The sequence below is a fragment of the Brevundimonas sp. Bb-A genome (assembly GCF_009394735.1).
GTDB lineage: Bacteria > Pseudomonadota > Alphaproteobacteria > Caulobacterales > Caulobacteraceae > Brevundimonas > Brevundimonas aurantiaca.
The window spans coordinates 1468169-1916731 of record NZ_CP045456.1 but is presented as its reverse complement, the minus strand read 5'-3'; the positions used below and the strand labels follow the sequence as shown (position 1 = coordinate 1916731).

The 448563-nt window shown below is 66.9% G+C and carries 439 protein-coding genes, 5 tRNA genes, 5 pseudogenes and 1 riboswitch (1 of these 450 running past the window's edge); of the genes and pseudogenes, 175 read left to right on the top strand and 274 right to left on the bottom strand.

Going from position 1 to position 448563, the window contains the following annotated elements; genetic code table 11:
- Positions 1-812: the 3' portion of a nitronate monooxygenase family protein gene (locus tag BSP_RS09435; protein WP_152950145.1), read on the top strand. The gene continues 235 nt to the left of window position 1, outside the view; 812 of the gene's 1047 nt are visible here — the last part of the coding sequence; the start codon falls outside the window, past its left edge; the stop codon is at positions 810-812.
- On the opposite strand, the gene BSP_RS09430 is transcribed toward BSP_RS09435, so the two are convergent.
- From BSP_RS09430 to BSP_RS09420, 3 genes are read right to left on the bottom strand one after another with little or no spacing between them, the layout of a single operon-like run.
- Positions 809-1396 (bottom strand): GNAT family N-acetyltransferase, encoded by a 588-nt coding sequence (locus tag BSP_RS09430; protein WP_152950143.1) that lies wholly within the window; start codon positions 1394-1396, stop codon positions 809-811. The genes BSP_RS09435 and BSP_RS09430 overlap by 4 nt on opposite strands.
- A complete protein-coding gene (aroB, locus tag BSP_RS09425; RefSeq protein ID WP_152950141.1) occupies positions 1396-2502 on the bottom strand; it encodes a 3-dehydroquinate synthase in 1107 nt (368 codons plus the stop codon). The genes BSP_RS09430 and aroB overlap by 1 nt, the downstream gene beginning before the upstream one ends.
- A complete protein-coding gene (locus tag BSP_RS09420; protein ID WP_152950140.1) occupies positions 2499-3065 on the bottom strand; it encodes a shikimate kinase in 567 nt (188 codons plus the stop codon). Before BSP_RS09420 ends, aroB begins: the two co-directional genes overlap by 4 nt.
- Before the next feature lie 125 nt (positions 3066-3190).
- On the opposite strand from BSP_RS09420, the gene BSP_RS09415 reads away from it, so the two are divergent.
- The 4 genes from BSP_RS09415 (at position 3191) to BSP_RS09400 (ending at position 6299) form a co-directional block, all read left to right on the top strand.
- Entirely contained in the window at positions 3191-4093 is a 903-nt protein-coding gene (locus BSP_RS09415) for a site-specific tyrosine recombinase XerD (RefSeq protein WP_152950138.1), read from the top strand.
- Positions 4094-4209: 116 nt separating this feature from the next.
- Positions 4210-5157, top strand: a complete 948-nt coding sequence (locus tag BSP_RS09410; protein ID WP_152950136.1) for an acetyl-CoA carboxylase carboxyltransferase subunit alpha — start codon at positions 4210-4212, stop codon at positions 5155-5157.
- A gap of 72 nt (positions 5158-5229) precedes the next feature.
- Positions 5230-5778: a response regulator gene (locus BSP_RS09405; protein ID WP_152950134.1), complete on the top strand. Its 549-nt coding sequence runs from the start codon at positions 5230-5232 to the stop codon at positions 5776-5778.
- On the top strand, positions 5775-6299 hold the full coding sequence (locus tag BSP_RS09400) for a chemotaxis protein CheE (protein WP_152950132.1): 525 nt from the start codon (positions 5775-5777) through the stop codon (positions 6297-6299). The genes BSP_RS09405 and BSP_RS09400 overlap by 4 nt, the downstream gene beginning before the upstream one ends.
- Here BSP_RS09400 and BSP_RS09395 read toward each other — a convergent pair.
- The 3 genes from BSP_RS09395 to BSP_RS09385 all read right to left on the bottom strand — a co-directional run bounded on the left by BSP_RS09395 (position 6284) and on the right by BSP_RS09385 (position 10199).
- Positions 6284-8107 carry an ABC transporter ATP-binding protein/permease gene (locus BSP_RS09395; protein WP_227975910.1) on the bottom strand — a complete coding sequence of 608 codons (1824 nt, stop codon included), beginning with the start codon at positions 8105-8107 and terminating at the stop codon, positions 6284-6286. The genes BSP_RS09400 and BSP_RS09395 overlap by 16 nt on opposite strands.
- Before the next feature lie 125 nt (positions 8108-8232).
- A complete protein-coding gene (locus BSP_RS09390) occupies positions 8233-9249 on the bottom strand; it encodes a low specificity L-threonine aldolase (protein ID WP_054765588.1) in 1017 nt (338 codons plus the stop codon).
- Positions 9249-10199, bottom strand: coding sequence for a mechanosensitive ion channel family protein (locus BSP_RS09385; RefSeq protein ID WP_152950130.1), 951 nt, complete (start codon positions 10197-10199; stop codon positions 9249-9251). The genes BSP_RS09390 and BSP_RS09385 overlap by 1 nt, the downstream gene beginning before the upstream one ends.
- Before the next feature lie 127 nt (positions 10200-10326).
- Here BSP_RS09385 and BSP_RS09380 point away from each other — a divergent pair, with 127 nt between their 5' ends.
- The 3 genes from BSP_RS09380 to BSP_RS09370 all read left to right on the top strand — a co-directional run bounded on the left by BSP_RS09380 (position 10327) and on the right by BSP_RS09370 (position 15167).
- Positions 10327-10881, top strand: coding sequence for an FKBP-type peptidyl-prolyl cis-trans isomerase (locus tag BSP_RS09380; protein ID WP_152950128.1), 555 nt, complete (start codon positions 10327-10329; stop codon positions 10879-10881).
- A gap of 117 nt (positions 10882-10998) precedes the next feature.
- Positions 10999-12954, top strand: coding sequence for a M61 family metallopeptidase (locus tag BSP_RS09375; protein WP_152950127.1), 1956 nt, complete (start codon positions 10999-11001; stop codon positions 12952-12954).
- Positions 12955-13181: 227 nt separating this feature from the next.
- Positions 13182-15167, top strand: coding sequence for a M61 family metallopeptidase (locus BSP_RS09370; RefSeq protein WP_152950125.1), 1986 nt, complete (start codon positions 13182-13184; stop codon positions 15165-15167).
- 4 nt (positions 15168-15171) lie between these two features.
- Here BSP_RS09370 and BSP_RS09365 read toward each other — a convergent pair whose 3' ends face one another.
- On the bottom strand, positions 15172-15972 hold the full coding sequence (locus tag BSP_RS09365) for a class I SAM-dependent methyltransferase (RefSeq protein WP_227975909.1): 801 nt from the start codon (positions 15970-15972) through the stop codon (positions 15172-15174).
- 147 nt (positions 15973-16119) lie between these two features.
- Between BSP_RS09365 and hemB the strand changes: the two genes are divergently transcribed.
- Genes hemB through BSP_RS09345 form a run of 4 tightly spaced genes read left to right on the top strand, consistent with a single transcriptional unit; the run spans position 16120 to position 19442 of the window.
- Positions 16120-17118, top strand: a complete 999-nt coding sequence (gene hemB, locus BSP_RS09360; RefSeq protein WP_152950121.1) for a porphobilinogen synthase — start codon at positions 16120-16122, stop codon at positions 17116-17118.
- A complete protein-coding gene (locus BSP_RS09355; RefSeq protein WP_152950119.1) occupies positions 17118-17687 on the top strand; it encodes a GNAT family N-acetyltransferase in 570 nt (189 codons plus the stop codon). The genes hemB and BSP_RS09355 overlap by 1 nt, the downstream gene beginning before the upstream one ends.
- A 53-nt stretch (positions 17688-17740) precedes the next feature.
- Positions 17741-18082, top strand: coding sequence for a hypothetical protein (locus BSP_RS09350; RefSeq protein ID WP_152950118.1), 342 nt, complete (start codon positions 17741-17743; stop codon positions 18080-18082).
- Positions 18083-18137: 55 nt separating this feature from the next.
- Positions 18138-19442 (top strand): hypothetical protein, encoded by a 1305-nt coding sequence (locus BSP_RS09345; RefSeq protein ID WP_152950116.1) that lies wholly within the window; start codon positions 18138-18140, stop codon positions 19440-19442.
- Between the two features lie 4 nt (positions 19443-19446).
- On the opposite strand, the gene BSP_RS09340 is transcribed toward BSP_RS09345, so the two are convergent.
- The 4 genes from BSP_RS09340 to tpiA all read right to left on the bottom strand — a co-directional run bounded on the left by BSP_RS09340 (position 19447) and on the right by tpiA (position 22755).
- A complete protein-coding gene (locus tag BSP_RS09340; protein WP_152950114.1) occupies positions 19447-19629 on the bottom strand; it encodes a hypothetical protein in 183 nt (60 codons plus the stop codon).
- 75 nt (positions 19630-19704) lie between these two features.
- Positions 19705-21357, bottom strand: coding sequence for a CTP synthase (locus BSP_RS09335; RefSeq protein ID WP_152950112.1), 1653 nt, complete (start codon positions 21355-21357; stop codon positions 19705-19707).
- Positions 21358-21477: 120 nt separating this feature from the next.
- The gene (secG, locus tag BSP_RS09330) at positions 21478-21897 is read right to left on the bottom strand and encodes a preprotein translocase subunit SecG (RefSeq protein WP_370513356.1); all 420 of its coding nucleotides are present in this window, start codon (positions 21895-21897) and stop codon (positions 21478-21480) included.
- Between the two features lie 108 nt (positions 21898-22005).
- The gene (gene tpiA, locus BSP_RS09325) at positions 22006-22755 is read right to left on the bottom strand and encodes a triose-phosphate isomerase (RefSeq protein ID WP_152950111.1); all 750 of its coding nucleotides are present in this window, start codon (positions 22753-22755) and stop codon (positions 22006-22008) included.
- A gap of 138 nt (positions 22756-22893) precedes the next feature.
- On the opposite strand from tpiA, the gene BSP_RS09320 reads away from it, so the two are divergent.
- Complete coding sequence (locus tag BSP_RS09320) at positions 22894-24801, top strand: peptidylprolyl isomerase (protein ID WP_152950109.1); 1908 nt, start codon at positions 22894-22896, stop codon at positions 24799-24801.
- A complete protein-coding gene (gene trpE, locus BSP_RS09315) occupies positions 24798-26312 on the top strand; it encodes an anthranilate synthase component I (RefSeq protein WP_152950107.1) in 1515 nt (504 codons plus the stop codon). The genes BSP_RS09320 and trpE overlap by 4 nt, the downstream gene beginning before the upstream one ends.
- On the opposite strand, the gene BSP_RS09310 is transcribed toward trpE, so the two are convergent.
- Positions 26309-26515 (bottom strand): peptidoglycan-binding protein, encoded by a 207-nt coding sequence (locus tag BSP_RS09310; protein WP_152950105.1) that lies wholly within the window; start codon positions 26513-26515, stop codon positions 26309-26311. The two genes, trpE and BSP_RS09310, sit on opposite strands and share 4 nt — an antisense overlap.
- An 87-nt stretch (positions 26516-26602) precedes the next feature.
- On the opposite strand from BSP_RS09310, the gene BSP_RS09305 reads away from it, so the two are divergent.
- The 4 genes from BSP_RS09305 to lexA all read left to right on the top strand — a co-directional run bounded on the left by BSP_RS09305 (position 26603) and on the right by lexA (position 29863).
- On the top strand, positions 26603-27193 hold the full coding sequence (locus BSP_RS09305; protein WP_152950103.1) for an aminodeoxychorismate/anthranilate synthase component II: 591 nt from the start codon (positions 26603-26605) through the stop codon (positions 27191-27193).
- Positions 27194-27209: 16 nt separating this feature from the next.
- Entirely contained in the window at positions 27210-28247 is a 1038-nt protein-coding gene (gene trpD, locus BSP_RS09300; RefSeq protein ID WP_152950101.1) for an anthranilate phosphoribosyltransferase, read from the top strand.
- Positions 28244-29038 (top strand): indole-3-glycerol phosphate synthase TrpC, encoded by a 795-nt coding sequence (gene trpC / locus BSP_RS09295; protein ID WP_152950100.1) that lies wholly within the window; start codon positions 28244-28246, stop codon positions 29036-29038. The genes trpD and trpC overlap by 4 nt, the downstream gene beginning before the upstream one ends.
- A 123-nt stretch (positions 29039-29161) precedes the next feature.
- Positions 29162-29863, top strand: a complete 702-nt coding sequence (lexA, locus tag BSP_RS09290) for a transcriptional repressor LexA (protein ID WP_152950098.1) — start codon at positions 29162-29164, stop codon at positions 29861-29863.
- Here the strand turns inward: lexA and BSP_RS09285 are convergent.
- Positions 29844-32021: a ComEC/Rec2 family competence protein gene (locus BSP_RS09285; protein WP_152951106.1), complete on the bottom strand. Its 2178-nt coding sequence runs from the start codon at positions 32019-32021 to the stop codon at positions 29844-29846. The genes lexA and BSP_RS09285 overlap by 20 nt on opposite strands.
- On the opposite strand from BSP_RS09285, the gene gltX reads away from it, so the two are divergent.
- Both gltX and gltA read left to right on the top strand, forming a co-directional pair.
- Positions 32020-33435, top strand: coding sequence for a glutamate--tRNA ligase (gltX, locus tag BSP_RS09280; RefSeq protein ID WP_152950096.1), 1416 nt, complete (start codon positions 32020-32022; stop codon positions 33433-33435). The two genes, BSP_RS09285 and gltX, sit on opposite strands and share 2 nt — an antisense overlap.
- A 67-nt stretch (positions 33436-33502) precedes the next feature.
- Entirely contained in the window at positions 33503-34795 is a 1293-nt protein-coding gene (gene gltA, locus BSP_RS09275) for a citrate synthase (protein WP_054765568.1), read from the top strand.
- Between the two features lie 82 nt (positions 34796-34877).
- Here gltA and lpxB read toward each other — a convergent pair whose 3' ends face one another.
- The 18 genes from lpxB to dnaE form a co-directional block, all read right to left on the bottom strand.
- Positions 34878-36047 (bottom strand): lipid-A-disaccharide synthase, encoded by a 1170-nt coding sequence (gene lpxB / locus BSP_RS09270; RefSeq protein WP_152950095.1) that lies wholly within the window; start codon positions 36045-36047, stop codon positions 34878-34880.
- The gene (locus tag BSP_RS09265) at positions 36044-36883 is read right to left on the bottom strand and encodes an LpxI family protein (RefSeq protein WP_152950093.1); all 840 of its coding nucleotides are present in this window, start codon (positions 36881-36883) and stop codon (positions 36044-36046) included. The genes lpxB and BSP_RS09265 overlap by 4 nt, the downstream gene beginning before the upstream one ends.
- Positions 36880-37668: an acyl-ACP--UDP-N-acetylglucosamine O-acyltransferase gene (gene lpxA, locus BSP_RS09260; RefSeq protein WP_152950091.1), complete on the bottom strand. Its 789-nt coding sequence runs from the start codon at positions 37666-37668 to the stop codon at positions 36880-36882. The genes BSP_RS09265 and lpxA overlap by 4 nt, the downstream gene beginning before the upstream one ends.
- Positions 37668-38144 (bottom strand): 3-hydroxyacyl-ACP dehydratase FabZ, encoded by a 477-nt coding sequence (gene fabZ / locus BSP_RS09255; protein WP_054765564.1) that lies wholly within the window; start codon positions 38142-38144, stop codon positions 37668-37670. Before fabZ ends, lpxA begins: the two co-directional genes overlap by 1 nt.
- 2 nt (positions 38145-38146) lie before the next feature.
- Positions 38147-39160: a UDP-3-O-(3-hydroxymyristoyl)glucosamine N-acyltransferase gene (lpxD, locus tag BSP_RS09250; RefSeq protein WP_152950089.1), complete on the bottom strand. Its 1014-nt coding sequence runs from the start codon at positions 39158-39160 to the stop codon at positions 38147-38149.
- 7 nt (positions 39161-39167) lie between these two features.
- Entirely contained in the window at positions 39168-39770 is a 603-nt protein-coding gene (locus BSP_RS09245) for an OmpH family outer membrane protein (protein ID WP_054765562.1), read from the bottom strand.
- Between the two features lie 37 nt (positions 39771-39807).
- The gene (gene bamA, locus BSP_RS09240) at positions 39808-42222 is read right to left on the bottom strand and encodes an outer membrane protein assembly factor BamA (protein WP_054765561.1); all 2415 of its coding nucleotides are present in this window, start codon (positions 42220-42222) and stop codon (positions 39808-39810) included.
- A gap of 29 nt (positions 42223-42251) precedes the next feature.
- Positions 42252-43469 (bottom strand): RIP metalloprotease, encoded by a 1218-nt coding sequence (locus tag BSP_RS09235; protein ID WP_152950087.1) that lies wholly within the window; start codon positions 43467-43469, stop codon positions 42252-42254.
- 23 nt (positions 43470-43492) lie between these two features.
- A complete protein-coding gene (dxr, locus tag BSP_RS09230) occupies positions 43493-44689 on the bottom strand; it encodes a 1-deoxy-D-xylulose-5-phosphate reductoisomerase (protein WP_054765559.1) in 1197 nt (398 codons plus the stop codon).
- Entirely contained in the window at positions 44686-45507 is an 822-nt protein-coding gene (locus BSP_RS09225; RefSeq protein ID WP_054765558.1) for a CDP-archaeol synthase, read from the bottom strand. Before BSP_RS09225 ends, dxr begins: the two co-directional genes overlap by 4 nt.
- Positions 45507-46268 carry a polyprenyl diphosphate synthase gene (gene uppS, locus BSP_RS09220; protein WP_054765557.1) on the bottom strand — a complete coding sequence of 254 codons (762 nt, stop codon included), beginning with the start codon at positions 46266-46268 and terminating at the stop codon, positions 45507-45509. Before uppS ends, BSP_RS09225 begins: the two co-directional genes overlap by 1 nt.
- Before the next feature lie 34 nt (positions 46269-46302).
- The gene (frr, locus tag BSP_RS09215; RefSeq protein WP_152950085.1) at positions 46303-46860 is read right to left on the bottom strand and encodes a ribosome recycling factor; all 558 of its coding nucleotides are present in this window, start codon (positions 46858-46860) and stop codon (positions 46303-46305) included.
- Positions 46861-46899: 39 nt separating this feature from the next.
- A complete protein-coding gene (gene pyrH / locus BSP_RS09210) occupies positions 46900-47634 on the bottom strand; it encodes a UMP kinase (protein WP_054765555.1) in 735 nt (244 codons plus the stop codon).
- 125 nt (positions 47635-47759) lie between these two features.
- Entirely contained in the window at positions 47760-48701 is a 942-nt protein-coding gene (gene tsf, locus BSP_RS09205; protein ID WP_152950084.1) for a translation elongation factor Ts, read from the bottom strand.
- A gap of 102 nt (positions 48702-48803) precedes the next feature.
- The gene (gene rpsB, locus BSP_RS09200; protein WP_054765553.1) at positions 48804-49688 is read right to left on the bottom strand and encodes a 30S ribosomal protein S2; all 885 of its coding nucleotides are present in this window, start codon (positions 49686-49688) and stop codon (positions 48804-48806) included.
- Between the two features lie 224 nt (positions 49689-49912).
- The gene (locus BSP_RS09195; RefSeq protein ID WP_152950082.1) at positions 49913-50506 is read right to left on the bottom strand and encodes a DUF4142 domain-containing protein; all 594 of its coding nucleotides are present in this window, start codon (positions 50504-50506) and stop codon (positions 49913-49915) included.
- Positions 50507-50603: 97 nt separating this feature from the next.
- A complete protein-coding gene (locus BSP_RS09190; RefSeq protein ID WP_227975907.1) occupies positions 50604-51089 on the bottom strand; it encodes a DUF3224 domain-containing protein in 486 nt (161 codons plus the stop codon).
- Entirely contained in the window at positions 51089-54550 is a 3462-nt protein-coding gene (dnaE, locus tag BSP_RS09185; protein WP_152950080.1) for a DNA polymerase III subunit alpha, read from the bottom strand. Before dnaE ends, BSP_RS09190 begins: the two co-directional genes overlap by 1 nt.
- Before the next feature lie 487 nt (positions 54551-55037).
- Between dnaE and msrA the strand changes: the two genes are divergently transcribed.
- Positions 55038-55670 (top strand): peptide-methionine (S)-S-oxide reductase MsrA, encoded by a 633-nt coding sequence (gene msrA / locus BSP_RS09180; RefSeq protein WP_054765551.1) that lies wholly within the window; start codon positions 55038-55040, stop codon positions 55668-55670.
- A 395-nt stretch (positions 55671-56065) separates the two neighbouring features.
- On the opposite strand, the gene BSP_RS09175 is transcribed toward msrA, so the two are convergent.
- The 26 genes from BSP_RS09175 to BSP_RS09050 form a co-directional block, all read right to left on the bottom strand.
- A complete protein-coding gene (locus tag BSP_RS09175; protein WP_054765550.1) occupies positions 56066-56767 on the bottom strand; it encodes an ABC transporter ATP-binding protein in 702 nt (233 codons plus the stop codon).
- The gene (locus tag BSP_RS09170; protein ID WP_152950078.1) at positions 56760-58046 is read right to left on the bottom strand and encodes a lipoprotein-releasing ABC transporter permease subunit; all 1287 of its coding nucleotides are present in this window, start codon (positions 58044-58046) and stop codon (positions 56760-56762) included. Before BSP_RS09170 ends, BSP_RS09175 begins: the two co-directional genes overlap by 8 nt.
- Positions 58043-59359, bottom strand: a complete 1317-nt coding sequence (gene proS / locus BSP_RS09165; RefSeq protein WP_054765549.1) for a proline--tRNA ligase — start codon at positions 59357-59359, stop codon at positions 58043-58045. Before proS ends, BSP_RS09170 begins: the two co-directional genes overlap by 4 nt.
- A 77-nt stretch (positions 59360-59436) precedes the next feature.
- Positions 59437-59703: a DUF1467 family protein gene (locus BSP_RS09160; RefSeq protein WP_054765548.1), complete on the bottom strand. Its 267-nt coding sequence runs from the start codon at positions 59701-59703 to the stop codon at positions 59437-59439.
- A gap of 143 nt (positions 59704-59846) precedes the next feature.
- Positions 59847-60185 carry a DUF3088 family protein gene (locus tag BSP_RS09155; protein ID WP_152950076.1) on the bottom strand — a complete coding sequence of 113 codons (339 nt, stop codon included), beginning with the start codon at positions 60183-60185 and terminating at the stop codon, positions 59847-59849.
- Positions 60186-60234: 49 nt separating this feature from the next.
- Positions 60235-61908 carry a ribonuclease J gene (locus tag BSP_RS09150; protein WP_054765546.1) on the bottom strand — a complete coding sequence of 558 codons (1674 nt, stop codon included), beginning with the start codon at positions 61906-61908 and terminating at the stop codon, positions 60235-60237.
- Entirely contained in the window at positions 61909-62688 is a 780-nt protein-coding gene (locus BSP_RS09145; protein WP_152950075.1) for a type III pantothenate kinase, read from the bottom strand.
- The gene (locus BSP_RS09140; RefSeq protein WP_152950073.1) at positions 62685-63434 is read right to left on the bottom strand and encodes a biotin--[acetyl-CoA-carboxylase] ligase; all 750 of its coding nucleotides are present in this window, start codon (positions 63432-63434) and stop codon (positions 62685-62687) included. The genes BSP_RS09145 and BSP_RS09140 overlap by 4 nt, the downstream gene beginning before the upstream one ends.
- A 4-nt stretch (positions 63435-63438) precedes the next feature.
- Positions 63439-64881 (bottom strand): NADH-quinone oxidoreductase subunit NuoN, encoded by a 1443-nt coding sequence (nuoN, locus tag BSP_RS09135; RefSeq protein ID WP_152950071.1) that lies wholly within the window; start codon positions 64879-64881, stop codon positions 63439-63441.
- Positions 64882-64889: 8 nt separating this feature from the next.
- Positions 64890-66374 (bottom strand): NADH-quinone oxidoreductase subunit M, encoded by a 1485-nt coding sequence (locus tag BSP_RS09130; protein WP_054765542.1) that lies wholly within the window; start codon positions 66372-66374, stop codon positions 64890-64892.
- Positions 66375-66378: 4 nt separating this feature from the next.
- Positions 66379-68481 (bottom strand): NADH-quinone oxidoreductase subunit L, encoded by a 2103-nt coding sequence (gene nuoL / locus BSP_RS09125; RefSeq protein WP_152950070.1) that lies wholly within the window; start codon positions 68479-68481, stop codon positions 66379-66381.
- A 2-nt stretch (positions 68482-68483) separates the two neighbouring features.
- Entirely contained in the window at positions 68484-68792 is a 309-nt protein-coding gene (gene nuoK / locus BSP_RS09120; RefSeq protein WP_054765540.1) for an NADH-quinone oxidoreductase subunit NuoK, read from the bottom strand.
- Positions 68792-69418 carry an NADH-quinone oxidoreductase subunit J gene (locus BSP_RS09115; protein ID WP_152950068.1) on the bottom strand — a complete coding sequence of 209 codons (627 nt, stop codon included), beginning with the start codon at positions 69416-69418 and terminating at the stop codon, positions 68792-68794. The genes nuoK and BSP_RS09115 overlap by 1 nt, the downstream gene beginning before the upstream one ends.
- Positions 69419-69489: 71 nt before the next feature.
- The gene (gene nuoI, locus BSP_RS09110) at positions 69490-69981 is read right to left on the bottom strand and encodes an NADH-quinone oxidoreductase subunit NuoI (RefSeq protein ID WP_054765538.1); all 492 of its coding nucleotides are present in this window, start codon (positions 69979-69981) and stop codon (positions 69490-69492) included.
- Positions 69981-70214, bottom strand: coding sequence for a hypothetical protein (locus BSP_RS09105; protein ID WP_054765537.1), 234 nt, complete (start codon positions 70212-70214; stop codon positions 69981-69983). Before BSP_RS09105 ends, nuoI begins: the two co-directional genes overlap by 1 nt.
- A complete protein-coding gene (locus BSP_RS09100) occupies positions 70211-70444 on the bottom strand; it encodes a hypothetical protein (protein WP_054765536.1) in 234 nt (77 codons plus the stop codon). Before BSP_RS09100 ends, BSP_RS09105 begins: the two co-directional genes overlap by 4 nt.
- A complete protein-coding gene (gene nuoH, locus BSP_RS09095; protein WP_152950066.1) occupies positions 70445-71524 on the bottom strand; it encodes an NADH-quinone oxidoreductase subunit NuoH in 1080 nt (359 codons plus the stop codon).
- Between the two features lie 3 nt (positions 71525-71527).
- The gene (gene nuoG, locus BSP_RS09090; protein WP_152950065.1) at positions 71528-73573 is read right to left on the bottom strand and encodes an NADH-quinone oxidoreductase subunit NuoG; all 2046 of its coding nucleotides are present in this window, start codon (positions 73571-73573) and stop codon (positions 71528-71530) included.
- Positions 73573-74064, bottom strand: coding sequence for a hypothetical protein (locus BSP_RS09085; protein ID WP_152950063.1), 492 nt, complete (start codon positions 74062-74064; stop codon positions 73573-73575). Before BSP_RS09085 ends, nuoG begins: the two co-directional genes overlap by 1 nt.
- A gap of 2 nt (positions 74065-74066) precedes the next feature.
- Positions 74067-75380, bottom strand: a complete 1314-nt coding sequence (nuoF, locus tag BSP_RS09080) for an NADH-quinone oxidoreductase subunit NuoF (protein ID WP_054765532.1) — start codon at positions 75378-75380, stop codon at positions 74067-74069.
- Between the two features lie 393 nt (positions 75381-75773).
- Positions 75774-76055 carry a hypothetical protein gene (locus BSP_RS09075; RefSeq protein ID WP_054765531.1) on the bottom strand — a complete coding sequence of 94 codons (282 nt, stop codon included), beginning with the start codon at positions 76053-76055 and terminating at the stop codon, positions 75774-75776.
- A complete protein-coding gene (nuoE, locus tag BSP_RS09070) occupies positions 76055-76732 on the bottom strand; it encodes an NADH-quinone oxidoreductase subunit NuoE (RefSeq protein ID WP_054765530.1) in 678 nt (225 codons plus the stop codon). Before nuoE ends, BSP_RS09075 begins: the two co-directional genes overlap by 1 nt.
- Positions 76729-77943, bottom strand: coding sequence for an NADH-quinone oxidoreductase subunit D (locus BSP_RS09065; protein WP_054766920.1), 1215 nt, complete (start codon positions 77941-77943; stop codon positions 76729-76731). The genes nuoE and BSP_RS09065 overlap by 4 nt, the downstream gene beginning before the upstream one ends.
- 65 nt (positions 77944-78008) lie before the next feature.
- A complete protein-coding gene (locus BSP_RS09060) occupies positions 78009-78653 on the bottom strand; it encodes an NADH-quinone oxidoreductase subunit C (RefSeq protein WP_054765529.1) in 645 nt (214 codons plus the stop codon).
- Positions 78650-79261, bottom strand: a complete 612-nt coding sequence (locus BSP_RS09055) for an NADH-quinone oxidoreductase subunit B family protein (protein ID WP_152950061.1) — start codon at positions 79259-79261, stop codon at positions 78650-78652. The genes BSP_RS09060 and BSP_RS09055 overlap by 4 nt, the downstream gene beginning before the upstream one ends.
- Positions 79231-79608, bottom strand: coding sequence for an NADH-quinone oxidoreductase subunit A (locus tag BSP_RS09050; RefSeq protein ID WP_054765527.1), 378 nt, complete (start codon positions 79606-79608; stop codon positions 79231-79233). Before BSP_RS09050 ends, BSP_RS09055 begins: the two co-directional genes overlap by 31 nt.
- 204 nt (positions 79609-79812) lie before the next feature.
- On the opposite strand from BSP_RS09050, the gene BSP_RS09045 reads away from it, so the two are divergent.
- The 3 genes from BSP_RS09045 (at position 79813) to BSP_RS09035 (ending at position 81775) form a co-directional block, all read left to right on the top strand.
- Entirely contained in the window at positions 79813-81444 is a 1632-nt protein-coding gene (locus tag BSP_RS09045) for an AbgT family transporter (protein WP_054765526.1), read from the top strand.
- A 95-nt stretch (positions 81445-81539) separates the two neighbouring features.
- Positions 81540-81616, top strand: a tRNA-Asp gene (locus tag BSP_RS09040).
- Positions 81617-81698: 82 nt separating this feature from the next.
- Positions 81699-81775: transfer RNA gene (locus BSP_RS09035), tRNA-Asp, on the top strand.
- Between the two features lie 146 nt (positions 81776-81921).
- On the opposite strand, the gene BSP_RS09030 is transcribed toward BSP_RS09035, so the two are convergent.
- Positions 81922-83172 (bottom strand): glycosyltransferase, encoded by a 1251-nt coding sequence (locus BSP_RS09030; protein ID WP_082382674.1) that lies wholly within the window; start codon positions 83170-83172, stop codon positions 81922-81924.
- Between the two features lie 326 nt (positions 83173-83498).
- Between BSP_RS09030 and BSP_RS09025 the strand changes: the two genes are divergently transcribed.
- Positions 83499-86798, top strand: coding sequence for an autotransporter domain-containing protein (locus BSP_RS09025; RefSeq protein ID WP_152950059.1), 3300 nt, complete (start codon positions 83499-83501; stop codon positions 86796-86798).
- 57 nt (positions 86799-86855) lie between these two features.
- On the opposite strand, the gene BSP_RS09020 is transcribed toward BSP_RS09025, so the two are convergent.
- The 4 genes from BSP_RS09020 to clpX form a co-directional block, all read right to left on the bottom strand.
- A tRNA-Val gene (locus BSP_RS09020) sits at positions 86856-86931 on the bottom strand.
- Positions 86932-86965: 34 nt separating this feature from the next.
- Positions 86966-87241, bottom strand: a complete 276-nt coding sequence (locus tag BSP_RS09015) for an HU family DNA-binding protein (protein WP_054766918.1) — start codon at positions 87239-87241, stop codon at positions 86966-86968.
- 108 nt (positions 87242-87349) lie between these two features.
- On the bottom strand, positions 87350-89746 hold the full coding sequence (gene lon / locus BSP_RS09010; RefSeq protein WP_152950057.1) for an endopeptidase La: 2397 nt from the start codon (positions 89744-89746) through the stop codon (positions 87350-87352).
- A 699-nt stretch (positions 89747-90445) separates the two neighbouring features.
- Positions 90446-91714: an ATP-dependent Clp protease ATP-binding subunit ClpX gene (gene clpX / locus BSP_RS09005; RefSeq protein ID WP_054765523.1), complete on the bottom strand. Its 1269-nt coding sequence runs from the start codon at positions 91712-91714 to the stop codon at positions 90446-90448.
- 194 nt (positions 91715-91908) lie between these two features.
- Between clpX and BSP_RS09000 the strand changes: the two genes are divergently transcribed.
- A complete protein-coding gene (locus BSP_RS09000; RefSeq protein WP_227975906.1) occupies positions 91909-92559 on the top strand; it encodes an HAD-IB family hydrolase in 651 nt (216 codons plus the stop codon).
- 6 nt (positions 92560-92565) lie between these two features.
- Here the strand turns inward: BSP_RS09000 and BSP_RS08995 are convergent, their stop codons facing one another.
- The 3 genes from BSP_RS08995 to tig all read right to left on the bottom strand — a co-directional run bounded on the left by BSP_RS08995 (position 92566) and on the right by tig (position 95110).
- Positions 92566-92886: a hypothetical protein gene (locus BSP_RS08995; protein WP_054765521.1), complete on the bottom strand. Its 321-nt coding sequence runs from the start codon at positions 92884-92886 to the stop codon at positions 92566-92568.
- A 73-nt stretch (positions 92887-92959) separates the two neighbouring features.
- Entirely contained in the window at positions 92960-93607 is a 648-nt protein-coding gene (locus tag BSP_RS08990; RefSeq protein ID WP_054765520.1) for an ATP-dependent Clp protease proteolytic subunit, read from the bottom strand.
- A gap of 159 nt (positions 93608-93766) precedes the next feature.
- Complete coding sequence (gene tig, locus BSP_RS08985; protein ID WP_152950055.1) at positions 93767-95110, bottom strand: trigger factor; 1344 nt, start codon at positions 95108-95110, stop codon at positions 93767-93769.
- A 192-nt stretch (positions 95111-95302) separates the two neighbouring features.
- On the opposite strand from tig, the gene BSP_RS08980 reads away from it, so the two are divergent.
- A complete protein-coding gene (locus BSP_RS08980) occupies positions 95303-96004 on the top strand; it encodes an MBL fold metallo-hydrolase (protein ID WP_152950053.1) in 702 nt (233 codons plus the stop codon).
- A gap of 159 nt (positions 96005-96163) precedes the next feature.
- Here the strand turns inward: BSP_RS08980 and BSP_RS08975 are convergent, their stop codons facing one another.
- Positions 96164-96457 (bottom strand): hypothetical protein, encoded by a 294-nt coding sequence (locus BSP_RS08975; protein ID WP_152950052.1) that lies wholly within the window; start codon positions 96455-96457, stop codon positions 96164-96166.
- Positions 96458-96576: 119 nt separating this feature from the next.
- Here BSP_RS08975 and BSP_RS16215 point away from each other — a divergent pair, with 119 nt between their 5' ends.
- Both BSP_RS16215 and BSP_RS08970 read left to right on the top strand, forming a co-directional pair.
- Positions 96577-96741 (top strand): hypothetical protein, encoded by a 165-nt coding sequence (locus BSP_RS16215; protein ID WP_182713809.1) that lies wholly within the window; start codon positions 96577-96579, stop codon positions 96739-96741.
- Positions 96742-96858: 117 nt separating this feature from the next.
- Positions 96859-97080, top strand: a complete 222-nt coding sequence (locus tag BSP_RS08970) for a general stress protein (protein ID WP_152950050.1) — start codon at positions 96859-96861, stop codon at positions 97078-97080.
- Positions 97081-97300: 220 nt separating this feature from the next.
- On the opposite strand, the gene egtB is transcribed toward BSP_RS08970, so the two are convergent.
- From egtB to BSP_RS08940, 6 genes are all read right to left on the bottom strand, one after another.
- Entirely contained in the window at positions 97301-99460 is a 2160-nt protein-coding gene (egtB, locus tag BSP_RS08965) for an ergothioneine biosynthesis protein EgtB (protein WP_152950048.1), read from the bottom strand.
- A gap of 114 nt (positions 99461-99574) precedes the next feature.
- A complete protein-coding gene (locus tag BSP_RS08960) occupies positions 99575-100786 on the bottom strand; it encodes an acyl-CoA dehydrogenase family protein (RefSeq protein WP_152950046.1) in 1212 nt (403 codons plus the stop codon).
- A gap of 106 nt (positions 100787-100892) precedes the next feature.
- On the bottom strand, positions 100893-101198 hold the full coding sequence (locus BSP_RS08955; RefSeq protein ID WP_152950044.1) for an SCP2 sterol-binding domain-containing protein: 306 nt from the start codon (positions 101196-101198) through the stop codon (positions 100893-100895).
- Between the two features lie 274 nt (positions 101199-101472).
- The gene (locus BSP_RS08950) at positions 101473-101751 is read right to left on the bottom strand and encodes a SemiSWEET family sugar transporter (protein ID WP_152950043.1); all 279 of its coding nucleotides are present in this window, start codon (positions 101749-101751) and stop codon (positions 101473-101475) included.
- Positions 101752-101798: 47 nt separating this feature from the next.
- Positions 101799-103442, bottom strand: coding sequence for an amidase (locus BSP_RS08945; RefSeq protein WP_152950041.1), 1644 nt, complete (start codon positions 103440-103442; stop codon positions 101799-101801).
- 27 nt (positions 103443-103469) lie between these two features.
- Positions 103470-105716, bottom strand: coding sequence for a S9 family peptidase (locus tag BSP_RS08940; protein WP_152950039.1), 2247 nt, complete (start codon positions 105714-105716; stop codon positions 103470-103472).
- 109 nt (positions 105717-105825) lie between these two features.
- Here BSP_RS08940 and BSP_RS08935 point away from each other — a divergent pair, with 109 nt between their 5' ends.
- The gene (locus BSP_RS08935) at positions 105826-106641 is read left to right on the top strand and encodes a ferredoxin--NADP reductase (protein ID WP_152950038.1); all 816 of its coding nucleotides are present in this window, start codon (positions 105826-105828) and stop codon (positions 106639-106641) included.
- Positions 106642-106681: 40 nt separating this feature from the next.
- Positions 106682-107014: a chorismate mutase gene (locus tag BSP_RS08930; protein WP_152950036.1), complete on the top strand. Its 333-nt coding sequence runs from the start codon at positions 106682-106684 to the stop codon at positions 107012-107014.
- Here the strand turns inward: BSP_RS08930 and BSP_RS08925 are convergent.
- Positions 107011-107364, bottom strand: a complete 354-nt coding sequence (locus tag BSP_RS08925) for an Hpt domain-containing protein (RefSeq protein ID WP_152950034.1) — start codon at positions 107362-107364, stop codon at positions 107011-107013. The genes BSP_RS08930 and BSP_RS08925 overlap by 4 nt on opposite strands.
- Entirely contained in the window at positions 107364-108776 is a 1413-nt protein-coding gene (locus BSP_RS08920) for an amino acid permease (RefSeq protein WP_054766916.1), read from the bottom strand. Before BSP_RS08920 ends, BSP_RS08925 begins: the two co-directional genes overlap by 1 nt.
- A 156-nt stretch (positions 108777-108932) precedes the next feature.
- On the opposite strand from BSP_RS08920, the gene BSP_RS08915 reads away from it, so the two are divergent.
- Positions 108933-109008: transfer RNA gene (locus BSP_RS08915), tRNA-Lys, on the top strand.
- 8 nt (positions 109009-109016) lie between these two features.
- On the opposite strand, the gene BSP_RS08910 is transcribed toward BSP_RS08915, so the two are convergent.
- Genes BSP_RS08910 through BSP_RS08900 form a run of 3 tightly spaced genes read right to left on the bottom strand, consistent with a single transcriptional unit; the run spans position 109017 to position 110902 of the window.
- Entirely contained in the window at positions 109017-110072 is a 1056-nt protein-coding gene (locus tag BSP_RS08910; protein ID WP_227975905.1) for a tyrosine-type recombinase/integrase, read from the bottom strand.
- A gap of 49 nt (positions 110073-110121) precedes the next feature.
- Positions 110122-110328: a hypothetical protein gene (locus BSP_RS08905; RefSeq protein WP_152950031.1), complete on the bottom strand. Its 207-nt coding sequence runs from the start codon at positions 110326-110328 to the stop codon at positions 110122-110124.
- Between the two features lies 1 nt (position 110329).
- Positions 110330-110902 carry a hypothetical protein gene (locus tag BSP_RS08900; RefSeq protein WP_152950029.1) on the bottom strand — a complete coding sequence of 191 codons (573 nt, stop codon included), beginning with the start codon at positions 110900-110902 and terminating at the stop codon, positions 110330-110332.
- 395 nt (positions 110903-111297) lie between these two features.
- On the opposite strand from BSP_RS08900, the gene BSP_RS08895 reads away from it, so the two are divergent.
- A protein-coding gene (locus BSP_RS08895; RefSeq protein WP_152948930.1) for an IS3 family transposase occupies positions 111298-112484 on the top strand; the annotation gives its coding sequence in 2 pieces (ribosomal slippage) (positions 111298-111559 and positions 111559-112484; 1188 coding nt in all).
- Positions 112485-112792: 308 nt separating this feature from the next.
- Here the strand turns inward: BSP_RS08895 and BSP_RS08890 are convergent.
- The 6 genes and pseudogenes from BSP_RS08890 to BSP_RS08865 form a co-directional block, all read right to left on the bottom strand.
- Positions 112793-113011, bottom strand: a pseudogene (locus tag BSP_RS08890) (transposase); the annotation flags it as partial.
- 675 nt (positions 113012-113686) lie between these two features.
- Positions 113687-114814, bottom strand: coding sequence for an acyl-CoA dehydrogenase family protein (locus BSP_RS08885; protein ID WP_152950027.1), 1128 nt, complete (start codon positions 114812-114814; stop codon positions 113687-113689).
- 3 nt (positions 114815-114817) lie between these two features.
- Complete coding sequence (locus BSP_RS08880; protein WP_152950026.1) at positions 114818-115594, bottom strand: enoyl-CoA hydratase-related protein; 777 nt, start codon at positions 115592-115594, stop codon at positions 114818-114820.
- An 11-nt stretch (positions 115595-115605) separates the two neighbouring features.
- On the bottom strand, positions 115606-116583 hold the full coding sequence (locus tag BSP_RS08875; RefSeq protein ID WP_152950024.1) for a nitronate monooxygenase family protein: 978 nt from the start codon (positions 116581-116583) through the stop codon (positions 115606-115608).
- A 34-nt stretch (positions 116584-116617) separates the two neighbouring features.
- Entirely contained in the window at positions 116618-117790 is a 1173-nt protein-coding gene (locus BSP_RS08870; protein WP_152950022.1) for an acetyl-CoA C-acetyltransferase, read from the bottom strand.
- Positions 117791-117871: 81 nt separating this feature from the next.
- Entirely contained in the window at positions 117872-118633 is a 762-nt protein-coding gene (locus BSP_RS08865) for an SDR family NAD(P)-dependent oxidoreductase (protein WP_152950020.1), read from the bottom strand.
- Between the two features lie 390 nt (positions 118634-119023).
- Here BSP_RS08865 and BSP_RS08860 point away from each other — a divergent pair, with 390 nt between their 5' ends.
- Genes BSP_RS08860 through BSP_RS08845 form a run of 4 tightly spaced genes read left to right on the top strand, consistent with a single transcriptional unit; the run spans position 119024 to position 123613 of the window.
- Entirely contained in the window at positions 119024-120562 is a 1539-nt protein-coding gene (locus BSP_RS08860) for an acyl-CoA synthetase (protein ID WP_152950018.1), read from the top strand.
- Entirely contained in the window at positions 120559-121746 is a 1188-nt protein-coding gene (locus BSP_RS08855) for an acyl-CoA dehydrogenase family protein (protein ID WP_227975904.1), read from the top strand. Before BSP_RS08860 ends, BSP_RS08855 begins: the two co-directional genes overlap by 4 nt.
- Entirely contained in the window at positions 121743-122813 is a 1071-nt protein-coding gene (locus BSP_RS08850) for a phosphotransferase (protein WP_152950017.1), read from the top strand. Before BSP_RS08855 ends, BSP_RS08850 begins: the two co-directional genes overlap by 4 nt.
- The gene (locus BSP_RS08845) at positions 122810-123613 is read left to right on the top strand and encodes an enoyl-CoA hydratase/isomerase family protein (RefSeq protein ID WP_152950016.1); all 804 of its coding nucleotides are present in this window, start codon (positions 122810-122812) and stop codon (positions 123611-123613) included. The genes BSP_RS08850 and BSP_RS08845 overlap by 4 nt, the downstream gene beginning before the upstream one ends.
- Before the next feature lie 8 nt (positions 123614-123621).
- Here BSP_RS08845 and BSP_RS08840 read toward each other — a convergent pair whose 3' ends face one another.
- The 15 genes from BSP_RS08840 to BSP_RS08770 form a co-directional block, all read right to left on the bottom strand.
- Positions 123622-124821, bottom strand: a complete 1200-nt coding sequence (locus BSP_RS08840) for an NAD(P)/FAD-dependent oxidoreductase (protein WP_152950014.1) — start codon at positions 124819-124821, stop codon at positions 123622-123624.
- 4 nt (positions 124822-124825) lie between these two features.
- Positions 124826-125140, bottom strand: a complete 315-nt coding sequence (locus tag BSP_RS08835; RefSeq protein WP_152950012.1) for a 2Fe-2S iron-sulfur cluster-binding protein — start codon at positions 125138-125140, stop codon at positions 124826-124828.
- 170 nt (positions 125141-125310) lie between these two features.
- Complete coding sequence (locus tag BSP_RS08830) at positions 125311-126414, bottom strand: NAD(P)-dependent alcohol dehydrogenase (RefSeq protein ID WP_152950010.1); 1104 nt, start codon at positions 126412-126414, stop codon at positions 125311-125313.
- Between the two features lie 33 nt (positions 126415-126447).
- On the bottom strand, positions 126448-127917 hold the full coding sequence (locus tag BSP_RS08825) for an aldehyde dehydrogenase (RefSeq protein WP_152950008.1): 1470 nt from the start codon (positions 127915-127917) through the stop codon (positions 126448-126450).
- Entirely contained in the window at positions 127917-128789 is an 873-nt protein-coding gene (locus tag BSP_RS08820; protein WP_152950006.1) for a helix-turn-helix transcriptional regulator, read from the bottom strand. The genes BSP_RS08825 and BSP_RS08820 overlap by 1 nt, the downstream gene beginning before the upstream one ends.
- A gap of 10 nt (positions 128790-128799) precedes the next feature.
- Positions 128800-130047, bottom strand: a complete 1248-nt coding sequence (locus BSP_RS08815; RefSeq protein WP_227975903.1) for a cytochrome P450 — start codon at positions 130045-130047, stop codon at positions 128800-128802.
- Positions 130047-132245: a TonB-dependent receptor gene (locus BSP_RS08810; protein ID WP_227975902.1), complete on the bottom strand. Its 2199-nt coding sequence runs from the start codon at positions 132243-132245 to the stop codon at positions 130047-130049. The genes BSP_RS08815 and BSP_RS08810 overlap by 1 nt, the downstream gene beginning before the upstream one ends.
- 694 nt (positions 132246-132939) lie before the next feature.
- Complete coding sequence (locus BSP_RS08805) at positions 132940-133749, bottom strand: DUF3307 domain-containing protein (RefSeq protein WP_227975901.1); 810 nt, start codon at positions 133747-133749, stop codon at positions 132940-132942.
- 39 nt (positions 133750-133788) lie between these two features.
- Positions 133789-134721, bottom strand: coding sequence for a retroviral-like aspartic protease family protein (locus tag BSP_RS08800; protein WP_152950000.1), 933 nt, complete (start codon positions 134719-134721; stop codon positions 133789-133791).
- Between the two features lie 69 nt (positions 134722-134790).
- Positions 134791-136173, bottom strand: coding sequence for a HAMP domain-containing sensor histidine kinase (locus tag BSP_RS08795; protein WP_227975900.1), 1383 nt, complete (start codon positions 136171-136173; stop codon positions 134791-134793).
- A 120-nt stretch (positions 136174-136293) separates the two neighbouring features.
- Entirely contained in the window at positions 136294-141753 is a 5460-nt protein-coding gene (locus tag BSP_RS08790) for a hypothetical protein (RefSeq protein WP_152949997.1), read from the bottom strand.
- A 2-nt stretch (positions 141754-141755) separates the two neighbouring features.
- The gene (locus BSP_RS08785; RefSeq protein WP_152949995.1) at positions 141756-144221 is read right to left on the bottom strand and encodes a VWA domain-containing protein; all 2466 of its coding nucleotides are present in this window, start codon (positions 144219-144221) and stop codon (positions 141756-141758) included.
- A gap of 16 nt (positions 144222-144237) precedes the next feature.
- The gene (locus BSP_RS08780; protein WP_152949994.1) at positions 144238-145941 is read right to left on the bottom strand and encodes a hypothetical protein; all 1704 of its coding nucleotides are present in this window, start codon (positions 145939-145941) and stop codon (positions 144238-144240) included.
- 5 nt (positions 145942-145946) lie between these two features.
- Positions 145947-146921: a DUF58 domain-containing protein gene (locus BSP_RS08775; protein WP_152949992.1), complete on the bottom strand. Its 975-nt coding sequence runs from the start codon at positions 146919-146921 to the stop codon at positions 145947-145949.
- On the bottom strand, positions 146905-148374 hold the full coding sequence (locus tag BSP_RS08770; RefSeq protein ID WP_152949990.1) for a hypothetical protein: 1470 nt from the start codon (positions 148372-148374) through the stop codon (positions 146905-146907). Before BSP_RS08770 ends, BSP_RS08775 begins: the two co-directional genes overlap by 17 nt.
- Before the next feature lie 158 nt (positions 148375-148532).
- Between BSP_RS08770 and BSP_RS08765 the strand changes: the two genes are divergently transcribed.
- Both BSP_RS08765 and BSP_RS08760 read left to right on the top strand, forming a co-directional pair.
- Positions 148533-151313 carry a pitrilysin family protein gene (locus BSP_RS08765; protein WP_227975899.1) on the top strand — a complete coding sequence of 927 codons (2781 nt, stop codon included), beginning with the start codon at positions 148533-148535 and terminating at the stop codon, positions 151311-151313.
- A gap of 396 nt (positions 151314-151709) precedes the next feature.
- The gene (locus BSP_RS08760) at positions 151710-152690 is read left to right on the top strand and encodes a TonB-dependent receptor (protein WP_194166951.1); all 981 of its coding nucleotides are present in this window, start codon (positions 151710-151712) and stop codon (positions 152688-152690) included.
- An 82-nt stretch (positions 152691-152772) separates the two neighbouring features.
- Here BSP_RS08760 and BSP_RS08755 read toward each other — a convergent pair whose 3' ends face one another.
- The 3 genes from BSP_RS08755 to BSP_RS08745 form a co-directional block, all read right to left on the bottom strand.
- Positions 152773-153789, bottom strand: a complete 1017-nt coding sequence (locus BSP_RS08755) for a MoxR family ATPase (RefSeq protein ID WP_152949986.1) — start codon at positions 153787-153789, stop codon at positions 152773-152775.
- An 87-nt stretch (positions 153790-153876) separates the two neighbouring features.
- Positions 153877-154551 (bottom strand): response regulator transcription factor, encoded by a 675-nt coding sequence (locus tag BSP_RS08750; protein WP_152949985.1) that lies wholly within the window; start codon positions 154549-154551, stop codon positions 153877-153879.
- Between the two features lie 90 nt (positions 154552-154641).
- Positions 154642-157605 (bottom strand): TonB-dependent receptor domain-containing protein, encoded by a 2964-nt coding sequence (locus tag BSP_RS08745; RefSeq protein ID WP_227975898.1) that lies wholly within the window; start codon positions 157603-157605, stop codon positions 154642-154644.
- Between the two features lie 292 nt (positions 157606-157897).
- Between BSP_RS08745 and BSP_RS08740 the strand changes: the two are divergent.
- Positions 157898-158127, top strand: a pseudogene (locus BSP_RS08740) (IS5/IS1182 family transposase); the annotation flags it as partial.
- A 361-nt stretch (positions 158128-158488) separates the two neighbouring features.
- Here the strand turns inward: BSP_RS08740 and BSP_RS08735 are convergent.
- The 5 genes from BSP_RS08735 to BSP_RS08715 form a co-directional block, all read right to left on the bottom strand.
- Positions 158489-158746 carry a helix-turn-helix domain-containing protein gene (locus BSP_RS08735; protein WP_054765504.1) on the bottom strand — a complete coding sequence of 86 codons (258 nt, stop codon included), beginning with the start codon at positions 158744-158746 and terminating at the stop codon, positions 158489-158491.
- On the bottom strand, positions 158712-159158 hold the full coding sequence (locus BSP_RS08730) for a hypothetical protein (RefSeq protein WP_054765503.1): 447 nt from the start codon (positions 159156-159158) through the stop codon (positions 158712-158714). Before BSP_RS08730 ends, BSP_RS08735 begins: the two co-directional genes overlap by 35 nt.
- Before the next feature lie 48 nt (positions 159159-159206).
- Positions 159207-159548, bottom strand: a complete 342-nt coding sequence (locus BSP_RS08725; RefSeq protein ID WP_054765502.1) for a hypothetical protein — start codon at positions 159546-159548, stop codon at positions 159207-159209.
- Positions 159549-159611: 63 nt separating this feature from the next.
- Positions 159612-160274: a helix-turn-helix transcriptional regulator gene (locus tag BSP_RS08720; RefSeq protein ID WP_082382670.1), complete on the bottom strand. Its 663-nt coding sequence runs from the start codon at positions 160272-160274 to the stop codon at positions 159612-159614.
- 194 nt (positions 160275-160468) lie between these two features.
- Complete coding sequence (locus tag BSP_RS08715; protein WP_224762172.1) at positions 160469-160726, bottom strand: hypothetical protein; 258 nt, start codon at positions 160724-160726, stop codon at positions 160469-160471.
- A 287-nt stretch (positions 160727-161013) separates the two neighbouring features.
- Here BSP_RS08715 and BSP_RS08710 point away from each other — a divergent pair, with 287 nt between their 5' ends.
- Positions 161014-161706, top strand: coding sequence for a Crp/Fnr family transcriptional regulator (locus BSP_RS08710; RefSeq protein ID WP_152949983.1), 693 nt, complete (start codon positions 161014-161016; stop codon positions 161704-161706).
- Positions 161707-161710: 4 nt separating this feature from the next.
- Here BSP_RS08710 and BSP_RS08705 read toward each other — a convergent pair whose 3' ends face one another.
- Both BSP_RS08705 and BSP_RS08700 read right to left on the bottom strand, forming a co-directional pair.
- Entirely contained in the window at positions 161711-162886 is a 1176-nt protein-coding gene (locus BSP_RS08705) for a zinc-dependent alcohol dehydrogenase (protein WP_152949981.1), read from the bottom strand.
- A gap of 28 nt (positions 162887-162914) precedes the next feature.
- Positions 162915-163484: an SRPBCC family protein gene (locus BSP_RS08700; RefSeq protein ID WP_054765498.1), complete on the bottom strand. Its 570-nt coding sequence runs from the start codon at positions 163482-163484 to the stop codon at positions 162915-162917.
- Positions 163485-163606: 122 nt separating this feature from the next.
- On the opposite strand from BSP_RS08700, the gene BSP_RS08695 reads away from it, so the two are divergent.
- Entirely contained in the window at positions 163607-164413 is an 807-nt protein-coding gene (locus tag BSP_RS08695; RefSeq protein WP_152949979.1) for an SDR family oxidoreductase, read from the top strand.
- 3 nt (positions 164414-164416) lie between these two features.
- Here the strand turns inward: BSP_RS08695 and BSP_RS08690 are convergent, their stop codons facing one another.
- The gene (locus BSP_RS08690; protein ID WP_054765496.1) at positions 164417-165136 is read right to left on the bottom strand and encodes a Crp/Fnr family transcriptional regulator; all 720 of its coding nucleotides are present in this window, start codon (positions 165134-165136) and stop codon (positions 164417-164419) included.
- Between the two features lie 53 nt (positions 165137-165189).
- Here BSP_RS08690 and BSP_RS08685 point away from each other — a divergent pair, with 53 nt between their 5' ends.
- The 4 genes from BSP_RS08685 to BSP_RS08670 all read left to right on the top strand — a co-directional run bounded on the left by BSP_RS08685 (position 165190) and on the right by BSP_RS08670 (position 167135).
- On the top strand, positions 165190-165438 hold the full coding sequence (locus tag BSP_RS08685; protein ID WP_054765495.1) for a hypothetical protein: 249 nt from the start codon (positions 165190-165192) through the stop codon (positions 165436-165438).
- A 328-nt stretch (positions 165439-165766) separates the two neighbouring features.
- The gene (locus tag BSP_RS08680; RefSeq protein ID WP_054765494.1) at positions 165767-166009 is read left to right on the top strand and encodes a DUF378 domain-containing protein; all 243 of its coding nucleotides are present in this window, start codon (positions 165767-165769) and stop codon (positions 166007-166009) included.
- A gap of 141 nt (positions 166010-166150) precedes the next feature.
- Positions 166151-166369 carry a hypothetical protein gene (locus BSP_RS08675; RefSeq protein WP_054765493.1) on the top strand — a complete coding sequence of 73 codons (219 nt, stop codon included), beginning with the start codon at positions 166151-166153 and terminating at the stop codon, positions 166367-166369.
- 139 nt (positions 166370-166508) lie between these two features.
- Positions 166509-167135: a TetR/AcrR family transcriptional regulator gene (locus BSP_RS08670; protein WP_054765492.1), complete on the top strand. Its 627-nt coding sequence runs from the start codon at positions 166509-166511 to the stop codon at positions 167133-167135.
- Here the strand turns inward: BSP_RS08670 and BSP_RS08665 are convergent.
- Genes BSP_RS08665 through BSP_RS08655 form a run of 3 tightly spaced genes read right to left on the bottom strand, consistent with a single transcriptional unit; the run spans position 167132 to position 170079 of the window.
- Entirely contained in the window at positions 167132-167896 is a 765-nt protein-coding gene (locus tag BSP_RS08665; RefSeq protein ID WP_152949978.1) for an A24 family peptidase, read from the bottom strand. The genes BSP_RS08670 and BSP_RS08665 overlap by 4 nt on opposite strands.
- Positions 167897-167929: 33 nt before the next feature.
- Positions 167930-169813: a ferrous iron transporter B gene (locus tag BSP_RS08660; RefSeq protein ID WP_152949976.1), complete on the bottom strand. Its 1884-nt coding sequence runs from the start codon at positions 169811-169813 to the stop codon at positions 167930-167932.
- Positions 169813-170079, bottom strand: coding sequence for a FeoA domain-containing protein (locus BSP_RS08655; RefSeq protein ID WP_054766914.1), 267 nt, complete (start codon positions 170077-170079; stop codon positions 169813-169815). The genes BSP_RS08660 and BSP_RS08655 overlap by 1 nt, the downstream gene beginning before the upstream one ends.
- A gap of 165 nt (positions 170080-170244) precedes the next feature.
- Between BSP_RS08655 and BSP_RS08650 the strand changes: the two genes are divergently transcribed.
- Complete coding sequence (locus BSP_RS08650; protein ID WP_054765489.1) at positions 170245-170748, top strand: cytochrome c family protein; 504 nt, start codon at positions 170245-170247, stop codon at positions 170746-170748.
- Positions 170749-170752: 4 nt separating this feature from the next.
- On the opposite strand, the gene BSP_RS08645 is transcribed toward BSP_RS08650, so the two are convergent.
- The 4 genes from BSP_RS08645 to BSP_RS08630 form a co-directional block, all read right to left on the bottom strand.
- Complete coding sequence (locus BSP_RS08645; protein WP_227976106.1) at positions 170753-173959, bottom strand: efflux RND transporter permease subunit; 3207 nt, start codon at positions 173957-173959, stop codon at positions 170753-170755.
- On the bottom strand, positions 173959-175059 hold the full coding sequence (locus BSP_RS08640; RefSeq protein WP_054766912.1) for an efflux RND transporter periplasmic adaptor subunit: 1101 nt from the start codon (positions 175057-175059) through the stop codon (positions 173959-173961). The genes BSP_RS08645 and BSP_RS08640 overlap by 1 nt, the downstream gene beginning before the upstream one ends.
- Positions 175060-175168: 109 nt before the next feature.
- Positions 175169-175891 carry a hypothetical protein gene (locus BSP_RS08635; RefSeq protein WP_224761402.1) on the bottom strand — a complete coding sequence of 241 codons (723 nt, stop codon included), beginning with the start codon at positions 175889-175891 and terminating at the stop codon, positions 175169-175171.
- Positions 175892-175929: 38 nt separating this feature from the next.
- Positions 175930-176694 carry a class II aldolase/adducin family protein gene (locus BSP_RS08630; protein ID WP_152949974.1) on the bottom strand — a complete coding sequence of 255 codons (765 nt, stop codon included), beginning with the start codon at positions 176692-176694 and terminating at the stop codon, positions 175930-175932.
- 187 nt (positions 176695-176881) lie between these two features.
- Here BSP_RS08630 and BSP_RS08625 point away from each other — a divergent pair, with 187 nt between their 5' ends.
- From BSP_RS08625 to BSP_RS08615, 3 genes are all read left to right on the top strand, one after another.
- Positions 176882-178006 (top strand): DUF2336 domain-containing protein, encoded by a 1125-nt coding sequence (locus BSP_RS08625; RefSeq protein WP_227975897.1) that lies wholly within the window; start codon positions 176882-176884, stop codon positions 178004-178006.
- A gap of 32 nt (positions 178007-178038) precedes the next feature.
- Complete coding sequence (locus BSP_RS08620) at positions 178039-178818, top strand: NAD kinase (RefSeq protein WP_054765486.1); 780 nt, start codon at positions 178039-178041, stop codon at positions 178816-178818.
- 65 nt (positions 178819-178883) lie between these two features.
- A complete protein-coding gene (locus tag BSP_RS08615) occupies positions 178884-179360 on the top strand; it encodes an Hpt domain-containing protein (protein ID WP_152949972.1) in 477 nt (158 codons plus the stop codon).
- 31 nt (positions 179361-179391) lie between these two features.
- On the opposite strand, the gene BSP_RS08610 is transcribed toward BSP_RS08615, so the two are convergent.
- Together BSP_RS08610 and BSP_RS08605 are read right to left on the bottom strand one after the other, a co-directional pair.
- A complete protein-coding gene (locus BSP_RS08610; RefSeq protein ID WP_152949970.1) occupies positions 179392-180534 on the bottom strand; it encodes a DUF2336 domain-containing protein in 1143 nt (380 codons plus the stop codon).
- A gap of 110 nt (positions 180535-180644) precedes the next feature.
- The gene (locus tag BSP_RS08605) at positions 180645-181442 is read right to left on the bottom strand and encodes a transglycosylase SLT domain-containing protein (RefSeq protein WP_054766910.1); all 798 of its coding nucleotides are present in this window, start codon (positions 181440-181442) and stop codon (positions 180645-180647) included.
- Between the two features lie 180 nt (positions 181443-181622).
- Between BSP_RS08605 and BSP_RS08600 the strand changes: the two genes are divergently transcribed.
- Complete coding sequence (locus tag BSP_RS08600) at positions 181623-182357, top strand: TonB family protein (RefSeq protein WP_152949968.1); 735 nt, start codon at positions 181623-181625, stop codon at positions 182355-182357.
- On the opposite strand, the gene BSP_RS08595 is transcribed toward BSP_RS08600, so the two are convergent.
- Complete coding sequence (locus BSP_RS08595; protein WP_152949966.1) at positions 182354-183388, bottom strand: FAD-binding oxidoreductase; 1035 nt, start codon at positions 183386-183388, stop codon at positions 182354-182356. The genes BSP_RS08600 and BSP_RS08595 overlap by 4 nt on opposite strands.
- Positions 183389-183550: 162 nt before the next feature.
- Between BSP_RS08595 and BSP_RS08590 the strand changes: the two genes are divergently transcribed.
- Together BSP_RS08590 and BSP_RS08585 are read left to right on the top strand one after the other, a co-directional pair.
- Positions 183551-184477 (top strand): ABC transporter ATP-binding protein, encoded by a 927-nt coding sequence (locus BSP_RS08590; protein ID WP_054765481.1) that lies wholly within the window; start codon positions 183551-183553, stop codon positions 184475-184477.
- The gene (locus BSP_RS08585; RefSeq protein WP_054765480.1) at positions 184467-185324 is read left to right on the top strand and encodes a hypothetical protein; all 858 of its coding nucleotides are present in this window, start codon (positions 184467-184469) and stop codon (positions 185322-185324) included. Before BSP_RS08590 ends, BSP_RS08585 begins: the two co-directional genes overlap by 11 nt.
- Positions 185325-185356: 32 nt before the next feature.
- Here the strand turns inward: BSP_RS08585 and BSP_RS08580 are convergent, their stop codons facing one another.
- From BSP_RS08580 to metE, 30 genes and pseudogenes are all read right to left on the bottom strand, one after another.
- Positions 185357-185815, bottom strand: a complete 459-nt coding sequence (locus tag BSP_RS08580) for a GNAT family N-acetyltransferase (protein ID WP_054765479.1) — start codon at positions 185813-185815, stop codon at positions 185357-185359.
- Positions 185816-185909: 94 nt separating this feature from the next.
- On the bottom strand, positions 185910-186329 hold the full coding sequence (rplQ, locus tag BSP_RS08575) for a 50S ribosomal protein L17 (protein ID WP_054765478.1): 420 nt from the start codon (positions 186327-186329) through the stop codon (positions 185910-185912).
- Positions 186330-186436: 107 nt separating this feature from the next.
- The gene (locus tag BSP_RS08570) at positions 186437-187456 is read right to left on the bottom strand and encodes a DNA-directed RNA polymerase subunit alpha (RefSeq protein WP_054765477.1); all 1020 of its coding nucleotides are present in this window, start codon (positions 187454-187456) and stop codon (positions 186437-186439) included.
- Between the two features lie 91 nt (positions 187457-187547).
- On the bottom strand, positions 187548-187937 hold the full coding sequence (gene rpsK / locus BSP_RS08565; protein ID WP_054765476.1) for a 30S ribosomal protein S11: 390 nt from the start codon (positions 187935-187937) through the stop codon (positions 187548-187550).
- A 14-nt stretch (positions 187938-187951) separates the two neighbouring features.
- Positions 187952-188320, bottom strand: coding sequence for a 30S ribosomal protein S13 (gene rpsM, locus BSP_RS08560; protein ID WP_054766909.1), 369 nt, complete (start codon positions 188318-188320; stop codon positions 187952-187954).
- 276 nt (positions 188321-188596) lie between these two features.
- Entirely contained in the window at positions 188597-189337 is a 741-nt protein-coding gene (locus tag BSP_RS08555; RefSeq protein WP_054765475.1) for an energy transducer TonB, read from the bottom strand.
- 30 nt (positions 189338-189367) lie between these two features.
- Positions 189368-189928, bottom strand: a complete 561-nt coding sequence (locus BSP_RS08550; RefSeq protein ID WP_054766908.1) for an adenylate kinase — start codon at positions 189926-189928, stop codon at positions 189368-189370.
- A 33-nt stretch (positions 189929-189961) separates the two neighbouring features.
- Positions 189962-191341 carry a preprotein translocase subunit SecY gene (gene secY / locus BSP_RS08545; RefSeq protein ID WP_054765474.1) on the bottom strand — a complete coding sequence of 460 codons (1380 nt, stop codon included), beginning with the start codon at positions 191339-191341 and terminating at the stop codon, positions 189962-189964.
- A gap of 268 nt (positions 191342-191609) precedes the next feature.
- A pseudogene (gene rplO / locus BSP_RS08540) lies at positions 191610-192065 on the bottom strand (50S ribosomal protein L15); the annotation flags it as partial.
- 174 nt (positions 192066-192239) lie between these two features.
- The gene (gene rpmD, locus BSP_RS08535) at positions 192240-192428 is read right to left on the bottom strand and encodes a 50S ribosomal protein L30 (RefSeq protein ID WP_152949962.1); all 189 of its coding nucleotides are present in this window, start codon (positions 192426-192428) and stop codon (positions 192240-192242) included.
- Positions 192429-192431: 3 nt separating this feature from the next.
- Positions 192432-193034, bottom strand: a complete 603-nt coding sequence (gene rpsE / locus BSP_RS08530; protein ID WP_054765471.1) for a 30S ribosomal protein S5 — start codon at positions 193032-193034, stop codon at positions 192432-192434.
- Between the two features lie 12 nt (positions 193035-193046).
- A complete protein-coding gene (gene rplR, locus BSP_RS08525; protein WP_054765470.1) occupies positions 193047-193403 on the bottom strand; it encodes a 50S ribosomal protein L18 in 357 nt (118 codons plus the stop codon).
- A gap of 3 nt (positions 193404-193406) precedes the next feature.
- Positions 193407-193940 (bottom strand): 50S ribosomal protein L6, encoded by a 534-nt coding sequence (rplF, locus tag BSP_RS08520; protein ID WP_054765469.1) that lies wholly within the window; start codon positions 193938-193940, stop codon positions 193407-193409.
- Position 193941: 1 nt separating this feature from the next.
- A complete protein-coding gene (gene rpsH, locus BSP_RS08515; RefSeq protein ID WP_054765468.1) occupies positions 193942-194340 on the bottom strand; it encodes a 30S ribosomal protein S8 in 399 nt (132 codons plus the stop codon).
- Between the two features lie 15 nt (positions 194341-194355).
- Entirely contained in the window at positions 194356-194661 is a 306-nt protein-coding gene (rpsN, locus tag BSP_RS08510; RefSeq protein ID WP_054765467.1) for a 30S ribosomal protein S14, read from the bottom strand.
- A gap of 19 nt (positions 194662-194680) precedes the next feature.
- On the bottom strand, positions 194681-195241 hold the full coding sequence (rplE, locus tag BSP_RS08505) for a 50S ribosomal protein L5 (RefSeq protein ID WP_054765466.1): 561 nt from the start codon (positions 195239-195241) through the stop codon (positions 194681-194683).
- Positions 195241-195549, bottom strand: coding sequence for a 50S ribosomal protein L24 (gene rplX / locus BSP_RS08500; protein ID WP_054765465.1), 309 nt, complete (start codon positions 195547-195549; stop codon positions 195241-195243). The genes rplE and rplX overlap by 1 nt, the downstream gene beginning before the upstream one ends.
- A gap of 2 nt (positions 195550-195551) precedes the next feature.
- Positions 195552-195920: a 50S ribosomal protein L14 gene (rplN, locus tag BSP_RS08495; protein ID WP_003164378.1), complete on the bottom strand. Its 369-nt coding sequence runs from the start codon at positions 195918-195920 to the stop codon at positions 195552-195554.
- 18 nt (positions 195921-195938) lie between these two features.
- Positions 195939-196181, bottom strand: a complete 243-nt coding sequence (rpsQ, locus tag BSP_RS08490; protein WP_054765464.1) for a 30S ribosomal protein S17 — start codon at positions 196179-196181, stop codon at positions 195939-195941.
- Between the two features lie 10 nt (positions 196182-196191).
- On the bottom strand, positions 196192-196389 hold the full coding sequence (rpmC, locus tag BSP_RS08485; protein WP_054765463.1) for a 50S ribosomal protein L29: 198 nt from the start codon (positions 196387-196389) through the stop codon (positions 196192-196194).
- Entirely contained in the window at positions 196389-196829 is a 441-nt protein-coding gene (gene rplP, locus BSP_RS08480; protein WP_054765462.1) for a 50S ribosomal protein L16, read from the bottom strand. Before rplP ends, rpmC begins: the two co-directional genes overlap by 1 nt.
- Before the next feature lie 3 nt (positions 196830-196832).
- Positions 196833-197588, bottom strand: a complete 756-nt coding sequence (rpsC, locus tag BSP_RS08475) for a 30S ribosomal protein S3 (RefSeq protein ID WP_054765461.1) — start codon at positions 197586-197588, stop codon at positions 196833-196835.
- Positions 197588-197968 (bottom strand): 50S ribosomal protein L22, encoded by a 381-nt coding sequence (gene rplV, locus BSP_RS08470; protein WP_152949960.1) that lies wholly within the window; start codon positions 197966-197968, stop codon positions 197588-197590. Before rplV ends, rpsC begins: the two co-directional genes overlap by 1 nt.
- Positions 197969-197971: 3 nt before the next feature.
- Positions 197972-198250 (bottom strand): 30S ribosomal protein S19, encoded by a 279-nt coding sequence (gene rpsS, locus BSP_RS08465; protein ID WP_007442184.1) that lies wholly within the window; start codon positions 198248-198250, stop codon positions 197972-197974.
- Positions 198251-198252: 2 nt separating this feature from the next.
- On the bottom strand, positions 198253-199089 hold the full coding sequence (gene rplB / locus BSP_RS08460) for a 50S ribosomal protein L2 (RefSeq protein ID WP_054765459.1): 837 nt from the start codon (positions 199087-199089) through the stop codon (positions 198253-198255).
- Between the two features lie 4 nt (positions 199090-199093).
- Positions 199094-199396 carry a 50S ribosomal protein L23 gene (locus BSP_RS08455; protein ID WP_054765458.1) on the bottom strand — a complete coding sequence of 101 codons (303 nt, stop codon included), beginning with the start codon at positions 199394-199396 and terminating at the stop codon, positions 199094-199096.
- Entirely contained in the window at positions 199396-200034 is a 639-nt protein-coding gene (gene rplD / locus BSP_RS08450) for a 50S ribosomal protein L4 (RefSeq protein WP_152949958.1), read from the bottom strand. The genes BSP_RS08455 and rplD overlap by 1 nt, the downstream gene beginning before the upstream one ends.
- Positions 200034-200783: a 50S ribosomal protein L3 gene (gene rplC / locus BSP_RS08445; RefSeq protein WP_152949956.1), complete on the bottom strand. Its 750-nt coding sequence runs from the start codon at positions 200781-200783 to the stop codon at positions 200034-200036. Before rplC ends, rplD begins: the two co-directional genes overlap by 1 nt.
- Positions 200784-200803: 20 nt before the next feature.
- Positions 200804-201109, bottom strand: coding sequence for a 30S ribosomal protein S10 (gene rpsJ / locus BSP_RS08440; RefSeq protein WP_003164367.1), 306 nt, complete (start codon positions 201107-201109; stop codon positions 200804-200806).
- Between the two features lie 346 nt (positions 201110-201455).
- Positions 201456-203798, bottom strand: a complete 2343-nt coding sequence (gene metE, locus BSP_RS08435) for a 5-methyltetrahydropteroyltriglutamate--homocysteine S-methyltransferase (protein ID WP_152949955.1) — start codon at positions 203796-203798, stop codon at positions 201456-201458.
- Between the two features lie 109 nt (positions 203799-203907).
- Positions 203908-204111: riboswitch (cobalamin riboswitch) on the bottom strand.
- Positions 204112-204362: 251 nt separating this feature from the next.
- Here metE and BSP_RS08430 point away from each other — a divergent pair.
- Entirely contained in the window at positions 204363-205115 is a 753-nt protein-coding gene (locus BSP_RS08430) for a porin (protein ID WP_152949953.1), read from the top strand.
- Between the two features lie 128 nt (positions 205116-205243).
- Here BSP_RS08430 and BSP_RS08425 read toward each other — a convergent pair whose 3' ends face one another.
- From BSP_RS08425 to BSP_RS08415, 3 genes are all read right to left on the bottom strand, one after another.
- Positions 205244-206119, bottom strand: a complete 876-nt coding sequence (locus BSP_RS08425) for a GIN domain-containing protein (protein WP_152949952.1) — start codon at positions 206117-206119, stop codon at positions 205244-205246.
- A 99-nt stretch (positions 206120-206218) separates the two neighbouring features.
- On the bottom strand, positions 206219-207127 hold the full coding sequence (locus BSP_RS08420; RefSeq protein WP_152949950.1) for a transcriptional regulator: 909 nt from the start codon (positions 207125-207127) through the stop codon (positions 206219-206221).
- A gap of 19 nt (positions 207128-207146) precedes the next feature.
- Positions 207147-208307, bottom strand: coding sequence for a GNAT family N-acetyltransferase (locus tag BSP_RS08415; protein WP_152949949.1), 1161 nt, complete (start codon positions 208305-208307; stop codon positions 207147-207149).
- Positions 208308-208487: 180 nt separating this feature from the next.
- On the opposite strand from BSP_RS08415, the gene BSP_RS16210 reads away from it, so the two are divergent.
- Complete coding sequence (locus BSP_RS16210; RefSeq protein ID WP_191555498.1) at positions 208488-208649, top strand: hypothetical protein; 162 nt, start codon at positions 208488-208490, stop codon at positions 208647-208649.
- 38 nt (positions 208650-208687) lie between these two features.
- On the top strand, positions 208688-209758 hold the full coding sequence (locus tag BSP_RS08410) for a L,D-transpeptidase (protein ID WP_054765450.1): 1071 nt from the start codon (positions 208688-208690) through the stop codon (positions 209756-209758).
- Positions 209759-209767: 9 nt separating this feature from the next.
- Here the strand turns inward: BSP_RS08410 and BSP_RS08405 are convergent, their stop codons facing one another.
- Together BSP_RS08405 and pdxH are read right to left on the bottom strand one after the other, a co-directional pair.
- Entirely contained in the window at positions 209768-211363 is a 1596-nt protein-coding gene (locus tag BSP_RS08405; RefSeq protein WP_152949947.1) for a carboxylesterase/lipase family protein, read from the bottom strand.
- Positions 211364-211450: 87 nt separating this feature from the next.
- On the bottom strand, positions 211451-212125 hold the full coding sequence (gene pdxH / locus BSP_RS08400; protein ID WP_054765448.1) for a pyridoxamine 5'-phosphate oxidase: 675 nt from the start codon (positions 212123-212125) through the stop codon (positions 211451-211453).
- A 119-nt stretch (positions 212126-212244) separates the two neighbouring features.
- Here pdxH and BSP_RS08395 point away from each other — a divergent pair, with 119 nt between their 5' ends.
- The 4 genes from BSP_RS08395 to BSP_RS08380 all read left to right on the top strand — a co-directional run bounded on the left by BSP_RS08395 (position 212245) and on the right by BSP_RS08380 (position 215075).
- Positions 212245-212976: a DnaJ C-terminal domain-containing protein gene (locus tag BSP_RS08395; protein ID WP_152949945.1), complete on the top strand. Its 732-nt coding sequence runs from the start codon at positions 212245-212247 to the stop codon at positions 212974-212976.
- 70 nt (positions 212977-213046) lie between these two features.
- On the top strand, positions 213047-214132 hold the full coding sequence (aroC, locus tag BSP_RS08390; RefSeq protein ID WP_152949943.1) for a chorismate synthase: 1086 nt from the start codon (positions 213047-213049) through the stop codon (positions 214130-214132).
- A complete protein-coding gene (locus BSP_RS08385; RefSeq protein ID WP_152949941.1) occupies positions 214129-214545 on the top strand; it encodes a GNAT family acetyltransferase in 417 nt (138 codons plus the stop codon). The genes aroC and BSP_RS08385 overlap by 4 nt, the downstream gene beginning before the upstream one ends.
- Before the next feature lie 188 nt (positions 214546-214733).
- A complete protein-coding gene (locus tag BSP_RS08380; protein ID WP_152949939.1) occupies positions 214734-215075 on the top strand; it encodes a VOC family protein in 342 nt (113 codons plus the stop codon).
- A gap of 10 nt (positions 215076-215085) precedes the next feature.
- Here the strand turns inward: BSP_RS08380 and BSP_RS08375 are convergent, their stop codons facing one another.
- Positions 215086-215421, bottom strand: a complete 336-nt coding sequence (locus tag BSP_RS08375) for a hypothetical protein (protein ID WP_152949937.1) — start codon at positions 215419-215421, stop codon at positions 215086-215088.
- Here BSP_RS08375 and BSP_RS08370 point away from each other — a divergent pair.
- Positions 215411-215722, top strand: a complete 312-nt coding sequence (locus BSP_RS08370) for a hypothetical protein (RefSeq protein WP_152949935.1) — start codon at positions 215411-215413, stop codon at positions 215720-215722. The genes BSP_RS08375 and BSP_RS08370 overlap by 11 nt on opposite strands.
- A 215-nt stretch (positions 215723-215937) precedes the next feature.
- Here BSP_RS08370 and BSP_RS08365 read toward each other — a convergent pair whose 3' ends face one another.
- Together BSP_RS08365 and thiE are read right to left on the bottom strand one after the other, a co-directional pair.
- Positions 215938-217605 (bottom strand): HAMP domain-containing sensor histidine kinase, encoded by a 1668-nt coding sequence (locus BSP_RS08365; RefSeq protein ID WP_152949933.1) that lies wholly within the window; start codon positions 217603-217605, stop codon positions 215938-215940.
- A gap of 77 nt (positions 217606-217682) precedes the next feature.
- A complete protein-coding gene (thiE, locus tag BSP_RS08360; protein WP_152949931.1) occupies positions 217683-218336 on the bottom strand; it encodes a thiamine phosphate synthase in 654 nt (217 codons plus the stop codon).
- 127 nt (positions 218337-218463) lie between these two features.
- Here thiE and BSP_RS08355 point away from each other — a divergent pair, with 127 nt between their 5' ends.
- Both BSP_RS08355 and bfr read left to right on the top strand, forming a co-directional pair.
- Positions 218464-218649, top strand: a complete 186-nt coding sequence (locus tag BSP_RS08355; protein ID WP_152951097.1) for a bacterioferritin-associated ferredoxin — start codon at positions 218464-218466, stop codon at positions 218647-218649.
- Between the two features lie 142 nt (positions 218650-218791).
- Positions 218792-219292: a bacterioferritin gene (bfr, locus tag BSP_RS08350; protein WP_054765438.1), complete on the top strand. Its 501-nt coding sequence runs from the start codon at positions 218792-218794 to the stop codon at positions 219290-219292.
- 6 nt (positions 219293-219298) lie between these two features.
- On the opposite strand, the gene BSP_RS08345 is transcribed toward bfr, so the two are convergent.
- Positions 219299-220024, bottom strand: coding sequence for an ABC transporter permease (locus BSP_RS08345; protein WP_152949929.1), 726 nt, complete (start codon positions 220022-220024; stop codon positions 219299-219301).
- Positions 220024-220890, bottom strand: coding sequence for an ATP-binding cassette domain-containing protein (locus BSP_RS08340; protein ID WP_227975896.1), 867 nt, complete (start codon positions 220888-220890; stop codon positions 220024-220026). The genes BSP_RS08345 and BSP_RS08340 overlap by 1 nt, the downstream gene beginning before the upstream one ends.
- 164 nt (positions 220891-221054) lie before the next feature.
- On the opposite strand from BSP_RS08340, the gene BSP_RS08335 reads away from it, so the two are divergent.
- The 6 genes from BSP_RS08335 to BSP_RS08310 all read left to right on the top strand — a co-directional run bounded on the left by BSP_RS08335 (position 221055) and on the right by BSP_RS08310 (position 225350).
- Positions 221055-221540, top strand: a complete 486-nt coding sequence (locus BSP_RS08335; protein ID WP_054765435.1) for a hypothetical protein — start codon at positions 221055-221057, stop codon at positions 221538-221540.
- Positions 221541-221783 carry a helix-turn-helix transcriptional regulator gene (locus tag BSP_RS08330; RefSeq protein WP_054765434.1) on the top strand — a complete coding sequence of 81 codons (243 nt, stop codon included), beginning with the start codon at positions 221541-221543 and terminating at the stop codon, positions 221781-221783.
- Between the two features lie 54 nt (positions 221784-221837).
- Positions 221838-222395: a tryptophan-rich sensory protein gene (locus BSP_RS08325; protein ID WP_152949927.1), complete on the top strand. Its 558-nt coding sequence runs from the start codon at positions 221838-221840 to the stop codon at positions 222393-222395.
- A gap of 101 nt (positions 222396-222496) precedes the next feature.
- Complete coding sequence (gene efp / locus BSP_RS08320; protein ID WP_054765432.1) at positions 222497-223063, top strand: elongation factor P; 567 nt, start codon at positions 222497-222499, stop codon at positions 223061-223063.
- Positions 223064-223260: 197 nt separating this feature from the next.
- Positions 223261-224067 carry an inositol monophosphatase family protein gene (locus BSP_RS08315; protein WP_152949925.1) on the top strand — a complete coding sequence of 269 codons (807 nt, stop codon included), beginning with the start codon at positions 223261-223263 and terminating at the stop codon, positions 224065-224067.
- Positions 224068-224300: 233 nt separating this feature from the next.
- Positions 224301-225350 (top strand): glycerophosphodiester phosphodiesterase, encoded by a 1050-nt coding sequence (locus tag BSP_RS08310; RefSeq protein ID WP_152949923.1) that lies wholly within the window; start codon positions 224301-224303, stop codon positions 225348-225350.
- An 11-nt stretch (positions 225351-225361) separates the two neighbouring features.
- On the opposite strand, the gene BSP_RS08305 is transcribed toward BSP_RS08310, so the two are convergent.
- Complete coding sequence (locus tag BSP_RS08305; RefSeq protein ID WP_152949922.1) at positions 225362-227245, bottom strand: ABC transporter transmembrane domain-containing protein; 1884 nt, start codon at positions 227243-227245, stop codon at positions 225362-225364.
- A gap of 138 nt (positions 227246-227383) precedes the next feature.
- Between BSP_RS08305 and rpmE the strand changes: the two genes are divergently transcribed.
- Entirely contained in the window at positions 227384-227608 is a 225-nt protein-coding gene (gene rpmE / locus BSP_RS08300; RefSeq protein ID WP_054765428.1) for a 50S ribosomal protein L31, read from the top strand.
- A gap of 167 nt (positions 227609-227775) precedes the next feature.
- Positions 227776-229338, top strand: a complete 1563-nt coding sequence (locus tag BSP_RS08295) for a murein L,D-transpeptidase (protein WP_054765427.1) — start codon at positions 227776-227778, stop codon at positions 229336-229338.
- Between the two features lie 18 nt (positions 229339-229356).
- Here BSP_RS08295 and BSP_RS08290 read toward each other — a convergent pair whose 3' ends face one another.
- Positions 229357-229872, bottom strand: coding sequence for a DUF1465 family protein (locus BSP_RS08290; RefSeq protein ID WP_224761396.1), 516 nt, complete (start codon positions 229870-229872; stop codon positions 229357-229359).
- A gap of 104 nt (positions 229873-229976) precedes the next feature.
- Entirely contained in the window at positions 229977-230180 is a 204-nt protein-coding gene (locus tag BSP_RS08285; RefSeq protein ID WP_054765426.1) for a DUF1192 domain-containing protein, read from the bottom strand.
- A 90-nt stretch (positions 230181-230270) separates the two neighbouring features.
- Between BSP_RS08285 and BSP_RS08280 the strand changes: the two genes are divergently transcribed.
- Complete coding sequence (locus BSP_RS08280) at positions 230271-231242, top strand: NAD(P)H-quinone oxidoreductase (protein ID WP_054765425.1); 972 nt, start codon at positions 230271-230273, stop codon at positions 231240-231242.
- 6 nt (positions 231243-231248) lie between these two features.
- Here the strand turns inward: BSP_RS08280 and BSP_RS08275 are convergent, their stop codons facing one another.
- The gene (locus tag BSP_RS08275; RefSeq protein ID WP_054765424.1) at positions 231249-231884 is read right to left on the bottom strand and encodes a beta/gamma crystallin-related protein; all 636 of its coding nucleotides are present in this window, start codon (positions 231882-231884) and stop codon (positions 231249-231251) included.
- A gap of 221 nt (positions 231885-232105) precedes the next feature.
- On the opposite strand from BSP_RS08275, the gene BSP_RS08270 reads away from it, so the two are divergent.
- Entirely contained in the window at positions 232106-232774 is a 669-nt protein-coding gene (locus BSP_RS08270; RefSeq protein ID WP_054765423.1) for a DUF1013 domain-containing protein, read from the top strand.
- Between the two features lie 167 nt (positions 232775-232941).
- Here BSP_RS08270 and BSP_RS08265 read toward each other — a convergent pair whose 3' ends face one another.
- A complete protein-coding gene (locus tag BSP_RS08265) occupies positions 232942-233115 on the bottom strand; it encodes a YdcH family protein (protein WP_054765422.1) in 174 nt (57 codons plus the stop codon).
- Between the two features lie 115 nt (positions 233116-233230).
- Between BSP_RS08265 and BSP_RS08260 the strand changes: the two genes are divergently transcribed.
- From BSP_RS08260 to BSP_RS08225, 8 genes are all read left to right on the top strand, one after another.
- Positions 233231-233830 (top strand): UbiX family flavin prenyltransferase, encoded by a 600-nt coding sequence (locus tag BSP_RS08260; RefSeq protein WP_054765421.1) that lies wholly within the window; start codon positions 233231-233233, stop codon positions 233828-233830.
- The gene (locus BSP_RS08255; RefSeq protein ID WP_082382665.1) at positions 233827-234324 is read left to right on the top strand and encodes a TIGR02444 family protein; all 498 of its coding nucleotides are present in this window, start codon (positions 233827-233829) and stop codon (positions 234322-234324) included. The genes BSP_RS08260 and BSP_RS08255 overlap by 4 nt, the downstream gene beginning before the upstream one ends.
- A 48-nt stretch (positions 234325-234372) precedes the next feature.
- Positions 234373-234597 (top strand): YdcH family protein, encoded by a 225-nt coding sequence (locus BSP_RS08250; protein WP_054765420.1) that lies wholly within the window; start codon positions 234373-234375, stop codon positions 234595-234597.
- Positions 234598-234664: 67 nt separating this feature from the next.
- Entirely contained in the window at positions 234665-235285 is a 621-nt protein-coding gene (locus BSP_RS08245; protein WP_152949920.1) for a cyclopropane-fatty-acyl-phospholipid synthase family protein, read from the top strand.
- A gap of 157 nt (positions 235286-235442) precedes the next feature.
- The gene (locus BSP_RS16375; protein ID WP_054765418.1) at positions 235443-236075 is read left to right on the top strand and encodes a M23 family metallopeptidase; all 633 of its coding nucleotides are present in this window, start codon (positions 235443-235445) and stop codon (positions 236073-236075) included.
- 70 nt (positions 236076-236145) lie between these two features.
- Positions 236146-238032, top strand: coding sequence for a CocE/NonD family hydrolase (locus tag BSP_RS08235; RefSeq protein WP_054765417.1), 1887 nt, complete (start codon positions 236146-236148; stop codon positions 238030-238032).
- Between the two features lie 75 nt (positions 238033-238107).
- A complete protein-coding gene (locus tag BSP_RS08230; RefSeq protein WP_054765416.1) occupies positions 238108-239058 on the top strand; it encodes an ABC transporter ATP-binding protein in 951 nt (316 codons plus the stop codon).
- Positions 239055-240416 carry an ABC transporter permease gene (locus tag BSP_RS08225; RefSeq protein ID WP_054765415.1) on the top strand — a complete coding sequence of 454 codons (1362 nt, stop codon included), beginning with the start codon at positions 239055-239057 and terminating at the stop codon, positions 240414-240416. The genes BSP_RS08230 and BSP_RS08225 overlap by 4 nt, the downstream gene beginning before the upstream one ends.
- A 112-nt stretch (positions 240417-240528) precedes the next feature.
- On the opposite strand, the gene rpsU is transcribed toward BSP_RS08225, so the two are convergent.
- The gene (gene rpsU, locus BSP_RS08220) at positions 240529-240771 is read right to left on the bottom strand and encodes a 30S ribosomal protein S21 (protein ID WP_087120183.1); all 243 of its coding nucleotides are present in this window, start codon (positions 240769-240771) and stop codon (positions 240529-240531) included.
- 188 nt (positions 240772-240959) lie between these two features.
- On the opposite strand from rpsU, the gene BSP_RS08215 reads away from it, so the two are divergent.
- Together BSP_RS08215 and BSP_RS08210 are read left to right on the top strand one after the other, a co-directional pair.
- On the top strand, positions 240960-241607 hold the full coding sequence (locus tag BSP_RS08215; RefSeq protein WP_152949918.1) for a COQ9 family protein: 648 nt from the start codon (positions 240960-240962) through the stop codon (positions 241605-241607).
- A 96-nt stretch (positions 241608-241703) separates the two neighbouring features.
- Positions 241704-242033, top strand: a complete 330-nt coding sequence (locus BSP_RS08210; RefSeq protein ID WP_182713922.1) for a hypothetical protein — start codon at positions 241704-241706, stop codon at positions 242031-242033.
- A gap of 24 nt (positions 242034-242057) precedes the next feature.
- On the opposite strand, the gene BSP_RS08205 is transcribed toward BSP_RS08210, so the two are convergent.
- Together BSP_RS08205 and purE are read right to left on the bottom strand one after the other, a co-directional pair.
- Positions 242058-243140, bottom strand: coding sequence for a 5-(carboxyamino)imidazole ribonucleotide synthase (locus BSP_RS08205; protein ID WP_054765412.1), 1083 nt, complete (start codon positions 243138-243140; stop codon positions 242058-242060).
- Entirely contained in the window at positions 243141-243632 is a 492-nt protein-coding gene (gene purE, locus BSP_RS08200) for a 5-(carboxyamino)imidazole ribonucleotide mutase (RefSeq protein WP_152949906.1), read from the bottom strand.
- A gap of 178 nt (positions 243633-243810) precedes the next feature.
- Here purE and BSP_RS08195 point away from each other — a divergent pair, with 178 nt between their 5' ends.
- Complete coding sequence (locus BSP_RS08195; protein WP_054765410.1) at positions 243811-244374, top strand: GGDEF domain-containing protein; 564 nt, start codon at positions 243811-243813, stop codon at positions 244372-244374.
- Between the two features lie 22 nt (positions 244375-244396).
- On the opposite strand, the gene BSP_RS08190 is transcribed toward BSP_RS08195, so the two are convergent.
- From BSP_RS08190 to BSP_RS08180, 4 genes and pseudogenes are all read right to left on the bottom strand, one after another.
- Positions 244397-246202 (bottom strand): autotransporter domain-containing protein, encoded by a 1806-nt coding sequence (locus BSP_RS08190; RefSeq protein ID WP_152949904.1) that lies wholly within the window; start codon positions 246200-246202, stop codon positions 244397-244399.
- Between the two features lie 114 nt (positions 246203-246316).
- Positions 246317-247546: a phosphoglycerate dehydrogenase gene (gene serA, locus BSP_RS16615; RefSeq protein WP_227976103.1), complete on the bottom strand. Its 1230-nt coding sequence runs from the start codon at positions 247544-247546 to the stop codon at positions 246317-246319.
- 135 nt (positions 247547-247681) lie between these two features.
- A pseudogene (locus BSP_RS16610) lies at positions 247682-248209 on the bottom strand (HAD-IB family phosphatase); the annotation flags it as partial.
- A 121-nt stretch (positions 248210-248330) separates the two neighbouring features.
- Positions 248331-248996, bottom strand: coding sequence for a YtxH domain-containing protein (locus tag BSP_RS08180; RefSeq protein ID WP_227975895.1), 666 nt, complete (start codon positions 248994-248996; stop codon positions 248331-248333).
- A gap of 169 nt (positions 248997-249165) precedes the next feature.
- Between BSP_RS08180 and BSP_RS08175 the strand changes: the two genes are divergently transcribed.
- From BSP_RS08175 to BSP_RS08155, 5 genes are all read left to right on the top strand, one after another.
- Positions 249166-250089: an Hsp33 family molecular chaperone gene (locus tag BSP_RS08175; RefSeq protein WP_054766903.1), complete on the top strand. Its 924-nt coding sequence runs from the start codon at positions 249166-249168 to the stop codon at positions 250087-250089.
- A 74-nt stretch (positions 250090-250163) separates the two neighbouring features.
- On the top strand, positions 250164-250862 hold the full coding sequence (locus BSP_RS08170; protein WP_054765407.1) for a hypothetical protein: 699 nt from the start codon (positions 250164-250166) through the stop codon (positions 250860-250862).
- Positions 250863-250921: 59 nt separating this feature from the next.
- Positions 250922-251359, top strand: a complete 438-nt coding sequence (gene hfaA, locus BSP_RS08165) for a holdfast anchoring protein HfaA (RefSeq protein WP_054765406.1) — start codon at positions 250922-250924, stop codon at positions 251357-251359.
- A gap of 131 nt (positions 251360-251490) precedes the next feature.
- Positions 251491-252393 carry a holdfast anchoring protein HfaB gene (hfaB, locus tag BSP_RS08160; RefSeq protein WP_054765405.1) on the top strand — a complete coding sequence of 301 codons (903 nt, stop codon included), beginning with the start codon at positions 251491-251493 and terminating at the stop codon, positions 252391-252393.
- A gap of 42 nt (positions 252394-252435) precedes the next feature.
- Positions 252436-253599, top strand: a complete 1164-nt coding sequence (locus tag BSP_RS08155; protein ID WP_156314185.1) for a CsgG/HfaB family protein — start codon at positions 252436-252438, stop codon at positions 253597-253599.
- Between the two features lie 7 nt (positions 253600-253606).
- On the opposite strand, the gene phoB is transcribed toward BSP_RS08155, so the two are convergent.
- The 6 genes from phoB to BSP_RS08125 all read right to left on the bottom strand — a co-directional run bounded on the left by phoB (position 253607) and on the right by BSP_RS08125 (position 260296).
- Positions 253607-254299, bottom strand: coding sequence for a phosphate regulon transcriptional regulator PhoB (phoB, locus tag BSP_RS08150; protein WP_152949895.1), 693 nt, complete (start codon positions 254297-254299; stop codon positions 253607-253609).
- A gap of 20 nt (positions 254300-254319) precedes the next feature.
- A complete protein-coding gene (phoU, locus tag BSP_RS08145) occupies positions 254320-255045 on the bottom strand; it encodes a phosphate signaling complex protein PhoU (protein WP_054765402.1) in 726 nt (241 codons plus the stop codon).
- The gene (gene pstB / locus BSP_RS08140) at positions 255045-256007 is read right to left on the bottom strand and encodes a phosphate ABC transporter ATP-binding protein PstB (protein WP_054765401.1); all 963 of its coding nucleotides are present in this window, start codon (positions 256005-256007) and stop codon (positions 255045-255047) included. Before pstB ends, phoU begins: the two co-directional genes overlap by 1 nt.
- Positions 256008-256011: 4 nt before the next feature.
- The gene (gene pstA / locus BSP_RS08135) at positions 256012-257316 is read right to left on the bottom strand and encodes a phosphate ABC transporter permease PstA (protein ID WP_054765400.1); all 1305 of its coding nucleotides are present in this window, start codon (positions 257314-257316) and stop codon (positions 256012-256014) included.
- Positions 257309-258739: a phosphate ABC transporter permease subunit PstC gene (gene pstC, locus BSP_RS08130; protein ID WP_054765399.1), complete on the bottom strand. Its 1431-nt coding sequence runs from the start codon at positions 258737-258739 to the stop codon at positions 257309-257311. Before pstC ends, pstA begins: the two co-directional genes overlap by 8 nt.
- Positions 258740-258883: 144 nt before the next feature.
- Positions 258884-260296 (bottom strand): cell wall metabolism sensor histidine kinase WalK, encoded by a 1413-nt coding sequence (locus BSP_RS08125; protein WP_054765398.1) that lies wholly within the window; start codon positions 260294-260296, stop codon positions 258884-258886.
- A 152-nt stretch (positions 260297-260448) separates the two neighbouring features.
- On the opposite strand from BSP_RS08125, the gene BSP_RS08120 reads away from it, so the two are divergent.
- The 8 genes from BSP_RS08120 (at position 260449) to ychF (ending at position 269808) form a co-directional block, all read left to right on the top strand.
- The gene (locus tag BSP_RS08120; protein ID WP_227975894.1) at positions 260449-262734 is read left to right on the top strand and encodes an ATP-binding protein; all 2286 of its coding nucleotides are present in this window, start codon (positions 260449-260451) and stop codon (positions 262732-262734) included.
- A 152-nt stretch (positions 262735-262886) separates the two neighbouring features.
- Positions 262887-263504 (top strand): 50S ribosomal protein L25/general stress protein Ctc, encoded by a 618-nt coding sequence (locus BSP_RS08115; RefSeq protein ID WP_054765396.1) that lies wholly within the window; start codon positions 262887-262889, stop codon positions 263502-263504.
- Between the two features lie 88 nt (positions 263505-263592).
- Positions 263593-264213 (top strand): aminoacyl-tRNA hydrolase, encoded by a 621-nt coding sequence (gene pth / locus BSP_RS08110; RefSeq protein ID WP_054765395.1) that lies wholly within the window; start codon positions 263593-263595, stop codon positions 264211-264213.
- Between the two features lie 37 nt (positions 264214-264250).
- Positions 264251-264637, top strand: coding sequence for a DUF2946 family protein (locus BSP_RS08105; RefSeq protein ID WP_054765394.1), 387 nt, complete (start codon positions 264251-264253; stop codon positions 264635-264637).
- 67 nt (positions 264638-264704) lie between these two features.
- Positions 264705-266789: a TonB-dependent receptor domain-containing protein gene (locus BSP_RS08100; protein WP_152949894.1), complete on the top strand. Its 2085-nt coding sequence runs from the start codon at positions 264705-264707 to the stop codon at positions 266787-266789.
- Entirely contained in the window at positions 266789-268144 is a 1356-nt protein-coding gene (locus BSP_RS08095; protein ID WP_152949893.1) for a PepSY domain-containing protein, read from the top strand. The genes BSP_RS08100 and BSP_RS08095 overlap by 1 nt, the downstream gene beginning before the upstream one ends.
- A gap of 13 nt (positions 268145-268157) precedes the next feature.
- A complete protein-coding gene (locus tag BSP_RS08090; protein ID WP_152949892.1) occupies positions 268158-268643 on the top strand; it encodes a copper chaperone PCu(A)C in 486 nt (161 codons plus the stop codon).
- A 70-nt stretch (positions 268644-268713) separates the two neighbouring features.
- A complete protein-coding gene (ychF, locus tag BSP_RS08085) occupies positions 268714-269808 on the top strand; it encodes a redox-regulated ATPase YchF (RefSeq protein ID WP_152949891.1) in 1095 nt (364 codons plus the stop codon).
- Positions 269809-269817: 9 nt separating this feature from the next.
- Here the strand turns inward: ychF and BSP_RS08080 are convergent, their stop codons facing one another.
- Positions 269818-270348, bottom strand: coding sequence for a hypothetical protein (locus tag BSP_RS08080; protein WP_194166950.1), 531 nt, complete (start codon positions 270346-270348; stop codon positions 269818-269820).
- Positions 270349-270468: 120 nt separating this feature from the next.
- On the opposite strand from BSP_RS08080, the gene BSP_RS08075 reads away from it, so the two are divergent.
- Both BSP_RS08075 and BSP_RS08070 read left to right on the top strand, forming a co-directional pair.
- Positions 270469-272676 carry a TonB-dependent hemoglobin/transferrin/lactoferrin family receptor gene (locus tag BSP_RS08075; protein ID WP_152949889.1) on the top strand — a complete coding sequence of 736 codons (2208 nt, stop codon included), beginning with the start codon at positions 270469-270471 and terminating at the stop codon, positions 272674-272676.
- Between the two features lie 35 nt (positions 272677-272711).
- Complete coding sequence (locus BSP_RS08070) at positions 272712-273698, top strand: DUF6607 family protein (protein WP_054765387.1); 987 nt, start codon at positions 272712-272714, stop codon at positions 273696-273698.
- 27 nt (positions 273699-273725) lie between these two features.
- Here the strand turns inward: BSP_RS08070 and BSP_RS08065 are convergent, their stop codons facing one another.
- The 5 genes from BSP_RS08065 to petA all read right to left on the bottom strand — a co-directional run bounded on the left by BSP_RS08065 (position 273726) and on the right by petA (position 280004).
- Complete coding sequence (locus BSP_RS08065; RefSeq protein WP_152949888.1) at positions 273726-275384, bottom strand: M28 family peptidase; 1659 nt, start codon at positions 275382-275384, stop codon at positions 273726-273728.
- 40 nt (positions 275385-275424) lie between these two features.
- Positions 275425-277092: a M28 family metallopeptidase gene (locus BSP_RS08060; RefSeq protein WP_152949887.1), complete on the bottom strand. Its 1668-nt coding sequence runs from the start codon at positions 277090-277092 to the stop codon at positions 275425-275427.
- A gap of 151 nt (positions 277093-277243) precedes the next feature.
- Complete coding sequence (locus BSP_RS08055) at positions 277244-278089, bottom strand: cytochrome c1 (RefSeq protein WP_054766902.1); 846 nt, start codon at positions 278087-278089, stop codon at positions 277244-277246.
- Positions 278090-278121: 32 nt separating this feature from the next.
- Complete coding sequence (locus tag BSP_RS08050) at positions 278122-279450, bottom strand: cytochrome b/b6 (protein WP_054765384.1); 1329 nt, start codon at positions 279448-279450, stop codon at positions 278122-278124.
- Between the two features lie 17 nt (positions 279451-279467).
- Positions 279468-280004 carry a ubiquinol-cytochrome c reductase iron-sulfur subunit gene (petA, locus tag BSP_RS08045; RefSeq protein ID WP_054765383.1) on the bottom strand — a complete coding sequence of 179 codons (537 nt, stop codon included), beginning with the start codon at positions 280002-280004 and terminating at the stop codon, positions 279468-279470.
- Between the two features lie 193 nt (positions 280005-280197).
- On the opposite strand from petA, the gene BSP_RS08040 reads away from it, so the two are divergent.
- Positions 280198-280647 carry a tRNA (cytidine(34)-2'-O)-methyltransferase gene (locus BSP_RS08040; protein WP_054765382.1) on the top strand — a complete coding sequence of 150 codons (450 nt, stop codon included), beginning with the start codon at positions 280198-280200 and terminating at the stop codon, positions 280645-280647.
- Here BSP_RS08040 and BSP_RS08035 read toward each other — a convergent pair.
- Positions 280622-282247 (bottom strand): ABC-F family ATP-binding cassette domain-containing protein, encoded by a 1626-nt coding sequence (locus tag BSP_RS08035; RefSeq protein WP_152949885.1) that lies wholly within the window; start codon positions 282245-282247, stop codon positions 280622-280624. The two genes, BSP_RS08040 and BSP_RS08035, sit on opposite strands and share 26 nt — an antisense overlap.
- Positions 282248-282476: 229 nt before the next feature.
- Here BSP_RS08035 and BSP_RS08030 point away from each other — a divergent pair, with 229 nt between their 5' ends.
- Positions 282477-282971, top strand: a complete 495-nt coding sequence (locus BSP_RS08030; protein ID WP_152949884.1) for a group III truncated hemoglobin — start codon at positions 282477-282479, stop codon at positions 282969-282971.
- 1 nt (position 282972) lies between these two features.
- On the opposite strand, the gene BSP_RS08025 is transcribed toward BSP_RS08030, so the two are convergent.
- Together BSP_RS08025 and BSP_RS08020 are read right to left on the bottom strand one after the other, a co-directional pair.
- On the bottom strand, positions 282973-283260 hold the full coding sequence (locus BSP_RS08025) for a type II toxin-antitoxin system RelE/ParE family toxin (protein ID WP_152949883.1): 288 nt from the start codon (positions 283258-283260) through the stop codon (positions 282973-282975).
- Entirely contained in the window at positions 283257-283535 is a 279-nt protein-coding gene (locus BSP_RS08020; RefSeq protein WP_152949882.1) for a hypothetical protein, read from the bottom strand. The genes BSP_RS08025 and BSP_RS08020 overlap by 4 nt, the downstream gene beginning before the upstream one ends.
- A 132-nt stretch (positions 283536-283667) precedes the next feature.
- Here BSP_RS08020 and uvrA point away from each other — a divergent pair, with 132 nt between their 5' ends.
- Positions 283668-286616 (top strand): excinuclease ABC subunit UvrA, encoded by a 2949-nt coding sequence (gene uvrA, locus BSP_RS08015; protein WP_152949881.1) that lies wholly within the window; start codon positions 283668-283670, stop codon positions 286614-286616.
- Positions 286617-286646: 30 nt separating this feature from the next.
- On the opposite strand, the gene BSP_RS08010 is transcribed toward uvrA, so the two are convergent.
- Positions 286647-287453 (bottom strand): hypothetical protein, encoded by an 807-nt coding sequence (locus BSP_RS08010; RefSeq protein WP_152949880.1) that lies wholly within the window; start codon positions 287451-287453, stop codon positions 286647-286649.
- A 137-nt stretch (positions 287454-287590) separates the two neighbouring features.
- Here BSP_RS08010 and BSP_RS08005 point away from each other — a divergent pair, with 137 nt between their 5' ends.
- Positions 287591-288391, top strand: a complete 801-nt coding sequence (locus BSP_RS08005) for a DUF4198 domain-containing protein (RefSeq protein ID WP_152949879.1) — start codon at positions 287591-287593, stop codon at positions 288389-288391.
- 30 nt (positions 288392-288421) lie between these two features.
- Here BSP_RS08005 and BSP_RS08000 read toward each other — a convergent pair whose 3' ends face one another.
- Together BSP_RS08000 and BSP_RS07995 are read right to left on the bottom strand one after the other, a co-directional pair.
- Positions 288422-290911, bottom strand: a complete 2490-nt coding sequence (locus BSP_RS08000) for an exo 1,3/1,4-beta-D-glucan glucohydrolase (protein WP_152949878.1) — start codon at positions 290909-290911, stop codon at positions 288422-288424.
- Between the two features lie 241 nt (positions 290912-291152).
- Positions 291153-291362, bottom strand: coding sequence for a DUF3126 family protein (locus BSP_RS07995; protein WP_152949877.1), 210 nt, complete (start codon positions 291360-291362; stop codon positions 291153-291155).
- A gap of 231 nt (positions 291363-291593) precedes the next feature.
- On the opposite strand from BSP_RS07995, the gene BSP_RS07990 reads away from it, so the two are divergent.
- Positions 291594-292022, top strand: a complete 429-nt coding sequence (locus tag BSP_RS07990; RefSeq protein WP_152949876.1) for a hypothetical protein — start codon at positions 291594-291596, stop codon at positions 292020-292022.
- A gap of 41 nt (positions 292023-292063) precedes the next feature.
- Here the strand turns inward: BSP_RS07990 and cysE are convergent, their stop codons facing one another.
- Together cysE and BSP_RS07980 are read right to left on the bottom strand one after the other, a co-directional pair.
- Complete coding sequence (gene cysE, locus BSP_RS07985; protein WP_054766901.1) at positions 292064-292885, bottom strand: serine O-acetyltransferase; 822 nt, start codon at positions 292883-292885, stop codon at positions 292064-292066.
- Between the two features lie 20 nt (positions 292886-292905).
- Positions 292906-293532, bottom strand: a complete 627-nt coding sequence (locus BSP_RS07980; RefSeq protein ID WP_152949875.1) for an NUDIX hydrolase — start codon at positions 293530-293532, stop codon at positions 292906-292908.
- Between the two features lie 45 nt (positions 293533-293577).
- Between BSP_RS07980 and BSP_RS07975 the strand changes: the two genes are divergently transcribed.
- Positions 293578-294186 (top strand): nitroreductase, encoded by a 609-nt coding sequence (locus tag BSP_RS07975; RefSeq protein ID WP_054765374.1) that lies wholly within the window; start codon positions 293578-293580, stop codon positions 294184-294186.
- A gap of 69 nt (positions 294187-294255) precedes the next feature.
- Positions 294256-295020 (top strand): EAL domain-containing protein, encoded by a 765-nt coding sequence (locus BSP_RS07970; protein ID WP_152949874.1) that lies wholly within the window; start codon positions 294256-294258, stop codon positions 295018-295020.
- On the opposite strand, the gene BSP_RS07965 is transcribed toward BSP_RS07970, so the two are convergent.
- Complete coding sequence (locus BSP_RS07965) at positions 295000-295872, bottom strand: DUF817 domain-containing protein (protein ID WP_152949873.1); 873 nt, start codon at positions 295870-295872, stop codon at positions 295000-295002. The two genes, BSP_RS07970 and BSP_RS07965, sit on opposite strands and share 21 nt — an antisense overlap.
- A 91-nt stretch (positions 295873-295963) precedes the next feature.
- Positions 295964-296146, bottom strand: a complete 183-nt coding sequence (locus tag BSP_RS07960; RefSeq protein WP_152949872.1) for a hypothetical protein — start codon at positions 296144-296146, stop codon at positions 295964-295966.
- A 249-nt stretch (positions 296147-296395) separates the two neighbouring features.
- On the opposite strand from BSP_RS07960, the gene BSP_RS16360 reads away from it, so the two are divergent.
- Together BSP_RS16360 and BSP_RS07955 are read left to right on the top strand one after the other, a co-directional pair.
- Positions 296396-296605 (top strand): hypothetical protein, encoded by a 210-nt coding sequence (locus BSP_RS16360; RefSeq protein WP_227976087.1) that lies wholly within the window; start codon positions 296396-296398, stop codon positions 296603-296605.
- A gap of 29 nt (positions 296606-296634) precedes the next feature.
- Positions 296635-298380, top strand: coding sequence for a TonB-dependent siderophore receptor (locus BSP_RS07955; RefSeq protein ID WP_255478933.1), 1746 nt, complete (start codon positions 296635-296637; stop codon positions 298378-298380).
- Positions 298381-298407: 27 nt separating this feature from the next.
- On the opposite strand, the gene queF is transcribed toward BSP_RS07955, so the two are convergent.
- Complete coding sequence (gene queF, locus BSP_RS07950; RefSeq protein ID WP_152949871.1) at positions 298408-298869, bottom strand: preQ(1) synthase; 462 nt, start codon at positions 298867-298869, stop codon at positions 298408-298410.
- 8 nt (positions 298870-298877) lie between these two features.
- Positions 298878-299660: a HisA/HisF-related TIM barrel protein gene (locus tag BSP_RS07945; RefSeq protein ID WP_152949870.1), complete on the bottom strand. Its 783-nt coding sequence runs from the start codon at positions 299658-299660 to the stop codon at positions 298878-298880.
- Positions 299661-299775: 115 nt separating this feature from the next.
- On the opposite strand from BSP_RS07945, the gene BSP_RS07940 reads away from it, so the two are divergent.
- Both BSP_RS07940 and BSP_RS07935 read left to right on the top strand, forming a co-directional pair.
- On the top strand, positions 299776-300045 hold the full coding sequence (locus BSP_RS07940; RefSeq protein ID WP_152949869.1) for a type II toxin-antitoxin system Phd/YefM family antitoxin: 270 nt from the start codon (positions 299776-299778) through the stop codon (positions 300043-300045).
- Entirely contained in the window at positions 300042-300428 is a 387-nt protein-coding gene (locus tag BSP_RS07935) for a type II toxin-antitoxin system VapC family toxin (RefSeq protein WP_054765367.1), read from the top strand. Before BSP_RS07940 ends, BSP_RS07935 begins: the two co-directional genes overlap by 4 nt.
- Here BSP_RS07935 and thiS read toward each other — a convergent pair whose 3' ends face one another.
- The gene (gene thiS / locus BSP_RS07930; protein ID WP_054766899.1) at positions 300429-300626 is read right to left on the bottom strand and encodes a sulfur carrier protein ThiS; all 198 of its coding nucleotides are present in this window, start codon (positions 300624-300626) and stop codon (positions 300429-300431) included.
- Positions 300627-300996: 370 nt separating this feature from the next.
- Between thiS and aroQ the strand changes: the two genes are divergently transcribed.
- From aroQ to lepB, 5 genes are all read left to right on the top strand, one after another.
- Positions 300997-301443, top strand: a complete 447-nt coding sequence (aroQ, locus tag BSP_RS07925) for a type II 3-dehydroquinate dehydratase (RefSeq protein WP_054765366.1) — start codon at positions 300997-300999, stop codon at positions 301441-301443.
- Positions 301444-301490: 47 nt separating this feature from the next.
- Positions 301491-301982 (top strand): acetyl-CoA carboxylase biotin carboxyl carrier protein, encoded by a 492-nt coding sequence (gene accB / locus BSP_RS07920; RefSeq protein WP_054765365.1) that lies wholly within the window; start codon positions 301491-301493, stop codon positions 301980-301982.
- Positions 301983-301991: 9 nt separating this feature from the next.
- Positions 301992-303344 (top strand): acetyl-CoA carboxylase biotin carboxylase subunit, encoded by a 1353-nt coding sequence (accC, locus tag BSP_RS07915; protein WP_152949868.1) that lies wholly within the window; start codon positions 301992-301994, stop codon positions 303342-303344.
- Positions 303341-304027 (top strand): leucyl/phenylalanyl-tRNA--protein transferase, encoded by a 687-nt coding sequence (gene aat / locus BSP_RS07910; RefSeq protein ID WP_152951094.1) that lies wholly within the window; start codon positions 303341-303343, stop codon positions 304025-304027. Before accC ends, aat begins: the two co-directional genes overlap by 4 nt.
- 84 nt (positions 304028-304111) lie before the next feature.
- Complete coding sequence (gene lepB / locus BSP_RS07905) at positions 304112-304882, top strand: signal peptidase I (RefSeq protein ID WP_152949867.1); 771 nt, start codon at positions 304112-304114, stop codon at positions 304880-304882.
- A gap of 55 nt (positions 304883-304937) precedes the next feature.
- Here lepB and BSP_RS07900 read toward each other — a convergent pair whose 3' ends face one another.
- From BSP_RS07900 to BSP_RS07890, 3 genes are read right to left on the bottom strand one after another with little or no spacing between them, the layout of a single operon-like run.
- Positions 304938-305261 carry an EF-hand domain-containing protein gene (locus BSP_RS07900; RefSeq protein ID WP_054765362.1) on the bottom strand — a complete coding sequence of 108 codons (324 nt, stop codon included), beginning with the start codon at positions 305259-305261 and terminating at the stop codon, positions 304938-304940.
- 17 nt (positions 305262-305278) lie between these two features.
- The gene (locus BSP_RS07895; protein ID WP_054765361.1) at positions 305279-305941 is read right to left on the bottom strand and encodes a DUF2155 domain-containing protein; all 663 of its coding nucleotides are present in this window, start codon (positions 305939-305941) and stop codon (positions 305279-305281) included.
- Complete coding sequence (locus tag BSP_RS07890) at positions 305938-306330, bottom strand: NADH:ubiquinone oxidoreductase subunit NDUFA12 (protein ID WP_054766897.1); 393 nt, start codon at positions 306328-306330, stop codon at positions 305938-305940. Before BSP_RS07890 ends, BSP_RS07895 begins: the two co-directional genes overlap by 4 nt.
- Positions 306331-306573: 243 nt before the next feature.
- Here BSP_RS07890 and BSP_RS07885 point away from each other — a divergent pair, with 243 nt between their 5' ends.
- The 4 genes from BSP_RS07885 to BSP_RS07870 all read left to right on the top strand — a co-directional run bounded on the left by BSP_RS07885 (position 306574) and on the right by BSP_RS07870 (position 313697).
- Positions 306574-309189 carry a PAS domain-containing protein gene (locus BSP_RS07885; RefSeq protein WP_227976085.1) on the top strand — a complete coding sequence of 872 codons (2616 nt, stop codon included), beginning with the start codon at positions 306574-306576 and terminating at the stop codon, positions 309187-309189.
- Between the two features lie 112 nt (positions 309190-309301).
- Complete coding sequence (locus BSP_RS07880) at positions 309302-311584, top strand: TonB-dependent receptor (protein ID WP_152949865.1); 2283 nt, start codon at positions 309302-309304, stop codon at positions 311582-311584.
- A complete protein-coding gene (locus BSP_RS07875; RefSeq protein WP_152949864.1) occupies positions 311581-312156 on the top strand; it encodes a hypothetical protein in 576 nt (191 codons plus the stop codon). Before BSP_RS07880 ends, BSP_RS07875 begins: the two co-directional genes overlap by 4 nt.
- A gap of 2 nt (positions 312157-312158) precedes the next feature.
- Complete coding sequence (locus tag BSP_RS07870) at positions 312159-313697, top strand: PepSY domain-containing protein (protein ID WP_152949863.1); 1539 nt, start codon at positions 312159-312161, stop codon at positions 313695-313697.
- Here BSP_RS07870 and BSP_RS07865 read toward each other — a convergent pair.
- A complete protein-coding gene (locus BSP_RS07865; RefSeq protein WP_152949862.1) occupies positions 313661-315166 on the bottom strand; it encodes a tryptophan halogenase family protein in 1506 nt (501 codons plus the stop codon). The genes BSP_RS07870 and BSP_RS07865 overlap by 37 nt on opposite strands.
- A gap of 246 nt (positions 315167-315412) precedes the next feature.
- Between BSP_RS07865 and BSP_RS07860 the strand changes: the two genes are divergently transcribed.
- From BSP_RS07860 to BSP_RS07850, 3 genes are all read left to right on the top strand, one after another.
- Complete coding sequence (locus BSP_RS07860; protein WP_152949861.1) at positions 315413-315916, top strand: sigma-70 family RNA polymerase sigma factor; 504 nt, start codon at positions 315413-315415, stop codon at positions 315914-315916.
- Entirely contained in the window at positions 315913-316896 is a 984-nt protein-coding gene (locus tag BSP_RS07855; protein ID WP_152949860.1) for a FecR domain-containing protein, read from the top strand. The genes BSP_RS07860 and BSP_RS07855 overlap by 4 nt, the downstream gene beginning before the upstream one ends.
- 157 nt (positions 316897-317053) lie before the next feature.
- Entirely contained in the window at positions 317054-320071 is a 3018-nt protein-coding gene (locus BSP_RS07850; RefSeq protein ID WP_194167020.1) for a TonB-dependent receptor, read from the top strand.
- Positions 320072-320458: 387 nt separating this feature from the next.
- Here BSP_RS07850 and BSP_RS07845 read toward each other — a convergent pair whose 3' ends face one another.
- The 3 genes from BSP_RS07845 to BSP_RS07835 form a co-directional block, all read right to left on the bottom strand.
- On the bottom strand, positions 320459-321334 hold the full coding sequence (locus tag BSP_RS07845) for a glycerophosphodiester phosphodiesterase family protein (RefSeq protein WP_152949858.1): 876 nt from the start codon (positions 321332-321334) through the stop codon (positions 320459-320461).
- Entirely contained in the window at positions 321334-322623 is a 1290-nt protein-coding gene (locus tag BSP_RS07840) for a metallophosphoesterase family protein (RefSeq protein WP_152949857.1), read from the bottom strand. The genes BSP_RS07845 and BSP_RS07840 overlap by 1 nt, the downstream gene beginning before the upstream one ends.
- Before the next feature lie 64 nt (positions 322624-322687).
- Positions 322688-325618: a TonB-dependent receptor gene (locus BSP_RS07835; protein ID WP_152949856.1), complete on the bottom strand. Its 2931-nt coding sequence runs from the start codon at positions 325616-325618 to the stop codon at positions 322688-322690.
- A 422-nt stretch (positions 325619-326040) separates the two neighbouring features.
- Between BSP_RS07835 and BSP_RS07830 the strand changes: the two genes are divergently transcribed.
- Entirely contained in the window at positions 326041-327615 is a 1575-nt protein-coding gene (locus BSP_RS07830; protein WP_152949855.1) for a sodium/sugar symporter, read from the top strand.
- On the opposite strand, the gene BSP_RS16605 is transcribed toward BSP_RS07830, so the two are convergent.
- Complete coding sequence (locus BSP_RS16605) at positions 327597-327839, bottom strand: TonB-dependent receptor plug domain-containing protein (RefSeq protein WP_152949854.1); 243 nt, start codon at positions 327837-327839, stop codon at positions 327597-327599. The genes BSP_RS07830 and BSP_RS16605 overlap by 19 nt on opposite strands.
- 68 nt (positions 327840-327907) lie before the next feature.
- Here BSP_RS16605 and BSP_RS07820 point away from each other — a divergent pair, with 68 nt between their 5' ends.
- Both BSP_RS07820 and BSP_RS07815 read left to right on the top strand, forming a co-directional pair.
- Positions 327908-329206 (top strand): MFS transporter, encoded by a 1299-nt coding sequence (locus BSP_RS07820; protein WP_194167019.1) that lies wholly within the window; start codon positions 327908-327910, stop codon positions 329204-329206.
- A 627-nt stretch (positions 329207-329833) separates the two neighbouring features.
- Positions 329834-332410: a M14 metallopeptidase family protein gene (locus BSP_RS07815; RefSeq protein ID WP_227976084.1), complete on the top strand. Its 2577-nt coding sequence runs from the start codon at positions 329834-329836 to the stop codon at positions 332408-332410.
- A 54-nt stretch (positions 332411-332464) separates the two neighbouring features.
- Here the strand turns inward: BSP_RS07815 and BSP_RS07810 are convergent, their stop codons facing one another.
- The 11 genes and pseudogenes from BSP_RS07810 to guaB all read right to left on the bottom strand — a co-directional run bounded on the left by BSP_RS07810 (position 332465) and on the right by guaB (position 345598).
- Positions 332465-333430: a dienelactone hydrolase family protein gene (locus tag BSP_RS07810; protein ID WP_152949851.1), complete on the bottom strand. Its 966-nt coding sequence runs from the start codon at positions 333428-333430 to the stop codon at positions 332465-332467.
- Entirely contained in the window at positions 333427-334719 is a 1293-nt protein-coding gene (locus BSP_RS07805; RefSeq protein WP_194167018.1) for a dicarboxylate/amino acid:cation symporter, read from the bottom strand. Before BSP_RS07805 ends, BSP_RS07810 begins: the two co-directional genes overlap by 4 nt.
- Before the next feature lie 53 nt (positions 334720-334772).
- Positions 334773-338063 carry a TonB-dependent receptor gene (locus BSP_RS07800; protein WP_054765345.1) on the bottom strand — a complete coding sequence of 1097 codons (3291 nt, stop codon included), beginning with the start codon at positions 338061-338063 and terminating at the stop codon, positions 334773-334775.
- A gap of 95 nt (positions 338064-338158) precedes the next feature.
- Positions 338159-339103: a FecR domain-containing protein gene (locus BSP_RS07795; RefSeq protein ID WP_194167017.1), complete on the bottom strand. Its 945-nt coding sequence runs from the start codon at positions 339101-339103 to the stop codon at positions 338159-338161.
- Positions 339081-339626, bottom strand: coding sequence for an RNA polymerase sigma factor (locus BSP_RS07790; RefSeq protein WP_182713699.1), 546 nt, complete (start codon positions 339624-339626; stop codon positions 339081-339083). The genes BSP_RS07795 and BSP_RS07790 overlap by 23 nt, the downstream gene beginning before the upstream one ends.
- 205 nt (positions 339627-339831) lie before the next feature.
- Positions 339832-339951: pseudogene (locus BSP_RS07785) on the bottom strand (IS5/IS1182 family transposase); the annotation flags it as partial.
- Between the two features lie 217 nt (positions 339952-340168).
- Positions 340169-341731, bottom strand: a complete 1563-nt coding sequence (guaA, locus tag BSP_RS07780; protein ID WP_152949848.1) for a glutamine-hydrolyzing GMP synthase — start codon at positions 341729-341731, stop codon at positions 340169-340171.
- The gene (locus BSP_RS07775) at positions 341728-342432 is read right to left on the bottom strand and encodes a 5'-methylthioadenosine/S-adenosylhomocysteine nucleosidase (RefSeq protein ID WP_152949847.1); all 705 of its coding nucleotides are present in this window, start codon (positions 342430-342432) and stop codon (positions 341728-341730) included. The genes guaA and BSP_RS07775 overlap by 4 nt, the downstream gene beginning before the upstream one ends.
- The gene (locus BSP_RS07770; RefSeq protein ID WP_152949846.1) at positions 342432-343733 is read right to left on the bottom strand and encodes an RsmB/NOP family class I SAM-dependent RNA methyltransferase; all 1302 of its coding nucleotides are present in this window, start codon (positions 343731-343733) and stop codon (positions 342432-342434) included. Before BSP_RS07770 ends, BSP_RS07775 begins: the two co-directional genes overlap by 1 nt.
- Position 343734: 1 nt before the next feature.
- Entirely contained in the window at positions 343735-344136 is a 402-nt protein-coding gene (locus BSP_RS07765) for an MAPEG family protein (protein WP_152949845.1), read from the bottom strand.
- Positions 344137-344140: 4 nt separating this feature from the next.
- Positions 344141-345598, bottom strand: a complete 1458-nt coding sequence (gene guaB / locus BSP_RS07760) for an IMP dehydrogenase (RefSeq protein WP_152949844.1) — start codon at positions 345596-345598, stop codon at positions 344141-344143.
- A gap of 565 nt (positions 345599-346163) precedes the next feature.
- Between guaB and BSP_RS07755 the strand changes: the two genes are divergently transcribed.
- Positions 346164-346712 carry a DUF2061 domain-containing protein gene (locus tag BSP_RS07755; protein WP_054765241.1) on the top strand — a complete coding sequence of 183 codons (549 nt, stop codon included), beginning with the start codon at positions 346164-346166 and terminating at the stop codon, positions 346710-346712.
- A gap of 7 nt (positions 346713-346719) precedes the next feature.
- On the opposite strand, the gene BSP_RS07750 is transcribed toward BSP_RS07755, so the two are convergent.
- Positions 346720-347430 carry an RlmE family RNA methyltransferase gene (locus BSP_RS07750; protein ID WP_152949843.1) on the bottom strand — a complete coding sequence of 237 codons (711 nt, stop codon included), beginning with the start codon at positions 347428-347430 and terminating at the stop codon, positions 346720-346722.
- Positions 347431-347502: 72 nt separating this feature from the next.
- On the opposite strand from BSP_RS07750, the gene BSP_RS07745 reads away from it, so the two are divergent.
- On the top strand, positions 347503-347964 hold the full coding sequence (locus BSP_RS07745) for a peptidylprolyl isomerase (protein WP_152949842.1): 462 nt from the start codon (positions 347503-347505) through the stop codon (positions 347962-347964).
- A gap of 49 nt (positions 347965-348013) precedes the next feature.
- Here BSP_RS07745 and BSP_RS07740 read toward each other — a convergent pair whose 3' ends face one another.
- The 6 genes from BSP_RS07740 to BSP_RS07715 form a co-directional block, all read right to left on the bottom strand.
- Positions 348014-348499, bottom strand: a complete 486-nt coding sequence (locus BSP_RS07740; protein WP_054765238.1) for a hypothetical protein — start codon at positions 348497-348499, stop codon at positions 348014-348016.
- 15 nt (positions 348500-348514) lie between these two features.
- Positions 348515-349918 carry an MBOAT family protein gene (locus BSP_RS07735; RefSeq protein WP_152949841.1) on the bottom strand — a complete coding sequence of 468 codons (1404 nt, stop codon included), beginning with the start codon at positions 349916-349918 and terminating at the stop codon, positions 348515-348517.
- A complete protein-coding gene (locus BSP_RS07730; protein WP_152949840.1) occupies positions 349918-351189 on the bottom strand; it encodes a GDSL-type esterase/lipase family protein in 1272 nt (423 codons plus the stop codon). The genes BSP_RS07735 and BSP_RS07730 overlap by 1 nt, the downstream gene beginning before the upstream one ends.
- A gap of 2 nt (positions 351190-351191) precedes the next feature.
- Complete coding sequence (locus BSP_RS07725) at positions 351192-352106, bottom strand: DUF459 domain-containing protein (RefSeq protein WP_152949839.1); 915 nt, start codon at positions 352104-352106, stop codon at positions 351192-351194.
- A 90-nt stretch (positions 352107-352196) separates the two neighbouring features.
- A complete protein-coding gene (locus BSP_RS07720; RefSeq protein WP_152949838.1) occupies positions 352197-352610 on the bottom strand; it encodes a DUF2177 family protein in 414 nt (137 codons plus the stop codon).
- A 22-nt stretch (positions 352611-352632) separates the two neighbouring features.
- Positions 352633-353658 carry a cyclopropane-fatty-acyl-phospholipid synthase family protein gene (locus BSP_RS07715; protein WP_152949837.1) on the bottom strand — a complete coding sequence of 342 codons (1026 nt, stop codon included), beginning with the start codon at positions 353656-353658 and terminating at the stop codon, positions 352633-352635.
- A gap of 276 nt (positions 353659-353934) precedes the next feature.
- Between BSP_RS07715 and BSP_RS07710 the strand changes: the two genes are divergently transcribed.
- Genes BSP_RS07710 through chrA form a run of 3 tightly spaced genes read left to right on the top strand, consistent with a single transcriptional unit; the run spans position 353935 to position 356516 of the window.
- Positions 353935-354639 carry a CoA transferase subunit A gene (locus tag BSP_RS07710; protein WP_054765232.1) on the top strand — a complete coding sequence of 235 codons (705 nt, stop codon included), beginning with the start codon at positions 353935-353937 and terminating at the stop codon, positions 354637-354639.
- Positions 354639-355295: a 3-oxoacid CoA-transferase subunit B gene (locus BSP_RS07705; RefSeq protein ID WP_054765231.1), complete on the top strand. Its 657-nt coding sequence runs from the start codon at positions 354639-354641 to the stop codon at positions 355293-355295. The genes BSP_RS07710 and BSP_RS07705 overlap by 1 nt, the downstream gene beginning before the upstream one ends.
- A gap of 33 nt (positions 355296-355328) precedes the next feature.
- Positions 355329-356516 (top strand): chromate efflux transporter, encoded by a 1188-nt coding sequence (chrA, locus tag BSP_RS07700; protein WP_227976083.1) that lies wholly within the window; start codon positions 355329-355331, stop codon positions 356514-356516.
- Positions 356517-356525: 9 nt separating this feature from the next.
- On the opposite strand, the gene BSP_RS07695 is transcribed toward chrA, so the two are convergent.
- The 8 genes from BSP_RS07695 to flgK form a co-directional block, all read right to left on the bottom strand.
- Positions 356526-357170: an ABC-type transport auxiliary lipoprotein family protein gene (locus BSP_RS07695; protein WP_054765230.1), complete on the bottom strand. Its 645-nt coding sequence runs from the start codon at positions 357168-357170 to the stop codon at positions 356526-356528.
- Positions 357167-358105 (bottom strand): MlaD family protein, encoded by a 939-nt coding sequence (locus BSP_RS07690; protein WP_054765229.1) that lies wholly within the window; start codon positions 358103-358105, stop codon positions 357167-357169. The genes BSP_RS07695 and BSP_RS07690 overlap by 4 nt, the downstream gene beginning before the upstream one ends.
- 12 nt (positions 358106-358117) lie before the next feature.
- Positions 358118-358903 carry an ABC transporter ATP-binding protein gene (locus tag BSP_RS07685; protein WP_152949836.1) on the bottom strand — a complete coding sequence of 262 codons (786 nt, stop codon included), beginning with the start codon at positions 358901-358903 and terminating at the stop codon, positions 358118-358120.
- Positions 358900-360018, bottom strand: a complete 1119-nt coding sequence (locus BSP_RS07680) for an ABC transporter permease (protein ID WP_152949835.1) — start codon at positions 360016-360018, stop codon at positions 358900-358902. The genes BSP_RS07685 and BSP_RS07680 overlap by 4 nt, the downstream gene beginning before the upstream one ends.
- 218 nt (positions 360019-360236) lie before the next feature.
- Positions 360237-361829 (bottom strand): UdgX family uracil-DNA binding protein, encoded by a 1593-nt coding sequence (locus tag BSP_RS07675; RefSeq protein ID WP_370513380.1) that lies wholly within the window; start codon positions 361827-361829, stop codon positions 360237-360239.
- Entirely contained in the window at positions 361829-363067 is a 1239-nt protein-coding gene (locus tag BSP_RS07670) for a putative DNA modification/repair radical SAM protein (protein ID WP_152949833.1), read from the bottom strand. The genes BSP_RS07675 and BSP_RS07670 overlap by 1 nt, the downstream gene beginning before the upstream one ends.
- 66 nt (positions 363068-363133) lie before the next feature.
- On the bottom strand, positions 363134-364099 hold the full coding sequence (locus BSP_RS07665) for a flagellin (RefSeq protein ID WP_152949832.1): 966 nt from the start codon (positions 364097-364099) through the stop codon (positions 363134-363136).
- The gene (gene flgK / locus BSP_RS07660; protein WP_152949831.1) at positions 364096-366210 is read right to left on the bottom strand and encodes a flagellar hook-associated protein FlgK; all 2115 of its coding nucleotides are present in this window, start codon (positions 366208-366210) and stop codon (positions 364096-364098) included. The genes BSP_RS07665 and flgK overlap by 4 nt, the downstream gene beginning before the upstream one ends.
- Before the next feature lie 419 nt (positions 366211-366629).
- On the opposite strand from flgK, the gene BSP_RS16355 reads away from it, so the two are divergent.
- From BSP_RS16355 to BSP_RS07620, 8 genes are all read left to right on the top strand, one after another.
- Complete coding sequence (locus BSP_RS16355; protein ID WP_227976082.1) at positions 366630-368651, top strand: flagellar hook-length control protein FliK; 2022 nt, start codon at positions 366630-366632, stop codon at positions 368649-368651.
- Positions 368652-368654: 3 nt separating this feature from the next.
- Positions 368655-369377: a flagellar hook assembly protein FlgD gene (locus BSP_RS07650; protein ID WP_054765222.1), complete on the top strand. Its 723-nt coding sequence runs from the start codon at positions 368655-368657 to the stop codon at positions 369375-369377.
- A 46-nt stretch (positions 369378-369423) separates the two neighbouring features.
- Positions 369424-371199, top strand: coding sequence for a flagellar hook protein FlgE (gene flgE, locus BSP_RS07645; protein WP_194167016.1), 1776 nt, complete (start codon positions 369424-369426; stop codon positions 371197-371199).
- Between the two features lie 172 nt (positions 371200-371371).
- The gene (locus BSP_RS07640) at positions 371372-371656 is read left to right on the top strand and encodes a DUF1153 domain-containing protein (RefSeq protein ID WP_054765220.1); all 285 of its coding nucleotides are present in this window, start codon (positions 371372-371374) and stop codon (positions 371654-371656) included.
- A 92-nt stretch (positions 371657-371748) separates the two neighbouring features.
- Positions 371749-372963, top strand: a complete 1215-nt coding sequence (mnmA, locus tag BSP_RS07635) for a tRNA 2-thiouridine(34) synthase MnmA (RefSeq protein WP_152949830.1) — start codon at positions 371749-371751, stop codon at positions 372961-372963.
- 152 nt (positions 372964-373115) lie between these two features.
- Positions 373116-375434: a TonB-dependent receptor gene (locus BSP_RS07630; protein ID WP_152949829.1), complete on the top strand. Its 2319-nt coding sequence runs from the start codon at positions 373116-373118 to the stop codon at positions 375432-375434.
- 165 nt (positions 375435-375599) lie between these two features.
- Complete coding sequence (locus BSP_RS07625) at positions 375600-376295, top strand: response regulator (protein ID WP_152949828.1); 696 nt, start codon at positions 375600-375602, stop codon at positions 376293-376295.
- Positions 376286-377356 (top strand): ATP-binding protein, encoded by a 1071-nt coding sequence (locus BSP_RS07620; protein ID WP_054765215.1) that lies wholly within the window; start codon positions 376286-376288, stop codon positions 377354-377356. The genes BSP_RS07625 and BSP_RS07620 overlap by 10 nt, the downstream gene beginning before the upstream one ends.
- On the opposite strand, the gene BSP_RS07615 is transcribed toward BSP_RS07620, so the two are convergent.
- A complete protein-coding gene (locus BSP_RS07615; RefSeq protein ID WP_054765214.1) occupies positions 377353-377703 on the bottom strand; it encodes a VOC family protein in 351 nt (116 codons plus the stop codon). The two genes, BSP_RS07620 and BSP_RS07615, sit on opposite strands and share 4 nt — an antisense overlap.
- 54 nt (positions 377704-377757) lie before the next feature.
- Positions 377758-378459: a YafY family protein gene (locus tag BSP_RS07610; protein ID WP_152949827.1), complete on the bottom strand. Its 702-nt coding sequence runs from the start codon at positions 378457-378459 to the stop codon at positions 377758-377760.
- A 338-nt stretch (positions 378460-378797) separates the two neighbouring features.
- On the opposite strand from BSP_RS07610, the gene BSP_RS07605 reads away from it, so the two are divergent.
- The gene (locus BSP_RS07605) at positions 378798-380018 is read left to right on the top strand and encodes an RtcB family protein (protein ID WP_054765212.1); all 1221 of its coding nucleotides are present in this window, start codon (positions 378798-378800) and stop codon (positions 380016-380018) included.
- Between the two features lie 41 nt (positions 380019-380059).
- Here BSP_RS07605 and BSP_RS07600 read toward each other — a convergent pair whose 3' ends face one another.
- Positions 380060-380731 carry a hypothetical protein gene (locus BSP_RS07600; RefSeq protein WP_152949826.1) on the bottom strand — a complete coding sequence of 224 codons (672 nt, stop codon included), beginning with the start codon at positions 380729-380731 and terminating at the stop codon, positions 380060-380062.
- A gap of 45 nt (positions 380732-380776) precedes the next feature.
- Positions 380777-381271, bottom strand: a complete 495-nt coding sequence (locus tag BSP_RS07595; protein ID WP_152949825.1) for a helix-turn-helix domain-containing protein — start codon at positions 381269-381271, stop codon at positions 380777-380779.
- 146 nt (positions 381272-381417) lie between these two features.
- Between BSP_RS07595 and BSP_RS07590 the strand changes: the two genes are divergently transcribed.
- The 4 genes from BSP_RS07590 (at position 381418) to BSP_RS07575 (ending at position 385012) form a co-directional block, all read left to right on the top strand.
- Entirely contained in the window at positions 381418-382275 is an 858-nt protein-coding gene (locus tag BSP_RS07590) for an acyl-CoA thioesterase II (protein ID WP_152949824.1), read from the top strand.
- Positions 382276-382342: 67 nt separating this feature from the next.
- Positions 382343-382618: a hypothetical protein gene (locus BSP_RS07585; protein WP_152949823.1), complete on the top strand. Its 276-nt coding sequence runs from the start codon at positions 382343-382345 to the stop codon at positions 382616-382618.
- Between the two features lie 140 nt (positions 382619-382758).
- Entirely contained in the window at positions 382759-383922 is a 1164-nt protein-coding gene (locus BSP_RS07580) for a YjgN family protein (RefSeq protein WP_194167015.1), read from the top strand.
- 1 nt (position 383923) lies between these two features.
- Complete coding sequence (locus tag BSP_RS07575) at positions 383924-385012, top strand: M48 family metallopeptidase (RefSeq protein WP_152949821.1); 1089 nt, start codon at positions 383924-383926, stop codon at positions 385010-385012.
- On the opposite strand, the gene BSP_RS07570 is transcribed toward BSP_RS07575, so the two are convergent.
- The 3 genes from BSP_RS07570 to queC are packed head-to-tail and all read right to left on the bottom strand — an operon-like array spanning position 385007 to position 386726.
- Positions 385007-385375 carry a 6-carboxytetrahydropterin synthase gene (locus BSP_RS07570; protein WP_152949820.1) on the bottom strand — a complete coding sequence of 123 codons (369 nt, stop codon included), beginning with the start codon at positions 385373-385375 and terminating at the stop codon, positions 385007-385009. The two genes, BSP_RS07575 and BSP_RS07570, sit on opposite strands and share 6 nt — an antisense overlap.
- Positions 385375-386010 (bottom strand): 7-carboxy-7-deazaguanine synthase, encoded by a 636-nt coding sequence (gene queE / locus BSP_RS07565; RefSeq protein ID WP_152951090.1) that lies wholly within the window; start codon positions 386008-386010, stop codon positions 385375-385377. Before queE ends, BSP_RS07570 begins: the two co-directional genes overlap by 1 nt.
- Positions 386007-386726, bottom strand: a complete 720-nt coding sequence (queC, locus tag BSP_RS07560; protein ID WP_152949819.1) for a 7-cyano-7-deazaguanine synthase QueC — start codon at positions 386724-386726, stop codon at positions 386007-386009. Before queC ends, queE begins: the two co-directional genes overlap by 4 nt.
- A 233-nt stretch (positions 386727-386959) precedes the next feature.
- Between queC and BSP_RS07555 the strand changes: the two genes are divergently transcribed.
- Positions 386960-388591, top strand: coding sequence for a response regulator (locus BSP_RS07555; RefSeq protein WP_054765204.1), 1632 nt, complete (start codon positions 386960-386962; stop codon positions 388589-388591).
- A 4-nt stretch (positions 388592-388595) separates the two neighbouring features.
- On the opposite strand, the gene BSP_RS07550 is transcribed toward BSP_RS07555, so the two are convergent.
- Positions 388596-389627 carry a ligase-associated DNA damage response exonuclease gene (locus BSP_RS07550; protein ID WP_054765203.1) on the bottom strand — a complete coding sequence of 344 codons (1032 nt, stop codon included), beginning with the start codon at positions 389625-389627 and terminating at the stop codon, positions 388596-388598.
- 79 nt (positions 389628-389706) lie between these two features.
- On the opposite strand from BSP_RS07550, the gene BSP_RS07545 reads away from it, so the two are divergent.
- From BSP_RS07545 to BSP_RS07525, 5 genes are all read left to right on the top strand, one after another.
- Positions 389707-390171, top strand: a complete 465-nt coding sequence (locus tag BSP_RS07545) for a PaaI family thioesterase (protein ID WP_152949818.1) — start codon at positions 389707-389709, stop codon at positions 390169-390171.
- A complete protein-coding gene (locus BSP_RS07540) occupies positions 390168-390560 on the top strand; it encodes a PaaI family thioesterase (protein WP_152949817.1) in 393 nt (130 codons plus the stop codon). The genes BSP_RS07545 and BSP_RS07540 overlap by 4 nt, the downstream gene beginning before the upstream one ends.
- A 164-nt stretch (positions 390561-390724) precedes the next feature.
- A complete protein-coding gene (locus tag BSP_RS07535) occupies positions 390725-391069 on the top strand; it encodes a hypothetical protein (protein WP_054765200.1) in 345 nt (114 codons plus the stop codon).
- A gap of 97 nt (positions 391070-391166) precedes the next feature.
- A complete protein-coding gene (locus BSP_RS07530; protein WP_224761329.1) occupies positions 391167-391607 on the top strand; it encodes a hypothetical protein in 441 nt (146 codons plus the stop codon).
- Positions 391608-391648: 41 nt separating this feature from the next.
- Positions 391649-392284: a helix-turn-helix transcriptional regulator gene (locus BSP_RS07525; RefSeq protein WP_152949815.1), complete on the top strand. Its 636-nt coding sequence runs from the start codon at positions 391649-391651 to the stop codon at positions 392282-392284.
- Between the two features lie 126 nt (positions 392285-392410).
- On the opposite strand, the gene BSP_RS07520 is transcribed toward BSP_RS07525, so the two are convergent.
- The 4 genes from BSP_RS07520 to BSP_RS07505 form a co-directional block, all read right to left on the bottom strand.
- Positions 392411-392881 (bottom strand): SH3 domain-containing protein, encoded by a 471-nt coding sequence (locus tag BSP_RS07520; RefSeq protein ID WP_054765197.1) that lies wholly within the window; start codon positions 392879-392881, stop codon positions 392411-392413.
- An 87-nt stretch (positions 392882-392968) separates the two neighbouring features.
- Complete coding sequence (locus BSP_RS07515; protein WP_054765196.1) at positions 392969-393346, bottom strand: hypothetical protein; 378 nt, start codon at positions 393344-393346, stop codon at positions 392969-392971.
- A gap of 60 nt (positions 393347-393406) precedes the next feature.
- Positions 393407-395080 carry a lysine--tRNA ligase gene (locus tag BSP_RS07510; RefSeq protein WP_152949814.1) on the bottom strand — a complete coding sequence of 558 codons (1674 nt, stop codon included), beginning with the start codon at positions 395078-395080 and terminating at the stop codon, positions 393407-393409.
- 39 nt (positions 395081-395119) lie between these two features.
- Positions 395120-395590, bottom strand: coding sequence for a hypothetical protein (locus BSP_RS07505; protein WP_054765194.1), 471 nt, complete (start codon positions 395588-395590; stop codon positions 395120-395122).
- A 102-nt stretch (positions 395591-395692) separates the two neighbouring features.
- Here BSP_RS07505 and BSP_RS07500 point away from each other — a divergent pair, with 102 nt between their 5' ends.
- The 4 genes from BSP_RS07500 (at position 395693) to tgt (ending at position 399020) form a co-directional block, all read left to right on the top strand.
- Positions 395693-396187 carry a DUF305 domain-containing protein gene (locus BSP_RS07500; RefSeq protein WP_054765193.1) on the top strand — a complete coding sequence of 165 codons (495 nt, stop codon included), beginning with the start codon at positions 395693-395695 and terminating at the stop codon, positions 396185-396187.
- Positions 396188-396221: 34 nt separating this feature from the next.
- On the top strand, positions 396222-397307 hold the full coding sequence (gene queA, locus BSP_RS07495) for a tRNA preQ1(34) S-adenosylmethionine ribosyltransferase-isomerase QueA (protein WP_054766874.1): 1086 nt from the start codon (positions 396222-396224) through the stop codon (positions 397305-397307).
- Between the two features lie 111 nt (positions 397308-397418).
- Positions 397419-397904 (top strand): hypothetical protein, encoded by a 486-nt coding sequence (locus tag BSP_RS07490; RefSeq protein WP_152949813.1) that lies wholly within the window; start codon positions 397419-397421, stop codon positions 397902-397904.
- Positions 397905-399020: a tRNA guanosine(34) transglycosylase Tgt gene (gene tgt, locus BSP_RS07485; RefSeq protein ID WP_054765191.1), complete on the top strand. Its 1116-nt coding sequence runs from the start codon at positions 397905-397907 to the stop codon at positions 399018-399020.
- Positions 399021-399024: 4 nt separating this feature from the next.
- On the opposite strand, the gene BSP_RS07480 is transcribed toward tgt, so the two are convergent.
- From BSP_RS07480 to BSP_RS07455, 6 genes are all read right to left on the bottom strand, one after another.
- A complete protein-coding gene (locus tag BSP_RS07480; protein ID WP_054765190.1) occupies positions 399025-399570 on the bottom strand; it encodes a hypothetical protein in 546 nt (181 codons plus the stop codon).
- Positions 399571-399600: 30 nt separating this feature from the next.
- On the bottom strand, positions 399601-400473 hold the full coding sequence (locus BSP_RS07475; RefSeq protein ID WP_152949812.1) for an ROK family protein: 873 nt from the start codon (positions 400471-400473) through the stop codon (positions 399601-399603).
- A gap of 25 nt (positions 400474-400498) precedes the next feature.
- A tRNA-Lys gene (locus BSP_RS07470) sits at positions 400499-400575 on the bottom strand.
- A gap of 19 nt (positions 400576-400594) precedes the next feature.
- The gene (locus BSP_RS07465; protein ID WP_194167014.1) at positions 400595-401695 is read right to left on the bottom strand and encodes a site-specific integrase; all 1101 of its coding nucleotides are present in this window, start codon (positions 401693-401695) and stop codon (positions 400595-400597) included.
- The gene (locus BSP_RS07460; RefSeq protein WP_054765188.1) at positions 401649-401855 is read right to left on the bottom strand and encodes a hypothetical protein; all 207 of its coding nucleotides are present in this window, start codon (positions 401853-401855) and stop codon (positions 401649-401651) included. The genes BSP_RS07465 and BSP_RS07460 overlap by 47 nt, the downstream gene beginning before the upstream one ends.
- Entirely contained in the window at positions 401852-402223 is a 372-nt protein-coding gene (locus BSP_RS07455) for a hypothetical protein (protein ID WP_054765187.1), read from the bottom strand. Before BSP_RS07455 ends, BSP_RS07460 begins: the two co-directional genes overlap by 4 nt.
- Between BSP_RS07455 and BSP_RS07450 the strand changes: the two genes are divergently transcribed.
- From BSP_RS07450 to BSP_RS07435, 4 genes are read left to right on the top strand one after another with little or no spacing between them, the layout of a single operon-like run.
- Positions 402217-403500 carry a hypothetical protein gene (locus BSP_RS07450; RefSeq protein ID WP_152949811.1) on the top strand — a complete coding sequence of 428 codons (1284 nt, stop codon included), beginning with the start codon at positions 402217-402219 and terminating at the stop codon, positions 403498-403500. The genes BSP_RS07455 and BSP_RS07450 overlap by 7 nt on opposite strands.
- Entirely contained in the window at positions 403500-403742 is a 243-nt protein-coding gene (locus BSP_RS07445; protein ID WP_152949810.1) for a hypothetical protein, read from the top strand. Before BSP_RS07450 ends, BSP_RS07445 begins: the two co-directional genes overlap by 1 nt.
- Positions 403743-403772: 30 nt before the next feature.
- Complete coding sequence (locus BSP_RS07440; RefSeq protein ID WP_152949809.1) at positions 403773-404165, top strand: hypothetical protein; 393 nt, start codon at positions 403773-403775, stop codon at positions 404163-404165.
- Positions 404165-405793 (top strand): hypothetical protein, encoded by a 1629-nt coding sequence (locus BSP_RS07435; RefSeq protein WP_152949808.1) that lies wholly within the window; start codon positions 404165-404167, stop codon positions 405791-405793. Before BSP_RS07440 ends, BSP_RS07435 begins: the two co-directional genes overlap by 1 nt.
- 3 nt (positions 405794-405796) lie before the next feature.
- Here BSP_RS07435 and BSP_RS07430 read toward each other — a convergent pair whose 3' ends face one another.
- Together BSP_RS07430 and BSP_RS07425 are read right to left on the bottom strand one after the other, a co-directional pair.
- Positions 405797-406273: an FkbM family methyltransferase gene (locus BSP_RS07430; RefSeq protein ID WP_152949807.1), complete on the bottom strand. Its 477-nt coding sequence runs from the start codon at positions 406271-406273 to the stop codon at positions 405797-405799.
- 27 nt (positions 406274-406300) lie between these two features.
- Positions 406301-407487, bottom strand: a protein-coding gene (locus tag BSP_RS07425; RefSeq protein WP_152948930.1) for an IS3 family transposase whose coding sequence is annotated in 2 segments (ribosomal slippage) — positions 406301-407226 and positions 407226-407487 — 1188 coding nt in all. Because the reading frame shifts where the segments join, the coding sequence is not laid out codon by codon here.
- Positions 407488-407749: 262 nt separating this feature from the next.
- Between BSP_RS07425 and BSP_RS07420 the strand changes: the two genes are divergently transcribed.
- The 4 genes from BSP_RS07420 (at position 407750) to BSP_RS07400 (ending at position 410037) form a co-directional block, all read left to right on the top strand.
- On the top strand, positions 407750-408040 hold the full coding sequence (locus BSP_RS07420) for a hypothetical protein (protein WP_152949806.1): 291 nt from the start codon (positions 407750-407752) through the stop codon (positions 408038-408040).
- A gap of 2 nt (positions 408041-408042) precedes the next feature.
- Positions 408043-408312: a hypothetical protein gene (locus BSP_RS07415; protein ID WP_152949805.1), complete on the top strand. Its 270-nt coding sequence runs from the start codon at positions 408043-408045 to the stop codon at positions 408310-408312.
- 28 nt (positions 408313-408340) lie between these two features.
- A complete protein-coding gene (locus BSP_RS07410; RefSeq protein ID WP_227976081.1) occupies positions 408341-408922 on the top strand; it encodes a glycoside hydrolase family 19 protein in 582 nt (193 codons plus the stop codon).
- 899 nt (positions 408923-409821) lie between these two features.
- Entirely contained in the window at positions 409822-410037 is a 216-nt protein-coding gene (locus BSP_RS07400; protein ID WP_152949802.1) for a hypothetical protein, read from the top strand.
- Here BSP_RS07400 and BSP_RS07395 read toward each other — a convergent pair.
- On the bottom strand, positions 410034-410198 hold the full coding sequence (locus BSP_RS07395; RefSeq protein WP_152949801.1) for a hypothetical protein: 165 nt from the start codon (positions 410196-410198) through the stop codon (positions 410034-410036). The two genes, BSP_RS07400 and BSP_RS07395, sit on opposite strands and share 4 nt — an antisense overlap.
- Before the next feature lie 43 nt (positions 410199-410241).
- The gene (locus BSP_RS07390) at positions 410242-410607 is read right to left on the bottom strand and encodes a hypothetical protein (RefSeq protein ID WP_152949800.1); all 366 of its coding nucleotides are present in this window, start codon (positions 410605-410607) and stop codon (positions 410242-410244) included.
- 303 nt (positions 410608-410910) lie between these two features.
- Here BSP_RS07390 and BSP_RS07385 point away from each other — a divergent pair, with 303 nt between their 5' ends.
- The 8 genes from BSP_RS07385 (at position 410911) to astB (ending at position 423990) form a co-directional block, all read left to right on the top strand.
- Positions 410911-412002: a CaiB/BaiF CoA-transferase family protein gene (locus BSP_RS07385; RefSeq protein WP_152949799.1), complete on the top strand. Its 1092-nt coding sequence runs from the start codon at positions 410911-410913 to the stop codon at positions 412000-412002.
- 76 nt (positions 412003-412078) lie between these two features.
- On the top strand, positions 412079-412345 hold the full coding sequence (locus BSP_RS07380; protein WP_054765130.1) for a hypothetical protein: 267 nt from the start codon (positions 412079-412081) through the stop codon (positions 412343-412345).
- A 107-nt stretch (positions 412346-412452) separates the two neighbouring features.
- Complete coding sequence (locus BSP_RS07375) at positions 412453-414249, top strand: autotransporter assembly complex family protein (protein WP_152949798.1); 1797 nt, start codon at positions 412453-412455, stop codon at positions 414247-414249.
- Complete coding sequence (locus BSP_RS07370) at positions 414246-418472, top strand: translocation/assembly module TamB domain-containing protein (protein ID WP_152949797.1); 4227 nt, start codon at positions 414246-414248, stop codon at positions 418470-418472. Before BSP_RS07375 ends, BSP_RS07370 begins: the two co-directional genes overlap by 4 nt.
- Positions 418473-418657: 185 nt before the next feature.
- Complete coding sequence (locus tag BSP_RS07365; protein ID WP_152949796.1) at positions 418658-419908, top strand: hydrolase; 1251 nt, start codon at positions 418658-418660, stop codon at positions 419906-419908.
- Entirely contained in the window at positions 419909-420916 is a 1008-nt protein-coding gene (locus BSP_RS07360) for an arginine N-succinyltransferase (RefSeq protein ID WP_054765126.1), read from the top strand.
- Positions 420917-421067: 151 nt separating this feature from the next.
- Positions 421068-422501, top strand: coding sequence for a succinylglutamate-semialdehyde dehydrogenase (gene astD, locus BSP_RS07355; protein WP_054765125.1), 1434 nt, complete (start codon positions 421068-421070; stop codon positions 422499-422501).
- 151 nt (positions 422502-422652) lie between these two features.
- Entirely contained in the window at positions 422653-423990 is a 1338-nt protein-coding gene (gene astB, locus BSP_RS07350) for an N-succinylarginine dihydrolase (RefSeq protein ID WP_054765124.1), read from the top strand.
- Positions 423991-424150: 160 nt separating this feature from the next.
- Here the strand turns inward: astB and phhA are convergent, their stop codons facing one another.
- A complete protein-coding gene (gene phhA, locus BSP_RS07345) occupies positions 424151-425026 on the bottom strand; it encodes a phenylalanine 4-monooxygenase (RefSeq protein WP_054765123.1) in 876 nt (291 codons plus the stop codon).
- A 57-nt stretch (positions 425027-425083) separates the two neighbouring features.
- Positions 425084-425392, bottom strand: coding sequence for a heat shock protein HspQ (gene hspQ, locus BSP_RS07340; protein WP_152949795.1), 309 nt, complete (start codon positions 425390-425392; stop codon positions 425084-425086).
- 145 nt (positions 425393-425537) lie between these two features.
- Here hspQ and BSP_RS07335 point away from each other — a divergent pair, with 145 nt between their 5' ends.
- Positions 425538-426650, top strand: a complete 1113-nt coding sequence (locus BSP_RS07335; RefSeq protein WP_054765121.1) for a Ppx/GppA phosphatase family protein — start codon at positions 425538-425540, stop codon at positions 426648-426650.
- A gap of 162 nt (positions 426651-426812) precedes the next feature.
- On the opposite strand, the gene BSP_RS07330 is transcribed toward BSP_RS07335, so the two are convergent.
- From BSP_RS07330 to BSP_RS07315, 4 genes are all read right to left on the bottom strand, one after another.
- The gene (locus BSP_RS07330) at positions 426813-427685 is read right to left on the bottom strand and encodes a peptidylprolyl isomerase (RefSeq protein WP_054765120.1); all 873 of its coding nucleotides are present in this window, start codon (positions 427683-427685) and stop codon (positions 426813-426815) included.
- Between the two features lie 20 nt (positions 427686-427705).
- A complete protein-coding gene (locus tag BSP_RS07325) occupies positions 427706-428593 on the bottom strand; it encodes a peptidylprolyl isomerase (protein ID WP_304488811.1) in 888 nt (295 codons plus the stop codon).
- A complete protein-coding gene (gene coaD / locus BSP_RS07320) occupies positions 428590-429078 on the bottom strand; it encodes a pantetheine-phosphate adenylyltransferase (RefSeq protein ID WP_152949794.1) in 489 nt (162 codons plus the stop codon). The genes BSP_RS07325 and coaD overlap by 4 nt, the downstream gene beginning before the upstream one ends.
- A 91-nt stretch (positions 429079-429169) precedes the next feature.
- On the bottom strand, positions 429170-429967 hold the full coding sequence (locus BSP_RS07315) for an aminotransferase class IV (RefSeq protein ID WP_152949793.1): 798 nt from the start codon (positions 429965-429967) through the stop codon (positions 429170-429172).
- A 49-nt stretch (positions 429968-430016) separates the two neighbouring features.
- Between BSP_RS07315 and BSP_RS16205 the strand changes: the two genes are divergently transcribed.
- Both BSP_RS16205 and BSP_RS07305 read left to right on the top strand, forming a co-directional pair.
- The gene (locus BSP_RS16205) at positions 430017-430511 is read left to right on the top strand and encodes a hypothetical protein (protein WP_054765116.1); all 495 of its coding nucleotides are present in this window, start codon (positions 430017-430019) and stop codon (positions 430509-430511) included.
- Positions 430501-430929 (top strand): type II toxin-antitoxin system VapC family toxin, encoded by a 429-nt coding sequence (locus BSP_RS07305; RefSeq protein WP_152949792.1) that lies wholly within the window; start codon positions 430501-430503, stop codon positions 430927-430929. Before BSP_RS16205 ends, BSP_RS07305 begins: the two co-directional genes overlap by 11 nt.
- Here BSP_RS07305 and gyrA read toward each other — a convergent pair whose 3' ends face one another.
- Positions 430930-433704, bottom strand: a complete 2775-nt coding sequence (gene gyrA / locus BSP_RS07300) for a DNA gyrase subunit A (protein ID WP_152949791.1) — start codon at positions 433702-433704, stop codon at positions 430930-430932.
- Between the two features lie 122 nt (positions 433705-433826).
- Between gyrA and BSP_RS07295 the strand changes: the two genes are divergently transcribed.
- A complete protein-coding gene (locus tag BSP_RS07295; RefSeq protein WP_152949790.1) occupies positions 433827-434402 on the top strand; it encodes a superoxide dismutase family protein in 576 nt (191 codons plus the stop codon).
- 59 nt (positions 434403-434461) lie between these two features.
- On the opposite strand, the gene BSP_RS07290 is transcribed toward BSP_RS07295, so the two are convergent.
- Positions 434462-434992 carry a DUF1003 domain-containing protein gene (locus BSP_RS07290; protein WP_224764363.1) on the bottom strand — a complete coding sequence of 177 codons (531 nt, stop codon included), beginning with the start codon at positions 434990-434992 and terminating at the stop codon, positions 434462-434464.
- Between the two features lie 29 nt (positions 434993-435021).
- The gene (locus BSP_RS07285; RefSeq protein WP_152949789.1) at positions 435022-435945 is read right to left on the bottom strand and encodes a DMT family transporter; all 924 of its coding nucleotides are present in this window, start codon (positions 435943-435945) and stop codon (positions 435022-435024) included.
- Positions 435946-436041: 96 nt separating this feature from the next.
- Between BSP_RS07285 and BSP_RS16200 the strand changes: the two genes are divergently transcribed.
- Together BSP_RS16200 and BSP_RS07280 are read left to right on the top strand one after the other, a co-directional pair.
- On the top strand, positions 436042-436320 hold the full coding sequence (locus BSP_RS16200) for a type II toxin-antitoxin system Phd/YefM family antitoxin (protein ID WP_183218192.1): 279 nt from the start codon (positions 436042-436044) through the stop codon (positions 436318-436320).
- The gene (locus tag BSP_RS07280) at positions 436317-436697 is read left to right on the top strand and encodes a type II toxin-antitoxin system VapC family toxin (RefSeq protein ID WP_054765110.1); all 381 of its coding nucleotides are present in this window, start codon (positions 436317-436319) and stop codon (positions 436695-436697) included. Before BSP_RS16200 ends, BSP_RS07280 begins: the two co-directional genes overlap by 4 nt.
- Before the next feature lie 4 nt (positions 436698-436701).
- Here the strand turns inward: BSP_RS07280 and BSP_RS07275 are convergent, their stop codons facing one another.
- The 13 genes from BSP_RS07275 to BSP_RS07215 form a co-directional block, all read right to left on the bottom strand.
- The gene (locus BSP_RS07275; RefSeq protein WP_152949787.1) at positions 436702-437172 is read right to left on the bottom strand and encodes a DUF2269 domain-containing protein; all 471 of its coding nucleotides are present in this window, start codon (positions 437170-437172) and stop codon (positions 436702-436704) included.
- Positions 437169-438470, bottom strand: a complete 1302-nt coding sequence (locus tag BSP_RS07270; protein WP_152949786.1) for an SDR family oxidoreductase — start codon at positions 438468-438470, stop codon at positions 437169-437171. The genes BSP_RS07275 and BSP_RS07270 overlap by 4 nt, the downstream gene beginning before the upstream one ends.
- The gene (locus BSP_RS07265) at positions 438467-438883 is read right to left on the bottom strand and encodes a thiol-disulfide oxidoreductase DCC family protein (RefSeq protein ID WP_227976080.1); all 417 of its coding nucleotides are present in this window, start codon (positions 438881-438883) and stop codon (positions 438467-438469) included. The genes BSP_RS07270 and BSP_RS07265 overlap by 4 nt, the downstream gene beginning before the upstream one ends.
- A gap of 48 nt (positions 438884-438931) precedes the next feature.
- Positions 438932-439426 carry a single-stranded DNA-binding protein gene (gene ssb, locus BSP_RS07260; protein WP_054766868.1) on the bottom strand — a complete coding sequence of 165 codons (495 nt, stop codon included), beginning with the start codon at positions 439424-439426 and terminating at the stop codon, positions 438932-438934.
- 187 nt (positions 439427-439613) lie between these two features.
- On the bottom strand, positions 439614-440036 hold the full coding sequence (locus tag BSP_RS07255; protein WP_152949785.1) for a hypothetical protein: 423 nt from the start codon (positions 440034-440036) through the stop codon (positions 439614-439616).
- On the bottom strand, positions 440036-440722 hold the full coding sequence (locus BSP_RS07250) for a hypothetical protein (protein WP_152949784.1): 687 nt from the start codon (positions 440720-440722) through the stop codon (positions 440036-440038). The genes BSP_RS07255 and BSP_RS07250 overlap by 1 nt, the downstream gene beginning before the upstream one ends.
- A gap of 78 nt (positions 440723-440800) precedes the next feature.
- On the bottom strand, positions 440801-443503 hold the full coding sequence (locus BSP_RS07245; RefSeq protein WP_152949783.1) for a transcriptional regulator: 2703 nt from the start codon (positions 443501-443503) through the stop codon (positions 440801-440803).
- Positions 443504-443565: 62 nt separating this feature from the next.
- Positions 443566-444483: a flagellin gene (locus tag BSP_RS07240; RefSeq protein WP_054765103.1), complete on the bottom strand. Its 918-nt coding sequence runs from the start codon at positions 444481-444483 to the stop codon at positions 443566-443568.
- Between the two features lie 134 nt (positions 444484-444617).
- On the bottom strand, positions 444618-444941 hold the full coding sequence (locus BSP_RS07235) for a flagellar protein FlaG (RefSeq protein ID WP_227976079.1): 324 nt from the start codon (positions 444939-444941) through the stop codon (positions 444618-444620).
- Positions 444942-445027: 86 nt separating this feature from the next.
- Positions 445028-445765 carry a flagellin gene (locus BSP_RS07230; RefSeq protein ID WP_054765102.1) on the bottom strand — a complete coding sequence of 246 codons (738 nt, stop codon included), beginning with the start codon at positions 445763-445765 and terminating at the stop codon, positions 445028-445030.
- Positions 445766-445877: 112 nt separating this feature from the next.
- Entirely contained in the window at positions 445878-446696 is an 819-nt protein-coding gene (locus BSP_RS07225) for a flagellin (RefSeq protein WP_054765101.1), read from the bottom strand.
- 113 nt (positions 446697-446809) lie between these two features.
- Complete coding sequence (locus BSP_RS07220) at positions 446810-447607, bottom strand: flagellin (RefSeq protein WP_152949782.1); 798 nt, start codon at positions 447605-447607, stop codon at positions 446810-446812.
- 110 nt (positions 447608-447717) lie between these two features.
- Complete coding sequence (locus BSP_RS07215) at positions 447718-448461, bottom strand: flagellin (RefSeq protein ID WP_054765099.1); 744 nt, start codon at positions 448459-448461, stop codon at positions 447718-447720.
- Positions 448462-448563: the final 102 nt, after the last annotated feature.

Here is a 448563-nt window from a genome sequence, read left to right as displayed (position 1 = left end):
GTGCGGAAGCCGCCTGGCTTCAGGCCCTGACGCCGTCGTTCGCCGCCTTCGGCGCCGCGCCCCCCGCCACGCTGAACGCCCCCTATCGCAGCTTCGCCGACGACGACGCCATGCTGGCGCGCCTGATCGCCGACGCCCCCGCCGTGGTCAGCTTCCACTTCGGCCTGCCCGATGGAGAGCGGATCCGGGCGCTGAAACAGGCCGGCTGCCTGCTCCTGGCCACGGCGACCAATCTCGATGAAGCCCTGGCTTGCAGGGCGGCGGGCGTCGACGCCGTGGTGGCGCAAGGATGGGAGGCGGGCGGCCATCGCGGGATGTTCGATCCTGACGCCGACGACGGCCGCTTGGGGACTCTGGCCCTGACCCGCCTGCTGGCGCTTCACAGCGGCCTGCCGGTCGTCGCCGCCGGAGGGATCATGGACGGCCGGGGCGTCCGCGCCGCCCTGGACCTGGGCGCCGTCGCGGCCCAGTTGGGCACCGCCTTCGTCGCCTGTGACGAAAGCGCCGCCGACGCCGCCTATCGCGCCGCCCTGTTCAGCGACGCGGCGCGTCACACCACCCTGACCCGCGCCGTGTCGGGCCGACCCGCCCGCTGCCTGCGCAATCGTTTCACCGAATTGGGCGCGCAGACGACGGCCGCCGTCCCTGACTATCCCGTCGCCTATGACGCCGGAAAGGCCCTGAACGCCGCCGCCAAGGCCGTCGGCGAATACGGCTTCGGCGCCCAATGGGCCGGCCAGGGCGCGCCCCTGGCCCGCAGCCTTCCCGCCGCCGACCTGATTGCGGCCCTGATCGAGGAGATGGACGCCTAGCCGAACGCCGTTAGCCTTCGATCCAGCCCGTCCCGCACCTCGGGCCAGTCGTCGTCGATCACCGCGAACATGGCCGTATCCCGCGCCCGGCCGGTCCAGGTGGTCTTGTGCTTCCTCAGAACGCCCTCGGCCTTGGCGCCCAGTTTGCGGATCGCCGCCTGGCTCTGGGCATTGACCGCGTCGGTGATGATCTCGACCCGCACCGCGCCGGCGTCGAAGGCGTGGCCCAGCAGCAGCCGCTTGCAGGCCGGATTGACCGGCCCGCCCCGCGCCTCGGGCCGATAAAAGGTCGAACCGATCTCGCAGCGTCGATAGGCCGGGTGGATCTCGTAAAGGCTGGTCGTCCCGACCACCGCCCCGTCCGATAGCCGCCGCACGGCGTAGGCGATGCGCGTTCCGGCCCCCATGGCCTTGAGGGCGGCGGCCCACCAGCCGTCGAAATGCGCGCCACAGGCGGGCGCGACCATGATCTCCCAGGCGGCCGGATCGCAATCCAGCGCCGCCTTCACCGTCTCCCGCAACCCCTCGGTGAACGGCTCCAGCCGCACGAACCGATCCTCCAGGGGAACGGCGGCGATCTGCATCAGCCCGTCGCTCCTTCGGCGATCAGGAAAGCCCGCACCTTCGCCGCATCCACCCCCTTGGCGACAAAGGCCCGGCCGACGCCGTGCGCCAGGATCAGGGTCAGGGCCCCGCCCTCGGCCTTCTTGTCCCCGGCCATCAGGGCCAGCAGCCGGTCGGCTTCGAAGGCGCCCGCCTGATCCAGCCGCGTGGGCAGGCCCGCCGCCGCGGTCACCGCCTCGACCCGCGCGGCGTCCTCGGCCGAACACAGCCCCTCGCGCGCCGAATAGCGCAAGGCCATGCAGCAGCCCAGGGCCACCGCCTCGCCGTGGGCCAGGGCGTCCTCGTCGAACCCGACCTCAGTCTCTATGGCGTGGCCGAAGGTGTGTCCCAGGTTCAGCAGGGCGCGCCGCCCCGCCTCCTTCTCGTCCTCCCCGACCACGGCGCTCTTGATCTCGACCGAACGGATCACCGCCCGTTCCAGGGCCGCCGGATCGCCCGACGCTCCGGCCGCCCCCTCGCCCGCCAGCCAGTCGAAGAAGGCGGAGTCGCAGATCAGCCCGTGCTTCAGCACCTCGGCCCAGCCGGACTTCACCTGCCGCGCCGGCAGGGTCGCAAGCACGTCGATGTCGGCCAGGACCAGGCGCGGCTGATGGAAGGCGCCGACCAGGTTCTTGCCCCGCGGCGTGTCGATGGCCGTCTTGCCGCCGACGGACGAGTCGACCTGGGCCAGCAGGGTCGTCGGGATCTGCACGAAGTCGATGCCGCGCATGTAGAGCGCCGCCGCCAGCCCGGCTAAATCGCCGACCACCCCGCCGCCCAGGGCGATCACCACGTCCTTGCGGTCCAGCCCGATCTCCAGCAGCCGGTCCAGCACCCGCTCCAGCTGAGAGAAGGATTTCGACCCCTCGCCCGGCGGCACGGCGACGATCCGGCTCTGGACCCCCGCCGCCGCCAGGGATGCGGTCAGGGCGGCGCCGTGAACGGCCTCGACCGTCTCATCGGTGATGATCACCGTCCGGCCCCGGGCCAGGGGCGCGATCCGAGCGCCCGCCTGCTGCAGCAGCCCGCGCCCCACGATCACCTGATAGGCGGCGAAGGCGCCGCCGCTGACGGAAATGGTCGTCATGCTTTCGTCTCCGCACGGCGGCGTGTGCGCCAGTGTCGGCGCAGGGTCTTGTGAATGGCGTCCACCGCCTGGCCATGAGACCCCTGCCCCACGTCCACGGTGACGTCGGCCTCGCCATAGATCGGATAACGGACCTCGGCCAAGGCCGTCAGCACCTCCAGCGGGTCCTTGCCGCGCAACAGGGGGCGGGTGTCGCGCCGCGCCACCCGTTCGGCGATGACCTTCAGATCGGCCCTCAGCCAGACCGTGTCGGCTCTTTCCTTCAGCAGAGCCCGCGTCTCGGGGTTCATCATCGCCCCGCCGCCGGTGGCCAGGACCAGGGGCGGCCCCTCCAGCAGGCGGCGGATCACCCGCGCCTCCCCGGCCCTGAACTCGGCCTCGCCCAAGGCGGCGAAGATTTCGGACACGGTCATTCCCGCCGCCTCCTCGATCTCCACATCGCCGTCGGCGAAGGGCAGTTTCAACCGATGGGCCAGCCGCCGCCCCACCGACGATTTGCCCACCCCCATCAGGCCGACCAGGGCTATGGTGCGGGTCGGGCCCGGATTCGCGCGCCGCCTCATCCGGCGGCTCCGGCGGAACGGACGGCGAAGGAAACGGCGAAGGCGACGGCGCAGGCGGACATGATCGTTGGAACCTCTACACCAAGCCCGGCCTCGCGCCATCCGTTCGCAGGAACGATCGCCGCATGACGCCACAAATCGAAGCTTTTCTGGAGATGATGGCGGTGGAGCGTGACGCCTCGCCCCACACCCTGGCGGCCTATGGACGGGATCTGGCCGACGCCGAGGCCGCCCTGTCGTCGGACGGCGGCCTGATGCAGGCCCCGGCCGAGGCGGTCGAGACCTGGTTCGCCGACCTGTCGCGCCGGGGCCTGTCGGCCGCCACCGCCGCCCGACGCCGGTCGTCGGTGCGGCAGTTCTATCGTTTCGCCCTGGCCGAGGGCTGGCGGACGGATGATCCGTCGCGTCGGCTGGACGCCCCCAAACAGGGCCGGCCCCTGCCCAAGTCCCTGAGCCGGGACGAGATCGACCGACTGCTGGCCGCCGCCGCCGCCCGCGACGCGGCCGCCGGTCTGCGGCTGGTCGCCCTGGTCGAGCTGGCCTACGCCTCGGGCTTGCGCGTGTCGGAACTGCTGGGCCTGAAGGTCGAGGCCGTGCGCCGCGATCCCGCCTATCTGATCGTGCGCGGCAAGGGCGGCAAGGAGCGGTTGGCCCCGCTGAACCCCGCCGCCCGCACGGCGCTCAAGGCCTGGCTGACGGCGCGCGACGCCCGGCGCAAGCCCGAGACGCCCGACAGCCCCTGGCTCTTTCCATCCTCCGGTCGTTCCGGCCATCTGACCCCGCGCCGGTTCGCCCAGCTGCTGGACGAGGCCGCCGTCACGGCGGGCCTCGACCCGGCGCGGGTCAGCCCCCACGTCCTGCGTCACGCCTTCGCCACCCATCTGCTGGAGGGCGGCGCCGACCTGCGCGTGGTCCAGACCCTGCTCGGCCACGCCGACATCGCCACCACCCAGATCTACACCCACGTCGCCACCGACCGCCTGGCCCAGGTCGTCCAGCAGAACCACCCCTTGGCGCGGGACGAGTGACTGCGACTCACGGCTGTGAAAGCGACATTGTCACCCCGCTTGCCCCACGGCCCCGACCTCTCTAGTTTCCCCCGCCTTCCCCTGGGGCGCCTCGCCCGCCGTTTTCGGACGCCTTTATGGCCACGCACTATCTCGATTTCGAAAAGCCGATCGCCGATCTGGAAGCCAAGATCGACGAGCTGTCGGCCCTGTCCGAGACCTCCGGAGGTTTCGACCACGAAATCGCCGGCCTGCGCAAAAAGGCCGAGCAGCTGCGCAAGAAGACCTACGCCGGGCTGGACCCTTGGATGAAGACCCAGGTGGCGCGGCATCCGCAACGCCCCCACTTCATCGACTATGTCCAAGGCCTGTTCACCGACTGGACCGAACTGCACGGCGACCGACAGTTCGGCGACGACCAGGCCATTCTCGGCGGGCTGGCGCGGTTTCGGGGCCGCCCCGTCGTCATCATGGGGCATGAGAAGGGCCACGACACGGAAACCCGCCTGGCCCACAACTTCGGCATGGCCCGGCCCGAGGGCTATCGCAAGGCCGTGCGCCTGATGGACATGGCCGAACAGTTCGGCCTGCCGGTCCTCAGCTTCATCGACACGGCCGGCGCCTATCCGGGTCTGGGCGCCGAAGAGCGCGGCCAGGCCGAGGCCATCGCCCGTTCGACCGAACGCTGCCTGACCCTGGGCGTGCCCTCCATCGCCACCATCACCGGCGAAGGCGGATCGGGCGGCGCCATCGCCATCGCCGCCGCCAGCCGCGTCCTGATGCTGGAGCATTCGATCTATTCGGTTATCTCGCCCGAAGGGGCGGCCGGCATTCTGTGGCGTGACGGCGCACGGGCCCGCGACGCCGCCATGGCCATGAAGATCACCGGCCCGGACCTTATGGCGCTGAAGATCGTGGATCGTCTGATCGAGGAACCGACCGGCGGCGCCCACGCCGACCGCGACGGCGCCCTGGCCCGGGTCGGCGACGTCCTGGCCGAGGAGCTTCAGTCCTTCCAGGGTCTGTCGCCCCAGCAGATCAAGACCCGCCGCGCCGAGCGGTTCTACGCCATCGGCGCCCTCTGATCGAACGCCGTTAACCGCGCATCCACCTCCAGGTTCTAGCCTATAGGACCCGGGGGATTGGAAAGATCGGACATGCCGACACAGTCGGATACGCTCAGGGACAGCGCCGTCTTCAATCTGAGCGGCGCCGTCGTCATGGTGGTCGATGATTCGCCCTTCTCCCTGACCCTGACCACGGGCGTCCTGTCCGGCTTCGGCGTGCGCCCCGCCTATACTGTCGGCAGCGGCGTTCAAGCCCAGAGCCTCCTGGCGGAAAAGCCGATCGACCTCTTGCTGATCGACACCGACATGCCCGACATGGACGGATTCGAACTGGTGCGCTGGCTGCGCCGGTCCGGCCCCAACCCCAACGCCTTCACCCCCGTCATCATGACGGCCAGCCACATCCGACGGGGTCGAGTGGCCGAGGCGCGAGACTGCGGCGCCAACTTCGTCGTCACCAAACCCTTCAGCGCCGCCATGCTGCTGGAACGCATCCTTTGGGTCGCCCGCGACGCGCGTCCCTTCCTTGAGGTCGGGGACTATCTGGGCCCGGACCGTCGCTTCGTCCGCCCCGAACTCTATGAGGGCGAGGAGCGGCGCGCCGACAGGCTCCGCGACAATATGGTGGAGTTCGCATGACCGTCATCACCCACGTCCAACGCCGCTCGCGCCTGGCGGAGATGGTGGATCGCCCCGGCGGGGTCAGCGTCGGCGTCGCCCTGGCTCAGGCCCAGGCCAATCTGGGCGGGCTGAGGGACCAGGCCTGCGCCATCATCGCCGACAACATCGCCGTCCTCCTGGCCGCGCCTGCGCCCGGCACGATCGAGGCCCTGCGGCTGGACCTGGCCTATTCAGCGTCCAATCAGATCATCGACGCGGCCAGCCCCTTTGCGATGGATGATCTGTGCACGGCCGCCAAGGGGCTGTGCGACCTTCTGGACGCCGCTCCGCGCCAGGGTGGTTTCGACTGGCGCATCGCCACCGTCCACGCCCAGGCCATGAAGCTGCTGCTCAGCCTGCCGACCGACGCTGCGGCGCCCCGCGCCGCCATCGTCGACAACCTGGCCGAGGTTCTGAAACGCAAACTGCCCGCCACGCCCCAGACAGCTCATCAGACAGCTCATCAGGCGGCTCATCATGCGGTTCAACCGACCGCCTGAATCGTCCTGCCCGCCCGCGTCTGTTTGCGCCACAGGGCGGCGTACTCCCCGCCCTGGCGCGCCACCAGTTCGTGATGGGCGCCGCGCTCGACGATCCGCCCCGCCTTCAGCACCAGGATCTGGTCGGCGTCGGCCACGGTGGACAGCCGGTGGGCGACCACCAGGGTGGTGCGTCCGGCGCTGACCCGCCGAAGGGTCTTCTGGATCGCCGCCTCGGTGCGGCTGTCCAGGGCGCTGGTGGCCTCGTCCAGGATCAGGATGCAGGGATCGGCCAGCAGGGCGCGGGCGATGCCCACCCGCTGGCGTTCGCCGCCGGACAGCTTAAGCCCCCGTTCTCCGACCCGGGTCTGCATCCCGTCCGGTAATCCGCGGATGAAGTCGGCCAGTTCCGCCGCCTCCGCCGCAGCCCAGACCTGGGCCTCGTCCGCCTCGGGCCGGGCGAAGGCGATATTGGCCGCCAAGGTGTCGTTGAACAGGGCTACGTCCTGCGGCACCAGGGCTACCGCAGCCCGCAAGGACGCCTGGGTCACGTCGCGCACGTCGCGGCCGTCGATCAGAACCCGGCCCTCCTGCGAGTCGATCAGCCGCAGGGCCAGTTTGACGATGGTCGACTTGCCCGCCCCCGAGGGCCCGACCAGGGCGGTGGTGGTTCCGGGCGCCGCCACGAAGCTGACGTCCTCCAGCCCATTGGCGCGGGCGTCGTGGCGGAAGCCGACATGCTGGAACGCGACTTCGGCGCCGCGCGCTTCGGTCGGGCGCGGCAGAGGCTGGGCGTGGAGCACATCGGCCACCTGGGGCGTCTGGCGCGTCACCTTCAGCATCTCCTCCATGTCGATGAAGGACTGGCGGATCTCGCGATAGGCGAAGCCCAGTATGTTCAGCGGGGCGTACAGGGACACCATGATCAGCACCGCCGCCGTCACATCGCCCGGCCCCATTCGTCCGGCCGCCGCCTCAAACCCGGCCATCACCGCCATCACCCCCAGACCCAGGTTCATGATCAGGGCCTGAATCCCGTTCAGCAGGGCCAGGGAGGTGTTGGCCTTGAGGGCCGCGGTCGCATAGTCGCCCAGGGCCCGGTCATAGGTCATGGCCGCCCGCGCCTCGGCGCCGAACGACTTGACCGTCTCATAGTTGAGCAGGGCGTCGACCGAGACCCCGGCGGCCTCCGAATCGGCGGCGTTCATCACCCGTCGATGCTCCAGCCGCCAGTTCGACAGGGCGAAGGTGGCCGAAGCGTAGACGACCACCACCGCGATCGCCACAGCGGCGAACCGCCAGTCGTACTTGCCGCCCAGCACCGCCGCCGCCAGCACCAGCTCCACCCCGGTGGGAACCAGGTTGAAGGCCAGGATACGTAGCAGGAAGTCCACGGCCCGCGAGCCGCGATCCAGGGTCCGCGACAGGGCGCCGGAGCGTTTGGTCTGGTGGAAATCCAGCGACAGGCTCAGGGCGTGGGCGAAGCCTTCGGCGGCTGTCCGCCTCTGGGCCGCCGCCCGGACCGGGGCGAAGACGACGTCTGAGGCCTGGGGCGCCGCCGCTGACAGAAACCGCACCAGGGCCCAGCCGACCGCAAAGGCGGCGAAGCCCCAGCCCATGGCGACGGCCGTTCCCTGTCCGGCCGCCAGCCGATTGACCGCCGCGCCCAGGACCAGGGGCGCCAGCACGCACAAACCCTTGCCCGCCAGGGTCAGGGTGATCGCCGCCCCCAGCCGCACGCGCAGCTGCGGCGCGCCCGATCGCCCGACCAGCCGCACCAGATCCGCCAGCGCCTTCAGCGTCGGCGGGCCTTCCGTTCTGTCCTGCATGCTCCCCGCCTGCTGCGCCTTGACCATCGGGTCGCGCCGGCCGCCGGAGCGCTCTCCGCGCATCGCCATGGTCCGCATATGGACAGTCAAGACGGCCGGGAAAAGGCCGCCTGGCGACGGACGGCTCAGTTCAGGCCGGCGATGGCGGCGATCAGCTCGTCCACCGCCTCTTCCTGGGTCGCCCAGGAACAGACGAACCGGACTGATCCGTCGTCGAACTGATAACAGGCCCAGCCCAGGGCCTTCAGCCTCTGGTGCGCCTCGGCCGGCATACGGACGAAAACCGTATTGGATTCGACCGGATGGGCCAGGACGAAGGGCGAGCGCGTCGCAATCCCGGCCGCCAGACGCTGGGCCATCAGATTGGCGTGGGCGCCGCCCGCCTCCCAGTCGCCGCTTTCCAGCAGCCCCAGCATGGGTCCGGCCAGCGTCCGGGCCTTGGACGCCGTCTGTCCGGCCTGTTTCAGCCGATTGTCCAGCCGCCGCGCCAGGCTCTTGTCGAACAGGACCAGGGCCTCGACGCAAGACGCGCCCGCCTTGGCGCCGCCGAACACCAATATGTCCACGCCCAGGCGCGCAATGTCCTTCAGGTCGAACCCGGCCGCAGCCGCGTTGGCCAGCCGCGCCCCGTCCATATGCACCCCATAGCCGCACGCCTTCACCGGCTCGATCAGATGGCGCAGCTCTTCTTCCGTATAGACGGCGCCGTATTCCGTGGCCTGGGTCAGGGACAGGGCGGCCGGCGGCTGGCGATGGCCGACCTCCGGCTCGGTCAGCTGCGCCTTCAGCGCCAGGGGATCGATCCGCCCGGAAAAGCCCGGCAGGCCGATCAGCCCCACCCCCTGGCCGAAGAAGCCCGGCGCCCCCGTTTCATCGGTGCAGACATGGGCGGCGTTGTGCGCCAGCACCGCCTCGAACGGATAGGTCAGCATCGACAGGGCGATGGCGTTGGCCGCCGTGCCGCTGAAGACGAAACGGACGTCGGCGTCGGCGTCCAGCCTCTGTCGAATCTGGTCGGCAGCCCGCGCCGTGATCGCATCGGCGCCGTAGGAGGGAACAAAGCCCGCGTTGGCCTGGATCAGGCCCTCCAGGGCGCTGGGCGCCATTCCGGCGGTGTTGTCGGATCCGAAATCGTAACGCATCAGCGGGTCTTCGTACTCGTCTCTTCGGCCTGGTTCGGGTCGACCGTCCGCACACGGACCACCGGCATGACGTCCTCGTCGCCATAGGGCACGGCGACCTGGTGCGGGAAGGGAATCTCGATCTCGGCGGCGTCCAGCGCCTCCTTGCCGCCCTGCATCAGATCGGCCTGAGTCTGCCACCAGTCCTCGACCTTGACCCAGGCGTGCAGGGTGATCTGGACCGCGCTGTCCAACAGGCCGGTCACCCCGGTCCAGGGATGGGGGTCGTGCAGAACCTTGTCATGGGCTGCGGCCATGTCGGCCAGGACGCAGCGCGCCTTGTTCAGATCCTCGCCGTAGCCGACGGTGAAGTTGATCTCGATCCGCCGGGTCTGCTGACCGGTCAGATTGGTCAGGGGGTCGCTCAGGACCTTGGAGTTCGGAATGACGATCTTGTGGTTGTTGGCGTTCGACAGCTGGGTCGTGAACAGGTCCAGCCGCTGCACCGTCCCGGCCATGCCGCCGACGTCCACCACGTCCCCGACGCGGTAGGGCCGCAGGATCAGAAGCATGATGCCCGAGGCCACATTGGACAATGTGCCCTGAAGCGCCAGACCCACGGCCAGCGACGCCGCGCCCAGAACCGCGATGATGGAGGTGGTCTGCACCCCCAGCCTTTGCAGCACGGCGATCATGCCGATGACGATCACCACCACCCGCACCACCTGGACGGCGAAACTGAGGACCGTCTGGTCGTGGCGGAAGGCGCCGATCCGCGACAGCGCCCTTCGCGCCAGCCCCGCCGCCCATTTGGCCGCAAACAGGGTCGCCGCGAAGATCAGGGCCGCGATGATCAGATTGACTGCGAAGTCGCCGGCCATGTCGGTCAGCTTGGCGATCATGACGGCGTCGACGGCCACGGCCTGGCGACCGGCCGCCACTGCTTCGGCGAGAGAGTTGTCTATGGACATGGTCGCGGGTCTAACGCCTTAAGTCCCGATTGGAACCCCGCCGGCTCAATTTCCCGCTCCTTCCGCTTATGTCGCCTTCGCGCAAAGACGGTTGGCGGCGGCCCGTTCGGCCTGATAGCGTCGCCTTATGACTCGCACCCTGCCGATCCTCCTCGCCGCCCTCGCCCTTTCCGCCTGCGCGACGCGCGGGACGCCGGTCTCCTACGCCGAAACGGCCTCGGCGGCCGCCCGCGCCGCCGCCCAGGTCGAGGGCCAGGCCGGACAGACGCCGCAGCAGGCCTGGGACGCCGGAAACCAAGCCTATCTGACGTGGAACGGCGCCCGGCGCGGCTGGACCACCACCGCCAGCGGTCTGCAGTATCGCCGCGTGGGCAAGGCCCATCCCGAGGGGGTCCAACCCACCGCCGCCGACACGGTCAAGGTCCATTATCGCGGGACCTTCATCGACGGGCGGGAGTTCGACAGCTCCTACGCCCGCAACGAACCAGCCAAGTTTCCGCTGAACCGGGTCATCAAGGGCTGGACCGAAGGGGTCGCCTTGATGCGGGTGGGCGAGATTTATGAGTTCGTCATCCCCCCGGCCCTGGCCTATGGCTCGCGCTGGGTCGGCGGCGATCAGCTTCCGCCCAACTCCACCCTGCGCTTTTCGGTGGAGCTGCTGGACGTGACCCCCGGCGCCTGACGCCTGGGTCCGGGCGAACGAGATTTTCGGAGTCCGATCGGCCCGACCGCTTGACGATCCACGCGGTGCGGCGGACTGTCGCGCCTCTCCCTTTCCAGAGTTCGAAAGTCCGCGTCCATGATCCGCACCCGCCTTCGCGCCGTCGGCCTCGCCCTCCTGCTGGCCTCTGCCGCCCCGGCCGCCCTGGCGCAACAGGCGTCGACGGCGGCGCCCGCCCTGCCGACGCCCCTTACGCCCATCCCTGCGGCGCGCGACGTCGCCTATCCGGGGGTGATCGGTCTTGAGATCGACGCGACCAACCTGGGCCAGCACATCTTCTCGATCACCGAGACCCTTCCCGTCGCCCAGAGCGGGCCCATGGTTCTGTTCTTCCCTGAATGGCTGCCGGGCAATCACGGTCCGGTCGGGCCGATCACCCAGCTGGCGGGGATCGAGATCACCGCGAACGGCCGGCGGGTCGAATGGGTCCGCGACACCCTCAGCCCCTTCGCCTATCACATCACGGTTCCGGCCGGGGCGACCGAGCTGAAGATCGCCATGCAGCATCTGTCGCCGACCAGCGGCGCCCAGGGCCGGGTGACGATGACGCCCGAGATGCTGAACATCCAGTGGGAGAAGATGCTGCTCTATCCCGCCGGCCACTGGTCGCGGAACATCATGGTCCACCCCACGGTCAGGTTCCCCACCGGCTGGCGGTTCGGCACGGCCCTGGAGCCGGAAACCAAGACCGGCGACGTCCAGACCTTCAAGCCGGTCAATCTGGAGGTCCTGGTCGACAGCCCGGTCTTCGCCGGCCTCCACTATCGCCAGATCGACCTGGATCCCGGCGGCCGCTCGCCGGTTCGCGCCAACATCGTCGCCGACGAGGCCAAGAGCCTGGAAGCCACCGACGAGCAGATCCAGATCCTGCGCAATCTCGTGACCCAGATGGACCGGCTCTACGGCGCCCGCCATTTCGACCACTACGACTTCCTGATCGCCATGACCGACAAGCTGGGCGGCATCGGGCTTGAGCATCACCGTTCCTCCGAGAACTCGGTCGATCCCGAGTTCTTCACCGGCTGGGCCACCCATCTGGGCGACCGTGATCTGCTCAGCCACGAGATGAACCACTCCTGGGACGGCAAATGGCGTCGCCCGGCGGACCAGTATGTGCCCAACTTCAACAGCCCGATGCAGAACAGCCTGCTGTGGGTCTATGAGGGCCAGACGCAATATTACGGCCAGGTCGTCGCCGCCCGTTCGGGCCTGCTGACCAGGGAACAGGCCCTGGACTCCCTGGCCATGACGGCGGCCTCCTATGACTACCGGGTCGGGCGCGGCTGGCGCGCGCTTCAGGACACCACCAACGACCCGATCATCAGCCAGCGCCGGCCCAAGGCCTGGCTGTCCTGGCAGAGGGACGAGGACTACTATTCCGAGGGCCAGCTGATCTGGCTGGACGTCGACACCACGATCCGCGAGAAGACCGGCGGGCGCAAGTCGCTCGACGACTTCGCCCGCGCCTTCTACGGCGTTCAGGACGGCAGTTTCGAACCGGCGCCCTACACCTTCGAAGACGTGGTCGCGGCCCTGAACGGGGTGGTCGAGAACGACTGGGCGGCCTTCCTGCGCGCCCGCCTGGACGCCGTCGGCCCCGACGCCCGCGCGCCGCTGGACGGGCTGGAGCGCGGCGGCTGGCGGCTGACCTACGGCGAAACCCCGACGGCCTATCAGAAGACCCTGTACGGCGAGTTCAAGCGCAACGACTTCACCTATTCCCTGGGCCTGCAGACCGGCGAGAACAATGCGATCCGCAGCGTCCAGTGGGGCAGCCCGTCCTTCAAGGCCGGCCTGGCGCCGGGCATGGAGATCGTGGCCGTCAACGGCCAGGCCGCCAAGCCCGACCGACTGGCCGAGGCCGTCACCGCCGCCAAGGACCCCGCCGTGCCGATTACCCTGATCGTCAAGGACGGCGACCAGTACCGGACCGTGGTCCTCGACTATCACGACGGCCTTCGCTACCCGCGCCTGGAACGCATCCCCGGAACCCCGGACCGGCTGGGCGACATACTGACGCCGCGCCGACGTTGACGCCGGTAGCCCCCCTTTCTGTCTCTCCGCTTCGCTCCGAGCCGCCGCCCCATCGCCTCGCGACAGGGAGGAGACAACACCGTCTCCTCTCCACAGGGTGGGGAGGTGGCGCGGTGCCGCTCGGCGCCGTGACGGAGGGGCTCTAACGCCGCACCGCGCCCGCTGCACTTGACGCCCCTTGCCCGCTCCCCGACGGTGCAGATCTGCCCTCTCGTTCGGATGACCTGATGCCGCGTACCCGCCTGACCGCCGCCGCCTGCCTCGCCGCCCTGATGACGGCCGCCCCAGCCCTGGCCCAGGATTTCCAGTCGACGCCGGTGGTGGTCGAGGCGCGCGACGCGTCCCTGGCCCTGCCGCGGCCCCAACCGGCCATCCCCGCCCCTGCGGACAAACCCTATCCCGGCGTCATCCAGTACCGGGCCGACATCACCGACCTGGACCGGCGAATCATCCGCGTCAGCCAGACCATCCCCGTCGCCGCTCCCGGCCCGCTGACCCTGCTCTATCCGAAATATCTGCCGGGCAACCACGCCGCCACCGGCCCCATCCAGCTGCTGGCCGGCCTCACCGTCACGGCGAACGGCCAGAGGCTGGAATGGCTGCGCGACACCCTCGATCCCTACGCCTTCCATCTAGAGGTCCCGGCGGGCGTGACGGCGATCGAGGTCGCCTTCGAACAGCTGACCCAGCCGGACAGCTCCAACTGGCGCGTCCTGATGACCCCGGCCATGGTCAATCTGCAGTGGGAGAAGGCCATCCTCTATCCGGCCGGCTATTTCAGCCGCCAGATCCGGGTCGCCCCCTCCATCCGCCTGCCCGCCGGCTGGAACTACGGCACGGCCCTGAAGACCGAAGGCCGCGACGGCGACCTGGCCCGGCTGGAGACCACCGACCTCTACACCCTGATCGACAGCCCGGTCTTCGCCGGCGCCCACTACCGCCGCGTCGATATCGACCCGAACGGCGCCCCGTCTGAATCAAGGGTCCACCTGAACCTCCTCGCCGACGAGGAGAAAGGTCTCGCCGCCACCGAAGAGCAGTTGAAGCTCTACGAGAACATGGTCCAGCAGGCCGACCGCCTGTTCGGCGCCCGTCACTTCGACAACTATGAGTTCCTCTTCGCCCTGACCGATCAGATGGGCGGCATCGGCCTGGAGCATCATCGCTCCTCCGAGAACACCGGCGCCCCCGGCTTCTTCACCGACTGGGCCAAGAGCGCCGGCGACCGCGCCCTTCTGCCCCACGAATACACCCACTCCTGGAACGGCAAGTTCATGCGCCCGGCGGATGAGCTGACCGCCAACCACAACGTCCCGACCCAGAACACCCTGCTGTGGGTCTATGAGGGCCAGACGGAATATTGGGGCGATGTCCTGGCCGCCCGTTCGGGCCTGCATTCCAAGGGGGTGGCCCTGGCGACCCTGGCCTCGATCGCCGCCTTCTATGACAACCAGCCCGGCCGTCAGTGGCGCGCCCTTCAGGACACCAACAACCACAATCTCCTGGGCTACCGCGTGCCCGGCCAATACCCCTCCTGGATGCGGGGCACCGGCGACTACTATCGTGAAAGCCTGCTGGTCTGGCTGGACGCCGACACCCTGATCCGGGCCGAGACGAACGGGCGCAAGTCGCTCGACGACTTCGCCCGGGCCTTCTTCGGCCACAGCGACGGCGCCTGGGCGCCCCAGGGCTACACCTTCGATCAGGTCGTCGCCGCCCTGAACGCCGTCCATCCGCACGACTGGGCCGGCTTCCTGCGCGAAAGGCTGGACGCCGTCGGCCCTGACGCCCGCGCGCCCCTGGCGGGGATCGAACGGGGCGGCTGGCGCCTGACCTATACCGACACGCCCAACGCCGATGAAAAGGCGGCGAACGGCGGCTGGGCCAATGACTTCCAATATTCGCTGGGCTTCAGCCTGTCGGGTGACAAGCTGACCAATATCCGCTGGGGCGGCCCGGCCTTCGAACAGGGGATCGGCGCCGGCTGGTCGCTTGTCGCCGTCAACGGCAAGGCGGGCTCGGCCGAGGTTCTGCGCGACGCCGTCACGGCCGCCAAGGGGACGGACACCCCCCTGGAGCTGCTGATCAAGTCCGGCGACCGGTTCCGCACCGTCGCCTTCGACTATCACGACGGCCTGCGCTATCCGCGTCTGGTGCGGATCGAAGGAACCCCGGACCGGCTGTCCGACATCCTGGCCCCGCGTCGGCGCTGAGGTCTCAGCCCGGCTTTCTGAAACGATAGACGAACTGGTCGGTCTTGCCGCGGATGGCCGCGTCGAAGACGTTCAGACTGTGGTCGTCGTCGGGATTGGCGACCGCCCGGCTCTCGGCCTCGAAGACGAAGCCGGCGGCCTCGACCTCGCGCCTCAGATAATCGCCCTCGATCCGGTGCAGGGTCTGGACCGCCGAAATCCCCGTCCCCGGCGCCGCCTGGTGGTCGATCAGAATATAGCGGCCGCCGGGCTTCAGGGCGGCGAAGACCGCGGCGTTCATCCTGGCCACATCGGTGTTGAAACCGGCAATGTGGAAGTCGTGGTACTCCTGGCTCATGAAGACCAGGTCCAGCGGCTGGTCATAGGTCATGGAGTCCAGCAGGCCGTTGACCCGCGTCACATTGGGATAGGCCGCGACCAGGGCGTCGGCCAGGGGGTTTTCCCGCGTCATGGTCCGCTCGGGCACGAAGGCGTAGACCCGGCCCGTCGGCCCGACCACGTCGGAGAACAGGCGGGTGAAATAGCCGGCGCCGGGGCGGATGTCGGCCACCTTGTCGCCGGGCGCGACCTGGGCGAAAGCCAGGATCTCGGCTGGATGACGCAGAGGATCGCGCGCCACCTCCTCGGCCGGGCGCTTCGGATCGGCGACGGCGTCGGCATAGAGGGAGACATAGGCGGGGGCGGACGAGGACGCGCTGTCCACGACCACCGTCCGGTCGCCGCCGTCGGAGGCGATGATGATACATCCCGACAGTCCCGCCGCCAGGGCCAGAACCGCCGCGCCCGCCGCCCATCGTCTCATCATCTTCGTCTCCCTCAGTTCGTCGCGATAGGCTCGCATTTCGGCGCCCGGCGCAAGCCGGTATCCCGCTTGAAACGATCCGAATCCTCACGCGATTTGCGCCCCGGCCCCGGCGGCGCTAGTCCGGCGACAGATTTCCAAGGTCTCGCCATGCTCCCCTACCAGCCTGCCCCCTTCCCGCTCGCCCGTCCCCGGCGTCTGCGCGCCAGCCCCTGGGTGCGCCGCATGGTCGCCGAGACCGTCCTGACCCCGGCCGACCTGATCTGGCCTTTGATCGTCCACGACGGCGCCGAGGACCGCGTCCCCGTCGCCTCCATGCCCGGCGTCTTCCGCCTGTCGCCCAAGGAAGCCGCAAAGGCGGCGGTCGAGGCGCGCGATCTGGGCATTCCGATGCTGGCCCTCTTCCCCAATGTCGACGGCGCCCTCAAGGACGCGGTCGGCACGGGCGCCACCGATCCCGACGGCCTGATCCCCGAGAGCATCAAGGCCATCAAGGACGCCGCGCCCGAGATCGGAATCATGACCGACGTGGCGCTGGACTGCTACACCGACCACGGCCACGACGGGGTTCTGGAGGGCGAGCGGATCGTCAATGACGCCAGCCTGGATCGCCTGGCCGAACAGGCCTTCATCCACGCCCACGCCGGCGCCGACGTCGTGGCCCCCTCGGACATGATGGACGGCCGCATCCAGGCGGTGCGCGAGGCCCTGGAGGCCAACGGCTTCCAGGACACCCTGATCCTCTCCTATGCGGCCAAATACGCCTCGGCCTTCTACGGCCCTTACCGCGACGCCGTCGGCTCCTCGAGGGCGCTGAAGGGCGACAAGAAGACCTATCAGATGGACTACGCCAACTCCGACGAGGCCCTGAAGGAGGTCGCCATGGACCTGTCGGAAGGCGCCGACGCGGTCATGGTCAAGCCGGGCATGCCCTATCTCGACATCGTCCGGCGTGTGTCCGACACCTTCCGCGTCCCGACCTTCGCCTATCAGGTCTCGGGCGAGTACGCGATGATCCAGGCCTCGATCGCCAACGGCTGGCTGGACCAGGACCGGGCCATCCTTGAGACCCTGCACGGGTTCAAGCGCGCCGGCTGCGCGGGCGTCCTGACCTATTTCGCCCCCCAGGCGGCGCGGCTGCTGGGCTGATGCGGTCTGAGGTCCAGATCCGCGAGGCGACCCCCGCCGACATGGCGGCCGTCACCGCCATCTATGCCGAAAGCGTCGCCAACGGGCGCGGCACCTTCGAGCTGGAGCCGCCGGACGAGATCGAGATGACCGCCCGCTTCGCCGCCGTCCAGGCCCTGGGCCTGCCCCGCCTGGTCGCCGTGATCGACGGCGGCGTGGTCGGCTACGCCTACGCCGGGCCGTTCCGCACCCGCCAGGCCTATCGCTACATGGTCGAGGACTCGATCTATGTCACGCCAGAAGCCCGCGGCCGCGGCGTCGCCGGCGCCCTGCTGGATCAACTAATCAATCATTGCGAGGCGCTCGGCCTGCGCCAGATGGTCGCCGTGATCGGCGACTCCGCGAACCAGGGCTCCATCGCCCTGCACCGCGCCCGCGGCTTCGCCGACGCCGGGGTGTTCAAGGCGGCAGGCTGGAAACACGACGACTGGCGCGACGTCGTCTTCATGCAGCGGGAACTGGGCCCGGGCGGCCGAACCCCGCCCGACGCCCCCGGCCTGCCCCTGGTCGACAAGAAGCCGGCCCGGTGAATGACGCGGGCGATCCATTGCGACGGGGGAGTGCAACGCCTATCCTTGGCGTCGTGAAGATCGTCTCGTCCCTTCTGCTGCTGGTCGGCGCCCTTGCGGTGCTGACCCTGGGCGCCCTCGGCGTCTCGGCCATCCCGGCCATGGCCGAGGCGCCCTGCCACGAGACGGGCCACAAGGCGCCGGACCCGTCTGGCAAGGCCCCCGACAAAGCCCCAGATAAGGCCATGAAGGCCATGGCCTGCTGTGTCGCCTGCGTCGCGGCGCCGACCATTCCGCCCGCTGCCCGTCCGCAGACGGCTGCGGCGCCGCTTCGCCTGACCGCCGTTTCACCCGCCCTCCCGTCGGGCCGCCGACTGTCGCCCGAGCCCGGCCCGCCCCGCCTCCTGATCACCTGAACCCCCGCGCCCTCCGGCGCTCCTTCAGTCACGATCATTGAAAAGGAGGCCTTTCATGGCCACCCGTATCCGCGTCGGCGCCTGCGCCGGCGTCTCCCTGCTCGCCCTCGCCTCAGCGGCGGCCGCCCAGGACCACAGCCATCACGGCCAGCACGCCGCAGCGCCCGCGGAGGCTCCGCACGCCTCCCACGCAATGACCAGCCCCTACGGCGCCTGGGCCATGAGCCGCGACGCCTCCGGCACCAGCTGGCAGCCCGATTCCGGCGAACACGCCGGAATCCACACCGTCCGGGGCGACTGGACGGTGATGACCCACGCCCTGCTGAACCTGACCTACGACACCCAGTCCGGTCCCCGCGGCGGCGACAAGACCTTCGTCTCGGGCATGCTGATGACCACGGCCCGCCGCGACCTCGACGACGGTTCGACCCTGAACCTGCGCGCCATGCTCAGCCCCGACCCGCTGATGGGCAAGTCGGGCTATCCGTTGCTGCTGGCCGCCGGCGAGACGGCGAACGGCGTCGATCCCCTGGTGGACCGCCAGCACCCGCACGACTTCTTCATGGAGCTGTCGGCCAGCTATTCGAAACGCCTGTCCGACAAGGACAGCGTGTACGGCTACATCGGCCTGCCCGGCGAACCCGCCTTCGGCCCGCCCGCCTTCATGCATCGGATGAGCGCCATGGACAGTCCCGAGGCGCCCATCACCCACCACTGGCTGGACTCGACCCATATCGTCTTCGGCGTCACCACCCTGGGCTGGGCCCACGACCGGTTCAAGATCGAGACCTCGGCCTTCAAGGGGCGCGAGCCGGACGAGGAACGCTGGGGCATAGATGAGCCGAAGCTGGACAGCTGGTCGGTGCGAGCCTCCTGGAACCCATCGTCCGACTGGGCCCTCCAGGCCTCCTACGCCGATGTCTCGGCTCCCGAACAGCTCGAGCCTGACGAGGACGAGACCAAATGGTCGGCCAGCGTCCTCCACACCCGCCGCCTGGGCGCGACCGGCTGGTGGTCCTCGACCCTGGCCTGGGGCCGCAAGACCAACAGTCACGATGAATCCAAGGACGGCTGGCTGCTGGAATCCGCCCTCCATCCGAACGACCGCTGGACCGTCTTCGCCCGCGCCGAGCGGATCGAAACGGACGAACTGGTTCCCGGCGACCACGGCGGTCATGGCCCGCTCTATACGGTGGGCAAGGCCTCTCTGGGCGCCGTCCGCGACTGGCGGATCGCCCCGCGCGTCCGCTTCGGCCTCGGCGCCCTCTATGCGATGAACCGCGTGCCGGACGCGCTGGAGCCGATCTACGGCGGCGATCCGGACGGCGGCATGATCTTCATGCGGCTGAAGATCGACTGACGGCTCAGGCCCGCCCGGTTTGCGCCGGGTGGGCCGACGCCGCCGCCAGGCCGCGAACGACCTCATAGCCGATCACGCCGACGCCGAACATGAGCCCAAGGCCCGCGACAATGAGCACCAGGCGGACATGCCGGTGCAGGTAATAGAGCAAGGCGCCGATCATCGACGGTCCATCCTGTCGGATCATCCTAATTCGATCCGTTCCAGGCATTTTATCGCAAAAAGGACGCCAACTGGAATCGCAGGTCCGTGAGCGCCGTTCTCACACCAGCCGGCTCTGCACCACGGCCGCCGCAATGAAGCTGGCGAACAGCGGATGCGGCGCGAAGGGGCGGCTCTTCAGCTCCGGGTGATATTGGACGCCGATGAACCAGGGATGGTCCGGCCGCTCCACTGTTTCGGGCAGGACGCCGTCGGGCGACAGCCCGGCGAAGACCAGACCGGCCTTGGCCTCGATCGCCTCGCGATAGTTGATGTTGACCTCATAGCGATGGCGGTGCCGTTCGCTGATGGTCGTGGTCCCATAGATTTCGGCGATCCGAGACCCTTCGGCCAGGGTCGATTCATAGGCGCCCAGCCGCATGGTGCCGCCCAGGTCGCCGCCCTGCTGGCGCAGGACGCGCTGGTTGCCCTGGGTCCATTCGGTCATCAGACCCACGACCGGCTCGGTCGTAGGCCCGAACTCCGTCGAGGAGGCCTTGGGAAAACCGGCCAGGTTCCGCGCCGCCTCGATCACCGCCATCTGCATGCCGAAACAGATGCCGAAATAGGGGATGTTGCGCTCGCGGGCGAACCGCGCCGCCTCGATCTTGCCTTCCGACCCACGCTCGCCGAAGCCGCCGGGCACCAGAACGGCGTGGGCGCCCTGAAGCCGCTCCTCACAGGCTTCCGGATCGCCTTCGAAGGTGTCGGCCTCGACCCAGTCGATATTGACCTTGACGTTGTTCGCGACCCCGCCGTGGTGCAGGGCCTCGATCAGGGACTTATAGGCGTCCTTCAGCACCGTATATTTGCCGACCACGGCGATGGTGACCTCGCCGTCGGGCTGCAGCCGGCGCCGTGCGATCTCCCGCCAGCGCGTCAGATCGGGCTCGGGCGCGTCCTCGATGCCGAAATGGGCCAGGACCTCCTTGTCCAGCCCCTCGCGGTGATAGTCCAGCGGCACGGCGTAGATGTCGGCCGAGTCCATCGCCTGGATCACGCCGCTTTCGCGGACGTTGCAGAACTGGCCGATCTTGCGCTTCTCCTCGGCCGGGATCGGCTGTTCGCAGCGGCACAGCAGGATATCGGGCTGGATGCCGATGGATCGCAGCTCCTTGACCGAATGCTGCGTCGGCTTGGTCTTCATCTCCCCGGCCGTCTTGATGAAGGGCAAGAGGGTCAGGTGGACGAAACAGCTCTTGCCGCGCGGCAGGTCCTGGCCCAGCTGGCGGATGGCTTCGAAGAAGGGCAGGCCCTCGATGTCGCCGACCGTGCCGCCGATCTCGACCAGAACGAAGTCCACGTCCTCGCCCGCGTCCGTCAGGGCCGGGGTCAGGCAGAAGGATTTGATCTGGTCGGTGACGTGGGGAATGACCTGGACGGTGGCGCCCAGATAGTCGCCGCGCCGCTCCTTCTCCAGAATGGTCGAATAGATCCGGCCGGTGGTGATGTTGTCGGACTTGGCCGCCGACACGCCGGTGAACCGCTCATAGTGGCCCAGGTCCAGATCGGTCTCGGCGCCGTCGTCGGTCACGAAGACCTCGCCGTGCTGATAGGGGCTCATCGTCCCCGGATCGACGTTCAGATAGGGGTCGAGCTTGCGCAGGCGGACCTTATAGCCGCGCGCCTGCAGAAGAGCGCCGAGAGCGGCGGAAGCGAGGCCTTTTCCAAGCGAGGAAACCACGCCGCCGGTGATGAACACATAGCGAGCCATGGGCGGACACCTTACTCCATGATTCGCGAACGACGCATGGGCCTCGGCGAATCGAACTGTTGATCAAAAGAAGAAAGCGCGCCCTGCGGCGCGCTTTCGGAACTCTGGGTCGGCGGGGCCTTACTGGGCCGGGGTGGGGGCCGGCTGCTGCGCCGGCGCCGCCGACGGCAGGCTGGCTTCCAGATCGTCCAGCGACGGGGCCGACGGTTGGGCGGGGGCGGCCGGCTGGGCTTGGGCGGGCTGTTGTTGCTGGGGCCGGGGCGTCGTGGCCAGGGAGCCCACGGCGTCGGCGTCGATCACCGAGGTGGAGGCGCGGTCCATATTGCCGACGACGGTCAGGATGATGGTCAGGCCGAACAGCAGGGCGGCCAGAACCCAGGTCACCTTGGTCAGCAGATTGCCCGCGCCGCGCGCGGTCATGAAGCCCGAAGGTCCGCCGCCCATGCCCAGGGCGCCGCCTTCCGAGCGTTGCAGCAGAACGACGCCCGTCAAGGAGACGGCGACCAGGATGATGGCGACGAGCAGGATGGTCTGGAGCATGGCGTCATTCATGTGGGCGCGGAGCTGCGCCGATCAAGCGGCGGCCTCTATCACCGATGCCGCCCAGGGGCAAACCTATAGCCGCGCCCGACCGCCCTGCCGCGTCGTTCAGGCCGCGCGGATGATCGGAAGAAAGTCCTCGGCCCTCAGCGAGGCGCCCCCGACCAGGGCCCCGCCGACCTCCGCCGTCGCCAGAATATCGGCCGCATTGTCCGGCTTGACCGAGCCGCCGTACAGGATCGGGACCCGACGCGCCGCCTCGCCCAGCCGGTCGATCAGGGCGCTGCGGATCGCCGCATGGACCTCGGCGATCTGTTCGAGGCTCGGGGTCAGGCCGCTGCCGATCGCCCAGACCGGCTCATACGCCACCGCAAACGTCCGCTCCGCCAGTCCGTGGGGCAGAGAGCCCGCCACCTGGGCGCTGACGACCGCGACGGCCTGGCCGGCCTGTCTCTGTTCCAGCGTTTCGCCGACGCAGACGATCGGCTCCAGTCCCGCCGCAACGGCGGCCTGAACCTTGTCCGCCACCTGGGCGTCGGTCTCTCCAAAGGCGGCCCGGCGTTCGGAATGGCCCAGGATCACCAGCCCGGCCCCCGCATCCGCCAGCATTTCCGCCGAGATCGAGCCGGTGAAGGCGCCCGACGGTTTGTCATGACAGTCCTGCCCCCCGGTCTCGATCGCGCTTCCGCTCAGAACCGCGCTCATCTGATGGACCAGGGTGGCGGGCGGGCACAGGGCCACCCGGGCCTGGGTCGGTGCGGCGGACAGGGCGGTCTTCAACCCCTCGGCTTCGGACAGGGCGGCCGCCAGGCCGTGCATCTTCCAATTGCCGACGATCAACTTCACGGATTGTTTCATCTGGCCTGTCTAGGGGGCGAAAACCGCCGCGCCAAGAGGGGCGCCCCAATCTGGACATCAAGCCGTTCTTGCGGCGGCCCGCCCCAGCCGACTATACGCCGAAGCGAAGCCATCGTCGGCAAGTCTCCGGGTCCACGAATGATCACCGCCTTCCGCGCCTTCTCGCGCTCAAAATGGGCCGCCGCCCTGCTCGTCCTGATCGCGATCAGCTTCGTGATCGTGGGCGCGCGCATGGACGTCTTCGCCAACCTGGGACCGAAACACGTCATCGACGCCGGCGACCGTTCGATGAACGAGGCCGAGTTCAGCGCCGCCTTCGGACGGGTGCGCGAGAACATTCAGCAGCAGGCCGGTCGTCCGGTGACGAACGAGGATCTGATCGCCGAAAACATCCATGTCCGCTTTCTGGAAAGCCAGACCGAACAGCTGGGCTTCCTGAACTGGGCGTGGAAGGCGGGCATCCGCCCCGGCAAGGAGTTGATCGTCAAACAGATCCGCCAGATCCCGGCCTTCTTCAACTCGGTCACGGGCCAGTTCGACCAGAAGGCCTATGAAAGCGCCCTGGCCCAGCAGAACCTGACTCCCGCCATGCTGGAACAGGACCTGCGCGACCAGTATGCGACCGAACATTTCAACGCCGCCGTCTTCGCCGGCGCGCGCGCGCCCCGGATCTACGGCGCCCTCCTGGCCGGCGCCGCCTTCGAGAGCCGCGACGGCCGCTGGTTCGAAATCACCCCGGCCATGGCCGGAGACATCCCCGCCCCGACCGACGCCCAGTTGAACGCCTTCATCCAGGAGAACGCCGCCCGGCTGCGCGCGCCGGAGTTCCGCATGGCCTCCGTCGTCCTGTTCTCGCCGGAGCCCGGCGCCGCCCCGGCCGTGTCGGAAGAGCGGATCCGCGAGCGGTTCGAATTCAAGAAGGACAGCCTGGGCAAGCCCGAGACCCGCACCTTCGTCACCCTGACGGCGCCCAGCCGCGACGCGGCCCAGAAGATCGCCGCCGCCCTGCGCGCCGGTCAGTCGCCCGCAGACGTCGGCCGCGCCAACAGCATCCAGCCGGCCCAGTTCGACGCCACGCCGCGCTCCGCCATCGGCGACGCCGCCACGGCTGCGGCCGTGTTCGGCCTTCAGCCCGGCCAGGTGTCGGACCCGGTCCAGGCGGGCGTGGGCTTCGCCGTCGCCAAGCTGACGGCGGTCCAGCCCGGTCAGCCCGCCAGCCTCGAGGGTTCGCGCGAGCAGATCATTCAGGAACTGCGCGCCGAGGACGTCAAGGGCCAGACCTACGCCAAGGTCGAAAAGTACGAAGCCGCCCGAACCGCCGGCAAGAGCCTGGCCGACGCCGCGCGTGAAGCCGGGGCGCGGATCGTCGACCTGCCGCCCTTCACCCAGGACGGCAAACTGCCGAACGGCCAGCCGCTGAACGCCCCGCCGCAGCTGTTCGAAACGGCCTGGTCCCTGACCAAGGGCGGCGAGAGCGATGTGGTGGACGCCGGCCAGGGCCAGTATTTCGCGGTCCGGCTGAACGACATCCGTCCCTCGGCCCTGCCGACCCTGGCCGAGGTGCGCGAGCCCCTGGCCGCCCAGTGGAGACAGCGTGAGATTTCGCGCCGGCTCGCCGCCAAGGCCGAGGAGCTGGCCGGTCGCGTGCGCCAAGGCCAGGACATCGCCGCCGTGGCCCGTTCCGTCAACGCCCCCCTGACCGTCCGCACCGGCGTCGTCCGTGATCAGGCCACCCAGGAGGCCCTGGGTCAGGGCGTGCTGCAAGGTCTGTTCGGCCAGTCCAAGGGCCAGGTCTTCTCCCAACCGGGACAGGGCGGCGTCCTGATCGGCCGGGTGGACGCCATCCACGCCGCAAATCCGGCGGTCGCCGGTCCGCTCGCCGAACAGGCCCGCCCGCGCATCACCCAGGAGATCGTCCAGGCCATGGTTCAGACCGAGATGGCGGCGGCGGCCAAACGCTCCAAGGCCAAGCATGACGTCGGCCTGGCGCGTCAGGCCCTGGGCCTGTCGGCCGAACCGACCGCGCCCGCCGCTCCGGCGCAATGACGCAGGCGGACAGCGGGCCCGATTTCGACGCCTTCGCCGCCGGCCTCTCGGCCGGTCGGCCCCAGGTGATCGTGCGTCGGGTGATCGACGACCTGGAGACCCCGGTTTCGGCCTATCTGAAGCTGGGGCTCCACCGGCCTTACGCCTGCTTGCTGGAATCGGTCGAGGGCGGCGCCGTCAAGGGCCGCTATTCGATCCTGACCCTGGACCCGGACGTGGTCTGGCGCTGTCGGTCGAACGCGGCGGAACTGGCGCGCGGTCCAGCCGTCGCCGAAGGCCGCTTCATTCCCGAGCCCCTGCCCACGCTTCAGTCGCTGCGCGCCCTGATCGCCGCCTCCAAGTTCGACCTGCCCGACGGTCTGCCGCCGATGGCGGCCGGCCTGTTCGGCGTCTTCGGCTATGACATGGTGCGCCTGCTCGAGCCGCTGGGCGAACCCAATCCCGACCCGCTGAACCTGCCCGATGCGGTCCTGACCCGACCGTCGCTGGTGGCGATCTTCGATTCCGTCGGCCAGGAGATCATCCTGGTCTCCGCCGCCTATCCCGACACGGGCGGCGACGCGCGGCAAGCCTTCGACGCCGCCGTCGCCAGGCTGGACGCTTTCGAGACGGGCCTGCGCGAGCCCTTGCCGGTGCGCGCCGCGCCGCAGCCCACGCCCGCCCCGACCTTCGCCTCGCCCGTGGACGAGGCCGGTTTCGGCCAGATGGTGGCCCGGGCCAAGGACTATATCGCCGCCGGCGACATCTTTCAGGTCGTGCTCAGCCACCGTTTCTCGGCGCCCTGGACCGAAGATTCGTTCGCCTTCTACCGCTCCCTGCGTCGCCAGAACCCGTCGCCCTATCTCTTCTATCTGAACTTCGAAGGCTTCCAGCTGGCCGGGTCCAGCCCGGAGATCCTGGTCCGGCTGAAGGACGGCCAGGTCACCATCCGACCACTGGCCGGAACCCGGATGCGCGGCGCCACGCCCGAGGCGGACAAGGCCCTGGAGGCCGAGCTGCTGGCCGATCCCAAGGAGCGGGCCGAACATCTGATGCTGCTGGACCTGGGCCGCAACGACGTCGGCCGCGTCGCCGCGCCGGGCACGGTCGAGGTGACCGAAAGCTTCGTCGTCGAACGCTACAGCCAGGTCATGCACATCGTCTCCAATGTGCGCGGCAAGGCCGATCCGAAACTGGACGCCGTCGACACCCTGCTGGCGGCCCTTCCCGCCGGCACCCTGTCAGGCGCGCCCAAGGTCCGAGCGATGGAGATCATCGACGAGCTGGAAGCCGAAAAGCGCGGCGTCGGCTACGGCGGCGGCGTCGGCTATATTTCGGCCGGGGGCGAGGCGGACATCTGCATCACCCTGCGCACCGCCCTGTTCGCTGATGACCGGATCTTCGTCCAGGCCGGCGCCGGCGTGGTCGCCGACAGCGATCCTGCCGCCGAATACGCCGAGACCCGGCACAAGGCCCGCGCCCCCATGCGGGCCGCCGAAGAAGCCTGGCGTTTCCGCACCGGCAACCGCTAGGGCGTGTAGGTCGGCGGGGCTTGGTCGAAACGAACGCCGGGCCCCAGCACCACCACCCCGGCCATGACCACGGCGGCCGCAGCGGCCAGGGCGGCGGCGCCTAGCGCCGCATAGGGGCTGATCGGTTTGGGTTCGACAACGACCAGCTTCGCCTTTGCGGCGGCGATCTTGTCGGCGATGTCTTGTTCGGCGGCGAGTTTCACCCCTCCACCTGCCCCCATGACCGTTAAGATGCGCTTTAGCGACGCATATGCTTGGCGCGGACGCCTGTCACGCCTAGAAGCCTGATCATGATCCTCGTCGTCGATAACTACGACAGCTTTACCTACAACCTCGTCCACTACCTCGCGGAGTTGGGCGCGCCGACCCATGTGGTGCGCAACGATGACCTGACGGCGGCCGAGGCCTGGGCGCTGAACCCCGCCGCCGTCCTGCTGTCTCCCGGCCCCTGCGCGCCGGACCAGGCGGGCGTCTGCCTGCCTCTGATCGAGAGCGCGCCGGCCTCCATGCCCATCCTGGGCGTCTGCCTGGGCCACCAGGCCATAGGCCAGGCCTTCGGCGGCGACGTGATCCGCGCCAAGACCCTGATGCACGGCAAGACCTCGCCGATCCTGCACGACGGCAAGAGCGTCTTCGCCGGCCTGCCCTCGCCCTTCACCGCCACCCGCTATCATTCCCTGGCCGTGAAGCGCGAAACCCTGCCCGACTGTCTCGAGGTGACCGCCTGGACCGCCGACGGCGAAATCATGGGGCTCCAGCACCGCAGCCGCCCGATCCATGGCGTTCAGTTCCACCCGGAATCCATCGCTACAGAACATGGCCACGACATGCTGGCCAACTTCCTTCAGATCGCCGGCGTGAAGCGCCTCGCGGCCGCCTGATCATGGCCGCCTGACCATGGCCGATGGTTTCAAGCCGATCCTCGCCCGACTGGTCGAGGGCCACCCCCTGACGTCCGAACAGGCGCACGACTTCTTCGCCGCCTGCCTGCGCGGCGAACCGACCCCGTCCCAGGTCGCGGCCGCCGTCACCGCCCTGCGCATTCGGGGCGAGACGGTGGACGAGATCGCCGCCTTCGCCCAGGCCATGCGCGAGGCCGCCCTGACGCTGGATCATCCCTATGAGGTTATCGACACCTGCGGCACCGGCGGCGACGGCCAGCACACCTACAACATCTCCACGGCCGCCGCCCTGGTCTTGGCCGGCGCGGGCCTGAAGGTCGCCAAGCACGGCAACCGGGCCATGTCCTCGAAATCCGGCTCGTCCGACGTCCTGTCGATCCTGGGCGTCAATCTGGCCGCCAGCCCGGCCCAGCAGCGCAAGGCGCTGGACGAGGCCGGCATCTGCTTCCTGTTCGCCCCCGCCTATCACGGCGCCATGCGCCATGTAGGCCCCGTCCGGGCCGAGATCGGTTTCCGCACCGTCTTCAATCTGCTGGGCCCCCTGTCCAACCCGGCCCAGGCGAAACGTCAGGTCATGGGCGTCTATGACCCCCGCCTGCTGGAGCCCCTGGTCGAGGTGCTGGGCCGGCTGGGCGCGACCCGCGCCTGGACCGTTCACGGCCAGGGTCTGGACGAACTGGCCACCTCCGGCCCGACCGAAGTGGCGGAATGGAGGGACGGCGCCGTCCGCCGCTTCCAGGTCACGCCCGAGGACGCCGGCCTGCCCCGCGCCTCCATCGACGCCATCCGCGGCGGCGACGCCGAGGAGAACGCCGCCGCCCTTCGCGCCCTGCTGGCGGGCCAGACCGGCCCTTACCGCGACATCGTCCTGCTGAACGCCGCCGCCGCCCTCGTGGTCGCGGATCGGGCGGCGGACCTGTCGGAAGGCGCCGCCCTCGCCGCCGCCGCCGTCGACGACGGCCGGGCCGCCCAGGCTCTGGAGCGTCTGGCCCGCATCACCTCCACGCCGCTGGAGACGGAGGACACCCCATGACCGACGTTCTGGCCCGCATCGCCGCCTACAAGCGCGAAGACGTCGCCGCCCGCAAGGCCGCGACCTCTCAGGACGCGATCGAGACCCTGGCCCAGGCCGCCTCGGCCCCGCGCGGCTTCCGCGCCGCCCTGGATCGAACGGTCGAGGACACCGGCCGCCCCGCCCTGATCGCCGAGATCAAGAAGGCCAGCCCGTCCAAGGGGTTGATCCGTCCCGACTTCGATCCCCCAGCCCTCGCCAAGGCCTATGAGGCCGGCGGCGCGTCCTGCCTTTCGGTCCTGACCGACGGCCCCAGTTTCCAGGGCGACGACGCCTATTTGGGCCAGGCCCGTGCGGCGACCGCCCTGCCCTGCCTGCGCAAGGACTTCCTGGTCGATCCCTGGCAGGTCGCCGAGAGCCGGGCGCTCGGCGCCGACTGCATCCTGATCATCCTGGCCATGATCGACGATCGGCTGGCCGCCGAACTGCTGGCCGAGGCCGAGCGTTTCGGCATGGACGCCCTGATCGAAACCCACGACGAGGCCGAAATGGCGCGCGCCTGCGCTCTCGGGGGCGATCTGGTGGGGATCAACAACCGGTCGCTGCGAACGTTCGAAGTCGACCTGGAAACGACCGAACGCCTGGCGATGCTCAGCCCCGTGCGCGCCCTCCTGGTCGCCGAGAGCGGCATCTTCACCCCCGACGACGTCGCGCGCGTCTCCGCCGCCCACGCCCAGGCCATTCTGGTCGGCGAGAGCCTGATGCGTCAGGCCGACGTCGAGGAAGCGACGCGCAAGCTGCTGGCCGCCTGATTCAACTCGACGCGCGTGGTGAAGCGACGCCGTTAAGTTGACATTAGGAAGGAACACTTACAGAACATCGTCAATGTTCACGGCCCGTTCCGATTCGTCGGTCGGGCGCATGAGGGGCCGGCGATGCTCACGCGCAAACAGCACGAACTGCTGATGTTCATCCACGAACGGATTCAGGAGACCGGCGTCTCCCCCTCGTTCGACGAGATGAAGGAGGCGCTGGACCTGGCGTCCAAGTCGGGCATTCACCGGCTGATCACGGCGCTGGAGGAGCGCGGCTTCATCCGCCGCCTCGCCCACCGCGCCCGCGCACTGGAAGTGACCAAACTGCCGGAGCAGGCCACAGCCGGCGCTCCGCGCGGCCGTGCCGGGTTCAAGCCCGATGTCATCGAAGGCGGCGGCGGCGCGCGTCCCGTCGCTGCGGCCTCAGCCGCCAACGACACCCGCGAACTGCCGCTCCTGGGCAAGATCGCCGCCGGCACCCCCATAGCCGCCATCCAGCACGAACAGGAGCGGCTGCCGGTGCCGGAATCCATGCTGGGCAAGGGCGATCACTACATCCTCGAAATCGAGGGCGACTCCATGATCGAGGCCGGCATTCTGAACGGCGACCTGGTGGTCATCCGGCGCGGCGACACCGCCAACAACGGCGAGATCGTCGTGGCCCTGGTCGAGGGCGAAGAGGCCACGCTGAAACGCCTGCGCCGCAAGGGCGGCTCCATCGCCCTGGAGCCCGCCAACCGCGCCTATGAGACCCGCATCTTCGGTCCCGACCAAGTCGAGGTCCAGGGCAAGCTGGTCGGCCTCATGCGCCGCTATCACTGACAGCTGGATTCGGCCGGCGCGCCCACGGCCGGTCGCCCCGGACATCGGCCGTCCACACGGCCCGCCAGCCGCCCGCGCCGCTACGCCACAGCTCCACCGCCCCGCCGCGCGCAAAGTCCGCCCCGTCCAGAACCAGCCTCCCGTCACATGAGGGCGGCAGGGCGTGAACCACCGCCCGCACGCTGACGACCGAGGCCGCAAGGCACAGGGCGTCCATCTGCTCCATGTCCGGCGTCCGCCTGCCCCACCACAGGGCGACCGGCCCCGCCCCAGTGAGTTCGGGACGGCATGAAGCGCGGTCGCAGGCCCAGCCGGCCTCGGGGCGGTCCGCCAAGATCAGACCGCGCCGCCGGGACCACAGGTCCGTCGCAAACTCACGCACGCCGGGCCGGACGACGATCGCCTCGCCCTCCCGATGAAAGGCCGCATTGGTCCCGCCGTCGCCGATCCAGACGTCCGGCGTCGGCGCGCGCGGCCAGACCAGCACCGCCGCCGCCAGGGGCAGGCCCAGCCACCGCAGCCGCCCCTGCCACAGGCAGATGAACAGCACGCCTAGAAAGGCCACGGGCAGCACATAGTCCGGCGCGCTGGCCACCGTCTGCACCGCGCCGGGCAGGCCCGCGGTCCAGGTTCCGATCGCCAGCATCAGATCCACGCCCCACCCCGCCACCGCAAGGAAGGGTCTGCCCAGCCCCAAGGGCGCCAGCGCCGCCCCCAGGGCCAGGGTCGGCATCAGGACGAAATCGGCCACCGGCGCCGTGCCCAGATTGGCCAGGAGGCCGTATACGGCCGTCCGGTTGAAATGCTGCATGGCGAAGGGTCCGGTCGCCAGACCGGCGACCACGCTGGCCGCGACGGCCGCCGCCAGCCAGCCTCCGAACCTCTGAACCGCCACGATCGGCCAGGGAGCCGCGATCTCGCGCACCCGCCTAGGCCAGACCTCGACCAGGGCCACCAGGGCCGCCGTCGCGGCGAAGGACATCTGAAAGCCTGGCGTGACGATGGCTTCCGGTTGGATCAGCAGGACCACGAAGGCGGCGACGGCCAGCCCGTGCATGGTCACGGCCTGCCGGTCCAGCAATATGGCGATGAAGGCGATGGCGGCCGTGACGGCGGCCCGCTCCGCCGGCGGCGGCGCGCCCGACACCACCAGATAGGCGCCCACGGCCGCCAGCCCCGCCCATGCGGCGATCTTCTTGCCGGCGACCCGCAGCGCCAGCCACGGCCATGCGGCCACCCCCAGCCGGACCGCAAAGAAGACGAAGCCGCCGACGATGGCCATATGCAGGCCCGACACCGACAGGATGTGCGCCAGGCCCGAATCCCGCATCACCTCCACGTCTTCGGGGCTGATCCACGCCTCGTGGCTGGTGGTCATGGCGGCGGCGATCCCGCCTGTGCGAGGCCCCAGCTGGGCCACGATCCGTTCGGCCAGGGCGTAGCGGGCGCCGTTGACCGCCATCGTCAGCCGGACGCGCCAGGGCGGGAGCGGCAGGTCGATGCTCCGCGTCTCGCCAAGCGCAAAGGCCACGCCGCCCAATCCTTGGAAGAAGGCGTTGCGGCCGAAGTCATAGGCGCCCGGCGCCGCCGGCGCAGGCGGCGGATTGAGGATGGCGAACAGTCGGATCGCCTCACCCGGACGGGGCGGCGCCCCCCGCACGGTCACACGCAGCCGCACCGGCGTCTCCTCGGGGGCGAGGCCGCGGATCCAGGTCGGCGCCGCCACCACCCGCGCCCCGTTCTGTCCAGGACTGTCGACGTCGATGACCCAGGCCTCGATCACGGTCGCTTCGCCCAGCGCCGGCGCGATCGGGGCGGCGATCGCCTCGGTCCGCACCTTGGCCGTCGCCAGCCCGCCGAGCAGACACGCCAGCATCATCAGGGGCCAGGTCCGGCCCCGCCCCCAGCCGCGCCGCCGTCCCGCCCACCAGGCGGCTGCGACCATCCCCGCCGCCAGCAGCAGGGGCCATGACGGGGGCTCGAACCGCAGAGTGAAATAGACGGCGCCGCCCGCCCCGAACGCCACCGGCGCCCAGAGCCGCCATCTCAGGCTCTGCGCCGCAAGCTCTTGGGCCAGCCAGATCCGCAAACGCGCGCCGGGGGTAGGCTTTGTCGCCTCGGGGCGTATAAGGGCCTCGCTTACGGACCCTTCCCCCATGACCTTGCCTTCTTCGACTGTCGTCACCCGCTTCGCCCCCTCGCCGACAGGCTATCTGCATATCGGCGGGGCGAGAACCGCCTTGTTCAACTGGCTGTACGCCAAGAGACACGCGGGACGCTTCCTGATCCGGGTCGAAGACACGGATCGGGAACGTTCGACCGAGGAGGCCGTCCAGGCCATCTTCGACGGCCTGAGCTGGCTGGAGCTGTTCGCCGACGAAGAGCCGGTGTTCCAGTTCAGCCGCGCCGACCGCCATCGCGAAGTCGTCGATCAACTGCTGGAGACCGGCCACGCCTATCGCGATTTCACCACGGCCGAGGAAACCGGACGTCTGCGCGACGCCGCCAAGGCCGAGCGTCGCACCTTTGAATCGCCCTGGCGCGACCGCACCCCGACCGTCGACGACCTGGCCCAGCCGCACGTCGTCCGCTTCCGTCGCCCCCAGTCCGCGACCGTCACCGTCGCGGACGAGGTCCAGGGTTCGGTCAGCTGGTCGACCGACGACCTCGACGATCTGGTCCTGCTGCGCTCGGACGGGGCGCCGACCTATAATCTCGCGGTCGTTGTCGATGACCACGACATGGGGGTGACCCACGTCATCCGCGGCGATGACCATCTGAATAACGCCGCCCGCCAGAGCTTGATCTATGACGCCCTCGGCTGGACCCGACCGACCTTCGCCCATATCCCGCTGATCCACGGGCCGGACGGCGCCAAGCTGTCGAAGCGCCACGGCGCCCAGGCCGTCCACGAATACGCCGAAATGGGCTATCTGCCCGAGGCCATGCGCAACTATCTGGCGCGCCTCGGCTGGGGTCACGGCGACGACGAACTGTTCAGCGACGCCCAGGCGATCGAATGGTTCGATCTGGCCGGCATCGGCAAGGCGCCGGCGCGGCTGGACTTCGACAAGCTGGCCCACGTCAATTCGCATTGGCTGCGGCTCGCCGACGACGAACGCCTGGCCAAGCTGACGCTGGACGTCCACCTCGCCCGGGGTCGCAGCCTGGCCGAGGCCGACGAGGCCCGGCTCCAGCGCGCCATGCCCTTCGTGAAGGACCGCGCCAAGACCGTGCTGGAGTTGGCCGACCAGACCGAATTCGTGCTCAAGACACGTCCCCTGGACATTGACGACAAGGGCCGCGCCCTGCTGTCCGGCGAAACCCTGGACCGCCTGGCGCGTCTGCGCGACCGGCTGGCCCTGTTCCAGTCCTGGGACGTCTTCGCCCTGGAAGCCGAGCTGAAAAGCTTCGCCGAATCCGAACAGGTCGGCTTCGGCAAGATCGGTCCGCCCATGCGGACGGCCCTTACCGCAGGGTCAACATCACCTGATATTGCACGAACTTTGTCCGCTCTTGGGCGCGACGAAAGTCTCGGACGCTTGGATGATGCGCTGCAACAGACTAAGTGATCAACCACAAACCTAAGAGCGCCCGGCGCCTCCCCGCGATCGGACGTCCAAATGCAAAGGGGCATTGATGACTGACCAAGCCAAAACCGCCACGCTCTCCTTCGAGGGCAAGAGCGTCGATCTGCCCGTTCTGTCGGGTTCGACCGGTCCGGACGTTATCGACATCCGCAAGCTCTATGGCGGAACGGGCGCTTTCACCTTCGATCCGGGCTTCACCTCGACCGCCTCCTGCGAGTCAGGCCTGACCTATATCGACGGCGACGCCGGCGTCCTGCTGCACCGGGGCTATCCGATCGACCAGCTGGCGGCCCAGTCGAACTTCATCGAAGTCTGCCACCTTCTGCTGCACGGCGAACTGCCGACGGCCGCGCAGTACGAGAAGTTCGAAGACAGCATCACCATGCACACGATGCTGCACGCCCAGTTCGACCGCTTCTTCGAAGGCTTCCGCCGTGACGCCCATCCGATGGCGATCATGGTCGGCACGGTCGGCGCACTGTCGGCCTTCTATCACGACAGCCTGGACATCCATGATCCGGTCCAGCGCGACATCTCGGCCATCCGTTTGATCGCCAAGATGCCGACGATCGCGGCCCGCGCCTACAAATATCATGTCGGCCAGCCCTTCATCTCGCCGCGCAACGACCTGTCCTACGCCGAAAACTTCCTGCGGATGTGCTTCGCCGTGCCGGCCGAGGACTATCACGTCGATCCGGCCCTGGTGCGCGCCATGGACCGCATCTTCACCCTGCACGCCGACCACGAGCAGAACGCCTCGACCTCGACCGTCCGCCTGGCCGGTTCGTCGGGCGCCAATCCGTTCGCCTGTATCGCCGCCGGCATCGCCTGCCTGTGGGGCCCGTCGCACGGCGGCGCCAATGAAGAGGCGCTGAACATGCTCAAGGAGATCGGCACCCCCGACAAGATCCCCGAGTTCATCCAGGGCGTGAAGGACCGCAAATACAAGCTGATGGGCTTCGGCCACCGGGTCTATAAGAACTATGACCCGCGCGCCAAGGTGATGCAGCAGTCGGCCTATGAGGTTCTGGCCGCCACGGGCCGCGAAAACGACCCCCTGTTCCAGGTCGCCAAGGAGCTGGAAAAGGTCGCGCTGAACGACGAATATTTCACCTCGCGCAAGCTTTTCCCGAACGTCGACTTCTATTCGGGCATCACCCTGTCGGCCATGGGCTTCCCCACCACCATGTTCACCGTCCTGTTCGCCCTGGCCCGCACTGTGGGCTGGATCGCCCAGTGGCAGGAAATGATGGCCGATCCGTCGCAGAAGATCGGCCGCCCGCGTCAGCTGTACACCGGCCCGACGCAGCGCGATTACGTGCCGATCGAACAGCGCGGCTGATCAAGCGCCACAGGCCTGAAATGCAGAACGCCGGGGCGCAGGCCCCGGCGTTTTTCTTTGTCTGAGACAGGGATGGAGCCGCCTATCCAGCCGCCTTGGCCTCGATGACCCGCAACACGGCCTCGGCGGCCAGGGTCGAAGGATCCGGCCCGCCCCGCCCCATCAGGTCCAGCGCCGCCGTCTGACGCCTCGCCTGCTCGGCCGCAGCCTGGGGATCGTTCAACAGCCGCCCGACGGCCGCCGCCAGGTTTTCCGCAGACGCCTCGCCCTGGATGAACTCCGGGGTGATCCGTGCGCCGGCGGCGATGTTGAACAGGGTGATGTGTTCGGCCGTCACCAGCCGCTTCATCAGCTGATAGCTTACCCCGCCGATCTTATAGGCGATGACCATCGGCGCCCCCGCCAGGGCCAGTTCGGTCGAGACGGTGCCGCTGGTCGCCAAGGCCGCCGTCGCCGCCCGCATGGCGTCGTACTTTTCGGCCTCATCGACGACATGGACGCGGAAAGGCCAGGCGGATACGCGCCCGACCACGTCCTTTGACACCGTACCCGCCGCGACCACCGCGACTTCCAGGCCTGGATCCTGGGCCTTCAACCGCTTGACGGTCGCCTCATAAACCGGAGTCATCCGCGCGATTTCAGCCGGTCGGCTGCCCGGCAGGATCAGCAGCAGCTTGGCGTCTGGCGTGAGGCCGCGCCGGGCGCGAAAGGCGGCGCCGTCGGCCCCGCCCATGTCGACGTGCAGGGCGGACGAGCCGACCACCGTCGTCGGCAGACCTTCACGCTCGAACCAGGGCGCGTCGAAGCTGTAGAGGGCCAGCAGATGATCCACGGCCCGCGCCAGGGTCCTGGCCCGGCCAGGACGCGACGCCCAGACCTGGGGCCCGACGTATTTGATCAAGGGCACGTCCGGACGTGCGGCGCGGATCGCCTCTGCGACCCGAATGGTGAAGCCCCAGCTGTCGATCAGAACCACCGCGTCCGGCTGTTCACGCGCCGCCAGGGCGGCCGTCTCGGCCACGCGACGGCGCACCGTCCGATAGGCGCGCAGGCCCTCGATCCAGCCCAGAATCGACAGTTCGGCGATGTCGAAGGGACTGACGACGCCCTCGGCCGCCATGCGCGGGCCGCCGATGCCGACGAAGCTCACCCCCTGACCCAGCCGCGCTCTCAAGGCCCGGGCCAGGCCGGCGCCCAAGGCGTCGCCCGACGCCTCGGCCGCCACCAGCATGATCTTCAACGGACGGCTCATCGCGTTTCACCCCAGACGAACAGGCCCAACCGATCCGCCGCAGCCACGATCGCGGACCGGTCGATCAGGATCAACCGCCCGGCGACGCCGGCGATCCCCGCCAGCCCCGCGGCCGCCGCCAGCTCCACCGTGCGCGGTCCGATCACCGGCATGTCCACGCGCAGATCCTGGATCGGTTTGGGCGCCTTGCCCAGCACCCCCCTGGGGGCGGCCGGAGCGCCGCGAAGGTCGGCGGGCAGGTCCGCCACGCGGCGCAGCATGGCGTCGGTGCCTTCCTGCGCCTCGACCGCCAGGACCAGGCCGTCACAGACCACCGCGCCCTGGCCGATATCCAATTCACCCGACTTTTCTGCGACGTGCAGCGCTTTTCTTAGATCATCTATCTGTTGCGGCGTCGGAACCACCGATCCCAGGGCGCCGGCCGCCAGGGTCTCCCCGCACAGTATGTCGTCGGCACCTTCCACCCCGAAACCCTCCACCTCAAAGATGGACAGAATCTTCCTCAGCAGGGCGTCATCTCCCTTGGTCGCCGCCGCGACGATGCCCGGCAGCAGAGACGCACCCTTCAGATCGGGCTTCAACGTCTTGAAATCAGGTCGATTGACGATGCCGGCTAGACAGACGCTGGTGCAGCCTTCAGCCTTCAGAGCCTTCAATATGGCCCCGATCTGGGCCATGCCGAACTCGGCGCTGGGCCAACGGCTCAGATGCGGATCGGCGAACCCCGCCAGACGGATGATGAAGACCGGCCGTCCCTCGACCTCGCACCGGGCCGCCACCGCCGCCGGCAGATCGCCGCCCCCGGCGATCAGCCCCAGCCTTCCCGAGCGGCTCATTCCGCGTTCGGCAGACACAGCGGACGCCGCCCGCCATCACGGATGAAGGCGATGATCTCCAGGATCTCCGGCAGGTCGGCGTAGGCCTGGGCCACGCCGTCGATGCGACCGGCGAACTCGCCCTCGCCCTCGAACAGGTCGCGATAGGCGGCCAGCAATCTTCGTATCTCGGATTTGCCGTAGCCCTTGCGCTTCAAACCGATCAGGTTCAGCCCCCGCAGCCGCGCATGATTGCCCCAGGCCGAACCGTAAGGGATGACGTCGCGGGTCACGGCGGCCAGACCGCCGATGATCGCCCCCTGCCCCACGCGCCCGTTCTGGTGGACGGCGCACAGTCCACCCAGGAAGACCTTGTCGCCGACCTGGGCGTGACCGCCCAGGGTGGCGTTGTTGGCCATGACCAGGTTGCTGCCGACCACGCAGTCATGGCCGATATGGGCGCCGGTCATGAACAGATTGTTGGAGCCGACGACGGTCACGCCCGTTCCCTGGGGCGTGCCCCGGTTGAAGGTGCAGTGCTCGCGGATCAGATTGTTCTCGCCGATCTCCAGCCGCACGAGCTCGCCCTTGTAGCCGTTGTGCTGCGGATCGCCGCCGATGACGGCGAAGGGATGGATCACTGTTCCAGCCCCGACCGTCGTGTCCTGCTGGACCACCACATGGCTGACCAGGCGCACGCCCTCGGCCAGGGAGACATTCGGTCCGACCGTGCACCAGGGGCCGACCTCGACCCCTTCGGCCAGGGTCGCCGTGGCGTCGATCAGGGCGGTGGGGTGGATGGCCATCAGGCGGCGGGCTCCGTCGCCGGCGTGGGCACCGTCACCACCATGGCCATGAACTCGGCCTCGGCCGCCAGCTTGCCGTCGATGAAGGTTTCGCCGCGGAACTTGTAGGCGTCGCCGCGCGCCTTGATCACCTTGACCTGCATGCGCAGCTGATCGCCGGGCCGCGCCGGCTTGCGGAAACGCACGCCGTCGATCGACATGAACATGATGACCTTGTCCGCCACGGCGACGTCCAGGGTCTTGGACATCAGCAAGGCGCCGGTCTGCGCCATGGCTTCAACGATCAGCACGCCCGGCATGACCGGATCGATCGGGAAATGGCCGGGGAAGAAGGGCTCGTTGTGGGTGACGTTCTTGATCCCCACGATGGAAGTCGCGGGAACAAACTCCTCGGCCTTGTCCACCAGCAGGAAGGGATAGCGGTGCGGCAGCCGCCGCATCACCTCGGCGTAGTCGATCTTGCCGTCTTCACTCATCCCTATGATTCCCTTGGGGCCTTCTTTGAAGACGCCTGTTTGGCGAGCCAGACGGTTTCACGCAAGAACTGTCGGATCGGGCGGGCCGGATAGCCGGACCAGGTCTCGCCCGGCGGAATGTCCGCCAGCACCCCCGCGCCAGCCGCCACCCGCGCGCCTTCGCCGATCGTCAGATGGTCGCCGATCCCCGCCTTGCCACCGAAGATGACATTGTCGCCGCTGGTCACGGAGCCGGAGATCCCCGTATTGGCCGCCATCAGATTGTTGCGGCCGATGACGCAGTTGTGGCCCACCATGACCAGATTATCGATCTTGGTGTTCTCGCCGATGACGGTGTCGTCATAGGCGCCGCGGTCGATGCAGCTGTTGGCGCCGACCGTCACGCCGTCCTGCAAGATCACGCGGCCCAGCTGGGGAATGTCCATGGCGCCGGCCGCCGTGCCGGTGGCGCCGAAGCCCGCCTCGCCGATGCGCGCGCCGGCATAGAGCTTCACACGGTCGCCGATCAGGGCGAAGCCGACGGTGACGTTCGAACCGATCACGCAGTCGCGCCCGATCTGAACGCCCGGGCCGATCACCGTATTGGCGCCGATGCGCGTGCCGCAGCCGATGCGGACGCCCTCGCCCAGAACCGCGCCGGGTTCGATCACCACGCTGTCGTCCTCGGACGCCTCAGACGGGGCGATGGCGCGGTCCAGGCTCAACGGGCGGTGCAGCAGGGCCGAGGCCATGGCCCAGGAGGCCTGGGGCGTGCGCGAGACGATCACCGCCGCCTCGGCCGGAACCGAGCCCACCGCCTGTTCCGGCACGATGACGCAGCCCGCCTGTGTCGCCGCCAGGGCCGCCACGAACTTGCGGTCGCCCATAAACGCGATCGCCCCCCCGTCCGCAGAGGACAGGGGCGCGACGGAACCGATCATCCGGTCCCCGCCCCGGACCGCCTCACCCCCGGTCTTGGCCGCCAGTTCGACGACGGACAGGGGCGAAAGGGTTTCGAAGAAGCGGGAATCGGGCATGAGGGCCTTAGTTGGCGGCGGCCGGCTGTTGCGGCTGCTGCGCCGGCACCGGCATGCGGTTGAACGACAGGGTCGGCAGGGCCGTGTTCAGCCGCTGGATCGCCGCGTCGGTCAGGTCCATGGCCGGGTTCATCATGAAGACGCTCTCGCGGTCCAACAGCAGGCCGCAGCCCTTTTCCTGATAGAGGGCGGTCAGGATCGGCGACACAGCCTCGGTGATGGCCTGGCGCTGCATGGCCAGGGTGTAGCGCAGCTCGTTCTCGCGGGTGGCTTCCAGCTGTTGGGCCTCCTGGGCGCGCTGCTGCAGGGCCTGACGGCGCTGTTGCAGTTGGTCTGCGGGCAGGCTAGCCCCCGAGGTTTGCAGTTGCTGGGCTTCCGACTGGATGGCGGTGGCATAGGGCTGAAGCTCGCCCTGAACCTCCTGGGCCAGTTGCTGCATGCGGGCCTCGACCGCCTGACCGGCGGCCGACTGGGCCAGCAGGCGGGCGTTGTAATAGACGCAGACGCCCGGAATGACCGGACCGGGGTTGGCCGGCGCGGCCGTCTGGGCCGAGGCGGCGGTGGCGACCAGCGAGGCGGCGGCCGTGGCGGCGATGATCAGAGCTTTCATGGGTATTCCTCTGCGAACGCTTTTTTGCGTCGCTTCCTTAGAATTGGGTGGAGGTCGAGAAGCGGAAGGATTCCGTCTTGTCGTAGTCTTCCTTGGACAGGACCTTTGAGATGTCGAACCGGATCGGGCCCATCGGCGACTTCCAGTGGATACTGACGCCGGCGGAAGCCCGCAGCGACAGCTCGTCGGCGATGGTGGTGTCGACCGTACCGGTCGAGGTCAGCTTATAGCGGTCATCCAGAACTCCCAGGGTGCCGACGTCGGCGAACAGGGAGGTCTTGATGCCGTACTGTTCGGGCAGATAGTTGGGCACGGTCAGTTCGACGGTGCCGATGGCGTAGAAGTTGCCCCCCAGGGCGTCGGTGGTGTCCAGGTCGCGCGGCCCCATGCCGGCGGTTTCGAAGCCGCGGAAGCTGTTGCCGCCCTTGAAGAAGCGATCGTTGATGCGGATCGGGTCGCCGTTCCAGCCGCTGACATAGCCGGTGGAGCCTTGAAGGCTGACGATCCAGCGCGGGGTGATGCCGTAGTACCAGGCGGCGTCCGCCTCGGTCTTCACATAGTTGACGTCGCCGCCCAGGCCCGCGAAGTCCTGACGCAAGGAGCCGGACCAGCCGCGCGTCGGCCGGATCGGATCGTTGGTGTAGTTCATCTGAAGCGTATAGCCCGCAGACGAGTTGATGTAGCTGCCGACCTGGTCGCACAGGGCCGACGAGCCGCTGCCGCTGGTGTTGCAATAGCCGGTCGGGACGATGATTTCGTCGGACTTCAGGAAGTAGCGGGTGCTGAGCCACATATTGCCGTTCAGCGGATAGGTCAGCCGCAGGCCGCCGCCGGTCGACCGGTAGTCGTAGGAGGAGTATTCGCTGAGGTCATAGCGCGAGTGGAACAGGTCCCAGCCCGCGCGCAGGTCGCGACCCAGGAATTTAGGCTCGGTGAAGCGGAAATCGACCTGTTGACGCAGCGAACCCCACTCCAGCCGGGCGACGACGTTCTGGCCCCGACCGCGGAAGTTCCGCTCTGAAATGCCCAGGTTCACCGTAAAGGAATCGACCGAGCTGAAGCCGGCCCCGACCGAAAGTTCGCCGGTGGGCTGTTCCTGGACGTTGACGTTGACGATGCTCCGGTCCGGGGCGCTGCCGCGGGTCTCTTCGATCGTCACGTCCTTGAAGAAGCCCAGCGCGCGCAGATTGTTGCGCGACCGTTCCATCAGGGCGCGGTTGAAGGCGTCGCCTTCGGTCAGCATCAGCTCGCGCCGGATGACGGGATCGATGGTGCGGGTGTTGCCGACCACATTGATGCGGTCGATGTAGACCCGCTGGCCTTCTGAGACGTTGAAGGTGACGTCGACCGTATCGGTGTCGGGATTGGCGCGGTACGTCGGATTGATCTCGACGAAGGCGTAGCCGGCCGATCCCGCCGCAAAGGTCAAGGCGTCGACCGCCTGTTCGATCTTGTCGCTTTCGTACAGCTGGCCTTCGCGGATCGGGACCAGGGCCTTCAGGAACTGGGCGTTGAGGCGGTCGTTCTGAGTGACCACGTCGATCTTGCCGAAGTTGTACTTGTCGCCTTCGTTCAGCGTCAGGGTGATCTGGAAGGCCTGATTATCCGGCTGAAGTTCCGCAACCGACGAAATGATGCGGAAGTCGTAATAGCCGCGGTTGGTGTAGAATTTGCGCAGCTGCTCCTGGTCGTACTCCAGGCGGTTGGGATCGTAATTGTCGTTGTTGGAGAAGAACTTCCACCACTGCGACCGCTCCGTCACCATGACGTCGCGGACGTCGTTGTCCGAAAAGGCCTTGTTGCCCAGGACATTGATGGCGCTGATGCCGGTCTGCGGTCCTTCGTTGATCTCGAAGATCACATCGACGCGGTTCTGCTCCAACTGAACCAGCTTGGGCGTGACCGTCGCGGATATCCGGCCTTGCAGGCGGTAGAGCTCGACGATGGAGCCGACGTCCTCCTGAACCTTGGCGCGGGTGTAGATGCCACGCGGCTGGAGGGTGACCTCCTTGGTCAGCTTGTCCTGAGAGACGGCGCTGTTCCCCTCGAACACCACCTGGTTGATGATCGGGTTTTCGACGATCTGAACGATCAGATCGCCGTTCTGCACGCCCAACTGCACGTCGGCGAACAGGCCGGTCCGCGAAAGGGTGCGCACGGCCACGTCCAGCACGGCGGCGTCAACGGTGTCGCCGGGGCGGATCGGCAGATAGGACAGGACCGTGGTCTGGTCGATCCGCTGGGCGCCCTGGACGATGATCCGATTGACGGTCAGGGCCTGGGGCGCTGCGACCTCGACGCGCGGCGGCTGTTGCGGGGCCGCGCCCTCGGCAGCGGGCGCCGGAGCCGACTGAGCCAGGGCGGGAGCGGAAAAGCCCGCGGCCACGGCCAGCGCCAGGAGGCTGGATCGGGCGCTCAGTCGGACGGCGGCGCGAGATTTCATGTCGTTCATTCTGAAAACCATCGGGGGCTGGCGTCGGCTCACGAGACGAGCCCGCCGAGGAATTGGAAGAGGTTGAGCTTCTGTAGGTCGTTCCACGTCGCGAACAACATAAATCCCGCCAGAAGCGCAAGACCTGCGCGATAGCCCATCTCCTGATACCGCGCCGCCACGGGTCGCCGCGCCACGGCTTCATAGCCGTAGAAAAGCAGGTGGCCGCCGTCCAGAACCGGAATGGGCAAAAGATTTAGAAATCCGATTCCGATCGAAAGTATGGCGGCGAAGCTTGTCAGGGTGAGAAGGAGGTTGAGCGCCATCGCCTGAGGCGCGGGATCGGCCTCCACCGCCGCCGTGGTCAGGGCGCCGGTCGCCTTGGCGATCCCCAGCGGTCCGCTGAACTGATCGCCCGACTCCCGACCCGTGACCAGCCGCCCCAGATAGGTCAGGGTCGAGCCGATGATTTCGCCGGTCTGACGCACCCCCTCGGTCACGGCCTCGAGCGGCCCATAGCGGAGATGGCGGACATCGGCCCGGCTGGCGCCCAGCCCCAGGCCGATCCGACCCACCTTGATGCGGCCGGCGATCGGATCGTTTTCTTCCCGGCGCTCCGGCACCGCCACCAGTTCCACCGTCTGCGCGCCGCGCTCGACGGTGAAGCGAACCGGGTCGCCGGTGGACAGCATGACCGTCTGGGTCACCTCTCCCCCGTCCCGCACTGTGCGGCCGTTGACCCCAGTGATCAGGTCGCCCACCTGGAATCCGGCGGCGGCGGCGGGGGAACCGGCCTGAATCTGGGCCACCCGCGCCGGCCGGATCTGCGTGCCGATGGTCATGAAGACCAGGGTGAAGATCGAAATCGCCAGGATGAAGTTGGCCGCCGGGCCGGCGACGACGATCAGGGCGCGCTGCCAGACGGGTTTGAAATGAAAGTAGTCGCGTTCGGCCCCCGCACCGCCCTGGGCGACCAGGCGTCGGCGCAGTTCGGCCAGCCCAGCCTGATCGGGCACGCTGGATGCATCCAGATCGCCGGAGAATTTGACGTAGCCGCCGAGCGGCATCCAACCCAGCCGCCATTCGATCCCCTGGCGGTCGGTGCGGCTGAAGATCGCCCGGCCGAAGCCGATGGCGAACCGATCCACCTTCACGCCGAAGGCGCGGGCGACCAGGAAATGGCCCAGTTCATGGATGGTGACGATGAAGGTCAGCACCAGCAGGAACGGCACGATATAGATCAGGATCTGACCCAGGGCGCCCAGCATCGTAAATCGTCTCCCCTGGCCGATCAGGCCGCGTTCGCCAGTCCGGCGATAATGGATCCGGCGATCCGTCGCGCCTCAGCATCGACCGAAAGGGCCGCGCTGCAGGCGTCTCCAGAGCCGAACACCATCCCCGCTTTCATCGCACGCTCAAGGGTTTCGGCGACGACTGCGGCAATATTGAGAAAGGCCAGCTTGCGGTCAAGAAAGGCGAAGGCCGCCATCTCATTGGCGGCGTTGAACACCGCCGGCGCCGCCCCGCCCGCCTTCAGGGCCTGACGGGCCAGGTCCAAGGCCGGAAAACGCGCCAGATCCGGCGCTTCGAACGTCAGCCGCCCCAGCGCGGGCAGGTCCAGCTTGGGCGCGGGCCAGGCGATCCGGTCGGGCCAGGCCAGGGCGCAGGCGATCGGCGTGCGCATGTCCGGCGGGCCCATCTGGGCCAGGGTCGAACCATCCACATATTCCACAAGGCTGTGGATGATCGATTCGGGGTGGACCACGACGTCGATCCGATCGGCGGGCATGGCGAACAGATAGGCCGCCTCGATCATCTCCAACCCCTTGTTGGCCATGGTCGCGCTGTCGACCGAGATCTTGGCGCCCATGCTCCAGTTGGGGTGGGCCACGGCCTGTTCCGGCGTGATCCCGATCATCTGGGCTCGCGGAGTCTGGCGAAAGGGCCCGCCTGAGGCCGTCAGCACCAGCTTGGCCACCCGCTCCGGCGCCTCGGCCGGAAACACCTGGAAGATGGCCGAATGTTCGGAATCGACCGGGATCAGACGTCCCCCCGCCCGGTTCACGCGCTCGATCAGGGTCGCGCCGCAGCAGACCAGGCTTTCCTTGTTCGCCAGGGCCAGGGTCGCGCCGGTGTCGGCCGCCGCCCAGGCCGACTTCAGCCCCGCCGCCCCGACGATGGAGGCCATGACCCAGTCGACGGGACGGCTCGCCGCCTCGACGACCGCCGCCTCTCCCGCCGCCGCCCCCACGTCCGTGCCGGCCAGGGCGTCGCGAAGCTCGTCCAGACGCGCGGCGTCGGCGGTCACGGCCACACGCGGCTTCCAGCGCCGGGCCTGTTCAGCCAGCCGGGCGATATTCGATCCGCCCGTCAGGGCCTCGACCTCAAAGGCGGCGGCTCCGCCCGCCTCGGCCTGGTCCATCAGGTCCAGGGTGGACGAACCCACCGAGCCCGTAGAGCCCAGGACGGAGACGCGACGGCGGATCAAGACGCGCCCCGCTCGACCATCAGAACGATCAGCCGTCCGACGGCGACGACCACGACGGCGAACATCAGCCCATCCACCCGATCGAGCAGGCCGCCGTGGCCGGGAATGGTGTTGCCCGCGTCCTTCACCCCGAAGCGCCGCTTCAGGCCCGATTCCCACAGGTCGCCCGCCATGGTCGCCAGGGCGGCCGCAAGACCCAGCACGCCGCCCCAGAAGACGGTCAACCGCCCCATGTCGAACCAGGCCGTCATGACGGCTCCGGCGACGGCGCCCGCCAGGATGCCCCCGACGAAGCCGGACCAGGTCTTGTTGGGCGAAAAGCGGGGCCACAGCTTGGGCCCGCCGAAGGTCGATCCGGCCAGATAGGCCAGGATGTCAGCCGACCAGGCGACGGCGAAGACCAGCACGGTCCAATGCAGGCCGACCGTGGCGTCCACGTCCCGCAACCAGATCAGCAGGACCGACGGCCAGCCCAGATACAGGACCCCATAGGCGGCGTCCAAGGCCTGTTGCCCCCGGCTGCGCGCATAGAGGCCGGCGGCGGCGGCGCCGAACACCAACATCACGAAGGCGACCGACATGACGCCGAAATAGGCGCTGACCACTGCGGCGACCACGCCCAGGCTGACGGCCCCGCCGATCAGGCGTCGCGCATGCGGGGCGCTCATCGCCGCCCATTCAAAGGCCAGAACGACGCTCGCGGCCGTGATCAGGGCCAGGAACCAGACGCCGCCGATCCAGGTCGCGGCCACAGCCGCCGGCGCCAGGACGGCGGCGGAGGCGGCCCGCAAGGCGATGTCGCGTCCCTTGACCGCCATCAGGCCGACACGCGCGCAGGCTCGACCGCACGACCGCCATAGCGGCGCTCGCGCTGCCGGAAGATCAGCACCGCCTCCTCCAGCGCCTTCGGTCCATAGTCGGGCCAGAGGACGTCCTGAAACACCAGTTCGGCATAGGCGGCTTCCCACAGCAGGAAGTTCGACAGCCGCTGCTCGCCCGAGGTGCGGATGATCAGGTCCAGCGGCGGCGAACCCGCCGTGGCCAGGCCGTCGGTGATGTCGGCCTCGCCGATCGGCTCGATCGTCTCGCCGGCCAGCATCCGCTGCATATGGCGACGGGCGGCGTCGATGAGGTCCGCACGGCCGCCGTAGTTGAAGGCGACCTGAAGCAGGAACCGATCATTGTGCGCGGTCTGGGCCTCGGCCCTTTCGATGATGGCGGCGATGTCGGCCGGAAGGCCCTCGCGACGGCCCAGAACCCTCAGGCGCACGCCCGCCTTTTCCAGACGGGCCAGATCGCTGGCCACATAGGTTCGCACCAGCCCCATCAGGTCCGAGACCTCGTCGGGCGGCCGGCTCCAGTTCTCGGTCGAAAAGCCGAAGACGGTCAGACACTGAATGCCCAGATCCGGCGCCGCCTGGATGGTGCGCTTCAGGGCCTGGACGCCCTCGCGATGGCCCACGGCGCGCGGCAGCCCGCGCGCCTTCGCCCAGCGGCCGTTGCCGTCCATGATGATGGCGACATGGCGCGGTCCAGCGGGAGGACGCGAGCCTGAAGGCGCGGCGCTGTCTGCCGTCATCTGTCTTACGATCCCATCAGGCCCGGTCTGTCCGTCAGACCTGCATGATCTCTTGTTCCTTGGTCTTCAAGGCTTCGTCGATACGCTTGATGGCCGCATCCGTCTCCTTCTGGACGTCGGTCTCCAGCTTCTTCTGTTCGTCCTGGCTGATCTCGCCGGCCTTTTCGGCCTTTTTGAAGTCGTCATTGGCGTCGCGGCGGACGTTGCGAACGGCGATCTTCTGCTGCTCGGCGTACTTGCCCGCCAGCTTGACCAGGTCCTTGCGGCGTTCCTCCGTCAGGGGCGGGATCGGAATACGCAGGGTCTGGCCGTCGACGATGGGGTTCAGGCCCAGATTGGCGTTGCGGATCGCCTTTTCGACCGAGACCACCATCCCCTTGTCCCAGACATTGACCGTGATCATGCGCGGCTCGGGCACGCTGATGGCCGCGACGGCCGTCAGCGGCGAGGTCGAGCCATAGGCCTCGACCCGCACGGGCTCCAGGAGGCCGGCGTTGGCGCGTCCGGTCCGCAGGCCGCTGAACTCTTCCTTCAGGGCGGCGACCGCCTTGTCCATGCGGTCGCGGTAGGTCTTCACGTCAGGCTTGGCCATGGTCTTGGTCTCTCTCGTCTCTATTCGTCGTCCGAACGATCAGCCGCGGTCCTGGATGATCGTGCAGGTGCCCTCGCCCGTCAGGGTCCGGCGCAGGGAATCGTCTTCGCGAATGGAGAAGACGACGATCGGGATGCCCGTATCGCGCATCATGGCGATGGCGGAAGCGTCCATCACCCTCAGGTCCTTGGCCAGAACGTCCTGATAGGTCAGGGTGTCATAGCGGGTCGCGGTCGGGTCCTTCTTGGGATCGGCCGTATAGACGCCGTCCACGCTGGTGCCCTTCAAGAGGGCGTCGCAGCCCATTTCGGCGGCGCGCAGGGCCGCGCCGGAATCGGTGGTGAAGAAGGGCGCGCCCACCCCGGCGGCGAAGATCACCACCCGGCCCTTTTCCAGATGACGCAGGGCGCGGCGGCGAATGTAGGGTTCGGCGATGGCGGCCATCGGAATGGCGCTCTGCACCCGGGTCGAGACGCCGATCTTCTCCAGCGCCGACTGCATGGCCAGGGCGTTCATGATGGTAGCCAGCATGCCCATATAGTCGGCCTGGGCCCGCTCCATCCCCGCCGCCGCCTTGGACAGGCCGCGGAAGATGTTGCCCCCGCCGATCACCAGACAGATTTCCACACCCTCGGCCGCTACCTGCGCCACGGCCTTGGCGACCGTGTCCACCGTCTTCATGTCCACGCCGAACGCCTGGTCGCCCATCAGCACCTCGCCGGACACCTTGAGCAGGACGCGCTTGTAGCGGAAGTTCGACGGGGCGTCGGGCATGCGGTGTGGTCCGTTGTCTGCGGCGCCGTTGAATCAGGCGACTTCTTATAGACGAAGGGCGCGCCGGCCTTCAAAGCCGAACGCGCCCCTCTGATACAAAACCCTCACGAATGAGGGAAAGGGTCTTAGGCGCCGCCCATCATGGAGGCGACTTCCGACGCGAAATCGGGTCCTTCGACCTTCTCCACGCCCTCGCCCAGAGCCAGGCGGACAAAGCCCGCCAGGTGCAGGTTGGACGAGCCCAGTTCCTTGGCCGAGTTGGCGACCAGCTGTTCGATGGTCACGTCCGGATCCATCACGAACGGCTGCTTGGTCAGCACCACGTCCTTCTGGAACTTGTTGATCTGGCCTTCCACGATCTTGTCGATCATGGCTTCGGGACGACCCTCTTCCTTGGCCTTTTCGATCAGGACGGCGCGTTCCTTTTCGATGGCGGCCGGGTCCAGATCGTCGGTGTTCAGCGACAGCGGCGCCGTGGCGGCGACGTGCATGGCGATCTTGCGGCCCAGGTCGCGCAGGGCGGTCTTGTCGCCCTCGCCTTCCAGCGCCACCAGAACGCCGATGCGGCCGACGCCCGGAGAAACGGCGTTGTGGACATAGGTCGCGACCACGCCTTGCGACACAGACAGGCGGGCGGCGCGGCGCAGCTGCATGTTTTCGCCGACGGTGGCGATCAGGTTGGTCACCTCGTCCTGGACCGTCTTGCCGGCTTCCAGCTCGGCGCCGTGCAGGGCCTCGACCGTGTGGTGCTCAAGGCCCAGCTGGGCGAAGGCCTTGGCGGCGTTCTGGAACAGTTCGTTGCGGGCGACGAAGTCGGTTTCCGCATTGAACTCGATGGCGGCGGCGACTTCGCCCTTGCCGTCTTCCTTGGACGCCACGGCCACCAGACCTTCGGCGGCGACGCGGTCAGCCTTCTTGGCGGCCTTGGACAGGCCCTTGGCGCGCAGCCAGTCGATGGCGGCTTCGATATTGCCGTCATTTTCCTGCAGGGCCTTCTTGCAGTCCATCATGCCGACGCCCGAACGCTCGCGAAGTTCCTTCACGAGGGCGGCAGTGATCTCGGCCATGTTCTTCTCCTTGGGGGATTCGTATGTGGTAACGGCCGGGCTGACTTAGCCCGGCCGTGTGTCAGTTCAACGCACGGCCCTCGTCTTGAAGGCCGCCCGGCGTCAGCCGGCAGCCTGTTCGGTCTCGACCGCGTCCAGAGCCGCCGTATTGGCCGCGGCGTCGTCCGAGGCCAGCAGCTCTTCGGCGACCGCTTCCGTACCGGCCGGAGCGGGCTCGGCTTCGGCCGGGGCCGAGGCTTCGCGCAGCATCGGCTCGACCGGGGCTTCCGAGGCGCCCAGGTCGATGCCCGAGGCCGAGGCGCCGGCGGCCAGACCGTCCAGGACGGCGTCGGCGATCAGGTCGCAGTAGGTCTGGATGGCGCGGGCGGCGTCGTCATTGCCCGGCACCGGATAGGTGATGCCGTCCGGGTCCGAGTTGGTGTCCAGGATGGCGATGATCGGGATGTTCAGCTTGCGGGCTTCCTGGATCGCGATCGCTTCCTTGTTGGTGTCGATCACGAACATGATGTCCGGAATGGAGCCCATGTCCTTGATGCCGCCCAGCGACAGTTCCAGCTTGTCCTTCTCGCGCTGCAGGTTCAGCAGCTCCTTCTTGACCCGGCCTTCGCCGCCGTTGGCCAGGATGGTTTCCAGCTCGCGCAGACGAGCGATCGAACCCGAGACGGTGCGCCAGTTGGTCAGGGTGCCGCCCAGCCAGCGGTTGTTCATATAGTATTGGGCGCAGCGCTTGGCGGCTTCGGCGACCGGCTCGGCGGCCTGGCGCTTGGTGCCGACGAACAGGACGCGGCCGCCCTTGGCGGCGACGTCGCGCACCGCCACCAGGGCCTGGTGGAACAGCGGCATCGTCTGCGACAGGTCGATGATGTGGATGTTCGAGCGCGAGCCGAAGATGTAGCGGTCCATCTTCGGGTTCCAGCGGTGCGTCTGGTGGCCGAAGTGGGCGCCCGCTTCCAGCAGGGTGCGCATCGAGAATTCAGGCAGAGCCATGATCGTTCAGTCCTTTTTCCGATCTAACGTGGCGCGGGGATTAAAGGTCTGAAAGACCCTCGGAATGGAGCGGAGCGGGATGTCTCCCCGAACCGCGCCTCGCCCGCGTTGCGAAGTGCGGGGGCCATGTAGTCGGGATGGCCCGCAATAGCAAGCGCCGCGTGAACAGGACGAAGGGCGGCCCCGTCAAGAGCCGCCCTTCCACCTGCGATCCTAGGACCGTCTTACATGCCGTTGACCAAGGCCTGAGCCCGGTCGCGGTGGGTGGTGATGGTCGGGATCATCTCCCGCGCCAGGTTGGCCAGGGCCGGGGCGTCGCTGTTGTCGGAGAAGCCGTTCAACAGGGTCAGGGTTTCGTTATGGGCCGCGACCTGCTGGTCCAGATAGACCTTGTTGAAGTCGTCCGGGGCGGCGGCGTTCAGATTGTCGATCAGACCCTGGCGGCGCTGGTCCAGCATGGTCGGCACGGTCACGTCCGGCGCAGCCGTCGCAGCCGTCGATTTCAGCTTGTCGCCCGCGGCCATGTGATCCTTCTCGATCATGGCGGCCAGGGCCTTGACGTCGGCGTTGTTCGACTTGGCCTGGGCGATCTTGGCGGCCTCGATCTCATACATGTTGCCGACCGCCAGATTGGTGACGAAGCCGTCCACCGTATTGGCGCCCAGGGTGGCCGCCGAAGTCTGGCCCACCATGCCGGACGTCGCGTCCTGGGTGGCGTTCACGGCTTCGCCGGTGTTCTGGGCCGCAGTGTCACCGCCTTGGTTACAGGCCGCGAGAAGAGCCAGCGACGCGGCGCCAGCGAGAACGAGATTTTTCATGGAACAGTCTCCCTATGGACTGCCAAAACCCGCCCCGCCGCTGTGAGGTTCCGAAAATTCACAAGCTTTGCCATAGGCTTGGCTGTATATGGCGGCCTCAGGGCAGGCTGTATTCCAGCTCGTAGCGGTGGACGCCGCCCTCGATCTTCAGATGAAAGACGCCCGCAATCCCAGCCAGTTCGCCTTCGCCGGAACCGGGGACGATGGTGATCAGAAGATCCTGAGCGCCCGCCTCCATGACGCCCCGATGGACCAGGGCGAAGGCGCCGCGTCGCCCCTCCAGAACGCCGGACACCCGCTCCATGGCGACATAGGCGCCCGAGCCGTCCTTGAGCAGCCCCAGCATCTCGCCCGCGCCCTCGCCCTGCAGATCCCCGTGAAAGGTCTTGGCCAAACGCATCCGGCCTGGCGCGCCGCCGGGCGCATCGGCGTCTGGAGCGATCGGCGTGATCTGAACCTCGAAGGTTCCGACGGCGTGGGACATGGTCTGGCTCCTTGAGGCGGTGATCGGCTGGAGGGGCGGAGCGCCCGAAGGATCGGCCCCCGCCAGACTCAGGGCGAGGATCAGACCGCAAGCCGACATCAGGCGTCCTCCAGCATCAGGACGCCGGGCGCGGACTTCAGAGCGCCGCGCAGGGCGCCGTCCAGACGATAACGGCCGGGCAGTTTGATCTCGACCTCCTGACGACCGTCCAGCGAAGCGACCAGGGCGATCTCTCCGCCCTTGCCGATGGCGCCGGATCGGGCCCGCTCCAGACGAGTCTTCAGGGCCTCGGCGTCGGCGCTGCGGGCCGAGACGTGGATCCGCAGGCCGATGTTGGCGTCATCCAGCAGATTGTCCATCTGGCTGGCGTCGTCGCCGAAGAACCGCACCTCGCCCTCGGACGCCTTGGCGCGCACGCGCACCATGACGGTGGCGCCGGGCTCCAGCACCTCGCGGCATTTGCGCAGCTGTTCGGGCGGGAACAGACATTCAAACTCGCCCGTCGGATCGGAGAAGGTGACGAAGGCGAACTTCTCGCCGGTGCGGGCGCTGGCGCGCTCTTGCCGGCGACGCACCACCCCGGCCATCTGGAAGGCTTCATGCCCCCCTTCGGCCAGGGGAATGGCCTCGGCGACGAAGGTGACGCGCTTGCGCTTCAGGGCCGAACTCATTTCGTCCAGCGGGTGGCCGGACAGGTAGAAGCCCACCGCCGACAGTTCGTGGTCCAGCCGCTCGGGCCCGACCCAGGGCTCGACGCTCTTCAGACGGGGCCGTCCGACATGGGCCTGGTCGGCGCCGAACAGACTGACCTGGGACGAGGCGCGCTCGGCCGCCACGCTCTGGCAATAGGCCATCAGGACGTCGGCCTGTTCGACCAGCTGACGCCGGTTGGGATGGATGCTGTCGAAGGCGCCGGCCTTGGCCAGGCCTTCCAGCGCCCGCTTGTTGACGCTGCGCGGATCGACCCGCTCCAGAAAGTCGAAGATGTCGGCGAAGCGGCCGCCGGTCTCGCGCACCTCGATGACGTGCCGCATGGCCTCCAGCCCCACATTGCGGATGGCGCCGAGCGCATAGAGGACAGACCCCCGCCCCTCCTCCCAAGCCACGTCAAAGTCGGCCGAGGAGCGGTTGATGTCGGGCGGCAGCACCGGCACGTCGAACCGTTTGGCGTCCTGATAGAAGACCGCCAGCTTGTCGGTGTTCGACAGGTCCAGGCTCATGGACGCGGCGAAGAATTCGACCGGATGATTGGCTTTCAGCCAGCCCGTCTGGAAGGAGATCAGGGCGTAGGCGGCGGCGTGCGACTTGTTGAAGCCGTAGCCGGCGAACTTGGCCACCAGGTCGAAGATGGAGCCCGACTGGCTCTCGGGGACAGATTTCTCCAGAGCGCCCTTGATGAAGCGCGCCCGCTGAAAGTCCATCTCCTCCTTCTTCTTCTTGCCCATGGCGCGACGCAGCAGGTCGGCCTCGCCCAGGCTGTAGCCCGCCAGGATCTGGGCGATCTTCATCACCTGTTCCTGGTAGATGATGACGCCATAGGTCTCGGTCAGCACCTCTTTCAGGCTGGGGTGCAGATAGTCGACCTCGGCCCGGCCGAACTTCCGGTCGATATAGGTGTCGATCATCTCCATCGGCCCCGGCCGATAGAGGGAGATCAGGGCGGTGATCTCCTCGATGGAGCCGCAGCGCATCTTGCGCAGGGTGTCGCGCATGCCCTGGGATTCCAGCTGGAACACGCCGACCGTCTGGCCCGAAGCCATCAGCTCATAGGTCTTGGCGTCGTCCAGCGGCAGCTGGTTCCAGACCGGGGCGGCGCCGCGCCGGGACAGATAGCCGTGCGCCCGATCCAGGGTCGTCAGGGTCTTCAGGCCCAGGAAGTCGAACTTGACCAGGCCGGCCGGCTCGACCCACTTCATGTTGAACTGGCTGGCCGGAATGGTGGAGCGGGGGTCCTGGTACAGGGGCACCAGCTCGACCAGGGGGCGGTCGCCGATGACGATGCCGGCGGCGTGGGTCGAGGCGTTGCGGTACAGCCCCTCCAGCTCCAGCGCCGTCTCCAGCAGGGTGCGAACCGCCGGTTCGGCGTCCCTCGCCTCCTTCAGGCGCGGCTCCAGATCGATGGCCTGGGCCAGGGTGACGGGATTGGCCGGATTGTTCGGCACCATCTTGCAGAGCCGGTCCACCTGCCCCAACGGCATCTGCAGCACCCGACCGACGTCCCGCAGCACGGCCCGGGCCTGAAGCGTGCCGAAGGTGATGATCTGGGCCACCCGGTCCTTGCCGTAATGGGCCTGGACATAGTCGATCACCTCTTCGCGCCGCTCCTGGCAGAAGTCGATGTCGAAGTCGGGCATGGAGACCCGTTCGGGGTTCAAGAACCGTTCGAACAGCAGGCCGAACCGCAAGGGGTCCAGATCGGTGATGGTCAGGGACCAGGCGACCAGCGACCCCGCCCCGGAGCCCCGCCCCGGCCCCACCGGGATGCCGTGCTCCTTGGCCCATTTGATGAAGTCCGACACGATCAGGAAGTAGCCGGGGAAGCCCATCTGCTGGATGATGCCGACCTCCCATTCCAGCCGGGTCCAGTAGTCTTCCTCCGGCACGGCGGGCGGGATCTGCTGAAGACGGAGCTTCAGCCCCTCGCGCGCCTGGTGGGCCAGTTCGTCGGCCTCGGACCGCCCCGCCCCGGTGTCGAAGCGCGGCAGGATGGGGGCATGGGTCTTGACCAGGAAGGCGCAGCGCCGAGCGATGTCGATGGTGTTGTCGCAAGCCTCGGGCAGGTCGGCGAACAGGTCGCGCATGGCCTCGGCCGACTTGAACCAGTGTTCGCCGGTGATCCGGCGGCGGTCCTCCTGGCCGGTGAAGGCGCCGTCGGCGATGCACAACAGGGCGTCGTGGGACTTCGCCTGGGCCGCCTTGGCGTAATAGACGTCGTTGGTGGCGACCAGGGGCGCGTCATTGTCATAGGCCCACTGGACCAGACCCGGCTCGGCCCGCCGCTCGTCTTCCAGGCCGTGGCGCTGAAGCTCGACATAGAAACGGTCGCCGAAGACGGACTTCATCGTCGCCAGGGCGGCGGCGCCCTCCCCGGACTTGCCCTGGGCGAACAAGGGGTCGACCGGGCCGTCGGGGCCGCCCGACAGCAGGATCAGGCCTTCGGAGCGGGCCGCCACCATGCTCCAGGCCACGCCCGGCTCGGCCATCTCGCCGGCCTCCAGATAGGCCGCCGAGGACAGGGCGCACAGATTGCGCCAGCCCGTCTCGTTCTGGACCAGCAGAACCACCGTCGGCGTCTTGGCCCAGCGCACGGCCTGCTGACCGCCGATCCCCAGGACCGGAAGGGCGCAGCCGACGATGGGCTGAACCCCGGCGTCCTTGGTGGACTGGCTGAACTCCAGGGCGCCGAACAGGTTGGACCGGTCCGTGATCGCCACCGCCGGCATGCCCGCCTCGGCCGCCATCTTGCCCAGCTTACCGGCCTTGATCGCGCCCTCCAGCAGGGAATAGGCCGAGCGGACCCGCAGATGGACGAAGCCCTGACTGTTCACCGTTTCGCTCACTGCACCTTCCGCCTCTCGCGTCGCCGATCAGGGGCGCATACGCCATCTTGGACCGAGTCTCACATCGTCGCGCGCGGAGACACCGCAAACCGCCCCAGAGGCGGGCGATCCCGGCCCCGGCTGTGGATAGAGGCTTGGGCCGGTCGTGGAAAAAACAGTGTCCGAACTGTCCGATCTGTCCGAAACCTCCGCCTAAGTCTTTGATCTGTTGAAAACCGACAGTCGGACTGTCGGCCGATGTGTCCGATTTCAGGCGGTGACGCTGAAGGCCAGGGTCCAGACCATCCAGACGAAGCCCCCGCACGAGGCCAACGACAACAGGTCTCTCATCAAACGCGGCATTACGGTTCATCTCCAATGAATAATGTTCCCGTCTTGTTCTATGTTCACCTCTTGTTCGCGTCAACCCCACACTTATCCACAGGGGCGTTCCGTACGAAACCACTCACGCGCGTCCGTCGTATGTAGAGCAAGCAGGGAGACGACCATGCTCAAATCAAAGATCCGCCCGACCGGCGTCGGAGCCATCGTCGCGGGACTCGTTCTGCTCGCCCTGCCCCGTGCGGCGGCCGACGCCCAGGCCCGCGACGCGCCTCGATTTCAGACGGCGGTCTTCGCCGGAGGCTGCTTCTGGTCTGAGGAAAAGGCGTTCGACGGCCTGCCCGGCGTCCGGTCGGCCGTGTCGGGCTTCGTCGGGGGCCATAGGGCCAATCCCACCTATGAGCAGGTGGTGCGCGGCGGGACCGGCCATATGGAGGCGGTCCAGGTCACCTTCGATCCGCGCGTCGTCAGCTATCGCGCCCTGGTCGACCGCTACTGGCGCACCATTGATCCGACCGATCCGGACGGACAGTTCTGTGATCGAGGACCGTCATACCGGACGGCCGTCTTCGCCACGGCGGATCAGCGTGCGACGGCGGTCGCGTCGCGCGACGCGGCCATGCGGCTGCTGGGCAAGAGCTTCACCACCCCGGTCGTCGGCGCCCAGAGGTTCTGGCCCGCCGGCCCGGAGCACCAGGACTACGCCCGCCGCCACCGCGCCCACTACGAAGCCTACCGCCAGGGCTGCCGCCGGCCCCAGCAGCTGCGGGCCATCTGGGGCGACGCGGCGGTGGGGTGAGGCAGGCGGGCCATCAGTAGGCCTAGGGCCAATCGACATTGGGCCTGCCGCCGTCCTGCCGGGCGGCGCGCAGCCGCCAACCCAAGAGAGGCGCCTCGGGCGTTGAAGACTCTATTCCATTGAGTGTCAGTCTTCCATTGAATGTCGGTCTTCCTTCCCGCGTCAGCGGAAGGGAAACCGTCTGGCGGCGGAACGCCGATTGAGGTGGGTTCATCACAACGGAGCACGACGAGATCACGGCGAACACGGCGCGTACTGATGGCGTCGTGACCGCTGTGAATGCGCCGTGCTCGCCGTGATGAACCCGCTCGCCGCATCAAGGCCCTCTGACGCGGAAAGAGCGGCCTGACCGCAGTAGGCTGAATGTCGATTGAACCTAGACCAGTACGCCTAGCTCAGTAGGTCTGGCTCTGGGCCGCCCGTTCTTCCAGATGGCCGTCCTTCAGGGCGAAGACGCGGTCCATGTGGCCGGCCAGCTCCATATTATGGGTGGCGATCAGGGCGGCGACGCCCGTGGTCTTGGCCAGGTCGCGCAGGGCTTCGAACACCGACTGGCTGGTGCTCGGGTCAAGATTGCCCGTCGGTTCGTCGGCCAGCAGCAGGCGGGGCCGGTTGGCCAGGGCGCGGGCGATGGCGACGCGCTGTTTCTCGCCGCCCGACAGCTGGGCCGGCTGGTGGGTCAGGCGTTCGCCCAGACCCAGGGCGGTCAGGGTCTCCTCGGCCTGTTTGCGCGCCTGGGCCTGGCCCATGCCGGCGATCCGCATCGGCAGGGCGACGTTGTCGCGCGCGTCGAACTCGGCCAGCAGATGGTGGAACTGATAGACGAAGCCAATCCGCGACAGGCGCAGGCGGGTGCGGGCGCGCTCGTCCAGATCGCCCACCATTTCGCCGTCGATGGCGACCGTGCCCTCGGTCGGCCTTTCGAGCAGGCCGGCGGCATGCAGCAGACTGGACTTGCCCGAGCCCGAGGGACCGATCAGGCCGACGATCTCGCCGGGCATGACGTCCAGATCCACGCCCTTCAGCACGGTCAGGCCGCCGCTCGCGGTATCATAGGTGCGGGTCAGGCCGCGCACCGACAGGATGGGACTACTCATAGCGGAGCGCCTCCACGGGATCGATGCGCGAGGCCGTCCACGACGGCGGCAGGCTGGCCAGGCAGCTCATGCTGAAGGACAGCAGGGCGACCCAGGTCACGTCGACGGGATCGACTAGGGCCGGAATGGCGTCCAGCTGATAGACGTCGGCGTTGAACAGCTGGACCCCCAGGATGGCTTCCAGGGCGTGCTGGATGGCGCCGATGTTCCAGCAGAACAGCAGGCCCAGCACCAGACCCGCTACGGTCCCGGCCACGCCGATCAGGGCGCCGGACATGAAGAAGACCCGCAGGATCGAAGACTGGCTGGCGCCGACGGTGCGCAGGATGGCGATGTCGCGCGTCTTGTTCTTCACCAGCATGACGATGCCGGAGATGATGTTCATCGCTGCGATGGCGACCACCAGACCCAGGATAATGCTCATCGCCACCCGCTCGACCTTCAGGGCGCCGTAGAAGGCGGCCAGACGCTCGCGCCAGTCGCTGACGACCGAGCCCGGCCCGGCCGCGTCGCGGATGGCGGGGGTCAGTTCGCCGACCCGGTCGGGGTCATCGACCTTGATCTCGATCGCGTCCCACACGCCTTCCTTCCCGAAGAAGAGCTGCTGCTGTTCCAGCGGCATGAACAGGAAGGCGCGGTCGAAATCGGCCGTGCCCGAGCGGAACAGACCGCCGACGAAATAGGTCTTTTCCAGCCCGCCCAGATTGCCGAAGGCGCTGTCGGCGCCGGTGGGCGAATAGAGGGTGACGGGATCGCCGACCCGCAGGCCCAGGGAATTGGCCAGGGCCGCGCCCATCAGGATGCGGTCGCCGCCATAGGCGCCCTTGCCGAAGTTCGCCCGCTCCTGGGGCGTCAGGCTGTCGAAGACGTATTTGGTGGTGGCAAGATCCTGGGGCCGCACGCCGCGCACCATGGCGCCGGTCGTGAAATTGCCGACCCGGACCAGGCTCTGGCTCTCGTTCAGAGGGGTGACGCTGGCCACGCCCGGGACTGCTGCGATCCGCTTCAGGGCCGCGTCCCGATCTTCCGACGTCAGGACCGGCCCCTGGACGTACATATGGCCGTTGAACGACAGCATCCGGCCCAGCAGTTCCGCACGGAAACCGGACATGATGCTCATGACGCTGATCAGGACCGCGACGGCCAGCATGATGCCGATGAAGCTGATCACCGCGATCGTCGCCACCCCGCCCTCCTTGCGCTTGGCGCGCAGGTAGCGGACGGCCAGGCCGATCTCCCATGCGGAGAAGGCGCCGGAAGGACGGGACGGCAGGGTCAAGCAGTCAACCTTTCGATGGCTTCGGCAAGGGGGACGGACACCTTCTCGCCGGTGGCGCGGCGCTTCAGCTCGACCACGCCGTCGGCCAGCCCCTTGGGACCGATGGTCAGCTGCCACGGCACGCCGATCAGGTCGGCGGTGGCGAACTTGCCGCCCGGCCGTTCGTCGGTGTCGTCGTACAGCACGTCCTTGCCGAGTTTTTCCAGCTGGGCCACCGCGTCCTCGCAGGCGGCGGAGACGGCCTCGTCATTGGCGCGCAGATTGATCACCACCACGTCGAACGGCGCCACGGCGTCGGGCCAGATGATGCCGCCCTCGTCGTGGCTGGCCTCGATGATCGCGCCCAGCAGGCGCGACACGCCGACGCCATAGCTGCCCATGTGGACATTGGCGTCCTGGCCGTCGGGACCGGCGACGCGGGCCTTCATCGGCGCCGAATATTTCTCGCCGAAATAGAAGATGTGGCCGACCTCGATGCCGCGCGCCGACAGGCGGTCGCCCTCGGCCGTCTCGGCCTCGAACCGGGCTTCGTCGTGCATTTCCTCGGTCGCGGCATAGAGGGCGGTTCGTTGATCAACGATTGATTGAAGATCATCCCAATCCACGTCCGCGCCCGGCGCCGGCATTTCGACCAGCTTCTTATCGCAGAAGACGGCGCTCTCGCCCGTCTCGGCCAGGACGATGAACTCGTGGCTCAGGTCGCCGCCGATCGGGCCGGTGTCCGCGCGCATCGGCACGGCCTTCAGCCCCATGCGGGCGAAGGTGTTCAGATAGGCCACGAACATGCGGTTGTAGGCCTTGCGGGCCGAGGCCTCGTCCACATCGAAGGAATAGGCGTCCTTCATCAGGAACTCGCGACCGCGCATGACGCCGAAGCGGGGACGGCGCTCGTCGCGGAACTTCCACTGGATGTGAAACAGGTTCAGCGGCAGCGACTTGTAGGACTTCACATAGGCGCGGAAGATGTCGGTGATCATCTCCTCGTTGGTGGGGCCGTACAGAAGTTCGCGCTCGTGCCGGTCGGTGATGCGCAGCATCTCGGGGCCATAGGCGTCGTAACGGCCGCTCTCACGCCACAGGTCGGCCAGTTGCAGGGTCGGCATCAGCAGTTCGACCGCCCCCGCCCTCACCTGCTCCTCACGGACGATCTGCTCGATCTTGCGCAGCACCTTCAGGCCCAGCGGCAGCCAGGCGTAGATGCCGGCGGCCTCCTGCTTGATCATGCCGGCGCGCAGCATCAGCTGGTGCGAAACAATCTGGGCGTCCGAAGGGGCTTCCTTCAGCGTGGGCAGGAAAAAGCGCGACAGGCGCATGATGGGGAATCCTAGGCGTAGAGACAGACCAAGGCTTTAGCCGCTGGACCGGGGCGAAAGCTAGGCCGGGATGGCGTTTAGAGAGCCGGGGCGCGCGAGAAGTCCGGCAGGGGCAGCCAGCCGGTGAAGATCAGCACCATGACGAAGGCCCAGACGATCACCGACACCCAGGTGGTGGTGAGGAATTTGCGTTTCAGATTCGGCGTGGTCGGGGCGCCCCATTGGGCGCCGTCGGTCGGCGGGGTGTGGGTCTCGCGCGAGGTTCCCAGCGGAAGGACCGCGAACAAAACCGTCCACCAGACGATGATGTAGATGCCGAACATGGTGGCGGGGCCGATGGGCATGAGACCTCCTGTCGGAACTTTAGCGTCCGGTTGAAACCGATCTAGAGGATCAGCCTCCCCACGACGAGTCCCCGCCATGCCGCAGATCAGCCAGGCATACAGCCTTGCCTGGAAGAGATCGACTGCAGGACCCAGCCGCGCCCTCAGGGATGCGGCCGACCGATCCCGTAGCGGACCGCCAGATAGGGGGCGATGGCGTGGTCCTGGAGGAAGCGGCGGCCGGTGACTTCGCTGACCTGGGCCTCGGGCCAGTCCAGTTCGCCGTCCAGGATCAGGATAGGGCAGCTCTGATGCGGCTCGCCGACCTCGGCGACGACCGGCGCGCGCGGCCGGGGGTGGTCCAGATAGACCACCTCAAGCGCCTCCCGCAGCTGGGGATAGAAGGCCAGGACGCCCTCGATATAGGCGCCGGGCGGGCAGAACCAGGGCCCGCCCTGATCATCGTGCCAGTCGGGGTTCAGCAGGAAGAGTCGTTCGGCCATGAGCGCGATATAGATCGGCTCATGACCGGAGCGCCAGCGGAAGGCGCCGTCAGACCCGCAGGACGACCGTCTCGACGATGGGACGGCGATCCCAGATCTGCTGGCTGGCCTTCTTCAGCACGCGGGCGACGGCCTGTTCGATGACCAGTTCGTCCTCCAGAGCCTCGCCCTTCAGGCTCTTGACCACCTGCTCGACCCGCTCGGCCAGATTGTCCAGGGCGTCGCCCAGAGGCGTGGCGGTGTCGCCCGGCAGGCCGACGCTGCGGATGTCGATGTCGCTGACGATCCGGCCGCGCTTGTCCAGGGCGAAGCTGACGATCAGCACGCCATTGGTCGAGGCGTGGCGACGCTCCTTCAGGGCCTCGCCCTGTTCGGTCACCAGCATGCCGCCATCGACATAGAGCCGGCCGTTCGGCACTTCGTCGATTATCTGCGCCGGACCGGGCGCCAGGCGGACCATGTCGCCGTTGCGCGGGGTCACCGTCTCCTTGACCCCGACTTCCTTGGCCAGGTTGGCGTGCTCCAGCAGGAAGCGGCGCACCCCGTGGGTCGGAACCGCGATCTGCGGCCGGACCCATTCGTACATTTGCTTCAGCTCGTCGCGGCACGGGTGGCCGGAGACGTGGATGCCGGGGTGATCCTTCTCGGTGTAGAGGCGCACGCCCCGGTCCGCGAGACGGTCCTGCAGATTGCCGATGGCCAGTTCGTTGCCGGGGATCTGGCGCGACGAGAAAATGCAGTGGTCGCCGAGGCCCAGTTTCACGACGGGGTGCGTGCCGTCGGCGACGCGCGACAGGGCCGCCCTCGCCTCGCCCTGGCTGCCGGTGCACAGGTACAGGATCTGGTCGGCGGGCCAAACGCGCGCCTCCTCGTCCGACAGGAAGGGCTTCACGTCCTGCAGCATGCCGACGTGTTTGGCGGCCGCCGTGATCCGGTGCATCGACCGGCCAGCCAGGGCGACGCGACGCCCGCACGCCTCGGCGGCGCGGATGACGCTGTCCATCCGCGCGACGTTGGAGGCGAAGCATCCGACGGCGACCCGGCCCTTCAAAGTCGAGATCAGCTTGGCCAGGGCCACGGCCACGTCGCCTTCCGACCCGGCCACGCCCGGCACGAAGACATTGGTCGAGTCGCAGACCATGGCCAGGACGCCCTCGTCGCCCAGGCCGCGGATGGTCGGGGCGTCCGTCTTGGTCCCGATGACCGGTTGGTCGTCGATCTTCCAGTCGCCGGTATGGAACACCGTGCCCAGGGGGGTGTCGATGGCCAGACCGCTGGGCTCGGCGATCGAATGGGTCATGTTGACGAAGGTGACGCCGAACGGGCCGATGTCGACGGTTCCGCCCAGGGGAACCTCGATCAGTTCGACCTCGTCCAGAATGCCGCGCTCGCGCAGCTTGTCGCGGATCAGATAGGCGGTGAAGGGCGTGGCGTAGACCGGCGCCTTCAGCCGCGGCCACAGCCAGCCCAGGGCGCCGATATGGTCTTCGTGCGCATGGGTCAGGACGATGCCCTTGATCGTCTCCCCTTCCAGATAGGTGGGGTCCGGCACGATCACGTCGACGCCAGGCGTCGACAGGTCGCCGAAGGTGACGCCGACATCGACGATCAGCCATTCACGATCAGCCTCTGGCCCGAAGCCATAGGCGTTGAGGTTCATACCGACCTCGTCCGAGCCGCCCAGCGGCAGGAAAACGAGTTCGTCTTGGGTTTGCTTTTTCATTCAGTCCGTCAGATGGGCGTTACGACGCCAGATTTCGAGGAGGCCGCGAATAGTCAGATCAGGGTCGAAGTGATCGATGCTGTCGGTCGCGCCTTCGAACAGGCTGGCGACCCCGCCGGTTCCAATGACGGTCATGGGCCGCGCCCATTCCGCCTTGATGCGCGCGACCAAGCCTTCGATCAATGAGACATAGCCCCAGAAGACGCCGGACTGCATGGCCTCGACCGTGCCCCTGCCGATCACATGCTCGGGCTTCTGAATGGCGATGCGCGGCAGTTTGGCGGCGGCCTCGTGCAGGGCCTGGAGCGACAGATTGATCCCCGGCGCGATCAGGCCGCCCTCGAAGGCGCCGTCGTCGGCGACGATGTCGAAGGTGGTGGCCGTACCGCTGTCGATCACGATCAGGTCGCCCGGATAGACAAGCTTGGCCCCGATGGCGTTGACCAGACGGTCGGCGCCCGCCTCGCTGGGCTTGGCGATGCGGACGTCGATGCCGAGCTCGGCGTTTTCGCCGATCACCAGGGGTTCGATGTTCAGATAGCGGCGCGACAGGTTGCGCAGGTTGAAGATCGATTGCGGCACCACGCTGGAGATGATGCAGCCGGTCAGGGCGGCGAACTCAAGCCCCTTCATGACCATCAGCTGGTTCAGCCAGACGGCGTATTCGTCGGCGGTGCGGCTGGCCTCTGTGGCGGCGCGCCATTGGGCGATCCAGTCCGAACCGTCGTGAACGGCGAACAGCGTATTGGTGTTGCCCTGTTCGATGGCGAGCAGCATCAGTTCGCCTTGCCGAAGAAGACGTCGCCCGCCGAGATCAGCCGCACGGAGCCGTCGGTCAGACGCAGACGCAGCGCCCCGTCCGCCTCGACACCCTCGGCCACGCCTTCCAGGGTCTCATTGTCCAGTCGCGCGACGCAGGGGCCGTTAAGGCCGGTCAGCCGGCTGGTCCAGGCGTCCAGCACAGGTTCGAAGCCCAGGGTCTGCCACCGCCCCCACCAGACGGCGAAGGTCTCGGCCAGGATCTCGGCGGCGGCCTCGATGGGGGGTGCGAAAGCCAGGTCGGCGCGCAGGCGCTCGGCAATCGCAGTCGCGCCCCGCTCTGTATCGTCCGGCGCATGGGCCAGGTTCACGCCGATGCCGACGGCCAGCCACAGGTCGCCGTTCGCATGGGCGCCGGACTCGACCAGGATGCCGGAGACCTTGACCCCGTCCAGCAGGACGTCGTTCGGCCATTTGATCGAGACCAGGGCCGGCGAGACGAAGACGTCCAGCAGGTCGGCGACGGCCAGGGCGGCGACGAAGGTGGCCTGGGCCGCCTCGGCCGCCGACTTGGGCGTGGTGATCAAAAGGGTGGCGGCCAGGTTGCCCTGTTCCGTCTCCCACTTGCGGCCGCGGCGACCGCGACCGGCGGTCTGGCGCCGAGCCACGATCCAGCGCGGCCCGGCTTCTCCAGCCTCGGCGAGACGCCGGGCCTCGGCGTTGGTCGAGTCGATCTCGTCGAGGATGACCAAGGGGGCGGGCGTCAACGCCCTAACCGTTCCCGAAGCCGGCGCTCGCAACCTTGGTCAGCGGCTCCAGCCAGGTCAGACCGACGATCACCAGGGGGAAGGCGAAGGCGGCGCAGGCCCAGCCGATGACGTTGGTTTCCGGCGAGGCCTTGTCCATCGCGATCTCATCCACGGGCGCATCGAACCACATCAGCTTGATGATCCGCAGATAGTAGAAGGCGGCGACGACCGAGGCGACCAGACCGACAGCGGCGACCGGCCACAAGCCGGCGGAGGCAGCGGCCCCGAACACATAGTATTTGGCCCAGAAGCCCGACAGCGGCGGCATGCCCAGCACCGACAAGGACAGGACGGTCAGGGCCACAGCGGTGACCGGACGATCCTTCTTCAGACCGGCGAGATCGGCGATGCGTCGGATCGGGCGGCCCGACTTGGACAGGCTGAGCAGGATGGCGAAGAAGCCCAGTTGGTCGATGACATACAGGGTCATGAACATCAGCATGGCCTGAAGGCCCGCACTGGTGCCCGCGGCGATGCCCAACAGGGCGTAGCCGATGTTGGCGATCGACGAATAGGCCAGCAGACGCTGGATGTCCTTCTGGGCGATGCCGCCGAAGGCGCCGACCACGAAGCTGAGCAGGGAGATGGCGATCAGGACCTGCGACCACTGGGCGTGGGCCTCGGCGAAGCCGCCTTCCAGAACGCGGGCGATCAGCACCATGGCGGCCATCTTGGGCGCGGTGGCGAACAGGGCCACGACCGGGGTCGGGGCGCCTTCGTAAACATCAGGCGTCCACATGTGGAAGGGGGCCGCCGAAACCTTGAACGCCAGACCACAGATCAGGAAGACCAGGCCGAACACCAGGCCCGGGCCCGGATGGTCCTGGGCGAAGGCGGCGATGTCGTCGAACCGCATCGAGCCGGCGAAGCCGTAGATCAGGCTGGCGCCGTACAGCAGCAGGCCGGACGACAGAGCGCCGAGCACGAAATATTTCAACCCCGCCTCGGACGCCTTGGCGTCGTCGCGGTGGAAGGCGGCCAGGACGTACAGGGCCAGCGAATGCAGCTCGATGCCGACATACATGGAGATCAGGTCGCCCGAGGAGGCCATCATCCCCATGCCGACCGCCGCGAGAACGATCAGGACCGGATATTCGAACTTGGCGATGCGGGTGCGCTTCATCCAGCCGTCGCCGAGCACGACGGCCACGGCGGCGGACAGATAGATGACGCTCTTGCCGTAGATGGCCAGGGGGTCGGCCACATAGGCGCCGTTGAAGGCGACGCCCCACGGTCCCATGACGGCGATGGCGGCGGCGGCGATGAGCAGCAGGACCGACAGGACGGACACCAGCCGGGCGCTCTTGTCGCCGATGAAGGCGCCGACCATCAGCAAGACCAGGGCGCCGACCGCGAGGGTCAGCTCCGAGGCGGCGAGGTGCAGGGCGGAGGACAGATCAGGCATGCTTGGTCTCACCCGCCGATCGCGACGCGATAGGCATTGGTCAGGGCCTCGACGGCGGGCCCGGTGTAATCGAGGACGGCGCCGGGTTGGACGCCCAGCCACAGGGTGCCGACGATCAGCGGCACGAACAGCAGCAGCTCACGCTTGTCGATGTCGGCGATGGTCATCAGCTTCGGATTGGTGATCTCGCCGAACATGACCGAACGATACAGGGTCAGGGCGTAGACCGCCGAGAAGATGACGCCCGACGCCGCCACCAGGGCCGCCCAGGTCGAGGCCTGATAGGCGCCCGTCATGGTCAGGACTTCGCCGATGAAGCCCGAGGTGCCCGGCAGGCCGACATTGGCCATGGTGAACATCAGGAAGATGGCGGCGAACCAGGGCATGCGCGACGTCAGGCCACCGTAGAAGGCGATCTCCCGCGTATGCATCCGGTCATAGACGACGCCGACGCACAGGAAGAGCGCGCCCGAGATCAGGCCGTGGCTGATCATCTGGAAGACGGCGCCCTGCATGCCCTGATCATTGCCCGAGAAGATGCCCAGGGTGACGAAGCCCATGTGGGCGACCGACGAATAGGCGATCAGCTTCTTGATGTCCGTCTGACGCCAGGCGACCAGCGAGGTATAGACGATGGCGATCACCGACAGGGTGAAGACCAGGGGGCGGAACATCTCGGACGCGACCGGGAACATGGGCACGTTGAACAGGATGAAGCCGTAACCGCCCAGCTTCAGCAGGATGCCGGCCAAGATGACCGAGCCCGCCGTCGGCGCCTGAACGTGGGCGTCGGGCAGCCAGGTGTGGACCGGCCACATCGGCATTTTGACCGCGAAGGAGGCGAAGAAGGCCAGCCAAAGGATGGGCTGAACGGCGGGGCTGAAGGCGTACTGCTTCAGCTCCGGAATGCTGGTGGTGCCGGCGGTGTGCGACATCCACAGCATGGCCAGCAGCATCAGCACCGACCCCAGCAGGGTGTAGAGGAAGAATTTGTAGGCCGCGTAGATCCGGTTGGCGCCGCCCCAGATGCCGATGATCAGGAACATCGGCACCAGGGTGCCTTCGAAGAAGATGTAGAAGAGATACAGATCCAGAGCCGTGAAGACGCCGATGACCAGGGTCTCCAGGATCAGGAAGGCGATCATATATTCGACGACGCGCGTCTCGATCGACTTCCAGCTGGCCAGGATGCAGATCGGCATCAGGAAGGCCGTCAGCAGGACGAACAGCACCGACACCCCGTCGACGCCCAGATGATAGCTGGCCCCGGCGAACCAGGGGACCATTTCGACGAACTGATAGGCGGTATTCGACGGATCGAAACCGGCGACCAGCACGACCGAGACGCCCAGGACGACCAGGGTCATCAGCAGGGCGATCCAGCGCGCGGCCGGGGCGGCGGCGTCCTGGGACTTGGAGGCCAGCCGGGCGAGATAGATCGCCAGGGCGCCGACCAGCGGCAGGAAGGTAACGAGGCTCAGGATGTAGGGCACGGGATCAGGCTCCCCACGCGAGGATGGCGAAGGTGAGCAGACCAGCCACCCCGAGCAGCATCACGAAGGCATAGTAGTAGAGGAATCCGGACTGGAACTTGGACAGCCAGCCGGCCGATTTCAGCGAGGCCCAGGCGGCGCCGTTGGGGCCGAAGCCGTCGATGATCTTCACGTCGAAGATCTTCCAGAAGGCGTCGCCCAGGGCCCGGAAGCCGCGCACGAAGACGAAGTCGTACAACTCGTCGAAGTACCACTTGTTGTACAGGAAGCGGTAGATCGCGCCGTCCCGCTCGGCCATGCGACGGCCCATGCCCTCGCGCGCCACATAGATCCAGTAGGCGAAGGCCGTGCCGATCAGGGTCAGGATCAGGGGCGACCACTTCACCCAGGTCGGAACCTCGTGGCTTTCGTGGAGCACATGATTGTGCTCGCCGGTGAAGATGGCGCCACGCCAGAACTCATGCTCGTGGTGGCCGATGAAGTGCGGCGCGAAGACGAAGCCTGCAGCCACGGCGCCGACCGACAGCAGGATCAGCGGAACCAGCATGACCCAGGGGCTCTCGTGCGGGTGCAGCGGGCCGTGGTGGCCGTGGTCGTCGTGGGCATGGTCGTCGTGACCGTGCGTGTCGTGACCGTCGGCGATCGGCTCGGAATGGGTTTCCAGCTGGGCGTGCGAGGCGTGGTCGTCGGCGTGGTGAGCGTCGCCCTCTTCCTTCCACACAGGCTTGTTGTGGAAGGTCATGAAGACCAGACGCCACGAGTAATAGGCGGTCAGACCGGCGGCGATAATGCCGACGAAGAAGGCGAACAGCCCGACTGCGCTATGGCCGCTGGCGGCCGAGGCGTAGGCGCTCTCGATGATCGAGTCCTTCGAATAGAAGCCGGCGAAGCCGCCGACGCCGGGGATGCCCAGGCCGGTGATGGCGATCGTGCCGATGGTCATGACGGCATAGGTGATCGGCAGCAGCTTCCACAGGCCGCCCATCTTCCGCATGTCCTGCTCGTGGTGCATGCCGTGGATCACCGAACCAGCGCCAAGGAACAGCAGGGCCTTGAAGAAGGCGTGGGTGAACAGGTGGAACATGGCCGCCTGATAGGCGCCGACGCCCGCCGCGAAGAACATATAGCCCAGCTGCGAACAGGTCGAATAGGCGATGACCCGCTTGATGTCGTTCTGGGTCAGGCCGACCGTAGCGGCGAACAGGGCCGTGATCGCGCCGATGATGGCGATGATCTGGGCGGCGCCGGGGGCGTGCTCATAGATCGGCGACAGCAGGCAGACCATATAGACGCCGGCGGTCACCATGGTGGCCGCGTGGATCAGGGCGGACACCGGCGTCGGGCCTTCCATCGCGTCCGGCAACCAGGTGTGCAGGAAGAACTGGGCCGACTTGCCCATGGCGCCGATGAACAGCAGGAAGCCGGCCAGATCCAGCGCGGACCACTGGACGCCCAGGAACTCCCAGGTCGTCCCCGCCTTGGAGGCGACCAGCGGGAACAGTTCGGCGAACTCGATCGTGCCGTACATCCAGAAGACGGTCATGATCCCCAGCACGAAGCCGAAGTCGCCGACCCGGTTGACCACGAAGGCCTTGATGGCGGCGGCGCTGGCGGTCGGCTTCTTGTACCAGAAGCCGATCAGCAGATAGGAGGCCAGACCCACGCCTTCCCAGCCGAAGAAGATCTGCATGAAGTCGGCGGCCGTCACCAGCGCCAGCATCATGAAGGTGAACAGGGACAGATAGGCGAAGAAGCGCGGCCGGCTGTCGTCCTCGGCCATATAGCCCCAGGAGTAGAGGTGAACCAGCGAAGAGACGCTGGTGACCACGATCAGCATGGTCGCCGACAGGGCGTCGATGCGGATCGACCAGGCCGACTGGAAGTCCCCCACATTGATGAAGGGCGCCAGGCGGATAGTGAAGGGCTCCAGATGGCCCCAGGTCCACTGGCCGAAGACCGTCCAGGCGACGGCGCACGAGAAGAACAGCAGGCCGGTCGTGACGGTCTGCGACGGGATGTTGCCGATCCGGCGGCCGAACAGGCCGGCGACGGTCGCGCCCAGCAGCGGGGCGAAGATCCCGAGAATGATCAGGGTGTGGAGGTTCACGCTCAGCCCTTCATCACGGAGGCGTCGTCGACGGCGATGTCGCCGCGGTTGCGGAAGAAGGTCACCAGAATGGCCAGGCCGACGGCGGCCTCGGCCGCAGCCACGGTCAGGACGAACATGGCCATGATCTGCCCCGACACCTCATTGAGATAGGCCGAGAAGGCGACGAAGTTGATGTTCACGGCCAGCAGGATCAGCTCGATCGACATCAGGATGATGATGACGTTCTTGCGGTTCACGAAGATGCCGAAGACCCCGATGGTGAACAGGGCGGCGGCCGTGCTGAGATAGTGGATCAGACCGATTTCCATCAGAGAAGCTCCTCGGGCGAGACGCCCTGCCCGGTCTGCACCGACTTGACCTCCATCGCCTCGGCGGCGGAGCGGTTGACCTGGTCCGAAATGTTCTGGCGCTTGATATGCGGCTTGTGGCGCAGGGTCAGGGTGATGGCGCCGATCATGGCGATCAGCAGCACGATCCCCGCCGCCTGGAAGAAGTAGACATAGTCCGTATAGAGCACCCGGCCGATCGCCTCGACATTGGTCATGTCGGCGCTCGGCGCGCCCGGCGCCGTCAGGCCGGCGGTCGCGCCGCCCTGAACCACGGCGATGGACACCAGGATCATCTCGAACAGCAGCACGGCCGCGACGATGGCCCCGATCGGCAGATAGCGGGCGTAGCCGCCCCGAAGCTTCAGGAAGTCGACGTCCAGCATCATGACGACGAACAGGAACAGCACCGCCACAGCCCCGACATAGACGACGACCAGCAGCATCGCCAGGAACTCGGCGCCGAGAAGGACGAACAGACCCGCAGAGGAGAAGAAGGCCAGGATCAGGAAGAGAACGCTGTGCACGGGATTGCGCGCGGTCACGACCAGAAGGCCGGACACCACGGCGGTCGCCGCCAGCAGATAGAAGGCTATGCCTTGCAGCATGTCGGGACGAGGCCCCTTTCGTCTCGGTCGTGACCCCGTTTGGGAATCGCCGACCCGTTAGCGTGAGCGCCTTAGCGGTAAGGCGCGTCGAGTTCCAGATTCTTAGCGATATGGCGTTCCCAGCGGTCGCCGTTGTCCAGCAGCCGGGCCTTGTCGTACAGCAGCTCCTCGCGCGTTTCGACGGTGAACTCCGAGTTCGGGCCCTCGACGATGGCGTCCACCGGGCAGGCCTCCTGGCACAGGCCGCAGTAGATGCATTTGACCATGTCGATGTCGTAGCGGGTCGTGCGGCGGCTGCCGTCGGCGCGGGGCTCGGCCTCGATGGTGATGGCCTGGGCCGGGCAGATGGCCTCGCACAGTTTGCAGGCGATGCAGCGCTCTTCACCGTTCGGATAGCGGCGCAGAGCGTGCTCGCCGCGGAAGCGGGGCGATTGCGGGTTCCGCTCGAACGGATAGTTCACGGTCGCCTTGGGGCGGGCCATGTATTTGAGGGTCAGGCCGATGGCGCCGATGGCGTCGAGCATCATCGCGCCCTTGGCGGCCTGGGCGATACGGGTGAACATCAGAGGCGATCCTCTGGCGCCGGGGCGCCGTTGGTTGAAGTCTGGGCCGGGGCGACGGCCTGGGTCTTGGTCGGGGTCTGGGCTGGAACCTGGCTTTGGGCGGCGCGCCATTCGCGCTCGATCCGCTCCTGGCGCTGCTGCCACTGATAGCCGGATTCAGGCATCCGGGTGTCGGGGGCGCAGGCCGTCATCACGGGCGCGAGGACCAGCAGCGGGAGGATCAGACGGGTCATGCTCCGGCCCTCCGCAGCACGTCCTTGCAGTCCATCGTCTTGTAGCGGGGATCGTCGCGGTTCATCATCCGGCACAGATTGACCGTCTCGCCGTCACGGCGCGCTCCGTCCTCGCGCCGCTCCAGCGACGCTGCGGGATCGGTCGGCGCCGGTGCGGGAATGGGCGCGAATGTGCAGGCGGCGAGCCCCCCCGACGCGGCCATGCCCAGGATGACGGCGCGCGAGACCATCTAGGCCCCCACCGCGAAGACGCGCCAGGCGGCGGTGACCACCACGGCGACCAGAGAGGCAGGCAGGAAGATCTTCCAGCCCAGCCGCATCAGCTGGTCATAGCGGAAGCGAGGCACGAAGGCCTTCACCAGGGCGATCGCCAGGAACCAGAAGACCGTCTTGGTGACGAAGGTCAGCAGATAGATCGTATAGGCGATCCAGGCCGGCAGGTCGTCCAGCGTCTCCTGCGACAGGAAGCCGGGGTTCCAGCCGCCGAAGAACAGGATGGTCATCATCGCCGACATGAAGACGATGTTGACGTACTCGCCCATCATGAACAGCAGATAGGTGGTCGAACTGTATTCGACCTGATAGCCGGCCACCAGTTCCGACTCCGCTTCGGGCAGGTCGAACGGCGGGCGGTTGGTTTCCGCCAGGGCCGAGACGAAGAAGACGATCGACATGGGGAACAGGATCACGATCAGGGGCCAGGTCCCCTGCCCTCCGCCGAAGGCGTACCAGTTCCAGAAATAGCCGCTCTGGCCTTCCACGATCTGCGACAGGTTCATGGTGCCGGCCAGCAGGATCACATTGATGATGATCAGGCCCAGCGAGACCTCATAGGACACCATCTGGGCCGCCGAACGCAGCGAACCCAGGAACGGATACTTCGAGTTCGAAGCCCATCCGCCCATGATGATGCCGTACACGCCCAGCGACGACACGGCGAAGATGTACAGGATGCCGACGTTCAGGTCCGACACCACCCAGCCCGGCGCAAAGGGGATCACGGCCCAGGCCATGAAGGCCAGGACCACGGTGATGACCGGCGCCAGGATGAAGACCGCCTTGTCCGCGCCGGAGGGGATGACCACCTCCTTCAGCACGAATTTGATCATGTCGGCGAAGGACTGGAGCAGGCCGAAGGGACCGACGACGTTCGGCCCTTTGCGCATCTGCACCGAGGCCCAGACCTTGCGGTCGGCCAGCAGCAGGAAGGCGACGGCGACCAGAACGCCGACGGTGATCAGCAGGATCTGACCGAGGGTGATCAGCGTCCAGCCGCCGGGCGTGGCCCAAAAGGAGGTAGCAGCGTCCATGACTTACTCCGCCGCCATCGCGACCGGGGCGATCCGCAGGGCGGACAGTTCGGCCATGGTCGCACTGGCGCGCGCGATCGGGTTGGAAAGATAGGGATCGGCGACGATCGAGGTGAAGGCCCGGTCGCCCAAGTCTCCCTTGACGCCCAGTTTCGAGGGGTCAAAGGCGGCCGGCGTCGGCAGATAGTCGATCCGGCCGAAGGTCGGATGATCGGCCATCAGCTTGGCGCGCAGCTGGTCCAGGGTGTCGTACGGCAGGGTCTGGTCGACGCGGGCGGACAGGGCGCGGATGATCGCCCAGTCTTCCTTGGCCTCGCCCTTGGGGAAGACGACGCGTTCGGCCATCTGCACCCGGCCCTCGGTGTTCACATACAGGCCCGACTTCTCGGTATAGGCCGCGCCCGGCAGGATCACGTCGGCGCCGTGGGCGCCGCGGTCGCCGTGGCTGCCCAGATAGACGCGGAAGGCGTTCGAACCGGTCGGATCGACCTCGTCGGCGCCCAGCAGAAACAGCACGTCCAGCGCGTCCGGCTTCAACATGTCCGCCGCCGTCAGACCTCCGTCCGCCGGCACGAAGCCCATATCCAGACCGGCCACACGGGCGGCGGCGTGGTGCAGGACGTTGAAGCCGTTCCAGCTGTCGGTCACGACCCCGACCTTCTTGGCCAGGGCGCCCAGGGCGTTCAGGACGGCGCCGCCGCCCTCCCCGCCCAGCGCGCCCGAGCCGACGATGATCGCCGGCCGCTCGGCCTTGGTCAGGAAGTCCATCGCCGACTTGGGCAGCTTGGCCAGGGTCTTGGACCCGGCGCCCAGATAGGCGTAGTCGAAGGTCAGGTCGGCCTGTTCGCCGATGACGCCGATCTCGACCCCGCCCTTGATCCAGCTCTTGCGCAGGCGGGCGTTCAGCAGCGGCGCCTCGACACGCGGATTGGCGCCCACGATCAGGATGGCGTCCGCCTTTTCAATGCCTTCCAGGCCGGAGTTGAACAGCCAGCCCTCGCGCGGGCCATAGCCCAGGGCGGCGCCGTCCTGGCGGCAGTCGGTGTTCTTGGAGCCCAGGGCGCGGAACAGGTCCAGGGTCGCCTTCATCGACTCGGCGTCCTGAAGGTCGCCGGCGATGACGCCGATGCGGTCGGCCGAGGCGGCCTTCAGGTTGGCGGCGACGGCGTCCAGCGCCTCGTTCCAGGTGGCGGCGCGCAGCTTGCCGTTCTCGCGGATCCAGGGGCGGTCCAGGCGGCGCGCGGTCAGGCCATCGACGACATAGCGGCTCTTGTCCGACAGCCACTCCTCGTTGATCCCCTCGTTCACGCGCGGCAGGACCCGCATGACCTCGGAGCCGCGGTAATCGGCGCGAATGTTCGAGCCCAGGCCGTCCATGACGTCGATGGTCTCGGTCTTCTTCAGTTCCCACGGGCGATAGTGGTATTGCCAGGGCCGGTGGGTCAGGGCGCCGACCGGGCACAGGTCGTTGACATTGCCCGACAGCTCCGAGGCGACCGACTTCTCGAGATAGGTGGTGATCTCGGCGTCCTCGCCGCGCGAGATCATGCCGATGTCCGGCACGCCCGCTACCTCGGTGATGAAGCGAACGCAACGGGTGCACTGGATGCACCGCGTCATGAAGGTCTTGATCGTCGGCCCCATGTTCTTTTCTTCGACCGCGCGCTTGTTCTCGGCGTAGCGAGAACCATCGCGGCCATAGGCCATGGACTGGTCCTGCAGGTCGCACTCGCCGCCCTGGTCGCAGATCGGGCAGTCCAGCGGGTGGTTGATGAGCAGGAACTCCATCACGCCTTCGCGGGCCTTCTTCACCATCGGGGTGTCAGTGAAGATCTCCTGGCCGTCGGCGGCCGGAAGCGCGCACGAAGCCTGGGGCTTGGGCGGTCCGGGCTTCACCTCGACCAGGCACATGCGGCAGTTGCCGGCGATGGACAGGCGTTCATGGTAGCAGAAGCGCGGGATTTCCTGCCCCGCGCGCTCGGCGACCTGGAGCACGGTCATGCCGGGCTCGAACTCAACTTCGACGCCGTTGACCTTGGCGACTGGCATCAGCGGGCCTCTTCTTCAGCAGGAACGGCCAATTCGGCCTGTTCCGTCGTCCCATCCGGGAGGGTCTGGGTGATGGTGATCGTCTCGCCGTCCATGACGTAGCGGACCACCGGATCGTCCGACTGGTTCATCCAGCGCACGAAGGTTGGATCGGGCAGATCGAGCGGCTTCCACACGATCAGGTCTTTCTCGACGCGGCAATCGGCGCGCATCCGGCCGCCGTCGACCGGGGCGCGCCAAGAGGCGTGGACCACCTCGCCCTCCACGCCGTCGATGGCGACGGCGCCGGGCTGCTGCCCGTGAATGGCGGCGAGGCCCGCGCGACAGACCCGGCGCAGATCGGCCGGGGTCAGCACCGCCGGCGCTGTCTTCACGGCGTCGGACGGCTTGGCCGCGGCCGCGACCTTTTCCGCAGGCGTGGGCGCAGCCTCGCGCTCGCCGCAAGCGGCGAGAGCCAAGGCTCCGATCACGATGGCGGACAAGCGGCGCATCCCTACTCCGCCGCGATCGCGTGGCCGGCGAAGTTCGCGCGGCGGCTGCGGTAGTTGGCGATACGCTCTTCAATCTCGTGACGGAAGTGACGGATCAAGCCCTGAACCGGCCAGGCGGCCGCGTCGCCCAGGGCGCAGATGGTGTGGCCCTCGACCTGACCGGCGACGTCCAGCAGCAGGTCGATTTCCGACGGATCGGCCTCGCCCACGGCCATACGCTCCAGCACGCGCCACATCCAGCCGGTGCCCTCGCGGCACGGCGTGCACTGGCCGCAGCTCTCGTGCTTGAAGAAATAGCTGATGCGGGCGATCGCCTTCACGATGTCTGTGGACTCGTCCATCACGGTGACGCCGGCGGTGCCCAGCGACGAGCGAACCTCGCGCATGGAATCGAAGTCCATCAGCACGGTTTCCGCCTGTTCGCGCGTGATGACCGGGCAGGAGGCGCCGCCGGGGATGATGGCCTTCAGATTGCCCCAGCCGCCGCGAACGCCGCCGCCGTGCTCTTCGATCAGCTGGCGTAGCGGGATCGACATGGTCTCTTCGACGACGCAGGGCGTGTTCACATGGCCCGACAGCGACATCAGCTTGGTGCCGGTGTTGTTCGGACGGCCGAAGCTGGCGAACCAGTCCGCGCCGCGGCGCAGGATGGTGCCGACGACGGCGATCGACTCGACGTTGTTCACCGTGGTCGGGCAGCCGTACAGGCCCGCGCCGGCCGGGAACGGCGGCTTCAGGCGCGGCTGGCCCTTCTTGCCTTCCAGGGATTCCAGCAGGGCGGTCTCTTCGCCGCAGATATAGGCGCCGCCGCCGTGGTGGATATAGACGTCGAAGTCCCAGCCATGGACATTGTCCTTGCCGATCAGCCGGGCCTCATAGGCCTGTTTGACCGCCGCCTCCATCCGCTCGCGCTCGAGCACATATTCGCCGCGCAGATAGATGTAGCAGGCGTGGGCCTGCATGGCGAAGCTGGCGATCAGGCAGCCTTCGATCAGCAGATGCGGATCGTGGCGCATGATCTCGCGGTCCTTGCAGGTCGCGGGCTCGGATTCGTCGGCGTTGACGACCAGGTAGTGAGGGCGATCCTTCACTTCCTTGGGCATGAAGGACCACTTCAGCCCGGTCGAGAAGCCGGCGCCGCCACGGCCGCGCAGGCCGGACGCCTTGACGTTATTGATGATCCAGTCGCGGCCAAGGTCCAGCATGTCCTTGGTGGCGTTCCAGGCGCCGCGGCTCTTGGCTCCGTCCAGCGTCCAATCATGGAAGCCGTACAGGTTGGTGAAGATGCGGTCCTTGTCTTCGAGAATGCCGACCATCAGGCTGCTCCTCCGTCTACGCCGACGGGGGGGACCGAGAGCGGACTGGCGTTCGAGGCCGAGATCGCGTTGGCCGGGCGGCGGCTGACGCGGTTCAGGGCTGGGTTTGTTACGCGGTTCGGAAGCATCAGCAGGACCGGGTGAAGGCGTAGAGGGAGCGGTCGCGGGTGCGACCGAAGGGGATGTGGGCGGGGTTTGCGCCGATACGGGCCCGGCGCTCAGCGACAGACTGGCCGCGCCGGCCAGATTGACCAGCAATCGACCTGTCCCGGCGGGGCTCCACCCGCCTCGGCCGCGCTTGGGCGCGCGGCGCCCTGCCCGCTTCTGATCCGTCGACATGGCGCCCCCCGGCACGCTGCATCGAGTTCAAGAAACCACAGTAGATCGACGCGCTCATGACGAAGCGCCTTCCAGCTCGCGCATACGGCGTCGGTGATGTTGGGTGCGGGTGTAGACGGCGCCGATGACGCAGGCCCAGCCCAGGCCCAGCATGACGTAGGAGGCCGTATAGGCCCAGTCGCCGAGGCCGGGCGTGCCCTGCCGGGTGAACAGGATCAGCATGGCGGCGCCGACCACGAGCGCGAGTCCGCCCGCGCGCAGGGGGCGCGCGACCTGGCGCAGCTCCTTGCGGTATGCGGCGCGGCCTTCGTCGCTGTCGAGGTCAGGGGCAGGCATCAGGCCGGAGCCTTCTCGACCGGAGCAGGATCGCTGTTGGGCAGTTTCTTGATCGGCTTGGCGGCCGAGCCGTCATACAGCTTCGGGTCCAGCAGGGTCTTGGCCCCGCCGGCCGGCGCTGCATTGTGGCGACCGATGTAGGAGCCCGGCTTGGGCGCCTTGCCCGCCGCGAAGTCGTCGATGACCTGGGCCATGGTCTCGGGCGTCAGGTCTTCGTAATAGTAGTCGTTGATCTGTGCCATGGGCGCGTTGGAACAGGCGCCCAGGCATTCGACCTCCTGCCAGGTGAAGCGGCCGTCGGCGGACAGATGGTCCTTGGGACCGATCTTCTCCTTGCAGACCTTCATCAGCTCATTGGCGCCGCGCAGCATGCAGGGCGTGGTGCCGCACACCTGGATCAGGGCGGTCTTGCCGACCGGCTCCAGCATGAACATGGTGTAGAAGGTCGCGACCTCCATCACCCGGATGAAGGGCATGCCCAGCAGTTCGCCGACCGCGCGAATGGCGGGTTCTGAGACCCAGCCTTCCTGCTTCTGCACCAGCCACAGGATCGGGATCACCGCCGACTGGCGACGGTTTTCCGGATACTTCTTGATCCACCATTCGGCCTTGGCCTGGGTGTCCTTCGAAAAGGCGAACGAGGCCGGCTGTTCCTTGGCGAGACGACGAACGCTCATCGGTCCACTTCTCCGAAAACGATGTCGAGCGAGCCCAGGATGGCGGAGACGTCGGCCAGCTGGTGGCCGCGGTTCATCCAGTCCATCGCCTGCAGGTGACGGAAGCCCGGCGCCGAGATCTTGACGCGATAGGGTTTGTTGGTGCCGTCCGACACCAGATAGATGCCGAACTCCCCCTTGGGCGCCTCGACGGCCGCATAGACCTCGCCTTCCGGCGTCTTGAAGCCTTCGGTGTACAGCTTGAAGTGATGGATCAGGGATTCCATCGACCGCTTCATCTCGCCGCGACGCGGCGGCACGATCTTGTTGTCCTCGACCATCACCGGCTCGCCGGGGCAGTTGCGCAGCTTATGGATGCACTGCTCCATGATGCGCACCGACTGCTTCATCTCCTCGATGCGGCAGAGGTAGCGGTCCCAGCAGTCGCCGTTCTTGCCGACCGGAATGTCGAACTCCATCTCGGCGTAGCACTCGTAGGGCTGCGACTTGCGCAGGTCCCAGGCGATGTCCGAGCCGCGCAGCATCACGCCCGAGAAGCCCCAGGCCAGGGCCTGTTCCTTGGACACCACGCCGATGTCGACGTTGCGCTGCTTGAAGATGCGGTTTTCGGTGACCAGGCTCTCGATGTCGGCCAGGGCCTTGGGGAACTCCAGGCACCAGCGACCGATGTCGTCGATCAGGTCCATCGGCAGGTCCTGATGGACGCCGCCGGGGCGGAAGTAGTTGGCGTGGAGACGCGCCCCGCTGGCGCGCTCGTAGAAGACCATCAGCTTCTCGCGCTCTTCGTGACCCCAGAGCGGGGGCGTCAGGGCGCCGACGTCCATGGCCTGCATGGTCGCGTTCAGCAGGTGGTTCCCGATCCGGCCGATCTCCGAATAGAGGACGCGGATCAGCTGAGCCCGGTACGGAACCTCGATGCCCAGCAGCTTCTCGATGGCCAGGCAGAAGGCGTGCTCCTGGTTCATCGGCGCCACATAGTCGAGCCGGTCCAGATAGGGCACGTTCTGCAGATAGGTGCGGGCCTCCATCAGCTTTTCGGTGCCGCGGTGCAGCAGGCCGATGTGCGGATCGACACGCTCGACGATCTCGCCGTCCAGCTCCAGCACCAGACGCAGCACGCCGTGCGCGGCCGGGTGTTGCGGGCCGAAGTTGATGGTGAACTTGCGGTCGTCCATGTCGCGGGCATGGTCGGTCCGGTGATCCATCGGCATGTCTTCGAAGGGATCTCCGCCGCCGCCGCTGTTCGCGGACGCAGGGATACGGGCGCCGTCAGCCATCAGCCCTTCACTCCAGCCTTTTCGTCGCCGGGCAGGACGGGCGCCGGATAATCGGCGCCTTCCCACGGCGACAGGAAGTCGAACGTGCGGAATTCCTGCGTCAGCTTGACGGGTTCATAGACGACCCGCTTCTGCTCTTCGTCGTAACGGACCTCGACATAGCCCGTCATGGGGAAGTCCTTGCGCAGCGGATGCCCTTCGAACCCATAGTCGGTCAGCAGGCGCCGCATATCGGGATGGCCTGCGAAGATCACGCCGTACATGTCGTAGGCTTCACGCTCGAACCAGCCGGCGGACGGATAGACGTGGCAGACGGTCGGGACCGGCTGGACCTCGTCGGTGGCGACCTTGACCCGGATGCGGGCGTTCCGCGTCAGGGACAGCAGGTGATAGACCACCTCGAACCGCTCTTCGCGATCCGGATAGTCGGCGCCGCAGACGTCCAGCAGTTGCTGGAACCCGAACCGGTCGCGCAGGGCGGTCATCACCTCGACGATGTGTTCGCGCGGCGCGACCAGGGTCAGTTCGCCAAAGGCGACCTGGGCCTCGACGCCCCAGCCGTCGCCGGCGAGCGCCCCGACCAGCTCGGCGCCCATCGGCGTCAAGGCGGCCTCGAACTGGGCTTGAACGGCCAGCGAGCTCATCGGTCGATGGTCCCCGTGCGGCGAATCTTCTTCTGCAGCTGCAGCAGGCCGTACAGCAGGGCCTCGGCCGTCGGCGGGCAGCCGGGCACATAGACGTCCACCGGCACCACGCGGTCGCAGCCGCGCACGACGCTGTAGCTGTAGTGATAATAGCCGCCGCCGTTGGCGCAGCTGCCCATCGACACGACGTAGCGGGGATCGGGCATCTGGTCATAGACCTTGCGGATGGCCGGGGCCATCTTGTTGGTCAGGGTGCCGGCGACGATCATCAGGTCCGAGTGACGCGGGCTGCCGCGCGGGGCCATGCCGAAGCGTTCGACGTCGAAGCGCGGCATCGACATCTGGATCATCTCGACGGCGCAGCAGGCCAGGCCGAAGGTCATCCACATCAGCGAGCCGGTGCGGGCCCAGGTGATGACGTCGTCCAGCGAGGCGGTCAGGAAGCCGCGCTCGCCCAGTTCGGTGTTCACCGCCTCGAAGAACTTGTCATGGACCTTGGGGTCATAGCCCTCGACCGTCGACCGGGCGGCCGAATTGGCGGGAACCATTGCGCCGGGAAGCGGCGACGAAGGCGCGATCACTCCCATTCCAGGGCTCCCTTCTTCCATTCATAGATGAAGCCGATGGTCAGGACGCCCAGGAAGACCATCATCGACCAGAAGGCGAAGATCATGCCCGCCTGCGACAGGTCGAACATCGACACGGCCCAGGGGAAGAGGAAGGCCACTTCCAGGTCGAAGATGATGAACAGGATGGACACCAGATAGAAGCGGACGTCGAACTTCATCCGCGCGTCGTCAAAGGCGTTGAACCCGCACTCATAGGCGGACAGCTTCTCGGCGTCCGGATTTTTCGGCGCCAGCAGCAGCGGCAGGGCGATGAAAAGCACGCCGATGAAGGCGGCCACGCCGGCGAAGATCAGCACCGGCAGATATTCGAGCAGAAATGCGTTCATTCAAAGAACCTCGGCCGCCGGGGAGAGGCGGGATTCGGGGCTTCTTAGACCCAACGTCGGCGCGGTTCAAACCCCTGTGACGACGGGTTTTTTGTTGCGAATCGGTCGCAGGTTTTCGGGCTATATGTCGCAGGTGGGGCGCTTGCCGTCTTCGGCGGCGCGCGGCCCTACTGACGGCCTGATTTCGCACCCGAAAGTCCGACGATGAATCCAGCCGCGCGCCTTCTGAACACGGTCGAGAGGATCGGAAATCGTCTGCCCGATCCGGTCTTTCTCTTCCTCTGGCTGGTCGGCGGCCTGATTCTGCTTAGCATGATCGGCGCGGCCCTGGGCTGGTCTGCGGTGAATCCGGTGACGGGCGATCGGCTGGCGGCCCAGAGCCTGCTGTCGCCCGAAAACCTTGAGCGGCTGATCATCGGCATGCCGCGCACCCTGGCGGACTTCCCGCCGTTGGGGATCGTCGTCACCATAATCTACGGGGCTTCGGTGGCGGAAAGGGCGGGCCTGTTCGCCACGGCGATTCGCGGCGCCCTGCTGAATGCGCCGCGGGCGATCCTGACCCCGATCGTGGTTGTGACGGGCATGGTCTCCCACCATGCGTCGGACGCCTCCTATGTCGTGGTCATCCCCCTGGCGGCGGTCATCTTCGCTGCGGCGGGTCGGCACCCCCTGGCGGGTCTGGCCGCCGGGTTTGCGGCCGTGTCGGGCGGCTATGCCGGAAATCTGTTTCCCGGCGCCAGCGACGCCTTGATCCTGGGGATCACTGAGCCGGCGGCCCACCTGATCGACCCCTCCTATTCGGTGAACATCGCCGGCAACTGGTTCTTCATCATCGGGGTCGTCCTGGTCTTCACCCCCATCGTCTGGTTCCTGACGGACCGGGTGATCGAGCCGCGCCTGGGGCCGTGGGCGCCGTCGGCGGACGCCGCCGCTCCCGCCGCCTCCGAGAAACAGCCCCTGACCGCCGATGAGAAGCGCGGCCTGGCCTGGGCCGGACTGGCCCTGATGGGGATGATCGCCCTCTGGGCCCTGATCACCCTCCTGCCCGGCTCGCCCTTCGTCGATCCGACGGCCGAGCCCGAACAGAGGTTCAATCCCCTGTACCGTTCGCTGGTGGCCTTCTTCGCCGTGACCTTCTTCCTGACCGGCGCCGCCTATGGCGCCGGTTCGCGGTCAATCCAGTCGCATCGGGACCTGGTCCGCATGATGCGCGACGGCATAGCCCAGTTGGCGCCCTATATCGTGCTGGCCTTCTTCGCCGCCCATTTCGTAGCCATGTTCAACTGGTCGGGGCTGGGGCCGATCCTGGCGGTCAACGCCGCCGCCGAGCTGAAGAGCCTGGCCCTGCCCGCCCCCCTGCTGCTGATCTGCGTGGTCTTCGTCTCCTGCTTCTTCGACCTGTTCATCGGTTCGGCCTCGGCCAAATGGTCCGCCCTGGCTCCGATCGTGGTGCCGATGTTCATGCTGTTGGGGATTTCGCCCGAGATGACGACCGCCGCCTATCGGATGGGCGATTCGGTCACCAACATCGCCACGCCGCTGATGAGCTACTTCCCCCTGATCCTGACCTTCGCCCAGCGCTGGGATCCGCGCTTCGGCCTGGGGTCTCTGATGGCGACCATGCTGCCCTATGCAGGGGCCTTCCTGGTCGCCGGCCTGATCATGGTGGCGGCCTGGGTCACGCTGGACCTGCCGCTTGGGCCGGGCGTCGGCGTCTATTACGAACCGCCCGCCCCCGCCGTCGCCGCCCAGGAGCCTGCTGCAGGCGGTCTGGCGGGTCCGCACACCCCGCCCCAACCGGCGGCGGTCCCTTCGCCCACAGCCCCGTCGCGCTGAGGCCCGTCTTATCGAAAAAGGTCGCTTGACGCGCTGTGTAAGCCCGCCTAAACGACGCCCCTCGCCGGGGCGCACAGCCGCTTCGGTCGGGAAACGCGGGTGTAGCTCAGTTGGTTAGAGTGCCGGCCTGTCACGCCGGAGGTCGCGGGTTCGAGCCCCGTCACTCGCGCCACTCTCTCTAGAAATAGATGGAGTGGCGCACACCGCCTTCCCACACAGTTTTCGAAACAACTCTAAAGTTTCGACCCAGGTACGCGGGTGTAGCTCAGTTGGTTAGAGTGCCGGCCTGTCACGCCGGAGGTCGCGGGTTCGAGCCCCGTCACTCGCGCCACTTCTTCTGTAACGAAGAAGCGGCGCGCCGCCCCGCAAGCGCGCAAATCCCCTATTTCTTAGAAAAACATCATCCCCGTCCGGGGTATGATCGGCGCTGACCGCAGTCCAGCGCCCGTCCCCAGAGACGGGCGGGCCCGCTTCGGATCAGTGGACGGCGAACGCCGCCTCGGGCTGAACGAAGGCGGCCTCTCCGGTCAGCTCTCCATAGACCATGCACAGGTCTTCAAAGACGCGGTTCCAGGCGAACCGGCTGACCGCCTTTTCGCGGGCGGCGCGGCCGATGGCCTCGATGTCGCGGGCGAACAAGGCCTCGATCGCCTGGGCGTAGTCGTCGGCCTCGGCGCTGGCGGCCAACTGGCCCACGGTCGAATCGACCGTCTCGGCCACGCCCCCGGCGTTTACGCCCACCACGGGCCGACCGCAGGCCATGGCCTCCAGCACGATCAGACCGAAGGGCTCCTTGTCATTGGCGTGAACGAAGGCGTCGCAGCTGGCGATGATCTTGGCCACCGCCCGCGGGTCCTTCTCATAAGGCAGGGAGATCACCCGGTCCTCGGCGGGCATGCCCGAACCAGCGCCGACCAGGACCAGATAATAAGGGGCGCCCAGCTTTTGGACCGCCTCGATCAGAACATCGACGTTCTTCTCCTTGGCGGGACGGCCGGCAAAACACAGAAGGCGTGCGTCTGGGCCGAGGCCCAGTTCCTTCAGCAGCCAGGACCGATCGCGGCGGTCGGGCCGGAAGGTGTCGACCTCGACGCCCAGCGGACGAATGACGATATTGTCCACCCCCGCCTCCTCAAGCCGCCGCGCGATGAAGCGGCTGGGCGAAACGACGCGGTCAAACTGGGAGAACAGACGGGCCCAGCGCTTTTCGACGGGCTTCTTGGCCCATTCGCCGAAATGAAGCGCCGCCAGGCCGGCTGGGTCCGAATGGCAGAAGCCGACCACGGGACAGCCGACCCTCTGGCCGGCCTCCAGGGCGCCCTGTCCCGGCGTATAGGGGTCGCCCGCCTCAATGATCGACGGCTTCATGGCCGCGACCCAGGCGCTCCAGCGCTTGACCGAACTGGGCCAACGATAGCCGTCTCCGAACGGCAGTCGCGTGGCGCGCAGCTGAACGATCCCGTCCGCCCGCGCCCTGTGTCGGGCGCCCGGCACGATGAGAGAATGGCTGACCCCCGGCCGATTGGCCTCGATCCACGCCTTCTTCGACAGCAGGTATCGCTTCACCCCGCCGGACCGGGGCGCGTACAGCATGGTGGTGTCCAACAGCCGCGGCCGCTCGTCCTGCGACGCCTGTTTCAACGCCCTCAAGGTGTCCGCCACCTCCACGTCCAGTCCGGGAATCAGACGAAGTTCGCTTTCGTGGACGTCGAGATCAGTCAGGGTCATTCGGGGGTTCTCGTCAGGTCTGCGCTCGCAAACGCCGAAAGGCGCGGAATGGATGCCTCATCCTCAGAGGCGGTTGACCATGATCTTCGCCCCTAGACCCGGCTGCGGCAAAGCTCAATAGGGAGCGAGAAAAACCCTCCGAACCCCGCCCATCACGACTGAAAATCAGGACCTTGGCCCGACCACCCCGCCCTTTCGGCGCCGCAGCAGATGGAGCGCGGCCTTGCATTCGCCTCAAATTCGATAAAGTTGGGGAAGGCTGGCCCGGACCCTGCTAAAGGGTCGCCTGCATCGTGATCGCGTGACCACCAGGGGTTTTCTTCCGAATGCGTATTCTGCTCGCGACCGCCGTGGCGATCGCCCCCTTGATGGCCGTAAGCGGCGCTCAGGCCGAGGTCGTCGTCTCGACCGCCCGGACCACCCCGATCCGCACGGCGAACGCCACCGGAACGGCGGCGGACAACGTCCGTCTGGCCAGCGGCGGCTCGGTCGCCGTCAACTCGGGCGCGGCCGTGACGCTTGATTCCAACAACACGGTCGATCTGGACAGCGGCAGCTCCATCACCATGGACAAGGCCGCCGACGGCGCCACCGGCATCCTGGTCAACGGCGGCAACACCGGGTCGGTCACGGTCGGCGGGACGATCTCCATCACCGACAGCCAGCAAACGGCTGACATCAAGGACACAGACGGCGACGGCGATCTGGACGGCCCCTTCGCCACGGGAACCGGCCGCTATGGCGTGCGGGTGACCGGGGCATCGCCCTTCACCGGCAACGTCCTGGTCGAATCCAGCGGCTCCATTACGGTCGAAGGCAATAATTCCTACGGGCTCGGCGTCGAATCGGCGGTGAACGGCAAGGTTCAGAGCCTGGGCACCATCCGGGTCGTCGGCGACAACACGGCGGGCGTCCGCACCACGGCTCCGGTCTCGGGCAATGTGGATCTAGCGGGCTCCATCTCGGCCACCGGCGCGGGCGCGACCGGGGTCTCGGTCGAAGGCGCCGTGGGCGGCGCTCTGAAGATCCATTCCACCATCGCCACCACCGGCTATCGCTACACCACCGCGCCTCCGGCGCGCCCCTCCACCGGGACCTTCGACAACGCCACCACCCTGTTCCTGGATGAGTTGGACGCCGATGACCTGCTTCAGGGCGGCCCGGCCGTCCGCGTCGGCGCCAATGTCGCGGGCGGCGTCCTGCTGGACAAGGCCCTGGCCTATTCGGCCGCCGGCATCGACGGGGACGACGACAAGGACGGCGTCAAGAACGGCGACGAGGACGACGACGGCGACGGCGTCAAAAACCGCGACGACCTGGACCGCGACGGCGACGGCGTGCCCGACGCCAGCGAAACCACGGCCGCCCTCACCTCTCTGGGCGCCGCGCCGGCCCTGCTGATCGGCTCCACTGCAAACACTGTGACCTTGGGCGCGGTCGGGACGGGCGACGCCGCCTATGGCCTGATCAACCGGGGCGCCATCACCGGATCGGGCGTCTATTCCGGCGTTCAGGGACGCGGGCTTCAGCTCGGCGTGGACGGCGGACAGGCCGTGACGATTGCGGGCGGCGTGCGCAACGAAGGCTCGATCGCCGCCTCGGCTGTCGACGCCAACGCCACCGCCATCCAGGTCGGCGCCGGCGTCTCTGCCCCCGCCCTGGTCAACACCGGGACTATCCAGGCCGTCGTGGCCGGCAAGGGAACCGAGGCCGCCACGGGTGTTCTGATCGGCGCCGGCGCAAACGTCGGCAGCCTGACCAACACCGGCACGATGATCGCCTCCTACGGCGGCGACGACGGTTCGGCGACCGTGATCCGCGATCAGTCGGGCTCGCTGACCCAGCTGAACAACGCCGGCGTGATCGCCGGCTCCCTGACCGCCAGCTCCAGCAGTCTGGCGGACGTCTCCGGCACGGTCACGGCCATCGACCTGTCGGCCAACACCAGCGGCGTGACCCTGCGCCAGTACGGTGTTCCCGCCGCAGCCGACAGCACTGCGACCGACACTGACAAGGACGGAGTGCCGGATGCCAGCGAGCCCCAGATCGTGGGCGCGATCAAGCTGGGCTCGGGCGCCGACACCTTCAATGTCGAGAACGGCACGGTCGTCGGCGACATCGCCTTCGGCGCCGGCGCCGACCGGCTGGCGATCAGCGGCGGCGCCGTGGTGCAGGGCGCGATAACCGACAGCGACGGCGCCTTGGACATCAACGTTTCCAAGGGCACGCTGAACGCGACCCAGACGACCGCCACCAACATCTCCAGCCTGAACGTGGGGGCCGACGGCGTCCTGATCACGACCCTGGACCCCAAGGCCGATCGCGCCGGCGGCTTCAACGTCAGCGGCGCCGCAACCCTGGCCACGGGCGCGCAGCTGGGCGTGCGCTTCTCCTCCCTGCTGGAGGGACCGGAGCGGTTCGACATCATCAAGGCCGGCACGCTGAACGTCGGCCAGATCGACAAGCAGCTGCTCGCCGAAAACTCGCCCTATCTCTATGTCGTCGAAGCGGGCGTCGATCAGGGCGCCAACAGCCTCTATATCGACGCGCGCCGGCGCACCGCCCAGGAGGCCGGGCTGATCCCGGTCGAGGCCTCGGCCTATGACGCCGTCTACGCCGCCCTGGGCGCCAATGAGACGGTTCGTAACCTGTTCCTGTCCCAGACGGGCCGCGACGGCTTCATCGACGCCTATGAGCAGATGCTGCCGGACCATTCGGGCGGTCCGCTGATGTCGCTGTCGGCCGGGGTGGACGCGGTGACCCGCGCCCTGACCGGTCGCAACGCCTCCGCCGCGCCCGGCGAGACCAGCGCCTGGCTGCAGGAGATCAACTTCTACGCAGACAAGGACAAGACCGACTCCTACGGCTTCCGTTCCGAAGGATTCGGCGTGGCCGGCGGCGTCGAGAAGGGCTCCAGCCTGGGCGCTTTCGGCGTGACGGCGGCCTTCACCTCCTCGGACATCAAGGATCCGGAAGCGGAGGCCGAAGAGGTCCTGTCCGCCAATCTTCTGGAGCTGGGCCTCTATTGGCGCGCCCAGGGCCAGTACTGGACCACCTGGGCTCGGGCGGCCGGCGGCTACGCCAGCTTCAGCGCCGACCGCTCGCTGGTCGCCGGCGGCGTCTATCTGAACAACACCTCCGACTGGCACGGCTGGACCGCCGCCGCCGCCGGGGGCGCCTCCTATGAGCGCAACTACGGCCGGCTGAACGTCCGTCCCGAAATCTACGCTGAATACTTCCGCCTGTCGGAAGACGCCCGATCCGAAAAGGGCGGCGGCGACGGCTTCGATCTGGACATCGATTCCCGCGACAGCCACATCTTCTCGGCAGTGGCGGCGATGAACGTCGGCTACGGCTTCGGCCGCGACGGCTGGATCCGCCCCGAACTGCGGATCGGCTATCGCCAGAACCTGTCGGTCGACGCCGGGGAGACCATCGCCCGCTTCGCCAGCGGCGGGCCGGACTTCATCCTGTCGCCGGACGCCGTCGAGGGCGGCGGCCTGCTGCTGGGCTTCCGCATGAACCTGGGCAACGAGCTGGGCATGCTGTCCCTGACGGGCGACGCCGAGCTGCTGGAGGACTATGTCCGCTATTCGCTGCTGCTGCGGGCCAGCTTCCGGTTCTGATCGGAGCCTCAGACCCAATGCGAAAGGCCGCCGGAGCAATCCGGCGGCCTTTTTGATTGGTAGGCGGCGACGGGCTCGAACCGCCGACCCTCTCGGTGTAAACGAGATGCTCTTCCAGCTGAGCTAGCCGCCCTTGAAACCAGAGCGGGGCTTATGCCCTCTGGGCGTCAGGCGTTCAAGGCGCTTTTCAGGCCTTCGCCGGCGCGGAAGCGGGCGGTGCGGGAGGCGGCCCGCGCTATGGCCTGGCCGGTTTGAGGATTGCGCGCCACCCCCGCCTTGCGCTCGATCGTGGTGAAGCTGCCGAAGCCGATCAGCTTGACGTCGTGACCGTGAGACAGGGCCTCGACAACACCGTCGGTGAAGGCCTCCAGCGCCGCCTTGGCCTGGTCCCGACTGATGTTCGCCGCCGTCGCCATGCGACCGATGAGTTCCGCTTTCGTCATCGTCATCCCTCCAAACGGTCAGTAAACGTCCGATAGGCGCTCGCGTCAAAAGCGAAAACGCCGCCGACGGGCTGTCGGCGGCGTTCCGGCGTGCGACTTAAGTCGCGTTCAGTGGCTGACAGCCGCCGTGGCGCCCTCCGCGGGGGGAACGGGCGTCGGCAGGGGTTCAGCCGTCTCGTCCCATTCGACCGGGGTCAGGGCGCCGACCAGGGCCCATTTCAGGGCCTCGTCCGCTGTGGAAATCGGCACGATCTCCAGACCTGACTTCACATTGTCCGGCACGTCGGCGAGGTCCTTTTCGTTCTCCTGGGGGATCAGCACCGTCTTGACCCCGGAACGCAGGGCCGCGAGCAGCTTCTCCTTCAGACCGCCGATGGCGGTGACCCGGCCGCGCAGGGTGATTTCGCCGGTCATGGCGATGTCCTTGCGGATCGGGATCCCCGTCAGGACCGAGACCATGGCCACCGTCATGGCGACGCCGGCGGACGGACCATCCTTGGGCGTGGCGCCGTCCGGCACGTGGACGTGGATGTCGGTTTTCTCGAACACCGGCGGCTTGACGCCGAAGTCCAGAGCCCGCGAACGGACATAGGAGGCCGCCGCCGAGATCGACTCCTTCATCACGTCCTTGAGGTTGCCGGTCACGGTCATGCGGCCGCGACCGGGCATCTTGATCGCCTCGATGGTCAGGATGTCGCCGCCGAACTCGGTCCAGGCCAGGCCGGTGACGATGCCGACCTGATCCTCCTCATCCGTCTCGCCGTAGCGGAACTTCTTCACCCCGGCGTATTCGGCCAGTTTTTCCGCATCGACGGTGATCGAGGCGGCCCCAGTCTTGGCCATTTCGCGAACGGCCTTGCGGGCCAGACCGCCCAGGGCCCGCTCCAGCGACCGCACCCCGGCCTCACGGGTATAGTAGCGGATCAGGTCGCGGATGGTCTCTTCCGGAACGACCAGTTCGCCGTCCTTCAGGCCGTGGTCCTTCATCTGTTTGGGCAGGACGTGACGCTTGGCGATCTCGACCTTCTCGTCCTCGGTGTAGCCCGACACCCGGATGATCTCCATCCGGTCCATCAGGGGCTGCGGCATGTTCAGGCTGTTCGCCGTGGTCACGAACATCACCTGGGACAGGTCGTAGTCCACCTCCAGATAGTGGTCGCCGAAGGTCGAGTTCTGGGCCGGGTCCAGCACTTCCAGCAGGGCCGAGGACGGATCGCCGCGCCAGTCGGCGCCCAGTTTGTCGATCTCGTCCAGCAGGACGAAGGCGTTGGTGGTCTTGGCCTTCTTCATCGACTGGATGATCTTGCCGGGCATGGAGCCGATATAGGTCCGGCGGTGGCCGCGGATTTCGCTCTCGTCGCGCACGCCGCCCAGCGACATGCGGACATATTCACGGCCCGTGGCCTTGGCGATGGACTTGGCCAGAGAGGTCTTGCCGACGCCGGGAGGACCGACGAGGCACAGGATCGGCCCCTTCAGGCTGCCGGTGCGGGCCTGGACGGCCAGATATTCGATGATCCGTTCCTTGACCTTCTCCAGGCCGAAGTGGTCCTCCTCGAGGATCTCTTCCGCCCGCACCAGGTCGATCGGCTTCTGCTTGGCCTTGCCCCACGGCACGGACAGCAGCCAGTCGAGGTAGTTGCGCACCACCGTCGATTCGGCCGACATCGGCGACATGTTGCGCAGCTTCTTGACCTCGGCCTCGGCCTTGGTCCGGGCCTCCTTGGACAGGCGCGTCTTACGGATGCGCTTCTCCAAGTCCATGATTTCGTCGCGCGCGTCGTCGGTCTCGCCCAGCTCGCGCTGGATCGCCTTCATCTGCTCGTTCAGATAATATTCGCGCTGGGTCTTCTCCATCTGACGCTTCACGCGCGAGCGGATCTTCTTCTCGACCTGCAGGACGGAGATTTCCCCCTCCATCAGGCCATAGACCTTCTCCAGCCGCTTGGGCACGTCGATGGTTTCAAGCAGACCCTGTTTGTCGATGATCTTGACCGACAGATGGGCCGCGACCGAGTCCGCCAGTTTGGAGGCGTCGGTGATCTGGGGGATGGAGCTGAGGGCCTCGGGCGGCACCTTCTTGTTCAGCTTCACATAGTTTTCGAACTGCTCGACCACGGCGCGCAGCATGGCCTCGGCCTGAGAGGTCTCGCCCGGCTCGTCCTCGATCTCGACGGCCTCGGCTTCGAAATAGTCGGTGCGGTCGGTGAAGCGGGTCAGGCGGGCGCGGCCCTTGCCCTCGACCAGGACCTTGACCGTGCCGTCCGGCAGCTTCAGCAGCTGCAGGACGCTGGCCAGGACGCCGATGGGGTAGATGGCGTCGGGCGACGGGTCGTCGTCAACGCTGTTCTTCTGGGTCGCCAGAAGGATCTGCTTTTCGCCCTTCATGATCTCGTCGAGGGCCTTCACCGATTTTTCGCGGCCCACGAAGAGCGGCACGACCATGTGCGGAAAGACCACGATGTCTCTCAACGGCAGGACGGGCAGGATCTTGGTGTCAGTCATGATGCGTACTCCTGGGCCATTGGTGATCGCCGGCCCGCCGCCACGGTCGCCCGGGCAAGAGGCCCGACCAGCGCGTGACGGCCCGTCGATTCCGACGGCGTTCGGATGAGTATGTGGTTTGAAAGACCTGCGGTTCAAGCGTGGCCGCCCATCCGCCCACATGCACGTGTCTTTCCGCCCACGCCGCCGGGATCTGCGGCCGGTCGGCGCGCGGTTTTCGGACGGCTGAAAAACAGTGTCCGATGTGTCCGATGTGTCCAATCTGTCCGGTGGTGAAGCCCTCGGCGAAGCGGAAGAACCTTTCGGCGGCTGTCGGACACAGAAAAACAGTGTCCGATGTGTCCGATCTGTCCGATTTGAAAGTCACCTCCGTCACGCCTCTGCGCCGCCTCGGCTGATCCCGCCAGCATAAGCCGCCCCGGCGCCGCGACGGGTCGATCAGCGCCTGGGGACCGACAAGTCTTTGTATTGCCGATGAGACTGAATGCGGGAGTGCGCGGATGAAGCGCGCCGGCCGAAAGGGCGAGAGAAGGTGCGGGTTTCTTCCACCCTGCGGGAGACTCGTGAGACTCCCCCCTCCGTCGCTGGATCGCTGCGCGATCGACGCGACACCTCCCCCGCAAGCGGGGGAGGATCCCAGCTGCAAAAAGGGCCGGAGCGGCGTCGCTCCGGCCCTTGTGACGTTCAGCGGCGGCCCGATCAGGCGGCGCCGTCGGCCTTCTTCTTGGAGGCTTCGGAATAGATCAGCAGGGGCTGGGCCTTGCCGTCGATGACCTCGGCGTTGACCACCACCTCCTCGACGCCTTCGAAGGTCGGCAGTTCGAACATGGTCTCCAGCAGAATGCCTTCCAGGATCGAACGCAGGCCGCGCGCGCCGGTCTTGCGGGTGATGGCCTTCTTGGCGACGGCGATCAGGGCGTCGTCGGTGAAGGTCAGTTCGACATTCTCCATCTCGAACAGACGCTTGTACTGTTTGACCAGGGCGTTCTTGGGCTCGGTCAGGATGGTGACCAGGGCCGTTTCGTCCAGATCCTCCAGCGTCGCCAGGACAGGCAGACGGCCGATGAACTCGGGGATAAGGCCGAAACGCATCAGGTCGTCAGGCTCCACCCCCTTGAGGATGTCGCCGGTGCGGCGCTCGTCGATTTCCTTGACCTTGGCGCCGAAGCCGATCGAGGCCCCCTCGCCGCGCGCCGAAATCACCTTCTCCAGCCCGGCGAAGGCGCCGCCCACGATGAAGAGGATGTTGGCGGTGTCGACCTGCAAGAACTCCTGCTGCGGATGTTTGCGGCCGCCTTGCGGAGGCACGGAGGCGACGGTGCCTTCCATGATCTTCAGCAGGGCCTGCTGCACGCCCTCGCCCGAGACGTCGCGGGTGATCGAGGGATTGTCCGACTTGCGGCTGATCTTGTCGATTTCGTCGATGTAGACGATGCCGCGCTGGGCCCGTTCGACATTGTAATCCGACGCCTGGAGCAGCTTCAGGATGATGTTCTCGACGTCCTCGCCCACATAGCCGGCCTCGGTCAGGGTGGTGGCGTCGGCCATGGTGAAGGGCACGTCGATGATGCGGGCCAGGGTCTGGGCCAACAGCGTCTTGCCCGAACCGGTCGGCCCGATCAGCATGATGTTCGACTTGGCCAGTTCGACGTCGTTGTTCTTCGTCGCGTGGTTCAGACGCTTGTAATGGTTGTGGACGGCGACCGACAGCACCTTCTTGGCGTGCGACTGGCCAATGACGTAATCGTCCAGGACGTCGCGAATCTCCTTGGGCGTGGGGACGCCGTCGCTCGTCTTCTTGAAGCCGATCTTGTGCTCTTCACGGATGATGTCCATGCACAGTTCGACACATTCATCGCAGATGAAGACGGTCGGGCCCGCAATCAGTTTGCGGACTTCGTGCTGGCTCTTTCCGCAGAACGAGCAGTACAGGGTGCTTTTGGCGTCAGAGCCGGCTGCTTTGGTCATAGACCCTTATCTCACTCCCGCGGAGCGGACCGAAATGGCCAGCTACGCGCTTCCTCCGCGTTGATTCCAGCATTCTGGACGCAAAGGTCTTCAAAAAATGACAATCACCCATCCCACGTTCCACGACAACCCCGAAGGCGGAGGGGCGAGGTCACGGAAAGGGGATGGATCAGTGTCGTTGGGGATCACGGCGAATGTCTGACATGGGAAGCGTGCAGGATTTACGCCAGTCCCGGATCAAATCGGAACAGCCGCTCGTCGCCTTCGACTTCGACGGCACCCTGACGATTCGCGACAGTTTCACGCAGTTTCTGCGCTGGAAGGCCGGTCCGGGCGGCTGGGCCCTGGGCCTGGTCAAGCTGGCGCCGGCCCTGGCGGCCTATGGGCGGGATCGTGATCGGGGGCGGATCAAGGCCGCCTCGGTCAAGGAATTTCTGGCCGGCATGGACCGCGAAAGCCTGGAGGCCGAGGCGGAACGGTTCGCCGATCTGGTCTGGGACCGCTTCATGCGGCCGGACGCGCTGAAGGTCTGGAACGAATGGGGCGAACGGGGCGCCCATCGCGTGATCGTGACCGCCTCGCCCGAGACGACGGTTGAGCCCTTCGCCCGCCGGCTGGGCGCCGAGGCCCTCTTGGGAACGCCCCTGACCTTCGACGCCGAAGGCCGGGTGACCGGCGCCTTCGACGGCGCCAACTGCCGGGGCGAGGAGAAGGTGCGGCGTCTGAAGGCCGCCTATGGCGAGGATCTGGTCCTGACGGCCGCCTATGGCGACACCTCCGGCGACGCCGAAATGCTGGCCATCGCCCAGTCGCCGGGGTTCCGGGTCTTCACCCAGCGGCCCTGAACCGCTTCAGCGGCCGTCGGCGTCCACGTCGAAAACCATGGCCTTGCCCCGCGAGGTCGGGTCCCAGCCCGCCTCGATGGCGGCGGTGACGGCGTTGCGCACCGCATCGACATTGACCCGCTGCTTCTCCACGTCGGGCCGGCCGTTGGGACGCAAGGGCGGCGGAAACTGGATGATGGCCTCGCGCTTGAAATCCACATGGCGAAGGGAGACGGCCATCCCCTCCCACACCGCACCGCCGACGGGGCGCGGCTGACGACGGATTTCCCAGGCGTAGGTCTCGCCCTCCACCTCGATCGTGCCTGAGGGGTCTCTTGTGAACTGCATCTCGGTTCCGATGGACGAAAAGAAAGGGGCGCGCCGCCAGGACGCGCCCCCTCATTCTAGCTGAAAACGGGGCTCAGGCGCCGGGCGTCTTTATGCCGTCGGCGTCGGCCTGTTCGCGCCGGTCATAGACGTGGTCGACGATGCCCCAGGCCTTGGCCTCTTCGGCCGACATGAAGTGGTCGCGGTCCAGGGTGCGCTCCACCTCCTCATAGGTGCGGCCGGTATGATGGACATAGATCTCGTTCAGCCGCTTCTTGGTGTAGCGGATGTCCTCGGCGTGGCGCTCGATGTCCGAGGCCTGGCCGCGGAAGCCGCCGGAGGGCTGGTGCACCATGACCCGGGCGTTCGGCAGGGCGATCCGCTGGCCCGCCTCGCCGGCCGTCAGGATCAGGGAGCCGGCCGAGGCCGCCATGCCCATGACCACGGTCGAGACCGGGCTCTTGATGTATTGCATGGTGTCGTAGATCGCGAGCGCCGAGGTCACCTGACCGCCGGGGCTGTTGATGTACATGGAGATTTCCTTCTTGGGGTTCTCCGACTCCAGGAACAGCAGCTGGGCGCAGATCAAGGAGGCCATGCCGTCCTCGAACGGCCCCGTCAGGAAGATGATCCGCTCGCGCAGCAGGCGCGAGAAGATGTCGAAGGAGCGCTCGCCCCGGCTGGACTGCTCGACCACCATGGGGACGAGGTTCATGTTCATCAGTTCGATCGGATCGCGCATGGAGCCTTCTCAAGAATGCGGGGAGCGCGCGACTCGCGGTCGCTCGCCTTGTTGTTCTGCATATCGCGTTATGAAGGCCGCCTTACAAGGTGGGGCCCGCATACGAAAAAGGCGGGGATCGCCGACCCCCGCCTCTTCCCGATCCGATGAAGGCGGCGATCAGCCCTCTTCGTCTTCCTTCAGCAGCTCTTCCTTGCTGATGGGCTTGTCGGTGACTTCGGCCAGGCCGACGATCAGGTCGACGACCTTTTCCTCATAGATCGGGGCGCGCATCTGGGCGGCCGCGTTGGGATTCTGGCGGTAGAAGTTCAGGACGGCCTGCTCCTGGCCCGGATAGTTGCGGGCTTCCTGCAGCAGGGCGGCGTTCAGCTCCTGGTCGGTCACCTGGACATTGTGGGCGCGGCCGATCTCGGCCAGGACCAGACCCAGGCGCACGCGGCGCTCGGCGATCTTCTTGTATTCGGCCTTCAGGTCGTCGTCGGACTTCTTGGCGTCTTCTTCCGGCAGGCGGCCGGCGGCCTTGTCGGCCTCGACCTGTTGCCAGATGCCTTCAAACTCGGCTTCGACCATCTTGGGCGGCAGGGGGAAGTCGTGGGCTTCGTCCAGCTGGTCCAGCAGGGCGCGCTTCAGCTTGAAGCGAGCGGCGCCGGCGTATTGCTGGTTCAGGTTCTGGCTGAGCAGCTCCTTCAGGCGATCCAGCGATTCCAGGCCGATGCGCTTGGCGAACTCATCGTCCACCTTGGCTTCGACCTCGGACTTGATGGCCTTCACCTTGATGTCGAAGGTGGCCAGTTTGCCGGCCAGATGGGCGGCCTGATAGTTCTCGGGGAAGGTGACCTCGATGGTCTTTTCCTCGCCGACCTTGGCGCCGGTCAGCTGCTCTTCGAAGCCGGGGATGAAGCGGCCCGAGCCGATCACAAGGTCCGCGTCCTCGGCGGCGCCGCCTTCGAAGGGTTCGCCGTCCAGCTTGCCCAGGAAGTCGATGGTCAGTTGGTCGCCCTCGGCGGCCTTGACGGTCTTGCCCTTCTTGTCCTCGTAGGACTTGGCCTGGCCGGCCAGTTCGGTCAGGGCCTCGTCCAGATCGGCGTCAGACGCCTCATAGGTGGGGCGTTCCAGCTTCAGGGTCTTGGGATCGACCGGGGTGAAGTCCGGCATGATCTCCAGCGACATCTCATAGGCCAGGTCTTCCTGACCGGCGATGACCTTGTCCATGTCGGAGGTCAGCTTCATCTCGGCCGGGGCGGCCGGACGGATCTTGGCCTCGTCCAGAGCCTTCTGGCTGGTCTCGTTCAGCTGGGCGTTGATGATCTCGCCCATGAAGTCGCGGCCGAAAGTCTTCTTGACGTGGGCGACCGGCACCTTGCCCGGACGGAAGCCCTTCAGCTTCATCTGAGGGGCGACTTCCTTGACGCGGGCTTCGAGCTTCTCGTTCAGCTCCGCGACGGGAATGGTGACCGCGATCACGCGGCTGAGGCCTTCGTTCGACTTTTCGACGACTTGCATGGTCGGGATTTCTGACGCTCTGGGGCGCATGAACCGTCGGGACGGCCGGCGCGGAATGGATAAAGCAAGAAGGCCGCCCCGTTTGGAGCGGCGCCTCGAAGCCCGCCCTTATGTCGAGAAGGGCTCCAAAGGTCAACGCGGGCGTGGCCCGCAGCGGTGGTTTCGCGTCACGGGGGCGGCTAAGAAGGCGTCATGACCCAGCCCGCCTCCCCCATCGGCGTCTTTGTGACGCCCGTCACGCCGCTCCAGCAGAACTGCACCACTGTCTGGTGCACGGTGACCAAAAAGGCCGCCGTGATCGACCCCGGCGGGTCGGTGGATGCGATTCTGGGCGAGGTGACGCGGCGCGGCCTGGTTCTCGACCAGATCTGGATCACCCACGGCCATCTGGATCACGCCGGCGGCGCGGCCGAGATGCAGGAGAAGACCGGGGTCCAGATCACCGGACCGCAGAAGGCCGACCAGTTCTGGATCGACCGGATCGTGGAGACCGGCCGGATGTACGGCCTGCCCGAGGCCCGACCCTTTACGCCCGATCGCTGGCTGGAGGATGGGGATACCGTCAGCCTGGGCGAGACGAGCTGGGAAGTGCGCCACTGCCCGGGCCATACGCCGGGCCATGTGATCTTCTTCAACCGGGCGGCCCGGTTCGCCCAGGTGGGCGACGTGCTGTTCAAGGGCTCGGTCGGCCGCACCGACTTCCCGATGAGCGATCCGCCCGCCCTGATCCGCAGCGTGGTGGAGAAGCTGTGGCCCCTGGGCGACGACGTGACCTTCGTGCCGGGCCACGGACCGATCTCGACCTTCGGCGAGGAGCGGCGGACCAATCCGTTCGTGTCGGATGCGGCGTTGCAGAAGGCGCCGATCCAGAGAGAGCCGACGGGGCCGGCTTAGATCTTTTCCTTCTCCCGTGGGGAGAAGGCGGCCCGCAGGGCCGGATGAGGGACCGGCGGCGGGCCAGCTCGCACCACCGTGCCCCTCACCCTTTTGCGCAAGGACGATCGCTGCGCTCTCGTGCGCTCAAGCCCTCTCCCGGCGGGAGAGGGTTTGCTTTTAGCGACGCATCAGCATGCCGATGATCACCCCTATGCCCAGGGCGTAGAGGGTGGTCTTCATCGGTTCGTCGCGAATGCCCTCGCGGGCCGTCTCGACGCGGCTGATCACCTTGCTGCGGATCAATTCGGCGTCTTCGCGCAGGGCTTGGCGGATCGAGGTGGTGTCCTCGAAGCTGCGGGCTTCGCCTTCGGCCAGGATGGCGTCAGCCTGACGGTCCAGACGCTGAGTCAGGGTGTCGTCTTCCAGGGCGATGTCGTCGGGGGACGTGGGGGCGATAGGGGTCTGGGTCATGGGGATCTCCGGGGTTCGGACACTGAACCGGCGCGCCTCAATCGAGTTCCCCCCGCCCATCGAGGTCGGACAGTGAACATTGCGGGTCACACAGCGTTCTCAAGCCAGAGGAGACCGTCATGACCTATGTCGAACCCACGCCACCCGGAACGCCGCAACCGGAAATCCAGCCCGAGCCGACGCCACAACCCGAGATCGACCCGGCCGACGCTCCGGACGAAATGCCGCCGATGGAGCCCGGCGGCGGCGGCGAAGGCGATTCCCGCCCCTATGCAGCCGTTTGAAGTCAAACCACAAAGACGTTCAGATCACGGCTGGTAAAACGAAGTTACCTACGGAACCGTCACGGAGTCACAGGGTTCATTTCGGCAAGCGCAACGGCAGCACTGAAAGGAACACCGATGGACGGCCAGACCTCGCGACCCTCCGGCGTTTCCAAGCGAGGCTTCGCCTCCATGGATCCCGAACGTCAGCGCGAAATCGCACGCAAGGGGGGCGCAAGCGTCCCCAGCGAAAAACGAAGCTTCTCCCAAGACCGCAGCCTGGCCGCCCAGGCCGGACGCAAGGGCGGCGAGGCCTCGCACGGGCCGAAGAAGGACGCGGCTTCGAACGAAGCCGAGTGACACGGCTTCAGTGAGAGTCTGCAGGGCGGCGCGTCGAGGATGCGCCGCCCTTTTTCTTTTCCATGCACTCGCCCCCATGGCCGTCATCCTCGGCCTTGTGCCGAGGATCCATAGGCTCGGTCTTGCAGGGGGCACGACGCCCGGCGCCGGGATTATGGATCCTCGGCACAAGGCCGAGGATGACGATCTTATCTGTATAGACAGAAAGGAAGTGGCCCCCTCACCCCCGCAGCAAGGCCAGGGCCACGCGGGGTTCGGGCGAAACCTCGAAACCGGCCATGGACCAGCCGGACTCCTTGGCCAGGGCCTCGACCGAATCCGGCGTGAACTTGCGCGAGCTTTCGGTGTGGAGGGTCTCTCCGGCCATGAAGGTGAAGGCCCTGTCGCCGACGCGGGCGGCGGTTTGACGCAGCGCCTGAAGGTGCATTTCCATGCGCGAGTGATCCGGGTTCCAGACGGCGCGGTGGGCGAAGGCGTCCAGGTCGAAATCGGCGTCCAGTTCGGCGTTGGCGCGGACCAGGAGGTTCAGGTTGAAGGCCGCGGTGACGCCCCGGCTGTCGTCATAGGCGGCGACCAGGGTCGCAGGGTCTTTGACCAGATCGACGCCCAGAATGAACAGGGCCCCCTCCCCCAGCATCCGACGCGCCGAGGCCAGGAACCGCACCGCCTCCTCGGGCTCCAGATTGCCGATGGTCGAGCCGGGGAAGAAACCGATGCGCCGCCCCTGCGGCAAATCGTCCGGCAGGGGCGACAGATGTTCGAAATCGCCGAGAACCGGCTGGACCCGCAGGGCCGGATAGTCGGCGGACAGGCGGGCGACGGCGTCCAGCAGGGCCGTCTCGCTGATGTCCAGCGGCACATAGGCGCCGAGGTCGGGCGCGGCGTCCAGCAGGATGCGGGTCTTTTCGCTGGCGCCCGAACCGAACTCGACCAGGACGGCCTCGGGGCCGAAGTCGGCGGTCAGGGCGGCGGCCCGGTCGCGCAGCAGGGCCGTCTCCTGACGGGTCGGATAATATTCCGGCAGGGCCGTGATCTCTTCGAACAGGCGCGAGCCTTCGGCGTCATAGAACCATTTGGGCGGCACGGCCTTCTGGTCGCGGGACAGGCCCTGGACCAGGTCGCGCCGGAAGGCGGCGGTCTGGGCGTCCTCGGTGAAGTTCGTGCGCCCGCGCGGGGCGTCTTCGGCCAGTCTCAGACCCATGAAGGCCCACCTCTGTTGGGGATAGAAGAAGTTGCGATAGGTGACGCGGGCGTGGCCGGGCGGCGTGGCGAAGGCGCCGCCGCGCAAGACCATCTGATTGGCCATGAACTTGCCGTTGTACTCAGCCGCCGTGCCAGGCGTCGGCTGGAAGCCGGGGTAAGGGGCGTAGGCGCTGGACGTCCACTGCCAGACCTCGCCCGACAGGTTTGAGAAGGCGTCGGGCGCCGTGGTCGCGGCATGCTCCCACTCCGCCTCGGACGGCAGGCGCTTGCCGGCCCAGCGGGCGTAGGCGTCAGCCTCATAGAAGCTGACATGCCGCACCGGGGCGGTCGGATCGACCGGGGCGCGGCCGATCAGGCTCAGGACCGTCCAGTCGTCGCCGTCGCGGCGCCAGTAGAGGGGCGCGGTCCAGGCCTCGGCCTTGACTGTGGCCCAGCCGTCGGACAGCCACAGCTCGGGCCGGGCGTAGCCGCCGTCGGCGATGAAGCCCAGCCAGTCGCCGTTGGTCACCAGGTCGGCGGCCAGGGCGAAGGGTTCCAGCCAGACCCGGTGCGACGGCCCCTCATTGTCGAAGGCGAAGCCGGCGCCGCCATGACCGATCGAGACCAGGCCGCCCTCGAAGACGACGGCGCCGCCGCGCGCGGCCTCAGGCGGGGCCTGTCGCGGCTCGACCGCATAGGCGGCCGGGTCCAGCGGCGAACAGGCCATCAGGTTCAGCAGGTCCATCAGGAACAGCTCCTGATGCTGCTGGTCGTGGTGCAGGCCCAGTTCGAACAGATAGCGCTGATGGCCGCTGGACGGCCCCGAGGCCAGCCAGGCGGCCATGCGGCGGTCGATCTCGCGCCGATAGGCCAGGACCTCGTTCACCGAGGGCCGGGTCATCAGGCCGCGCTGGGGCCGGGGCACCCGCTCGCCCAGGGCCTCGTAGTAGGAGTTGAACAGCTGCTGGAAGCGCGGATCGACCGGAGCATAGTCCGGGTCGGCCGACAGGATCATCGCCTCGAAGAACCAGCTGGTGTGGGCCAGGTGCCATTTGCCGGGGCTGCAGTCCGGCATGGACTGGGCCGCCAGATCCTCGGGCGACAGGCCTTCCGCCAGGGCGGGCATGGCGCCCCGGATCGCCCTGAAACGGGTCACGTCGGACGCCGCCCGCGTATCGGGCTCCAAGCGCGCATTCATCTCAGCCGTTCCGTCCCCGCTTGCGACGCCCCGGCTGGCCTCGCGTCGTCCTGTCCGGAAAACGTCAGGCGCCGCCAGGGGTTCCCTCGGAAGCGGACGGCGTGACGCCGTTTCTCAGGCCGAGGGTCTGCCGCCGTGTTTGGCGTACTCCAGCCGGGCGATGGCGCGGTTGTGCACCTCGTCCGGGCCGTCGGCGATCCGCAGGGTGCGCACCGTGGCGTAGAGTTCGGCCAGGGGGGTGTCGGCCGAGACGCCGGCGCCGCCGAAGGCCTGGATGGCGTCGTCGATGACCTGAAGCGCCATGCGCGGGGCGGCGACCTTGATCTGGGCGATCTCGGAGCGGGCGTTCTTGGCCCCCGCCTCGTCCATCATCCAGGCGGCCTTCAGCACCAGAAGCCGGCACATCTCGATATTGGTGCGGGCGTCGGCGACCCTCTGCTCCCACACCGAATGTTCGGCCAGCTGTTTCCGGAAGGCGGTGCGGTTCAGAAGGCGGGTCACCATCAGCTCCAGCGCCCGCTCGGCCGCGCCGATCACGCGCATACAGTGGTGGATGCGGCCCGGGCCGAGGCGCCCCTGAGCAATCTCGAACCCCCGCCCTTCGCCGGCGATCAGGTTCTCGGCCGGAACGCGAACGTTCTCCAGCACCACCTCGGCGTGGCCGATCGGGCGTTCGTCATAGCCGAAGACCGACAGCATTCGCTCGACGCGGAAGCCGGGCGTATCGACGGGGACGATGATCTGGGACTGCTGGGCGTGGGTCGCGGCGTCCGGGTCGGTCTTGCCCATGACGATGGTCACGGCGACGTTCGGATGGGCCATATTGGTCGACCACCATTTGCGGCCGTTGATCACATAGTGGTCGCCGTCGCGCTCGATCCGGGTCCGGATATTGGTGGCGTCGGACGAGGCGACCTCGGGCTCGGTCATCAGGAAGGCGGAGCGGATCTCGCCCGCCATCAGCGGCTTCAGCCAGCGGTCCTGCTGGGCCGCGTTTCCGTACATATGGAGCACCTCCATATTGCCGGTGTCGGGGGCGTTGCAGTTGAACACCTCGGCCGTCCACAGGTGGCGGCCCATCATCTCGGCGAGGGGGGCGTATTCCAGGTTTGTCAGGCCCGCCCCGTGCTCGCCCGGCAGGAACATGTTCCACAGGCCCGCCTCGCGGGCGGCGGCCTTCATGGCCTCCATGACCGGAGGCTGGCGGTTCGGATTCTCGCGCACCTGGGCGAAATAGTCGGCCTCGCGCGGGATGACCTGTTCGTCGAGAAAACGGCGCACGCGGGCGTGCCAGTCCAGGGCGCGGTCGGAATGTCTGAAATCCATGTCGTTTCCTCGTTTTTTCGGTCGCGCCTCTGACGGACGCTGAAGACGAAAACGGCGCGGCCCCCGAGGGGCGCCGCGCCGCAGTCAATTATTGATCAGCAAGCCATCAGCGCTTCAGCAGCGGAGCCAGCTTCTGGGCGATCATCATGTCGCCGGCGATCTTCAGCTTGCCCTGCATGAAGGCCATCATCGGGTCCAGCTTGCCTTCCGACAGGGCCATGAAGTCGTCCCACTTGATCGAGACGGTGGCGTCGGCGGGCTTGTCTTCGTTGGTGACGGTGTTCGGCACGGAGGCGCCGTCGATGAAGATCTTGCCCTCGTCGCCGAGGTCGAGCTTCACGGTCTTGCCGAGGCCGGAGTTTTCGCCGACGGCGGCGCGGATGTGTTCGGTGACTTGGGCGAGATCAGGCATTGGGGGCGTCTCCCTTGGACGTTGAGGCTCCTGCCGTAACCCGCATCGCGCGGGGCGCCAAGATCACGTCGGGTAAAGCTCTCGTCACTTGTCCGACGAAGAGCCCGAATAGAGACTGGCCAGACCAAGGGCGGCCATGAAGAAGACGAAGGCCGCGACGATGGCGGCGACGAAGGGGACGGCGTCATGGGGCATGGGAAATCTCCTCGACCCCACCCTCGCGCCGCCTCCGCCGCCTCGCCTTGATCCGGATCAAACCTGCAGAAGCCGGCCGTCAGGCTTCGGGATCGCCGTCGCGGAACCGCCATTTCATCACCAGAACCCAGGACGCCATGACCAGGGCGCATGAATTGGCCACGGTGACGGGCCACGCCTGGGTCATCACCCCGTAGACCACCCACAGGGCGAAACAGGTCACAGTAAGGGAATAGGTCCTCAGACTGACCGAGGAGGCGTCGCGTTCCTTCCAGATCTTGAGCGCCTGGGGTGCGAAACTGGTGACGGAACAGACCGCTGCGGCCGAGCCGACGATATTGGCGATCAGGTCGCTCATTCGGGGAGGATCGGCTTTGTCATGAAGGCCCAACAGCGGACCGCCGATCAAGGTTCCTGATGGATGGGCGCGAGCACAGGCGCGACGGCGCGCGTGCTGTTCAACGAGGCGGGAAAGGCCGGCGCGACCCGCTGCGGTCCCAACTGTTCAAAGGCATAGCCGAGCGCGAGCACCCGCGCGTCCTGCCACTGGCCGCCGATGAAGCTGAGCCCCACCGGAAGCCCGCCCACCTGCCCCATGGGCACGGTCAGGTGGGGATAGCCCGCCACAGCCGGCAGCGTCGAGGCCGAGCCCAGATAGTGGTCGCCGTTGACGACGTCGGTCATCCAGGCCGGGCCGGTCGTCGGCGCGATCAGGACGGCGACGTCATTGTCCTTCAGCAGTCGATCGATCCCCTCGGCCCCGGCCAGACGTAGCGAGGTCTCGCGCGCGGCCACATAGGCGGAGTCGGACAGCCCCCCCGTCGCGTCCGCGGCCTCGAACAGGTCCTGGTCGAACAGGGCCAGCTCGCGCGGGGTCGCGCGGTTGAAGGCGATGACGTCGGCCAGGGTGCGCGTCTGAACCTGAGCCGGATCGGTGGTGGCGAGATAGGCGTTCAAGTCCGCCTTCAACTCGGTCAGCAGGACGGTGAATTCCGCGCCGCCGACAGCGTCCATGTCCGGTCCGTCCTTGATCTCGACGAGGACGGCGCCTGCCTGGCGCAACCGCTCCAGATTGGCGTCGAAGACGGCGTCCGTACCGTCGGAATAGCCGGTCAGGAAGCGGGCGACGCCGATGCGAACCCCGCGGAGACTGGCCCCCTCCAGAGCCGCCGCATAGTCGGTCTTGCGGGCGTCGGCCTCGGCCGTCGCCGGATCGGCGGGATCGGTCCCGGCGATGACGGTCAGCACCAGGGCGGCGTCCCGGACGGTCCGGGTCATCGGCCCGGCGGTGTCCTGGCTGTGGCTGATGGGGACGATCCCCGTGCGCGACACCAGGCCGACGGTGGGCTTGAACCCGACCAGGCCGTTCATCGCCGCCGGACAGGTGATCGACCCGTCCGTCTCGGTGCCGATGGCCACGATGGCGAAGCCCGCCGCCACCGCCGCTCCCGAGCCCGAGGATGAGCCGCAGGTGTTGCGGTCGCGGGCGTGGGGATTGCGGGTCAGGCCGCCCACGGCGCTCCAGCCGCTGATGGAGTGGGACGAGCGGATATTGGCCCATTCCGACAGATTGGACTTGCCGATCAGCACCGCCCCCGCCGCGCGCAGCCGGGCCGTGATCGGCGCGTCGCGGTCCGGCTGGTTCGCGGCCAGGGCCAGGGAGCCCGCCGTGGTCGGCATGCCGCGCGCCTCGACATTGTCCTTGATGACCAGGGGCACGCCGTCCAGCGGCAGGGCCTGTCCGGCGAGGCGGCGGGCGTCGGAGGCGCGGGCGTCCTCGGGCGCATCGGGGTTGATCGCGATCAGGCTGTTGATCGCGGGACCGGGCTCGCCGAACCGGCCTTCGACGTCATAGGTGCGAATCTGGCTGAGGAAGAAGCGCGCCATCTGCTCCCAGGAGCCGTAGGGCGTCCGCTCGCGCTGAACCCAGGCGATGTCGGCGTTCGGCGGCGGCGGCGGGGGCGGCGGCGTCTGCGCCGAGGCGAACGGCGCCGCGACGCCGGCCAGGACGACGGCGAACACACCGGCCAAAAGCTTGGTCTTCAACATGTTCGCCCCTGCGCCTTGGTTCAGTCGTCAGTCCGCCGTCTCAGCCCTCTTGCCGATCGTGCGGTCCAGGAAGTCGAGATAGGTCCGCCATTGCTGAAGCTGCCGCGGTTCGCCGCGGACGCCATGCCTTTGGCCCGGATAGAGCATCATCTCGAACGGCGTGCTCTTGGCCTGGAGGGCGTCGATCACGCGGGTGGCGTTGCCGAAGATGACATTGTCGTCGGCCATGCCGTGCAGGATCAGCAGGCGCCCCGTCAGATGATCCAGGCGCGGCAGGACGTCGGTGGCGGCGTAGCCGTCCGGATTGTCCTGGGGCGTGGACATGTAGCGTTCGGTGTAGTGGGTGTCGTACAGGCTCCACTCGGTCGGGGCGGCGCCGGCAAGCGCCGAGGCCAGTCCGGCGTCCGGATCGGTCAGGGTCAGCAGGCTGAGGAAACCGCCGAAGCTCCAGCCCATGACCGCAATGTGGTCGCCATCAACATAAGGCAGGGTTTTCAGCCATTTGGCGGCCAAAGCCTGATCCTCGACCGCAGGAATGCCCAGGCGGCGATAGATGCTGGTCTCAAACGCCTGGGACCGGTCGCCCTCGCCGCGGTTGTCCACGCGGAAGACGATATAGCCGGCCTCGGTCAGCAGCTGGTTGGTCAGGGGCTGCCAGCTCTTCTGCACGCCCGCGCCGGTGCCGGGACCGCCATAGACCTGCATCACCACCGGGTACTTCTTCGACGGATCGAAGTCGGGGGGGGTGGTCATGCGCCAGACCAGGGTTTCCCCATGACTCTGCATCGTGCCGAACTCGGGCGCCCGCAGACGCGAGACGTAGGGCGCGAAGGGGTGATCGGCGTCGAGCCGGTTTTCCTCGATCCAGCGGATTCGCGTGCCGTCGATCCGGTACAGGGCCGACTGGGGCGGGGTGGCGGGATCGGAATAGTTGCCGACATAGGCGGTCGCCGGCCCGTTGACCGAGACGTTCCACCAGCCGCCGGCGGGGGTCACCGCCACCGGATCGACCGTGCGGTTCAGGCTGGCGCGGAACATCTGCTGTTCGATGGGCAGTTCCTTGCCGTCGCGCATGGAGGCAGTGAAATAGACCTCGCCGGTCTGTTCGTTTACCCCGTCCAGATGTTTGACCGGATAGTCGCCGTGCGTGATCGCCCGCAGCTGACGCCCGTTACGGTCGTACAGATACAGGTGGCGCCAGCCGATGTCCTCGTTCGACCAGATGAAACGGCCGTCCGGCAGGACGTGGAAGTCGTTGTTCAGATCGACCCAGGCTTCGGCCTTCTGACTGAGGATCACGCGCGAGGCGCCGGTGGCCGGATCGACGCTGAGCAGGTCGAGCGTCTTCTGGTCGCGCGACTGACGCTGGACATACAGGGTCTTGCCGTCATGCGACCAATCCACCCGCGCCAGATAGATGTCGGTGTTCGCGCCCAGATCCACCTTGACCCGCGCGCCGCTCTGAAGATCGCGGACATGGAGTTCGACCAGGGCGTTGGGGCGGCCGGCGCGGGGATAGCGCTGCTCGACCATGGTGGCGCCTCCGCCGGTGATCTCGAAGCGCGGCACGACGTCTACCGGGCTTTCGTCGACGCGGGTCAGGGCGATGTAGCGTTCGTCCGGGCTCCACCAGTAGCCGGTGTCGCGATCCATCTCCTCCTGGGCGATGAACTCGGCCGTGGCCCAGGTGATCAGACCGGCGCCGTCGTCGGTGATCGGCGTCTCCTTGCCCGTGGCCAGATCATAGATGACCAGGTTCTGGTCGCGGACCCAGGAAACGAAATTGCCCTTGGGCGAGACCTTGGCGTCGATCTCGTCGGCCTCGGTCTCGGTCAGGCGGCGCACCTTGCCGTCGGCGCGGCTGGCCAGGAAGATGTCGCCCTCCAGCGGCGCAAGGATGTAGCGGCCCTGCTGGTCCCAGGCGTATTCGACCACGCCGCGGGCGCTGATCCGCATCCGCTCGCGCCGCGCCTTTTCGGCCTCGGACAGTTCGCCGGCGTCGGGAACCAGGGCGCGGGCGTCGATCAGCTTGTAGGGCTCGCCCTCGCCGGTGGGCGCGGCCCACAGGTCCTGGACGTCCACATTGTCCTCGCGCGAGCGCAGGAAGGCCACCAGCTGGCCGTCGGGCGACAGGCTGACCCCCTTGGCCACCGGGCCGTTCAGGCTGGGGCTGGAGAAGACCCGTTCAGGCGTCAGGATGTTGGAGGGGGTCTCCTGGGCGACCGCTGAACCGGCCGAGAGGAGGATGGTCGAGGCGAGAAGAAGGGTGCGCATGGTCGGCGACGCTAGCGACGCTTCTGCAAGCCGTCACTAGGAAAAGTGGTCGCCGCCCGGAGCGCTTTTTCTTCCCTGCGACCGGTTCTCAGACTAGAGAGGCCGCACCATGACCGACGCCGCCCTCTCCCCCGCCCCTGCGAAAGCCAGTCCGTTCAACGAACTTGAGGTCCTGTGGGTTCGCCACTGGACCGACAGCCTGTTCAGCTTCGGCGTGAAGCGGCCGGAGGACTTCCGATTCCGCTCGGGCGAGTTCGTGATGATCGGCCTGCCCGGCGAAGACGGCGGAAAGCCGATCCTGCGCGCCTATTCCATCGCCAGCCCCTGCTGGGCCGAGGAGCTGGAGTTCTTCTCGATCAAGGTCGCCGACGGCCCCCTGACCTCGCGCCTGCAGAAGATCGTGGCCGGGGACACGGTGCTGATGGGCAAGAAGCCGACCGGCACCCTGGTGCTGGACGCCCTGACCGGCGGCGAGCGGCTGTTCCTGATCGGCACGGGCACGGGTCTGGCGCCCTGGCTGAGCGTGGCGCGCGATCCGGAGACCTATTCCCGCTTCGGCCATGTCTATGTGATCCATACGGTGCGCAACGTCGCCGACCTGGCTTACCGCGACTTCTTCACCCGCGAGATCCACGACGACCCCTTGATCGGCGACGAGGCCAGGGCGCAGCTGACCTACTACCCGACCGTGACACGAGAAGAGTTCGTGACGCCGGGCCGGATCACCGACCGGATCAAGTCGGGGGACTTCTTCCGCGACCTGGGCCTGCCCGAAGGCTTCGATCCGGCCAAGGACCGGGTCATGCTGTGCGGCTCCATGGCCATGATCAAAGAAGCCGGCGAACTGCTGGAGACCTACGGCCTGAAGGAAGGCTCGAACGCGGAACCGGCCGACTATGTGCTGGAGCGGGCCTTCGTCGGCTGACGACTTGGCTTGAGCGGTCGGACCGGCTAACCGGACCGCCATGCACCACCCTGCCCTTGTCGCCGTCGATCCTCGCGTCGATCCCGCCGAATGCCAGTCCATGGCCGAGGTCCGCCAGGGCGTCGACGCCCTGGACCGCGCCCTGGTCGCCCTGCTGGCCGAACGCCAGCGCTATATGGAGGCGGCCGCCCGCATCAAGCCCGACCGCGACGCCGTCTTCGACCAGGCCCGCATCGACGACGTGGTGGCCAAGGTCCTGACGGCCGCGCAAGCGCACCACCTGTCGCCCGAGATCGCCGAACCGGTCTGGCGGCTGCTGATCGACCGGTGCATCGCGCACGAGTTCGCGGTCTACGACCGGACTCGAAGCTAGGCCTTAAGCCCCCGCAGCATCAGCTCGTGGCGATAGGCCGCGACGTCGGCCAGCGCGGCGTCGAGGGCGTCGCGCACCCGCTCCAGCGCCGGCGCCGCCAGGGCCTGTTCGACCGTTTCCGCCTCGGCGCAGATCGCCGCCAGATCGCCGGCGCCGATCCCTGCGGCCGCGCCCCGGATGGTGTGGACTCCGTCGCGCCAACCGTCGGCCCTGGGGTTCAGAAGCACAGACCAGAGGGCGGCCTGTTCGACGAACAGGCCCAGCACCTCTTCCGAAATCGCCGCGTCGCCGCCGGTCATGCCCTCCAGCACGCTGAAGTCGACGGCGCCGGTCAGGTCGCGACGGGCCATCAGGCGGCCTCTTCCTCGCCCTTGGCCAGACGGGAGTTCCGAGACGACCAGGCCAGATAGATGAGCACGCCGATCAGGTTCCAGACGACGAAGCCGATCTGGGTCACCGGCTTCAGGCTAAGGAAGAAGACCACGCAGCCGATCACGGTGACGGCGCCGACCAGGGGCCACAGGGGCGCCTTGAACACCCGCCGGCGGCCCGGCTCGCGAATCCGCAGCACGATCAGGCAGACGCCCACGGCGCAGAAGGCGGCCAGAGTGCCGGCGTTGGCCAAGGAAGCCAGTTCGTCCAGCGGCAACAGCCCGGCCAGGATCGCCACCACCACAGCCGTAAAGACCGTCACCACCGCCGGAACGCCGCGCGCCGAGACCTTGGCCAGCCGACGCGGCAACAGGCCGTCGCGCGCCATGCCCAGGAAGATGCGGCTCTGGCCGAACAGGAAGGCCAGCAGCACGGTCGGAAGGGCGATCACCGCCGCCGCCGCGATCCACTGGGCCGCCGTGCCCTGCCCCATTTGGCGCAGGATCAGGGCCAGGGGCTCGGGGCTGTCGGCGAAGTCGGAGACTGGCCGGGCGCCGATGGCGGCGGCGGCGACCACCAGATACAGGGCCGTGCAGACCAGCATGGAGCCGATGATGCCGATGGCCAGGTCCCGCTCAGGCTTCTTGGTCTCCTCCGCCGCCGTGGAGATGGCGTCGAAGCCGTAGAAGGCGAAGAAGATGATGGCCGCCGCCGCCATGACCCCCGTCTGGACGAAGGGGGCGCCGAAGCCGTTGGGCATGAAGGGGGTGAAGTTCTCGGGCTTGAAGGCCGGCAGGGCGATGGCGACGAAGACGACCAAGGCGGCGATCTTGATGACCACCAGGACCGCGTTCAGGGTTGCGCTCTCCTTGGTGCCCAGCAGCAGCAGGCCGGTCACCACCCCGATGATGGCGACGGCCGGCAGGTTGATGATTCCCCCGGCGTGCGGCCCCGCCGTCAGGACCGCCGGCAGATCGACACCCAGGCCGGTCAAAAACCCAACCGCATAGCCCGACCAGCCCACCGCCACGGCCGAGACCACCAGCGAATATTCCAGGATCAGGCTCCAACCGACGACCCAGGCGATCATCTCGCCCAGAACGGCGTAGGAATAGGTGTAGGCGCTGCCCGCCGTCGGCATCATGGTCGACAGTTCGGCATAGGCCAGGGCGGCGCAGACGCAGACCAGGCCCGCCAGGCCAAAGCTGATCAATACCGCCGGCCCCGCCAGACCCGCCCCGACCCCGATCAGGGTCAGAATGCCGGTGCCGACGATGGCGCCCACGCCCAGGGCCAGCAGATGCGGCCAGCTGAGCGTCGGTTTCAGCCGCGGCCCGTCGTGCGGCGCCGTCATGACATCGATCGAACGACGCCGGTTCCAAAAGGCCATGATGCTCACTCCCCCACCGTCTTTGCGGCTGATTCGGCCGAGACCATGCCCGTCAAAGAAAGTTTGCGAAAGCGCTTGCCAAGCCCGGAACGGGTGGGTAGTAGGAGCGCCCTTCGGCGAGGCGCTCGTCTTCGCCGAAGTCGCGACGATCGGTGTGGGTGATTAGCTCAGTCGGTAGAGCAGCTGACTCTTAATCAGCGGGTCCACAGTTCGAACCTGTGATCACCCACCATCGTCTTGCTACTGAAATTTAAGTGGTTTTCGCTTCCGCTCTGGCGGAACAGATGGCGAATGAAGCCCGCCATTTTGCAGTTCATTTTGCAATTTCGTTCTCGTTTCGAGCTTCTCGATGGCTGAGACAGCGAGACGATAATCGCGGTTCAAGTAGTTGGAATCGAGAATGGCGCCGACGTCTCGTAGGCTGTGACCGGTGATGGTCGCGATCTCGGGTACGGAGCAACCGGCGAGCGCCAAGCGCGTCACCGCCGTCCCCCTGAGGTCGTGAAAGGTCAGATCGGAGATCCCCGCCTTCGCGCATGCCTTGGCCCAAGACGTCCGAAACCCGTCTTCCGTCCAGCTCCGCCCCTGAGCCGTCGTCAGAATGGTCACTGCGGTTGCGTCAGCACGCTGCGCCTCAAGCGCAAGCTTCAAGGGCGCGCCGACTGGGATGAGGACGCGGGCTCCCGTCTTGCTCTGTCTCAACCGCAGCTTTTCACCGTCGTAGGCAGACCAAGTGAGACGGAGAAGGTCGCCTTGCCGTTGGCCGGTCCATAGCGCGAGCATCAGCGCAAGATGCATGTGCGGCGGGGCCTTCTCAAGGAAGGCGGCCTCATCATCAGCCGACCAGACATTCCCCTTGCGCGCCGCCCGATAGAGCCTTCCCGGCCGCTCCAGAGGATTCAGCGGCGCCAGACCGCGATTGTAGGCCCACGACAACACGCGCGCGAACACCGAGAACCGGTAGTCCGCGTTCCGTCTCGAGGTCAGCGCGATACGATCGCGCCAAGCCAAGAATTCACCACGTGAGCGACGGTCTTTGAGGGCCTCAGTCGGAAAGTCGCCGAACTCGATGGCGATCGCGCGAAGGTGTGCGCGATAACCTCGCTTGGTTTTGTCCGCGAGCGTCCTGAAATCTGCGGAGTCTTCGTAGGCGTTCAGAAGCCCGGCCAGCGTGTCGGTCGTCTTGCGAGAGTCGCGCTGGTTGGCGAGCGCATCGTGATAGCTCTGAATGAACTCAGGCGACCCAGGCTGGCCGACCAGTCTTGGACCCCCACGCCACGCATACCAGTAGGTCACTTGGCGACCGTCTGCGAGACGCGCCGTCGCCCGATTGATCCCCTTGAGCCTAACGCGCATCGCGTTTGGCTTTCCAGGTTTCAAAAGGATCCGCTGAGGTGTCCGCAGCGGCGTCGATGTGATCCGTCGAACGCTTGATCTGCAAGACTCCATCGGGTCGGATTTCAATCGAACTGACCTCGAACCCAGCAGCCTTGGCGCCCTTCAACGCTCTGCTGATATCCGCAATGGTGAACTTGCAAGGCGCGCGCGGCATATCACGAGGCTCCCAAACGAATGGCGAGCGCGACGAGGTCTTCATCGACAATCTGATGTTCAGCAGCGTTGGCGAGCATGCGACGCATGACGTCGGTCGCGTTGATCAGCACCATATCAGTCGGCTGTTCGCGATCCTTCGCCAGCTCGAGCTTTTGCGATATGTCGCGGCGCAGATTCTTGAGCGTCGTGGCGAACACGTAGTGAAGCTTTGTCGACGGTTCGCCGGCGACCTTGCTTACTGTCGAGAATGAACCGAACCAACGATCCTCGCGCGCTGAGGCTTCACCATAGGCCGACAAGACGCCGTAGTCCGCTCTCACGCAGATCGCGGCGCGAGCCTGCGGCATTCCCGCTCCCGATAGCGCGTTAAACAGCCCGATCCGAAACGCCTGCTCAGCGGTGAAATCGCCCCATCCTCCCCGGCGGTGGGGCGTGGTGAAGGGGATCAAACCGCGAGCGATAAGAGCGTCGAACTGGCCGACCGATAGCTCGGCTAATCTGAGGACATCCGCACGTCGCATTTCAAACCCTTTCTCAAAAAGGGTTTTAGCAGGGCGCGAGGAAACATACAAGCCAAAGGGTTTTTGCGCTAAGGATCATGGCAAGTTATTCAAACCACGAATATTTTTATTTGACCCGGATAACAATATCTGTTATATGATAGACGCGGTCAGCTTGGTCTGATCGCTTCCCCATCAACTGAATGCGGTGTCCCGATGGCTAGCTCATCGGGTGACGACGCATGCCTGAAAGGAGGCTGCCGATGCCAGGCCGCCAAGCCAAGGTGCTGTCTGATGCAGTTATTCGACGTGCGCTCAGACAGATTGATCGACGACCGACGCGTCTCAGAGATCGTGTTATTTTCATACTCTCGCTACGCGCTGGATTACGGGCCTGCGAGATTGACGTGCCCCTGAGAATTTCCTCCACGCGGAGCTAGAGTCCGGCCCTTGAAAGGACGGACGGAATGAAACGAGCGAGATTCACGGAAGAGCAGATCATCGGGATCCTGCGGGAGAACGAGGCCGGTGCCAAAGCGGGCGAGTTGGCGCGCAAGCACGGCGTGTCGGAGGGCACGATCTACGCCTGGAAAGCCAAGTTCGGCGGGATGAGCGTGTCGGACGCCCAGCGCCTGCGCGCCCTGGAAGATGAGAACGGAAAGCTGAAGCGCCTGCTGGCCGACGCCATGCTCGACAAGGCGGCGCTGAACGATCTGCTCTCAAAAAAGTGGTAGGGCCCGCGGCGATGCGCCAAGCCGTCGCCCATGTGAAGGCGACGTTCGGCGTCAGCGAGCGGCGGGCCTGCTCCATCATCAAGGCCGACCGCAAATCGGTGCGCTATCGCTCTTGCCGCCCGCCAGACACGGCGCTGCGGGAGCGGCTGCGCGCCCTGGCTGTCGAGCGGCGACGGTTCGGCTATCGCCGGCTGTTCGTGCTGCTGCGACGTGAAGGCGAGCCTTCGGGCAAGAACCGGATCTACCGGCTCTACCGCGAGGAAGGTCTGACGGTGCGCAAGCGCCGCTCCCGTCGTCGAGCCATCGGCACGCGGGCGCCGATCCTGATCGAGGCAAGGCCGAACGCCCGCTGGTCGCTGGACTTTGTGCACGACCAGTTCGCCACGGGCCGCCGCTTCCGCATTCTCAACGTGGTCGACGACGTCACCCGCGAGTGCCTGGCGGCGATCCCCGACACCTCGATCTCGGGACGCCGCGTCGCGCGCGAGCTGACAGCGCTGATCGCTCGACGGGGCCGTCCCGCCATGATCGTCAGCGACAACGGCACGGAATTCACGTCCACGGCCATCCTGGCCTGGGCGCAGGATCATGGCGTCGACTGGCACTACATCGCGCCCGGCAAGCCGACCCAGAACGGGTTTGTGGAATCCTTCAACGGCCGGATGCGCGACGAACTGCTCAACGAGAGCCTGTTCTTTAGTCTGGATCACGCCCGCCAGAAGGTCGCTGCCTGGGCGCTGGACTACAATACCCGCCGGCCGCACTCGTCGATCGGCTACCTCACCCCGGAGGCCTTTGCCGCCAGTCTGACCGCAACAGGCCGACCCGCTGCGCAGGATGAAAGCTGCGCGGCTCGGCCTGTTGCTCACCCCACGCTACGAGGCGTAACTAACCCAAGGACTCTGGTCGCCGCTGGATGAAAACTCAGGGGCACGTCACTCGCGCTTGTGGCCTTGGAGAAGGAGCTCTACCACGCGCCCCGATAGTACCGCGACCGTCTGAGACTCCGAGGATGGAGGCGCGACAGTCTGTGCGACTGCGGTCGCGACCTCGTCGCACGCAGCGATGGCTGTCAACGACAGCGACAGCAGCACGAACGTGAGCGCCTTGCGCATGCGCTTCAGTGTGTTTGTCGTGATCTGCACTGAAGTCCGCTTTGCGCCGATTTCGTTGAAAAGGTGGCTGCTCAGATGGCCGCCAGTAGCGGATGCAGCTGCTCTCTCCCGTTTCACGCGGTCGCCGGCGTCGGTGTCGGGATCAGTTTGGCCAGTTTGCGCAGGTTCTGGGCGGTTGCGGCGAGGAGGAACTCGTCTTTGGCGCCGTTGGGACCGCGCAGGCGCAGTCGGTCCAGCTTCAGGACACGTTTGAGGTGGGCGAACAGCATCTCGACCTTCTTTCGTTCGCGCCGGGAGACGACGTAGGCGTCGGTCTTGCCGATGTCGTGGGCGAAGACCGTTGGCCAGGTGGCCAAGATGGCACCGACGTCCAAGGCCGAACCGGATTTCGTGGTCTTCAGCGCGATGAAGCCGCAATTCGAAGCGCTGGCGAAGAGTTCGAAGAGGCCGAAGAACATCAAGGCCACCCTCGAACTCGCCAGCACCGTGAAGGCCGAGTTCGCGCAACGGGCCGGTTATGAGGACTGCCCGCTATGCAAGGGCAGGGGGCACTACAAGCATGAGGATTGGCCGACATCCGAGCGCTGCGCGCGGCCGCTGAGGAGTTCGTCGGCAGAGTGACTGACGTCAGGCCAGCAGGTGCGCGATGACGGGCTTTAGCGATCAAGAGCTGAGTGCCGTCGATGTCGAGCTGAAGGAAGCTGTCTGCGATGCCATCGTTAACACGATAGTTAGTCGCGCGCCGCCCCGACGCCGATGGCCTGGATTGCACCGACCTCCAGTCCCGCCCCGACTGCGAGGCGGGACACCGCGCCCGCCGCCAATACGATTGGAAAATCGCACGCGTCTGTGCAAGATTTCGCTGCAGCGCTAGAACCCTGTCGAATGCCCGGTCAGACTTCGGCACGCACGCCAGTGAACACGCCCTGAAAACCGCCCATCGGCGTGAGGGCGAATGAGACGATGACGACGGGATCTGACATGGATTTCCTCAAGGCGACGACGGATCAGAGGGCGCGGGCGATGACCATGCGCTGGATGTCGGAGGTGCCCTCGTAGATCTGGCAGACGCGGACGTCGCGATAGATCTTCGCCAGCCCGTATTCCTCCAGATAGCCGTACCCGCCCAAGGTCTGAATGGCGCCGGAGACCACGGTTTCGGCCAGTTCTGACGGCACCAGCTTGGCCATCGAGGCCTCTGTAAGACAGGGAACGCCTGCGTCCTTGAGCGAAGCGGCGTGAAGCACAAGTTGGCGCGCGGCTTCCAGGCGGGCGGCCAGATCGGCCAGGCGGAAGCCGACGGCCTGATGCTCCACGATGGGTTTGCCGAAAGCGATCCGTTCCTTGGAATAGGCAACGGCGATCTCGAGCGCGGCCTGCGCCATCCCGACGCTCTGGGCGGCGATGCCGATCCGGCCGGTCTCCAGATTGGCCAGCGCGATACTGTAACCGTCGCCTTCTTCACCCAAGCGAAGCTCGTCGCCGATCCGCATGCCGTCGAAGCTGAGGGCGCACGTGTCGGACGCCTTCTGCCCCAGCTTGTGTTCCGGCTTGGCGATCGTCAGGCCCGGCGTTCCAGCCGGGACAAGAAAGGCCGCAAGGCCCCGTTTGCCTGCTGCTGGATCCGTCACGGCGAAGACGATGGTCAGACCGCTGATCCGACCGGATGTGATGAACTGTTTCGACCCGTCGATCCGCCACCCGTCGCCGTCGCGCTCCGCCCGCGTCTTCAACGCCGAGGCGTCAGATCCAGCGCCGGCCTCGGTCAGGGCGAAGGCGCCGATGATCTCGCCAGCGCAAAGCCTTGGTAGGAAGCGCGTCTTCTGGTCTGTCGATCCGTTACGAAGCAGGGCCGCGACGACAGGCGCATTGTGGACCGAGACCACCGTCGATAAGCCGCCGTCGGCAGCCGCCAACTCCATCAGCGCCAGGGCGTAGGACACATAGTCGGCTTCCGCCCCGCCGTATTCGCCCGGCGCCGTCATTCCCATCAGCCCCAGTTCGGCAAGTTCGCGGAACAGGTCGTCGGGATAGGCGCCGGCCGCCTCCCAGGCGGCGGCGTTCGGCGCGATCCGTTCACGCGCCATAGCCCGCACCGCATCGCGGACGAGGGACTGGGTCTCTGTCAGGATCATGGTTCAGCGACCCCGCCAGTCTGCAGCACGCTTCTCCGTGAAGGCCTTCGGTCCCTCGGCGGCGTCCTGGGACGCCAGCATCTCGACCATCGCGGCATAGGTCCAGACCGTCTCGGCGCTGACCTCGAGCGGCGTATCCAGCCCCCGCAAGACCGCCTCCTTGGTGGCCCGGACCGACATCGGGCTGCAGACCAGAATATCCTGCGCCCAACGTCGCGCAGCGCCCATGACGTCCTCGGCGACCACTTCGTTGACGAAGCCGAGGTGCAGCCCCTCGGTCGCGGAGACGGGCTTTCCAGTCAGCATCATTCCCATGGCGCGCTTGAGGCCGATCTCACGTGGGAGCCGCTCGATGCCGCCGCCCAGTGCGGCCAAGCCGACCTTCGGCTCCGGCAAGGCGAATTTCGCCGTCTCCAGGGCCACGACGATGTCGCACGCCAGGGCCAGTTCGAAGCCGCCGCCGAAGGCGATGCCGTTGACGGCGGCGATGATCGGCTTGTTCAGGTCGAACCTGCTGCTGAGACCGCCGAACCCACGCGGCGGTGGACGTAGCACCGCGCCGTCAGCCAGCGCCGCCAAGTCCTGACCGGCGCAGAACGCCTTGTCGCCGGCGCCGGTGAGGATCGCGACCCATTGATCGGGGTCGGCGGCAAAGGCGTCGAAGATGTCCGCCAACTCGGCATGGGCTTCGGAGTTCAAGGCGTTGCGGGCCTGGGGTCGGTTGAGGGTGACGATCGTCAGCGGTCCCTCGCGTTCGACCAGGGCGTATTGAAAGGTCATGCGGCGCAGTCCTAAATGAGCATTCCGGCCAAGCGACCGGCGATGATGGCTTCGGCGTCCGAGATCATCGTGGTGAGAAGGTCGGCACAGGTGGGGACGTCGTGGATCAGGCCCTGGACTTGACCGGCCCAGATCAGACCCTTGTCCAGGTCACCGGTCTCCAATGCCTCGCGGCCCTGAGCGCCGGACACCAGAGAACGCACGTCCTCGAACACCGCGCCTGGCCTTTGCGACCGCGCCACAACCTCGTCCGACACGCTGTTGCGCGCGACCCGCCCGGTATTGTGGAACTGGCGGAAGATCAGGTTGGTCGCCCGTTCGTCATTCGCCACGAAGAACTGTTTGATCCTGTCGTGGATCGGCGCCTCGACCGTCGCGCAGAAACGGGTGCCCATGTTGACGCCCTCTGCACCCAGCGCCAGCGCCGCCGCCAGTCCACGGCCGTCAGCGATGCCGCCCGAGGCGATGACCGGAATCGTGACCTTGTCCACCGCGGCCGGAATCAGGACGAGGCCTGGGATGTCGTCCTCGCCCGGATGACCGGCGCACTCGAAGCCGTCGATGGAAATAACGTCCACGCCCATGCGCTCGGCGGACACGGCATGCCGGACGGCCGTGCACTTGTGCAGGACGGTGATCCCGTGGGCCTTGAAGTCCTCGACATGTTCATGAGGCCTGTGACCGGCCGTCTCGACGATGGTGACGCCGCTGTCGATGATCGCCCGGCGGTACGCCGCGTAGGGCGGCGGGCTGACCGACGGCAGGATGGTCAGGTTCACCCCGAAGGGCTTGTCGGTCATCGTTCGGCAGCGCTCAATCTCCCGGCGCAGGGCGTCGGGCGAGCCTGGCGTCAGGCCGGTGATGATCCCCAGTCCGCCAGCGTTGGATACGGCGGCGGCGAGCTCGGCGCGACCGACCCACATCATGCCGCCTTGGACGACCGGATGCTGGATGCCGAGCAATTCCGTCAGGCGGGTCCGGATCGCCATCAGTCGCCTTGCCCCTGCAGACGGACCCGGCTCATCACAGCGCCTCCACGATGGTCACATTGGCGACGCCGCCGCCTTCGCACATGGTTTGCAGGCCATAGCGTTTGCCGCGCGCCCTAAGGGCGTGGATCAGGGTCGACATCAGCTTGGTCCCCGATGCGCCGAGAGGATGACCGAGGGCGATCGCCCCGCCGTTGACGTTTAGCTTGTCCGGATCGGCGTCCAACGCCTGGAGCCACGCCAAGGGCACGGGGGCGAAGGCCTCGTTTACCTCATAGAGGTCGATGTCCTGAATACGCAGTCCCGCGCGGTCCAGCGCCCGCTTCGTCGCCGGAATGGGCTCTTCCAGCATGATGACGGGATCGCCGGCGGTGACCGTGAAGTTATGGATGCGGGCGATCGGGGTCAGGTCGTAACGCTTCAGAGCCGCTTCCGAGACGATCAGCGCGCCCGAGGCGCCGTCGCAGATCTGGCTGGCGTTCGCAGCCGTGACCACGCCGCCTTCGACCAGGGTCTTCACGGACCCTATGCTGTCTATCGTGGCGTCGTAGCGGATGCCTTCATCCGTCGTATGCGATGTGAGGCCGTCGGGCGTCTGGACCTCGATCGGCACGATCTCGGCGTCGAAGGCGCCGGCTCGCGTCGCCGTCGTCGCCCGCTGGTGGCTGCGCAGAGCGTAGGCGTCCAGGGTATCGCGGTCGAACCCGTATTTCTTGGCGATCATCTCCGCGCCTTCGAACTGGCTGAAGACGTCGCGTCCGTAACGGGCCTTGATCCGGGCGCTCAGCGGCCCTTCGCCGATCCCCTTCTCCTGATGGAAGGACATGTTGGTGAACATCGGCACCCGGCTCATGCTCTCGGCGCCTGCGGCGATGATCACGTCCTGGGTCCCGCTCAAGACGGCCTGAGCGGCGAATTGAACGGCTTGCTGAGACGAGCCGCACTGGCGGTCAATGGTCAGAGCCGGAACCGACTCCGGCAGGCGCGAGGCCAGAACCGCATTACGGCCAAACGCGAATGCCTGCTCGCCGGCCTGGGTGACGCATCCCATGATGACGTCCTCGACGGCGGCCGGATCGATGCCAGAGCGATCGACCAGGGCGTTCAGGATTTCGGCCCCAAGGTCCGCAGGATGCCAGTCGGACACACGGCCGTTGCGACGCCCCCCTGCGGTGCGCAGGCTCTGGACGATATAGGCCTCAGCCATTCAGATCTCTCCTTGCGGGCGTGACAGAAGGCCCGAATGAGCGTCCCATCGGTTCAGAGGTGCTGCTCACCGTCCCGATCCTCAGCGGGGAGCCATACGAATGGCGCCGTCCAGTCGGATGGTCTCGCCGTTCAGCATGGCGTTGGTGACGATGGACTCGACCAGGTGGGCGTATTCGTCGGGGTCGCCGAGACGGGCGGGGAACGGCACCTGCTTACCCAGCGAGTCCTGGGCCTCCTGAGGCAGGGTGGCGAGGAGCGGCGTCAGGAACAAGCCCGGCGCGATGGTCGCCACACGTATGCCATAGCGGGCGAACTCTCGCGCGATAGGCAGGGTCATGCCGGCGATCGCCGCCTTGGACGCGGAATAGGCGGCCTGTCCGATCTGACCGTCGAAGGCCGCGACACTGGCGGTATTGACGATCACACCGCGCTCTTCGCCGACAGGCTCAGCATCGTGCAGACGTTCGGCGAACTTAGACAAGACATTGAAGCTGCCGATCAGGTTGACCGTGATTATGCTGACGAAGTCCGCCAGCGGCAGCGCCTTGCCGTCGCGACCGATGACCTTCGCGGGCGGACCTATGCCGGCGCAGTTCACTAGGATGCGCGCCTTGCCGTAAACGCCCTCCGCCTCGTCCAGGGCGTTGGCGACAGCCGCCTCGTCCGCGACATCGACCACCGCGAACCGACCGCCGATACGCTCGGCGGTTTCGGCCGCCAGCACGGCATTGCGGTCGAGGATGGTGACCTTGGCGCCGGCCCTGGCGAGACGAGCGGCGGTCGCGCCGCCCAGGCCCGAAGCACCTCCGGTGACGATGGCGGCGTGTCCAGCGATATTCATGAGTTCAGTCTTTCTCGGCAAATGACCGCCCCGAAGGCGGCCGATCACGACGCCAGGCGGGGCACGGAGAGTGGGACAAGCGCCCGAAGGCGGCTTCGGGTTCGCGAGTGCGGGACGACGTCGCGTTCAGCGACACCGACCAGGGTGCCCCGGGCATGATGGGTTCCGCAATTTTTCCTCCACGAGGGATCGCCGCGCATTCCGCGCTGTCGTTAAAATCACGCTACGTCTGATCGGCTTCGAAGGCTTTGCCCTCCCTTGCCGCAAGATTTGACGTTTCTTGCGGCCCCCTTGCTTCACCGCCCCGACTGCGGCTCGCATCCCTCAACAAGATTATCGGGCGGCCGGGGACGAGCCTGGCGTGCGACCCGGACGAGGAGGATGTCGTTCATGGCGGAGGCCACACACCCGCAGGGCCATGCCCGGCGGGTCCCCGACAAAGCCGCTTGCATTCTCGCCGAGAGCGGCGAGGTGATGACCTATGCCGAGATGGAGGCATCGGCCAACCAGGGCGCGCGGCTGATGCGCGAGCTCGGGCTGAAGCGCGGCGATGTCGTCGCTGTCGTGCTCGACAACAGTTTCGAGACCTTCACGATCGCTTGGGCCGCCCAGCGGATCGGCGTCTTCCTGACCAGCCTGTCCACAAAGAGCAGTGTGGGCGACCTCGCCTACATTCTGCGAGATGCCGATGCGCGGCTGATGATCGTCTCCGATCGTCTGGCGGCTTGCGGAAGGGCTGCTGCGTCCAACCTCGATATCGCCTCCTTCTCTATAACCGGCCAAAGCGGACTGCAGGATTGGTCGGCCGCTCGTTCAGCCTTTTCCGACCGCCCGCTGGAGGACGCTGTCCCAGGGACCGACATGCTCTATTCGTCAGGCACGACCGGACGACCAAAAGGCGTTCGACCGTCGCTGCCGGACGGCCCGCTCGACGCCCCGACCGGCCTTATGGCCATGGGGCGCGATCTCTACGGCATGAACGAGAACACCATCTATCTCTCGACATCGCCTCTCTATCACGCGGCGCCGCTGCGCTGGGCGATGACGGTGCACCGACTGGGCGGAACGGTCGTGGTCATGAACCAGTTCGATCCCGAACAAGCGCTCGCCCTCGTCGAGCGCTACCGGGTCACCGCCAGCACCTGGGTCCCGACGCACTTCGTGCGCATGCTCAAACTGCCCGAGGAGGTGCGAGCGCGGTACGACGTCTCCAGCATGACGGCCGCCGTGCACGCCGCAGCGCCCTGCCCCGTGCCGGTCAAACAGGCCATGATGAGCTGGTGGGGGCCGATCCTCCACGAATATTATTCAGGCACGGAGGCCTGCGGCATCACGGCCCTTTCCGCAGAGGAATGGCTGGCCAAGCCAGGCTCTGTGGGCCGTGCGGTGCTCGGCAAGGTCCGCATCCTGAACGAGCGTTTTGAAGAACAGCCGGTCGGCGTGGCGGGCGATGTCTATTTCTCCGACGGCCCCGCCTTCGCCTACCATAAGGATCCCGAGAAGACGGCTAAGGCCTACAGTCCTCAAGGGTGGGCGACCTTGGGCGATATCGGCCATCTGGATGAAGACGGCTATCTGTTCCTGACCGACCGCAAGGGCTTCATGATCATCTCAGGCGGGGTGAACATCTACCCGCAGGAGATCGAGAACCTACTGATCACCCATCCCCTGGTCGCGGATGTCGCCGTCGTCGGCGCCCCGGACGATGAGATGGGGGAACGGGTGGTGGCGGTCGTCCAGCCGACCAGCTGGAGCGACGCCGGTCCTGCGCTGGCTGAAGAACTGACCCGTATGGCCCGAGAGCACCTGGGCGGGGTCAAGACGCCTCGTCAGGTCGACTTCCGCCAGACCCTGCCTCGCGAACCCACGGGCAAGTTGCTCAAACGCCTGATCCGCGACGACTACCACGCAAAGGACGCTGTCTCTTGAGCACGATTTCCCACGAGGCACGCGACATCGCCGCCCGCGTCGAATCCTTCGTCCGCGACGTCGTCGCCCCCTTCGAGACCGACGCGCGGTGTTCCGCTCACGGCCCCTCCGACGATCTGGTCCAGGACCTTCGCAACCTGGCGCGCGACGCCGGGGTTCTGACACCGCACATCCGCCCTGACGGTTCCCACCTGACGCAGCGAGAGACGGCTGTGGTCCTGCGGGCCTCGGGCCTGTCGCCGCTGGGCCCCCTCGCCGTCAACGTCGCCGCCCCGGACGAGGGCAATATGTTCCTGATTGGCAAGGTCGCATCGCCGGAAATGAAGGCCCGGTTCCTGGAGCCCCTGGTTTCAGGGCGGGCGCGCTCGGCCTTTTTCATGACAGAGCCAGCGGAGGAAGGCGGCGCCGGGTCGGACCCGTCGATGATGAAGACGACCTGCCGCCTCGACGGCAATCACTGGGTCATCAACGGCCGAAAGGCCTTCATCACCGGCGCAGAGGGCGCTGACATCGGCATCGTCATGGCGAAGTCCGAGGACGGCGCCTGTATGTTCCTGGTCGATCTGCCGGACCCGGCGATCCGGATCGACCGCATCCTGAACACGATCGACACCTCGATGCCAGGCGGCCATGCCGTGGTGACCATCGAGAACCTGCGCCTTCCCGCCGACCAGATGCTGGGCGACAGCGGCGAGGGCTTCAAATACGCTCAGGTACGCTTGGCTCCTGCCCGACTGTCCCACTGCATGCGCTGGCTGGGCGCCTGCACCCGCGCCCATGAGATCGCCGTCGCCTACGCCGTCAAACGCCAAGCCTTCGGCAAGCCCCTGATCGACCACGAGGGCGTCGGCTTCATGCTGGCGGAGAACCAGATCGCCTTGAAACAGGCCGAACTGATGATCGACTGGTGCGCCGGGGTGCTCGACACCGGCGTGCTGGGCGCCGTTGAAAGTTCGATGGCTAAGGTCGCGGTATCGGAGGGCCTCTATGCTGTCGCCGACCGCTGCGTTCAAGTCATGGGCGGGACCGGGGTCACCGACGACACCATTGTCGGCCAGGTCTTTCGCGAACTGCGGGCCTTCCGGATCTATGACGGCCCGACCGAGGTCCACAAATGGAGCCTGGCTAAGGCGATCAAGCGCGAGGCCCGCTCCCACGCCGAGGCGGCAGGAGTATCCCAATGACCGAAGCAGCCAACCCAAACGCCGGCTTCGCCGAGGTCGGCGAAAGGCATCGATTCGACGAGGCGGCCTTGACCGAATGGATGGCGGCGACCATTCCCGACTTCGTCGGTCCCCTGACGGTGCATCAGTTTAAGGGCGGGCAGTCGAACCCGACCTACCGGCTGTCCACCCCCGGCCGGAACTATGTGCTGCGACGCAAGCCGCCCGGACGGCTCGCCGACGGCGCCCATGCTGTCGAGCGTGAGGCGCGCATCCTGACCGCGCTGGGCACGGTCGATTTTCCCGTCCCCCACGTCCACGGCCTCTGCGAGGACCCTGGCGTCATCGGCACGGCCTTCTATGTGATGGACCTGGTCGAGGGCCGGATCTTCTGGGATGCGACCCTGCCCGATATCGCCGCCGAGGATCGCCCCGCCTATTTCGCGGCCATGGCCGACACTCTGGCCCGGCTGCACCAGATCGACTATCGCGCCATCGGGTTGGAAGACTACGGCCGCCCTGACGGCTATGTCGCTCGCCAGGTCAAGCGCTGGACTCGCCAGTACGAAGCCGATCTCGCCGAAGCGGGTACGGAGCCCAATCTGGAAGCCCTGATCGCATGGCTGCCGGAGCATATGCCGCCGGATGGCGCGCCCTCTATCGTCCACGGCGATTTTCGCATCGACAACATGATCTTCCACCCGACAGAGCCGCGCATCGTCGCCGTCCTCGACTGGGAGCTGTCCACCATTGGACAGCCGATCGCCGACTTCGCCTACAACATGATGATGTACCGGATCCCGCCGACGATGCTGACGGGCTTGGTCGGTGCGGACATCGGCGCGCTCAACCTGCCGACCGAGGCCGAATACGTCGATCTCTATCGGCGGCGACGGGGCCTCGACGCCGTGCCGAACCTCGACTTCTACGTCGCTTTCAACCTCTTCCGCCTGGCCGCGATCTTCCACGGCATCAAGGCGCGCATCGCCCGCGGCACGGCCTCATCTGCGCACGCCCGCGAGATGATCGCCACCCTGCCCATCATCTCCAAAATCGCGCTCCAACAAGCCATGCAGGCCCAACCATGACGGACGACGCTCCGCTGCTGATCCAACGCGAGGGTTCGGTCGTTCGCCTGATCCTCAATCGCTCCAAGGCCGGAAACGCCATCAACATCGAGTTGGCCAAAGCCTTGATGGAGGCCGCGATCGCCTGCGACGAGGATCCGGAGGTCCGGTGCGTCGTGCTGACGGGGGCCGGCCGCATGTTCTGCGCCGGCGGCGATGTTCGGCTTTTCGCCTCGGCCGGGGACAGGATTCCTCAGCTCCTGAAAGAACTGACCAGCTACCTGCACTCGGCGATCTCCCGCTTGGCGCGGATGGAGAAGCCCCTGGTCACCATCGTCAACGGCCCGGCGGCCGGCGCCGGTTTCAGCTTGGCGCTGCTGGGCGACATCGCCTTGGCGTCGCCAGACGCCAGCTTCACCCTGGCCTACGGCAAGCTCGGCCTGTCACCGGATGGGGGAGCGACCTGGCTTCTGCCCCGCCTGATCGGTCTGCGTTGCGCCCAAGAGCTGATGCTGACCGATCCGACTCTGCCCGCGGCAACGGCCGCCGACCTGGGACTTGTAACCTCCGTCTTCGACGCCGAAACACTTTCCGCTGAAGCCGACCAGTTGATCGAGCGACTATCCCGTTCGGCCGTGTGCGCCTGGGGTCGCACGCGCGAACTCCTGCTCGGAGCCTATGGCGCTTCGCTGGAAAGCCACCTGGAAGCCGAGGCGAGGATGATCGCGCGGGCGGGCCGGTCCGCCGAAAGCCGCGAAGGGATCGCCGCCTTCGTCGAGCGCCGGCCGTCGGATTTCATTTCGTCCGCCGCCGGTGGATGACGGCGCTTCTACTGCGACAGGACTTCGACGGATGCGCCGGTGGAGACCCAGCCGCGACCTTTCATGAAGGCTTTGGCGGCGTTGATGGCGTCCACGGCGATGATCCGCCCCTCGCGGAGATAGACCACCGAGAAGCTCCGCGTGGCCGGGTCGCCCTGTACGACCTCGGCGTCATGACCGTTCGAGAGTCCGACGGTTTGGAGCTTCAGGTCATACTGATTGGACCAAAACCACGGCAGGGCGTCATGATCGCGGCCCTGCCCCGTCAGCTCGCGCGCAACCGTCGTTGCCTGTTCCGACACACTGGGCACGGACTCGATACGGACCCTGGCGTCGCTGGCGAACTTGCTGGCCTGGTTGGCGCAGTCTCCGATGGCGAAGACATTGGGCAGGTTGGTCCGGCATCGTCCATCGACGTCTATGCCGTTCGTCACCTCGGCGCCCGCAGAGGCCAGGACCGCAACATTGGGCGTGATGCCGATCCCGACGATCACCAGATCGGTCTCGATCCGCTCGCCGTCCGCCAGCACGACATGGCTGACCCGGCCTTGCCCTTCGAAACAGGCGACGCCGACGCCCAGCCGAACATCCACGCCCTGCGCACGATGCTCGTCAGCGAAGAAATCGGAAAGGGTGGGGCCCGCCACCCGCGCCAGCAACCGGGCCTGGGCTTCCACCAGGGTTACCGACTTGCCAAACTTCCTAAGAACGGCCGCGGCTTCCAGACCGATATAGCCGCCGCCCACGATGACCACGTGTTTTACGCCGGGCAGCTCGGCCAGAATGGCGTCGATGTCCGCCCGGCTGCGCACGGAATGGACCCCTGCCAGATCCGCGCCGTCGCACTTCATCCTTCGCGGCGATCCGCCAGCCGCCCAGACAAGCACGCCATAGCGCACGACACGGCCCGACGCCGTCTGCACGGTCTGGGCCTGCGCATCCACCTGAACCACCGTCTCGTTCGTCATCAGCGTGACGGCTTTTTCGGTCCAGTATGTCGCGGGTCGAAGATGTAGCCGCTCGAATGTCTTCTCGCCGGCGAAATATTCTTTCGAGAGCGGCGGCCGCTCATAGGGCGGCTCCGGCTCGTCGCCGATGAGGGTGATCGAGCCGCCGAACCCGAGTTGGCGAAGCGAGATGGCGGTCTGTGCGCCGCCCTGCCCACCGCCGACGATCAGGACATCGGACGAATGTTCGCCGTCGCTCATCGCCCTACTCCTCTGGCGCGATGCGAACGACCAGCCCCGCCATTTCCGCCGTGACGGGCAGTTGGCATGACAGGCGGGAGTTCGGCTGGCGATACAGGCTGCACTCCAGCATGTCGGCCTCGTCCGCCGCCATTTCCGGCAACGCCCCTTGGTTCGCCTCAACGAACACGTGACAGGTCGCGCACGAGCACGAGCCGCCACAGAGGGCGACGACCTCGTCGATGCCGGCGTTGCGGATGGTCTCCATGACCGAAGAACCGATCTCGGCATCGACCGAAACGGCGTCGCCCTCGCGCAGGATTACGGTAACGGCCGGCATCAGCCCTGCTCCTGCAAGACGGCCTTGCGGCGGCTCTGAATGGGTGAATCGGTGGGCATCAGGCTCGGCTTTCAGAAAAGGTCCCGCCGACCGCTCGCAGCCTAGCGGCGATCGGCGGGAGTTTCCGGGGAGGAAGAGGGTGGCGACGGCGCCGCCGTCGCGAATGAGGATCAGGGAATGAGCACGGCCTTCACGCATTCACCCTTGTGTTGCGCCTCGACGGCGGCGTTGATTTCGGACAGCGGCCAGGTCTTGGTCAGCTTCTCGATCGGGAACCGCCCCTCGCGATGCAGAGCCACGAGCTCCGGGATGAAGCCGTCCAGATCACTGTCGCCCTCGATGATCCCCTGGATGCGATGCCCATAGGTGATCAGACCGGCCAGATTGATCGCGACGCTGCTCTCCGGCTTAGGGGGCACCCCGACCAGCCCGAGGACGCCGTGGCTGGCCAGGCTGGCCAAGGCCCCTTCCACCACCGGCTCACGCCCGCTGGTTTCTAGGGCGTAGTCGACGCCGTCAGGCAGGATGGCCCGGATGGCCTCGACCACGTCGCCCGTCGCCGGGTCGATGACGTGGGTCGCGCCCAGTTCTAAGGCCAGATCGCGCCGCGCCTTGATCGGCTCGACCAGGATGATGGTCCCACAGCATTGGATGACGGCGCCCATGACGGCCGAAAGCCCCACCGGACCTCCGCCGAAAATAGCCAGAGTCGATCCCGCCGGACAGGCCAGGGAGCGCATGATCCCCCCGGCCCCCGTTTGAAACCCGCAGCCCAGCGGACCCAGGATTTCGAGCGGCGCATCGGCGTCCTCGATCTTCACGACATTGCGCTCGAACGCCAGGGCGTGACTCGCAAAGGACGACTGTCCGAAAAAGTTTGCCGAGATCGGCTGACCGCCGAGACTGACGCCGGTCGAGCCGTCCTTTCGCGCACCCGCATAGTTCAAGGCCGGAAACTCCCGGCAATAGGAAGGCAGGTGATCATCGCATCGCGAACAGTGTCCGCAACTGGCGAAGCTCAGCACCACGCGGTCGCCCGGCGCCACCTTGGTCACGCTGGAGCCGACCGCTTCAACGATCCCCGCCCCCTCGTGGCCCAGCACGGCCGGCAAGGTGACAGGAATGAAGCCGTCGCGCGCAATCAGGTCGGTATGGCAAAGTCCGACCCCCGTGATCCGGATCAAGACCTCGTCGGCGCGCGGCGTCTCGATCTCGACGGTTTCGACGGAGAAGTCCGCGTGCGGCTTTCGGGCAATGGCGGCGGTGATCTGCATATGTCTATCCTGGGAAGGCGAAACAGGGAGGGATCACGGCAGGGCCACGACCACGGATTTGGATTCGAGGTAGGCGTCGAGCACGTCCGGCCCGTTTTCCCGTCCGATGCCCGACCGCTTCGTCCCGCCGAACGGGAAGGCCGGATCGGCGGCAAGAATGCAGTTTACGAACACGGTGCCGGCTTCCAGCTCCGCCGCCGCCCGATGCGCGACGCCCAGGTCGCGGGTCCAGACGTGGGCGGCTAGGCCGTAGTCGCTGTCGTTGGCCATCGCGACGGCCTCGTCGAATTCGTCAAAGGGCGTGACCGACAGCACCGGGCCGAACACTTCTTCGCGGGCCACCTCGGCGTTGACGGGCACGTCGCGCAGTATGGTCGGCGGATAGAAATGCCCTTGGTCCGGGACGACGCGCGCGTCCCCATATCGTTGAACACCCGACGCCAAAGCGCGATCGACGAAGCCAGCGACCCGGTCATATTGGCGCGCGCTGATCAGAGGGCCGAGCTGCGCGCCACGATCAGAGCTTACGCCCATCGGCAAGGCCGCCGCCGTCGCCGCCAGACCCGCCAGCGTCTCCTCATAGATCGACCGATGCGCATAAAGCCGTGTGCCCGCGTAGCAGACTTGTCCCGAGTTGAAGAAACAGCCGAAGGCCGCCTCGGGGATCGCCTTGGCCAGATCCGCGTCCTTGCAAATGATCGATGGCGATTTTCCGCCTAACTCCAGCGTCACGCGCTTCAGATCGGGGATCGACGCCGACAGCACCGACTGCCCCGTCCTGGTCGATCCGGTGAAGGCCACCTTGGCGATCTTCCGATGCGCGGCCAGCCGTGCGCCGGCATCCCCGCCGCCCGTGACCACCGACAGGACGCCCGCGGGCAGTCCGGCCTGCACCGCCAGTTCGGCCAGGCGCAGCGCCGACAGGCTGGTTTCCGGCGCGGGCTTCAAAACGACGGTGCACCCTGCCGCGAGCGCGGGGGCGATCTTCCACATAGACAGCACCAACGGGAAGTTCCAGGGTGTGATCGCGGCGACGACGCCGACCGGCTCGCGCCGCGTATAGACATGATGCCCGGCCGGAGACGCCGCCAGACCCCCGGCCCGCCCCTGGATCTTGGACGGCCATCCGGCATAGGCGCGCAGCCATCCCACCGTCGCCGGGATGTCGATGGTCTCGGCAATCGAGATGGGCTTGCCCGCGTCCAGCGCCTCCAGCGCCGCCAGTCTCGGCAGATCGGCTTCGATGGCGTCGGCGAATCTGTGCAACAGGGCTTCGCGCTGCAGCGGGATCAGATCGCGCCAGGCCGGAGACTTCAGGGCGATCCAGGCGCCCTCGACGATGGCGTCGACGTCCGATGCGGACGCCTCAGGGATCTGCGCGAATACCTGGGCGCGGGACGGATCTTCGTCGTCAAAAGTGGTCCCGACCCACAAGGCGTCGCCGCCCGCCCGAAGCCTCAGCTCAGGCAACACCAGATCGTCGAAACCCTGAAGACTGGCCATCAAGCGGCCTCCTTGCCGCGCCGGCGGTAGTCGCTCGGCGTCTCTTGAAAATACTGGCGATAACTGCGGGTGAAGTGGCTCTGGCTCTTGAAGCCCAGACTGTCGGCGATCTGCGCCATCGACAGTTCCGACGCACCGAGCAGAAACCGGGCGCGATCCAGCTTGGTCCGCATGACGAACTGATGCGGCGTAGTGCCAGTCGCGCGACGGAAGACCCGGCAGAAATGCGAGGGCGTCAGCCCTGCTGCAGCCGACATCTCCTCAAGGCTGTGATCGGCCTCCGGCGCCTTCTTCACTTGATCCATGACTGTATGGAGCCGGAATGAAGAGTTGGATGACGTCGGGATCAACGGGGCATGAGCACGATCAGCGCCTCTGAGGACATGAGACGTAAGCGCCGTCATCAGGGTGGCAACGTACCCATCTCGTTCGACGGAGTCCGGCGTATAGAGCTCCGACAGCACCTGGCGCGTCAGCGCGGCCCCCAAGGCGTCTGAGAAGGCGAAACGAAGTTGCTGGAACCGGGCCGAATGCGGCGAAGCGTTCAACAAATGCGGCGCAAGGCTCAGGGTGACCGTGTCCAGTTCCCCATCTACCCGCCAGCGTGAGGCCATTCCCGCCGGCACTATGGTCGCGTCGCCGGGCATGGAGCTGTTGCCCGTCCACCCGTCCCGGTCCCAGGTCTTCACCGGCTTGCCGCCGATGTGCATGACGAAAACGGGCGTCGGAAGGGGCGGCAAGGCATAGCTGCCGACGAACCGTCGCCAGCGCGACAGGCGCCAGCCCTCGGCCGGACCGCCGAGCGCGATATCCGGCTTATCGCACAGCGTATCGCTAATGATCGCTTCTGTAGCCCAGTCGTCGTCCGCCATGGTCGCTTCCTCAAGCAGGGACCAGCCTGGTATCCAGGTTCTTCAGTCCGTTGATGAAGTTCGATCTGAAACGGCGAGGCGGCGCAACAACTTCGAAACGCCCTACCCGTCTGGCCAGCAGCCGGAAGGCCACTCGCAACTGCATTTCCGCCAGCCGCGAGCCCACGCAAACGTGCTGACCGGAGCCAAACCCGACATGGACGACGCCCTTGCGGGTCAGATCGAACCGATCGGCGTTCTCGAACACCGCCTCGTCCCGATTGCCCGAGGCGTAGAACACCACGACCTTGTCGCCCTTGCGCACCGCCTGGCCGCCGATGACCGTGTCCTCGGTCGCCGTGCGGCGCATATGGATGACGGGGCTGGCGTGCCGCACCATCTCGGCCGTCGCGGTCTTCAAGAGATCAGGATCCGCCCTGATCAGGTCCCACTGCGACGGGTCTTTCGACAGGGCGAGGATGGTGTGACTCAGCGAGTTTCGCGTCGTCTCGTTTCCGCCGACCAGCACCAGGATCAGGTTGCCGACGAAGTCACGGAACGGGACCGGCTGGCCGTCGATCTCGGCATTGGCCAGCAGGCTGGCGATGTCCGGTCCGGGCGCGGCGCGACGGCGTTCGAACAAGTCCTGACTGAAGGCGAAGAACTCGGCCATGACCGCCCCCATCGCCTCGGCCGACTGGCGGAACTCAGGATCGTCTTCGCCCACGAAGGCGTTGGTCCAGTGATAGAGGTCCTTCCAGCGTTCAGACGGGACGCCCAGAAGCTCGGCCAGGGTCAGCAGCGGCAACGGCGCCGACAGTAGAGGCACCAGATCGACGACTTCGTTCAGGGGGATCTGATCCAGCAGCCGTTCGACGCGTTCTTCGATGCGCGTCTCGATGTCGCCAAGCCGCACAGGCGACAACGCCGGCATGATCACCTTGCGATACTGGGTATGGGTCGGCGGGTCGATCGAGATGAAGGGGACGCCAACTGCAGAATCCCCCGCCCCCGTCAGCCCCACCTCGTTCTCGTTGAAGATCCGGTGGCCGCCGTTGTCGTAGGCCGACGAGAACAACAGCGGCTGTTTGGACACCTCGACGATATCCGCATGTCGCGTCACCGCCCAGAAGCCTGCGCCGTCCACCTCGGGATTCCAATGGACCGGAGCTTCGCGACGCAAGGTCGCGAAGACGTCGTGCGGCATCTGGTCGACGTAGAGATCCGGGTTTTTCAGATCCGGCACGTCGAAGGGCGCCTGGCTGGAGAGCATCGCCATCAGAAGGCCTTCGAGATCGTCAGGCCATAGGTGCGGGGAGCAGACGGCACCAGGAAGTTGAACGGGAAGCCCGCGCCTCGCAGGTCCAGACCATAAGAATAGGTCTCTTTCTCGAAGGCGTTGTTGACGAAGGCCCGGATCGTCAGATCGTCTCGCGCCCACGAGAGCGAGGCGTTGACCTTTGCATAGGCGTCCTGCTGCAGCTCCGAGTTCACCTGGCCCGTCCCGGCGGCGTTCTTCTCGTTGAACGGCGAGAAATACTGGCGGCTGAAATAGCTGACCGTCGGCGAGAACGTCAGTGCGCCGCCCGCCGGTCGCACAAACGTCCAATCGAAGCCCAGCTGCGCTGTGACCTTTGGCGCAAACGGCAGATCATTGCCCGAGAGGTCCACGCCCTGGAGCGTCAGTTCCTTGTAGGTCGCATCCAGATAGCCCAACGAGCCGTTCAGCTTGAAATCGGGCATGGGGCGATATCCGAACTCCACCTCACCGCCATACACTTCCGACTTGGGCGCATTCACCAGGAACGACACCGGCCCGGCGCGGGTATCCTGCACCTGCTGGTTCGAATAGTCATAATAGAATACCGCCGACGACAAGGTGAGACGCTCGTCGATGAACCGCCCCTTCAGACCCGCTTCATAGGCGTTTACTTCCTCCGGCTGGATAAAAGTAATACCGGCCGAAGACGTATAGCCGCCGCCGTTGAATGCTCCGGATCGATAGCCACGGCTGTAGCTGGCATAGGCGTGCACGCCGTTGTCGAACGTATAGGACAGCGCCAACCGCCCTGTGACGGCGTCGGAGTCACCGTCAATATTGTAACGCGCCGCCGGATCATAGGCGCAGGTTCCGGCAGGCGTTGCGCAGGGCACGGTGGACGCCAACGGCGTCATCTCGCCACCGATATCGCCGGCGAACAGATAGGCGTAACCGTCGCGATATTCGGCGTCGTCCTGAGTGTAGCGAACACCTGCCGTGACCGTCAGTTTAGGCGTCAGGACGAAGTCCGATTGTGCGAAGATCGCCCACGACTTTCGCGTTTGCTTGTAATGCTCGAAGAAGCCGCCGTTGACGTTCGGCCCCAGAGCGCTGCCGATATTGAACAGGTTGTCGGTGACGATCTCGTCGGTTCCGTAGAAACCGCCCACGACGGCATGGATCTTGTCAGTGTCATAATTCAGCCGAAGCTCCTGGCTGAACTGGTCGAAGTCCGACTTCCAATTGATGTCCAAGAGATCGAGCGACGAACCATCTGCGGCCTGTTGTAGATCCTGGTTGCCGCCGTCCTTGGAGGTAATCGACGTCACAGTGACCGTCGGGCTCAGCTCTGCGGCGACGTTCAGCGCGACGCCCCAGGCTTCGGTCTTGTTGTCGCCGACCCGGTTCTCGTTGATCTCGAAGAACCCAGTGCCGTCGCCGGGTCCAGAAAGCCCGTGAATACCGGCCTGGGCGCCGCGATCACGCCCCGCATAGGCGCGCAGATTAACGTCCACAGGACCGTCGTTGGGTTTCCAACGCACCGACAGCCGTCCCTGCAGCGTATCGACCGAGTTGGAATCACGCCCGTTCGCAGCCAGGTTTTTCAGCTGACCATCGCCTTTGACATAGTTGACCGCCGCTCGGACTCCGAGTTCGTTCTCCACCAGCGTTGTCTCGAATGCGCCTTGGGCGCTGACGGTATTGAAGTTGGCGTAGCCCGCTTCGACCCGACCTTCCGTCCCCGCCAGATCCGGCCGCATGGTGATGAAGTTGATCGCGCCGCCGGTGGTGTTACGCCCGAACAGCGTGCCCTGAGGCCCGCGCAGCACCTCGATCCGATCCAGGTCGAACAGGCCCATGCCCTGGCTTGTGCGCGATGCGATATAGACGTCGTCGATGTAGACGCCGACCGGCGAGGCCTGGTTGGCGTTGTATTCATTGGCAACCGAGATGCCCCGCAGCGAGAAGTTCGGCTGAGTGTTCCCGTAGGGGCTGGACACCTGAAGATTGGGCACGGCCGTCGCCAGGCTCGCCGAGTTGGTAATGCCTTTGGTAGTGAGAGTTTCGGTGTTGAGCGCCGATATCGCGAGCGGCACATCCAACAGCGCTTGAGTACGGCGCTGCGCGGTCACCACGATGTCGTCGACGGCGCCCGCCGGACCGGGCTGCGTCGGGGCCGCTTCTTGAGCAAGCGCCCCACCCGCGACCGAAGTCATCAGTATGGCAAGCAGAACGCACCTCTGACGTAGAGTCCGCATATCTTCATCCTCCCTAGAACATGAGCCGTGTCTCGGCCCTTTTTGTTGTTCTTGACGCTAGGGCGGATTGTGCGGATTGGCTTTGCCAGGGCTTGCTCCAAGATTTGACAAATCTTGCGCTCGCCGGATTTGCAGGCTGCAAGCCGCCCGAACGCCACAACGCTCGCCTAGCCGCGAAAAACGAACGACGTTCCCCCCATCCGACATCGCTTTTCCGGCCCTACACAGATCGCTTCAGAGGGGGCTTCTCCAGAGCAACACAAGCCAAAGCGGCGCCACCCCGGACAATCTGAACGCGGCCTCCGGCGCACGCTCTTCGGCCCTCAGGCCGGCCTGGCTGCGCCATCGTCGCCGTACGGTCCCGACCTCACCGAGGACATTCTCACCAACTGCGGCGTGGCGGTCGTCTTCGCCCCGAAGGCCTTGCGCGTCGCCCAGGAGCTCAGAGAGCGTTTGGGCGACGCCAACGGTCCGGGCCTGAGCCGCAGCCGTCCGACCGGCCTGGGCGCCGGGCGCCGCACTCCAGACCCGGCTGATGGCCGAGGCCCTGGACCGTTTCCAGGCGCGCCGCGCCCCTCAACAAGCGAGGGACAGGCACGAGGCGCGCGACCGGGGCGGATCCCGCTAGTCGCGCCGCCCCGCCAAACTCGGTTCAGAGCGGGGCGAACCAGTGCGCCAGAGCGGCCTTGGTCGCCAGCGCGGCGAACAGGGCCCAGCCGAAGCTCAGGAAGGTGCCGATGATGATATATTCGGCCTGGTGACGATCCGTCTGATCCTGGACGTCCCGGAAGCGCAGGATGGACTTGGCGGCCAGCAGGAAGCCGACCCCTTCCGGATGGCCGATCAAGATGAAGGTGATCGTGAGCCCCCGCTCGAGCCAGCCGATGTAGCGCCCGGCGCTGCGCATGCCGATGATCGGCGCCGTCGGCAGCGGTCCATTCGGCGGCGCCGACGTCGGCGCCAACGGCTCCACCAGCTTCTTGATCACCACGCCGCCAACCGGAACCCCGACGACCGCGCCGCAGACGACCGACAGGACCGCATAGATCTGAAGCTGGACATCGGACGGCGCCATGCCCCAGAGGCTCTGCCGCGCCAGGTCGGGCCAGGCCAGGGCCAGGGCGACCAGAACCGAAATATGCACCGCCTGATCCAGGCTGAAGCTCCACAGCCGGTCGCCCAGCCAACGGGTCTTGGCATAGTCCATGGCGAAATGGCTGACGGCCATCAGGGCCAGGGGCGCGAGAGTGTCGCGCTGGAAGCCCGACGATCGGAAAGCCGGCCGACCATCGGGCTGACCAAGACGGCGTTGACGGTGTTCAATTAATCGGGCGTCGCCGTCATGAGCTACGTGGCGAACATGATGGTTCAGGCTCGCCCCGACGCTTGAGCGCCTATGAGCGCGAGACGGTATGACGTGCCCGCTTCCTGATCCCCCGATTTGAGCGAGAGTCCGTTTCATCCTGATCTGCTCATGTGGCGCCCCCGCCATGGCGACGCCCTAGTCGCGGCTCGGGATCCGGATGAGCAGTTGAGCCTTGGGAAAATCGACCGCGAAGGCCTCAAGATTGTTCAGCAAATCCGACCCCAGAATAAAGGTCGGGGGAGATAAGTCGGCGGTAGAGGGGCCGCCTTGGGCTGAGAAGAAGAGGTTTAAGTCCCGGAAGGTCACAGGACCGACCGCGAGATGTCCGACCACGGCGGATTGAACAGCAGCGCCCTGACCCGCCGCGCCCCGCATGACCCCTGCGGCCTTGATTCGCGGGTCGTCCTCAGCCCAGCCCAGAACTTGGGCGGCGGCGCCCGAAACCACCGAAATCGCCGCGCCCGTGTCGACAAGCGCATCCAGTTTCACCCCGTCGATCTCCACCGGAACCACCAGGAGGCCGGCGTCGTTCAGCCGGCCTTGAATCACCGCGTACCCGTCGTGAGGGCCGCCGGACGGCTCCAGGCGGATCCGATAGGCGATCTGGTCGAAAACCAGACGCCCGGAAGCGAGCATTTCCATGCCTACGATCCCCCGGGCCTCGGTCACGCCTTGGTTCGGCAGAGCGGGAACGGCGACCGCGTCCGCGTCGAACAGATCGGTCTGGAACCGATCCACGGCAAAGAGACGAGCCTGTTCCGCCCCGGACACCCCGTTGACGCCCAGTCCGCCGTCGAGTTCGGGCAAGTCGAGCTCATCCGCCAGGCCGGTCGAGACGAGGCTGGTCTGGGCGCCGGTGTCCAGCACCATGGCGAAGGGGCCTTGGCCGTTGAATCGGGCCGTCAGGGTAGGACGCCCGCGGGTGTCTCGCCCCAATACCGTCGAAGGAGCCGCAGGCGTCGCCGCAACGTCGCCCGACGAACCGTCGACGGAAAGGATCAAGCCAGGCGTTTGAGCCGGCGACTGGGCGGCCAGGGCCAAGCTGGCGATAACGGCTGAAAGCGACATGACGGACTCCTGATGGTCCCGTCAGGCTTAGACCCGCCAGCTTGTCGGAAGCTGGCCCCGACCCGCTCGTCAGAAATCCCCTTCGGTCTGCAGCGGGGAGAATCTCAGCGCGACCTCGGCTCCGCCTCCGGGCGGCGCACTGACCTCCACAGCCCCCTTGTGACGGTCGATGACGGATTTCACGATCGCCAGACCCAGGCCAAAGCCGCTCCGGCCCCGTGTCGATATCCGCGTGAACGGTTCGAACAGGGCCTTGACCTGATCCGCCGGAATTCCCGGTCCCTGATCGCGAACCCGCACCCAGCCGGCCTTGTCGAGGCGTACTGTGACGACCTGCCCCTCTGCTGAAAACGACAGGGCGTTGTCGATCACATTGCCGATGGCGGTTTCGACCAGACCCGGGTCCGCCCGGATGCGATAGCTTGTGACTTCGCGCTCGAACCTCAGGTCGAGACCACGCTTGCGCGCCACCGTCTCGCGCTCCCCGACCACTCGCCCCGTGACCGTGACCAGATCGGTCTCCCGCATCGCGTCCTCGGCCTCGCCGATGGTCATCAGGGTCAAAAGCTTGTTGGCCAGATCGGTCAAACGACGCACATCCGAAACCAGCTTATCCTTCAACGGCCCCTCATCCAGGATTTCCAATCGGGTGCGCAAAACCGTCAGCGGGGTTCGCATCTCGTGCGCAGCGGCGGACAGAAAGAAGCGCTGGCGGCGCTGGGCCTCATCGACGCTCACAATCATCTGATTGAGGGCCGAGACGAGCGGCGTCACCTCAAGCGGCAGCCCGCGTTCGGGAAACAAGCCCGGCAAGGCGTCTGGATCCAGGTCGCGCGCCATGGCCGCCACGCGCCGGATTCTCAGCATATTGATCAGCAGGATGACGGCGAAGACGACAAAGGCGGCCCCGACAGTGAACAGAAAAAGCCCGCCGTAGCTCCAGATGAACTTGCCGTAGAGCTGGGCCGAACTGGCCGCTGCAGTGGTAGTCGGGTGCTCGATCCCCGCATATTCGTAATAGCTTCGCTGCCCGCCGCAATCAGCGTAGGCCAGGAAACTCTTGCCCCGACCGCCCACCTCGTCGCGGGCGGTGTTCAGACACAGACCGTCATAAGCCGCCGAAAGATTCTGTCGCTCCAGCCGATCAAAGGCCAAGCTGATGAAGAAGGGCGTACCCTCCCCGCGCCTGTAGTTCTGGCCGTTGACCCGAACGAAATAGCGAAAGTTGGGATTATGAGCTTCGATCTCCCGTAGAACTGGATCCTGACTCAGGTCGTCTCCCGACCCAGGCTTTTCCCGTTCGGCGAAGGCGAAACGGCTCAGGACGTCTGAGGCGCGCGTGGCCGTGCGCGCCAGAGGATCCGCCACCCCGCTGGGTTCAACGGACAACAGGGGCCGGATGGTGAAGAAGTAGACGCCGAACCCGACGAACAGCACGGTGATGAGCGCCAACTGGCCAAACATCGACCTGTGCAGGGTCCGCGGATTAAAGCCCAAACCGTCCTCCTCGCCCATCGGCGCAGTCGCAGCCTAGCCTGCCCCGACGTTGCGCGAAACCGATCTGATCTCGCCCTAGGACTGTATTACCTCGGTCAATGGCGGGAGCGCGCCAAAATGAGTGACGGCGACGCGGTCCGCATGACGAGCCAGAAGCTGGGCCAGGGCGTCATGGGCGCGGCGTCTTTCGACGCGATCCGGCAACAGCGAGAGGGCGTCGACCAGGTCGGTTGGCGTCAGCGGCGGGTCGCCGGGCTCCAGGGCGGCGGAAGCGGCCGGATACAAGGTCTGGAGCAGAGCCGCCTCGAGCAGCCCCTGGGTCGCCTCCAGATCGCCCGAGCGCGCGGCCGCCCGCGCCATAGCCAACCGCATCTGCGCCGAGGGCGAGGGCATCGCGCTGAGCCGGGTTTGGAGCTCCCGGAGCCGTGTCGGATCCAGAGACGAAGCCGTCTCCTCGACCAGGGCCAGATAGAGCGACAAATTATGCACCGACAGGGCGCCTTCGCCGAGCCTCGTCTCCAAGTCCATTCGCCGAGACATGTCCGCGCCCTGCGCCACGAGACCCCGGGCGACCTGTCTGTAGAGGCGCATCTGCACCGCCTGACTCGCCGGCGGCAAGACGGACAGTTCCGCCTCCAGTTCTTCCGTGACCTCGGCGCGACGAGCCAGGGCGTCCGCGACTTGCGGCGCATATTGGGCCGCCGATGGATCCGCCAAGGCGTCGATCAGCGACTGGCGCGCGACCGTATCCCCATCTTCCCGACCGCGCAGCGTCGTCTCTCTCCAGAGCCCACGGAGAACCTGACCCGCCGCGCCGTCCGCCGCGACGAGACGATCAAGCGGCCGATCTTGCCGAGCGTCGAGCGGAGACCACTCGGGCTCTGCGGTCTTGAGCGCCCGCACGGCTGGAGCGTCAGGGAACTTCTGCTGATAGGCCTCCCACACGGGACCGAATGCGCCGAGCATTTCGCCTTCAGTGGAGCGGGGCTGGCTCGCGCGTGTCGACAGCTGGCTGATCCAGTCGGCGTCGTCCAGATCGACGCTGGAGGCTTCCGCCGTGCGAGCGGCCTCGGCGTCGGCCCCGATAAGACGGAGCGCCAAGCCCAAGACCGTAGCGGCCTCCTGGTCCTCGACATGGGCCGCGACATAGGGACGGGCTGTATCGACCAGGGCCGCGACGTCGCCGGACTGGGCCTGCAAGGTCATCAGAGCGGCGACATAGGCCGTGTTGCCAGGTTCGAAGACCACCAATCGACGATAGGCCGCCAACACGTCCGGATCGGGCGAGGCCTGCCTCAGGGCGTCACGAAGAAAACGACGTTGAAAACGCGCCGTCTCTTCGCGGGTCGCCGAAGACCGCGCGAGGAAGGCGTCGAAGGCCGCCTTCCGCTCGGCGGCGAAGCGGGTGCGCAACAGGGTTTGCAGGCCGATGTCATTGGCGGAGTCCGCCTGTTCGATCAGCGCGGTCAAGGCTTCGAAGCTCGCGCTCCGTTCTCCCTCGAACCAGGCGCTCAGCACCTCTGGCAGATGCGTCCCGTCCGGGTAGCGCAAGGCCGCGGCCCGCGCCGCCTGCAGTAGCAGCGCCCGGCTGCCCTCCGGCGCATCCAGCCGCAGAAGCAGGCCGGTGAAGTTGGTCACGCTATTGTCCGAGTTGGGTCGATCGGCGCCGATATCCCGGATCAGCGCGGCCTGAAGGCGCTCTCTCTGGGCGGCGGACAAAGGGTGGTCCAGGAGACGGCCGGCGATCGCCTCCTGTAAGCTGGACACCGCGCCGGTCTGGATCATCCGCTCGACCAGGGTCTCATAGAAGCCGATCAGCCGATCTTCGTCGAACCGCGCCGCCATCTGATCCAGCGGATCGGGACCGCCGCGTCGACGCCCCGCCGCTGAGGCCGTCGGCAGGGGATCTCCCCCGCGGGTGACGAGGAGATTGATCAGGGTTTCGTCGTCGATCAGCCGACGTCCGGCCGCCGATTCGAAACGCGCCAGACGTTCGGGATCGATCCGATAGAGGTCGAAGAAGACGTCGTCGCTGAAACCCGATGCCAGCAGCGGCGGCAGGATGTCCTGGCGGAGCATGGACGGCGACGCGAACTCCGCCGCCTTCATCAGCAAGATGATCAGGCCGTTGGGCTGAGGTGCTGCGGCGCCCAGCTCGCGCGCCGCACGCCAAGGCGCCTCTTCTGCAATGGCCTGGGCCGTCAAACCCTGAATATGCGCACGGTCGCCTGTCTCGAAGGCCAAAACGAGGTCCAGTTCAAACTCGCCGTCACGCGCGACCTGACGGCGGAGGTCGTCGAGCGGATTCTGCTCGGCATGGGCCGTCGGATCGGTTCGATAGGCGGCAAGCGCCCTCTGGTACGCCGTGTCGCCGCCATATAGGGCCTGCAACGGCGCCTCGGCCTCGATCAAGACCGGCTTGTCCAGAGCGGCGGCCAAGCGACGATTGACCGCCACGACTAAGGCCAGGCGCGGAGCGTCCGCCAGCTTGGGCTCAGCGCCATCCGCCTCTGACGACGCCATGGCCGCATCAAAGGTCGCTCGCCAACTCGCAAGCCGGTCTGCGTCGTCCTCCCTGGGCCAGGTCAGCAGCAGGCCTTCGATCAGGGTCGGCCCGTATTGAACGGCGTCCAGGTTGGGGGGCGCGTCTCCGACCAGACGTGACGGTTGGCGACGGATCAGCAGGTTCACCGCCTTCCAGTAGAGGCCGCTCGCCTCGTTCGTCAGCCCTTGCGCCTCCATCAGCTCGGCCGTCCGCGACAACAGATCGAGATTGTCCTGATCCTGCAATAGAGCCAGGCGGTAGCTGGCCAAGGCGTCCTGGGGGCGCCCCACGGCCGCATAGGCCTCGCCTCGCAGCGCCTCAACATTCACCAGCCCCCCCATATCGCCCATCAGGGCGAAGGCGCGCTCGGCGCCGGCGACGTCGCCCTGTTCGAGGAAGGCCTTGGCCAAGTCGGCGTAGAATTCCGGCGGATAGGGTTTGTGCATGGCGACCAGGCGTCGCCCATAGACGACCTTGCGAGCCGGGTCTCCAGCACCGGTCTCGCTGGGCGAAGTCAGGGCGATCAGCTGACGCAGGACGGCGGGCTTCTGATCTCCCGCGACCGCGAGAGAGGATTGAAGCGCCCGTCTCTGGGTGTCGAAGTCGCCCCGTTCCTGGCTGACGTCCCCGACCAGGGACGAAAGGCGCACATCGTCGCCATAGGTCAGAATGCGTTCGAGAACCGCGCGTCTGGCCCAGCCGAGCCGCGCCTGCGTCAGATCCGCCGGCACGGGCGGACTCCCCTGGCCGCCAGGCGCCAGGACGTCGAGCAGCCCGTTGACCGCGGCCACAAAGCCCGCCTCGTCGGTGGCCGTCTCGGCCTTGTATTGCAAGAGGGCGGCGGCCTGGACCACATCGCCCCGCGCCTTGAGGGCGGCCGTGTATTCCAGCAAGGCGTCGATGTCGTTCGGCGCCAGGGCCAGGGCGCGGCGGTGCTGAACCAGAGCGGCGTCCAGCCGATAGCCGGAGGTGTAGATCGAGGCTGCGAACCGCGCAGCATCGGCTCCGTCCAGCCGACCGGTCCCCTGGATACGGGTCAAAAGGGCGTCGATCCGGGCGTTGCGCGCGGCCTCGTTCTCGGCGGGGTCGGGGAACCGCAGGACGTTGATGATCAGCCGGCGAAGATAGGCTTCCGCATTTTGGGGATCTCTGTCGGCAAGGCGCGCCAAGGTCTGGTTCAGCGCCGCGTAGTTGCGCATTCGCGCCTGAACCGAGGCCAGTTGCTCCAGGGTGCGTACCTCGCCCGCAGCCGAGCGTTCGGCGTAGGTCCGGATGGCGCGTTCAGCGCCCGCGCCGTCTGCCTGGGCGATGCGGATTTCGACCAGGAGATTGACCTCGCCCGCGTCGGCGGCGCCGCTGGCGATCCGCTGCTCCAATTCCGCGCCGATGACGTCCAGGCGGTCGAGCCTCTGGGCCGCCCGGATAATCAGTCGCTGCAGATAGGTCTTGCGGGCCGGAAGCTGGGTCCGGGCCCAGAGGCTGCGCCACCGATCCAGCGCCTCTTGGGGGCGTCCGGCCGCATACGCCAGTTCGGCGATGTGGGCCTGCTGGTCGTCGTCCAGGACGCCGCCCGCCCGTTCGATCGACAGCAGGGTGTCGAGCGCCTGATCCTGACGGCCCAGACGTTCATAGTCCTCGGCCACTGCGAGCTGTGTCGCCACATCGTTCGGCCGAAGCGCGCGCAGGGCCTTCAGCCCGGCGTCGGCCTCGGCGTCCCTGCCCTGGTCGATCGCGACCTCGATCTCGAAGCGCCGCACCGCAACAGCCAGGTCCGGACGAGCGCCGGCCTCGCCCAGCAGACTGCGAGCCTGATCGCCGAGCCCCATGGCGATCATACGGCGCGCCGCCTCGATCTGGGCCTCGGCTCGATCCCGGTTTGCGGCGAAGAAGAGCTTGTAGACGGCGACCGCGCCGTCCACGTCGCCTTGTTGCAGATGGAGGGCGGCAAGGTCGTTCGACCAGCGCGCCTCTGCGGGCTGGGCGCGGATCAGTCGGGCGTATTCCGCCTTGACCTCGTCGGTGCGGCCGGCGGCGCGCAACACGCCGAGAAGCCGCTCGCGCAGGGCTGCGTCTCCGCTGGCCTGAACAAAGGCGACTGCCTCGTCGTAGCGCCCCAGTTCCAAGAGGACGTCGAGGCGAGTCTGATCGACCTCAGGTCCACGCGGCCGCCCAGCCAAATCCCTCTCGGCCCCAGCGAGATCGTCCACCGTCCGATAGGCCTCGACCAAAAGAGCCAAGGCGTACAATCGATCTTCCGACGTCGCCCCCACCTCGAAAGCGCGCCAGGCGGCGGCGGCGGCGGCGGTTCGGTCGCCTGCCGTGACCGCCCAGTCCGCCTGCCTGACGGCTGCGGCGTAACCCTGGACCGAGGGACGATACAGGCTGAGGGCGTCTCCGGCGCGTCCCAGCAACCCCAAAACAGCCGCCGCTCGATTGGCCGCCTCGGGTCCGGCCTGAGCCAGTTCGGCCAGGGCGAGCGGCCGACGGCCTGTCACCCCGATCACCGCCAACCTGCGGTCGATCATGATCCGTTCGGCCGCATCGCCGGACAGGGCGCGGGCGCGTTCGTAAAAGCCGGTCGCGGCGCCGGCCTGGCCCTGAATGTCCAGCAGACGCGCCCGCAGCAGAAGGGCGTCGGTCGTTTCGCATTGGGTCAAGACGGCTGAGACGGTGTCGCCCGCCGCCTCAGCCTGACCGTCGCGCCATAGCAGCACCGCCTTCAGCACGGCGGCCCGACAGGCGATGCTCCGGTCGGGAGACACGGCCAGGCTATCGAGACGCGCCATGACGCCTGCCAGGTCGTCGGCCAGAACAGCGCGCGCATACAGTCTGTCCGCCGCGGCGAAGTCGAGACGCTCGGCGTTCAAAAGGCCTGGCTCGATAGGGGAGGCGGTCATCTCCACCTGGGGCGCCGCCAGAACCGTCGTCGGCGCCACGCCGCAAAGGCTCGCGCCCAGGGCCAGGAAGAGGGTTGGGGAGCGGAGGATCATAGTCAGGCTCCCGCGGCGGTCCGCCGAGGCGGCCAACGGCGATACAGAATGTCGGCCAGATACAGGGCCAGGGCCAGCCAGCACAGCCAGCCCCAAAGATCCAGGGCGGCCGCCTCCTCACCGTGGGCGCCTGGCTTGGCGGCAAGCGCCGCAACGGTGTCGAACGCCTCGCCCCCGGTCAGGCGCGACAGTTGATCGAGCGGCATGGCGTCGGCTTCGGACAGGGGACGGTCCGGGTCGCCGCCAGCAAAGGCCGGCAGGGCGGCGCGTGTCACGCTTTCGGCTTCACGGACCTCCACACGCACCGGCCGGTCAGACGCGACCTGAACGGTCGCCGTGAAAAGTCCGGGGGCGCGTGCGACCGGCGCCAGAAACTGCTCCCCGCCCCCGTCGCCGAGGAGACGCAAGCTTGGGACGCCGTCTCCACCGCCGCGCACCCGCTGCGCGACGATCGACACCTGTCCGCCGACACGGCCGAGACGCACGTCCCAGTCAGGGCGCCTATCCGCCGTTCGCGCGATCAACCGTCTCAGCCAGTCGCCATAGCCGTCCCAATTGCGCCAACCGGCCGCGCCCTCGCCCACCGGCTCGGTCATCAAGGCCGTCACCCGCCCCGCGCCCCACTGCCAGCTGGCCAAGACAGGATCGCCGGTCCCCGTCCGCAGCAGGGTGTCGGCCAGGGGCCGCCCCCCGACGCGGGCGTAGCCGTCGAGCGCCGGCGGCGGGGCGGTCAGACCGCTCCATCCGTAAGCCGGGGCCGATGCGGCAAGGACGAAACCACCGCGCTTTACGCCGGGCTCGGGCTTCTGCTGCGGCTGTTTCAGGTTGATCTCGACCAGGCTGAACTCGTCATTGACCACATAGAAGCGACCGCGCCCCAGACGGGCCCACTGGGCCATGCGAGCCTCGCCCTCAGCGCTGCCTCCCACCAGGACGGTGGAGACGCTCACCTGATCCTCGGCGATATGGCGGATCAGCTGCGGATAGCGATCAGCGTTCACACCGGCGTCGGAAATGACCAGGATATGGCGATATCGGGCCTGGGTGTTCTGCAGACCGTAATAGGCTTCCTGCAGGGCGCCGAACAGGTGTTCGCTGCCGCCCTGGGCCTGGACGCGGCCGATGGCGCGCTCGACCTCGGGAATGTCTCGCGCGGGCTGCATAGGGGCGACCCACTGGCGTCCGCCGTAGAATTCGACCACGCCGACGCTGTCGGCAGGGGTCAGTTTGCGCACGGCCAGGCGGGCAACCTGTTTGCCCAGATCCAGAGGCGCCCCCAACATGGACCCCGAGGTGTCGATGACCACCGCCAGGGCCACGCTGGGATCCTCGGTCAGCTCATCCTGTCTGATCTCGACCGGCAGGGCCGCCGCCAGGGGCGTGTCGGCATAGCCGCCCGGCGCAAAGGCCGCCTCGCCGCCCGAAACCACAAGGCCCAGGCCGCCCTCGCGCACGGCGGCGACAAGGCGAGCCTGACTGGAAGCCGACAAAGCCGAGGCTGGAACGTCGTCCAGCATGACGGCCCGATAGGCGGCCAGATTCATCGTTCCCAGGGTCGCAGGGGCTCGGGTTTCGACCCGTACCCCGTCGCCAAGCAACCGTTGCAGGGCTGCGCCCGCGCCGGCCTGACGTCCGTTGGCGTAGAGAAGGGGCAGGGGATCCTGAACGGCCAAGTCGGTTTGATAGCGACTGACCACCTGGCCGTCGCGCGACAGCTCAAGCCGCAAGGCGTGATAGCCGGAAGGCTCCCCCGGCAGAGACAGGGAGACGGTCAAGGCGCCGTCCAGATCGAATGGACCGATCGCCGCGACCCGACGTGCTCCGTCAAAGACCGCGATAGACAGGCCCTGCCCCGCGCCTTCCAATCCGACGTGCAAGGGAATGTGTTCACCGGCTCCGACGACCGGGGTCGCGACCCGGGCGATGAAGGCGTCTTGTCGGCCGGCCGCCAGGGTCACCGTATCGACCGCCACGCCCCGCGACAGCAGCCCGTCGACGGCGCGCCCCCAGTCACGGTCCGTGCTCAGACCGTCGCTGACCAGGGTGATGCGCCCTTTTGCGCCCTGGGGAAGGACGTTCAAGGCCAGGGCCAGGGCCTTGGTCAGAGAGTCGTCGCTCGGTTTGGCGCCCAGAAGAACGAAGCGATCGGCGCGCAGCTTCAACGGCGCCCCGCCGCGTTGGATCACGGTGACCGGGCCGTCGGCCCGGCGACGGGCGACGGCGGCGGTCACAGCCTCGCGCACCTGCTCGCGCACCGCCGGAGACAGGCGGTCGCCCTGATCCACGACGAAGACCTGCGGCGCGCCGCGCCTGGGATAGATCAGACTTGGTTGGGCCAAGGCGGCGATCAGGGCTGCAAAGACGGCGAGACGCAGAGCCAGGCGCAAGGGGGCGGCCTTGCGCGCCCACCAGACGAAGACGGGCAGCAGAAGCAGAAGCCAACCGGCCTCGGGATGAAGAAAGGTCAAGGACACGATCAGAATCTCAGGCCAGGACACCGCGCTGGTGCAACCGCCATTCCAGCGTCAGCAACAGACCGGCCAGCAGCACCAACAGGGTGAAGAGGAGATCGACGGCCGCCCCGCGCACCGGCGCGACGACCATGTCCGCCGGTCGAGGACGCGCCGCATCCAAGGTCGTCGCCCGGTCCAGCAGGGACACGCTGACCGGAAGGTCGCCGATACGGATCTGCCCGGCCCCGCCCAGATAGAGGTCGCCGTTCAACGCCCGCGCCGCAAGGCGCCGATCCGCCGCGAGTCCGTAGAGATCCGACTGATCGACCAAGGTCGTCCCGGCGGCCGCGTAGGCGATCCAGGGTTCAGGGTCGGACAGCCATCGAAGCGAGCGTGAGACGAAGACCGGGAAATCGGCCGAGGTGGTGAAACCGCCCCCCTGATCGAACAGCGCCGACCAGACCGAAAGGCCCCGCCGCGCGCCGGCGTTGGATTCCACGCCGACGGGGCGGTTGGTCCTTCTCGCCAAGGCTGCGGCGTCCAGATCCGCCAGCCCCAGGGTCTCGGACTCGGAGGCCAGATCGGGCGCGGCTTCGTCCGCCGCATAGGTCAGGCGGAAGGCCGGCGCGTCGGTTCCGCTCAGGACGAACGCGGGCCGGTCGGCGCCGAAGACCTCGTCGGCGCGCCGAACTACCACATCGGCCTGATCGACTGCGACCTCGGACAGCCCTGCGTCCAGACCCACCACCTGCCGCAGGGCGGCCGGCGTTCCGGCTGAAAGAGCCACCTTCAGCCCGCCTCGCGCCGGGAGCCTCAGCGCCGCCCGATCATCGGCCGGAAAGGCGTCGCCGCGCGCCAGACGCACGCCGAAGAGGCTTCCGTCGGCCGCCACGTCCCGAAGGATCAAGGCGCCTCCCGCAAGGACCGACGGCGTCATCGAGACGTCGCGGCCGTCGCGGCTGAACCGCAACTCTTCCGGCGGCAGGGCCGCTCCGCGCGCATCCACGGCCTGGATCAGGATGTCGGCGCGATCCGCAGCTCCGGACACGGCCGGACGCGCGCCCAGGACGACGACGCCGCGGTTGCCGGGGACGGGCTCGGCCAGATAGCCCCAGACCCTTTCGACGCCTGCAGCCGGACGCGCAGCCGCGCCCGAGGTCCATGCGCCGTAGTAATGGAGGATCGTCCGCTCGCCTTCCGAGGCCGCAGCCATCGGATCGACGGGCCCCAAGGCGACAAAGCGGGAGAAGTCGGACGGGCGGGCCTCAGGCTTCACGCCTTCGAGGCGCCGGTTCAACAGAGCGATGTTCTCGCCGGGTCGCAACAACCGCGTGCCTGTCGCGTCCCCTAGATAGACCGTCCGTCGGGACGGCTCGGTCGCCCGGACATCGGCGATGAGGGCGCGGCGGGCGCGGTCGAACTGGTCAGAACCGGTCAGACCCGCAGTGGCGTCCAGATAGAAGACATGGCGCGCCGTGTCGCGACGGGGCGAAAGCTCCGGTCGCGCCCCTGCCGTCCAGAGCAGCAAAGCAATGGCCAGCACCAAAAGATAGGCGAGCCAGCGCTGGAACCTCTGGCGAAACACACGCAAGGGCGCGACCCGCGCGGCCTGGGCCCAGAGGCCGGCGGCGGCGATCCGCACCCGCTTTTGGCGCGCCTTCAGAATCTGCAGCACGAACAACAGGCCCGCCAGAGCGCCGGCGCCGATCAGGACCGCCCAGAGAGGGAGCGACAAGAAGCTCACAGCCGGACCGCTCCGCCTTCGAACAGGGTCGCCAGTTGCTCCGTCACGGGTGCATCGGCGTCGATCCGCGCCAGGCCGGCGCCTCGGGCGCGGGCGAAGTCGACCAGGGCGCGGTCGAACACGCCGTAGGCCGCCTTGTAGCGCGCGATCAGCTCGGGGGTGATGGTCAGGGACGCCGGCGCGGGGGTCTCTCCATCGTCCATCAGCACGTCGCCGTTCAGATCCGGATGGCGTTCGGGCTCAGCATCATGCGCCTTGACGATCTGCACAAGCAGCAGCCTGTGCGGCAAACGCTCGAGCCCCTTCACCACAGCCTCAATGCCTGCTTCGTCGAAGAAGTCGGAGATCACGATCACAAGCCCCTGGCGGACGCCCATGCCGGCGAGATGCATCAAGGCCGCCGCCAGACCGGTGCCGCCCTTGGCTTCGTAAGCAGCGAGGCTGTGCGCCACGCGCGCCAGACCGGCCTTGCCGGACACGGCGCGGAACTCGATCTCCATCGTGTCGGAGAAGGGAAAGAGGCCGACGGAATCGTGCTGATCCAGCGCCACGGCCGACAAGGCCAGGGCAGCGCGCTGGGCCGCGTGAATGCGCGGGGGCTGTTCGACATAGAGGCTGCGCGAGCGGTCGACCAGTACATAGACGGGCATGTCCTGGCTCTCTTCGAACACACGGACGAAGACCTTGCCCAGGCGCCGATAGACGTTCCAGTCGATGGCGCGCAGATCGTCGCCGGCGACATAGGGTTTGAAGTCCGCGAACTCCGCGCCCTGACCGCGCGCATTGGTGCGCTGTTCGGCCAGACGCCCGCCCTTCTGCGCCCGCGCGATCCGCAGGGAGAAGGCCTTGAGCCCCGCCAGGAAGCCGGGATCGAACAGGGTCTCGAAGCTCAGCGGTTTGGCCAGGTCTTCGACAGGTGAGGCGGCGACTGGAGCGCGCTTGCGGAACAGCATCTCAGTCGCTGCTCGCATTTCTCTGGGTGAAATAGTCGCGCGTCAGCCTCTGGTCTTGCGTCGAGGTCGCACGGGGCGCCGTGCGCGACGCCTCGCCCCGGGCCGCGCCGCGGTCGCCGGCCTGACCCGCAATGACAGGAAAGGCCTGAGGCGCGCCGTCCCGGGTCGTGGTGCTGGTGCGGCCGGGACTGGCCATGCCGGCCAGACGATCCTGCATCGGAGTGGCGAGCAGCAGGCTGGACACGCCCCGCCCCTTCTTGGCGCCGGCGTCGGCGCCGCTGCGCTGGCCGGACTCGCCTTGGCCGCCGCTCTGTTCGCCGCCCTGTTGATCTTGGTCGCCGCGACGGCTGCGGCCGCCCGGCTGTTTGCCCTCTCCGCTCTGCCGGCGCCCCTCCCCCGATCGCTCGGGCTCGGCCTGACGGGCCGAGGGCGCGTCCTGACGCCCGCCCGCCGACTGTCCGCTGCTGGCCGGCGCGTCAGCCATGTCGGACTGGTCCTGATTGCCCGCCTCGCCGACCGGGGCCTGGTCGTCCGGGGTTGTGCGTGCGGCCTCCGGCTCGGCCGCCATGGCGCCGCGAGAAGAGCCGTGCCCGGACATGCCCAGCGCGCCGCGTCCGACGCTCTCGCCGCCGCCCGCCGCCGCTTCGCCGCCCGACCCCGGCTTGCCCGGCGCACGCGGACCGCCGGCCGAGCTGCGGTCCGGGCTCAACAGGGCCGCCAGGCGGCGCAGGATCGACGATACGCCCTCCCCCTCGCCGGCCTGCCCTGCCTGACCGCCGCTGCGGGGGACGGCGACGGCGCTGTTCGCGTCGAAATCCCGAACGGCCGGCGACGCCTTAGACGCAGCCGTGGCGACAGAGGCGACCGCCGGGGCTGCGGTTTCGTCGGCCGGGCTCTGGATCGGGTTCGCCCCGGCCCCGAAGCCCGGAATGAAAAAGGCCGAGGCGAATAGCACGAAGGCCAGAAGAAGCCAGAGCCACAGCCGCGACGGGCGAACCGTCAATACCGGCGTGGAGACGACCGGCGCGTTCGCCGCTCGATCAAGCCACGGCGACGCCTCCTGGAGGGCGGCGCTCTGAAAGGAGGAGCGGTCGGCGATCCGCGAAAACTCGTCGGCCGTCTGTATCCGGTCCTTGATGCCGAACCTCTGGTCCAGGCGGGCGAGCGCAGCAGCACGTTCGATCGACTGGGCGCGCCGCACGCCCAGATAGGTCACGCCGCCCACGACGAGCGGCGGCAGGACGACGGCGGCGAGACCGACCACGGGCGATGGGCGCTGGATCAGGGCGGAGAGCACAAAGACCCCCCCCCCGACGGCCGAGGCGGGAGCGGCCCAGGCGAACGCGCGCGACACGGCCTGGCGACGCGCCTGATCCAGGATCAGCCGCAGCCCCTTGGCCTCGAGCGCGTCCAGACGCAGCCGCAGCCCTGTATCGCCCCCCTGAATCATCCGCTCCAACTCGAACCGCACACGCGAAACACCCTGAAACGCCTAGGCCGGGCAGCTTGCACCAACCTTACGGGACGTCCGGGCCCAGACGAAAGCGTGCGCCCGCCGCAGCGGCAAGGCTGGGGCAAGCTTCGCATGTTTGGTGGGCCGGCAGAACGCCATAGATCAAGGGGTCGACCGTGCATCCATTCGTCAAGACGACGGCGAGCGTCGCCCTGGCTGCCCTGCTGGTCGCTGCCGGCCCGGCTCTGGCGATCGGCCGAGCCGAAGCCCAGAGTCGAGCCCCGGGACGGGCGGAACTCGGCAGGGTGCAGATTCCCTACGAGCGCTTCACCCTGCCGAACGGGCTTACCGTGCTGGTCTATACCGACCGCACCGCCCCGAGCGTGTTTGTCGGCGTCTGGTATCGGATCGGATCGAAGGACGAGCCGGAAGGCCGCACCGGCTTCGCCCATCTGTTTGAACATCTGATGTTCCAACCGACCCGCAACCGACCCACCGAATATTTCCCGCCGCTCGAGGCGGTCGGCGCGACCGGCATCAACGGCAGCACCACGGCCGACTACACCAACTATTTCCAGACCGTTCCTTCCAACGCCCTCGACCGCGCGCTTTGGATGGAGGCCGACCGGATGGGCGACCTGGACAGCGGCATGACCCAGGCTCTGCTCGACGAGCAGCGCGCCGTGGTCAAGAACGAGAAGCGTCAGGGCGAGCTCGGCCCAGGACAGGCCGCCGAAGCCCAGTTCCTCCGGGGCTATTATCCCCCCGGCCATCCCTATGCCCACACGACGATCGGTTCGATGGAGGATCTGGATCGCGCCACCGTTGAGGACGTCAAGGCCTGGTTCGCCGCCAACTACGGCGCCTCGAACGCGGTTTTGGTTCTGGCCGGCGACATCGACGTCGCAACGGCCCGAGAGAAGGCGGCCCGCTATTTCGGCGGGGTGCGCCAAGGCGAACCGATCAGCCGGCCGGCGCTTTGGACGCCCCCGATGACCGACATCCGGCGCGACGTGGTCTACGAGAACATCCCTGTCGCCGTCCTGACCCGCACATGGCCTCTTTCGACCGCCGCCTCTCGCGACAACACCCTGCTTCAACTGGCGGCACGCAGCCTGGCGGGCGGCAAGGGCACGCCCCTGCATGACGCCTTGGTGGAGGATATGGATCTCGCTTCCAGCGTTTCCGCCTCGGTCAACGAAGGTCAGCTGGCCGGCGCCTTCAGCCTGTCCGTGGAGTTGAAGCCCGGCATAGAGCCCGAGGCTGCGGAAGCCGCCATAGACCAGGTCCTGACAGACTTTTACGAAAAGGGTCCGTCGGTCGAGCGATTGGAAACAGTCGCTTCGGCGACGGATCTGTCGCTGCTGCGGATGCTCGAGGACAGCGCCGCCATCGGGGCGTGGTTGGCGGAGGGGGAAACCACCCGCGGCGACCCGACCTACTTCCTCAAGCAACGCGACTGGATTCAGAGCCCGAGCCGCGACGAGATCCGCGCCCTGACCGCGCGGACCCTGTCGCGCCCCTATTACGAACTGGTGCAACGGCCGGCGCCGAAGCCGGCGCACGCGCCCGACGTCGCCGGCCTGGCGGATCCTACGCGGATGCCCGAACCCGGCCCTGCCGATACGCGGATCCAGTTTCCCCGGATCGAAGAGACGGTCTTGCCGAACGGTTTGAGGCTGGTGGTGGCGAACCGTCCCAATCTTCCCGTCGTCGACGCCCGGCTTCAGTTCGCCACCGGCTCGATGGCGGAAGACGCCTACGGCCGTGGCGCCGCCGCCCGGGCCTTCAGCCTGATGACCGCCGGGACAAGACGTTACGACGCCGAGCGTCTCGCGCGCGAAGCCTCGCGAATAGGGGTTAACATCGAGGCGGGCGCGCAGGCTCGCCAGAGCGGCGTCAGTTGGTCAATGCTGAGCGCCCGACTGGACGAAGGCTTCGCCCTGGCCGCCGAAGTCGTTCGCCGCCCCACCTATCCACAGCGCGAGATCGACCGGGCCCTGGAAGGGGTCGGTCCGCAGTTCGACGCCTATGAACGCAATCCGATAAACGCCGCAGGCCCTGTCTACGCGCGTGCGGTCTGGGGCGAAGGACATCGCAACGGCCGGATCGGCACGCGAGCCGACGCCGCCGAGGTGTCGCGCGACGCCGTCCAGGCTTTCCACGACCGCGAACTGGGCCCGAACAACGCCACCCTCTATCTGATCGGCGACATTACTCTCGACCAGGCGCGCGCGGTGGCCGGCAAATATTTCGGCGACTGGCGCGCGACCGCGCCGACGCCGCTGGCGCCCCTCGCCGACGCCGCTGGAACACCGGGTCGCGTCATTCTGGTCGATGCGCCCGGAGCAACCCAGACAAATGTAATGGCCGGCCACGTCGTCGACGCCTTCGACCCGGACCAGTCCGCAGCCGAGGCTCTGGCCGATTCCGTCCTGGGTTCGGGTTTCAACAGCCGCCTGAACATGAACCTGCGCGAAGACAAGGGCTGGACCTACGGCTTTACTGGGGGCGTGTCGGACGCCCCGGTCGGCCAGCGCCTCTTCACCGTCAGCGGCGCCATCGAGGCGGAGCACGCGGCCGAGGCCATGGCGGAGATCCGCAAGGAGATCGCCGACTTCGTCGACGCACGCCCCGCCACGCAGGACGAGATCGACCGCGACCGGACCGCCCGCATCTTGGCCCTTCCGTCGGCCTTCTCAGGCAACGCCGCCTTCCTCGGGTCGATCGTCAGCTCGGCCGCCTACGGCCTGCCCTATGATCGCGCCGCCTCGTCCGGCGACCGGCTGTCGGCGGTCACCCTGGATCAGGTCCAAGCCTGGTCACGCCGGACCTACCGCCCCGAACAGCTGACCTGGATTGTTGTCGGCGACCTTTCTAAGATTGAGACCTCTGTTCGCGCCTTGAACTTCGGGCCGGTCGAGGTTTGGAACATCTACGGGGCCAAAATACGCTAGACGGCAGCGACACGCTCGGCCGGGTCTTGCGCGCCCGGTCCAGATCTCCCCTCCCCCACGGTTCTCGCCCGAATGGCTTTGTCTCCTCTCTGCGTCATGATCCATCGGGGCGAATCTGAACGCGAACTGCAAGCTGAAGACCCTGCCCACGGGAAATCTGATAGCGAATCTGTCGGTGGACCATCGGCTGAGCTGGTCCGATACGGAACGAGCGACGGTCGAAGCCGACGCGGTTGAAGAGGATCGCACCCCCCGGACCACCAGTCTGCGCGGCGCCATCGTCGTTCCACTGTGGCGCCGGATCGACGAGGATGGGGAACGTCAGTTCGGTCCTGGCGAGGTTCACTCAGCCTCGGCGGCAATCTGCTAAACAGCTCCATAGGCGAAGGCAGCGGGTTGGATCTCGATCTCAACTGGACCCCGATCGAGGCGTTGAGGCTCAATGCGGGATATGCGACCGCGAACGCCGCTCCGACGACCGACCAACTCTATGCGCCTCTCGTCTACGGCGATCCTGTCTCGGTGTTCGATCTGGTGACCGGCCAGGCCGTACAGGTCACACCGCTGCTCGGCGGCAATCCGGACTTGAGGGCGCAGCGATCGGATCGCTTGTCGGCGAGCGTCAGCGCGGGGCCCCTTACAAAAACGGGGCTTTTCCTGAACCTCAGCTACGGTCGAAACGAGACGCAGGACGGTGTCGGACAACTGAGCGAACCGACCCCCGCGCTTGAGGCCGCCTTTCCGGAACGCTTCATCCGCGACGCCGAGGGTCGGCTCACCTTCATCGACCGCAGGCCGCTGAACCTGGCTTCCGCGACATCGGAGGACCTATCCACTTCGGTCAGTCTGGCCTTGCCCTTGCCGCGGGGTGAAGATGAGGAGCCGCAGAGCCTTCAGATCAACCTGAATTACGCCTACCGCCTGACGGATCGCTCCCGTTTTGGCCCCGGCGCCCCGGTTCTGGACCGGATCGCCGGCGTCGGCGGCGGCCTGCCTCGCCAGACCCTCTTCCTGAACGCCGAAACCCGGCGGGGCCGTTGGAGCCTGAGCACGAGCGCTCGATGGCAGGCGGGCTACCGATCTCTGCGAGGGGACGCGACGGGACCGGACGATCTTGTGGTCGACGGCTTCGCGGATGCGGATTTCCGGCTCGGCGTCATCCTCCTACCCTCCGAGCTACGCGCTCAAGGGCCGACGGCGGCGCCGCGATCCGGTTGTCTGTCCGGCGGGGGTCAGATCACCGTTGAAGTCCAGAATCTGTTCGACGCCCGTCCCGACGCCCGCCTGGGCGACGGCCGCCCGGCGCCCGGCTATGGCCGAGACGATCACGATCCCATCGGACGTCAATTTCGCATCCAGTTCGCCAAGCGCTTCTGAGCCCCAAAAGAAAGGCGCCGCAGGGAAAGCAGGACCCTGCGGCGCCTCGGACATCCGTGCCGACTGACCTTTATGGGGACCGTCAGTCGGTGGCGTACGGACGTTTGACGTGGGCCAGGACATCCTCCAGCAGGGCGTCGGCCGTGAGATTGTTCGCCTGGGCGTGATAGTTGACCACCAGCCGGTGCCGCAGGACGGGCATGACCACAGCCGCGACATCGTGGGTGCTGACGGCGAAACGATCATCCAGCAGGGCCTGGACCTTGGCGGCCAGCATCAGGCTCTGAACCCCACGCGGAGAGGCGCCCAGGGCCACACTGCGATTGACGCTGTCGGGCGCATAGTCGCTGCCCGGCTGGGTGCCCATGACCAGGCGAATGGCATAGGTCTTGGCCGCCTCCGTCACGGGCACCTGACGCACGACAGCCCGCATCCGTTGCACCGTCGCGGCGTCGGCGACGGGATTCAGCACGACGTCGTGCCCCGCCGTCGTGCGATCAATGATGGCGTGATAGTCGGACTCGGACGGGTAGCCGACGACCAGCTTGAACAGGAACCGGTCCAGCTGCGCCTCGGGCAGAGGATAGGTGCCCTCTTGATCCACGGGGTTCTGGGTCGCCATGACGCAGAAGGGTTCCGGCATCTTGATGGTGCGGCGGCCGACCGTGACCTGGCGTTCCTGCATCACCTCCAGCAGGGCGGACTGGGTCTTGGGCGTCGCGCGGTTTATTTCGTCCGCCAGCACCAGGTTGGAGACGATCGGCCCCTGCTGGAAGGTCAGTTCATGCCCCCCGCCGTCGGTTTCGGTCAGGACCGTGGTGCCGACGATGTCGGCCGGCATCATGTCCGGCGTGAACTGGATGCGCGAGAAGGGCAGATCGACCGCTCGGCTCAAAGAGGCGACCAACATGGTCTTGCCCAGGCCCGGCACGCCCTCCAGCAGCACATGGCCACCGGCCATAAGGGCGGTCAGGACGCCGTCGACGACATCCGCCTGGCCGACGATCATCCGGCCGACTTCGGCGCGGATGTTGATGAAGGTCTCCTTGAACGCGGCGGCCTCCTGTCGGGCGCGTTCGACATCGTCCTGAGACGTCATGGAATATCCGGATTCGTAAGCCATAGGAGTGGGTGTCTCATGCTTGGCTTGCACCAGGCTGACGCGATTTGAGATGGAGCGGCGGAGTCAGCCGTCTTCGGTCAGGCAATAACCCAGGCCGCGAACGGCCTGGATGCGCACCTTGTCGGTCCGCCGCGCCAGATTGGTGCGCAGACGCGAGATTTGCGACTCGAGCGAGTTGGCGTTGACCACCTTGTCATAGCCGTAGACCCTTGCTTCAAGCGTTTCACGTTGGATGACGGCGCCGGGTCGCGCCATCAGCGCCTCCAGCACCAGGGCTTCGGTGCGTCGCAGGGTCAGGGGCGTCTCGTCCACGAAAAAGACGCCGCTTTCCAGGTCGTGCATCAAAGGTCCGAACCGGCGCGTCTCCCGTCGCGTCTCGATCGGCCGCCTCAGCGCCGTGCGGATCCGCGCCAGCAATTCGCGCGGCTCGAACGGCTTGGCGATATAATCCTCGGCCCCCGATTCCAGCCCCTCGACCCGATGATCGATCGAGCTGAGAGCCGTCAGGACGATGAACCTCTGGCGCCGGTTTCTCTGTTCGGACCAGGCGATCAGGGAGACCCCGTCCCCGTCCGGCAGGCCGCGATCCAGCACGACCAGATCGAACCCGCCGTCATCCAGGGCGTCACGCGCCATGGCCAGGCTGGTCGCCACATCGACGACGAAGCCCTGCTTCTCCAGATAAAGCACAAGGGTCTCGGCGACGTCGGCGTCATCCTCGACAAGCAGCAGTCTCATGAGCCCCTCGACGGCGATGGAACGTCGGCTCCGGCGTAACCGACCCGACAAGGGGGCGCCCGCCTGAGCCGCCGCCCCCTCTTCATCCAGTCAGAACGTATACTGGAGTTCAAGCGACAGAGTCCGTCCAGCCGCATTGTAACGTGCCGCATCGTAGGGAAGGTTGTACACGACCACGAACGGCGGCTGGGCGTCGAAGATGTTGCGCCCGGCCACGTTTAGCCGCGTATTGTTCGCGACCTGCCAGGCGAACGTCATGTCGAACGTGAGGAAGTCGTCGACCTCCTGCTGGTCCTTGGGATTGGAGATGATCCCCGCAGCGGTAGTTATGGCGTAGTCGTTTTGATAGCTGGGCGTGTAATAGGCCCAAATATTAGCGCTGAGATCGTGGTAGTACCACCCCAGAGAGCCGACCACCTTGTACTCGTCTGGCCCTAGGATCGACCCCAGGGTGGAAATCTTGGCGGTGTTTTCAAACGCCTGCTGTTCTGACATCAGGTTGTCGAGGACGTTCAGACGCGGTTCGAACGTGCCCCACTCCGTCTGCCACAGATAGCTGATCTCATAGTTGATGGAGGCGAACTCGGAGCCGAGGATGTTGAAGATCTGGTTCTGTTGGCGAATGATCCGTCCCGTCGCATCGCGCGGATAGAATTGTTCGATTTTCAGGACCTCGGCGCTCGGCATCAGGGTCAGCAGTTTCTGAAGAGTCGCGAACTCGTCGTGGATCACCGTGTGATTGTAGGCGACGTCTACCGCCAGCCCTTCCAGCCGCCCCTTTGGCCGCCAAGTCAGCCCGAAGGCCTCCTGTTCGGACGTCTGAGGACGTAGGTCGGGGTTGGGCGCACGCACGACCTGGGCCGTATAGGCGTTGCGGGTTGGATAGAAGGATATGCAGCCGATGCAGCTGAACAGAGGGTCGTCGAAGATGGTAGTGTTGAACGTCGAAGAACCCTGCACGTCGAACAGCTGCGTGAACGGTGGGGCCTGGAAGGCCTCGCTCCACTTGGCGCGGAAGGCCAGCCCTTCAAAAGGCTCCCAACGCAGACCGTAGGACGGCGTCGTGCGCGAGAAGGTGTTCTCTCCGAAGATCAGCTCCCCGCCCTGATCGATGGGAACCTTGTTGACCGTACCGACCGCGCCATAGGTCTCATAGGTGTCGTTGCGGGCCGCCAAGGTGAGCGTCAGCGACCGCGCCAGGAAGCGGTTGTAGTCCGGACCGAAGATTGGCACCGACAACTCGCCGAAATAGGCGTAACGATCCCGATCAACCGCTTCGCCCGTCTTGACCTTGACCTCGCTGCTGTCGACGCCGTCGCTCGCGTATTCCGCGCCGATTGCGTAATAGACCTTGCCGGCAGGCAGGGTCTTGAGCACCCCGTTCATCTGGATGTCGTAATTCTCCAGACGAGAGCTGCGGTCCTCGCGAGCGTCGCGGTAATAGAAGTCCACCACGCTGGAGCCGCCCCCATCGACCGTGGATTTCCAGGGATTGAAGGCGAGAGTCGGATCCGCGCTGGTCAAGGCCCTGCACTGGCGGTCGAAGGCGTCTTGAATGCCGGGACGAACGTCCGCCGCATAGCGATTGTTGGCGAGCATGAAGTTGTAGCATGACACGCCGGTGGGAGACGCTGAGTTGCGGCGCAGATCAACCAGGTTGCCGAAAACCATTTGCTGTCCGTCCGATTCGGACTGCGACGTCGTGTAGTTCAACTCGATCCGGCTGTTCTCGCCCAGTCGATAACGCAGGCCCGTATTGAAGTTCCAGGAATCGTAGGTGTTGGATATGTTGCCGCTGGGCAGGATCCCAGCCTCGACCTCGGCCTTCGGATTGTAATAGACCGTGACTCCCGGCTGGAAGCTGCTGAAGTAATAGGCCGGGAATGGATTGTAGTACTGTCCGGGCGCGAGGTTGATCGACAGCCTGGAGAACTCGATCTCCTGCGTATTCTTGGCGCGAGAATATAGGCCGTTGGCGAAGATGCTGAGGCGGCTGGTCAGATTCTGCTCGAAGCTCAGCGACAGGCTCGTGTTTTCGGTCTCATTGCCGGCGTACTTCGGCACAAAATCGGGAAGAGCCTCTCTTCCGACGGTCACCATGTCCGACATTGTAGGACGACCGGTGAAGCCGGGACGAACCGTCAATCCCTGCGCGTTATTGACCAGCCCCCCCGTGGAGGGGTCATAGGCCATCGTGCTTCGGTCGATCACCCCGGGCTGCAAGCCCTGTGCGAACGAGCGACGATCATAGTTGGGGTTCCCGCCGTAATAGCTGGAGTAGTCGTTGGTGACGTAGCCGACGTCGCGATTGAGGATCGGATCACGACGTGAATGGCTCAGGGTGCCGGACAGGTTCCCGCCCCGCCAGCTGTAGCCCGCGAACAGGCTGACGCTGCTGTTGTCCGCCCCGTTGTTGGAGTTTTCGACCTGGCCGGTCAGGGTGGCGCCGACGAAGTCTCGCCTCAGGATGAAGTTAATGACCCCCGCCGTTGCATCCGCCCCATAGACGGCCGAAGCGCCGCCCGTCAGAATCTCCACACGTTCGACCGCGCTGAGCGGAATGCCGTTCAGATTGACGAACCCGTCCTCGATCCCCGCAGCGCCGGCGACGCGGCGACCGTTGATCAGCACAAGCGTGTTGCCCGCTCCCATGCCGCCCAGGTTTGCGGCCGAAACCCCTAGGGCGCCCAGACGCGACACCGGCGCTGTGCGATTCTTCAGCGGCCCCTTCGCCCGATCGTTGGTGAGGGCGCCGACATTGGCGACGTTCTGAGGAAGCGTGCGGATCAGTTCCTCAACCGAGGTGACCCCTCTCGCTCGTATTTCTTCGGCGGTGATCACCTGGACATCGGCCGTAACGTCGCCGTTCTGCAGGCGGCTGCCGGTCACCTCCACGGCCTCGATGACGGCGGGTTCGCTCGACGCCTCGGCGGATGTCGCCTTCTGAGCAGCGGCAGCGCGCGCCGCCTGTTCAAGCGTGGCCTCGGTCGAGCTCTGGGCCCAGGCGCCGCCCGCCGATGCGCAAATCATCAGGGCCAGCATCGAAGTACTCATCGGTCTTGCAGTCATGTCATCCCCCTGCCGGTCGTACCGGCGCAGCTTCACCTCCGAGCGACAAACCCTGAGGACTGCAGCCGAGGACGGCCGTAGCCACGATTTGTCGCGACACCGTCACCGTTACGTCGTGAAGCTTGCACCAATCTGGCTGCGGAGCGCCGCTCTGCAAGCGGCGTCGCTTTGCCGACGTCACAATGGAAAATACATGCGAGATGAAACATCGAGGCCACACAATCGGCACGATTAACCCCCGAAACGCCGTTCTAAACCCGACACTGCAATGGGCTAGGTCTTCATCCGGATGATGGCCGGCCTGTCCGGGGCTCAGACCGAACGCCGCACGGTCATGATCGACGCGACCTATCTCAAGGGGCACGGCACGGCTTCGAGCCTGCGGGCAAAAAAGTCGGGCTCGGGCGACTGATCGGACGCACGCAAGGCGGCATGAACACCGGGCTTCACGCCGTCACCGATGCGAACGGAAGGCCCATTAGCCTCTTCATGACGGCGGGTCAGCTCAGGGCTCCGGAACGACAGGGGAGCCGGGGGCCGTCTGTGACGTCGGTGGCGGCCGGTCCTGAAACGCCGACTTCGTCGCTCCTGGTCCGCCCCCGTTCGGACGCCGCATCTCACGCTTCAGGTTTACGAGCAGGAGAATGGCGCCGCCGCGCCTTGGGCCGACAGCTCTCGCTGGGTTCGCTTCAGCCCACGCCACCGCCAGACAATAATCAATTATATCAATATTTTAAATCGAGCAATTTCGCTGATTTTGCGGGTTTTGGAGAGCCCACATCGGCATCTCCTAATCAGCGGGTGCACAGTTCGAACCTGTGATCACCCACCATCGTCGCCCTGCTCCATCAGGACTTGTCCGACGCCTTCAGGCGCGACCGCTGACCGTGAGGTCGCGGGGCGGAAGGACGTCTTCCAGGTCGGCGTGGAGGGCGCGGCAAAGACGCCAGAGGGTGGCGCTGTAAACCTTCCCCCTGCCCGCCTCGATGGCCGACAGCTCCGCAATCGAAATCGCACTGGTCCGCGCCAGCTCGGCGAGGTTCAGCCCCATGCCCTTGCGAAGCTCCGACAACCGGTCCCCGACATAGCGGTCAGTCGCGTCGATCGGTTCGGCCGTCATGCTCATGGGCGGCCTCCGATCGCAGAAGCCCTGCGAACAGGGCGGCGAGCAGACCCGCGAACAGCACATAGGAGGTGCTGATATAGGCCCGGCCGAGAATCTCCGGATTGAGCGCGAAGCTGAGATGCGTCACCGCCTGGGCGAGTTGGAACGCCGCCGCCCAGACCAGCCAGCGCGCGGGCCTGCGCCAAGCGATCGCCGCCAACAGCCCCAGATAGGCCGCGTCCACCCCCATGATCAGCCACTGGGCGGCGTCGGGGTTGGCGCGATCCTGCACCAAGGCGCTGAGCACCGACCCCGCCACCATGCCCAAGGCCGCCAGCCGCGCCGACCCGTCGCCCTTCCAGAGGGCGACGAGAAGGCAGACCGCCATGGCGACGGTCAGACCGATTTGCAGCGGCGTGTGTAGCGATTGCATAGGTCTTCGTGGCGCGCGCCGTCCGACCTTGCAAGTCCAGCGTCACCATCAGGCGGCGGCCCGAAGACGAGCGGTCCTGGGCTGGTCGGTTTCGGGCTTGCCTGTCAGCGGCCCCATCAGTCGGGTCTCGCGCCCAATGAGCGCCGGCGCGGCCTGTTCCAGCGCCGCATGGGCCGCCACCAGACGGGCTCGCGCTTCGCCGAAAGCCCGAATGGCCTCGGTGGTCTCCGAAACGGCCTGAGCGGCCAAGACGGCCGAAAGGCGATGATCCAGCCGCGTCTCCGCCATCAGGCTGACGAGGGCGCTCGCCGCCATCAGACCTTGGTCGGCCTGGTCCTCCGCCCGAAACAGGGCGTTCGCGATCGTTTGCGCGATTTCAAGTCTTTGCATTGTCCGCTCCCCGACGCCGAGCTGTCGGCGCCGCATCAACTGTTGATCAGCGGAAAGAGAGACCTAGCGGCCGGACAGCAGACGATCGAGCGCTTGCACAGCGAGCTGAAGCTGCACGCTGCCTCCGAGGATGGCGGCGAGAACGGCGAGTGCGACGGCGGCGAAGATCGGGATCATCGCCAGTTCACGAACTCGCTCGGCAACGCGGGCCGTCTTGGCGGCCGATCGTTCTCGCTGGGGAGAACGAGCGCGATGCAGAGTATCTCGCGCATCAAATCGAGCGGCGAGAGATAGGGCTGAAGGGTCCGTGTCAGATCCAGCAACCGCAGAGCCGTCTCGCGTTCCTCGTTCGTCGCCGCCAAATCCTCGAAGATCGCCTCCAGCTCCTCCCATGTGACGGGCGGCAGATGACATCCCGAGTGCGGCATCCAAGCCTCCTTTCCGACCGTCATCAGAGACGGCGTCGGGAGCGGTGGGCAGGGGGAATGACGCCCCTACGGAATCGTCCCGTAGAGGTTCGAAATAGAGGCGCGCCGCTTGCCGGCGGCTGCTGACGCCCAGTTTGCGACAGGCGTTCTCGATATGCTTGTCTATGGTCTTGGCGGAGCGGCCCAATTCGAGCGCGATTTCCTTCGACTGAAGACCGTCGCGCACACGGCGCAGACAGGCCGCCTCCATAGGCGTCAGGCGCTGGGCGACGTTCACCGATGTCGTCGTCTCGGACACCTTAGCCGACAACCGCCTGAACCATCGTCACTAAATCGTCTCGCCCCAACTGCGGAGAGGCGTCGTCGATGTTTGTTGTTTGGTCGGCCATGGTTCACTCGTCTGCCGCCCGACAATGCCGTCAACCCTCCTTCAGCGCAACGCCTCAGCTTACCCAGGTCAGTCTTCAGCGCGACCCGGCGCCGGCTGCGGCGTCAGCTGGTGGGAGGCGGCCCCTTTGCCGCCGCGCCCGGCGTGATCTCGGCGAACGACTCCGCCTGGGAGACCGGCGGCAGGGCGTCAGCCTTCTGCAATCCGTCATCGACGACCTGGCGAATGGCGATGATCCGCTCGCCCGCCTTCATCAGAGGCGCGGCCGCGTCGGCCGCCTGGACATCGGTCTTGGACGGAACGCGCACGGTTCGCGTCACCCCGCCTTGCTCCAGGTCTATCTGGTAAAACTTCATCGTCATCGTGCGGCTCCTTGTTCCTAAGGAAAGGCCAGCCGCTGCGGCGGGTTCCGCGGCCGGATCACGGGGACGTCCATGCCCCGCTCGGTTCAGACACGGCGGCCGGATGATCCAATGAAAGAAACGCGCGCCCCTCGACCCCCGTATCCGAGGCTGGGCGGCGTTCGCCCTACCTCCTTGCCGGGCGGTCCGGTCCGAACGGGAAAAAGAAACGCACAAGGCGCGGTGATCGCCGCCCTTGCTTAACCCATGTGAATGCCTTGGCCTTACGCGCCGTGCAGGGTGGGTGCATGTATGACGCCGCTTCAGCCCTCGCGGTCTCCTCGCGGGATCCGATTTCGGAAGACCATCGTCCGCAAGGTGTGAGGGATCACCCGGTGCTGCGGCTGATGCCGGACGAGGTCCAGGATCTGGTCCGACGGAAGGGTCAGATGCGGAGCGGCCGCGCCGGGGAAAGCCTGGAAGGGCGTGCGGCGGTCGGCTTTGTGCTGGACGGCGCCTTAGCGGCCTTCGACCGCAAGAACATGGCCTGCGTCGGCCTTCATGGCCGAGGCGCGATGTTCGGTTGGGAAGCCTCGTTGGCCTCCGCCTTCTATCCCGTGCGTTTTCTGCCTCTGATCGACACCCACTGGATCGAGGCGCCGGCCACCGATCTGTCGGATCTGATGGGGCAGGCCTGGGTCGAACACGTTTTCGCCCGCCATGCCTTGGACCGTCTGTCGCGGGTGCAGGCCGAGGCGGCTTGCAACGCCGTCCACCAAGTGCCCCACCGCACGGCCAATTGGATTCGCCGTCTGTACGAGACCTCCGGCCCTGAACTGCGCACAACCCAGTCCATCCTGGCCCAGGCCATGGGCGTTCAACGCACCAGCGTCAATGCGGCCGTCAAGGCCCTGGAGCGGGACGGCGCGCTGAAGCTGTCGCGGGGTCGGATGATCGTCACCGACCCCGCGCGCCTTCATCGCTTCGCCTGCGGCTGCTGAAGCCTCAGTGCGGCTTCAGGACCACCTTGGTCCATTCGTTCTGGTTTTCCTTGAAGTTCTTGTAGCCCTCGGGGGCCTGTTCCAGCGGCAAACGGTGGCTGATCAGGTCGGTGGTGTCGATCTTGCCGTCCAGCACCAGTTGCAGCAGTTGCGGCAGATAGCGCTGAACATGGGTCTGGCCGGTCTTCAGCGTCAGCCCCTTCTCCATGAAGGCGCCCACAGGCCATTTGTCCGCCACCCCGCCGTAAACGCCTGGGACCGACACCGTTCCGCCCTTGCGCACCGCCATGATGGTTTCGCGCAGCACGTGGGGGCGGTCCGTCCCCAGCCGGGTCTCCTGTTTGATCGCATCGACGATATTGTCTGGCGAGAAGCCGTGGCTCTCCATGCCGACGGCGTCGATGCAGCTGTCGGGGCCCAGGCCGGCCGTCATCTCCATCAGGGCCTCGCGCACCTTGACCTCGTGATAGTTCAGCACCTCTGCGCCATTGGCCTTGGCGAGGGCCAATCGGTTCGGGTGACGGTCGATGGCGATCACCCGGCCGGCGCCCTGAAGGATCGCGCTCTTGATGGCGAACAGACCGACCGGTCCACAGCCCCAGACCGCGACGGTGTCGCCGGGCTGGATCTGGGCGTTCTCCGCCGCCATCCAACCGGTCGGATAGATGTCGGACAGAAACAGGACCCTCTCGTCGTCGATCCCGTCGGGAATCTTGATCGGGCCGTAGTCGGAATAGGGCACGCGCGCATATTCGGCCTGCCCCCCGGCGAAGCCGCCGGTCAGGTGCGAATAGCCGAACAGGCCCGCGACGGAGTGGCCGTAGGCGATCTCGGTGGCGTCGGCCTTGTCGGCGGGATTGGAATTGTCGCAGGCGGCCGGCATCGACCGTTCGCAGAAGAAGCACTGGCCGCAGGCGATGACGAAGGGAACAACGACGCGATCGCCCTTCTTCAGGCTGGTGTTGCCTCGGCCGACCTCCACCACCTCCCCCATGAACTCATGTCCCAGGATGTCTCCGTTGGACATGCCGGGGATCATGCTGTCGTAGAGGTGCAGGTCCGAGCCGCAGATGGCGGTCGCCGTGATCTTGATGATGGCGTCCCTGGGATTGACGATCTGGGGGTCAGGGACCGTATCCACCTGGACATTGTGTTTGCCGTGCCATGTGAGGGCGCGCATTGGGGCTCCTTGGTTCGAGGGAAAAGGATCAGAGGTGGCGCGAGGCGCGGGGCGCCGCCTCGGGCGCCTTGGAGGTCGAAACCTCCCCCGTTTCCATCAGCTGTTTGAAGCGGCGAAGCTCGCGCCGGGCCTGAACCCTGGGCTCGCGCTGCATCACCTTGGCGACCACCTTGCCCACCACCCCCGCAGGCGGATCATAGCTGATGAAGACCCGGACCTCCGTGCCGCGGCCGAAGGGGTTGTCCTTGAAATCGACCCAGCCCTCGTGATCGACGTCAGAGCCCTCGGAAGAGGTCCAGGCGATCCGCTCGCCAGGGCGATCCTCGGTGATTTCGCAGACCAGGTCGAAGTCGGCGCCGGCGGGGCCGGCTATGGTCCATTGCGAGCGACGCCCGTCCAGAATTTCGACGGCCTTCACATTCTCCATGAAGCTGGGCAGGTTTCGAAACTCCCGCCAGTAGTCATAGAGTTCCTGCCTCGGCCGGTTGATCAGGGCCGCACGCAGACTTGAAGAGTCATGGTCGCCCTCTTGCCGATCCTCTTCAAGGAAGGCGGTCGATCCGACGTCGGCGTCGGTTGAAACGTCACTATAAGACATGGACTTAGCTCCGATCGGCTGAACGTGGTGAACCGAGCGGCGCCGGCTTCGTTCCGTCGAGTCTTGGACGGAACACTGGGCCCAGGCGTGAGTTGGTCAGGCTGAAAAGCCGGAGTTCATCAATGACCGACGCCCTGGATCAAACCGCTGCAGAAACCGTTCGGCCGCTGGCCGTGGTCACTGGGGCCTCATCGGGGATCGGCTACGCCTTGGCCAAGCTGTTCGCCCAGGACGGCTACGACCTCGTCATCGCCGCCGACACCCCATTGGCTGAGGCGATGCAGGCGCTTGAGGGATTGGGCGCCCATGTCGAGGCCCTTCAGGTCGACCTGGCCTCTGAAGAGGGGGTGCAGTCCTTGAGAGCGCTGATCGGCGAGCGTCCGATCGACGCCCTGGCCGCCAACGCCGGTCACGGGCTGGGCCGAGCCTTTCTGGACCAGCCGTTCGATGAGATCCTTCATGTAATCAACACCAACATCACCGGGACGGTGCGTCTGGTCCATCTGATCGGCAGAACCATGCGGGCGCGCGGCCAAGGCCGCATCCTGTTCACCGGCTCGATCGCCGGCCTGATGCCGGGCAGTTTCCAGGCCGTTTACAATGGTTCGAAGGCCTTCGTGGACAGCTTCTCCCTGGCCCTTCGCAATGAGCTGAAGGACTCAGGGGTGTCGGTCACCGTCCTGATGCCCGGCCCGACCGACACCCGATTCTTCGAGCGCGCCGACATGATGGACACCAAGGTCGCCCAGGGCGACAAGGCGAACCCGGAGGATGTCGCAAAGGCGGGCTATGCGGCGATGAAGCGAGGCGACGGCGACGTGGTGGCGGGTCTCGGCAACAAGGTCCAGGCGGCGATGGCGGCGATCACCCCCCAGACCGTCCTGGCCGAAAGGCATCGCAAGATGGCGGAGCCGGGCTCGGGCGCCTGAGGCTTAAACCGCCTCCTTCCAGAGACGCAGATATTGGGGGTCGAACTCTGCGACGCGGCTCAGGCCGTCCCAATCCTTGATGACGGCGCGGCCGTCGCGCACGTCGAGGAGATCGGCCGCCCTCAGCGCCATCAGGGTTCGGTTCACATGAACGGACGACAGGCCCAGAACATCGGCCAGATCATTCTGGTTAAGGGGAAAGTCGAAGCTCCCTTCGGCGGTTCGCCCCACCGGCTCCAGCCGGGTGAATATCTCGCAGAAGAAGTGGGCCATGCGCGCCTGGGCGTCCTGACGTCCCATGCCGACCAGCCAGACCCGGTGGATGGCCGCATCCACCACCGTTTCCAGCCAGAACATTCGCGCCAGATGGGGATCGCGCGAGGCCAGTCGGCGAAGAGCGGAATGGGGGATGGTCGCTAATTCGCAGTCGGAAATGGCCATGACGCCGTTTTCCATCCGCTTCATAACCAGGCTGTGCAGGTCCAGAAAGTCGCCGGGCAGCCCGATCTGGGTGAACTGCCGCCCGCCGTCTCCAACAAAGGCGACCCGTCCGGCGTAACCGGACAGCAGCAGCAGGCTCGAGGTTTGACGCCGCTCCTCGCGCACGATCGTTTCCCCAGCGCTCGCCTGGAGACGCTCGACGGGCAGTCGAAGAATGGCCCGCCTCTGAGCCGGCGACAGATCGTCACGACGTTCGAACTTCTGGACGAGAACGTCCAGCATTGAACAAATTGAGCTAAGCGACATCCAAGCCCCGCCTCTCACGTATAGGCTCCATGAGGAAATACCGCCTGAAAATCGGCGTCGCCGGCATGGAGGAGCGTCTTCAGCTTATGGCTGGGGATGACAACGCAGCCCGATGCGAAGCGTTGCTGGCTGTGGGCGACCTGATCCGCGACCATGCGCTGAAAGGGGTACACCAGACGGCGTTCACGCTCGTCCTGTTCCACGACGCGGGACCGCCGATCTATGAAGTCCGGGTGGCGGCCGGCCCGCCGGACGATCCTCTGCCGCCGCTCGATTAGCGCAGGATCGCCAGGGCGGACAGGGTCGCCAGAACGGCCGCTCCGCCGAGAACGCCCACGAGGCGGAGCCGGCGAAACAGGCTCTCTATGTTCTGAACGAGGGGTGTGGGGTCGAAGGGCGGCAAGCGCGAGAATCCCGGACCGCCAATGTCGGCGTCCCCGCCTCAATGGGCGCCGCGCGGCCGCGTTGCCCCGTGTCGGCAAATGGACAATGACGACCGCAAGGGTTGCGGTCTGTCCGGTTTCCGCCAGAGGCGACGCGGACAAGGCGACGATGGAACGGCCTGACCGGTCGAAGCTTCTTTCCTTACAATCACGGAGAAAGCTCATGAAAATCCTCAACCTCGTCACCCTCCTCCTCGTCATCGTCGGCGGCCTCAACTGGGGTCTGGTCGGCGCCTTCGACTTCGATCTGGTCGCCGCCCTCTTCGGCGACGGCTCGGCCCTGTCCCGCATCGTCTATGTGCTGGTCGGCCTGTCCGCCCTTTGGCAGATCATGCCCTTCCTCGCCGCCTTGAAGACCGATGAGGCCCGAGCGGAAGCCGGCGTGCGCGCGCCCGTCCGCAGCTGATCCACGCTTCAAGGATCTCTGTCCTGGATCATCGAAGGGCCGTCCGTCGGACGGCCCTTCTTCCGTATCGAACCAACCCATGTTGTTTACGACACATCAGGGTTGTGCGAAGGCATCCTGGATAGAGGAGCCGCGCGTTCGATGGGTTTGTCGCTCACAGAGTTGAAGCAGGGCGCGGGGTACCGGGTCGAACCGACTGAAGAGGGCTTCGCCATCTTGAAGTCCGAACGGGATGACGCCGCCGCCTTCGATCAACTGGTGCGGGAGGTGCTGTCCAGCGCCGGGCGGGAATTTGTGGCCCTGCCCCGCCAGGACGCCGGCGCCGGATACGACGGCGTCTTCATCCTGCCGTTTGACTGAGGTCGAACCTTCCCGGCATTGGCCTTTTGCGAGTCGGTCGGCTAGGCTGCGCCGTATCGATTATGCGGGCCGTGTCGTCACGGTCGGCGCCGCCCTCGGGGCCGCCGCCGCATATCACCTCTTTTCGACCATTGGGGATATGGGCGACACGACCAACAAGCTGGGGCACAAGATCGGCGCGCGGGGCGGCCGGACCCGTCAGGCCCTGTTGGACGCCACGCGGACGCTGCTCAACGCGCGGCACTACGGCGAGATTCGCGTGGCGGACGTGGCCTCGGCCGCCGGCGTCTCGCCTTCGAATTTCTACACCTATTTCAAGTCGGTCGAGGAACCGGTTCTGGCCCTGTGTGAAGCGGCGGCGGCCGATTTCCAGGGTTTGGCCGCGCATTTCCAGACGGACTGGCCCGGCGACAGGGCCTTCGCCATCGGCCGCGCCTTCATTCTGGACGTGATGGCGGTCTGGCGCGATCACGGACAAGTTTTGAGGGTCGAGCATATGTTGGCCGACAACGGCGAGGCGGCCTTTGTCGAAAGCCGCGTGCGCCGCCTGCGCCGCCTGCATCTGGCGATCGAACGGCGGGTGGCCCAGGCCCATGCGGCGGGCCTCCATCCCAAGGATTACAATCCCCGACTGGCCTCCTACCAGATCGCCTCCATCGCCGAATCCACCGCCGCCAGCTTCGACCTGCTGCGCCGCGCCGACACGCCCGAGGCCATTCTGGACACGGCGGCCATCATCATCGTCAAACTGACCACCGGCCGCTAAAGCCCCAGCGGCCCGTAAAGCCAGGTCAGCCAGATTCCGACGGCCAGAAAGACGCCGAAGGGCAGTTTGTCCGTCGCGCTGACCGAGCGGCGCACCACCAGCAGGCCGAACACCAGGCTGAGGCCCGCCGCCGAGGCCCAGAGAAGAACGCTGGGCAGGCCGATCCATCCGACCCAGGCCCCGGCGCCCGCAAAGAGGAAGGGATCGCCGCCCCCCAGCCCGTCTCGTCCCCGGACCCGCTTGTACAGCCAGGCGACCAGCCACAGCCCCCCGAACCCGACGATCGCGCCGATCAGATGGGCGATCGCCTGGTCCCATCCCGACAGCGCCGCCGCGATCAGTCCCGTCGCCGCCAGCGGCCAGGTCAGGATGTCGGGAAGCCAGAAGTTCTCGCCGTCGACGATCGCGATCAGCAGCAGCTGCCATCCCAGGATCGCGGTCGCCGCCGTCATCAGGATCGATCCGCCGTTGAGGCCGGCCCAGAGACCCGTCCAGACGCCGATTGCGGCCGCCGCCAGCTCGATCAAAGGATACCGTGGAGAAATGGGCGCGGCGCACCGGGCGCAGCGGGCGCGCAACACGACCCAACTGAACAGGGGGACGAGTTCCCACGGCCTCAGGACCCGGTCGCACCCCATGCACCGCGACCGGGCGCGCACTATGTCCTCGTCACGCGGCAGGCGGACGCTGACGGCCGCCAGGAAACTGCCGATGATCAGGCCCAGAAGGCCCATGACGACGGCGGCGAGGACAGGGCTCATCTCTGGGTCCGGACGGTGAAGAACCGCCCCCGCTTAGCCGCCTCCGAGGGCCGCCGCCACATGATAGGTCACGAAGGACGCCAGATAGGCCAGTCCGAACATGTAGCCGATCATGATCCAGGTCCATTTGGTCGAGTTCGTCTCGCGCTTGACCACACCCAGGGTGGCGACGCACTGGGGCGCGAAGATGTACCAGGCCAGGAAGGACAGGGCCGTCGCCAGGGACCACTGGGCCGACAGGGTCGAGGCCAGAAGGCCGGTCGCATTCTCCGCATCGGCGATGGCGTAGGTGGTGCCGAGCGCCGCGACCGCCACTTCACGCGCCGCCATGCCGGGGATCAGGGCGATGACCATCTGCCAGTTGAAGCCGATGGGGGCGAAGATCGGCTCCAGCGCCCGGCCGATCATGCCGGCGAACGAATAGTCGATATCCGGCAGGGTCGCGTTCTCGGGCGGATAGGGGAAGGTCGCCAGAACCCACAGCAGAATGACCAGCGGCAGGATGATCCGGCCGGCGCGATTGATGAAGATCTTGGCGCGAAGCCAAAGGTTGAAGGCGACGCTCTTGGGGTCCGGCAGCCGATAGGTGGGCAGCTCCATCATGAAGGGCTCCACCGCGCCGCGCCAGAACACCTTGCGGATCAGAAGCGACACGAACAGGGCGCTGAGAATCCCGGCGGCGTAGAGGCCGAACATCACCAGTCCCTGCAGATTGACGACGCCCCAGACGGTCCGGCTGGGAATGAAGGCCGCGATGATCAGCGTATAGACGGGGATCCGGGCCGAGCAGGTCATCAGGGGCGCGACCAGGATGGTGGTCAGCCGGTCGCGGCGCGAGTCGATCACCCGCGCGGCCATGATGCCGGGTATGGCGCAGGCGAAACTGCTCAAGAGGGGGATAAAGGCCCGCCCGTGCAGGCCGGCGCCGCCCATGATCTTGTCCATCAAAAAGGCCGCGCGGGCCATATAGCCGAAGTCTTCCAGGGCGATGATGAACAGGAACAGGATCAGGATCTGCGGCAGGAAGACCAGCACGCTGCCGACGCCGGATATGATCCCATCGACGATCAGGCTCTGGATCAGGCCGCCCGCGCCCTGATCAGGGATGAGGGCCGCGACCAGGCCGCCGATCCAGCCGATCGCCCCCTCGATGCCGTCCATCAGGGGGGCGGCCCAGCTGAAAACGGCCTGGAACATCACAAAGAGGAGGACAAACAGGATCGCCATCCCTGCGATCGGATGCAGCAGAACCGAGTCGATCTTTCCGGTCAGGGTGTCGGGCCGCTCGGGCGGGCGCACGCAAGCCTTCATGATCCGCTCGGCCTCGCGGGCCGCATGGCGCAGGGCGGCGGAATCAGGGCTGCTCCACCGGTTTTCACCCTCGACCGCCGCCGCCTCGACCTTCGCCTCGACAGCCGCGATCAGGTCCTCGATCCCGCGCTTGCGGGTGGCCACTGTGGTGATGATCGGCACGCCCAGTTCGGCGGACAGGGTCTCCAGGTCGATGCGCAGCCCCTGGCGCTGGGCGATGTCGTACATGTTCAGCGCCAGGACCATGGGCCGGCCGACGGCCCTCAACTCCAGGATCAGGCGCAGAACCAGACGCAGATTGGTGGCGTCGGCGACGCAGACCACCACATCCGGCGGGGTCTCTCCGGCAAGACGGCCAAGGACGGCGTCGCGGGTCACTTCCTCATCGGGGCTGCGGGCCCGCAGCGAGTAGGTGCCCGGCAGGTCCAGAACCGACATCGTCCGGCCGGAGGCGGCTCGGATCAGCCCCTCCTTCCGCTCAACCGTGACGCCGGCGTAGTTGGCGACCTTCTGGTGCGCGCCGGTAAGGGCGTTGAACAAGGCGGTCTTGCCGCTGTTCGGATTGCCGACCAAGGCGACGCGGGCGGTCTTAAGGGCCATGTCCATCAGGCGGCGACCCGGCGGATGATCAGGCTGGCGGCCTCACGCCGACGTAGGGCCACGCGCATGTCGTCCACCTTCAGCGCGATCGGGTCGCGCCCGAACAGGCCTTCGTGCAGCAGCTCGACCTCGGCGCCCTCGACGAAGCCCAGTTCGAGCAGGCGGCGCTCCAACTCGACCTCATGCTCCTTATGGTGACAATGGCCGCCCACCTGGACAATGACGCCGCGGTCGCCGCGTCGGGCCTGGCTCAGCTTTATCGTATCGGTCAAATCTAGGCTCACACGGGCGGGCGACCGCACCAGGGGTCGCGCATCTTCTTTGACAGTGATTATCAGGTGCGCCCCCCGTCCGTCCAGCGGGACACCTTGACCAATTGCCGCGCTGGACATTTGCCCTATCGGGCGGCCTAACCTGCTGCAAAATCGGAGCCTGCGATGCGTCACCTCACCCTCGCCGCCGTCCCCCTTGTTTTGACGCTCACGGCCTGCGGTCCGAACGGAGATCAGGGCGGCGCGCCTCAATCCAAGGCCCCGTCCGCCCTGACGGAGACGGAGAGGGCCGATCTGCTCGCCGCCCTTCCCGCCCCTTACAATACGGGAGATCTGGACAATGGACGTCGCGTCTTCGCGCGTTGCCGCGCCTGCCACACCATCGGCCGGGACGGGCCGGACATGGCGGGGCCGAATCTGTACGGCGTGTTCGGGCGCAAGGCGGGCGAGCGGCCGCGCTACAACTATTCCAACACCCTGCGGACGGCCGATTTCGTCTGGGACGCCCAGGCGCTGGACCGCTGGCTGCAGAATCCGCGCGGCTTCCTGCCCGGCAACAAGATGACCTTCGCCGGTCTGCCCGACGCCAAGGACCGGCGCGACGTGATCGCCTTCCTGAAGGTGGAGACGGGATACCGCCCTGCGGCCTCGACGCCGCCCGCCTCCTGAGGCGTCAGCCTTCGATGATCGGCTTGGGTCCGCCCTCACGCAGTTCCTGGGCCTCCCACTCCTCGATCTTGCGAGCGGTCCATTCGGGCGACTTGGTGAAGCGAGCCAGGAGGCCGTAGATCACCGGCACGACGAACAGGGTCAGGACGGTGGCGAAGATGGCGCCGGTGAAGATGACGACGCCGATCGTCTGACGGCTGCCGGCCCCCGCCCCCTGCCACAGCACCAAGGGCAGGGCGCCGAAGGCGGTGGCGATGGAGGTCATGATGATGGGGCGCAGGCGCAGGGAGGAGGATTCGATGATCGCCTCCCGGATCGACCGGCCCTGATCGCGCAGCTGATTGGCGAATTCCACGATCAGAATGCCGTTCTTGGCCGCCACCCCGATCAGGATGATCAGGCCGATCTGGCTGTAGATGTTCAGACTGGACCCGGCCATCAACAGGCCGAACAGACCGCCCGCCGCCGCCAGGGGCACGGTCAGCATGATGACCGCCGGGGTGATCCAGCTTTCGAACTGGGCCGCCAGAACCAGGAAGACCAGCAGAAGCGCCAGGCCGAAGGCGGCCAGGACGGCGCCGCCCGCCTCCTGCTGATCGCGCGCGGCCCCGCCCCACTGGACCACCACCCCGCCCTGGGGCTGTTTGGCGGCTTCGGCGCGCAGGAACTGAACGGCGTCTTCGATCGTCGTGCCGGGGTTCAGATCGGCCTGGAGGGTGATGGCCCGCTGGCGATCCAGCCGGCGGCGATCGGGCGTGTCGCCCGAGGTCTGGGTGGTCACCACCGCCGCCAGCGGCACCAGCTGCCCAGAACCGGTCGGCACATAAAGCGCTTCCAGGTCAGAGACTTCACGCCGGTTCTGACGTTCCGTTTGCAGGATGACGTCATACTCCTGGCCGCCCTTGATATAGGTGGTGGCCCGGCGTGAGCCGAACATGGTCTCCAGGGTGCGGCCGATCGATTGCGAGGATACGCCCAGGGCCGCCGCCTTCTGCGGATCGACGTCCACCAGCAGGCGCGGCGAGTTGGGCTCATAGTTCAGGCGCGGCCGCGAGAAGCCCGGATTGTTCTGAGCCGCAGCCAACAGGGGCTGAAGCCAGTTGTAGATCTGCTGATAGTCGGTGCCGGTGGCGATCAATTCGATGGAGTTGGAATTGCCCCCGCCGCGCTGGAAGGCGCCCGGCGTCGAGGCGTTGACCTGGGCGTCCGTCTGGCCGCGCAGCTTGCGGTTCAGCTCCTGGGCGATCTCGGCCGCCGACCGCTCGCGCTTGGACCAGTCCGACAGGACCAGCACCCCGTTGCCCGAGTTGAAACTGCCCCCGCCGAAGCCCGGCGCCGAGATCAGATAGGAATCGGCCTCGCCGCTGGTCTTGTAGTCGGCCAGCAGGGGCTCCAGACCCATCATGATCTTTCGGGTGTAGTCGAAGCCCGCCCCTTCCGGCCCGGCGACGCGGACCGAGACGCGGCCCCGGTCTTCATCCGGCACCAGTTCGTTGGGCAGGGCCATAAAGATGCCGGCCGCCCCGGCCGCGACCAGGGCGATCAGGACGCCGACGCCGATCACCGCCGCGCGGCGCCCCAGCAGCATCTCCAGCGAACGGCCGTAGGAGGTCTTCAGCCGGTCCATGCCCCAGTCGACCCGGCGCGCCAGCCAGCCGCCGCCTTCGGCCGGCTTGAGGATCTTGGAGGCCAGCATCGGCGACAGGCTCAAGGCCAGGAAGGCCGAGAAGGCCACGGCGGCCGCAATCGCCGCCGCCAGTTCGACGAACAGCCGCCCGACATAGCCGGGCAGGAACAGCAGGGGGGCGAAGACGGACAGCAGCACCACCGTCGTCGCCACAACGGCGAAGAAGACCTGGCGCGCGCCGCGTTCGGCCGCGACCAGCGGCGGCTCGCCGTGGTCCAGCCGCCGCTGGATGTTCTCGACCACCACAATGGCGTCGTCCACGACCAGGCCGATCGCCAGCACCAGGGCCAGCAGGGTCAGAAGGTTCAGCGAGAAGCCCAGGGGCGCCAGGACGATGAAGGTCGCCAGCAGACAGATGGGGGCCACGATGGACGGGATCAGGGCCGCACGCAGACTCCCCAGGAAGATGAAGTTGACCAGGGCCACCAGGGCCATGGAGATGCCGATGGTGATCCAGACCTCGTCGATGGCGTGAGAGGTGAAGACCGAATTGTCCGAACCGATCTCCAGCGTCACGCCGGGCGGCAGGCTGGGCCGGATCTCGTCGATCATCTTGCGCACGCCGTCCGAGATGGCCAGGTCGTTCGACTGGGCCTGACGGGTCACGGCCAGGCCGATCTGGTCCATGCTGTTGCCGCGGAAAAGGCGCCGGTCTTCTTCCGGCGCCTCTTCCACACGCGCGACGTCGCCCAGGCGGGTGACATAGGTCGGCTGGCCCTGAATGATGGCCGACGAGCCGCTGCCGGTTCCCGTGGCGACCGAGGCGGAGGTGGAGGCCGAGCCGCGCGTTCCGATCGGCAGCTGGCGGAAGTCTTCCGGCCGGGCGTAGTTGCGGGCCACGCGCACGGTGTAGTTCTTGGCGGTCGACTCCAGCGAACCGGCGGGCAGTTCGACGTTCTGGCTGGTCAGGGCGGTCTCGACGTCGGTGACGGTGAGACCGCGCGCGGCCAGGGCGGCGGGGTCCAGCCATATCCGCATCGAATAGCGTTGCTCGCCATAGATGTTGACCTGGGCCACGCCGGGCACGGTCGCCATCCGGTCCACCAGATAGCGGTCGGCGTAGTCGGTCAGCTGCAGCCGATTCATCGTGGTCGAGCGCAGGAAGACGATGATGATCGGCTGGCTGTCGGAATCGGCCTTGGCCACCTCCGGCGGATCCGCCTGATCCGGCAGGGCGCCGACCACCCGGCTGACCCGGTCGCGCACGTCATTGGCCGCATCGTCGATATTGCGGTCCAGGGAGAACTCGATGTTGACGTTCGACCGGCCGTCCCGACTGGTCGAGTTGATCCGTTCGACACCCTGGATCCCGGCGATCTGCTGTTCGATCGGCTCGGTGATCCGGCTCTCGATCACCTCGGCCGAGGCCCCGGCGTAGCTGGTGTTGATCGAGACGATCGGGGGATCCACGTCCGGCAGTTCGCGAACCGGCAGGAAGAAGAAGGCCGCAAGGCCGATCACGCACAGGACGATGGCTGCGACGGCCGCGAATACGGGCCGCCGCACCGAGACATCAGAGAGCATCATTTGGCGGCGGCCTGACGACGCGCGCCGGCGACGCTGACGGCGGCGCCCGGCTGAATGCGGTTCAGACCCGAACCGATGATCCGATCGCCGACCTCCAGGCCGGACAGGATTTCGACAAAACCGTTCTCGACGGCCCCAGTCTCGACCTCGACCCTCTGGGCGGTCGAACCTTCGGCGCCGGGGGCAATCCGATAGACGAAGGCGCCCGAGCCCTCATATTGAACGGCGGCCTCGGGAACTGCGGCGGACTGCCGCTGTCCCTGTTGGACCGAGACCCTCAGCAGCATGCCTGGGCGAATGCGGCCGCCGGGATTGGGGAATTCGGCCCGGGCAGTGGCCGCGCGGGTCGTCTCATTGACGCGGGTGTCGATCAGGGCGATCCGGCCCTGGAACGGCGCGTCGCCATAGGCGTCAGCGGTCGCGGTGATCGGCGTCCCCGGCCGCAGCAGGTTCAGGTACCGTTCGGGCAGAGGAAAATCGACGCGAATGGTCGAGACATCGTCCAGGGTCGCAATCACGGCGCCCGGATTGACCAGGGTGCCGGGCGTCACCGTGGTCAGACCCAGGGTCCCGGCGAAGGGGGCGCGGATCACTCGGTCCCCGCGTCGGGCCTGCGCCGCCTGGAGGGACGCCTGCGCCGTCTCCAGGGCGGTTTCGGCCTGTTCCAGCAAGACCTGAGGGGCGACCCCGCGATCAGCCAGGGCCTTGTAGCGGTCGTATTCGCGTTGCGCCTGGGCGACATTGGCGCGCGCCTCGATGATGGCTGCATCCTCTTCGCGGGCCTGAAGTTCGACCAGGGGCGCCCCGGCCGAGACTCTCTGGCCGTCCGTGAACAGGACCCGCGTGATCAGCTCGGTCGTGGAGGAAGTGATGTTCACCGACCTCTGGCCGCGCGCCACGCCCAGGACGCGGATCTGGTCGGAGAAGGGCTTCTGCGCGACGACCGCCTCGGACACCTGCTGGCCGCCGCGACGACCGCCGCCGCCGGGACCGCCCGCCCCCTCGTCTTCAGCGAAGGCCAGCTTCAGCACGGCGGCGAGAACCATCAGCCCCAGCAGGATCGCTGCGGCGACGAGGAAGAAGTGGCGTTTGATCACGCAACAGACTTTCAATTCAGAGGACGTGCACGCTTAGCGTCTTCTCTCGGGCGCGCAACCTTACCTATCCGTAACGTGACTTACGGCGAATTCCGTCGCGCGGTTTTCGTCAAAACCTGCGCCAGATCGCCACAACCGGCCCATGAACCACGGCCGCCTCGCGGCCCGCGACAGTCTGCCGCCAGCCGGCCTGAAGACTCCAGTCGCCGAAATCCCTGACGAGGGAACCTTCGAGCGACAGCCAGCGCGCGCCGCCGTCCGCCGCGCCTGCGAAGGCTTGCCCCAGGATCAGCCATCGTGCGTCGAACCGCGCCCCGATGGTGGCGTCGATCCGGGTCTCATTGGGCAGATCGTCGCGGAGGCGACGCGCGACCTGAAGTTCGACGAAGGACTGGTCCATCCCCCATCGCCCGCCCATTTCGCCCAGGGACCGCGCCGCCGACACCCGCGCCTCCCAATCATGTTCGCCGATTCCCGGCGCCGCATAGCCCGCATTGCGCCCCTCCCCCGCCCAGGCGTAGCCGCCGTAGACGGAGACGGCGCCGCCGTCGTCTCGCCAAACCTGCCAAGAAGCGCCGATTTCCACCGGGCCGCGCCCCTGATAATCGACGAAGGCGTCTTCTCCGTCCTGCCAATCCGCCTTCAACCGAATCGCCAGGGCGTCGCCTACTCCATATTCGGCGAACAGGCCGAGGGCCGCATCACGGCGCTGGGCCGGCAGGGGAACCTCCTCACCTGAAGGATCGAAGCCCGTATCGCCCCGCTGGTTTTCATACTTGATGATCGCCTGCCCCTGGCCCTTCGGCGGGTTCCAGGCTCCCGCCTGCGCCAAGGCAGGCCAGGCGAGCGCCAGACCCGCCGCCGCTGCGGTCAGGCGTCGTAGCCGGGCGACTTGCGATCCAGCTGCCGCAGCGCCCCGGGCCAGGCCAGGGCGGCGACGAAGCCGATCCCCCGGCCCTGCGCCTTGGTCTCCGCCTGGGCCTGATCGGGCGCGATCAAGACTTGATCCGGCCCCGCCGACAGGGCGGCGACCTGCTGGGCGCAGGCTCTTTCCAGGAAGAAGATGCCGATCCATGCCTGAGCCGCCGTTTCCCCGACCGCGAGCGTGCCATGATTTCTCAACAGCATCAGCGGCTTGTCCCCCAGATCGGCGACCAGACGTTCGCGCTCGTCATGGTTCAGGGCCAACCCCTCGTATCCATGATACGCAACCTGATGCTGTAGTAAACAGGCGTTTTGGCTGATCGGCAACAAACCGCCTTGCTGGGCCGCCACCCCGACCCCGTTCACCGTATGGAGATGGATCACGAACTTTGCGTCTTCCCGCGCCGCATGGACTGCGGAATGGATGGTGAAGCCCGCCGGATTGATGAAGTCGGCGGTCTCCTGAACGATGTTGCCGTCCAGATCGACCTTCACCAGGGATGAGGCGGTGATCTCGTCGAAATAGTAGCCGTAGGGATTGATCAGGAAATGATGCTCCGCCCCCGGAACGCGCGCCGAAATGTGGGTGAAGATCATGTCGTCCCAACCGTGGAGGGCGACCAGCCGATAGAGGGCGGCCAACTCCACCCGGGTGCGCCATTCCGCCTCGGAGACGCGAGATTTCAGACTGAGGACGGCGTCGTCGGCCATGGGGGTCTCCTATCCTAGGGCGGGCCTCTGACGGGCCTTGCCCAACCGTCCCTCCGCAGCCTGCGTCCGTCAAGTCGAGCCCGAACGACACGCGCATTAACCGCCGCACTTCAGATTTCATTAACCGCGTCTTCATGACCAGGCGTCACAGTTGCAAGCGGTACCTTCCCGCGTCGGAGCCGCCGCCTTGTCCGCTGTCGCCCAGCTCAGATCGCCGTCGCCCGCGCGCGACCCCGCTTTGGATTTGATCGACCTGGCGCGCAGCAAGGCGCCGGACGACCGTCGGCGACTATTGCTGGGCGTGGTCGCCCTGTGCGAAGCCGCGCCGCCGAACACCGCCCTGGCGCCCGCCCTGGCGGAAATCTTCCTGACCCTGGCCGCCCAGGCCGAGCGGGATATTCGCCGCCTGCTGTCCGAACGCCTCGCCGCAGCGGATTGGGCCCCGCCGGCTCTGATCAACATGCTGGCGCTGGACGAGATCGAGATCGCGGCGCCGGTCATCGCCGCCAGCCCCCTGTTGCAGGACGCGGACCTGATCTGGATCCTGCTGGAGACCACGCTGGAGCATCAGATCGCCGTGGCGCGGCGGCCGCACCTGTCTCATGGGGTCGTAGAGGCGATCGTGGATCAGGCCGATCCCGTGACCATGACGGCCCTGGCGTCGAACCGGACCGCCGACATCAGCGATGCGGCCATGCGTCGTCTGATCGAACATTCCCGGCGTATCGCCGGTCTTCGCGCGCCCCTGACCCGTCACCCCCGCCTGAACGCAGATCTCGCCCATGATCTGTACCAATGGGTCGGACAGGCCCTGCGGCAGTCCATCGGCGAGCGGTTCAAGATCGACGACGCCCGCCTGAACGCGGCGGTGCGGGAGGCGGCGGCCAAGGCGGTGCATTCCCCCACTTGGCGGCCGTTGCAACCCACCGGCCGCAACGCCGATCGCGAGCGGCAAGAGATGGAAAAACGTCTGGTCGACAAGCTTCAGGCGGCCGGGCAACTTCGGCCCGGCATATTGATCCGAGCCTTGCGCGAACAGCGTCTGAGCCTGTTCGAACAGGCCCTGGTGCAACTGGGAGGATTCACGCCGGCTCAGGTGCGCTCCGCCATCCACTCGTCTACTGCGGAGCCGCTTTATCTGGCCTGCACCGCAGTCGGACTGGATCGAGCGGTCTTCGCCAATGTGCTGTCGGAAGTCCGCAAACTGACCGACGGACGGCCCGGCGGGGGCGCATGGAGCGCGACGCCGATGAACAGCCGTTCGGCCGCCCGCGCCTTTCGCCAGATAATGGAGCGCACCGCGATCGTTTGACTTCGCGGTCAAGCTAGGGCTCTCGTTCGGCCGTGACCCAGATCCCGCCCGCTCCCGCCCTGGCCTTCGCCGCCAGCGACCGTCCAGAGGCCCAGGCCGCGCGTCAGGCTCTGATCGCCCGCTACGGCGCCGTGCCGCAAGAACAGGCGGACGTCATCGTCGCCTTGGGCGGCGACGGCCAGATGCTGGAGACCCTGCACGGCAATCTGCGCCGCCGGACGCCCGTCTACGGCATGAACCGGGGCTCGGTCGGCTTTCTGATGAACGACTATGACGAGGACGATCTGATCGCCCGAATCGTCGCCGCCGAACGCACGGTCATCCATCCGTTGCAGATGGACGCCTGGACCGAAGCGGGCGAGGTGCATACGGGCCTGGCCATCAATGAGGTGTCCCTGCTGCGTCAGACGCGACAGAGCGCCAAGCTGAAAATCACGGTGGACGGCAAGGTTCGGTTGGAGGAGCTGTCCTGCGACGGCTGTCTGGTGGCGACGCCGGCCGGATCGACCGCCTACAATCTATCCGCCCACGGGCCGATCATTCCGCTGGACGCGCGCATCCTGGCGCTGACGCCGATCAGCGCCTTCCGGCCCCGGCGCTGGCGCGGCGCCCTTTTGTCCCACGAGGCTCGGGTGCGCTTCGACGTGCTGGAACCGGACAAGAGGCCCGTCTCAGCCACGGCCGACAATTTCGAGGTTCGGCGCGTCGCCAGCGTCGAGGTGCGCGAGCGGCGCGACGTCGCCCTGACCATGTTGTTCGACGCCGGTCGATCCTTCGACGAACGGGTGATGACGGAACAGTTCACCAACTGACCCCCCCCTACACGGCTTCTTAAGAGCGGCCCGTTAGGGTTCGCGTAAATTTCTGGGAGCCCGTCATGAGCGATCCTTCGCACGTCATTCGTCCGCCCAACGCCCTCCGCATGAAGGTCGGCGGCGGTTTCGGCATCAACGCCGACGCCGTTGCGCGAGCCGAAGAAGCCCTGAAGGCCATGGCGGCTCAGTTCGATCAGTGGCTGAAGGACGAGATCGTCAAGCTGGACGCCGCCCAGGGCCGAATTCGCGAAGAGGGCTATACGCCCGAGACGGCCGAAAACCTCTATTTCCGCGCCCATGACCTGAAGGGTTTGGGCACCACCTATGAATATCCGCTGGTCACGCGCATCGCCGGATCGCTGTGCAAGATGCTGGACGACGCCGGCAAGCGGATGCAGGCGCCGACCACGCTTCTTGACGCCCATATCGACGCCATCCGCGCCGTGGTGCGCGACCAGATCAAGACAGACGAACATCCTGTCGGCCGCACCCTGGCCGAGACCCTGGAAGCCAAGGTCGCCGAATACCGCGCGGCCTGAACCGAGTGGGGCCTGAGCCGGGCGCCGTCGGTCAGGCGGCGCTGGCGGCCGCCGCCGACCCGCGGCTCTGGGGCTGGTCCAACCTTTCCATGAGATAGGCCAGATCCTCACGCAGCACGTTCGGTCGCTGCGTCAGGAAACGCTCCAGCATGCGCTGGCGGAACAGGTCGCTGGAGGTGTCCGCCCCCTCGGAGGACAGGGCCCGCCAGGTGTCCACCCCGGCGCGGAACGCCTGAAACAGGCGCGGCGGCAGACCGGCCCGGTCATAGATCGCCTTCAAGCCCAGGGGACCTGCGTCATGGATCATCAGCCAGGCGCGCTGATGCGGCGTATTGGCCAGTTCCGCCAGACCATGTTCGAACATCGTCATCTGGCCGCGCGCCAGGGCGCGCAGCAGCAGGGAGGCGTTGAGCGACTTGCGAAGGTTCAACTGGGCCATGAAGGCGCCGATGTCCGCACTGGAAGCCGCCTGATCGACCAGATCGACGGTCGCCCGTTCGCGCGCATACTGGGCCAGACGGATCGCCGTCTCGGGCGCCACCGCATGCCGGGCGACCAGATGCTCTCGCACCGTCTCGCTGGCCAGGGCGATCAGCCGCTCGGTCACATGCAGCGGCAGAACCTGGCGATAGGCGACAGCGGTAACCACCTCGGGCGAGGCGGCGAACCGGTCCACGATCACGCCCAGGGCCTGTTCCGACAGATCGGCGTTGTCATTGGCCGCCAGCATTCTCACGGCCTGTTCGCAACCGACATCCGCCAGCACGCCCGCGACGTCGCGCGACACGCGCGGCCGGCCGGCGACCGCGACCTGGCGCACAGGCGAACCGGCGCGGACGATTTCAATAAGATCCTCGTCGCTGAAGACCGGAGAAGCGCTGATCACCGGCAGGGCGATGCTGTCGATATCGGCCGCGAGCCGACGCGCCACGTCGATCGGAAGCAGATCCGACGCCTTCAATGTCACAGCCATGGCCCGCCGGACCAGTTCGGCTGCATCGTTGGCCAGGAGGCGCAGAATCTTCTGGGCGGCTTCGCGGTCCCGTTCGTCCAGATCGGCGCGATCCATGCTGCGGCACAGCTTATAGGCCGCCTCCGCCCGGTCGTCGTCCTCCGTCGCCTTGATCAGGCGCTGGATATCCGTCTCGGTCAGTCGGGCGCGATAGGCGGTCATGGATGGCTCGTTCGGGAATCGGGCGTCCCCGATACGATCATCCTGCCATGCTTAACGCCCAGTTTACCATCGGGGCGTTTCGGCAGAATTTCCGCCCGCGCAAAACCTGTTTAGGCGCCCTGGGCGTCGTCCGGCGAGAAGGCGCCGCCGAAGCCGCCGCCGGCCGATCCGTCCTGCCCCAGCAACAGGGCCAAGAGCCCCTGATCCTGCTTCAAGCGATCCAGGCGGGCCGCCAGCATCTGGTCCCGGTCGCTGAGTTCCGGCGCCACGGGCCGCTCGTCGCCGACGCCCGCCGCCGGCGCCCCGGTCCCGGCCGTGCGCTGCAGATTGGCGTAGACCTCAGCCACCGTGGCCGGCCGCCCGTCCTTGTAGAAGATGCTGCGGTTGGCGCGGGCCGCTTCGGGAAACAGGGCCGCCGCGCTGCCGCCCGGGTTGCGGTCCATGGCCGTCATCAGACTGGCCGCACCCGCCGGTCCCAGAAAATGGGCCGCATAGAGGTCGCCCGCGCCGGGCTCCTTGCCGGTGCGGCCCCGCAGATAGGCGGCGTTCGACGCCGTCAGCTCCGCCGCCATGGTCGAGGCCGCATGTGGATCGAACCGCAGGTCCAGAACCACATTGCGGGCCGAACCCTCGACCCGCCAGCGCCCGTCGGCGCCGCGGTGGATCAGATCCGCGTACTGGCCGTACCCATGCTGGGCGCCGTGCTGTTTGACGGTGGCCAACCAGGTCTGTTCGATGAATTGGAAGAGACCCGCCGCCGATGAGGTCGGCGCCTTGGCCGAAGGATTGAGCGCGCTCTCGCGCCGGGCGGTCTTGACCAGGAAGTCGTAATCGACGCCCACCGCCTGAGACGCGCGCTGAATCGCCGCCTCAACGCCGCCCGAAGATGGAATCGCCCGGATGCCCATAACAGGCGGAGCCTCGTCGAACATGGTTAACCAACTCTTAATCGTTAAGGACGGCTTTAACCGTAAGGTCAAGCTTTCGACCTTCGTCGGCCACTGAATTACCGCCGCAATCCCGCCACAACCTGGGCGCTCACTTTCGGTTACGGGCGCTGCGGGGGCGGTGAACGAGGGAGTGTCGATATGATGATCCGAGCAGCCGGAGGCCCCGGCGCCGTCAACCCCATCGACTATGGGGAACGCAAGAAACCGATGCCGCGCTGGATGCCGGCCGCCATCGGGGTTTCGATCCTGGTCCATGTCGGCATAGGCGTGGCGCTCTACACCCAGCGGTTCGAGTTGAAGCCGGAGCCGGTGATCGATGAACTGCCGCATGTGACGGTCAGTCTCGCGCCGCCAAAGCGCAAGCCCGAGCCCGAACCGACCCAGAAGGTCGCGGCGCCGCCGACGCCGATCCACCCGCCCCGCAACCCTGCGCCGGCCAATGTCGAGACCGTGGCTCTGACGCCGCCCGAGCCTTCGGCGGTCACGGCTTCGCCCGGCCTGCCCGTCATCAGCACGGCCCCCAGCGGAGTCGAGGGTGGAACCGCAACGGTCGAAACGCCCATCCGCGCCGTCTCCGTCATCAACAACCCCAGCTGGGCCAGCCGCCCCTCCGCCGCCCAGATGGCGCGGGCCTATCCCAGTCGGGCGGCCGAAGACGGGGTTTCGGGCGCGGCCACCCTGTCCTGCCTGGTTCGCATCGACGGCGGCCTGACCGCCTGCCGCGTCGCCGGCGAGACTCCGAACGGCCAAGGCTTCGGTCGGGCGGCTCTCAGCCTGACGCGCGCCTTCCGGATGAACCCTCGCACGGTCGACGGCCGTCCGGTGGATGGGGCGACGGTGAACTTCACCGTCCGCTTCGCAATGGAGGACTAGGTTTCGGCCTGCAATCGCCGAGGATCGAGGGCGCGGGCGTAGGCTTGCGGCGTTCGCCCCTCGATCGCATCGGCGACGACGGCCCCGACCATCGGCCCCAGCAGCCAGCCGTTTCGGCGGGGGGCCAGAGCCAAAAACAGGGCCCTGCCGTCCGGCGCAGGGCCCGCCATCGGCAGGCCGTCTGCCGAAGCGCCTCGCACCCCGACACGCCAGTCGATGTCCAGCGGCGCAGGCGTCCGACCCAGAACGCGCCAGGCGGCCTGGCTCAGCCTTTCGCCCATGGTCCAGTCCGGCGCGGCGTCGCGACGCCCCGGCTCCATCGTCGCGCCGATCACCGTTCCGCCGGCCATCGGCGCCACATAGGCGCCGGGACCGCGCACCACATGATCCGCCAGAGTCTCGCCGGTCACGCCGATCTGGCCGCGAATGGGCTGAACGCCGTCGACCAGCCGCCGCGTCGCCTCCGGGGCCCCCTCTATCGCCGCCTCGACCCCCGTCGCCAGCACGACCGCGGCGGCGGACAGGCTGCGTCGGCCCAGTTCGATCGACCAGCCGTCGGCCGTCTGAACCAGGGCCGAGACGCGGTCCTGCACCACAGCGCCGCCTTCAGCCTGCGCCACCGCCTGGGCCAGGGCGCCCAAGGCCTGGCCGGGGTCGATCTGATAATCCTCCTCCGTGATCAGCCGGTCGCCGGTCCGACGCGCCTCAAAACCCAGGGCTTCGAATCGCGCCGCCAGGCCGGCGACGTCCCCGCCGCGCCATTCAGCCGGTCGGCGCGCCAAGGCGACGCCAGCCGCCTTGGCAAAGTCGGGCCACAGGTCGCGTCCGGCGCGGAACAGGGCCGCCGTCTCGGGCGTAACGTCGTCCAGGACAGATTCCATCGCCGGCGCCACCATGCCGGCCGCCACGCTCGACGCATTCGCACCACCCGGGTCGATGACCGTCACCGCATGCCCCCGCCGGGTCAGGCTGAAGGCGGTGCTCAGGCCCAGCACGCCGGCGCCCACGATCACTATGGCAGGGGATGACATCACGCGCCCCAGATCGGCCCAGGCCGCTCAGAATGCAAGCCGCCGCCCTTGGACCTTTGGTCCTAGCCGTGCGCCGGCGCCCGCCGAACCATTGCCTAATCTTAATGGACGACAGCCGCACGACGCCTTGTGGGAACGCCGTTCTCGCGCCAAGCTCATCCTATGCAAACCGTCATCGAGATCCGCGGCCTGACCAAGACCTATGGGACGGTGAAGGCCTTGGACGGCCTGACCCTGTCGATCCCGCGGGGCGGCGTCTACGGCATCCTCGGCCCCAACGGCGCCGGCAAGTCGACGCTGTTTCGCACCCTGCTCGGCCTGATCCGCCCGACTGCGGGCGAGGCGACGGTCATGGGCGGCCGGATCGGCGATCCGGCAGCGACGCGGCGGATGGGCTCGATGATCGAGACGCCGCGCTTCCCTCCCTTCATGACCGCGCGTCAGGTCCTGGTCTGGCTGGGCTACGCCCACGGCGGCGTCGCGTCTTCGGACATCGAGGCCTGGTTGAAGCGAGTGGGCTTGGCCGAGGCGGCGGACCGGCGGGTGCGCGGCTTCTCGGTCGGCATGCTGCAACGCCTGGGCGTCGCCGCCGCCCTGATGACCAAGCCGGACCTCGTCATTCTGGACGAACCGACCAGCGGCATGGACCCGCCCGGCATCCAGGAGATGCGCGCCCTGATCCGCAGCCTGGCCGACGACGACGGCGTCACCGTCATCCTGGCCAGCCACCAGCTTCAGGAGGTCCAGCGCGTCTGCGATCGCGTCGCCATCTTCAACAAGGGCAAGGTGATCACCGAAGGCCGGGTTTCGGACCTGACGGCCTCAGGCGAACGTCTGCGCCTTTCGGCCACCCCGCTCGCCAAGGCCATGGGGGTGCTGGGCGACAAGGCGACGCTGGACGGCGACGCCCTGGTCGCCGCCCTGACCCGCGCCGAGACGCCGGCGGCCATCCGCGCCCTGGTCGAGGCCGGGGTCGATATCGAAGAGGCCCGCTGGATCGGCGCCGACCTGGAAGACGTCTTCATGAGCGAAACCGGCTGGACCGGCGTACAGGGCGCGCCCGACAAGGGGACCGATCATGCTGGTTGATGCGCTGAAATCCGAGGCCTATCGCGTCTCGCGGAACCGGACGACGCTCTTCTTCAGCATCCTGCTGACGCCGCTGCTGTTCGTCTTCGGCGGGCTGGCCTACCAGATCATGACCAAGGCCAAGGGCGACGCACTGGCTGCCAAGGCCAATCTGCCCGCGACCTTGGGCAATCAGCCCGTCAATCTGGCCGAGGCCTTCGGCTTTGCGGCCGGCAACGGCGCCAACGGCGTGTTGCTGGTCTTCATGTTGCTGGCGGCGGCGGCGGTCTACGCCGGCGACTACCGCTGGGAGACCTGGCGACTGATCAGCGCTCGCAACGGCCGACCCTGGCTGATCCTGGGCAAGATCGGGGTGATGAAAGTCTTGGCCATGATCGCCATGCTGGCCATGCTGATCGCCGCCTTCATCTTCTTCGTCACACAGGCCCTGGTGGCCGGACGGCCGATGAGCTTCGACCTGTCCGACTTCGACCTGGTTCAGTTCCTTCTGACCTGGCTTCTGTCCTACATCCGGATCGTTCAATACGGCCTCATCGCCCTACTGGCGGCGGTCGTCAGCCGGTCCCTGCTGGCGACCCTGTTCGCCCCCTGGGCCCTGGGTTTCGCCCAGACCATCCTCGGGGGACCGCTGCTGCCCATTCTCGGCTGGGAGCCGAGTGACTGGGCCGCGCAATTGATGCTGCCCGGCTTGGCCTATGACACTTTGAAAGCCGCCCTCGCTCCCGGCCCCATGCCCTTGCCCGAGGGCGTGGTCATGAAGGCGGTGGTCAGCCTGGTCCTGTGGTGCGTCGCGCCGGTCGCAGCCTCTATCGCCTGGTTCCAGCGTCAGGATCTGTCGAAGGAATAGGCGGAGGCGGGCTGAAGCCCCCCTGACAGCCGTTAGAGCCGCTTCTCCATGAAGACGTCGGCGCGGGCGTAGGGGGTCGGGCGGGGCGGCAGGTGGACGAAGCCGAAGCTCTCGTACAGGGCGATGGCCGGCTTCAGGGCGCTGTTGGTCTCGAGATACAGCAGGGTCGCGCCCTCGGCCCGGGCCGCCGCCTCGCAGGCCTCCAGCAGACGCCGCGCCAAGCCCAAGCCGCGCGCGGCGGGCGTCACCGTCATCTTCGACACCTCGAACCCGTCGGGCATACGGATCAGGGCGCAGCAGCCGACCGCCTCCCCGTCCCGCTCGGCGATGAAGATCCGCCCTCCGCCGGCGATGAACACCCCGTGCGGATCGTCGATGGAGCGCCGATCCTTGGCCTCGACGGCGAAACCGCCCTCGGCCAGCCAGGCCTCGTTCAAGCGGGCCCAGGCGGCGGCGTGGTCGGGGCGGAATTGGACGATGGCGACGGACATGGCCGCCTCTTGCCCGATCGCCGCTCAAAGCAAAAGGGCGGCCGGATCGCTCCGGCCGCCCTTTCGGTGTTCAGTCGCGTCAGAGACGAAAGGCTTAAGCCTCGTCGTCGCCTTCGTAGGCCAGGACCGGACCGGAGTCCTTGCCCTTGGCTTCGACGTCGCGATCGACGAACTCGATCACGGCCATCGGGGCGTTGTCGCCGTGGCGGAAACCGGCCTTCATGATCCGAATATAGCCGCCGTTGCGTTCGGCGTAGCGCGGGCCGATCGTTTCGAACAGCTTGCCGACCTGCGGCACGTCGCGGACCTGGCTGATGGCCTGACGACGCGCGTGCAGGTCGCCCTTCTTGGCCAGGGTGACCAGCTTCTCGACGAAGGGACGCAGTTCCTTCGCCTTGGGCAGGGTCGTGGTGATTTGCTCGTGCTTGATCAGCGAGGCGGCCATGTTGGCGAACATGGCGGTGCGGTGGCTGGTCGTGCGACCGAGTTTACGATGGGCGGCGCCGTGGCGCATCAGGGTCTCTCCTACTCCGAACCCGGTATCTCCTGGGGAGACCTAGGCTCGTAATCTTCTAACCGCCCCGACATTCTCCCCGAGAGGAGACGGGCGGAGGGTTGAACTTAGATCTGGTCGTCGAACTTCTTGGCCAGATCTTCGATGTTTTCGGGCGGCCAGTTCGGCACGTCCATGCCGAGGCTGAGCCCCATGGTCGCGAGAACTTCCTTGATCTCGTTCAGCGACTTGCGGCCGAAGTTCGGGGTGCGAAGCATTTCGCCCTCGGTCTTCTGGATCAGGTCGCCGATGTAGACGATGTTGTCGTTCTTCAGGCAGTTGGCCGAACGGACCGACAGCTCCAGCTCGTCCACCTTCTTCAGCAGGGCCGGGTTGAAGGGCAGGTCGGGCTTGCCGTCCGACTGCTCGACAGCCTTCTTGGGCTCTTCGAAGGTGATGAAGATCTGGAGCTGGTCTTGTAGGATGCGCGCGGCGTAAGCCACAGCGTCAACCGGCGTGACCGCGCCGTTGGTTTCGACTTCCAGCAGCAGCTTGTCGTAGTCCAGCGACTGGCCCTGACGGGTCGGCTCGACGCGATAGGCCACCTTCTTGACCGGCGAGTACAGGGCGTCGACGGCGATCAGGCCGATCGGCGCGTCTTCCGGACGGTTGAACTCGGCCGCCACATAGCCCTTGCCGTTCTGGACGGTCAGCTCCATGCGGATCGAGGCGCCGTCGTCCAGGGTGCAGATGACGTGATCGGGGTTCAGAACCTCGATGTCCGCCGGCACGTCGATCTGGCCGGCCGTCACCACGCCGGGGCCCGTGGCGCGCAGGGTCATGCGCTTGGGGCCTTCGGCGTGCATGCGCAGCGCCAGTTGCTTGATGTTCAGAACGATGTCGACCACGTCCTCGCGCACGCCTTCCAGCGACGAGAATTCGTGAACCACGCCGTCGATCTGAATGGCGGTCACCGCCGCGCCTTGCAGCGAGGACAGCAGAACGCGACGAAGGGCGTTGCCGAGCGTCACACCGAAGCCGCGCTCCAGAGGCTCAGCCACCAGACGCGCCTTACGCTGGGCGTCGGAACCGATCTCGATCTGCGGCTTCTCGGGACGGATCAGCTCTTGCCAGTTTCTTTCGATCATTTTGTCCCTCGAACGGGTTTCGTCGGCTCCGGCCTTGTCGACGAGGCCATGGTGGAGCCGACGGAGATGGGGGTGCTTTGGGCGGTGTCGCTTAGACGCGACGACGCTTGGGCGGACGGCAGCCGTTGTGCGGCATCGGGGTGACGTCGCGAATGGTGGTGATCGTCAGACCCACGGCCTGCAGGGCGCGCAGAGCCGACTCACGGCCGGAGCCCGGACCCGAGACGTTGACTTCCAGCGTCTTCAGGCCGTGTTCCTGGGCCTTCTTGCCGGCGTCCTCGGCCGCCATCTGGGCGGCGTACGGGGTGGACTTACGCGAGCCCTTGAAGCCCATGTGGCCGGCCGACGACCAGGAAATCGCATTCCCTTGCGCGTCGGTGATGGTCACCATGGTGTTGTTGAAGCTGGCGTTCACGTGGGCGACGCCCGAGGTGATGTTCTTGCGTTCGCGGCGCTTTACGCGACCCGGTTCCTTGGCCATCGGTCAGCTCTCTCTTACTTCTTCTTGCCGGCGATCGGCTTGGCCGGACCCTTGCGGGTGCGAGCATTGGTGTGGGTGCGCTGACCGCGGACCGGCAGGCCCTTGCGGTGACGCAGGCCGCGATAGCAGGCCAGGTCCATCAGACGCTTGATGTTCATCGAGGTTTCGCGGCGCAGGTCGCCCTCGACCGTATAGTCGCGGTCGATGGTCTCGCGGATCGACAGGACTTCGGCGTCCGTCAGCTGGTTCACCCGGCGGGCGGCTTCGATGCCGACCTTTTCGGTGATGTCCTTGGCGGCGGCCGGGCCGATGCCGTGGATGTACTGAAGCGCGATTTCAACGCGCTTGTTGGTCGGGATATTGACGCCAGCGATACGGGCCACGAAATTCTCCAGATACGCGTTATTCAGACGCAACAAACGCTCCGGTTAACAAACCAGGAGCGTGGCGCCCTTCGCGGGAAGGCGCCCTTATACAGATGATTCACCGGGCGTCAACGGCTGCGCGCAACCCTGCCGGCCAGACTTTTTCGGTCCACCGCCTAAACCGTCACTCAGACCCGCCTCGAACGGCGGCGATCAGCCTCTGTGCATCAATGTTGAACGCCGCAACCGGGTTCCGGTCAAGGGGCTTAGGCCGCCACCCTGCGAAGCGGTGGATCAGCGACGCGGGGGAATGCCGAAGTCGACGCCCACCGTCACCTGCTGCCCCTCGAGGGGACGCCCGTTCTCGGTCGGCGGCTGGAAACGGAAATAGTCGGCCACAGCCAGTCCCGCCGCCCCGAAGCCCAGGCCGACAGGGGTCTCCTCCACCACGCGACAGGCTTCCAGCCGGCTGTCTAACCGGATGCGGCAAGACAGTTCGACTCGGCCGTAGCGGCTGCGGGCCTGGCGCGGGTGGTTGGCGCGGACCTGGGCCATGGACGGCCCCGTGATCAGGCGCGGCCCCGTCGAGCCGCTGCCCGGCCCGGACCCCGCGCCGACGCCGGAACCCGCGCCGGTCCCCTGGCCGCCCTGACCCAACCCGGGTTCCGGCGAGGGGGAAGGCGCGACGCCCACGACTGGGGCGGGCTGGGGCGCCGGCTTCGACGGCGACGGCAGTTCGCGCGGGCGATCTGGCTGCGGCTTGGGCGGCGTGTGAATGCGCGAGGGCGCGGCCGGCGCCCCTCCCCCCGCCTTGGGCGCAGAGGGGCGCTCCAGGATCGGCGGCGGCGTATCATAGAGCAGCACCTCGAACGGCGGGGGGCCGTCCGCCATGGGGGTCCGGGGGGGCCGGCCCTTCACCTGTCCCAGCATCAGGATCAGGGCGATTTCGGCGGCGGCGACCCCGCCGAAGACGGCGAAGGCGCGCCAGCGTCTGCGGGCGCGCCTTCTGTCAGACTGGATCTCGGTTTCAGGCATCCGTTCCCAAACGCCCGAAAACGACTTGGGTCACGCCAGGGCTTCGTCGATCGCCTTGGCGACGGACTCGATCGAGCCCATGCCGTCCGCCTCGGTCAACTTGCCCTGGGCTTCATAATAGGGAAGCAGCGGGGCGGTGTTGCGGTTGTAGGCGTCCAGACGGACCGCGAAGGTCTCCGGATTGTCATCCGGGCGGCCCTGTTCGGCGTAGCGTTTGGCGATCCGCTCCAGCAGGGCGGCGTCGTCGACCTTCAGCCGGACCACGGCGTCGATCTGGGCGCCGCGCTTGGCCAGCATGGCGTCCAGGGCTTCGGCCTGGGCTACGGTGCGGGGGAAGCCGTCGAAGATGGCGCCCCCGGCGGCCTCGGCCTCCGGCAGACGATCCTCGATCAGGGCGATGACGATTTCGTCCGTCACCAGATCGCCGCGCGCCAGCACGTCCTTGACCTTGAGGCCCAGCTCCGAGCCCGAGGCGATGGCGGCCCGAAGCATGTCGCCGGTGGAGAGCTGGATCATGCCCTTCTCTTCCACCAGCCGCTTGGCCTGGGTCCCCTTGCCCGCCGCCGGCGGTCCAAACAGGATCAAGTTCACGCGCAAGTCCTCCCCAGGCGTCTTCTAGTCAACTCAGCGACGGACGGGCGTGGGCGCGCCACGACCGCCGCGACCGCGCAGCTTGGCCTTCTTGATCAGCCCCTCGTACTGGTGCGCCAGCAGTTGGGACTGGATCTGGGCCACAGTGTCCATCGTCACCGACACCACGATCAAGATAGACGTTCCGCCGAAGTAGAGGCTGTTGCCCATCTGGGCGACCATGAACTCCGGCAGCAGGCAGACGGCGGTGATATAGGCCGCGCCGATCACCGTCAGGCGGGTCAGGACATAGTCCAGATATTCGGCCGTGCGCTTGCCCGGACGGATCCCCGGCAGGAAGCCGCCGTATTTCCGCAGGTTCTCGGCCGTGTCCTCCGGGTTGAAGGTGATCGAGGTGTAGAAGAAGCAGAAGAAGATGATCAGGGCGGCGTACAGGGCCATGAACAGAGGCTGGCCGTGGGTCAGTTGCGAGGTGACCAGCGGCAGCCAGCCCAGATAGGACGGCAGGTCCGCATTGGCGGTCAGGCTGGCCACTGTGGTCGGCAGCATCAGCAGGGACGAGGCGAAGATCGGCGGGATGACGCCGGCGGTGTTGACCTTCAGCGGCAGGAACGAGCGCTCGCCTCCCGCCATCCGGTTGCCTTCCTGGCGCTTCGGATACTGGATCAGCAGACGGCGCTGAGCCCGTTCCATGAAGACGATGAAGACCACGGTCACGACCGCCAGAACGGCGATGAAGAACAGGGCGAAGGCCGACATCTGACCCTGCTGGGCCAGGCCCAGCATCCGGGCGATGGTCGAGGGCAGAACCGCCACGATGCCCGCGAAGATGATCAGCGAGATGCCGTTGCCGACGCCGCGCGCCGTCACCTGCTCGCCCAGCCACATCAGGAACATGGTGCCGCCCGTCAGGGTCACGACGGTCGAGACCAGGAAGAAGATCCCCGGATTATCGACCAGACCCGGCTGGGCGTTCAGACCCGCCGCGATGCCCAGCGACTGGGCCAGGGCCAGGAAGACCGTCAGATAGCGGGTGTATTGGTTCAGCTGCTTGCGGCCGCTCTCCCCGCCTTCCTTCTTCAGCTTCTCCCAGGGCGGATACACCGTGCCCATCAGCTGCACGATGATCGACGCCGAGATATAGGGCGCGACGTTCAGCGCGAAGATGGCCATCCGCTCCACCGCGCCGCCCGAGAACATGTTGAACATGTCCAGGATGCCGCGCTGACCCGAAGGGTCCTGGAAGAACTGCAGGAAGGCCTGCGAGTTGATGCCCGGGATCGGCACATAGGTGCCGATGCGATAAACCAGCAAGGCGCCCAGCGTGAACAGCAGGCGCTTGTGCAGCTCGGTCGCTTTGGCGAACGAGCCCATGTTCATATTGGCGGCGAGTTGTTCTGCGGCCGAAGCCATTATGCGTCCCCACGACTGACTGAGTCGTCAGATAGGCGGAAAGCGGCCCTCATGCGAGGGCCGCTTCCGTTGTTTCGTCGTCGCAGGTGTATTCAGGCCACGGCCTATACGCGCCGCGACGACGCGTTGTTTAGCCCTTGGAAGCGGCGCGCTTGGCGCGGGCCGAGACCTTGTTGGCGTCGCCCTTGGGCGCCTTGGGGGCCGGAGCCTTGCCCTTGGCGGCGTTGCGCTTCTCGACGCGGGCCGCAGCCTTGGCTTCGGCTTCGATACGCTGTTCGAGAACCGAACCGCCCGCGGCTTCGATGGCCTTCTTGGCGCCGGCCGTGGCCGACCAGACGACCAGGTTCAGCTTGGCCTTGATTTCACCGGTGCCCAGCAGACGGACGCCGTCCTTGACGCGGCGGATCACGCCGGCGGCGACCAGGGCTTCACCCTTGATCTCGGCCGAGGCGTCCAGCTTGCCGGCGTCGATGGCGTCTTGCAGGCGCCACAGGTTCACTTCGGCCAGCTTCAGAGCGTTCGGGTTGTTGAAGCCGCGCTTGGGCATACGCATGTACAGCGGCATCTGGCCGCCTTCGAAGCCCAGCAGGCTGACGCCGGTGCGGGACTTCTGACCCTTGACGCCGCGGCCCGAGGTCTTGCCCTTGCCGGAGCCGGGGCCGCGGCCCACGCGCATGCGCTTCTTGTGCGCGCCTTCGTTGTCGCGGATTTCGTTCAGTTTCATATGCCTGATCCTTTCGGGTGCTAGCGCCCGGACATTCGTCCGGACTCGGCTTGGAAAAAAGAAAGTGGCGAGTGGCGAGTGATGAGTGGCGAGTCAAGAGAAATCGGTCGAACCGACACCCGGGCTACTCGTCACTCGCCACTCATCACTCGCCACTTCGCGTAGCGAACAGTCTTACTTCTCGACCACTTCGACCAGGTGGTGGACTTTGGCGATCATGCCGCGAACCGAGGGGGTGTCCTCCAGGGTCGCTTCGCGGCCCATGCGGTTCAGGCCCAGGCCCACCAGGGTGGCGCGCTGGTCGTTCTTGCGGCGGATCGGCGAACCGATCTGCTTGACGGTGACGGTCTTCTTCTCGGCCATGACTTAGGACTCCACGGCTTCCGGCGCCGAGGCGCCGTCGTTGCGGCGGCCCATCAGGTCAGCGACCTTCTTGCCACGCTTGGAAGCGACCTGACGCGGCGACGACTGGACCTTGAGGGCTTCGAACGTCGCCCGGATCATGTTGTAGGGGTTCGACGAACCGGTCGACTTGCCCACGACGTCCTGGACGCCGAGGGTTTCGAGGACCGCACGCATCGGACCGCCCGCGATGACGCCGGTGCCGGGAGGGGCCGCTCGCATCATGATCTTGCCGGCGCCCCAACGGCCGGCGCCGTCGTGGTGCAGGGTGCGGTTCTCGCGCAGAGGCACGCGGATCATCGTCTTCTTGGCTTCTTCGGTCGCCTTGCGGATGGCTTCCGGCACTTCGCGCGCCTTGCCGTGACCGAAGCCGACGCGACCCTTGCCGTCGCCGACGACCATCAGGGCGGCGAAGCTGAAGCGACGGCCGCCCTTAACGGTGGCGGCGACGCGGTTGATGTGCACCAGCTTCTCGATGATGTCGCTTTCCGGAGCCTCAGCGGCGGCGGGAGCGTTACGGTCGCGGCGATTACGATCGCCGCCGCCGCGTTGGGGTTGTTGCGCCATCTGTCGCGTCCCTTAGAAGTTCAGGCCGGCTTCACGCGCGGCTTCCGCCAGCGCCTTCACCCGTCCGTGATAGATGTACTCGCCCCGGTCGAAGACGACGTCCTTGACGCCCTTCTCGATGGCGCGCTCGGCGATCAGCTTGCCGATGGCGGTGGCCGCGGCGATGTCCGAACCCTTGGAGCCCTTGCCGCCTTCCAGCGACGAAGCCGAGGCGATCGTCACGCCCTGGGCGTCGTCGATGATCTGGGCCGAGATGTTCTTGTCCGAACGATAGACCGACAGACGCAGGCGACCGTTGGCGACAGCCTTCAGGCGACGGCGCGTGCGCTCGGCGCGGCGCTTGGCTTGTTGTCGAAGAGAAAGAGCCATGACTTACTTCTTCTTGCCTTCCTTGCGACGCACGGTCTCGCCGGCGTAACGGACGCCCTTGCCCTTGTAGGGCTCCGGCGGACGCAGCTTGCGGATGACCGCAGCGATCTGACCGACGGCCTGCTTGTCCGCGCCCAGGATCTTGATCTCGGTCTGCTTCGGAACGGCGAAGCTGACGCCGGCCGGCGGGTCGATATCGACTTCATGCGAGAAGCCGAGCTGCAGCGACAGGGCGTTGCCCTTCATCGCGGCGCGGTAACCCACGCCGACCAGTTCCAGCGACTTCTCGAAGCCGGTGGTGACGCCGGTGACCATGTTGTCGACCAGGGTGCGCGACAGACCCCACATGGCGCGACCGCGCTGGGTGTCGGTCCGCAGGCCCAGCGACAGCTCGTCGCCTTCGTGCTTGACTTCGATCTCTTCGGCGACGGTCCAGGAGCGTTCGCCCTTCGGACCCTTCACCGAGACGGTTTGGCCGTCGAGCGTGACCGTCACGCCCTTCGGCACTGCGATGGTTTTCTTGCCAATACGGGACATATCAGTAGACCCTGCAGAGGACTTCGCCGCCGACATTGGCGTCGCGAGCGGCGGCGTCGGACATGACGCCCTTCGAAGTCGAGAGGATCGAGATGCCGAGGCCGTTCTTGACGGGCTTCAGATCGCCGATCGCGGAGTAGACGCGGCGGCCCGGCTTGGACACGCGCGCGATCTCGGCGATGACGGGCTGACCGTCGAAATACTTCAGCTCGATCTCGAACTGCGGAAACTCACCCGGGTTCTGAACCAGGTTGTAGCCGCGGATGTAGCCCTCGTCCTGCAGCACGTCGAGGACGCGCTGGCGCAGACGGGAAGCGGGGGTCAGCACCTTGGAACGCTTGCGGGTCGCCGCGTTCTTGATGCGAGCGATCATGTCGCTCAGGGGATCGTTGATCATCATGTCTCTTCGCTCCCCTTACCAGCTGGACTTGGTCAGGCCCGGGATCTGACCCAGGTTGCCAAGCTCACGCAGCGCGATCCGGCTCATCTTGAGCTTGCGATAGAACGCACGCGGACGACCGGTCACTTCGCAACGGTTGCGAATGCGGCTCGGCGCGGAGTTGCGCGGCAGTTCAGCCAACTTCAGGCGCGCGGCGAAGCGCTCCTCAAGCGGCAGGTTTTCGTCGTTGGCGGTCGCCTTCAGGGCGGCCCGCTTCGCGGCATACTTCGCAACCAGGGCCTTGACGGCTTCGTTGCGGTTTACGGCGCTCTTTTTAGCCATTGTGCTCTTCCCTTCCCGCTCAGTTCTTCAAGAACGGGAACTTGAACTCGGTGAGGAGAGCCTTGGCTTCCTCATCGGTCTTGGCCGTGGTGCAGACGACAATGTCCATGCCCCACATCTGGTCGATCTGGTCGTAATTGATTTCCGGGAACACGATGTGCTCCTTCAGACCGGTGGCGTAGTTGCCGCGACCGTCGAAGGACGTGCCCTTCAGACCGCGGAAGTCCTTCACGCGCGGCAGCGCGATCGTGATGAACCGGTCCAGGAACTCGTACATCTGGTCGCCGCGCAGGGTGACCTTGCCGCCGATGACCATGCCTTCGCGCAGCTTGAAGCCGGCGATGGAGTTACGGGCCTTGGTGGCGACGGCCTTCTGACCGGCGATGGCCGTCAGATCCTTGAGGGCCGCATTGGCCTTCTTGGAGTCGGCGACGGCTTCGCCGATGCCCATGTTCAGGACGATCTTGTCCAGCTTGGGCACCTGCATTTCGTTCGTATAGCCGAACTTGGCCTTCATCTCCGCACGGATGCGGTTCTGATACTCGGCCTTCAGCCGGGGGGTGTATTTCTCGGTAGCCATCAGATGACGTCTCCCGTCGTCTTGGCGAAGCGGACCTTCTTGTCCCCTTCGATCCGGAAGCCGACGCGGGTCGCCTTGCCGTTGGCGTCGGCGATCGCGACGTTCGACAGGTGAAGCGAGGCTTCCTTGTTCTTGATGCCGCCCTGCGGGTCAGCCTGGCTCGGACGCGTGTGGCGCTGAACCATGTTGACGCCTTCCACGACGACGCGGTTTTCGGAGGGCAGGACCTTCAGCACATTGCCCGTGCGGCCCTTGTCCTTGCCGGTGAGGACGACGACGCGGTCGCCCTTCTTGATCTTGGCGGCCATGGTTACAGGACCTCCGGAGCCAGCGAGATGATCTTCATGTGGTTCTTGGCGCGCAGTTCGCGGGGAACCGGGCCGAAGATCCGCGTGCCGACGGGCTCGTTCTGCTTGTTGACGATGACGGCGGCCGACTTGTCAAAACGGATGACCGAGCCGTCCTTGCGTTGGATGTCCTTGGCGGTGCGCACGACGATGGCGCGCACGACGTCGCCCTTCTTCACGCGGCCGCGCGGAATGGCTTCCTTCACGGAGGCGACGATAGTGTCGCCGATCGAGGCGTAGCGGCGCTTGGAGCCGCCCAACACCTTGATGCACATGACCCGGCGGGCGCCCGAATTATCGGCCACTTCCAGGTTAGTTTGCATCTGGATCATAAGATCAGATCCTTCTGATTACGAGGCGGAGGCGTTGGAAAGGACTTCCCAGCGCTTCAACTTGGACTTGGGGGCGCACTCGACGATGCGAGCGACGTCGCCGACTTTGAGCGCGTTGGCTTCGTCGTGGGCGTGGTACTTCTTGGACGACCGGACGGTCTTCTTCAGAAGCGGGTGCAGCAGGGTGCGCTCCACCTTCACGACGACGGTCTTGTCGCCCTTGTCGGACACGACGACGCCTTCAAGAATTCGCTTGGGCATATTCGTTTCCTTACGAGGCCGCACGCTTCTCGCGCAGGAGCGTCGAGATGCGGGCGATGTCTTTGCGCACTTCACCCACGCGGTGGGTTTTCTCCATCTGGCCGGTGGCCGCCTGGAAACGCAGGTTGAACTGTTCCTTCTTGAGCTTCAGCAGCTCGTCGGCCAGCTGGTCGGTCGTTTGCGACCGCAGATCGGCGATCTTGGTCATTAGGCGGCTTCCTCAACTTGGGCGATGCCGGCGTCGATGCGGGTCACCACCTTGGTGCGGACCGGCAGCTTGGCGGCGCCGAGACGGAGCGCCTCGCGGGCGACCTCGTCCGACACGCCGTCGATTTCGAACAGGATGCGGCCGGGGTGGCAGCGCGCCGCCCAATAGTCCACCGCGCCCTTGCCCTTACCCATCCGGACTTCGGCCGGCTTGCCCGTGACGGGCAGGTCGGGGAAGACGCGGATCCAGACGCGGCCCTGACGCTTCATCTGGCGGGTGATCGCGCGGCGAGCCGCTTCGATCTGACGCGCCGTGATGCGTTCCGGTTCCAGCGTCTTCAGGCCGTACGACCCGAAGTTCAGCGAGAAGCCGCCCTTGGCCGAGCCGTGGATACGGCCCTTGAAGGCCTTGCGGTACTTGGTCTTCTTCGGTTGCAACATGACTTAGTTCTCACGTCCCCGATCGCGACGCGGACCGCGGTCGCCACGGGGGCCGCCGCGTTCGCGGCCTTCGTTCGAGGACGGACCCGAGGCTTCCTGGGCCCAACGCTTGTCCTGGGCCATCGGGTCGTGCTCAAGCACTTCACCCTTAAACACCCAGACCTTCACGCCGATGATGCCGTAGGTCGTCTTGGCTTCGTAGAAGCCGTAGTCGATGTCGGCCCGCAGGGTGTGAAGCGGCACGCGGCCTTCGCGATACCATTCCATCCGCGCGATTTCGGCGCCGCCCAGACGACCCGAGACATTCATCCGAATGCCCTTGGCGCCCAGACGCATGGCCGACTGCATGGCGCGCTTCATGGCGCGACGGAAGGCCACGCGGCGTTCCAGCTGCTGCGCGATGTTCTCGGCGATCAGCTGAGCGTCGGTTTCCGGCTTGCGGACTTCGATGATGTTCAGGTGAACTTCACCTTCGGTGCGCGCCGAGATGTCCTTGCGGAGCTTCTCGATGTCAGCGCCCTTCTTGCCGATCACGACGCCCGGACGGGCGGCATAGATGGTGATGCGGCACTTCTTGTGCGGGCGCTCGATGATGATGCGCGACACGCCGGCGGCCGACAGGCGTTCCCGCAGCCACTCGCGCAGCTTCAGGTCCTGGTGCAGCAGGCGGGAATAGTCGGCGCCGGCGGCGAACCAACGGCTGTCCCACGTGCGGTTCACGCCGAGGCGCAGACCGACCGGATTGATTTTCTGTCCCATCAGGCGGCCTCGCCGGCTTCGCGGACCACGATGGTGATCTCGCTGAACGGTTTCAGGATGCGCGACGAGCGACCACGAGCGCGGCTCGCGAAACGCTTCATCACCAGGTTCTTGCCCACAAAGGCCTCGGCGACGACCAGGTTGTCGATGTCGAGGTTGTGGTTGTTCTCGGCGTTCGAGATCGCCGAATACAGGACCTTGCGGACGTCGCCGGCGATGCGCTTACGGCTGAATTCCAGCTCGTTCAGCGCCTTCTGAACCGGCATGCCGCGGATCGAGGCGGCGACCAGGTTCAGCTTCTGAGGGCTGATGCGCATGTTGACCTGCTTGGCGCGGGCCTCGGTCGGGCCGACCCGACGGGTGTTCTTGGTCTGGGCCATCGGTTACTTCCTTTTGGCCTTCTTGTCCGCCGCGTGACCCGGGAAGTTCCGGGTCGGGGCGAACTCGCCGAACTTCATGCCGACCATCTCTTCCGAGACCGACACGGGAACGTGCTTCTGACCGTTATGGACGCCGAACGTCAGACCGACGAACTGCGGCAGGATGGTGGAGCGGCGCGACCAGGTCTTGATCACGTCCTTGCGGCCCGACGATTGAACGGCGTCGGCCTTCTTGAGCAGATACCCGTCGACAAACGGGCCTTTCCAGGAGGAGCGGGCCATTCTTAGCGAGCCTTCTTCACGTGACGGGTACGGATGATGAACTTGTCCGTAGCCTTGTTCTTACGGGTGCGGGTGCCCTTGGTGTCCTTACCCCACGGCGTTACGGGGGTACGACCACCGGAGGTCCGGCCTTCACCACCACCGTGCGGGTGGTCGATCGGGTTCATGGCGACGCCGCGGACGTGCGGACGCCAGCCCATGTGGCGCTTGCGACCGGCCTTGCCCAGGTTCTGGTTCATGTGGTCGGGGTTCGAAACCGCGCCCACCGTGGCCATGCAGCTGTCCAGGACCATGCGCAGCTCGCCCGAGCCGAGACGGATCTGGGCGTAGCCCTGATCGCGACCCACCAGCTGGGCGTAGGCGCCGGCCGAACGGGCCAGCTGAGCGCCCTTGCCGGGCTTCATCTCGATGTTGTGGATGATCGTACCCACCGGCATCGAACGAAGCGGCATGGCGTTGCCCGGCTTCACGTCGGTCTTTTCGCCCGCGACCACCGTGTCGCCCGCCTTCAGGCGTTGCGGCGCGATGATGTAGGTCTTCTCGCCGTCCTCATAGGTCACGAGGGCGATGAAGGCCGTGCGGTTCGGATCGTATTCCAGACGCTCGACCGTGCCGACCATGTCCCACTTGCGACGCTTGAAGTCGATCTTGCGGTACAGGGTCTTGGCGCCGCCGCCGCGGAAGCGGACCGCGACGCGACCGCCCTGCCCGCGACCGCCCGACTTGGTCAGACCTTCGGTCAGCGACTTTTCCGGACGGCCCTTGTGGAGTTCCGAACGGTCGACCAGCACGAGGGCGCGACGGCCCGGCGAAGTCGGATTGTAATGTTTCAAGGCCATCTGATCAGAGCCCCGTGGTGACGTCGATCGACTGGCCGTCGGCCAGGGTCACGATCGCTTTTTTGATGTCGACGCGACGGCCGAGGATGCCCCGGAAGCGCTTGGTCTTGCCCTTTTGGACCAGGGTGTTGACCTTGACGACGTTGACTTTGAACAGGCTTTCGACCGCAGCGGCGATCTCGTCCTTGGTCGCCGTGTCGGCGACGCGGAAGACGACCTTGTTCTGCTCGGACAGGATCGTGGCCTTTTCGGTGATCACCGGGGCCAGGATGGTGTCGTAGTGCTTGGCGGTAGGTTGAGCGGCCATTACGCGGCTTCCTTATCGCTGAAGCGGGCTTCGATCGCCTCGACGGCGGCCTTGGTCAGCACCAGCTTGTCGGCCCGCAGGATGTCATAGACGTTCAGGCCGGCGTTCGGCAGCACGTCGATGTGCGGGATGTTGCGGGCGGCCAGACCGAAGTTGGCGTCGACTTCCGGACCCGCGATGATCAGAGCCTTGGTCCAACCCAGCTTGCCCAGCGTCTCGCGCAGGGCGGCCGTCTTGGCTTCCGTGACCGAGACGCTGTCGACGACGACCAAGTCGCCCGACTTCACCTTGGACGACAGGGCGTGACGCAGGGCCAAGGCGCGAATCTTCTTCGGCAGGGAGAAGCCGTGATCGCGAACGACCGGACCGAAGGCGCGCGAGCCGCCGACGAACTGCGGCGCACGGCGCGAACCGTGACGGGCGCCGCCGGTGCCCTTCTGCTTGTACATCTTCTTACCCGTACGAGAGTTCTCGTTGCGGGTCTGAACCTTGTGCGTGCCGGCGCGGCGCTTGGCCAGCTGCCAGCTGACGGTGCGGGCCAGGATGTCGCCGCGGATTTCGGAGATGCCGAAGACGGCGTCCGAGAGCTCCACGTCGCCGGCAGCCTTGCCGTCGAGTTTGATGACCGAGAGTTTCATTACGCTTCACCGCCTTCGGTCGCTTCGACGGCCGGCGCTTCTTCAGCGGGCGTCTCAGCGGGTTGAGCGGCCTTGTTCGACTTCACGGCGCCGGGGAACGGAGCCTCGGCCGGACGGGCCTTCTTGATGGCGTCGCGAACCTTGACGTAGGCGCCGTCATGACCGGGGACAGCGCCCTTGATCAGGATCAGGCCACGCTCGGCGTCCACGCGGACGACGGTCAGGTTCTGGGTGGTGACGGTTTCGGCGCCGTAGTGGCCGGCCATCTTCTTGCCGGGGAAGGTACGGCCCGGGTCCTGACGGTTACCCGTCGAACCATGCGAACGGTGCGACAGCGACACGCCGTGCGTGGCGCGCAGACCGCCGAAGTTCCAGCGCTTCATGGCGCCGGCGAAACCCTTACCGATGGTCTCGCCCTGGATATCGACCTTCTGGCCCGCCACAAAGTGGTCGGCCGACAGTTCGGCGCCCACGTCCAGCAGACCGTCCGCATCGACGCGGAACTCGGTCACATAGGCCTTGGGCTCGACTTCCGCCTTGGCGAAGGTCTCGCGTTGAGCCTTGTTGGTGTTCTTAGCCTTCTTCGCGCCAGCGCCCAGCTGGAGAGCGACGTAGCCGTCACGCTCCTGGGTACGTTGGCCGACGACCTGGCAGCCGTCGAGCTGCAGCACAGTGACCGGAACGTGCGCGCCGTCATCGGCGAACACGCGGGTCATGCCCAGCTTCTTGGCGATCACGCCCGTGCGCATCGGATCCCGCCTCTTTCTACTTAAATCTTGATCTCGACGTCCACGCCGGCGGACAGGTCGAGCTTCATGAGCGCGTCCACGGTCTGCGGGGTGGGGTCGACGATGTCGAGCACGCGCTTGTGCGTGCGGATTTCAAACTGCTCACGCGACTTCTTATCGACGTGCGGAGAGCGGTTCACGGTGAACTTTTCGATCAGGGTCGGCAGCGGAATCGGACCACGGACAGTGGCGCCGGTGCGCTTGGCGGTGTTGACGATCTCGCGCGTCGAAAAATCGAGGACGCGGTGATCAAAGGCCTTGAGCCTGATGCGGATGCTTTGATCCATATCGGTGCTTACTTCCAATGCGGTCGGAGGACCGCGTCCCTGTGAACCATTTCAAAGACCGAAGGCCTTCGGGCGCTAGGCCCTCAGGGTACGCAAATCCGCAAAAACGATCGGCCCACGCAGTCGCCTGCGAAGGCCGTTAAAGTCCTGGGTCACTGCAAAGAACAGGGTCTCAGGTCGTTCCTGCGAACCGCGTCTGCATCCGGGGATGCACAGCCGGTCCAACAAGAGTGGCGGCTTATGCCTAGCGATTCCGATTTCGTCAAGCGCGGAACCAAGAGCGGCGATAGGATTTTCCGCGCCGGTCGGAGGACGGTCGAACACCGCCTCCGCTGGCCGCAAATGATCAGGCCGCCGCCGTCTCCCCCGCCCTCATGAGCCGCGCCGCCGTCACCATATTGGCGAGCGCCGCCTCAGTCTCGGGCCAAGCCCGCGTCTTCAACCCGCAATCCGGATTCACCCAAAGCCGGTCCTGCGGCAGTTTGCGCGCCGCCGCCTTCAGCAGGGCGGTCATCGCCTCGACCGTGGGGACGCGCGGCGAGTGGATGTCATAGACGCCCGGCCCGATCTCGGCCGGATAGCGGTAGTCGGAAAAGGCGTCGAGCAGTTCCATCCTGGACCGCGAGGTCTCGATGGAGATGACGTCGGCGTCCATGGCTCCGATGGCCTGTATGATGTCGTTGAACTCCGAATAGCACATATGGGTGTGGATCTGGGTTTCGTCCCGGACCCCCGAGGCCGTGATGCGGAAGCTTTCGACCGCCCATTCCAGATAGTCGTCCCAGTCGGCGCGCCGCAGGGGCAGGCCCTCGCGCAGGGCGGCCTCGTCGATCTGGATGACGGCGGCGCCGGCGGTTTCGAGATCGACTACCTCGTCGCGGATGGCGAAGGCGATCTGACGGCAGGTGGTGCTGCGCGGCTGGTCGTCGCGCACGAAGGACCAGTTCAGAATCGTGACGGGGCCCGTCAGCATGCCTTTCACCGGTCTGTCGGTGAGACCCTGCGCATAGCGCCACCATTCGACTGTCATGGGCCTGGGCCGCGCGACGTCGCCGTAGAGGATCGGCGGGCGCACGCAGCGCGAACCGTAGGACTGCACCCAGGCGGCCTTTGTGAAGACGAAGCCGGACAAGTGCTCGCCAAAATACTGGACCATGTCGTTGCGCTCGAACTCGCCGTGGACCAGGACATCCAGGCCGAGCGCCTCCTGCCACTTGACCGTTCGCGCGGTCTCGTCGCGCAGCAAGCGGGCGTAGGCCGCATCGTCGATGACGCCTCGCCCGTGATCAGCGCGCGCCTTTCGGATCTCAGCCGTCTGAGGAAAGGAGCCTATGGTGGTGGTCGGATAGGCGGGCAGATTCAGACGCCCTCGCTGAACCTGGCGACGAATTTCAAAGCAGGAGTTTCTGAGCGCCAGGGCGGGGTCGGCATCGGCGGCTCGCGCCTGGACCTTGGGGTCGTTGATGCGCGGTGAAGTGCGACGTGAGGCGACCGAGGAGGTCGAGGCGTCGAGCGCCGCTTTCACCGCGCCGCGGCCTTCATTCAACGCCCGCGCCAGGGTGGCCAACTCGGCCACCTTCTGCACGGCGAAGGCCAGCCAGTCCTTGATCTCGGGATCGAGCCCGGTCTCCCGTTCCAGATCGATCGGGGCGTGCAGCAAGGAGGAGGACGGGGCGATCATCACCCTGCGCCCGGCCGCGACCAGGGGCTCCACCTTGTCCAGCACGGCGTTGAGGTCGGCCTTCCAGACGTTGCGGCCGTCAATGACGCCGAGCGACAGCACCTGATCGACGCCCGCCCCCGACGCGACCTGGGCCAACTGCTCCGGCGCCCGGATCAGGTCGATGTGCAGTCCGTGAACCGGCAGGCGCAGCACGGCCTCCAGATTATCCCCGAGCCCGCCGAAATAGGTGGTCAGCATCAGCTTGATCGGCGGCGTCACATCGGTCAGCACCCGATAGGCGTGATCATACGCCGCCCTCGCCTCATCGCTCAGATCGGTGACCAGGCAGGGCTCGTCCATCTGCACCCAGGTGGCGCCGGCGCGGGCCAGGGACCGCAGCACCTCGGCATAGACTGGCAGCAGGCGCGGCAGCAGGGTGAGGACTTCAAACGGCTCGCCCCGCGTCTTGCCCAGCAGAAGATAGGAGACTGGCCCCAGCAGCACCGGCCGGGTCTCGATCCCCAGCGCCTTGGCCTGCAGATATTCGTCCAGCGCCTTGGTCGAGCCGAGACGGAACGCCTGGTCGGCGGTAAATTCAGGCGCGAGATAATGGTAGTTGGTGTCGAACCATTTGGTCATCTCCATGGCCGGCGTCCCCTCGCCGCTCGCATGGGCGTGACCGTGTGCGCACGCCTGGCCGTCGCCCCGTGAACCGCGGGCCATGGCGAAGTAGGTCGCCAGATCGACACGATCCCCGCGCCAGCCGTAGGCGGGCGGCACGGCGCCGACCATGGCGGTCAGGTCGAGCACATGGTCATAGAGAGAGAAGTCGTTGGACGGCACGACGTCGGCCCCCAGGTCACGCTGGCGCGCCCAGGTCAGGCCACGCAGCTGGGCGGCGGCGGACAGAAGGGCCTCGGCGTCGGTCTTGCCGGCCCAATAGGCCTCGAGCGCGGTCTTCAGCTCTCTCTTGGGGCCGATGCGGGGAAAGCCGAGGGTGGCGACCTGGACGGTGTGGCGGGTCATGACGTTCGAAACCTGTGTTGTGGCCAGGCTTCGGACAGGGTCGCGCGGACGCCGACGCGGACGTGCAGGGTCCGGCGGCGCGCATGCGGCCTGACCGGACACCCCGCCGGAGGACGTTATCTGTCGGGGCAGGTCTCCTGGCTCACGGGTCGACGCCTAGGGTCCGGCCTTCCCGGCGTGAACGCCAGTGACACGAGATGGACCTTCGACTCGCCGCTTACAGTTGCGGGGGCAGCGCCGGTTTCACACCGGCTTCCCTCTTAGCTGCACGTGTTCCGAAGACCACGTGCAGACCACGACGGCTGAGGATGGCCTCACAATCAGCAGGCCGTCAATACATATAAGGATATGCTTATACGATTATGCGATTGCCACAGCTTAACCCTTTGCCTCCAGATGCGCCCACCCCTGACACATTGCGACCACAAGGCGTGGCGGATGGGCAACACGACAGTTTCAAGACACTTACGTAACGACGATTTAATGCTCAGCTTCGTCCGCGCCTGATAGCAGCCGCCCTCCCCGGACCCCCATCCGGGTCGAGACTGCTAAGGACAAAAGAAAATGAAGACGATCCTCCTCGCCACGGCCGCCGCCGCCCTGTTCGCCGCCCCGGCCTTCGCCCAAGACGCCGTCGGCTCGGTCGGCGTGACCTATTCCAACCCCTCGATCGAAGTCGCCGGCAACGATGTCGACGCCGACGTCTGGACCGTGGACGGCACGGTCGCCCTGCCGGCCGCTGACTGGACCGTGACCCTGAACGGCGCCGTCGACTACACCAAGGCCTTCGGTGAAGAAGACTTCACCGGCGTCGCCGCCGCCCACCTGACCAAGATGTGGAGCTCGGACGTCCGCGCCGGCGCCTTCGTCGCCGCCAACGGCATCGGCTCGGGCGATGAGCCGGTCTGGACCGTCGGCGCCGAGGCCCAGAAGTACCTGTCCAACGCGACCCTGACCGGCCTGGTCGCCTACACCACGGCCGACGACGCAGACGCCGACATCTGGACCGTCGGCGGCGACGCCGCCTTCTACGTCATGCCGAACCTGCGCCTGAACGCCGGCGTCAGCTACAACAACGTCGATGTCGCCGGCGGCGACGTGGACGCCTGGACCTACGGCGTTGGCGCCGAGTACGAAATCGAGAACAGCCCGTTCTCGGTCGGCGCTTCCTACACCCGCGCCGACATCGAGTCGGTCGACGTCGACACCTGGTCGGTCGGCCTGCGCTACAGCTTCGGCGGCGGTCTGCAAGCCCGCGACCGGGCCGGCGCCAACCTGGGCGTTTCGGCCATCACCAGCGTCCTGGGCGCCTTCTAAGCCTGACGGCCTGCTGACTAAAAAGAGCCCCGGCGGAGCGATCCGCCGGGGCTTTTTCATCGCCGCCGTCCCATTGCGGAAGATCCGGGGTTCCACGACCGGAGCCTTCCAGCGGCGAGAAGCGGATGTCAGCGTCCGATTTGAACGGAGCCTGAGCCGACGATTGACCGGGAGACCGAGCCGGTCGCCGCCGCAACATAGACGTCGCCGGACCCCGCTATCGCCACGTTGAGGTCGCGGGTCGTCCCTCCGTAGTGAACCTCGCCTGACCCGCCGATCGACACCGACAGCTTGTCCAGACGGCCCTGGCGCACGGTCACGCCGCCCGACCCGCCTATCGAAATATCCCCCTGGCCCGAGACAGCCGCCACATCGACCCGGCCCGCGCCCCCGACGCTGGTCTTCAGATTTCCGGTCGCGCCCGCCGCGACGGAGCCTGAACCGCCCACATTGGCTTCCAAGCTGCGTGAAGCGCCGGCTCGGATCGAGCCTGAGCCGCCGACGCTCAGTTCCAAGCCGCCGTCGACATTGGCCACCGTCCAAGAGCCGCACCCGCCGCTGTCCAGTTCGACCGAACGTGCGCCGCGTCCCACGGCGCCGAAAACAGCGCCCTCCGCGCTGACGTCCACATCACGCGGGGTGCGCAACACGATCAGCGGCGCGTCTTCCAGACGGACGCGGCCCAGGTTGCGCACCTCAACACTGGCGCCTTCGCCAAGTTGGGCGGCGCCCGCACGCCCGGCGTTGCAGTTGCGGATGTCGCCGCCCCACATCCCGGTGCGACGCAGGCCGCCGTCGATGCGGACGTCCCGTCCCTGACGACGGACCTGAAGCGCGGGCAGCCGGGAGCGTCCCTGCGTCACCTCCACGGCGACGTCCTGGCGGTCTTCGACGATGACGACGACGCGCGCGACAGCGTTGCGGATTTCGACCTCGGCGGCCGACGCCGGCGCGGCTGCGGCGCAGGCGGCCAATGCGGCGGCGGCGATCAGAACGGTCTTCATGAGAGCTCCCTTTCCCTGACTATGGGAGAAGGGTGATCGCCCGGGCGACCGAAGTCATTTTAACTTCAGGTCATGAACCCGAATTAACCTGGCCCCGCCTCAGGCCCGGATCTCTCCCGCTCCGTCGGCGGCGCCGATCTGCGGTTCGAAGTCGCGTTCGAAATGGGCGATCCGGCTCTTCAACAATCCGGCGCGCTTAAGGGCCAGAGAGGCCGCCCAGCGGGCCGCCAGCTCGGGCGTCCCCATGGCGTCGGTGCACCGCGGGCGTCCGCCGCGGCTGCGAAGGACGGCGTTGGTGAACAGGGCTCCGTTTCGGAAACGCGACGGCCAGGTCTGGAAGTCCATCGACAGGCTGACGCAGAACCGATCCAGATTCTCAACCCTGTGCGGCGCATACAGAGGCCAGGTCAGCGCCCGGCCCGGCTCCAGATCGATGATCTGCGCCTCTCGCTCGAAGGCCAGGTCATAGGGCAGTTCCTCGGTCGTCTGGCGGGCGACCACCTGTTCCATGTTCCGTTCCGGCAATCGCCGCTCGTCGCCGGGATAGACGTAGATCCGCTTGCGCCCCCGCATGTGGAACAGGACCACCCCTGCCGCGTCGAAATGATAGGGCACCCGCGCCTTGGGCGACGACAGGATCAGCTGACCGGCGTTCCGAACGGCTCTAAGACCGGGGTAGGTCGCCTGGATCTTGCGAAATTCGTCCATGGCGGCGGCCCAAAGCTCTGGCCAGCCGGTCTCCACGCTCCGCAAATTGACCCACAGCCGGCCCTGTTTGATGGCCTCCAGCAGGGCCTCGCCGGACAGCCGCCCTCGCGCGCCGGTCCGCAGACTGACCTGCCCCGCCTCGTCATAGTCATACAGGTTGATGTCGAACAGTTCGGCGGGATAGCGATCCAGCACCGTCGCCAGGACCGCATCCTCGGCGAACCCCTGATCGACCAGGGTGTGCGGGTGGTCCGCCGCCTCTGAGATCGGACCGGGATAGCGGGTGCGTCGTTCGTTCATCGGCTTTCCCCGGCTTCGCTTAGACGTGGGCCACGCGGGCCGGGCCTTTGCGCTTGGCCGCCGCCTTGCTCACGGCGGACCCAAGGGCGAAGGCGGCGCCGCGCAACTGGCCAAGCGAGGAGGCTTCGCAGGCCTCGATGGTGGACCAGCGGCGACGCAGAGAGTTGCGCAGGGCCTGCCCCCGTCCTCCGGCTCCGCCCAGGGCGGCCACGGCCGCCTCGCCTAGGCTCCGGCCCAGGCCGGGCCGGATCACGACCGCCTCCCGCACCGTCTGGCGCGCATTGACGAAATACTTCTTGTACCCCTCGCCTTCGAAACCGAAGTCGAAGACGCGGAAGCCGTCCGCCGCCGCCAGCCGCATCGTATCCATGCTCAACAGAATGCCGGGCGAACACCGCGCCAGCCGCGGCTCATAGGCCGGGAACCAGAAGTGGTAATGACGGCCGGCGTGGAGCGAAAACTCCAGCGCCACCAGGCTGTCGCCGGCGTGCATGACGGCCATGGAGGCGCCGAAGTCTTCGTGCCGGGCCAGCATCAGGGCGTGCAGCAGGTCGCGTGTCCATCCGCAGGCGAAGATGTCGTGCAGACCGGATCGACGGTACTGGGCCGCCTTCAGGGCGATCAGACGGTCCAGGAGAAGCGGGTCGCGCAGGCCCGCCTCGACGCGGATCGGCCCAAGCTCGGCCTCGAGACTGCGACGGGCGCGCTCCTTGTCCTTGAAATACTTGCCGTAGGTCGATCGCCGCTCGGCGTACCAGGCCTCGTAACCGGGCTCCGACATGGCGACCTGGACCGTTCCTCGCGCCTGCCCCGCTTGGGCGGGCCCCACCCAGCTCGGCACATTAAGCCTTCGCGGGTTCAGCACGCCGGCGACCGCCTCCAGACTGAGCATCTCGTCCTCGGCGGCGATGACGCCGTGGTAGTCGTTCATCGGGGCGCCCAGCGGCTGCACCGCGCCGCCGCGCCTCTGGTGGGGAAAGAAACCCACAATCCGCTCGCCCCGCCGAAACACGGCGACGGCGGCGCCCGGGCAGACGCGGGCGGCGATCTCAGTGAATTCCCACCGGAAATAGGGGCTGGCCAGGGCGGGGTTGGTTAAGGTCCACCACCGCCACAGGTCGACCGCGGCGGGATCCATCGCCTCCGCCTTCATGATCTCGACCTGCAGCGTTTCCGCCATGACGCCCTCGTGCGACCTCGACAGGCGAGGTCCGTTCCATCACGCCTCCTAACCAATCTCCTGTTTCGTTAGGGTTCACCGGCATGGTGAACGTCTGTTGACGCATGAGGAGGGAGCCGTGGCGCTCCGGATGCGTTGGCTCCGTCTCGGACGCCCCGCGTCTCCTTGGAAATGAAGCCGATGACCGACACCCGCCCCGATGACCGCAAAGTCGAGAATGAAAACCTGCGCCCGGACTCCGACGGCGAGCCGCCGCGCCCGGCGACGGAGCCAAAGGGCGCCGAAGGCTCCAGCAATTCAGGAAAGACGGCGACGGACCCGGCGACAGGGGAAGCGAACTGACCCCGCAGCCATCGTCCCCCGACCTTCCAGGATTATTCATGCCCCCTCGTTTCATTGTCCTGGCGCCAACCGTCGCCGCCCTGACCGTCGCGGGCCTGGCTGTCGCCGCCTGCGATCCCAACGACGACCGGCCGCCCGCCGCCCCCGCAGAGCAGACCGCCCAAGTCGGGGCGCAGGGCCGTCTGTCGCGCGACGCCATCGAGAACACCGCCTATTCCCCGCCGTCGACCGAGGGTGAAGGTGCGAGCCCTGCGGCTCGACCGCAACCGGACCCCGCCCTGATCCGCGCCCAAGTGCTGTTGCAACGCGCCCGCTTCTCGCCAGGCGCCATCGACGGTCTGGAAGGGTCCAACATGCGTCAGGCCGTCTCCGCCTTTCAGAAGGTCCAGGGTCTGCCCGTCAACGGCCGCCTCGACGCCGAGGTCATGGGGCGGTTGCGCGCCGCCAGCCAGGGCGCCGTGACCTCTACCTATGAGATAACCCAACAGGACGTTTCGGCTTCCTATCTCGGCATAGTCCCGACCGAGCTGGAGGCCCAGGGCCGGGCGCCGTCGATGGGCTACGCCAATATCGTCGAAGCCCTGGCCGAGCGCTTTCATGTGACCGAGGACCTGCTGAGGGCCCTGAACCCTACGGCAGACTTCAACCGCCCAGGCCAGAAGCTGCTGGTGCCCGCGATCAATACGACGCCCTTGGCTGCGGACGTCGAAAGGATCGAGGTGGACAAGGCCCAAGGCGCGGTGCGGGCCTATGGCGCGGACGGGACGCTGCTCGCCTATTTCCCGGCGACGATCGGCAGTCGGGACAATCCCACCCCGACGGGGACGGTCAAGGTCAACGGCGTCGCCCGCAATCCCGACTATGTCTATGACCCGTCAAAGCTCAGCTATGGCGATCTGGATCGCAAGGTGGTCGTGGCCCCCGGACCCAACAATCCGGTGGGCGTGGTCTGGATCGATCTGAACAAGCCCAGCTACGGCATCCACGGCACGCCGGATCCACATCTGGTCGGCAAGACCGCGTCGCACGGCTGCGTTCGCCTGACCAATTGGGACGCCTGGACCCTGGCCGACAAGGTCAAGCCGGGCGTGACCGTCCGCTTCGTCTAGGTGCTGGACCTAGTGGACGGCGCCGAAGGGCGTCCCGTCCCAGAAGTCGCAGTTGTGACGAGCGAAGAAGGCGTCATCCAGTCGATCGCCCTGGGCCGTAAACACCCGAACCGGCCCCGCGCCCGCCACACGGGGCCATTCAGCGCCGAAATCCTGCTGTCCGAATCCGGCCCACAGGCCCTGCATGCGGAGCGACAACGCCTTCTGCTCTGGCGTGAACCGGTCGACGTCGGCGAAGATCCAACTGGTCCCGAAGACATAGGCCAGTTCGCTGGCGTGATAAGCGCCCAGGTCCAGGCCCACGATCCCGTCGGGCAGGACGAATGGGGCGTCGCGATCGGCGAACTCATATCCCCAGACTGGCGTATAGCGCGACAGCTGACGCCGCAGGGCCTGGGACGGACAGGCGAACCTCTGGTCGGTGAAGTTGGCGGCGATGGCATAGGCCGGGCCATCCGGGCCGACCGGATAGCGGTCCAGCACGCGGGGACCGACATCGCCGTACATCCACAGCGTCTCCTTCTGGTAGCGGTCCATGTCCTTGACTTCATTGGCGAACAGACGCCCCTCGTCCAGATTGGTCCCGACGATGACGGGCACGCGGGTGAACCGCCCTTGGTCGATAGCCAGGGCGGGGTTTTCAGGCACGGTCGCATCGGTGTGCACCGGTCCCCACGACCCTGGGCCGTTGATGCCCGCCCGAACTGACGGCGCCCGCGACAGACGCCAGGCGGGCAAGGCCTTCAGGCAGGCGATCTGATCGGCGCCGGTGCAGCCCAAACGCCGGGCGAAGAGCGGGCCGGAGGCGGCGGCCTCTTCAGCGCTGACCAGAGACGAGGGCTCCAGACAGCCGCCGCTTTGCAGGATCATCCTCTGATAGAGACCCTCGGCCTGGGGCGAGGTCATCAGATAACAGGCGGCCCAGGCGCCGGCGCTTTCCGTGAACAGGGTGACATTGGCCGGGTCTCCGCCGAAGGCGGCGACGTTGCGGTTCACCCATTTCAGCGCCGCCAACTGATCCATCAGGCCGAAGTTGCCGCCGAACCCCTCACCCTCAGCCTGGAACTGAGGATGCGCCAGCCAGCCGAGGGCCCCCAGCCGGTAGTTCAAAGTGACGACCACCCGGTCCTGATCCACCGCCAGCCGCGACGGATCGTAGTTGGCGCCCGAGCCCACGGTGAAGGCGCCGCCCGGTATATAGACCATGACAGGCCGGCGCCGCTGCGGTTCGCCGGCCGGGGCGTAGATGTTGAGGTAGAGGCAATCCTCTGACCCGACCACCAGACCGCCCCCGCCGCCCAATATCGCCTTGCGCCCTATAGCCTGGGTGCAGTCGGACCCTATGCGGGTGGCGTCGCGCACCCCGCTCCAGCCTTCAACGGGCTGAGGCGCCCGCCAGCGCAGTTCGCCGACGGGCGGGCGCGCGAAGGGCACGCCCAGAAACGCCCGCGCGCCCGCGCCCTCTACGCCCCGAACCGTCCCGGCCTCGGTGGCGGCGAGAACCGGGCGAGCGTCCGGCGCAAACTTAATGGAGAGGACCTTGCCCGGATGGACGGCGCAGGCCGCCAGAACGAGGGACGCGAACAGCAGCGACAGCAGACGCATAGAGAACCTTGGCCGTGACGAAGCGACTTTAACGCGCGCGCCCGTGCAAATATCCCTGTGCGAACCGATTCAGTCCCGCAGAACGACCTAGGGCCAAAGGCGCTGTCGCAGCCAGGCGTCGCCGTCGCGGGTGAAGCGCAGCCGGTCATGCAGGCGGAACGGCCGGTCGCGCCAGAATTCGACGACATGGGGCGTCACCCGCCAGCCGCTCCACCGCTCAGGACGCGGCACATCCAGGTCCTCAAAACGCGCAGTCTCGCGGGCGACGGCCGCCTCCAGGGTCTGGCGATCGTCCAGCGGTCGCGACTGGTCCGAGGCCCAGGCGCCGATGCGGCTCTCGCGGGCCCGGCTGGCGAAATAGTCGTCGGCCTCCTGAGGCGTCACCGGTTCGACTGAGCCTCGCACCCGCACCTGACGGCGCAGCGACTTCCAGTGAAAGGTCAAGGCGGCGACCGGCCGCGCCGCCAGTTCGACGCCCTTGGCGCTTTCGCGGTTCGAATAGAAGGTGAAGCCGCGCGCATCGACGTCCTTCAACAACACGATCCGCGCGTCCGGCATGCCGTCGGCGTCCACGGTGGACAGGGTCATGGCGTTGGAATCATTGACCTCATGCGCGCGCGCCTCAGCGAGCCACTCGATGAAGGGACCGATCGGTTCGGTGCGGTCGAACAGGCTTTCGTCGCCGTTGGCGGCCAGGGCGGCGGCGTAGTCGCGAGCGTATTCCTCTCGCGACGGACTGGGCGGGATCACTGGTGCGGTCATGCGCAGGATTTAGACTGTGAAGGAGCCGATGAAAATGATCGGGATCAAATCCCCCCTCCCCGCCGTCCAGATCAAGCTGGTTAACCCGGCGTTGACCCTAAGGCGCGAACGGTAGCGAAATGAGCCCTTCTCATTTCCGATCAGACGCCGATGCGGTTCGAGACGCCCTTTCCACCTTGGGGCTTCAGGACGCCGCCGACGCTGAATCGCTGAAGGCGGCCTTCCGCGCGGCGGTCAAGGCGGCGCGCCCGGACCAGCCTGGCGGAGACGCCGATCGGTTTCGCAGAGTCATCGCCGCCTATCGCCTGGTCCAGGCCTACAGGCCCGGCGACGCCGCGCCGAGGACGCCGGACCGCCCCGCCGCCCCGCCTGTGCTCAGCCTCAGCCCCTTGCAGGCGGTCGCGGGCGCCAAGATTGATCTGCGGCTGGGTGCGCGCACGATCCGGGTCGCGGCGCCGCCGGGCCTTCGAACCGGAGAGACGCTGCGACTGCGCGGCGGGGCGGCCGACGGGGCGGACCTTCTCCTGGCGGTGCTGATCCGCCCCCAGGACGGCCTGTCGGTCCTGGGCGACGATCTGTTCATGAGTTGGCCGACGCCTCAGCGCCTGTTGCAGGAAGGCGGTCGGGTCGAGATCGACACCCACGCCGGGACACGTTCCGCCTGGATCACGCCGGACCGTGCGGCGCCGGTCCGCATTCGGCTGAAAAACCTGGGCCTGCCGGCGCGCGGGTCACGCCCCGCAGGCCATCTGTTCGTCACCTTGACGCCGTCGTCCGACACGCGGTCCTCGGCCGAAGACCTGCTGGCGCAGTTCACCCGGGCCTGGACGCCGGAACGGCTGGCGGCCTGAGGCCGCAAAGCGCTTCGCGAACCCGGCGTGACGGTTTCGCCGGGCGCCGTCATGCTCTAAGCGTCGCCCTATGTCGCACAACACCTTCGGCCATCTGTTCCGCGTGACCACCTGGGGCGAAAGCCACGGCCCAGCCATCGGCTGCGTCGTGGACGGCTGCCCGCCGCTGATCCCTCTGACCGAGGCCGATCTTCAGCCTTGGCTTGACCAGAGAAAGCCCGGCGGTTCGCGCTTCGTGACCCAGAGGCGCGAAAGCGACACCGCGCAGATTCTGTCGGGCGTGTTCGACGACGGCGAGGGCCCGGTCACGACCGGCACGCCCATCTCGATCCTGATCCAAAACGAGGACCAGAGATCCAAGGACTATGGCGAGATCGCGCGGGCCTATCGTCCCGGCCATGCCGACTTCACCTATCAGACCAAATACGGCGTCCGCGATCCGCGCGGCGGCGGGCGCTCGTCGGCGCGCGAGACGGCCAGCCGGGTGGCGGCGGGCGCCGTGGCGCGCAAGGTGCTGGGCGACGGCGTCAAGATCCGCGCCGGCGTCGTCCAGATCGGCCCGCACCGCATCGCGCCGGACGCCATTGATTTCGACGCCGTGCATGGCAACCCGCTGTTCGCCGCCTCCAGCGCGGTCGTTGCGGAATGGGAGGCCTATCTGGACGCGGTCCGCAAGGCCGGCTCGTCGATCGGCGCCGTCGTCGCCCTGGAGGTGACCGGCGTGCCTGCCGGCTGGGGCGCGCCACTCTACGGCAAGCTGGATTCCGAACTGGCCGCCGCCCTGATGTCGATCAACGCCGCCAAGGGCGTGGAGATCGGCGCCGGCTTTGGAGCGGCGGAATTGTCGGGAGAGGACAACGCCGACCAGATGAGGCTGGACCTGAACAAGCAGCCGGTCTTCCTGTCGAACCATGCGGGCGGAGTGCTGGGCGGCATCTCCACAGGACAGCCGGTCACGGCGCGGGTGGCGTTCAAGCCTACCTCCTCGATCCTGACGCCGCGCCAGACCATCACCCGTGACGGCGAGGAGGCCGACCTGCGCACCAAGGGCCGGCACGACCCGTGCGTCGCCCTGCGCGCCGTGCCGGTGGTCGAGGCCATGGCCGCTTGCGTCCTGGCCGACGCCCTCCTGCGGCACCGCGCCCAGGTCGGATGACGGACATCCGACCCATCCGCAAAGGGGAAGACGAGGCGGTCATCGCACTTTGGACAGCCTGCGGCCTGACGCGCCCCTGGAACGACCCGGTTGCGGACCTGAGTCTGGCGAAGGGCGGCGCGACCTCCGCCGTTCTGGTCGCGGCGGACGACGCCGGAATAGGCGGGACCGTCATGGTGGGCTTCGACGGCCATCGCGGCTGGGTCTATTATTTGGCGGTTGATCCTGGGCGTCGCCGCACCGGCTTGGGGCGCAGCCTGATGGCGGCGGCGGAAGACTGGCTGATGGTTAGAGGCGCCCCCAAACTTCAGCTCATGGTCCGCAGCGATAACGAAGCGGCTATGGGCTTTTATCAGCGACTGGGCCTGGAGCGGCAGGAGGTGATCGTACTCGGCCGCAGGCTGGACGGCTGACAGGCGTCGCCGTTCGCTCTGTCCTTCGGCTTCTCGTCCTGCCGCATGAGCGCCATCAGGCCGGTTAGACCCGTCGTCATCACGATCATCGCCGAATCCTGCAATTGCGAACCGTTTGCAGGTTTGCGCACATCTGAGCGGCGTGCAAGACAGGTTCGTCGGTGGCGCCGCACTCCAGGAGATCAACCGTGCGTGAAGACGGAAAGCTGGACTACCTCGAACTGCCCGCTGCAGACCTGCCCAGCACCAAGCAATTCTACAGTCAGGCCTTCGGCTGGACCTTTGTCGACTACGGCCCGACCTACGCCGCCTTTGACCAAGGACTGGACGGCGGTTTCGACGCCGACGAGGCGGAACGAACGAAGACGCCTCTACCCGTTCTCTACGCGAACGACCTGGAGGCCATGCAGGCCAAGGTCGAGACGGCCGGCGGCGTGATCCTGAAGCCGATCTACGCCTTTCCGGGCGGTCGTCGTTTCCACTTCGCCGATCCTGCCGGGACGGAGATGGCGGTCTGGTCGGAAAACTGACCCCAGGACGTCAGCGGGCGTCCACCGACTGCGCAATCCTCTCGGCCAAGTCGCGGGCGGCGTCGTCCACACTCGCCACCCAGATATGGATTTCCTGGGGCGCGGACGGCCGCTGGAACAGGTGCTCCAGCGCCTGACGTCGCCCGCCTTCGCTGACCACGACCGAGGCGCGCCCTCCGGCCCGCACCACCTCGCCGTCGTAAATGGGGAATTGCGACGCCGGACCCACATAGATCATGACGAGGGGAAGCCCCCCGGCGGCCCGAACCGAATAGACGGCGGCGTCGGCGCCCGCCGGGGCGCGGGTCAGGATCAGGCTCTGCGGCAGCTCAAGGGTGAAGGGCAAGGCGGCGATAGCGGCGGCGTCCAGGCCTGACAAGCCGACAGGGTTCGCCGACGGCGCAGCGCTGGTCGCCGAAGAGGTCGGCGCGGCCGGCGACGTGACGGCGGGCGTCGTCGCGGGCGTCGGCCGTGGTGGTGGCGTGATCGCCGGTCGCACCGCCGGAGAGGTCGGCGCCGCAGCCGAGGGCTCGGCCCCGATCGCAGCGGACGTTGCGGAGGGCGTCGCGGGCGCGGGCGCGGCGGCCGGCGCACGCCCCGCCGACAGGCTGTTGAGGTCGCGCGTCACAGACGACGCCCCCGACTGAATCGGCGCCGCCCCGGTTTGAGAAGAGGTCGCCGGCGGCTGGGGTTGAGATGCGGTCGTCGGTTTGAAGGGCGGACCGCTGTTCAAATCCCGCGTCAGATCCGACGGCGAGCGCGGTGCGGACGACGCTTCTTGACCAGACAGAAGCGTGGCGGCGAGAGCGAGAGCGAACATGGCGCGACCTTTACGCGCCGCAGGCTGAACCGCAAGGCCCCGTCAAGCGCGCGGCAGCTCGATCCAGAAGGTCGCGCCCTCGCCCGGCGCCGACACCACGCCTATGGCGCCGCCTTGAAGCTCAACCAGCCGCTTGGCCAGGGCCAGGCCGACGCCGTGGCCTTCCACGCTGGATCGTTCCAGCCCCAGACGGTTGAAGGGCTCAAACAGCTGCGCCTGCTTCTCCTCGGACAGGCCGGGGCCGAAGTCGGACACCTCGATGCGAACGCAATCCTCCTGCTGGATCGCTCGCAGGATCACGCCGCCGCCCGCACCGCCGTATTTGAGCGCATTGACCGCCAGGTTGGTCACGACCTGAACCAGTCGTTGGGAGTCCGCCACGGCCACCGCGTGGCCGTCCTCGCAGACGACGGTGATCTCCACGCCCTGGGCCTCGGGCAACAGCACCGCACTGCGGCGGACGTCATCGAGCACGCCCACCACGTCGGTCGGGCGCAGTTCGACCTTGACCGAGCCGGATTCGGCGCGCGCCACGTCCAGCAGATCGTGCGCCAGGGCCTCGACCTGGCGGGCCGTCTTGACCAGCATGTCCGCCATCTCCGCCTGTTTCGGCGTCACCGGGCCCAGTTGCCCGCTTGACCAGAGTTGGCCGATGCCGATGACGCCCGCGACCGGGCTTTTGATCTCGTGCGCGACATTGGCCAGCAGGCGAGACTTGGCTTCGGAAGTCATTTCGGCCCGAACCTGTCCCAGACGCGCTCGCTCGGCCAGCCGATCTCGTTCCTCCAGAAGGGCGGCCACCAAAAGGGTCGGCATATAGCCGATGAGAACCAACAGCTGCGCTATCAGCACCTGTTCGGCGCGCTCCATTCCGGTGACATAGGGGCCGGCGCCGGCCATGGCGCTGCCCACCGCCAGGATCGAGACGAGCAGAAGGCTGAAGGCCGAGCCCGCCACGCCCAGACGCACCGCCACCGCCAGCAGCAGCGGCGTCATTATGAAGCCCATGGACATCTGTCCGGTGAAGCCGATGTAGTAGAAGGCCAGAATGGCGGCCATCAGGCCCGCCGCCTCAAATCGCGTCTGCGAGCGGTTCAGGCGGGTCAGGGTGGAACGGGTCAATGAAAGCCCCAGAGCCCCGATCACCGCAATGCCGAGGGTATGGCCGAACCACCAGGTCTTGAAACTCTCCAGCGACGCCTCCTGACCCAGATGCGGCAGGGCAAAGGCCACCGCCAGGCCTGCGGGGACAGGGGCGATCAGGGCGCAGAGCAGAAAGCGGACGGTGCTGCCCAGACTGAGAATGTGCAGGCTCGGCAAAACTCGACGCACCAGAAACACAGCCGCCCCGATCTCGATCAGATTGCCGGCAGTGAACAGCAACGACAGCGCCGGACTGTTTCCCGAGATCAACTCGCCGATCATGAGGCTGACGGTCAGAACCAGGGCGTAGACCATGTCGTGACGGCGTCCGCTGCCGGTCCTCAGCCAGACCGCAACCGCCACGCCGCTGGCGGCCCACAGGCCGACCATCAGGCCGGAGCTGCGCGCAAAATTGACCGCCACGGCGACCAGCAAGGCCACCGCCACGCCGGTCAAGACAGGCACGACGGGGTGGGCGAACAGATCACTGGCCGCCTTGCTGCGGCCTAGGCCGGCTGCCGACGCAGGGGCTGCGGTTGCGATGTCGAGCGCGCGGCTCATCGTCATGTAAAGGGTCTCGGCGAATGGATCCGCCGAAGACTAGACGCCGATCATGCTAAAATACCCTGAAGCAGGGGCGCGGGTCAGAATTTCAACCTTTCGTTGAAAGCCTTGACCGCCGCCGCCGGCCCCTCGGCATAGGACCAGACTCCGCTGCTGACGGCGATGAAATCGGCACCCGCGCGGGCGAGATCCTGGGCCGTGTCCACCGTGATCCCGCCGATGGCGACACAGGGCGCCTCGACCGTTTCCTGCCAGACGGTCAGAAGCTCCAACTCCGGCCGGTGCGTCGTGGTCTTGGTGCCGGTCGGATAGAAGGCGCCGAAGGCGACATAGTCGGCTCCGCCCTCTGCGGCGTCCCAGGCCAGTTCACGGTCGTCGTGACAGGTGACGCCGATCATGGCGTCGGGCCCCATGATCCGCCGAGCCTCGGCCAGAGAAGCGTCCTGCTGGCCGATGTGCACGCCGTCGCATCCGGTCTCCTTAGCAAGATCCGGGCGGTCGTTCAGCAGAACGGCCACGCCGCGGCGACGCGCGACGGGCGCCAGCGCCGCGACCGCCGCCCGGACCGCGGCGTCGTCGGCCGGCTTGAGCCGGATTTGCAGCGCCGCCACGTCGCCGGCGTCCAACGCCTGACCCAACAGGTTCGCAAAGGCGTCCAGATCCGAAATCACCGGCGGGGTGATCAGATAGAGGCGGCAGGGCGGACGGGCGGGAACGGTAGGGGTCTTGGCCATGGCGCTGCTTCCCTCTCCTGCGACCATTCGTCAACGGTTTCAGACGGCGCAGAGCGTGCGAACGACTTGCAATCGCCTTAACCGATGCTATAGCGAACCATTATCAGCCTCGACCGCATGGATCCTCGTGTACGTCTGCAACTGCAACGGTCTGCGTCAAAGAGACGTCGCTCAAGCCATCGAGGCCGGCGCCGGCCGTCCGCGCGACATTTTTGAGCGCCACCAGTGTCAGGCCCAGTGCGCCAAATGCGTCTGTGAGATGCGGCAGATGATCCAGGACAGCCGCGAAGCCTTTGCCCTCGCCGCCGAATAGTCGCCGAAGCCTTCGCGGGCGAAAATCACTCGCACTATCAATGTAGTGATAAAAACTCGCAAATAAACAAACTGGCTTTTACTGTGGTACGGCACGGCCTGACAGACGGCGCAGGGGCCGTCTCCAGAGCAAGGACAGGGCGATGAAGGGCGATCCCGCAATCCTCCGCACGCTGAACGCTGTGCTGACCAACGAACTGACGGCGGTAAATCAGTATTTCCTTCACGCGCGCATGTTCGAGAGCTGGGGCTTGGCCCACCTCGGCCACGTGATCTACGAAGAATCGATCGGCGAGATGAAGCACGCCGACATGCTGATCAAACGCATCCTCTTCCTGGACGGCCTGCCGAATCTGCAGGATCTGCATAAGCTCAAGGTCGGTGAAGATCCGATCGAATGCCTGGGCGCCGACTTGCAGCTGGAGCTGGACAGTCGTGTCGCCACCGCCGCCGCCGTGACCCAGTGCGAAGAGGCCCGCGACTACGTCAGCCGTGACCTGCTGATGAAGATTTTGTCCGATACCGAGGAGCACATCGACTTCCTCGAAAACCAGCACAAGCTGATCGAACTGATGGGCGCACAGAACTATCTGCAGTCGGCCATGAAGGAGATCGTCACCGACAGCGCCGCGACGGGCGGCTGAGGCTCCTTAGCGTCCCTCGCGGCGGGCCAGGTGCAGCACCGCCGCCGCGAGCACGACAAGGCCCAGACCACCGCCCAGCGTCAATGCAGTCTGCACCCGCCAGGCCTCGGTCGCCAGGATGTTGACGGGCATCTGCCACGGCATGAACACCCCTTGCCTGGCGGATGTGGCCACGACGGCGAAGAAGGTTCCCCCTATGCCCAAGGCCAAGCCCGGCACAAAGCTGGCGAAACGGATGGCGGTCCAAAACTGTATGGCGATCATCAGCAGGGCGGCCGCCGCCATCCGCGCCATCGACCAGGCGTAGCCCGTCAAATCGAGCGCGCCCATAGCCGCGGCCTCCGGCTTGATCAGGCCGCCCAGCGCCACCGCCCCTATGGTCGCGCCCAGCACCGCCGCGCTCATGATCAGCACGAGAGCGATCACGCAGACCGCCTTTGCCGCGTAGAGGGTCCAGCGGGGAACAGGCAGGGCGCGCAAATGATCCCAGCTTCGCGGGCCGTGCTCCATGTGCGCGACCAGAGCGGTCAGGGCCGCGACGCAAAGCGGCATCATGAAATAGGCCCAGATCGCCATGCCGCTGCCGATCCACATGTCCCACTCCGACGGCGTCTTGGACCGAAGCAGCATCGAGAAGACGAAGACGGCGATCAGGGCGGGCGCTGTCGCCGCAAGCACCAGAGCCAAAGAACGGTTCAGCTTCCGGACTTCTACAGACAGAACGGTCAACATCAGACGGGCTCCGAGACGGGTCTTCGGGAGACGGCGGAGGCGGCGCGATAGACGCCCTCGAGCGAGGGCGCGCGCGCGCCGATAGAGAAGACGGCTACGCCGGCCGCAACCAGATCGCGGTTCAAAGCAGCGCAGACCTGGTCATGATTGTCGCCGGGACGCAGCTGCGCCACCAGCCCATCGGCGTCGTCGCTCAGAGTAAGGTCGCGCGAACGCAAGACGGCGCGGGCGCGTGCCGGGTCATCGACACGCAGCCCGATCTCTGGCGCCAGTTCGGCCTTAAGCCGGGCCAGTTCGCCCTCGACCACCAGCCGACCCTGATGGATTACGCCGACATTGGTGGCGGTCTGTTCGATCTCGCCGAGCAGGTGGCTGGACAGCAGGACCGTCGCCCCCGCGCGGATCGGCAGTTCCCGCAGGAAATGACGCATGTCGGCGATGCCGTCGGGGTCCAACCCGTTCGTCGGTTCGTCCAGCATGAGCACCGGCGGGGAACCCAGCAGGGCGCGGGCGATGCCGAGCCTCTGGCGCATGCCCAGGGAATAGTCGCCGACGCGCCGTCCGCCGTCGCGCGTCATATCGACGACGTCCAGCACGCGATCGACCTCAGTCGTCGCCAGGCCCAGAAGTCGCCGGGTCAGGTCCAGATTCTCTCGTCCCGACAGATGGCCATAGAAGCCGTGCGCCTCCAGCAGGGCCCCGATCTTGCGGGCCGCGCCTCTGCGGTCCTTGACGACATCGACGCCGCAAACCCGAGCCACGCCCGATGAGGGCCGCAGCAGGCCGGTCAGCATCTTCATCGTCGTGGTCTTGCCAGCGCCGTTGCGGCCCAGGACGCCATAGACCGAATGATCCGGCACGGTCATGGACACGCCGTCCACCGCCCGACGATCCCCGAAAAGACGGGTCAGTCCCTCAGTCTCTATAGCCCCATGCTCCGCCCGATCTTTAACTCTTAGATAAAGTTGCGGCCCTCGGATTTTTAAGTCAAGATTAAAAACAAGACAGGTTTCAACTCGGAACAAGGCCCATGACCGCTGACAACCTCGCCCGCTTTCGGCTGATGTGCCGGCAGTTCCGCGCGCTTGCGATCTTCATGGTCGTCAGCGTCGGCGGCTTGCTGGCCCTGGCGCCGGTCGCCTTCTTCCTGGCGCAGGGAGATCGCCCGGTCCGGCTGCTGGTTGAACAAGTCCTTTGGGCCCTGCCCGCCCTATTCTACCTTTTCGCCGTCTGGTCGATCGGGTCGGCGATGGGGCAGTTGGCAAAGGGGCGTTTGATCCAGCCGACCTTATCGTCCGCCCTGCGTCGCGTGGGGTTGGCGCTTGGCCTTGGCGGAGTGCTCAGCGTCTTTGGCGTCACCAACCTGATGCGGCTGTTGGGTCTTACCCAGGGCGGCTTCGCCTATTTCGACATCGCCGGCATGACTCTGGGCATGATCGGCGGCGCCCTGTTCCTGTTGGGGCGCGTCATCGACCACGCCGGCCGAATACAGGCCGAGATGGACGAGATGATCTGAATGCCGGTTCGCGTCACCCTGAATGATCTGATGGTTCGCAAGGGCCTGAAGGCGCGCGACGTCGCCGCCCAGGTGGGCCTCAGCGAGACCCAGTTCTCGCTGTTTCGATCCGGCAAGGTGAAGGGCATAAGGTTCAGCACCCTGGCGCGGCTGTGCGCGGTGCTGGAGTGCCGCCCCGGCGATCTGCTGGACTATGATTTCGATCCGCGCGAGACAGAACCGGTCGAACCGGACGAGGTCTGACGGAACCGGCGCCCCGTCCGCCCATTAGATTTTCCTGACAAGCAGGAGCGGACCATGACGGATATCGACGACGCCATCGACGACGTGCGCGACGCGGCCGTGGATCTGTTGAACAGCGAGGGGCGGAGCGCGGCGCATGTCGCGGTTGGGGTGGCGCTGACGGTGGGGTTTGCTCTGCTGGCGACGGGCATAGCATCAGGCGCATTCACCCCCAAACGAAAGCTGAAACATGTGCGCGACGGCGATCTGCCCATTACGGAGAAGCCGCGCGGCGCCTTCAGCCTGATCCTGCCGGCGGTGTTTTCGGCCACGACCCTGTCGGCGGTGCGGGTCTGGAACGCGCCGCATCGGCCCGAAAGGACGCGCGCCATGGGGCTTTGGGTCGCGGCCCAGACGGTCAACGCCGTCTGGCTGGGGTTGCGCCCCTCGTCGATGTGGAAACAGGTGGCCGCCGCCATGTCGTCAGCCGGTCTCGCTGCGGCCTTCGCCCATGAGGCCCGCAAACTGGACGAGGGCGCCGGCAAGATGGCCGCCCCGACAGGCGGCGGCGTTCGGATGGGCAACTTCCTTCATCGGAAAGCCGATCAGATGAACGAGCGGACCCTCCACTAGGTCCGCCTTGCCCTTTTCGGGGGCTTCCTCTAGGGATCGCGCCCTATTCGCCACGCTCCAACCTGGGCGCGCGGGCGCAACCCCATTCCCGATGTGACCCCATGAAGATCAACGGCAACGCCATCAAGCCCGGCATGGTCCTGCAACACAACGGCGGCCTGTGGGTCGTCACCAAGGCCAGCCACGTCAAGCCCGGCAAGGGCGGCGCCTTCGCCAACGTCGAGGCCAAGAACCTCGAGACCGGCAACAAGCTGAACGAACGTTTCCGCTCGGAAGACAAGGTCGAGCGCGTCACCCTGGAGCAGAAGGACTTCTCCTATCTGTTCGACAACGGCGACAGCCTGGTCTTCATGGACGACGCCACCTATGAGCAGATCGAGCTGCAGAAGGACTGGGTCGGCGACGAGCGCATCCCCTATCTGCAAGAGGGCATGAAGGTCGTCATCGAGATGCACGAAGAGCGTCCGATCGGCCTGGAGCTGCCCGATCAGGTCGTGCTGGAAGTCGCTGAAACCGAGCCGACCGTGAAGGGTCAGACGGCCTCGTCCTCCTACAAGCCCGCCATCGCCTCGAACGGCGTGCGGATCATGATCCCGCCCTATATGTCGGCCGGCGAGAAGATCGTCGTCGATACGACCAGCGGCGAATACGTCCGCCGCGCGGACTGAACTCCGACAGGTGCTGGTGAATAGTGCTGGTGAGCAGAGGGGCCGGCGGGCCAAGGCGCTCCGCACGACTTCCGCTCACCTTCTGCTCACCAGCACTATTCACCAGCACTTCCCGACGCATTCCGCGTCCCCCTTGAACTTCTCCGCATCTCCGGCCTAAGCGGCTTTAGAGGACATGCGGACCAGGAGATCCCACAATGGCCCTCGCCTCCGCCCTGCTTCAGGTCATGACCGACGCGGTCCGCAAGACCGCCCGTCCTATGCTTCGCGACTTCGGCGAGGTGTCCCAGTTGCAAGTGTCGCGCAAGGGGCCGGGCGACTTCGTCACCGCCGCCGACCTGAAGGCGGAAGAGACCCTGTTCGAACTGCTGACCAAGGCCCGCCCCGGCTATGGCTTCCTGGGCGAGGAACGCGGTCTGGTCGAGGGGACCGACAAGTCCCACACCTGGATCGTCGACCCGATCGACGGCACCACCAACTTCATGCACGCCCTGCCCCACTTCGCCATCACGGTGGGGCTGGAGCGGCGCGCCCCGGACGGGTCCAGCGAGATCGTCGCCGGCGTCACCTACAACCCCGTCATGAACGAGCTGTTCTGGGCCGAAAAAGGCAAGGGCTGCTATCTGAACGACCAGCGAATCCGAGTCTCCGGGCGTCGTGACCTGTCGGAAAGCCTGATCGCCACCGGCCTGCCCTTCATCGGCAAGTCGGGTCACGCCCAGGCGATCAAGGACATCCACGCCGTGGGCCAGCGCGTCGCCGGCATCCGACGTCTGGGTTCGGCGGCCCTGGACTTCGCCTGGGTCGCCGCCGGCCGATATGACGCCTACTATGAGCGCAATCTGAAGCCCTGGGACGTGGCGGCCGGCATACTGTTCGTCACCGAGGCCGGGGGCCGGGTCACGACCATCGAGAACGACGGCGATCCCAAGACGGGCGTGTCGATCCTGGCGTCGAACACCGAACTGCATCCGCAACTGCGCAAGGTGTTGCAGGCGTCCTGAGGCTCGCTTCTGTCTCTTCCCCGCTTGCGGGGAAGTGGCGCGGCGCTTCTCCAGCGCCGTGACGAAGGGGCTCTTGCCGCATCACCAGCGGCCGGTGGGGCGTCAAGAACCCCTCCACCGGCGTAGGTTGTCCTCGGGCTCGCCTTCGGCGAGACCCGGGGGCGGTCCCCCTCCCCACTGCGTGGGGAGTAGACATTCATATCCTTGTCGCGCGGCAACCCTATCCAGGGGGCATGATCCGCGCCATCGTCACCGCCCTCGCCCTCCTTGTCGGAACGCCGGCCATGGCCCAGCCGCTGATCATCGCCCACCGCGGCGCCTCCGGCGAACGCCCCGAGCATACGCGGGCGGCCTATGAACTGGCGATCCAGCAGGGCGCGGACGTGATCGAGCCGGATCTGGTGCTATCCAAGGACGGGGTCTTCATCGACCGGCACGAGAACGAGATCAGCGGAACGACCGATGTCGCCGAACGGCCCGAGTTCGCGGATCGCAAGACCACCCGGACCATCGACGGCGTCTCGACCACCGGCTGGTTCACCGAGGACTTCACCCTGGCCGAGCTGAAGACGCTGCGGGCCAAGGAACGGCTGCCCGCCTTTCGGCCCGGCAGCGCCGCCTATGACGGGCGCGAGCCGATCCTGACCTTCGACGAGGTGGTCGCCATTGCGCGCGAGGCCTCGGCCCGGACGGGCCGGACCATAGCGGTGGCGCCCGAGTTGAAACACCCGACCTATTTCGCCGGCATCGGCCTGCCGATGGAGGACGCCTTTGTGGCCGAGCTGAGACGACTGGACCTGACCGGCGCCGACGCCCCGATCATCATCCAGTGTTTCGAGGTCGGGCCGCTCGAGCGGCTGTCGAGGCGGATCGACGCGCCCCTGGCCCAGTTGATCGCGTCCGAGGGCGGGCCCGTGGATCGGCCGGACCTGACCTATGCCCAGATGATCACGCCGGAAGGGCTGAAGGCCATGGCCGCCTATGCCGATTGGGCAGCGCCGGACATGACCCTGGTCCTGCCGAGAGACGCGGACGGGCGGACGACCGGACCGAGCGCCCTGGTCGCCGACGCCCACGCCGCAGGGTTGAAGGTGGTGATCTGGACCCTGAGGGCCGAGAACGCCTTCCTGCCCGCCGAGCGGCGCCGGGGCGAAGGCTTTGCGGACCACGGCGACATGGCCGGCTACGCCGCCGCCTTCTCCGAGGCAGGGGTGGACGCCGTCTTCACAGACTTTCCGGCCCTGGCGCGATCAGGACGCTCCGCGAATCCTTCGTCCAACTAAGGGTCTTCGGCTCAATCCGCCCGGAACTGAAGCTCGGCCAAGCGGGCGTAGAGGCCGCCCTGTGCGACCAGCTGGGCGTGGGTCCCCTCCTCCACCACACGGCCGTCGTCCATGACGACGATGCGGTCGGCGCGCAGGACGGTGGCGAGGCGGTGGGCGATGACCAGGGTGGTGCGCTCGGTCATGGCCTGATCCAGGGCCGCCTGGACCAGCCGTTCGCTTTCGGCGTCGAGCGCGCTCGTCGCCTCGTCCAGCAGCAGGATGGGGGCGTCGCGGACCAGGGCCCGGGCGATGGCCAGACGCTGGCGCTGACCGCCCGACAGGCTCTTGCCGCGTTCGCCCAGTGGGGTGTCGAAGCCTTCCGGCAGGGCGTCGATGAAGCCCATGGCCTGGGCCTTTTCGGCGACGGCGCGGGCCTCTTCCAGGGTGGCGGTCTCGCGGCCGAAGCGAATGTTCTCCAAGGCCGAGCCTGAAAACAGCGGCGTCTCCTGCGACACCCAGGCGAAGCGATTGCGAACCTCGACCGGATCGGCCTGGCGCACGTCCACCCCGTCGACCGAGACCAGACCGGTCTGCGGATCATAGAAGCGCAGCAGCAGGCGGAAGACGGTGGACTTGCCCGCGCCGGAGGGACCGACCAGGGCCACGGTCTCGCCGGGACGGACGGTCAGGCTGAACCCCTTCAGGGCCGGAAGATCGGGCCGGCCGGGATAGGCGAAATCGACGGCCGACATGGAGACCTCGCCGCGCGGCGGGGTGGGCAGGGCGACGGGCCGGGCCGGGGCGGCGATGTCGGGCGTGGCCCGCATCAGTTCCTCGATCCGCTCCATGGCGCCGGCGGCCTTCTGCACATCGCCCCAGCTTTCGCCGAGCGCGCCCACGGCCCCGGCGGCGAAGACCGACAGGAGGACGAATTGAAGAAGGGCGCCGGGCGTCATCTGACCAGCCACCACATCGCGCGCGCCCAGCCACAGGACCAGGGTCACTCCGCCGAACATGACGACGATGATCAGGGCCGTCATCCAGGCCCGCGCCCGCATCCGCTTCAGAGAGGCGTCGAAGGCGTCCTCCACCGCCGCGCCGAAGCGGGCGATGGCGCTGTGTTCGCGCCCGAAGGCCTGGACCGTCTCGACGGCGTCCACGCTTTCACCGGCAAAGCCGACGGCGCCGGCGAACCGGTCCTGGGAGGCGACGGTCAACTTGCGGACCCGGCGGCCGAAAATGAAGATCGGCCCCAGCAGGAACGGCACGATCAACAGGACCAGGCCGGTCAGTTTCGGACTGACGAAGAACAGCAGCACGACCCCGCCGATCAGGGTCAGGAAGTTCCGCAGCGCATAGGAGACCGAGGTCGTCATCAGGGTCTCGACCAGGGCGATGTCGGTCGTCAGGCGCGACAGCACCTCGCCGGTCCGCATATGGGCGTAGAAGGAAGGGTCCAGCGTCAGGATGCGGCCGAACAGCCCCTTTCGGAGGTCGGCGATGACCCGCTCGCCCGTCCGTGTGACGTAGAAATAGCGGGCGGCGGTCGCGAGCCCCAGGAACAGGGCGTTGGCCCCCAGCAGCAGGAACCAAAGGTTCAGGCGCGCGCCGCCGTCTTCAAATCCGTGATCGATGGCCCCTCGGGCCAGGGCCGTCAGCCCCAGTGAGGCGGTGGTGGACAGCAGCAGCCAGAAGACCGCCATGAGTGCGTGGCCCTTGTGCCGAAGCGCATAGGGAATCAGCCGCGCCAGGGGACGGATGTCCCGGCGCTTCGCCCGCTTCTCGCCCGCTTCAGACATCTGTTCGGCCAGGACGGCGCCGGCGCTGGGCCGCCCGTCCAGGCTGGCCGCGCCGGCGGCGCGCCCCGCAGGAAGACTGGCGGAACGGGCGGAGGCGGCGGATTGATCAGTCATTGCGACCGCCTCTTGCCCCGGAACGCCCCCCGGTGTAAACGCCGCCCCTCATTCCCGCCGGATTTTCTGGCGGGTTTCTCATTTCATGCGCAGCGACGGTCGGCATCGTCATCGCGCCCAGAGACCGGACGACGACCCATGAAGGCGGACACCCACCCCGACTACCACTTCATCACCGTGGTGATGACCGACGGCACGACCTATCAGACCCGTTCGACCTACGGGAAGGAAGGCGACAAGCTGGCCCTCGACATCGACCCGACGACGCACCCGGCCTGGACCGGCGGCAACGCCCAGCTGATGGACCGCGGTGGCCGCGTGTCGCGCTTCAACAACAAGTTCGCCGGCTTCATCAAGAAGTAAGCGCGTCCTTGCTGCGACACATCGCGGCAATCACGTCACGAAGAGCGCCGGTCCGATGGCCGGCGCTTTTTGTTTGCCTGGAACGTCGGTAACATGGACGGCGTTCAAATCAGCAAGAACAAGGGCGTCGGTTCACGGGGATCGGGCCATCGAGAAGCGGACGGGTTATGAATAGACGGGAACTGGGTTTGGGCGTCGCAACGGCGACGATCGCCCTCGCCTCCGCTGCGCGGGCGCAACAGGTTTCCATCCAGCGCCCTGCGGCGGCCACCGCCTTCTACAACAGTTTCAACGATCAGATTTCGCGCCTGCCGGAAACCCAGCAACCGGACGTTCGCGCCTTTTATGAGATGAACGGCTGGCGGCCGGTATGGACCGGCGAGCGGATGCGCGCCCTGAACGCCGTCGCCGCCCGGGCCGAGCGCCACGGCCTGTCGGCCGGCGACTATTTCGACTTCGTGGGCCTGGCCGCCGATCCCGCCTCGGCCGATCTGCGCACGACGGCGGCGGCCCTGGCCTATGGCCGCGTCCTGGCCGAGGGCAAGGTGAGGCCCGAGACGGTCGAGGATCTGTGGGAAATGCAGAAGAACCGCGTGGACCTGCCGCGCGGCCTCAGCGACGCCTTGGCCCGCAACATCCTGCTGGACTGGTTCGAGGGTCTGGCGCCGACCGACATCGGCTATCAGAACCTGTCGGCCGGCTATGTGCGCTATCGCCGACTGGCCGCCGGCGGCGGCTGGCCCGCCTTCCCGGCCGGTCCGACGATTGAACCCAACATGAGCGACCGCCGCATCCCCGCCCTGATCGACCGGCTGACGGCCGAGGGCGATCTGACGGCGGCACAGGGCGCGCGGCTGAAGGCCCAGGGCCTGACTTACGGCGCCGAGCTGCAACAGGCGGTCCAGGGCTTTCAGACGCGGCACGGCCTGGGCGCAGACGGCCGCATCGGAACGGGCACCCAGCGCTCCCTCTCAGCCTCGGCCGAGGACCGGGCGCGTCAGATCGCCCTGAACCTGGAACGCCGCCGCTGGCTGAAGCGCGACGTTGCGCCAGAGCGGATCGAGGTCAACACCGCCGCCGCCATCATGGTCTATTGGAAAGACGGCAAGCCGGTGCACTCCAACCGGGTGGTGGTCGGCTCGGCCGAGAACCAGACGCCCAGCCTGGAGAAGCCCTTCGCCTCGGTCGTCGCCAATCCGCCCTGGTACGTGCCCGCCGGCATCGCACGGCGCGAAATCCTGCCCAAGGGCCCCGGCTATCTGGCGGCCAACGACATGTATGTGGCCAACGGAACGGTGATCCAGCGCGCCGGGCCGAAGTCGGCCCTGGGCTATGTGAAGTTCGAGCTGCGCGACAGCTACGCCATCTTCCTGCACGACACCCCGTCCAAGGCCGCCTTCAACCTGTCCATGCGCCAGCGCAGCCATGGCTGCGTGCGGGTGCAGAACGCCGTGGAATTCGCCCGGCTGCTGCTGTCGCCCGATCCCGCCAAGCTGGCCGAGTTCGACACGGCCCAGGAGACGCGTGAGACCACTCGGGTGACCACCGGGCGCGAAATCACGGTGCGGCTGCTGTACTGGACCGCCTTCGTGGACGGTCAGGGACGGGTCGCCTTCCGCGAGGACGTCTATGGCCGCGACGACAAGCTGGCCCAGGCCCTGGGGATCGCCGTCAGCCTGCCTCGGCCGATCGACGACGGGCGTCGCGACGCCGACGATGTCGGGCCGTAAGTTCGGGCTTTAGAGGCGTCAGCCCTTGAAGGCGGCTTCCAGCAGGCCCAGCTGGCTGAGGACCGGATTCTGCGGCTGTTCCTCAGGCGCCTCCAGATACATGCGGCGGTCGAGATAGAGGGCGCGGTCGAACAGTTTTTCCGACCGGACCAGATATTCGACCAGGGCGATCGGCAGTTCCGCGTGGCTGGGCTGGCTCTCGATCTTGCGGTCGTTCAGACGATAGCGCGGCTCGCAGGCGGTCTCGGCCGTCATGTCGTTCTCGCGTACGGCCCGCTGCACCAGCAGCCAGGAGGCGATCTGCATCAGGCGCGTGGTCAGCTTCATGCTTTCGGCCGCATAGGCCAGGGCGGCCGAACGGGACAGCATCTTGGAATCGCGACGGCCCTCTCCGTCCAGATAGGCCGCCGTCTCCTCCACCAGTTCCATGCCTTCGCGGAAGGTGCGGTCGAACAGTTCGGAACGGGTGAAATCCTGCACCTTGCGAGCGCGTTCGGCCCGGGCGGCCATGTCTTGATCGTCGCTCAGGGTCATGGGGGACATCATCATGAAGGTTAGGCTTGTTCCGACTTGGGGCCACAAACGGCCCAGGCCGAAGGGTTTGCAACCGTCATGCCACGGATTTGAGACACGGGCGATCAGGGTCTAAAGCTGAACAGAGCGTCGGCGGCGCTTTTCTTGGCCTGTTTCTTCTCGATCGCTGTCTGGGCGCGAGTGATTTCGGCCGTCAGGGCGCCGATCCGCTCCTGAAGATCTTCAATCGAATAGGAGTCCAGATCCTCGCGCTCAAGAGTGGTCAGGGCCTCTCCACGCCGCGGGCGAGGCTCGAAATCGTCGAACATGGTCGTCGCCTTTCTGCGCCTGTCATGGCCGAAGTCGGCCGGAGCCCCTATCTGAACGCGCGGACTGCGACGAATGCAAGCGGAGGCGACATGCGGCTTATCCAGATCGAGGGCGGTTCGGGTTCGGCTGAGGCGCTGAAGATCGCCGAACGGGCTGATCCGACGCCCGGCCCCGGCGAGGTGGTGATCCAGGTGCGCGCGGCCGGAATCAACCGGCCCGACCTGCTGCAGCGGCGGGGCGGCTATCCGCCCCCGCCCGGCGCCTCGCCTATCCTGGGACTGGAGGTCGCGGGCGAAATCGCGGCCCTGGGCGAAGGCGTGAGCCAGTGGCGCCGGGGCGACCGGGTCTGCGCCCTGCTGGGCGGCGGAGGCTATGCCGAACAGGCGGTGGTGGACGCCCGCCACGTTCTGCCGATCCCGGAGGGCCTGTCCTTCGTTCAGGCGGCCGCCCTGCCCGAGACCGTCTTCACCGTCTTCGCCAATGTGTTCGAGGCGGGCGGGCTGAAGGCGGGCCAGACGCTGCTGATCCACGGGGCGACCAGCGGCATAGGGGTGACGGCGATCCAAATGGCCAAGGCGGCGGGCGCTGCGGTGATCGCCACCTCGCGCGGGGCGGACAAGGCGAAGGCGGCCCAGGCTTTGGGCGCCGATGTCAGCCTGGACGCCCGATCCGACGACCTGGCGGCCGCAATCGCCGAAGCGGGCGGCGTCGATGTGCTGCTGGACATGGTGGGCCGAGACTACGCCGAACTGAACCTGAAGGCGTTGAAGCCCGGCGGTCGCTGGGTGGTCATCGCATCCCTGTCCGGATCGGTGGTCGAAATCGACCTGATGCGGATCATGCTGAAGCGGCTGGTCCTGACGGGATCGACCCTTCGGAGCCGATCGGCCGATGAGAAGGCCCGGCTGACCGCCGCCGTTAAGGCGACGGTCTGGCCCTGGGTCGCCTCCGGCGCGGTGCGACCGCCGGTGCAGGCTGTCTATCCGTTGGACAAGGCCGCCGAGGCGCATGGCGCGCTGGAGGCCGGCGATCACATCGGCAAGTTCGTGCTGACGCCTTGACCGCCCTCAGCGATCCCAACGCCCCCCGCCCCGCACCGGCCGCATCGAGGAGATGCGGTCGTTGAAGCCGTCGCTCAGGAAGCGGACGTCGCCTTCGACGATGCGGCAGCGCCCCCGGAACTCGGCGTCGGTGCAGACCTCCCATCGGCCGCGAACGCGCATGGAGCTGATCCGGTCGTTGAAGGGGGTGCGGCCCAGGTTGCGGTCCTCATCGACGAACTCGCGCGAGGCGCCGCGGAAGTTGGCGTTTTCATAGACGGTGATCGAGGTCCGGCCCCATCCCCCGTTCCAGCCGCCGCCGGAGCCGCCGCCCCAGCCCCCGCCATTGTCTTCGCCGCCGTTCCATCCGCCATTCCCACCGGGATAGTCGGGACGACGATCTTCATAGTCCCCCCGCTCGCGGCCGCAGACCAGAAGGCCGTCCTGGTTGGAAATCTCTTGGTCGCCGCACCGGGCCAGTTCGATCGAGGTGCCGCGAACGCGGCCCCGCATGTCGCGGCAGTCGGCGTAGAGCCGTCCGCGGTGGGTGTAGGCCTCGGTGCAGGACCGGCTGTAGCTGCCGCGCGGGGCGACCCGCTGGGCGGTGATGTCCTGGCCGGAAGCCAGGGCGGCGGCCATGGCGGCGCCGAGCAGAATGGACATGATGGTTCTCCTCTCCCAAAGGCGAAAGCCTCGATTAAGGCGCAGGTTGCCGCCCCCCGGATGAACCGTGGCTGTACGAGAATGTCGGGCGACGTTTTCTTTTCAGGCGAATAGGCCTATATCGAAACCATAAGCGCCCGGTCGAAAGGCCGGGCGCCGTCGTATCCAACGCTGGCCGAACCCCCCTTCGGCGGCCCCCACCCTACCGGGACGAACGCCCCATGAGCGACATTCTGATGCCCAAGGCCACTGCGGTCTGGCTGGTCGACAACACCTCCCTCAGCTTCGAGCAGATCGCCGACTTCTGCGGTCTGCATCCGCTGGAAGTCCGCGGCATCGCCGACGGCGACGTGGCCCGCGACATCCGCGGCGTCGATCCCGTCACCGGCGGCCAACTGACCCGCGAAGAGCTGGACAAGGCCCAGGCCGACGAAAACTATCGCATGAAGGCGATCGTGAGCCGCCACGCTGAACTGCTGAAGTCGGCCAAGCCTGCGCCGAAATACACCCCTGTGTCGCGGCGTCAGGATCGGCCGGACGCCATCGCCTGGTTCGTGCGCAACCACCCGGAAGTGACCGACGCCCAGATCGCCAAACTGCTGGGCACGACCAAGTCCACGATCGAGAGCGTGCGCAACCGCACCCACTGGAACAGCGCCAACATCAAGCCGGTCGATCCGGTGACCCTGGGCCTGGTCGGTCAGCTGGCCCTGGACGAGATCGTCAAGAAGGCCGCCGACAAGAAGGCCAAGGACGATCTGAAGAACGGCGGCGGCACCATCCTGCCCGTGGCCGAAGAGGTCGAGGAAGAGCCGGAATTCGTTCCCGAAGCCCGCCAGCGTCCCGGCGCCGAGCCGACGGCGGAATCGGTGTTCGGCGCCAAGGATTGATCCGTCCGTCGCTCTTGGGCTTGGCCTGAGGGCCCGGCGCCGTGCGCTGACGTCTTCGCACCAGCGGCGGATCATCCGATCCTCGGGTCAAGCCCGAGGATGACGGGAATAAAAACGGCCCCGGAGAGCGGTCTCCGGGGCCGTCGTCGTCTGGGCGTGCGCGACCCTCAGTGGGCCCGCTGCTCCAGAATGGTGATCTCTTCCTTCAAGCGAAGCTTCTTCTGCTTCAATTCCTTGACCTGCAGCGTGTCCACGGACGGATGGTTGAGTTCTCGCTGGATCGTCTGATCCAGCATGCGGTGCCGATTACCCAGTTCGCGAATACGAGCCTCGATGGTCATGGCTTGCGCCTCCGTTGGTTAGGGACCAGTAGAGTGAGCGCCCGGTTCGGCAGGCTGTGGAATCACATTCCAGTGACTGCTTTTCGTCCGGGCACGACGGAGGCTGGCCCCAAAAATGGTCGATGATGTGAACGGAGCCATACGGACTGCTCCTTATCGGATGGTGGTGGGAATTTCAGGGGCGTCCGGCGCGATCTACGGCGCGCGGACGCTGGACGCGCTGAAGGATTTAGGCGTCGAGACCCATCTGGTGGTGACCAAGGCCGCCCTGCTCACATTGTCGCAGGAGACCGATCTGTCGCCCGACGACCTGACCGCCAAGGCCTCGGTCGTTCACAAACTGGCCGACCTCGGGGCGACCATCGCCTCGGGCTCCTTCAAGACCCTGGGCATGATCGTGGCCCCCTGCTCCATCAAGACGATGAGCGAGATCGCCACGGGCGTGACCTCCTCGCTTCTGACCCGCGCCGCCGACGTGACGTTGAAGGAACGGCGGCCGCTGGTGCTGATGGTGCGTGAGACGCCCTTCCATCTGGGCCATCTGCGGACGATGACGGCCCTGGCCGAAATGGGCGCGACCATCGCCCCGCCCCTGCCCGCCCTTTATGCGCGGCCGGCATCGATCCTGGAGATGGTGGACCAGTCGGTGGGGCGGACCCTGGATCTGTTCGGGCTGGACTGGAGCGCCGTGCGGCGCTGGGACGGGCTGAAGTGACCGCCGTCGAGACGCGCAGCCTGTGGGACTGGGCCGTCGCCGCCTATGGGCGACCCGGCGTCAGCGAAGCCTGCCTGGCCTTGCAGGACAGCCACGACCAGAATGTTCCCCTGCTGCTGTGGTCGGCCTGGGCCGCTGCGGCCGGCCATGAAGCCGACGCCGAGACGATCGAGGCGGCCTGCGACATCGCCCGCGCCTGGGACGGGGTGGTGGTCGCGCCGCTGCGCGCCGTTCGCCGCACCCTGAAGGCGCCCGTCCCCGACATCGAGGACGCGCCGCGCCTGGCGGTCCGCGAGAAGATCAAGGGGCTGGAGCTGGAGGCGGAACGCCATCTGCTCGCCGCCCTGGAAGCCCTGATCCACGAAGCGGACGACCACGCGCCCCGCGCGTCGCCGCGCCCTGCCTTGGAAGCCCTGGTCGCCACGGCGCGGCTCTGGGCGCCGGTGACGCCTCGCCCGGCCCTGCAGCGGCTGGCCGAAACCCTTTCCGCCTGACGGTCGTCCGACTATGTTGGCACCACCGACTGCAAGATGGACTGCACGATGAACGACGATGTGCCGGACATCACCGAAGAAGAGGCGGCGCTTCACGCCCGCGTCAAATTGCTGCGCCAGGAGCATGCCGACCTCTCGGCCTCGATCGACGCCCTGTCCGAGGCGGCTGTTCCAGACCAGCTGCTGATCGCCCGGCTGAAGCGCAAGAAGCTGGCGCTGAAGGACGAGATCGTCAAAATCGAGGATCAGATCCTGCCGGACATCATCGCCTGAGGTCCAGCGGCTTGGGTTGCGTCGAATGGTCGCAAATGATAGCCATTCGCAGGAATGGAGGCCGATCATGGCGACCTTGAGTGACGGCTGGGACGCCCGCTATGCGGCGACCGCCGACTATGTTTTCGGCACGGCGCCCAGCCAGTTCGTGGTGACGCACGCCGACCGGCTGAAGCCCCGCAGTCGGATTCTGACGCCCGCCGACGGCGAAGGCAGGAACGCCGTCTATCTCGCCCGGCTGGGCCACCAGGTGACCGCCACCGACATTTCGCCCGCCGCGCAGGACAAGGCGAGACGCCTGGCCGCGCGGGAGGGGGTCGAGGTCGATTTCCAGATTCAGGACCTTGAGGGCTGGACCTGGCCGGAAGCGGCCTATGACGCCGTGGCGGCGGTCTTCATCCAGTTCGCGCCACCCGACTTCCGTGCGGCGATCTTTGAGGGCATGAAGCGGTCGGTGAAGCCGGGCGGCCTGATCCTGTTGCACGGCTATACGCCGCGCCAGCTGGACTACGGCACCGGGGGTCCCTCCCAGGTCGAACAGCTCTACACCCCTGAACTGCTGGAGGCGGCGTTCGGCGATTTCGGGATCGAGCACTTACACGCCTATGAGGCTGATCTGGACGAAGGCGCCGGCCACAGGGGCCGTTCGGCCCTGATCGACCTGGTCGCGCGACGCCCGCTGGATTAGGCCCAGCCCCATCCCGGCCCGATCAGGGTCCAAAAGTCGCCCCAGCCTAGGAGCATAAGCGCCGCTTCCAGGAGCATGACGGTTTCGAACGCGCCCGCGCGTGTCGCTCCATGCTCCGGCTCAATCCAGAGCCTGTCCAAGCTGGAGACGCCGCCGAATGCGACGCCTGCTGACCGACGCGCCCCTGGCGCGTTGCAAAAGCCTATTGATCCACGGCGGCCAGACCGCCGCCTTTGCGACCGTGGCCCTGCTGGCCGCCGCCGCCGCCCCCGGCGTGACGCGCGAAGCGGCGCCGACAGTTGCGGCCGAGCCCGTGGCCCCGCCGGTGAAGGCTCAGGTCGAAAAGGCCGGTCCGGTGATGCGGGAGATCGGGTTTTCCGCCCCCGTGCGCGGCTATGCGATCAACTCCCCCTTCGGCCTGCGCAAGCTGGCGATCGAGGCCCGCGCCCGCGCGCACAAGGGCGTGGACATCGCCGCGCCCAAGGGAACGTCGGTCTTCACCGCTGCAGAGGGCCGGATCGTCCGCACCGGCTATGAGGCCGGGGGCTACGGCGCCTTTATCGAGGTGCGCCATCCGAACGGCCTCAGCACCCTTTACGGCCACCTCAGCCGCATTGATGTGGCCAGCGGCGATCTGGTGACGAGCGGACAGCGAATCGGCCTGGTCGGCTCGACCGGCTATTCGACAGGCCCCCATCTGCATTTCGAAGTGCGCCGCAGCGGCGCCCAGGTGAACCCGGCCAAGATCGTGGGCCGCCATTTCAAGGTGGCGGTCAAGGCGAAGGACTGATCCCGGCGAAAGATTGCCGCGCCCTTCTTTGCAGCCTAACCTTCTGCAAGCTTTTTGGAGGGGCATCATCATGAACAGAATCGTCGCCGCCGTCGTCGCGGCCGTACTGGCGGCTACGCCCGCCGTGGTCGCCGCCCAGGACTATGGCCGGTACAGCGATGCGGCCGCCCAGACCGAACTGTCCCGCATCGCCGATGTGCAGATGGCGGTCATGATGCCGATGCGCGACGGAGTCGGACTGGCCACCAACATCTATCGGCCCAAGAACGCCCAGGGCCCCCTGCCGACCGTCTTCATCCGCACTCCCTATAATGAGCTGGCCTATAACCCCCGCACCACCCGCAGCGCCCTGACCTGGGTCAGCCGCGGCTATGCCTTGGTCATCCAGAACGAGCGGGGGCGCTATTTCTCGGGCGGGGACTATCAGATCCTGGGCTATCCCCAGACCGACGGCTATGACGCCCTGAGCTGGATCGCAGCCCAGCCCTGGTCGAACGGCAAGGTCGGCACCCTGGGCTGCTCGTCCTCGGCCGAATGGCAGCTGGCGCTGGCGGCCCAGAACCATCCCGCCCATGCGGCCATGGTCCCCCAGGCGTCGGGCGCCGGAATCGGCAAGGTCGGGCGGTTCCAGGAACAGGGCAACTGGTACACCGGCGGCGTGCCGCGCAATCTTTTCTTCGTCTGGCTGTACGGTGTCGACAATCCGCTTCGCGCCCAGATCCCGGCGGAGACGGACCAGGAGACCCGCGCCCGCATCGTCCGCTACAACGACTTGGACGCCAAGAAGCCCGAGGTGAACTGGCCCAGCCAGATCCGCCATCTGCCGGTCAACGAGATGCTGAAGGACCTGGGCGAGCCCCCCGCGACCTTCGAGGAACTGATCGCCCGCACGCCCGCCGATCCGGCCTGGCGCGAGGGCGGCCTCTATCACGACGACATGGGCTGGGGCGTGCCGGCCCTGTGGTTCAACAGCTGGTACGACGTCTCCATCGGGCCGAACATGGAGCTGTTCAATCACGCTCGCTCGACCACCCAGGACCGCGAGGCGGCCGAGAACCAGTATGTGGTGGTGGGGCCGAACACTCACTGCGCCTTCGCCGGGCTGAAGGCCGGTTTCCGCTCGGGCGATCGCGACCTGGGCGACGCCAGTTTCGACGCGGACGGCCTGGTCCTGGCCTGGTTCGACCGTTGGCTGAAGGGCGAGCGCCGCGCCTTCCCCGACAGCACGCCGCACGTCCAATATTTCAACATGGGCCAGAACGAATGGCGCACCGCCGCCCAGTGGCCGCCGGCCGGCGTCCAGACCGTGCGGATGTATCTGCGATCCGGCGGAGCGGCCAACAGTCTGAACGGCGACGGCCGTCTGAGCCCCGAGGCCCCGCCGACGGGCGAACAGGCCGACCGCTATCGCTATGATCCTATGAACCCGGTCCAGACCATCGGCGGCGGCGACTGCTGCAACGGCGGGCTGGTCACGGCCGGCGCCTTTGACCAGCGTCAGATCGAGGCGCGCGACGACGTGCTGGTCTATACCTCGGACCCGCTGACCGAGCCGATGCAGGTGACGGGCTTCGTCGATGCGGTGCTGAAGGTGTCGTCATCGGCGCCCGACACCGACTTCGCGGTCAAGCTGGTGGATGTGGCGCCGGACGGGACGGCCTATATCCTGGGCGACACCATCCTGCGGGCCCGCTATCGCACCGGCTACGACCGGCCCACGCCCCTGACGCCCGGCCAGATCGCGACGGTGCAGCCCACGCCGATCACCATCAGCAACACCTTCCAGCCGGGCCACCGCATCCGGGTCGAGGTGACCAGCTCCAACTTCCCGAAATTCGTCCGCAATCTGAACACCGGCGGGCCGAACGAAAGCGAGACCCAGGGCCGGGTCGCCGACAACGCCCTGCATCACGCCGGAGACGACGCCTCCTACATCGACCTGCCCGTCCTGAAATAGGGCGACGGGGCGGAAGCGGCTGGCCTGAACCGCTTCCGCCTTGCTAGGCTGGCTGCAATCATAAGGGGAGACGGAATGACGGCTGCGTTGACGCTGGAAAGCGTGAGCAAGCGGTACGGCGGTTTCGACGCCGTGCGCGACCTGAGCTTCGAAGTGCCCAAGGGCTCGATCTGCGGCTTTCTGGGGCCGAACGGGGCGGGCAAGACCTCAACCCTGCGGATGATCCTGGGGCTGCAACCGGCGACCTCGGGCCGGATCGACATCCTGGGCGCGCCGGACGGGCGGCTGGTCCGCGACCGGATCGGCTTCCTGCCTGAGGAGCGCGGTCTCTACAAGAAGATGACCCCGGTGGAGGCCATCGCCTTCTTCGGCGCCCTGAAGGGCCTCCCCTCCCACGAAGGCAAGAAGCGCGCGAGGCAGTTGCTGGAGCAGCAGGGCCTGGGCGCGGCGCAGAAGAAGAAGATGAAGGAGTTGTCCAAGGGGATGGCTCAGAAGGTTCAGTTGATCGCCGCCGTGGTGCACCGGCCCGAGTTCGTCATCCTGGACGAGCCCTTCTCAGGCCTCGATCCGATGAACCAGCAGGGGCTGGAGGAGATGATCCGCGGCCTGGCGGCGGACGGGGCGACGGTCCTGTTCTCGACCCATGTGATGCAGCATGCCGAACGGCTGTGCGACAAGGTGGTGCTGCTGGCCAAGGGGCGTAAGGCGTTCGAAGGCACGGTCGAGGAGGCCAAGGCCACCTCCCCCCGCGTCCTGGACCTGGAAGGCGCCATCTCGCCCGAGGCGGCCGGCGCCCTGCCCGGCGTGGCGGGGGTCGAGACCCTGTCCGATCAGGACGGGGTGCGCCGACTGAAGATCGTGCTGGCGGCCGGCGCGGGGGGCCAAGACACGCTGAAGGCCGCCTTCCTGAGCGGGCTGGACGTCCGGGGCTTCGCCCTGAAGGAACCGACCCTGCATGACGCCTTCATCGGCCTGACCGGCGACAATCCCGATCAACCCGCCGTCCGCGCGGAGGCGGTCCAATGAAACGCACCCTGCTGATCGCCCGCCGCGAATATGTCGCCTACGCCAAGACCGTGGGCTTTTGGCTGTCGCTTCTGGCCTTTCCGATGTTCGCCGTCCTGGGCGGGGGCATCCCCCTGCTGATCCGCTCGGCGGAACCGATCAAGGTAGTGACGGTGATCGAGGACGGTCCGGCGGCGACCGGCCTGGCCGCCGAGGTGCGCGCCGCCCTTCAGGAAGAGAAGGACCGTCTGGCGGAGCGGGTGCAGGAAGCAGCCCAGAAGGGCCAGGCCGCGGCCGGCCGCGCCGCCGCCTCCATCAGCGGTCCGAAGATGCGGCTGATCGACGCCCCGCCCGCCCTCACCGTCGCGGCGCCCGGCGCCGCACGTGAGGCGGCCTTGCGCGAGGTGCTGGACAAGGATGCGTCCAAGGACCGGCGCGTGGACGCCGTGGTCTTCTTGAGCCGCGTCGACGGCAAGCCCCAGGCCCAGGTCTGGACCGCGCGGGCCATGGACAATGACGTCGCCGACTTCGTCCGCAACGCCCTGCGGACCGGCTATCGCGACCAGGCCCTGACCGCTGCAGGCGTCGCCCCGTCCCTGGTCGAGCAGATCGAATCCTTCAAGCCCGAGGTGAAGGCCTTTTCGCCCAACGCCGCCAGCGGGGGCGAGGTGTCGATGCGTGATCGAATTCCGGCCTTCATCGGCCTGGGCGCCGGCTTCCTGCTGTGGTCGCTGGTGATCACCGGCGCCTCCATCCTGCTGAACAGCGTGATGGAGGAGAAGTCGAACAAGATTCTGGAGGTGCTGCTGTCCTCGGCCTCCGCCTCGGAAATCCTGACGGGCAAGGTTCTGGGGGTGGCGATGCTGACCTTGACCGTGCTGGCGGTCTGGGCGGGAATCGGAACCTCGGTCCTGACGTCGGCCTCGCCCGATACGGCGGCGACGATCGGCCAGGTGCTGTTGGACGGCGGCCTGGTCTTCTATTTCATCGCCTATATGGTCGGCGGCTACCTGATGTACGCCGTGCTGTTCGCGGCCATCGGCGCCTTCTGCGAGACGCCGCGCGACGCCCAGACCCTGATGGGGCCGATCATGATGATCCTGGTCGTGCCGATCCTGGTCATGCAGATGGCCCTGACCAGCCCCGATGCGCCGGTGGTGAAGGTCCTGTCGTGGATTCCCTTCTTCACCCCCTTCCTGATGAGCGCGCGTGCGCCCAGCGATCCGCCCCTGATCGAGGTCATTCTGACCTTGATCGGCATGTTCGCCACCGCCGCCCTGATGGTCTGGATCGCCGGCCGCGCCTTCCGCGCCGGAGCCCTGTCAGACGTGAAGCTGAGCTGGAAGACGTTCGGACGGGCGGTGACGGGACGGGGATGAGGCGCCGCCTCCTCTCCGCCTCGCACCACGGAGGCGACAAGAAAAAGGCCGCTTCCCGAAGGAAGCGGCCTTTGATCTTTCGGCCTACGCCTGAGCCCTTTCGGGCTGAGCCTTAGCGGCCGCCGGGGACGCGCGGCTTGGGCGCAGGCAGCAGGCCCTCGCGTTGGGCGCGCTTGCGGGCCAGCTTGCGGGCGCGACGGACGGCCTCGGCCTTTTGGCGGGCGCGCTTTTCCGACGGCTTTTCATAGTGCACGTGGCGCTTCATTTCACGGAAGCTGCCTTCGCGCTGCATCTTCTTCTTGAGGGCTTTCAGCGCTTGATCGACGTTGTTGTCGCGGACGAAAATCTGAACCAGGGGTATCTCTCCTTTGGCCGCCCGCCGCGTCCTTTCGAAGGGAGACGGGCAGACAAATAAAATCCTCTCCCGGGAGCGAGGCTCTCGGATGAAGGCGGGCTGATACACGAGCCCGTCGCGTCTGTCCAGTTCGTCGCAACCATTCTTCCAGGCTCGAAACCCCGACAAGACGGGCGTATGATCCGCCAATGACACAGACCGACGATTGGGCCGATCAGACCGAACAGACCGTGCTGGACGCCGCCGTCGCCCGCGCCCCCGCCCTGGGCTGGAACGCCCGATTGGTCCGGGAGGCGTGCGAAGCCTGCGGCCTCTCGGTGGGGGATGAGGAACTGCTGCTGCCCAACGGCGCGCGGGATCTGGCGGCCCTGCTGTCGCGCCGCCACGACGCGCGCGCCCTGGAGGCCCTGGGCGCCGTCGATCCCAAGTCGCTGAAGATTCGCGAGCGAATCGCCCGCGCCGTGTCCGAACGGATGGAGGCCGGCGCCGCCGATCTGGAGGCGACGCGCCGCTGCGCCGCCTTCCTGGCCCTGCCGACCAACACCGATCTGGGGCTGAAGCTGGCGTGGGAGACGGCCGACCATCTGTGGCGCTGGGCTGGGGATGAATCGACCGACTGGAACCACTATTCGAAGCGGACCATCCTGTCGGGCATACTGATTCCCGCCCTGACGATGCGCTGGTTCGACGGCAGCGAGGCGGCGGAAGCCTTTGTCGCTCGCCGCATCGAAAACGTCATGGCCTTCGAAAAGTGGAAGGCTGGCAAGGATTTCGAGGCGCCGTTCCGCAAGGTGACGGATGTGCTGAGTCGCATCCGTTATGGGGCGCGAGGTTAGGCGCCCGTCTCGCCGCTTTCGCTCCTTTGTCGCTGCGCAGCGTTGCATTCGAGACGGGTGAGCGCCAGCTAAGCTTCAGTCCCAGGAGCGATGCGCATGGCCGACGAGATTCTTCACACGACCGCCTTGAACGCGATCAACCAGAAGCTTGTGGCGGATGGGGAACGCCTGCCCGCTGTGAAGTTGAAGGACGGCAGCACGGTCCAGACCGGCACGGTCGCCACCATGTTGCTCAACATCGAACATTATAATCAGGGCGCACGGGGCGATGTGGAGCGCCAGTTGGAACTGGCCGTGCCCACACTGGCCAAGATCGGCCTGTTCGACCTGTTCAGCCCGCACGAATGGTGCGCCGGCGACAATCCGGGACGAGCCTTCGTCGGGCGACTGGCGCTGGCTCACATCGTCGACGAATCGGGTCGCTGACCGAAGCGATCGCCACAGACGGCCTCAGACCGTCCCCAACACCCGGTTCACATGGGCCATCTTGCGGCCCGGTCGGGCCTCGGCCTTGCCGTAGAGGTGCAGCCGTTCATCGGCCTTGGCCGACAGGGCGCGCCATTGATCGACCTCGTCGCCCAGCAGATTCTTCATCTCGATCCGGGCATGGGCCGCCGTGGGGCCGAGGGGCCAGCCGGCCACCGCGCGGATATGCTGTTCGAACTGGTCACAGACGCAGCCGTCCTGAGTCCAGTGGCCGGTATTGTGGACGCGCGGGGCGATCTCATTGACCAGCAGAACGTCGTCTCCGAGGTCGAACAGCTCGACCCCGATCACGCCCACATAGTCCAGACCGTCCAGGATCGCCTCGGCGATGGCGCGGGCGCGCACCTGGGTCTTTTCGTCGACGGCCGCGGGGGCCAGGGTCGTGCGCAGCACCCCGCCCTCGTGCCGGTTCTCGCCCAGCGGATAGACCGCCATATGACCGTCCCAGTCGCGGGCGGCGATGACCGACAGTTCGCGCACGAAGGTCGCCCTGGCCTCCAGGATCGCCGGACGGCCGCCCAGGCTTTCCAGGGCGGCGGGCGCGTCCTCGATGGCGTGGATCCAGACCTGGCCCTTGCCGTCATAGCCTTCGCGCCGGGTCTTCAGCAGGGCGGGCAGGCCCAGCTCCGTCAGGCCGACGACCAGGTCGTCCAGCGTATCGACCACGGCGAAATCCACCGTCGGGGCGCCGACGGCGTTCAGGAAGGTCTTTTCGTCCACCCGGTCCTGCGACACGCGAAGCGCCGTCGGCCCCGGCGCGACCAGGGCGCCGGCCTCGGCCAGCCGCTCGATGGAGGCGGCCGGCACATTCTCGAACTCGAAGGTCACGACGTCGGCGGCGCGGCCGAGCGCCGTCAGGGCCTCGGGATCGTCATAGGCGGCGACGATCTGGCTATGGGACACGCGGCCCGCAGGGCTGTTCGGTTCCGGATCCAGGATCACGACGTCGAAGCCCAGGCGCGAGGCGGCCTGGCTCAGCATCCGACCCAGCTGTCCTCCGCCGAGGATGCCGAGGGTGGAGCCTGGGGGAAGCGGAAGCTGGGGCACTCAGTCCTCGACGGTTTCGGCGACGGAATCGGTCAGGGCGGCCCGGAAGGCGGCGAGGCGCTGGGCCAGGGCTTCATCCGACAGGGCCAGGATCTGGGCAGCGAGGATGCCGGCGTTGGCGGCGCCCGCCTCGCCGATGGCCAATGTGGCGACCGGGACGCCGGCCGGCATCTGCACGATCGACAGCAGACTATCCATGCCCTTCAGGGCCTTGGACTGAACCGGGACGCCCAGCACCGGCAGGTCCGTCATCGAGGCGGCCATGCCCGGCAGATGGGCGGCGCCCCCGGCTCCGGCGATAATGACCTTGAAGCCCGCCGCCTTGGCGCCGGTGGAGAACTCGACCAGTCGCTGCGGGGTGCGGTGGGCGCTGACGACCTTGGCCGTCCAGGCGACGCCCAGCTGATCCAGCTTGTCGGCGGCCAGCTTCATCGTCGGCCAGTCCGAACGGCTGCCCATGATGATCGCCACCGGCGTTGCGGAAGTCGCCATAGTTCAAGGCCCCTCGCGGAAAGGCGCCCGTTACAGCACACGGGGCGCCGCCGCAACCGAACAGCGCCGGTTCATCGCCGGAATCCGCGCCGCGCCGCCTTCAATCTCTGCCGTCCAGCCTCTAACATCGACCTATCGCGCGTCCGTCTGAGTCGCGCCGCCGGAGCCTGCCTGCGCCGTGACCGACGTGGCCGAACACGACCTGACCGCCGAGATCGCGCGCCTGCGCGCCGAGCTGGACGCCTGGAAACAGCGCGCGGCGGCGGCCGAGGCGGCGGCCGATCACGACGTCCTGACCCCGGCCCTGAACCGTCGAGGCTTCGTCGCCGCCCTACAAAGGGCCATGGCCTATTGCCAGCGGCATGAGGTGCCGGCAGTCCTGCTTTATCTGGATATGGATGGGTTCAAGGGGGTCAACGACCGCCTGGGTCACGCCGCCGGGGATGCGGCGCTGGTGGCCGTTGCGCGGATGATGATCGGCCATCTGCGGGAATCCGACGCCGTGGGCCGCCTGGGCGGTGACGAATTCGCCCTCTTGATGCTGAACGCCGGCCAGGAAGACGGGCGGGCCAAGGCGCGACAGCTGGCCGAGGCTCTGGAGACCGAAGGCTTCGTCTGGAACGGCGAACGCACCCCCCTGGGGGGCTCTTTCGGGGTCCGCGCCTGGGACGGCCATACGGACGCCGAGGTCTGGCTGACCGAGGCCGACGCCGCCATGTGGGTGCGCAAGAAGGGGCGCTGAGGCCCCTTCCCCGCCTTCCGTCCTACAGGGGCAGGCGCAGCTGGACGCCGCCCATATGGCTGTCGGCGTGTTCGCCGTAACGACCGCGATAGGCCACCGACACCTTCACAGGGCCGACCGAGCCCTCCACCCCCGCCGAGGCCAGGAACTGGCCGCCGAAGGGTTCCTCCACCTCACGCTCCAGCACCTGGGCCGGATTATTGTACAGGCCGACGCGGAGCGGATCCGAACTGTCGTCCAGGGCGTCGCGATAGCCGCCCTCGGCGAACAGGGCGAAACGGCCCATCTCCGCCTCGGCCCGCAAAGCGACCTCGCCGCTGATCGCCTTCATCTCGCGATCTTCGTACTGGTACTGGGCGGCGACGCCCTGCTCCCAATAGCCGTCGACGTCGCTGGTCGCCCAGGTGACGGCGGCGCGAGGCGACAGGGCCAGGCCCCCCATCTCGAACCACATCCCGCCCTGCAAACGCGCGCCGGTGCTGAGGGCGCGTGTCTCGGCCGTATGGACGATCGGCGCCAGGCTGGTGGTGCGTTCGATGTCGTCGATATTGTCGCGCGCCACCCCGACCGCCGCATTGACGAACAGGTCGCCCGAGCGCCAGCCGCCGTACAGGTCCAGGCCGAAACTTTCGACGCTGAAGGTCAAGGCCTGGCTTTCGACCTCGCTGGTGCGGGCCGTCCCGGCCATGCCGAAACGCCAATGTTCCGACGGACCGGCTTCCAGGGCGATGCGAGCGCCCCAGCCGTCGCTGGACGAATCGGTGACCGAGCCGCGCGCATCCGTCTCGACGCTGTCGACCATGGCCGAGGCGGTGATCGCCACGCCCGCCTCCCAAGCCTCGCGGCCGGACAGGGCCTCGCTGGCCGCGTCCAGCGCGTCCTCCCGATGCCGGAAGGCGGTCTCGCCCTGCAAGGCCGCTTGGGAACCGAGGTCGCCGTAATAGAGATAGTCGGTCGCCAGCCGGGCCATGACCTGATGCCCCGCCGCCGTGGGATGAACCCCGTCGAAGTAGAAATAGCTGTTCGGGTTCGAACAGACGGTCACTCCGTTGAAACAGGGCTGGGTGACGTTGGTGATGCCGAACTGGCCGGGATTGGCGGCGATGGTGTCGCCGATCTTGAACAGGTCCATCAGGATGATGTTGCTGCCCGGTCGGCCGGCGGCGGTAGTCGTCAGGCCGGTTTGCAAGGCGGTGTTGAAGGTCGTCACCGCATAGTCCGCCAGGGGCGCCGCCGTCGTGCCGCGGAACTGCGGCGTCAGGCTCAGCTTGGGCAGGTTGGTGACAAGTATGGTCCCTGCCCCCGCCCCGGCGACGCTGTTGACCAGGCTGTTGACGTTGGCGGCCGCCGTCGTCGCGACCGGGGTGATGGCGGCCACCGGGCTGGACGAGGCGCCGGCGGCGGGCAGGCCCTGGAAGATGTCGTTGGCGCCGCCCAGGACGCTGACCAGGTCATTGGCGCCGAAGGTTCCGCCCCGGCTGGTGTAGGCGGCCAACTGGGTCAGCATGCCTGGCGGCGGGCCGGCCGACGAATCGGTACGGGCGCCGCCGAAGGCGTAGTTGATGCTGCCGCTGACCGACCCGTTGAAGTTGACGGCGTTGAAGCCCAGCAACTCCGTAAAGACCGGGCCGGTGGAGAACCGGCCTTGATAATAGGGCGGCGACGGCGGCTGCGTGCCGGCCGAGGCCAGATACAGATTGCCGTTGTCGCTCAGACTGTCGCCGAAGACGACCAGGCGATTATAGGTCTGGGCCGAGGCGGACCCCGCGAAGGCGCAGGCGGCGAGCGCCAGGGCCGCGGCGGCGGCGCCGTTGAGATAGCGTGACATATGTTCCTCCCACAGCCGTCTGTGTCGCGGCCGTTAGGTCGGGAGGATGCGCCACTCTGCGAAGAGCGCAAGATGCCGTTACGTCAGTCTTCGGAAAGAATATGTCGCAGACGCTTAATGCAGGGTGCGGAACTTCAGGGTGCCGATCACCGTCTTCAGCGTGCGCAGCGCCTCCGGATCGTAGTCCTTGTCCACATCGGTGATGACATAGCCGGTGCGTTCGTCGGTCTTCAGATGCTGACCCAGGATGTTCAGACCCGCCGCCGCGAGCGCCCGGTTAAGGTCGGCCAAGACCCCCGGCTGGTTCTTGTGGATGTGCAGGATGCGGTGCGCGCCGGAGACCTCGGCCAGTTGCACATTCGGCAGATTGACGCTGAAGGTGGTGTCGCCCCGGTTCAGATAGCCCAGCAGGCGCTCGGCCGCGAACTCGGCGATGGCTTCCTGGGCCTCCTCGGTCGATCCGCCGATGTGCGGCGTCAGGATCATGTTCTTCAGCCCCTGAAGCGGGCTTTCGAATGGGTCGGAATTGGTGCGCGGTTCTTCCGGGAAGACATCGACCGCAGCCCCGGCGATCCGGCCGGACCCCATGGCCTGGGCCAGGGCGCCGACGTCCACCACATGGCCGCGCGACAGGTTCAGAAACAGCGCCCCCTCCTTCATCCGGGCGAACTGGGTCGCGCCGAAGATGTTGGCGTTTTCGCGCCGCCCGTCGACGTGCAGCGTCACGACGTCGCTCTCGGCCAAGAGGGCGTCCAGCGACCGCATACGCCGGGCGTTGCCCAAGGCGAGCCGTTCCGACAGATCGTAGAACAGCACCCGCATGCCCAGGTTTTCGGCCAGCACCGACAGCTGGCTGCCGATGGCGCCGTAACCGACGATTCCCAGGGTCTTGCCGCGCAACTCCTTGGACCCGGTCGCCGACTTGTTCCATTTTCCGACGTGCATGGCGGCGGACTTGTCGGGCACGTCGCGCATCAGGACGATCATCAGTCCGATGGCCAGTTCCACGACCGAGCGGGTGTTCGAATAGGGGGCGTTGAACACCGCCACCCCGTGATCGGCGGCGGCCTCTAAGTCGATCTGGTTGGTGCCGATGCAGAAGGCGGCCACCGCCATCAACCGATCGGCCTCCTGCAGCACACGGCGGCTGACGGTGGTCTTCGAGCGGATGCCCAACACATGCACGCCCTTGATGGCGGCGATCAGATCGTCCTCGTCCAAGGCGCCCTTCATGGTCTCGACGGAATAGCCGGCCTCCTCCAGCCGCTCGACGGCTACGGGGTGGATGTTCTCCAGCAGCAACATCTTCATCCGGCTGCGAGGAAAGGACCAGCGGCCCGACAGGCCCTCGGCGTGCAGCACCTCATCCAGAGAAGCAGCTTCGGCGTCGGCGACCTCGATCACCGACGGACGGCGCGCGACCTCGGTGAAGGCGTAGAAGGCGTCGGCCGCTCCGGCCAGCTTGACCTCGGCGTCGTTCCAGCCGTCGCCGACCATGACGACGCGACCCGACAGGTTCAGCGCGTGGATCACCGCCGGCTTGCCGTCGGCGTGGGACAGGGGATTGGCGTCGTCGACGCCCGTCACCCGCCCGTCCGCGTCATAGATCAGGTCGTTGCACAGCACCCGGTCGGGCGAAACGCCCAGCAGTTCGGCCACCGGCGCGATCACCTCGCGGAAGCCGCCGGACAGAATGACCACCCTGCCCTTGTGCTGCTGGAAGAAGTTCAGATTGCGCCGCACAGAGGCGGTCAGCCGGTCGGGCGCGCGCTCCGCCAGGGACTGCACATGGTCGCGGGTCAGGGGCAGCAGGGCCAGACGCCGACGCAGCGCCTCCCCAAAAGCGAGGTCGCCCGCCATGGCCTGATCGGTCAGGGCGGCGATCTCGGCCCGCGTCGCCTCAGCCTGGGGCGAGTCCGCCAAGGCGAGGTCGGCCAAGGCTTCCAGTGTCTCGAAATCGACCAGGGTCGAATCAAAGTCGAAGATCAGGGTGGGGCGCGCAGTCATGGAGCGCGTCTTAGCCGCCTTCGCGCCTGCGGCAAAGCCGAGGCGTGCTGAAGAAGGCGATCAGTTGCGCTTAATCCTTGCCGCCCGCCGCGATATTCCGAGCTGCGGACGGCAAGAAATCTCAGAACCGGGCGATACGGCGCACGCGGCTGTCCGGCCGGCGGCTTTCCAGAACGACGGCGCCGATCGCAGCCGCAAGGGTCGCGACGGCGAGCAAGGCCCCGCCCTCCCGTGCATGATCCCGGGCGTAGGCGCCGGCTTCATCGGCGTAGTGACGCGCCTTCTTGCCCTGTTTCTTCAGCGCCTTCTTGGAGCCCTTGCGAGTTGCGTGGAACCAGCCGTCGGCGCGGGCGCGGGCGTAACGGGCGCCGTCGGCGGCCCGGTGACGCGCTTCGCGCGACCATTCGCCGGCGCGCTCGCCAGCCCATTCCCCGGCGTCTTCGGCCCGGTGGCGGAAAGCGTCCACGGCGTCATGCAACCGGTCGCGGAGATCGGCCGTATCGACCCAGCCGCGGGGATTCATCCGCATCTTGATCCGCTCATAGCGGGTCGGGCCGCTGCGCTGCGACAGATAGATGGCCAGACCGGCGCCGACCAGAAGGGCGGCCAGGGTTCCGGCGCTGACGCCCGGATGTTTGCGAACTTCGTCCAAGGCGTTGAAGTTACGGACCATAGGATAGTGAACCTCTTCATCCAGACCGTTCGCGGTCGGGTCACGGCGCCCGCCGTCGTTCGGCCGATAGGCGGAACGGCGGTTCCGCATCAGCGAAGGAGCGAACCGCGCCAAAAACGGTTCCGCCCCACCCGACCGGATCAGATAGAAAGATGCCTGGCTTGGGCGCAGGCGCAAGCCCTTGAGGCGCGGCCGGCGGGATGTTGGGGGTGCCTCTTACCAAGCCGGTCTCGGGCGCCTAAATAGCCCCGATCCCGAAATGACGCCTTCCAAGGACCTTGCCGTGACCGATCACGCGCCCCAATCCGCTGTTTCCGACGACCTGGCCGCCGCCTTCCAGATCGAGGGCTGGCCCGTGCGCGGTCGCCTGGTTCGGCTGGGCGCGGCGATCGACACCATACTGGCCGCCCACGCCTATCCTGAGCCGGTCGCCGCCCTGCTGGGCGAAGCCTGCGCCCTGGCGGCCCTGATCGGCTCCAGCCTGAAGTTCGAAGGCCGGCTCCTGGTCCAGGCCCAGGGCGACGGGCCGGTGCGCTATGTCGTCGCCGACTATGGCACGGACGGCTCTCTGCGGGGCTATTGCCGCTATGACGAGGACGAGGTGGCGGCGGCCTCTCAGGGCTTCGCGCGGCCGGGCGCCCGGACCCTGCTGGGTCAGGGCGTTTTCATCATGACCCTGGACCGCGGTCCTGATTTCGAACGAACGCAAGGCATCACCCCGATCGAGGGCGAGAGCCTGTCTCTGTGCGCCGAACACTATTTCCAGCAGTCAGAACAGGTGCCGACCAAGGTGCGCCTAGCCGTCGGCTCGGTCCAGACCGGCGCCGGGGTCCAGTGGCGCGCCGGCGGGGCGATGATCCAGATCATCGCCGGCGACGAGACGCGCGGCTCGACCGAGGAAGTCTGGGACCGCACCCGCGCCCTGTTCGGCACCCTGGCCGACGACGAACTGATCGACCCCACCATCACGCCCGAAACCCTGCTGTTCCGCCTGTTCCACGAGGACGGGGTCCGGCTGGAGGGTGCGCGACCGCTGACGGCCGTCTGTCGGTGTTCCAAGGACCGCATCGCCTCGGTCCTGGCCTCCTTCGACCCGGCCGAACGGGCCGAAATGATCGAGGACGACGGGCGTATCCACGTCACCTGCGAATATTGCGCCACGGTCTACGCCTTGGAACCGGACGAGGTGGTGGCGGCCCAGATCTGATCGGGCATTCAGGCATGGTGTTTGCGACCTGGGGGACGGAGGACCGTCCCTCTGACCGAATTCGAGACATCGCCATGAAAACCGCCATCGCCGCCGCCGCCGCACTGGCCGCTCTGAGCGTCGCGCCTGTCGCCTTCGCCCAGACCGCCACCACGACCACCACCAGCAACACCTGCCGCCCCACCGACCCCTGCTATGACGCAGTCTGGAGCAAGTCGATCGCCAACACCCAGCGCATCGACGGCACGAACTCGATCTTGAACGCCACGGTCAACACCACAATCGGTCACGCCGCCGACACCGTCACCGCCGCCGCCACCTCCATCGGCAACAACTTCAAGGCCGAGGGCCGGTCGGTCGAATCCCTGTCTTCGAACCAAGTCTTCCAAGGCGAGGCCTACGCTACGCTGAACGCCAAGATCGGCGACGCGGCCTCGGACGTCACCCTGAACTCCAGCGCCATCGCCAACAACACGTCGGTGGACGTGGCGCAGGCGGGCCGCATCGATCTGAACCAGCAAATCCTGAACCGCGATCCGTCGGCCGTGGTCAACGCCGAGCTGGGTTCGGTCGGCGGCGATCTGACCGTCAGCGCCATCGCCGGCGGCAACATCGCCAATGTGACCGCCGACGTGGCCAACCTGTCCTCCAACCAGTTCGCCCACGCCGCGCCTCTGAACGCCGTGACGAACCTGTCGGTCGGCGCCGTCTCCGGCAAGATCGACGCCGCCGCCACGTCGATCGGCAACAGCCTGACCGTCAAGGGCTTCTGATCCTACGGCGGGACGCGGCCGCGGTCGCGTCCCGCCACAGATCAGGCGAGGAGACTTAAATGAGACACCGGCTGCTTGCGCTCTTCGTTCTGAGCCTTCTCGCCGCTGCAAGCGCGGTTCAGGCCCAGTCCAGCGTCGCCCAGATGGAGGCCGGATACGGTGGGGCCCGCCGCACCCTGTCCACCGCCTTCAATCCGTCCACCCGTGATGCGAACAACAACCGCGTCATCATGAACGGGGTGATCCAGGACGGTCAGGGCGGAAGCCAGATCAACGTCAACGCCAACGGCCAGACCTCCGGGGCGGACTTCTTCCGCTCCGGCGCAGACAGCTTCACGGCGGGGGCCCTGACCGCCAGTTCGACGGCGATCGGCAATCAGATCAACGTCAACGTCAACGGTTCCTGGAACACGGTGGTGCTGGATTCGACACAGATCAACAACGCCCCGATCAATGCGACCACCACAGTGACCGGACGCAACACGACCGGACAATAGGTCTTCGATCAGGGAAGGCTGGACGCCCGTCGGTTCGCCGACGGGCGTTTTCGTTTTCCGGGCGAATTTCCCGCTGGCCCGAACGGTGCGTTTCAACCGTCGAGAGACCTAAGACTGTTCAGGAACGACACATGTCGCCGATCGCCCTTCGCGCCGCCGCGCTCGTTATCGCCGCTGGTCTGGGACTGACGCCCGGCCTGGCGTCGGCTGAGACGCGCCAGAACTATGTCCCGCCGATCGGCGACGCCCCTGTCACCTCCAATCCGACTCCTTATACACCTGCCTTGACCTGCCTGGCGGAACGTGCGGCGGGGCGCCCGGCCCCGCGCATCTCGGTCGGCCGGATTTCCGACCTGACGGGGCGCGTGGATTTCGACACTGGCGCCAAAATCCCGCAGGGCGCGGCCCTGTTCGCCATCACCGCCCTGGGTAAGGCGGGCGTTCCCGTTGTCGAACGGCTGGACAATTCCGTCGCGGAGATCGAGCTGAACTACGCCCGCCAACATCTGTTGTCGGACACCCCCGAACGGGCGGGCTCCGATCCACAGAACTTCCGCCCCATCTATGCGGGCCAGATCGCCGGGTCGCAGTACTACATCGTCGGCGGCGTCACCGAGCTGAACTACAATATCGCCTCCTCCGGTCTGAAGGCCACGGTCGGAGAGGCGGCCGCAGCCGGGGTGCGGGGCACGGCGTCCACGACCGGCTATGTGATGAACGTCGCCGTCGATTTGCGCCTGGTGGACACCCGCACACAGCAGGTGATCGACATGGCCTCTTTCCAGAAACAGGTGACTGGGCGCGACGCCAGCCTGGGGGTGGTCGGGACGGTCGGAGACTACGGCGCCAATCTGAACGGCGGACGCGGCGCCATGGAGCCTTTGCAAGCGGCGGTGCGCACGCTCGTCGAGCGGGGCGTATTTCAGCTGATCGCCAATCTTCAGGGCGGGAACGCGACCGCCGACTGTCTGAACCCGGCCGCCAATCCGTCCGGTCCGACGCTGCCGACCTACGCCGCCCTGCCCGGCTCCTGACGCTTTCCTGAATCTTCACGGATTTGGGGCATTCAAGGCGCCATGCAGCGCCTGTCGATACAAATGACCGCCGCCCTGTGCGTCGCGGCCGTTGGAATGTCCGGCTGTGTCGGCGCCCATTACGATCCGGCGACCGGGCTTTACGCCCGCACCCTGGGGGGCGCGCCGGCGACACCGAACCCGACGCCCTACACTCAATCGCTAGAGTGCCTTGGACGGGTGGCGCGCGCCCAGAGCCTGCGCGGGCCGACCTTGGCCGTGGGGGCCATTTCGGACCTGACCGGCAAGAACGACTGGGACACTGGACGAAAAGTCAGCCAGGGCGCCGCGCTTTTCGCCATGACCGCCTTGGGCCGAGCCGGACTGCCGGTGGTCGAACGCTATGACCGCTCCGTGTCCGACATCGAGCTGGCCTACGCCCAGACGGGGGCTCTGTCCGGGGCCCTGATCGGCGAAACGACGCCTGCCGCGACGATCGCGCCCCGGACGCCGTCGGAACCGGACCCCGAGGTGGTCTCGACCGTCGTTCCGGCCGATGCGACGGCTCTTGCCCCCCGACCGGTCCTGGCCGGTCAGATCGCGGGTTCGCGCTACTATATCGTCGGCGGCGTCACCGAGCTGAACTACAACATCCGATCTTCGGGCGTCGACGCCGCCGGGGGCGAGGTGGACAGCCAGGGCGCCAAGGGCAGTTTCCGCAACAGCGCCTTTGTGATGAATATCGCCATCGACCTGCGCCTGGTGGATTCCGTCAGCCAACAGGTCGCGGCCGTCGCCTCCTATCAGAAGCAGTTGATCGGCCGAGAGATCAAGGCCGGCGTCTTCGACTTTCTGGACGGCAACGTCTTCGACATATCGGGGGGCGCCAGCCAGTTGGAGCCGATGCAGCTGGGGATCCGCACCCTGGTGGAACGCGGCGTATTCGACCTGGCCAGCCACCTCTATGGATTGGACCGGTCCGCCTGCCTGCCCGACGGACTGGAGAGCGAAGACGGGGTCACGCCTCTGCTTCCCCTGGGTCCGCATCACTTCCTCATGGCCGAAGACGCGGCGCCCCGGATCGCCCGTGCGGTAGAGCCTGAAATCGAGCGACGCCTTGAGGCGGCGACGCCCATTCCCCTCCCCGTCCAGACGGCGTCAAATCGATCGGTTCAAGCCCATCCGGGGCCGGTGATCGAGCCCGGCACCTGGCGCGTCCGGCGCTGAGGGCTGATCAGCCTTCCAGATCCAGCGAATAGCCGGCTGAGCGGACCGTGCGGATCGGATTGGCGCTGTCGTCGCCGATGGCCAGGGCCTTGCGCAGACGGCCCACGTGGACGTCCACTGTGCGCGCCTCGACATAGACGTCCGACCCCCACACGGCGTCCAGCAGCTGCTCGCGGCTGAAGACCCGGCCCGGATGCTGCATGAAGTGATCCAGCAGGCGGAACTCGGTCGGCCCCAGATGGACTTCCTGCCCAGACCGCTTCACCCGATGGGAGACGCGGTCGATGATGATGTCGCCGTGGTTCAGGCGGTCGTCGGCAAGACCCGGACGGATGCGGCGCAAGACGGCGCGGATGCGGGCGATCAGCTCGACCATCGAGAAGGGCTTGGTCAGATAGTCGTCGGCGCCGGTATCCAGCCCCCGCACCCTATCGCTTTCCTCGCCGCGAGCCGTCAGCATGATGATGGGCAGGTTGCGCGTCTCGGCCTTGCCCCGGATGCGACGGCAGACCTCGATGCCCGACAGCTTGGGCAGCATCCAGTCCAGCAGAACGAGATCGGGCTGGCGCTCGTCGATCTGGAGCATCCCCTCCTCGCCGTCGGCGGCGACGGTGACGTCGTAGCCTTCCTTTTCAAGGTTGTACTGAAGCAGGGTCGCCAGCGCGTCCTCGTCTTCCATCACAAGGATATAGGGCTGCACGTCGGGTCTCCGGTCTCGGGTCAGTGCGTCGAAAGGTTCGGCGTCGGATCGGAATCTTCGGCCGTGGGTTGGGCGCGCGGGCGTTCGCCCACGATGTCTTCGCCGGTGATTTCGTAGTGCACGGTCTCGGCGATATTGGTCGCGTGGTCGCCGATCCGCTCCAGGTTTTTGGCCATGAAGAGCAGATGGGTGCAGGCCCCGATCGTGCGCGGGTCGCCCATCATATAGGTGAGCAGTTCGCGGAACAGGGCGTTGTAATGCTCATCGACCTCGTCGTCGGTCTGCCAGACGGCGACGGCGCGATCCAGCTCTGAGGCCGTATAGGCGTCCAGCACGTCCCGCAGCCGGGTCGAGACCAGCCGCCCCATCCGCTCGATCGACCGGGTCAGGGGTTGCATGGGCTCGCCCTCGGCCAGGATCAGGGCGCGCTTGGCGATGTTCTTGGCCAGGTCGCCGGTGCGTTCCAGGTCGGTCGCGATCTTCATGGCGCCCAGGGTGCGGCGCAGGTCGCTGGCGACCGGCTGGCGCAGGGCGATCAGGCGAATGGCCTTCTTTTCGATGTCACGGTGCAGGGCGTCGAGCTTGAGGTCCCGCTCGACCACGGCGCGGGCCAGGGCGATGTCGCGCCGGGCGACAGAGTCGATCGCATCTGCGACCTGGGCCTCGGCGAGACCGCCCATGCGGGCGATCTCGGCCGTGATCTGATTCAGCTCGTCGCCGTAAGCCTTGACCGTGTGCTGGTTCATTAGCCGAAGCGTCCCGTGATGTAGTCCAGGGTGCGCCGCTCGCGCGGATTCTGGAAGATGTCTTCGGTGTCGCCGGTCTCGACCAAACGCCCCATGTGGAAGAAGGCCGTGCGTTGCGACACCCGGGCCGCCTGGGCCATGGAGTGGGTGACGATGACGATGCAGAACCGCTCGCGCAGTTCGTCGATCAGCTCTTCGATCCGGGCGGTGGCGATGGGATCAAGCGCCGAGCAGGGCTCGTCCATCAAGATCACTTCGGGGTTCACGGCGATGGCGCGGGCGATCACCAGACGCTGCTGCTGGCCGCCCGACAGGCCCATGGCCGAGGACTGAAGGCGATCGGCGACTTCATCCCAAAGGCCCGCGCGTTTCAGGGCGCTTTCGACCACGCCGTCCATCTCGGACTTCGCCGAGACCAGGCCGTGGATCTTGGGGCCGTAGGCGACGTTTTCGTAGATCGATTTGGGGAAGGGGTTCGGACGCTGGAATACCATGCCGACCCGCGCGCGCAGCAGGACCGGGTCGATGGAGCGGTCGTTGATGTCTTCGCCGTCCATGGCGATCCGCCCCGTGACCTTGGCCCCGGAGATGGTGTCGTTCATGCGGTTCATGGTGCGCAGGAAGGTCGACTTGCCGCAGCCCGAAGGACCGATCAGGGCCGTGACCGTCTTGTCCGGTATGTCCAGCGACACCTCAAAGAGGGCCTGTTTGCCCTCGTAGAAGACCGAAACGTCGCGCGCGGCGATCTTGATCGGGCCGGTGGGCGGCGTAGCCACGACCGTCTGATCCGCCTGGCGCGAAGATTCGGCGGCGGCCTCGATCCGGTCCGCGTCGCCAGCCGTTTCAGACGCTTCACTCACGGCCGCAGGCAGAACCTGACCGCCCATGCGCACGGCGTCGGTCGGATCGGCCGTCCCGGCGCCGGTCTGGTCTTCAGCAGAACGGAAGATGCGAGTTTTCATGCTCTTACCACCGGCGCTCGAAGCGCCGCCTCAAGATGATAGCCGCCGCGTTCATGATGATCATGAAGACGAGCAGAACGATGATCGCCGCAGCCGTGCGTTCGTGGAAGGCGCGTTCAGAGGCGTTTTCCCAAATGTAGATCAGCGACGGCAGGGCGCCGACCGGCTGGTCGATGGCGTGCGGTACGCCCGGCACGAAGCTGACCATGCCGATCAGCAGCAGGGGCGCGGTTTCGCCCAGGGCGTGGGCCATGGAGATGATGGCGCCGGTCATCACGCCCGGCATGGCCAGGGGCAGGACGTGGCTGAACACCGTCTGGGTGCGCGAGGCGCCCATGGCCAGGGCCGCCTCCCGGATCGAGGGCGGCACCGCCTTCAGCGAGGACCGGGTGGCGATGACCAGGGTCGGCAGGGCCATCAGAGCCAGGACCAGGCCGCCGACCAGGGGACTGGCGCGCGGCAGGTGCATCCAGTTGATGAACAGCGCCAGGCCCAACAGGCCGTAGACGATCGAGGGCACGGCTGCGAGGTTGTTGATATTGACCTCGATGATGTCGGTCAGCCTGTTCTTGGGCGCGAACTCCTCCAACCAGACCGCTGCGCCGACGCCCAGCGGAATGGCGATCAGGGCGGTGACCATCAGCATCAGGGCCGAACCCACCACCGCGCCCAGCACGCCCGCCAGTTCCGGCTGGGTCGAGTCGCCGTTGGTGAACAGGGCGGTGTTGAAGTGCGCCCCCACCACCCCCTCGGCCTGCATCCGCTCCAACCAGGCGATCTGCCGATCCGTCAGACGGCGCTGGTCTTCAGGGGTCGATTTCGAAATCTCGCCTTTCAGATACAGGTCCGCATCGTCCGATAGGGGCGCGGCCAGGGGCACGGTCTCGCCGATGACGTCCGGGCGTTTGGCGACTAGGTCGGCGGCGACGAACTTCAGCTCGGACGAGAACAGGCCGCGCATTTCGGCCGAGGCGCGACCGGCGGCGTCGTCCTGAACGCCCCAGCGCGCCAGCTGCTGCTCGGCGGCCAATTGCTCGAAGTTGGACCCTTGAGGATAGGCCCGATCCACGCGGGCCGGGTCCATATAGACCGGGACGGTCACCGTATGGGTGTAGAAGGCGGTGTGCCCCTGCTCCACGATCCGCACCAGAAGGATCGCCAGGAACAGGACGGCGGCGGCGATGGCCAGACGGCCATACCATTTGAACCGCGCCTCCTTGGCGTGGCGTCGTTTCAGCCCGGCGCGCAGTCGGTCCAGCCGCGTCCTGTCGGTCGCGCCGGCGAGGCGATCGGAGGTCGCGTCAGTCATACTGTTCCCGATAGGTCTGCACGATGCGGTGGGCGACGATGTTGAGCACCAGGGTCGCCATGAACAGGGTCAACCCCAGGCCGAAGGCCGACAGGGTCTTGGCGCTGTTGAACTCCTGGTCGCCGGTCAGCAGCGTGACGATCTGGACCGTGACGGTGGTCACCGTGTCCAGCGGATTGAAGGTCAGGTTGGCCGCAAGGCCCGCCGCCATGGTCACGATCATGGTCTCGCCGATCGCGCGCGACATGGCCAGCAGCAGGGCGCCGGCGATGCCCGGCAGGGCGGCCGGCAGAAGAACCCGCTTCACCGTCTCCGACTTGGTGGCGCCCATGGCGAAGGAGCCGTCGCGCAGGGTCTGGGGCACGGCGTTCAGAATGTCATCCGACAGGGAGGAGACGAAGGGGATCAGCATGATCCCCATCACAGCGCCGGCCGTCAGAGCCATCTGGTTCTGCACCAGGGCCAGATAATGACCGAGGCCGTCCAGCGGTCCGCCGATCAGAAACAGCCCGATTTCATTGAAGAAGACCCGCAGGAGCGGCCCCACGGTCAGGGCGGCGAAGAAGCCGTAGACCACCGTCGGCACCCCGGCCAGAATCTCCAGCAGCGGCTTGACCACCGCCCGCGTGCCGCGCCCGGCGTATTCCGACAGATAGATGGCCGACAGAAGTCCGATCGGCGCGGCCACGCACATGGCGATCGCCATGATCAGCAGGGTGCCCGCGAACAGGGGCACGGCGCCGAAGGCCCCGGTCGATCCCACCTGGTCGGCGCGGATGGCGATCTGGGGGCTCCACTGGGTTCCGAACAGGAAGTCGAAGATCGGGACCCGCTGGAAAAAGCGGAAGGAGTCGAAGGCCAGGGAGGCGATGATGCCGATCGTCGTCAGAACGGCGATGGCGGAACAGACGAACAGGGCGCCGTACACCCAGCCTTCCACCCGGTTGCGCGCGCGTGTCTGGGGACGGATTTGGGTCATGGCGAACAGACCGCCCAGGACGGCGGCCAGGACGGCGGCCAGTCCCCCGCCCCACTTCAAGGTGCGCTCGATACTGACCATGCGGCGCGCTTCGACCGGGAGCTGCTCGGCCAGGGGCCGTTCCCAGATCTGAAGGGCGGGCTCGCCGCGACCGAGGCGATGGGCGTCGGCGAAGAATGCGTCGCGACGGAACGGATCCAGGGCGGCCACCTCCGGCGGCGTGTCCACTGCGGTCAGCTGCCGCTCCAGGGGCGCCGAGAACAGACTCATCAGCACCAGAACCAGCAGGGCCGGCGCGGCGACCCAGATCAGGGCGTAGGCGCCATGCTGTCCGGGTCGCGAATGCGGCTTGGCCCCGACGGCGCGGCGGACGGCCAGGGCGCGACCGCCCAGATAGGCGGCGACGCTGAGCGCGACGAGGATCAGTAGGTAAATCCAGATCATTCCGGGTCCGAGGCGGTCAGGCGCGAATCGAAAGAAGGCCGGCGATCCGGCGGCTACGCGGCGCGACTACTGCCCGCGAATGGTCAGCGGAATAAGACGACTTGATGACAGTTCCATAACAGCGCAGGCGGCGCGGCGCGGCGATCAGGAGGCGGCGCGAACATCCCGCCGTTCGACCACCATGGGGAACCAGGCGGTAAATGCGGCGCCCAGACCCGGTGCGCTCTCCACCACCAGACCGCCCTCGTGGCGATTGACGATGTGTTTGACGATGGCCAGACCCAGTCCGGTGCCCTGGCGCTCGCCGCTCTTTTGACCTTCGACCCGATAGAATCGCTCGGTCAGTCGCGGCAGGTGCTCGCGCGCCATGCCCGGCCCGTGATCGCGCACGGTGACGGCGGCATAGAGGACGCCCGCAGCCCGGTCCGGCGTGACAAGCGGCAGCCGGGTCGCGCCCGGCATGCGGGACGACCAGGCCTCGTCGAACGACAGGTCCGAGCGCACCGAAATCTCCACCGTTCCCCCGGCAGGCGAATATTTGACGGCGTTGTCGAGCAGATTCTGGACGACCTGGAGGATTTCGTCGCGGTCGCCGTTTATGGAGGCGCGCGTCTCCCCGCGATCCAGGGCCACGACGATTTGTTTCGCCTGGGTCAGAATGCTGACGGCGTCGACCACGTCGGCCGCCGCGCGATCCAGATCGACCCGGCCTGACGGCGGAATATGTTCATTCAGCTCGATCCGGCTGAGCGACAGAAGGTCGGCGACCAGACGTCCCATGCGATCCGCCTGGGCCGACATGATGTCCAGGAATCGGTCGCGCGCTGCGGCGTCGTCGCGCGCGTGACCTTTCAGGGTTTCAATGAAGCCGCTGAGCGAGGCGAGCGGCGTGCGCAGTTCGTGGCTGGCGTTGGCCAGGAAGTCGACGCGCATCATCTCGGTGCGGCGCGCGGCGGTCTCATCGCGCAGGACGACCAGGGCCAGGGGATCGCGCCCCTCCCCCGCCTCGGTGGACAAGGGCCGCGTCCAGGCGCGCCAGCGCCGGTCCCGCTGCCCGCCGGTGGTGTAGTCTGTCGTGCGCGAGACGTCGCCGAAGAGGGCTTCGTCCACGGCTTCCAGCACCCCCGGCTCACGGATCACCTGGACCAGCAGCGCGCCCTGACGATGAATCCGCAACAGGTCGCGCGCGGCCTTGTTCGCCATCACGATGCGCCGACCGGCGATGTCGTCCGGTTCGCCGCCGCTGACGATCAGAACAGGATCGTCCAGGCTTTCGAACACCCGGTCCAGCAGGTCGGCGGTGACGGGATCGGTCGGCCCGTCCGCCGGCGCGCCCTCCGGCGTCGGCGTCGGCGCCGGCGCCGGCGACTGGGCGTTCAGCAGCCAGGCCGATCCGGCCACCACCACCGCCCCGCCGACCAGCCATCCGGCGATCTGAGGATGGACGAAGGCGAGACCCAGCAGAACCCCCACCGCGATCGCGATGCTGATGCCGACCGTCCAGAGTCGAGACGTCGAGGTCGGCGCCACCGGCGAAGGCGAGGAATCATAGGACATGGGCGGCGCGAGACTCGCTCGAACGGTTGGGTAAATCCCATCCTTGCACGGATTTTGTGACGCCGCGCCGACAGGACCGGCGATTTCTCCAAGCCTGACCGCACGGTTTGTTTAGGAGTTTTAGGCAGGCTGTCGCCAAAGGGGGAACTTCCTTGGTTCGGACGATGGACGCGGTCCTGTACGGTCACGACTGGCGGCTCAGCCTGCTCGCCGTCGCCTTCTGCTTTGCGGGAATGGCGTCGACCCTGCAGTTGATCGAGCTGACACGCCGGCGGGACGTCAAGACGCGCTGGCGGCTCGCCGTCGCCGCCGGCATCGTCGCCTCGCTCACGACCTGGGTGGCCCATGTCCTGGCCATGAAGGCGCTGGCCGCCCGCCTGGGCGGGACCTATGACGTCGGCCTGGCCCTGGGGTCCAGCATACTGGCTATGGCGATGATCGGCTTGGCCGTCGTCGTGGCCCTGGCGCGAGGACGGCTGTGGCGGACGTTTGCGGGGCTGATCGCCTTGTCCGGCGTGGCGGCCATGCACTATCTGGGCATGGTGGGTTTCCAGGCGTCCGGTCGGATGGAGTGGCGGTCCGATCTGGTGGTTCTGTCTATCGTCGGCGGCATGGCCATCGCGGGCGCAACCGCCTTCCTGCATCGTCGGGGCAGCCTTCCTCGCCTGTTGTTGAGCGCCGGCGGGGCGGTCGCCGCCATCATGTTCCTCCATGTCATGGGTACGGCGGCGCTGAGCGTGACGCCCGATCCGGCGGCGGGACGGCAGGCCGCCTTGTCTCCAGAGGCGATGCGCCCCCTGATCATCCTCGTCTTTCTGGCCGTCGGCGGAACGGGCGGGGTGATCGGGGTCATGGCCTATATGACGCGGGCGGGAGCCCTGGCGCGCATCCGCGAGGCGGTCGAAGCCATGCCGGACGGCCTGGCCTTCTTCGACGCCGACGATCGACTGGTGCTGTGGAACGCCCGCTATGCCCAGGTGAACCCGGAACTGGGGCCGCTTCTAAAGGTCGGGACCCCCTTCCTGGACCTGATTCGGATCGGCATGGACGAAGGGCGGTATGACGACGCCATCGGGCGCGAGGACGAGTGGATCGCCGAGCGGCTGAGGGCGCGCCGCGCCGCATCCTCCTTCATTGAGCAGCAGGTGGCTGGCGACCGCTGGCTGCGGATCCAGGACCGCCGGACGGCGGAGGGTGGGACCGTCACCGTCTGCAACGACATCACCGACCTGAAGCACGACGCCCGCGCCCTGGGCGAGGCGCGCGACGCGGCCGAGGCGGCCAATGTGGCCAAGAGCCTGTTCCTGGCCAATATGAGCCACGAGATTCGCACCCCGCTGAACGGCGTCATCGGCCTGTCCCAGGCTCTAGCCAAGACGGAACTGACGGCCGAGCAGCGCGAAATCCTGGATCTGATGCAAGCCTCCGGCCAGACGCTTCGGACCCTGCTGAGCGACATTCTGGATCTGGCGCGGGTCGAATCGGGCAGGCTGGAATTGACTGAGGACGCCTTCGAACTGGCTGGCGCGGTGCGCGAGGCGGCCCAGCTCTATGCCGAGAACGCCCGCGAGAAGCACCTCGGCTTCCATGTGGACATCGATGTCGAAGACGGGCTTTGGGTCAGGGGCGACGTCGTGCGCCTGAAGCAGATCCTGACCAATCTGATCTCCAACGCCGTCAAATTCACCAGCCAGGGCTTTGTCGGCCTGACCGTCCAGCGTGGAGCGGACCATGCGCGTGGGCCGACCCTGCGCTTCACCGTCGAAGACACCGGCATCGGTTTCGACTCAGCGACGAGAGAGCGTCTGTTCCGACGCTTCGAACAGGCCGACGGCGGCATTACGCGCAAGTTCGGCGGCTCCGGCCTGGGGCTGTCGATCTGCCGCCAGTTGGCGGAGATGATGGGCGGCGACCTGGATTGCGAAAGCGAGCCCGGGGGCGGCTCGGCCTTCATACTGACCCTGCCCCTGTCGGTCTGCGACGCTCCGGCCCAGAGCGAACCCCAGGCCGACCCTGAAACGCCGGCTCGCCTGCGCCGTCCCGTGCGGGTGCTGGTCGCCGACGACCATCCCACCAACCGTCGGGTGATCGAGCTGATTCTAGCCCAGACCTCGGTCGAGCTGTGCATGGTCGAAAACGGCGCAGAGGCCGTTGACGCCTTCCGTCTTCGCAGCTTTGACTTGGTGCTGATGGACATGCAGATGCCGGTGATGGACGGCCTGACCGCCACCCGGGAGATTCGACTGCATGAAAGCGCGACCGGGTCGGCGCGAACCCCGATCGTCATGTTGACGGCCAACGCCATGCCTGAACATGTGGCGGCGGGTCGCTCGGCCGGAGCGGACCACCATCTGGCCAAGCCGTTCAACGCCGCCGAACTGCTGGCGATCGTCATCGACCCCGCCGCCCTGCCGAAGATCGACGCTCAGGCGGCGTGATTCCGCTGAGCGGTCCCCGATCCGGTCTCAGGCGGTTGCACATCCGTCATGATGCGTGTAATAGCCCGCGCTCTTGAATTCGAGGGTTCATGACCCCCGCCGCGCGGGCCCAGGGTTGGCGCGGTGTTTCCGTTGTTGTTGAGGCGAGCCAGATGGCCGAGATCATTCTGAACGTGGACGTCCGCGAAGGCGTCGGCACCGGTGGCGCCCGCGCCGCCCGTCGCGCCGGTTTCGTGCCGGGCGTCCTGTACGGCGGCGACAAGGCCCCCGTCGCCCTTTCGGTGAACGAGAAGGACTTCCGCAAGTCGCTCTACACCGGCAAGCTGCTGGGCCATCTGGTGACGCTGAAGTACGGCGAAGAAACCCAGCCGGTCATCGCCAAGGACGTACAGTTCGACCCGGTGTCGGACCGTCCCCTGCACTTCGACCTGATGCGCGTCGACGAGCACGCCCCGGTCAAGATCGAAGTGCCCGTGCACTTCAAGAACGCTGACGAAGCGCCGTTCGCCCGTCAGGGCGGTTCGCTGGAAGTCGTCCGTCACGCCGTTGAAATCCTGGTCAAGGCCGACAGCATTCCGGAAGAACTGGTGGTCGATCTGGCCAAGGCGCAGATGGGCGACACCATCCGCATCTCGGACATCGCCCTGCCCAAGGGCGCGCAGCCCACCATCACCGACCGCGACTTCGTGATCGCCACCATCAAGGTCTCGTCCGCCGCCCTGTCGGCCGCCGCCGACGAAGCCGCCGAGGCCGAGACGACCGAAGGCTGAGCCTTCGTCGCATCGACCGGATCAGGCCCCGCCCGGCTCGCCGCGGCGGGGCTTTTCTTTGCGCGACGCAAACGGCATGAGGAGCGCCATGATCATCATCGCCGGCCTGGGCAATCCGGGCGCCAAATACGAGAAAAACCGCCACAACATCGGCTTCATGGCCGCCGACGAGATCGCGCGGCGCTGGCGCTTCGGCCCCGAGCGGGCCAAGTTCCAGTCGATCGTCAGCGAAGGCCAGGTCGATACGGCGAACGGGCCGGTCAAGGTTCTGCTGATGAAGCCCCAGACCTATATGAACGAGAGCGGCCGGGCCGTCGGCGAGGCCGCGCGCTTCTACAAGATCAAGCCCAGCGAGATCATCGTCTTCCACGATGAGATCGACCTTGCCCCCGGCCGCTTCCGTATGAAGACCGGCGGCGGAGCGGCGGGCCAGAACGGAATCCGCTCGCTGATCAGCCACCTGGGACCGGACTTCCGTCGCGCGCGCATGGGCATAGGCCATCCCGGCGAGAAGGAAATGGTCATGCCCCACGTCCTGGGCGACTTCCACAAGGCGGAGCAGCCCTGGCTGGACGCCCTGCTCGAGGCCTGCGCTGACGCTTTGCCCTTCGCCGTCGCCGGCGACGACGAACGCTATCAGGGCGAGGTCATGCGCCTGGCCCCGGCGCCCAAGTTCAGCCCCCGACAGGCGGCGCGCGGCGAACTGTAGCCTGTACGCCCTTGGCGAAACGCCGTAGAGGCGAGGCGTGAACCGTTCCGAGGCCGATCATTGGTCGACATCGAAGTCGCTCGCCTTCCTGGCGGCGGTCTTCGCCATCGTGCTCGGAAGTCTGCTGCCGTTCGGCGCCTTGGCGGCGGCCCAGCCGGGCCAGCCTCTGGTCATCTGTTCCGCAGAAGGGCCGCAGACCATCCAGTCCGGCGGCATGGACGGCCCGGTCAACAAACATCTGGGAGCCAAGTGCGCGGCCTGCGTCGTGCCCTTGGCCGCCGCCCTGCCCGTCCCGCCCGCGCCCGAACCCGCGCCGGTCCTCCGCACGGTCGAGACCGTCGTCTATACGCCCGCCCGTGTCAGCCCACCGCCGCCGGCCCGCGCGCCGCCGCGTCCGCCGTCCACCGCCCCACCCCACGCCTGAACCAGACCCGAAGCCCGCGCCGGCCCCACGCTCGCGCGCCCTTTCCCGTTCTGACTTCAGGATCATCATGTCTCTCAAGACCACTGCGGCGCCCTGCGCCCTGCTGCTCGCCGCCCTGTCCACGACCGGATGGGCCAGCCCCGCCCTGGCGCAACAGGCGTCAGAGCCCGCCGTCCTCGACACCGTCATCGTCACCGCCCGCCGCAACGCCGACGACCCCGCCGTCGTCGCCGAGGCGCGGGAGCGTCTGGCCCGCACGCCGGGCGCGGTCGCCGTCGTCTCGGCCGAATCCTACGCCGACCGCTATGCGCCCAACCTCGCCGACGTGCTGCGCGACGCGCCGGGCGTCTATGCCCAGAAGAAGTGGGGCGGCGACATCCGGCTTTCGATCCGGGGCTCCGGCATCGGCAACTCCAGCCACAACCGCGGCACCCTGCTGGCCCAGGACGGGGTCCCGTTCAACGAGGCCGACGGCTTCGGCGACTTCCAGCTGATCGACCCGCTGATCGCCCGCTATACCGAGGTGTACAAGGGCGGCAACGCCCTGCGCTTCGGCGGCGCCTTGCTGGGCGGAGCGGTCAATCTAGTCGCCCCGACCGGGCGCACGGCCGCATCGAACCTGAACCTGCGGCTGGACGGCGGTTCCTATGGCACGGTGCGCGCCCATGCCGAGGTGGCGGGCGTTCGCGGCGACTGGGACGGCTTCGCCGCCGTCACGGGCCAGAGCGTGGACGGCTGGCGTCAACAGAGCGAGGGCAAGTCCCTGCACCTGTCCGCCAACATCGGCCGCAGCTTCGGCCAGGACCGGGAGGTTCGTCTGCTGGTCTCGGGGGGCGACATCCATCAGGAAATCCCCGGCAGCGTCAGCCTGTCGGGCGCCCTGACCGACCCAACAGCGGCCAACCCAGGCAACATCACCCTGAATTATCAGCGCAATATGCAATCAGTCCGCACGACGGTGCAGACGCGCTGGCGGCTGGATCCGTCCACCGTGTTCGAGGGCGCGATCTATGGAACCTGGAAGGATCTGGACCACCCCATCTTCCAGGTGATCGATCAGGAAAGCCGCAACTACGGCGCCTTCGGACGGTTCGACTGGCAGGGACAGGTCTTCGGCCTGCGCGCCGACGCCTTCTACGGCGCCTGGTATCGTCAGGGCGATCTGGACGCCAAACAATGGGGCAATCTGGCGGGACAGCAGAACGGCCTGCGCGCCCGCAGCTTCCAGAACGGCAAGGGGCTGGACGTCTTCGGCGAGGGGCGGCTGTTCGTCACCGACCGCCTGGCCCTGGTCGCCGGGGGAACCTGGGGCCGCGCCGAGCGGGACTATCAGAGCTATGTGGTCCCCGGCGTCTCCGGCACGATCGACCTGACCGTCGACAAGAGCTTCGACTGGTTCGCCCCCCGCGCCGGCCTTTTGTGGGAAAGCGAGCAGGGCGATCAGGTCTTCGCCAATGTCACCCGCTCGGTCGAGCCGCCCAACTTCTCGGCCCTGTCGCCGACCGCCGCCGGTTATCAGCCCCTGGTCCCGCAGGAGGCCGTGACCTGGGAGATCGGCACGCGCGGTCGCCGAGGGCCGGTGACCTGGGACGTCACCGCCTATCGCGCCGACCTGGACCACGAACTGCTGAACTATGTGTCGAACCCGACGCTCGGCACCACCGTCACTTTCAACGCCGAAGAGACCGTTCACCAGGGCATTGAGGCCGGGCTGGATTGGCGGATCGCGCCGCAGTGGCGCCTGCGCCAGACTTATGCCTTCTCGGACTTCTTCTTCGACGGAGACAGCACATATGGCGACGGCCATCTGCCGGTCGTGCCGCCGCACCTTTACCGGGCCGAGTTGAGGTATGACCACACCGCAGGCTGGTTCGTGGCGCCCAGCGTGGAATGGTCAATGGCGGATTCTTGGGTCGACTACGCCAATACGCCGTCTCTGAAGTCGCCCGGCTATACGGTGGCGAACCTGAACATGGGCTGGGATGTGCGGGATGGACTGACTGTCTTCGCAGACGTGCGCAATCTGTTCGACGAAACCTATGTCTCCAACTTCAGCGCCGTCACCGACGCCAGCCTCGCCAGCGTCTCGAAGGCCGTCTTCTTCCCCGGCGAAGGCCACTCGGCCTATGTCGGCGTCAGGATGAGCTACTGATGGCCGGGAAGGCCACAACCCAGGCGCCGGACGATCTGTCCGGCGCCTACCGCGCCGTCTGGCGTTGGCATTTCTACGCCGGCGTCTTCGTCATGCCCGTGCTGATGCTGCTGGCCCTGACGGGTGGGCTTTATCTGTTCAAGGACGAGATCGACGGAGCCCTTTATCGGGACATGATCCGCGTGCCGGCGGCCCAAACCCAGACCGCGCCGGAAACCTGGCTGACGTCGGCGGCCCAGGCGGCCGACGGCGGTCGGGTCGCCAATCTGGTCCTGCCCGTCCAGGCGGACCAGGCCGTTCGCCTGCGCGTGGATCGACCCGACGGGGTGCAGAAGACGGTCTTCGTCGATCCCCACACCGGCCGCGTCACCGGCGTCATTCCCGCCGGCGGCTTTATGGAGTTGGTCAAGAAGACCCACAGCCTGACCCTGCTGGGGCGGCCGTTCAACATCCTGGTCGAGATCGTGGCGGGCTGGACCATCATCCTGTTCGCCACGGGCCTCTATCTGTGGTGGCCGCGTGGACGGGCTGTCGCGACCGTCTCGCTCCGAACGACCGACGCCCGACGCCGCCCCTTCTGGCGCGACCTGCACGCCCTGACGGGCTTTTACGTCGGCGGTGTGGTGCTGTTCCTGGCGGTCACCGGCATGCCCTGGTCGGCCTTCTGGGGCGACACGGTGATGGACGCCGTCAAGTCCAGCGGTCTGGGCCGCCCGCCCGCGCCTGTCGCGGGAGCCTGGCAGCGCGCCGAACACCATGACCAGCCCATCGGCGCCGGTTGGGCCATGGACGGAATGGTCATGACCCACGACCACGCGGGCCACGGCGCACTGGACCGGGTGCTGAAGGCCGCCGACGACGCCGGTCTGGCCCGGCCCTACGCCGTCAACATCCCCGCCGCCGGCGGCACGGCCTATACGATCACCACACAGGCCCGCCGGGTTCAGGACAGCCGGTCCCTGTACATCGACGCCGCCTCGGGGCGTCTGCTGGCCGACCTCGGCTACGACCGGTTCGGCGTCGGCGCCAAAACCGTCGAATGGGGCGTCTATACCCACCAGGGCACACAGTACGGCCAGCTGAACCGGATCATCATGCTGCTGGGCTGTATCGGCGTCTGGCTGCTGGCGATCAGCGGTCTGGTCATGTGGTGGAAGCGCCGCCCGCCGAACCTGTCGCGCCTGCGACTGGGCGGCCCGCCCGCCCCGCCCGGACCGCGCATCCGCGCCGCCGTCCTGGGCATCGTCCTGCCCCTCGCCCTCCTCTATCCCCTGACGGGCCTGAGCCTGGTCTTCGCCGTATTGCTCGATCGAGCCGTGCGGCCGATGATCCGGCGCCGTCCCGCCGTTTCCTGAAAGAACCGACGCCATGAAGACCCATCTGTCCCTCGCCGTCGCCGCCCTTGCACTGACGGCCTGCAACCCGCCTGCGGACAAGCCGGCCCCTGCCGCTGAGGCGACGGCCGCCGCCGTGACCGCCGCCGACGCCTGGTGTCGGCCTTCGCCGAACGGGGCCAAGGCCGGGGGCTGCTACGTCACCCTGACAGCCGCGACCGACGACCGGCTGACCGGCGGCTTCACCCCGCGCGCGGCCGAGCTTCAGGTCCATGAGATGAAGACCGAGAACGGCATGATGAAGATGGCCCAACTGACCGAGGGCCTGCCGTTGGCGGCCGGTCAGGCGGTCGAGCTGGCGCCCGGCGCCAATCATCTGATGCTGATCGGCCTGACCGCCCCCCTGGTCGCAGGCGAGACCGTGCCCATCACCCTGACGTTCGCCTCGGCGCCCGAGGTGACGGTTCAGGCGGCGGTGCGCCAACCGACCATGGCGGGGATGGATCACGCCGCCCACTGAGGCCTTTTGAAGCGCGAGCCTGACAAACCGGTTCGAACCGGCTAAAGGCTCGCGCCTCACGAGGAATCCCATGGCCCTGAAAGTCGCGATCGTCGGCCTGCCCAATGTCGGCAAGTCCACCCTGTTCAACGCCCTGACCAAGACGGCGGCGGCCCAGGCGGCCAACTATCCGTTCTGCACCATCGAGCCGAACACCGGCGACGTGGCCGTGCCAGAGCCGCGCCTGAACGCCCTGGCCGAGATCGCAGGCTCCAAGGAGATCATTCCCGCCCGCATCACCTTCGTGGACGTCGCGGGCCTGGTGCGCGGCGCCTCCAAGGGCGAAGGCCTGGGCAACCAGTTCCTGGCCAATATCCGCGACTGCGACGCCGTGGCCTTCGTCGCCCGCTGCTTCGTCGACGACGACATCACCCACGTCGAAAACCGCATCGATCCGATCGCCGATCTGGACATCATCGAGACGGAGCTGATGCTGGCCGATATGGAAAGCCTGGAGCGCCGCCGGCCCCAGCTGGAGAAGCGGGCCAAGACCGGCGACAAGGATTCGGCGCTGACGCTGAAACTGGTCGATTTGGCCCTGGCCCAGCTGAACGCCGGCAAGCCCGCCCGCACCGCCGAGGTGTCCAAGGAGGACATGAAGGCCTGGCACATGCTGCAGCTGCTGACCGCCCTGCCCGCCCTCTATGTCGCCAATGTCGAAGAGGGTTCGGCCGACCAGGGCAATGAGCTGTCGGCCAAGGTCGCCGCCCGCGCCGCCCAGGACAACGCCAACTCGGTCGTCATCTCGGCCCAGATCGAATCCGAGATCGCCGTGCTGGACGACGCCGAGCAGAAAGAGTTCCTGGAGACCCTGGGTCTGGAGGAACCCGGCCTGAACCGGCTGATCCGCGAGGCCTACAAGCTGCTGGGCCTGCAGACCTATTTCACGGTCGGTCCCAAAGAGGCCCGCGCCTGGACCATCAATGTCGGCGACACCGCGCCCCAGGCGGCGGGCGTCATCCACACCGACTTCGAAAAAGGCTTCATCCGCGCCGAGACCATCGCCTTCGAAGACTTCGTCGCCCTGCGCGGCGAGGCCAAGGCGCGCGAAGCCGGCAAGCTGCGCGCGGAAGGCAAGTCCTACGTCGTCAAGGACGGCGACGTGATGAACTTCCTGTTCAACTGAGGCGTCAGATCAGGGGGACTGCCGCGCTGCGGCCTGGTCCTGGTCCTTGTCGGGCTTCAGCATCTTCTCCAGCGGATTGGCGGGGTCGGGCGCCCGTGGCGAGCCGGGGCAGCGCAGCAGCTTCACCGTGGTCATATCCCGGTCAATATAGGTCAGGTTCATGACGTCGCCGGCCGCCGCCATGTGGACGCGCTCGGTCGCGACCCGCCCCTCCGCCGTGCAGTTCAACGTCGCCACATAGCCGTGGGGCGTCTCGTCGATATGGGCGATGTCGCAACGGTTCTCATACCCCTCGAACCGCTGAGGGGTGATGGTCAGGGGCCGTCGGTCGCCCTGCGGGCGGGCGCACCAGGCGAGGTCGCCGGCCCAGACCCCGACGAAGCTGCGCGGCCCCCGCGACGCCAGGGACGAGGGGCCGGGCGGTTCAACCGCCTGCATGGCTTCGGCGGTCCTGAGCGGCGCGGCGGGCTGGTCGGGAGGATTGACGTCATTCTCGCCGCAAGCGCCCAGCAGGGAACCCAGGGCGAGCAGCGGAAACAAGGCGAGTCTCATGACACCGCAACGTCGAGACCCAACGCCGGTTCAAACCCGCGCGACAAATGCGGTTGATTCTGATAATCGTTCGCATTAATGAAGCCGCCTTCATCAGCCGGGGCTATTATGCGCAATCACCTTCTCCTCTGCACCGTCGCCGTCACCGCGGCCGCCACCGCCCTTTCCACCGCCTCCGCGCGGGCCGAAACGCCCGTGGTCGCAGCGACCCAGGTTGATCCGATCGTCGTGATCGGCACGCGGTCGGAGCGGCAGGCGTCGCGGACGCCCGGCACGATCAGCGTCATCACTGACGCCGAGATCGAAGCCATGCTGGCGACCGACATCAAGGATCTGATCCGGTATGAGCCAGGGGTCAGCGTGCCCACCTCCCCCGCCCGCTTCAGCCTGGCCCTGTCCGGCGCGGGCCGCGACGGCGATTCGGGCTTCACCATCCGGGGCATGGGCGGCGACCGGGTGCTGATCATCAATGACGGTGTGCGTCTGCCTGCGGGTTTCAGCTTCGGGGCCCAGGCGGTGGGGCGCGGCGGCTATAATGACCTGGACCTGACCAAGTCGGTGGAGATCCTGCGCGGCCCGGCGTCGGCCCTTTACGGCTCGGACGGCGTGGCGGGTGCGGTGGCGTTCAAGACCAAGGATCCGGTCGATTTTCTGACCGCCGGCCAGGCCTTCGGCGCACGGGCGCGAGTCGGCTACGGCTCGGCCGACGAGGGCTGGACCGAGGGACTGGCCTTCGCCGGCCGATCGGGCGCCTTGTCAGGGCTGATCGCCTACACCCGCCGCGACCATCAGGAGACGGAGAATAAGGGCCAAACCGGCGGGGTCGGCGCCGCCCGCACCGAGCCCAACCCCCAGGACTTCGCCTCCAACGCCTATCTGGGCAAGCTGGTGTGGCAGGCCGCGCCGAACCATGTGCTGCGTCTGACCTACGACCATCTGGATTCCGACATGACCGGCGACGCCCTGAGCAGCCGGTCCGCGACCGTCCTGTCCGTCACCGCCCATGACGAGACCCGTCGCGACCGCATAAGCGGTGATTGGCGCTTCAATGATTTCGCCGGCCTGAGCGACGGCTCGATCGGCCTTTACTGGCAGGACGCCGAGACGCGGCAGTACACCTTTGAGGATCGCACGCCGGCCGTGGACCGGGCGCGGGACGTCACCTTCGACAACAGGGTCTATGGCCTGGCCGCCCAAGGGGCGCGGGTGTTCGGCGAGACGAGCGCGGTCCGGCACCGCGTCACCTTCGGCGGCGACTGGTCCAAGACGACCCAGGAGGGTCTGCGCGACGGGATCACGCCGCCGGTCGGCGAGACCTTCCCTGTCCGCGCCTTCCCGACGACCGATTTCCAGTTGGCCGGCCTGTTCGTCCAGGACGAGATCGAGGCGCTTGGGGGCGCCCTCAGCATCATCCCCGCCGTGCGCTACGACTGGTACGACCTGTCGCCCAAGGTGGACGCCGAGTTCCCCGCCGCAGCCTCGGGACAGAGCGACGACCATATCTCGCCCAAGCTGGGCGTCGTCTATTGGACCGGCGCGCATCTGGGCGTCTTCGCCAGCTACGGCCTGGGCTTCCGTGCGCCGTCGCCGATGCAGGTGAACAACTATTTCGAGAACCCGGTCTTCGGCTATCGCTCGATCCCCAATCCGAACCTGTCGCCGGAAACCAGCGAAAGCTTCGAGGCCGGCTTCCGACTGCGCGGCATCGACGTGGCCGGGGGCGTGATGCGTCTGAACACCACGGCCTTCGCCACACATTATGACGACTTCATCGACCAGGTGGCGGTCAGCGGCACGGGCGTACCGGGCGTTGATCCTCTTGTCTATCAATACGTCAACCTGACCGAGGTGGACATTCGCGGCTTGGAAGCCCGTGCGGACCTCTATTGGGACAACGGCTTCAGCCTGATCGGGTCGGCCGCCTATGCCGAAGGAGAGCAGACGACCGACGGCCGCCGCACCGAACTCAGCAGCATCGATCCGGTCAAGGTGGTGGCCGGCGTTCACTACGCGGCGCCTTCTGGCGTTTGGGGCGGATCGGCCACCGTTACCTGGTCCGGCAATAAGGATAGGGCCACATACAATCTGTCTTGCGGCGCGGCCTGCTATCTGGGCGACAGCTTCACCCTGCTAGACCTGACCGCCTATTGGAACGTGACCGAACGCGCCACCCTGCGCGCGGGCGCCTTCAACGTCTTTGACGAGACCTACGGCTGGTGGAGCGACGTGCGGGGCCTGTCCGCCGCATCGACCGTCAAGGACGCCTACACCCAGCCTGGCCGCAACTTCGGCCTTTCCCTGACCTTGCGCCTGTAACCGCCATGACCGCACGTACTTCAAGGACACGCCCCATGCGCGCCATTCTGATCGCCGCCGCCCTGTTAGCCGTCGCCCCCGCCTCCCAGGCGCTGGCGACCGCCGCTCAGCCGCCCGTCGCCGCGGCGACCGACGCCTTCGAGCGGGACCGCCAGGCCATTCTGGCCCAGGCGGGCCAATACCGCGTCCATTTCGACATGCGCGAGAACGTCAGCTTCCGCGCCGACTATGATCCGCTGGAGGAGAAGCTGTCCGGCGGCAGCGAGATCGTGCGTGTCGTCTACGACAAGGGCGACCGGATCAGCCTGCAGCACATATTGGTGATGGAGCACGACGGTCAGACCATGGTGATCAAACACTGGCGCCAGGACTGGACCTATCAGCCGCAGACGGTCCTGACCTACGCCGGGCCGAACCGGTGGGTGCTGACCCCCGTCCCGGAAGCCCAGCGCCAGGGCGCTTGGTCTCAGACCGTGTGGCAGACTGACGATTCACCTCGTTACGGCGGAGTCGGCCGCTGGACCTATGACAATGGGCTGACGGCCTGGACGTCCGACCCGACCTGGCGGCCGCTGGCGCGGCGGGACGCGGTGCGGCATCCGATCTACGACCGCTATCTGGGGACCAATCGGCACATCCTGACACCCGCCGGCTGGGTGCATATTCAAGACAACATGAAGATGGCCGGCCAGCCGGACGGTGCGCCGATCGCCGTGGTCCAGGAAGATGTGATCAACACCTACGACCGGAACGACAGCTATTCCCCCAAGCCGGGGGACGACTATTGGGCCAAGACCCAAGGCTTCTGGGCCGCCGTGCGCGACGCCTGGGATGCAGCCATCGTCGCCGGAAACGGAGTCCATCTGCAGCAGGAGGCCGAGACCGGCGCGGTCACTGGAGCGCCGCTGATGGATCTGGCCCAGTCGCTGGCCGACGGCGAAGTCGCTGAGGCCGAGGCCGTCGCCCGGGCTCGCGAGTTGATTGCCCAGGCCACATCAAGCCAGCCCGCCGCCGCCCGTTGAGGTCCGGAGCGGCCGCCGCCGACGGCCTCAGCGCCGTTCGGCGGCCGAGGCGTCGCGGATGGCGTTGAACTCGGCTGTCGGCTTCCAGGCCGGCCAAGTGGTGCTGTCGGCCACCGTCAGACCCAGCCGGTACAATAGATCCAGGTTCTGAAGTGCGGCGGTAAAGTCGTAGTCCGCCCGCCATTCGTCCGTCAGCTTGTGATAGTAGCGAGCCATCTGGGCCTCGTAATAGGGTTTGCCCGCTTCGATTCCGCCCTCCACGAAATCACGGCCGCTCCACGGCATCAGAGCCGGCACCCCGCCTGCGGCGAAGTTGAAGTGGTCGGAACGGTAGTAGAAGCCCTCTTCCGGATAACCGTCGCCAGTGACGGTGCGCCCCTGGACGGCGGCGAACCGTCCCAGAATATCCTCCAGCTCCGACTTGCCGACGCCGAAGACCGCCACGTCGCGCGTCGCCGGGGTGAAGGGCAGCATGTCGATATTGATGTCGGCCGCCGTCTTGGCCAGCGGATAGACCGGGTCGGCGGCATAGGCTTCAGAGCCCAGCAGCCCCTGTTCCTCGGCCGTGACGTGCAGGAAGACCACGGTGCGTTCCGGCGCCGGGCCGTTCTTGAAGGCGCGGGCCATTTCGATCAGGCCGGCCGTGCCTGAGGCGTTGTCCCAGGCGCCGTTGAAGACGTCGTCCCCCGCCTCGTTCTTCTCCCGCGCCTTGCCGACGTGGTCCCAGTGGGCGGAGTAGAAGACATATTCATCGGGCCGGGTCGTGCCGGTGATCTTGGCCAGCAGATTGTTGGAGTGGATGACCTCGGTCTTTTCGGCGATGTCCACGCTGAGCCGGGCGCCCAGATCGACGCCGCCGTCCAGGCCGGCCGTCTTGGCACGCGCCAAGGCCTGGGCCAGGACGTCGCCGCCGATGGCCGCCCCGGTCGCCATATTGATCGAACCGGTGAAACGGGCGTCGTGCGCGCCCTTGACCGTCATCGCGGGGCGGGTCGCGCCGCCGACGGCGCGGCGCCAACGGCCCTCGACGTCCTGTAGGCTGATGACGCCGACGGCCCCGCGCTTCAGCGCCTCCTGGGTCTTGTGTTCGCCCGAGCCGTAGAAGTTGGGGTCGGCGCCCATGGACTCTGGTTGACCGCGCAGAATGACCACGACCTTCCCGGTGAGGTCTGTCGAGCCATAGTCGTCCCAGCCCCGCTCGGGCGCCACAATGCCGTAGCCGGCGAAGACCAGGGGGGCGTCGGAGACCTTGACCACCGGATCGGCCGGGCCGGCCCGCAGGGTGATGTCCGCGCCCGACGTCAGATCATGGCTGACGCCGTCGGCTCCGGTCCAGGTCGCGACGGGGGGCCGTTCGGGCGTGAACCGCACCAGATCGACCGGCTGGAGCCAGGAGCCGTCGCGCCCGCCCGGCTCCAGACCCATGGCCTCATACTGGGCCTGCAGATACTCCAGCGTCAGCCGCTCGCCGACCAGGCCGGGGAACCGTCCCTCCAGCCGATCGTCGGCCAGATATTTGATGTGGTCGGACAAGCGCTGGGCGCTGAACTGTGGGGTGGCGGCCGAGGCCACGGCGAAGGCGTCGGTCGCGGCCGAAGGCGGGACGACAGGCGCGTCCGGCGCCGTGGCGCAGGCGGCCAGGAGCAGGGCCGCAGCGGCGATGATGGAAGAACGACGCAGGATCATGAAGGTTCTCGAATGAGGAAAGACGGGAGGAGCAGCGGACTTAGCGGCGTTCGGCAGCGGAGACGGCGCGGACGGGACCGAATTCGGAGCCCGACTTCCACTCGGGCCAGTCGCGACCGTTCGCCAGGGCGCGGCCAACGTCATAGAAGACCGTCAGATCTTCGATCATTCCGCTGTAGTCCCAGTCCGGCGACCATTCATCGGCGGCCTGGTGATAGCGTTTGGCGCCGTAGTCGCTGCGCGCCGCCTGGCGCTCGGCGATCGGTTCGTCGCGGAAGTCGCCCCGACTGCCGGCATAGGCCATGGGCACGCCGCGCTTGGCCAGGGGGAAGTGGTCGGACCGGTAGTAGGTGCCGGCGGCGTTCTCGTAATCCGGCATCAGGGTGCGGCCCTGGGGCTGGATCGCGGCGGCCAAGCGCTCGTCGAAGTCGGACTGGCCGTAGCCGGTCACGCCCAGGCCGGTGACACGGCCATAGACGTTCATCGAATCCATGTTGAAGCCGCCCACCGTCCTGGCCAGGGGATAGACGGGATTGGAAGCGTAGTATTCAGCGCCCAGAAGGCCGCTCTCCTCGGCGGTGAAGCTGATCATGACGATTGAGCGTTCGGTCCGAGGAGCCCGACCGTACATCCGCGCCAGCTCCAACAGGCCCGCCGTGCCCGAGGCGTTGTCCACGGCGCCGTTGAAGATGCGGTCGCCCGTCTCGTCCGGCTCGCCCATGCCGATGTGGTCCCAGTGGGCGGTGTAGAGGACCGTCTCGTCCGGATGGGTGGTTCCCGGCAGGCGGGCGATGACGTTATGGGTGGTGACCTGACTGGTCGCCACATCGAACTCGGTCGAGAAGCCGGCGCCGGTCAGGGGCACGGGCTGGAAGTCGCGGCGGCGAGCCTGGGCCTTCAGCGTCTCGAAATCCAGACCGGCGCGGCGGAACAGATCGACGGCGACGTCGCGCTGAATCCAGCCCTCGACCGGAACCCGCTCAGCCGCCGCATTCTGGCGCAGGATGTCGAACTGGGACACGCCCCAGGAGTTGGCGACCGTCTGCCAGCCATAGGACGCCGGCGCCGTCTCATGGACGATCAGCACCCCGGCCGCGCCCTGACGCGCCGCCTCCTCGTATTTGTAGGTCCAGCGGCCATAGTAGGTCATGGCCTTGCCGCCGAAGGTGTTCAGGGCCGGTTCTTCGAAATCGGCGTCATTGACCAGGACGACCAGCACCTTCCCCCGAAGATCCTGGCCCTTGAAGTCGTCCCAGTTCCGCTCGGGCGCGGTGATCCCATAGCCGACGAAGACCAGGGGGGCGTCCTTCAGGCTGACGTGCTCGGCTGGGCGGCGGGTGGAGAGAGCGACCTCGCGCCCCTGGGTCATCGGCAGGGTCCAGTCGCCCAGCTTCAGCGCCGCCTGGACGTTGGACTGGGTGAAGCGGTTCAGGATCACGTCCTGGGTCCATTGACCGTTCGGACCGCCCGGCTGGAAGCCGGCGGCGGCGTATTGGCGACTCAGATAGTCGATCACCTTCTGCTCGGCCGGGGTGGCGATGCCGCGCCCCTCGAAACTGTCATCGGACAGGACACGGATGTCCTCGGCGATACGTGCGGCGTCGAAGGCCGCGACCGGCCCTGAGCCCTCGAGAGCCGCCGGCGCAGCGCAGGCGGAGAGCGCGGCGCCGGCCATCAGCACGGCGACGAAGGAAGAAGGGATACGCATGAACAGAGGGCCCCACAGCCGCAGAAGAAGGCCGAACCCTAGGCGGGGAAAGCCATCATGTCGATTCCGTGTCAGCGGCCAGGATGTCGCAAAACAATGCCCGCCGAAGTGGGCTTCGGCGGGCTGAGTTTCGGTTTTCGTTCGGGCGCGCCTAGTGGGCCACGCCCTTCCAGATGCGGCGATAGCTGGCGTAGGTCAGGCCCGCAAAGATCAGCAGGAAAATGATCACGCCGAAACCGGCCTGTTTGCGCTCGACCATCTTCGGCTCGGACGTCCAGGCGATGAAGGCCGCGACGTCCTTGGCGTACTGATCCACCGTCTGGGGCGAGCCGTCGTCATAGGTGACCTGGCCGTTCTGGAGCGGCGGCGGCATGGCGATGAAGCCGCCCTCGGGCACATGGTCCGGGTCGCCGGTCCAGAAGGGGGTCAGGTCGCCCTGCATATAGGGGTTGTAGTGCTGACCCGGACGGATCTGCAGGCCCGCGGGCGGGGTGCGATAGCCCGACAGCAGGGAGTAGATGTAGTCGGCGCCGCCGTGACGCGCCTTGGCCATGACCGACAGGTCCGGCGGCGCCGCCCCCCCGTTGCCGGCCGCAGCAGCGGTGGCGTTGGGATAGGGGGCGCGGAACTTGTCGGCTGGGGTGGCGTCGCGCTGGATCGGCTCGCCCGTCTCGCTATCGATGTCGGGAACCTGGATCTCCTTGGCCAGGGCCTTCACCACCGGATTGTCGTTCGGATTCGGATATTTCGGATTCCAGAACGGCCCGTGGCGATCGCCCAGGTTCCGGTAGTGCATCAGGTTCATGCTGTGACAGGCGGCGCAGACCTCGTGATAGACCTTGTAGCCGCGCTGCAGCTGGCCCTGGTCATAGACGCCGAAGGGGCCGTCGAAGCTGAAGCCGCCGGAGCGGGGGTGGGCCGCCCCGCCCTCCGCCAGGGCGGGCGCCGCCGTCATCAGGCCGAGGGCGGCGACCGCCGAAGCGACCAGTCTGGACATCGACACGCTCATTTTTCCAAAGCTCATGACGCTCAGCCCTTCTTCTCGGGCGAGGCGGGCGCGGCGGCCGGGACGGCGTCGCCCCCCGTCAGGACCGGTTCCGAGATCGTCGCGGGGATCGGCAGCGGCGTCTCCTTCAGCCCCACGAAGGGCAGGATCACCAGGAAGAAGACGAAATAGTAGAGGGTGAACAGCCGCGTCAGCCACAGGTAGGAGTTCACCTCTCCGTCGAACAGGACGAAGCTGGCCATGCCCGGAATGACCGGGGCGTCCGGCAGCTGACCGCCGCACCAGCCCAGGCCGACGCCGACCACCAGGAAGATGAAGAAGAAGGTCCGCATGGTCGGGCGATAGCGCATCGACCGCACCTTGGACGTATCCAGCCAGGGCAGGACGAACAGGACGCCGATGGCGCTGAACATGGCGACCACCCCGCCGAACTTGTCCGGCACCGCGCGCAGGATGGCGTAGAAGGGCAGCATGTACCATTCGGGCACGATGTGGGCGGGCGTCTGCAGCGGATTGGCCGGGATGTAGTTGTCGGCGTGGCCCAGGGCGTTCGGCTGATAGAAGACGAAGACGGCGAACAGGATCAGGAACAGGATGATCGCAAAGCCGTCCTTGACCGTGAAATAGGGGTGGAAGGGCAGAGTGTCCTTCTTGGCGCGATCCTTCGGAATGAGGATGCCCACCGGATTGTTCTGACCGGCCGAATGCAGGGCCCAAAGGTGCAGGACCACGCAGCCCAGGATGGCGAAGGGCAGCAGATAGTGCAGGGAGAAGAAGCGGTTCAGCGTCGCATTGTCGATCGCCGGGCCGCCGCGCAGCCAGATCAGGATCGGTTCGCCGACGAGGGGCACGGCGCCGATCAGATTGGTGATGACCTCTGCGCCCCAGAAGGACATCTGACCCCAGGGCAGGACATAGCCCAGGAAGGCGGTGGCGATCATCAGGAAGAAGATCACGCAGCCGATGATCCAGATCATCTCGCGCGGCGCCTTGTAGGAGCCGTAGTACAGCCCCCGCAGCATGTGCAGATAGACGGCGATGAAGAACATCGAGGCGCCGTTGGCGTGGACATAGCGGATCAGCCAGCCGCCGTTGACGTCACGCATGATCCGCTCGACCGAGGCGAAGGCCAGGTCGACGTTCGGCGTATAGTGCATGGCCAGAACGATGCCGGTGACGATCTGCGTCATCAGGCACAGGGCCAGGATGCCGCCGAAGGTCCACCAGTAGTTCAGGTTCCTGGGCGTCGGCAGCGACATATAGTCGGCGCCGAAGCGGATGATGGGCAGCCGGGTGTCCAGCCATTTTTCGACGCCCGTCTTCGGGACGTAGGTGGATTCGTGTTCGCTCATTTCCTCCCCCTTCGCCCTCAACCGATCTTAACGCGGGTGTCGGACGTGTATTCGTAGTCGGGCACGACCAGGTTCAGGGGCGCCGGCCCCTTTCTGATCCGACCGGACGCATCGTAGTGCGAGCCGTGGCACGGGCAGAACCAGCCGCCGTAATCGCCGGCGCCGAAGGTCGGGACGCAGCCCAGGTGGGTGCAGGAGCCGACCACGACCAGATATTTCTCATGCCCGGACTTGGTGCGTTCCGCATCCGTCTGGGGCGGGCTGCCGACGGCGCCCTCGGTAATGACCTTCTGCAGCTCGGCCGGGGTGCGATAGCGCACGAAGACCGGCTTGCCCTGCCACTTGATCACGACCTGCTGGCCCTCCTGAACCTTGGTCAGGTCGAACTCGATCGAGGCCAGGGCCAGGGTGTCGGCCGCAGGGTTCATCTGATTGATCAGAGGCCAGGCGATCATCGCCCCGGCGCCCACCGCAGCGGCGCCCGCCGCGATATGGATGAAGTCGCGGCGATTCGGATCGCCCTCGCCTTCCGGAATCACACCCGTTTCGGCCACGTTTCACCTCTCGAAGACCGCCGGGACCGCCTGTTTTGGCGCTCCTCTGCTACGGCACGAACCCTAAAAGCGCTGCCCTGTGGTCCCCTCGGCCTGTATTTGCGGCGTTCGCCGCAAGCTGCTGACGTTTCTTGCGAAACGCTCGCAAACAGACCGCGACAAACCCCCAGGTCGCGTATACCTAGGGCTTAGAATGCGTCTCGCCCTTTTTCAACCGGACATTCCTCAGAACGTCGGCGCCTGTATCCGGCTGTCGGCCTGTTTCGGCGTCGCCCTGCACGTCATTGAGCCCACAGGCTTCCGTTTTGACGACCGCGCCATGAAGCGGGCGGCCCTGGATTACGGCCCCCTATCGCACATGACCCGCCATGCGGATTGGGACGCGTTCCAGCGCGAGCGACCCGCCGGACGGCTGGTGCTCTTCACCACCAAGGGGGCGACGCCCCTGCCCGACTTCGTCTTCGAACCCACCGACACGCTTCTGTTCGGCAAGGAGACCGCCGGCGCCCCGGACTATGTGCACGCCGCCGCAGACGCGCGCGTGGTGATTCCGCTCAGACCCGAGGCCCGGTCGCTGAATCTGTCGGTCACGGCGGGCATCGCCCTTTGGGAGGGCCTCAGGCAGACGGGCGGGCTAGGCTGACCGTCCGATCTATCCCGACCGCCGCCAGGAAGTCCGCATCGTGGCTGACGACAACGAGGGCGCCGTCATAGGCGCTCAACGCCGCCTCCACCGCCGCCACCGAATCGAGGTCCAGGTGGTTGGTCGGCTCATCCAGCACCAGAAGCTGCGGCGGGCGCGTTCCCGTCATGACGCAGGCCAGGGCGGCCCGCAGCCGTTCACCGCCGGACAGGTCGCCGACCCGCCGATGCGCGGCCGTATTTCGAAACAGGAAGCGAGCCAGGGCCGCCTGGGCTTCTTGGACCGAACCGTCCGGATTCAGCCGCATCCAGGCCTCGACCAAGGTTTCCTGGGGGCGCAGCAAAGCCGCCTCCTGATCCAGCAAGGCTGCGGGAACGGGTCGCTGCACTTGACCCGAAGTCGGTGCAAGATCGCCGGTGATGAGCCGCAGCAGGGTCGTCTTGCCCGCGCCGTTCGGGCCGGTGACGGCGACCCGCTCCGGGCCGGTCAAGGTCAGATCCACAGGACCGACGATCCGCCGCCCGTCCTGTGTCGTCCAGACCGCCCCGCTCAAGGTGGCCACCGTCCGTCCCGCCGCAAGGCCTGTGGCGCGCATGGGGATGGTTAGGGTTCGCACCCGCTCCACCCCTTGGCGCGCGGCGGCCAAGGCGGTTTCCGCCTCCGCCGCCTGGCGCACGGCGAGGAGCCGGTCGCCGCCGCCGCTGTTTTCGGCCCGCTCGGCCCGTGCGTCGATCAGAATCCTGGGCATGTCGCCCTTGGCCGCCTTGCGGCGTCCGGCCGCGTCCCGCCGCGCCTTCATCTCCGTGCGACGCTGGGCGTCCGCCGCCACGCGGGCCAGCGTCCGTTCAGCCTCGACCAGGTCGCGTTCGGCTGTTTCGCGCTCAATCGCCTTGCGTGCGGCGTAGAGGTCGTAGTTCCCGCCGTGGACGGCGCCCCCCAGGCCGGACACCTCGACGATGCGATCCATGCGACGCAGCAGATCCCGGTCATGGCTGACCACCACCGCCCCGCCCTTCCAGCGACCCAGCACCTCGGCCACCCAGCGCCGCGCCTCGACGTCCAGGTGATTGGTCGGTTCGTCCAGCAGGATCAGGTCGGGCGCCGCCAGGATCAATCCCGCAAGCCGTAGCCGGGTCTGTTCCCCGCCGCTGAGGCTGCGTGTCGGCCGGTCCATCGGCAGGCCCGCCAACCCGACTTCGGCGAGGGCTGAATCGATCCGGGGTTCCAGGGTCCAATCGGCGTCGGCCAGGTCCTGGGCGTCGCCCGCGCCAGCCAGCAGCCGGTCGATCGCCGCCAGGGCCGGCGCGACGCCCAGGGTTTGCGCCGCTGTCTCGACGGGAGACGGATCGGACCGTTGATCCAGAACGCCGACAGAGCCGAGGCACGTGACCGTTCCCTCATTGGGGGACAGGTCGCCGGCGATCAGACGCAGCAGCGTGCTCTTGCCCGCGCCGTTGCGACCGACAACGCCGGTGCGCTCAGACCCGAAGGTCAGGCTCAGATTGTCGAAAAGCGTAACGCCGTCAGGCGTTCTAGCGGCGACCTTGTCGAGGGTCGCGAGCGCGCACGGGAACGCGCTTGGGCTTGGGCTGGTTGGCATGGAGGATCACGAGCAGCATGGCGGACAGGGCGGAACCGGTTGCCAGTGCGATGATCATGATCTTCGAGCCTCCTGCTCAAAACTCGTCAGAGACAGGAGGATGGGTCGTATTTGTGCAATCCGCAAGTCCGGGGAGCCCCTGATATGAACACGGCCGCGTGAAGAGGCGGCCCTGGTGGGACCAAAGGTCCGATGGCGCGGCGCGCACCCAGCCGCTAAGGACGCCCGGATGCAGACCCCCTTCCGTATCGAAGACGCCGAAGGCGCCGCCGCCCGGCGCGAAGCGTCCGTCCAACGCCTGCGCGTCGAGACAGGGATAGACGAGGCCATGATCGACGCCCTGGTCGAGGGCTTCTACGCCCGCGTCCGCGACGACCGGCTGATCGGGCCGATCTTCGCGGATCGGATCGCCGACTGGGGCCCGCATCTAGCGCAGATGAAGCTGTTCTGGTCGTCGGTGGCCCTTTCGTCTGGTGTCTACCAGGGTCGGCCTATGCCGAAACATCTGCCCCTGCCGATCGACGCGCGCCACTTCGACCGCTGGCTGGAGTTGTTCGCCGAGACCGCCCGCGACCTTTGCCCGCCCGTCGCCACGGCCCATTTCATCGAACGCGCCCGCCGCATAGCGCAGAGCCTTGAACTGGGCATCGCCACGGCCAACGGGGTGATTCCGGGGAAGGACGATAGGTTCGTGCTTCCGACCCAGGCGTGGACGCCGGAATAATTCAGGATGGCCGGTCTTCGCGCGTGTGAAAAATGCGGATCACGATTACCTCGGCCTGCTCGATCCGATAACGGATGACGTATCCGGCCTGGCCAAACCGCACGACCATGTCACGGCCTCCCAACCCGTTTTTCGGCGCCCGCTCAGGAAAGTAGTCAAGCGTTCTGAGCGCGCCATCCAGCACATCGGCAGCGTGCGAGGCTGCGGCTGGCGCCACGTCAGCCAGAAAATTTGAAACGCGGATCAGGTCGGTGCGAGCGGGCGGCAGTAACCGGACCCTATACTTCACGGCTTCTCAGCCAGCCGCCGAGCCAGATTAGCGTGAAAGTCCCTCAAGGCGTCTTCAAGGCTTACGGTGACGCCTGTCCTCTCATACTCCGCCCACCGTTCAGCGTCCTCCGCGACCCAGGTCGCAGGGTAGGCTCTTTCATTGAAGGCTTCGCCGATCACGCCCTCGAGCGTTTGAATGGCGAATTCCATCGGCTCCGCGCCCACAGCCTCGGCCGCCGCCTTCAGCCGGCGGGCCTGATCTTCATTGAGATGGATGTCGAAGCCGTCGGCCATGCGCCGATGATACCTCAGCCGTAAGTCAGCCGCAATGTTCCCATATTGTTCTTGCTTAAACTCGGCGATTCATCCCCATATAGCGATGTCGCGCCGGAGCCCTCCGGCTCCTCTCCGCGTTTCCCGGACCGCATGACCGAAAAGCACAACTTCATCCGCGTTCGCGGCGCCCGCGAGCATAATCTCAAGGGCGTGGACCTGGATATTCCGCGCGAACAGCTGGTGGTGATGACCGGCCTGTCGGGTTCGGGCAAGTCGTCCCTGGCGTTCGACACCATCTACGCCGAGGGCCAGCGCCGCTATGTCGAGAGCCTGTCGGCCTATGCGCGCCAGTTTCTGGAACTGATGGGCAAGCCGGACGTGGACCTGATCGAGGGTCTGTCGCCGGCCATTTCGATCGAACAGAAGACGACGTCCAAAAACCCTCGCTCGACCGTCGGCACGGTGACGGAGATCCACGACTATATGCGCCTGCTGTGGGCGCGGGTCGGCGTGCCCTATTCGCCGGCCACCGGCCTGCCGATCGAGAGCCAGACCATCAGCCAGATGGTCGATAAGCTGACGGCCCTGCCCGAGGGCGAACGCATCCTGCTGCTGGCTCCGGTCGTTCGCGGCCGCAAGGGCGAGTACAGGAAGGAAATCGCCGAGTGGCAGCGCCAGGGCTTCCAGCGGCTGAAGATCGACGGCCAGTTCTACCCCATCGACGAAGCCCCGACCCTGGACAAGAAGTTCAAACACGACATCGACATCGTCGTGGACCGGATCGTGACGAAGCCGGATCAGGAAGGGCGCTACGCCGACAGCCTGCAGACGGCGCTGAGCCTCGCCGACGGCATCGCCACGGCGGAATGGGCCAGCGTCGCCGAGGGCGAGACAGCGCCGCGCACCCTCGTCTTTTCTGAACGGTTCGCCTGCCCGGTCTCGGGTTTCACCATCTCGGAGATCGAGCCGCGGCTGTTCTCGTTCAACAATCCCTTCGGCGCCTGTCCGGTGTGCGACGGCCTGGGGGTCAAGCTGGCCTTCGACGCCGACCTGGTGATCCCGGACCGCGACAAGAGCCTGCACAAGGGGGCGGTGGCGCCGTGGGCGCGCGGCCCCTCCCCTCTCTATACCCAGACGCTTCAGTCGCTGAGCCGCCACTACGGCTTCTCGATGGACATCGCTTGGCGCGATCTGCCGGCCCAGGCGCACAAGGCGATCCTGCACGGCACGGGCGCCGAGAAGATCAAATTCACCTATGACGACAACGCCCGCAAATACGAGGTCTCTAAGCCGTTCGAGGGCGTCCTGCCGAACCTGGAGCGGCGCTGGCGCGAGACCGACAGCGCCTGGGTGCGCGAGGAACTGGCCCGCTACCAGTCCGAGACCCCCTGCGAGGCCTGCGGCGGCAAGCGGCTGAAGCCCGAGGCCCTGGCCGTCAAGGTCGGCGGCGAGGACATCGCCGATATCTCCATGCTGTCGATCTCCAAGGCCTACCTCTGGTTCTCGACCCTGGAAGAGAGCCTGACAGAGAAGCAGATGGAGATCGCCCGGCGCATCCTGAAGGAGATCTGCGACCGGCTGCGGTTCCTGAACAACGTCGGTCTGGACTATCTGAACCTGTCCCGCTCGTCCGGCACCTTGTCGGGCGGAGAGAGCCAGCGCATTCGTCTGGCCTCGCAGATCGGTTCGGGCCTGACCGGCGTCCTCTATGTGCTGGACGAGCCCTCCATCGGCCTGCACCAGCGCGACAACACCCGCCTGCTGGAAAGCCTGAAAGGGCTGCGCGACCTGGGCAATTCGGTCCTTGTGGTCGAGCACGACGAGGAAGCCATTCTGACCGCCGACTATGTCATCGACATGGGCCCCGCTGCGGGGGTGCATGGCGGTACGGTCTGCGCCGAGGGCACGCCGCAACAGGTTATGGCCAACCCGAACTCCCTGACCGGCAAATATCTGACCGGCGAGCGGGAGATCGAAATCCCCGCCGACGGCCGCCGCCCCATCGACCGCAAGCGGATGCTGAAGATCAGCGGCGCCAGCGGCAACAATCTGAAGAGCGTCACCGGCGAAATCCCCGTCGGCGTCTTCACCTGCATCACCGGCGTGTCCGGCGGCGGCAAGTCCACCTTCACCATCGAGACCCTGTATAAGGCCGCCGCGCGCCGTCTGAACAATGCGTCGGACGCCCCCGCCCCCTTCGACCGCATCGAGGGGCTGGAGCATTTCGACAAGGTCATCGACATCGACCAGTCGCCGATCGGCCGCACCCCGCGCTCCAATCCCGCCACCTACACCGGCGCCTTCGGCCCCATCCGCGACTGGTACGCCGGCCTGCCGGAATCCAAGGCGCGCGGCTACGGCCCCGGCCGGTTCAGCTTCAACGTCAAGGGCGGCCGCTGCGAGGCCTGCCAGGGCGACGGCGTCATCAAGATCGAGATGCACTTCCTGCCCGACGTCTACGTCACCTGCGACGTCTGCAAGGGCAAGCGCTACAACCGCGAGACGCTGGAGATCGTGTTCAAGGGCAAGTCGATCTCGGACGTCCTGGACATGACGGTCGAGGAGGCCGCCCAGTTCTTCAAGGCCGTGCCGCCGATCCGCGACAAGATGCTGACGCTGGAGCGGGTGGGCCTCGGCTACGTCAAGGTCGGCCAGCCGGCGACCACCCTGTCCGGCGGCGAGGCCCAGCGGGTCAAGCTGTCCAAGGAACTGTCGAAACGCGCGACCGGCCGGACCCTCTACATCCTCGACGAGCCGACCACCGGCCTGCATTTCGAAGATACGCGCAAACTTCTGGAAGTGCTTCAGGAACTGGTCGAGGCTGGCAACACCATCGTGGTGATCGAGCACAATCTCGACGTCATCAAAGTGGCGGACTATCTGCTCGACTTCGGGCCGGAAGGCGGCGACGGCGGCGGCGAGATCGTCGCGGTCGGCACACCGGAACAGGTGGCGGAGAACAAGGCCAGCTGGACCGGAAAATACCTCAAGGAGGTGCTGGATCGTCACGAGACCCGGCGCAAGGCGCGGGTCGCGGCCCTGGGTCAGGCGGCGACGCCCCCGCCGGCGAAGCGGAAGCGGGTCAAGGCCTCGGCCTGAGGTTTTACTCCAGACGCTGAAACGTCTCCGTCAGCCCTCCAGCTGCTTCAAGATCGCCGCGAACGGGCTCCAAAGCAGGACGGTGATCAGTGCGAAACCGAGCGCCATCAGCGTCATCAGCAGCAGGGCCGCCAAACCCGCGCCTGCGCCGGAGCCGGACATGGCCGCCGTCATAGGCCAGGCGACGAGGGCCAGCAGCAGACCCACCAACAAGGCCATGGCGACGGCGAGAACATTCACGCCGATCAGAGGCCAGACGATGGGGCCGCTGCGCTTCCATCCTTCCACGAGAGGAAGGCCGCTCCGCAGCACCGTGAGAGGCGCGACCAAGCTGAGTCGAGCGGCCACCCAGAGACCCAGTGCGAAGGCGATCAGATTCACGATGACGCCTCCCGCCAGACCGATCGCCGCGCCGGCGCCCCGAGTGGCGAGGTCCGCTCCGACGTTCAATACGAGCTGAACGACGACCAGAATAATCAGAACCCCCAACATCCGAGCCTCGGTCTTGCCCAGTCGCAGGAAGCCGAACCGTCGTTTCTCAGGCTCAAGCACTGCGCGGTAGACGGCCGGCGCGACGAGGGCCTGGGCCAACAGCAACGGCGGCACAAATCCCGCCATGGCCAAGCCGAAGGCTTGCAGCGCTTCTGGCGACAAGGCGTTGATATCCCCGTTGGCGGCCTGCAACTCGGCCATATGGGGCATGATTGCGGGCGCCGCGAGCAGACTGCTCAATATGAGCCCGATCAGCCAGACCATCGACCAGAGGAGAACCGCCGCCGGGTTCTGGCGCGTCACGCGAAACCCCTCGAATGCGGCGTCGGTGGCGGAAAAACTCATGATCGAACTCCAGATCAGATTCGGCGCGACTCTAGCCCATCCCGTCGTCGGCGTCCGGTCCCAGACGCCCAGATCCCGAACCCTTTGTTGCAATTCGTTCTCACTTGCATACTCTGCCTCGGCCTATGAGGACGACCATGACCCGACATCCCCTCCACGCCGGCCTTTTGGCCTCCCTTCTGTCCGTCTGGGGCGCGGGCGTGGCCCAGGCCCACTCCCCCTATCTTCGGCCGAACCTGTTCGACGCGGGGCGGCGCGACCATGTGACCGTCGAGGCGGCCTTTACCGAGGAGGTGTTCAACGCCGAGGTCGCCATGCGGTCCGACGGCTTCCATGTGGTCGGGCCAAACGGCGACACGCCGATCAGCGCCGTCACCTATCTGCGCGATCTGGCGGTGTTCGAGGCGCCGACGCCGGTGGACGGCCTCTATCGTCTGTCATCCGGCCCACGCGCCGGCCGCACGGCCAAGATGTACCACACCCCATCCGGCTGGAAGATGGTCGGCGAAGAGGATGCGCCGCCCCCGCCCGGCGCCGAACTGGTCGATGTCCAGAGCATCACCGTCGCCGAGGCCTATGTTATGCGGGGCGTCCCCGACGAGGCGGCGCTGAAACCCACCGGCCAAGGGCTGGAGCTTCAGCCTCTGATCCAGCCGAACCAGATCGTCGCCGGCGAGGACGCGACCTTCCGCCTGCTGTTCGACGGCCAGCCCCTGGCCGACGCGCCTGTCACCGTCTTTCGCGAAGCCGGCCAGTACGACGGCAAGACGATCGAGACCGAAACCGCCACCGACGCCTCCGGCATCCTGACCCTGCGGGTCTCGGCGCCCGGCGCCTATATGACCCAGGTCCGCTACCGCACTGCCGCCCCGGCAGGCAGCCCCACCCCCTACCGCAGCTACACCCACACCCTGACCTTCACCGCCGACGCGGGGTGAAGGCGGAGGGGACCGTCCATGTCGCGCCCTTTAGGCCGGGCAGCGCGTTTCGGTCTGGCTGGCGTCCAGCTTGATCTCGGAGACCGAGACGGTCATCGCACCGCTGGTCGCCATGTGGAACGGAACCTCGACGCGCGACAGGTCCCCGCCGTCGGTGCGGAAACAGGTCAGGGGAATGCGGGCTTCGCGCCACTGGCCGACGGGGGCAGAGCGCAACAGGCCGGTCAGGTCCACCGCTCCGCCGCCCAGTTTGAACGCCACCGGGGCGGACGGCGCGACGTCAACACGATAGCGGAAGCCCAGGGCGACGGCGCCGTTGGCTTGGCGCGTCAGATCAACGGGCGTGCCCCAGATCTCGACGCTGGCCGGCCCGGTTCCCGCAAAGGCGAACTGCTGACCGCTCTCCTGGGCCAGGTCGTCTACCGGGCGTGAGGCGACGCCGGCGCGCGGGCTGGTCGTCGTCTTGGCCGTGCCGGGTCGGGTCTGACCTCCTGCGTCGTTCAGCAACAAGCTCCAGGGCGAGACGAACCGGCCGTCGACGAAATAGCGATCCAGATTGGTCGCCTGGGCCGAGACCCCGCTCTCCTCCGACAGCATTCCGACTCGCGCCGGCGCGGCGTAGGTCAGGCCGTAGCCATAGGCGAACTGCGGATCATAGCCGGGCTGGCCGTGGTTCAGCGGCGTTCCCGTCGCATCCTTGGGCCAGCTGAAGGACAGTTTGCCGTGGAAGTCGTGGCGCGGTTTGCCGTCGGCTCGGCCCACCAGGACGTCGGCGATCCCCCCGCCTTCGGTCCCCGGCAGCCAGGCGGCCACAAAGGCGTCCGAGGCGTTGATCTCCGGATTGGTCCACATCGGCCGCCCGGACAGGAAGACCGACACGGTCGGAATCCCCGCCGCCTTCAGCCGCTTCAGCGTCTCCAGCGGCGCGGTCGGGACATAGTCTAGATTGTCCACGTCGCCTTGGAACTCGGCATAGGGGGTCTCGCCGAAGACGACGATCGCCACATCCGGTTTTTGGGTGAAGGACCCGTCCGCGCTCAAGGTTGCGGTCCCGCCGCCGGCCTTCACCGCCTCTTCGATCCCGCTCCAGATCGACTGGCCCTGGGGGAAGTCGGCATTCGTATTCCCCGTCCCCTGCCAGCTCAGGGTCCAGCCGCCCGAGGCCTGGCCGATGTCGTCAGCCGCCGTCCCCGCCACAAGCACCCGCGCATTGGCCCGAACCGGCAGGACGCCGTCATTCTTCAACAGCACCAGCGACTTGCGCACCGCTTCGCGCGCCAGGGCGCGGTGCGCGGGTGAAGCCAGCTCCTCGAACCGGCCTTCCATCGGCCGCGCCGGTTCGAACAGGCCGGTCTTGACCTTGGCCACCAGAATGCGACGCACCGCCTCGTCCACCCGCGCCATAGGGATCTCGCCCGACCGGGCCTGGGCCAGGGTCGAGGCGTACAGCGGCTTCCAGCTGTCGGGCGCCATCAGCATGTCGATGCCCGCGTTGACCGCCAGGGCGCAGCTCTCATTGGTGCAGCCCGGCAGTTGGCCGTGCGCGTTCCAGTCGGAGACGACGAATCCCTTGAACCCCAGCGGCCCGCGCAGGACATCGGTCAGCAGGGTCGGATTGCCTGAGTGCTTGTAACCGTTCCAGCCCGAGAAACTGGCCATGATCGACAGCACGCCCGCGTCGATGGCCTGGACGTATCCGCCCAGGTGGACGTCGATCAGCTCCTGCTCCGTGCCCCGGAAATCGCCCTGATCCTCGCCCTCGAAGGTGCCCCCGTCGGCCAGGAAATGTTTGGCCGATCCGGCGATATGGCCGGGCGCCAGCGGCCGCCCCGGCTGCAGCTCGCCCTGAAGGCCCAGGGTCATCGGCCCGGCGTAGGACCGCTGGACCTCGGGGTCTTCGGCATAGCCCTCATAGGACCGACCCCAGCGGTCGTCGCGCGGCACGGCCAGGGTGGGGCCGAAGGTCCATTCGGCCCCCGTCACCGCCACCTCCAGCGCCGTGGCCTCGCCGATGCGTCGGATCAGGTCCGGATCGCGCGCGGCGCCCAGGCCGATGTTGTGCGGGAAGATGGTGGCGCCGGGGACATTGTTGTGCCCGTGAACCGCGTCGATGCCGTAGATCAGCGGGATCACCGTCCCGCCCCGGCTCTCGTTGGCGGCGCGGAAGGCGCGGGCCAGGTCCAGCCATTTCTGCGGCGGCGCCTTGTCGTCGCCCCAGGGGCCGGAGCTGCCGCCCGCCAGGATCGAACCCAGCGGATAGGTCTTCAGATCGTCGGGGGTGATGGCCGAAATATCGGCCTGGATCAGCTGACCGACCTTCTCCTCCAGCGTCATCCTGGCCATCAGTTCGGAGACGAAGGCCTCGGTGCGGGCGTCGGATATGGCGGCCGGGGTCGCGGCCTTCGGCCACAGGGCCGGGTGAGCACGCGACGCTTCGGGAACCGTCGCCGTCTGGGCCAGGGCCGGCGCGCCCCCGCTCACGGCCAGGGCCAGCACCATCAGGGACACAGTCGCGCGCATCGGATTTCCTCTCGGGATGAACCAGGAGGACGTGCGTCTGACGGATCGGAAAACAGGCGGACGGGCGCGACGGAACGGCGACGTCCCGACCCTTGCCCCTCAGCGCGTCTGCTCCCGAGCGATCGAACCGCCGCCCTTCGGCGCGATTAGGGCCGGGCCGGCGCAACCCGTCAAGCCATTTTTGAGAACGTTCTCACAACCGCCCTGCGCGCGATGTCGCAGGGCGGTCGGCGCGCGCGACTTAGGCCGGCAGGTCTTCGGCCAGGATCGCCATCTCGAACATGAAGGAGCCTTCCTCGTCCTCGTCCTCGAAGACGACGCCGATGAACTCGTCGCCGACATAGACCTCGGCCGAGTCGGTCTGCTTGGGACGGGCCTTCACGATGATGCCGCCGGTGTTGAAGGTGCGCTTGAGGTGGGCCTCGATGCGCTTCAGGTCAGTGTCTTTCACGGGGGCCTCATGGTCTTGGGTTGGCCGCGGACCCTAGAGACATCGGGGCTTCAGGGGAACCGGCGACGCGCATTTTCCCCAATCCGCCGCAGGTCCATCACATCCGGCCCCTCGCCTTTCGCTCCGCACGTGCGCGAGCGCCGGCCCTTTCGACGAGATGTCCAAAGATTCACGTGACCATCCCGAGTTTCCGCCAATATTGATCAGAGGCTGAATTCCAGGAATACCAGTATGAACCGACGGCTGGTTCTAACGTCCGTCCTCGCAAGCCTCGCCCTGGGCGACGCGGCTATTGCTCAGGCGTCCGGCCCCATAGGCGCCGCAGACGTGGTCGGCGAATGGTCGCTGTTGGTCACGCCCGCTCCCGACAGCGAAAACAGGATCACATTCAAGGGCAAGGATGGAAACGAACGGCTGAACTTTCCACTCAGGATCACAGCCCAGCCCAGAGGCCGTCTCGCCTGCGTGCTGGACGGCGAATCCGCAGAGTGTCGGATTCGAAACGGGGACCTGATCGTCGTTTATTCCGGCGGCGGCGTAAGGCTGATCTATACGCTGACGGACCGAGCGCGTGACGGCTTCAGAGGCTCGGCAGCGATGCGGGTGCGCCTCTTGCCGGTCGGCGGCCGCATCGGCGATGTCCGAATGGTTCGCCGCTGACGGCAGGGATCAGGAGCGCGGAAGGTCCGCTCGGCTCCTCCTCAGATCACGAAGTCGTACACCACCTCTGCCAGCGTATGGTCCATGGTCCGGGCCGGTTCGGCGCCGGTGGGGCAGTTGACCAGGCGCGCCGGCACCCCGGCCACGGTGCAGCCGGACGGCACAGGCTTCAGCACCACCGAGCCCGAGGCCACCTTGGCGTAGTCGCCGATATGGATGTTGCCCAGCACCTTGGCCCCGGCGCCCAGCAGGACTCCCTTGCCGATCTTGGGGTGGCGATCGCCGCGCTCGGCGCCGGTGCCGCCCAGGGTCACGCTGTGCAGCATGGAGACGTCGTCGCCGACCACCGCCGTCTCGCCGATGACGATGCCGGTGCCGTGGTCGAGGAACAGCCCCTGGCCCAGCCGCGCGGCCGGATGGATGTCCAGCTGGAACAGTTCGGAAATCCGGCTCTGGAAGTGGAAGGCCAGGGTCTCACGGCCCTGGCCCCACAGCCAATGGGCCACGCGCCAGCCCTGCAAGGCCTGAAAACCTTTGAAATAGAGGAAGGGCTGCAACAGATTGCGGATGGCCGGATCGCGTTCGGCCACGGCGCGCAGATCGGCCTCGGCCGCCGCGACCATGGCCGGATCAGCGGCGAAGGCCGACAAGCAGACCTCGCGCACCGACATGGCGCTCATTTCCGGATCGGCCAGTTTACGCGCGATCTGGAAGCTGAGGGCGCCGGCCAGATCATCGTGCGACAGGATGACGGCGTTCATCTGCGAACCCAGCTGGGGCTCCTCGCGCGAGGCGGCCTCGGCGGAGGCGCGCAGCTGGCGCCACACGCTGTCAGTTTCCGCGACGACTTCAAGCTTGGGCATGCCGGACTCCTTCGGCGACATCATACCCGCCCCAGCATGGCCTTAGCCAGCGCCGGAGGCAGGGCTCCATTCAAGCCCATATGATAGGCCTTATACGCCGTCGCCACCGTCAGGCTGTCCCGCACCGTCCCGCGCCCGACTTCGTCGAGCAGATCCAGGAACGGCACGCGCACGACGGCGATCACCTCGGTCGGGTCCGGCGCCACCGGCACAGGCCTCAGGCCCCAGGCGATCCAGGTGTGCGCCATCTCGGTCGTGACAGAGTTCGACAGCTCCATCGTCAGGGCCGGCGTCCAGTGGGCGGCCTCCAGCCCCGCCTCCTCGGCCAGCTCCCGCCGGACGCCGTCGAACGGATCCTCGTCGAGGGACGCCCCGCCCTCGGGCATCTCCCAGGAATAGTTGGCGAAGGCGAACCTCTGCTGCCCGACCAGAACCACCGTGCCGTCGTCATGCACCGGCAGCACCCCGGTCGCGACATTCTTGGGCCGCATCACCGCATAGTCCGCCAGCTGGCCCGTCGGGGCGATCACCCGGTGCCGCGTCAACCGCATCCACGGATTTTCGAACACCGTCTCCTCGGTCTTGCTGCGCCAGGCCGGCGGCTTGGCCAGGCCGGCGGCCCATTTCGGTTCGTCGAAATCGCTCATACCTCAGCTATGGCGGACGGCGGGGGGAAAGCCTAGCTAGACCGCATGACCCCTTCGCCTCTCTTTCCGTTGAACGCCCCCCTGCCCGCCCCGGTCCCGTCGCAGGAGTTGCGCGATCGGCTGGCCTCACGCCGCTCCGCCCCGGCCCAGGCCCTGACCAGCCCCGGCCCGACCGAGGCCGAACTGGATCAGATCCTGACCCTGGGCGCCCGCACGCCCGATCACGGCAAGCTGTTTCCCTGGCGGTTCGTGGTCCTGGGGCCGCAGAGCCGCGGGGAAATCGCCGAAAAACTGTCCGGCCTTGCGCAGACCCAGGGCCGTCCCGCCAAGGAGCAGGCGGTCCTGGCCAAGCTGACCGCCGCCCCCGTCACCGTCCTGGTCATCTCGGCGCCCGTGCCCGACGCCAAGCCGCTCTGGGAGCAGCAGATGTCGGCCGGCGCGGTCTGTATGAATCTGGAGCATGCGGCCGGCGCCTTCGGCTATGCTTCCAGCTGGATCACGGACTGGTACAGCTATGACGCCCAGGCCACAGCCCTGTTCGGCCTGACCGACGGCGAGGCGGTCGCCGGCTTCATCCATATCGGAACCCTGAACGAACCGGCCCTGGAACGCCCCCGCCCCGACATGGCGGCCAAGGTCACCCGCCTGCCCTAGATCTGGACAGGCCTTGTCGTTAATCTTTTCCCTCTAAGCGTCAGACCCTTAGCTGTAGCGAGTGGTCCGATGTCCTGTGTGGGTTGCAAAGATGGGGCGGGGTTCGACCTGCCCATCACCATGGCTTTCCAGCCCATCGTCAACGTCTCAACACAGACAGTCTTCGCCTACGAGGCGCTTGTGCGGGGCAAGGACGGCGCCGGCGCCGGTCAGGTGCTGGCTCAGATAGCTGACCACAACCGCTACGCCTTCGATCAGGTCTGTCGCACCACCGCGATCGAACTGGCGGCCGGGCTCGACATGGCGGCGACGGGCGCCAACCTGTCGATCAATTTTCTGCCCAATGCGGTCTATGAGCCGCGCGCCTGCATCCGCGCCACCCTGGCGGCGGCGATGCGAACAGGCTTCCCCGTGAACAAGATCATCTTTGAGTTCACCGAGAGCGAGGCGATGGACGCCGACCACATCCTGAACATCCTGCGCTCCTATCGCGCCATGGGGTTCAAGACGGCCATCGACGACTTCGGCGCCGGTTACGCGGGCCTGGGTCTGCTGACCCTGTTCCAGCCGGACATCGTCAAGCTGGACATGGCCCTGATCCGCGACATCGACACCGATCCGGTTAAGCGCACCATCGTGCGCAACACCCTGAACATGCTGCGCGATCTGGGCGTTGAACCGGTCTGCGAAGGTATAGAGACCCCGGCCGAACAGGACGTCCTGCGCGACTTGGGCGTCGATCTGATGCAGGGCTATCTGTTGGCAAGACCGGCGCTTGAGGCCCTGGGGCTGGTCGCCTGGCCCCGCGCCGCGTCACTGGCCCGCACCGCCTGACGGTTCTTTCTCCGGCCGGTGCACCAGAGACACCAGCACCACCGAGATGATCATCAGCAGGAACCAGGCCCCCAGCTTGTGCAGGGACACCGGCTCCCAGCCCCCGTCCTGCCCCGGATAGGTCCAGGCCCGCGCGAAGGTGCCCAGGTTCTCGGCGACCCAGATGAACAGGGCCACCAGCCCATAGCCCAGCAGCAGCGGCATCGACCGCCGACGCCGGTCCGCCGTGAAATAGAACCAGCCCCGCCCGAACAGCAGGACTGTCGCCAGAAACAGAACGATCCGCACGTCCGGCAGCCAGTGATGGGCGAAGAAATTCACATAGACGGCTGCCGCCAACACCCAGGTCGTCCACAGCGGCGGATAGCCGCGCACCCGGATATGGAATATCCGCTGCACCCGCGCGATATAGCTGCCCACCGCCGCATACATGAAGCCCGAGAACAGGGGCACGGCGCCGATGCGCAGCAGACTGTCCTCCGGATAGACCCACGACCCGTGCGCCGTCTTGAACAGCTCCATGATCGTCCCCGCCACATGGAACAGGAAGATCACCCGCGCCTCCTCCCAGCTCTCCAGCCGGAAGGCCAGCATAGCCGCCTGGATCATCACCGCCCCGACCGCCAGAAAATCATACCGCGAGATCGGCGACTGATCCGGCCACCACAGGAAGGTGCCGACGATCAGCCCCAGCATCAGCCCCCCGAACAGACACGCCCACCCCTGTTTCAGCCCGAACCAAAGGAACTCGTACGCGTAGCGACGCGGACGAGACCGGTCGGCCCAGGTCTGGGCGCGCGTGAGGAGACGGCGCCCCCAGGCTTCCAGAGGCAAGGAGGAACTTCGCGACATGCCCAAGGCTTAGCCCAAGCCGGCGGACTTGCCATCCGCTGTCGATCAACTTAAGCCTCGGCCCGCGATGCGACGCCCTGGGCCCTCCCTGTCAGCCGGTCTGAAGCTGGTTTTGCAGCTGGTGCTGGCGCTTGTCGCCTTTGCGCCGGCGGCGTCGGCCCACGCCTGCGCCGAAGCGAACTGCGCGGCAGTCGCTGTCGTCGGCGAAGCCGTTTCGGATCAGGACCAGGGCTGCATCGATTGCGGGCCTGCCTGCGCCAACGGCTGCTGCCACGCGCCTCACCCCGCATATAGATCAGACCCGATCCTGATCCAGACGCTGGCTCACACAGCCGCGCGTCACGCCTGGCGTCAGTCGCCGGAACCTACGCCGGTCGATACCGCCGGCCCCGACCGCCCCCCGCGCGTCTGATCCCGCCAGGGCCGCACAGGCCCACTTCGCCTCGTCCGCGTCGTTCCGCTGCTGGGTGGAGCGCGCCTATCGTCGTCAGGGCCGGCCCGTGCGCCGGCCGAGGATCAGATCATGACCATCGCCTATCATCTCCTGGCCGGAGTCGCCTTCGCGACTCTGCTGCCCGCCGCCGCCGCCCTCGCCCAAGACCGGAGCCAGACCTCGCCATACCCGCCCCAAACACCGCTAGCCGAAGAAGTCGCGGAGCTGGAGGAGATCTTCGTCGTCTCGACCCGCTCCCGCCGCCGCGTTCAGGACGAGCCGTCCGGATCGAGGTGCTGAACGAAGAGGAGATCGCCGAAAAGCTCATCATGCGTCCAGGCAACATCTCGATGATCCTGGCCGAAACCGGCGGGGTGCGCGTCCAGGTCACCTCCCCCGGACTGGGATCCGCCAACGTCCGCGTTCAAGGCATGAGGGGTCGCTACACTCAGTTGCTGGCCGATGGCCTGCCCCTTTACGGCGGCCAATCCTCGTCCCTGGGCCTGCTGCAGATCCCGCCCAGCGATCTGGGGCAGGTCGAGGTGATCAAGGGCGCCGCCTCGGCTCTATACGGCGGACAGGCTTTGGGCGGCGTGGTCAATCTGATCTCCCGCCGACCGGGCGAAACCCGCGAAGGCGAGTTGATCCTGAACGCCACTTCGCGCGACGGTCAGGACGTCTCGGCCTACGCCGCTGCTCCCCTGTCTTCAGACTGGAGCGGCTCCGTCCTGGCGACCTACAATCATCAGGCGATCCAGGACCTGGACGACGACGGCTGGATCGACATGGCCGGCTACACGCGCTGGTCGGCCCGGCCGCGGCTGTTTTGGAACGGCGACGACGGCGCGACCCTGTTCCTGACGGCAGGCGGCATGACCGAGCGGCGGCGGGGCGGCACGCGCGACGGCGCCCTGGCCCCCGACGGTCAGCCCTTCCGACTGGATCAGGAGACTGACCGCCTGGACGCCGGCGCCGTCTATGAACGGCCTCTGGGCGACAGCGCCTGGCTCCAGGCCCGTGCGTCCGCCGTCGAACAGAGCCACCGCCACCGGTACGGCGATCTGATCGAAGAAGACCGCCACCAGACCTTCCTGGTGGAGTCCTCCGTCTCGGCCGAGGCTATGGGCGCCGACTGGATGGGCGGCCTGGTATGGCAGGCGGATGACTACGCCTCGGACGCCTTCCCGGCCTTCGACTATCGCTACACGGCCCCGGCCGTTTTCGCCCAGGTCGAACGCGACTGGACCGAGGATCTGACGGTTTCGGCCAGCGCCCGCTATGACGACCACAGCCGCTACGGCGGTCAGTTCAGCCCGCGATTGTCCCTGCTTTGGCGACCGGGTCCGTGGACCGTGCGGGGTTCGTGGGGACGCGGCTTTTTCGCCCCTACGCCCTTCGTGGAGGAGACCGAGGCTGCGGGCCTGTCGCGGCTGGAGCCCATCGCCAATCTGGAGGTGGAAACGGCCTCGACCGCCTCGCTGGACCTGGGCTGGGCCAGAGGATCTTGGGAGACCAGCCTGACGCTGTTCGGGTCGGACATAGACGACGCAGTGCGGCTTCAGCCTGTCTCCGCCGACCGAGCGCGGCTGATCAACGTGGACGGCGTCACCCGCACCCGTGGGGTCGAGCTGCTGGGCCGCTGGCGCCGGGCGCCTTTCGTGCTCACCGCCAACTACATGTATCTGGACGCCGACGAGCCGGAGGAAGCAGGATCTGCGCGGCGCGACACGCCGATGACGCCGCGTCATTCGGCCGGCTTCGTGGCCATGTGGGAGGAACACGATCGCGGCCGCCTCGGCTTCGAGGCCTATTACACAGGCGCCCAGCCGCTGGACGACGATCCCTACCGCGATCGCGGCGAGGCCTACTGGGAGCTGGGGCTGTTGGGCGAGGTGGTTCTGGGTCGCTACCGCCTGTTCCTGAACCTGGAAAACCTTCTGGACGAACGCCAGACCCGGAGCGATTCCTTGCTCAGGCCGACCCGCACGGCGGACGGCCGCTGGACAACCGACGCCTGGGCCCCGTTGGAGGGGTTCGTCGCCAACGCCGGGGTCCGTATCCGTTTCGGCGGTTGATCCAGACGTCGCGGGCGGGGTGCGATCTCACCCCCGCCCGCGATAGGTCGGCACGCCCTGGTCCGGCAGCCACAGGCCCTCGGGCGCCGGGCCCGTCTGCCAGAAGACGTCGATCGGTATCCCCCCGCGCGGATACCAATACCCCCCGATCCTCAGCCATTTCGGCTCCAGCAGATCCGCCAGCCGCCGGCCGATGGCGACGGTGCAGTCCTCGTGGAAGGCGCCGTGGTTGCGGAAACTGGTCAGGTACAGTTTCAGGCTCTTGGACTCGACCAGCCAGTCGCCCGGCGCATAGTCGATGACGATATGGGCGAAGTCCGGCTGGCCCGTCACCGGGCACAAGCTGGTGAATTCGGGCGCCGTGAACCGCGCCAGATACAGCGTGTCCGCATGCGGGTTCGGCACCCGTTCCAGCACGGCCGTCTCGGGGCTGGTCGGGGCGGCGGTCTGGGCGCCCAGCTGGCTGAGGTTGTTGGTGTAGTGGGTCATGGCGCGCCTCAGATCAGGCCGGCCAGGGGCGACGACGGGTCGGCGTACATCCGCTTGGGCATCCGCCCCGCCAGATAGGCGTCGCGACCGGCGATGACGGCGTACTTCATGGCCCGCGCCATGCGGATCGGGTCCTTGGCCCCGGCGATGGCGGTGTTCATCAGAATCGCGTCACAGCCCAGCTCCATCGCCCGGGTGGCGTCAGAGGCCGTGCCCACCCCGGCGTCCACCAGAACCGGCACCTTGGCCTGTTCGACGATCAGGCGGACATTGACCTCGTTCTGGATGCCGAGCCCAGAGCCGATCGGGGCGGCGGCCGGCATGATGGCGGCGGCCCCGGCGTCTTCCAGACGCTTGGCCATGACCACGTCGTCGGTGCAATAGACCATGACGTCGAACCCGTCCTTGATCAACAGGTCCAGCGCCCGCAGGGTCTCGACCATGTCGGGATAGAGGTGGGCGGTGTTGGACAGCACCTCCAGCTTGACCAGGCTCCAGCCCCCCGCCTCGCGCGCCAGCCGCAGGGTGCGCACCGCGTCCTCGCCGGTGAAACAGCCGGCGGTGTTGGGCAGGAAGGTGAAACGGTCGGGCTTCACATAGTCGACCAGCATCGGCTGGTTCGGATCGGTCAGATTCACCCGGCGCACGGCCACGGTCACGATCTCGGCCCCCGCCGCCTCGGCGGCGGCGGCGTTCTGGGCGTAATCGGCGTATTTGCCGGTGCCCACGATCAGGCGTGAGGTAAAGGTGCGGCCGGCGACGGACCAGGTTTCGGGGGCTGTATCGGTCATGGGTGGTGACCTAGTCCTGTCGCGCCCGATGCGAAAGGGCGGATCGATCACGCCGCGTTGCGAGACCGGGCCAGATGAACTAGACTAAGTGGACTAAGTTCACCGGGAGCGACGCATGGAAACGGTCAACGTCCACGAGGCCAAGACCCACCTGTCGCGCCTGCTGGACCGGGCCGCCAAGGGTGAAACCATCACCATCGCCAAGGCAGGCAAGCCGATCGCCAAACTGGTTCCCATCGAGGAGACGCCGATCGACACCTCGCGTCGGTTCGGCTTCATGCGGGGTCAGATTAAAGTTCCTGACGACTTCGACACCATGGGTCAGGCCGAAATCGAGGCGATGGTCTATGGCGAAGGCGTTCACGAGGGCGACGAGGGCCAATGAGGCTGTTGATCGACACTCACCTGCTGCTCTGGGCGTCGGAGGATCGCGCACGGCTTCCCGCCAAGGCGCAAGCCTTGATGGCCGATCCCGACAATCAACTGGTGTTCAGCGCGGTCAATATCTGGGAGGTCGTCGTCAAGCACGGCCTGAAGCGACCTGACTTCGACGTGGACGCCCTGGTGTTCCGCCGCCAGTTGCTGGACGCGGGTTATGAGGAAATTCCGGTGACCAGCCTGCACGCGCTGGAACTGGCAGGATTACCGCTGATCCACCGCGACCCGTTCGACCGGCTGCTTATCGCCCAGGCCATGGCCGAGGGAATGCGACTGCTGACGGCCGACCGGCAGGTCGCCTTCTACCCCGGCCCCATCCTCAAGGTCTGATCAACCGCCGCCGACGAACTGGACCAGTTCGATCCGGTCCCCCTCGGCCAGGGCGGTGACGGCGTGCAGCGACCGGGGCACGATCTCCAGATTACGCTCGACCGCCACCTTGCGGGGGTCCAGCGCCAGTTCCTCGACCAGCTCCGTCACCGTCGTCGCATAGACCTCGCGTGGATCGCCGTTGACTTGAATACGCAAACCGTCTGCCTCGATGCCCGTGTGTCGGCGTGTCATAGCGCGTTTCGGCGCGGAGGGCATGAGGCGCCGCCGCATTCACATGGCCTACCCCTATTCGTCGCCTACCCCTATTCGTCGTCCTCGGGCTTGACCCGAGGACGACGGCGGTGGGTGATGGGGAGACGGAAGGCTAGCGCCCACCAAACCCATCCGTTCTCCCCCTTTTCCCCGCCTTCTCGCCCCTCCGACGGGAAATCCGTTGACGCCCGCGCGGATGACGTTAGGTCAAGCCGTTTCCACGCTGCGCTTTGACCCGCGCCGCGCCTGAGCTACAAGGCCGGCCCTGAACCGTCAGAGGTCGCCCGATTCCGGAGCCTCGTTTCGAGAACCGATGTCCGACACGTCCGTCATCCATGTGCTGAACGGCCCTAACCTGAACCTTCTCGGGGTGCGGGAGCCGGAGATCTATGGCCGCGACACCCTGGCGGACATCGAACAGCGCTGCGTGACGGCGGCGGGCGAGGCGCAGATCGTGTTCCGCCAGACCAACCATGAAGGCGTGCTGGTGGACTGGATCCAGGAGGCGCGTGAGAAGGCGCAGGCCCTGATCCTCAACCCAGCGGCCTATGGCCACACCTCGGTCGCCCTGCACGACGCGCTGAAGACCCTGACCATACCGGTCATTGAGCTTCATCTGTCCAATCCGGCGGCGCGCGAGGCGTTCCGCCATCACTCCTATGTGTCGTCCGCGGCGACCGGCGTCATCGCCGGCTTCGGCGCGGCAGGCTATGAACTGGCCGTGCAGGCGGCCCTGACCCAGATCCGGGAACGCGCCTGAGGGCCGACCCGTTCGCAATCCAAGACGAAAGACAAAGGCGCAATCCAATGGCCGATGACAAGAAACACGCCGAGATCGACGCGTCCCTGGTTCGCCAGCTGGCCGAGATCCTGAACGAGACCGACCTGACCGAGGTCGAGGTCGAGCGCGGCGAGCTGCGCATCCGCGTGGCGCGCGAAGTCACCGTCAACGCCGCTCCGGTGCAGTACGCCGCAGCCCCGGCTCCGGCCGCTGCGCCTGCGGCCGCCGTCGCCGCGCCGGCCGCTATGCCGTCCGACCCCGCCACCATCGTCGCCCGCGCCGGCGAAGAGGTGAAGTCGCCGATGGTCGGCACCGCCTACCTGCAACCCTCGCCGGAGGCCGCGCCATTCGTCCAGCCGGGCGACAAGGTGAAGAAGGGTCAGACCCTGCTGATCGTCGAAGCCATGAAGACCATGAACCCGATCCAGGCGCCGCGCGACGGCGTGGTGGCTGAGATTCTGGTCGGCGACGCCCAGCCGGTCGAGTACGGCGAAGCCCTCGTCCTGCTGGAAGCCTAAGGCGCCCTGATGTTCACCAAAGTCCTGATCGCCAACCGCGGCGAGATCGCGCTTCGCATTCATCGGGCGTGCAAGGAGATGGGCATCTCCACCGTCGCCGTGCACTCCGAAGCCGACCGCGGCGCCATGTGGGTGCGGCTGGCCGATGAGAGCGTCTGCATCGGTCCCGCCTCGGCGGCCAAATCCTATCTGAACATCCCGTCGATCATCGCGGCGGCCGAGATCACCGGGGCCCAGGCGATCCACCCCGGCTACGGCTTTCTGTCGGAGAACGCGCGGTTCGCCGAGATCGTCGGCGCCCACGGCCTGACCTTCATCGGCCCCAAGCCCGAGCATATCCGGGTGATGGGCGACAAGATCACCGCCAAGCAGACCGTCAAGGATGCGGGCATTCCCGTCGTCCCCGGTTCGGACGGCGAGGTGGAAACGGTCGAAGCCGCCATCGAGGCGTCCAAATCGATCGGCTTCCCCCTGATCGTCAAGGCGGCGGCGGGCGGCGGCGGACGCGGCATGAAGGTGGCCCTGACGCCTGACGATCTGGTCGAGGCGGTTCAGACCGCCCAATCCGAGGCCAAGGCGGCCTTCGGCAACGGCGCCGTCTATATGGAGCGCTACCTCCAGAAGCCACGCCACATCGAGATTCAGGTCATCGCCGACAGCCACGGCAATGTCGTCCACCTGGGCGAACGCGACTGCTCGCTGCAGCGCCGTCACCAAAAGGTGCTGGAAGAGGCCCCCTCGCCCGCACTCTCTGCTGAAGGCAGAAAGAAGATCGGCGAGACGGTCAACAAGGCCATCGCCGCTATCGGCTATCTGGGCGTCGGCACGATCGAATTCCTGTGGGAGGACGGCGAGTTCTTCTTCATCGAGATGAACACCCGCCTGCAAGTCGAGCATCCGGTTACGGAAATGATCACCGGCGTCGATCTGGTCCGCGAACAGGTGCGGATCGCGGCCGGTCTGCCGCTGTCCTTCGCCCAGGAGGACATCAAGTTCCAGGGCCACGCCATCGAGGTGCGGATCAACGCTGAAAACCCGGAGACCTTCACGCCCTCGCCGGGCAAGGTCACCGACTTCCACGCGCCGGGCGGCCTGGGCGTGCGGCTGGATAGCGCCATCTACGCCGGCTATTCGATCCCGCCCTATTACGACAGCCTGATCGGCAAGCTGATCGTCCACGGCCGCGACCGCGAGGAGGCCATCGCCCGCCTGAAGCGGTCGCTGAATGAGGTCGTGGTCGGCGGCGTGGACACCACCATCCCCCTGTTCCAGCGCCTGTTGGCCGAGCCCGACATCCTGTCCGGCGACTATGACATCCACTGGCTGGAGAAGTGGGCCGCCCGTCAGAAGGGCGACGCCTGACCGACCCCGACTACAGCGCCAGCGGGCCGTTCGGCGGCTTCGGCCCCGAGGACCTGCTGGCCTGTTACGCCCGGGGCGTCTTCCCGATGGCCGAGTCGCGCGACGATCCGCGCGTCTTCATCATCGAGCCCGAGCAGCGCGGCGTCATCCCGCTGGATGGCTTCCATATCCCCACCCGCCTGCGCCGAACCGTCCGGGGCGAGCCTTTCGAGGTACGGGTGGATACGGCCTTCGAAGCTGTGCTGGACGGCTGTGCTGCGGCGCAAGGGCCCGAGCGTCAGGACACCTGGATCAACGCGCCGATCCGCCGCCTGTACGCCGCCCTGTTCGCCCAAGGCCATGTCCATTCGATCGAATGCTGGAAGGACGAAAGGCTGGTGGGGGGCCTGTACGGCGTCTCCCTGGGCGGCGCCTTCTTCGGCGAAAGCATGTTCAGCCGCGAGCGGGACGCCTCAAAAGTCGCCCTGGTCCATCTGGTCGCACGGTTGAGACGGGGCGGTTGGACCCTGTTGGACGCTCAGTTCCTGACCGAACATCTCAGCCAGTTCGGGGCGGTCGAGACGCCCCAGGCGGCCTATCTGCGTCGCCTGAAGCCGGCGCTCAGGACTGTCGTCGACGAGACCGCCCTGTGGGGGCCGATGAGCGGCGCCGAGGCCGTCGCGCTGGCGACGGCTGGCGGCTGATTTCCGGCTGTCCGGACACGCTATTCCGGCGTCCGGACAGGTTCGCGCTGGCGACGGCGTAAGGGATGCGGCCTCTTCAGGCGCATGACCCAAGCCGCTTCAAACACCCCGCCCCTCCCCGCACGCGCCCTCTGGCGCGACGCGTTTGAGATTGCTGTGACAGTGATCGTCGCCCTCGTGTTGGCCACGGCCTTTCGCACCATCGCCTACCAGCCCTTCACCATTCCCAGCTCCTCGATGGAGCCAGGACTGGTGGTCGGCGACTACATCGTCGTCTCCAAATTCGCCTATGGCTGGAGCAGGGCCTCCCTGCCCGCAGGCCGTCCAGAGGGCGAGGATCGGCTGGGTCAGCGTCAGCCCCGGCGGGGCGACGTCGTCGTCTTCCGCCTGCCGCGCGATCCGAAACAGGTCTGGATCAAACGGGTGATCGGCCTGCCGGGCGACGCGGTTCAGGTGCGGGGCGGAACCGTCTTCGTCAATGACCGGCCTATCCCCCAGACCCGGCTGGGCATCACCCAAGACCATGACGATCCGGCCCGCACGGTGCGGTTGGTGGCCGAGACCCTGCCCAACGGCAAACACTATGTCACCTATGACGGCGGTCCCGACCTGCCCGGCGACGACACCGAAATCTATCGGGTGCCGGCCGGCCGTTATCTGATGATGGGCGACAATCGCGACAACTCGCTGGACGGGCGCTGGCCCGCCTCGGTCGGGGTCGGTCTGTTGCCCGCCCAGAACATCATAGGGAGAGCGGAGTTCATCGCCTGGTCCTGGAAGCCGGGCGCGGCCCTGGTCAAGCCCTGGACCTGGACCCAGTTGCGCGGAGGCCGGTTCTTCGTCCCGATCCGTTAGAGCCTGATCCGTTGAGGAGGAACCGCGAAGCGGTTCCGTCCGAAACGATCATGCTCTAGCGGGCGCGGAACTCTTCGAAGCTAAGACGGCCGTCATGGTCGCGGTCCAGGCGATCAAAGGCGGTTCGGGTCGGCGTCACGCTCTCAGCCAGGGACGGCGCGGCGACGCCCCCCAGGGCCAGGGCGGCCAGAACCGCCGCCAGGAGCAGGCGGCCGTCGAACCGGCGTGGACGCGCGGCCAGTTCGGCGTCGATGAAACGGCGAAGCACGTCGCTGGCGGTGCGGCCCTCGGCGCGGCAACGCGCCATGAAGGCCGTCTTGGTGTCGTGCGGCAGACGGATTTCGATGGTCTCCGTCTTCTTCAGCGGCCGAGGCGCCATGTCGCCGCCCGCCCCGCTCAGTTCTTACAGCCTACGACCCAGGCGTCGTAGTTCGGGTGCTGAAGCCCGCTGACGGCCGGAGACGAGGCGAACATCCAACCGCGGAAGACTTGGCGCGGCTCGGCCGAGGCGGCGCCTCGGCTCTGAACCGCGACCTGAAGATAGGCGATGGCGTCTTCGGTCAGTTCGTCGGGCGTGGAGACTTCGCAGGCGCGGGCGGTGAAGATCAGATTCTTGTTGAACCGGACCGGCCGACCGCCGACCTCGACCTCGAACTTCATCGTCTCGGCCGTGGTCTTGTCCAGGGCCTGGATGACGGCGAACTTGCGCCGCTGACGGCGGGCTGGAGTCTCGGGCTGTTCGATCGGCTTTTCGGCCACCGGCGCTTCCGCCTCGACCTCTTCCTCGGCTTTTTCGGCCACGGCCGCGTCCTCGGCGATTTGAACCGACGGTGGAGGAGAGACGGCGATCGGCGCGCGAGGCGCAGGCGTGCCAGAGGGGGCCGTCTCGGTCGGGACGGCCGGCGTCGCCGGCGTGTTTCTCAGGATTTCGCCGATCGGATCCTGTTGAACCGGACGCGCGTCGCGGGGCGCATCCTGAAGGACGCTGGCGGTGACCGCCCCGGCGCTGAGCGCCAGCACGAGGCTCGCCCCAGCCGTCAGCAGCCGATTCCGTCTCACTCGGGCGTCCAGGCCTGATAATCGCCCGTGGCCGCCGGGCGCTTGGCCTCTGCGGCCAACGAGCCCTGCGGACGCCAAGCCATGGGCGTGCCCGTCAGATTGGGCAGATGGTCCTTTTCCCACGGGCGGCGCAACAGGGGCGCCTCGGTCGGCGGCAGGTCAAAGGTGTAACGCAGCCAGCCGTGCCAGTCCGGCGACACCTTCGTGGCGTCTGCATAGCCTTCATAGACGACCCAGCGACGCTTGCGGCCGTCATAGCTGGAGTGGTCCTTGGCCTCGTAATATTTGTTGCCGAACTCATCGGTCCCGACGAAGCGGCCGCGCTTGGCGATCGTAAACAGGGTGCCGATCGTGGCCCCATTCCACCAGGCGAAAATTTTGTTCAGCACGTCGTCAAACCCACGCGAAAAGACGCCGCGGGCGAAACCCCGACGGTCGGGCGCGATCATAGAAACCCCAGCCCCGTTCGTCCAGCATTGAGGCGCGCCCACGGCGGCCGGCCGCTTTCGATCCTTTCCGCGCGACGCGAGGGGAAAGGATCAAACCTAAACCTGTGAATCTGTTTAGAACCGAACTGCCCTCGGGGGTGTTCTAAGCGTCGCCCTTCGGCGGATCACTTGAGGATGCGAGATTTGGACAAGGACAGGCGGAACGCCAACGACGGTCAGGTGGAGGCCCTGGACGCCGAGCGAATCGCCGATGAGGTCGCTGGAATCGACCGCGGGACCGATCCCTTCGTCGCCGCCGTGCGGGCGACCCGCATGCCGATGATTGTGACAAACCCTCGTCTGCCGGATAATCCGGTCGTCTTCGCCAATGACGCCTTCTGCCGGTTGACCGGCTATGAGCGGTCCGAAATTCTCGGTCGAAACTGCCGGTTCCTGCAAGGGCCGGAGACCGAGCCGGAGACGGTCAAGCGCATCCACAGGGCTGTGAAAGACGCCGCGCCGATCGAGATCGACATCCGCAACTATCGCAAGGACGGGTCCGCCTTCTGGAACCGCCTGTTGCTGGCGCCGGTCTATGACGGCTACGGCGACCTGGCCTATTTCTTCGCCAGTCAGTTGGACGTCACACGCGACCGGGAAAAGGTCGAGGGGCTGAAATCCCGCAACGCCGCCCTGTCGGCGGAGCTGACGAACCGCCTGACCCTTGCGCAGGAACGCGAGCGCGAACTTGAGCTGGCGATGGCCGCCGGCGGGCTGGGCGCCTGGAGCGTGGATGTCGCCAGCCGATCCTTGGCGGCCTCGGAGGCCTACAAGGCCCTGCTGGGATGGCCGAGCGATCGGCCGATGACCTATGAGGATCGTCAGTCGCTGATCCACCCTGAGGATCGCGACGCCGTTCGCGCCCAGAGCGACGCCACGATTAACGACGGCGCGGACTACGACATCACCCACCGCATCGTCACGCCCCAGGGCGAAACCCGCTGGATGAAGGCGCGCGGCGTGCTGATCAGCGATGCGGACGGCGCGCCGCTTCGTATCGCGGGCGTGACCCAGGACATCACCCGCGAAGTGCGGTCCCAGAAGATGCGGACCGCCCTGGTGGAGCTGTCGGACGCCCTGCGCGATCTGGACGACCCCGCCGACATCTCCTACGCAGCGGCCCAGGTTCTGGGCCGCACCCTGGAGGTCAGCCGCGCCGGTTACGGCCTGGTCGATCGACAGGCCGAGACGATCACCATCGACCGCGACTGGAACGCGCCTGGAATAAAGACGCTGGCCGGCGTGCTGCACTTCCGCGACTACGGCTCCTACATCGAGGAGCTGAAGCGCGGCGAGACCGCCGTGATCGCCGACGCGCGGCTGGACCCCCGCACGTCCCAGACGGCCCAGGCGCTGGAGGCCATCAGTGCGCGCGCCTTCGTCAACATGCCCTTGACCGAACAGGGCGGTCTGGTGGCCCTGCTCTATCTGAACCACGCCACGACCCGTGCATGGCCTGAAGACGAAATGGCCTTCATCCGCGACGTGGCCGAGCGGACTCGCGCCGCGACGGAACGCCGACGGGTCGAGCGCAACCTCGCGGACCTGGCGGCTTCTCTGGAACGTCAAGTCGAAGAGCGGACCGCCGCCTTGATGAAGAGCGAGGAGGCTCTGCGCCAATCCCAGAAGATGGAGGCGGTCGGACAGCTCACCGGCGGCATCGCCCATGACTTCAACAATCTGCTGACGGGCATAACCGGAAGCCTGGATCTGTTGGCCAAGCGGCTGGCCGAAGGGCGGATCAATGAGGCGGATCGCTTCATCACCGCCGCCCAGGGCGCCGCGCGCCGCGCCTCGTCCCTGACTCACCGCCTGCTGGCCTTCTCGCGTCGCCAGACCCTGGCCCCTCGCCCCACCGATCTGGCCCGGCTGGCGAGGGGGATGGAGGAGCTGATCCAGCGCACCATGGGGCCGGGCATCACCGTCGAAGCCGTGCACGGGGGCGGTCTGTGGCCCGTGCTGGTGGATCCGGGTCAGTTGGAAAACGCCTTGCTGAACCTGTGCATCAACGCCCGAGACGCCATGCCCGAGGGCGGCAAACTGACCATCGAAAGCGGCAATCGCTGGCTGGATGAGCGGGTGGCGGCGGAATGCGAACTGCCGCCGGGCCAATATGTGTCGCTGTGCGTGTCCGACACGGGCGAAGGCATGACGCCGGACGTCGTGGCCAAGGCCTTCGAACCCTTCTTCACCACCAAGCCGATCGGCCAGGGCACGGGGCTGGGCCTGTCGATGATCTATGGATTCGCCCGCCAGTCAGGCGGACAGGTCCGAATCTATTCGGAACCGGGCCAAGGGACGATGGTCTGCCTGTACCTGCCCCGCCACCTGGGCGCGGCCGAAGCGCCCGAGCCGACGCCGAGCGCCGCCGACACGCCCCAGGCGACGGCGGGCCAGACGATCCTGATCGTGGACGACGAACCGACGGTGCGGATGCTGGCCTCTGAAGTCCTGGGCCAACTGGGTTACGCCACCCTGGAAGCCGAGGACGGGAAGGCCGGGCTCGCGACCCTGAACACCGACCGCCCCATCGATCTCCTGATCACCGACGTCGGCTTGCCTGGCGGGATGAACGGCCGCCAAGTGGCCGACGCCGCGCGCTCGGTCCGGCCCGATCTGAAGGTGTTGTTCGTCACCGGCTATGCCGAGAACGCCGTCCTCAGCCACGGCCACCTCGACCCGGGAATGCACATACTGACCAAGCCCTTCGCCATGGACGAACTGGCCCGGCGGGTTAAGGCCATCCTCACCGCCGACTGAGACCCGATCCGCCGAAACATCGGAACGGCTCAGATTATTTTGAGAATGCGATTGACTCGCATTACTGACCCTTTTACGGCGCTCCGCACGAACTCAGCGAGCGGGGGATGCCATGTCGCGACTTCACCTTCTGGCCTCTACGGCCATCGCCGTTCTGGCTCTGAGCCCGCTTGGGGCCAGGGCGCAAACGGTCGATCAGACGACGACGCTGGATGAGGTCGTCGTCACCGGCGAAAAGACGGATCGCTCGTTGCAGGACACCCCGACCAGCGTCGGCGTCGTCACCGCGCGCCGGATCAACCAAGAAGCCATCCAGTCGCTGGCCGAAATCTTCCAGCGCACCGCCAACATGTCCGAGACCTACGGCCACAACGGCTTCACGATTCGGGGCATCAACAACAACGGCGTGTCGGGCGGCGGCGACTCTTCCCTGGCGACCATCTATGTCGATGGCGCGCCCCTGCCCGCCGCCATCACGTTCAACGGTCCGACCGACGTCTGGGACATGCGTCAGGTGGAGGTCTTCCGCGGACCGCAATCGACGCTGCAAGGTCTGAACGCCCTGGCCGGCGCCGTGGTGATGCGGACCGTGGACCCGACCTTCGACTGGGACCTTCGCACCCGCGCCACCATCGCCTCGCCTGACGAAACCACATTGGCGGTCGCCGGAGGCGGGCCTCTTATCGCGGACGAGCTGGCGTTCCGCCTGTCGGCTGAAAAGCGGGACGGCGACGGCTTCACGCACAATGTGACCCTGGACCAGCCTGAAGACCCGGTCGACAGTCTGACGGTGCGGGGACGGCTGCTGTGGACGCCCAAGGCTCTGCCGGAATTCGAGGCGCGCCTGGGCTACACCCGGTTCGAAAGCGACGGCGGCTACCTGTTCGTCTACACCAACACCAATGCGCCGGACTTCTACGAGAACCGGCAGGCTTTCTCGGACACGGCCAACCTGAGCCATGTCGAGGCCGATCTGGCGACCCTTGAGCTAACCCAAAGGCTGTCCGACCGGCTGTCGATCTCGGCCGTGACCTCCTGGAGCGATGTGGCCCAGCGTGTTCAGTACGACGGCGACGGGACGGCCCAGGCCGTCAGCTACGGCAAGAACGGCGACGACTTCGAGACCCTGACCCAGGAGTTGCGCCTCAACTATCAAGGCGACCGTCTGCACGGCCTGATCGGCGCCTTCTATTATGATCGCGATCAGAGGCGCATTTCGGCCAGCCGCACCGACGTGCCGACGCCGGTCAACACCATTGCGGGCCTCCTGAGCGCCGGCGGCTTCCCGACCTCCGCCGCAGCCGCTATCGCCGCCCAATACGCCGCCGTCCTGCCCGTCATTCCCGTGGACTATACGGGCGATTTTCCCGCCCAGGTCACGACCTACGCCCTGTTCGGCGACGGCGAGTGGAACCTGACCGACCGCCTGTCGATCGTGGGCGGCTTCCGCTGGGATCATGAGGAAAACACCACCCAGGTCACGCAATCGGCCCGGTTCGCCGGCGTCTATCCCGATCCGGCGGCCTTCGGCGCGGCGGGTTCGCCCCTGTATCTGGCTGTGACCGGAATCAATGCCGGGGTGGCCGCCATGGTGGCCCAGGCGGGATCGGCCACGCCCCCCGCCACGCGAGAATTCGAGGCCTTTCTGCCCAAGCTGGGCGTACTCTACGACCTGACGCCGGACGTGACCGCAGGTTTCGTCGTCCAGCGCGGCTATCGTTCCGGCGGATCCAGCAGCAATACGGCCCGATCCCAGCTGTTCGCCTATGATCCCGAATACACCTGGAACTATGAGGCTTCCCTGCGCTCCGCCTGGCTGGACGGCGCCCTGACTGTCAACGCCAACGCCTACTATGTCGATTGGACCGACCAGCAGGTCTATGTGAACTTCGGCATCAACCTGTACGACAGCCACACGGTCAACGCCGGTCGGTCGCATCTGTACGGCTTCGAGATCGAGACGGCGCACCGGCTTTCGTCCACCTTCGACTGGTACGCCTCCGCCGGTTACACCCGCACCCAGTTCGACGAGTTCACGACCACGGTGAACGGCCAGACCAGCGATCTGACCGGCTCGGAGTTTTCGTTCGCCCCCCGTTGGACCCTGGCCCTGGGCGGCAACTACCGCTGGGGCGACGGCTTCGTCGCCAATCTGAACGCCAACTATCGATCCGAGGTGTTCACCAGCACCGGATTCAGCCAGGGCGACAGCCGCGTCAGCGGCCGCACCCTGGTCAATGGAAAGATCGGCTATGAGACCGGCCCCTGGGGCGCCTATGTCTACGCCAAAAACCTCTTCGACGAACACTATATGAGCTACGACCGCGCCCAGACGAACCAGGCCGTTCTGGGCGATCCGCGGGTCGTCGGCCTGATGCTTCAGGCGCGCTGGTGAGCCCCGAGGCGACCACCCTCCTCGCGTCGATCCCCCTGATCGCCGGCGGGGTCGGCGGGGCGCGGCTGCTGCGCCGCGCCTGGGGGGATCGCTCGGCGCGCCGCCCGTTGTGGATCGTCGGCGGCTGGGCGCTGCTGGCGACACTTACCTTCGCATACGCCTTCTGGCTGGGGCCGGCGCGCGGTCCCTTCATCGCCGTGACGCTGATCTCGGTCTGCGTCCTTCTGGTGGTGGCCTGGGGCATGGAGCGGCGCACCGCGCGCGGACGGGCCGAACGCAGCCTGGCGCCCGAACCGTCCAACCGAGGCGCCAAGGCCTGGCGCGGCTGGCTTCGGGCTCTTCTGGCCGGACCGATCGGCATGATCGCCGCCATGGGCACCGCCATCGCCTTCGTCGCCTTCTGTCCGGGCGCGGCCGAGACCCGGCTGGTGCTGGGCGGGCTGCTGGCGCCCCTGCTGTGGGGCGCCGCCATGGCCTGGACCCTGGCCGACGACAAGATCCTGCGCGCCACCGCCGTCCTGGTCGGTGTCAGCCTGGCGACCTTCGCCGCCGCCATGATCAAGGGGTTCTGACGATGAAGGACAACCGCCTCGATCCCAAGAAGGCCGGCAAGCCCATCTGGCCCAAGGTCCCGGCTGGATTCGTCCGGTCCGTCCTGGCAGGCCACTCCGCCCTCGGCCTGGCCTTCGCAGCCTTGATCTATCTGGTCTGTTTCTCAGGATCGGTCGCCGTCTTCGCGCGGGAGTTCCAGCGTTGGGAACAGCCGAATGCGACGCCCATCGCCGCAGTGACGCCGGCCGCCCTGCAGACCGCCATGGAACAGGCCATCGCTCGTTCCTCGACGACGGTGGAGCATGTCCGCATCCTGCCCCCCACACCGGACCTGCCTCGCCTGACGGTGAGCACGGACGCCGACAGCGTGGAACGCAGCTACGCCGCGGATGCGGCCGGGCGACTGGGGGATGAAGGCGAGGCCGTCTGGACTGAGTTCATGGTCCTGCTGCACACCGCCCTGCATCTGCCCCGCGCCTGGGGCGGCTTCGTCGTGGGTCTGGCGGGGGTCGCCCTTCTGTCCTCGCTGATCTCTGGCGTCCTGGCCCATCCGCGCGTGTTCAAGGACGCCTTTCATCTACGCTGGGGCGGCGCCAAGCGGCTGCAGGAAGCCGATCTGCACAATCGGGCGGGTGTGTGGGCCCTGCCCTTTCACGTCATCGTCTCGCTGACGGGCGCCCTGTTGGGCCTCAGCACCCTCATCGTCGGAATTCTGGCCCTGGCCATGTTCCAGGGCGACACCTCCAAGGCCTACGCGCTTTTCGTTCCGGTCATTCCCGACGATCCGCGCCCGGCCGTCGCCCCGCCCGATCTGGCCGCCGCCGTCGAGGCGGCCCAGCGGCTGGCGCCCGATGCGCGGCCGACCTTCATCAGCATCGAACATCCTGCCGAACAGGGACAGACGGTCGTGGTCAATGTCGCCAAACCCAATCGGGTGATGGCGGGCTCCAACCTCTATTTCGACGGACGGGGTCGCCTGCTCGACATCAGCCGCACGGCTGAGCCGAACCTGGGGCAAAAGATCCTGGCCTCCCTGGGGCCGCTGCATTTCGGCTGGTTCGGCGGCATCGTCGTCAAGATCGCCTATGGACTGCTGGGTCTGGCCTTGACGGCGGTGACGGCCAGCGGCGTCGCCATCTGGCTGGCGCGGCGACGCGACAAGGGCCGCCCCGCCCCGCGATGGGAACGGATCTGGATCGGCGCCGTCTGGAGCCAACCCCTCGCCTTCGCCGCCTCGGCCCTTATTGTCCTGGGCTTGTCCTCCACCGCCGCCTCGACGCCCCTGCTGGTCTGGGGTCTGGTCACGGGGACGACCCTGGGACTGTCAGTCTGGGTCGAACCGGCGCGCTTGTCGCGCATCCTGCGGCTCGTCTCCGCCGTCGCCCTGGGGCTGGTCGTGCTGACACACCTGGTTCGCCACGGCGCCCATTACGAAGACTCCGCCGCCTGGGCCATGAACGGCGCCCTGGCCGCCATCGCTGCCGTCCTGGCCTGGACCGTTATGAACCCCGAACGCAAGGCCGGTCAGGCGGCGACCGCGGAACAGACCCGGGCCACATAGTCGGCGTGGGACGGCATGACCGCCACGCATTTGCCGATCACCGTCTCCACATCGTTCAGGAACCGCTCGATCTCCGCTTCGGGCGTGACGTCGACCAGCGGATCATAGCCGGCGGGGATCACACCCTGGCCCAGGAAGACCTGGATCCAGCTTTCCTCGGTGAACAGCTCATCGTCCTCGCGGAAGACCCGGCCGTTGGCGCGGAACAGGTCCATCTTGCGCTGGAGGGTGTCGGGAACGGCCATGTCGCGGCAATCCCGCCAGAAGGGCGTGTCGTCCCGATAGGTCGCCTTGTAATGCAGGATGACGAAGTCGCGGATCCGCTCATATTCAAAGTCCATCTGACGATTGAACTCGGCGATGGTGGTCGGGTCGAAACCGCCGTCCGGCATCAGTCGCACCAGACGGGTCAGGACCGACTGGATCAGGTGCAGGCTGGTGGATTCCAAAGGCTCCAGAAAGCCGGAGGCCAGACCGGCCGCGACGCAGTTCTTGTTCCAGACCTGGCGTCGCTTGCCCGCGACGAAACGGATGCGATTGGGTTCGGCCAGCTGTTCCCCATCCAGATTGGACAGCAGAATCCGTTCGGCCTCCGCCTCGTCCATATAGCGGCTGGAATAGACGTGGCCGTTGCCGGTGCGGTGCTGCAACGGAATGCGCCACTGCCATCCGGCCGGCCGGGCGGTGGCGCGCGTGTAGGGGGTGAAGGGTTCGGTGCGGGCGCAGGGCACGGCCAAGGCCCTGTCGCAGGGCAGCCAATGGGTCCAGTCCTCATAGCCGGTCTTCATCGCCTCTTCGATGATCAGGCCGCGAAAGCCCGAGCAGTCGATGAAGAGATCGGCCGCCTCCACCGCCCCGTCCTCCATCGTCACTGACTGGACGAAGCCGTCGTCGGGCCGCAACTGAACCGAGGCGATCTTGCCCTCGCGCCGTCGCACCCCCGCCGCCTCCGACAGACCGCGCAGATATTTGGCGTAGAGACCGGCGTCAAAATGGAAGGCATGGGCGATATGGCCCAGCGGCGAACCATTTCTCTGGGGATCGGCCCGCATGAAACGGTTCTGCAAGGCCGCCGCCGTATTGATCGAATAGGCGGCGAAGTCCGACGCGCGACCCGCAGCGCGCATCTTCAGCCAGTATTGGTGGCAGCGCAGCCATTCCAGATCGCGCCCGATGACGCCGAAGCCGTGGATGTAGCTGGAGCCGATCCGGTCCCAGTCGATGAACTGGATGCCCAGTTTGAAACTGGCCTGGGTCCGCCGCATGAAGTCGACCTCGTCCAGACCGATCAGCGCGTTGAAGGTCTTGATGGCCGGAATGGTCGCTTCGCCCACGCCGACCGTGCCGATCGCTTCCGATTCGATCAGGGTGATGTCGTAAAGCCCCCGAAACAGGCGGGAGAACAAGGCCGCCGCCATCCAGCCGGCCGAACCGCCCCCGACGATCAGGATCTTCTTCAACTGGCGCACGCTCGCATTTCCTCGTTTTTCGGGAAACTTGGCAGCAAGCGACGCGACTCGGCAAGAGCGGCGATCTCGGCAATTGGGGCGATGCGTCAGAAGACGTCATCCCTCGTCGTCGGCCCTCCCCGTCAATGAGCGCCTGACCGTCTTTGTCGGCGAAGGCCGTCACCGCGATTATTCGCCGGACTGTTTTCGGAACGTCATCGTTGAGCCGTAAAAGCGCGGCCCAACGGGTGGGCCCACGGGGATGGGATGTCAGTTCAGGATCTGGGTGCGGGACGACTGCTGGCCAAGAACGCCGTGCGTCTGCGCGCCTTCGTCCGCAGCCGCGTCCACAATGATGAGGACGCCGACGACATTAGTCAGGAGGCCTACGCCCGCGTCCTGGCGCGATCTCAGACTGCGCCGCTGAAGGATCCGGTGGCCTACGCCTTCCGGGTGGCCCTGAACCTGCTGAGCGATCGCAGGCGCGTCGCCTCTCCGTCGGCCGGCGAGGCGATCGACGAGGCGGCGGCGTCGGACGCCCCCTCTCCATTCGAGGTTCTCGACATGAAGCAGAGAGCGGACCTTTTCACCCGTGCGCTTCAGCGCATGCCGCGGCTGAGGCGCGAAGTCTTCGTGCTGAGACAGTCCGCCGATCTCAGCTACGCTGAGATCGCCACACGGCTGAACATTTCAGTCGAGGCGGCCCAGAAACACTTCAGCCGCGCGGCCGTCGAGGTCCGCCGCGCGGTGGACATGGAGCGCACCCGATGAGGCCGTCTGCGCCCACCCCGGAAGAACAGGCCGCCCTGTGGGCGGACCGGCGCCGCTGCGGCGAGATGGACGCAGCGGCTGACCAGGCGCTGCGCGCCTGGCTTGCGGAGGCCCCGGACCGCGCGCGCCTGTTGGACGCCCAGGAGCGCCTGCTGACCGATCCCGCCCTTGCCGCGGTCACTGCGCGGTTGGCGGCCGAAGCCGGACGTTCTCGGCGCGTCGGCCTCCATCCTGCGCCTCGGCTGTTCCACCGCTGGTCTTCACGGCTTTGGGTCGGCGGCTTAGCGGCGGCGGCCTGCGCGGCGCTGGCCGTGCTGATGTGGCCCTCTGCGCCCGTCGTCGTCGAACAAAGGCTGGAGGGCGTGGCGGGACAAAGTCTTCAGGCGGCGCTGGAGGACGGCTCCCTGATCCAGCTGAACGGCGACAGCCGCGTCCGCACGGCCTTCGGACCGGAACGGCGCGATGTCTGGCTCAGCGGCGAAGGCTTCTTCTCAGTAGCCAAGGACGCCAAACGTCCGTTTTCCGTCCTTACGGCGACCCACCGCATCACGGCCCTGGGCACGCGCTTCAACGTCGATGAACGCAGCGGCGGCGCGGTGGAGGTCACGGTTCTGGAAGGTCGGGTCGAGGTGGTTCCGCTGAACCATCCCGAGCGCCGTCAGGTTCTGACCGCCGGCCGCCGATTGCTGAGCGACGGCGCCGCCGGGCCGATCCAGCGGCTGGACGCCGATGTGACGACGCCGGACTGGACCGAGGGATGGATCGACGCGGACAATATGAGCCTGGCCGACCTGCTGATCGAGCTGAAGCGCCGATCGCCGGGGCTGAAGGCCGAGTTGGCCGATCCCGCCTTGAGCCGCCGCCGGATCAGCGGGCGGTTCGCCGCCTCTGAGCCTCAGGACGTCCTGACCACCATCGCGGACATGCAGGGCCTGACCCTTCGCAGGGATGCCTCCGGCCGTCTGCTGATCGAGCGGTGAGCCAGGCATGGGGACGGGCCGTGCAAGGCTGTGGAGCGCCGTAGCGGCGACGAGCCTGTGGCTTGCGGCGGGGCTTTCGCCGGCACAGGCTGAAGCTCGGGACCTTCAGTCCTCACCTGACCGAACAGCCCATAGGTTTCAGATATCCAGCGGCCCTATGGCCGAGGCTCTTCGGGCGCTGTCGCGCCAATCGGGTCTGGCTGTGCTGGCTGACGCCGATCTGGTGGGTGGCCGCCGCACGCCGGGCATACAGGCCCGAACCACCGCCTGGACCGCCCTGAACCGGCTGCTGGCCGCCCACCCCGATCTGAGGGGCCGGATCGTGGGTCAGACCCTGATCGTCGAGCGCGCCCAGCCGCAACCTCAGCCCCAGCCCCAGCCCCAGCCCCAGCCTGCGGCCGAGCTCGAAGAGGTGGTGGTCCTGGGACGCAAGGGCGCGATCGACGACGCCCTGGCGATCAAACGCGCCTATGACGGCGTCAGCGATGTGGTCAGCGCCGATGATGAAGGCCTGCTGCCGACCAACAATCTGGCGGAAAGTCTTGCGCGCCTGCCTGGCGTCAACGCCGTCCGCAACCATCAGACCGGCGAGGGCGACCGGTTGACGGTTCGGGGCATGTCCACCGAATGGAACGCCTATCGGATCAACGGCGTACGTCTGGGCGGAGCCGGGTCGCGGGCGGACAAATTCTATCGCGGCGTCCGCCTCAGCTATTTGCCGCCCGAGGGAATCCAGAACCTGATCGTGCGCAAGACCTTGACGCCCGATCTGGACGGCGACGCCCTGGGCGGGCTGATCGACATCCAGACCCCCACAGCCTTCGACGCCGACCACGACCATCTGCGGCTGTCGGTCGAGCACGGCTGGCTGACCCGGTTCGACCGACCGAAATCGGGCAAGGCGGCCCTGGCGGTTTCGCATCGGTTCGGCGATCGGCTGGGTCTGTTCGTCGCCGCCAACTGGAGCGACGCCCGCTCGCAGTTCGAGATGGTCGGCGGCGACAGCGACGACCTGCCGCCGGTCTGGTTCGACACCGTCTATTCGACCGGCTGGGATTTCGACCGGTTCGTCATGAGGGGCATGGAGTTGGCGGTCGGCGAGACCCAGGTGCGTCGCCTGGGTCTGAACGGAAGCCTGGACTGGCGAGGCGCACACCAGGACCTTCACCTGCGGCTTCAGTACAACCGCTATGAGGGCGAGGAGTATCGAAACCGTTTGAACTTCCGCAACGACGGCCTGGCGGGGACCGAGCGGCTGGTCCAGGTGGACAGCCGGAGAACCGGTCTGGCTCAGCCGGACGCCATGGTGGTTGGGTCTGATCCCAGCCTGGGGCGCATCTACGGCTATTCGACCGCAGACGTGAAGGATGTGGACGGAGACGGACGGATCACCGACGCCGACCGCAAGGTCCGCTCCGTCTACAGCCTGGCGGGCGCTTCGGGCGTGTGGGATCCGATGGGGTTCCGATTGAGACGGTTCTGGGAATCGACCCGTGAATCGGGCCTCCTGTCTTCCCTGAACCTGGGCGGACGGCGATGGGGCGGTCCCTGGCGGATCGCCTATGACCTGTCGCTGTCGCGGTCCAGGGATGATTTGGACGGCGGCGCGCTTCTGGAATTCCGGACGGACGCGGTCGAATGGCTGGGCAATCGCGGGATAAAGGTGATCGAGACCGGCGACCCGCGCTTTCGCCTGTGGGGGCTCAACCCCGCAGGCATGGCTGCGGTTCAGGACCCCGCCGCCTTTGATTTCAGACATCTGGGCGAGGAGTGGGAGCGCACGTCCGAAACCCTGGGCCAGGCGCAGTTCGATCTGACCTATACGCCGCCCAGCGGCTGGCTGGAGTCGATACAAGTCGGGGGCCGTTACATGCGCTCCAGCCGCCGCAACTCGGGCGCCGCCCGGCCCGACCTGATCGGTCCGGAAACCCTGGCCGACCTGGCCGGCTTGTTCGGTACGCCGGTCACCGACCTGTTCGACGGCCGCTATGTCGGCGACCACCGCCTGGGGGTCGTCCTGGACAATCGGCGGATGGCGGCCGAGATCGACCGGGCCTATCGCGGGGACAGCGCCTATTTCACCATCGATCCCAAATTCAAGGCTCAGACCGACACAGAACGCTTTCGGTTGAAGGAACAGGACGCCGCCGCCTATGTCATGGCCGCCGCCCGATGGGATGAGACCCAGATCACGGGCGGCGTCCGGATCGAACACACCCGATCCGACGTCAGCTATCCCATCCTGGACGCGCTTCGCGGCGACGGCCGAGACCATCGCCGCAACAGTTTCACCAATGTGCTGCCGTCTCTGCACCTACGCCGCTCCTTTCACGGCGACAGGGTGTTGCGGGCTGCGGTCTGGACCAGTTTCGCCCGGCCCGACATCGCCCGAATGACGACGGCGCGGCAGTATGTCTATGACCAGGACCCCGACCGCGACGGCAAGACCAATCCCAAGACCGACTGGACCCTTCAGGAAATCCGCCAGGGCAATCCGGATCTGAAACCCATGGAGGCGGTCGGCTATGATCTGTCGCTGGAACGCTATGGTCGATCAACGGCCTGGTCAGCCGCCCTGTTTCACAAGGATATCCGCAACTTCCTCTATCGGGCCTCCACCAGCTCGATCCGCGACGGCGGGCTGATAGAGCGGGGGGAGGAGCATGGCGCGCCCGTGCGGGCCTACGCCAACGGGCGCAAGGCGCGGATCAGTGGAATGGAACTGGCGATCCGTCACAATCTGGACTGGGCGCCCGCGCCGCTGGACGGCCTGGGCGTCTCGGCCAATCTGACCTGGCAGGTCAGCCGCGCCGACGCCAACATCAGCTGGCGCCGCGGCGATCGCCTCCCCTTCACCGAGACGCCCGAGACCCTGGCGAGCGTCGAACTGTTCTGGCAAGGCGGCGGATGGGAGGCGGCGGCCGGCTGGAACCGCCAGTCGGGCTTCCTGGAAGGCATGGATAGTTTCGCCAACGACCCGTACGAACAGCCCTACAGCTTTGTGGACGTCAGTCTTCGGCGGCGGTGGGGCGCAGACGGCTTCGCTTCGATCCAGGTCCGCAATCTGCTGAACAGTCATACCTATTGGTACACCTTCGGTTCGGGATCGGAGGATCTGCGCGAATACATCCGTACTGGGCCGACGGTGACCTTGGCGATCAGCCGCAGCTTCTGACCTGCTCTTTCGACGCCAGCCGCCCCGAAAATCGCTCCCTGAAGTCACCGCCCAGGCGCGAGACGGTCAGGTCGTAGCCGCCGTCCGCCCGAACCGGAAGGCGAAGGCGCAAGGGCGCGCCGGCGCTGACCCTGTGGCGGCGCGTGGGACACAGGCCCGTCTCGTCGCTGACGCAGAACCAGGCGTCCTCGCCCAACACGATCTCGAGTATCAGTCCCCACCCCCGGCGGGGCGTCCTCACTTGCACCGACGCCTGCGCCGCCTTGAACCGTCGACCGGCCGGATCGGGGGTGGGGCCTGCGCTGGACCGGCCAAAGCCGCCTGACCGCACGCGGGACGAATCCGGGGCGTCGCGCCTCCAGTCCCCCCATGACGGCGGGACCTCCATCACGGACGCGCCGAAAGCCCGCAGTCGGTCACGGCGCGCCGCAATGCGCGCGGTCGGTCGGTCTGGATGACGTTGGCGTCCATCGCCAGCAGCCCCTCCAGACGAGCGCAGACATCCGGTGCGCCGCTCGCCACGGCGTGATCCACCTCGCCCAGGCTGTTGACCCAGATCCGCGCCGGCAGGCTGCGCACGCCGCGCCGAAGGTCCGGGGTCAGGGAGTCGGGATCGCCATGCACGATCGCCACATCCGCAAGTCCCGCGAGCGCGGCCCCTAGACCGTCTGGACGGCTGACGCGCGGCATGACGTGCGCGCGGGGTAGGAGCCGTCGCACCGCCCGCAGCACCTCTCCGTCCGAGTCAAAGAAGACGACCTGGTCGGTCATCCCCAGTCCTTCCACCACCGCCACCACGGCCGCGACGCGATCCGTCTTCATATCCAGATCGACCAGCACCCGACCGCACGTCCTGCGGAGAGCCTCAACCAGGGTCGGCGGCGGTTCGGCGCTGTTCGCCAATCGCAGATCCCGCAGTTGGCCATGGGTGAGGCTTTCCGCCTCGCCTACGCCGCCGGTGGTCCGCGTCACCGTCCGATCATGCATGAGAAAGGGCACGCCGTCGGCCGAGACCTTGACGTCCAGTTCGACGATGTCGCCGCCCTCGCGCACCGCTTCATCGACGGCGGCCAAAGAGTTCTCCGGCGCATCCAGATGCCCCGCCCGGTGAGCCGCGATCAGCAAGACGCCGCGCGGCTGGGCCAGGTCGGTCTGAAGACGCGACATGGCCGCAGTCTCTCCACAGACCGGATCGGCCAGGGCCGGCGCCGCCGCCAGCCCCGCGATCGCGATCAGCCCGACCAGACCGACGCGCCGGCGCATCACCGGTCCTCCCGTCGCAGGATCAGCTCCGGGGTCGCAGGCTTAAGGTCGGTCAGGCGCGCCGCGCCCTGGCCGGTCTTGTCGAGCTGGAAGGCGTCGTACAGCAGACCGTCCATAGTGAAGGCCCGCACCGTCAGCCGATCCGGCGTCGCCTCGATCTGCTGGAACACCTGAATCCCGCTGCCCTTGCGGACTGGCCAGTCGATGTCGCCCAGCGGATACTGTTTGGGCCCGATGTTGGAGACCATATAGACCGGGCCCTGATCGTGCGGCCGCCCGCGTCCATAGGTGTGGTCGTGACCGGCCAGGACCAGATCGACGTGATGGCGATCCAGCACGGGTTGAAGCACCGCCCGCAACTCGGCGCCGTCTCGGCCCCTAGCCGTCGAATAGAGCGGATAGTGCATCAGGATGACGGTCCAGCGCGCCGGATTGTCCGTCAACTGACCCTCGAGCCAGGCCAGTTGATCACGTGCCGACTGAGGGTCTTCATCCATCATGTCGGCGTCCAGCGAGATGACGCGCACCCCCTGATAATCGACGCGATAGACGGTTTCGCTGAGCCATTCGGAGGGGCCGTTGTCCGGCAGGTTGAACTGAAGCCGCCACTGGGGCGCCAGCTGCTGCGCCTCCGCGCCTTCGGGCTTCATATATTCATGATTGCCAGGCGTCATCAGCGACGGGGTCTCCGCCAGCCGATGCGGGTCCATGTCGAACCACTGGCCCCATTCCCCGTCATTGTCAGCCCGATTGATCAGGTCGCCGGCGAACAGCATGAAGGCCGCGTCCGGCGTCTGACGCAGGGCGCGACGCACGGCCAGGCCGCCCATCGAGCGGATGTCGTTCTGGACGTCGCCCACATAGAGGAAGGTGAAGGGGCGGGCCTCGGCGGCGGCGGTTCTGACCTGACGCCACGCCGACCAAGCGCCCTCGCGGCCGACGCGATAGACATATTGGGTGTCCGGCGTCAGGCCGGTCAGCTGGACGCTGTAGTAGTCGGCGGAAACCTGCTCCTGATCGCGGGTCGTGAAGGCGGCGGCGGTGCGTTTCGCCGCGATCCGCACCGCAGTCTGAGGATAGGCCGGTCCGGGCGTCAGGGGCGCATATTCGATAAACCCCTCCCCGCCCCCGGCTTCGGCGCGCCAGTTGAAGGCCAGGCTGGTGGCCGGCGTTTCGGTCAGGTTGACAATGACCCGTTCGGGCAGGCTCTCAGCCTGGGCGACCGGGACGACGGCGAAGGCCAGGACGCTGCAAGACAGGGCTGCGGCGAGACGCAAGGACAGGCGCATGGGAATACCTCGGTTGGAGAAGAAGAGGCCGCTCGCGGTGTCTTCCGCGAGCGGCCGGGCGCCGTCAGAGACGCCAGTTCAGGTTCAGGCTCAGATAGCGGCCGTTCTCGATATAGTCGCGAACGCCGCCCTTTCCGGACCCGAAGGTGTAGTAGTAGGTGTAACTGTCCAGCAGGTTCTGCACCTTGAAGGTCGCCGTCAGGTTCGGCGTGATCTGACGCCGCATCATCAGGTCCACAAAGTGGTAGTCCTGCTCATAGGGGTCATTGCCGAAGTCCTCGATGTCTTCGAGCGACTTGTCTTGATAGTTATAGGCGACATAGGCCTCCCAGCCGTTGCGTTCCCAGAACAGTTCCAGGTTCACGATGTGGTCGGGCGTCTCCATGAACGGCAAGGTGTAGCCTTGGGGGTGCCAGGACAGGCCGGTCTCGGCCGACGAACGCTGAATGGTGGCGTTCAGGGCCACGCCCAGGCCGTCGAACGGCGCCGGCAGCCAATGCAGCTGCTGGCGCGCATTGATCTCGACGCCGTGGATTTCGGCCTTGCGGCCGTTCATCGGCATGGAGACGGAGATGCCCGACGGATCGTCGAACTCGCCCAGGGTGCCGTCGCGGATGACCGATGAGGACGACCGGTACAGGAACTTGTCCAGATCCTTGTAGAACAGGGCCACCGAATAGGCGCCGGTCCGGCCGTTGTAATACTCCGCCGACAGATCATAGTTGATCGAGGTCATCGGCTTCAGTCCGGGATTGCCCTGCACGATGCCGGTCAGGACCCACTCCGTGGTCGGATTGGTCTTGCCGTCGCCGTCGGGATCTTGGTCGTAGCTGTATTCCTTGACCGAGGTCATCCGGTTGATGTCCGGGCGCGACACGCTGGTCCAGATCGCCGCCCGCAGCTTGGCGCTGGGCGTCAGATCATAGTTCAGATGCACCGACGGCAGCCAGTTGGTGAAGCCGGTGTTGTCCAGGGCGTAGTCTTCGCCCCGCACCGGATCTTCCGTCCAGGCGCGGATTTCATTGTCGGTGTCCTCCATCCGAACACCGGCGATGATCTCGGCGGCGCCGAAACGGGCCGTGCCCATCACATAGGCCGACACCACCTGTTCGTCGTAGAACCAGGTGGAGGCGTAATCGAGCGACTCCGTCTCTTTCAGGGCCAGCAGGGTGGAGTTCCCTGCCTTGGCGCGATCGATCTCGGCCATCATCTTGTCCGTGTCGATCACGGCGCCGAGTTGGTAGAGGCCGGTGTAGCGGCCGTCGAACATGTCCGTGACCGGTTCGCCGAAGAGGGCGGAATAGTCGGCCATGGTTCCCTTGGGCGCCAGGTCGATCAGCGTGCCCTTACGGCGTTCACGCTCGGACTTGTAGTATTTGGCGCCGACCCGCACCTCTTGCAGCCAGGAGCCGGCGGGTTCGTAGCGCAGGTTGAACTGGGCCTGATTCAAGATCTCCTTGGCGCCGCCGTATTCGCCGCTCAGACCGGAGGCGGTGTATTCCTTCAGATCCTGAACGGCGGCCATGCCGGCGGGGTTCAGCACCCACTTCAAATACTGCGGATCATCCTGACTGACGATCTCGACCCCCTCATTGCCTTTCCACAGATAGGCGTTGCGGCCGAAATACATGTCGTAGCTGTCGATGATGTTGTCCTCGGACTCCGAGTGGGAAGCGTCATAGTCCAGGGTGAAGGCGCCGAACCGGCTTTCGCCACCCAGGTTGATCAGTTGCAGCACGCCCTCGGTCGTGCCGCCTTCCCAATAGCGGCGCAGACGGAAGCCCTTGGGGTCCCAGACGCCCGAGGCGCCGTTCAGGCTGTAGAAGCCGGCGGCGCCCTTGTCGGCGTCGGTGATCTTCCCGTCATTGTCGCGGTCCACGATCTGGGCGGGGGTGTAGTTGTAGATCGCCCCCAGCTTGGGGTCGTAGCCGACGACGGCGTCAGCGGGCTGAACCAGGTCGCCTCGCGTCTGGTCCTTCTGCTCCAGACGGGCCGAGACCTTGCCTCCGCCTTCGTTGCGGAAGTTCAGACGGTTCCTGAACTGCGTTTCCTCATATTCATTGTACTGACCACGCAGGTGGAAGCTGTGGTTGTCGCCGCGGTAGTCCAACGAGCCGTTGAAACCCCAGCGGGTCACATCCGTGTCGCCGGTGGACATCTCCAGACCCCGCGCGACGAAGGTTTTGGGATCGAAATCAAGACTGTGGGTCGTGCTGTACCAGGTGCGGGGCATGTTGTCCCCGGAGTTGCCGATCTGCTCGAACTGAGACCCGCGCTCGGAATAGTTGCCGGTGACGTAGAGACCCAACCGGTCCGAAAACTGCTTGCCCAAGGCGACGTCCGCCGCCCATGAGGTTCGGTCATCGCGCTGTTGCAGCAGGGTTCCCTCGATCGAACCGGCCGCATAGGTCGGGGCGTAATCGAAGGCCGTCGGCGTCTTGATGTCGATCGTCCCGCCGATGGCGTCGCCGTCCATATAGGGGAGCAGACTCTTATAGACGGTGATGGCGTCCACGCCCGAGGTCGGCAGGAAGCTGAGCCGGACCCCGCGGAAGAAGTTGTCGTTCGGCGACCCCGTGCCGCCCATGCGGACGCCGTTGACGGCATAGGCGTTGTACTCGGTCGCCATGCCCCGGATCACGACCCGGTCGCCTTCGCCGGTGAAGTGGTTGCGAACGGCCGAGACGCCGGGAATGCGCGATGCGGCTTCGGTCAGGTTCGACGACGGCAGCTTGCCCATGTCGTCGGCGCTGACGCTGTCCGAGATCATGTCGTTCTTGCGTTTCTCGTCGATCGACCGACGCAGACCTTGCAGATAGCCGGTGACGACGACGTCATCCAGGACGGCGGGATGGGGCTGTGTGACCTCTTCCGCCTCGGTCGTGGCGGACCGTGACTGCGACTGCGACTGCGATTGGGCGGCCGCCCATTGCGGGAAGGCCGCGACCAGGGCCAGGCTTCCCGCCGCCGCCAGATAGCGCGATTTGATGTTCATTGGTGTGATCCCCCGAGGTCTGCCGAAGGCGCAGACGACAGAGAGACGGAGCGATCAGACCAAGCTGACAGGCGTCATCAACATTTCATCTCTGCGTCGCCGATCCTTACCGAACGGGCAATCCTGGATGGCGCCGCCCACGCCTTATCGACTTGGCGACCGCCTGAGCGGAGCCGGACCACCGCTGCGTCGCATCACGCTCGTCCTCGGGAATCTCTTCCAAGGGAGCGTAGAACATCAGGCCAGAGGCCGCGTGCAGGACGCGGGCGGCCGACATCTGCGAGCGGGTCATCGCCGCCTCCCCCCAAGGACAGCGGCTCCAGCACGTCCAGCCGCATCTATTAAAATCGTTGCGGCGTTCAGGGGCCTAACCTAGGCTCCGGTTCGAGCTCGAATGAATGGGCCGAACGGGGGGATACACTATGTCGCTCGCAAGCGTCGATCTGGCGATCCTGGCGATCTACGCGGTCTTCATCTTCGGCCTGGCCCAGTGGGTTTCTCGCAGCAAGGGCGGCGAGCAGAAGACCTCCACCGACTATTTCATGGCCTCCAAGAGCCTGCCGTGGTGGGCTATCGGCGCCTCGCTGATTGCGGCCAACATCTCGGCCGAACAGATCATCGGCATGAGCGGGTCCGGCTATGTGATCGGCCTGGGCATCGCCTCCTATGAATGGATGGCGGCGCTCACCCTGCTGATCGTCGGGAAATTCTTCCTGCCGATCTTCCTGCGCAACGAGATCGTCACCATGCCGCAGTTCCTGCAGCAGCGGTACGGGCCGACGATCCGAAACGTGATGGCTGTCTTCTGGCTGCTGCTCTACGTCTTCGTGAACGTGACCTCGATCCTGTGGCTGGGCGCCATCGCCGTTCACACGGTCACGGGCTTCAACCAGGACTACGCCATCGTCGCCATCGGCGTCTTCGCCCTGGCCTATCAGCTGTGGGGCGGTCTGAAGGCCGTGGCCCTGACCGACATCGTCCAGGTGGCCCTGCTGGTCTGCGGCGGCCTGATCATCGGCTTCATCGCCCTGTCGACCATCGGCGGCGCGGGCGGCGCGCTGGCCGGCTTCAACACCCTGCTGACCGAGTTCCCCGACAAGTTCGACATGATCCTGTCGCCGGATAATCCTCACTATCAGGAGTTGCCGGGGATCGCCGTCCTGCTGGGCGGGCTGTGGATCATGAACATCAGCTACTGGGGCTTCAACCAGTACATCATCCAGCGCGCCCTGGCCGCCAAGTCCCTGCCCGAAGCCCAGAAGGGCATCGCCTTCGCCGCCTATCTGAAGCTGCTTATGCCGGTGATCGTGGTCCTGCCCGGCATGGCCGCCCTGGTGCTGGCCCCGAACCTGTCGGCACCGGACCAGGCCTATCCGTCAATGATGAACCTGCTGCCGGTCGGTCTGAAGGGTCTGGTCTTCGCCGCCCTGATCGCCGCCATCATCGCCTCGCTGGCGTCCAAGGTGAATTCGATCTCGACCATCTTCACCCTGGACCTCTACGCCAAGATCAAGAAGGACGTGCCCGAGCATCAACTGGTCACGGTCGGCCGCATCGCCGCCGTCGCCGCCGTGATCATCGGCATCCTGACCGCCCGTCCCCTGCTGGGCGGCTTCGACCAGGCCTTCCAGTTCATCCAGGAGTTCACGGGCTTCTTCACGCCGGGCATCGTCGTCATCTTCATGCTGGGCCTGTTCTGGAAGCGCGCGTCCGAAGCCGGCGCCCTGACCGCCGCCATCGGCTCGGTGGTTCTGTCGGCCGTCTTCTGGTGGCTGCAGGAGACGGGTCAGTTCATCTTCCCCTTCATGAACCGCGTCGGCGTCGTCTTCATCGTCTCGCTGATCGCGGCGGTGGTCGTATCGCTGCTGGCGCCGGCCAAGCCCGACGCCATGAAGATCAAGCTGGACAAGATCAGCTACAAGACCTCGCTCGGCTTCAACCTGGCCGGGGTCGGCGTCATCGCCTTCCTGATCCTGGTCTATTCGATCTGGTGGTGAGGTGAGCGACGGGCGTCTGATCCGTAAACGGCCGAGGAACCCGCCTGGGTGATATCCGCGCGCTCCGCGGCGCTCAGCGGAATACCGCTCAGGTTTGCGAAACCGTCTTTGATCCCGGCCGCGCCGGCGATGCCTCGTCCATTGACCAGGACTAAGGTATTGCCTGCCCAAACCGCCCAGATTGGCTGCGGCGACGCCCAGCGCCCCAGTTGCGAGACCGTCACAAGCGGCTGCTAAGGTGAAAGCCTCTAGGACGCGTCAGAAAAGCTTCCGGGAGACAGGGGGCGTTTCGGTGCTGGGCAGGCGTGACCGGTGGTCCACAACCGCCGTCTATGGTGCAGCTCACTACGGAAAGAGTCTGTTCTGGTACGGCGGAGAGGTTCTGTTCGCCTTCTTTCTGACCGAGGTTGCAGGTCTGACGCCCGCCCATATGGCCGGCGTCTTGGCGATCGGTTTTCTTATCAGTGCGATCTTCGATCTTCAGGCTGGGCGCATCCTGTTTCGCCGGTCGGCGGGCATGAGGCGCGCAGCCGGGCTGCAATCCCTCGGCGCGATCTTTAGCGGCGTCGCCTTGGTGGGGGTGGTCGCAACCGCCCTGCTTCCCTATCCGATGCGCGTGGGCTGGGCCCTGACGACGGGCGTCTTGTTTCGCCTCGCCTTCGCCGTCTATGACGTCTCTCAGAACTCCCTGATGGCCAATGCGACCGCAGAGGTTGAGGCGCGATCGCGTGTTGCGGTCACGCGCATCTTCGCCAGCGGCCTGGGCAATCTGAGCGTGGCCGCCGTGGTCGGGCCCCTGATCGCCGCTGAGCGGCGCGGCGGCGGCGGCGTCATGCTCATCGTCCTGGCGCTGATCGCGGCCCTGGTCGCCATCACGACGGCGGGTCTGTTGAACCGGCGCCTGAGGGGCTCGGATCCAGCCGACCTTGACGTGCAGGCTTCGTTGAAAGGACCGGGCCTCGGCTTGGCGGCCCTATGGCCCCTGTTCGCCATGATGGTCCTGATGATGTTGGGCCCTTCTCTGTTTCAGAAGTTGGAGCCTTACTTCGCGACCCGCGCCTTCGCTTCATCGACGACGGGCGGCGCCCTCATCATCGCCGCCGCAGCAGGCGTCTGCTGCGGCCAACCGCTCTGGCTCATGGTCTTTCCACCGTCGCGCCGCGTCGCCCTTTTCACGGTTTCGGCTCTGCTCCAGGCCGCCGGGGCCGTGGTCTTCCTCCTGGCGCCGTTCGACGCGCCGGTCGACTTCATCGCCGGCGCTTGGCTGTTCGGCCTGGGCAACGGCGGGCTGGGCATGGCGAAATGGGCCAGCTTCAGCGACTGGGCGTCCCGCCTTCCGGCCCACCGTCAGGGCCTCGCCTTCGCCATCTTCAGCGCCCTGGCGAAAATCACCCTGGCGCTGGGCGTGCTGATCGTCGCCGCCGCAATTCATCCGGGCGTGACCTTGGAGGGTTTGCGCGGGTTCATGGCCGCCGGCCCCGTCCTGACGTCGATAGGAATGATCATTCTGGCGCGACGGGCTGCGCCTCGCGAAACGGGCGACACGCTGGCTTCCGAAACCATGGGCGCATCACCACCTCGCACATCCTGAACAGCGTCGACATCCCATCTGATGTCGCGATCTGGCCGATCATATGGGAAAGCGAGGGCGCGGATCCGACAGCCGGCCTGACACAGATCAAAGGCTCAGTCGGGCGCCGTCGGCTTGACGGCCGGTCGGCGCCCAAGTCCCTCCACATAGGCGATCAGGGCGGCCGGCTCGTGGTCGGGCGTAGCGACCAAGGAGGTTCCATCGACCTCGCGCAGGACCGGAATAGGGCGACGTTATTCTGGTGGGCCACTCTTATGGCGGCGTCGTGATCACCACCGATGGCGTCGATCACCCAAGCGAGCTAGCGTCTGCGGGTCCCAGCTAAAGGATTGCGATTGCCGACCCTGGATCTAGAAAACCCGACACCCCTGCCAGGAGACAAGCTCCGCGACATGGTCCCGTTTGTGCGATGCGTTTCCTAGAGCGCCTGCGTTGCCATGTTGGAGGAAACTCGGGTCGCCGTGCGTCCAAATCAATGGACGGGAACGGAGATAGAAGATGTTAAACCGAATTTGGGCGGCGATTGTAATCGCAAGCGCACTGCTTGGCGGACCGGCAGCCGCTCACACAGACCATATCACCTCCCCGGATGCAGCGTTTGGACATGACGTCGGCGACGATTATCAGTTGATCAACTATCGGCAGTTCGAAGCCTATCTCCACACGCTCGCCGCCCAGTCCGACCGCATGAAGCTGATGGAGGTCGGCAAGACGACCGAGGGGCGGACGCAGTATGTGGCCGCCGTCTCGTCTCCGGCGAACATCGCCCGCCTGGATCATTATCGCGACATCGCCCGCCGTCTGGCCAAGGCCGAAGGCGTGGACGAAGCCGAGGCGCGCGCCCTGGCGGCCGAGGGCAAGGCCGTGGTCTGGATCGACGGCGGCCTGCATGCGACCGAGACCGTGCCGCCCCACGCCCTGATCGCCGCCGTCCATGAATGGGTGACGGCTCAGGATCCCGAGGCCCTGCGGGTGCTGGACGACGTCATCATCCTGTTCGCGCCACTGAATCCGGACGGCTGGGATCTGGTGGCGGACTGGTACATGCGGGAGGAGGACCCGGAGAAGCGGGAGTTTGCCAGCCTGCCGCGCCTCTATCAGGCCTACGTCGGCCACGACAACAATCGCGACTATTATCTGTCGGCGATGACGGAGACGACCAACGTCAACCGGATGCTGTTCCGGGAGTGGTTCCCTCAGATCGTCTACAACCACCATCAGCCGGCGCCGGCCGGGACGGTCGTGTTCATGCCGCCGTTCCGGGATCCCTTCAACTACAACTACGACCCCTTGGCGATGACCACCCTGTCGGAAGTCGCCGCCGCCATGCACAACCGGCTGGTCGCCGAGGGAAAGCCCGGCGCGACCATGCGCAGCGGCGCCCCCTATTCGACCTGGAACAACGGGATGGAGCGGTCGATCACCTATTTTCATAACGCCATCGGCCTGTTGACGGAGATCACCGGGCACCCGACGCCGAGCCGCATCGCCCTGGTTCCGGACAACCAGTTGCCGCGGAACGATCTGCCGGCCCCGATCGCGCCGCAGACTTGGCGGTTCCGGCAGTCGATCGACTATTCGCTGTCGATCAATCGGGCGGTGCTGGACTATGCCTCGCGCAATCGCGACCGGCTGTTGTTCAACATCTGGCGTATGGGGGCGAACGCCATCGCGCGGGGCGAGACCGACACCTGGCGCGTCACGCCGTCGCGGATCGACGCCCTGAAGGCGGCTGCGGGCCAGACCGGCCGCACCGCCGATCCCGCCCTTTACGACAAGGTGCTGCGTGATCCGGCGCTGCGCGATCCGCGCGCCTATGTCATCCCGGCAGACCAGGCCGATCTGCCGACGGCGATCGCCTTCCTCAACAGCCTGATCAAGACCGGCGTGGACGTGGATTGCGCGACCCGCGCCTTCTCCATCGCCGGAACCTCCTATCCGGCGGGATCCTTCATCGTGCGGACGAACCAGGCCTATCGGCCGCATGTGCTGGACATGTTCGAACCGCAGGATCATCCGCACGACCTGCGATATCCCGACGGTCCCCCCGTCCTGCCCTATGACGCGACCGGCTATACGCTGGCGCTGCAGATGGGGGTGAGGTTCGACCGGATTCTCGATCCGTTCGAGGCGCCGCTGGAGCGCGTGCCGGACCTGATCGCCGTGCCCGCCGGTAAGATTCGCGGACGGGGCGACGCGGGCTTCGTCGTCGATCATGCAGCGATCAACAGCTTCATCCTGAGCAACCGTCTGCTGAAGGCGGGGCAGCCGGTGTTCTGGCAGAAGACCGAGGTTCGTCTCGGCGCGCGCACCCTGGCGCCCGGCGCCCTGTGGATTCCGGAAAGCGAGACGTCGCGCGTCCTGGTCGAACAGGCGGTCGCCGAGCTGGGCCTGAACGCCGAAGCGGTGTCGCGCGCGCCGGCGGGCGACGCCATGGCGCTGAAGCCGGTGCGGATCGGTCTGGTGGATCGCTACGGCGGCTCCATGTCCGCAGGCTGGACCCGTTGGCTGCTGGAGCAGTTCGAGTTCCCCTTCGAGGTCGTTTACCCCCAGCGTCTCGACGCAGGTGACCTGAACAAGGATTTCGACGTCCTGGTGTTCGCGCCTGATCTGCTGCCCGGCGACTTCCCCAACGGGAGCGGGCGCGGACAGCCGGATCCCGAGACGATTCCCGAAGCCTATCGGTCCTGGCTGGGCGCCGTGACGCGAGAGAAGACCCTGCCGCAACTGACCCGCTTCGCTGAGGCCGGGGGCACGATCGTGACCGCAGGATCGGCCCATAAACTGGCCCTGGCCCTGGGGGCGCCGATCGAGGACGTGCTCTCGAACGCGGACAGGCCCCTGCCCTCCACCGACTTCTTCATCCCCGGCGCCTTGCTGGCGATGGACGTCGATCCGGCCGAGCCCCTGGCCTACGGCCTGCCGGCGCGACTGGATGTCTTCTTCGACGAGAACGCGGCCTTCACCGTGCGCGACGGCGCCCGGATCGCCGCCCGCTATCCCGCGACCCCTGTGGTGTCGAGCGGCTGGGCCATAGGGCCCGAGAAACTGGCCGGCGCCGCCGCCGTGGTCGATGCGCCTATGGGGCAGGGCCGGCTGATCATCCTGGGGCCGGACGTGATCAATCGCGCGCAGGCCCGGGCCTCGGTGCGGCTGTTGTTCAACGCCCTGTTCTACGGCCCGGCGACAGCGGCGGGCTCCTGAATCGGAAAAGGGGCGTCGGCCTGACGCCGACGCCCCTCTCGCCTGGCCCCGGAGTCAGCGGGGCGCCAGCTGAACTTCGAAGAAGCGGTCGACGCGGCCGCGAAGATCCTCAGTCGCGGCGGCGTTGGCGGCGACCGCCTGGCGGCTGCGGCTGGGATCGTCGAATCCGTGGGCCGCATCCGGATAGAGGGTCAGGTTCACTGAAGCGCCCGCCGCTTGAGCGCGATCAACCAGGGTCCGGCAGCTTTCGGGCGACACCTCCTGGTCCGCCGTTCCCATGAAGACCTCGACCGGCGCATAGGTCTTGTACTCCCGCCGGAACCGTCCCTGGAGGCCGCAGCCCGGATAGAGGGCGAGACCCGCCCGGAAGCCGATCCGCCGCATGTCGCCGGGCTTGTCGTCAGCCAAGGCCGAAAGGACAGTGCTGGCGCCGTTGGAGAAGCCCATCAGGCCGATCCGGTCATCCGCCACCCCCTCCAGGCTGCGCAGGAACCGCAGCGCGCCATAGGCGTCCAGGGGGCGGATCGTCACTTCGTTGATCTCTGGCGGTCGCGAACTGTAGGTCCCGGCCGCGAAACCGGTCGGATAGCCTCGCGGCCCGAAACTGTCGACGACAAGGGCGTAGTACCCCCGGTCGGTCCAGTACTCGGCCCAGAATTTGAGTCGCAGCGTCAGGGTTCTCGCCTCATAGACCCCGCCGGCCAGGGACGAATAGACCCCGCCCCTGCCGTGCAGCAGGACGACCGCCGGCGCGCCGGATTCGGGCGTTGGTCCCTCCGGCCGGAACAGATAGCCGACCAGTTCGGTTCGCGGCTCGTCCATGCTGCGAAACACGACCCGCTCGCCGAGCCGCTGTTCAGCCGTGGCCGAGCCCTGCCGGACGGCGGCGTTCGATATCGCCGTGTGGTGAACTGCATCAGAGTTCAGCGGGGCTTGCGGCTGCTCCTGCGCCTGGACGGCCGGCGCCGCGGCCAGAAGGGCGGCGAGGAGCGCCGAGAGATGGCGTTGAGGACGGGTCATTCGAGCGGTCTCTCCTTGTAGGCTGTGAAATCCAGTTCGCCCTCCATCCGCGCGACGGCGACGGCGACGGCCAGGTCGCTGGTGCAGTTCGGCACGGTGCGGATCATGTCCAGGGGCCGATCGAAGGGCAGGATGAAGCCGACGATCAAGGCCGTCTGCTCCGGCCCCAGACCGATGACTGAAAGCACTGCCGCCAGCAGAAACAGGGAGGCCGAAGGCACGGGCGCGGCGCCCAGGGCCACCATGGCGGTGACCGCCATTATGGCGAGATAGTCGGCTGGCCCCAGGGCCACGCCGAAAACCTGGGCGGAAAAGGCGGCCAAGAGGCCGACGTAGAGGGCGGCGCCGTCCATGCTCAGGGTCACTCCGAGCGGCAAGACCGTCGAGGCGATCGCCGGGCTGACGCCGAGATTTCTCTGGGCCACCCGCAGCGCCACAGGCAGGGTCGCGGCGCTGGACGAGGTCGAAAAGGCCACCGCCACCGCGTCTACGATGTCGCGATAGAAGGGCAGAACCGGCGTTCGCGCCAGAAGACGCAGTACGGCGCCGTGAACGATGAAGGTCTGAAACGCCGCGCCGACAACAACACAGCAAGACAGCCGCAGGACGCTGACGAAGGCCGACGGCCCGCTGGTTCCCATCACCCAGGCGATGAGGGCGAAGACGCCGAACGGCGCCAGCTCCATTACGAACAGGACGACGCGCAGAAGCACGGCCGATCCGGACTCCAGAACTTTCTGCAAGGGGCGTCCGTCCTCGCCCGTCACCAACAGAGCGGCGCCGATCAACAAGGCGAAGAAGATGACGGCGAGAATGTCGCCCTCGGCCATGGCCGCGATAGGGTTCAAAGGCACAATGTCGGCGAGGACGGCGGCGAGATCCTGTGCGTCGGCCAGAGGCGCGGGCGCGACGCCCGCTAGATCGACGTCGGCGCCCGGCTGGATCAGCGCGCCCAGGCCCAGACCGACGGCGGCGCCCACCAGCATCAAGCCGAAGTAGAGAACCATGGTCTTGAGACCGACCGCTCCGAGACGCGCCGGGTCGGACATGGCCGACACGCCGGCGGCGACGGTCACGAACACCAGCGGGGTCACCAACATGCGGATCAGCCGAACGAAGAGGTCGCCGATCCATTTCAGATCCTGGGCGCGTTCTCCGAGCACCAGGCCCGCGAGCACGCCCAGCCCCAGACCCAGCAGGATCCGTCGCCACAGCGGCGTGGCGAACCATAGGCGCGTGACGATCCGCACCGGTCGGGCCAAGCCCGCCGAAGGCGCAAGGGAGGACATGTCGATTTCCAGAGAGGCCCGGACGAGGCCTCAGCCTCGCCCGGGCGTCGCCATTAGAAGGACTTGCGGATGCTGGCGTACCACCAGCGGCCGCGGTTGGAATGGACGCTGCCGTTGTAGCCGAACCGGTCGTCGGCCAGCGGCGGGTCCTCGTCGAACAGATTGCGCGCGCCGATCCGGACCCGGGCGCCGTCCAGCGGGCCGCCCTTGTCGAATTCGTATTGGACATAGAGGTTGTGGGTCAGCCACTCGTCCACCACCCAATAGTCGTCGGTATCCACATAGGTGGCGCTGGTGTCGACGAAGTCGGAGACGTAGCTGGTGTACCAGCCTGAGGTCCACTGCCCCAGGTCCCACGTCAGGGACGCGGTGAACTTCCATTCCGGCCGGCCGTTCTGTCCGATCAGGTCTTCCACGCCGCCGACCGTCACGCCCGCGATCGTGCCGTCGGCCAGGGCGTCCAGCAGGATCTGATGCTGTTCGCTGGCCTCCTGATACAGTTTCAGCTTCTGGCTGGCGTTGAGGCTGAGCCGCCAGTCGCCGACCGGGGTGTCGCGCAGCGTGTAGAAGAGGCGGAAATCGAGGCCTTCAGACTCGCGCGGCTGCAGGTTCATGTACTCGTCGGTGATGTACAAGAGGTCGCCGACGGGCGCGAGGCCCGCTGCGGCCGCATCGGCGATCTGCTGGGCGTTGGGCGTATCGCGAACCACATTGGGGTTCGAACTACCGATCTGACGCAGGTAGTAGTCCCTGATCAGTTGGTTCGTACCGCCGAAAATTCCGACCAGATCCTCCTGCCGGATCTTCCAGTAATCGACGGTCAGCGTCAGGTCGCCGAACCGGTCGGACCAGAGTTCGGGTTCGAACACCAGGCCCAGGCTGAGGTTCTCGGAGGTCTCCGCCTTGAGGTCCGTGTTCCCCGACCGTTTTTCGATCCGATCTTCGCTGGTGCAGTAGTCGTTGCTGGTCGTCAGCGTCGGGATTGCGCCGATAGCGAGTTGCACCGCACAGGCGGCGTAATCACGCCGGCTGTTGGAGCGTTCGAAATCCGGCTGGTGGAGTTGCAGCAGGTTGGGCGCCCGGAAGCCTTCCGACCAGGCGCTGCGGAACATCAGCCAAGGCGTCGGGCGATAGGCCAGCGCGATCTTCGGGGCCCCGACCGTTCCGAACAGGGTGTAGTTCTCCACGCGACCCGCAATCTGGAGGTCGATCGACTGCACCAGCGGGATGTTCATCTCGGGCGAAACGACCGGTACGGCCAGTTCGAGGAAGGCCGAGTAGACGTTGCGGGCGCCCGAGCTGTCCGGGGTGTAGGACACGCCCATCACGTCGCTCTGGGATACGACGCCTGCCAGGTCCGTAAAGGTGATCGTTCCGTCCAGACGCGGGTCGCGATCTTCAGCGAAGGTTTCGCGACGCGCTTCTACCCCCGCCGCCAGGCCCACATGTCCAGCCGGCACCGGATAGAAGTCGCCCTTGGAGACCTTGAAGTCCCACTGCATGAGCTCGGTCTCGGCATAGCGGTAGACCTTGACCATGAAACTGTCGATCGTCTCCTGGTTATTCAAACCCGTCGCGCCGTTCCGGGGACTGTTCAGATCGCCGCCCACAAAGGGATTATAGGCGTCAGGCGTCGTCCTATTGATCGCGTCCTGGAGCAAGGTCATGCTGACCCCGTCCATTTCGTCGGTCGTTTCGGCCTTGCTGTAGAGCAAGGCGCTTTCCCAATCGAAGCCGAAGCGTTCGCCGCGCAGACCGCCCAGATATCGGGTGGTGACGTTTTCGACCTCGACCTCCCGATAGCCGAGATCGGCGAAACGGTAGTCCTGAATCTGGATCGCTGAACCCGTTGTCGGCACCCCGGACAATCCGCTCAGCCGAGCCGTCACGCCCGTGGCGCCGAAAGGATTCCAGTAGGCGGTCGGCGACATGAGGACGCGCTGCGTGTCCAGCGGCGTGTCCTGCTGGCGCTGCGACCAAGTCTCGCCCCAGTAGTAGCTCAGCTCTCCGAAGAACTCGACGCCGTTATCGAACTCGTGGTTGATGAAGGTGAACAGATTGGCGCGGTCCACCGCCGAACTGATGGTCCGCATAGAGTCCAGATCATATCGGAGATTGTTGTCCTCGCTCGTCGTCGACAGGGTTGAGTTGTCGAAACAGGTCCCCGTCGTATAGGCGCCGGCGATGCAGCCGGCGTTGGTGCTGGGCTGAACGTGGAAGGTGCCGGCGGTAGATGTCAGGGTCGTTCCGTTGACGCGCGTGGTGGTTCCCGCGTTCTTGTAGGTCGTCGGATCCAGCTTGATGCCCTCAGCCCAGGCCGTGATCGTGCTGTAGGTCCCATAGTCGAGGCCAGAGGCGCGGCCGTTGAAGGCGGCCACCCGTCCCGCGACCGTCGCATAGTCGCGTTCCCAGATGTAGAGCGGATCCCGGGTCAGGTAGCCGCCCATGATTGAGACGTTGGTCTTGCCGTTGTTGAAGTCCTTGCCAGCCTGAAAATCGAAGGAATATTCCTCCATTCCCCCTTCGTCGTGCCCCATGGCGGCCTGGACCGTGAAGCCTTCGAAGTTGTCGCGCAGGACGTTGTTGACGACGCCGGCCACCGCGTCGGTGCCGTAAAGCGCCGCAGCGCCGTCCGCGAGAACCTCGACCCGACGCAGGCCGAATGTCGGGATGGCGTTGGTGTTGACCGTCTGAACCGGCACATAGCCTTCAATCTGCGTACCGGGGTGAGGCACCAATCGCCGGCCGTTCAGCAGTACCAGCGTATTGCCCGTGCCGATCGAACGCAGATCGATCGAAGCCACATCGCCCCGCGCATTGTTGATCCCGCCGTTGTCGCTGTCCGCCTCATTGAAACCGACGTCGCCCATCTGTGCGATGGAGCGGTAAAGATCGTCGCCGTCTGCGGCGCCGATCGCATCCAGATCAGACTGATCGACGACGGTGACCGGCAGGGCTTCGTTTATGCGTGTCCCCCTGATCCGGCTACCGACGACCACGACCTCTTCGACCTCGGCTGCGCGTCCGTCGCCGTGCGTTCGCTTTTGCAGGATGATGGTCGATCCCTCATGCGAGGCGACGTAGAGGTCGGTGCCTTCAAGCAGGCGGCTGAGCGCGTCTTCGACGTCCATCTGCCCCGAGACGGCGGGTCCGACGCGGCCCGTGAGGTGGCCGGTGGGCGCTGAAATCGTCACGCCCGCCTGACGCGCCAAGTCAGGAATGGCTTGAGCGAGCGGCTGGGCCGCCACATTGAACTGCCTCACCTGAGCAGCTGCCCCATGGGCGGCCATGACAAGCACCCCGCCGGCGACGCCCGCCGCCAGCCAACTCTTCCACGACACCATGAGATCCCCCGATCCGTCTGTCTATGTTCCCCCGGCGCACCGGACATAGACAAGACGGTTCAGGGATCAGAAATCCTCCAGCGTCCGGAAAATATTTAACCGTGAAGAAGCTGAATCCGGGTCGAGCTGATTTCCGCGCGGAGGTTCAGACTGCGCGCCGCCGCCCGGGCGAAGGCCGCAGGATCGTTCGCTTCGAACAGGCCGGTGATCTTCATTTCGGCCACGTTCCGATCCGCCAGCAGGATCGGAACTTCGCTGAAGCGCGCGAACTCGGCGGCCGCCTGTTCGAGGCTGTCGTTGTGGAACTCGATCTTTCCGTCACGCCAGGCGAGAAGCCGCCCGGTTTGGGGCGCATCGACGAAACGAGGGCTGGTCGCTTCGCCGCCGGCCAGGCTGATCAGCTGGTTGGCGGTCAGGATGTGCGCCCTGTCCCGCCCGACCCGCATATGGACCGATCCCGCCAAGGCGACGATCTCGAGCGGCGCCTGATTCAGCCGCTTCAGCAGGAATGCGCCGTCATAGGTGGTCAGCACCGCGCCCGCAGCCCGCATGACGAACGGCCGCACGGGATCGACGGCCACCTCGAACAGGGCTTCGCCGTACATGAGGACGACTTCCCGCACAGATCGCGTATAGCGGACGCTGACCTGCGACAGGGTGTTGAGCGTGACGACGCTGCCGTCATCCAGCGTTACCGAGCGAATCTCGCCGCGCTGCGTGTCGAGACGTTGAGACCGCCGCCAGTAGGCGGCGGCCAGACCCGTTCCGCTCAACATCGCCACAGCGACGCCCGCCGCCAGCAGAGAGCGTCGCGCGACCATCGGTTGTTCGGCGACGGGTCCGCCTGCCAAGGCCGCCGCTTGTCTGGTATGAACCGCTATGGCGCGGGCGCGGGCGAACGCGCCCAGGCGACGTGGGTCCTCTCCCGCCCAGGCGTCGAATTCTCGCTGATGCGCCGGTGAAAACGGCCCACGATCAAGCCGCGCGGCCCACAGGGCGGCGCGGCGATCGATCTCTTCAGCCGTTTCCGTCTCTGCCATCCGCCCTTCGTCCGATCCGCACGTTTCGCAACCTAGACGCATCTGGAGCATCATATCCTCCATCGGCGTATGCGGCCATCAAGAGGACAAAGGCCTTGGCTATGTGCTTTTCGACGGTGCTTTCCGGGAATCCCGTCTCCCGCGCAATCTCTTTTTGAGAGCGTCCTTGGACCCGACTGAGAATGAAGATGCGGCGTGTCTTATCGGGAAGGCGGTCAATCATTTTCGCGAGAAGCCGAAGTTCGTTTCGGCCCGCGACTTCGTCTTCTGGCGTCACCGCATCTGCCGCCACCTGAAGTCTGTCAATATCTGCGACGGCGTCGAGCGGCACCACGCTCTTCCGTCTTAAGCGATCGACTGCAGCAGACCGGGCCGTGCGAAAAAGATAAGCGCGCACGTTAAGGATGGATCCGACATCCGCGACACCGATCAGTTTCGCGTAGGTTTCCTGCACGATATCATCAACGTCGGCTGGCGATGCCGCCCGGCGCAACCATGCGCGCAGCGCAGGCTCATGCGGCATCACGCTTCGCGCAAGCCAACGCGCTGTGTCTTCTGAAACCCCCATGGCCACAGAGACTGGCACGCGCCTTCACAAGGCAGCAAGCCCGCGATCTCTGAAATCACCCGCACCGGGAGGATGCCCTCCTTTTTTCGGGCGCTGTCGCGCAGTTGTTACAAAGCCGGCGTCGACGGTCGATAAAAACGACCGTCGACGCTCCGTTCGCCTAGGTTCTGGACTCATAAGCCCTGAGCCAGAGGCGGGTCGAGGTCAGCAGGACGGCGGCGAGGATGTCTCTTGCCAGCTTGTCGAAGCGGGTTGCGACGCGGCGGAAGTGCTTGAGGCGGATGTCCCGATCGCAGCGATTTCGACCGGGGCACGGGTGGGCAAGTGCGGATCGAGCGCCAACAACTGGCGCAACTCAAGAGCATAGGCTGAGCATACGTCCTGCAAATCTACCGCCGTAGTCCTACAGGATCGCATTGGCCGAGCCGGAGCGCTAATGTCGCCCTGTCAGCAACCCCCACCTTCGCCAGAGGTCGCACCCGCATGCCCGCCGCCTCTCACTCCCACTCGATCGTGCCCGGCGGCTTGGACGTCACGTCATAGACCACGCGGTTCACGCCGCGGACCTCGTTGATGATCCGCGTCGCCGTCTTGGCCAGGACGTCCCAGGGGAACTGGTAGAAGTCGGCCGTCATGCCGTCCGTCGAGGTGACGGCGCGCAGGGCCAGAACCTTTTCGTAGGTGCGGGCGTCGCCCATGACGCCGACGGTCTTGACCGGCAGCAGGACGGCGAAGGCCTGCCAGATGTCGTCGTAGAGGCCCGCCTTGCGGATCTCCTCCAGATAGATGGCGTCGGCGTCCTGCAGGGTCGCCACGGCGTCCGGCGTGATCTCGCCGGGGATGCGGATGGCCAGGCCCGGTCCTGGGAAGGGGTGGCGGCCGACGAAGGCGTCGCTCAGGCCCAGTTCGCGGCCCAGCGCCCGGACCTCGTCCTTGAACAGTTCGCGCAAGGGCTCGACCAGTTTCAGCTTCATATAGTCGGGCAGGCCGCCGACATTGTGGTGGCTCTTGATGACGTGTGCCTTGCCGCTGGACGAGGAGACGCTCTCGATCACGTCGGGATAGAGGGTGCCCTGGGCCAGGAACTCGGCGCCCTCGATCTTGGCCGACTCGCGGTCGAACACTTCGATGAACAGGCGGCCGATGGTCTTGCGCTTGGTTTCCGGGTCGGAGATCCCGGCCAGCTCGCCCAGGAATTCCTTGGACGCATCAACGTGGATCAGCGGGATGTTGTAGTGTTCGCGGAACAGGGTGGTGACCTGTTTCGCCTCGTCCTTGCGCAGCAGGCCGGTGTCGACGAAGACGCAGGTCAGCTGGTCGCCGATGGCCTCGTGGATCAGCACGGCGGCGACGGAACTGTCGACGCCGCCGGACAGGCCGCAGATCACCTTGGCGTCGCCGACCTGTTCGCGGATCTGGGCGATCTTCTCGTCGCGATAGGCGGCCATGGTCCAGTCGCCCTTCAGCCCGGCGATGCCGTGGGTGAAATTCTTCAGCATCTGGTGGCCGCGCGGGGTGTGCATCACCTCCGGGTGGAACTGCACGCCATAGAAGCGCCGCGTCTCGTCGGCGATCACCGCATAGGGGGAGCCCTCGGACGAGGCGACCACGTCGAAGCCTTCGGGGATGGCGACGATCTTGTCGCCGTGGCTCATCCAGACTTCCTCGTCCTCGCCCACCGGGGCCAGACCGGCCAGCAGGGGCGAGTCCTTCTGGACCGTGATGGCGGCGCGGCCGAACTCGCGCGTATGGCCGCCCTCGACCTTGCCGCCCAGCTGTTCGCACAGGGTCATCTCGCCGTAGCAGATGCCCAGGACCGGCACCCCGGCCTCGAACACGGCCTGGGGCGCGCGGGGGCTGCCTTCTTCGTGGACGCTCTCGGGCCCGCCCGACAGGATGATGGCCGCCGGGTTCATCCCCGCCAGGGCCGCCTCGGCCTTCTGGAACGGATGGATCTCGCAATAGACGCTGGCCTCGCGCAGGCGGCGGGCGATCAGTTGGGTCACCTGGCTGCCGAAGTCGACGATGAGGACTGATCGGTGGTCGTGCGGCAAGGTCATGGCGTGATCGAATCCGGGGCGGGAGGTTGCGCGGGGTCTTGGCCTTGTGCGGCCGGGATTTCAAGGGCGGCGAGGCCGTCGGCCTCCAGCACCGCGATCAGACGGTCCAGAGCGGCGGCCAGGTTCTCGTCCACATGGCAAAGGGTGGAGGTCCAGTCCTCGAGCGCCTTCAGCTCGGTCCGGCCGTCCGACACGCCGCGCAAGGCGACCAGAGGAAGGCCGAAGGTCTGGGCCGCCCGGACCAGGGCCCAGGTCTCCATATCCACCATCTCGGCGTCGATGGCGTCATAGGCGACGCCGGAGACGACATTGGCGCCGGTCGAAAGCCTGGCGGTCGGCAGGCCCGGGACGGGGCACGGCAGGGGCAGGACCGCAGGCTGGTTCAGCAGCGGGGTCACCCCCTTGGGAAAGCCTAGAGGGCTGGCGTCCATGTCGCGATAGGCGACCGAAGAAGCCTGATAGACGCAGGCGTGCTCCAGCACCCGCGAGCCGCACGACCCCAGGGAGACGATCAGATCCGGCAGATCGCCCGCCGCCTCCAGCCGGGCCAGGGCTGCGGTCAGGGCCACGGCGGCCTCCACCGGGCCGACGCCGGTCATCAGGGGCTGGATGCGGGCGCGCAGACAGTCGCCGTATTCGGCGGGCGCGGCCATAACGTAGAGGACCGAAATCTCGCCGTGCCGAACCGGCGCCGCCCCCATCAGGCGGCCCGCTGATAGACGGCGGCGAAGAAGCCGTCGGTGTCGGCCGAGGCCGGCGACAGCCGCAGCCGCGCGCCGGACGCCAGTTCAGCGAACCTGGTCCGGGCGGCGTCGGTCAGTTGCGGCGCGCCCAGCAGGTCGGCGACCGGGACCGGTTTGAACTCGGGATGGGCGGCCTCGAAAGCGTCGGCGCTGGCCTCGTTCTCGCGCGCCAGCATCGAACAGGTGACATAGACCAGACGCCCGCCCGGTTTCACCAGCTTGGTCGCCTGGCTCAGGATACGGACCTGAACGGCGTGCAGTTTCTCGACCTCGTCCGCCGTCAGACGCCAGGCGTCCTCGGGCCGACGCCGCCAGGTGCCCGAGCCCGAACAGGGGGCGTCGACGAAGACCAGATCGGCCTGGCCGTTCAGCGCCTCCAGCCCCCCGCCGTTCTGGCCGATCAGCACCAGTTCGGCCTCGACGCCCGCGCGTTGCAGGCGAGGGCGGATATTCTCCAGCCGCTTGTTGACCACGTCGGAGGCCGTCAATCTCCCCTCCCCCTTCATGGCCTGGGCCAGACCCAGGGTCTTGCCGCCGCCGCCTGCGCAATAGTCCACAACCGTCGCGCCGGGTTGCGCCCCGGCCAGCCAGCAGACGACCTGACTACCCTCGTCCTGGATCTCGAACTTGCCGGACTTGAACCCCTCCAGCGCCTGGATATTGGGCGGCGGCTCGGACGGCACGCGCAGGCCGACGGCCGACCAGGGCGTGCGCGAAACGTCCAGCCCGGCGGCCTTCAGTTCGGCCTCGACCTCCTCGACCGTGGCGGCCGAGTCATTGATCCGCAGGTCGATCGGGGCGCGCGGCGCCATCAGGGCGCGTGCCTCTTCGGCCCAACGCTCGCCGAAGGTCGCCTTGAAATCCTCGACCACGAACTCGGGCAGGCCGGCGGCGACCCAGCCGGGAAGCTCCCCCTCCCCCGCCGTGATCCGGCCGCGTTCCTGTTTCGACAGGGGCCGCGGCCCGTAGCCGTCGCCCGCATGCAGGGCCTCGATCTCTTCCAGCGACAGGCCGTCGATGGCGTGCAGGGACCCGATCACCAGGGCCCGGCCGTCCTCGCGCCCGCCCATGATCCAGGACAGGCGGCCGCGCGCCCGCAGCACCTTGTAGACGCGGTCGGCGATGGCGCGCCGGTCCTTGGACCCGGCGTATCGGTTGGCGCCCCCCCAGGCTTTCAGGACGGTTTCCGCCGGCTGGCGGCCCTGGGCGATGGCGTCCAGAACGGAGGCGGCGGCGGCGAGACGGGCGGCTGGGGTCAATCTAGGCTTTCAGAAGAAACAGGGACGCCAGCACCATGACCAGTCCCACGATCGAGACCAGCCAGACCAGCGACCGGATATAGGGAACGCCAAGGGCGTAGAGCGGCAAATAGACGACGCGACCCCAGAAATAGAGGGTCGTCCCCCACAGCGTCAGGGGTCCGGAGGCCTCGACCACATGGGCGATCAGCACCGCGCCGATGAACAGGGGCAGGGTCTCGAACAGGTTCGACTGCGCCCGCTCCAGGCGCCCCACCACCGGGCGGGACGGCCCGGCCGGCGTATCGCGTGCGCCGGCGTTCCAGGCCAGACCGAACTGCGCCGTCCGCCCCAGGGCCGGCGCCAGAATGTGGACCAGGGCCAGGATGAGCGTCAGGGCCAGATAGGTCAGTTCGGTCGTCATGGCCTTATCCCTGTCTGTAGTTCGGCGCCTCGCGCGTGATCATCACGTCGTGGACGTGGCTTTCCCGCAGGCCGGCGCCGGTGATGCGCACGAAGCGGGCGCGGTCCTGGAAGTCCGGGATCGTGCCGGCGCCGACATAGCCCATCGAGGCGCGAAGCCCGCCGACGAGCTGGTGCAAAACCGGACCAATAGGCCCCTTGTAAGGCGTCTGGCCCTCGATGCCCTCGGGCACCAGCTTCTCGGACGAGACTTCCTTCTGGAAATAGCGGTCGGCCGAGCCGCGCGCCATGGCGCCGACCGAACCCATGCCGCGGTACGACTTGTAGGACCGGCCCTGGTACAGGAAGACCTCGCCGGGGCTCTCGTCAGTGCCGGCGAACATCGAGCCCATCATGGCCACGTTCGCGCCGGCCGCGATGGCCTTGGCCAAGTCGCCCGAGTACTTGATCCCGCCGTCGGCGATCACCGAGGCGCCGGAGCCCTTGGCGGCCCGCGCGGCGTCCATCACGGCGGTCAGTTGGGGCACGCCCACGCCGGCGACGATGCGGGTGGTGCAGATGGAGCCCGGACCGATCCCGACCTTCACCGCATCGGCGCCCGCGTCGATCAGGGCCCGTGTCGCGTCATAGGTGGCGACGTTTCCGGCGATGATCTGCAGCCGATTGTTCTCGCGCTTGATCCGTTCGACCACCGCCGCGACTGAGGCCGAGTGGCCGTGAGCGGTGTCGATCACCACCACGTCCGCGCCCGCCTCCGCCAGGGCCATGGCCCGTTCGAAGCCGGCGTCGCCCACCGTCGAAGCCGCGCCGACCAGCAGGCGTCCCTGCTCGTCCTTGGCGGCGTTCGGGAAGGCCTGGGCCTTTTCGATGTCCTTCATGGTGATCAGGCCGACGGCCCGATAATCCTCGTCCACCACGATGACCCGCTCGATCTTGCGGGTGCGCAGCAGCTCGCGTGCCTCGTCCCGGCTGGCGCCCTCGCGCACCGTGATCAGGTCGCCGGTGGTCATCAGCGAGGCGGCCGTGACGTTCGGATCGCTCTCGAAACGCATGTCCCGGTGGGTCAGCATGCCGACCAGTTTGCCGCTGGCGGGATCGACGACCGGGAAGCCGGTGATCTTCTTGCGTTCGACGATCTCGCGCACCTCGCCGAGGGTCGTCGCGGGGCTCACCGTCACCGGATTGACCACCATGCCGCTCTCATAGCGTTTCACGGCGCGGACCTGATCGGCCTGCTCCTCGATGGTCATGTTGCGATGCAGGACGCCCAGGCCGCCGGACTGGGCCATGGCGATGGCCAGGCGGCTTTCCGTCACCGTGTCCATGGCGGACGACAGCAGCGGGATGTTCAGTTTGATGTCGCGCGTCAGCTGGGTCGAGACATCGACCATCGCCGGCATGAACTCGGACGGACCGGGTTCCAGCAAAACATCGTCGAAGGTCAGTCCTTCGCGTATCTCCATGGGGAGTCTCCGTTTTGCGGGCCGCGTATAACGGGGTGCGGGGGGCTACGGCAAGGGCTGATGGCGCAAAGATATCCACAGCTACTTTGTCCGCCACACCCGCAGGCGCGCTCATCGTCCTCGACAGCTATCCAACCGACCGCGTTGCGGGGGCTCAGCAGGTTGCATCCTGACACGGTGCATTCTGACCTCGCGTTGTCCGTGACAGTTGGAAAGCCCGTTCTTGATCGAGGCTGTGATATGGGCACCCGCAAAGAGAAACGACGGCTGGCGGCAGCGAAGTTGGCGGCTGATATCGCGTGCGAGGAAACGCGGCTGCAAAACGCCTTGACCGACGCTAACCAAGCCCGAGTACGGCGATGGCTGGCAATACCTACCGCCCTGCTTTCGCTCGTTCCAGGCACCGCTATTGGAGCGGCGATAACGTGGTGCGCTTCCAACCGCTCGACTATCACGAACTGGTTCGAGAAGATTATGACCTAACCACTCCGCGAACGGCGGGTCTTATGGACCCGATAGATTTTATTGGTTTGCAACCGATGCAGACCAACACCATTCTTCCAACATGGTTGGCGTCATCCTCAGCACCGCGCGAAAACTGGCCCTGAAGATCGCCAGCTACGGGGTCATGCACCTCGTGGTGGCCATTCTCGTGGCCTTCGCCATCACCCGCGACTGGCGTATCGCCCTGGCCGTCGGCATGGTCGAGCCCTTCTTTCAGACCATCGCCTATTCGATCCACGATCGCGTCTGGCACCGGATCGAACGCCGCCGCATGGCCTCCAATATCGAAGAGGCGGCCGAGGCCTTCACCGCCCGCCTTGACATCATGTCGCCCGAGGAACAGGCCCGCGTCCACGACAACCACGGCCATGGCCACAGCCACGCCCTGCCCCGGTCGCTGAAACAGGTGGCGGTCAAGACCGTGACTTACGGCGTCATGCACTTCACCGTCGCCGTCCTGGTGGCCTTCGCCCTGACCCAGGACATCCGCGCCGCCCTGGCCATCGGCGTCATCGAGCCCCTGGTTCAGACGGTCTTCTTCACCCTGCACGACCGGGTCTGGTCGCGGATGGAAGAACGCCGCGCGGCCCGTAGACCCGCGACGGCCTGAAGGCCGCCTAGCGCTTATTCAACGCCACCAGAAACACCTCGGCGCTGTCCTTCCGACTGGACTCCGGCTTGACGTACTTCACCGTCTCGAACTCCTCGCGCAGTCGCGCCAGAACGCCCCCGGCGTCGCCGCCCTGGAAGTTCTTGGAGACGAAGGCGCCGCCGGGCCGAAGGGTGCGGATGGCGAAGTCGGCGGCGATTTCGATCAGGGCGATGATCTTCAGGTGGTCGGTCTGGCGGTGGCCGACGGTGTTGTGCGCCATGTCCGACAGAACCAGATCCGGCGCACCGCCTATGGCCTCGATCAGCTGCTGATCCACGCCGGGCTGGGTGAAGTCGGCCTGCAGCAGGGTGGCGCCCGGGATCGGTTCGATCATCAGCAAGTCCACGCCGGCCACGGCGCCGGCGCCCCGGTTCAGCGCCACCTGGACCCACCCGCCCGGCGCCGCGCCCAGGTCGATGACCTTGGACCCGCGCTTGATCAGCCGGAATTTGTCGTCGATCTCGATCAGTTTGAAGGCCGCGCGTGATCGCCAGCCTTCCGCCCGCGCCCGTTCCGACCATTTGTCGGACAGCTGTCGCTTGATCCACTGCTGGCTCGACATGGACTTGGTGTCGGCCGTCTTCATCTTCGTGCCCATGCCGCGTCCGGCCGCGGTTCCGCCGGTCGGCGGCCGCACCATTCGACGACGTTCTTGAGGCTTTTCGTCTTCACTCATCGTTCCCACATAGCCCCGACCGGCGTTGCGGGCTATGTCCCGCCGCAAATCAACCCCGAGAGGACGACCGAAATGGCCGACACCCTGACCTTCACCCTGGACACCGGAGACGGCGAAGCCCGCGACGTGGTCATCAAGCTGCGCCCCGACCTGGCCCCGAACCACGTCGCCCGGATCACCGAACTGGCCCAGGAAGGCTTCTACGACGGCGTCGTCTTCCACCGCGTCATCCCCGGCTTCATGGCCCAGGGCGGCGATCCGACCGGCACCGGCACCTCGGGCTCCAACAAGCCGAACCTGAAGCAGGAATTCTCGGCCGAGCCGCACGTGCGCGGCGTCTGTTCCATGGCCCGCACCGCCGATCCGAACAGCGCGAACTCGCAGTTCTTCATCTGCTTCGACGACGCCACCTTCCTGGACCGTCAGTACACCGTCTGGGGCGTGGTCGAGTCCGGCATGGAACACGTCGACGCCCTGCCGAAGGGCGAGCCGCCGCGCAGCCCCGGCAAGATCGTCAAGGCGACCGTCAACTAAGCCGGCTCCACACCGAAAGATCGCGCCGGCCTTGGCCGTCGGCGCGATCTCAGGCGTCCGGCGCCGCCTTGTCCCGGCCGCCGTCGAACCGCAGCGTCTGCGCCTCGCGCCACAGCTGCCGCAGCCCCTCGACCGGCTGGTCCGCCCCCAGCAGAGCCAGTTGTTCGACCCAGACCGTCGCGAGTCGATCAATCGTTGACTGAGTCCAGCCCGGCGGCTGCTGGCGCGCCCAGTTCTGCACCGATCCCGCGTTGAAGATCATCAGGAAGACGCAGGCGACCAGCACGGTCTGGCTGGTCCACCGCCGCGCGCGCGCCGCCTCCCCTTCCTCGTCCAACGGCGGGGCGGGGGGAAAGGCGAAACGACCGAGGGCGACCAGGGCGTTCTCCCGCGTCGGCAAGTCATGGGCGTCGGCGGCGTCGATCCAGTCGCTGGGCGGATCGGCGGCCGTCGGCTCCTCCAGCGGCGGAAACGGCGACACCGGCGGCTGGGCGCGGGTGGGAAAGGGGTCGATCGGGTCCGTCGGCTCGCTCATCGTCGGATCAAGGCCTCAGAACTGGAAATAGATGAAGGGCGCCACGCCCTCGGGCCGCATCGCCTCGACCAGAAGGATCGCCAGTCCGATGAGGATGCCCAGGGTCGGCGACGGCGCCGTCTTCAGCCGTTCGGCCAGCCCCTCCACCGCGCGCGGCGGCAGTCCGTGCATCGCCAGTCCGCCGACGATCAACGCCAGCACAAAGGGCGTCAACAGGCTGAAGCCCTCGAACCGACCCAGGCCGACCAACATCTGCATCGCCAGATCGAAGGTTTCGGCGCGGAACAGAATCCAGCCCAGACAGACGACGTGGAAGGTGATCAGAACCCCCAGCCAGGTCGGGACGACCTTGCGGTCCTTGACCAACGCGCGCCCTAAACGCTCCACCACCTGCGCCCCGCCGTGCAGGGCGCCCCAGGCCACGAAGGTCCAGGCCGCCCCGTGCCACAACCCGCCCAGCAGCATGGTGATCATCACATTCATGCACGACGACCAAAGCCCTTTGCGCCCCCCGCCCAGCGGCACATACAGATAGTCGCGCAGCCAGCTGGACAGGCTGATGTGCCACCGCCGCCAGAAGGCCTGCATCGAGGCCGCCCGGTACGGCTGGTCGAAGTTGCGCGGGAAGGAATAGCCCAGCAAGGCCGCGACGCCGATGGCCATGTCCGAATAGGCCGAGAAGTCGCAGTAGATCTGAACTGCATAGGCATAGACCGCCGCCGCTATGTCGATTGCCCCATAGGCCGCAGGATCGAAGAAGACCGGATCCACCAGCCGCGTCGCCAGCTCGGACGCGATCACGGCCTTCTTGAACAGGCCCCAGACGATCAGCAGCAGCCCATGGGTCGCCATCTCGCGCGTCAGCCTGGGCACCCGGGCGAACTGGGGCAACAGGTCCGAGGCCCGCACGATGGGTCCAGCCACCAGATGCGGGAAGAAGCTCATCAGCAGCATGACGTCCAGCAGGCTCTCGGCCGGCGCCGTCTTGCCGCGATAGACGTCGACCACATAGCTGACGCCCTGGAAGGTGAAGAAGCTGATCCCCACCGGCAGCACCACCTGCAACAGGGGCAGGTCCCGCTCCCAACCGAATTGGGCAAGCAGATCAACAGCCTGTTCGACGAAGAAGCCGTAATACTTGAAGAAGCCCAGGATGAGCAGATTGGCCGCCACGCCCAGACCCACCCACAGTTTGCGCCGTCCCGCCCGGTCGCTGCGCACGATCAGGGCCGCCACGCCCCAGTTCAGCACGGCCGAGACGATCAGCAGCCCCACGAACCGCCAGTCCCACTGGGCGTAGAAGAACCAGCTGGCGAGCAGCAGGAACAGTTTGCGCCGCCCGTTCTCTCGATCCAGGCTCCAGCTGACCAAATAGACGAACAGGAAGAAGACCGCGAAGGCCAGGGTCGGAAACAGCATCAGTCCGCCTCCCCCTTCGCCGCCTTCCAGCGGTCATAGGCGGCCAGCAGATCGTCGCTCAGCACCCCGCCGATCCACTCCGCCCCCGGGGAAGTGAAATGCACCCGGTCGGGCCGCATATAGGGCTCAGGCGCAGTCGCCAGCCGCTCCGCCGAACAGTCGCCTCCCATGCGTCCGTACCAGTCCCAGAATGCGACGCCCGTCTCGCTCGCGACGCGACGCTGCACGTCCCGGACCACCGCCAGAGATGCGGGCGCGGCCCGCCCGCCGCACCGCCCGCCGATTCCAGCCTTCAAGCCTTCCGGCGCGCCGAGGAGCAGGATCGCGGCGTCGGGGGCGCTCACCCTCAGCTGCGTCAGGGCGCCGTTCAGCCAGGACTCGTAGTCTTCGACGTTGAAGTTCGGCGCGAATCCATCATTGACGCCGAAGGCGACGATGACCAGGTCCGGCCGCCAGGCGTCCAGCTCCAATCGCGTCCAGTCGCCGTTCCTCAGCACCAAATCCTGAATGGTCCCTCCGACGACGCCGAGACTGGACAGCTCCACGCCCGGCCCCTGTCGCGTCAGCCGCACGTCATGGAGCTTCACCCTGCCCGTCGGGCGAATCTCGAGCCGCGTCTGGAGCGTGTCGAAGATCGCGGTTTGACAAACGGGTTGCCAGATTTCGTCGCGGGAACCGGGAAACACCATCGTCCGCAAGCCCGCGCTACCCGTCAGAGCCAGTTCGGCGTCCTTCGGCCAACCCTCTCCGCAGATTTGGACCTTGTCGAAGGCCGCGCTGTTTTCGGCCGCGATGGTCATCACCGCGCCGTCCGCGACGTCCGCCTCGCTGCCTGTGAATCCGACGCCGACCGGCAGACGCCCGCCAGACAACACATCCGTACGCAGCGGCCAATCGGTCGTCGTCACCTCAACCTGCATCGGGGCATAGCCGGCGTAGGGGACGCCCGGCGGCAGAACGCCTCGTCCTCCAACGCCGAACCGGGCCTGCCAGCGCGCGCGCACGGCGCCGGTGATCCGGTCGCCGGCCGTATGGCTGTCGCCGACCTGGAGGATATGGACGGGGCGGTCGCGCGCGCCGGCCTCCGTCGCCTCCAGAGCTTGGAACAGCCCCTCCAGGGCCGCCTCGCCGCACAGGCCGTCCGGACAGATCGAAGACGCGCCCGGCGTCGGCGCCGCGACCGGCCTATAGGCGACAGCGCCCGTTCCGGCCTGCGCTTCCGCCTGCCCCGCCAGTATCAGTATCGCCGCCCCCACGGCCCCCAGGCTCATGATCAGCCGGTGGGCGGGGTGCCGAGCCGGGGATCGGCCGTCTTGACTTCGATCAGGCCGGCGTCGCGCTTCAACCGCTCGGCCACCGGGGCGGCGATCCGAAGATAGCCGGCCATGCTCATGTGGATGCCGTCATTGGCCCGCATCAGCTGGGGCCGCCCGCTGGGGCCGGGCAGATAGGCGGCGTAGTCGCCCGCCGCATCCGCCGTCAGGGCGGACGTCTCGATCAGGGGCACGTTCAGGGCCGCCATCCGCTCGCGCACCACCGCATTGATCACGGCCATCTTGGCGTCGAACCCGGTGCGCTTCATCTTGGGCAGGCCGACCCAATAGACGGCGACGTCATTGGCGCGCAGCAGGCCGACCAGGTCGTCGATCCGCTTGGCGTAGGCGGCCTTCCAGCCCGGCGTGCCGAAGGCGTGGATCACCCCGTCCAGGCTTATGCCCTGGGCGTCGTTCGTGCCGAACAGCACCACCGCCGCATCGACCGGGGTCTCGCGCAGCTGTCGCTCGGTCTTGGCCTGAATGTCCACATAGTCGTAGCGCGACAGGCCGGTGGAGACCTCGCTGAACTTGGTCACGGTTACGCCAGGTTGGTGATTCAGATCGCGATAGAGGGCGGCCCACAAGCCGTCGGCCATGGAATCGCCGAACACCCCCACGCTCAGACGCCCCTGCGCCAGCCGAGCCTTCAAGGGCGTGACCAAGGGCTGAGCGGCCGGCGGCGGCGCGACGGGCGGCGCCGCGATTTCGGGCGAAGGCGCGCGGTTCGCCGGCGGACTGGCCGAGGCGACGGCCGACCCGCCCAGCATCAAGGTGGGATGACGCAGCCAGCCGCGCCCGTCCGGCGTCAGGGCCAGGCCGATCACCACCCCGAGGACCAGCGCCCAGGTCAGTCCGTTTATGCCGACACGCAAAGCGGGGCACCCCTCCGACGAAAGCGGTTACCTATAGCTTAACATGCGCGGGGCGCGCCATGCCGGACTCTTGTCAGGCGAACGGAAGTTTCAGCCGAACCGCCCTTCGGCCCAACGCGCGGCGAAATAGCCGCCGGTCGCCGAGATCGTCGTCAGGACCGTGCCCCACATCAGATCGACGACGGTCAGCTTGGTCTGCCACGCGGCCAGGGTGGCCTGGTTGGTCAGGTCATAGGTGGCGTAGGCGACGAAGCCCAGCACGGCCCCGTTGATCGCCGCCTTGGTCCAGCTTCCCTCTTTCAAGGCGGGGGCGATGGCCAGGAAGACGGTCCCGGCGATCGAGATCAGATAGAAGAGCACGGCCGCCCTCATGTCCGGCTTCTCGGCCAGGATGGGTCCCAGCACCGGCTTGTAGAAGCGGTTGGTCATGGTGGTCAGCCAGACAGCGTCGATCACCGCGAAGGTGATCCCGGCGCCCAGATAGGCGAAGACATATTTGATCACGACAACCTCCTCAGACGGGTTTTCAGGCCGGTTTCAGGCGATAGTGGCTGACCGCCCAGGTGCGGCCGCCGTCATTGCCGAACAGACCGGCGGTCGCCAGGTAGAAGCGCCGCCACCGCCGGGTCCAAAGCTTGGCGTCCGCCCCATAGGTCTCGCGCATCAGCACGGCGACCCGCCCGGCGTTGTGGTCCATATTGGCCAGCCAGTGATTGGCGGTGCGGGCGTAATGGCCGCCGTTCCAGGTCCACTCCTGCTCGACCGCGAACAGGTCGGGAAACTGCCGGATCAGGCCGCGACTGGGCATGATGCCGCCGGTGAAGAAATGCTGGGCGATGAAGTCGCCGCTGTCGGTGTGATCGAACCGATAGGGGGCGTCCCGGTGGGTGAAGACGTGGATGAACATCCGCCCGTCAGGCTTCAGCCAGGACCGGGCCTTGGTCAGCAAGGCGCGCCAGTTGGCCATGTGCTCGAACATCTCGACCGAGACGATCCGGTCGAACCGCTGGTCGGTGTCGAACCGGTTCATGTCCTGGGTGACGACCGTCAGATTGGTCAGCCCCCGCGCCCTCGCCTCGCCTTCGATATGTTTGCGCTGGCCGTGGCTGTTCGACACCGCCGTAATCCGCGCTCGAGGATAGGTCTCGGCCATCCACAGCGACAGCGAGCCCCAGCCGCAGCCCATCTCAAGGATGGTCTGCCCGTCCGCCAGATCGGCGTGGGCGCAGGTCTCCAGCAGGGCCGCGACCTCGGCCTGGTCCAGGGTCTCCGTTCCCGTCGGATACAGGCAGCACGAATATTTCAGCCGCTCGCCCAGGCACAGGCGGAAAAACTCGGGCGGCAGTTCATAATGCTGCCGGTTCGCCGCATCCGCATATTCCGCGATCGCCCGCTCGGCCATCTCGCGCGCAAAGCCCGCCGGATCGTGAGGGCCGTCGCGATCCAGCCGCCGACGCGCCTCCGTCACCAGACTGTCGATCGCCGGCCGGGTCACGAAGTCCGGAAACGGCGCGTCCTGCAACTGGCGAATGGCGACATTGGTCAGGTTCATCGACGGCTCTGATGCGGCGGTTGCGGCGGTCTCCACAGGCATACGCCCGGTCGGTCCGCACGGATGCCGCCTCGGCCCTTGCCGCCTCTCATCCGCTTCCCATCTGTCCCCAGGCGGCCTTTGGGGGAGGCCAATCGGACAGTCCGGACACTTCGGACACTGTTTTTTGCGGGCCGTCGCGCAGCCGCGACATCCCCGGCTTGCCCTGTCGTCCGCGCCGGGTTAGGCGTGGCCCAACACGCCGATATTCATCAGGCGATGAAAAGAGGGAGAGCGATGGGTAAGATCTACGCTGACGTCACATCCGCGCTGGAGGGCCTGACCTTCGACGGCATGACCGTCATGTCCGGCGGCTTCGGCCTGTGCGGCATCCCCGAGAACCTGATCGCCGCCCTGCGCGACAGCGGCGTCAAGGGGCTGACGGTCATCTCCAACAACGCCGGGGTCGACGGCTTCGGCCTGGGCCAGCTGCTCGCCACCCGCCAGATCGCCAAGATGATCAGTTCTTACGTCGGCGAGAACAAGGAGTTCGAGCGCCAGTATCTGGCCGGCGAGCTGGAGCTGGAGTTCAACCCCCAAGGCACCCTGGCCGAACGCATCCGCGCCGGCGGCGCCGGCATCCCCGCCTTCTTCACCGCCACCGGCGTCGGCACCCTGGTCGCCGAGGGCAAGGAAGTCAGGAACTTCAACGGCCGCGACTACGTGATGGAGACCGGCCTGGTCGCCGACCTGTCCATCGTCAAGGCCTGGAAGGCCGACGAGCGCGGCAACCTGGTCTTCCGCAAGACCGCCCGCAACTTCAACCCAATGATGGCCACCGCCGGCAAGGTCACGGTCGTCGAGGTCGAGGAGATCGTCCCTGTCGGCTCCCTCGATCCCGACCAAATCCACACGCCGGGCGTCTACGTCGACCGCCTGGTCCAGACCGTGTCCGAGAAGCGCATCGAACAGCGCACCGTCCGGCAGAGGGAGGCCGTCTGATGCCCCGCACCCGCGAACAACTGGCCGAACGCGCCGCCCAGGAGCTGCAGGACGGCTTCTACGTGAACCTGGGCATCGGCATTCCGACCCTGGTCGCCAACTACATCCCCGCAGGCATGACCGTGACCCTCCAGTCCGAAAACGGCATGCTGGGCATGGGCCCCTTCCCCTACGAGGGCGACGAGGATCCCGACCTGATCAACGCCGGGAAGCAGACGATCACCGAGATCCCCGAGTCCTCCTACTTCTCCAGCGCCGACAGCTTCGCCATGATCCGCGGCGGCCATATCAACCTGTCCATCCTGGGCGCCATGGAGGTGGCTCAGAATGGGGACATCGCCAACTGGATGATCCCCGGCAAGCTGGTGAAGGGCATGGGCGGCGCCATGGACCTGGTCGCAGGCGTCAAGCGCGTGGTCGTGGTCATGGAACACGCCAACAAGCACGGCCAGTCCAAGGTGCTGAAATCCTGCACCCTTCCCCTCACCGGAACGGGCGTGGTCAGCCGCATCATCACCGACCTGGCCACCTTCGACGTCAAGCCGGACGGCGCGGGGTTGGAGCTGATCGAGCTGGCCGAGGGCGTCACCCTGGACGAGGTCGCCGCCAAGACCGAGGCGGCCTATACTGTCTCCGAGGCGCTGAAGGCGGGCTGACCTGGCCCCCGCAACTGCCCGGAGGCCAGCGCCGTGGATGAACTGGAACCCCAGGCCCCCCGCCTGTCCCTGGCGGCCCTCTTCCTGAAGTTCCTGGGTTTCGGCCTACTGGCCTTCGGCGGGCCCGTGGCCCAGATCGCCATGATCCGTCGCGACCTGGTCGAGCGCGAGCGCTGGATGTCCAGCGCCCGTTTCAACCGTTTGCTGGCCGTCATGCAGGCCCTGCCGGGGCCGGAGGCGCACGAACTGTGCGTCCACATGGGGATGACGGCGCGGGGCCGTCTCGGCGGCCTGCTGGCGGGCCTGGGATTCATGGTGCCCGGCTTCCTCCTGATGCTGGCGGCGGCCTGGGCCTATCAGCGGCTGGTCGCCGACAGCGCCGCCTGGGCCGGCCCGCTCCTGGGCATGCAGATCGTGGTCCTGGCCCTGATCGTCTGGGCCGTGCGGCGGATCGGGCGTCATGTGCTGGAGGATCGGCAGCTGTGGCTGGTTGCGAGCTTCGCCTGCGCCGCCAGCCTGATCGGCGCCCCCTTCTGGGTCCCCCTGATCGCCGGGGGGCTGATCTACGCCTTCGGCGGCCGCCCCTGGGTTGCGGCAGGCCTGGCCGTCGCCGCCGTCGTTCTGGCCGTTGTCCTGCGCGGCGACGGGGCCTTCTCTACACCTCTGATCCAGCCGACCGGCGCGCCGGCGGAAAGCCTGGACCTCTTCCTGGCGGGACTGAAGGGCGGCCTGCTGACCTTCGGCGGCGCCTATACCGCCATTCCCTATCTGCGCGCCGACACGGTGGGGCGGGGCTGGGTCTCGGACGGCGCCTTCCTGGACGGGGTGGCGATCGCCGGGGTCCTGCCCGCTCCCTTGGTCATCTTCGGAACCTTCGTCGGCTATCTGGCGGGCGGCTGGGCCGGGGCCCTGGCGGTGACGGCGGGGATGTTCCTGCCCGCCTTCGCCTTTTCGATGATCCTGTTCGAACGACTGGAGGCGGTGGTCGACCACCCGCCCCTGCACCGCGCCCTCGCCGGGGTGGCGGCGGCGGTGACCGGCGTCATCGCCGCCACGGCCGTCCAGTTGCTCTGGTCCACCGCCCACCGCGCCCCGTCCCTGTGGGGCGCGGGCCTGCTGTTCCTCGCGGCCCTGTTGGCGGCCCTGTTCGCCAAGGGGCGCTGGGCGGCGCCGGTCCTCGTCGTCTCGGGCGCCTTGGGCGGCCGGCTGCTCTTCGGCTGAAGCCCGGCCTCAGCGCGCCGAGCGGATGGTCCAGTCGGCGATCTGGGTGTTGATGTCGCGCGTCGCCGTATCGAAGGCGGCGACGATGGCCGAGACCCGGTTCTCGCTCGCCGGCTGGGTCACGGTGAAGACCCGTTCGACCGAACGTCCCTCTTCCGGCCGGATGGCGCCCTCGCCCCGGCGCTCAGGCGTCGAGCGAAGCTGGGCCCTGGCCGTGATGACCACGTCCGGGGTCGCCCCCAGCGCGGCGTAGCGCGCCTCGAAGGTCGTCACCGTGACCTGCAACACGAGCGGCGGCGTACCCGGCTCGCGTCGGCCCAGCACGCGGATCTGGTCGGCCCGATTGGCGAAGGCCGCCTTCAGACTGTCGTCGAACAGGGTCGAGGCCGGCGACACCCAGCGCGCCCCGCCGATATAGGCGGTCTCGGTGCCCGTCACGCCGAGGATGCGGTCGTCGCTGCTGGCCTCCGGGAACTCAATGCGCCGGATCGACACCGACAGGGGCGCCGGCGTGTCGCCCTCCGCGGACGGCGCATCCATGGGCAGACCGAACCGATACAGTTGCACCGGGTCCGGCGTGGACAGCAGCGAACAGCCGCTCAGCGAGACCACGACGCCGGCGACGGCGCCCAGTTGAACCAGGGAACGGATCACGGCTGCACCTCCAGCTCTTTCGATTGCGGTTTCCCGATGAAGTCTCGCGGGCTGGCGCGGACGTCGTCGATCAGGGCCTGAAGCGACCGGGTCGCCTCCTGCAGTTCCTCGATGGTTCCGCTCAGCTGCGGCAGGCTGGAGGTGGCGAAGTCGCCCAGAGGCCGCTCCAGTCCGGTTATCGAGCGATTGGCCGAGGCGATGGCGACCCGCGCCTCCGCCGTGGCCTGGTTGATGTTGGCAATGGCTTCGCGGCCGTCGGTATTGACGACGGCGCGCATGTCGGCGCCCAGCCCCTGGTATTCCAGTATGGTGGCGTTGGCGTTCTTCACCGCCTCCTCCAGCTCGGCGAAGATGGCCTTGCGCGCCTCCAGCTCGGTCGTCAGGGCCTCGACGTTTTTCACACTGGTCGAGAAGCTGCGGATATTGTCGTCGGACATGACCCGGTTGATCCGGTTCAGCGCGTCCACCGTCTGGGCCAGGACCGTGCCGGACCCGCTCAGCAGCTCGGCGATCGGCGACGGCTGGCTTTGCAGCACCGGCACCACATTGTCCGGATACTGGTCCTTCAGCAGGGCGCTGTTGGGCGAGCCGGCGGTGATCTGGATATAGTTCAGGCCGGTGATCCCCTGCGGCTCAAGCTGGGCGCGCGAGGTCACGCGCACCGGGGTGGAGGCGTCAACCCGCACCCGCGCGATCACCTGGTCGCCGCGCTTGGTGTCGATGTTCAGGTCCGTCACTTCGCCGACGCGGATGCCGTTGAAATGCACCTCGCCCCCTTCCGACAGGCCGTTGACCGGCCCGTAGAAGACGATGTCGTACAGGTCATAGTCGCTGTTGAACTGCAGCCGGGCCAGCCAGATGGTGAACACCGCCAGGGCCGCCAGAAGGGCGACGGTGGCGATGCCGACGGCCGCGTAGTGTGCGTCTCTTTCCATACCTGGCTCTCCTCAAGCCGCCTTTGTGGCCGCGCGACCGCGCGGCCCCAGGAAGTATTCCTTGATCCACGGGTGGTCGGAGCCTTCCAGCTCTTTCACCGTGGCCTTTTCGACGACCCGCTTGTCCGCCAGCACCGCCACCTTGTCGCAGATGGCGTACAGGCTATCGAGGTCGTGTGTGATCATGAAGACGGACAGCCCCAGGTCGTCCGACAGCTGACGGATCAGTTCGTCGAAGGCTGCGGCCCCGATCGGGTCCAGGCCCGCCGTCGGCTCGTCCAGAAAGACCAGTTCGGGGTCAAGAGCCAGGGCTCGCGCCAGACCGGCCCGCTTCTTCATCCCGCCCGACAGTTCGGCGGGCTTCAGGTGATGGTGTTCGGGCTTCAGCCCCACCATGGCGATCTTCAGCTCGGCCAGCTCATAGATGACGGCCTTGGGCAGTTTGGTGTGTTCGACCAGGGGGGAGGCGACGTTCTCCAGCACGCTCAGCGACGAAAACAGCGCCCCCTGCTGGAACAGAATGCCGGTCCTGCGCTCGATGTCGGCCGCCTCATCGCTGGTCAGGGTGGCGCGGTCGTAACCCAGCACCTTGACCGACCCGCCCTCGGGCTCCTTCAGGCCGATGATGGTGTTCAGCAGCACCGTCTTGCCCGCCCCGGACCCGCCGACCACGCCCAGCACCTCGCCGCGTTCCAGATCGAGGTCCAGATTCTCATGAATGGTCCGCTCGCCGAACTGGCTCAGCAGCCCGCGCACCTCGATCAGGGTCTCGGTCTTGGCTTGGGGAGCGTCGGTCATATGTCCAGCTCCAGGAAGATCAGGGCGAAGACCGCGTCCAGCAGGATGATGGCGAAAATCGCCTGCACCACAGCCGCCGTCACCCGCCGCCCCAGGCTTTCGACGTCCCCCGCCACCGACATGCCCTGGCGGCAGCCGATGGCCGCGATCACCAGGGCGAAGACCGGCGCCTTCACCAGACCGACCATCATGTGCTGGGCCATGCTGCCGTCCTCGACCAGACGCTGGAAGAAGAAGGCCGGCCCAAGGTTCAGCGAACTCCAGCAGACGATCAGCCCGCCGATCAGGCCGCCGATCATGCCCGTGAAGGTCAGCAGCGGCAGCATCAGCACCAGGGCCGCCAAGCGCGGCACCACCAGGGCCTGAAACGGATTGACGCCCATCACCTGCATGGCGTCGACCTCCTGGTTCATCCGCATCGAGCCGATCTCGGCCGCAAAGGCGGAGGCCGACCGCCCGGCCAGCAGGACCGAGGCGATCACCACGGCGAACTCGCGGAACATGGCCACGCCGATCAGCTGCACCGCGAACACCTGCGCCCCGAAGTCGGTCAGCAGGTCCACGCCGATGAAGGCCACCACCGCGCCGATGAAGAAGTTCGTCACCATGACGATCGGAATGGCGTCCAGCCCGGCCCGCTCGCCCTGGCTGACCCAGGCGGGCCAGCGGATGCCGCCCGGATGTTTGGCGGCCTCGACCACCGCCGCCATCAACCGACCCAGGAAGGCCAGGGACAGCATGGCCTCCTGACCGAAGTCGTCAACGCCCCGCCCGATCTTGGCGAAGCTGCGGGTGAAGGCGTTGGGTCTCTGAGGCGGCGGCTGACTCTTGCGCTCCAGCGCCTCGATCATCGTGTAGATGCGCCCGGCCTCGGGTCGGTCCGCCCAGGCCGATTTCGGCACGCCGTGCTGCGAAGCCTTCACCAGGGCCAGGGCGCCGGCCGTATCGAACCGGCCCAGGTCGCGGGTGTCCAGGCTCTCGATCTTCCGCCCGTTCAGATCCTTGTCCAGTCGCTGCGGCAGCCGCCCTAGGGCCGTCGTCGTCCAGTCGCCGACGAGACGAAGCTTCGCCGCGCCGCCGCCCGCATCCGTGATTTCGTAATCGGTCTGGCTCATCGCGCCCCGGCAGTCAGAAAGGCCTTCGAACGCTCCCAAGCCGCGCAAGGAACAGCCGAAATCCCGCCTCGGCTAATGGTGAAGCCTTGGACCTTAGTCAACGTGCGATGACATTGGCGCCGTGCTTTCCCCGTGCACTGTGTCGAACCTGCGCGCCTCATCACCCCTCCAGCCGCCACGCTGGCGGCGTGTTAAAACGCCGCCGACCCGGTTTGGTTCTAGGACCGGCTTATAAGCCGACTCGCGGCGATCAGATCATCGACGAATCCGCGACGCGCCTCCGCCCGCGAATCCGCATCCGGCAGGCGAAGCAGATAAGAGGGGTGAACGGTGACCATGCCGGCCGAACCGTCCTCCAGAGTCAGGGCCTGCCCCCGCTCCTTCGTCACGGCCGGCTTGCGACCCAGAACCGCCAGTCCCGCCGTCGCCCCAAGGGCCAGCACCAGCTTGGGACGGATCAGGCGACGCTCGGCGTCCAGCCACCAGCGGCAGGCCTGGACCTCGCCCGCGTTCGGGGTCTTGTGCAGCCTTCGCTTGCCGCGCGGCTCATGCTTGAAGTGTTTGACCGCATTGGTGACGTAGACGTCGGCGCGTTCGATCCCCGCCTCTTCCAGGGCGGCGTCCAGCACCCCGCCGGCGGGGCCGACGAAGGGCTGGCCGGCCAGATCCTCCTGATCCCCCGGCTGTTCGCCCACGATCATCAGCCGCGCGCCCCTGGGGCCCTCGCCGCAGACCCCCTGGGTGGCGTCGCGATACAGGGGACAGCGGCGACAGGCCTGCACCCCGCGCTCGACCTCGCTCAGATCATCGGGAACCGCATCCGCTGTGGGCCGCCCGGCGTGCAGATCCGGCGCGATGGCCCGGGAGAAACGGGCGTTGGGTTCGGGAGCGGGCTTGGCGACCATGACATCGGTGCGAACCGACGACGCCGCCACCAGTTCCGGGATCAGCGCCGCCTCGGGCAGGTTCTTCCAGTATCCCTTGGCCATTTCTCCCTTCATCGCCTTCACCTTCAGCCGGGCGGGATTGAAGGTCGAGGCGTAGTAGGTCTTCCAGAATTCCTCGATCTCGTCCTCGGCCGGGGCCATGTCGCGGGTGGCCGGCGGGCCGAAGGCCAGTTGCTCCCCGTCCCAAAACGCCGAGCCGTCGGGCGTCAGGATCGACCAGCGCATGGTCGGGAACCGGCGCTGGAAGAAGGGGGCGGTCTTCTCCAGCACCCGATGCGGCGGCTCGAACCAGGCGACCCAGGCTTCGCCCCGCGCATCCTCGACCTGCCGGAACCGGACGAAGGCCTTCATCTTGTGCGAGGCCCGGCTGACGGTCTTGGCCCGCTCCATCGCCTCGGCCACGTCCCGGTCGGAGATCATCTTCATCAGATCGGGCTCGTCCCGCAGCCGCCACAGCAGACGGTACAAGAGATCGAACCGGTCGGCGGACCGATGCAGGATGACGTCGCGCGCCAGGTCGACGAAGGCGGCGGGAACCGAGAACTCAGATTCCGCCCGTTCGCGATTCCCCAAATCCGTCATCCTCGGGCTTGTCCCGAGGATCCATACTCCCGGTGTCGCCAGCGTGCCCCCCCTCTTCGTCACGGCGTACGGATTCTCGCCACAAGGGTGAGGATGACGAAGTGTGGGGGGCGAGTGAGAAAAACGAGCTGGCTCGTCGAACAAGCCGCCCTGCCCCGACGCCGCCGCCCCCTCGACCACGAACCGCGCCGCCGCCGGCTCCACTCCCGCCAGCCGCATTTCGCGCGCCGCCGTCCGCCACCCGTCGAAGTCCGTTTCGGACGCCAAGACCGCAGTCCGCATCAGAACAGGCTCAACTGTTGCGGCGCCCGCGTCGATACGCGCGCCTTCAGATCCGCCGCATCGGTCAGCCTGCCCGGAGTCCAGTCCAGCGCGGTGATCCAGGGCCGGACCTTGCCCACCGATCGGGTCAGTCGCCCGACGTCCTCCAGCCTCAGCGTCCGATACCGCCGCACCGACACGATCCGGTCCACCGCCTTCACCCCCAGGCCCGGCACCCGCAGCAGCATCTCGCGCGGCGCCCGGTTCACATCGACGGGAAACTGCTCACGCCGGTTCAACGCCCAGGCCAGTTTCGGATCGACCGCCAGATCCAGCATTCCGCCCGCCGTCCCCTCCCCGATCTCGGGGGCGGAAAAGCCATAGAAGCGCATCAGCCAGTCCGCCTGGTACAGCCGATGCTCGCGCATCAGCGGCGGCTTCGACAGCGGCAGGACCGAGCTGGCGTCGGGGATCGGACTGAAGGCCGAATAATAGACCCGCCTCAAACCATAGCCGCCGTAGAGCGAGGCGCTCCGGTCCAGGATCTCGGTGTCCGGCGCCCCGTCCGCGCCGACGATCAGCTGAGTGCTCTGACCGCCGGGTGCGAACTTCGGCGGCTTGATCTTGTCGCGCTTGCCCGGCTTGGCCGCCTCGACGCCCAGCCGCACCTGTCCCATCGCCTTCTTGATGACCGCGACGTCCTTCTGGGGCGCCAGCCGCGCCAGGGCCTCGTCGCGCGGCAGTTCGATATTGGCCGACAGTCGGTCGGCGTACAGCCCCGCCATCTCCACCAGCTTCGGGTCGGCCTCGGGGATCAGCTTCAGATGGATATAGCCGCGGAAGTCGTGGACCTCTCTCAAGGTCTTAGCCGCCAGGACCAGCTGTTCCATCGTATAGTCGCTGTTGCGAATGACCCCCGACGACAGGAACAGCCCTTCGATATAGTTCCGGCGATAGAAGTTCAGCGTCAGGTCCACCACCTCGTCCACGCTGAACCGCGCCCGCTCCACATTCGACGAGGCCCGGTTGATGCAATAGGCGCAGTCGTAGATGCAGAAATTGGTCAGCAGTATCTTCAGCAGGCTGACGCAGCGCCCGTCCGGCGTATAGGCGTGGCAGATTCCCATGCCCTCGGTCGACCCTATCCCCCTGCCGCTGACCGAATCCCGCTTCGACGTCCCCGACGACGAGCAGGAGGCGTCGTACTTGGCCGCATCTGCAAGGATCGACAGCTTCTTTCGGAGATCGAGACGCGCCATATGTTCATGATACGTTCCAATCGGCGACGCCGTCCAGCGTGGCTTTAAATCTATTTTGGGGAAGGCTTAACGGAGCAGGTCAAGCAGGGAGGTGCTGCGCAGCGTGTTGATCACCTGGGCCGACGCCTGTATCGCGACCTGCGCCATCTGCAGATCAGTGACCGCCTGGGCCGGATCATAGCCCGTCTTGTCGTTCATCAGCTTTTCCAAGGCGATCTTCTGCGACTCATGGGCGTCCAGCGCGGACTTGACCTGGTTCTGAACCAGTCCGTTCTTCGCGGTCTGGTTGGTGACTTCCGTATTGGCGGCGTCCAGAGCCTTCAGCGTCGCCTTCAAAAAGGCCTCTACCTCAGCGGTCGGCTTGCCGGTGATCGAACCCGGCGCGGCGGGGGTGTAGGTCACGCCGTCTATGACGACAGCATTGCCGTTCTGGTAGGATTGGATGGTGCGAAACACGTCCGTCAGACCGCCGCCCAGCTCGCTGGCCACAAAGCCCGTCTCGACCAAGGTGTTCTCGTCGATGCGCGACTTCTGTTTCAGGGTGTCATTGGCGAAGGTCGAGGCCGTGGAGGGAGCGGCGGCCAGATCCGCCATGGTGGAGGCGGTCGCTGGAGCGTCGTCGCTGTTGCCGCCGCCGAACAGATAGCTGCCCTGATGCTGAGCGTTCAGCCCGCCTTGGATGGTCTGATAGTGCAGTTGCAGCTCGGTCATCAGATTGGTCACGCCGCCGGCCGCCAGGGAGTTGGCGATGGCTTCGCGCGCGCCGGCGCCGCCTTCGTAGATCCGCCCCATGGCCAGGTCCTGCGCGTCCAGCCGCGCCGCCGCGCTCTGGCCTGCGCCGATGAAGCCCTCCAGCCGTTCCTGGGTCGCGGTCAGGGTCGTCAACTGCTCGGCGCTGCGGCCGTAGCCCGCCATGTCGGTGGCGATCTTTTCGCTGGCGATCCGCTCCTGGGCCTGCTGGGCCCGGCTCTGGGCGCTCATCAGGTTCAACAGGGCCGACTGATAGCCCGCATGAGTGGCGACACGTGTCATCTCAGGATCCCGATCAAGGTGTCGTACATGTCCTTGCTCGCCTGGATCAGGCGGGCGGAGGCGTTATAGGCCTGCTGGAAGGTGGTCATATTGACCAGTTCCTCGTCCATGTTCACGGCCTCGGCGGAGGATCTGCGGCTTTCGGCCTCCTTCGCCAGGGCCTCGGCCGTCTCGCTGCGGGTCTTGGCCGCAGACGCCTTGGCGCCGATGTCGCCGGCGAAATCGGCGGCATAGGCCGAAACCGTCTTGGTCGCGGCGCCCATACCGCCGGCGGCGGCGAAGTTGACGTTCTTCTTGCCGGCGTCGGCCAGCGCCAGGCCGCCGCGCCCGTCGTTCTTGCTCAGCGCAGCCGTGCCCGCCGCCGCTGACAGATTGAACTGGGACAGGGCCAGTTTGCCCGGATCCTGCTGAATGTCGCTGCGCACTGAATATGCGCCGGCGCGGGTCGCCCCGGTCCCGCCCAGGCCGAACAGCTGCGACATCGACAGGCCCGACGGCGCCTGGGTGGTGGCGTCCTTGACGATGCTCATCGTCGTGCCGCCGTCATAGGCCCTGAAGCTGAGCGCGCCGGCGGCGTCCAGGCTGAAAGCGCCGTAGCGTCCCATGCCGGTGACCGGATCGTTCAGGGCGGTCAGCAGCTCACCCATCGTGCCCGTCCCGGCGGGCACAGCCACGGTGACGTCGCGCAGACGCGATCCCGTCTCGCTGCCGATGCGGAAGGTCAGGCTCTCGCCGGGGTCGAAGCCGTGTTGCGAGGCCAGGGTCAGACCCGTCTCATAGAAGGTGGGCGTGGTCGTGCTGACCAGATCGTTCAGGCCGAACCAGTGGGAAAAGCCGCGCCCGCCCTTGGCGCTCGGCGTCGTCGCGTCGTCGGCGACGGCCACGCCGTTCCCGCCCGGCCCTTCCAGCCTCAGACGGCCGTCCGAGAAGGTGGCGGTGGCCGTTCCGCCCAGCTGGGCGTTCAAGGTCGCCAGGAAGGTGGACGGATCAGCCGCGACCCCGTTGATGGTCATGGTGGCGCCGGAGAAGACGATCGTCGCCGACCCCTGCACCACCCCGGCGCTGTTCACGGCGGAGATGGTGGTGCTGCCGGTGAAACCGGTCAATGCATTCTCAAGCGACTGTCCGGTGTTGCGCCCGTTCAGACTGGCCGGCGCCGGCACGCTGCTGTGGGCGTTGTGCGCGCGGTTCATCTCATCGGCCAGCTTCGCCGTCAGCTCGCCCAGCCGCGCCGCGGCCTTGGGCGCATCGGTGTCGCGCAGATCGATCAGTCCGCGAATCTCACCCGACGACACCCCGTCCAGCAGCGGCCAGCGCGTGCCGTTGGGCTCGGTGATCATGATGTCGGCGAAGGCGGTCGTGGCGTCGACCGTGCCCGCCGCTTGATAGGATAGGGTGGCGTGACCATCGCCGACCAGGGTCATGCCCGTGCCCGTCCGCACCGTCACGCCGCCGTTCGGCCGCTGCTCGATCTTGACGTCCATATATTTGGACAGCTCGTTGATCAGCGTCTGTTGCGCGTTCTGAGCGCCGGTGACGTCCTGATTGATGATCGACCCGGCCGAGATCGTCTTGTTCAGCGTATCGATCTGTTCCAGTAGCGGATTCACCGTCTCGATCGCGCTTTGCAGCCGCCCGTCCGCCTCCTGCCGCGCCGACTGGATCTGGGCGGCGATGCCGGCGGCCTCATTGAACAGAGCTTGGGTCTTATAGACGGTGTCCTGACGCGCCGCCGAGGACGTGGCGCTTTCCGCCAGGGTGGCGTAGCTGGCGAACAGTTTGTCGATGTCGGCGAAGAAGCCGCCGTTGCCGCTGGGGTCGCCGAACTGGGTCTGGATCTGATCGTAAAGCTCGTAGCGAACGGTCTCGCGCGCCGCATCCGACTTGGCGGCCATGCCTGCGGCCTGAAGGAAGCGATCCGTCGCCAGCCGAACGCGCGCGGCGTCGACGCCAGCGCCGCGCCCCTGGGTTACCGCCGAAGTCTGATCGACGACTTTCCGCACATAGCCGGCGGTGTTGACGTTGGCGATATTGTCCGACGTGACCCGCAGCTGGGCCTGGGCGGTCTGCAGGCCCGACGTCGCAATATTCATGATGGACGTCAGCGACATGGACGCATCCCCTCCGCCTCGTGCGACCCGGCGCCCGGCAGCCCCTGCCCCGTCGCGCGCAAATCTTGCCTGGCGACGCATTGTCGACGCCCAGGGAGAGCGTTGTTTTCAAACGACATAGCTGACAGCACAGACTTCATGGTGAAGATGCGGCGCAAGGGTCAGGCCAGACTGCGGCTGTGTCGGCGGCGCCGACCGGGCGCGCCGTAAGCTTGCAGCGCCCTCACGGCGATCGGCGCCGGGCAAAAAGGGGCGAAAGCACGGCAAGAAAGGCCCAGGCTGATGAGCGACACGAGCAGGGCGAGCGCGATTTTTCCTTACAAAACAAGGAATTACGAACTGGCCTGAGGCTTGCGACGGGCTGACGGAATCACCAGGCGCAGCAGGCGCCGCCCCATCTGAAAGCCGCCTGCGCCCTCATGCCGTCTGCATCCGCCCTGTTCGCCGCCCCGCTTCCGGTTTCGACCGGAGCGCCAGAGGCTGCGTCCGGCGCTGTGACCGACGAAACCGCTGGGCTGTTCTCTTCGAAATTGGGGGACGTGCTTCAGGCCGTGGGCAAGACCGAGGCGACGCCCGTCGAACCGGCCCACCGTGCGGCGACGCTTCTGTCCTTGGTGGTCGTCATGGCGGAAGAACAGGACGCGGCGCAGACCGCTGACCCTGTCGTCGAGACGGCGACCGCTCAGCCCGGCCCCGTGGTCGCCGAGGCATCAGGCGGTACGCCCGCGCCCGTCTTGCCTGAAGCCTCCGTCGAGCCCGCGTCCGACACGGAAGCGGCGCTCGCGGCTCCGCCGATTGCGCCGGTTGCGCCGGCGCCGATTGCCCCGCCGCCTGTGGTCCTTCAGCCCGGCGACACGGCCGAGATCAGCGTCGATCAAGCGACCGTCTCAGCCGAACCGGCGGCGTCCTTGGTCTCTTTCCCGTCGATCTCAAACAAAGAAGAGGCGGCTGCAACTGGCGACGTAAGCGGCGAGACCGCCGGCACGGCAGCCGGGCCAGAGGACGCGTCCACGCCAATGACGACCGCCCCGCAGTCGGCGACCCAGGCCGCGCCCGCTGCGCCGGTCCAATCGACGATCGCTCACATCGCATTGAAGGCCGAGCCTGAAACAGCGCCGACTGCCGCGATGGAAACCGTCTCCGTCACGAAGACGCCTTCGTCCGATAAGCGCGAGACGTCGTCAGACGTCGCCGCGGCCCTGAAGGCGGCCGCCTCTATCGAACATGGCGCGACGATGAAGCCGACGCCGGACCTCGCCTCCAGCTCTTCCTCGCCCCCGCCCCTCGAGGCCAAGGTCGCAGAACAGCCTACGGTTACGGGGGCCAAGGTCGCTCAAGAGGCCAAGCCTCAATCGCCCGCGACGCCCTCCGTCCAGAGCCTCGCTCCAGACCTTGGGGCGAAACCCGACATCGACCCGACCCGACTGGACGTCAAGGTCACGGTTCGCCCGGCGATCACGCCTGCGCCTGCAGTAGCGCCGGCGTCGCCCGCGGCTCCGATCGTCGCGTCCGTCCTGACGGCGGCCGATGCCCTGGAGGCGATCGCAGCGATCGAAACGGCGGCCGTCCCCGCCGAAGAGCAGACGGCGCAGACGTCCGTGAACGCCGCGACGCCTGCGACCGCCGAGGCGGCGTCCCGAGACAGCCTCGCCAAGGCCGGCTCCACGTCACCGCAGCCGACGCCGCAACCGGCGCCTCAGCGTCGTCCGGCGGCAGAGTCGTCTCCCACGCCGGCCTCGGCCGAGGCGCTCCCGGCCGGCTCGTTGTCTAACGCCGACACGGCTGCGGCCTCAGCCCTGGCCGCGCCGGCGGCGCCATCCTCGCCTTCGTCCTCGGCTCAGACCGCGGCTCCCGCTGCTGCGGCGTCGGCCGAGGCCGCCGTTCCGTCGGCTCCTCCCGCCCCCTCCGATGCGGCGACGCCGATCGAAGGACACAAGACGGCCCACGCTGCGGAGACCCTCGCAGGATCGGGTCCGGCGCCGTCCGCCTCCGCCCTCTCGCACGCCACCATCGAAACCACGGCCCATCTGGCCGCCCAGATGGCGCGCAAGCTGGAAGGCCGCTCGACGCGGTTCGACATGGTTCTGACGCCCGAGGATCTGGGGCGGGTCGACGTCAGCCTCGAGATCGGCTCCGACGGCCAACTTGCGGCTCGACTGGCGTTCGACAATCCCGCCGCCGCCGCCGAACTGCGCGGCCGGGCCGATGAACTGCGTCGCCAGCTTCAGGACGCCGGTTTCCAACTGTCGAACGACTCCCTCGACTTTACTCAGCGCGATTCCTCGTCCGGCGGCGGCTTTGAGCGTCAGCACCAGCAACGCCAGGCCCTATTCACCGGCGCCGCCCGGCTGACCGCCGAGACCGATCTCCCCGTCTCGCCGCCTCCGGGCGCCTGGACCAACCATTCCCAGACGCGCGACCGCGTCGATGTGAGGGTCTGACACATGGCCACCGCGATTTCTTCCGTCGACGCCCAAGGCCGCCTGAACAGCGGCAAGGCGATGATGGCCTCGAACTTCGAGACCTTTCTGACCCTGCTGACCACCCAGATGAAGAACCAGGACCCGCTGTCGCCGCTGGATTCCAATGAGTTCACGGCCCAGCTGACCCAGATGGCGGGCGTCGAGCAGCAACTGCTGACCAACGACCTGCTGAAAAGCCTGGTCGCCGCCCAGACGGGGGGCGGCCTGGACAACGCCGCCAACTATATTGGCAAACAGGTGACCGCCGCCTGGACCGCCACCACCCTGGACGAAGGCAAGGCGACTTGGAGCTACGAACTGGCCTCCAACGCCGAGAGCGCGAAGCTGCAGGTCGTCGACAGCGCCGGCAAGGTCGTCTGGGAAGGCGACGCCCCGAACAAGACGACGGGCCTGCACGACTTCGTCTGGGACGGCAAGACGACCCAGGGCGATCAGCTGGACGACGGCGGTGTCTACACCCTGAAGGTCAGCGCCACCAACGAGGCGGGCGCCGCCGTCGAAAGCCAGGCCCTGATCCGCGGTCGCGTCACCGGCGTCGAGATGTACGACGGCGCCCCCTATCTGGTGATCGGCGATTCCATCCTTCCGCTTTCGACCGTGATTTCGCTGAACGAGATCACGGATCGCGCAGACAATGACGATACGGAGAAGCCGGACGTCCCGACCGAGGAGGCGGCCGCATGATGCGCTCCGCCGCCTTCCCGATGACTTCCATTCAAGGAGCGTATTCATGAGCTTGAACAGCGCAATGCTGGCCGGCGTGTCCGGCCTGGCCGCCAACTCCGCCGCCCTGGCGGCGATTTCCCAGAACATCGCCAACGTCAACACCGTCGGCTACAAGCGCTCGCAGGGCGAGTTCCAGACCCTGGTCAACAGCCAGACCCGGACCGGCGGCTCCTATTCCGCCGGCGGCGTGATGTCGGCGACCCGTTCCTTCGTGAGCCAGGAAGGCCAGCTTCAGCGGACGACCGAGAACACCGACCTGGCCGTCAGCGGCCAGGGCTTCTTCGTCACCACCACCCAGGCCGAGAACGTCGGCGCCACCGACACCCGCCTGTTCACCCGCGCCGGCGCCTTCCGGGTCGACAATCTGGGCTATCTGAAGAACAGCGCCGGCCTCTATCTGCAGGGTTGGCCGGTGGATTCGAACGGCGACATCTCGACCGATCCGTCCGACCTGTCGCGCCTGCGCTCGATCAACATCGGCCAGGTCGGCGGCACCGCCGAACCGACGACCCGGGTTCAGATCAACGCCAATCTGCGTTCGACCCAGACGGTTTCCACCGCCGCCGCCGCCAATCGCTATAACGGCGTCGACGACGCGGCCACCCCGCCGGTCGAGCACGATGTGGACGTCTCCTATGTCCGCACCGGCGCCAACACCTATCAGGTGACGATCAAGACGGGCATCACCAAGATCACCGGCACCGCGACCTACGCCGCCGGCGCCCTGACGGGCTTCACCCCCACTGCGGGAAGCAACGGCTCGGCCACCGCGACCGCGACGGCCCTCACCATCACCCCGACCAGCGGCACGCCGCCTGTCGCGGGCACGCCCTTCGCGATCAACTTCGCCGACATCGGCATGTCGACGGACGGCGTGGCCAAGACCAAGTACGACCCCTCGGCCAACTCCATGGCCATGTATAACGCCGAGGACGACAATCCGGTGGGCGTCAAGCCCGACTTCAAGATGAACATCCCGGTGTCGGATTCGAAAGGCGGCCAGCGCAACCTGGAAATCCGCTTCCTGAAGAGCGCCGAACCGAACCAATGGTATGCGGAAGTGGTGGCCGTGCCGGCCAGCGACGTCGTCACCGGCGCGCCCTACTCCCACGGTCAGATCAAGACCGGCCTTATCGCCTTCACCCCCTCAGGCCGCCTGGATATCGAGACCATGCAGGCTTGGCCCGCAGGCAAGGGGCTGTTCGACGATCCGGAACAGGCGAGCCTGAACTTCCTGGAATCCGATCCGAACAATACGATCGACCCCGCCGATCCGTCCGACAATGGCAAGGTCAAATGGGCCGACGGCCTGGGCATCGCGGCCCAGACCGTGACCCTGGACCTGAACACCTCCGCGGGCGGCCTAAGCCAGCTGAACACCGCCTCGGTGGTCCAATCGACGGTCACCAACGGCACGGCCTTCGGCAATCTGAGCGAGATCACCATCGACGAGGGCGGCTTCGTCACCGCCATCTTCGACAACGGCGTGATGCGTCGGATCGCCCAGGTCGCCATCGCCACCTTCCCCAGCCCCGACAGCCTGAAGGAGGTGTCCGGCAACGCCTATGCGGTCAGCCTTGAGAGCGGCACCTACAATCTGAAGGCCGCAGGCACCGGCGGCGCGGGCAAGGTCGCCGCCCAGCAGCTGGAGTCTTCCACGGTCGATCTGTCGGCGGAATTCACCGGCCTGATCACGACCCAGCGCGCCTATTCCGCCTCGTCCAAGATCATCACCACGGCGGACGAAATGCTCGCTGAACTGATCAACATCAAACGCTGATCGGCCAGTAAGTAACCGTTAGTTCTAATGAATCGTCGCTCAAGCAAGGTTTACAGAGTCCCTCTGGCGAGGTCGGATTTTATCCGTTCCTTCACCACGACGCTTAAACCGACCTTAGAGGGGCAGGCCTACAGTCATCTCACTACGGTGATGGTGAAAGAGGCATAAGCCCATGTTGCAAGAGCGACGCCTGAATAGCAAAGGCGAACAATACGTGGTCGGACCGACTGGCACGCCCCTGACCCTGAACGATCTGCCCCCGGCCAACACGGACCGGTGGGTGATCCGCCGCAAGGCCGAGGTCGTCGCCGCCGTGCGCGGCGGCCTGCTCAGCCTTGACGACGCCCTGGCGAAGTACCGCCTGACGGCGGAAGAATTCCTCGCCTGGCAGAAGGCCATCGACAAATGGGGCATGCAGGGCCTGCGCACGACGCGGATCCAGAGCTACCGCTCCTAAGGCTTCTCCCCGAAGACGAAGAGGGCCGTGTCCGGCGACGGATGCGGCCCTTTTCGTTTCCCAGCCTCGAAATCGCGCCGGTTCCGCACTAAATGGCGGCCATGACCCTGGTCGAAGATCTCTGCCCCGTTCCCGACATCCGCCGCACCGACATGGATGCGGCGGTCGAGAGCGCTCGGGCGGCGGTCGGCCTGCCGGTCGGAGCGCGCGTCGTCGCCGCCATGTCCGGCGGGGTCGATTCCACCGTCGTCGCCGCCCTGCTGCACAAGGCGGGCTATGACGTCGTCGGCGTGACCCTTCAACTCTACGACCACGGCGCGGCCCTGAAGAAGAAGGGCGCCTGCTGCGCGGGTCAGGACATCCACGACGCCCGTTTAGCCGCCGAGACCATAGGCATCCCCCACTATGTCCTGGACTATGAAAGCCGGTTCAAGGACGCGGTGATCGACCAGTTCGCCGACTCCTATCTGAAGGGCCAGACCCCGGTTCCCTGCATTCGCTGCAATCAGACGGTCAAGTTCCGCGACCTGCTGGACGTCGCCCGCGACCTGGGCGCCGAGGCCATGGCCACGGGCCACTACGTCCGCCGCGCCGCCGTCGGCAATCGCTCGCAGATGAGGAAGGCGATCGACCATTCGCGTGACCAGTCCTACTTTCTGTTCGCCACCACCCAGGACCAGCTCGACTATCTGCGCTTTCCGCTGGCCGATCTGGAGAAGCCTCAGGTGCGCGGCGTCGCCGCCGAACTGGGGCTGAAGATCGCGGCCAAGCCGGACAGCCAGGACATCTGTTTCGTGCCCTCCGGCGACTACCGCACCCTGATCGACCGCCTGCGCCCGCAAGGGCGCGAGGCCGGCGAGATCGTGCACATGGACGGTCGGGTGCTGGGACGCCATGCCGGCATCACCGACTACACCATCGGCCAGCGCCGGGGCCTGAACGTCGCGGTGGGCGAGCCCCTGTTCGTCGTCAGGCTGGAGCCCGAAACCCGCCGCGTCGTCGTCGGCCCGCGCGAAGCCCTGCTGACCGCGTCTCTGACGCTGGAAGAGACCAACTGGCTGGGCGACGAGGCCACCCTCGTCGAGGCCGCTGCGTCCGCCCTCCCCGTCCTGGCCCGCGTCCGCTCGACCCGCCAGCCCTCCCCCGCCCGTCTGGCCCTGATCGACGGCGACGTCTGCGTGGTTTTCGACGAAGGCGAGGAAGGCGTCGCCCCCGGCCAGGCCTGCGCCCTTTACGATCCGACCGACCCCGACCGCGTCCTGGGCGGCGGCTTCATCCGCGACACGACCGCCGTAGCGACAGCCTAGACAATTGTGGAGATCGGGTGGATTTTGAGTTGATTTTCGTCGAATATTGATTGAGACCCCATTCAACAATAATGCACAGCTGCGTTATATTTCTTTAAACTGATCATTGCAGTAATGCCCTAATCCCCGGCCTGACCAAGCAGGGGAAATAAATGCAACGTCAAAACAAACTCCGCCTCCAGCTTTTGCTGGGGACCGCGCTTCTCGCCGCGCCCGTTTCCGCCTTCGCCGGCAGCGATCCCGTCGCCGTCGATCCGACGCCGACCGGCCTGGCCGACATCGTCGTCACCGCCACCAAGCGTGAAACCAATCTGCAAGACACGCCGATCTCCATCTCGGTCATGGGTTCGGAAGCGCTGGAAAACCGCCACGTTCAGAGCCTGATGGATCTGGCCGACGGCGCTGTGCCCAGCCTTCGCGTCGCCACCTTTGAAGCGCGCCAATCGGCCCTAACCATCGGCATTCGCGGCATTGTGCCGAACGACGCCAACCAACCCGCCCGTGAACAGGGCGTCGGCGTCTATGTCGACGGCGTCTATCTGGCGCGTCAGCACGGCCTCGCTTCCGCCCTGCTCGACATCGAACGGGTGGAAGTCCTGAAGGGGCCGCAAGGCACCCTGTTCGGCCGCAACACCGAAGGCGGCGCCCTGTCGCTGGTGACCAAGAAGCCCACGGGCGAGTTCGGCATGCGCGCCGTCGCCGGCGTCGGCAACCTGGACTCCTACAACTCCGAACTGCACGTCGATTTTCCGGCCCTGGGCGACTTCGCCTTCAAGGTGGACGGCGTGATCGCGGTTCAGGGGCCCGTCACCAAGAACATCCTGCCGGGCGAGACGGGCTTTGGCCAGTACGACCGCCGCGGTCTGCGCTTCCAGACCCGCTGGACCCCGGCCGAAAACTTCACCGCCGATCTGGCGGCCGACATCGGCAAGGACAAGAACACCCCGTTCTACAGCCAGCTGCTGAACTTCAACCCGAACGGCCTGACGGTCGTGCCGTGGACCTCGGCCACCGTGCCGAGCGGCTCGATCCGCGCCCTGTCGCCCCTGGTGCAGGTCGAAGGTTCGGAGCGCATGACGCAGGCCGACATCGGCGTGCCTCAGCAGTGGAGCGTCGATGACACGCGCGGGACGGATCTGCATCTGTCCTATCGCCCCAGCGACGCGCTGGAACTGCGTTCGATCACCGCCTATCGCGACCTGGACGTCGAGCAGTACGACAATATCGCCGGCGCCCACCGTCCGCCGGTGACCGGCCCGAATGGCAAGTTCTCGCGCTACTCCCTGGCCGGCTTCTGGCAGCACCAGTTCAGCCAGGAAGTCCAGGCGGTCGGTTCGCTGGGCGACAGCATCGACTATGTCGGCGGTGTCTTCTACTTCAAGGAAACCGTGTCGGACGATGCGGCCACGCCTTCGACGAACCAATGGAACGCCGACGGCACGGGCTACACCATCCTGGACCCCACCCCGACCATCCGCGGCTCCCGCTCGCTGGACCGCAAGTCGACGGCTCACGCCGAATCCAAGGCGGTCTATGGTCAGGCGACCTGGACCCCGGCCCAGCTGGACGCCCTGCACCTGACGGTCGGCGGCCGCTACACCTGGGATGACAAGGACGGCAAGCTGGAGATGGTGAACAACGCCCCGACCAATCTCAGCTTCAACACCTCGGTCGATCGGTTCGATCCGCTGGTCACCCTGGCCTATGACCTGACCGACAGCGTCAACGTCTACGGCAAATATTCGACCGGCTATCGGGCCGGCGGCGCCTCGTCGCGCTCGCTGACCTATCGCTCCTTCGATCCGGAAGAGGTGAAGGCCTATGAGCTGGGCCTGAAGAGCGACCTGTTCGACCGTCGGGTGCGGCTGAACGCGGCCGTCTATGCGATGGACCGCACCGACAGCCAGATCGACTTCAGCCTTGTCACCGTGATCGGCGCCTCCACCCGCAACACGCTGGAAACGATCAACGCCCCCGGCACCACCAAGATCCGGGGCCTGGAGTTGGAAGGCCAGTTCCGCGCCAACGACTATCTGACGCTGTCGGCCTCCTACGCCTATACGGACGCCAAGATCCCGGACACGGTGAACCCGTTCAACAATCAGGTGCAGAAGGTGTTCATCGCCTATACGCCTGAGAACGCCGCCAGCGTGGCCGCGGACTGGAACTCGCCCTTCATGGGCGCGACGCTGAAGGCTCACATCGACGCCAACTACGCCGACGCCAGCCACAGCTTCGACCAGTTCGAAATCAAGAACGACTCCTCGTTCCTGGTGAACGCCCGCATCGCGGTGGCCGACATCGCCACCCGTGAAGGCGGCCCCGATCTGGAAGTGGCCCTGTGGTCGCGCAACCTGCTGGACGAGACCTATGTCTACCGCCGCGACCCCTCGAACCGGGGCACGCTGGGCGACTACGGCAACTTCAACAACCCGCGCACTTTCGGCATCGAGCTGCGCGCCTCCTACTGACCGTCCTCCTCCCGGTCAGTTCGCCCCCTCCCGCCTGGCGCGGGAGGGGGTTCTCTTTTTTCAGATCGTCCAGATTTCGTGGAGAACGGATGAAGTTTATCCGAAGCCGTGCGGTTCCGCTGGACGTGCCGGGCGCGCGGCGCGATGGCGGAGGACGGAGGTTTCATGAGCAGTCTTGTCTTGATCGCCGACGACGAAGGCGAAATCGTCGAAATTCTGGACGCCTATATGCGTCGCGAGGGCTTTCGAACCGCGACGGCCTCGGACGGGCAGCAGGCGCTTGATCTCCATGCATCTCTAAAGCCGGACATGGTGCTGCTGGACGTGCGCATGCCCAATCGCGACGGCTGGGACGTCCTGGGCGAACTGCGCCGGCGCGGAGAGACGCCGGTCATCATGGTCACGGCCCTGGACCAGGATCTGGACAAGCTCCAGGCGCTCCGCATCGGCGCTGACGACTATATCGTCAAGCCTTTCAAACCCGTGGAGGTCGTCGCGCGCGTCCACGCCATTCTCCGCCGCACCGTCGGCGCGCCCGACGCCAAGGTGCTGCGGGTCGGACCGGTCGAGGTCCAGTTGGAGAACTATCTCGCCGCCGTGATCACGGCCGACGGACGTCGACGCCTGGACCTCACCCTGACCGAATTCAAAATGCTGGCCCATATGGCGCGGATTCCGTTGCGGGTCTTCACCCGCGCCGAAATCCTGGACGCCTGCTTCCCGAACCAGGACGTTCAGGAACGCACGATCGACAGCCATTTCAGCCATCTTCGACGCAAGCTGGAGGCCGCCGGCGCCGTCGGTCTGGTCGCCAATGTCCGGGGCGTCGGCTACCGGCTGGAGCCTGACGCTTGCCCCTGACCGACGGCATAGGGCGCAATGTGGCGGCGCGGATCGGCCTGGTCACCCTGACCGGCTTCATCCTCAGCGCGTTCTGCGCCTTCTTCGTCTATGCTTGGGTGTTTGAAAACCATCCCGGCGTGGTCGCCGCGCCGCATCACTGGAAGCCCCAGGCCGTCGACTATGCGGTCATCGTTGCAGCGGTCCTGACGGCGATCGGCCTGGCCGTCATGGCCGGCGCCCTGCTGGCTCGGCAGATCGTCCTTCCACTCGCGTCCCTGGCTATTACGGCCCAACGGATTTCAGAGGGCGACCTGACCGCTCGCGCCACCGTCGGCAAACGCGCCCTTCGCGAAACCGCCCAACTGGTCGAAGACTTCAACCGAATGGCGCAACGGCTTCAGGCGCACGCCGAGGAACGCATCGCCTGGAACGCCAAGATCGCCCACGAATTGCGCACCCCGGTCACCATTCTGAAGGGACGTCTGGAGGGCGTCGCCGACGGGGTGTTCCAGATCGACGATCACACCCTGACCAGTTTGAGGCGTCAGATCGAGGGCCTGGCGCGCATCGTCGAGGATCTGCGGGTGGTCAGCCTGGCCGAAAGCAACCACCTGGATCTCCAGCTTGAGGCGGTCGATCTGTCCCAAGAGATCGGCGCCCTGCGCGAAATCGTACAGCCCAGCCTGAGCGCCGCCGGTTTCGAAGCCCAGTGGCGCCTGGAGCCCGCCCTGGCCGTCTGCGATCCGACACGCCTCAGACAGGCCGCCCTGGCCCTGCTCGAAAACGCGCGGCGACACGCCGTTCCGGGTCCGCTGGTGATCCGCACGGCCACCTTCGGCGCCTTCGCCCGGATTTCGATCGAGGACAGCGGCCCCGGCATAGACGCCGATCGCGCCGCCCACATCTTTCACCCCTTCAAGCGCGACCCATCGGCCACGGGCTCGGGCCTGGGATTGGCGGTCGTCCGGGCGATCGCGGAGGCTCACGGCGGGCTCGCCCTTCACCGTAACACCGTCGCAGGCGGCTCCCTCTTCACCCTGGAGATTCCACGTCAGCCCGCGCGCCGACCCGCGGTCTAGCCGGCGGCGAAGACCCGGATGCGGTTGCCGTCGGGATCGCTCGCGACGAAGGCCCGCCCCTGACGGGTGTCCATCGGCGGCAAGACGATCCGCGCGCCGCGATCCCACCAGTCCATATGCAGTTCATCCACCACGGACGGCGCCTTCATGCGCAGTTCCAGGGCGTCTCCCGGTCGAGACGCCGGCTGTGCCGAACGCCACAGGCTCAGCGTCCGCCGGGTCGACAGAATGAAGACGGCGCGATCCGGTCCCGCTTCCAGCGGCGTTCGCCGCAGCAGCCGGGCGTAGAAGCGCGCCGCGGCCTCCGGGTCGGCGACGCTCAGTGGAATGTCTTCGATCTCGGTCATGCGCCCTCCGGTTTTTGCGAGAACAAACCTAGACCGCCCTGCTGCCAGTTCCTGTCAGCATGATCCTGCTTCCGCCCGTTTTTCCTGCGCCTCATGCCAGGTCTTCAGCAGGGCCTGACGCCGGGCGGGATAGCGGGCCTCCGTCACCTCCGCCTCGACGATCCGGTCGGTGCGGAAACTGCGGAAATCCTGTCGCAACTCGCACCAGGCCAGCAGCAGCCGCACCCGGTCGAAGAAGACCAGGGCGAAGGGCCAGACCACCCGTTCTGACGCCTTGCCCGCCTCGTCGCGGTAACACAGCCTCAGCCGCCGCTCGGTGCGGATCGCCTTTCTCAACAGGGCGGGATCGACCAGATCGGTCGGAAACGGCGCCCCCGGCACGACCAGCAGGGCCGAGGTCTCCATCTCGTCGCGCAGATCCGGAGGCAGGACCGCCGCGATCCGCGCCAGCGCCCCCAGGGCGGCGTCCCGCATCCGCGCATCGGCCCGGTCCGCCACCCAGCGCGAACCCAGCACCAGGGCCTCCACCTCCTCCGGCGTGAACATCAGCGGCGGCAGCAGATAGCCCGGCTTCAGCACATAGCCGACCCCCGGCTCCCCCTCGATCGTCGCCCCCTGCGCCTGCAGGCTGGCGATGTCGCGATACAGGGTGCGCAGACTGACCCCCATCTCCTCGGCCAGCGCACGACCGCTGACCGGCCGGCGCCATCGCCGCAGGGCGTTCAGAAGATCAAGCAGGCGTTCGGACCGGGACACGACGCGAGCCTAGCAGAGATGCTGACAGAAAGCGGCAGCATCAGGTTTTTTGGGATCAGGGGTTGCCGCGCACCGCCTTGGCCGTGTATCCGGCCGCCTCCGAAGAAGAGACACCCATGTTCGCCCAATACGTCGCCATGAACGCGCCCAAGAGCTTGGACCGCCTGTCGGTCCAAGGCGAGGGCGCGTGCGTGAGGGGCGCATAGGGAGCAGCGGGTCTATCGACTTCGGCTTTCCAGAAACCCCTCCCGCTTCCGGCCGGAGGGGTTTCTTGCGTCTGCGGGGCTCCTTTTCTCGCCGGTCCGGGAGGATCACAGACAGAGAAGGAGACGTCGGCCATGCGTGGTTATGACGTAATCGAAACCCCGGACCATGTGCCGATCAAGGCCTGGACCCGAGGGGTGCCCATCGAGGATGCGGCGCTGAAACAGCTGAAGAACGTGGCCTCGCTGCCGTTCATCCACAAGCACGTCGCGGTCATGCCGGACGTGCACTGGGGCATGGGCGCGACGGTGGGGTCGGTGATCCCGACCGTGGGAGCCATCATCCCGGCCGCCGTGGGCGTGGACATCGGCTGCGGCATGATGGCGGTGCGGACCTCGATCCGCGCCGAACACCTGCCCGACGACCTGTCGGCCATCCGCTCCGCCATCGAGGCCGCCGTTCCGCACGGCCGCACCGACAACGGCGGGCGCAACGACAAGGGCGCCTGGGCGGCCGAACCGCCGGCCTCGGCGGTCACCCGTTGGGCCGATCTGAAGGCGGGCTATGACGCCGTGGTGGAAAAACACCCCAAGGCGGCGCACCCGCGCGGCTTCGGCCACCTGGGCACCCTGGGCACGGGCAACCACTTCATCGAGCTGTGCCTCGACGAGGCGGGCGACGTGTGGGTGATGCTTCACTCCGGCTCGCGCGGGGTGGGCAACCGGTTCGGGACCTATTTCATCGAACGGGCCAAGCACGAGATGCGCCGCTGGCACATCAACCTGCCCGACCAGGACCTGGCCTATTTCCCGGAAGGGACGGACGGCTTCGTCGACTATGTGCGGGCGGTGTCGTGGGCGCAGAAATACGCGCGCGCCAACCGCGAGGTGATGATGGACAGCGTGCTCGGGGTGCTGAAGGCCTTCTGGCCGGATCTGGAGACGACGCAGGAGGCGGTGAACTGCCACCACAACTACGTCTCCAAGGAGAAGCATTTCGGCAAGGACGTCTTCCTGACCCGCAAGGGGGCCGTGTCGGCCAAGGACGGCGAACTGGGCATCATCCCCGGCTCGATGGGGGCGAAGTCCTTCATCGTCCGCGGCAAGGGCAATGCGGATTCGTTCTGCACCTGCTCGCACGGCGCCGGTCGGGCCATGAGCCGGACCGAAGCCAAGCGCCGCTTCACGATCGAGGACCACGTCCGCGCCACCGAGGGCGTGGAATGCCGCAAGGACGCCGAGGTGATCGACGAAACCCCGATGGCCTATAAGGACATCGACGCGGTCATCGCGGCCCAGACCGACCTGATCGAGGTCGTGCACACCGTGCGTCAGGTGGTGTGCGTCAAGGGATGACGGGAGCCGGTTTCACCGCAGGGTGGGGCCGGCTTTCGTCGTCAGGGCTCCGGGCGCCAGGTTACCCAGCGAGGCTCGCTAATGATGGGGGCGAAGGTGGGAGCCGGCGGATGCGGCAGACCATCATCCGCCCCTCGGAAAGTCACTGTCATCCAGTCCAACTGGGCCGTGTTTGTGTCTCCCGCAAAAATCTCAAGGATCGACAGACCCTCAGCCGGCCCAGGCCAAAATTGGCACCCCACAACGGCATTCAACTGATCAATGTGAAACCAGGACACATTGTCCGTTGCGGGTTTCGTCCAAGGCCAAGGTTGCGAACTTCTTATCGCAGTGACTCCGCCGGCGCCTGAATTGTAGCGGGAAACGACTTCCGCCTGCTCGAAATGTCGGCGTGCGGCGGCCTCCTGAGGACCGGCTCGATCAAGGAATTGTTCGATAGCGGCCAGCTCTAGTGTTGAAAATCCTGGACCTTGCTGGCTTTGAAGACGCGTTCTGGACCTCCAGCGAAAGTAGTTTCGAACAAACCTCTGCTGCCAAAACAGGAATCCCAAAGTCCAGCAGAACGCATAGAGGCCGAAAAACCAGGGAATGGCGGCGTTGCCGAAGGCGATCAGGACGCCGAAGCAACCACCGGCAAAGGTAAAGGCCGACAGGGCCAGCACGGCGTTCTGAACACGAGCCTTCCTTTTAGGACGCCGACTGAACTTGTCCAACCAAAGCCCCCTGTCCCGCTCTCAAACCCGTCCTCGACGGCCGCCCTAAGCCGCCTCATCATCCTTCGGCATCACATCCCCCACCGTCGGCCGGTTCTCCGCCCGCGTCAGCCGGATGTCCCTGGGCTTGACGATCTCGCCGCAGCAGCCGCAGGCGATGCGCGGGGTCAGGGTGGCGCCGCAGGTCGAGTGGACCATGTCGATACCGCAGTCGGTCTCGCCATAGACGTGTTTGGCGCCCCAGCCGTGCAGGGTCACCAGAACCCCGTACAGATCCTTGCCCTTGGGCGTCAGCACATATTCGTTGCGCGGCGGCCGTTCGGAATAGGGGCGCGGCTCCAGCACCCCGTGCTGGACCAGGCTTTTTAGACGTGCGGCCAGGACGTTGCGCGCCACGCCCAGATTGTCCTGCCACTGTTCGAACCGGCGCACCCCGTTGAAGGCGTCGCGGATGACCAGCAGGGTCCACGGATCGCCGATCACCTCCAGGGTGGCGGCGATGGAGCAGCTTTGGCGGCTGTAGTCTGCGGTGCGTCCCATGCGACAAAAGTGACCCCGCGTCAGGCGGTTGGCAAGAGGGTTGCCAATCCGAACCGGCTCAGTCAGTCTTGTTTGGCAACGGACCTGCGACCCCTCCAGAACGCAGCGCCTTCCGTCCCTTCTTCGCCTGACGCAGGATGGCGCCCATGGCCGATACGACCCACCCCATCTCCCTAGACGCCGCCCTGGCCTTTCACACCCTGGACGACGGCGGCCTGTCGGCGCCCGTGCCCGGTCATTTCTCCAACGGTCCGTCCGGCCTGCCGCCGGAGAAGGGCTTTCCCTTCGGCGGCCTGCTGGCGGCCCTGTGCGCCCAGGCGATGCGCCAGGGCCTGTCCCTGACCGCGCCGCTGCGGACCCTGTCTGTCCAGTATCTGTCGGCGGCGCGGTTCGGCGAGCAGGTCGCCTTTCGTCCGCGCCTGCTGCGCGGCGGCCGCAATGTGATCTATGCGGCGGTCGAGGCCGAGCAGGACGGCCGCATGACCCATCACGCCACCGGAACCTACGGCTTGGACGGCGACACCCCGACGCTCGCCCCGCTTCATCGGCCTCCGCCCCCGCTGGACAGTCTGAACCCCGCCGCCACCATCCGGGGGCCGATGTCGCCCCATTTCGCCCAGCATGTCGAATACCGGTTCGACGGCGGGCCCAACATCCTGGGCGGCAATGCGGGCAAGCCGGTGATCGAACGCACCTGGATGCGGATGGCCGACCGCCGCCCGCTGGACGAGGTCGGGCTGTGCTATCTGCTGGACGCCCTCTATCCCCCGGCCTGGACCGCCTCCTCCACGCCCGCCCCCATGACCACCGTCGATCTGCGGATCGACATTCTGACCGACCCGACGCCGGAGACGGCGCCCGAGGGCTGGGCCTTCTTCGAGTTCCGAATGCTGGACCTGGGCCTGGGCTGGACGGTGGACGAGGCGACCGCCTGGGGCGCCGACGGAACCCCGCTGGCGATCTCGCGCCAGCGCCGCAAACTGCTCCCGCAACGCGGCGGCTGATCCGATAACGGTCAGGCCCCGTTCACCATTCGGCTGTAGTCTCCACATCTCACGAGAGATTCGCCCCATGACCGACCGCCGTCCTCTGCGCGCCGCCGCCCTGCCCCTCCTGCTGGGCGGCGCCCTTCTGCTCCAGGGCTGCGTCGCCGGCGCCGTGGTCGGCGGAACCGCCGCCGTCGTGGGCGGCGCGGCCAAGGCCGGGGGCGCGGTCGTCGGCGCCGGCTTCGACGCCGTCACCACCTCGGACGAAGAAACCCGCGCCCGCCGCGAACGCGAACAGCGCGACTACGAACGCGAGCAACGCCGCTGCGAACAGCGCCAGAGGCAGGGCAAAAGCTGCTGAGGTCTCGACGGGTTTCGGAGACCCTGCGACCACAGTCGCCTACAGCGATAGCCGCGCCGTTCCACACCCCTCGATTTATTAGATTGCACGTGAGCGCCTTATCCCGATATTCATAGATCGGGGACACGAGGGGAATACCGTTGACCGACAGTACCGATGACGCGCCGACGCCGGCGCGCCCGCTTACCGACGCCCTGGGCCCGATTTCAGATCCCGACGAAGGCGCCGAGAGTCTGGTGTTCACCACCACGCTCCAGCCGTCGAAATTCCTGGGCCTCAGCCTGAAGAACGGGCTGCTGAACCTCGTGACCCTGACCCTCTGGCGGTTCTGGGGCAAGACCGAGGTGCGTCGCCGCGTCTGGCGCGGCGTGCGGCTGAACGACGAGGCCTTCGAATACACCGGGCGCGGGGTCGAACTGTTCGTCGGCTTCCTGCTGGCCCTGGTCGTCCTGGGCGCGCCCTTGTTGCTGGTGGTCTTCGGCGTCCAGTTCCTGCGACCGGAGCTGGCCGCCCTCCTCATCCTGCCCTTCTATGCGTTTCTGTATTGGCTCTGGGGCTTCGGCGTCTTCAGCGCTTTTCGCTATATGGCCAGCCGAACGACCTGGCGCGGCATACGCTTCCGACTGACGGGTTCCGGCGCCAATTACGGCCTACGCTTCCTGGGCTATCTTCTGCTCACCAGCATCACCTTCGGCTGGTTCTGGCCGGCGGCCGAACGCAAGCTGGCCGGCTCGGTTTGGGGCGGAATGCGTTTCGGCGACCGCAAGATCGCCTTCCAGATGGGCCGATCCGAAGGCGAGAGCCTGTACGGTCCATTCGCCATCGGCTGGCTCGGCACCGCCGTCGGCTATATCGTGCTGATTATAATCGTCGGCGTGGCGTTCGCCGCCTTCAGTCACGCCGGTCTGCTGCCCGAACCGGGAACCGCCGGACCGCCCGACGTCGTGTTCATTCTCGGGATCTACGGCCTCATGGCCCTGCTGGCGCCGATCTTCATGCTGATCTGGGCCCCCTACCACGCCGCCAAGCTGCGCGCGATCGCTCGCGGGGTGACGATGGACAAGGCCGGCTTCACCCTGAAGGTGAACGCCCTGCCCCTGTGGTGGCTGATGCTCAGCAACCTTTTCCTGATCATCGTCACCCTGGGCTTCCTGATGCCTTGGGCCCAGGCGCGGACGGCGCGTTTTCTCATCACGCGGCTGAAATCGGACGGCAAGGCCAAGGTCGGGCTGGCGCACCAGACCGGCCGCGGCCCTGGATCGGGCGAAGGCCTGGCCGACGCCTTCGGCTTCTCGGCGATCTGAGGTGGACGGCCGCTTCTACGACGGCAAGAGCGCCCGGTCCCATCCGGCCGTCGTCTCCGTCGATGCAGAGGTCGTGACCATATCGACGGAGGAGAAGGAACGTCGCTGGCCGTCGAGGGGCCTGTCGGTGGCGTTCGAGGCGAACGAGGCCCGCCTGTCGCACAGCGCCGAACCGGACGCCCGGCTGGTCGTGTCCCGATCCGACTGGACCCTGGCGGGGGGTCTGCTGGCCAAACAGACCGCCCGCCGCGACCGCTCGCGCGAGCGACGCCTGGCCGTGGCCCTCGCCGTCGTGGCGGCGGCCGTGACCGGCTTCGTCTTCATCGGCGTACCGGCCCTGTCGGGTCCGCTCGCCCGGGCGACGCCGGTCGAATACGAGGGCAACATGGGTCGAAACTTCGACCTGCAGATGAACGCCCTCTTCCCGCGCTGTGACGGCGAGGAGGGTCAGGCCGCGCTCCAGGCCATGACCGAACGGCTGGCCTCCAACGCCGACACCGTGTTCGACATCCGCATCCGCGCCGTCCAGGCGCCGATGATCAACGCCTTCGCCCTGCCCGGCGGCTCCATCGTCGTCACCGACGACCTGATCCGCGCGGCCGACACCCCCGACGAGGTCGCGGCCGTGGTCGCCCACGAGATCGCCCATGTCGAAAAACGCCACGTCATGCAGGCGGTGTGGCGCAATCTCGGGTTCGGCCTGATCCTCGACGCCGTGGTCGGCGGCGGCTCCGGCGCGGGCCAGCAGGCGGTGATCCTGGCCGGTCAGGCGACCGACCTCAGCTACGGTCGCGCGGCCGAACACGAAGCCGATGAACGGGGCCGCGCCCTGCTGCACGAAGCCGGTTTCAGCTCGAAGGGCATGGCCGCCTTCTTCGACCGCCTGTCGAAGATGGAGGATCAGAAGCTGGCCGAGGCGGCCGAGTTCGCCGCCACCCACCCGGCCTCCGGCCGTCGCGCCCGCGAGGCTCGCGCCGCCGAACGCCCCGGCGCCCCCGCCCTGTCCGCGGAGGACTGGCGTAAGGTCAAATCGGCCTGCAAGGCCAAGGATCCGACGCTTCGCGTGATCCGCCGCAATCTGGGCCTATAGGCTCAGCACACACCGCTCGTTGATCGTCGGCCGCGCTACCTGAACCCGGCAAAGCCCCGGCCAGTCCGGCTTCAGGGTCTTGGCGAACCACAGGCACAGGTTCTCCAGGCTGGGCAGTTCCAGCCCCTCATGCTCGTTCAACATGCCGTGGTCCAGCTTCTCCGCCGCCGCCCTCAGCGCCCGATCCAGCGCGCCCAGGTCCGCGACCCAGTTGTGCTCGGCGTCCAGGGTCTCGGAGCGGATCGTCGCCTCGACCGTGAAGGAATGGCCGTGGACGCGGCGATAGATGCTGCCCTCGGGTTCGTTGGGGAAGTGGTGGGCGGCGTCGAAGGTCGCCTGTTTGGTGATTTCGAAGACGGGCATTAGCGGACGCCGATGTACTTGTGGGTCTGGACGCTCAGGCGCCACTGGGGATGGGTCAGGCAGTATTCGATGGCGGCGGCGGTGTTCTCCGCCTGGTCGGGGCCGTCCATGGGCTGGAGCCAGAATCGTTCGAACGCCAGGTGTTCGAACCGCTCCGGCAGGGCCTTGGGCTGGGGATAGACCAGCTTCAGCTCCTGGCCCTTGATCTGGATCACGTCTGCGTCCGCCTTTGGGCTGACGCAGATCCAGTCGATCCCGTCGGGCGCCGCCAGGGTGCCGTTGGACTCGATGGCGATCTCGAAACCGCGTGCGTGAAGGGCCGCAATCAGCGGCGCATCCAGCTGCAGCAGGGGTTCTCCGCCGGTGCAGACCACCAGTTTCGGATCGCCGTCCCGGCCCCGCCACATCGCCGCGACATGATCGGCCAGCCGGTCCGCCGTCGCGAACTTGCCCCCGCCGTCCCCGTCCACGCCGACAAAATCCGTATCGCAGAAGGTGCAGACGGCGCTCGCCCGATCCTGTTCGCGCCCGCTCCACAGATTGCAGCCGGCGAAGCGCAGAAAGACCGCCGGCCGCCCCGCCTGTCCGCCCTCGCCCTGCACCGTCAGAAAGACTTCCTTGGCCGAATAGGTCACTTCGAAGCGACCCATTCCGCATGCCCCGCCGCGCGCAGCTCGCAGGCCGGACATTGGCCGCAGCCATAGCCCCAGGCGTGGCGATGCGTCCGATCGCCCTGATAGCAGGTGTGGCTGTCCTCAATGATCAGCTCGACCAGGGTTTCGCCCCCAATCCGCTCGGCCAGGTCCCAGGTCTGGGCCTTGGTCAGCCACATCAGCGGGGTCTCGATCACCACCGGCTTGTCCAGCCCCAGCGACAGGGCCCGCGCCATGGCCTCCATGGTCTCGTGGCGACAGTCGGGATAGCCGGAATAGTCAGTCTCGCACATGCCGCCGACCAGCACCTCCAGCCCGCGCCGATCCGCCAGGGCCGCAGCCGCCACGAGGAAGATCAAGTTGCGCCCAGGGACAAAAGTGGTCGGCAGGCCGCGCGCATCCATCTCGATCTTGCGGTCGGCCGTCAGGGCGCTTTCGGCGATCCGGCCGTATCCGGTCAGGTCCACCACATGGTCGTCGCCCAGCCGGTCGGCCCATTGCGGCAGGGCCGTCTTCATCCCCGCACGCACCGCCTGGCGCGCCTTCATCTCCACGACGTGACGCTGGCCATAGTCGAAGCCGACCGTCTCCACCCGCCCGAACCGCTCCAGCGCCCAGGCCAGACAGGTGGCGCTGTCCTGCCCGCCGGAGAAGAGAACCAGGGCCGATGTCGTAGACTTTTCCAGGATGACGCTCATGACGAATCTGCGGTCGGCCGGTCGGCCGCGCGCATGCACAAAGGGATGAGGACCTCAGATGGGGTCGGGCGGGCCTTCTACACCAGACCCGCCCCCGGCGCAAAATCCTGAAACAGCCGGCGCCCGCCCCTGAGATGACACCGAGGGTACAGGCCGAAACTTTCTGATCCGGCTTAACTAATCGGCAAGCGCTACTGGTGCATATGGGAGGCGAGTAAGGAGTTCCAGGCAGTATGCCGACGATTGAGACCCTTTCAGAACAACCCGAGCCGGTAGGTCCGTCCACGCTCGGCTGCGAGGTTTTCGCCCGGTTCGAGCGCGAACCGGACACTTTGGTCATACCTGTCGTAGAGAACGACCGCCCCCTGGGCCTGGTGGAACGCACCACCTTCATACAGAAGATCGCCGGCCGCTTCGGCCACGCCCTCTACGATCTGCGCCCGATCACCTTCGCCATGGACCCCGAGCCGGCGGTGGTGGAAGGCGACGCTGAAATCGACGCCTTCAGTGAAATCCTGCTGAGGGGCGGTCCCGCCGCCCTGCTGCGCGGCTTCATCGTCACCAAGAACGGCCGCTATCACGGCGTGGGCACGGCTGCGACCCTGCTCCGCAGCGCGACCGACCGCCAGCGGCGCCACGAGGCGGAGCTGGCCAACCAAGCTGCAGCCCTCAACGACACGCGCGCCCAGGCCCTCATCGCCGCTCGCGCCAAGAGCCAGTTCCTGGCCATCATGAGCCATGAGCTTCGCACCCCGATGAACGGCGTCTTGGCCGTCGCCGAACTGCTGCGCCGCCAGCCCTTGAGCACGACGGCCCAGGCCCATGTGCAGACCATCGTCGAATCGTCCGAAAACCTGCTGCGCATCCTTCAGGACGCCGTCGACCTGGCCAAGGCCGAGGCGGGAGAGCTGGAGTTGACCCCCGTCGCCACCCCGCTGCGGGCCGTGATGGACGACGTCCAATCCCTATGGGAGCCGCGCGCCTCCCAGGACGGCGTGACCCTGCTGGTCGGCTACGAAGGCGACACGGAGCTGGCCGCCGTCATCGACGGAGTCCGCCTGAAGCAGGTGTTCAACAATCTGATCGGCAATGCGCTGAAATTCGCGCGCAATGGGGTGGTCGAGGCCGGGCTGAAGGCCTGGGTCGACGGCGACCAGGTGCGGATGGAGGCCCGGGTTCGCGACGACGGCCCCGGCGTCGACGCCGACCGTGTGGATTCCATCTTCGAACCCTTCGTCCACGGCTCGGGCCCGGACGGCGCCGGACTGGGCCTGTCCATCTGCCGCCAGGTCATCGAGCGTATGGGCGGTCGGATCTGGGCCGAGAACAACAAGGGTCGGGGCGCAACCTTCGCCTTCGACATCACCGCGCGCCGCGCCGCAGCGGTCGTCGAGCCCGCCTCCAATGTCTCGAGCCTGCCAGAACTCGATCTGAAGTCCGCGCCCCACGTGCTGATCGTCGATGACAACGCCACCAACCGCGTCGTGGCCCAGGCCTTGTGCGAAATGTTCGGCTGCAGTTCCGAACTGGCGGAGGACGGGCTGGAGGCGGTCCAGGCGGTTCAGGAAGGTCGCTATGATCTGATCCTGATGGACATCAAAATGCCGCGCATGGACGGGGTCCAGGCGACCCAGGCCATCCGCGCCCTGGGCGGCGAGGTGGGACGCACCCCCATCGTCGCCCTGACGGCCAACGCCGATCCCGAAGACGCCAAACACTATCTGTCCGTCGGCATGGCCGCCGTGGTGGAAAAGCCGATCAAGCCCGAGCGCCTGCGCATGGCGATGAACGCGGCCCTCGTCGAGAACAAGGGCGAGGACGAGACGCAGACGTCGGCGCCGGCCCCTCGCCGGGCGCGGCGCTGATCGCTCAGTCCGGCCGGACCTCCAGCGTCTCTTCATCCTCCTCGTCATAGCCGACCAGGCGCAGCGCGCGCGCCTTCTGGCCGTTCAGTTCGGCCCAGCGCAGAAGCCCCTCCTCCCGGCCATGGGTGATCCAGACCTCGTTGGGTTTCAGCTCCTCGAAGGTCGTGACCAGTTCCTCCCAGTCGGCATGGTCGGAGATGACCAGGGGCAGCTCCACCCCCTTCTGCCGGGCGCGCGCCCTTACTCCCATCCAGCCCGAGGCGAAGGCCACGACCGGATCGGCGAACCGCCGGGACCAGCGATCCTGCACGGCCGACGGCGGCGCGACCACCACCTCGCCTCCCAGCGCCCCCTTTGGGAGATCGCGCGTCGGCAGGATCGGCCCCAGATCGACGCCCTCGCGCTCATAGAGCGCGTTCAGCCGCTCCATGGCGCCGTGCACATAGATGGGTCGGTCCCAGCCCGCCTCACGCAGCGTGCGTATGATCCTCTGGGCCTTTCCCAAGGCGTAGGCGCCGACCAGATGGGCTCGGTCAGGAAACTGCGCCAGCGACCGAACCAGCCGACCGATCTCATCCTGCGCCGGCGGATGGCGGAATACAGGCAGGCCGAAAGTCGCCTCAGAGATGAAGACGTGACAAGGCACGGGTTCGAACGCCGGACAGGTCGGATCGCGCCGCCGCTTGTAATCGCCCGACACGACCATGGTCAGACCCTTCCAGCGCACCTCGACCTGGGCGGATCCCAGGACATGGCCTGCCGGAAACAGCCGCAGCTCGACCCCGTTGATCGCGGCCCTCTCTGCGTATTCGACCGCCTGCTCCCGCGCCGTAAAGGCGTCGCCGTAGCGCTCGGCCATGATGGCCAGGGTCTGGCGCGTGGCCAGCACGGCGCCGTGCCCCGCCCGCGCATGATCGGAATGGCCATGGGTGATCACGGCCCGATCCACGGGGCGCACCGGATCGACGTAGAAGTCGCCGGGCGGGCAATAGAGGCCGGCCGGCGTCGGATGCAGCAGATCTTCGGGTCGGATCATGGGGGCGTAACGCTCTCGACGCCGTCGGGTCGCCCCGTCATACAGAAGACTGTCACCGACTCCACGGACGCCCTTTCGCATGCACGACAGTTTCGTCGACGCCATCCTGCCACAACTCGCGGCGGGCGCCGCCCACACGGGCGCTCTGGGCTTCATCTTCGACGGGCTTCATGACGGCGCGCCGCGCATTCGGGTTCCCTGGCGGCCCGACCTGGTCGGCGATCCTGACACGGGGGTGCTGGCCGGGGGGCTGGTGATGACCCTCTTGGACCATATCGGCGGCCTGGCCGTCTGGACCGCCATGGACGCCTTCCACCCGATCGCCACCCTGGACCTGCGGGTGGACTATATGCGCGCGGCCCGGCCGGGCGTGGACCTTTTGGCCCAAGCCAGCTGCTATCGTTTAACCCCCACGATCGCCTTCGTGCGCGGCTGGGCGTTCGAGGACGATCCCGCCGATCCGGTTGCGGCGGCTCAGTCGGCCTATGTGCTGAACCGCTCGCGCAGCGCCAAGCCGGCGCCCGCAGGAGACGTCGGCGCATGAGCGAGCTTCTGGATCGGCTTCCCTACGCCCGCTTTCTGAACCTCCAGACCCAGATGAACGGCGACGAGGTCACGGTGGTCATGCCCTTTGCAGATCAGTTGATCGGCAATCCGATGCTGCCGGCCCTGCACGGCGGCTCAACCGCCGCCCTGTTGGAAATGACGGCCATGGCACAGATCGCCCTGGCGTTTCCGAGTTCGCGCCTGCCGCGGCCGATCAACGTCACCGTCGCCTATCTCAGGACCGGCCGTCCGGTCGACGTCTTCGCCAGGGCCGAGATCAGCCGCGCCGGCCGGCGGATCGCTCACGTCCAGGCTGAGGCGTGGCAGGAAAGCCGGAGCCGCCCCATCGCCTCCCTGACCGCGCACTTCCTTCTGGAGGAATCCTAGCCTTTTCAAAGACTTTTGCTTGAGCTGAGGAAGGCTGCACTACGCATGCGCACCAGAACGCCTCCCCGCTCAACAATGATCGATTAGGTTAACAACATACTACCAGAAGCGGTTAAGCCGTGTTAGGATTCATCCATTGTAAACCTTGTTTGAGGGGCTTCCCAATGGACCGTACTGAAGTCATCGCCGGCGTGGCTGCTGATCTGCACGCCACGGAACACGCTATCGACGCCGCCATCGCTCAAGCGACGACGCTGGTTCAATCCTTCATCAGCGCGCGCGCCGACCTCTCGCTGTCGCCGGTCGCCGCCACGGCCTCGCAAGCCAAGGCCATGGAAACCATCGCCGCCCTCGCCGCCGCGCGGGAGTCCATCGTGGCGTGCCACGGCGAGTTGCAGAAGGACCATCGCCGCCTCGGCTTCGGAACCTACGCCGCCGGCCCGATTGGCAAGCCCGACGACTGGCTTGACCCCAAGGACACGCGCAATCATCTCCGCTCGGTTGCATGAAATTAAGTTAAGGTTAGGCCTCATTATCACTTAACCTAACATCGCCTAAAGTCGCCCCCTTCGCGTAAAACGCTTGGGGGCGACAATTATGGTAAACATGATGTACGCCGTCATAGGCGCCGTTTTCATGGTTACGATGGCGCTTTTTGCGCTGCTTAAGGGCGGAAATACTGAAAAGGCGGGCGCCAGCGCATACCTGATGGCGTGGTTTGCTTCGCTTGTCGTCCAACAGGAATCGCCCCGCGCCGATCAGGCTCCCCAGGGCGTCTTCTTCATCGACCTGATCCTGCTGGCCGTGTTTGCCGTTCTCGCTTTGAGATCAAACCGCGCTTGGCCCGTATGGGCCGGAGCCATCCAACTTCTCACAGTCCTGTGCCACCTCATCCTGCTGATGAACGGCCGGACGCCGGTCAGCGCGCTGTTCACCATCATGAACCTGAACGGCTACCTCATCATCATCTCCATCACCGTCGGCACCTTCTGGGCCTGGCAGGAACGGAAGGCGGCGACCGAGCATCAGCTAGGTAGAAATTCCTAAGCTCTCACTCTAGGCTGGGCCGACTCATTGTCGGGAACGCCATGCCTCTGTCCCACGCCAAACTATGGAAGGCCGTCGACGCCCTGGCGCGGCGCGAGGGCTTGTCGCCGTCGGGGTTGGCGCGGCGGGCCGGGCTGGACGCCACCAGTTTCAATCCGTCCAAGCGGTTCAGCGCCGGGGATCCGCCGCGGCCCCGCTGGCCCTCGACCGAGAGCCTGACCCTGGTTCTTCAGGCGGCCGGCGTATCCCTCGCCGACTTCGCCGCCTTGGCCGACGACGCGCCCGCCACCCCGTCGACCGTGCCCCTGCTCGGCCTGGCCCGCGCGGGCCTGGACGGCTTCTTCGACGAGGCGGGCCTGCCGACCGGCGAGGGCTGGGACCAGACCGAACTGCCGCGCGTCAGTCCCACCACCTTCAGTCTGACGATCAGCGGGGATTCCATGGCGCCCCTGTACCGCGAGGGCGACCGGGTGATCGTCGACCGGGGCGACCCAGCCGTGCGGCGCGGCGACCGGGTCGTGGCGCGTCTGACCTCGGGCGAGGTGGTGGCCAAGGAGCTGACGGCGCTGAACGCCCGCAGCGCCACCCTGTCCTCGATCAATCCCGACTATCCGCCGCGGGTGGTGCCCCGGCGCGACATCGAATGGATGGCCCGCATCCTCTGGGTCAGCCAATAAAAGACCCCGCCCGGCGAACCGGACGGGGTCTGGGCTCAAACGGCGAACCGCGAGCTTGGCGACCGTTCCAGCGGGATCGACGGGGGGAGGAACGACCCCGCTGGCGCGGTCTTTCGGGGCGCGACCTCAGCGGGTCACATAGTTGGCGTTCACCCAGCCGCCGCCGGCGATCTGGATCCAGTCGCCCTGGCGAGCGACGGCGGTGAAGGGCTGGCCGGCCGCCAGGCTGCCCGACTGACGGAAGCCGGTGCCGGGGCCGCTGCGGATCCGCAGAGTGGTTCCGGCGCGATAGGTGTTGGCGTTGGCCTCGGCTGCGACGCGGGCGCGCTGCTGGTTGCAGCCGATATAGGAGCCGGCCGCCGCGCCGGCGCCGGCGCCGACGATGGTCCCGGCCGTGCGCTCGTTACGCGCCAGGTTCGAGCCGACCACCCCGCCGACGACTGCGCCGATCAGGGCGCCCGCGCGCTGGCGACCGCCGGGGGCGTCGCAGTTGGTCACGCCATTGGCCTGGGCCTGGGCGGCCATGGGGGCTGCGGTCACCAGGGCGGCCAGAGCCGCAGCCGTGGCCAGACCCGTCTTCAGAAACTTGCTCGACATATTCATCTCCTGTCATCGGGTTTGCCGATGAGGGGAGAATGCCGAGCTGAACCTGAAGGCTCCCGGAGCTTCGCCGTTATTTTCCGTTCATCTTAAGGGACGCTCGGCGCGTCGGCGTTCGATCAACCGCCGCGCGGCCTCGACGTCACGCTCGACCAAGTGTTTGCGGCGCAGAAATTGGAAGTCCATCACCCGGGCCCACAGGTGCAGCAGCCGGTCCTGAGTGACGAAAACGGTCAGCGCCTCGACCGTGGGCGGTGCGCCCCAGGCCTGGGCCAGTTTCGACAGATGGTCCACCGTCGCATCGTCGGGCAGGGGCTGGCATTCGACGATCCAGTCCCAGCTGCACAGCTCCGGCCGCGCCTTGATCAGCGCCAATGTCGCCGTCAGCACCTTGTCTGCGGACCCGGCCGAAACCAGGTCCATCCACAAGATCCGCGCCTGTTCGTCGATCTCGTACTGCACGTCGCCTCCCCGGCCACGTCGCCATACAAGCCCTTCGCGGTTAAGAAATATTACCTTGCGTCAAGCCTGCGCCAGTTCGCCGCGCGCGCCCTTTTTGATCAGGTCGATCGTCTGCGGCAGGCCGTAGATGGCCGCAAAGGAGCCGAAACGCGGTCCCTGGCTGGCGCCCAGCAGCACTTCGTACAGCGCCCCAAACCAGGCTCGGAGCGGCTCGAACTCATGCGCCTTGCCTGCTGCATAGACCTCGTTCTGGATCAGCTCGCCGTCGGTCGTGTCCGCCGGCAGGGCCTTCAGCCGCTCCGCCAGGTCCTCCAGCGCCGCCTTCTCCTTGTCGTCCGGCAGGCGATACGACTTCGAGGGCTTCACGAAGTCCTCGTAGTAGTTCAGCGCATGGTCCATCAGCCGGTCCAGAAGCGGCTGGTTCTCCGGCGTGGCCTCGGGCAGATATTTGGCGAAATAGGCCCACAGCTGCGCCTTGGTCGAGGCGTTCGCCACCCCCACCAGGTTCAGCAGCAGGGCGAAGGACACCGGCGAGGTATGGGTCGGCGGATCGCCCGCATGGATCGACCAGACCGCATTGTCGATCCGCTTGGCCGGCTCCTGGGTCTTGTAGCTTTCGATGAAGGCCAGATAGTCGTCGATGGCGCGCGGAATGACGTTGAAGTGCAGGCTCTTGGCCGACTTCGGCGACTGGAACATGTACCAGCTCAGGCTCTCCGGCGTGCCGTAGCGCAGCCATTCCTCCATCGTCAGGCCGTTGCCCTTGGACTTCGAAATCTTCTTGCCCTCGATGTCCAGGAAGAGCTCGTAGTTGAAGCCTTCCGGCGGCGTCCCGCCCAGGGCGCGACAGATCTTGCCGCTCTCGCGCACGCTCTCGATCAGATCCTTGCCCGACATCTCGTAATCGACGTCCAGGGCGGTCCAGCGCATGGCCCAGTCCGGCTTCCACTGCAGCTTCACATGGCCGCCCGTGACCGGCAGCTCGGTGCGCCCGCCCGCCGGATCGTCGAAGACGATGGTCCCCTTTTCGACGTTCCGCTCAAGCGTCGGGACCTGCAGCACATGGCCCGTGATCGGGCTGACCGGCAGGAAGGGCGAATAGGTCGCCCGCCGCTCTTCGCCCAGGGTCGGCAGCATGATGGCCATGACCGCGTCGAACCGCTCCAGCAGGGTCAGAAGCGTCGCGTCGAAGGCGCCGGACCTGTAGGTCTCGGTCGAGCTCATGAACTCATAGTCGAAGCCGAACGAGTCCAGGAACGCCCGCAGCCGCGCGTTGTTGTGCGCCCCGAAACTGTCGTGCGTGCCGAACGGATCGCGCACCCGCGTCAGCGACAGGTTCAGGTCCTCGCGCAGCATCTCGGGGTTCGGCACCCCTTCCGGCACCTTCCTGAGGCCGTCCATATCGTCCGAAAACGCGACCAGCCGCGTGGCCCAGTGGTCGCCGGTCAGGGCGCGGAAAGCGTTGCGCACCATGGTGGTCCGCGCCACCTCGCCGAAGGTGCCCATGTGCGGCAGGCCCGAGGGCCCGTATCCGGTCTCCAGCAGCACCGGCTTCTGCAGGGCCTCGAACTTCGCCAGGGCCTCGTCGGCCTTGCCCGCGTCGATCAGCGCCCGCGCCTCGGCCCGCTCGCTCTCGCCCAGCCGTTTCTTCAGCACATGGGCCAGCAGATTACGGGCTTGTTCGAACGGCCAGGACTTGGCCTCGCGGGCGAGGGTTTCGAGGTTCTGAAGCATGGCGGCGGTTTGACTTGTCCCGCCCCCCGGGTCAACGGCTCAACGCCGTCGGCCGGTCGCCATCGCCACCACCGCCGCCCCGGTCGCCACGATGATCGCATCCTCGATCAGACCGCTCTTCGTCTGCCCGATCCGCTTCATCGCCTTTTTCCGCCCGGCCAGCCCCAGATAGGCCAGCGGAACCGCCGTCCCCACCGCAAGCGCCGCGCCCAGCTTCTCACGCCCGCGCGGAGCCAGGGCCGAGCCCGCGATCCCCGCGCTCATCACCCGCGCCAGCAGGCCCAGAAAGACCGTCCGGTCCGGCGCCGACTTCATCTTGTCGCCGAACAGCTCGCCTGCGCCCATGGCCAGACCGCCGAACTTGAACAGCGGATGATCCAGCAGCAGCAACCGCCCCGGCGTCTTCCGGTGCGCCAGCCGGGCCCCGGCTATGGCCGCCATGGGCGTCATGGACCGGGCGCTGGCGACGGCGCCGATGAGGACGGAGGGGACAAGGGCGAGGGCTTTCATCTCCGCTGAACACGCGCCGGATCGGAAGGTTCAGCCGGATCATTCCCGCCTCGACCGCATTCCTCCTCAGGGACACCCGCCGAGGCCGCCCATGAGGTTCCCGTGAGCTATCGCCGCTTCGCCGCCATGATCGGGGTCTCCACCCTCGTCATGTACGGCCTGATGTATCTGAACACCTATCAGATCGACCACGTCCGTTTCAGCGAGACGCGGCTCTACATGGCCCTGCTGATGGGGGCGGTCATGGCCGCCATCATGATGGGCTTCATGTGGTCGATGTACGAAAGGCCGCGGATCAAACAGATGATCCTCGCCGGCGCCGTCGTCGTCTTCGCCGGCTCCCTGTGGCTGGTCCGCAGCCAGGCCACCGTCGGCGATGTCGCCTATATGAAGGCCATGATCCCGCACCACTCCATCGCCATCATGACCAGCGAACGCGCCCATATCCGCGATCCTCGCGTCCGCGAACTGGCGGACGAGATCATCGAGGCCCAGGTGCGCGAGATCGATGAGATGAACGATCTGGTCGCCGATCTGTCCCGGAATCCCCCGCCCCGCGACGCGCCTGACCTGCCGGCCCGCTCTCCCGCCCCTTGACCCCCCGCCCCCGGCGTGGCCTGTGCGCCGCCTGATGAAGACCGCCGATTTCGACTTCGACCTGCCCGAGGACCGCATCGCCCTGCGGCCCGCCGATCCACGCGATTCCGCCCGCCTGCTGGTGGTGAAGGACGGCGCCCTGGACGACCGGATCATCCGCGACCTGCCCGACTTTCTTCAGCCGGGCGACGCCCTGGTCTTCAACGACACCCGCGTCATCCCCGCCCGCCTGTCCGGCGTCCGCACCCGTCCCGGCCCCGAGGGAGAGACCCTGACCGTCGCCGTCGAGGCCACGCTTCACCATCGCGACGCCCCCGACGTCTGGTCCGCCTTCATGAAGCCCGGCAAGCGGATCAAGCCGGGCGACCGCATTCGCTTCGGACAGGGAGCCGACGCCGCCTGTGACCTGGGCCGTCTCGACGCCACGGTCACGGCCAAGGGCGACGACGGCCTGATCACCCTGAAGTTCGACCTGTCCGGCCCGGCCCTGGACGACGCGATCCGCGCCGTCGGCGTCATGCCCCTGCCCCCCTATATCGCCGCCAAACGGCCCGAGGACGACCGCGACCGCTCGGACTATCAGACCGTCTTCGCCGAACACGACGGCTCGGTCGCCGCCCCCACGGCGGGCCTGCACTTCACCCCCGCCCTGCTCGACGCGATCCGCGCCCGGGGCGTCTCGACCCACGCCGTCACCCTGCACGTCGGCGCCGGCACCTTCCTGCCGGTCAAGGTCGAGGATGTCGCTGAACACCGGATGCACAGCGAATGGGGCGAGGTCTCGCCCGAGACCGCCGCCGCCCTGAACGCCGTCCACGCCGCCGGCGGCCGCATCGTCTGCGTCGGCACCACCTCGCTGCGCCTGCTGGAATCCGCTGCGACCGAGACCGGCGAAATCCGCCCCTTCCACGGCGACACCGCCATCTTCATCACCCCCGGCTACCGTTTCCGCGCCGTGGACGTGCTGATGACCAACTTCCACCTGCCCAAATCGACCCTCTTCATGCTGGTCAGCGCCTTCGCCGGTCCGGAGACGATGAAGGCCGCCTACGCCCACGCCGTCGACAACGGCTACCGCTTCTACTCCTACGGCGACGGCTCCTTGCTGTTCCGGGCCTGAAAACCCCACGCCGCCGGCGCGAACCTTCTGCTGAGGCGGATCGAACCGCTTGTCCTGTGGCCTTCCGGCGCGCGAACCCTTAAATGCCGTCCTCTGACGAAAGAGACTTCCGTGACGCCTGACGACGCCGAGCTTGATCTGCCGCAAGAGCTCCGCGACGGCCTGATCGCCGTCGGAGAGGCCGCGCGCGACCTGGACCAGCCCTGGTGGATTTTCGGCGGGGCGGCGATGGCGCTTTACGGCCTGACCGACATCCATGTGCCGGACATCGACGTCCTGTGCGCCCCGCGCGACGCCCGCGCCCTGCTTGCCGCCTTGGGCGGCCAGATCGTGCCCGACCCCGGCGAGGGTCTGTTCCGCTCCGCCGTCTTCGGCCGCGCGCATGATCAGTCGATCCTGATCGAGGTCATGGCCGGGCTGGAGGTGCGCGACGGCGGCGACTGGGCGGACGTCCAGTTCGGGTCGCGCCGGCCGGTGTTTATCGACGACACCCCCCTGTTTGTCCCCGATATCCGGGACCACATCGCCCTGTACCGCCTTTTCGGCCGTCCCAAGGATTTGGCGCGCGTCGAACAGCTTGAACGACTGATCGCCTGAATGCCCTTTCCTTTTGACATTGCGGCCGTCGAAGGCCGCGCGCGCACCGGCGTGCTGAAAACCGCCCGCGGCGAGATCCGCACCCCCGCCTTCATGCCGGTGGGCACCGCCGCCACGGTCAAGGCCCTGACGGTGGACCAGGTCAAGGCGACCGGCGCCGACATCATCCTGGGCAACACCTATCACCTGATGCTGCGCCCCGGCCCGGAGCGGATGGAACGTCTGGGCGGCCTCCACAGATTCATGGGTTGGGACAGGCCGATCCTGACCGACAGCGGCGGTTTCCAGGTCATGTCCCTGGCCGGCATATCGAAGGTCAAGGAGGAGGCCGTAACCTTCTCCTCCCACATCGACGGCTCCAAACACGTCCTGACCCCCGAACGCTCGATCGAGATCCAGTCCGACCGTATCGGCGCCGACATTTCGATGCAGTTGGACCAGTGCGTCGCCTATCCGGCCGAGAAGGACGCGGCGCGAAAGGCCATGGAGCTGTCGATCCGCTGGGGCGCCCGCTCCAAGGCCCGGTTCGGCGAGCGCGAAAACCAGGCCCTTTTCGGCATCCAGCAGGGCTCGACCTTTGAGGATCTGCGCCGCCAGTCGTCCGAACAGCTTCAGGACATCGGCTTCGACGGCTACGCCATCGGCGGCTTGGCTGTGGGCGAGGGCCACCAGGCCATGTGCGAGGTGCTGGACTACGCCCCCGAATTCCTGCCCGCCGACCGCCCCCGCTATCTGATGGGGGTCGGCAAGCCCATCGATCTGGTCGAGGCCGTATATCGCGGCGTGGACATGTTCGACTGCGTCCTGCCCACCCGCGCCGGCCGCCACGGCCAGGCCTGGACCTGGGACGGCCCGTTGAACCTGAAGAACGCCCGCTTCGCCGAGGACCAGGATCCGCTGGATCCCTCCATCCCCTGCCCGGCCTCCTCCGCCTATTCAAAGGCCTATCTGCACCACCTGATCCGCGCCGACGAAATCCTCGGCAAGGTCCTGCTCAGCTGGCACAATATCGCCTTCTACCAGGCTCTGACCGCCGCCATGCGCGCCGCCATCGCCGAAGGCCGCTTCGAAGCCTTCCGCCGCGACTTCCACGCGCGGCACGTGTCGAACGGATAAGCTCCTACCGTCTCGGGCGGAACCAGCTCGGCGCCGCCGGCGGGGCGCAGTTCCTCTGCATGCCGATCCCCTTCAGAAAGGCGCGCCGCATCCGCCCCGCCTGTATGGCCGACTGCACATGGCGGCTGTGCTGTTCCGCCCCGCTCAGTCGACGAATCCAGCTGCGGCCCGGAATAAAGTCGGTCGTCGTGCCGCGAATGGCGTCCAGCGTCGCCTTGGCCGCCGCATCGGCCGCCTGTTCGCTGCGATAGGAACCGTCCTGGCGCGGCGGCTCGTCCGTGTCGGGCCCCAGGGCCTCGTCCAGCCGCGCCACCTCGGCGCCGATGGTGGTGCACTGGTTCAGATTGCGCAGATCATAGGGATTGGCCTCGGCCTGCAAGAGGACCGTCGGAATCAGCTGGCGACGCAGATTGAAGTCCTCCAGCGGCGCGGTGACCGCGTCTCCCAGCCCCGCGCCCACCTGCTCGGCCCCGCTCATGGCGGAACGACCGGCGTTGCAGCCGGCCAGCACGAGAAGGGCGGCGAGGACAGGCCACTGGATCAGCTTCATGCGGCCCTTAGACCACGGATGCCGCTCCGATCAAAACCCCTGGATGGATTCCCGCGCCATCAGCATGGCCCCATCCAGCCCGGCGTGTCCGCGCTCGGCCGCAACCAGATAGCCGCCCTCTCCCATCACGAGCGCCGCGCCATAGCCGTTGACCCAGCGCCGCGCCGCCGCCTCGACCTCGGCGATCAGGCCGGGCGTCGACATCACGCCGCCGCCCATGACGATCCGGTCGGGCGCCCAGGCGAAAACCAAGCCGGCGATCATCTGGCCCAGATAGTCCGTGACCACGGCCCGCACCGCATCCACTTCTTCCAGCCGACGCCCCGCCAGCCGCACCTGCACCGCCGGTCCCGCCGCCAGCCCCTCCACACAGTCAGCATGAAAAGGGCAGGCGCTGACCTGGGCATCGCCCGAGAGGCGCTGGACGAACAGATGGCCGATCTCGGGATGGAGTGCGCCTTTCAGGGTCTGGCCGTCCACACACAGCCCGCCGCCGATCCCGCTGCCGACGGTGACATAGGCCACAGCCCGCGCCCCGCGCCCCGCGCCCAGTCGCGCCTCCGCGACGGCGGCGGCGTTGACGTCGGTGTCCACGACGAAAGGGGTGTTCAGCCGCTCCGCCAGGGTCTTCGCCAGATTGAACCCGGTCCAGCCCGGCTTGGGCGTCGCCAGCATCAGGCCGCGGTCCTGCGAGGCCGGATCGACGACCAGGGGGCCAAAACTGGCCACGCCCAGCCCCGAGACCGCCCTGTCGCCCGTCGCGGCGATCAGGGCCTCGACCGCCGCCTCGGGCGCGCCAGTCGCAAACCGTCCCTGATCCAGCACCGCGCCGGCCGCATCCTCGACCCGCCACACGATCTTGGTCCCGCCGGTTTCGACGGCGAAGAAGACGGGCTGGGACATGGGGAGGCTCCTCCGAAGGGAGAAATGGTACGTCCTCTCGGGCTCGAACCGAGGACCCTCTGATTAAAAGTCAGATGCTCTAACCAACTGAGCTAAGGACGCAGCCAACACAAACAACGACTTAAGACACCGACTGTATAGTCGGTTTGTCATCGGTTTGTGGAGCGGGTTTCTGGTTCATTCTCGACAAGAGGTCAAGGGCGACCGCGTCGCTCGACACATATTTCGTTAGAAGGGCGTCAACGGCGGACTCCGACCATCCCATGATCGTCGCAATATCGCGCTTCGGGGAGCCGGATATGAATAGGCGGGTCGCGGCTGTCCCCCGGAGGTCGTGGAAGCGCAGTCCGGTGATTCCAGCTTCCGCCTTGGCCTTCGCAAACATCGTCTTGAACCCGCTGGGGGTCCAAGGCTCTCCCCGGCTATTGGTCAGCACCGTGAGAGCCCGCACGGGCATGGCCTTGATCAGCGCCTTGGCGCTCAGCGTCAGCGGCACGACGACCTGCCGCTTGCGCTTGCTGGTCTTCCAGACGATGGCCTGGGCCGTGAGCGCGGATCGTGGAAGCTCCAGCAGGTCGCCCATCCGAAGGCCGGTCTCTGCCGCCAACTGGACGGCCCAGCCGACTTCCCTGGATGCCTTGGAGACAATGGCAGCTATGTCTTCGTCAGACCAGATCGCGTCCGATCGGTCAGCTTCGTGAAGGCGCTCAACATCATCGGTCGGCCTGGCGCTGGCGAGCCCTCGACCCCGCGCCCATTTGAACAAGCGCCCAACGGTCTGAATGGCGTAGTCGGCGGCGCGGGGGCGGTCGGCCCATTGGTCGCGCCACTCCAGAAGTTCGGTCTTGGCCCGCTCGCTTGCAAAGGCGTTGACGGGCAGATCCCCGAACTCGGCATCGAACGCCTTGAGGTATCGGGTGTACTCGACCTGACTGCTTCGGCTTATCTTCGCCCATTCTGGGGAGGCCTTGAAGGCGTAGATCAGGCCCTTGACGAAGCGTTTGTCGTCAGTCCTGCGGATCGGGGCGCGGGCCTCTTCGATCTTCGCGGCCGTACCGCTTCGACCCAGCTCCAGCTCCATGAGGCGATTGGCTGCGACAAGGCTTCCGGCTTCAACGCGGGCGACCAGGGGGCCGCCCCTGAAGGCATAGGCGTAGATGGCGACGCGGCCTCCGCTAAGCCGCTTCGTCGCCTTGTGAAGTCCGGTCAGCCTTGCGCGCACGATACCTGTCCCAGGCTTGTTCTGACGCATCTGCGCCCGTGTTGTCGTTGGAGGTCAAGACCCGGAACCCGCCATCGGGCGCCATTTCAACGCCGGTGATCGTCAGGCCCAGCTTTTTCAGGCTGCGGATCGTCTTGCTGACGGATGGCTTCTGCGTCATCCCCCCTCTCCCTTCCCATTGCGGGCGAGGAAGGCGCGGGCGGCTCGGTAGATCAGCGCTCGGGCCTCGTCCTCTTCCATCCATCCGGCGCCATAGGGCCCGTCGTCCCATTCCTCTTCCATGTAGAAGCCATCGCGCGGAATACCCTTGGCTGGGTCTTCAAGTACGAATCCGCCGCCTATCTCAATGCTCCAATGCTCGCCCCGTGCTCGGAAGTAGAAGGGCTCGCCAGCAATTGTTCCATAGCCCTGTACGGGGCAGTTTCCGCCAATGCCGGTGATAGACACCGGCAAATCGAAATCCGCCAGCTTCTCCAGCGCGTCTAGGTCGATGACCTTTTTGTTGTCGTCAACAATATGGTTTGTCATTTCGCATCTCTCATTGCGTCGGCGGCCGATTTGAGAAACGCCTGCGCCATCACAAGCCAGATCATCCCAGGACTGTCGTCTACGGCCTTTTGAGCCTGTCCGGCCTCGACCATTTCAGGGGTGGCGTCCAGCGGGAGAGACTGGAGCTCATCAGCAAGCCGCCGATCGTTCTCGTTCAGCTTGCCCCAAAGGGCTTGCATGTCTGGAGTGACGCTCACTTCTGCGTCTCCGCCCATACGCGGGAGGGGATCGCAGGCGTCATTCCGCTGAAGCCGCATCTGCAACGCATCCGGCCGGGCGACGCCTTCACCATCACGGAGCCGGGCTTCGTGCTGAACGGGCTGAAATGCCTGTGCCTGAACACCGACTATGATCCGGCGACAGGCGTGGTGCGGGTATCGTTCGTCTGTGAGACGGACGCCAAATATCCGTTTGCCCTGGGGCAAGACCCGACCCCGCCCGAACCGCAAGTGCTGGAGCCGGTTGACCCTCGCTACGTCACCCCTCCTCAGCCGGGCGACTGGACGCTTGCCGCATCGACCCTGACGGAAAGCGGCACACAGGTTCCGATCCTCTTAGTCACGGGATCGGTCGAGAACCCTACTGCCGAGGCCGTCGTCTTCGCCTATCGGCCCTATGGTGTGGGAGCCGAATGGACTCCGGTCGGTCAAGACGACCCCAACACGATCAAGCGTGAGATCGGCGGGGCCATCACCCCAGGAACGCAGTACGAGGTCTCAGTCACCTATCGGCGGGGCAACAACTTCTCCGATCCGTTGGTTTTGAGCCCAGTCACGGCCGGCGAACTCACGACGCCGCCCACGCCCGACTCAGTGAACGGTAGTATCCACGTCATCAAGAACACGGTCGTTCCCAGCGCCTCTTCCTACGTCGCCGCGAATGTCGAGGGATCGGGAACGACGCGGGTCCGAGTTGCCGAACTGATATACACCTCATCCGGGTCTAAGCTGGTCCTTCGCTTCAACGCCCTGGTCGATTGGCGTCATGAGCCGTCTGGATCATTCACGCTCTACACTGAGGTCAGACGTCAGACGGTTTCTGGCGTTGGCGACATCCAGATCCTTCAAGAGAACATGGCCGCCCCCGGCGATACGGCCGATGGAATCACGGCGAAATGGCCGATCGACCTTGAGGACACTCCATCGGCCGGATCGTACCGCTACTACGTCGAGATGTGGTCCACGGCCAGCAACATGACGGCCCAGAACACGCGCAGCCGGTTCATGTCGATCACTGAGCAGAGGACGAATACCTGATGATCTTCCGCATCGTAGAAGAAGCGACCGGGCGCATCGTCATGAGCGTGGACTGTGACCAGGACACGGCGCGCCTGTACCTCAAACCTGGTCAAGTCCTGATGACGGGCGCTTCAGCCTTGATGATCGACGAAACCAAAATCGAAGTCGTCGATGGCGTCACGACCCGCAAGCCGGGCGTGAACGACGAACGAACAATAGCCGGCGAAGGCGAAATCCTGACCCGAGTTGAATTGGCCTAGAGCCGCCCCTCACTTCCGAGGAATCCTAGCATGATCACACCAGGCCGCCTGGACCTCACGGTCCAGCGATGGACGCCGTTCGTCTATCCGATCGACTTCGAAGGGCTCGACTTCACCGGCGCCACCATGGCCATGCAGGTGCGCCTCTATCGAGATGCGCCCGGCGATCCTCTGATCGATCTAGCAAACGCTGCGTCGAACGCCGAGGGGCTGTCTGTGTCGGTTGCGACCGTCGAAGGCGTCACCGTCTCGACCGTCCAAATCCGCATCAACAAGACCACCATCCAGGACTTGCTGCTGAACGCAGGCAAGCCCGGCGATGACGCCCGCCTTGTCTATGACCTCCACATCACAGGCGGCGGCATCATCGAGACCCGCTGGTTCGAGGGCGATCTCATCATTCATGCAGGAGTCACCCGATAATGGCCCAAGCTATTGTGAAGGTCGTTGACGGCCGCGCTGTCGTCCGTTTCTCCGGTCCCGAAACTATCGCGACCATGCTTGCTGAGGCGCAGACAGCCGCGATCCTAGCCCAGGCCGCCAGTGCAGACGCTGACGAGGCGAGAGATGAGGCCGTGGCGGCTACCGCCAACAAGGCCGACATCGACGGCGAGAACATTACAGATACGGGCGCCTTCAGGAGCGCAATCCAAGCTGCACGAGCCATCTACCTCCCCGGAGGCACGAACGTTTCTTCCGTTCTTCAGGCGGCTTTTGACGCCGCGAGCGATGGTGACGTTCTCCAGCTCGTTCCCATTGCCGGGGCAGATGTTTTTCTCAACTCCGCGGTCACGCTCAGCAAGCGCATAACCATCATCACCCAAGCCTCGTTCGGCGTCGTCGGCGCTATAGCGGGCATTGCGATGACAGCCGTTGGAGCGGTTTGGCAAGGAGGGCGCTTCTTCGGCAACCGCACTTCAGGCCAGGTCGGGATTCGCAACTCCGGTAGCTTGAATGCTGTCCGGGACGTGGCGTTTGAACTCCTCGACAAGGGCATCCATCAGCCCGCTTCGTCCGGCTACATGAACGTCTATGACCGGTGCCGAGCCCGCAACAATGTGACCGCGCACCTCCACCTTGAGGACGGTGTTGGTCCGCGCGTTCTCGGCTGCTTTGGCGACACGGACGGCGCTTGGTACTCAGGCTCTTACGTCTCGCCTACGGATGGAGCAATTTGGCTTCAGACTGAGGGCGCCATTTTCATCGGCAACGACTTCATTCATTCCGGGGGCTTGAAAATCGAAGCGTCGTCGGCTCGGTCGATTGAGTGGCTTCTGTCCGTTTCCAACTATTGGGACAGCACGAACAGCGGTCCCGGCATTCACATCATCAACAATCAGGCGTCTCGTTATATCCGAGGTCTGTTCTTTGCCCAGGAGTGGAGCGCCACAGGACACAAAGGGATCAAGGTCGAGGGTACGGGCGATATCGACGGAATCTATCTCAGCGCCCCGACATTCCACAACAACGTCTTTGAAGCCGTTGACCTTCAGGCCGGGAAGAACATCTTCATTTCCGACCCTGCGTTCCTAGGGAACAACGGCACAGTTCCGTCAGGTTGGGGCATCACCAAGACGGTTTCGGCGTCGTCAGTCGTCGTCAACACCGCCGGGCGCGTCCGTATCAACAACGGACAGATTGACGGTCAGGGTATGCGATGGAACACGACGCCTGAATATCAGGTGTATGCCGGCCCGAACGCCCGTGATCTCGTCGTCAATGGGACTGACATCGGAAGCCAAGTCGTAGTGTCGAAGGTCTATATCGACGCCTCCGCGTCCGGCGTTCGGTTCATCAACTGCCCCGGCCTTGTCGGCTATAATCGAGGAAAGGCGACGGTCGCCAATGGCACGACTTCTGTCACGGTGACGCACGGCCTGTCGTTCACGCCGCAGGACAAAGACATTTTCGTCACCCCCCATACGGGCTGGGGATCGACGACCAAATGGTGGATTGACGACGTGACCTCGACCACGTTCAAGATTGTGGTGGACGCCAATCCTGGGCTTGGATTTGAGTTCAGTTGGCAGGCATGGGGCGGCGATCTCTGATCACTATGCCGTCGGCGTCAGCATCAGATCCACATGGGTGACGTTTCGGCTCATATAGTCGGCCCAGACCTGCATTAACCGATCAGTGGTCGTCGTTTCCTGGCTCATGTCCCGGTGGAGGATCGTGATCTGATAGTCTGAAAAGAGGGTCCAGAACGTCTCTGCGTCCACATCGCAACCATGGCGCATGAAGACCGGCGAGAACTCCAGGAACACAACAGGGCGTTGGCTGATCAAACGGCTGGCGCCTTTGAGGGCGGCGAACTCTCGCCCTTCGATGTCGATCTTTATGACGTCCGCCTCCTCGACTAAGGCGTCTAGCGTCGTTGAAAAGACCACATCGATTTGACTGATCGTATCAGGCGTGATTGCGATTTCGCGCAGGGTCTTGTTGCTGTGCTGGCTTCGATGGAACGTCGCCATCCCGGTTCGGTCTGAAGCCGAGACGGGAAAAATGGTGATGTTGTCGGCCCCGTTCATGGTGGCGTTTGACGTGCCCCTGAGTTTTCATCCAGCGGCGACCAGAGTCCTTGGGTTAGTTACGCCTCGTAGCGTGGGGTGAGCAACAGGCCGAGCCGCGCAGCTTTCATCCTGCGCAGCGGGTCGGCCTGTTGCGGTCAGACTGGCGGCAAAGGCCTCCGGGGTGAGGTAGCCGATCGACGAGTGCGGCCGGCGGGTATTGTAGTCCAGCGCCCAGGCAGCGACCTTCTGGCGGGCGTGATCCAGACTAAAGAACAGGCTCTCGTTGAGCAGTTCGTCGCGCATCCGGCCGTTGAAGGATTCCACAAACCCGTTCTGGGTCGGCTTGCCGGGCGCGATGTAGTGCCAGTCGACGCCATGATCCTGCGCCCAGGCCAGGATGGCCGTGGACGTGAATTCCGTGCCGTTGTCGCTGACGATCATGGCGGGACGGCCCCGTCGAGCGATCAGCGCTGTCAGCTCGCGCGCGACGCGGCGTCCCGAGATCGAGGTGTCGGGGATCGCCGCCAGGCACTCGCGGGTGACGTCGTCGACCACGTTGAGAATGCGGAAGCGGCGGCCCGTGGCGAACTGGTCGTGCACAAAGTCCAGCGACCAGCGGGCGTTCGGCCTTGCCTCGATCAGGATCGGCGCCCGCGTGCCGATGGCTCGACGACGGGAGCGGCGCTTGCGCACCGTCAGACCTTCCTCGCGGTAGAGCCGGTAGATCCGGTTCTTGCCCGAAGGCTCGCCTTCACGTCGCAGCAGCACGAACAGCCGGCGATAGCCGAACCGTCGCCGCTCGACAGCCAGGGCGCGCAGCCGCTCCCGCAGCGCCGTGTCTGGCGGGCGGCAAGAGCGATAGCGCACCGATTTGCGGTCGGCCTTGATGATGGAGCAGGCCCGCCGCTCGCTGACGCCGAACGTCGCCTTCACATGGGCGACGGCTTGGCGCATCGCCGCGGGCCCTACCACTTTTTTGAGAGCAGATCGTTCAGCGCCGCCTTGTCGAGCATGGCGTCGGCCAGCAGGCGCTTCAGCTTTCCGTTCTCATCTTCCAGGGCGCGCAGGCGCTGGGCGTCCGACACGCTCATCCCGCCGAACTTGGCTTTCCAGGCGTAGATCGTGCCCTCCGACACGCCGTGCTTGCGCGCCAACTCGCCCGCTTTGGCACCGGCCTCGTTCTCCCGCAGGATCCCGATGATCTGCTCTTCCGTGAATCTCGCTCGTTTCATTCCGTCCGTCCTTTCAAGGGCCGGACTCTAGCTCCGCGTGGAGGAAATTCTCAGGGGCACGTCACTCAGCATTCATCTTCACCGTTCAGATGGTGAGCCTCGCCTCACCGGGAGGGCTTCGCCTTGGAAGTGCTGTTGTTCGTCGCCTGCGCTCTTGGCGCACTGTTCACGGCGGGCGTTTCCGCCGTCGTCATCCTAACCGCGCCTTTGCCGCGCATCCCGCCCGAACCCAACGACCGATCCTAGCGCAAGGCCAAGACGCATGAGCATTCCCCTGTCCATCGGACTTGTCGCGCTGGCTGTCACTCTATTTGTCCATACGGCAGGGTTTTCGTTTTGGCTCGGCAGCATGTCGCAGCGGATCAAAAAGCTTGAGGATGCTTCTAGCGGCGATGAGACTCTGAACAGGACTGTCATTGAGCTGAAGGTTAAGATGGATCACCTCGAAACCATGACCGAAAAGCTTGGCGCATCCATGGAAGGCGTTCATCGCCAACTCGGCAACCTCGCCATGGGCCGGGTCGGGCGCGGCGTCGAGTTTCCGGCGGAATAGACATGACCGACATTCTAACCCGCATCACGGCCATGGTGGGCGATTTGGCGCGTCCGCTCGCCATCATCGCCTCATCGTTCGCGGCGGCTTGGGCGACGGTCGTGATCGCCTACAGGGTTGAGAACGGAAACGATGGTGCAATCTTCATCGGCGCTGTCTTTGCCGGGGTCGGCGCTCTCTACATCGGCAAGGCGTGGGAAATCGCCAAGACGGGCAAACAGTCCGCAGAGGTCGAGATCGCCAAGACCCAGGCCACTGAACGCCAGGGCTAAGCCCCTTCACACAATCTGGAGAATGACCATGCTCGACGCCCGTCGATTGCAAGAGCGCCTTGCCGTGTCCGTTGACGGCATTATAGGCGCCAACACCCTCCGCGCCTTGTTCGCCCGCATGGGGGCCTCAGCTTCCATCGCTGGAGAGCTTGGCCTCGCCGCGAACGTCCATTTTCGAACCTACGGCATTCTCGACAGCGGCCTTCGCCTCGCTCACTTCATGGGTCAATGCGCTCATGAGAGCGGCGGATTCCGGTACATGGAAGAGATCGCCAGCGGCCAAGCCTATGAGGGCCGCAAAGACCTCGGCAATGTCATTGCCGGCGACGGGAAGCGATACAAGGGCCGGGGGCCGATCCAGCTAACCGGCCGGTCGAACTATCGCCGCGTCGGGCGCAAGATCGGCATCGACCTTGAGGGACACCCCGAAATCGTCTCGCACCCGTCCTTGGGCCTGTTGGTCGGCTGCGTCTATTGGGACGAACGCGGCCTGAACGCCAAGGCCGACGCCGACGATCTGATGGGCCTGACGCGCGCCATCAACGGCGGAACGAATGGCCTGGAGGACAGGAAGGCCCAAACCGCCAAGGCCAAGAGCATCATCCTATGATCGCCTTCGTCTTCCTCCAGCGCATCGCCCGATCCATCCCCCCGACCGGCTGGATCATCATGGCGGTGATCGCCGCCTTTCTCCTCTCACTCGGATATTGCTCTCACAGGGCCGTACAGGCCGAAAGAGCCCGTCAGGCTGTCGAGGCAGCCAAGACGGAACGAAGGGCCTCCAGCGCGCGGGAAACCGCGTCTGTCGAGCGCCTGAACGACACCCTCACAATCCAAGACCGGCAAAAGGAAAGAGACCATGCCGCGCAAGCCCTCCCTGATGGCGTCCCTGATGATCGCGAGTTTCGGCGTCGCTGTCGCCAGTTGCGAGACGCAGGGCGTAGCCTTCCCGCCTGCGACAGACTTGCGGATCCAGGCTAAGCCGGTTCCCCCGGATGATGTTCTGACCTCGCGCATCGCAGGCGAGCAGCACGACAACGCGGTTGAAGCTTGGGGGGAGACCGGCTGGGCTCAAATCTCCCGCCTTTGCCGGTTCTTCGACGCGATGGGAATGGAGGGGCTTGATTGTCCGCCGCCGCCTCGACCGCCGCGACCGGGATAGGAGAGCCACATGGCGACCGAAACCATCTAGCGTCGAGCCCATGGCTCCGCATTCGAAGGCCGCTCCGGTTCGCCGGGGCGGCCTTTTGTCGTTTCAGCCCCATAAGTCGGCGCCGGCGGTGGTCGCCACTTTCCCATGTCCAACCACCATCCGAGGGCATAGAGCCGAGCCCTCTCTGCGGCGCTGTAGTCCCACCAGGCTGCGTCCCGATCTGTGATCGTGTCCAGCGACTTAGGCCAGACCGAGGTCATGTCGATGAACCGGACCCGGCCAGGACACCCAGGCACACGGCAGGACGGACGTCGGTTGGCTAGGGTGTAGTCCCCGCCCTTTGCCCTGGCGATGGCGTGGAGATCAGCCTGGGCGCTGTGACTGAGGGGCGCCGGGCGTCGCCGGTGCCGGAAGGCGCGGCCGTCGTGCAGCCTGTGACCGAGGAAGAGCGCGAGGGCCTGCGGCTGTTCCTGACCTGGATCGCCGAGGTGGTCAGCATCGGCGAAGAAAACGCCGACCGGGCGGATGAGGCCAGATTACGGGCGTGTGGCCCCCCGCCGCAGCCGGGCTAAAGCAGGACCGTCGGCTTATCGAAGTCGCCGAACATCTTGTTGCCCGGCTGATAAAGCGATGGCTCACTGATCGGACGAATCCAGCCGTCGTCGTCGAGCGATTTCACTTCGGCGTCCTGAGGCAGCTTCCCGAGTTCAGCGATAAGTTCGGCGACAGTCATGCTGAGGCTTCTACCACAATCAGCGTCGAGCCCCTAGGCTCCGCTATCGAGGCCCGCTCTCTTCGGAGGGCGGGCCTTTTGTCGTTTCTGGCCCTCGCCAGCGTCCGTCGACCATGCGGTAGCCCAGCGGTATGAGACGCGCCCGCTCAGCCTCGGTATAGGCGAACAAGGCTTCGGTCCCGATGTCGTCCAGCTTCTTGGGCCATGCCGAGGAGAGGTCCTGAAAATAGACCCGGCCGGGGCATCCAGGTATCTTGCAGAGCGGGCGGCGGTTGATCAGGGTCACCGTCCCGCCCTTGGCGCGAGCGATGGCCTTCAGATCGACCTCTCCGCTGTGGCCATGGCCTACCTCACAGAACCACTTCACCCGCGCGCCGCGCTCGATCATGGCGTGAACGGTCTCGTGCATCGCTCGTCTCGATCTGCGCCACCGACCGGACAAATGGCCCCTACGCCTGGCCTGATATTATCGCAATGTTCGGCGTCTCGCGGTTTGCTATTGCTCCACAAGCAACTGAATTCACTAGGGTTAGATCAACGCCGGTTTGTGGAAATAGTGCAATAAAATCAATCTGACATCGTGATTAAAAGTCAGATGCTCTAACCAACTGAGCTAAGGACGCACCGCGCGACGTTCGGGCCTGGCCCAAACCGTCGAAGGGCGCCTTCTGTTGCAATCCGCCCTTCCGGTCAAGACCGGGTCTGCTACTCAATGCATATGAAACCGCTGAACGGACTTCGCATCCTCGAATTCGACGGACTGGGGCCCGTCACCTTCGCGGCCATGATGCTGGCCGACATGGGGGCCGAGGTGCTGCGCCTCACCCGCTCGGAAGCGGCGGGTTCGGCCGTCTTTTCCGAGGTGGGCGGCGCCGTCCTTCATCGCAATCGCGCCGCCGTGCCGGTCGATCTGAAGTCTGCGTCGGACCGGCGCGGGGTTCTGAGCCTGGTCGAGTCCGCCGACGCCGTGATCGAGGGTTTTCGTCCCGGCGTCATGGAACGTCTGGGCTATGGTCCGGCCGATCTGCTGGGCCGAAACCCCGCCCTCGTGTTCGGGCGGATCACGGGTTGGGGACAGAGCGGCCCCTTGGCCCAGGCCGTCGGACACGATCTGAACTACATCGGACTGACCGGTCTGCTTCACGCCATGGGGTCGCCGGACCGACCGCCGACGCCGCCCTTGAATCTGGTCGGCGACTACGGCGGCGGGGCGATGATGCTGGTCGTCGGCGTTCTGGCGGCCCTGCTGGAGGTCCGAACCACCGGGCGCGGACGCGTCGTGGACGCCGCCATGACGGACGGGACCGCCCTGCTGGGCGGCCTGTTCCACGCCCTGCGCGCCCAGGGCTTGTGGAACGACCGCCGCGGCTCCAACCTTCTGGACGGCGGCGCGCCCTTCTATCGGTGTTACATCTGCCGGGACGGCGGCTATGTGGCGGTCGCGGCGCTGGAGCCCCGCTTCTATCTCGCCCTGCTCTCGGGTCTGGGGATCGACCCCGCCGAAGCGCCTCAGTACGACACCTTCGCATGGTCGGATCTCCATCTTCGCTTCGCCGCCCTGTTCGCCGCCCGGAACCGTGACGACTGGGCGGAGCATTTCGCGGGGACGGAGGCCTGCGTCACCCCCGTGCTGAGCCTGGGCGAGGCGCCGGCTCATCCGCACAATCAAGCCCGTGGGACATTCGAAGACGGCGCCCCGGCCCCGGCGCCCCGCTTCGACGACCAGCCCTCTACGGTCGCAAATCCGCCGCCCCTTCCGCTCGACGCGGCCATACTGCGCTGGGGGGGCTGCGAACCCAGATGACCGAAGGCGTTTTCGGCGCTATGGAACGGAGCCGCGCGACAGACGTTGCAGAACCAACCCAGGGGAACCGCTTTTCATGAGACGCTCGATCTTCATTCTGGCCGCGACAGCGCTGGCCGCGTCCGCATTGGCGGGCTGTGAGGATCGCCAGTCTCGGCCCGAAGACGGCTACCAGCCCCCCGTTGAACAACCCGCCGAGACCGACGAGGCCGCCGGCGAGCCAGTCGTCGCCCCTGAAGTGACCGATCCCGCGCCCACGCCGCCTGAGGAGACCCCGCCGCCGCCGCAAGAGCGGACCTCGGAACAGTCGGTTCAGCCCGAAAGCGAAACCCTGTTCTACTGACGGGCCTTGTCCCTCCCTCCTGCGGTCGGATAGGGGCTAACCTAAGTGCTTGAAAGGGCGTGCCGAGGCGCCGATCCGGAGGCCGTGATCTTGACGAAAGCTGTAGTTTGACGATCCGGCCCGCCCTGTTTCTCACCGCATTGACGACCTGCAGCCTTCTCGCCCAGGCCGCCGCCGCAGATCCCCGCGCACAAATCCGCGGCGAGGTCGACACCGAGCTGCGCCGCATGTTGGAGCGGGCCATCGGCGAGGTGGACGCCCCCCCCGAAAGCCGGTTCGAAGCGCGGCGCCGCGCGCGCAGCGCCATGTCGGCGGCCGAGGCCCTGCTGCGGTCGGAAGCCTATTATCAGCCGGTGCTCGAAGACATCGTCGAAGGCGAAGAGCGGCCGACCGCCATCGTTTCGGTCGAGCCGGGTCGCCGCTTCGTGCTGACCCCGCCGACCATCAGCTGGATCGACCCCGCCCCCGACGCCGAGGCGACCGAGGACGCCAGGGCCGCGATCGGGTTGAAGGCCGGCGATCCGGGCCGAGCGGTCGATGTGATCGCGGCGGAAGGGCGGATCGTCGCGCGCCTGGTGCGGGACGGCTATGCGGACGCCAAGGCCGATCCCCGCCGCGTCGTGGTGGATCACGCCGCCTTCACCGTCGCGCCCGAATACCGCATCGTATCGGGCCGGCCGGTCCTGTTGGACGGCGTCCTGATGCCGCGGTCGGGGCGCACCAATCAAGCCTGGGTCGCCGCCCTGGCGCCGTGGCGGGAAGGCGACCGGTATGACCCGGACAAGGTCGGCGAACTTGAGCGCCGCCTGTTGGACACCGGCGTCTATGACGGTGTGGGCGTCGCCCTCGCGCCGCCGGAACAGACTACCGCCGAAGGGCTGCGTCCCGTGATCGTGACGCTCCAGGACCGGCCCCGCCGCGTGCTGGAGGCCGGCGCCACCTGGGCCACCAAGGAAGGCGCCGGGGTGGACTTCATCTGGACCCGCTACAATCGGTTCGGCCGGGCCGACACCTTGTCGCTTGAGACCCGGTTCGCCCGGCTGGACAGCCGCATCGGCGCCGATCTGTCCCTGCCTCACTGGCGCAAGCCCGGCCGCACCCTGAAACTGAGCGGGGGCGTGGTGAAGGAGGACACCGACGCCTATGAACGCACCGCCCTGGTGCTGGCGGCCGAGTTGCAACAGCGGATCGGCCGGACCTCCTACTTCAACTACGGCATCGGCCTGGACGCGGGTCAGTACCGCGAGAACCGATACGACTATGCGTCCGTCCCCCCTAGGGCGGTCAGCTTCGACCGGGATTTGGCGATCGTGACCGGCCGCACCAGCGCCTATATAGACAACTCCAACGATCCTTTGAATCCCACGCGGGGATGGCGCGTGACCGCCTCGGCCCAGCCGACGGCCGTGGCCGGGGAGGACACGGTCCTTTTCCTGCGTAATGAGGCCCAGGCGACCGCCTATCTGCCGCTGCAAGATCAGGCGCGCACCGTACTGGCCGGTCGCCTTCGCCTCGGCGCCATCATCGGCGGGGGTGAGCTGAGCGTGCCGTCGGACCGTCTGTTCTACTCCGGCGGCGGCGGGTCGGTGCGGGGCTATTCCTACCAGGGGGTCAATCCGCAACTGCCGGATCAGACCCCGCGCGGCGGTCTGTCGCTGTTCGAAACCTCGCTGGAAGTACGTCACGACATCGGTCAGAGCTTCCAGGCTGTGGCCTTCGTCGACGCCGGCGCCGTGGGTTTTCAAGAGACGCCGAACCTCAGCAACATGCGCTACGGCGCGGGCGTCGGGGTTCGTTATAAGCTGCCGTTCGGCCCCATCCGCGCCGACGTCGCCATCCCCCTGGACAAGCGCGAAGGCGACTCGGCCTTCCAGATCTACATCAGCATCGGGCAGGCGTTTTGACCCAAGAGCCGCCCGAACAAGCGCCTGAAGCCGCGCCCGAAGAAACCGCCGCCCAGGTGCGCCGCAAGCGCAGCCTGCCACAGCTGATCGCCCTGATCGCCGGTGGAATAGTCGGCGGCGTACTGGTCCTGGCGCTGATCGCCCTGATCGGCGGTCGGATGTACATCGTCTCGGATGCCGGACGAGAACTGGTGTCGGGCTTTGTCCAGGGTCAGAAGATCAGCCGTTACGGCCGGATCAACGTCTATGGGCTGAAGGGCGATTTGTTCGACGACTTCACCCTGGAGCGGGTCACGGTCACGGACCGCGAGGGGGTCTGGCTGGACGCCCGAAACGTCAGGGTCGACTGGTCCTACTGGCCCCTGGTCACGCGGCGGTTTCACGCCACGGAGATCAGCGCCGATGTGATCCGACTGATCCGCCGCCCCATTCTGGACGCGCCGAGCGGCGAGCCCGGCGGCCCCCAGCCGATCGACGTCGATATCGACAAGTTCTCGGCGCGGGTCGAACTGCTGGAAGGTTTTTCCAAGGAATACGGGCGCTGGGATCTGTCGGGAATGGTCGACCTGCCGCGTCGCGGGGCCAAACACGCCGAGCTGAAGGCCGACAGTCTGAATCGCCCCGGCGATCTTTTGCGCCTGGCGGCGACCTTCGGCGGCAAGCTGGAGGACACGCGCGTCGATCTGCGCGCCAAGGAGGCCCAGGGCGGCCCCCTGGCCGGCGCCCTGGGCTATTCGCCGGACGAACCCTTTTCGGCCGTTGCGGTCGTGAACGCCGACCTGGTGCGGGCCAAGGTTCAGACCGGCCGCTTCGTCCCGCTGACGGTGGACGGACGGTTCGGCGAGGCCGGGTCTCGGGTCTCGGGCTATTTCGATTTCAGCGGCTCGGACCTGTTCGCCCCCTTCGTCGAACGGGTCGGGCGCACGGCGCGGTTCGGCTTCGCCATGGTCCCGGCCAAGGACAAGGCCTTCCAGGGCGTGGGTTGGAAACTGATCTCCGACAACGTCGCCTCCGAAGCGCGGGGCGTCATCCGCATGTCCGACCGCAGTTCGCCCGACGGAATTCGACTGGACGTTCAGACCGCGTCCCTGAGCCGATTGACGGGTGCGGACGTCGCCGGCCCGGCCGCCTATTCCGGTCTGTTCAAGGGCGACGCCCAGACCTGGAGCCTGGAAGGCCAGGCGACCCTGTTGAACGCCAACCTGGCCAGCTACAGGGCGACGCGGATCGCAGGGCCGCTGAACCTGCAGGTCCGCGACGGACGGATGGATCTCGACGGCGACGTTCGGGCCTTCGGCGGTTCGACCCAGGGCCTGATCGGCGGCCTTCTGGGCGCGGCTCCGCGCGTTCAGCTGGAAGCCGCACGCATGAAGGACGGCGCCCTATTGCTGGAGAAGATCGATCTGGACGGCCAGGGGCTGTCGGTCGAAGGATCCGGCTCTCGCAATCTTCTGGGCGGCATGGGGTTCCGCGGCGATGTGCGGCTGACCGACGTTTCGCGCATCCGCCCCGGCGGCAAGGGGTCCTTCGGCGGATCCATTCGCGCCGCCTCGGCCAAGACGGGCGCGCCCTGGACCCTGAGTTTCGACGGCCGGGGCCGCGAGCTGAGCGTGGGCATGGACGAGTTGGACCGTCTTCTGGGCCGCACGCCGCGTCTCCAGCTGGACGGCAAGCTGAACGGCGGGCGGATCGAGGTGGATCGCGGCGAACTGACCGGCGCCGCCGGACGGGCCGGCGCCAAGGGGCTGATCGAAACGGACGGCCGCCTGCGGCTGGCCCTGGACTGGAACGCGCGCGGCCCCTTCGCCGCCGGTCCGGTCGAAATCGCCGGCGACATGAACGGACAAGGCGCCCTGACCGGAACCCTGTCTCAGCCGCGCGTCGATCTGACCGCAGGGTTCGACCGGGTCACGGCCGGCGGACTGATCCTGACCAACGCCGACCTGATCCTGAGCTTCCGCAAGGGCGCGGACGCCTCGGACGGCCGGATCACGATCACCAGCGGCTCCAACTACGGCCCGGCCCGCGCGTCGGGGAACTTCGCCCTGGGCGGCGACCGGATCAGGCTGAGCGATCTGGACGTCAACGCCGGCGGCGTCACGGCCCAGGGCGCCGTGGCCTTGTCGGACAACCTGCCTTCCAGCGCGGACCTGACCTTCACGGCGCGCGCCGGCGCCTTCCTGACCTCCGGCGAAGCCAACGGGCGGGTCCGCCTGACCGAGGGCGGCGGCTCCGACAGCGCCATCCTGGACGTCAGCGGGCGAAACGTCCGTCTGTCCGGCCAAAGCTGGGTCATTCGCACCGTCGATCTGGACGGCCGCGGAACCCTGAACAATCTGCCCTTCACCCTGGCCCTGGACGTCGGCGGCGGCACGCCCGCCCAGTTCAATGGCACCGGCGTCTATGCGCGACGCGGCGACGCCCAGACCGTGAGTTTGCGGGGCGGCGGCCGGGTCCGCGAGGTGGCCTTCACCACCCGAACCCCCGCCACCTTGACTCTGAACGGCGCGGAACGGGCCGCCCACCTCGACCTCGGCGTCGGAGGCGGGGTCCTGATGGCGGACCTGCGTCAGGATTCGCGGATCGCCGTCATCCAGGCCGACCTGACCAGCGTCGATCTCCAGACCATTTCCCCGGATCTGCGCGGTCGCGCGACGGGCCGGGTCTCTCTGCGCGGCGCCGGGGACGATCTGTCCGGTTCGGCCAACGTCACCTTGCAGGACGTCCGCAGCATCGACGCCCCGCGCGGCCTGGCGGTCGACGGCCGTCTGGACGCCACCCTGATCAACAACAGCCTGACGGTGAAGGCCGTCGCCTCGGACGAGGACGCCGTTCAGGCGGCCGCAGACATCACCTTGCCGGTCGAAGCCTCAGCGGCGCCGCTGCGGCTGGCGATTGCCCGCCAGCGCCCGATGTCCGGCAATGTCTCGATCAATGGACAGATTCAGCCGATCTGGGATCTGTTCCTGGGCGGTGACCGCACCTTGGCGGGCCAGGTGGACGGCCGAGCGACGATCGCCGGCACCCTGGCGTCTCCGCGTCTGAACGGCCGGTTCGACCTGTCGCAAGGCTCCTATCGCGAGAAGTCGGTGGGGCTGGTTTTGGGCGACCTCAATCTGAGGACGCGGTTCGACGACACCACGGCCTTGATCGAAGCCTTCAGCGCCAATGACACGGCGGGCGGCACGGTGAACGGCCAGGGTCGGATCGGACTGCGCGAAGGCTCGGGCTCGACCGCCCAGCTGAACCTGACCCGCTTCCGCGTCATCGACAACGACATAGGCGAGGCCCGCGCCACCGGCCCCGTGACCATCGTCCGCGGCCAGGACGGCAACATCCAGCTGTCGGGTCAGATCAATGTCGATGAAGCGCGGATCGAGCCGGAGGTGCCCGGTTCCACCGGCATCGTCTCCATGGACGTGGTCGAGATCAACCGGCCCGGCGGAGACGACCAGGAAGCCGAGGTGCGCCGGCGCGGCCCTCAGATCGGCCTGGACATCGCCCTGCGCTCCAGCGGGGGCAAGGTGCGGGTCAGCGGCCGCGGCCTGAACGTGGTGCTGGACGTCAACGCCCGGGTGCGCGGCACTGTGGCCCAACCCCAGCTGACCGGCACGGCCAATGTGGTGCGCGGCGACTATGAGTTCGCCGGCAAGCGCTTCGTCTTCGACGAATCCGGCCGCGTCACCCTGTCCACCGACCCGGAGGACATCCGCCTGAACCTGTCGGCGACGCGAGAGGACGCGGCCCTGACCGCCACCATCAATGTCACCGGCACGGCGGCCCAGCCGAAGATCGCCCTGACCTCCACCCCCGCCCTGCCCCAGGACGAAATCCTGTCCCAGGTGCTGTTCGGCCGGTCGGCCGCCCAGTTGTCGCCGTTCGAGGCGGCGCAGTTGGCGGCGGGGGTTGCGGCCCTGGCGGGCGGCGGCGGCTTCGACGTCATCGGCAATCTGCGCGAACTGGCGGGGCTGGACCGGCTGTCCTTCGGCGGACAGGCCAGCGCCCTGACGGTGGCGGGCGGCCGCTACATCACCGACGACGTCTATCTGGAGGTCATCGGCGGCGGTGAGGGCGGGGCGGCGGTCAAGGTGGAGTGGCAACCGCGCCGGAATCTGGCGATCAGCTCCCAGTTCGGCGGCCAGGGCGAAACCAGCCTGTCGATCCGCTGGCGTCGGGAAAGCCGCGACCCCGGGCAACGCGCCGACCGGCGCCCGAACCGGTAATCTGTCGGCTCGACCTTCACCTTTGGACGCGCGGCGTCTAGAGCCTGATCCGTTGAGGAGGAACCGCTACGCGGTTCCGCTGAAACGGTGAATCAGGCTCCAGATTAAAGCGAGAGCATGATTCACGCTTCTGTCGGAACCGCAAAGCGGTTCCGTCCGAAACGATCATGCTCTAGGGTCCGGCCATGCGGATTCTGAACGCCGACCAGGCCGTCCTGGACCATGTCGCCGGGCGACGTGACGCCATCATCGGCCGCACCATCGACTGGGCTGACATTAACTCCGGCAGCCGCAACGCCGCCGGGTTGAACGCCGTGCTGGACGCGCTGGAGACTGAGGCCCGGCTCCTGCCTGCCACGGTCGAACGCATCCCGACCCAGGGCTCGACCACTGTCGCAGACGACGGATCGGTGCGGACCGAGGCCCATGCCGACGCCCTGAAGATCACCGCCCGGCCGGAGGCGCCGATCCAGGTGGTCCTGACCGGCCACTACGACACCGTCTTCCCCGCCGACAGCCGCTTCCAGACCGTGACGACGCGCCCGGACGGCGCTCTGAACGGTCCCGGCGTCGCCGACATGAAGGGCGGCATCAGCGTGCTTCTGGCCGCGCTCGAAGCCTTCGAGACCCACCCCGACCGGCACGGCGTGGGCTGGACCGTTCTGCTGAGCCCGGACGAAGAGATCGGCTCGCCCGCCTCCGCCCCCCTGCTGGCCGAATTGGGCGCGCGCGGCCATGTCGGCCTGACCTATGAGCCGGCCCTGGCGGACGGCACCCTGGCGGGGGCGCGCAAGGGCAGCGGCAACTATCACCTGATCGTCACGGGCAAGGCCGCCCACGCCGGCCGGGCCTTCGACGAAGGCCGCAATGCAGTGGCGGGCGCGGCCATGATCGCCGCCGCCCTGCACGGGCTGAACGGCCGGCACGAAGGCGTCACCGTGAACGTCGCCAAGATCTCCGGCGGCGGCGCCCTGAACGTCGTCGCCGACAACGCCGTGGTCCGCTTCAACGTGCGGGCGCCGGACAAGGCCGCCGCCGACTGGATCGACGCCTCCGTCCGCGCCATCGTGTCCGCGCCGCCGTTCGAGGGCCTGACTCTGGATTTGCACGGCGGCTTCACCCGCGCCCCCAAGCCGATGGACGCCGCCCAGACTGCGCTGTTCGAAGCGGTGAAGGAAGCCGGCGCCCTCTTGGGCCAGTCCATCGCCTGGAAACCCTCGGGCGGCGTCTGCGAGGGCAACAATCTCCACGCCGCCGGCCTGCCCAATATCGACACCCTGGGCGTCCGCGGCGGCGACATCCATTCGGACCAGGAGTTCGCCTGGCCCGACAGCTTCGTCGAACGCGCCCAGCTCAGCGCCCTGATCCTGTGCAAGATCGCCTCCGGCGAAATCGACGCAGCCAAACTCAAAGCCCTTCGGATGGAAACTCTCTGAATGCTCGTCGTCCGTCCCGCCGGCCCAGCCGACCTCGACCACCTGCTCGAACTCGCCATCCTGTCCGGCCCCGGCTTCACCAGCCTGCCTGAAGACCCCGACGCCTTGGCCGAGCGGCTGGACCTCAGCCAGGCGAGCTTCGAAGGTCGCGTGCCTTGGCAAGAGGCCTGGTACACATTGATGCTGGAGGACGGCGACACGGGCGACATCGACGGCGTCGGCTCGGTCAAGGCGACCGTCGGGCTGAAACGCCCCTTCTTCTCGTTCCGCGTCGTCAACAACACGGTCCAGTCGCCCTCTCTGGGTGTGAAGCTGGATCATCAGACCTTGGTTCTGGTCAATGAATGCACCGGCTGGACCGAGGTCGGGTCGCTGTTCCTGAAGGCGGATCGGCGAAAGGGCGGCGCCGGCCGTCTGCTCAGCCAGTCGCGATACATGCTGATCGGCGCCCAGCCCGACCTGTTCGCCGACATGGTCCTGGCCGAGTTGCGCGGCGTCTTCACCCCCGACGGCGCCTGTCCCTTCTGGGATCATGTGGCCCACAAATTCTTCCCGATGGAGTTCGACGACGCCGACCGGATGACCGGCTCCACCGACAAGCAGTTCATCCTCGACCTTGCGCCGCGCCACCCGATCTATGTCGAACTGCTGCCCGAACCGGCCCGCGCCGTCATCGGCAAGGTCCATCCGCAGGGCGTGCCCGCCATGGCCCTGCTGGAAAGCGAAGGGTTCCGGCCCAACGGTCTGGTCGATATCTTCGACGCCGGTCCGACCGTCGCCTGCGGCCGCGACAATATCCGCACCGTGCGCGACGCCCGCCGACTGAAGGTCGAATTGGTCGATACGGTTCAGGCCGAACTGCCGGCCCTGATCTCGACCGACAGCGTCGCCGCCTTCCGCGCCGTCCGCGCCAAGGCCGACATCGAGGGCGAAACCGTGAGACTGACCGCCGAAACCGCTGCGGCGTTGAAGGTGGATGCAGGCGCCAGCGTGCGAGTAAAATCGTGATCCACTCTCATCCGCTCATCCCGGCGAAAGCCGGGACCCAGTACTTTGGGCGAAGGATATGTGAGATCAGAGGCCGGTGGTCATCCGATGCACTGGCGATGCGAAAGAACTGGGTCCCGGCTTTCGCCGGGATGAGCGGAGTCTCTGTGCCATGACCGTGTTCAAATCCACCGATCCCGCCACCGAAGCCGTCAACTGGGAGGGCGAGGCCGCCTCTCCCGCCCAGGTCCAGACCGCCGTCGACGCCGCCCGCGTCGCCTTCCCTGACTGGGCCGACCGCCCGCGCCAGGAGCGGATCGACGCCGTCAAACGCTATCAGGCCGTGCTGAAGGACCGCGCGCCCCAGATCGCCGAGGCCATCGCCCGCGAAACCGGCAAGCCCCTGTGGGAGACCAAGACCGAGGCCGCCGCCATGATCGGCAAGGTGGACATCTCGATCCGCGCCTATGACGAGCGCACAGGCGAACGGACCAGCGACACGGCGTTCGGCCGGGCGACCCTGCGCCACCGTCCGCACGGCGTGGCGGCGGTGTTGGGCCCGTTCAACTTCCCCGGCCATCTGCCCAACGGCCATATCGTCCCCGCCCTGCTGGCCGGCGACACGGTCGTCTTCAAGCCGTCGGAAGAAACGCCCCTGGTCGGTCAGGTCATGGCCGAAGCCTTCGCCGCCGCCGACCTGCCGACCGGCGTGGTCAATGTGGTCCAGGGCGGCCGCGAGACCGGCGCGGCCCTGCTGGACGCCGGGATCGACGCCCTGATGTTCACCGGCTCGGGCGCGGCGGGCGCCCACTTCCGGCGCAAGTTCGCCGACGATCCCCACGTCATCCTGGCGCTGGAGCTGGGCGGCAACAATCCGTTGGTCGTCTGGGACGCCGCCGACGCAGAAGCCGTCGCGGGCATCGCAGTCCAATCCGCCTTCATCACCACCGGCCAGCGCTGTTCCTGCGCCCGACGCCTGATCGTGCCGGAAGGGGCTCAAGGCGATGCGATCGTCGAAGCCATAGCCGCCCTGTCCGACCGCCTGGTCTTCGGCCCCTGGGACAGCGATCCCGAACCCTACGCCGGACCTCTGATCTCGGCCCGCGCGGCCGAGGCGGCGCTGAAGGCGCTGCAGGAGCGGATCGACAGCGGGGCCAAGGTCATCCGCGCCTCCGGCCCCGTCGCCAACCTGCCCAATTCCGTAAAGGGGGGCGCCTTCGTCAAGCCGGCCATCATCGACGTGACCGGGATCGACGTTCCCGACGAGGAGATGTTCGCCCCCTTCCTGTCGGTGATCCGCGTCCCGACATTCGACGCTGCGATCCAGGCCGCCAACGCCACCCGCTACGGCCTGTCCGCCGGTCTGGTCAGCGACGATCCGGCCAACTGGGACCATTTCATCCGCCGCATCCGCGCGGGCGTGGTCAACTTCAACCGTCCGACCACCGGCGCCGCCGGCGACATGCCCTTCGGCGGCCTGGGCGCCAGCGGCAACCACCGCCCCAGCGCCTATTACGCCGCCGACTATTGCGCCTATCCGGTCGCCAGCTTCGAGGCCGACGCGGTCGCGAACATCGAAGGCGAGATCAAGGGGTTGAAACAATGACCCTCTCCCGCCTGCGGGAGAGGTGGCCCGTCGTTCGCGAAGCAAACCAGGGTCGGAGAGGGAAGTCTTCTGGAGCAGAACTTCCCCCATCGTCACGCGTCTCGCTTTGCTCGACGACGCGACACTTCCCCCGCAAGCGAGGGAAGATTTTATGACCACCGCCGTCGAAGCCAACGCCGACGGCCTGATCGGGCCGACCCACTCCTACGCCGGTCTGTCGCCGGGCAATCTGGCCTCCAGCCTGAACAAGGGCGAGGCGTCAAATCCCCGCGCGGCGGTGCTGCAGGGGTTGGACAAGATGAAGACCCTGGCGGACCTCGGCCTGCCCCAGTTCGTCCTGCCGCCGCATGAGCGGCCCAATATCCCCTTCCTGCGCACCCTGGGCTTCACCGGCTCGGACGCCCAGGTGCTGGAACAGGCCTGGAAGGATGCGCCGTCGTTCGCCGCCGCCGCCTGTTCCGCCTCGCCCATGTGGGCCGCCAATGCTGCGACCGTGACGCCCAGCGCCGACGCCGCCGACGGGCGGGTGCACTTCACACCCGCCAATCTGGTCACCAATCTGCATCGGTCGCTGGAACATCAGCAGACGAAGCGGGCGCTGGACGCCCTCTTCCCCGATCCTGAGCGGTTCGCCGTCCATGACGCCCTGCCCTCGGTCGCCCATCTGGCCGACGAAGGCGCCGCCAACCATGTGCGCCTGTGCGCCGAACATGGGGCGCCCGGCGTCAATCTGCTGGTCTGGGGCCGAGAGGCGTTCGAGCCCTGGGACGGCCCCTACCCCGCCCGCCAGACGCGCGAAGCCTCACAGGCCATCGCCCGTCGGCATGCGGCCGGGCGCCCGGTTCTGGCTCAGCAGTCGAAAGCCGCCATCGCCGGCGGCACCTTCCACAATGACGTGGTCTGCGTCGGCGCGCTGGAGACCCTGTTCTTCCACGACCTCGCCTTCGAGGACACGGCCGCGACCCAGGACGCCATCCGCCGCGCCGCCGACGGCCTGTTCGACCCGATCTTCCTCGAGGTCTCGTCCGCCGACCTGCCCCTGGCCGACGCCATCAGCTCCTATCTGTTCAACTCCATGCTGATCCAGGTTCCGGGCGACGACCGCCTGACCCTGATCTGCCCGACCGAGACGCGCGACAATCCGCGCAGCCATGCGGTGGCGCAAGCCCTGGCCGCCTCCAACGGCCCGATCGGGCAGGTCCGCTATGTCGACGTGCGCCAGTCGATGCGCAACGGCGGCGGCCCCGCCTGTCTGCGCCTGCGGGTCGTCCTGAACGCGGCGGAACTGGCCGCGACCAACCCGGCCATGCGTTTGACCAACGCCCTTTACGCCCGACTGTCAGACTGGGCGCGCCGCTGGTACCGCGACGAACTGCGCCCCGCCGACCTGGCCGATCCCGCCCTGCTGGACGAGAGCCGGGGGGCGCTGGATGAACTGACGGCGATCTTGCAGTTGGGCGGAGACTTCTATCCGTTCCAGCAGGTTTGAAATGAAGGCCCTCTCCCGCTTGCGGGAGAGGTGGCCCGTCGTTCGCGCAGCGAACCAGGGTCGGAGAGGGAAGTCCACTCAGACGGAAGACTTCCCCCATCGTCAGGCGCGTCGCTGCGCGCCACGGCCTGACACTTCCCCCGCAGGCGGGGGAAGAACTCTAGGCCGCGAACCGTCCGCCCTTGGCCGCATAGGCCTGGGTGCCGCGCGTGAAGACCTGATCGCTGGGCAGGACGGTTTCGATCGGCAGGTCGGCCTGCCCCTTCAAGGCGTCATAGACCGGGCCGAAGTCCTTCAGCGTCTCGTCCTTCAGCGCCTCCAGGCTGTCGATGACGAAATAGACCTGCTGGAAGTCGTCGATCCGATAGAGCGTCCGCATCACCCGCTCCAGGTCGAAGCCCAGACGGTTCGGCGACGGATCTTCAAGCGCGAAAACACTCTCCGTGGCCGAGGAGACGATGCCGGCGCCGTAGATGCGCAAGGCCCCCGCCTCCTTCATCAGGCCGAACTCGACCGTGTACCAATACAGCCGCGCCAGGTTCGGCAGCATGCCCAGGCCCGCCGCCCTCTGTCCGCCCTTGCCATAGGCCTCCATATAGGCGGCGAAGTCCGGGTCGGTCAGCATGGGCACATGGCCGAAGACGTCGTGGAAGATGTCGGGCTCCTGCAGGTAATCCAGCTGGTCCGGCTTCCTGATGAACTGACCCGAGACGAATCGACGGTTGGCCAGGTGGTCGAAGAAGACCTCGTCCGGCACCAGACCGGGCACACAGACCACGGTCCAGCCGGTCAGGGCCTGGAGCTTGGGATTGATGACCTCAAAGTCGGGAATGCCGCCGGCGTTCAGGTCCAGGGCGTCCAGGCCGCGCAGGAAGGCGTCGCACGCCCGGCCCGGCAGGATCTTCATCTGACGAGCGTACAGGGTGTCCCAGGTGCGGTGTTCGACCTCGGTATAGGCGTCCCAGTTCTGCGGGATGGTCCAGTCGGCCGCCGCCCCTTCCGGGGGCTTTTCAAAGACATGTTCGAAGTCGGACATGGAGCGCTCCTCTTTGCCCCATCCTAACCCTCCGCCCGCGCCCGTTCCATCGCTTCCTCAGTGGATGCCGGCATGGAGCGGCGCATGATGGCCCTGTTCATCAACGGTGAACCAGCGTCGAACGTCGTCCGTCAGCAGCGCCGACCGACCGTCTTCCAGAACCGATTCCGCCGCATAGGCGACGAAACCGCCGTCCTCGCCCAAGGCGAAGATGCGATAGAAGGGCTGATCCGGCGAGACCGCGCCGGTGTCAGAGGCCGGCCCCTGATAGGCCGGATCGACATCCATCACCACGCCGCGAAAGGCGTCGTCGCGGTGGCGCACGATATGGCCGATGGCGAACCGGGCTGTGTGAATCTGGTTCATGCCGCCTGTTACGCTTGGCCGGATGACCCTGACGCCACAGACCTGTTCATCTTCCTGACAGAATGGCTTGGCGCGGACGATCTTGCCGGGCTAGGTTGATCGGGACGGGCGCCGCTTTGGACCGCCCACATCGGAATGACGGCCCATGCCGGAGACCCGCGGCGCGCCCCGACGGCGCGACGAGCGGTCCCAGCCTTCCCGCGAGCGGGATGCGTCGGGTCGGGACGCGCCCCTGTATGGCGCGCTCGATCTGGGGACCAACAATTGCCGGCTGCTGATCGCCAGACCGTCCCGCGACGGTTTTCGGGTGGTCGACAGCTTCAGCCGTATCGTGCGGCTGGGCGAGGGCCTGTCGCGGACAGGGCGGCTGGACACGCGCGCCATGGACCGAGCCTATGACGCCTTGGCCCTTTGCGCCGAGCGGATCGTCAGGAAGGGCGTGGATCCGGTCAGGCTGAGCGCGGTGGCCACCCAGGCCTGCCGGGCGGCCGAGAACGGGGCCGAGTTCATCGACAGGGTCCGCAAGGGCACCGGGCTGCGGCTGCGGATCATCGATCCGGCCGAAGAGGCGCGGCTGGCGGTCGAGGGCTGTCTGAACCTGATCGACCCGAAAGCCGAGGGGGTGGTGATCATCGACGTGGGCGGGGGGTCGACCGAACTGTCCTGGCTGAGGCGCGACGGGCCGAACTGGAAGACCACCGACTGGATGTCGGCGGCCCTGGGGGTCGTCACCCTGGCGGAGCGGCATCCCGAACCCGAAGGGGCCAGTCCTGCGGACCACGCCCAATGGTATGAGACCATGGTCGCCGACATGGGCGCGGCCCTGGCCGGAGGCGGCGTCGAGGATCCCGAGATGCTGGACCTGCTGCGGCGAAACCGCGCCCATCTGATAGGGACATCGGGCGCCATCACCAGTCTGGCGGGCATCCATCTGAAGCTGCCCCGCTACAACCGCGATCGGGTCGACGGCCTGTGGATGACCCGGGCCGAATGCGAGGCGGCGGCGGAGCGGCTGAAGCGGCTGGGGCCGGACGGGCGCGCCAAGGAGGCCTGTATCGGGCCGGATCGGGCCGATCTCGTCCTGGCGGGGGCGGCGATCCTGGAGGCGATCCAGCGCGCCTGGCCGTCAGAGCGTGTCAGGGTGGCGGATCGCGGCCTGCGCGAAGGCCTGCTGCTGCAACAGATGCGGGCGGACAAGGCCCCGCCCAAACGCCGCAGGCGGCGCCGGGGCCGGGGGCGAGGACCTGCCGGCGCCTGACGCACCGTCTCCTCCCCACGACGTGGGAAGGTGGCGCGACGCCTCTTCGCGTCGTGACGGAGGGGTTCTTCCCGCATCGCAGACGCCTGTGCGGCGTTCAGAACCCTCCACCACGCTTCGCGCGGCCCCCTCCCCATTGCATGGGGAGGAGACAGTGCGGGCTCAGCCCGGCGTGGCCACCCGCACCGGCAGGTCGATGTCGCAGACCGAGAAGTCCGCGCCCTTGGCCTGGCGCGCCTCATCGAGCAGGGCGCGGAAGGCGGGCGAGGCGGGATTCAGCATCTGAACCGCCGGGCGTTCGGCGGCGGGCAGGTCGGAGGCCAGGCGGACGCGGGTCATCCGGTCGGGATCGGTGACGATGCCGCTCGGCTCAGGACTGGCCTTCAGGGCGCGGACCACCTCAAGCCCCACGACCACCCGCCCCCAGACGGTGTAGCGCTTGTCCAGCGCGGGATAGGGCTGGCGCATCAGGAAGAACTGGCTGTTGGCGGTGTCATTGCCCTCGTCGCGGGCCATGCCGGCCACGCCGGGACAGTAGAGGCCCCAGCCGTGGACCTTGCGATCCGAGGTGCCGGCCATCAGGGCGTCGGGCTGGGTCTGGACCGGAATGGAATGATAGAAGCCGACCAATGCCCCGGCCGGCGCCGCCACGGGGGTGAAGGCCATGTCCGGCCCACGCCGGAAGGTGAACTCGGCCTTCAGATCCGGATACCAGCTCTGGCCGTCGCCGGTGCCCAGGGGATCGCCGGTCTGGGCCATGAACCAGTCGATGACCCGGTGCCAGGCCAGATTGTCGTAGAAGCCGCGCGAGGCCAGCAGCTTGATCCGCTCGACATGGGCCGGGGCGATCTCGGGCGCCAGCTCGACCAGAATCCGCCCCTTGGTCGTGTCGATGACCAGCAGATTGTCGGGGGCGACGGCGCGCCATTCGGTCGGGCCGGGCGGGGGCGGCGGCGCGGCCGCCTCCTGCGCCTGGGCGGCCCCGGTCAGCAGGGCGGCCAGCCCCGCGGCGATCAACGTCTTGCGAAAGATCATCACCCCTCCCCTGTCGCGTCTCAGCTCCCGACGACCTGGGCCACCGGCTGGACGTCGCAGATGGTGAAGCCGCCGCCGCGCGCGGTGCGGGCCGCGGCGATCCGTTCGGCGAAGGCGGCGCTGGCGGGGTTCAGCACCCGCACGGTCGGGCGTTCGCCCTCCGGCAGGGCCGAGGCCATGCGGACCTTGGTCATCACATCAGGATTGGCCACCTTGCCGTCTTCCGCGTCGGAGCCCTTGTTCAGCTTGTTGACGACGTCCAGGCCCGAGACCACGCGGCCGAAGGCGGTGTAGGCGCCGTTCAGCTGGTCCCTTTCGCCCATCATCAGGAAGAACTGGCTGTTGGCGCTGTCGGGCGAACCCGCCCGCGCCATGCCCAGAACGCCGGGGCAGAACAGGCCGTGGGCGTCGACCTTGAAGTCGGCGGTGACCATCATCTGGGCGTCCGGCTGGGTCTCGACCGGCAGGACGCCGACCAGGCCGCGCACGCCCTGACCGGCGTTCGGCACGGCGACGAAGCCGGCGTCGCGGCCGCGTCGGAAGCTGAACTCGGCCTTCAGATCGGGCAGATCGCTGCCGCCCTCGCCTGTGCCCTGGGGGTCGCCGGTCTGGGCCATGAAGTCGGGGATGACGCGGTGGAATTTCAGCCCGTCATAGAAGCCCTGGTCAGCCAGGGTGCGGATGCGTTCAGCGTGACTGGGCGCCGCCACCGGCGTCAGTTCGACCAGGATCCGCCCCTTCGACGTGTCGATGACCAGCAGATTCTCGGGCGCGACCGTGCGCCAGTCAGAGGCGGGCGCCTGAACCTGAGCCTGGGCTTGGGCCAAGGCCGGAGCCTGGGCCGAAGCCGTCGCCAGAAGAGCGGCGGCCGCCGCCGCGATCGCACCAAGACGCATTGCCGAACTCATCCCTTGTTCTTGACCTTGTCCCGGACGCGCGCGGCGACGGCGGGGCTGACGAAACTGTCGATCGCGCCGTCCAGCCGGGCGATCTCCTTGACCAGGCGCGAGGCGATGGCCTGATGCCGAGGATCAGCCATCAGAAAGACCGTCTCGATGTCCTGATTGAGGCGCTGGTTCATGGCCGTCATCTGGAACTCGTATTCGAAATCGGCGACCGCGCGCAAACCGCGAATGATGACATTGGCGTTCAGCTCTTCCGCGAAATGCATCAGCAGGGTCGAAAAGGGCTGGACCACGATGTCCCCGCCCAGGCTCGCGACCTCGGTCCGAAGCATCTCGACCCGCTCGGCCGTGGTGAACAACGGTCCCTTCTCGTCATTCTGGGCCACGCCGATGACGACCCGATCGACCAGCTTCAGGGCCCGTTTGATAATGTCGGTATGGCCGTTCGTGACCGGATCGAAGGTGCCCGGATAAAGTCCGATGCGCATGGCGTTTTCTCCCCCGGCTTGTCGCCTGCCGTCGGGGGTGACTTAGCAGGTGCGAAATCAACGGCCTAGACGCCTGACGCGATCGTCATGCTCAATCGGCGATCGACTGAGGCCGCTGCGACAGCCAAGCCTGGTTGAGCCGGTCCAGAACGGCGGGATCATTGGCGAACGTCGCCTGGTCAATATGGGTGACCGGACAGACGGGCGTTGCGCTGTTGCACAGAAAGGCGCCGTCGAAACCCGCCAGTTCGGACACATGCACTGGGCGGGTCTGAGACGACAGCCCCTGCCCAGCCAGCCCCCGGTCGATCAGGACCTGGGTCACGCCCGCCAGCATCGGCGCCTGGGGCCAGATGATCCGATCCACCTGGATGAAGCCGATGTTCCAGGTGACGCCTTCGGACACATGACCCTGATCGTCGACGAACAAGGCGTCGTCAAAGCCCCCCGCCCGCGCGGCCCGGCGCATGCGCGTCTGACCAAAGGTGGCGACATGCTTCAAATGCGGCGCCTCGCGGACATAGGGGACGGCGGTGACCCGCATCGAGGTCGCCAAGGGCGGCGGCGGCGGCGAGACGACGGTCATCACCTTGGGCCGTCCGACGAAGGACGGATTGCGGTGGCCGATCTCCGGTGAGAACAGGCTGACCCGCAGCCAGCAGGCGTCGCGCCCTTCGACAGCCAGCGCCGACAGACGCCGGACCTCGGCCTCGCCGGGGCTTTCGCCGAACAGTTCGACAGCGGCCTGATCCAGACGGGCGAGATGCAGATCCAGCCCCCGGACCGCGCCGTGCTCGACGCGGAAGGAGGTGTAGGCGCCGTAGTTGACCAGGGCCTGGTGCGCCAGGTCGTCAGGGGCGGCGGGAAGGCCGTCGATCAGGATCGACATTATCGGTATGTACCTATATATAAAGTTATATAACTTTGGAGTTGCCGAAATGTCGGTCTACGCCCCGCTGGAATACCGCCTCGCCCAAACGAAGCAAAACGCCCTCACTCTGTCGTTCGAAGAGATCGAAGCCCTGCTGGGCCGAAAGCTTCCCCAATCCGCCTATGACGAGCGGATAAGGCGTCAATGGTGGGCCAATACCGACACCCATGTTCAGGCCAAGGCCTGGCTGAAAGCGGGCCGCAAGGCCAAGCTCAATCCCGCTCGGAACGAGGTCACCTTCGTAAAGGAACAGACCGAAACGGGGGTAGAGGGCGCCCTTCTATCCTTGGCCGCCCTGACGCCCGCTGCGCGCAGTTTAGTGGAGCGCACCTGTCAGGAGCGCGGCGTCGATCTTGGAACGGCCGTCGCCCTCCTGTTGAACGAAACCGCACGAAGCCGGAACGAGGCGTTTCTGGATCGGATGGACCGCTCCCGCAGCCGCTCGACCTATTCCAGCGTTTCCAGCGTCGATCTGATCCGGGAAGATCGTGATGGCCGATGAGGTGGTGATCGACGCCTCGGTCTTTGCGGCAGCCCTGTTCGACGAGGAACATTCCGCCGCCGCCAGACGGTTTCTGGGCGACTGCGTAAGCTCGGAGCGGATCATGATCGCGTCCGACCTGATGCCGCTCGAAATCGCCAGCATAGCGGCGAAGAAGGTCTGGCGAGGCGAATGCTCCGAGCATCTCGGGGCGGAAGCCGTCGATACGGCGCGTGGCATGATGGCCATGCCGGTATCACTGCCGGACCTGTTGGCGCGCGCCTATGACCTGGCCGCGCGTCACCGGTTTTCCGTCTATGACGCGACCTATATCGCCTTGGCGGAAGTGCGAGACAGCCAGGTCGCGACGCTGGACGCCCGACTGGCTCGACGCGCCGAGGCGGAAGGCTTCGCCGACCGCCTCGTCCTCGTCGCCTGATCAGGCCTCGCCGCCCTCTTCACCGGCGACGTCCGCCTCATCCTCGCCGCCGCTTTCCGGCAGGCGTTCGACCGAGACGACCCTTTCGTCCTTGCCGGTGCGGAAGATGGTGACGCCCTGGCTGGAGCGGCCGACGATGCGGACCTGATCCACGCGGGTGCGGATCATCTGGCCGCCCGAGGTGACCAGCAGCAGGTCGTCGGTCTCCTCGACCGGGAAGGCCGCGGCCAGGCGCGCGCCCGCGCGGCCGCCCAGGCCATGGGCCGTCAGCCCCTGGCCGCCGCGACCTGTGCGGCGATACTCATAGGCGGAGGACCGCTTGCCGAAGCCGGTTTCCGTGACCGTCAGGATGAACTGTTCGGCCGCGCCCAGTTCGGCGATGCGCTCGGGCGAGATCGGGGCCTCGGCGACGTCGTCCTCGGCCTCGGTGGTCGTCGGCTCGTCTTCGCCCTCGGCGCCGGCCAGGGCCTTGCGCATGGCGTTGGCGTGTTTGACGTAGGCGGCGCGTTCTTCCGGCGTGGCGTCGACCCGGCCCAGGATGGCCATGGAGATGACCTCGTCCCCGTCCTGCAGGCGCACGCCCCGGACGCCGGTCGAATCCCGGCCCTTGAAGACGCGCACGTCGTCGGCCTTGAAGCGGATGGCGCGGCCCAGGGCCGTGGTCAGCAGCACGTCGTCGTCCGCCGTGCACAGGCCGACGCCGACCATGCGGTCGTCGCCTTCCAGCTTCATGGCGATCTTGCCGGCGCGGTTGACCGTGGCGAAGTCCGACAGCTTGTTGCGGCGCACGTCGCCCGAGCGGGTGGCGAACATGATGTCGTAATCGCCCCAGGTCGCCTCGTCCTCGGGCAGGGGCAGGACGTTCATGATGCTGTCGCCCGGCTCGATGGGCAGCAGGTTGACGAAGGCCTTGCCGCGCGACTGCGGATTGCCCAGCGGCAGGCGCCAGGTCTTCAGCTTATAGGCCTTGCCGTTGGTGGCGAAGAACAGGACCGGGGTGTGGGTCGAGGCGCTGAACACGCCGGTGATGGCGTCCTCGTCCTTCATGGCCATGCCCGAACGGCCCTTGCCGCCGCGATGCTGGGTCCGATAGGCGTTCAGGGCCACGCGCTTGACATAACCGCCGTGGGTGACGGTGACGACCATGTCCTCACGCGGGATCAGGTCCTCGTCCTCCATCTCCCCGTCGCCTTCCCCGATCAGGGTGCGGCGCGGCACGGCGAACTTGTCCTTCACGTCGATCAGGTCGTCGCGAATGATGGCCAGGACGTTCTTGCGGTCCGACAGGATGGTCAGGTGGCCCTGGATGGTGTCGGCCAGGCCGTGCGCCTCGCCGAAGATGTCGTCGCGGCCCAGGCCGGTCAGACGCGACAGGGTCAGGGCCAGGATGGCGCGAGCCTGTTCGTCGGTCAGGCGGATCTTGTCGCCCTCGACGATCACGCTGCGCGGGTCGGCGATCAGCTCGACCAGGCCCATCATGTCGCCGACGGGCCAGGCCTTGCCTTGCAGCCGCTCGCGCGCCTCGGTCGGATCGGCCGAGGAGCGGATGATGTGGATGACCTCGTCGATATTGGCGACGGCGACGGCGAGACCGACCAGGACGTGGCCGCGGTCGCGGGCCTTGTTCAGCTCGAACTTGACGCGGCGGACCACCACCTCCTCGCGGAAGTCGAGGAAGGCTTCCAGAAGAGCGCGCAGGCCCATCTGCTCCGGTCGGCCGTGGTTCAGCGCCAGCATGTTGACGCCGAACGAGCTCTGCATGGCGGTGTAGCGCCACAGCTGGTTCAGGATAACGTCGCCCGAGGCGTCCCGTTTCAGCTCGATGACGATCCGCATGCCCTGACGGTCGGATTCGTCGCGAACGTCGGAGACGCCCTCCAGACGCTTCTCGCGAACCATTTCGGCGATGCGCTCGATCAGCGTCTGTTTGTTGACCTGGTAGGGCAGTTCGGTGACGACGATGGCCTCGCGATCCTTGCGGATCTCCTCGATCGAGGCGCGGCCGCGCACGACGACCGAGCCGCGACCGTCGCGCAGCGCATTGCGCGGCGCGGTGCGGCCCATGATCTCGCCGCCGGTGGGGAAGTCCGGGCCGGGCACGATGTCCAAAAGGGCGTCGTCCGAAACGTTGGGATCATCCAGCAGGGCCAGGGCCGCATCGACGACCTCGCCCAGATTATGGGGCGGGATGTTGGTCGCCATGCCGACGGCGATGCCGCCCGCGCCGTTGACCAGCAGATTCGGGATTCGGCTGGGCAGGACGACCGGCTCCAGCTCCTTCTCGTCATAGTTCGGCTGGAAATCGACCGTGTCCTTGTCGATGTCGGCCATCAGGGCCGTGGCGGCCGGCGCCATCCGGCACTCGGTGTAACGCATCGAGGCCGGCATATCGCCGTCAACCGAGCCGAAGTTCCCCTGCCCGTCGACCAGCATCAGCCCCATGGAGAAGGGCTGGGCCATCCGCACCAGGGCCATATAGACCGAGGCGTCGCCGTGGGGGTGGAACCGCCCCAGCACGTCGCCGACCACGCGCGCGCATTTCGAATAGCTGCGCTCGGGCGTCATGTTCAGGTCGTGCATCGAATAGAGGATGCGACGGTGAACCGGCTTCAGCCCGTCACGGGCGTCAGGCAGGGCGCGGCTGACGATCACGCTCATGGCGTAGTCGAGGTACGAACGCTTCAGTTCGTCCTCGATGGTGATCGTGGAAATGTCTGAGCCGCCGCCTCCCGGAACAATCGGAGTTGCGGCGTTTTCGTAGCTGTCGTCGGTCAAGGAAGCGTGGCTTTATGCGGCCGGAATCGGAACGTGATCCGCTGTCGCGTTTTCTAGCATTCTAGGACTGCGGTGGCAAAGCGACGCCGCCGTGAAAGCCCGTCTCTGAAAGGACTTTCCACATGCACGCCAAGACCCTCGCCTTCGCCGTCGCCCTGGCGTCTCCCCTGGCCTTCACCGCAGCCTGCGCCGCGACCGGCAACGCCCCCCAGACCCAGGCCGAGCGCTCCCCGGTCGGTGCGGCGGGACAGGCAGTCTTGGTCAACGCCTCGGGCGCCAACATCGGTCGCGTCGATTTGCGTCAGGGGCCGACCGGCCTGGTGATCAGGGTCGAGGCTTCCGGCCTGACGCCGGGCTGGCACGGCATCCACATCCATGCGACGGGCGCCTGCGCCGCCCCCTTCACCTCGTCCGGCGGCCATATCAACCACAGCGAGCCCAAGGCCCCGCACGGCCTGCTAAACGCCCAAGGGCCGGACGACGGCGATCTGCCGAACGTCTATGCGGGGGCGGACGGCAAGGTGAACGCCGAACTCTTCACCACCCGCGCGCGCATTTCCTCGGAAGGCCCCGGCCAGTGGCTGTGGGACGAAGACGGCTCGGCCATCATCATCCACGCCAATCCCGACGACCATTCGACCCAGCCGATCGGCGGCGCCGGCGATCGGGTGGCCTGTGCGGCCCTGAACGCGAGCTGAGTTCTCTCGCCCTCTGCGTCATCCTCGGGCCTGACCCCGAGGATGACGGGGGTGTGGCGTCATCGCCCCTTCTGGATCAGCAGCCGCTCGATCATGCGGGTCTGTTCCTCCTGGCGGGCCGTCAGCTGCTCCACCTTGTCCAGCAGGGCCATGATCTCGATCTCGGCCTTCAGATTGACCTGATAGTCGTTGCTGGCGTCCAGCCGGTCCTTCGCCGCCTGGCGGTTCTGGCTCATCATGATCACGGGCGCCTGCACCGCGGCCAGCATGGACAGGACCAGGTTCAGGAAGATGAAGGGATAGGGATCAAAGGCGGCCTTGCGCAACAGCAGGTTCCCGGCGGTCCAGAGCGCCAGAAACACGCCGAAGGCGATGATGAAGGGCCAGGACCCGCCGAAGGCGGCGACCCGATCCGCCAGTCGGTCGCCGAAGGTCTGACGCCCCTGAAAGGCGGTGTTGACGTCCTCGGAAATGGGACGTCGGTCGGCGGTGCTCTGCATCACGCTGGCGGCGTTTGCGGGCAGATCGTGTTTGGCCTTGCCCAGCCAGCGGCGGGACAGATGGTCGGCGTCAATCGGGGCGTGGGACAAGGGCGGGCTCCTGAGGCTTGCGCCCCAGATCAAGCCTTGGCGGCCCCCGCGCGCAAGCCCCGTTCGGCCAGGGCCACCAGGGCCACCCCGCCCATGGCGATGGCCGAACCGGTCAGGATCTGGGGCGTCAGCACGTCCCCCATGAAGCCCCAGCCGATCAGCATGGACACGACCGGCGTCACCAGCAGATAGGGCGTGACCCGGCCGGCCTCGCGCCTCTGCACCAGCCAGAACAGCAGGGTGGTCGCCAGCACGGACGAGGTGATCCCGGCCCACAGCAGCGAGGCCCAGACCATGGGCGACGCCGCCTTCACCGCCTCCCACTGGCCATGCTCGAACACCGCCGAGCCGAAGGCCATGACCGGAAAGGCGCCCAGCGCCAAAAGGCCCTGCATCTTCAGCGGCGGGATCGAGGTGGTGCGCCGCGCGACCACCGTGGTCACGCCCCAGGCGGCGCCGGCCGCAATGGCGACCAGAATGGCCTTCCAGTCCTGAAGCGCATGGGCGTCCAGGGTCATCCAGGCCACGCCGACAAAGGCCACCCCCATGCCGACCAGGGCCGCCTTGTTCAGCCGCTCGCCCAGGATCAGGAAGGCGAACAGGGCCGTAAAGGGAATCCACAGCTGGTTGGCCACGGTGACCGGACTGACGTCGGTCGCCAACCAGTAGGCGGTATAGGCCAGACCATATTGGATCGGCCCCCCCAGCAGGACGATCAGGGTCAGGCTGCGCCAGTCCGGGAAGGGCGGGCGAACGAAGACGATCAGGCAGGCGGTGGCGATGCCGAACCGGATCGCCCCGACCAGAAGCGGCGGCAGGGTCTCGGTCGCCAGCTTGGCGCCCGCATTGTTCACGCCCCAGACGATGATGATCGCCACGATGGCGGCGATCTCCAGCCCGGTCAGGGCATGGGGCTTTGCAGGCGGCGGGGCGGCGGCGGCGGCGTCGGACATGCCCCGCCTATGGCACGGTGCGCGCCAGAACGCCCTTCACATGCCGTGTCCGGGCGTTGCATTGACATGTACAGGCCTGACGCCCAACATGTACATATGACCGAAGTCACCCTGACCGCCTTGCGCAAGGACCTGTTCCGGCTGGTCGACAGCGTGCTGGAAACCGGCGAGCCGCTGGTGATCCGGCGCGGCGGGCGGCGGCTGACCTTGATCGCCGAGACCCCCGCAAAACCGATGACGCCCGAAGAACGCTGGGACGCCTATATGGCCCAGGGCGTTCGGGAAGGCGCCGACGACTGCCCCGACGATATCGACACCAACAAGAGCCATTGGACCTGGGATCCGGACGCCAAGTTCGACTTCGACGACAAGTGATCCACCTCGACACCCAGGTCGCCCTCTGGCTCTATTACCGACTGGATCGGCAGATCAGCCGCGCGGCGAAGGCGCAGTTGGCGCGGGCTCGCGACCTGCGTCTGTCCCCCTTGGTCGTGGTGGAGATCGAAATCCTGATCGAGATCGGTCGGGTCAAGCTGAAGACGGCCGACCTTCTGCTGCATGACCTTCAGGAGCGTCTGGATTTGGAGTTGTCGGACGCCTCGGCCGCCGCCGTCGCCGAGGCCGCCTGCCGCTTCGCCTGGACACGCGATCCGTTCGACCGACTGATCGTCGCCAACGCCATGGCCGACGGGGCGACGCTGATCACCGCCGACCGGGTGATCCTGCGCCATTTCGATCAGGCGGTCTGGTGAGGCTTCAGAACGTCGGCTTGGCGACCATCAGCCAATAGATCGCCAGGACGCCGGCGAAGGCGGGCCAGCCCAGGGCGAACCACCAGCGGAACAGGCGATGATAGGCGGGCGGGAGCGCGCCCCCCTGCCCCGCCGCCTGTTCGGCCAGTTTCATCATCCGGTACTGGATCCAGACGACCGGCAGCCAACAGAGGCCGACAAAGACATAGAGCCCGTAAGCCGCCAACAGCCAGGGACTGGTCAGGGGCCAGCCCTGCAGATGGATCAGGCCCAGGCCGCTGATCGGCTGGACCACGACGGCGGTGGCGGTGAAGACGAAATCGGCCAGGACCACGATACGGCCGACCTCGGCCACCGTCCTGGCGTCGCGCGTGGCGTGGGCGCGCAGCATGAAGAAGGCGATGCCTGCGCCTGTGCCGAACAGGACGGCGCCGGACAGGATGTGGATGATCTTCAGCGCGAAATAGAGGCTCATCGACGGGAGTCCGTGGCGGCGACGAACAGGCAGAGGGCCATCATCGGCAGGACTTTCAGCCACGGCCCCAAGGGGTCGATCCAGTAGTGCGGCAGGCTGAGGCTGCCGGCGATCAGATAGCCCACGGTGGCCACGCACATGAGGATCGCCACCCGCGCCGTCCAGGGCCGCACGAACAGGGCCAGGCCCAGAACCACGTCCAGCAGGGCGCCCCACCCGGCCACCGGCCCGGCCCAGCGGCCATAGCCGCCTTCGTGCAATATGGCGACGGCGCCGCTCCAGCCGGGGCCGAAACTGATCAGGCCGGTGATCAGCCAGAACAGGCCCAGGGTCAGGATCGAAATCGGGCGGACGAACCACAGGCGGGCGTGCCAGACGTCCTGGACCGAGGCCGGGGTCTCGGCCAGGAAGCGGGAAAAGCCGCGCGACGATACGCCCAGCCGCTCGGCCCAGCCGCTGTCGCGACCGGCGACGTCGTGATCCATCTGGCGCATGGCCGTGGTGCGGATCGGCGAGGACCAGCCCAGCCGTCCCAGCAGATCGCCGATCGCCAGGGCGGGCGCGGCCAGGGCGCGGGGAACCCGAACGACCGGCGCCGGCTTCAAGCCCAGCCAGCCGCGATAGAGGCGCACCGTCTCGGCCATGGTCACCGCCTCCGGCCCGGGCATGTCCAGAATCAGGCGCGACGGGGCGCCGGGCCGCAGGGCTGCGACGACGGCGACGGTGAGATCGCCCAAGGGGATCGGACGGAAGATCTGGTCGCCGCCGACGACGGGCGAAAACAGCGGAAAGGCCGCCAGCGCGCGGATCAGACCCGTGCCGCCGAAGGCCGCCCGGTCCACCACCAGCGACGGCCGCAGGATCAGCCAGTCCAGCGCGCTGTCTGCGACCCGTCGTTCGGTCTCGGCCTTGGTGCGGGCGTAGTCGGTGCCGACCGCTTCGTCGGCGCCGACGGCGGAGATGTGGATCAGTCGGGCCACGCCCGCCGCCTCGCACGCCGTGATCAGGGCGCGCGGGCCGTCGACATGGGCGGCGCGGGTGCTGTCGCCGCCGCCGTCCTGAAGCACGCCGACGCAGTTCACCACGGCCGACACCCCCTCCAGCAGCGGCGCCCAGGCCTGGGCCGTCGTCAGTTTCGAAAAGTCGGCCGCGACCCAGTCGAAACCCGGCGCGCGTCGGGACGGTTCGGCGATACGCCGGGCGCCCGCTCTTAAGCTCCAGCCTTCTGCGGACAGGGCCGCCGCCACGTGCGAGCCGATGAAGCCGTTGGCGCCCAGCACCAGCACGCGACCGCTCATCCCAGCACTCTGTCCTTCAGATCGACGCTTGCCGGAGGGAGGGCGCACCAGGTCGCACCCGGAAACCGGCGACGGCGACGCGCCACGAAATCATACAGGCGGTCGCGAATGAACCGGGGCGCGATCCGACCGATGATCGCCCACCGATAGGGTGCAGGCAGCTGGGCGGCGATGGCCAGGACGGCGTCGGAGCGTTCGCGCGCCATGCCGTCCTGGATCAGCAGCATGGTGGCGGGGTCGTCGGGGCTGACGCCGTAATGCGTCAACAAAGCCTGCCCCAGAGCCGACTGGGTCGGCGCCAAACGGAACAGCCCGGCCCGGTCGGCCGTCAGGATTTTGCGCGCCGAGCTGGAGCAGAGCGCGCAATCCCCATCGAAAAGAACCACGGGCCGGTCGTCCGGGAACACCGGCACGGCGGGATCCTCACGATAGCTGTAAGGCCCCCGCCCCACCTCGAGCGCTTAGAACGGAATGTCGTCGTTCAGGTCGTAGCTTTCCTTGGGGCCGCTGGGGCGGTTGGCGCCGCCGGTGGAGAAGCCCGAGGAATAGTCGTCGTCGCCGCGACCGCCGCCGTAACCGCCGCCTTGGGAGGCGCCGCCCTCGGACCGGCCGCCCAGCATGGTCAGTTCACCCTTGAAGCGGCTGACCACGATCTCGGTCGAATACTTTTCGACGCCCTGCTGATCGGTCCATTTACGGGTCTGGAGCGCGCCCTCGACATAGACGGTCGAGCCCTTCTTCACATAGTTCTCGACGACCTTGACGATGTTGTCGTTGAAGATGACGACCCGGTGCCACTCGGTCTTTTCCTTGCGCTCGCCGGTCGACTTGTCGCGCCAGGTTTCCGAGGTGGCGATGGACAGGTTGGCGATGCGGTCGCCGTTCGGCATCGACCGGATTTCAGGATCGCGGCCCAGATTGCCGACCAGAATGACCTTGTTGACGCTGCCCGCCATGGAAACTTCCTTCTCACCAGACCGGCGATCACCTCGCCCGCCCTTCAAATTCAGTCGGATGTCTTAGAGCCGCTGCGGATCACCGTCAGCCGCATTCGACGCCCAACCCGCCAAAACGGTGGATTAAGGCTTTGTTCCACTTTTGTTCGAGCGCCGCAAGTCCCTCGAACGAAGACCGGCTGAGCGGTCAGGGCGTCTCGGGCGGGGGCGCGGCGACGGCGACGGGCCGGCCCGTCTCGTCCCTCTGGATCGCGCCCGGTATCGCCAGCCGCCCGTCGCCGGTGCGGGCCATGGCGAAGAAGCGGCTTCCCGTCAGGCTCTTGCCGAACTTCACCCCCTCCCGATCAATGAAGATGAAGCGGCCCTGATAGGCGCCGGCCACCTCTTGATTCGAGCCGCCCATGCGCAGGAAGCGCAGGCGCATCTCCTCCAGCTGGGCGGCGCACAGTTCGATCTGGGCGACGTTTTCGCTCATCTTCTGAAGCCGCGGCGGCTGTCCGTCCGGCGTGGCGACGAAATAGCAGACGCCGGGCTGGAACTCGAACTTCGGCGCGTTGGAGCAGGCGCCCAGAGCGGCGGCGGCGATCATCGAAAGGGCGAGCACGCGCATCAGTTCAGACCCGGGAATTGGCAGTTGCGGTCCTGCTCCGCCAAGGTGCGGAAACGGGTGTTGTCGCTGGACTGTTCCACGCGACGCGGCACCAGACGCAGGGTGGTCTCGCCCCAGCGGCCGTACTGCGCGTCGCCGGGACGGACGCAGGTTCCGGCGTAAAGGGCCTGGACGCAGGCGTTCAGGCTCATGCCGCTGGACAGGACGCGCCAGTCTGAGCCGGTGTGGCGCAGACACTGCGCGCCCGCCGCAGCCGGCGCCGAAGACGCAGGCGCGCTGGGCGTCGTGGGCTTGGGTTCCATGTGCGGCGCGGGTTCCGCCTGGGCCAGTTCGACGGACGGCAGCTCCGGCGGCGGGGCGAAGGCGGCGGTCGGCGCGGCGGCCAGGGCGCCCGTTTCGTCAATGCCGACGTCCAGGGCGTCGGTCGCCAGACCGTTGCGCTGGGCGCAGTCCGCCAGGGTCGCCATCCCGACGAACTGACCGTTGACGAAGCAGCGCAGTTCGCGCGTCGGCTCCAGCGAGGGGGCGTCGGCCAGATCGACGGTCAGGCCGCCCTTGGCCGCAGGCGGCGTCTGGGGGGTCTTGTCGCCGCCGCTGGTGAAGATCAGAGCCAGGACGACGGCGGCGATGATCACCAGTCCGGCGCCGACGGCGATGATGACGCGATTGTCTTGAGGAAGGGCCATGGCGAACTTTCGCGACTGAGGCGTCCAATAACCCGGAACCGGCGCCGGCCGTCAACCGGGAACCACGCGCCTTCGCAATCAGCCGACAAGACGGCTGAGCGCCGCCTGATAGTTGGCCAGTTGGGTCTGCTGATAGACGGTGGACGAGCCCTTGTTCGTCTGGGTGTTGGTGATCGTCCCAGTGGAGGGAGCCAGGGCGCGATAGCCGGAGCGGACCGCCGTCAGGGCGGCGGCCAGGGCGTCGTTCGCGGCCTTGATCGAGGCGGCGTCGTTCAGATTCAGAGTGTTGGGCAGATTCAGCCCGATCGTCTTCTTGTCGCTCGTCGCCGTTTTGCTGATGAGGCCGGGCGTCAGACCCAGGGCGGCCAGAGCATCCTTGCCGGCGGGTCCGGCCGTGATGACCGCGCCCTCGCGATTGGCCGCGGGGGTGATCTGCAGCCTCTGGGTCGGCGGATTCGATTTCAGGTCGGAGACGATCTTGGCCTCCAGCTGACGCCCCGAGGCGACGGAAATCTTCTTGGCCAGGGTGTCCAGCGTATCCTTGGCTTCGATGGTGACGGTCAGGGCTCGCCCCCCGCCGGCCGGGGTAATCGAGAACTGATCCCCGACACGGGCGGAGGTCGCCACGGTCAGAAGTTTGGAGTCCGCCTGCATGACTTCGCCCTGCGGCAAGCCCAGCCGATCCAGAACGCTGGCGCCGCCGGAGACGATGCTGAGGCTGGCGGGTTTGGCCTGGTCGCCGTCGGCGCGCCAGGTCTGGTTGGACTCCACCGCGCCCGTCGCCAGATCCAGCCGCGCCAGATAGGCGCGCGTCGGATCGGTCTTTGTCGCCCCCTCGTCCCGGTTGGAGCCGGTGATCCAGACCTTGCCGTTGCGCACCTCGACATCGGCGGCGGTGTCGTCCCCCGCCCCGCCGAAATAGGTCAGGCGATCGGCGCCGGTGTCCTGAAGATCGGTCGAGAAGGCGGCGACGAAGACGTCCGTGCCCCCCGCATGCGCCTGGATCGGGGTTCCCAGGTCCAGGGCCGGATTGCTGGTTTCCCCCGTCAGCACCACCTTGCCGTTTTCGACGGAGATTCCCGCGATCTTGCCGCTGGCCGATCCCAGGTCGCGCGTCGCGGCCAGGGTGGGAACGCCCGAGGCGTCCAGCGTGAACCGGCGAACCACCGCGCGGCCGTTCTCCACGCCGGCGGTGAACAGATCCGCGCCGGACACGGTCATGGCCTGGATCGAGTCATCTCCGCCCGTACCGAACTGCTGGGTGGACATGTTGATCGCCGTCACGATGCCTTTTCGATTCGGCGCGGTCTGGGAAAAGGTCTGGACATAGCTGTCCCAGCCGCCGAGAGCCATCGTGCCCGGCATGGCCGACTTCGACCGACCCGCGACATAGACCAGGCCGTCGGCGCCGAAGCCCACCTGGGTCGCTTCGTCCGCCGCCTTCGCGCCGCGGCGTTGGGTCCAAAGCTCCTGGCCCGAACTGTCGAAGACGGTGACGAAACTGTCGGCCACAGCCGCATCGGCCCCGCTCTTGCCCGGCTCAAGGGCCCCGGTGACAGAGCCCGCGACAGCGATGCGGCCGTCTGCCGCCGCCGCCAGAGAAAAGCCGTTGGCCTTGCTGGCGGCGCCCAGGAGCTTGGTCTGCACCAGATTTCCGGCGCTGTCGTACTTCATCAGGGCGACGTCGCGCGTCCCCTTGATGGGCTGATTGGCCTCCCCCGCCTTCAGGTCAGCCAACACCCAAACCGAGCCGTCGGCGGTCGTCACGCTGTCGCGGACGGATTCGACGCCCGGCGGAAGTTCGGATCGGCCCACCCGGCCTTCGACCCAGAAGGGGTCAGCCACGCCCTGCTGCGGCGTCGGGGCGGCGCCCCCGTCCGTCTGAAACTTCAAAAGCTGGCTCGAACCCGTCGTCCCGCCGACATTCTGCGTCACATAGACGGCGTCAGACGTATCGACGGCCTGATAGGAGACGGTCTCCCCGGAAGAACCCCAGACCTTCAACGCCCACTGGTCCGGCCCCGCCGGCAGGGTGATGGTCTTGTCGCCGCTCTTGATCGTCTTGGGCTCGACCTTGATCATTTCGCGGCCCATGCGGCTGGCTACCCCGGCCGCTTCCAGCTTGCCGTTCATATAGGCCACGACATTGTCCAGGGTGCGCGTCGTATCGCCCATCTCCGACAGGTCCATGGACACCGAGACGGTTCCCGTGGCGCTCTTGACCGACATGGCGAACTTGACGTCGCCGGCGAAGGCGGCGACCGGCGCATCCAGGGCGCCCTCATGGATCGGCTTGGCGACGAAGCTGGCGGGCGCCTTTTCCTGGGCGTAGCCGGTCTTCACACTGGTTTTAGAGACGCCCTGAACGACCTTCAAATCCTCGAACTTGGCAGTCTGGAGATGTTTGGACACCTCTTCGAGACCGGCGGAGAAGCGCCGGTTCAGCTGATCCGCCTCGAGCTTGGTCAACCCCTTGTCGTCGGCGCGATCCGCCAGGGCGCTCAGCGTGTTCAGTCCCTGGTAGATGGCGAAAAGCTTGCGATAGTCGGGGGACGCGCCCGCCATATCCAGATCGACGGCGCTCTCGTCGATCACCTTGCGCCCGGCCAGGGCCGCCCGCACCAGGTCGCTGGCCTTGGGCGCCGTCGCAGCAGAGGAATTGGCCCAGGGCGCGGTGGGCTGGGTCTTCTTGGCCTTGGCCGGAGTCGCAGAGGCGCCGATCAGCGAGGACGAGTCCGCCGAAATCCCATACAGACCTAGCAAATAGCTGTTGCTTATCATAGCGCGGCTCCGCTCAGGGGCAGCCTACGACGCAAGCGATAACGAGCTGTTAAGTCGCCCTATCAGCCCTTGAACAGCGACAGGATCATCTGCGGCGCCTGGTTGGCGATCGCCAGGGCCTGAACCCCCAGCTGCTGCTGGACCTGCAGGGCTTGAAGCCGCGCGCTTTCCTTGGCCAGGTCGGCGTCCACCAGATTGCCGATGCCCGCCTCCAGCGAATCCGACAGCTTGCCGACATAGGTGGTGTGGCGTTCGATCTGTTTGGCCTGGGCGCCCAGTTCCGACAGGCGCGAGCCGGCGACGGTGATGGCCGCATCGATCCGCTGAAGGGCGAACTTGGCCTTTTCCTGGGTCAGCAGGTCGGGCGCGGCATTCAGCAGGGTTTCGTCTTCCGGCGTGGCGGCGTTGTTGGTCCAGGCCTGAACGCCGGCGGTGGCGGGATCGGAATCGAAGGAGTTGGCCGCCAGACCCAAGCCCACCAGGCCGAGGTTCTGACGCTTCAAGGCGATCGTCTCATTGCCGTCGGCGCTGGCGAGAAAGTTCAGATCCGCCGTCGCCGAGCCGTCCAGAATATTGGCGCCGTCGAAGATGGCGTTGTCGGCGAACGACTGGATCGACTTCAGCAGCGACTGGAATTCCTGATCGTAGGAGGCGCGCGTCGCCGCCGTGGCGCTGGGGTCGGCAGCCGCAGTGGCCTTCTGCTTCAGCTCCAGGAGGATGTCCGAAATCTGCTCCCCGGCGGCCAGGGAGACGTCGGCGATCGAGGTGGCGCGGTTCAGGCTGGTGGTGACCGCCTCCAGCGACCCTCGGTCCGCCCGCTGGCCCTGGGCCACAGCCCACACCGCAGCATTGTCCTTGGCGCCCTGCACCTTCAGCCCCGTATTCACCCGGCTCTGCGTCGACGCCAGGTTCTCGCTGGTGCGATTCAGGTTCTGCAGGGCGATCATCGCCGAGGTGTTGGTGTGGATACTGCTGGTCATGGCTTCAAGCCCCGGACTTTCTGTTCCTGCCAGTATTAATCATGAGTCGTGAGCGGATGGTTAACGCCCCGGAAACCATGATTGCGCCGTCCGGCGGGCCGGCGGCGTTAAAAAATTCAGGCTCTCCCGCCGGCTCAGACGGCGGTGTCGACCACCCGGCCTCCGCGATAGGTCGGATCGCTGATCAGCTTCTCGACCTCCTCGCGGGGCAGTTGGCGGATCACCTCCCCCGTCACCCGATCCAGAACCTTGTAGACAAAGCGGTGACGACCGACCGCCTCGATCGTCAGACGATAGCGTCCGGCGTCTGCAAGACTGTTGGGCGTCTGGGGCGCTTCATCCGCGGTCGGCGCGGCGGCCGAGGCGTTCACGGGCTTCACCTCCAAGGAGGCTTCGGCCGCCTTGGCGGGTGCGACGGGTGCAAGAGCGCTGCTTATTCTGGCGACATTCTCCGTCATGGCTCCTTGCGCGGATCACTCCGCGTCTCCTTGATGAAACGAGGACGATGGCCGGGGCGGTCGCGAAACCGCCCCGGCCGCTCGCCTTAACGGAACAGGCCGAGCAGGGTCTGGCTCGACGAGTTGGCGATCGACAGCGCCTGCACGCCCAGCTGTTGCTTGGTCTGCAGGGCGGTCAACTTGGCGCTTTCCTTGGCCAGGTCGGCGTCCACCAGATTGCCCACGCCGGCTTCAAGAGCGTCCTGAAGCTTGTTGACGAAGCTGATCTGACGGCCCAGCGACTTGGACTGGGTGCCCAGGGTCGACAGGGTCGAGGTCGTCGCCGCAATGGCGGCGTCGACGTTGGCGGTCGTGGCGTTGGCGGCGGTGATGCTGCCGGTGTTCACGGCGGTGATCGCCGCGTTCGAGCCGAGCGCCGTCAGGCTGTTGACGCCGTCAAAGGAGGCGCCGGTGATCGCCGAAGCGATTTCCGTACCCAGGGCGTTGTATTCGGCCAGGTAGGAGGTCTGGGCCGCGCCGGTGGATCCGGCGATGCTGACCGCCAGCCCCTTCATTTCTTCCAGAGCGGCCGTGATCGTATCGCCTGCGGCCAGGGCCACGTCGGTGATCGATTGGGTGCGTTGCAGACCGGCGCGGACCGCGTCTTGCGAAGCGGCGGCGGCCCGTTGCGACGTGGCGATCGAATAGATCGCCCCGCTGTCCTTGGCCGACGAGACCTTCATGCCGGTGTTGATGCGGTTTTGGGTCCGCTCCAGCTCCGAGTTGGTCTTGTTCAGGTTTTGCAGCGCGATCGAGGCGCCGTAGTTCGTATTGATGCTCGCCATTTTGGCGTTCCTTCTTCACTTCGTGATGGCCGACGCCGTTTTGGCGACGGGAGCGTTTTGCTCGGGGTTCAAGACCTTGGCCCTGCCGCCGAGGCGACCGGGCCTCCGGGTCTTAGCGGAAGAGGCTCAGCACGGTCTGGCTGGAGGAGTTGGCGATCGACAGCGCCTGCACGCCCAGCTGTTGCTTGGTCTGCAGGGCGGTCAGGCGCGCGCTTTCCTTGGCCAGGTCGGCGTCCACCAGATTGCCCACGCCGGCTTCAAGGGAGTCCTGAAGCTTGTTGACGAAGCTGATGGTGCGCCCCAGCGACTTGGACTGGGTGCCCAGGGTCGACAGGGCCGTCGTCACGGCCGTCATCACCAGATCGACGTTGGCCGAGGTGAAGTCAGCCACCGTCGGAGACGCGGCCGTGAACTTGGCCAGGTCCGTATTGGCGCTGAGATCGGTCGTGATGCCGATGGTCTTGGTGTCGGTGGCGCCCGTGCCGATACGGACGTTGACCGCAGTGCCGCCGGTTGAGGCCGTCTTCAACAGGTTGACCCCGTCGAAGCTGGCGCCGTCCAGCGCGCTCTTGATTTCCTGACCCAGGGCCGCGAACTCGTTCTCATAGGAGGTCTTGGCCGAGCCGGTGGAACCGGCGATGCTGACGGCCAGGCCCTTCATCTCTTCCAGAGCGGCCGTGATCGTATCGCCGGCGGCCAGGGCCACGTCGACGATGGATTGGCCGCGCTGGATCGAGCTGCGGACTGAGTCCTGAGCGCTGGCGGCGGCGCGTTGGGACGTGGCGATGGCGAATATCGCCCCGCTGTCCTTGGCCGACGAGACCTTCATGCCGGTGTTGATGCGGTTTTGGGTCCGCTCCAACTCCGAGTTGGTCTTGTTCAGGTTCTGCAGCGCGATGGACGCGCCGTAGTTGGTGTTCACACTCGCCATTTTGGCGTTCCTTCTTCACTTTGTGAGGGCCGACGCCGTTTTGGCGTCGGGAGCATTTTGCTCGGGGTTTCAAAGCCTTGGCCCGGCTGCCGAGGCGACCGGGCCTCCGGGCCTTAGCGGAAGAGGCTCAGCAGGGTCTGGCTGGAGGAGTTGGCGATCGACAGCGCCTGCACGCCCAGCTGTTGCTTGGTTTGCAGGGCGGTCAGCTTGGCGCTTTCCTTGGCCAGGTCGGCGTCCACCAGATTGCCCACGCCGGCTTCAAGAGCGTCCTGAAGCTTGTTGACGAAGCTGATCTGACGACCCAGCGACTTCGACTTGGTGCCGAAGTCCGACAGGATGGCGGTGAAGGCCGTGATGGCCCCGTCCACCGTCGCCCCCAGGGTCGCCGCATCGCCAGACGTCGCCGTCGTCGTCGTGGCGACCGAGGTCGCGGCGCCGGCGATGGCCTTCAGCGTATAGGTGGTCGACGGCCCGGTCTGCACCGTGATCGCGGCGGCGTTGGCGGAGAACAGATTGACGCCGTCAAACGTCGCGCCGGACAGGGCGCTGGCGATTTCAGTCCCCAGGGCGTTGTATTCGGCCAGGTAGGAGGTCTGGGCCGCGCCGGTGGAGCCGGCGATGCTGACCGCCAGGGCCTTCTGCTCTTGCAGAGCGGAAGTGATCGTATCGCCGGCGGCCAGGGCCACGTCGACGATGGATTGGCCGCGCTGGATCGAGCTCCTCACCGCGTCTTGCGAAGCGGCCGACGCCCGTTGAGACGTGGCGATGGCGAAGATCGCCCCGCTGTCCTTGGCCGACGAGACCTTCATGCCGGTGTTGATGCGGTTTTGGGTCCGCTCCAACTCTGAGTTGGTCTTGTTCAGGTTCTGCAGCGCGATGGACGCGCCGTAGTTGGTGTTCACACTCGCCATTTTGGCGTTCCTTTCACTTCGTGATGGCCGACGCCGTTTTGGCGACGGGAGCGTTTTGCTCGGGGTTCAAGACCTTGGCCCGGCCGCCGAGGCGACCGGGCCTCCGGGCCTTAGCGGAAGAGGCTCAGCAGGGTCTGGCTGGAGGAGTTGGCGATCGACAGCGCCTGCACGCCCAGCTGTTGCTTGGTCTGCAGGGCGGTCAGCTTGGCGCTTTCCTTGGCCAGGTCGGCGTCCACCAGATTGCCCACGCCGGCTTCAAGAGCGTCCTGAAGCTTGTTGACGAAGCTGATCTGGCGACCCAGCGACTTGGACTGGGTGCCCAGGGTCGACAGGGCGGCGGTCACGGTCGAGATGGCGGTGTCGACCTTGGCGGTCGTGGCGTCGGCGCGCGCCTTGCCGCCGCCGCTGACGTCGGTCACGCCGGCCACGCCCAAGGGGGTGGTCAGGCTGTTGACGCCGTCGAACGAGGCGCCGGAAATCGCCGAGGTGATTTCGAGACCCAGGGCGTTGTATTCCGCCAGGTAGGAGGTTTCGGCGGCCGAACCCGCCGTCGTGCCCGCGATGGACACGGCCAGGCTCTTCATTTCTTCCAGAGCGGCCGTGATCGTGTCGCCGGCGGCCAGGGCCACGTCGGTGATCGACTGAGACCGTTGCAGGCCGGCGCGAACCGCGTCCTGCGAAGCCGCATTGGCGCGTTGGGACGTGGCGATGGCGAAGATCGCCCCGCTGTCCTTGGCCGAAGAGACCTTCATGCCGGTGTTGATGCGGTTTTGGGTCCGCTCCAACTCCGAGTTGGTCTTGTTCAGGTTCTGCAGCGCGATGGACGCGCCGTAGTTCGTATTGATGCTCGCCATTTTGGCGTTCCTTTCACTTCGTGAATTCCTTCGCCCTTTTGGCGAAGGGAGCTTTTTGCTCAGTGGGTAAGAAGCAATTGCCGGGCCAGAGGCGACGGCGAG

Bases quoted from the DNA above. Each gene is read 5' to 3' on its own strand.
- BSP_RS09430 (WP_152950143.1), bottom strand. From the start codon at position 1,396: ATGCAGATCGCCGCCGTTCCCCTGGAGGATCGGTTCGTGCGGCTGGAG.
- aroB (WP_152950141.1), bottom strand. From the start codon at position 2,502: ATGACGACCATTTCCGTCAGCGGCGGCGCCTTCGCCGCCTATCAGGTG.
- BSP_RS09420 (WP_152950140.1), bottom strand. From the start codon at position 3,065: ATGAGGCGGCGCGCGAATCCGGGCCCGACCCGCACCATAGCCCTGGTC.
- BSP_RS09415 (WP_152950138.1), top strand. From the start codon at position 3,191: ATGACGCCACAAATCGAAGCTTTTCTGGAGATGATGGCGGTGGAGCGT.
- BSP_RS09410 (WP_152950136.1), top strand. From the start codon at position 4,210: ATGGCCACGCACTATCTCGATTTCGAAAAGCCGATCGCCGATCTGGAA.
- BSP_RS09405 (WP_152950134.1), top strand. From the start codon at position 5,230: ATGCCGACACAGTCGGATACGCTCAGGGACAGCGCCGTCTTCAATCTG.
- BSP_RS09400 (WP_152950132.1), top strand. From the start codon at position 5,775: ATGACCGTCATCACCCACGTCCAACGCCGCTCGCGCCTGGCGGAGATG.
- BSP_RS09395 (WP_227975910.1), bottom strand. From the start codon at position 8,107: ATGCAGGACAGAACGGAAGGCCCGCCGACGCTGAAGGCGCTGGCGGAT.
- BSP_RS09390 (WP_054765588.1), bottom strand. From the start codon at position 9,249: ATGCGTTACGATTTCGGATCCGACAACACCGCCGGAATGGCGCCCAGC.
- BSP_RS09385 (WP_152950130.1), bottom strand. From the start codon at position 10,199: ATGTCCATAGACAACTCTCTCGCCGAAGCAGTGGCGGCCGGTCGCCAG.
- BSP_RS09380 (WP_152950128.1), top strand. From the start codon at position 10,327: ATGACTCGCACCCTGCCGATCCTCCTCGCCGCCCTCGCCCTTTCCGCC.
- BSP_RS09375 (WP_152950127.1), top strand. From the start codon at position 10,999: ATGATCCGCACCCGCCTTCGCGCCGTCGGCCTCGCCCTCCTGCTGGCC.
- BSP_RS09370 (WP_152950125.1), top strand. From the start codon at position 13,182: ATGCCGCGTACCCGCCTGACCGCCGCCGCCTGCCTCGCCGCCCTGATG.
- BSP_RS09365 (WP_227975909.1), bottom strand. From the start codon at position 15,972: ATGATGAGACGATGGGCGGCGGGCGCGGCGGTTCTGGCCCTGGCGGCG.
- hemB (WP_152950121.1), top strand. From the start codon at position 16,120: ATGCTCCCCTACCAGCCTGCCCCCTTCCCGCTCGCCCGTCCCCGGCGT.
- BSP_RS09355 (WP_152950119.1), top strand. From the start codon at position 17,118: ATGCGGTCTGAGGTCCAGATCCGCGAGGCGACCCCCGCCGACATGGCG.
- BSP_RS09345 (WP_152950116.1), top strand. From the start codon at position 18,138: ATGGCCACCCGTATCCGCGTCGGCGCCTGCGCCGGCGTCTCCCTGCTC.
- BSP_RS09340 (WP_152950114.1), bottom strand. From the start codon at position 19,629: ATGATCCGACAGGATGGACCGTCGATGATCGGCGCCTTGCTCTATTAC.
- BSP_RS09335 (WP_152950112.1), bottom strand. From the start codon at position 21,357: ATGGCTCGCTATGTGTTCATCACCGGCGGCGTGGTTTCCTCGCTTGGA.
- secG (WP_370513356.1), bottom strand. From the start codon at position 21,897: ATGCTCCAGACCATCCTGCTCGTCGCCATCATCCTGGTCGCCGTCTCC.
- tpiA (WP_152950111.1), bottom strand. From the start codon at position 22,755: ATGAAACAATCCGTGAAGTTGATCGTCGGCAATTGGAAGATGCACGGC.
- BSP_RS09320 (WP_152950109.1), top strand. From the start codon at position 22,894: ATGATCACCGCCTTCCGCGCCTTCTCGCGCTCAAAATGGGCCGCCGCC.
- trpE (WP_152950107.1), top strand. From the start codon at position 24,798: ATGACGCAGGCGGACAGCGGGCCCGATTTCGACGCCTTCGCCGCCGGC.
- BSP_RS09305 (WP_152950103.1), top strand. From the start codon at position 26,603: ATGATCCTCGTCGTCGATAACTACGACAGCTTTACCTACAACCTCGTC.
- trpD (WP_152950101.1), top strand. From the start codon at position 27,210: ATGGCCGATGGTTTCAAGCCGATCCTCGCCCGACTGGTCGAGGGCCAC.
- trpC (WP_152950100.1), top strand. From the start codon at position 28,244: ATGACCGACGTTCTGGCCCGCATCGCCGCCTACAAGCGCGAAGACGTC.
- lexA (WP_152950098.1), top strand. From the start codon at position 29,162: ATGCTCACGCGCAAACAGCACGAACTGCTGATGTTCATCCACGAACGG.
- gltX (WP_152950096.1), top strand. From the start codon at position 32,020: ATGACCTTGCCTTCTTCGACTGTCGTCACCCGCTTCGCCCCCTCGCCG.
- BSP_RS09285 (WP_152951106.1), bottom strand. From the start codon at position 32,021: ATGGGGGAAGGGTCCGTAAGCGAGGCCCTTATACGCCCCGAGGCGACA.
- gltA (WP_054765568.1), top strand. From the start codon at position 33,503: ATGACTGACCAAGCCAAAACCGCCACGCTCTCCTTCGAGGGCAAGAGC.
- lpxB (WP_152950095.1), bottom strand. From the start codon at position 36,047: ATGAGCCGTCCGTTGAAGATCATGCTGGTGGCGGCCGAGGCGTCGGGC.
- BSP_RS09265 (WP_152950093.1), bottom strand. From the start codon at position 36,883: ATGAGCCGCTCGGGAAGGCTGGGGCTGATCGCCGGGGGCGGCGATCTG.
- lpxA (WP_152950091.1), bottom strand. From the start codon at position 37,668: ATGGCCATCCACCCCACCGCCCTGATCGACGCCACGGCGACCCTGGCC.
- fabZ (WP_054765564.1), bottom strand. From the start codon at position 38,144: ATGAGTGAAGACGGCAAGATCGACTACGCCGAGGTGATGCGGCGGCTG.
- lpxD (WP_152950089.1), bottom strand. From the start codon at position 39,160: ATGCCCGATTCCCGCTTCTTCGAAACCCTTTCGCCCCTGTCCGTCGTC.
- BSP_RS09245 (WP_054765562.1), bottom strand. From the start codon at position 39,770: ATGAAAGCTCTGATCATCGCCGCCACGGCCGCCGCCTCGCTGGTCGCC.
- bamA (WP_054765561.1), bottom strand. From the start codon at position 42,222: ATGAACGACATGAAATCTCGCGCCGCCGTCCGACTGAGCGCCCGATCC.
- BSP_RS09235 (WP_152950087.1), bottom strand. From the start codon at position 43,469: ATGCTGGGCGCCCTGGGTCAGATCCTGATCTATATCGTGCCGTTCCTG.
- BSP_RS09225 (WP_054765558.1), bottom strand. From the start codon at position 45,507: ATGGCGGTCAAGGGACGCGACATCGCCTTGCGGGCCGCCTCCGCCGCC.
- uppS (WP_054765557.1), bottom strand. From the start codon at position 46,268: ATGACGGCAGACAGCGCCGCGCCTTCAGGCTCGCGTCCTCCCGCTGGA.
- frr (WP_152950085.1), bottom strand. From the start codon at position 46,860: ATGGCCAAGCCTGACGTGAAGACCTACCGCGACCGCATGGACAAGGCG.
- pyrH (WP_054765555.1), bottom strand. From the start codon at position 47,634: ATGCCCGACGCCCCGTCGAACTTCCGCTACAAGCGCGTCCTGCTCAAG.
- tsf (WP_152950084.1), bottom strand. From the start codon at position 48,701: ATGGCCGAGATCACTGCCGCCCTCGTGAAGGAACTTCGCGAGCGTTCG.
- rpsB (WP_054765553.1), bottom strand. From the start codon at position 49,688: ATGGCTCTGCCTGAATTCTCGATGCGCACCCTGCTGGAAGCGGGCGCC.
- BSP_RS09195 (WP_152950082.1), bottom strand. From the start codon at position 50,506: ATGAAAAATCTCGTTCTCGCTGGCGCCGCGTCGCTGGCTCTTCTCGCG.
- BSP_RS09190 (WP_227975907.1), bottom strand. From the start codon at position 51,089: ATGTCGGCTTGCGGTCTGATCCTCGCCCTGAGTCTGGCGGGGGCCGAT.
- msrA (WP_054765551.1), top strand. From the start codon at position 55,038: ATGCTCAAATCAAAGATCCGCCCGACCGGCGTCGGAGCCATCGTCGCG.
- BSP_RS09175 (WP_054765550.1), bottom strand. From the start codon at position 56,767: ATGAGTAGTCCCATCCTGTCGGTGCGCGGCCTGACCCGCACCTATGAT.
- proS (WP_054765549.1), bottom strand. From the start codon at position 59,359: ATGCGCCTGTCGCGCTTTTTCCTGCCCACGCTGAAGGAAGCCCCTTCG.
- BSP_RS09160 (WP_054765548.1), bottom strand. From the start codon at position 59,703: ATGCCCATCGGCCCCGCCACCATGTTCGGCATCTACATCATCGTCTGG.
- BSP_RS09155 (WP_152950076.1), bottom strand. From the start codon at position 60,185: ATGGCCGAACGACTCTTCCTGCTGAACCCCGACTGGCACGATGATCAG.
- BSP_RS09150 (WP_054765546.1), bottom strand. From the start codon at position 61,908: ATGAAAAAGCAAACCCAAGACGAACTCGTTTTCCTGCCGCTGGGCGGC.
- nuoN (WP_152950071.1), bottom strand. From the start codon at position 64,881: ATGCCTGATCTGTCCTCCGCCCTGCACCTCGCCGCCTCGGAGCTGACC.
- nuoK (WP_054765540.1), bottom strand. From the start codon at position 68,792: ATGGAAATCGGTCTGATCCACTATCTCAGCACGGCCGCCGCCCTGTTC.
- BSP_RS09115 (WP_152950068.1), bottom strand. From the start codon at position 69,418: ATGCTGCAAGGCATAGCCTTCTATCTGCTGGCGGCGACCGCCGTGGTG.
- nuoI (WP_054765538.1), bottom strand. From the start codon at position 69,981: ATGTTCACCCGTATCGCCCAGGCCGCCAAGGGCGCGATGATGCTCGAC.
- BSP_RS09105 (WP_054765537.1), bottom strand. From the start codon at position 70,214: ATGACCCGTCTGATCCTCCCGCTGCTGGTCCTCGCGCCCGTGATGACG.
- BSP_RS09100 (WP_054765536.1), bottom strand. From the start codon at position 70,444: ATGGTCTCGCGCGCCGTCATCCTGGGCATGGCCGCGTCGGGGGGGCTC.
- nuoH (WP_152950066.1), bottom strand. From the start codon at position 71,524: ATGGACGCTGCTACCTCCTTTTGGGCCACGCCCGGCGGCTGGACGCTG.
- nuoG (WP_152950065.1), bottom strand. From the start codon at position 73,573: ATGCCAGTCGCCAAGGTCAACGGCGTCGAAGTTGAGTTCGAGCCCGGC.
- BSP_RS09085 (WP_152950063.1), bottom strand. From the start codon at position 74,064: ATGCGCCGCTTGTCCGCCATCGTGATCGGAGCCTTGGCTCTCGCCGCT.
- nuoF (WP_054765532.1), bottom strand. From the start codon at position 75,380: ATGGTCGGCATTCTCGAAGACAAGGACCGCATCTTCACCAACCTGTAC.
- BSP_RS09075 (WP_054765531.1), bottom strand. From the start codon at position 76,055: ATGCCTGCCCCTGACCTCGACAGCGACGAAGGCCGCGCCGCATACCGC.
- nuoE (WP_054765530.1), bottom strand. From the start codon at position 76,732: ATGAGCGTTCGTCGTCTCGCCAAGGAACAGCCGGCCTCGTTCGCCTTT.
- BSP_RS09065 (WP_054766920.1), bottom strand. From the start codon at position 77,943: ATGCCGATGGATCACCGGACCGACCATGCCCGCGACATGGACGACCGC.
- BSP_RS09060 (WP_054765529.1), bottom strand. From the start codon at position 78,653: ATGAGCTCGCTGGCCGTTCAAGCCCAGTTCGAGGCCGCCTTGACGCCG.
- BSP_RS09055 (WP_152950061.1), bottom strand. From the start codon at position 79,261: ATGGAAGAAGGGAGCCCTGGAATGGGAGTGATCGCGCCTTCGTCGCCG.
- BSP_RS09050 (WP_054765527.1), bottom strand. From the start codon at position 79,608: ATGAACGCATTTCTGCTCGAATATCTGCCGGTGCTGATCTTCGCCGGC.
- BSP_RS09045 (WP_054765526.1), top strand. From the start codon at position 79,813: ATGAATCCAGCCGCGCGCCTTCTGAACACGGTCGAGAGGATCGGAAAT.
- BSP_RS09030 (WP_082382674.1), bottom strand. From the start codon at position 83,172: ATGACCCTGACTGATCTCGACGTCCACGAAAGCGAACTTCGTCTGATT.
- BSP_RS09025 (WP_152950059.1), top strand. From the start codon at position 83,499: ATGCGTATTCTGCTCGCGACCGCCGTGGCGATCGCCCCCTTGATGGCC.
- BSP_RS09015 (WP_054766918.1), bottom strand. From the start codon at position 87,241: ATGACGAAAGCGGAACTCATCGGTCGCATGGCGACGGCGGCGAACATC.
- lon (WP_152950057.1), bottom strand. From the start codon at position 89,746: ATGACTGACACCAAGATCCTGCCCGTCCTGCCGTTGAGAGACATCGTG.
- clpX (WP_054765523.1), bottom strand. From the start codon at position 91,714: ATGACCAAAGCAGCCGGCTCTGACGCCAAAAGCACCCTGTACTGCTCG.
- BSP_RS09000 (WP_227975906.1), top strand. From the start codon at position 91,909: ATGTCTGACATGGGAAGCGTGCAGGATTTACGCCAGTCCCGGATCAAA.
- BSP_RS08995 (WP_054765521.1), bottom strand. From the start codon at position 92,886: ATGCAGTTCACAAGAGACCCCTCAGGCACGATCGAGGTGGAGGGCGAG.
- BSP_RS08990 (WP_054765520.1), bottom strand. From the start codon at position 93,607: ATGCGCGATCCGATCGAACTGATGAACATGAACCTCGTCCCCATGGTG.
- tig (WP_152950055.1), bottom strand. From the start codon at position 95,110: ATGCAAGTCGTCGAAAAGTCGAACGAAGGCCTCAGCCGCGTGATCGCG.
- BSP_RS08980 (WP_152950053.1), top strand. From the start codon at position 95,303: ATGACCCAGCCCGCCTCCCCCATCGGCGTCTTTGTGACGCCCGTCACG.
- BSP_RS08975 (WP_152950052.1), bottom strand. From the start codon at position 96,457: ATGACCCAGACCCCTATCGCCCCCACGTCCCCCGACGACATCGCCCTG.
- BSP_RS16215 (WP_182713809.1), top strand. From the start codon at position 96,577: ATGACCTATGTCGAACCCACGCCACCCGGAACGCCGCAACCGGAAATC.
- BSP_RS08970 (WP_152950050.1), top strand. From the start codon at position 96,859: ATGGACGGCCAGACCTCGCGACCCTCCGGCGTTTCCAAGCGAGGCTTC.
- egtB (WP_152950048.1), bottom strand. From the start codon at position 99,460: ATGAATGCGCGCTTGGAGCCCGATACGCGGGCGGCGTCCGACGTGACC.
- BSP_RS08960 (WP_152950046.1), bottom strand. From the start codon at position 100,786: ATGGATTTCAGACATTCCGACCGCGCCCTGGACTGGCACGCCCGCGTG.
- BSP_RS08955 (WP_152950044.1), bottom strand. From the start codon at position 101,198: ATGCCTGATCTCGCCCAAGTCACCGAACACATCCGCGCCGCCGTCGGC.
- BSP_RS08950 (WP_152950043.1), bottom strand. From the start codon at position 101,751: ATGAGCGACCTGATCGCCAATATCGTCGGCTCGGCCGCAGCGGTCTGT.
- BSP_RS08945 (WP_152950041.1), bottom strand. From the start codon at position 103,442: ATGTTGAAGACCAAGCTTTTGGCCGGTGTGTTCGCCGTCGTCCTGGCC.
- BSP_RS08940 (WP_152950039.1), bottom strand. From the start codon at position 105,716: ATGCGCACCCTTCTTCTCGCCTCGACCATCCTCCTCTCGGCCGGTTCA.
- BSP_RS08935 (WP_152950038.1), top strand. From the start codon at position 105,826: ATGACCGACGCCGCCCTCTCCCCCGCCCCTGCGAAAGCCAGTCCGTTC.
- BSP_RS08930 (WP_152950036.1), top strand. From the start codon at position 106,682: ATGCACCACCCTGCCCTTGTCGCCGTCGATCCTCGCGTCGATCCCGCC.
- BSP_RS08925 (WP_152950034.1), bottom strand. From the start codon at position 107,364: ATGGCCCGTCGCGACCTGACCGGCGCCGTCGACTTCAGCGTGCTGGAG.
- BSP_RS08920 (WP_054766916.1), bottom strand. From the start codon at position 108,776: ATGGCCTTTTGGAACCGGCGTCGTTCGATCGATGTCATGACGGCGCCG.
- BSP_RS08905 (WP_152950031.1), bottom strand. From the start codon at position 110,328: ATGCCGCGCGCGCCTTGCAAGTTCACCATTGCGGATATCAGCAGAGCG.
- BSP_RS08885 (WP_152950027.1), bottom strand. From the start codon at position 114,814: ATGATCCTGACAGAGACCCAGTCCCTCGTCCGCGATGCGGTGCGGGCT.
- BSP_RS08880 (WP_152950026.1), bottom strand. From the start codon at position 115,594: ATGACCTTTCAATACGCCCTGGTCGAACGCGAGGGACCGCTGACGATC.
- BSP_RS08875 (WP_152950024.1), bottom strand. From the start codon at position 116,583: ATGGCGATCCGGACCCGCCTGACGGAATTGCTCGGCATCCAGCATCCG.
- BSP_RS08870 (WP_152950022.1), bottom strand. From the start codon at position 117,790: ATGGCTGAGGCCTATATCGTCCAGAGCCTGCGCACCGCAGGGGGGCGT.
- BSP_RS08865 (WP_152950020.1), bottom strand. From the start codon at position 118,633: ATGAATATCGCTGGACACGCCGCCATCGTCACCGGAGGTGCTTCGGGC.
- BSP_RS08860 (WP_152950018.1), top strand. From the start codon at position 119,024: ATGGCGGAGGCCACACACCCGCAGGGCCATGCCCGGCGGGTCCCCGAC.
- BSP_RS08850 (WP_152950017.1), top strand. From the start codon at position 121,743: ATGACCGAAGCAGCCAACCCAAACGCCGGCTTCGCCGAGGTCGGCGAA.
- BSP_RS08845 (WP_152950016.1), top strand. From the start codon at position 122,810: ATGACGGACGACGCTCCGCTGCTGATCCAACGCGAGGGTTCGGTCGTT.
- BSP_RS08840 (WP_152950014.1), bottom strand. From the start codon at position 124,821: ATGAGCGACGGCGAACATTCGTCCGATGTCCTGATCGTCGGCGGTGGG.
- BSP_RS08835 (WP_152950012.1), bottom strand. From the start codon at position 125,140: ATGCCGGCCGTTACCGTAATCCTGCGCGAGGGCGACGCCGTTTCGGTC.
- BSP_RS08830 (WP_152950010.1), bottom strand. From the start codon at position 126,414: ATGCAGATCACCGCCGCCATTGCCCGAAAGCCGCACGCGGACTTCTCC.
- BSP_RS08825 (WP_152950008.1), bottom strand. From the start codon at position 127,917: ATGGCCAGTCTTCAGGGTTTCGACGATCTGGTGTTGCCTGAGCTGAGG.
- BSP_RS08820 (WP_152950006.1), bottom strand. From the start codon at position 128,789: ATGGCGGACGACGACTGGGCTACAGAAGCGATCATTAGCGATACGCTG.
- BSP_RS08815 (WP_227975903.1), bottom strand. From the start codon at position 130,047: ATGGCGATGCTCTCCAGCCAGGCGCCCTTCGACGTGCCGGATCTGAAA.
- BSP_RS08810 (WP_227975902.1), bottom strand. From the start codon at position 132,245: ATGACTTCGGTCGCGGGTGGGGCGCTTGCTCAAGAAGCGGCCCCGACG.
- BSP_RS08805 (WP_227975901.1), bottom strand. From the start codon at position 133,749: ATGAAACGGACTCTCGCTCAAATCGGGGGATCAGGAAGCGGGCACGTC.
- BSP_RS08800 (WP_152950000.1), bottom strand. From the start codon at position 134,721: ATGTCGCTTTCAGCCGTTATCGCCAGCTTGGCCCTGGCCGCCCAGTCG.
- BSP_RS08790 (WP_152949997.1), bottom strand. From the start codon at position 141,753: ATGATCCTCCGCTCCCCAACCCTCTTCCTGGCCCTGGGCGCGAGCCTT.
- BSP_RS08775 (WP_152949992.1), bottom strand. From the start codon at position 146,921: ATGCGAGCAGCGACTGAGATGCTGTTCCGCAAGCGCGCTCCAGTCGCC.
- BSP_RS08755 (WP_152949986.1), bottom strand. From the start codon at position 153,789: ATGACGTCTCAGGACGATGTCGAACGCGCCCGACAGGAGGCCGCCGCG.
- BSP_RS08750 (WP_152949985.1), bottom strand. From the start codon at position 154,551: ATGAGACTGCTGCTTGTCGAGGATGACGCCGACGTCGCCGAGACCCTT.
- BSP_RS08745 (WP_227975898.1), bottom strand. From the start codon at position 157,605: ATGAGTACTTCGATGCTGGCCCTGATGATTTGCGCATCGGCGGGCGGC.
- BSP_RS08735 (WP_054765504.1), bottom strand. From the start codon at position 158,746: ATGAGCATGACGGCCGAACCGATCGACGCGACTGACCGCTATGTCGGG.
- BSP_RS08730 (WP_054765503.1), bottom strand. From the start codon at position 159,158: ATGCAATCGCTACACACGCCGCTGCAAATCGGTCTGACCGTCGCCATG.
- BSP_RS08725 (WP_054765502.1), bottom strand. From the start codon at position 159,548: ATGCAAAGACTTGAAATCGCGCAAACGATCGCGAACGCCCTGTTTCGG.
- BSP_RS08715 (WP_224762172.1), bottom strand. From the start codon at position 160,726: ATGACGATGAAGTTTTACCAGATAGACCTGGAGCAAGGCGGGGTGACG.
- BSP_RS08710 (WP_152949983.1), top strand. From the start codon at position 161,014: ATGTATGACGCCGCTTCAGCCCTCGCGGTCTCCTCGCGGGATCCGATT.
- BSP_RS08705 (WP_152949981.1), bottom strand. From the start codon at position 162,886: ATGCGCGCCCTCACATGGCACGGCAAACACAATGTCCAGGTGGATACG.
- BSP_RS08700 (WP_054765498.1), bottom strand. From the start codon at position 163,484: ATGTCTTATAGTGACGTTTCAACCGACGCCGACGTCGGATCGACCGCC.
- BSP_RS08695 (WP_152949979.1), top strand. From the start codon at position 163,607: ATGACCGACGCCCTGGATCAAACCGCTGCAGAAACCGTTCGGCCGCTG.
- BSP_RS08690 (WP_054765496.1), bottom strand. From the start codon at position 165,136: ATGCTGGACGTTCTCGTCCAGAAGTTCGAACGTCGTGACGATCTGTCG.
- BSP_RS08685 (WP_054765495.1), top strand. From the start codon at position 165,190: ATGAGGAAATACCGCCTGAAAATCGGCGTCGCCGGCATGGAGGAGCGT.
- BSP_RS08680 (WP_054765494.1), top strand. From the start codon at position 165,767: ATGAAAATCCTCAACCTCGTCACCCTCCTCCTCGTCATCGTCGGCGGC.
- BSP_RS08675 (WP_054765493.1), top strand. From the start codon at position 166,151: ATGGGTTTGTCGCTCACAGAGTTGAAGCAGGGCGCGGGGTACCGGGTC.
- BSP_RS08670 (WP_054765492.1), top strand. From the start codon at position 166,509: ATGGGCGACACGACCAACAAGCTGGGGCACAAGATCGGCGCGCGGGGC.
- BSP_RS08665 (WP_152949978.1), bottom strand. From the start codon at position 167,896: ATGAGCCCTGTCCTCGCCGCCGTCGTCATGGGCCTTCTGGGCCTGATC.
- BSP_RS08660 (WP_152949976.1), bottom strand. From the start codon at position 169,813: ATGGACATGGCCCTTAAGACCGCCCGCGTCGCCTTGGTCGGCAATCCG.
- BSP_RS08650 (WP_054765489.1), top strand. From the start codon at position 170,245: ATGCGTCACCTCACCCTCGCCGCCGTCCCCCTTGTTTTGACGCTCACG.
- BSP_RS08645 (WP_227976106.1), bottom strand. From the start codon at position 173,959: ATGCTCTCTGATGTCTCGGTGCGGCGGCCCGTATTCGCGGCCGTCGCA.
- BSP_RS08630 (WP_152949974.1), bottom strand. From the start codon at position 176,694: ATGGCCGACGACGCCGTCCTCAGTCTGAAATCTCGCGTCTCCGAGGCG.
- BSP_RS08615 (WP_152949972.1), top strand. From the start codon at position 178,884: ATGAGCGATCCTTCGCACGTCATTCGTCCGCCCAACGCCCTCCGCATG.
- BSP_RS08610 (WP_152949970.1), bottom strand. From the start codon at position 180,534: ATGACCGCCTATCGCGCCCGACTGACCGAGACGGATATCCAGCGCCTG.
- BSP_RS08605 (WP_054766910.1), bottom strand. From the start codon at position 181,442: ATGGGCATCCGGGCGATTCCATCTTCGGGCGGCGTTGAGGCGGCGATT.
- BSP_RS08600 (WP_152949968.1), top strand. From the start codon at position 181,623: ATGATGATCCGAGCAGCCGGAGGCCCCGGCGCCGTCAACCCCATCGAC.
- BSP_RS08595 (WP_152949966.1), bottom strand. From the start codon at position 183,388: ATGTCATCCCCTGCCATAGTGATCGTGGGCGCCGGCGTGCTGGGCCTG.
- BSP_RS08590 (WP_054765481.1), top strand. From the start codon at position 183,551: ATGCAAACCGTCATCGAGATCCGCGGCCTGACCAAGACCTATGGGACG.
- BSP_RS08585 (WP_054765480.1), top strand. From the start codon at position 184,467: ATGCTGGTTGATGCGCTGAAATCCGAGGCCTATCGCGTCTCGCGGAAC.
- BSP_RS08580 (WP_054765479.1), bottom strand. From the start codon at position 185,815: ATGTCCGTCGCCATCGTCCAATTCCGCCCCGACCACGCCGCCGCCTGG.
- rplQ (WP_054765478.1), bottom strand. From the start codon at position 186,329: ATGCGCCACGGCGCCGCCCATCGTAAACTCGGTCGCACGACCAGCCAC.
- BSP_RS08570 (WP_054765477.1), bottom strand. From the start codon at position 187,456: ATGATCGAAAGAAACTGGCAAGAGCTGATCCGTCCCGAGAAGCCGCAG.
- rpsK (WP_054765476.1), bottom strand. From the start codon at position 187,937: ATGGCCAAGGAACCGGGTCGCGTAAAGCGCCGCGAACGCAAGAACATC.
- BSP_RS08555 (WP_054765475.1), bottom strand. From the start codon at position 189,337: ATGCCTGAAACCGAGATCCAGTCTGACAGAAGGCGCGCCCGCAGACGC.
- secY (WP_054765474.1), bottom strand. From the start codon at position 191,341: ATGGCTTCGGCCGCAGAACAACTCGCCGCCAATATGAACATGGGCTCG.
- rpmD (WP_152949962.1), bottom strand. From the start codon at position 192,428: ATGGCCGAGAAGAAGACCGTCACCGTCAAGCAGATCGGTTCGCCGATC.
- rpsE (WP_054765471.1), bottom strand. From the start codon at position 193,034: ATGGCGCAACAACCCCAACGCGGCGGCGGCGATCGTAATCGCCGCGAC.
- rplR (WP_054765470.1), bottom strand. From the start codon at position 193,403: ATGGCTCTTTCTCTTCGACAACAAGCCAAGCGCCGCGCCGAGCGCACG.
- rplF (WP_054765469.1), bottom strand. From the start codon at position 193,940: ATGTCCCGTATTGGCAAGAAAACCATCGCAGTGCCGAAGGGCGTGACG.
- rpsH (WP_054765468.1), bottom strand. From the start codon at position 194,340: ATGATGATCAACGATCCCCTGAGCGACATGATCGCTCGCATCAAGAAC.
- rpsN (WP_054765467.1), bottom strand. From the start codon at position 194,661: ATGGCTAAAAAGAGCGCCGTAAACCGCAACGAAGCCGTCAAGGCCCTG.
- rplE (WP_054765466.1), bottom strand. From the start codon at position 195,241: ATGGCTACCGAGAAATACACCCCCCGGCTGAAGGCCGAGTATCAGAAC.
- rplX (WP_054765465.1), bottom strand. From the start codon at position 195,549: ATGGCCGCCAAGATCAAGAAGGGCGACCGCGTCGTCGTCCTCACCGGC.
- rplN (WP_003164378.1), bottom strand. From the start codon at position 195,920: ATGATCCAGATGCAAACTAACCTGGAAGTGGCCGATAATTCGGGCGCC.
- rpsQ (WP_054765464.1), bottom strand. From the start codon at position 196,181: ATGCCCAAGCGAATTCTTGAAGGCGTCGTCGTGTCCGACAAGGGCGAC.
- rpmC (WP_054765463.1), bottom strand. From the start codon at position 196,389: ATGACCAAGATCGCCGATCTGCGGTCGCAAACGACCGACCAGCTGGCC.
- rplP (WP_054765462.1), bottom strand. From the start codon at position 196,829: ATGTTGCAACCGAAGAAGACCAAGTACCGCAAGGCCTTCAAGGGCCGT.
- rpsC (WP_054765461.1), bottom strand. From the start codon at position 197,588: ATGGGACAGAAAATCAATCCGGTCGGTCTGCGCCTCGGCGTGAACCGC.
- rplV (WP_152949960.1), bottom strand. From the start codon at position 197,968: ATGGCCCAGACCAAGAACACCCGTCGGGTCGGCCCGACCGAGGCCCGC.
- rpsS (WP_007442184.1), bottom strand. From the start codon at position 198,250: ATGGCCCGCTCCTCCTGGAAAGGCCCGTTTGTCGACGGGTATCTGCTC.
- rplB (WP_054765459.1), bottom strand. From the start codon at position 199,089: ATGGCCTTGAAACATTACAATCCGACTTCGCCGGGCCGTCGCGCCCTC.
- BSP_RS08455 (WP_054765458.1), bottom strand. From the start codon at position 199,396: ATGGCCGCTCAACCTACCGCCAAGCACTACGACACCATCCTGGCCCCG.
- rplD (WP_152949958.1), bottom strand. From the start codon at position 200,034: ATGAAACTCTCGGTCATCAAACTCGACGGCAAGGCTGCCGGCGACGTG.
- rplC (WP_152949956.1), bottom strand. From the start codon at position 200,783: ATGCGCACGGGCGTGATCGCCAAGAAGCTGGGCATGACCCGCGTGTTC.
- rpsJ (WP_003164367.1), bottom strand. From the start codon at position 201,109: ATGGATCAAAGCATCCGCATCAGGCTCAAGGCCTTTGATCACCGCGTC.
- metE (WP_152949955.1), bottom strand. From the start codon at position 203,798: ATGACCCGCCACACCGTCCAGGTCGCCACCCTCGGCTTTCCCCGCATC.
- BSP_RS08430 (WP_152949953.1), top strand. From the start codon at position 204,363: ATGAAGACGATCCTCCTCGCCACGGCCGCCGCCGCCCTGTTCGCCGCC.
- BSP_RS08425 (WP_152949952.1), bottom strand. From the start codon at position 206,119: ATGAAGACCGTTCTGATCGCCGCCGCCGCATTGGCCGCCTGCGCCGCA.
- BSP_RS08420 (WP_152949950.1), bottom strand. From the start codon at position 207,127: ATGAACGAACGACGCACCCGCTATCCCGGTCCGATCTCAGAGGCGGCG.
- BSP_RS08415 (WP_152949949.1), bottom strand. From the start codon at position 208,307: ATGGCGGAAACGCTGCAGGTCGAGATCATGAAGGCGGAGGCGATGGAT.
- BSP_RS16210 (WP_191555498.1), top strand. From the start codon at position 208,488: ATGACCGACACCCGCCCCGATGACCGCAAAGTCGAGAATGAAAACCTG.
- BSP_RS08410 (WP_054765450.1), top strand. From the start codon at position 208,688: ATGCCCCCTCGTTTCATTGTCCTGGCGCCAACCGTCGCCGCCCTGACC.
- BSP_RS08405 (WP_152949947.1), bottom strand. From the start codon at position 211,363: ATGCGTCTGCTGTCGCTGCTGTTCGCGTCCCTCGTTCTGGCGGCCTGC.
- pdxH (WP_054765448.1), bottom strand. From the start codon at position 212,125: ATGACCGCACCAGTGATCCCGCCCAGTCCGTCGCGAGAGGAATACGCT.
- BSP_RS08395 (WP_152949945.1), top strand. From the start codon at position 212,245: ATGAGCCCTTCTCATTTCCGATCAGACGCCGATGCGGTTCGAGACGCC.
- aroC (WP_152949943.1), top strand. From the start codon at position 213,047: ATGTCGCACAACACCTTCGGCCATCTGTTCCGCGTGACCACCTGGGGC.
- BSP_RS08385 (WP_152949941.1), top strand. From the start codon at position 214,129: ATGACGGACATCCGACCCATCCGCAAAGGGGAAGACGAGGCGGTCATC.
- BSP_RS08365 (WP_152949933.1), bottom strand. From the start codon at position 217,605: ATGACGATGAGCCGCGCGCTCGACATCGCAACCGCAGCCCCTGCGTCG.
- thiE (WP_152949931.1), bottom strand. From the start codon at position 218,336: ATGGCCAAGACCCCTACCGTTCCCGCCCGTCCGCCCTGCCGCCTCTAT.
- bfr (WP_054765438.1), top strand. From the start codon at position 218,792: ATGAAGGGCGATCCCGCAATCCTCCGCACGCTGAACGCTGTGCTGACC.
- BSP_RS08345 (WP_152949929.1), bottom strand. From the start codon at position 220,024: ATGTTGACCGTTCTGTCTGTAGAAGTCCGGAAGCTGAACCGTTCTTTG.
- BSP_RS08340 (WP_227975896.1), bottom strand. From the start codon at position 220,890: ATGACCGTGCCGGATCATTCGGTCTATGGCGTCCTGGGCCGCAACGGC.
- BSP_RS08335 (WP_054765435.1), top strand. From the start codon at position 221,055: ATGACCGCTGACAACCTCGCCCGCTTTCGGCTGATGTGCCGGCAGTTC.
- BSP_RS08330 (WP_054765434.1), top strand. From the start codon at position 221,541: ATGCCGGTTCGCGTCACCCTGAATGATCTGATGGTTCGCAAGGGCCTG.
- BSP_RS08325 (WP_152949927.1), top strand. From the start codon at position 221,838: ATGACGGATATCGACGACGCCATCGACGACGTGCGCGACGCGGCCGTG.
- efp (WP_054765432.1), top strand. From the start codon at position 222,497: ATGAAGATCAACGGCAACGCCATCAAGCCCGGCATGGTCCTGCAACAC.
- BSP_RS08315 (WP_152949925.1), top strand. From the start codon at position 223,261: ATGGCCCTCGCCTCCGCCCTGCTTCAGGTCATGACCGACGCGGTCCGC.
- BSP_RS08310 (WP_152949923.1), top strand. From the start codon at position 224,301: ATGATCCGCGCCATCGTCACCGCCCTCGCCCTCCTTGTCGGAACGCCG.
- BSP_RS08305 (WP_152949922.1), bottom strand. From the start codon at position 227,245: ATGACTGATCAATCCGCCGCCTCCGCCCGTTCCGCCAGTCTTCCTGCG.
- rpmE (WP_054765428.1), top strand. From the start codon at position 227,384: ATGAAGGCGGACACCCACCCCGACTACCACTTCATCACCGTGGTGATG.
- BSP_RS08295 (WP_054765427.1), top strand. From the start codon at position 227,776: ATGAATAGACGGGAACTGGGTTTGGGCGTCGCAACGGCGACGATCGCC.
- BSP_RS08290 (WP_224761396.1), bottom strand. From the start codon at position 229,872: ATGACCCTGAGCGACGATCAAGACATGGCCGCCCGGGCCGAACGCGCT.
- BSP_RS08285 (WP_054765426.1), bottom strand. From the start codon at position 230,180: ATGTTCGACGATTTCGAGCCTCGCCCGCGGCGTGGAGAGGCCCTGACC.
- BSP_RS08280 (WP_054765425.1), top strand. From the start codon at position 230,271: ATGCGGCTTATCCAGATCGAGGGCGGTTCGGGTTCGGCTGAGGCGCTG.
- BSP_RS08275 (WP_054765424.1), bottom strand. From the start codon at position 231,884: ATGTCCATTCTGCTCGGCGCCGCCATGGCCGCCGCCCTGGCTTCCGGC.
- BSP_RS08270 (WP_054765423.1), top strand. From the start codon at position 232,106: ATGAGCGACATTCTGATGCCCAAGGCCACTGCGGTCTGGCTGGTCGAC.
- BSP_RS08265 (WP_054765422.1), bottom strand. From the start codon at position 233,115: ATGACCATCGAGGCTCGTATTCGCGAACTGGGTAATCGGCACCGCATG.
- BSP_RS08260 (WP_054765421.1), top strand. From the start codon at position 233,231: ATGGTCGATGATGTGAACGGAGCCATACGGACTGCTCCTTATCGGATG.
- BSP_RS08250 (WP_054765420.1), top strand. From the start codon at position 234,373: ATGAACGACGATGTGCCGGACATCACCGAAGAAGAGGCGGCGCTTCAC.
- BSP_RS08245 (WP_152949920.1), top strand. From the start codon at position 234,665: ATGGCGACCTTGAGTGACGGCTGGGACGCCCGCTATGCGGCGACCGCC.
- BSP_RS16375 (WP_054765418.1), top strand. From the start codon at position 235,443: ATGCGACGCCTGCTGACCGACGCGCCCCTGGCGCGTTGCAAAAGCCTA.
- BSP_RS08235 (WP_054765417.1), top strand. From the start codon at position 236,146: ATGAACAGAATCGTCGCCGCCGTCGTCGCGGCCGTACTGGCGGCTACG.
- BSP_RS08230 (WP_054765416.1), top strand. From the start codon at position 238,108: ATGACGGCTGCGTTGACGCTGGAAAGCGTGAGCAAGCGGTACGGCGGT.
- BSP_RS08225 (WP_054765415.1), top strand. From the start codon at position 239,055: ATGAAACGCACCCTGCTGATCGCCCGCCGCGAATATGTCGCCTACGCC.
- BSP_RS08215 (WP_152949918.1), top strand. From the start codon at position 240,960: ATGACACAGACCGACGATTGGGCCGATCAGACCGAACAGACCGTGCTG.
- BSP_RS08210 (WP_182713922.1), top strand. From the start codon at position 241,704: ATGGCCGACGAGATTCTTCACACGACCGCCTTGAACGCGATCAACCAG.
- purE (WP_152949906.1), bottom strand. From the start codon at position 243,632: ATGGCGACTTCCGCAACGCCGGTGGCGATCATCATGGGCAGCCGTTCG.
- BSP_RS08190 (WP_152949904.1), bottom strand. From the start codon at position 246,202: ATGTCACGCTATCTCAACGGCGCCGCCGCCGCGGCCCTGGCGCTCGCC.
- BSP_RS08170 (WP_054765407.1), top strand. From the start codon at position 250,164: ATGAAAACCGCCATCGCCGCCGCCGCCGCACTGGCCGCTCTGAGCGTC.
- hfaA (WP_054765406.1), top strand. From the start codon at position 250,922: ATGAGACACCGGCTGCTTGCGCTCTTCGTTCTGAGCCTTCTCGCCGCT.
- hfaB (WP_054765405.1), top strand. From the start codon at position 251,491: ATGTCGCCGATCGCCCTTCGCGCCGCCGCGCTCGTTATCGCCGCTGGT.
- BSP_RS08155 (WP_156314185.1), top strand. From the start codon at position 252,436: ATGCAGCGCCTGTCGATACAAATGACCGCCGCCCTGTGCGTCGCGGCC.
- phoU (WP_054765402.1), bottom strand. From the start codon at position 255,045: ATGAACCAGCACACGGTCAAGGCTTACGGCGACGAGCTGAATCAGATC.
- pstB (WP_054765401.1), bottom strand. From the start codon at position 256,007: ATGAAAACTCGCATCTTCCGTTCTGCTGAAGACCAGACCGGCGCCGGG.
- pstA (WP_054765400.1), bottom strand. From the start codon at position 257,316: ATGACTGACGCGACCTCCGATCGCCTCGCCGGCGCGACCGACAGGACG.
- pstC (WP_054765399.1), bottom strand. From the start codon at position 258,739: ATGATCTGGATTTACCTACTGATCCTCGTCGCGCTCAGCGTCGCCGCC.
- BSP_RS08125 (WP_054765398.1), bottom strand. From the start codon at position 260,296: ATGTCCTATGATTCCTCGCCTTCGCCGGTGGCGCCGACCTCGACGTCT.
- BSP_RS08115 (WP_054765396.1), top strand. From the start codon at position 262,887: ATGGCCGAGATCATTCTGAACGTGGACGTCCGCGAAGGCGTCGGCACC.
- pth (WP_054765395.1), top strand. From the start codon at position 263,593: ATGATCATCATCGCCGGCCTGGGCAATCCGGGCGCCAAATACGAGAAA.
- BSP_RS08100 (WP_152949894.1), top strand. From the start codon at position 264,705: ATGTCTCTCAAGACCACTGCGGCGCCCTGCGCCCTGCTGCTCGCCGCC.
- BSP_RS08095 (WP_152949893.1), top strand. From the start codon at position 266,789: ATGGCCGGGAAGGCCACAACCCAGGCGCCGGACGATCTGTCCGGCGCC.
- BSP_RS08090 (WP_152949892.1), top strand. From the start codon at position 268,158: ATGAAGACCCATCTGTCCCTCGCCGTCGCCGCCCTTGCACTGACGGCC.
- ychF (WP_152949891.1), top strand. From the start codon at position 268,714: ATGGCCCTGAAAGTCGCGATCGTCGGCCTGCCCAATGTCGGCAAGTCC.
- BSP_RS08075 (WP_152949889.1), top strand. From the start codon at position 270,469: ATGCGCAATCACCTTCTCCTCTGCACCGTCGCCGTCACCGCGGCCGCC.
- BSP_RS08070 (WP_054765387.1), top strand. From the start codon at position 272,712: ATGCGCGCCATTCTGATCGCCGCCGCCCTGTTAGCCGTCGCCCCCGCC.
- BSP_RS08065 (WP_152949888.1), bottom strand. From the start codon at position 275,384: ATGATCCTGCGTCGTTCTTCCATCATCGCCGCTGCGGCCCTGCTCCTG.
- BSP_RS08060 (WP_152949887.1), bottom strand. From the start codon at position 277,092: ATGCGTATCCCTTCTTCCTTCGTCGCCGTGCTGATGGCCGGCGCCGCG.
- BSP_RS08055 (WP_054766902.1), bottom strand. From the start codon at position 278,089: ATGTCCAGACTGGTCGCTTCGGCGGTCGCCGCCCTCGGCCTGATGACG.
- BSP_RS08050 (WP_054765384.1), bottom strand. From the start codon at position 279,450: ATGAGCGAACACGAATCCACCTACGTCCCGAAGACGGGCGTCGAAAAA.
- BSP_RS08040 (WP_054765382.1), top strand. From the start codon at position 280,198: ATGCGTCTCGCCCTTTTTCAACCGGACATTCCTCAGAACGTCGGCGCC.
- BSP_RS08035 (WP_152949885.1), bottom strand. From the start codon at position 282,247: ATGCCAACCAGCCCAAGCCCAAGCGCGTTCCCGTGCGCGCTCGCGACC.
- BSP_RS08030 (WP_152949884.1), top strand. From the start codon at position 282,477: ATGCAGACCCCCTTCCGTATCGAAGACGCCGAAGGCGCCGCCGCCCGG.
- BSP_RS08020 (WP_152949882.1), bottom strand. From the start codon at position 283,535: ATGGCCGACGGCTTCGACATCCATCTCAATGAAGATCAGGCCCGCCGG.
- uvrA (WP_152949881.1), top strand. From the start codon at position 283,668: ATGACCGAAAAGCACAACTTCATCCGCGTTCGCGGCGCCCGCGAGCAT.
- BSP_RS08010 (WP_152949880.1), bottom strand. From the start codon at position 287,453: ATGAGTTTTTCCGCCACCGACGCCGCATTCGAGGGGTTTCGCGTGACG.
- BSP_RS08005 (WP_152949879.1), top strand. From the start codon at position 287,591: ATGACCCGACATCCCCTCCACGCCGGCCTTTTGGCCTCCCTTCTGTCC.
- BSP_RS08000 (WP_152949878.1), bottom strand. From the start codon at position 290,911: ATGCGCGCGACTGTGTCCCTGATGGTGCTGGCCCTGGCCGTGAGCGGG.
- BSP_RS07990 (WP_152949876.1), top strand. From the start codon at position 291,594: ATGAACCGACGGCTGGTTCTAACGTCCGTCCTCGCAAGCCTCGCCCTG.
- cysE (WP_054766901.1), bottom strand. From the start codon at position 292,885: ATGCCCAAGCTTGAAGTCGTCGCGGAAACTGACAGCGTGTGGCGCCAG.
- BSP_RS07980 (WP_152949875.1), bottom strand. From the start codon at position 293,532: ATGAGCGATTTCGACGAACCGAAATGGGCCGCCGGCCTGGCCAAGCCG.
- BSP_RS07975 (WP_054765374.1), top strand. From the start codon at position 293,578: ATGACCCCTTCGCCTCTCTTTCCGTTGAACGCCCCCCTGCCCGCCCCG.
- BSP_RS07970 (WP_152949874.1), top strand. From the start codon at position 294,256: ATGTCCTGTGTGGGTTGCAAAGATGGGGCGGGGTTCGACCTGCCCATC.
- BSP_RS07965 (WP_152949873.1), bottom strand. From the start codon at position 295,872: ATGTCGCGAAGTTCCTCCTTGCCTCTGGAAGCCTGGGGGCGCCGTCTC.
- BSP_RS16360 (WP_227976087.1), top strand. From the start codon at position 296,396: ATGACCATCGCCTATCATCTCCTGGCCGGAGTCGCCTTCGCGACTCTG.
- BSP_RS07955 (WP_255478933.1), top strand. From the start codon at position 296,635: ATGCGTCCAGGCAACATCTCGATGATCCTGGCCGAAACCGGCGGGGTG.
- queF (WP_152949871.1), bottom strand. From the start codon at position 298,869: ATGACCCACTACACCAACAACCTCAGCCAGCTGGGCGCCCAGACCGCC.
- BSP_RS07945 (WP_152949870.1), bottom strand. From the start codon at position 299,660: ATGACCGATACAGCCCCCGAAACCTGGTCCGTCGCCGGCCGCACCTTT.
- BSP_RS07940 (WP_152949869.1), top strand. From the start codon at position 299,776: ATGGAAACGGTCAACGTCCACGAGGCCAAGACCCACCTGTCGCGCCTG.
- BSP_RS07935 (WP_054765367.1), top strand. From the start codon at position 300,042: ATGAGGCTGTTGATCGACACTCACCTGCTGCTCTGGGCGTCGGAGGAT.
- aroQ (WP_054765366.1), top strand. From the start codon at position 300,997: ATGTCCGACACGTCCGTCATCCATGTGCTGAACGGCCCTAACCTGAAC.
- accB (WP_054765365.1), top strand. From the start codon at position 301,491: ATGGCCGATGACAAGAAACACGCCGAGATCGACGCGTCCCTGGTTCGC.
- accC (WP_152949868.1), top strand. From the start codon at position 301,992: ATGTTCACCAAAGTCCTGATCGCCAACCGCGGCGAGATCGCGCTTCGC.
- lepB (WP_152949867.1), top strand. From the start codon at position 304,112: ATGACCCAAGCCGCTTCAAACACCCCGCCCCTCCCCGCACGCGCCCTC.
- BSP_RS07900 (WP_054765362.1), bottom strand. From the start codon at position 305,261: ATGGCGCCTCGGCCGCTGAAGAAGACGGAGACCATCGAAATCCGTCTG.
- BSP_RS07880 (WP_152949865.1), top strand. From the start codon at position 309,302: ATGTCGCGACTTCACCTTCTGGCCTCTACGGCCATCGCCGTTCTGGCT.
- BSP_RS07870 (WP_152949863.1), top strand. From the start codon at position 312,159: ATGAAGGACAACCGCCTCGATCCCAAGAAGGCCGGCAAGCCCATCTGG.
- BSP_RS07860 (WP_152949861.1), top strand. From the start codon at position 315,413: ATGTCAGTTCAGGATCTGGGTGCGGGACGACTGCTGGCCAAGAACGCC.
- BSP_RS07855 (WP_152949860.1), top strand. From the start codon at position 315,913: ATGAGGCCGTCTGCGCCCACCCCGGAAGAACAGGCCGCCCTGTGGGCG.
- BSP_RS07850 (WP_194167020.1), top strand. From the start codon at position 317,054: ATGGCCGAGGCTCTTCGGGCGCTGTCGCGCCAATCGGGTCTGGCTGTG.
- BSP_RS07845 (WP_152949858.1), bottom strand. From the start codon at position 321,334: ATGCGCCGGCGCGTCGGTCTGGTCGGGCTGATCGCGATCGCGGGGCTG.
- BSP_RS07840 (WP_152949857.1), bottom strand. From the start codon at position 322,623: ATGCGCCTGTCCTTGCGTCTCGCCGCAGCCCTGTCTTGCAGCGTCCTG.
- BSP_RS07835 (WP_152949856.1), bottom strand. From the start codon at position 325,618: ATGAACATCAAATCGCGCTATCTGGCGGCGGCGGGAAGCCTGGCCCTG.
- BSP_RS07830 (WP_152949855.1), top strand. From the start codon at position 326,041: ATGTCGCTCGCAAGCGTCGATCTGGCGATCCTGGCGATCTACGCGGTC.
- BSP_RS07810 (WP_152949851.1), bottom strand. From the start codon at position 333,430: ATGACCCGTCCTCAACGCCATCTCTCGGCGCTCCTCGCCGCCCTTCTG.
- BSP_RS07805 (WP_194167018.1), bottom strand. From the start codon at position 334,719: ATGTCCTCCCTTGCGCCTTCGGCGGGCTTGGCCCGACCGGTGCGGATC.
- BSP_RS07800 (WP_054765345.1), bottom strand. From the start codon at position 338,063: ATGGTGTCGTGGAAGAGTTGGCTGGCGGCGGGCGTCGCCGGCGGGGTG.
- BSP_RS07795 (WP_194167017.1), bottom strand. From the start codon at position 339,103: ATGGCAGAGACGGAAACGGCTGAAGAGATCGATCGCCGCGCCGCCCTG.
- BSP_RS07790 (WP_182713699.1), bottom strand. From the start codon at position 339,626: ATGCCGCATGAGCCTGCGCTGCGCGCATGGTTGCGCCGGGCGGCATCG.
- guaA (WP_152949848.1), bottom strand. From the start codon at position 341,731: ATGACCTTGCCGCACGACCACCGATCAGTCCTCATCGTCGACTTCGGC.
- BSP_RS07775 (WP_152949847.1), bottom strand. From the start codon at position 342,432: ATGGGGGCGGCGCCGGTTCGGCACGGCGAGATTTCGGTCCTCTACGTT.
- BSP_RS07765 (WP_152949845.1), bottom strand. From the start codon at position 344,136: ATGACGACCGAACTGACCTATCTGGCCCTGACGCTCATCCTGGCCCTG.
- guaB (WP_152949844.1), bottom strand. From the start codon at position 345,598: ATGGAGATACGCGAAGGACTGACCTTCGACGATGTTTTGCTGGAACCC.
- BSP_RS07755 (WP_054765241.1), top strand. From the start codon at position 346,164: ATGGTTGGCGTCATCCTCAGCACCGCGCGAAAACTGGCCCTGAAGATC.
- BSP_RS07750 (WP_152949843.1), bottom strand. From the start codon at position 347,430: ATGAGTGAAGACGAAAAGCCTCAAGAACGTCGTCGAATGGTGCGGCCG.
- BSP_RS07745 (WP_152949842.1), top strand. From the start codon at position 347,503: ATGGCCGACACCCTGACCTTCACCCTGGACACCGGAGACGGCGAAGCC.
- BSP_RS07740 (WP_054765238.1), bottom strand. From the start codon at position 348,499: ATGAGCGAGCCGACGGACCCGATCGACCCCTTTCCCACCCGCGCCCAG.
- BSP_RS07735 (WP_152949841.1), bottom strand. From the start codon at position 349,918: ATGCTGTTTCCGACCCTGGCCTTCGCGGTCTTCTTCCTGTTCGTCTAT.
- BSP_RS07730 (WP_152949840.1), bottom strand. From the start codon at position 351,189: ATGAGCCTGGGGGCCGTGGGGGCGGCGATACTGATACTGGCGGGGCAG.
- BSP_RS07715 (WP_152949837.1), bottom strand. From the start codon at position 353,658: ATGAACCTGACCAATGTCGCCATTCGCCAGTTGCAGGACGCGCCGTTT.
- BSP_RS07710 (WP_054765232.1), top strand. From the start codon at position 353,935: ATGGGTAAGATCTACGCTGACGTCACATCCGCGCTGGAGGGCCTGACC.
- BSP_RS07705 (WP_054765231.1), top strand. From the start codon at position 354,639: ATGCCCCGCACCCGCGAACAACTGGCCGAACGCGCCGCCCAGGAGCTG.
- BSP_RS07690 (WP_054765229.1), bottom strand. From the start codon at position 358,105: ATGGAAAGAGACGCACACTACGCGGCCGTCGGCATCGCCACCGTCGCC.
- BSP_RS07685 (WP_152949836.1), bottom strand. From the start codon at position 358,903: ATGACCGACGCTCCCCAAGCCAAGACCGAGACCCTGATCGAGGTGCGC.
- BSP_RS07680 (WP_152949835.1), bottom strand. From the start codon at position 360,018: ATGAGCCAGACCGATTACGAAATCACGGATGCGGGCGGCGGCGCGGCG.
- BSP_RS07675 (WP_370513380.1), bottom strand. From the start codon at position 361,829: ATGCGGACTGCGGTCTTGGCGTCCGAAACGGACTTCGACGGGTGGCGG.
- BSP_RS07670 (WP_152949833.1), bottom strand. From the start codon at position 363,067: ATGGCGCGTCTCGATCTCCGAAAGAAGCTGTCGATCCTTGCAGATGCG.
- BSP_RS07665 (WP_152949832.1), bottom strand. From the start codon at position 364,099: ATGACACGTGTCGCCACTCATGCGGGCTATCAGTCGGCCCTGTTGAAC.
- flgK (WP_152949831.1), bottom strand. From the start codon at position 366,210: ATGTCGCTGACGTCCATCATGAATATTGCGACGTCGGGCCTGCAGACC.
- BSP_RS16355 (WP_227976082.1), top strand. From the start codon at position 366,630: ATGCCGTCTGCATCCGCCCTGTTCGCCGCCCCGCTTCCGGTTTCGACC.
- BSP_RS07650 (WP_054765222.1), top strand. From the start codon at position 368,655: ATGGCCACCGCGATTTCTTCCGTCGACGCCCAAGGCCGCCTGAACAGC.
- flgE (WP_194167016.1), top strand. From the start codon at position 369,424: ATGAGCTTGAACAGCGCAATGCTGGCCGGCGTGTCCGGCCTGGCCGCC.
- BSP_RS07640 (WP_054765220.1), top strand. From the start codon at position 371,372: ATGTTGCAAGAGCGACGCCTGAATAGCAAAGGCGAACAATACGTGGTC.
- mnmA (WP_152949830.1), top strand. From the start codon at position 371,749: ATGGCGGCCATGACCCTGGTCGAAGATCTCTGCCCCGTTCCCGACATC.
- BSP_RS07630 (WP_152949829.1), top strand. From the start codon at position 373,116: ATGCAACGTCAAAACAAACTCCGCCTCCAGCTTTTGCTGGGGACCGCG.
- BSP_RS07625 (WP_152949828.1), top strand. From the start codon at position 375,600: ATGAGCAGTCTTGTCTTGATCGCCGACGACGAAGGCGAAATCGTCGAA.
- BSP_RS07615 (WP_054765214.1), bottom strand. From the start codon at position 377,703: ATGACCGAGATCGAAGACATTCCACTGAGCGTCGCCGACCCGGAGGCC.
- BSP_RS07605 (WP_054765212.1), top strand. From the start codon at position 378,798: ATGCGTGGTTATGACGTAATCGAAACCCCGGACCATGTGCCGATCAAG.
- BSP_RS07595 (WP_152949825.1), bottom strand. From the start codon at position 381,271: ATGGGACGCACCGCAGACTACAGCCGCCAAAGCTGCTCCATCGCCGCC.
- BSP_RS07590 (WP_152949824.1), top strand. From the start codon at position 381,418: ATGGCCGATACGACCCACCCCATCTCCCTAGACGCCGCCCTGGCCTTT.
- BSP_RS07585 (WP_152949823.1), top strand. From the start codon at position 382,343: ATGACCGACCGCCGTCCTCTGCGCGCCGCCGCCCTGCCCCTCCTGCTG.
- BSP_RS07570 (WP_152949820.1), bottom strand. From the start codon at position 385,375: ATGCCCGTCTTCGAAATCACCAAACAGGCGACCTTCGACGCCGCCCAC.
- queC (WP_152949819.1), bottom strand. From the start codon at position 386,726: ATGAGCGTCATCCTGGAAAAGTCTACGACATCGGCCCTGGTTCTCTTC.
- BSP_RS07555 (WP_054765204.1), top strand. From the start codon at position 386,960: ATGCCGACGATTGAGACCCTTTCAGAACAACCCGAGCCGGTAGGTCCG.
- BSP_RS07550 (WP_054765203.1), bottom strand. From the start codon at position 389,627: ATGATCCGACCCGAAGATCTGCTGCATCCGACGCCGGCCGGCCTCTAT.
- BSP_RS07545 (WP_152949818.1), top strand. From the start codon at position 389,707: ATGCACGACAGTTTCGTCGACGCCATCCTGCCACAACTCGCGGCGGGC.
- BSP_RS07540 (WP_152949817.1), top strand. From the start codon at position 390,168: ATGAGCGAGCTTCTGGATCGGCTTCCCTACGCCCGCTTTCTGAACCTC.
- BSP_RS07535 (WP_054765200.1), top strand. From the start codon at position 390,725: ATGGACCGTACTGAAGTCATCGCCGGCGTGGCTGCTGATCTGCACGCC.
- BSP_RS07530 (WP_224761329.1), top strand. From the start codon at position 391,167: ATGATGTACGCCGTCATAGGCGCCGTTTTCATGGTTACGATGGCGCTT.
- BSP_RS07525 (WP_152949815.1), top strand. From the start codon at position 391,649: ATGCCTCTGTCCCACGCCAAACTATGGAAGGCCGTCGACGCCCTGGCG.
- BSP_RS07520 (WP_054765197.1), bottom strand. From the start codon at position 392,881: ATGTCGAGCAAGTTTCTGAAGACGGGTCTGGCCACGGCTGCGGCTCTG.
- BSP_RS07510 (WP_152949814.1), bottom strand. From the start codon at position 395,080: ATGCTTCAGAACCTCGAAACCCTCGCCCGCGAGGCCAAGTCCTGGCCG.
- BSP_RS07505 (WP_054765194.1), bottom strand. From the start codon at position 395,590: ATGAAAGCCCTCGCCCTTGTCCCCTCCGTCCTCATCGGCGCCGTCGCC.
- queA (WP_054766874.1), top strand. From the start codon at position 396,222: ATGAAGACCGCCGATTTCGACTTCGACCTGCCCGAGGACCGCATCGCC.
- tgt (WP_054765191.1), top strand. From the start codon at position 397,905: ATGCCCTTTCCTTTTGACATTGCGGCCGTCGAAGGCCGCGCGCGCACC.
- BSP_RS07480 (WP_054765190.1), bottom strand. From the start codon at position 399,570: ATGAAGCTGATCCAGTGGCCTGTCCTCGCCGCCCTTCTCGTGCTGGCC.
- BSP_RS07475 (WP_152949812.1), bottom strand. From the start codon at position 400,473: ATGTCCCAGCCCGTCTTCTTCGCCGTCGAAACCGGCGGGACCAAGATC.
- BSP_RS07460 (WP_054765188.1), bottom strand. From the start codon at position 401,855: ATGACGCAGAAGCCATCCGTCAGCAAGACGATCCGCAGCCTGAAAAAG.
- BSP_RS07455 (WP_054765187.1), bottom strand. From the start codon at position 402,223: ATGACAAACCATATTGTTGACGACAACAAAAAGGTCATCGACCTAGAC.
- BSP_RS07445 (WP_152949810.1), top strand. From the start codon at position 403,500: ATGATCTTCCGCATCGTAGAAGAAGCGACCGGGCGCATCGTCATGAGC.
- BSP_RS07440 (WP_152949809.1), top strand. From the start codon at position 403,773: ATGATCACACCAGGCCGCCTGGACCTCACGGTCCAGCGATGGACGCCG.
- BSP_RS07435 (WP_152949808.1), top strand. From the start codon at position 404,165: ATGGCCCAAGCTATTGTGAAGGTCGTTGACGGCCGCGCTGTCGTCCGT.
- BSP_RS07430 (WP_152949807.1), bottom strand. From the start codon at position 406,273: ATGAACGGGGCCGACAACATCACCATTTTTCCCGTCTCGGCTTCAGAC.
- BSP_RS07420 (WP_152949806.1), top strand. From the start codon at position 407,750: ATGAGCATTCCCCTGTCCATCGGACTTGTCGCGCTGGCTGTCACTCTA.
- BSP_RS07415 (WP_152949805.1), top strand. From the start codon at position 408,043: ATGACCGACATTCTAACCCGCATCACGGCCATGGTGGGCGATTTGGCG.
- BSP_RS07410 (WP_227976081.1), top strand. From the start codon at position 408,341: ATGCTCGACGCCCGTCGATTGCAAGAGCGCCTTGCCGTGTCCGTTGAC.
- BSP_RS07395 (WP_152949801.1), bottom strand. From the start codon at position 410,198: ATGACTGTCGCCGAACTTATCGCTGAACTCGGGAAGCTGCCTCAGGAC.
- BSP_RS07390 (WP_152949800.1), bottom strand. From the start codon at position 410,607: ATGCACGAGACCGTTCACGCCATGATCGAGCGCGGCGCGCGGGTGAAG.
- BSP_RS07385 (WP_152949799.1), top strand. From the start codon at position 410,911: ATGCATATGAAACCGCTGAACGGACTTCGCATCCTCGAATTCGACGGA.
- BSP_RS07380 (WP_054765130.1), top strand. From the start codon at position 412,079: ATGAGACGCTCGATCTTCATTCTGGCCGCGACAGCGCTGGCCGCGTCC.
- BSP_RS07365 (WP_152949796.1), top strand. From the start codon at position 418,658: ATGCGGATTCTGAACGCCGACCAGGCCGTCCTGGACCATGTCGCCGGG.
- BSP_RS07360 (WP_054765126.1), top strand. From the start codon at position 419,909: ATGCTCGTCGTCCGTCCCGCCGGCCCAGCCGACCTCGACCACCTGCTC.
- astD (WP_054765125.1), top strand. From the start codon at position 421,068: ATGACCGTGTTCAAATCCACCGATCCCGCCACCGAAGCCGTCAACTGG.
- astB (WP_054765124.1), top strand. From the start codon at position 422,653: ATGACCACCGCCGTCGAAGCCAACGCCGACGGCCTGATCGGGCCGACC.
- phhA (WP_054765123.1), bottom strand. From the start codon at position 425,026: ATGTCCGACTTCGAACATGTCTTTGAAAAGCCCCCGGAAGGGGCGGCG.
- hspQ (WP_152949795.1), bottom strand. From the start codon at position 425,392: ATGAACCAGATTCACACAGCCCGGTTCGCCATCGGCCATATCGTGCGC.
- BSP_RS07335 (WP_054765121.1), top strand. From the start codon at position 425,538: ATGCCGGAGACCCGCGGCGCGCCCCGACGGCGCGACGAGCGGTCCCAG.
- BSP_RS07330 (WP_054765120.1), bottom strand. From the start codon at position 427,685: ATGATCTTTCGCAAGACGTTGATCGCCGCGGGGCTGGCCGCCCTGCTG.
- BSP_RS07325 (WP_304488811.1), bottom strand. From the start codon at position 428,593: ATGAGTTCGGCAATGCGTCTTGGTGCGATCGCGGCGGCGGCCGCCGCT.
- coaD (WP_152949794.1), bottom strand. From the start codon at position 429,078: ATGCGCATCGGACTTTATCCGGGCACCTTCGATCCGGTCACGAACGGC.
- BSP_RS07315 (WP_152949793.1), bottom strand. From the start codon at position 429,967: ATGTCGATCCTGATCGACGGCCTTCCCGCCGCCCCTGACGACCTGGCG.
- BSP_RS16205 (WP_054765116.1), top strand. From the start codon at position 430,017: ATGTCGGTCTACGCCCCGCTGGAATACCGCCTCGCCCAAACGAAGCAA.
- BSP_RS07305 (WP_152949792.1), top strand. From the start codon at position 430,501: ATGGCCGATGAGGTGGTGATCGACGCCTCGGTCTTTGCGGCAGCCCTG.
- BSP_RS07295 (WP_152949790.1), top strand. From the start codon at position 433,827: ATGCACGCCAAGACCCTCGCCTTCGCCGTCGCCCTGGCGTCTCCCCTG.
- BSP_RS07285 (WP_152949789.1), bottom strand. From the start codon at position 435,945: ATGTCCGACGCCGCCGCCGCCGCCCCGCCGCCTGCAAAGCCCCATGCC.
- BSP_RS16200 (WP_183218192.1), top strand. From the start codon at position 436,042: ATGACCGAAGTCACCCTGACCGCCTTGCGCAAGGACCTGTTCCGGCTG.
- BSP_RS07275 (WP_152949787.1), bottom strand. From the start codon at position 437,172: ATGAGCCTCTATTTCGCGCTGAAGATCATCCACATCCTGTCCGGCGCC.
- BSP_RS07270 (WP_152949786.1), bottom strand. From the start codon at position 438,470: ATGAGCGGTCGCGTGCTGGTGCTGGGCGCCAACGGCTTCATCGGCTCG.
- ssb (WP_054766868.1), bottom strand. From the start codon at position 439,426: ATGGCGGGCAGCGTCAACAAGGTCATTCTGGTCGGCAATCTGGGCCGC.
- BSP_RS07255 (WP_152949785.1), bottom strand. From the start codon at position 440,036: ATGCGCGTGCTCGCCCTTTCGATGATCGCCGCCGCCGCTCTGGGCGCC.
- BSP_RS07250 (WP_152949784.1), bottom strand. From the start codon at position 440,722: ATGGCCCTTCCTCAAGACAATCGCGTCATCATCGCCGTCGGCGCCGGA.
- BSP_RS07245 (WP_152949783.1), bottom strand. From the start codon at position 443,503: ATGATAAGCAACAGCTATTTGCTAGGTCTGTATGGGATTTCGGCGGAC.
- BSP_RS07240 (WP_054765103.1), bottom strand. From the start codon at position 444,483: ATGACCAGCAGTATCCACACCAACACCTCGGCGATGATCGCCCTGCAG.
- BSP_RS07235 (WP_227976079.1), bottom strand. From the start codon at position 444,941: ATGACGGAGAATGTCGCCAGAATAAGCAGCGCTCTTGCACCCGTCGCA.
- BSP_RS07230 (WP_054765102.1), bottom strand. From the start codon at position 445,765: ATGGCGAGCATCAATACGAACTACGGCGCCTCGATCGCGCTGCAAAAC.
- BSP_RS07225 (WP_054765101.1), bottom strand. From the start codon at position 446,696: ATGGCGAGTGTGAACACCAACTACGGCGCGTCCATCGCGCTGCAGAAC.
- BSP_RS07220 (WP_152949782.1), bottom strand. From the start codon at position 447,607: ATGGCGAGTGTGAACACCAACTACGGCGCGTCCATCGCGCTGCAGAAC.
- BSP_RS07215 (WP_054765099.1), bottom strand. From the start codon at position 448,461: ATGGCGAGCATCAATACGAACTACGGCGCGTCCATCGCGCTGCAGAAC.